The sequence below is a fragment of the Streptomyces gilvus genome (genome assembly GCF_022513565.1).
GTDB lineage: Bacteria > Actinomycetota > Actinomycetes > Streptomycetales > Streptomycetaceae > Streptomyces > Streptomyces gilvus.
Genome location: NZ_JAKWBE010000001.1, coordinates 1 through 461373 on the forward strand (window position 1 = coordinate 1; position 461373 = coordinate 461373).

The following is a 461373-nucleotide window of genomic DNA, read 5'->3' on the forward strand; positions in this document are numbered from 1 at the left end:
CGGCACCAACCAGCAGTGGACGCGCGGCACCTGACGTCAGGTCAGCAGATCGATCGCGTCGATCGACGTGCCCGCGCTGAGATAGGACGTCGACCCCGAGCCGCTCGCCACGTAGATCTTCAGCGTGTTGTAGGCGCTGGTGTCCGTCAGCCAGGCGGACGCCGGCACGCTGTAGGTGAACGTGTGGTTGTTGCCCCGGTAGGAGCCCACGGTCAGCGACCGGGTGCTCGGCTGGGCGGGCGGCGAGGGAACGGCGGAGGTCCAGGTGTCGTTGACGACGACCTGCGGCCGGCCGTTGGCGTAGGCCGTCGTCACCCCGATCCGCAGGGTGTGCGCCGCGGCTGCCTGGGCGGCGGTCAGCTTGAAGTACACGACGATGCCGCTGTTGACGTCCTTCCACAGATAGCAGGGGAAGGCGGACGTCTCACTGCCGCTGCCGATCACCACGTTGCCGGTCCAGGAGGCGGCACGGACGTCGGACGGATGCGCGTACGTCATCAGGTCGGCGTTCTTGAACCCGCTCGGCGAGCCGTTCCAGTCGCCGATGCGCCAGATCGCGCTCGCGTTGCTCGGGTCGTTCGAGGACGGGACGGCGATGGTGTTGAGCGTGGTCGTACCGCCCGCCGAAACCGCCACCGAACCGGTGTAGACGGCCAGTTCACCCTTGAAGACGGTCAGCGTGTACGTCCCCGGCAGCACACCCGGAACGGAGAAGTAGCCGTCGGAGGAGCGTGCCGAACCCCAGTACTGTGCGGCTGAGTTGGCGAGGCCGACCGTGTACGGGTACGCCGTGTCGCGCCCGGTGATCCCGACGCCTGCGACCTTTCCGCGACCGCTCGCGGGGACGTACCCGGAAATGCCGAGCGAATCCGCCCAGGTGGTGCCGATGTTGGCGTGGTACAGCGACGACGAGGGCGCGCCGCCGTCCGTGAACGCGATGACGTAGGGGCCCTGGAGGCCGAAGCGCTGGGACTCCGTCTGGTTCTCGCCGTAGTAGAGGATCTCGTAGAGGCCGCCGCCGTCGGCGCTCTGGTGACGCAGCAGGGAGCGGTAGAAGGGGCCGCCGGACGCCTTCTCGTGGTTGGAGCGGACCACGTACAGGCCGACGCTTCCCGTGGTCCAGCCGATGTAGTCGTAGTCGATGACCCGCAGCCTGGAGTAGTGCTTGGAGCGGGTCTGGCCGTCGGACTTGGCGAAGACGTCCGAGGCCTCGACGGTGCTGGTCGTGTACGTGTAGGAGTCGGGTTCGTCGTTGAGGAACATCCCGGCTTTGACGCGCACGATGTAACGGGTTGCTGAAACCGAGTCGTCGGCCTTGTTGGTCCACAGATAGACGTTGTTCTCGCCGCTGCGGGCCGCGTAGTAGTGCTTGAGCGTGCCGTGGGTGACGGAGACCAGGATGGTCGATCCCGACTGACTGATCGTCACCGTCGAGGTGCCGAGGCCGGATTCGATGTGCGAGTTCTTGCCGCCGTAACCCTGGTACTCCGTGCCCTTGTAGACCAGCGAGGTCAGGTCACCGTTGGTCTTGCTGACCTTGAAGACCAGGCTCGCGCCGGTGTCGACGACGTAGTCGGCACCGTCGTCGCTCCAGCCGAAAGCGGCGGCGGACGCGGAGCCGGCCAGTGGACCGGCGAGGGCGGCGGTGCCCGCGGCGGCCGCGGTGCCGAGGACGAAGGTGCGGCGGCCGACCGGTCTGTTCGCGGTGTCGGACATGGGGGTGCCTCCTTCATGAGCCGTGGGGGTGCGAGTGCTTGGCAGGGTGACAGTTGAATCGATTTCGCGAAAGGGCTTTCACTCGACGGAAGTTGGCAGTCTGGTGAAATCTGCCCAAGTCTCTAGAAAGCGCTTGCCGGTGGCGGTACGGTCCAGCGGCCAGACTCTGTCGTTCCGGTCGTCCCCCGGAGGGATTCGCGAATGAGACGTTTCAAACTGACCGTGCTGGCGGCGCTGACCCTCGGCGCCGGACTGACCGCCACACCGGCCCAGGCGCACCAGGCGGCCAAGCCCCTCGGCCTGGACCACTGCACCGCCACCGCCTGCCACTTCGACGTGCCGCCCGGCACCTACGACGTGAACGTCCTGCTCGGCGGCGAGACCGCGTCCAGCACCAGCGTCAGCGGCGAGACCCGCCGCTCCCTGCTCCCCGAGACGCCCGCCGCGGCCGGCGAGCGCGTGGCCCGCAGCTTCACGGTGAACGTCCGTACCCCGGAGGGCGAACCGACCGGCCCGGACGGAACTCCCGGCCTGGACCTGGCCCTTGGCGGCTCGGCGCCCGCACTGGCCGGCATCCGCGTCTCCCCGGCGGCCCGGCACACCCGCCAGATCATCCTCGTCGGCGACTCCACGGTCTGCGACCAGCCCGCCGACCCGTACTCCGGCTGGGGCCAGCAGCTCCCGCAGTTCCTCCGCAGGGGCGTGTCCGTGGCCAACTACGCGGATTCCGGCGAGAGTACGGTCACGTACCTGGGGAACCCGCAGCTGTGGGGCACGGTGCAGCCCCTGATCCGCCCCGGTGACCTGGTACTGATCCAGCTGGCGCACAACGACAAGACGACCGACGAGGCGACCTACCGGGCCAACCTGGAGACCCTCGTGGCCGGGGTGCGGGACAAGGGCGGAAAGCCGGTCCTGGTGACGCCGATCGTGCGGCGGTGGTTCAATGCGGACGGCACCTTGAACAACAACACAGCGCTGCTCGTCAATGGTCTCGGTGTGGACCACCCCGCGGTCATCCGGTCGGTGGCGGCCGCGGAGCACGTACCGTTGATCGATCTGACCGCGAGGACGAAGGCGCTGGTGGAGTCCCTGGGTGTCGAGGGCTCCAAAGCGATCTACCTCTACAACGAGAAGAAGGACAACACCCACACCTCCGTGCACGGTGCGACGGTGTACGCGGGTCTTGTCCGCGACGGACTTCTCGCCCAGCACCTGGTGCCGAAGGGCCTGGTGCGGGTGGGATGAACGCCTGGGGCGTCTCGACCGGAACCGGGGCGCCCCAGGTCTCCCACCGGGTGATCCGGACGGCTTGATCCGCGTTGTTTCCCGAGCCGTGTTTCCGCGGTTTCCCCGAGCAGGGTCGCTTCCTCGAGCCGGGTCGCTTCCCCGAGCACGGTCGCTTCCCTGAGCCGGGGCGTTTCCGCAATTGTCTGAAAGAGAGCCGATGCACCTGCCCCCCGCCGATGCCACCCTGAGCCCGCGCACCGGTTACACCCGAGCACACTGGGAGGCGGCCGCCGACGCCCTGCTCCTCGCCGTCGAGCCGTACGCGGCCGAGGGCGGCGCGCTCTACCACCTCCCCGGCGACCGCCGGAGCTGGTCGGGCAGACTCTCCGACGGCCTCGAAGGCTACGCCCGTACGCTCCTCCTCGCGGCCTTCCGCCGCGACGAGAGCGCCCTCCAGCGCTACGCCGAGGGCCTCGCGGCCGGCACCGCGGGCGTCTGGCCCCGCATCGAGGACCGCGCCCAGCCCCTGGTCGAAGCCGCTTCCATCGCCCTCGCCCTGCGCCTGACCCGCCCGCTGCTGTGGGACCGCCTGGACGACGGGGTACGACAGCGGGCGGCGGCCTGGCTCGGCGACGCGCTGACCGCCGAGGCATGGCCGTGCAACTGGGAACTGTTTCCCGTGACGGTGGGCGGATTCCTCGACGACATCGGTTACGAGACGGCAGCCTCCCGCAAGGCGATCGACCACGGCCTCGAACGCATCGAGGACTGGTACCTCGGAGACGGCTGGTACACCGACGGCGACGGCCGCAAGTTCGACTACTACAACGGCTGGGCGATGCACCTCTACCCGGTCCTGCACGCATGGCTCGCCGACGACGAACGCCTGCTCGACCTCTACGGCGGCAGGCTCTCGCGCCATCTGGAGGACTACGCCCGTCTCTTCGGCGGCGACGGTGCGCCGATGCACCAGGGCCGTTCCCTGACCTACCGCTTCGCCACCACGGCACCGCTGTGGCTCGGCGCGCTGACGGACCGTACGCCCCTCACCCCGGGGGAGACGCGCAGGCTCGCGTCGGGGGCCCTGAGGTACTTCCTGGAGCGGGGAGCCGTGGACGACCGAGGTCTCCTCACCCTCGGCTGGCACGGCCCCGACCCGGCCGTCCTGCAAGGCTATTCCGGCCCCGCCTCGCCGTACTGGGCCAGCAAGGGCTTCCTCGGCCTCCTCCTGCCGCCCGACCACCCGGTGTGGACGGCGACGGAGGAACCGGGACCGGCCGAGCGCGCGGACGCGACCACACCGGTCGCCCCGCCCAACTGGCTTGTGCAGTCGACCCGTTCGGACGGCCTGGTGCGCCTGCACAACCACGGCAGCGAGGACGTCCGCTACGACCCGTACTACACGCGCCTCGCGTACTCGACGGCGACGGCGCCCTCCTCCTCGTACGACAACAGCGTGATCGTCGGCGACGACCCGGGCCGGACGGAGATCGAGCCGCTGGGCGCGGGCGACGGATGGGCGGCGTCACGGCACCTCGCCGGTGCGGGTGCCCGGGTCACCAGTGTGGTGCTGGTGCGAGGGGCCGTGGAGGTGCGGGCGTTCAGAGTCACCGGTGCGGCACCTGGGACGCCGGTCCGGGTGACGGGGTGGACGGCGGAACGGGAAGGCCTGCGGGCCGACCTCCTGCCGGCTGTCGGCCTGTCGGACGCGCTCACCGGGGTCACCGGGGACGAGGACACACTCTTCGTGGCCCTGGCACGGCTCACCGGGCAGGTGGATCCCGCGCCGTTGGGGGAGACGGTGTCGGTGGAGGCCCAGGGAGCAGGCGAGTTGGCCGTGCGGTGGAGCGACGGGCACGAGGTGCGGGTCCTGTTCGACGAAACCGGGAGGGGCGTCGTCGTTCGGCCCGCGCCGAAATGATCCGGTCCTAGCGTGGCCGTATGACCGAAACTCCGCAGGAAAACCCAGCCCGGGCCGTTACCGGCATGGTCGATCACGTCCTCGCCCTCGCCGCCACGTGGACTGCTTGGGACGGAAAACCGGCTCATCTCGACGGCCGTGTCTACACCCCGCACAAGGCGATCCGCCGGGTCGCCGACCATCTCGTCGACCACCTGGCCGAGATGGAGGCCCGGCTGGCCGGCCACGACCCGCGGCCCGACCACTGGCACGCCTCCGCGACCACCACCGAAGCCGACCTCGCGCCCTTCACCCAGGAGGATCTCGACGAGGCGCACAGCCGGCTCACTCGCCTCGCCCGTGTCTGGGCCAACCGGCTCGACGCCCTCACCGACGACCAGTTGGACCACTCGCCCGGAGAGGGCTGGAGCTTCCGTGAACTGGCCCTGCATCTCCAGGGTTCCACCTACTACGCGGACGCGGTGGGTGACCTGACGTGAGCGAGTTCGCCGACCTTCACCGCGCCGGCGATCCGCTGTTCCTGCCCAACGCCTGGGACCACGCCTCCGCGACCGCCCTGGCCGAACGGGGATTTCGGGCGATCGGGACGACCAGTCTCGGGGTCGCCGCGGCCGCCGGTCTGCCCGACGGCGCTTCCGCCACCCGTGCCGAGACCCTGGGGCTCGCTGTGTCGCTCGGCAGCGGGGCTTACCTCCTCTCGGTCGACGCCGAGGGCGGATTCAGCGAAGGCCCCGACCTCGTAGGCGAGTTCGCGAGGGAGTTGGCGGCCGTGGGCGCCGTCGGCATCAATCTGGAGGACGCTCTCGGACCCGTCGAGCGACATGCCGCGAAGATCGCGGCCGTCAAGTCCGCCGCACCGGGCCTCTTCGTCAACGCCCGCACGGACACGTACTGGCTCGGCGACGGGGACGAGCGAGACACGCTGCGGCGCCTCGACGCTTATCAACAGGCGGGAGCGGACGGCGTGTTCGTCCCGGGACTCGCCGACTTGGACACGATCGCGACCCTGGTGCGGCACGTCAGCGTCCCCCTCAACATCCTCTACACGCCCACCGGTCCGACCGTCCCCCAGCTGGCCGACCTCGGTGTGTGCCGCGTCAGTCTCGGTTCGCTGCTGTACCGGCGGGCACTGGGCGCGGCCCTGGAGACGGCGACGGACGTTCGGGCCGGCCGTGTCACGCAGGGCGGCACACCGTCGTATGAAGAGGTGGAGTCGTGGAGCCGGGCGGGGAGTGACAGAGGCTAACCGGGCAGCGGTGCGCTCCGGTCGTCGAGCGGGGCCAGTGTCCGGACGAGTCGTTCGGCGAACGCGACGGGGTGTTGAGCGACGCCGACATGGCCTCCGGGGAACTCGACGAAGCGGCTGTCGCTGCGGTCGGCGAGGAACTCGGCTGTGCGGAAGAGGAGGTGACCGCGCGAGTCGGAACCGGCGGCGAGGGTGAGACGGCTGCGGGAGTCGGTGAGGGCGGCCAGGTCGGGCGGGTAGGTGGTGAACTGACGTAGGACGTGAGTGAGGAAGAGGGCCATAGGGTTCAGCAACTCCTCATCCCTGGACAAGGGTTGCCCGCCTACTGGTTCGGGGGACGGCTCCTGTCCGGTCAGGGTGGCGTTCAGCCGTGTCGCCGCCGCCTGCAGGCCCGCCGCGCGGTAAGTGTCGTACACCGCCCGGAACATGGCCTGGTGCCGACCACCGTCGGGCAGTACCCCCACGCACGGCGCCTCGTGCGTGACGACGTGCCGCAGCCGTTCCGGATGGCGGGCGAGCAGGTCGAGGGCCACGATGCCGCCGGAGCTGGTGCCGAAGACGTACGCCGACTCGCCCTGGGGCAGGACCGCTTCGAGGACCCGGTGCGCTCCGTCGCTCCACTCCTCCACCCGCTGGTCCTCCACCGGCTCCCCGAGCCGCCCATGGGCGAGGCCGAGGGGGTCGTACGTCACGACGGTGAACCGGTCGGCGAGCGCGTCGGTCAGCGGATCGAGGCCCATGGGGTGCCCCGCGCCACCGGGAATGATCAGAAGCACGGGCCCGCTGCCGCGTACGTCGTGGTGCGGCTCAGTCATCGTTCTGCTGTCCTTCCCTCGGCCAGTGCCGAAGTGCGATGTGGAGGGCGTCCACGGCCTTGTCCCAGGATCGCTGTACGTCGCGTGGGGCGCCGAAGCCGCCGGTGGCCTCCAGGGCGCAGTAGCCGTGGAAGGTGCTGCGCAGCAGGCGTACGGCGTCGGTGAGGTCGGGTTCTTCGAGGCCGTAGGCGCGGAGCATGCCGTAGGTGATCTCTGCGGTGCGGCGCAGGGCCGGGGAGTCGGCGACGAGGGACTGGTCGATACGGATCTGGGTGGCCGCGTAGCGGCCGGGCCGCTCCAGCGCGAACTCCCGGTAGGCGCCGGCGAAGGCGGCCAGCGCGTCCTTGCCTGCGCGTCCGGCGACCGCGGCCGCGATGCGGTCGATCAGCTCGCCGCCTGCCAGAAACGCCATCCGCGTCCGCAGATCCTGGAGATTCCTGACGTGCGAGTACAGGCTCGCGTCCTTGACCCCGAAGTGCCGGGCCAGGGCGGAGAGCGTGACGTTCTCGAAACCGACTTCGTCGGCGAGATCGACGGCGGCCGCGGTGATGCGCTCGGGGGTGAGACCGGCTCGGGCCATGCGTACGACCTCCTGACTCCTACATTTCGACACTCCCCAGTTTCCTAGGTCCTCTAGGAAGCAAACTAGTAGCACTAGGCGCGTGAAGCGAACGATATTTTGAGGGCGTGATGGTGGGCACGGAAGAAACAGGACTGATCGTCCTGCGCGGAAACAGCGCCTCGGGAGAGGCGGGCCGTCAGCCGTTGACCCCCGTGTAGTGGTTCAGGCTCCAGCGCCACAGGAGGCGGGACGCGAGGTAGGCGAGGACGCCGATGAGGGGGGAGGCGGCGGCCAGCCAGTACGGGACGCCGGTGTCGTGGCCGTGGCCGGTGAGGACGGCCGCCGGGAAGTAGGCGACGAACGCCAGCGGGAGGCCGAAGGTGAGGAAGCCGCCGACCGCCTTGGGCAGGACGTTGAGCGGGTAGCTGCCGAAGGTGCCCAGCAGCTCCTCCAGCCAGCGGCTCCAGTAGTCGGCGGTGGGAAAACGCAGGGACGCGCTCGCCACCGCGGTGAACAGGGCGGCCTCCAGCAGCATGCCGCCGATGAGACAGACGATGAGATAGGTGACGCGGCCGGCGTTCCAGTCGAGGTGGCTGCGGGACAGGGCACCGGCCATCAGCCCCGTGGCCACGGTCAGGTCGCCGATCGCGTTGGTGGGAAAATACTGCAGCTGCACCTGCCGGTGGACCGGCATGGGTCGCAGCAGGTAAACGTCGATCTGCCCCTCCTGGATGAACCGGCCGATGCCGTGCATCCGGCCCAGGACCAGGACGAACAGGCCGTGCGCCAGCATGCGCGTCGCCGGGATCAGCAGCACGTCGGAGCTGTCCCAGCCGCCCATCCCGGTGAAGCGGGTCAACAGCACGGTCGCGAACACGATCACCGACACCTGCCAGATCGCGCCGATCGCGACCATCAGCAGGAACTCGGTGCGGTACTCCAGCTGGGAGCGGAAGTTGAGGCGCGTGACGCGCCAGGCGATCTTGACGGCGTTCATGACCTCAGCCTCCCTGGGAGATGACCCGGCGAGCAGCGCGCCGCCACAGGAACCGGGTGAACAGGTGGAGCAGCACGACCCAGCCGGCCTGGATCGCCAACTGCAGGGGCGCGTCGGACAGTTCGATGCGGCCGACGTACAGCGACAGCGGTACGTTGAGCGTCGCCTGGAAGGGCAGGAAGGTGCTCAGGGTGCGGAACCAGGCGGGGAAGAACCACAACGGAGCGTAGACCCCGGACATGAGGTTCTGAGCGAAGATCAGGATGAGCATGGCGGCGCTGTTGCGCACGGTCCAGAAACACATCTGGTCCAGCAGGAGCATGACGTGGTACAGCACGAGCTGCCCGAGCAGCAGGCTGAGCACGAACACCCCCGCCACGGCGGCCGATCGGGGCGGCTCGACCACTCCGGCGGCGAGGCACACCGCGTATCCGGCGAGCGCCCACGCGGCCCCGTAGACCTGCTCGCCGAGGGCGCGCAGGGCGTGGTAGCGGGCGGGCGACAGCGGGCGCAGGTACCAGTAGACGATGGTGCCGAAGTGCATGTGCTGGATGACCGTGTCCCGGCCCGCGTACTGGTCCAACTCCCGCAGCCGGGACGCGAGTACGGCCAGCACGGCGTACGTGACGGCCTGGTCGCGGCTCATGCCGGCGGCGACCGTCGTGCGGTCGTACAGGCCGTTCCACAGGGAGGCGACCAGCACCACCTGGACGATCAGCCGGACCAGCACGGCCGTCATCCGGGGCGGGGCGTGCAGCTCGCCGAGCGGGGTGACGCGGGCGGCGCGCCAGGCGTGCAGGACGGCCACCTCAGGCCCCTTTTGCGCCGGGACCGGCGTGGACGTACGCGGCCCGCATCACGTCCTCCAGGTCCGCCTCGTCGATGGCGATGCCCGTCACCTCGTACCGTTCGATGACCGCCTTGAGCGCCTGGTGGACGGTGGGCGCGTCGGGGCCGTCCGGGCCGAACACGACCTGCGGGCCCTCCTGTCGCAGCAGCGCGATGCCCGGCGGCGGTACGACCTCGGTGTGCGCGTCGGCCAGCGTGGCGCGCACCTGCCAGGTGGAGCCGTACTTGCGGCGGATCTCGTCGAGCGTGCCGTCCAGGACCAGCCGCCCGTGGTTGACGAGGACGACCCGCTCGGCGAGCCGCTCGACCTCCGTCATGTCGTGCGTGGTCAACAGGACGGTACGGCCCCGTTGTTCGACCTGATGGCGCAGGAACTCGCGGACCTGCTCCTTGACCACCACGTCCATGCCGATGGTCGGCTCGTCGAGGAAGACCACCGGCGGGTCGTGCAGCAGCGCCGCCGCCAGGTCGCAGCGCACCCGCTGGCCCAGGGAGAGATGACGCACCCGGGTGTCCCAGAAGGAGGACAGTTCGAGGATGTCGTCGAACTCCTTCAGGCGCGTGGCGTGTTCGGCCATCGGCACCTCGTAGATGTCGCGCAGGATCGCGAACGACTCCCGCACCGGCAGGTCCCACCACAGCTGGGTGCGCTGCCCGAACACCGCGCCGATGTTACGGGCGTTGCGTTCCCGGTCCTCGTACGGCACCACGCCCGCCACCCGGGCCTCGCCGGAGGTGGGGGTGAGGATGCCGGTGAGCATCTTGATGGTGGTGGACTTGCCGGCGCCGTTCGGGCCGAGCAGGGCGAGGAGTTCGCCCGGCGCCACGTCGAAGGAGATGTCGGAGACGGCGTGTTTGACGGCCCGTTCCGGGTTGACGAGGGATCTGAGGGCGCCGGTGAAACCGGGCCGGCGGACGGTGGTGTGGAACGAGCGGGAGAGGGAGCGGACCTCGATGCTGCCGATCACTCGACGGACCTCCGGGTGAGCTGGATCAGCCGTACGGTTGCCGCGAGCGAGGCGGCGGAGAGCGCGGTCAGCAGCCAGGGGACCGCGTGGATGCCCCAGGCCTCGATGCCCACGCCCAGCAGGGGCGGCGCCGCCACCCCGCCGGCCATCGACGCGGCGATGACCCAGGCACCGGCGCGCCTCGCCTGGGGAAGGGCCCTGTTCAGCCAGGGCAGACCGGTCGGAAAGACCGGCGCGATGAACAATCCGACACCGGCGTACGCCACCGGCGCCAGTCCTTTTGCCGGCGCCAGCAGCAGACACACGGTCATGCCGGCCGCGCAGACGGTGAGGATGCGTTCGGGGGAGTACCGCAGGGCGACAGGGACGACGAGGAAGCGGCCCGCCGTCATCATCAGCCAGTACACCGAGGTCGCCGACGCGGCCACGGTCGCGCTGTAGCCGACGGTCTCCAGATGGGTGGGTTCCCAGCCGCCGACGCCGGCCTCGACGGCGACGTTGAGGACGTAGAGGGCGAGGAAACCGAGGAGGATGCGGGGGAGACCGAGCCGGGCCTTCCCGGGAACCGCTTCCGCGAAGGTCTCCGTAGTGCCGTGGATTGGTTCCGCGTCGGTCACCGGAGTGCCGGAGCGCGGTTCCGCGTCGGTCACCGGAATACCGGGGCCCGGTTCCGCGCGGGTTGCCGGACCCCGGGTAACCGCTTCCGCGACGGTCGCTGGAGTATGGGAAACCGGTTCCGGTTCCCCGCCGGTCGCCGGAGTCAGGGAAACGGATTCCCCGCCGTTCACCGGAGTGCGGACGCCGTTCGACCCCGCGACCACCAGCAGCGTCGCCAGCACGGCGCACGCGCCGAAGGCGTACGTGTACGAGTCCCGGCCCAGCCACGCCACCACCACCGGTCCGAGCACCGCGCCGATGCCGAAGTGGGCGTTGAGCACGTTCAGCATGGCCGTGGAGCGGTTGCCGAAACCGACGGCGAAGAGCTGGTTGAGGCCGTAGTCGATGCCGCCGAAGCCGAGGCCCGCGAGGAAGGCGGCGGCCAGGGCGAGCGGCCAGCCGGGGGCGAGTGCGAAGCCCGCGGCGCCCAGCGCCATCAGGCCGTAACTCGCCGCCAGCAGAGTTCTGTTGCTGATTCGGGAGTGGATCGCGTTGAAGGCGAGGACACCCGCCACGCCCCCCGTGAAGTGCAGGCTCAGACCCAGCCCGGCGCCCGCCGGGGACAGACCGAACTCGGCGCGCAGCCCCGGCACGGCGGGACCGTAGAGCGCTTGGAGCATCCCGATGAGGACGAACCCGGCGCAGGACGCGGCCGTGGCCGGCCGTGTGAACAGCCGGCCCGGCGCGGGCGTCCTCAGGACCGTCTCGCTCACCTGACCTCCGACCTTGGGCAGGCCGGAGCCATGTCGGCCCGGCGCGGCGCAACAGTATGGGCTACCGAGGTGAATCGGCAATGGGTTAAAACATGGGGTGTATTAAGTCAAGTCACCCAGGACATCCCGGACGAAAGCGTTGGCGAACTTGCCCTGTGGATCGAGCGAGCGGGCCAGTTCCCGGAAGTCGCCGAGCCGGGGGTAACGCTCGCGCAGCGCCGACGCGGGAACGGTGAAGACCTTCCCCCAGTGCGGCCGCGCGTCCAGGCCCTCCAGCGCCTCCTCCACCCGCCGCACCACCGGCAGCACCGCCGCCGTGTCCTCGACCCAGGTGAAGTGCAGCGCCACCGTGTCCCGCCCGTACGCGGGGCTCAGCCACTGCGCGTCGGCGGCCACCGTGCGCACCTCGCAGATCTGCAGCACCGGCGCGACTGCCGTACGGACCGCGTCCAGGGCGTGCAGAGCGTCCAGGGCGTACGGCCTCGGCAGCAGGTACTCCGACTGCAGCTCGGCGCCGCTGCTCGGCGTGAACTCGGCCCGGAAGTGCGGAAGCCGCTCGTGCCAGGGCCCCGGAACCCCCAACTGCTCGGTGCAGTTGACCGCGGGCATGCCCGGCACCGGGTGCAGCTTCTCGGTCGCGGGCGCGGCCCACGGGAAGTCGGAGAGCGGCTGGTCGGCGCGCCGCTTGAGCCACACCTGCCGGAAACCGGGCGCACGCCAGTCGGTGAACAGGCTCACGCTGTACGCCGACGCCGCCACCTTCTCGAAGTCCAGCCCCTCCAGCGGCAGTTCGGTGAAGACACGCTGCTCGACCTCGTACGACGGCTCGAGGTCCAGCGTGAGCGCGGTGACCACGCCCAGCGCGCCCAGGGAGGTAACGGACCCCTCGAACCGGTCGTCGCCGCGCCCGATGGTGACCAGGGACCCGTCGGCCGTGACGAGCTCCACCTCACGCACGGGCGCCGCCAGCGACCCGTTGCCGACCCCCGAGCCATGGGTGCCGGTGGCGACCGAGCCGGCCACCGAGATGTGCGGCAGGGAAGCCATGTTGGGCAGGGCCAGACCGTGCGCGTACACGACGCGGGCGAGTTCGGCGTACCGCACGCCGCCCGAGACCCGTACCGTCCGGGCCGTGCTGTCGACGTCGATCACCGGGGGCAGGTCGGCGACCGTCAGCAGGACGCCCTCGGGGCCCGGCTCGGCGATCTCGTTGAAGGAGTGCCCGCTGCCCAGCACGCGCACCTTCGCGCTGCGCGCCACGAGATCCCTGATCCCGTCCAGCGAGTAGGGGCGGTGCAGCTCCTTGGCGGTGTAGGTGATGTTTCCCGCCCAGTTGGTGACCGTGGTCGTCATCTGTGTCGTCCCTCCCGGAGAGTGCCCATGCGTTGACCCTCTCATTTGCCGCCGCCTAGCGTAGATACCGGTTTCCATCCGCCCGCCCCCGAGCCGGAAGGCCCTTCGTTGCCAGAGCGTCCGCAGGCGCTGTTCGCCATGACGGCGGAGAACGTTCCGCGGGTGTTCCCGCCGGAGGTGCTGGCACGGCTCCACGAGTCCGTGGACATCGACCCCGGACCGGTCGCCGAGGACTTCGCCGACCCCGAGGTGCGCAAGGTTCTCGCCCGCACGGAGATCCTCGTCACCGGCTGGGGCTGCCCCGTGCTGGACGCCGCCGCCCTCGACGCGGCCCCCGGGCTGCGCGCGGTCCTGCACTCGGCCGGCTCGGTCAAGGGCTTCGTCACGCCCGAGGTGTGGCGGCGCGGCATCGCGGTCTCGACGGCGGCCGCCGCCAACGCGATCCCGGTCGCCGAGTACACGCTCGCGGCGATCCTGCTCGCCGGGAAGGACGCCTTCACGGCCCGGGACCGGCTGCGCGCCGGGCGCGCGTTCCCCGGCTGGGAGTTCGTACCCGGCATCGGCAACCACGGCCGCCGGGTCGGCGTCGTCGGCGCCTCCCGCATCGGCCGCCGCCTGCTGGACCTGTTGCGCCCCTTCGACCTGCGGGCGTGCCTCGCCGACCCGTACGTCGACGCGACGCGCGCCGCCGCGCTGGGCGTACCGCTGCTTGAGCTCGACGACCTGCTGCGCACCTCGGACATCGTGACACTGCACGCCCCCGAGACCGCCGAGACCCGGCACATGATCGGCCGGCGCGAGCTGGCGCTGATGCCCGACGGGGCGGTGCTGATCAACACGGCACGCGGCGGCCTGGTCGACCATGACGCCCTGATCGCGGAACTGCGCAGCGGCCGCCTCTCCGCGGTCCTCGACGTCACCGACCCCGAGCCCCTGCCGGCCGACTCACCCCTCCACGAGCTGCCCAACGCCTTCGTCACCCCTCACCTGGCGGGATCCCAGGGCAACGAGGTCGCCCGCCTCGGCCGGGCGGTGGCGGAGGAGGCGGCACGGTTCGTGGCCGGGGAGGAACTGGCGTACGCGGTGGATCCGGGGGCGCTGGAGCGGGAGGCGTGAGCGGGGTGCACCGCCGACGCGGCTTGCTGCGGATTTCGTTGTCGTAATGCGTTACATCGGCTGTTTCCGGCTTTCTGCAGCGTTTTCCTGGCGATATCAGTAGCGTGCGGCTCCATGGCCCACGATCCATCGCCCGACGTGCCCACGGCAGTGCCCGCCGACGTGCCCACGGTCGTGCCAACCGCCCTGTCCGCAACCCTGCCCGTGACCGACCTCACCCGGCACCGTCGTCTGCGGGAGCAGGGCAGTCTGGAGCGGGCCGATCTCGACGCGATCCTCGACGCGGGGTTCGTCTGTCATCTGGGGGTCGTGGTCGAGGGGCGGCCGCTGGTCGTGCCGACCGTGTACGGCCGGGACGAGCGGCAGCTCTACCTCCACGGCTCGGTGGCCGGCCGCAGCCTGGCGGGCGGTACGCCCGTCTGCGTCACCGTCACTCATGTCGACGGACTGGTGCTGGCCCGCTCGGTCTTCGAGCACGGCGTCAACTACCGCAGCGCGATGATCCACGGCGTGGCCCGCAGGGTCACCGACCCGGAGGAGAAACTGGCGGGCCTGCGCCGCCTCACGGAGCACGCGGCGCCGGGCCAGTGGTCGTACGCCCGGGGCCCGAACCGCAAGGAGCTCGCCGCCACCACCCTCCTCGCGCTCTCCCTGGAGGAGGCGTCGGTGAAGATCCGCACGGGTGCGCCGGACGACGGTGACGGACCGGACGCCGAACTGGGCCTGTGGGCCGGAACCCTGCCGCTGATCTCGGCCTGGGGCGCGCCCGTGCCCGACCCGCTGCTCCCGCCGGACATCGCCGTACCGGGACACATCGCGCGCCGTGCGGGGACCCGGCACGGCTGACGCGCGGACGAGGGCATACCGTGAGGAGTCGAACGCCTGAGCCGGGAGGAGAGATCGGGATGGGCAGCCGTACCGCGCTGGTCGAGGATCTGATGGAGCGGTTCCCGCAGGTACCGCGGGAAGCCGTTTTCAAGGAGGACCTGCTGCGAGGGGGCGTCGCCTTCGACCCGTCCGCCCTCAGCGACAACGAGAGCGGCGAGGTGAAGCCGAAGTCGTACTTCATCTTCTCCTTCGACCACGGCACCCTGCCGGAGCTCGGCGAGGCCGCGCTGCGTCGGCCGCCGGAGGAGATCATCCTCACCGGAGGGCCGTACGACCTGCGGCGGACCGTGGTGTCGGTGCGGGTGAACCCGTCCTCGCCCTACCGTGTCGCCGCCGACGAGGAGGGCATTCTCGGGCTCTATCTCGACGGAAAACGCATCTCCGACGTCGGTGTGCCGCCCATGCCGGAGTACTACCGGCACACCCTCTCCAACGGGAAGTCCGTCATGGAGGTCGCCCCGACCATCCAGTGGGGCTATCTCATCTATCTCACCGTTTTCCGCGTCTGCCAGTACTTCGGCGCCAAGGAGGAGTGCCAGTACTGCGACATCAACCACAACTGGCGCCAGCACAAGGCCGCCGGACGCCCGTACACCGGCGTGAAGGACGTCGAGGAGGTGCTGGAGGCCCTCGAGATCATCGACCGGTACGACACCCAGAAGGCCTCCACCGCCTACACCCTCACCGGCGGTGCCATTACGAAAACGGTTGCGGGACGCGATGAGGCCGACTTCTACGGTCATTACGCCAAGGCCATCGAGGAGCGCTTCCCGGGCCGTTGGATCGGCAAGGTGGTCGCCCAGGCGCTGCCGCGCGACGACGTGCAGCGGTTCAAGGACTACGGCGTGCAGATCTACCACCCCAACTACGAGGTGTGGGACCGCCGGCTGTTCGAGCTGTACTGCCCGGGCAAGGAGCGTTACGTCGGCCGCGACGAGTGGCACAGGCGCATCCTGGACTCCGCCGAGGTCTTCGGCGCGCGCAACGTCATCCCCAACTTCGTAGCGGGCGTGGAGATGGCGGAGCCGTTCGGTTTCACCACCGTCGACGAGGCCATCGCCTCGACGACCGAGGGGCTGCGCTTCTTCATGTCGCACGGCATCACGCCCCGTTTCACCACCTGGTGCCCCGAGCCGACCACCCCGCTCGGCAAGGCCAACCCGCAGGGGGCGCCGCTGGAGTACCACATCCGGCTGCTGCAGGCCTACCGCCAGACCATGGACGACTTCGGTCTCTCCTCGCCCCCCGGCTACGGCCCGCCCGGACCCGGCCGCGCCGTCTTCTCGGTGAGCTCCTTCATGGACAGCCTGCCGGCGCAGGAGGCCGCGGAGGTGTGACTCCGGGGCAGCACCGGCCAGTGGTATGTGACATAGCACCCCCGACCCGACCAGTGGTATGTGACATGGCACTGGCCCGTCCGGCGAATGGTGCGTCACGTGGCACTCCCCGGCCGGCTGACGGTGCGTGACATGGTCCTGACCGGCTGGCGGACGGTGCGTGACCTGCCGCTGACCAGCCGGCGGCCAGTGGTATGCGACATAGCACTGCCCTGCCCCCGGATGGCATGTGACATAGCACCTCCGACCCAACCAGTGCTGTGTGACATAGCACCGGCCAGGCCCCCCCCGGCCCCGGCCGCCGGAGCGGCCACCCCAGTCACCGCGATCTTCTGCAAAAACCCGGTCCGCCATCGATACTTCTCCGCGTTCCTTCCGTATAACTCTCGTAGCAACGAGGAGTGGGTGCGGGAGCGCAGGACCGGCGTGCGTTCCGAGCGGCAGGACGGTGCCACCGGCGGTCACTTGACGCGACGGCCGGTAACCGAATTGAATACGGCGCTTGTCAGTTGTGACGACGTTGTGAAAGGCTCGGGCTCCCGCGAGGTTCCCCACAACTCCGTTGCCAATCAGGTGAGTTGACCTCGCTCGTGGATGCAGGAGACCCATGCCCGACCTGCCGACCCCGAAGGACGCCGCCGAGGCCGCGCTGTTCTCCGAGTGCTGGGACGCGGTGCTTTCCTACGCCGATCTGTGCACCGCCGGCGCAGAAGCGGCCACCCAACTGGCCACCGAGGCCTTCGCGCTCGGCATGCGCGAGGTCCGCGTCGGCGACGGCGGCTCCACCAGAAGCGCCGGCCGCCGCTCCCGACTCCCCATGATCCCGCTGCTGTTGGCCGCCGTACGCACCACGGGGGCCGCCTGGGAGGAGGGCGGGCGAGGGCACGACCTCGACCCCGATCTGCGACTGTGGCTCCACTCGGACAAGGCCGCCCGCTACACCGGGCCCCCGTTGCGGCGCCCGCTCGCCCTGCGCGGTCTGCGCGACCTCCAGGAGGCCGACGCGGCACTGTTGTGGCTGGCCGAGGTGGAGGCGCTGCCGACCTCCGTGGTCGCCCGCCGCCTGGGGCTCGATCCGGCCCTCGTCGGCGAGGAACTCGCCCAGGTGCGCGGCCTGTTCCGGGACCGCTGCCACCGTGCCCACCTCGACACGCCGATGGACGCCGACTGCCGCAGCTACGCCCGCCTCCTTGACGCGGTCACCCGCTCGCCCGCCGCCGACATCCCGCCCGACCTCTCCCGCCACCTCGCCACGTGCGTGGACTGCGCCGAGGCCGCCGCGTGTCTGCGCCCGCACGGCGGCGGACTGCCCGCCGCCCTCGCCGGCGGGGTGATCGGCTGGGGCGGCCTCGCCTACCTGGAGCGCCGCCGACGGGCCGCCGAGGTCCGCCTCGGCGCGGGACGCCCGGAACCGGCAGACGGGGACGGCGGCCGGCCCGTGACCGGCGCCCAGCGCGCCCGCGTCCTGCGCAGCGGTCTGCTCGTCGCCGCCGTGGTGGTGTCGCTGCTCGCGCTGGCCGTCTCGCTGATGCCGTTCGGCAGCGGCGACAAGGACGTCGCGGCGAGCGGCGACCCGAGCGACAGCAGCCCGGTTGCGGCCCCCCGCCCGTCCCTGCCGGACCTCGGCGCGCCGGCGACGACGGCCTCCGCCACCAGCACCCCGAGCCCGGGCCCCACGCCCTCGGCGACCAGATCCTCGGGCGAGGAGAAGAACCCCGACCCCGAACCGCAGGGCACCTCCTCCTCGACGGCCGGTACCGGTTCCGCGGACCCCTCCCCGACGACCTGCACCTACTCCTACGACCTGGTCAACCAGTGGCCCGACGGCTTCCAGGCCACCCTCTCCGTCACCACCGCCGAGGCCCTCGGCGACTGGCGCGTCGCCTGGTCCTTCCGGGACGGCCAGAAGGTGACCCAGATGTGGGACGCCAGCTTCGGCCAGAACGACTCCCGGGTCACCGCCAGGGCCGCCGACTACAACCGGTCCGTCCCCGCCGACGGCACCCTCTCCTTCGGCTTCCTCGCCTCCTGGAAGGGCAGGAACGCCCCGGCGTACGACGTGACGCTCAACGGACACAGCTGCGCGAAAAGCAGTTGACGCGGCTCGGCCGTGACGGGCTACTGTTGCGGCGGTTCCCGCACGAGGAACTGACGCGCGAGGAACACACGCAGGCACAAGAGACCAGGAGGTGTTGACCGATGGCTGTCATCGCGATGGGCGCTGCCCGCATCCGGTTCATCAAGTCCACCTCCGTGGCCGTCGGCTGACTCACCGAAGTCCCAACCCCTTTGCCGGTGGCCGCCCTTGTGAAGGGTCACCCTTGACTTCCAGTTCTGCTTCCCCCGTTCTGCCCGCGCTCGCTCCCTACGGCTGGGACGAGGCATGGGCGGACGCGTTCGTCCCGTACGCCGCCGAAGGGCTCCTGCCCGGGCGGGTGATCCGCGTCGACCGCGGTCAGTGCGACGTGGTCACCCCGGGCGGGGTGCTGCGGGCCGACACCGCGTTCGTCACCCCGCACGACCCGCTGCGGGTCGTGTGCACCGGCGACTGGGTCGCCGTCGAACCCGGCGGCAACCCCCGTTATGTGCGCGCGTGTCTGCCGCGCCGCACCGCCTTCGTGCGTTCCACCTCCTCCAAGCGGTCCGAGGGGCAGATCCTCGCCGCCAACGTCGACCACGCGGTCGTCGCCGTGTCCCTGGCCGCCGAACTCGACCTGGGCCGCGTCGAACGCTTCCTCGCCCTCGCCTGGGAATCGGGCGCCCAGCCCCTGGTCGTCCTCACCAAGGCCGACCTCGTGCCGGACCCGGTGACTCTCTCGCACCTCGTGCAGGACGTGGAACTCTCGGCGCCCGGTGTGACCGTTCTGCCGGTCAGCGCGGTCGAGGGGGACGGACTCGACGCCCTCGTGTCCCTCGTCTCCGCCGGTACGTCCGTGCTGCTCGGCCAGTCCGGCGCCGGCAAGTCGACTCTTGCGAACACGCTCATCGGCGAGGACGTGATGGACGTACGGGCCGCGCGGGACGTCGACGGCAAGGGACGCCACACCACCACCACGCGCAACCTGCTCGCCCTGCCCGGCGGGGGTGTCCTCATCGACACGCCCGGTCTGCGCGGGGTCGGGCTGTACGACGCCGAGAGCGGGGTCGGTCAGGTCTTCAGCGAGATCGAGGAACTGGCCGAGCGGTGCCGCTTCCACGACTGCGCGCACACCGCCGAACCCGGGTGCGCGGTGCTGGCGGCCGTCGACGCCGGGGACCTTCCTGTGCGGCGCCTGGACAGCTACCGCAAGCTGATCCGGGAGAACCAGTGGATCGTCGCCAAGACGGACGCCCGTCTGCGCGCCGACCTCCGCCGCGACTGGAAGCGGAAGGGGGCGGAGGGCAGGGCCGCCATGGAGGCCAAGCGGGGCCGCCACAGGTAGACAGCGTCACGTCCGAATCCCGCTGGCCGCATCGTCCTCCTCAGGCGGAGACTGGACGGCGTGATGGACGAGGACACCAGGTACGAAGCCGTACGCAGCCGGGACGCCCGGTTCGACGGGGAGTTCTTCTTCGCCGTCGAGACCACCGGGATCTACTGCCGGCCCAGCTGCCCCGCGGTGACTCCCAAGCGCCGCAACGTCCGCTTCTTCACGACGGCCGCCGCCGCGCAGGGCTCGGGTTTCCGGGCCTGCCGGCGGTGCCGTCCGGACGCGGTGCCGGGCTCGGCCGAGTGGAACGTGCGCGCGGACGTCGTGGGCCGGGCCATGCGGCTGATCGGCGACGGGGTCGTCGACCGGGAGGGCGTGGCCGGGCTCGCGGCGCGGCTCGGCTACAGCGCCCGGCAGGTGCAGCGGCAGCTGACCGCCGAGCTGGGCGCCGGACCGGTCGCCCTGGCCCGCGCCCAGCGGGCGCACACCGCTCGGGTGCTGGTGCAGACGACGGATCTGCCGATCACGGAGATCGCTTTCGCGTCCGGGTTCGCCAGTGTGCGGCAGTTCAACGACACGATCCGCGAGGTGTACGCGGCGACGCCCAGCGAGCTGCGGGCCGCCGCGCCGCGGCACAGGGGCCGTCGGCAGGCGGTGGGGATCCCGCTGCGGCTCGCCCACCGCGGGCCCTACCAGGCCGGTGCCGTCCTCGACCTGCTCGCGGCCGAGGCGGTGCCCGGTGTGGAGGAGGTCGACGGGCCGCGCGGGCGGCGCACCTACCGCCGTACGCTCCGCCTTCCGCACGGCACGGGCGTCGTCGCCGTCGACGAGCGGCCGGGCGTGGTGAGGACCGCGTCCGGTGTCCGTCCGGGGGGCTGGCTGGAGGCCCGGTTGCAGCTCGCCGATCCCCGCGACCTGACCACCGCCGTGGGGCGGCTGCGGCGCCTGTTCGACCTGGACGCCGACCCGTACGCCGTCGACGAGCGGCTCGGCGCGGACGCGCGGCTCGCTCCGCTGGTCGCCGCGCGGCCGGGGCTGCGCTCGCCCGGTGCCGCCGACGCGGAGGAGCTGGCGGTGCGGGCGCTGGTCGGGCGGCGGGAGGCCGAGCGGCTGGTACGGCGCTACGGCAAGGCGCTCGACTCGCCCTCCGGCAGCCTCACCCACCTCTTCCCCGAACCCGCCGTCCTCGCCGAGGCCGAACCCCACGGGTCGCTCGGCGCCCTGGCCGCGGCCCTCGCCGACGGCGCCGTCCGCCTCGACCCCGGCGCCGACCGCGACGACGCCGAGGCGGCGCTGCTCGCCCTGCCCGGACTGGACGCCGCCACGGTCGCCGTCATCCGCACCCGCGCCCTGGGCGACCCCGACGTCGCGCCGCCCGGCGCCGACGTCCCCGACAGCTGGCGCCCCTGGCGCTCCTACGCCCTTCACCACCTGCGCGCAGCAGGAGAGTTGGACTGACCTGTGATGACCACCGTGTGGACCCGTGTCGACAGCCCCCTCGGCCCGCTGCTGCTCACCGCCGACCCGGCCGGCGCGCTCACCTCCGTCTCCGTGCCGGGGCAGAAGGGCGGCCGTACCGTGCAGGAGGGCCGGCGGCACGAGCCCGCCGCGTTCCGGGCCGCCGAAGACCAGCTCGCCGCCTACTTCGCCGGTGACCTCAAGGAGTTCCGGCTTCCCTTCAGCACCGCGGGCAGCGAGTTCCGGGAACGGGTGTGGAACGCCCTGGACCTGGTGCCGTACGGGGCGACCACGACGTACGGCGAGATCGCCGCGCGGATCGGGGCGTCCCGGGCCGCCGTACGGGCCGTGGGCGGTGCCATCGGCGCCAATCCGCTGCTGATCGTCCGGCCCTGCCACCGCGTGATCGGCGCCGGCGGCTCACTGACCGGCTACGCGGGCGGGCTGGAGCGGAAGGTGCGCCTGCTCACCCTGGAGGGCAGCCTGTAGCAGCCCCGGCACGTCAGTCCTCCAGCCCCCAGCTGTGGATCCGCCGCGGATGGATGCGGATCACCTCCTCGCTGAACTGCGGGCCCAACTCGTGCGGCCCGGTGAGGAGTTCCGCCTCGCCGCGGATGTCGACGCCGCGCACCTTCCACGGGCGCAGGCTGACGATGTCGTCGACGACCAGCGCGACCTTCGGGTTCTCCCGCAGGTTGCGCCACTTCTTGGTGCGGCCCATGGCGTACCCGCCGACCAGGATCGTGCCGTCGTCCTGCGGGAAGAAGCCGACCGGGTTCGCCTGCGGCTGTCCCTGCGGGTCGACGGTGGCCAGCCGTCCCAGCCGCTGCGACTTCAGATACGCGCGCTCGGCCTCGCTGAATTCGCTCATGCCCCTCACCCAAACACGCCCGCCCCGCCTCCACATCGGATCCTCGGCCTGGTCCGCGGGACCTACGTCACCCGCCGATCACCGCGCCCAGCCACGCGCCCATGATCAGCAGGCAGGTGAACAGTTCGGTCAGCACACTGGAGCCGCCGGAGCGCATCGCCGTGCGCAGTGCCGCCATGGCCTCGCCGTGCCGGCCGAGACGGAGGCGTTCGGCGAGGTAGACGCCGGCCAGGAAGCCCGGGATCGCGCCGAGCACGGGAAGCAGGCAGAAGCCGAGGAGCGCGCCCGTACCGGCGTACACCGCCATCCGAGGCGTGGCGCCGCTCGCCCGCAGCCGGCGGGGCGGCAGCGCCCAGCGGACCACCTGGCAGAGCAACAGCGCCACGGTGGCGCCGACCAGGACCCACCAGGCGACCGGCCGCGGGTCCTTCAGCGCCCACCACAGGACCGCGGCCCACACCAGCCACGACCCGGGCACCCCGGGCACCAGCACTCCGCACAGGCCGAGCAGGATGACCAGACCGACCAGCAGGAGGTCCCACACTCCCATGTGCCCAGGGTGCAGGAGGGACCCGGAAAGCGCAGGCCAGCATCCGGTACGGCCCCGGGGGCGCTGCCCCTCCTTCGACCGCGACCCCGGGGTGTGCGCGGTGGCGGAGACGGTGGGGGGACGGCGGAGTCGTCCGGTACCCCCCTGTTCGTGGCGAAGAATGACGGTGATTCACAGCTGATCTCCAGGAAAGTGGGCCACACTCGGCCCGACCGCACCGGGTCTGCGCGTGGCCCGGTCGCTCTGAACGTGATCCGGGCCCGGGATGTGCCGTCGCCACGCCGTTGGCGCGAAGGGGATCCGGGCCCGGGTCACTCCGGGGTCGCCGGGCGGTTCTCCCGTGGGGGGTGGAACCGCCCTGCGACTCGTTTCCCGTTTTCCTGTTCGACGTGTCACTCGACACGCCGTTCGACTGGGCGTGCCGTGCCGGTTTTTCCCGTTGCCCCGTTTTCATCCGGCGCCCGCGGTGGACAATTAGGGGCATGAGCCAGCAGGGGGGAAGTCCCACCGGTCACGAGGACGACTGGTGGGGACAGCTGTACGACGACTCCACCGAGGACACGGGGCCGACCCCCGCGGCCGACACGTTGGACGACCGGTTCGCCTCGGCGTCCGGGACCGTGGCCGACGGATCGCCGCCGGGCGAGCGGGCCGACGTGGTCCCCGCCCAGCGCGGCGGCACGTCGACGGAGACCCCGACGACGGCCCCCACGTCCCGAACACAGACCGGCATGAACACCGGCCCTGCCCCCGCCCGGGCGGCAGGCCCCCCACCGACCAGGCCCCCGGCTGCGGGCAGCCCCGCTCCTCCGGCCGGACCGCCGGACGCCCCTGCCCCTCCGGCTCAGAGCCCGGCTGCGGGCAGCCCTGCCGCTCTGCCCCAGAGCTCAGCCGCAGGCAGCTCCGTCGCTCCGGGCCGGACGCCGGACGAGGGCGGTCCCGCAGAGGGTGCGGCTCCTGGACCGCCCACGGACGGCGTCCCGCCGGCCCAGGATCGCGTGCCGTACCCCCCGCCACCGGCCCCGCCCGCCCCCGCGCCACAGCCCCCCGAAGCCGACCCGCCGCCGACCGATCGGCCCCCCGTCCTCCGCACCGCCACCCACCTCGACCTGCCGACCCTCCCTCCGCCTCCCTACCTCGACGTTCCGGCCTCGCCTCCGCCTCTCGCCGAGCACCTCGACGTTCCGGCCTCGCCTCCGCCTCTCGCCGAGCGCCTCGACGTTCCGGCCTCGCCTCCGCCTCTCGCCGAGCGCCTCGACGTTCCGGCCTCGCCTCCGCCTCTCGCCGAGCGCCTCGACGTTCCGGCCTCGCCTCCGCCTCTCGCCGAGCGCCTCGACGTACCGGCCTCGCCTCCGCCTCCCGCCGAGCGCCTCGACGTACCGGCCTCGCCTCCGCCTCTCGCCGAGCACCTCGACGTTCCGGCCTCGCCTCGACCTCCCGCTGGACACCCTGACCTTCCGGCCCCACCTCCACCCCAGCACCCGGGCCTCTCGGCCCCGCCTCCCGTCGACCGTCTCGACCCGTCGGCCGTTGCTCGGCCTTCCGCCGATGACCTCAGCCTGCCGACCTTCCCCCCACCCCCCGCCGACCATCTCGACTACGTCGGCTCCGGGCCGCCCACCTATGAGCCGGAGCCCACCGCGTTGCCGGTTGCCGATCCGGACGAGCTTGACGATCTGGTCGCCGACACCGTGCTCGACGGGGCCCGGTACGGCGCCTGCACCCTGCGTGCCGTCTCCGTGCGGGGAGACTCCGCGCGGTACCGGGGCGAACCGCGCCGCGACTCGTTGCTCACCGCCCGCTTCGGCACCGCCGAGAACGCGCTGATCCTCGTCGCCATGGCCACCGGCGCCCGGGCCACCCCCGGAGCCCACCGTGCCGCCGCCGAGGCCTGCCACTGGATCGGGCGGGCCGTCGGCCGCAGTCATGCCCGGCTGGCCGAGGACATCCGGGCGGCGAGGCGCGGTGATCTGAAGTCGGGCCTGCACCGTCTCACCGACCGCAGCCTCGGCAAACTCCGCGCCAGCGCCGCCGAGCAGGGCATCGAGCCGGAGGAGTACTCCGCAACCCTGCGCTGCCTGCTGCTGCCGGCCGACCCGGAGTGCCGTACCCGCGTCTTCTTCGGCGTCGGCGGGGGCGGACTGTTCCGGCTCAGGGACGGCGACTGGCAGGACATAGAGCCCCGCGTCACCGAGGTCACCGGCGACCCGGTCGTCGGTTTCGGCTCGCTGCCCGCCGAGACCCCCGAGGGCGACCGCCTCACCATGGACCTCGGCATTCCCACACCCCCGAGCCCCTATGAACCGGCCCCCGAACCGCCCCGCGAACCCTTCCGCTTCCGCGCCTCCGTGGCCCGCCCCGGTGACACCCTGCTGATGTGCACCGCAGGCCTTGCGGACCCGCTGCGCGGCGAACCCGACCTGTGCCGCCATCTGACGGGCCGATGGTCCGGCCCCACGCCGCCCGGCCTCGCCGCGTTCCTCGCGGACACCCAGGTCCGGGTCAAGGGTTACGCGGACGACCGTACGGCCGCGGCCGTTTGGGAGGCGTGAGCGCGCGGCCTGTGAATGGATGGACCCAGAGGGATCATCGGAGACCGAAGGGGCAGCAGAGCACCATGGCCAAACAGAACGTCGCCGACAACTCCTCCCTCGGCATGGTCGAGTTGGAGATGCTGTGGCAGGGCTGCCCTCGCACGGCACCACCGACAAGAACCCCGACTTCGCCGCCGTCGCCCGCGCCTGCGGTGCGTACGGGGTGCGGGTCGAGAAGCCCAAGGACCTCGCCGGCGCGCTGAAGGACGCCTTCAAGCACAAGGGCCCGGCACTCGTCGACGTGGTCACCGATCCCAACGCCCTGTCCATCCCGCCGAAGATCAGCGCCGAGATGGTGACCGGTTTCGCCCTGTCGGCGTCCAGGATCGTCCTGGACGGGGGAGTCGGCCGGATGCTGCAGATGGCCCGCTCCAACATCCGCAACGTGCCGCGGCCTTAGCTGTCGTAGGGAACCCAGGCGCGTTCGCCCGAGTCGTTCGTTCCGTACCAGTAGCGGGGCATGCCCTTGATGGCGCTGGTGCGGAACGGGTGGCCGTGGTCGTCGATGCGGACCGTGCCGGTGCGGCCCTGTGAGGACCAGTCGAGCTCGAGGTACCAGCTTGCGTCGTACGACTCGGTCGTCGCCGTGACCAGCAGCACCTCGGGGTCCTGGGCCGAGACACGGTAGGGGAACTGGACCGCGGGAATCGACGGCCCACCGTCCTGGGTGCCGGGCATGGGGTGGGCGATGGGCCGGTTGACGTCGAGGTTCACGGCGAAGGAGCGCGGGGTGAGACCGCCGCCGCAGCCCTCGTCCATGGAGTACGCGGTGCCGGGGGCGGGGGTGCCGCGGCCGACGATCCGTACGCGCAGGGCGTTCAGCACGACGGCCGTCGACGACTTGCCCTGCACGGAGATCTCCACCGTCGACTGCCGCCCGTGCACCGCGCTCTGCGTCGCCGCCCACACCGCGGCGTCCTGCGGCAGCGGCGGTGGGGGCACGTCGGCCGGCTTCTTGTCGATCACGTAGTTCTGGCCGCACCCTCCCTGCCAGACCTGCGAGTCGACGGTCAGGGCCAGGGGGACGGCGGTGGGCGCGGGCGCCTTGTCCTTCGCGGGCGGGGCGTCCTGCGACGGGGGAGCGGGCGACGCCGTACCGCCCGCCGAGGGTGAGGCGGATCCGGCACCGGGCGGGGGGCCGGCACTCGCGCCGCCGGCCGCCGGGTCGTGGCGGCCTCCGGCCTCCGTGGTACGGGACGGCCCGGCCGGCGTCCTCGCGAAACCGCCCCGCCCTCCGTCCTCCGACAACGCCGATACGGTCCCGAGCGTGGCCACCAGCACGGTGGCCGCGGCGGCCCCGAGCAGCCCCCGCCGCCGACGGAACCAGGGGCGGGGGCCCGGGCGCTGAGCGGGAGCGGCCCCGACCCCACCCGCCGCCTGCTCGCGCAGACGAGCGACCGCCGTCTCATGCAAGGACCCGACGGCCTCCGTCCCGCGAGCCGTTCCCTCGGCAACGGCACCGGTCGTCTCAGTCTCGCGAGGTGTCCCGTCAGCGACGGAACTGGTCGCCTGCGGCTCGCGAGGTGTCCCGTCGGTCACCGGACCGGTCGCCTCCGGCTCACCAGCGGCTGCCTCGGGCTCGGCACGGGTCGTCCTGGGACGGGGAGCGAGTCCCTTCGACAGAGCCGCCGACGCCCCGGCCGGGGGAGCGGGCGTCGCCCCGGATAGGGAGGCAGGAGGTTCCGGCGGGGAAGCGGCGGTTGCGCCGGGCACGGAAGCCGGCAGCTCGGTCCCAGAGGCGGCTGCGCCGAGCACGGAGGCGAGAGCCTCCGGCGGGGAAACACCCGTCCCGGGCGGGGAAGCGGGTGGCTCGGTTCCAGAAGCAGCTCTGCCGGGCAGGGAAGCGCCCGCGCCTGGCGGTGAAGCACCCCCGCCGGACGGTGAAGCCCCCGCGGCGGGCAGCGAAGTGGCCGTGTTAGGTGGGGAAGTGGGCGTGGCCGTCTGGGGAGTGCGTGGTTTGTTTTCGGTCGGGGGTGGGGTGTCCGGGGTGCGGGGGCGCTGGCGGGATGCGGTGGCCAGGAGCCAGGCGCGGTGGAGTTCCAGGCGTTCCTCCGGGGTCGCCCGGCAGAAGGCGGCCAGGCGTTCCAGTGGGGCGAAGTCCTGGGGGACCGCCTCGCCCGCGCAGTAGCGGTGGAGCGTGGAGGTGTTCATGCTGAGGCGCCGGGCCAGCGAGCCGTAGCTCCGGTCCGTGCGGTCCTTCAACCGGCGCAGCAGCGCCGCGAACTGCTCGACGTCGTCCCGTGTCGACACCGTTCCCCCGTCTCCCCGTTCGTCCCCGACGCCCCCGCCATCCCAGGCACTCATATACCTGCACGTCAGATGGGCTGGGATGGTTCCACCCCGGCCGATCGGACGGCGGCCGTTGCGCCGGGGAGCAGGAAGCGCCGATGCTCTTGGTGTCGCACCGGCCAGGGCGGACCGACCATCCGCCGTCGCGGCGGCATCCGACACCCATGCACTCATCCACGGGGGACACCCATGTCCAAGCGCACCCGAGCAGGCGCGCTCATCGCACTCGCCCTCACGGGCCTCGCCCTCGGCACGACGCTCGCCCCACGGGCGGACGCCGCCGCCCGGGCACCGGGCTTCCTGGCGGCCGCGGACCTGCCGCCGCACCCCTCGTCGTCCTGGACCGCCGGCAAGGTCACCGCCGGCGTACCGGAGGCGGTGGAAGCGGACCGCTGCCTGAGCATGGCGCTGGGCGGGGGCCAGGACACCTGGTACCGGGAGTTCCGCACCGACCTCGACACGGGCGCCCGTCAGGTCAGCGTCCAACTCCCCGGCGTCAGCGCGGCGAAGGGCCGCTTCTCCCGGCTGGTCAAGGACATCAGGTCCTGCCCGGGCCGGATCGAGCAGGCCGACCCGGAGACCGCGGCGACGCTCAAGGACTACGGCACCCTGCCCGTCGAGGAGGGCGCCCACGTCTACGGGCTGCACACCGAGACCTCCTGGGGCGCCACCGACATCCGGCTCCTGTCGGTGGGCCGGGACGGCGAAACCGTGACCGTCGTCGACTGGGGGCAGATGGGCGGCTTCGAGGACGCTCCGGTCAAGGCGTTCAAGAAGACGACCACGACCGCCGTGAACAAGCTCCGCTGAGCGCGTGAGCGACGGCCGCCAGTACCTCTCACAACACGCAACCGAAAACGGGGAACAGACATGAGCAGCAAGACCCGCACCGTCATCAGCGCCGGCCTCCTCGCCGTCGCCCTCGGCCTCGGCGCCACCGCCCAGGCCTCCGCCGGCGCCCCGCGCGGCGTCAGCGGCAGGACGTCCGACAACCTCACCCGGATCGCCGACTTCTACGGCACCTACATCGACGCGGTGTACGACGAGGACAGCGGCACCCTCGGCACCGCCCTGCGCGCGCACTACCTCACGCCCGCGTTCCAGAAGGAGCTGAACAAGTGGGAGCAGCGGGAACACGCGGACGGCGTCCTGCGGGCCCAGAACGTGCCGCTGGCGTGGAAGGTCACCGAGACCGGCACCAAGGCGGGCCGCACGGAGGCCGTCGTCACCCTCACCTGGAGCCGCGGGGTGACCTCCAAGGTGGTCGTCGACATGAACGCGAGCCACAAGATCTTCCACATCGGCGCCAAGGGAGCGGGCGGCAAGTGACCGTTCCGCCGCGGGCCTCGGCCGCGGTGTGAGGACCGCCCGGAACGGCCGCAGCGCGGGAGCGACATGCTCCCGCGCTGCGGCCGTTCGGGCGTCGGACCGGTTTCGGCATCCCGTCCGGGCCGGAAAACCGGCGGATTCAGGCCAGTTTCGCGAACCGTGGGCACGGTCCGCCGGGCCCGCGAGCGGGACCCGGACGTCCGGTACCAACCGTCACACCGCTGTGTCGAGTACGTCGGGATCGGCAGACGGGGGTGGGCGGAAGCGATGATCCCGGGTGCTCAGGGTGCCCCCGGACGCCTAGGCGCGCGGCGCGTCGGTGCGGTCCGTCGGCGCCTGTCCGGCCGAAAGGGCCGTAACCGTGGCCGAACACCCGGTGGTTGACCATTCGACATGACTGCGCCGGGTGACAGAGGGCATGGATCCCGTGAACGTGTTCGACAAGGAGGGGAACCGACATCGGCACGCGGGCGGGGGTCATGAAGAGGCAGGCACGAGGGGGCGGTCCCATGGCGATCGGGGCCTCCTCGGCTCGGACGGTGGAGGAAAAGACCGGCGACGTCACGGAAGGGCCGCAGCCGTCCCGGCTGCGGCAGAGACTCGGGCACGGGGATCTGCGGGCGGTGCCCGAGGCGCGCAGGGCACTGCGCGAGCTGCTGCGGCAGTGGGGCAGGCCCTCACGCTCGGACGTGGCGGAGCTGCTCACCAGCGAACTCGTCACCAACGCACTCGTCCACACCGACCACGACGCGGTCCTGACGGCCGTCGTGGGACCGCGTGGACTGCGGGTGGAGGTACGGGACTTCGTGGCCCGCAGGCCCCGGCCCTGCCCGGCGAACACCGGTGACGGCACCCACGGCAGGGGCCTGGTCCTGGTGCAGTCCCTCGCGGACGCGTGGGGGGTACGGGCGCACGGGGTGGGGAAGTCGGTGTGGTTCGAACTCGACGCCGGCCCTGCCTGAACGGGAAGCGCGGAACGGGAAGGGGGCGTGGCCACCGGCCACGCCCCCTTCCCTGTACCGGCTCCTGCGCCGGCCGGCTCAGCCGAACTGCTGCTCGAGGTCCTTGAGCTTGCGCTCCAGGGAGTCGAGGCGCGGAAGGGCCATTGTGTCGTCCTCCGCGGTGAGATCGACGGTGATCTGGTCGGAACCGCCCTTGCGGACGGGCTGCAGCGAGGGACGCTGGCGGACGGGCAGCGGCTCCGGGGTGGGTATGGCGGGCTCCGCGGAGGTCTGGCCGCCGGCCCGCTCCAGGGCCTGCGGCTCGGGCCGGCCGCCGCGGCCGATGATCCCGCGGTGGCCCCGGCTGATCGCCTTGAGCTGGGCGCGCTCCAGCCGGTCCGCCTCGCGGCGGCGCAGCCGGTTGGCCTCCTCCTGCCGCTTGTCCTCGCGGACCTCCTCGACGGCCTCGTCCAGGCTGCGCACGTTCTCCAGCAGCATCAGCGACCAGGCCTTGTAGGTCTCGCGGGGGGCCCGCAGCCAGCGCACCATACGGATCTGCGGCAGCGGACGCGGCACCAGACCCTGCTCACGCAGGGCGGCCCGGCGGGTCTGCTTCAGCGCGCGGTCGAAGAGCACCGCCGCCGAGAGCGACATGCCGGCGAAGAACTGCGGCGCGCCCGCGTGGTCGATCCCCCGCGGCGCGTGCACCCAGTTGAACCAGGCAGAGGCGCCCGCGAACGTCCACACCAGTATCCGGGAGCCGAGAGCGGCGTCACCGTGGGAGGCCTCGCGCACCGCGAGCACGGAGCAGAACATGGCCGCGCCGTCCAGGCCGAACGGCACCAGGTACTCCCAGCCGTTCGAGAGGCCGAGGTTCTGCTGGCCGAAGCCGACCAGTCCGTGGAAGGAGAGCGCGGCGGCGACCGCCGCACAGCAGAACAGGAGCACATAGGAGGCGGTGCCGTATATGGCCTCCTTGCGCCTGCGGCGCTCCTCGCTGCGCTCCCACGAGTCGTCCTTCGCGTGCTCCCCGCCGGACCGCTTGCTGCGCGCGAGCACCGCCACCGCCGCCAGCATGCCCAGGAGCAGTACGGCGCCCGGAAGCAGCCAGTTCAGCGATATGTCGGTCAGTCTCATCTAGGGGTCCCTTGCATTGGGATAGGGCGTAACGCCCGCCATAGTGGCCCAATCCCACCGGCCCTCAGGGGGTTTCGGGGCAAGAGGCCGCCAAGGAAGTGCAAGGGGATGCCCAGGGCAGCTTTCTGCTCGAACTGCCGCTTGAGGGGCGGGAGTTGAGTTCGAATAAGACTACCCGTACGGATGGTTCCTCGGAAAGTTCCTGCGACAAGTGAGAAAGTTGTGAATCACCTGTAACCGAGCGGGCCGTCCCTTCGCGGGTGATCTTACGACATCCCGCCACGCCGGTGTGTCTGAGGGGGGCTCAACTGACGGTGGCGGCCAGCAGCTTGGTCACACGGTCGGCGTCGCAGGTGCGCGGGCAGGTCGCGCAGGTGTCCTCGGGGCGCACGGTGTAGAACATGCAGCAGCTCACCCGGTCCCGGGTCGGCAGCGACTCCCCGTCCGGGCCGGTCAGTTCCCGGAACGCCGCCGAGCCGACGTACGGCCGAGTCGCGCCGGGCAGCAGCGCCTCCAACTCCCGCCTGGCCCGCCGCTGTTCACCGAGCAGATGCGCGACGTACCAGAGACCTTCCACCAGCTCGTCGGTCGCCATGCCCCACAGGGCGCGTCCGCGCCGCCGCATCCGCGGGCCGAAGGCGGCGAGCACGGGCTGAAGATGCTCGGCCACCGCGGCCCGCACCTCCGCCCGCAGCGCCTCCTCGTCGGCGACGACCCGGGCGCCGGGCAGCACGGCCGCCGGATCGCCGGGCAGACAGGCGAACCCGGCCGGGCGCACGGCCAGCCGGCCCAGCGGGAGACCGGGGGCCGTGCGGTCGTAGGCGACCTCGTCCACCGGGAGTCGGGGGACCCGGCGGTGCAGGAACCACGGCACCGTGAACAGGAGGCAGACGGGCCAGGCGTACCGGTGCAGCCCGAAACCGGCGACGACGTCCGGGCGCGCCCGCTGTCCGTGGTCACGCAGCACCTGTGCGTCGTCCTGGGCGAGAAACGCGTCGAGGGCGGCGCCCCCCTGTGTCAGTGAGGCGGTGGTCACCCAGCCGCCGCCCGCGGGCACCGGCTGCCCGGCGGCGAGCTCCCTCACGTCCAGTCCCGGGAACGTCTTGGTCAGACGGGTGTAGGCGTCATGGAAGGCCGAGCGGGCAGAGGGCATGCGGTGACCGCCGATCCGAGACGACTGCAAGGTAAGGCGTACCTTACCTTGTGTTGATCGGATTTGAACTGACGGCTTGTGCGCTTATGGTGCTTGACGGACGAGTAACAACCCGTCGTAATGGCCCCAAGTACCGACACGTCCCGAGGAGGACCCGTGAGGCAGCACGCGCAGGGCTCCACGGGGACGGGAACACCACAGATCCGTACGGCCGCCGCCGCGCCCCGCGTGCCGCAGCAGCCGGTGGCGGCGGACGTGGACCGGGAGCGGGGTGTCGCAGCCGACGGCACCCGCGGCGAGCACACCCACAGCGAGCAGCCCATCCCGCGCCCCCGGCTGGTCCAGCGGGCCTCGGTGCGCGGACAGATCCTCGACGCGCTGCGCACCGCGCTGGTCACCGGCGAGCTGACGCCGGGAGAGGTGTACTCGGCGCCGGCGCTGGGCGAGCGCTTCGGCGTCTCCGCGACGCCGGTGCGGGAGGCCATGCAGCAGCTGGCCCTGGAGGGCGCCGTCGAGGTCGTCCCCAACCGGGGCTTCCGGGTCGTCGAGCGCGGCACCCGGGAACTGGCCGAACTGGCCGAGATCCGCTCGCTGATCGAGGTGCCGGTGATGCTCCGGCTGGCCCGCACGGTCCCCGCCGAACGCTGGGCGGAGCTGCGGCCGCTGGCCGAGGCCGCGGCCCGGGCCGCGGCCCTGGGCTGCCGGGCCACCTACGCCGAGTCCGACCGCGCCTTCCACCGTGCGGTGCTGTCCCTGTGCGGCAACGAACAGCTCGTCCAGATCGCCGACGACCTGCACCGCCGGGCCCAGTGGCCCCTGGTGGGCGGACGGGCCCCGGCCGGGAACGCCGACCTGATCGCGGACGCGGCCGACCACACCGTGCTGCTGGACGCCCTGATCGCGCGGGACGTCGACGTCGTACGGGGGCTGGTGGGCCGGCACTCCGCGGGCCTGGTGTGAAGGGTCCGTGCAAGGCGGCGCCGACAAGGCCCCGCACGGACCTCGCCCGTGCGGCTGATCAGTTCCCCTCGCCCGAGCCGGTCTCCGCCTTCGAGTAGCCGCCGGTCCAGGCCGCCTTCGCGCCCGAGTCCCCGATGCGGTAGACGTCGACGACGGCACCCGCGGCCACGACGACGCTCAGCACGCCGGCCGCGACGCGGATCACCGACGCCGACCGGGTGCCGGCCCGCTCGGCGGATGTGCGGCGGGTCGTCCACCACACGGCCGCCGCCAGCACGAACAGACCCAGCGCCCACGGCAGCAGCCCGTCGCCGAGTTCGGTGTGCCGGCGTATCAGCGGGCTGCTGGTCACGTGCCGCTCCAGCCACTCGCCGGCCTGCGTGGTCAGCGGCACGCTCACCAGCGTGACGAACGCCAGCACCGGCAGGACCACGCCCATCCGGCGCGCGGCCTTCGGCCACACGGCACAGACCATCAGGGCCAGCGCCGTCAGCGGCACGAGGACGACGACGAAATGGACCAGCAGGATATGCGCGGGCAGGCCGTTGACGAGACTCATCGGGTATTCCTCTGAAGAGGGGGTGGGGAGCCGCAGCCTGCCACAGCAACCTCTCAGGTTCCTCTGAGCACTCCCCGAACCGGCCAGGGACGTCTCAGGCCGTCGCCGCCGGCGGCGTCAACTGCCGCGCCAGCCAGGTCGGCACCCCGCCCAGCAGCCGGAACAGCCGCCGCGCCTCCTCGCGCAGCCGGGAGGCCTCCGGTTCCGCCTCCGCGTCGGCCAGCGACGCCAGCGCCGGAGCCGTACCGACCAGGTAGCCCAACTCCTCGCGGATCCGCAGGGATTCCGCGAACCCGTGCCGGGCCTCGGCCACCTCGCCCTCCCGCAGGGCGAGACCGGCGAGATGGCGCCAGGTCGAGGACAGCAGCAGCGGATCGGCATGGGCGGTCGCGGCGGCGTGGGCGCGACGGTAGGCGGCCCGCGCGGCCTGGGGGGAGCGGGTGAGGTTCTCGGCGAGCAGCCCCCGCCGGAAGTCCAGCAGCGCCCGGCCCGCGGCCCCCGGAGGGATCAGCGCCGCCGCCCGCCCCAGCGCGGCCCGCGCCTCGTCGGACCGGTCGCGCACGGAGTGCACGGTCGCCGCGTACGCCAAGTACCCGCGTTCACAAGCGGCCGCGCCGCGCTCGTCGTCGGTGTGGGCCAGCGCCTCCGCCGTCCGCAGCGCGTCCTCGGCCTCGTCCCACCCCTGCTCCGTGTACAGGCACTTCTCCACCAGCAGCGCGGTCCGCTGCAGCGCCGAGGCGGCGGTGACCGGGTCCAGCAGCGCCGCCGCGTCACTCCAGCAGGCCCGCGAGCGCAGCCGCCATACCGCGGTCTGGACGGGATCGTCACCTGCGGAAGTTCCGGTACCAGACATGGCGGTATGCGCCACGTTGCCCTCCCCGAGCACGCCATCGAGCTTTGAGTGGTGGCCGCATCTCAGCACGGATTCCGCGGCGGGGCCAAGGGGGCGGGTGAAGGATTTCACAAAGTCGTGGGACTCGGACGGCACGTGGTGCCACCCCGGCCCGCCGGCCGGCGGGCTCAGCTCATCCGCAACGCCAGGAAGAAATCGAGTTTGTCCTCCAGCCGGGACAGGTCCCGGCCCGTCAACTGCTCGATTCGGCCCACGCGGTAGCGCAGCGTGTTGACGTGCAGGTGCAGCCGGGTCGCGCAGCGCGTCCACGAACCGTCGCAGTCGAGGAAGGCCTCCAGGGTCGGGATCAGCTCGGCGCGGTGACGGCGGTCGTAGTCGCGCAGGGGATCCAGCAGCCGCGCGGTGAAGGCGCGGCGGACGTCGTCCGGGACGAACGGGAGCAGCAGGACGTGGGAGGCGAGTTCCTGGTGGCCGGCCGCGCAGACGCGGCCCGGGCGGGCGGCCGCCACCCGGCGGGCGTGCCGGGCCTCCTCCAGGGCGCCGCGCAGCCCCTCCGCGGAGTGCACGGCCGCGCTGACACCGAGGGTGACCCGGCCGTCGTCGTCGAGGCCGGCCGACAGCGGGTCGCGCACGGACTCCAGCAGCGACTCGGCGAGGATCCCGGACTCCGAGCCGTCGTGCTCCGCCAGGACCGCCGGGAGCGGGACGAGCGCGACGGCCTCGTCCCCGGTGTGCGCGACGGCGATCCGGTCCGCGGGCTCGGGCCCGGTGGCCAGCGGGTCGACGAGGATCTCCTCCAGCAGCGACTGCGCGACGGGGCCCGCCTCGATGTCCGCGCCCGCCCAGTCGACGCGGGCCACGACCACCTGCCAGTGCGGGGCGGCCCCGAGGCCGGGCAGCAGCACCGGAGCGGCCACCCGCAGACGGGCGGCGATCTCCGCGGGCGCGGCCCCCGTCTGCACCAGCTCCAGCACCTCCTGGGCGAGCCGGCGCCGTACCGTGCGCGCCGCGTCGCGGCGGTCCCGCTCGACGGAGATGAGCTGGGTGACGCCCTGCAGCAGGTCCAGCCGCTCGGCGGGCCAGTCGCCCGCGTCGGCCTCGACGGCCAGCAGCCAGTCCGACAGCACCGACTCGCGCACGTCCCGCGAGGCCTGCGGCGGGCGTCCCGCGCCGGCGGCGGCCGGGCGGTGCCCCGAACCGCGGATCGGGAAGAGGCTGTACGTCGCCGGGCCCAGCGTCACCCGGTGCGGCCCCCGGCGTCCGGTGCGGGCGGCGGCGAGATGCTCGGCGGCGAGCTTGGCGCACAGGTCGGCGGGCAGCCCCGGCCCGGCGACCTTCGAACCGGCGATCAGTCGTCCGGTGGGGGAGAGCACCCAGGCCCTGAGGTCCAGGTCGGAGCCGAGCAGGTCCAGCACCACGTCCGGGCCGCCGCCCGCCGGGCCCGAGGTCATCATCCGCCGGTGCCGGTCCACCACGGCCGCCAGATCGCCCGCGCGCTCGCCGGAGACCTGCCGGACGACATGCTCGGTGATCGTCGCGAACGCCACCGACTCGTGCACCGCGAACAGCGGCAGCCGGTGCCGGGCGCAGGCCACCACCAGGTCCTCGGGGACGTCCCCGAGCTCCGCCTCGCCGGCCGCCAGCGCGGCCACCCCGGCCTGCACCAGGATCCGTACGAACGGCTCCGAGTCGGCGCCGTCCCGGCGCCAGGCCAGGCCGGTGAGCACCAGCTCGCCGCCCGAGAGGTAGCGGCTGGGATCGCGCAGGTCGGTGGTCATCACGCCGCGGACGGTCCGGTCCAGCTCGTCCTCGCCGCCGAGTAGCCTGAGGCCCAGCGCGTCGGTGTCCAGCAGTGCGCGCAGCCGCATTCTCGTCGCCGCCGTTCTTTGTCTCGAAATCTACGATGAATCGTGAGGGTGGTCGGGGAGAGGGACCCGCCGGACGGCGCGGGAGCCACACGCTTCGACTGCCTGGCTGTTTCCCGCGTTTCTACAGGAAAACAGGGAGGTGACTGATGACCTCCGTTCATACGAATCTACAAGATGCCCGCCCTGGCCAGCCAACTCCTTCATGGTTTCCGTGACTGACCCGCCTGGAGCACGGCGCTGTGTACTGGCTCCACTCCGCGTGAACAGCACATGAACGAGCCGGGCCCGCCGCACCGGTTCTGGCTCGATCCGCACCCCCCGAGACGAAGAAGAGAGCCGGTCATGGACTTCCTTCGCCCCGCCAGCTGGGAGGAGGCGCTCGCCGCGAAGGCCGAGCACCCCACCGCTGTGCCCATTGCGGGCGGCACCGACGTGATGGTCGAGATCAACTTCGACCACCGGCGGCCCGAGTACCTGCTCGACCTCAACCGCGTCGGCGACCTCTACGAGTGGGAGGTCGGCGAGGACAGCGTGCGGCTCGGCGCCTCGGTCCCCTACACCACGATCATGGAGCGGCTGCGCGCCGAGCTGCCGGGCCTCGCCCTCGCCTCGCACACGGTCGCCTCCCCGCAGATCCGCAACCGCGGCGGCGTCGGCGGCAACCTCGGCACCGCCTCCCCGGCCGGCGACGCCCACCCCGCGCTGCTCGCGGCGGGCGCCGAGGTCGAGGTGGAGTCGGTGCGCGGCAGCCGCCGTATCCCGATCGACGCGTTCTACACGGGCGTCAAGCGCAACGCGCTCGCCGCCGACGAGCTCATCAAGTGGGTGCACATCGACAGGGCCGACGGCCCCCAGCAGTTCTCGAAGGTCGGTACCCGCAACGCCATGGTCATCGCCGTGTGCGCCTTCGGCCTCGCGCTGCACCCCTCGACGCGCACCGTCCGCACCGGCATCGGCTCGGCCGCCCCTACACCCGTCCGGGCGAAGGCCGCGGAGGAGTTCCTGAACGCGGCGCTCGAGGAGGGCGGCTTCTGGGACAACGGAAAGATCATCACCCCGTCGGTCGCCAAGCGGTTCGCGGAGCTGTGCTCCGGCGCCTGCAACCCGATCGACGACGTCCGGGGCACGGCGAGCTACCGCCGGCACGCGGTGGGCGTCATGGCCCGCCGCACGCTGACCTGGACCTGGGAGTCCTACCGCGGCACCGCCGCCCGCTCGGAGGGAGTCGCCTGATGCGCGTCAACTTCACTGTCAACGGACGTCCGCAGGAGGCCGACGACGTGTGGGAGGGCGAGTCCCTGCTGTACGTGCTGCGGGAGCGGCTGGGCCTGCCGGGCTCCAAGAACGCCTGCGAGCAGGGCGAGTGCGGCTCCTGCACGGTGCGCCTCGACGGCGTGCCGGTGTGTTCGTGCCTGGTCGCGGCCGGACAGGTCGAGGGCCGTGACGTGGTGACCGTCGAGGGGCTCGCGGACCACGCCAGGCAGCGCTCCTGCGGCGACGCGTCCGGCACCTCGCTCGACGAGGCGAAGGGCTGGCAGGCGCGGGGCACCGACTCCCAGACCGGTGAGGGCGCCGAACTGGCCCCCATCCAGCAGGCGTTCATCGACGCCGGCGCCGTCCAGTGCGGCTTCTGCACACCCGGTCTGCTGGTCGCCGCCGACGAGATGCTGGAGCGCAACCCCGACCCCACCGACGCGGACATCCGCGAGGCGCTGTCGGGCAACCTGTGCCGCTGCACGGGCTACGAGAAGATCATGGACGCGGTCCGCCTGGCGGCCGCCCGGCAGCAAGAGGCGGTCTGAGCCCGATGCCCTCCCCCACTCCCGGCTTCGCTCGGGCGGGCGGTGCCCCCATCGGCACTCCCAGCAAGATCACCCAGGGTTCGCAGACCAGGGGCGGCATCGGCGAGTCGACGCTGCGCCCGGACGGCACCCTCAAGGTCACCGGCGAGTTCGCGTACTCGTCCGACATGTGGCACGAGGACATGCTCTGGGGCCAGATCCTCCGCTCCACCGTCGCCCACGCGGAGATCGTCTCCATCGACACGAGCGAGGCCCTGAAGACCCCCGGCGTGTACGCCGTCATGACCTACGACGACCTGCCGACCGACGTGAAGAACTACGGCCTGGAGATCCAGGACACCCCGGTCCTCGCGCACGGCAAGGTCCGCCACCACGGCGAGCCCGTCGCCATCGTCGCCGCCGACCACCCGGAGACGGCCCGCCGGGCCGCCGCCAGGATCAGGGTCGAGTACCGCGAGCTGCCCGTCATCACCGACGAGGCCTCCGCCACCGCGCCCGACGCGATCCTCGTCCACGACAACCGCACCGACCACCACATCGGCCACGTCCCGCACCCCAACATCGTCCACCGCCAGCCGATCATCCGCGGAGACGCGGCCGAGGCCGCGAAGAGGGCCGACGTGATCGTGCGGGGCGAGTACCACTTCGGCATGCAGGACCAGGCCTTCCTCGGCCCCGAGTCCGGTCTCGCGGTCCCCGAGGAGGACGGCGGCGTCCACCTCTACATCGCCACCCAGTGGCTGCACAGCGACCTGCGCCAGATCGCGCCCGTCCTCGGCCTGCCCGAGGAGAAGGTGCGGATGACGCTGGCCGGGGTCGGCGGCGCGTTCGGCGGCCGCGAGGACCTGTCCATGCAGATCCACGCCTGTCTGCTCGCCCTGCGCACGGGCAAGCCCGTCAAGATCGTCTACAACCGGTTCGAGTCCTTCTTCGGCCACGTCCACCGCCACCCGGCCCGCCTCTTCTACGAGCACGGGGCCACCCGCGAGGGCAAGTTGACGCACGTCAAGTGCCGGATCGTCCTCGACGGCGGCGCGTACGCCTCCGCCTCCCCCGCGGTCGTCGGCAACGCCTCCTCGCTCGGCGTCGGCCCCTACAACGTCGACGACGTCGAGATCGAGGCCATCGCCCTCTACACCAACAACCCGCCGTGCGGCGCCATGCGCGGCTTCGGCGCGGTCCAGGCGTGCTTCGCCTACGAGGCGCAGATGGACAAGGTGGCGAAGGAACTCGGCCTGGACCCGGTGGAGTTCCGGCAGCTCAACGCCATGGAGCAGGGCACGCTCATGCCGACGGGCCAGCCCGTCGACTCGCCGGCCCCGGTCGCCGAACTCCTGCGCCGCGTCAAGGCGATGCCCATGCCGCCGGAGCGGCAGTGGGAGTCCAGCGAGGGCGCGGACGTACGGCAGCTGCCGGGCGGCCTGTCCAACACCACGCACGGCGAGGGCGTCGTCCGCGGCGTCGGGTACGCCGTCGGCATCAAGAACGTCGGCTTCTCCGAGGGCTTCGACGACTACTCCACCGCCAAGGTGCGCATGGAGGTGGTCGGCGGCGAGCCCGTCGCCACCGTGCACACCGCGATGGCGGAGGTCGGCCAGGGCGGCGTCACCGTCCACGCGCAGATCGCCCGCACCGAGCTGGGCGTCGCGCAGGTGACGATCCACCCCGCCAACACCGAGGTGGGCAGCGCCGGTTCGACCTCCGCCTCCCGGCAGACGTACGTCACCGGAGGCGCCGTCAAGAACTCCTGCGAGCTGGTGCGGGAGAAGGTCCTGGACATCGGCCGCCGCAAGTTCGGTACCTACCACCCGGCGTGGGCGACGGCGGAGCTGCTGCTGGAGGGCGGCAAGGTCGTCACCGACGGCGGCGAGGTCCTCGCCGACCTGGTGGACGTGCTGGAGGACGAGGCCGTCGAGGTCGAGGCCGAGTGGCGGCACCGCCCCACCGTCCCCTTCGACCTGCGCACCGGCCAGGGCGACGGCCATGTCCAGTACTCCTTCGCCGCCCACCGGGCCGTCGTCGAGGTCGACACCGAGCTCGGCCTGGTCAAGGTGATCGAGCTGGCCTGCGCCCAGGACGTCGGCAAGGCGCTCAACCCCCTCTCCGTGGTGGGCCAGATCCAGGGCGGCACGCTCCAGGGCATGGGCATCGCGGTGATGGAGGAGATCATGGTCGACCCGAAGACCGCGAAGGTCAGGAACCCGTCCTTCACGGACTACCTGCTGCCGACCATCCTCGACACGCCGATCATCCCGGTCGACGTCCTCGAACTCGCCGACGACCACGCCCCGTACGGGCTGCGGGGCGTCGGCGAGGCACCCACCCTGTCCTCGACCCCGGCGGTCCTCGCGGCGATCCGTAACGCGACCGGTCTGGAGCTGAACAGGACGCCGGTACGGCCCGAACACCTCACGGGCCAGGCGTAACCAAGTCCCTCCGGGCGGCACGGGGAGCAGTCACACCTCGAATGTGCCGCCCGGAGCAGCCAGTTCGTTCGTCTCGGGCCGTCCCCCGGGTCGTGCGGCCGCAGCACCTTCCCAAATCCCGTGGACCGCGAGGCGGTTCACACGGGTGCCCCTTTGAACCTTGGGAGTAGGCCCACATGACCCAGCAGTCCCTTCAGCCGCAGACCGTCCCTCAGGAGGCGGGCGCGGGAACCCGCGTCCCCGCCGGACGGTCGTGGCTCGACCGGTACTTCCACATATCCGGGCGGGGATCCAGCGTCGCCCGCGAGGTCCGCGGTGGCGTCACCACCTTCATGGCGATGGCGTACATCCTCCTGCTCAACCCCCTGATCCTGTCCGGCAAGGACGCCGCCGGGGACACCCTCGGACAGAAGGCCCTGATCACGGCGACCGCGTTCGCCGCGGCCTTCACCACGCTGCTGATGGGCCTCGTCGGCAAGGTGCCGCTCGCGCTCGCCGCCGGCCTCTCCGTCTCCGGCGTGCTGTCCTCGCAGGTCGCCCCGCAGATGACCTGGCCGCAGGCGATGGGCATGTGCGTGCTGTACGGCGCCGTCATCATGCTGCTGGTGGTCACCGGCCTGCGCGAGATGATCATGAACGCGATCCCTCTGGCGCTCAAGCACGGCATCACCATGGGCATCGGCCTGTTCATCGCCCTCATCGGCTTCTACAAGTCCGGCTTCGTGCACCAGGGCAAGGCCACCCCGATCACCCTCGGCCCGGCGGGCGAACTCGCGGGCTGGCCGGTGCTGTTGTTCGCCGGCACCCTGCTGCTGATCTTCATGCTGCAGGCCCGCAACTTCCCCGGCGCCATCCTCATCGGCATCGTCAGCGGCACGATCGTCGCCGCGGTCCTCAACGCCGCCGGTGTGATCGACCCGAGGCAGTGGGCGAACGGCGCCCCCGAACTGCACGGCAGCGCGGTCTCCATGCCCGACTTCTCGCTCTTCGGGCACGTCGCGTTCGGCGGCTGGGGCAAGGTCGGTGCGATGACGGTCGGCATGATCGTCTTCACCCTCGTGCTCGCCGGGTTCTTCGACGCCATGGCCACCATCATCGGCGTCGGCACCGAGGCGGAACTGGCCGACGACAAGGGCCGGATGCCGGGTCTGTCCAAGGCGCTGTTCATCGACGGCGCGGGCGGCGCGATCGGGGGTGTCGCGGGCGGCAGCGGCCAGACGGTGTTCATCGAGTCGGCGACCGGCGTCGGCGAGGGCGCCCGCACCGGACTCGCCTCGGTCGTCACCGGACTGTTCTTCGCGGCCTGTCTCTTCTTCACCCCGCTCACCGCGATCGTGCCGCAGGAGGTGGCGTCCGCCGCCCTGGTCGTCATCGGCTCGATGATGCTGATGAACGCCCGGCACGTGGACTGGGGCGACCGCGCCACGGCGATCCCGGTCTTCCTCACCGTCGTCGTGATGCCGTTCACCTACAGCATCACCGCGGGCGTCTCCGCCGGCGTCATCTCCTACGTCGCCGTCAAGGCCGCCCAGGGCAAGGCGCGCGAGATCGGCGCCTTCATGTGGGGCCTCGCGGTGATCTTCCTGGTCTACTTCGCCCTCAACCCCGTCGAGAGCTGGCTGGGCGTGCACTAGCCGCCCGCCGAACCGCCCTTCCCCTCAAGCCCGTCAGGAGACCGACAGATGCTGGACATCGCCGAGGAGCTGAACCGGTGGGTCGAGCAGGGACGCGACGTCGCCGTGGCCACGGTGGTGGCCGTCGGCGGCAGCGCACCCCGCCGGCCGGGCGCCGCCCTCGCGGTGGACGCCGACGGCACGGCGATCGGGTCGGTCTCCGGCGGCTGTGTGGAGGGCGCCGTGTACGAGCTGTGCCGGCAGGCGCTGCGGGACGGCGAAACCGTCCTGGAGCGCTTCGGATACAGCGACGAGGACGCCTTCGCCGTCGGTCTGACCTGCGGCGGTGTCATCGACATCCTCGTCACCCCGGTACGGGCCGGCGACCCGGCACGTCCGGTGATCGCGTCCGCGCTGGACGCAGCCGCCCGGGGTGAGGCGGCGGCGGTGGCGCGGATCGTGTCCGGCCCGGCCGAACTCCTGGGCCGCGTCCTCCTCGTCCGCCCCGACGGCTCCCACGACGGCGGGTTCGGCGCCCACCCCGAGCTGGACCGGACCGTCGCCGCCGAGGCGTCGGCCTTCCTCGACGCGGGCCGCACCGGCACCCTGGAGATCGGCGAGCAGGGCTCTCGCTGCGGAGCACCGCTCACGGTCCTGGTCGAGTCCTCCGTCCCGCCGCCCCGGATGATCGTCTTCGGCGCGATCGACTTCGCGTCGGCGCTGGTCCGGATCGGCAAGTTCCTCGGCTACCACGTGACGGTGTGCGACGCCCGCCCGGTGTTCGCCACCCGCACCCGTTTCCCCGAGGCCGACGAGATCGTCGTCGAGTGGCCCCACGTCTACCTGGAGCGGACGCCCGTGGACGGCCGCAGCGTCCTGTGCGTCCTCACCCACGACGCCAAGTTCGACGTACCCCTGCTCCGGCTGGCGCTGCGGCTGCCGGTGGCCTACGTCGGCGCCATGGGCTCGCGCCGCACCCATCTGGACCGCAACCGGCGGCTGCGCGAAGTGGGCGTGAGCGAAGTGGAGTTGGCGCGGCTGCGCTCGCCCATCGGACTGGACCTCGGCGCCCGCACCCCCGAGGAGACGGCCCTGTCCATCGCCGCCGAGATCGTCGCCGACCGGCGCGGCGGCAGCGGTGTCTCCCTCACCGGCGCGCACACGCCGATCCACCACGACCCGGCGGCCCTGCCGGTGCGGCGGATCGGGTCGGTGGCCTGAGCGGGAGGGGCGTCAGTCCGAGGCCTTCGTCGGGGCGGGGGTGGGGACCACCGTGTCGGAGGCCGACGGGGCGGGCTTCGTGGCCGGGTTCGTGGCCGGGTTCGTGGACGGCAGCCGGGTGGGCCGGTCCGGTCGCACCGAGAAGGCCGTGTCGCCCGCGACGGCCACCAGGGCGTCCTTGACCAGGAGCACGTACGGGGTGGTCTCGCCGGCCGACTCGCCGGGATCCGCGAGCGCCGAGGTGCGCCAACGCACCGCTCCCGTCGCGCTGTTGAGGGCCAGGACACGTCCGTACTCGTTGACGAGGAACAGGGTGGAGAACTTCGGGGACACCACCGGCGCCGACAGGTTCTCCACGTCGGTCCTCGCCTGCCACAGCCGCTTGCCGTCGGCGCCGCGCACGGCGGTGACCGTGCCGTCCGGCCGCACGAAGTAGAGGGTGCCCTTGAGCAGGGCGGCCGTGCCGCGCGGGGTGCCCGGCAGCGCGGTGCGCGCGACGGCGCCGGTGCGCGGGTTCACCCGTAGCAGGGCCGAGTACGGCTGGTCGTCGCCGGCGGCGGTGATCTGCTGGTCCGCCAGCTTCGGGAGCAGGAACAGCAGTTGGCCGTCCACCGTGCCCATCGGCCGGGCGCCGGTGGGCAGCGTGGCGATTTCGGAGGGGGCGCCGTCGTCCGGGCCGAGTCGCAGCACAGCCACCTTGTCCGTGCTGGGATCGTCCAGCGGAGTGCACACGCCGTAGGGGGCGCCGTCGAACACGGTCGGTGTGCAGGCGTTCCCGCTCGACGACTTCGCCGGTGCCGTCCACAGCTGCCGGCCTGTGGCGTCGTAGGCGACGAACGTGGTCCTGTTCTCGTCCATCGCGAGGACGCCCCGGTCGAACAGGACGGCCGGCTCCTCGTCGGCGACGGGGCGGGCCCACAGTTCCGCGCCGGTCTTGGCGTCCAGGACGGCGAGGCGCCGGGTGCGGTAGGTGCCGGCCGGGTCGGGCTTGCGGTAGGTGTAGACGCGTCCGTCGCGTACGCCGACCGGGCGCGAGGTCTCCGGGTCGGTGCCCCGGCGCCAGTCGACCCGGCCGGACGCGGCGTCGAGGCGGGTGACGGTGAAGCCGGTGCCGGCGCAGTACACAGTCGTCGAACCGCCCGCCACGCAGCCGGACTCGCTGAAGTCGACCGGGTCGCCCCGCTTTGCGGTGAGCAGGCTCGCCCGCCAGGGTTTCCAGCCCGTGGGCAGCCCCGCCACGGGAGCGCCGGCCGCGCTCGCCGAGCCGCCGCCGGCGGCGGAGGGGTCACCGGCCGGTCCGCCGCTCGCCGCCATGTGGGCGGCCGTGAGACCGACCACGGCGACGGCCATCGCCGTGCCGATCCCGATGAGGACCCGCCGTACGCGGCGGCCACTGCCGCCGGGCGCCGACGGGGTGACGGTCGTACCGTCGGGCCGGTTCGGCCCCGCCGTGCGGCTGTGGCGGGCGTGCGGCGCGGCGGTGGTGTCCGCGCCGGGTGCGGAGCGCGGGGCCGGGACGCCCGTGAGGTCGGGGAAGGCCGGGGGAGCCTCGGTGGGCAGGTCCATCAACAGGCCGTGCAGCTCGGCCAGTTGCGGCCGGGCCAGCGGGTCCTTGTCCAGACAGCGGGCCGCGATGCCGCGCAGCGGTTCCGGGACGCCGTCCAGGTGCGGGGCCTCGTACATCACCTGATAGCCCGTCAGGTACGGGCTGCCGCCGTCGAAGGGGCGGTTGCCGGTGGCCGCGTACGCCAGCAGCGAGCCGAGCGAGAACACGTCCGAGGCGGGGGTGACGTCCTTCGGTGAGGAGAACTGCTCCGGGGACATGAAGGGCGGGGTGCCGATGAGGCGGCCGGTGACGGTCAGGTCCTCGTTGTCGGCGGCGCGGGAGATGCCGAAGTCGATGACGCGGGGGCCGTCCTCGGCCACCAGGACGTTGCTCGGCTTGAGGTCGCGGTGCACGACGCCGGCGCGGTGGATGTCCCGCAGCGCCTCCACGAGGCCCAGGGCCAGGGTGCGCAACCTGCGTCCGGTGAGCGGCCCTTCCTCGGCAACGATGTCGGAGAGTGTGCGGCCGGGCACGTACAGCGTGGCCATCCACGGCTGTTCGGCCTCGGGGTCGGCGTCCACCACGGGCGCGGTGAACGCCCCGCTCACCCGCCGCGCGGCCGCGACCTCCTGCCGGAAGCGGGCCCGGAACTCCTCGTCCAGCGCGTACTGGGCGTGCACCACCTTGATCGCGACCTGCCGTCCCGAGGCGGACAGCCCCAGGTGCACGACGCCCATCCCGCCACTGCCGAGCCGGTCGATCAGCGTGTAGCCACCTATGGACGCGGCTTCCCCGGAACCCACCGACATGCCCCGCCCACCTCCCCATCCCCGAACCCACCCGACCCGACCACCCCACACCCTAGGCGGTCCCCGCACCCCACCAACCACTCCCCACGAAAGCGTCCCCGTCGGGCGACCCGCGCAACACGGCCGACGGGCAGGGGTGTTTGCGGCGTGCGGAGGTCACGGCATGCGCAGGAGGCGGTTGGCCGCTCGGCCGAACATGGTGTGGGACGCGCGGTGCAGGAGGGGGTCCACCGGGCCGGGGAGCAGGGGGACCCTGAGTTCCTCGCGCCAGATGACGTGGCTGCGGCCGCCCGGGCCCGGGCGTACCTCGATCTCCGCCCAGCCCTTCACCACCCGGCCGCGTTTCTCCAGGCGGACCAGGCCGTGTTCCTCGTCCGTCGGCGGGCGCCAGACCGTGACCTCCATGCGGTCCTCGAAGGCGAGGGGACCGAGGCCGGTGCGGGCGACGATCACCGTGCCCTCATGGGTCGGCGGCGCGGTGAGCACGGTGACGCGGGTCAGCGGGACCACCTCGCCGTGCCGGGGCCACTCCGTGAGGCGGCGCCAGGCCTCGGGGAGGGGGAGCGGTGCCGTGCGTTCGAGGAGGATGTTGACCACGTGACGCATCGTAGGGAATCCGGGCTGCTCAGCGTGGGCTTCCGTGGCGCGTCACACACTTGGCGCAGCGGAGGGCGTCGCGGAGGCACGCCGGCGGCCGGCGTGCGGGAGATCGTGGACGGCGCGCGGGACGCCGCCGGCGGCTCGGCAGGACGACCCCTACCGCGTCCGTACACCCGTGCGGCACTCTGAGAGCCCGTGTCACCGCCGCCCGGAAGGCGTCTCATGGACCGTCAACTGCGCGCAGGTCTTGATGAGTTGCAACGCGATCCGTACCCGCACTACGAGCGGGCCCGGCGTGCCGACGGCCTGACCCGTCTCGCCGAACTCGACGCCTGGCTGGTCGCCCGGGACGCCGACGTCCGCGAAGTCCTGCGCAGGCCGGAGGACTTCTCGTCGGCCAACGCCCTCACCCCGGACGTGATGCCCTCGCCCGCCGCGTTCGCCGTCCTCGCCGGCGGCTTCGGCGGCCGGCCCGTGGTCGTCGGCACCGACGGTCCCCGGCACCAGGAACTGCGCGCCCCGATCGTGCGCGGCCTGTCGCCGGCCCGGGTGGCCGCCGTCCTTCCGTACGCCGCCGAGCGCGCCGCCGCCCTGGTCGACGGGTTCGTCAAGGACGGGCACGTCGAGCTGATGTCGGCGTACGCGGAGAGGCTTCCCGGCGAGGTCATCGGCCGGGTCGTCGGCCTCGACCCCGCCGACGTCCCCGGCGTCGTGCACGGCGGGCACCGCGCGGAGGAGCTGCTGTTCCGCCCGCTGGCCGAGGACGAGCAGATCGCGGCGGCCGAGGACGTGGTCGCGATGCAGCGCACCCTGGAGCGGTACGTCCGGGCCCGGCACGCCGAGCCCCGCGACGACCTGTGCACGGAGCTCGTCAGGTCCGTCGTCCCGGAGGGCGAGCTGGCCATGGAGCACCGGCACGAACTCGTCGCGCATCTGCAGAACCTGCTGCTCGCCGGTCACCTGACCACGACCGCGCTCATCGGCACGACCGTCCTCCACCTGCTCCGCCACCCGGACCAGTGGGACCTGCTGTGCGCCGAGCCCGAGAGGATCCCCGCCGCCGTCGAGGAGGCCGCCCGCCACGACAGCGCCCTGCAGGGCTTTCGCCGGATCACCACCCGTCCGCTCACCCTCGCCGGCACCGAACTCCCCGCCGGGGTGACCCTGTTCGTCGCCTTCGGCGCCGCCAACCGGGACGCCGCCCGCCATCCGGACCCGGACACGTTCGACATCACCCGCCCCCCGGTGCGCCACCTCGCCTTCGGACTCGGCGTGCACGGCTGCCCCGGCGCCCAGCTGGCCCGCGAGCAACTCAGGCTCACCCTGGAGGAGTTGACCCGCCGGCTGCCGGGCCTGCGGCTCGCGGGGGACCGTCAGGTCGTCATGCGGCCCACGATGATCCACCGCTCACCCCAGGCCCTGCACCTGACCTGGTGAGCGGTTTCGGGAGCGCCCCTCCGGCAGCCTGGGCACGGCACCCCGCCGGGACTGTGCACGGCGAGTACAGACGGCGTGCATAGCCGGTGATCGGAAGCCGGATCCAGGTATGCGAACCCGCCACAGGGTTACTCGCGCCGACACGCAAGTGACGGCGAGAGTGAGGAGCGACCCGTGAGCGGAAACCTGTGGCGCCGGGCCCTGGTCACCGGTGGAGCCGGGTTCGTCGGCTCCCACCTCTGCGGCAGTCTGCTGGAGGCCGGCAGCGACGTCGTGTGCCTGGACAACCTGTGCACCGGATCCCGGTCCAACGTGGCCGAACTCGAACCGCGGCCCGGCTTCCGCTTCGTGCGGGCCGACGCCACCGACCCGGCCGCCGTACGCGCCCTGCCCGGCCGCTTCGACCTGATCCTGCACTTCGCCTGCCCCGCCTCACCGGCCGACTACCTGCGGCTGCCGCTGGAGACCCTCGACGTCGGCAGCAGCGGCACCCGCAACGCGCTGGAGCGCGCCCGCGCCGACGGGGCCCGGTTCGTGCTCGCCTCCACCTCCGAGGTGTACGGGGACCCGCTGGAGCATCCGCAGCACGAGGGGTACTGGGGCAACGTCAACCCCATCGGCCCGCGCAGCGTCTACGACGAGTCCAAGCGCTTCGCCGAGGCCCTGGTCACCGCCCACCGCAAGGTGCACGGCACGAACGCCGCCATCGTGCGGATCTTCAACACCTACGGCCCCCGGATGCGCACCGGCGACGGCCGCGCCGTCCCGGCCTTCGTCTCCCAGGCCCTGGACGGAGCCCCGCTCACCGTCGCCGGCGACGGCCGCCAGACCCGGTCCCTGTGCTACGTCGACGACACCGTCGACGGCGTGCTCGCGCTGGCCGCCTCCGGCGAGCCGGGGCCCGTCAACATCGGCGGCGGCGAGGAGATCACCATGCTCGACCTCGCCCGCCGGATCATCGACCTCACCGGCTCCGCCTCCCGCGTCCGGTTCGTCGAGCGCCCCGCCGACGACCCCGCCCGGCGCCGCCCCGACACCCGGCTGGCCCGGGAACGGCTCGGCTGGCAGCCGAGGGTCGGATGGGCCGAGGGGCTGGAGCGCACCATCGGCTGGTTCGCGCGGGCCGTCGCGGCCTGACCGGGCCGACGGAGCATCGACCACCCCGTACGCATAGTGAAAAATCCGCTTTTTATCGGGCAAGTTGGCTCCAAGTGTTTGAGTCAACTGCGCCGCGGCACCCGGCCCCTCTGACGCCACCCGGACCTCGTGACGGAGCACTCCTCATGCGCATCCTCGGCATCAACGCTTTGTTCCACGACCCGGCAGCAGCCCTCGTCGTCGACGGCCGTACGGTCGCCGCCGCCGAGGAGGAGCGATTCAGCCGCCGCAAGCACGGCAAGCGGCCCCTGCCCTTCTCCGCCTGGGAACTGCCCGAGCAGTCCGCCCGCTGGTGCCTGGAGCGGGCGGGCCTGCGGCCCGAGGACCTGGACGCCGTCGCCTACTCCTTCGACCCGCAGCTCGCCCGCCCCGCCGCCGAGATGGGCCTCTACGACCCCTGGGACCCGCTCCGGCTGGAGTACGCCCGCCGCGCCCCCGGCTTCCTCGCCGAGGCCCTGCCCGGCCTCGACCCCGACCGGGTCGTCTTCGTCCCGCACCACGTCGCGCACGCCGCCTCCGCCGGGCCCGCCTCCCCGCACCCGGACAACGACGTGCTGGTCCTCGACGGCCGCGGCGAGTGCGCCTCCCACCTGGCCGGCCGCTACCGCGACGGCAAGCTCGACACCCTCGCCACCCAGGCCCTGCCCGACTCGCTCGGCCTGGTCTACGAGGAGCTCACCGCCCACCTCGGCTTCCTGCGCAGCAGCGACGAGTACAAGGTGATGGCCCTCGCCTCCTACGGCACCTCCCGCTTCCTGCCGCAGCTCAGGCAGCACGTCCACCCCACCGGCCACGGCGGCTTCCGCGCCCGCGGCGTCGACTGGGGCTCGCTCGCCCCGCCCCGCGCCAAGGACGAGCCGTGGACCCGGGACCACGCCGACCTCGCCGCCAGTGCCCAGGCCGTGCTGGAGGAGGTCCTGCTGGAACTCGTCCACTGGCTGCACGGCGAGGCCGGCGGCGAGACGCTCACCATGGCCGGCGGCGTCGCCCTGAACTGCGTCGCCAACTCCAGGATCGCCGCGCGCGGCCCGTACCGGAACGTGTGGGTGCAGCCCGCCGCCGGCGACGCCGGGACCGCCCTCGGCGGCGCCCTGCACCTCGCCGCGAACGAGGGCACCCCGCAGCCCATGCCCGGTCCCGCGCTCGGCCGCGGCTGGAGCGACGAGGAACTGCGCGCCTGGCTGGAGCGGGCCGCCGTACCCTACGAGCGGCCCGACGACATCGCCGAGACGGTCGCCGGGGAACTCGCCCGGGACGGCATCGTCGCCTGGTTCCAGGGCCGCAGCGAGTACGGGCCGCGCGCCCTCGGACACCGCTCCCTGCTCGCCCACCCCGGCCGCGCCGAGAACCTGGAGCGCCTCAACCACGTCAAGGGCCGCGAGGAGTTCCGCCCGGTCGCCCCCATGGTCGCCGCGCACCGCGCCCACGAACTGTTCGCCGGGCCGCTGCCGAGCCCGTACATGCTCTTCGTCCACGAGGTCGCCGCCGCGTGGCGCGAGCGGATCCCGGCCGTCGTGCACGTCGACGGCACCGCCCGCATCCAGACCGTCGACGAGCGCGACGAACCCCTCGTCGCGCGGATGCTGGCCGCCTTCGAACGGCGCACCGGGCTGCCCGTCGTCGTCAACACCAGCCTCAACACGGCCGGCCGGCCCATGGTCGACGACCCGCGCGACGCGCTGGAGTGCTTCGGCTCGGCGCCCGTGGACCTGCTGGCGCTCGGACCGTTCGCGGTCCGCAGGGGGAGGGCGCTGGGATGACCGCGTACGCCGTCGTGATCCCCACCCTCGTGCGGGACACCCTCGCCGACTGCCTCGCCGCCCTCGCCGCCGCGAACGGCCCGCGACCCGCCGAGATCGTCCTGGTCGACGACCGCCCCGACGCCGCCTCCGAACCCCTGGAACACCCGCTCGCCGTCCTGGGCGACCTGCGCGGCCGTACGACGGTGCTGCGCAGCCGGGGCCGGGGGCCCGCCGCCGCCCGCAACACGGGGCTGCGCGCGGTCGCCTCCCCGTGGATCGCCTTCCTCGACGACGACGTCCAGGTCGGCCCGCACTGGTGCGAGCAGCTCGTCCAGGACCTCGCCGACGCGTCCCCGGACACGGCGGGCGTCCAGGGCGTCATCGCCGTACCGCTGCCCGGCGAGCGGCGGGCGACCGACTGGGAACGCGGCACGGCGGGGCTGGCCCGCTCCCGCTGGATCACCGCCGACATGGCCTACCGCACCGACGTCCTCAAGCAGGTCGGCGGCTTCGACGAACGCTTCCGGCGTGCCTTCCGCGAGGACGCCGACCTCGCCCTGCGCGTCCTCGGCGCGGGCTGGCGCATCCGCCAGGGCCGCCGCACCACCCGCCACCCCGTGCGCCCCGCTTCCCGCTGGGTGTCCCTGCGCGCCCAGCGCGGCAACGCCGACGACGCGCTGATGCGGCGGCTGCACGGCCCCGACTGGTGGGAGAAGGCGGTCGCCCCGCGCGGGCGGCTGCGCTCCCACCTCGCGATCACCGCGTCCGGCGCCGCCGCGCTCGCCCTCGCCGTCGCCGGGCGGCCCCGGGCCGCCGCGGCCGTCGGCGCCGGATGGGCGCTCGGCACCGGCGAGTTCGCCTGGGCACGCATCGCGCCCGGGCCGCGCACCCGGTACGAGGTGACCACCATGCTCGCGACGAGTGTGCTGATCCCGCCCGCCGCCACCTGGCACTGGCTGTCCGGGCGGTGGCGGTACCGCGACGCCCCCGCCTGGCAGGAGGTGGCCTCGTGACCCTGGTCAAGGCGGTGCTGTTCGACCGCGACGGCACCCTCGTCCACGACGTCCCCTACAACGGCGACCCCGGCAAGGTCCGCCCGGTCGACGGCGCCCGTGAGGCCGTCGCCCTGCTGCGCGCCCACGGGGTGCGCACCGGCGTCGTCACCAACCAGTCCGGCATCGCGCGCGGCCTGCTCACCGACACCGAGGTCCGCCACGTCAACCAGCGCGTCGACGAACTCCTCGGCCCCTTCGACGTGTTCGGCATCTGCCCGCACGGCCCCGACGACGGCTGCCACTGCCGCAAACCCGAACCCGGCCTGGTCCTGTGGGCCGCCGGACGCCTGTGCGCGGCGCCCGAGGCCTGCGTGGTGATCGGGGACATCGGCGCGGACGTCGAGGCCGCACGCCGGGCCGGCGCCCACGGCATCCTCGTCCCCAACCAGCGGACCCGCCCCGAGGAGACGGCCCGCGCCGACCACGTGGCCCCGGACCTCCTGACAGCGGTACGCGCACTGCTGACGGGACCCCCACGGGGCCGGGTCCTGGTGGACGAGCGCCCGATCGAGGCGGCCTACGACACCGGCGACACCCTCGATGCCACCCGTGGCTCCGGTCGGGGCGCTCCGGGTGATCCCGGCGCGGCAGAAGCGGCGGGACGCGGTCGCGGTGGCGCCGTCGGCGCGGGACGCGAGGCCGGCGCTCCCGACGACCGGCACGGCCGAGCCGGCGCCGAGCAGGCGCACGAGATCCGTCGGAGGCCGCGATGAAGGCCCTCGTCGCGCGTCTCGACAGCTTCGGGGACGTCCTGCTCGCCGGGCCCGCGGTCCGGGCGGTCGCCGCCCGCGCCGACCACGTCACCCTGCTGTGCGGACCGCGCGGCGCGCCCGCCGCGCCGCTGCTGCCCGGCGTGGACGAGGTGCTGGTCTGGGACGCGCCCTGGGTCGGCTTCGACCCCCCGCCGGTGGGGCGCGGCGAGGTCGACCAGCTGATCGACACCCTCGACGCCGACACGGCGCTGGTCCTGACCTCCTTCCACCAGTCCCCGCTCCCCGCCGCCCTGTTGCTGCGCCTGGCCGGTGTCGGCCGCATCGCCGCGGACAGCGAGGACTACCCCGGCTCGCTGCTCGACGTACGCCACCGGCGCGCCCCGCACGCCCACGAGGCCGAGGCCATGCTGGACCTGGCCGAGGCGGCCGGCTTCCCCTGCCCCGACGACGGCCGGCTGCGGGTGCTTCAGCCGCCCGCCACGACCGCGCTGACCGGTCCGGGCCCGTACGTCGTCATGCACCCGGGGGCCGCCGTCCCCGCGCGGACCTGGAGCCCCGAGCGGGCCGCCGAGGCCGTGCGGGAACTGGCCGAGGCCGGGCACCGGGTGATCGTCACCGGCGGCAGCGGCGAGCGCGAGCTGACCGCGTACGTCGCCGGCGAGCACGCCCTCGACCTCGCCGGCCGGACCGGCGCCCCGGAACTCGCCGACGTGCTGGCCCGCGCCGAGGCCGTCGTCACCGGCAACACCGGCCCCGCCCATCTCGCCGCCGCCGTCGGCACCCCGGTCGTCTCCCTGTTCGCGCCGGTCGTCCCGGCCGAGCGCTGGCGGCCGTACGGCGTCCCGTACGTGCTGCTCGGCGACCAGCAGGCGCCCTGCGCCGGCACCCGGGCCCGGCAGTGCCCCGTCCCCGGCCATGCGTGCCTGGACACCGTCACCGCCCACGACGTGGCCGCCGCCGTGGAGAAACTCCTGGGGGAGACATGAGGATCCTGCTCTGGCATGTGCACGGGTCGTGGACCACGGCCTTCGTGCAGGGCCCGCACACCTACGTCGTCCCCGTCACGCCCGACCGGGGCCCCGACGGACGGGGCCGCGCGCGGACCTGGGACTGGCCCCGCTCCGTCGTCGAGGTGCCGCTGGAGCGGCTGCGCGACGAGGAGATCGACGTCGTCGTGCTGCAGCGCCCGCACGAACTCGCCCTCGTCGACGCCTGCCTGGGCCGCCGCCCGCCGCTGGTGTACGTCGAGCACAACGCCCCGCACGGGGACGTCCCGGACACCCGGCACCCCGTCGCCGGCCGGCCGGACGTCACGCTCGTCCACGTCACCCACTTCAACCGTCTGATGTGGGACTGCGGACGCGCCCCGACCACCGTCATCGAACACGGCGTCGTCGACCCCGGCCGGCGGTGGACCGGCGAACTCGACCGGGCGGCCGTCGTCGTCAACGAGCCCGTGCGGCGCGGCCGTACCACCGGCACCGACCTGCTGCCCGTCTTCGCCGAGGCCGCTCCGCTGGACGTCTTCGGCATGGCCACCGACCGGCTGCGGGTGCCGAACACGCGCACCTTCGACCTCGCCCAGCGCGATCTGCACGCGGCGATGGCCAGGCGGCGCGTCTACGTCCACCCGGTCCGCTGGACCTCCCTCGGGCTGTCCCTGCTGGAGGCGATGCACCTGGGCATGCCCGTGGTCGCCCTCGCCACCACCGAGGTCACCGAGGCCGTGCCGCCCGGCGCGGGAGTGGTCTCCAACCGGATCGACGTACTGACCGACGCCGTACGGGACTTCGTCGCCGATCCGCTGCACGCGCGGCTGGTCGGCGAGGGGGCCCGCGCGGCGGCTCTGGCCCGCTACGGGCTGTCCCGTTTCCTGGACGACTGGGAGCGGTTGCTGAAGGAGGTCACCCGATGAGGATCGCCATGGTGTCCGAGCACGCGAGCCCGCTCGCCGCTCTCGGGGGGCCAGACGCCGGCGGGCAGAACGTGTACGTCGCACGCATCACCGAGGAACTGGCGCGTCGCGGCCACGACGTGACCGTCTACACCCGCCGGGACTCCGCCCGGCTGCCCGATCGGGTGCCGCTGCCGGGCGGCGGCGTCGTCGAGCACGTGCCGGCCGGACCGGCGAAACCCGTCCCCAAGGACGAGCTCTTCCCCTACATGCCCGGCTTCGGCACCTTCCTCGCGCGCGCCTGGGAACGGGAGCGGCCCGACGTCGTCCACGCGCACTTCTGGATGTCCGGCATGGCCGCCCAGATCGGCGCCCACGAGCACGGCGTCCCGGTCGTGCAGACCTTCCACGCGCTCGGCACCGTCAAGCGCCGCCACCAGGGCCGCCGGGACACCAGCCCGTACGAACGCGTCGGCGTCGAGCGGCAGATCGGCCGCAGCTGCGCCCGCGTCCTGGCCACCTGCGGCGACGAGGTCCGTGAACTCGCCGAGATGGGGGTGCTGCCGGGGCGGGTGTCGGTGGTGCCGTGCGGGGTGGACGCCGAGCACTTCCGCCCCGGGGCGCACGCCACCGGCGTCCCCGAACGCCGGGAGCGCCACCGGCTGCTCGCCTGCGGCCGGCTCGTCCCGCGCAAGGGCTACGACAAGGCGATCCGCGCCCTGATCCGGATTCCCGACACCGAACTCCTCATCGCCGGCGGCCCCGGACCGGGGCAGCTGGACGCCGACCCCGAGGCGGCACGACTGCGCCGGCTCGCCGAGCGCGCGGGGCTCGGCGACCGGGTACGGCTGCTCGGCGCCGTCGACCCGGACCACATGCCGGGGCTGATGTGCGGCTGCGACCTCGTCCTGTGCACCCCCGTGTACGAGCCGTTCGGCATCGTGCCGCTGGAGGCGATGGCCTGCGGTGTGCCCGTCGTCGCCACCGACGTCGGCGGCCACCGCGACACCGTCGCCGACGGGCACACCGGGCGCCGGGTGCAGGCCGGCGACCCGTGGACGATCGCCGGGGCCGTGCGCGAACTGCTCGCCGACGAACCGCTGCGCCGCCGCATGGGCGCGGCCGGGCGCGAGCGCGCCCTCGCCCGCTACACCTGGCAGCGCGTCGCCGACGGTGTCGAAGAGGTCTACCAACGGACGCTGACGGGACACCGGGTGTCCGAGGAGGTGGCGTGATGACTCTCCACCCGCCCGCCGTCGGGCACTGCGACGAACTCCTGGACGCGCTGGGCCAGTTCCGCGCCTGCGCGCACATCACCGAACGGTGGGGGAGCCGGCTGGCCGACGTGCTGTGCGCCGGTGGACGGCTGCTGGCCGCGGGCAACGGCGGCAGCGCGGCCCAGGCCCAGCACCTGACCGCCGAGCTCGTCGGACGCTACCGCGACGACCGGCCGCCGTTCTCCGCGATCGCCCTGCACGCCGACACCTCCTCCACCACCGCCATCGCCAACGACTACGGCGTCGACGAGGTGTTCGCCCGTCAGGTCCGCGCGCACGGCCGCCCCGGCGACATCCTGATGCTGCTGTCCACCAGCGGCGCCAGCGCCAACCTGCTGTCCGCCGCCGACGCGGCCCGCGCGAGCGGCCTGCGCGTGTGGGCGCTGACCGGCGCGGCCCCCAACCCGCTGACCGCGGGCAGCGACGAGGCCCTGTGCGTCGAGGCGACCTCGGCCGCCACCGTCCAGGAACTGCACCTGGTGGCGGTGCACATGGTGTGCGCGGCCTTCGACGCGGAGGTGGAGAGGAGGACGGCATGACGGGCCGGGCCCCGCTCCTCGTCGTCGGCGACGCCCTGCTCGACCGTGATCTCGACGGCCACGCCGACCGGCTCGCCCCCGACGCGCCCGTCCCCGTGGTCGCCGACTGCGCGGAACGCCTGCGCCCCGGCGGCGCGGCCCTCGCCGCCTGCCTCGCGGCGCGGGACGGCCGGGAGGTGACGCTGGTGGCGGGTGTCGGCGAGGATCCCGCGAGCCGGGAGCTGACTCGGCTTCTCGAACCGTGGTTGCGGCTGATCCCGCTCCCGCTGACCGGCCCGCTCTCGGAGAAGACCCGGGTGCTGGCGCGGGGCCGTCCCGTGACCCGGCTGGACCGGGGCAGCGGCACGACCCGCGAGGCGACGGACGCCGCCCGGGCGGCGATCCGCGGTGCGCCGGCCGTCCTGGTCTCCGACTACGGCCGCGGCACCGCCGACGCCCTCCGCGACGTCCTGACCGGCCACCCGCCCCTCGTCTGGGACCCGCACCCGCGCGGCGGACCGCCGGTGCCGGGAACACGCCTGGTCACGCCGGCGGAGCAGGAGGCCCACCGTTTCGCGGGCCAGGGGTCGGGCGCCGTAGGGGAGTTGCGTGCCGCCGCGCGCGCCGCGGCCACGCTGGTGGAGGAGTTGCGGGCCGGTGCGGTCGCGGTCACGCTCGGCGCGCGGGGCGCCCTGCTGTCGTACGGCGATCAGCCGCTGCTGTGCCCCGCCCCCGAGGTCCACGGCGCGGACCCGTGCGGGGCGGGTGACCGGTTCGCCGCCACCGCGGCCGGGCTGCTGGCCGACGGAGCGCTGGTCGGCGAGGCCGTCGAGGGCGCCGTCACGGCGGCGACGGCGTTCGTCGGCGAGGGCGGGGCGGGAACTCTCATGGGGCTGTCCGAGGTGTCCACCGAGGCCGCCGAGGCCGCGGAATCCGGTGACGGCGTACGGGCCGTCCTCGCCCGCGTCCGCGCCGCGCACGGCACCGTCGTGGCCGCCGGCGGCTGCTTCGACCTGCTGCACGCCGGGCACGTGCGCCTCCTGCAGGCGGCCCGACGGCTCGGCGACTGCCTCGTCGTGTGCGTCAACTCGGACGCGTCCGTGCGGCGCCGCAAGGGTGCCGGACGGCCCCTCACCCCGCTGGACGACCGGGTACGGGTCCTGCTCGCCCTGGGCTGCGTGGACGCCGTCGCCGTCTTCGACGAGGACACCCCCGAACGCCTCCTCGCCGAACTCCGCCCCGACATCTGGGTCAAGGGCGGCGACTACAGCGGCGCCGACCTCCCGGAGGCCGCGCTGCTTCAGGAGTGGGGCGGCCAGGCGGTCCTCCTGCCCTACCTGGACGGCCGCTCCTCGACCCGGCTGATGACCCGCGCGGCAGGTGCCCTATGACGACGACACACCGGCTCCCGCTGCTGACCTGGAGCCTGGAGGGCCGGGACACCGGATGCGGAGGGTACTGCCTGATCCCGACGGCGCCCTGGCCCTTCGTGGAGCTGCTGTACGTGGGCGACCCCGACGTCCGCCGCGCTGACCTCCCCCTTCCGCACGGGTCGTACCGCACACCGGCCGTCCCGCACCCCCGGTCACCCCGAACGGCGGGCGCCTCATGACCCCGTCGCCCCGCGTCCTCGTCCTGCGTGCCCTGGGCCTCGGGGACCTGCTCGCCGGCGTCCCCGCGCTGCGCGCGCTGCGCCGGGCGCTCCCGGCACACGAACTGGTGCTGGCCGCGCCCGCCGAGCTGGCGCCGGTCGCGGCCGCGACGGGAGCCGTCGACCGACTGCTGCCCGCCTCCGCCCCCGGCCGCGCCGTCCCCCGCGCCCTGGACTGGACCGGGCCGCCCCCGGAGATCGCCGTCGACCTGCACGGCAACGGTCCGCCCAGCCACCGTCTCCTGCAGCGGCTGCGCCCGCTCGGGCTGCTGGCCTTCGCCCACCCCGACACGCCCGAGATCGACGGCCCGGCCTGGTACCCGGAGGAACACGAACGGGCCCGCTGGTGCAGGCTGCTTGAGGCCTACGGCATCGACGCCGACCCCACCGACCTCCGGCTGCCCCGCCCGCCACAGGCCTCCCCGGCTCCCGGCGCCGTCGTCCTGCACCCCGGCGCGGGAGCCCCGTCCCGCTGCTGGCCCGTCGAGCGGTACGCCACGGTCGCGCGCACCCTGCGCCGGCAGGGCGTGCGGGTCGTCGTCACCGGGGGAGCCGGCGAGGAGGACCTGGTCGCCGACCTCGCCGACCGGGCAGACATTCCCGGCACCGATCTCTTCCCCGGCGGCCTCCCCTTCGGCCGGCTGGGCGCGCTGGTCGCCGACTCCCGCGCGGTGGTCAGCGGCGACACCGGCATCGCGCATCTCGCCGTCGCCCTCGCCACCCCCTCCGTCACCCTCTTCGGCCCCGTGCCGCCGAGCCGCTGGGGCCCGCCCCCGGATCCGCGCCACCGCGCCCTGTGGCATCCCGGCCCCGACGGCGACCCGCACGGCCCGCGCCCCGACCCGTCCCTGCTGCGCATTCACCCCGACGAGGTCCTGCACGCCCTGCCCGCAAAGCAACCAGCCGCGCACGCCCGGCAGTTGGACCACGCCCACGAGTGACCCCCATGACCGACTCCCGCGTCGGCATCGTCACCGCCACCCGCGACCGCTGCACCTCCCTCGCCCGCACCCTCCGCCACCTCCTCGCCCTGCCCGAGCGACCCCCGTCCTCGTCGCCGACAACGCCTCCACCGACGGCACCCGCGCCATGCCGGCCCGGGACTTCCCGCAGGCGCGGGTGCTCACCCTGCCGTGCAACCGGGGAGCGCTCGCCCGCAACCACGGAGTCCGCGCCCTCGGCACCCCGTACGTGGCCTTCAGCGGCGACGACTCCTGGTGGGCACCCGGCGCGCTGCACCGGGCGGTCGGCCACTTCGAGGCGCACCACGCGCCGCTACACCGGCTGAAGCCGCCCCGCCCCCCGCGTTCAGCCTTCCGTCAGCCGGCACAGCAGCCGGAACGACACGAACAGGGCCGCCGGCCAGACACCGGCGAAGGCCCAGATCACGGCGGGCTCGGAGGTGACGATCCCGGCGACCATCAGCCCGATCGACACCAGCAGGAGGAAGGCGACCGTCCACAGCCGCGGGCGGTGGGCGGCGAGCCGCGCCAGGTCGGGGCGGCGGCTCGGACGGAAGGTGCGCAGCCGCCGCTCCAGACGACGGTCGCGGCTGAGCGCGCGCTCCATCTCGTCGAGGGCGCGCTGTTCGTGATCGGGGAGTCGGCTGGTGGACACGGTCGTCCCTCCTCGGCGGCGGGGGCTGCCCGTCGAGTGCCCCGGCCCCACCGAGATCTAACCGCCACGCGCCCCTCCAGCCCCCCACCCTCCACACCGTCCGCAGCCCAGCGGCCACCCGTCCCGCTCGTACCGGCACCGGAACGGCCAGTCCGCGGACCCCGGCTCACACGAACGCGTGACCCGGCAGCGTCACCCACTTCCCCGGGCACCCTCCGTGCCGCCCGCCGGAATCGCTGCCCGTGCTCGGTCAGCAGGGTCGGCATCCGCCGCTCCTCCACTGAGCAGCCGGACTTTTCCAGCACCCGCTGTGTCCGGCGAGCGGACAGCCGCTCGGCTCTGGTCGGCAACTGGAGCGGCGCCGAGAGCCGGTTCAGCGGCGGCGCTCCTCGAGGCTGGGGGCCGCGAGGGACGTACGCCGGTGTGGCGGGGCGGCCGTAGGAGAGACGGCGGAGCGGGCGGGTCAACGGCGGGGCGGGCTCCGGCAAAGACGGCGGAAAGAAACGCGCCTGGCGGCGCGACACGCGGCGCATGACGACCCACTGGCCACACGGCGTTCACTCAAGTGCCGCCGGAGCGCGCCAGGGTGCGGTCGTTGTCAGCTCAACCGCTTGCCAGGGAGGGGACCATGACCACACAGGTCAGCACGCCGGACGGGTCGGCGAAGTCTTCCGAGGGGGTCAGCCGGCGTCACGCGCTGGGCCTGCTCGGCACGGCGGGGGCCGGCGCGGCCGCCGCCCCGCTGCTGGGGGCCGGCCCGGCGCAGGCCGCGCCGCTTTCCGCCCCGGCCCTCCACCTCACCGCCGACTCCACCGGCGCGCCGCCGGTCCAGGGCCTGCACCTCACCTTCGGGGCGGACCCACGCACCCAGATGACGGTGTCGTGGATCACAGACAGACCGGTCACCGGACCCGTCGTCCACTACGGCACGCTGGAGCACGGCTTCGGCTCCAAGGCCAAGGCCCGCACCGTCACCTACGTCGACGGCACCTCCAACCGCACCGTCCACGTCCACCACGCCTCGCTGACCGGGCTGCGCCCGGACACCGACTACCTCTACCTCGCCACCCACGAGGGCACGACGCCCGACAGCGGCACCTTCCGCACCGCCCCCAGCGGACGCCGGCCGTTCACCTTCACCAGCTTCGGCGACCAGTCCGCGCCGCAGGTGACCTGGGCGGCCAACGGCACGGTGGCGCTGGACGCCAACTCCACCCCCGCCACCAAGGACATCGTCACCGGCGTCGAGCAGGTCGCACCGCTCTTCCACCTGCTCAACGGCGACCTGTGCTACGCCAACCTGGACGTCGACCGGGTGCGGACCTGGAACAACTTCTTCACCAACAACACCCGTTCGGCGCGCTTCCGCCCCTGGATGCCGGCGGCCGGCAACCACGAGATCGAGAAGGCCAACGGCCCGATCGGACTCGGTGCCTACCAGACCTACTTCGACCTGCCGTCCACCGAGACCGACCCCGAACTCGCGGGCCTGTGGTACGCGTTCACGGCCGGCTCGGTGCGGGTCATCGTGCTGCAGAACGACGACAACTGTCTGCAGGACGGCGGCGACGTCTACATCAGCGGCTACTCCGGCGGCCGCCAGCTCGCCTTCCTGGAAAAGGAGCTGAAGGCGGCCCGGTCCTCCCGCGACATCGACTGGGTCGTCGTCGCCATGCACCAGGTCATGATCAGCTCCTCCGACGCCAACGGCGCCGACCTCGGCCTGCGGCAGAAGTACGGCCCGCTGTTCGACAAGTACGGCGTGGACCTCGTGCTGTGCGGCCACGAGCACAACTACGAGCGCTCCCTCGCCGTGCGCGGAGTCGTCACCGGCAGTGAGACGCTCACCCCCAACCCGGTCTCCCAGGCCACCGACGACATCGACGCGGGCCTGGGCACCGTCCACATGATCCTGGGCGGCGGAGGCGTCTCCGGCACCACCAACCAGAACTTCTTCAAGGACGGCACCGCCAAGGTCATCACCGCGGTGTCCGCGAGCCCCGGCCCCAACGGCAAGCGCACCGCCACGTACACCAAGGAGCAGGCCGTCTGGACCGGCGTCCGCGACCTCGACCACCCCTACGGCTTCGCCGCGTTCACCGTGGACCCCGGCCGGCACCCCGGTGACACCACGCGCATGCACGTGACGTACTACAACGTCAACAAGCCGCACGGAGAGCTGTCGGTCTTCGAGACCTTCACCCTCCACCGCCGCCGCTCCGACGGCCACAAGTGACCCGCCGCTAGAGCCAGTCGCGGTGCTTGAAGATCACGTACAGGCTGACGCAGACCACGCCCATCAGTCCGATCGCGAAGGGGTAGCCGAGCAGCCAGTGCAGCTCCGGCATGTGCGTGAAGTTCATCCCGTAGATCGTCCCGACCAGCGTCGGGGCGAACAGGATGGCCGCCCATGACGAGATCTTCTTGATCTCCTCGTTCTGCTCGAAGCCCGCTTCCGCCAGCGCCCGCATCTCCGCGTTCTGCTGCTGGGTGACCAGGGTCGCGTTCACCGTGAGGATCTCGGTGAGGGCCTGGCGGAAGCTGTCCACCCGCTCGCTGATGTGGGTGACGTGGTCGGCGACGTCACGGAGGTGGCGCTGGAGCTCCTCGTCGGTCTCGTACTTGGAGAAGCCGGCGATCAGACCGTGCAGCATGCCGACCAGCGGGCGGGTGGCGCGCTGGAACTCGACCATCTCGCGGGAGAGTTCGTAGATACGGCGGGAGACCTCCGGGTCGCCGCGGAAGACCTCCGTCTCGATCTCGTCGATGTCGTTCTGCACGCCGGCGACGACGGGCGCGTACCCGTCGACCACGGCGTCGAGGATGGCGTACAGGACCGCCTCCGGGCCCAGCTTCAGCAGCTCCGGTGTCTCCTCCATGCGGCGGCGGACCGCCGAGAGGTCGGGGGCGGCGCCGTGCCGGACGGTGATGACGAAGTCGGGGCCGACGAAGACGTGCAGCTCGCCGAAGTCGACCTCCTCGGGGGCGTCCAGATAGCGGGCGGCGCGCAGCACCACGAACAGCGTGTCGCCGTAGCGCTCCAGCTTGGGCCGCTGATGGGCCTCCAGCGCGTCCTCGACCGACAGCGGGTGGAGGTCGAACTCGGCGGCCAGGGAGAGCAGTTCGCCGTCCGTCGGGCGGGCGAGGCCGATCCAGGCCATCCCGGACGGCTCCTCACGCAGCTCGCGAAAGGTTTCGGCGAGCGTGGCGGGGGAGGAGATGCGCACCCCGTCGCGGTACAGGGCGGCCTGGACGACACTGGCCACCTCCGACTGCTCGGCGGGCCCCGCCTGAGGCGGCGGCGCGGTGGTGCCGGCCGCGGGCGGCTGCGGAGGCGTCAGCGCGCGCCGCCACACGGACCTCATGGAGTTCCTGGCGTTCTTGGCGTTCCCGGCGGCCGGACGGGCGCGTCGCTCGGACATGCGGCTGCCTCCGGAGTCGAACCTGCGGCTGCGTGATCCGGAGCAGGATATACGGGGCAAAACGACGCCGGGAGTGCGTGTGCGTCCGGGATTAGGTGAGAGTTGCGGACAGAGGGTGTCCGCGAGCGGCGTTAGCGTGCCGTACATGACGAAGACGACAGCCGCCGCTCCCGTGCTCGGCACCCGCGCCCTGAACCGCGCGACCCTGGACCGGCAGCTCCTGCTGCGACGCTCACCGCTGTCCGCGCGGGCCGCCGTCGAGCATGTCGTCGGCCTCCAGGCGCAGAACGTCAAGCCACCCTACCTCGCCCTCGCCGCCCGCCTGGAGGGCTTCGCCCCCGAGGAACTGTCGCGGCTGATGGCGGAGCGCGAGGTCGTCCGCATCGTCACCCTGCGCTCGACCATCCACACCCACACCGCCGACGACTGCCTCACCCTGCGCCCCCTGGTCCAGCCCGCCCGCGACCGCGAGCTGACCACCTTCCGCAAGGGACTGCCGGGCGTCGACCTCGACCGCCTCGCGGCCGTGGCCCGGGAGCTCGTCGAGGAGGCGCCGCGCACGATGAAGCAGTTGCGTGAGGCCCTGTACGCCGAGTGGCCGGACGCCGACCCGCAGGCCCTCGGCATCGCCGCGCGGTGCCGGCTGCCGCTGGTCCAGGTCACCCCGCGCGGGCTGTGGGGACGAAGCGGCCAGGTCGCCCTCACCACCGCCGAGCACTGGCTCGGCCGCCCCGCCGAACCCGCCCCCGCGCCGGAGGACGTCGTCCTGCGCTACCTCGCCGCCTTCGGTCCCGCGTCGGTGAAGGACATGCAGACCTGGGCCGGCCTGACCCGCCTGCGCGAGCCCTTCGAGCGGCTGCGCCCGCGGCTGCTCACCTTCCGCGACGAGGGCGGCGTCGAACTGTTCGACCTCCCGGGCGCCCCGCGCCCCGACGAGGACACCCCCGCCCCGCCCCGCTTCCTCCCCGAGTTCGACAACCTGCTCCTCTCCCACGTCGACCGCACCCGCGTGGTGCCGCCCGCGTACTGGGGCCGCAGCTGGGTGGGGAACCTCGTGCACCGCACGTTCCTCGTCGACGGCTTCCTGGCGGGCGTGTGGAAGCCGGAGCGGGACGCCCTCGTCATCGAACCCTTCGGCAGCCTCACCAGGGCCCAGCGGGCGGACCTCACGGCGGAGGGGGAGCGCATGCTCGGCGTCCTGTACCCGGGGACCCCGTACGACATCCGGTTCGGGACCGTGATCGGGTGAGCCTCAGTCGGCCCGCCCGGTCACGGCCACCGTCACCCCCAGGCCGATCATCGCGAAGCCGCCCGCGCCGCCGATCATCGACAGCCGGCGGTCCCAGCGCGCGAACCAGGTGCGGGCGGCCGAGGCGGTCAGCCCCCACAGGGTGCCCGTGACCAGGCCGATGGCAATGGGGATCAGAGTTCGGCCATGCCGATCGTCACCGTCCAGCAGGGCCCGCGCGACATCGAGCTCAAGCGGGACCTCGTCAAGCGGGTCACCGACGCCTTCGTGGACGCCTACCGGATCCCGGCCGAGACCGCGCAGGTGTGGATCCACGAGGTCCCCGCGGACAGCTGGGGCGCCGCCGGGAAGCTCACCGCCGACAAGTAGCGCACACGTGGATAGGGGGCGTTGCGAGCTGCTCGTGGTAGCTCGCAACGCCCCCTGGTCACTCTCCTGAGGGATGCTCAGGAAGCTCTCGGGGCTACGAGGTGACCTGCGCGGTCACCAGGCTGGAGAAGGTGGTCAGCCGGGTGTAGACACCCGGGTACCCCGCTTCCGCGCAACCCTCGCCCCAAGAAGTGATCCCTGCCAGGACGCCCCCGATGAGCAGGGGACCGCCGCTGTCGCCCTGGCAGGTGTCTGTGCCGCCGGAGGTGTATCCGGCGCAAACCATGTCGGACTGGACGTAGTCCGAACCGTAGGAGCTCTTGCAGCTGGAGTCGGACACGATCGGGACGGTCGCGGTCCGCAGCTGGTTGGAGGAGCTGCCGTTCTCCGAGGTGGTACCCCAGCCCAGGATGCGCGCGGTGGTGCCGGCCGCGTACACGCCCGTGTCCGAGGAGGAGACGTACTTCGCCGTGGTGTACGGCATCGACGTCGACAGGGTCAGCACGGCCACGTCGTCGCCGTTGGTGGCGTCGGTGTAGGACGGGTTGATCCAGATCCTGCTGACCTTGCTGACGGTGCCGTTGGTGCCGTTCAAGTAGGTGCGGCCGCCGACGACGCGGACGCTGCTCGTGGTCTCGCCCACCATGCAGTGGGCGGCCGTCACGACCTTCGTGGCCGAGACGAGGGTGCCGCCGCAGAACTGGTTCTGCGAGGCGTCCGTGATCTGCATGACGAACGGGTAGGCCGTGGTGGTGGTCGTCGTGCCCCCGACGATCGGCTGGGGCACGGCTGCCGCCGAAGGCGCGCCGAGGGCTGCGGTGGTGACCGCCGCGGCGCCCGCCGCGAGGACCGCGACGGTCTTTCTGGCACGGGTGAGCCCGAACATGAGTCTCCTGTGGGGGTTGCCGGTGGGGGATCGCGCGGGTGTGGGGGTTGGTGCACGGGGGTCGCGGGACCGACCCCCGTATGCCCGGGCGAGCGGCACGCCCTTACGCTAGAACCGGGCGCACCCTCACCCCAATGAGGGAACCCCCTAGGGGAGTTGGGCAGGGAAAACCCTCGGTCGACCCCTAGTAAACCCGGACAAACCTCACTTCGTACGGCGCCCCGCCGCCAGTCGGACAATATCCACCCGAGAGCGGATGCCGAGCTTGCGGTAGACCCGGGTGAGGGTCGCCTCGACCGTCTTGACGCTGATGAACAGACGCGCGGCGATCTCGCGGTTGGTCGCGCCCTCCATGACGAGCGCGGCGACCTGACGCTCCATCGAGGCGAGGCCCTCCAGGCCCTCTGACGCGGCGACGGGCGGATTCGGTTCCACCGGGTTCGCCGCCGCGGCGGCCTCCACCTGCCGCAGCCACGGCAGCGCCCGGCACCGGCGGAAGAGGCGGGCCGCCTCGTCGTACGACGTCGGTCCCGCGCGGCGGGTGCGCAGGGTGGCCAGTGCGAAGGCGGCCCGTGCCTCCTCCAGGCCGTACCCCAGCTTGGCGAGCCGGTCCTGAGCCTGCGTCAGCTGGGCGAGCGCGGCCTCGTGTTCGCCTCGTGCGGCCCGTACCAGGGCCTCGGCCCGGTCCAGGACCGCCAGGACGCTCTCGCGGCCGAGCCGCAGCGCGTGCTCGCGCGCCCCGGCGACCAGTTCGCGCGCCTCGTCGACCTCGCCGATGCGCACCAGGGCCTCGGCGAGGTCGCCGTGCCAGCGGCCGCGGGCCGGGTCGGTGATGCCGAGCCCGTGCTCCAGCTCCCGCACCCGGCGCAGCGAACGTACCGCGCCCTCGGCGTCCCCGGCGACCAGCTGGGCGTGCCCGAGCGCGGTCAGCCCCCGGGAGACGTACATCTGGTCGCCCGCCTGCTCGGCCTGCTCCAGTGCCTCGCGGGCCAGGGCCAGCGCCCGGTCGGCGTCGCCGCCGGAGGCCTCGGCGAGGGAGTTGAGCACCGCGGAGGGGATCTCGCCGATGCCGGAGTCGCGGGCCAGCCGCATGCTCTCGCGGGCCAGGTCCAGGGCGCGTCCGCAGTGCCCGGAGCGCAGCTCCGTCTCGGCGAGCATGCGCACGAAGTGCACCTCGCTCTCGACCATGCCGCGCTGCCGGGCCCGGCGCAGCAGCGAGGTGACGGTGGAGCGGGCCTCGGGCACCTGGTCGCTCATGACCAGCCAGCGGAAGCGGGCGGACCCGGCGCCGTTGTGGTGGCAGGCGACCTGCGGGTCCTGGGGTTCCTTCATGGCGCGCTTGATGGTGGCGGGCGCGTCCGGATGGCCCATCAGGGTCTCGGTCTCGCCCTGGAAGGCGAGCGCGAGCAGTTCGGTGCGCCGGTCCCCGGCCCGCGCGGCCAGCTCCGCCGCGTGCGCCGCCTCCTCCCGGCCGGTGGCGAAGTCGCCCTCCACGACCAGTCCCCGCCACGCCAGCTGGTAGTGGACCAGGGCGAGCAGCCCCGGGTCGGAGCCCGCGTCGGCGAGCGCCTGCGGGTAGACGGTGTCGACGTCGCCGAGCGCCTGCCCGGCCGACTCGATCACCACCATCCAGGCCCGCACCCGGTCGGCGGGCGCGGTGGCCCGGGTCAGCACGTCCCGGGCGATGTCCCGGGCGAGATCCACCTCACCGGCGATGATCGCGTCCTCGGCGGCCCGCAGCCTGCGCTCGTCCGGGCCGGGATCGCCGTCGGCCGGGGTGTGCCGGGCGGCCAGCAGGCCCAGCGAGGCGGCCGCCGAGGGGGCGCCGCGGTCCCGGGCGAGCGCGGCGGCCTCCGCGAGCCGGGCCGCCGCCTCCGGGTCGGCGCCCGTGGTCGCGAGCGCGAGATGCCGGGCCCGCTCGATCGGGTCCGAGGCCGCCGTCGACAGCGCGGCGTGCGCGGCCCGCCGCTCCTGCGCCGGCGCCTCCGCGTAGAGCGCGGCGGAGATCAGCGGGTGCGCGAACCGTACGGCGGGTCCCTCGGGCTCCGTCGCCAGCAGCCCCAGTTCGGCCGCCTGGGCCGTCTCGGCCTCGGCGTTCTCCCGGCCGGCCGCGTGCAGCAGGGCCAGGGTCGGGCGGGCGCCGGCGCTCGCGACGAGCAGGGTGCGGCGGGCCTCGTCGGAGAGCATCTCCAGACGGCTGAGGACCAGCGCGCGCAGCGAGGTGGGCACCGGCAGCGGCTCGCCCGGCCGGGGCGGGGTCGGGTTCTCGGCCAGGGCGCGGCCCAGTTCCAGCGCGAAGAGCGGGTTGCCGCCGCTGGTGCGGTGGATGTCGCGGACCGTGGAGCGGGGCAGGCCGGTGTAGCCGCGGTGGTCGAGCAGGGCGGAGACCTGGGCGCGGGAGAGGGCGCCGAGCCGTACGGCGAGGGTGTCGGGCGGCGAGGCGCGCAGGAAGCGGTCGTACTCCTGGCCCTCGGTGCGCACCGCGCACAGCATCCGCACCGGGGTGTCGCCGAGGCGGCGGGCGGCGAAGCCGAGGAGTTCGGCGCTGGCCGAGTCCAGCCACTGCAGGTCGTCGGCGACGATCAGGACGGGCCCCTCGGCGGCCAGGGTGCGCAGGGCGGAGAGCACGGCCAGGCGCAGGGCGAGGCCGTCGCGCTGGAGGGTGGACTCGCCGCGGCCGGTGAGCGCGGACTCCAGTGCCGTGCGCTGGGCGGGCGGCAGCGCGTCGGAGACCTTGTCGAGGACCAGGCCGAGCAGGTCCGCGAGGGCCAGGAAGGGGAGATGGGATTCGGACTCGGTCGCCGAGCAGCGCAACACGGTCGTGGCCGGTGTCCCATATTCGGATGCCAATGCCCGCAGGACGGTCGACTTTCCTATTCCGGCGGGGCCGTGAAGCAGCACACTGCCGCCCCGGGCGAGCTGCTCGCGCGCCGCGCCGAACGGCTCCTCCCTGCCGATGACCAGGTCGGGGCGGCTTCTGGCAGGCTCCTTGAAGTCCCGTCGCACGGTTACCGCTCCCCTCCGGGTGTCGTGTCCGGACCAAATTCTAGGCAACGTCTCTTTGAAATTCGGACGGACCTGGTGGTGAGGGACATAACAAGGGTGCAGCATACGGAAATTCAAAGCATCGCGTAATGAATAGCCGCTTGTCGAGACGGTTGCCGCGGGCCGGGCGTCGCGGGGCAGGCGGGACTTTCGCAACAGGCCCTACGGCAGCAGCCCCGTCCGGCGGGCCGCGGCGACCGCCTCCCCCCGGGTGTGCGCGCCCAGCTTGCGCATCGCCGAGCGCAGATAGCTCTTCACCGTCTCCGGCCGCAGCCCCAGCCGCTCGGACGCGACGGCGTTGGTCACCCCGGCCGCGAGACAGGCGAGGACGTCCAGCTCACGGGGGGCCAGCCGGACGCCTGGCCGCGATGTCCGAGGCGTCAGCAGCGCGCACGCCGCCAGCAGCTCCTCCCGCAGCGCCGGGTCCGCGATCCGCGGGGCCAGGGCGCGCAGCGCCGCGTGCGCCTCCCGGACCTGCTCCCAGGCGGAACCGGGTGCCAGGTCGGCGGCGGGCGGCGCACCGGCGGCCGCCGCGACGAGCTCGCGCACCTCCTCCCGCACGACCAGCGTCTGCTCCACGTCCCGGGCCGCCTCCATCGCCGCGTCCAGCGTGCGGCCGCCGAGCGGCTGGGCCGTGCGCAGGGCGCCGTACAGCACACCGCGCACCCGGCGCCGTACCACCACCGGGACCGCCAGCACCGAGCGCAGACCCTCGGCGGCGACGGGGACGTCGTACTCGTGGCTGATCTGCCGCGACGAGGAGTAGTCCGTCACGGCGCAGGGGCGGGCGAGGGCGACCGCCCGGCCGCCGAGGCCGTTGCCGGAGGTCACCGGCAGGCCGCTCAGCGCGCTCGTGGCGGCGCCGCTGAGTTCGCTGATGCGCACGTGCCGGCGCCCGGGCTCCACCAGCCCGCCGAAGGCGACCGGGAGCCCGGTCGTGCGCCGCAGCCGCACCAGCGCGTTCCGTATCTCGACCGCTCCGCTCGCGTCCGCCGTCACCTGCTCGCCCTTTCTGTGCAGCGCACACCCCCGTACGGGGGTAGTGAGACCTGCATCACGGATTACACGATGGCAGAGAGCCGCCCGGCAATGGTCCGGTCAGAGGGGCACCAGAAAGGGAGGACGCACGATGACGACGGCCACGGAGGAGTTCCGGAGGGCGCGGGACTTCCTGCTCGCGCACCGCGAGGACTACGCGCAGGCATACGAGGGGTTCGGCTGGCCCCGGCCCGAGCGCTTCAACTGGGCGCTCGACTGGTTCGACGTCATCGCCGACGGCAACGACCGGCCCGCCCTGCACATCGTCGAGGAGGACGGCACCGAGGTCCGCGTCACCTTCGCGGAGATGTCCGAACGCTCGGACCGGGTGGCCAACTGGCTGCGCGACCGGGGAGTCGCCGCCGAGGACCGCGTCCTCGTCATGCTCGGCAACCAGGTCGAGCTGTGGGAGACGGCCCTCGCCGCGATGAAGCTGCGGGCCGTGGTCATCCCGGCCACCCCGCTGCTCGGCCCCGCCGACCTGCGCGACCGCGTGGACCGGGGCCGGGTCAAGCACGTGGTCGTACGGGCGGGGGACACCGCCAAGTTCGACGACGTGCCCGGCGCCTACACCCGCATCTGTGTCGGCGGACTGCCCGAGGAGGGCTGGGAGCCCTACGAGGACGCCTACGCCGCCCCCGCCGAGTTCCTGCCCGACGGGCCCACCCTCGCCGACGACCCGCTGATGCTGTACTTCACCTCGGGCACCACCGCCCGCCCCAAGCTGGTCGAGCACACCCACACCTCGTACCCGATCGGGCACCTGGCCACCATGTACTGGATCGGCCTGAGGCCCGGGGACGTGCATCTCAACATCTCCTCGCCCGGCTGGGCCAAGCACGCCTGGTCCAACCTGTTCGCCCCGTGGAACGCGGAGGCGACCGTCTTCATCCACAACTACACGCGCTTCGACGCGGCCCGGCTGATGGCCGAGATGGACCGCGCGGGCGTCACCACCTTCTGCGCCCCGCCGACCGTGTGGCGCATGCTCATCCAGGCCGACCTCACCCAGCTGCGCACCAGGCCGCGCGAGGTCGTGGCCGCGGGGGAGCCGCTGAACCCCGAGGTCATCGAGCAGGTCCGGCGCGCCTGGGGCGTCACCGTCCGGGACGGCTTCGGGCAGACCGAGACGGCCGTGCAGGTCGCCAACAGCCCCGGCCAGCGGCTCAAGACCGGCTCGATGGGCCGGCCGAGCCCGGGCTACAAGGTGGAGCTCCTCGACCCGGTGACCGGGGCGCCCGGCGCCACCGAGGGCGAGATCGCCCTGGACCTGTCGGCCCGGCCCGTCGGCCTGATGACCGGCTACCACGGCGACCCGGACCGCACGGCCGAGGCGATGGGCGGCGGCTACTACCGGACGGGGGACGTCGCCGCGCGCGACGAGGACGGATACCTCACCTACATCGGCCGCAGCGACGACGTCTTCAAGGCCTCCGACTACAAGATCAGCCCCTTCGAGCTGGAGAGCGCGCTGCTGGAGCACGAGGCGGTGGCCGAGGCCGCCGTCGTGCCCGCCCCCGACGAGCTGCGTCTCGCGGTGCCCAAGGCCTACGTCGTGCTCGCCGAGGGCTGGCAGCCGGGCCCCGACACCGCGAAGGTGCTCTTCGAGCACTCCCGCGAGGTCCTCGCCCCCTACAAGCGCATCCGCCGTCTGGAGTTCGCGCCCCTGCCCAAGACCGTCTCCGGCAAGATCCGCCGCATCGAGCTGCGCGAGGCCACTGCGGCCGGGTCGGACGCCGAGTACCGCGAGGAGGACTTCCGGTGAGCGCGCAGCTGTCGTACACGCACGGGACGGGCACCACCGCCCTGCTCGGTGACACCATCGGGGCCAACCTGGACCGGGCCGCGGCGAGCCGGCCGGACCGCGAGGCGCTGGTCGACGTGCCGTCGGGGCGGCGCTGGACCTACGCCGAATTCGCCGCCGACGTCGACGAGTTGGCGCGCGCCCTGGTGGCGAGCGGGGTCGTCAAGGGCGACCGGGTGGGCATCTGGGCGGTCAACTGCCCCGAGTGGGTGCTGGTGCAGTACGCCACCGCCCGCGTCGGCGCCGTCATGGTGAACATCAACCCGGCCTACCGGACGCACGAGGTGGAGTTCGTTCTGGGCCAGTCCGGTGTCTGCCTGCTGTTCGCCTCGCTCAGCCACAAGAGCAGCGACTACCGCGCGATGGTCGAGGAAGTCCGGGGCAGATGCCCGCAGTTGCGGGAGACGGTGTACATCGGCGACCCGACCTGGGACGCGTTCCTGCGGCGGGCCACCCCCGACGCCGCGTACGCGGAACTGTCCTGCGACGACCCCATCAACATCCAGTACACCTCGGGCACGACCGGCTTCCCGAAGGGGGCCACCCTCTCGCACCACAACATCCTCAACAACGGTTATTTCGTGGGCGAGTCGATCGCCTACACCGAGCAGGACCGGATCTGCATCCCGGTGCCCTTCTACCACTGCTTCGGCATGGTGATGGGCAACCTGGCCGCCACCTCGCACGGCGCCTGCATGGTCATCCCCGCCCCCTCCTTCGACCCGCGGGCGACCCTGGAGGCGGTCCAGCAGGAGCGCTGCACCTCCCTCTACGGCGTCCCGACCATGTTCATCGCCGAGCTGAACCTCCCCGACTTCGCCGACTACGACCTCACCTCCCTGCGCACCGGCATCATGGCGGGCTCGCCCTGTCCGGTGGAGGTGATGAAGCGGGTGGTCGCCGAGATGCACATGGAACAGGTCTCCATCTGCTACGGCATGACGGAGACGTCACCGGTCTCGCTGCAGACCAGGATGGAGGACGACCTGGAGCACCGCACGGGCACGGTCGGCCGCGTCCTGCCGCACATCGAGGTGAAGATCGTCGACCCGGCCACCGGCGTGACCCAGCCCCGGGGCGCCGCGGGCGAGTTGTGCACCCGCGGCTACAGCGTGATGCTCGGCTACTGGAACGAGCCCGAGAAGACCGCCGAGGCCGTCGACCCCGGCCGCTGGATGCACACCGGCGACCTGGCGACGATGCGCGAGGACGGCTACGTCGAGATCGTCGGCCGCATCAAGGACATGGTCATCCGGGGCGGCGAGAACATCTACCCGCGCGAGATCGAGGAGTTCCTCTACGGCCACCCGAAGATCCAGGACGTCCAGGTCGTGGGCGTGCCGCACGAGACGTACGGCGAGGAGGTCCTGGCCTGCGTCATCCCCCGCGACCCCGCCGACCCGCCGACCCTGGAGGAGGTGCGCGCCTTCTGCGAGGGCCGGCTGGCGCACTACAAGGTGCCCAGCAGGCTGCAGATCCTGGACTCCTTCCCGATGACGGTGTCGGGGAAGGTGCGGAAGGTGGAGCTGCGGGAGAAGTACGGCGTCTGAGACGCGACGCCGATGCGGGACGCCACCGGGACCTCTGTCCCGGTGGCGTCCTTTTTTCGTCCGCCCCGGTCCGGCCCTCCCTTGACGCCCCTCCCTTGACGGCCTTCCCTTGACGGCCTTCCCGCCCCCACCTACATTGCTTCCAGATAGTAGAAGTTAGTTTCCACTATACGGAAGTACGGAAGACTCGCCGCGGGGCGCGACGGGAGTGCGAATCCGACAGCCGAGGCAGGAGTACTCGATGGCACGAATGACCGCCGCCCGTGCGGCAGTTGAGATCCTCAAGCGCGAGGGCGTCAGCGACGCGTTCGGGGTGCCGGGCGCGGCGATCAACCCCTTCTACGCGGCTCTCAAGGCCTCCGGCGGCATCACCCACACCCTCGCCCGTCATGTCGAGGGCGCCTCCCACATGGCCGAGGGCTACACGCGGACCCGCCCGGGCAACATCGGCGTCTGCGTCGGCACGTCCGGTCCGGCCGGCACCGACATGATCACCGGGCTCTACTCGGCCATCGGCGACTCCGTCCCGATCCTGTGCGTCACGGGCCAGGCACCGACCGCCGTGATCCACAAGGAGGACTTCCAGGCCGTCGACATCGCCTCGATCGCCGCTCCGGTCACGAAGATGGCGGTCACCGTGCTGGAGGCCGCCCAGGTCCCGGGCGTCTTCCAGCAGGCCTTCCACCTCATGCGCTCCGGCCGCCCCGGGCCGGTCCTGATCGACCTGCCGATCGACGTGCAGCTCACGGAGATCGAGTTCGACCCGGAGACGTACGAGCCCCTCCCGGTCTACAAGCCGGCCGCGACCCGCGCCCAGATCGAGAAGGCGGTCGGCCTGCTGAGCGCCGCCGAGCGCCCGCTGATCGTGGCGGGCGGCGGCGTCATCAACGCGGACGCCTGCGAACTCCTCGTCGAGTTCGCCGAGTTGACCGGCACCCCGGTCGTGCCGACGCTGATGGGCTGGGGCGTGCTGCCCGACGACCACGAGCTGAACGCGGGCATGGTCGGCCTGCAGACCTCCCACCGCTACGGCAACGCGACCTTCCTTGAATCGGACTTCGTCCTCGGCATCGGCAACCGCTGGGCCAACCGCCACACCGGCCGGCTGGACGTCTACACGGCCGGCCGCACCTTCGTCCACGTCGACATCGAGCCGACGCAGATCGGCAGGATCTTCCCGCCCGACTACGGCATCGCCTCCGACGCCAAGGCCGCGCTGGAGCTGTTCGTCCAGGTGGCACGCGAGTCGAGGGCGGCGGGCACACTGCCGGACCGCAGCGCGTGGGCGGCCGCGGCCCAGGAGAGGAAGGCGACCCTCCAGCGCCGTACGCACTTCGACGACATCCCGATCAAGCCGCAGCGCGTCTACGAGGAGATGAACAAGGCCTTCGGCCCGGACACCCGGTACGTCTCCACGATCGGCCTCTCCCAGATCGCCGGCGCCCAGATGCTGCACGTCTACCGGCCCCGCCACTGGATCAACTGCGGCCAGGCGGGCCCCCTGGGCTGGACGATCCCGGCGGCGCTCGGCGTGGCCAAGGCCGACCCCGGGGCGCCCGTCGTGGCCCTCTCCGGTGACTACGACTTCCAGTTCATGATCGAGGAACTGGCGGTCGGGGCGCAGCACCGGATCCCGTACGTCCATGTCCTGGTCAACAACTCCTATCTGGGCCTGATCCGTCAGGCGCAGCGGGCGTTCGACATCGACTTCCAGGTGAAGCTGGAGTTCGAGAACGTCAACTCGCCCGAACTGGGCGTCTACGGCGTCGACCACGTCAAGGTCGCCGAGGGCCTGGGCTGCAAGGCGATCCGGGTGACCGACCCGGCGGAGCTGGGCGCGGCCTTCGAGCAGGCCAAGAAGCTCGCCGAGGAGTACCGGGTCCCGGTGGTGGTGGAGGCGATCCTGGAGCGGGTCACCAACATCTCCATGTCCACCACCAACGACATCGGCAACGTCGTCGAGTTCGAGGAGATCGCGACCGAGCCGGGGCACGCGCCGACCTCGATCAGGACGCTGAAGGTCTGAGGCACTCCCGCACAAAGGGCGGCTCATCCCAGTCGGGGTGAGCCGCCCTTCGCGGTGTCCGGGGCCCGCCGCCCCCGTGTCGGCGGGTCCCAGGCTTCGTGAATATGCCCTCGGGGACGGGCGGTTGAAGCCAGTTGACCGATGTTCAGAGCTGGATTTGAGGTTTGCGTAGCCGTCCTACGTCCCCGGGCGTACGTACGTGGTCACGTCAGTTCGTGGTGCTCGGACAGCCCCGGCCAGTCCTCGGGGCCGCCGCCCTGCCACTCGATGAGCTCGCTTCCCTCGACGTCCGTGACGTAGAGGTCGGCCAGCCGCAGGATCTCGGACACGTCGTCCACGTGCGTGGCGATGCCCAGCGTCCTGTCGCCCTCCGTGACCCGCCGCGAGCCGTCCAGGGCCGGCGCGTGGACCACGACATGCGGATGCTCCGTCGGATGTGCCATGCCTTCAGACTCCTGCGGAAGCGAGGGCTCCGCACCCGGAACGGCGGGAGGCTCCGCACCCGGAACGGCGGGAGGCGCCGGATGCGGATCGGTTCCGCATCCGGCGCCTTACGGGTGGCCGGGACGGCGGTGGGTGCGACGGGCCGGGGGCTCCTTCCCTCAGGTCGTAGAAGGAGGTTCCGGTCCCTTCACCACCGCACTGGCTCGCACACCGCCGCGGTCCTCGCCTCGCCCGCGCCGCCGGCCGGCCACCCCTCATCCGGGCCGTCCGACGGCCGCGGGCCGTCTGTGGTTCTCATTGCCGTGCTTGGTTTCCGGTCCGCGGCGGCGCCTGGGCGCGACAGGACTGATGTCGGCGCCGCCGCGGACCGGAAGTCGGGGGTCAGGCCTGGGCGCCGGAGAGGCGCTCCACGCCCCGCAGCAGGGCCGAGTGGTCCAGGCCGCCGTCGCCCTGGGCCCGCAGGCTCGCGACGAGTTGGGCGACCACGGCACCGACCGGGAGCGCGGCGCCGACGGTGCGGGCCGCGTCCGTGACGATGCCCATGTCCTTGTGGTGCAGGTCGATCCGGAAGCCCGGCTTGAAGTCGCGGCCGAGGAAGTTGTCCTTCTTCCGGGCCAGCACGGTCGACCCGGCGAGGCCGCCGCCGAGGACGTCCAGCGCGGCCTTCAGGTCCACGCCGGACTTCTCCAGGAAGACCACGGCCTCGGCGCACGCCTGGATGTTGACGGCGACGATCAGCTGGTTGGCGGCCTTCACCGTCTGGCCCGAGCCGTGCGGACCGCACAGCACGACGGTCTTCCCCAGCGCCTCGAAGAGCGGCCTCGCCGCGTCGAAGTCCGCCTGTTCGCCGCCGACCATGATGGACAGCACGGCCTCCACGGCGCCGGCCTCACCGCCGGAGACGGGGGCGTCGAGCACGCGGACGCCCTTGTCCCGGGCGGCCTTCGCGAGGTCGACGGAGGTCTGCGGGGTGATCGAGGACATGTCGATCAGGAGGGCGCCGGAGCGGGCGTTGTCCAGGATGCCGTCGGGGCCGTACGCGATCGCCTCGACCTGCGGTGACGCGGGCACCATCGTGATGATCACGTCGGCCTCGCGGACGGCCTCGGCGACGGAGCGCGCCGGGGTGCCGCCGGCGGCGGCCAGGCGGTCCAGCTTGTCCTGCTCCAGGGTGAAGCCGGTGACGTCGTAACCCGCCTTGATCAGGTTCTCGGACATCGGGGAGCCCATGATGCCGAGGCCTATCCAGGCGATCTTGGGGAGCTTGCTCATGCGGGTGCCTCTCAGTGCAGGGGGTCAGCGGGACAGCCAGTCGAAGGCCTCGGAGCTCGGACGGTCGCCCGGCTTGTACTCCAGGCCCACCCAGCCGTCGTAGCCGGCCTTCTTCAGCCGGCCGAGGAGGTCCTCCAGCGGCAGCGAACCCGTTCCGGGCGCACCGCGGCCGGGGTTGTCGGCGATCTGGACGTGGCCGGTCACCGGGGCGAACTCGTCGATCACCGCCGGCAGGTCCTCGCCGTTCATGGACAGGTGGTAGAGGTCCATCAGGAAGCGCGCGTTGTCCAGGCCCGTAGCCCGGTTCACCTGGTCGACGACGCCGACCGCGGCCGGGGCCGACACCAGCGGATACAGCGGCGACTCGGGCTTGTTGAGCGCCTCGATCAGCAGGATCGCGCCGATCCGGTCGGCCGCCCGCGCCGCTAGGACCAGGTTCTCGAGCGCCAGCGCGTCCTGCTCGGCGGGGTCGACGCCCTCGACGCGGTTGCCGTAGAGGGCGTTGAGCGCCGTGGCGCCGAGCGAGTGGGCGAAGTCGGCGGCCACCTCGATGTTGGCGCGGAACCGCTCCGACTCCTCGCCCGGGACCGACAGGGCGCCGCGGTCGGGGCCCGGCAGCCGACCGGCGTAGAAGTTCAGACCGGTGAGCCGGACGCCGGCGTCCTCGATCGCGTGGCGCAGGGCGTCCAGCTCGGACCGCTCGGGCGTGGGGGTCTCGACCCAGGGCCACCACAGCTCGACGGCGCCGAAGCCGGCCGCGGCGGCGGCCGCGGGGCGCTGAAGCAGCGGGAGTTCCGTGAAGAGGATCGACAGGTTGAGGTTGAAGCGCTGGTCTGCGAATCCCATGCGGGTCGGCGCCCCTTCCGAGTCGGGATGGTTCCGCGGTTGATAATTCCGTATTGCGGAAGTTCATTTCTGCTTAATGGAAGGCTGCATGTGTCGGTGCGGTGCTGTCAAGTACTCTGAGGTGGTGGCCCGGTCCAACGACGAGGTCGCCGCGCTGCTCCAGGAGTACGCCGACCTCATCTCCATCACCGGCGGAGACGCGTTCAGGGCACGCGTCTACGAGAAGGCGGCGCGCGCGGTCGGCGGTCACCACGCCGACGTCGCCGGCCTCGACCTCAAGGGCCTGCAGGAGATCCCGAACGTCGGGAAGTCGATCGCCCAGAAGGTCCTGGAGTACTTCGGCACCGGCAGCGTCCCGGCGGTGGAGGAACTGCGGGCGAAGATCCCCGCAGGGGTCCGGCGCCTGACGGCCATCCCCACGCTCGGCCCGAAGAAGGCCCTTACGGTCTACGAGGAACTCGGCATCTCCTCGGTCGAGGAACTCGCCGAGGCCATCCACCAGGAGCGGCTGCGCGACCTGAAGGGCTTCGGGCCGAGGACCGAGGAGAACATCCTGCACGGCATCGAGCTGCTGCGGTCCTCCGGCGGCCGTGTCCAACTCGACGTCGCCATGGACCTGGCGGAGGACGTCGTCGGCGCGCTCTCCGAGGTGCCGGGCTGCGAACGGTGCGCCTACGCCGGCTCGCTGCGGCGGGTTCGCGAGACCATCGGCGACATCGACATCCTCGCCGCCTCGACGAAGCCGGCGCCGATCATGCGGGCCTTCACCCGGCTGCCGTACGTCACGGAGGTGATCGGTACGGGCGAGAAGAAGACGTCCGTGCGCACCACCAAGGGCCTGAACGTCGATCTGCGCGTGGTCCCGCCCGACTCCTGGGGCGCGGCGCTGCAGTACTTCACCGGCTCCAAGGCGCACAACATCCGCACCCGTGAGCGGGCCGTCCACCACAAGCTGAAGCTCTCCGAGTACGGCCTCTTCGACGTCGAGACCGGCGAGAAGATCGTCTCCGAGACCGAGGAGGAGGTGTACGCCCGCCTCGGACTGCCCTGGATCCCGCCGACCCTGCGCGAGGACCGCGGCGAGATCGAGGCCGGGCTGCGCGGCGAACTGCCCGCCCTGGTCGTCGAGTCCGACCTCCGGGGCGACCTGCACACCCACACCGACCTCACCGACGGACTCGCCCCGCTGGAGGAGATGGCCGAGGCGGCCGCCGCGCGCGGCTACGCCTACTACGCGATCACCGACCACGCGCCCGACATGGCCATGCAGCGCATGACCGACGAGCGGATGCTGGCCCAGCGGGCCCGGGTGCGGGAACTCGACGGCGCCTACCCGACCCGGGGCCGGCGCGGCGGGCTGCGCCTGCTGCACGGCACCGAGCTGAACATCGGGCCCGACGGGGAGGTGGACTGGCCGGACGACTTCCTCGCCGGGTTCGACCTGTGCGTGGCGTCCGTCCACTCGCACTTCAACCAGTCCCGCGACGCCCTGACCCGCCGTCTCGTCCGGGCCTGCGAGAACCCGTACGTCAACATCATCGGGCACCCCACCACCCGCGTCCTCGGCAGGCGCCCCGGCATCGACGCCGACCTCGACGCGGTCTTCGCCGCCTGCGCCCGCACCGGCACCGCCCTGGAGGTCAACGCCCACCCGGACCGTCTCGACCTGCGCGACGAGGACATCCTGCGGGCCCGCCGCCACGGCGTGCGCTTCGCCGTGAACAGCGACGCCCACGCCGTCCCGCACCTCGCCACCATGCGCTACGGCATCGGCACGGCCCAACGCGGCTGGCTCACCCCCGACGACGTGATCAACACCTGGCCGGAACGCCGCCTGCGGACCTTCCTGCGCAAGGGGCGGAGCTGACGGTGACCTGCTCTTCTCCGGTGGTGGGCGGGTTCGTGCGGTCGCCGGTGAGAAGGGCTGCCCGAACGCGCCTACCGGGCGTTAGGTTGAGCGCGTGCGATTGAGAGTGGAGTTCACGACCGAGCCCTTCGATCTCGACGAGGCGCCCGCGCACGCGCTGGTCGCCCGCGAGGTCATCGAGGGGGCCGAGCTGGACGCGGTGGACGTCGGCCCCTTCGGCAACACGGCGGAGGGCGGTGCCGACGCCGTCCTGACGGCCCTGGACGTCCTGCTGCGCAAGACCCTGGAGGCCGGCGCCACCCGGATCACGCTGCAGGTCAACGTCCTCGGGGAGGGCGGCGCGTGACCGGCACCGGGGACGAACCGTTCATCACGGCCGTGAAACCGCTGGTCGACGCGATGGGCGGGGAGATGCTCCCGCCGGACGAGGCCGGCCCCGACGACGTCGTGCTCGCCTGGGAGGGCGTCGACGTCGTCGCCGTACGCCTGCCGCAGCTCGCGGACTCCCTCGACCACATCCTGGCCGCCATGGAGCGCAAGCAGGGCAGACCCCTGGCCGAACTGGACCGCAAGGCCAAGCAGGAGGTCGTACGGATACTCGAGGCGCGCGGCGCCTTCTCCGTACGGCACGGCGTGGAGACCGTCGCCGGTGCGCTCGGCGTCAGCCGGTTCACGGTCTACAACTACCTCAATCGTGAGAAGGAAGGCTGAGCGGGCCTGGGTCCGCCGCGTTTCGTCACCCGGAATTTTCAACAAAGTGTTGACGTGATGTCGCGTGGGGGCGTTAGCTGACGGCACCCGCTGAAGCACGACGGCCGTTCGCGGCCACGGAGGCTCCCGTGACGTCGACATCCACGCCCCCGGGCCTGGCCCGGTTCAACGCCCTGGAGGAGCGGGCGGCCCACGCCGCGCTCCACGAGGCGTGCGCCTCCACGGCATGGGTGCGGCGTCTGCTCGCCGCCCGCCCCTACGCCACCGCCGAGGACCTCTACGCCGCGAGCGACGCCGCCATGGCCGAGCTGACCACGGCGGACCTGGAAGAGGCGATGGCCGGGCATCCGCCGATCGGCCGCCCCAAGGAGGGCGATCCGACCTCGGCCCGGGAGCAGCGCGGCATGGCCGGCGCCTCCGAGGAGCTGAAGGCGCAGATGCTCGAACTGAATCTGGCCTACCAGGACCGGTTCGGCCATGTCTTCCTCATCTGCGCCACCGGCCGAAGCGCCGAGCAGATGCGCGACGCGATCGAGGAGCGGATCGGGAACGCGCCAGAGAAGGAGCGCGAGATCGTCCGCACCGAGCTGGGGAAGATCAACCGTATCCGCCTCGCCCGGCTCGTCGAAGAGGAAGCCTGAACCATGAGCACCAGCACCACCGCCTCCGTGTCCACGCACATCCTGGACACCAGCGTCGGCCGCCCCGCCCGGGGCGTCTCCGTCCAGCTCTCCGCCCGCGGCGGCCGGGACGCGGACTGGCAGGCGCTCGGCGGTTCGGCGACCGACGCCGACGGCCGGTGCAAGGACCTTCCGGACCTGCCGGAGGGGACGACCCACGTACGGCTCGACTTCGCCGTCGAGGCGTACTTCGCAGCGAAAACCGCCGACAAGCAAGCCGATGCGCAGCAGGACGCCCCCGCGAATCGGGACAGCGGTACCGGCGTGTTCTTCCCGGAGGTGGCGATCACGTTCGCCGTCGTGCCGGGCGAGCACTACCACGTACCGCTGCTGCTCAACCCGTTCGGCTACTCCGTATACCGAGGGAGCTAGCTACAGATGCCCACCATTCTGGGACAGAACCAGTACGGCAAGGCCGAGAACCGAGTCGTCAAGATCACGCGGGACGGCGCCACCCACCACATCAAGGACCTCAACGTCTCGGTGTCGCTCTCCGGCGACATGGACGAGGTCCACTACTCCGGCTCCAACGCCAACGTCCTGCCGACCGACACCACCAAGAACACGGTGTACGCGTTCGCCAAGCAGCACGGCATCGAGTCCGCCGAGCAGTTCGGCATCCACCTCGCCCGGCACTTCGTCACCTCGCAGGAGCCCATCCACCGGGCCCGCGTCCGCATCGAGGAGTACACCTGGGAGCGGATCGAGCACACGGGGGAGGGCGCGCACTCCTTCGTCCGCAAGGGCCAGGAGACCCGGCTCGCCCAGGTCACCTACGACGGCTCCGCGTGGGAGGTCGTCTCCGGCCTCAAGGATCTCACCGTCCTGAACTCCACCGACTCCGAGTTCTGGGGCTACGTCAAGGACGAGTACACCACCCTGCCGGAGGCGTACGACCGCATCCTCGCCACCGAGGTCTCCGGCCGCTGGCGGTTCAACTGGACCGACGACGCCCAGCCGGCGCCCGACTGGGACGAGTCCTACGAGCAGGCCAGGAAGCACATGCTGCAGGCCTTCGCCGAGACGTACTCGCTCTCGCTCCAGCAGACCCTGTACGCCATGGGCACCCGGATCATCGACCACCGCGACGAGATCGACGAGGTGCGTTTCTCGCTCCCGAACAAGCACCACTTCCTGGTGGACCTGGAGCCGTTCGGGCTGAAGAACGCGACCGAGGACGGTGCCGTCTACGTCGCCGCCGACCGGCCCTACGGCCTGATAGAGGCCACCGTCCTGCGCGACGGGCGCGAGGCGAAGATCCCGGCGGACCTCACCAATCTCTGAAGGACGAACCATGGCAGCAGCCCAGCGCACCGTCATCGAGAACTGTTCGATCGCGACGGTCGACGCCGACGACACCGAGTACGCCTCCGGCCACCTCGTCATCGCCGGCAACCGCATCGAGTCGCTCGGCGCGGGCCGGGCGCCCGAGGGCCTGGAGAACGTCGTACGCCGTATCGACGCCTCCGGCCATCTGGTGACGCCCGGACTGGTCAACACCCACCACCACTTCTACCAGTGGATCACCCGGGGCCTGGCCACCGACCACAACCTCTTCGACTGGCTGGTCGCCCTCTACCCGACCTGGGCGCGCATCGACGAGCCGATGGTGTACGCGGCCGCCCAGGGGTCCCTGGCGATGATGGCCCGCGGCGGTGTCACCACCGCCATGGACCACCACTACGTCTACCCGCACGGCTCCGGCGACCTCTCCGGCGCCATCGTCCGCGCGGCCCGCGAGACGGGCGTCCGCTTCACCCTCGCCCGCGGCTCCATGGACCGCAGCGAGAAGGACGGCGGCCTGCCCCCGGACTTCGCGGTCGAGACGCTGGAGGGCGCCCTCGCCGCGACCGAGCAGACCGTCAAGGAGCACCACGACGCCTCCTTCGACGCCATGACCCAGGTGGCCGTGGCGCCGTGTTCCCCCTTCTCCGTCTCCACCGAACTCCTGCGGGAGGGCGCCGAGTTGGCGCGCAGACTGGGCGTACGGCTGCACACCCACGGCTCGGAGACGGTCGAGGAGGAGAACTTCTGCCACGAGCTGTTCGGCATGGGGCCGACCGACTACTTCGAGTCCACCGGCTGGCTCGGTGAGGACGTGTGGATGGCGCACTGCGTCCACATGAACGACTCCGACATCGCCGCCTTCGCCCGGACGGGGACCGGCGTCGCCCACTGCCCCTCGTCCAACGCCCGTCTCGCCGCCGGTATCGCCCGCGTCCCCGACATGCTCGCGGCCGGCGTCCCCGTCGGCCTCGGCGTCGACGGCACCGCCTCCAACGAGTCCGGCGAACTGCACACCGAACTGCGCAACGCCCTGCTCGTCAACCGCCTCGGCGCACACCGGGAGGCGGCCCTCAACGCCCGCCAGGCATTGCGCCTGGGCACCTACGGCGGCGCCCAAGTCCTGGGCCGCGCCCGGGAGATCGGCTCGCTGGAGCCGGGCAAGCTCGCCGACCTGGTCCTCTGGAAGCTGGACACCCTGGCCCACGCCTCCATCGCCGACCCGGTCACCGCGCTGGTCTTCGGCGCGGCGGCCCCGGTCACCGCGTCCTTCGTGAACGGCCGTCAGATCGTCGAGCGGGGGCGCCTGTTGCACGTCGACGAGGACGAGATCGCCCGCTCCACCCGGGCCGAGGCGCAGCGACTGGCACGGATCTCCGCACAGGGCTGACCCGTTCCGATCTCCGGTCGAGGGGGACGGCCCTCGACCGGTGGCCGTGGACCCCGACCGGGCCCATGGCGGCCGTCTCCGGGGCGCGCAGGGACGTGCGCGCCCCGGAACGGTCTCCGGCATCTCCACGGGGTGCGTGGCGGCGGCCACGACACGCGGGAGGTGGCACCCCCGATGGTGCACGCTGTCTCCCATGAACGAGTCCGGCCGTGTCGAGGCCTTCAGCGACGGTGTGTTCGCCATCGCCATCACCCTGCTCGTCCTGGAGATCAAGGTCCCGGAGATCGGCGAACACGGCAGCCTGTGGCGGGCGTTGGGGGCGCAGTGGCCCTCGTACGCCGCCTATGTGGTGAGCTTCCTGGTCATCGGCATCATGTGGATCAACCACCATCAGGTCTTCAGCTACGTCGCCCATGTCGACCGCACGCTGATGTTCCTGAACCTGCTGGTGCTGATGGTGGTGGCCGCGGTGCCCTGGCCGACGGCGGTCCTCGCGGAGTATCTGCGCGAGGACGCGGCCTCGCATGTCGCCGCGGCCGTCTACAGCCTGGTCATGGTGGCCATGGCGCTCACCTTCCAGGCCCTGTGGTGGCATCTCACCCGCACCGGCCACCTCTTCGACTCCCGCGTCGACGTCCCGGCCGCCCGGGCGACCCGGGCCCGCTTCGCCCTCGGCACCCTCGCCTACCCGATCACGGTGGGCCTGGCCTTCGTCTCGGCCCCCCTGACCCTGGCCGCCCACGGCCTGATCGCCCTGTACTACGGCTTCAACCAGGTCCCGGTCCCGACCCGGGAGGCCTGATCTTGGGGGAGAGCCCGACCTCCTTGGCGAACTGGTTCCTCAACTGCCGTTCAGGGGCGGCGAGTTCGCGCGCAGGAGTGTGGCGGCCCAGAGGGAGGTACGCCCGGCATAGGGTCGGGTCATGCAGAAGATCGTGAGCCGGCTGACCGTGCCCGCCACGCCCTCGGCCCCGGCCCTGGTGTTGCGCCCCTGGCGGACGGCCGACGTACCGGCGCTGGTCGGCCTGATCGGTGACGAGGCGCTGCGGCGCTGGACCAGTTGGGACGTCGAGGACGAGGCCGGCGCCGTCCGCTGGGTACGGGCGCAGCGGCGGGGTTGGGAGGCCGGTGACCGTTTCGCCTTCGCCGTCGTGGAAGCACCCGAAAGCGAAACGGCCGGATGCGAAGGCGCCGGATGCGAAAGTGCCGGGGCCCCCGCTGTCCCCGCCCTCCCCGTCGGGCACGTGGTGCTCAAGCGGCCCGTCCCCGGTGCCGCCTCCGCCGAGGTCGGTTACTGGACCGCCGCTCGTGCCCGGGGCCGCGGTGTGGCGCCCCGGGCGGTGGGGGCGCTGACCGAGTGGGCGTTCGCGGCGTTCGCCGGGGACGGGCTGGTCCGTCTCGAGCTCCGGCATCAGGTCGACAACGCCGCCTCCTGCCGGGTCGCCGAGAAGTGCCGGTACGGACTCGGCGCGGTGCTGCCCGCCGCACCGCCCGCCTTCCCGCTCGACGGACATGTGCATGTGCGGACGCCGGAAAGCTGAGCAGGCGCTGAGCAGGTGCTGACCAGGCTCAGAAGCCGAACACGCTCGGGTCCGTCGCCAACTCCTCGAGGATCTTCCGCGGTTCGGGGGCCAATCGGCGCTGCTCCAGATCCATCAGCCCGCCGACCGCCGTGATCTCGGCCGCCACCGTGCCGTCCGCCTTGCGGATGGTCTGCTCGATGCGGAACGTCTTGCCCTCGGACCAGGCGAACGCGCATGTCACCTGGACCTCGTCGCCGGCGATGAGCTCCCGTCGGTAGCGGATGGTCGTCTCCAGGGCCACCGGGCCGACGCCTCTGCCGATCAGCTCCGCCTGGCTGATCCCGGCCGCCCGCAGTAACGACCAGCGGGTGTGCTCCGCGTAGTTGAGATAGACGGCCTGGTTGAGGTGACCCTGTACGTCGGTTTCGTACCCGCGCACGGTCACCGGGACGGAAAACGGTTCGCTCACTGCTTCCTCTCCTCCTGCGGCTCGCACAGTTGGACGATGTGACCGACAGATCTTGGCATGCCTTCCTATGCGCGGCGAGGCGACGCCAGCAGATAACGGGCGCCCGCCCGTGGGTCGTTGTGCTCGCTCACCTGCCAGCCGGCCCGCTCCAGCGTCCCCGCGCAGGCCCGCAGCGACCCGGGGTCCGGCTCGTGCACGGCGACCGCCTCCGGCTGCGGGGTCGCCCGCACCCGGTATCCCGGCCCGTCCCCTGCCGCGGGCCGATGGCCCGCCGCCTCCAGGGCGAGCGCCGCGGCCTGCACCAGATGCGACCGCTCCCAGCCGCACGGCCGGTGCGTCGCCCCGTCCCGGTTGGTCATCCGGCGCAGCTCCAGCAGCCCCTGCCAGGCGCTGTGCACCTCCCGCGTGCGGCCGGGCCCGTCCGCCGACGTCTCCTCGCCCCCGACGCGCGCCGCGAACACCCCGGTGGCGGGCGCCTCGGCCTCGACCGGTACCCGCGGCTCCTCGGACTCCCGTATCCGGTGCCCGGCCGGGGTCAGGAAGTGGTCGTGCGGCGGCCGCGGGTGCCGGAAGGCGAGCCCGCGCTTCACGAGCGCCGCGAGTTGTGCCTCCGTCCCCCTCAGCCGCCCGGTGACGGGATCGGCGGCGTCGATGACACGCCGCTGTGCGGCGGTCGGCGGTCGTGTCACGGCGTGCTCCCTCCCGGCGCGGAACGTCCTCGACGGCCACGCACCCGGCCCCACCAGGTGCGATCACCCCATTCGAAGACTACGACGGCGGTCTGACAACGGCGTGCCCGCCGGGCGCCGCTACCGCGTCGGCCGGATGTTCCATCCCGCGATCACCGGCCGCCCGTGCTCCGTCCCCAGCCGGCACAGGGTCCCGGTCACCAGCTGGAACAGCGCCCCGCCCGACGGCGGCAGACCGAGCCGCCGGGCGGTCAGGACCCGCAGGATGTGCCCGTGCGCCACGAGCACCACGTCCCCCTCGGTGTCGGCGAGGGCCGCGTCGACCTTGGCCAGCATCCGGTCCGCACGCGCCCCGACCTGCTCGGGGGTCTCCCCGGGGCGCTCCGGCGGACCGGGCGCGACCCCGTCCGTGAACAGGAACCACCCGGGCCGCTCGCGCTGGATGTCGGCGGTCGTGACGCCCTCGTAGGCGCCGTAGTCCCACTCCCGCAGATCCGGGTCCACCCGCACGTCGTGCAGCCCGATCAGCTCGGCCGTGTCGCGGGCCCGCCGCAGGGGGCTGACGAACGCGGCCCCGATCCGCTGCGAGCGGATCAGCGGCACCAGCCGCCGCGCCTCCTCCCGCCCCCGCTCGGTCAGCGGAACATCGCTCGACCCGGTGTGCCGCCCGGACCGCGACCACTCGGTCTCACCGTGCCGGACGAGGAAGAGATCACCCATGCGTCTCAGGCTACGAGCCGATGGACCGAGTGCCATGTCGTACGTCAGTGATCGGCGGCGTACGAGAGGAAGGCGGCCCACTCCTGGGCACCGAAGGCGAGCTGCGGGCTCTGCACGTGCTTCGAGTCCCGTACGTGGATGGTCCTGGGGGCGAAGGCGACCTCCACACACTCCGGGCCGTCGTTCGTGCTGTAGCTGCTCTTGAACCACTCCAGCGCGGAACCGTTCCCCGTCGAGGGGTTGGTCATCATGTCTCTCCCAGCACTTTCTCGATGAAGGCCAGCGACTCACGGGGCGTGAGGGCCTGGGCCCGGATGATGCCATAGCGGATCTCGTGGATCTGGACCTCCTTGGGATGGGAGATCAGCCGACTGGTGAGCTGGACCTCGTTGTGCCCCACGGTGTCCCCTTCCTTGAGCCGGAGCAGCTGAAGCGACCCCGCGAGACCGGCGTGGTCCTCCCGGTCCGTGGGCATCACCTGGATCTCCACGTTCCGTCGCTGACCGACCTCCAACAGGCGTTCGAGCTGCTTCCGCATCACCATTCTGCCCCCGAGCGGGCGGCGCAGTGTCACCTCTTCCTGGACGAAGCTGAAGACGGGAGCGGGTTGCCGGTCGAAGATCTCCTGCCGTGCCAGTCGAGCGGCGACAAGGCGCTCGACCTCCTCCTCGGAGAAGGGTGGACGTCGCATCCCGTACAACGCCCTCGCGTACTCCGGCGTCTGCAACAGGCCGTGGACGACAGAGTTGGCGTAGGCGCACAGCTCGACCGCCTCCCCCTCCAGCTTCGCCAGATCCCGCACCTTCTTCGGATACCGCGCCTCCTCCACGTCCTTCTTCAGCCCGGCGATCAACCCACCCGCGTCCAGCACCCCGTCGGCGGCCTCCAGAAACGTCGAACTCGGCGCCCGCCGCCCCCGCTCCACCGAGGAAACCTGTTCCTCGCTGTACCCGATCGCCGCCCCCAACTCGGCCTGCGTCAGCCCCTTCCGCTCCCGGCACGTCTTGACGACCCGTCCCACCGTGCGCAGTACCGCCGCCGACTCCTCGTCATCGGCGCCGTACGGCTCCGTCCCGTCGCCGCCCTGCGGTTCTCGCCCCGTCACGCCCACGCCCGGACACCTCCACGTGCCGCCCGTACCCAACTCCCCGCCGACGGACGACGTAACGCCACACCGCCCGGACAGAGCCGGACAGCACCCGGACAGTGACTCCACGTACCGTCGTCGTTACTGGTCAGCGTAGAGTCGCGTGACCACGCTGAGTGACATGAACGCCGATATTGCCCCCATGAGGGCACAGCAGGCCGCCCCCGCCCGACACTTCACGATCCGCCTGTCGGCCACCCCCAGAGGCGCCCGCCTCGCCCGCCACCTCGCGGCCGAGCGACTCCACACCTGGGGCTGGCCCTACGACTCCGACGCCAACCGCACCGCGACCCTCCTCGTGGCCGAACTCGCCACGAACGCCGCCCTGCACGGCCGGGTGCGCGGCCGTGACTTCCGCCTGCGCCTCACCTTCTACCCGGCTGACCCGGCCCTCCGTATCGAGGTCACCGACCCCCGCCCCGACCGTCGCCCGCCCACCCCCGGCGGCCTCCCGGCACCGTCCTCGGAGTCCGACTCCGGCCGAGGCCTCGTCCTGGTCGAGGCCCTGTCCACCCACTGGGGAACGACCGGCAACGACCCGTACACCAAGACGGTCTGGTGCGAAGTCGCCCTGCGGTGACTGTTCAGTGGCGTCTGCGACGCTGCCGGGCATGACGTGGACCGCATTCAAAGAGCTTTCCTTCTACTGGACTTCCTGGACCGTGTTCGAGGCTCTGTGGATCGGACTGCTGTGGGCTTCACGCAGCCGGGTACCGGGGCGGGCGGTGTACTGGATCCGGCCGGCGAGACGTATCTGGCGCCGGGCGTGCGAACCGGATCGTCGCCGGCCGATGTGCCTCGGTCCCCTTCCAAGCGGCGCCCATTCTGATCGCCATCCGCGCCCGTCCTGCCGTTGAGGCCAGGTCCCGACGGAGGCTCGGTCGCCTCGCTGTGGATGCTCGCCGCCATTGCGGTGTACGGCACCGTGTCCATCGCCCTCATGGCCGCCGACGAACGGGCCACGGCCGTCTCCGACCCGGCGGGGCTGGTCACCGCGCGGGCTGCACTGTTCCTCAAGGTGCTGTTGGAGGAGCCGGAGGCGAGACGGTCTCAGGAGTCGGCTCTCGACAACCACGGCAAGGCCTTCCGCTGACTGTGCCGTGCCCTGCGTACTCAGGCCAGGTACTTGCCACGCGAACTGCCGTGCGCGGTGCGGGAGCGGGTCCGCCGGACACGGAACGGCTGATCGCGGTGGTCCTGCCTGGCGGAGGAGCCGCCACGGACGTGCTCGTCCTCGCCGGCCTGTTCAGCGTCGCGGCCGTCTTCCCGCCTCTGCGGGCGGTCCTTGAGAGGGTCACCACGGGACTGTCCGGTTCGGCGCAGGGCCATCGCGTGGAACCGGCTGCTGACGACCGGTCGGCTCGGCGTCCGGAACCGGAAACCAGACATTCCGCATGCCCCGACTGCGCTGAGGGATCCGCCGTCACCGGAGGATCACGGACGGTAGGGTGAAAGACGATCGATGGGGACACGGTGTTCCCGCAGGCGCATGAGGGGGAGGGCGACGAGACGACATGGCCGCGCTGGAGGAGAGTCAGGGACGTACTCGGGATCAACGGTCGGTGTTCGAGCGGTATCAGGACGCGGCCGCTGAGGCGGGGGAGCCTGACGCGCCGGTGTTCGCCGTGGAAGTCACCGCCGACGGCCGGCCGACCGACATCGAGCGCGAGGAGGGCGAGGAAGCGGCGTTCGAGGAGATCACCTCTCCCTTCGACCCCGAGCACATCGACATCGACACCCGGACGACCACCGTCGACCTGCTGCTCTCCCGCCTGCGCAACGAGATGATCGACCTCGCGCCCGACTTCCAGCGCAAGGCGGGCATCTGGACCGACGGCAAGCAGAGTCGGCTCATCGAGTCGCTGCTGCTGCGCATCCCCATCCCGTCGTTCTATGCCGCCGAGAACAAGGACGGCAGCTGGGCCATCGTCGACGGCATCCAGCGCCTCACGTCGATCGCCCGTTTCCTCGAGCCCCAGGCGGTCGGCGCCGATCCGCTGAAGCTGACGGGCCTGGAGTATCTGCGCAACTTCGAGGGCGCAAGTTTCACGGACCTGTCCGGAAAGCTCCAGATCCGGCTGCGTGAGACGGAGGTCGTCGTCCACGTCATCCGACGCGGTACACCCGAACCGGTGATGTTCAACGTCTTCGCGCGCATCAACACCGGAGGCGAGCCCCTCACTCGGCAGGAGATCCGGCACGCGCTCATCCCCGGCCGGGCCCGTACCCTCCTCGCGGAACTCGCGGTGACTCCGGAGTTCCGGCAGGCCACCGGCTACAGCGTTGTCGGCGACCGGATGGCCGACCGGGAGATGGCGCTCCGCTTCCTGGCCTTCCGCATGACTTCCCCGCACGCGTACCGGCCCGGTGACTTCGACGCGTTCCTCGCCGAGGCGATGCATCAGGTGAACCGTCTCGACAGCGCGGACGAGGACCGGCTGCGATTCGAGTTCCTCACGGCGATGACCGCGGCGAAGGAGATCTTCGGCCCGCACGCGTTCCGGAAGTACCGCCGCAACCAGCAGCGCAAGTCACCCATCAACAAGGCCCTCTTCGAGGCCATCGCCGTCAACCTGGCGGGCCTGAGCCACTACGAGCGCGAGGAGCTGCGGCGGGCCGACGTTCTCGACGCCTTCGCCGATCTCATGGAGGACGTGGACTTCGAGCGCGCCATCTCGGTGGGCACCGGTGACGCCAGGAAGGTGCGCAAGCGGTTCGACGCGGTCAAGGAGCTCTTCGAGAACGCCCTAGGCGCTGAAGGCGGGGGCGCCGAGCAGTGATCAACCGTGTCACGCTGATCAACTTCAAGGCCTTCCGGCGTCTGGAGCTGCCCCTCGGCCCGCTAACTCTCCTCACCGGTCTCAACTCTTCGGGCAAGAGCAGCGTCCTGCAATCGCTGGGACTGCTCAGGCAGTCGTACGAGACGCAGATGCTGGTCAGGACGAAGCGTGCCGGAGGCGGCCTGCTGCTGAACGGCGATCTCGTCGCCCTGGGAACGGCACAGGATGTCCTGCACGAGGACTTCGGGCCGGTGGAGGAACTCCCCACGGTCAACGAGCCGCTCGTCGCCTTTGTCATCGAGGAGGACGGCGAGGAGCGCACCTGGGCCGCCGCGTACGACATCCGCCATCCCGACCAGGACGTCATGCCGCTGGCGGAGGGATCGGTGCGCGCGCAGCTGGCCGAGCAGCCGTTCCAGTACCTGCACGCGGACCGCATCACCCCGGCGGTCACCTACCCCCGTTCCCACCAGATCGCCGTGGCCCGCGGGTTCCTCGGTGTGCGTGGCGAACACACTGTCAACTACCTGCGCCACCACACGGCTCAGGAAGTACCCACGCAGGTGCCCGAGGGCCCCCTCCGCCACCGTGGTGCCGCCTCCCCCCAGCTCCTGGACCAGACGATCGCCTGGATGCAGGAACTGTGCCCCGGTGTCAATATCGAGACGGATCCCATCGAAGGCACCGACTCGGTCCGCCTCTCCTACGGCTTCGGCGGCACCGCCGGCATCAACGCCACCCGTCGCCGCCGCCCCACGAACGTCGGCTTCGGGCTCACCTACGCGTTGCCCATCGTCGTCGCCTGCCTCACCGCGACACCCGAGAGCCTGATACTGCTGGAGAACCCCGAGGCCCACCTGCACCCGAAGGGGCAGAGCAGGATGGCCGCACTGCTCTCCGCGGCCGCCGCCACCGGCGCCCAGCTGATCGTCGAGACGCACAGCGACCACGTGCTGAACGGCATCCGCATCGCTGTGAAACAGGGTGTCCTGCAACCGGAGGACACGGTCGTGCACTACTTCCAGGGCAACGGGGCCGGCACCGAGGTCGTCACCCCCCGCATCGACAAGGACGGCATGCTTCAACAGTGGCCCGAGGGCTTCTTCGACGAGTGGGAGAACTCGCTCGACCAGCTGCTGGACTGACGGTACGGGCCGACACAGGGGGAGCAAGACGTGCCACTGCTGTTTCTGAACGAGAAATCCTGGGGAACGGCCTGTGACCCGGCGCGGGCCGAACGGGCCATGGCCGACTTCGTGAACGCCGTGCGCGCCGCAGCGACCGCGGGTGGATCGGACACGGCACTGGTGAGCGAGGTGGACGTCAAGGCCCTGGAGATCGCGGAGGGGTATCCCGTCAACAAATGGATCGGCGCCAGCCCGCGCAACCGCGCCCTCTGGCAGCGCCTTCGTGGCTTACAGGGAAGATCTCCCGTCCGCAGCGTTTTCCCGGCGCGGGACGCCGCCGATCATCTCGAGTACCGCCATGACGGTGAGGTCGTCCTGGGACTGGGCGCCGCGCACTTCATGGACGGCATCGCCGTCAGTCTCGCGGTGGCGCGGCAGTGGCAGGCCGACCACGTGACCCTGGAGCGGAGCGAACTGGTTGAGGACGACGACGGCACACTGAAGATGCGGCAGGACACCGTCGACGTCCGGCATCTGGCCGCTGAGCCGCACCTCGACGGGCACCTGGACTGGATCCGCAAGACGCGCCAGGAAGGTGTTACCACCGGCCTGCGCATCTGGGACAGCAGGGCCGACCTCTACCCCCACCTCACCTTCCTGCCACGTGTCGGGGACCAGCTCAGCGACCTGAACCCGCACTGGGTCGTGCCCGTACGGCGCTGCCTGGAGAAACTCGAGGCGGCCGCCGCCGCATGGGACCCCGCCACCATGGCAGAACCGGAATGGCGGACCAAGGTGACTCCGGAAGGAGAAACCCGTAAGCGGGTGTGTCAGTTCGAGGACCTGGACGGGAAGGTGGAGACCTTCCACCTCCACGCCCGCTTCACCCCGGGAGCCGGCCGCATCCACTTCCGCCTGGTCGGGGAGGAGGGCGGGCTCCGCATCGCGCACATCGGCGGCAAGATCTGCCCCGATCTCTGACCGGCCTCAGAACAGCGTCTCCTGTCCTTCCGGCACTCGCGACCTCCTGGATCTGGGCGCCGGGGCGGCAACCTCTGCGACCGGTGAGGGCGCGGAAGGCTGCGGCCTCTCCTTCGGCGCCGCCGGCTTGCGCTTGCGACCCCGCTTTCTCCGAGGTGTCGGCACCCCGCCTTCCAGCACCTCCTGCAACCGGTTCCGCGTCCGCGTCTCCAACTGCCGTATGCGCTCGCGTATGACGTCGTAATCCTTGCCGATGTCGTCCAGCGTCTCCCGCTCGCCGCCCACCAGTCCGCAGAGCCGCCGCATCACGTCCGCCTCATGCTCCGTGAGGCCGGCGTCCGTCGGCCGGCCGATGCGGCGGACCGCGTCGACCTCGGCCACCGTGAGGTTCGCATCGCGACGGCCACAGCGCGCGCGGAGAGGGACCTCCCCTCGGCGGCCGGCCGTGACTTCCACGCCGTGCGCCGGAAGCGGTCCTCTTCCATGTGGGAGTGCGCGGCAGCCATGACCGCGTTCAGGTTCCCTACCCGCCTCTGTCCCCTCGGCGCCTTCCGAGGCGTCGCCTGCGTCGACTGCCACCGCCGTGGCCTCGGAGTCCTGCGCGCGTGGCGACTACTGGCGATAGCCGCTGAGGAACCGTCCGATCCGTCCGATCGCCGCCTCCAGGTCCTCCGCGTGGGGGAGGGTGAGGATGCGGAAGTGGTCGGGGGTCGGCCAGTTGAAGCCCGTGCCCTGGACCACCTGGATCTTCTCCCGCAGCAGCAGGTCCAGGACGAACCTCTCGTCGTCGTGGATCCTGTGCACCTTCGGGTCGATGCGCGGGAAGGCGTACAGGGCGCCCTTGGGCTTCACGCAGGACACCCCGGGGATCTCGTTGAGCTTCTCCCAGGCGACGTTGCGCTGTTCGTACAGCCGTCCGCCCGGGGTGGTCAGCTCGCGGATGGACTGGCGGCCACCGAGCGCGGCCTGGATGGCGTACTGGGCGGGCGCGTTGGCGCACAGCCGCATGGAGGCCAGCATGGTCAGGCCCTCCAGGTAGTCGCGGGCGTGCTGCTTGGGGCCGGTGACCACGAGCCAGCCCGAGCGGAAGCCGGCCACCCGGTACGTCTTCGACAGCCCGCAGAAGGTGAGCACGACCAGGTCGGGGGCGAGGGCCGCGGCGGAGTGGTGTACGGCGTCGTCGTAGAGGATCTGGTCGTAGATCTCGTCGGCGAAGACCATCAGACCGTGGCGGCGGGCCAGATCGAGGATTCCCTCGACGATCTCCTTCGGATAGACCGCGCCGGTGGGGTTGTTGGGGTTGATGATCACGACGGCCTTGGTGCGGCCGGTGATCTTCGACTCCATGTCCGCCAGATCCGGGTACCAGTCGGCCTGTTCGTCGCAGAGGTAGTGAACCGCCTTGCCCCCGGCGAGGGTTGTCACCGCCGTCCACAGCGGGAAGTCGGGGGCGGGGATCAGGATCTCGTCACCGTCCTCGATGAGCGCCTGCACGGCCATGGAGACCAGCTCCGAGACGCCGTTGCCGAGGAAGACGTCGTCGACGTCGACCTCCAGGCCGAGGGTCTGGTAGCGCTGGGCGACCGCGCGGCGGGCGGAGAGGATGCCGCGGGAGTCGGTGTAGCCGTGCGCCTGGGGGAGCATCCGGATCATGTCCTGGAGGATCTCCTCCGGCGCCTCGAAGCCGAAGAGCGCGGGGTTGCCGGTGTTCAGGCGCAGCACGCTGTGGCCCGCCTCCTCCAGCGCGTTGGCGTGCTCGATGACCGGTCCGCGGATCTCGTAGCAGACCTCGCTGAGCTTGTTCGACTGCCGGAACTCCATGCTCGCTCGCCCCTCCGCTTTCGTGTGTTGCTTGGTTTTACCAAGTTCGAGCTTGGAAAGTCCAACAACATGTCTAGACTGCGTCGCATGTCACCTCGCCGAAGCTACGACCAGTACTGTTCCGCAGCCCGTGCCCTGGACCTGGTGGGCGACCGCTGGACCCTGCTGATCGTCCGGGAGCTGCTGGCCGGACCCCGCCGCTACACGGACCTGCACGCGGACCTGCCGGGCGTGAGCACGGACGTCCTCGCCTCCCGGCTGAAGGACATGGAGCGGGACGGACTGACGAGCAGGCGCCGGCTGCCCCCGCCGGGAGCCGCCTACGTCTACGAACTCACGGCGCGAGGACGGGAGTTGCTGCCCGTGCTGCAGGCGCTGAGCCGGTGGGGGCAGGACGAGCTCGGCGACCGGCGGCCCACCGACGCCCTGCGCGCCCACTGGTTCGCGCTGCCCCTGCTGCGCGCCCTGCAGGGGGAGGGGCTGGTCGAAGTACGGCTGGAGGAAGGCGACTTCCATCTGTACGTCGGCACCGAGGACGGCCCGGTGTACGGCGACGGGCCCGCACCCGGCGAGCCGGACGCGCGGCTCGTTCTCGACGCGGAGACCTGCGCGGCCCTGGCGCGCGGGGAGGTGGCTCTCGCCGACGCGGTACGGGACGGGCGGGTCGCCGTGACCGGCGACGGCACCCTCGCCAAGGCACTGAGGGAGACATGACGAAGGGGCCCACCGTGGCGGCACGGTGGGCCCCTTGACGTACCGTCAGGCTCCCGGCGGCACCCGCGAGGGCCGGCCCGAGCCCCGCGTCAGCGTGTACCCGCCGATCCCCGCGAGGGCGGCCAGGATCGCGCCCACGCCGGTCCACACCCACCGGTCGGACCACCAGCCGGACGACCAGCCGTCCTCGGGCTCGATGCCGGACAGCACCGCCGACTTCGTCGAACCACCGTCCTCCGACTCGGACTTGGACGACACGGCGATCCCCGGCACCAGCGGCTTCGCCAGCGAGCCGTCCACCGCCGCCGAGCCGCCGATGTCCTTAGAGTCGACCTGGATGGAGGCGCCGATCGGCTGGCCGAGGTCGGCCGTGGTCACGTTCACCACCGTCAGCCGGACGTAGTACGTGCCGGGCAGCGGGTCGTTGGCCCACGGCTCCGACCAGGCGCGGACCGTACGCATCACGCAGGTCAGCTCGACCGACGTGGTGCCCTGCGCCGCCGTGCGCGTCTGCGCCCCGTACTGGCAGGCCTGGCGGCGGCGCAGCCCGTCGTACACGTCGATCTGCCAGGTCTGGGCCGCGTGCGTGTCGGGCAGCCTCACCATCGCCTTGACGGTGGGCCGCTGACCGGCGTCCGCGGGAAAGGACCAGTACAGGTAGTCGCCGGCGGAGGCGCTCGCGGTGGCCCGCTGTCCCTGGTCGATCTCGGCCGCCGTACGGAACGACGTGCCCGCCGTGGTCGGCGCGCGGCCGTCCGAGGAGCCGGACGACGAGGGCGACGGCGAGGAGTCGGCCGCCGCGGGGCCCGCCGCGAGACCCAGGGCCAGCAGCGTGGCGCTCAACACGCGTGTGATCCGCATCAGTTGGTCCTCCAGACCGCGACCCGCCAGCGCGACAGCCAGCCCCAGATCAGACCGGCCAGGAACCCGACCAGCACCAGCAACACGAGCAGCCACCAGCCACGGCCGAGACCGAAGGAGGCCACGTCGCTCGCGTGCGAGGGGCCGTCGACGACGTCGACGGTCATCTCCAGCGGCAGACCCGGGGTGGTCTTCACGCCCGAGGCGGCCGAGAAGGAGTTCGTGACCTGCAGACACACCGTCTCGGCGGCCGGTTTGTCGCTGTCGTCGTCGTCCCGTTCGGGCTTGGGATAGCGCAGCCCGGTGGAGATGACGTCCGTGCGCCCGTCGCCCGCGGCCTCCCCGCGCACGATCTCGCGGCCGTGCAGCGTCACGGCCCGCAGCAGCGCCCCGTAGGCGGGATTGACGGCGCGGTCGGCCGCCACGCTCACCGAGGCGCGCAGCTCCTGGCCCGCCTGGACGTCCACCCGGTACCAGCGCTCCTGCCCGAACTCCTCGCGGTCGGTGTAGAGACCGGACTTCAGGGTCGGCGCGTCCGTGCACCGCGCGGCGCCCTCGGTGGCCACCGGCGTCACCACCGGGTCGGCCGCCCGGTCCACCAACTGGTTGACCTTGTCGGTGAGTTCGTCGGTGTGCTCGACCGAGGTGTACGTGCCGCCGGTCGCCTCCGCGATACAACTGAGCTGCTTGTTCAGCTTGGTGCTGGGCACCAGGCCGAGCGTGTCGATGGTCGTGCCGATGCCCTTGGCGGCGATCTCGCGCGCCACCTCGCACGGGTCGAGCGGGGCGCAGGTGTCCTCGCCGTCGGTGATCAGCACGATCCGCTTGGAGCCCGCGCCGCTGCCGAGGTCGTCGGCCGCCTTCAGCAGCGCCGGACCGATCGGCGTCCAGCCGGTCGGCGAGAGGGTCGCCACGGCCGTCTTGGCCTCGGTGCGGTCGAGGGTGCTGACCGGGTAGAGCTGCGCGGTGTCCTTGCAGCCCGTCTGCCGGTCGTTGCCCGGGTAGTTGGCGCCGAGCGTGCGGATGCCGAGCTGGACCTCCTCGGGCGTGGCGTCGAGCACCTCGTTGAACGCCTGCTTCGCCGCCGCCATCCGGGTCCCGCCGTCGATGTCCCGGGTCCGCATGGACCCGCTGACGTCGAGCACGAGATCGACCTTGGGCGTGGCCTCGCCCGTGGGTTCACCGGCGCGGGCCGCGGCCGGGAAGACGAGCCCGGCCGCCAGGGTGGCGAGCAGGGCGCACACTCCTGCCGCCAGCCGTTGTGTTCTGATCATCGGCGGATCCTATTGATCAGGCGGGCCGTGATCCAAAACGGGCGGGGTGGTATGTGACATGGCACTGAGAATTTCAGTGGCATGTGACATACCAACGGGACCCGGTGGTATGTCACATGCCACCCCCGAACCGCAGTGCTATGTCACATGCCGCCCCGGAACCGCAGTGCTATGTCACATACCACCGCTCACCGCAGCGGATTGGGCAGCCCCGTCCACTGATCACCCGCCACCCCCGGCGACATCCGCATCAGCGTCAGCGCCTTCGTCGGCAGCGGCTGTTCGACCAGCGCCGCCAGGTCGGGCGTGCGCGGCAGGTCCCGTACGGCCGTCTCCAGCGCGGCCCCCAGCGCCGGCGCCGAACCCGCCGTACCGGCGAGGGCGCCCGCCACCAGCGAACCGAACAGCTTGCGGCGCAGGGCCGTCACGTCGTCCGTGACGATCCGTCCCGTCAACTCCGGTACCGGGATGCCGTTCCGAGCCAGCCGGGCCGGGCTGACCCGGATGTCGGCGAGGTCGCGGTAGACCAGCCGCAGCGGGGCACCCGTGCGGGACAGGACCACCAGGAGGTTCTGGCCGTGCGCCTCGAGCGCCACACCCAGCTGAAGCAGGCGCAGGCCGACCGTGAGGGTGAGACGTGTGAAGTCGGCGAGCCAGGAGGGGGATTCGGGCAGCGTGGTGGTGGCCAGTGCCCCCACCGGCACCACCCGCTCGCCGCTGTCGGTCGCCGCGTACGTCTGCGGCGACTCCCGCAGCACGGCGGCGAGGTCGGGCGAGTCCGCCGTGGCCGCGCCCAGCGTGCGCGTGACGTGCAGCAGACCGTCCGAACGCGCGGCCAGCGCCTGGGCGAACGACGACAGCGTGGCCGAAAGCCCCACCGAGTAGACCGAGATGTCCCGCACCGAGGACGTCAGCCGGGCGCTCAGCGCGGTCTTGACGTGCGGCCCGTCCGGCAGGGCGAGCGTGCGCAGCGACATCAACGGGTGCGCCTCGCGCCACTCCTCGCAGCTCCGCTTGAGCACGTGCGCCGCCTGCCACGGGTGCACCGGCAGCAACAGCCGCCCCCCGTCCCGCAGTTCGTCGGGCCACTGCCCGGTCACCAGGCACTCGCGCGCGGCCACCGGAACCGTTCCCAGCTCCACGACGGGCCGGTGCTCGGGCCCGTACGCGAGCTGCTCCGCCACCGAGAACCCGGGCCGGGAGCGGCAGCCCGGGTGGTACGGATGCCCGTCGACCACCCGCTGCTCCCACTCCCAGTCGGCGATCGGCCACTGGTCGGCGCGCGGTTCCTGTCCGGCCCGCGACAGCGCCAACGAGGCCACGCTGTGGGCGAGTTCGGCCGCGAAGTCGGCGCCGTGCGGCACCGCGAGGCCGGTCATCAACCGCGCCGGATGGTCGTACGTCGCATCGTCGAGCCGTACGGAGGTCACGTACGCGGCGGTCGCGTACGGGTCCGCGGCCGGGCCGTGCAGCCGGCGCCCGTCGGCCAGGCGCAGGGTGAGCCCGTCCCGGCCCCGCTCCCGGCCCGCGATCCACGGCAGCGGCTCATGGGCGAGGGCCCGCCACAACCGGGTCAGCACGGCCGCCCGGGCGCCGCACAGCTCGGCGTCGTACCGTGGCAGCAGACCGGGGCGTACGGCGGCCAGCTCGTCGGCGACCTCGGACTCCGCGGGGTGGGGACGGTGCACGGGCGGGCTCCTCGGGGCGAGTACGGCGTCACGGACAGGGGGCGACGGCATCCATACTGATCATCTTCGACCGAACGGACCTCTGGGAACGAATGGATCGCGTGGACCTCATGCCCCCGCCCGCCGGTGACGACGCCGACCGCGCCGACGCGTACGCCGCAGCGCCGCTCCTCAACTGTCTGCTGCGCGAGGTCGCCGAGCCACTGGGACGCACGGCCACCCACCGCACGTACCGGCTGCCCGGCGTCGACCGCCGGCTGCGCGTCCGGGGCGGGCGGCGGCCCGCGGAACCCGAGGTCCACGCGGGCGGAAAGTGGCACCGCATCGGCCATACCGAGCTGGTCAAGCTGGTCTCCGAGGAACTGCGCCGCCACACGGGCCTGTCCAACCACGAACTGCCCGCCGAGATGATCGACAGCCGGGACGCGGTGGCCGCGCTGCTCGCCGCCCGCGCCCGGGCAGCGGTGCCCGAGGACCCCTACCGGCGCTCCGAGCAGTCGTTGATCACCGGCCACCCCCACCACCCGGCGCCCAAGGCGCGCGGCGGCGGCCCGGTGGCGGCCTGGCTGCCGTACGCCCCCGAGGCGCACGCGCAGTTCCCGCTCGCGCTGCTCGGCGTGCGCGAGGACACGGTCGTCGAGGAGGGCGACACCTCGGCCCTGGACGGGCTGGGCGAGGCACCGCCCGGCTACCGGCTGCTGCCCGCGCATCCCTGGCAGCTGGAGCTGGTCACGCTCGCGGACGCCTTCGCGGACGGGCGGCTGATCCGGCTCGGCACGACCGCCTTCGCCACCTGGCCGACGGCCGCGGTCCGCACGCTGTACGCCCCCGGCGAGGACCTGTTCCTGAAGTTCAGCCTGGACGTGCGCATCACCAACGACATCCGCCGGCTCTGGCGCCACGACCTGCGAAAACTCCGCCGCACGGACGAGGCGGCCGGCCGCGCCCTCGCCGGGACGACGGGGGCCTGGCTGAGCGACCGGGGCTACCGCACGGCCGGCTTCGCCTTCGAGGAACTCGCGGTGCTGGTCCGGGACGGGCTCGGCGGGCATGTGCCGCCCGGCACGACCCCGCTGCTCGCCGCGGGCCTGGTCGAGGGCTTCGACGGCGACCCGCTGCGCGGTGCCGCGGATCCGGCGGCCTGGTGGGAGGCGTATCTGCGGGCCGTCGTACCGCCCGTGCTGGACGCCTTCGCCGGCCACGGCGTCGTCCTGGAGGCGCATCTGCAGAACACGCTGGTCGCGGTCGACGCCGACGGCATGCCCGTGCGGGCGCTGTTCCGGGACGCGGAGGGCGTGAAGCTGCTGCCCGACGTCCCGCGCGCGGCCGGCTGGGAGCGGCTGGTGTACTGCCTGGTCGTCAACCACCTCACCGAGGTCGCCGCCGCCCTGGCCGAACACCACCCCGGCCTCGACCCCTGGCCCGCCGCCCGCCGCGAACTCGCCCGCCACGACCTGCCCGAGGCCGCCGCCCTCCTCACCTGTCCGACCCTCCCCGGCAAGACGAACCTCCTGCTGCGCTGGACCGGCGCCGACGGCGCGGACGCCCGCTATCTGCCGCTGCCCAATCCGCTGGCCGGGTGAGCGTCGGCATTACCCTGTCGGGTGTGCTGCGCGACGTGACTGCTGTTCGATACGTGACCCCGCTGCGCTCCGGCGGTTCCGTCCCCGGAGTCTTCGAGGCCGACGACCTGGGCACCTACGTCGTGAAGTTCACCGGTTCCGCGCAGGGCCGCAAGGCGCTGGTCGCCGAGGTGATCGTGGGTGAGCTGGCGCGGGCGCTCGGCCTGCGCTTCCCCGAGCTGGTGCTGGTGCGCTTCGACCCCGCGATCGCCTCCGCCGAACCGCACCAGGAGGTGCGGGACCTGCACCGGGCCAGCGTCGGCGTCAACCTCGGCATGGACTATCTGCCGGGCGCCCGGGACTTCACGCCCGAGGTCGCCGAGCACTTCCCCGTGGACCCCCTGGAGGCGGGCCGGATCGTCTGGCTCGACGCCCTCACCGTCAACGTCGACCGGACCGTGCACAGCTCCAACCTGATGGTCTGGCCGACGCTCGGCACCGTACCGCCGCACCTGTGGCTGATCGACCACGGCGCCGCCCTCGTCTTCCACCACCGCTGGGACGCCACCGACCCGGCGAAGGCGTACGACTTCCGCCACCACGCCCTCGGCCACTACGGACCCGACGTCCGCGCCGCCGACGCCGAACTCGCGCCGAAGGTGACCGAGGAACTGCTGCGCCGGGTCGTCGGGGAGGTCCCGGGCGAGTGGCTCACCGACCACGCCACGCCGGAGGAGGCGCGCGAGGCGTACGTGACGTACCTCCACGCGCGCGTGCGCGCCTCCGGGCAGTGGCTGCCCACCGACTTCCCGAGCCGGGAGGCACTCGCCGCCGAGGAGGCCCTGCGCACGGCGAGGAACCAGCGGGGACGCCCCGCGTGGCTGAGGCAGGTCCCCGACCTGCACGGCAAGCCCGCCGCCGAACAGGACTGGTCGGTGCACCTCGGCTGAGGTGCCGGCCTTGGGCGGGTGCCGGCCTCGGCTGAGGTGTCAGCCGCGCAGCTGCTCGTACGCCGGAAGGGTCAGGAAGTCGGCGTAGTCGGCGTCGAGGGAGACCTGCAGCAGCAGGTCGTGGGCCTGCTGCCAGTGGCCGGCCGCGAAGGCCTCCTCGCCGATCTCCGTACGGATGGCGTCGAGTTCCTCGGCGGCGACCTTGCGGGCCAGCTCCGGGGTGGCCTTCTCGCCGTTCTCGAACTCGACGCCCGCGTTGATCCACTGCCAGATCTGCGAGCGGGAGATCTCGGCGGTGGCCGCGTCCTCCATGAGGTTGAAGATGGCGACCGCGCCGAGGCCCCGCAGCCACGCCTCGATGTAACGGATGCCCACCTGGACGGCGTTGACGAGACCGGCGTACGTCGGCTTCGCCTCCAGCGAGTCGATCGCGATCAGGTCGGCGGCCTCGACGTGGACGTCCTCGCGCAGCCGGTCCTTCTGGTTCGGCTTGTCGCCGAGGACCTTGTCGAAGGACTCCATGGCGATCGGGACCAGGTCGGGGTGGGCGACCCAGGAGCCGTCGAACCCGTCGTTCGCCTCACGGTCCTTGTCGGCGCGGACCTTCTCGAAGGCGACCTTGTTGACCTCGGCGTCCCGGCGGGAGGGGATGAACGCCGCCATGCCGCCGATCGCGTGCGCACCGCGCTTGTGGCAGGTGCGCACGAGGAGTTCGGTGTACGCCCGCATGAACGGGGCCGTCATCGTGACCGCGTTGCGGTCCGGGAGGACGAACCTGGCGCCGCCGTCACGGAAGTTCTTGACGATGGAGAACAGGTAGTCCCAGCGGCCGGCGTTCAACCCCGAGGCGTGGTCGCGCAGTTCGTAGAGGATCTCGTCCATCTCGTAGGCCGCGGTGATCGTCTCGATCAGCACGGTCGCGCGGACGGTGCCCTGTGGGACGCCGACGTAGTCCTGCGCGAAGACGAACACGTCGTTCCACAGGCGGGCTTCGAGGTGCGACTCGGTCTTCGGCAGGTAGAAGTACGGGCCCTTGCCGAGGTCGAGCAGGCGCTGGGCGTTGTGGAAGAAGTAGAGGCCGAAGTCGACGAAGGCGCCGGGGACCGGGGAGCCGTCGGCGTCGACCAGGTGCCGCTCGGCGAGGTGCCAGCCGCGCGGGCGCATGACGACCGTCGCCAGCTCCTCGCTCGGGCGCAGGGCGTACGACTTGCCGCTCGCCGGGTCGGTGAAGTCGATGGTCCGGGCGTACGCGTCGATCAGGTTGATCTGACCGGTGACCACGTTCTCCCAGGTCGGCGCCGAGGCGTCCTCGAAGTCCGCGAGCCAGATCCGGGCGCCGGAGTTGAGGGCGTTGACGGTCATCTTGCGGTCGGTCGGGCCGGTGATCTCCACGCGCCGGTCGTTCAGGGCGGCGGGGGAGGGGGCCACCTTCCAGGAGTCGTCGGCGCGGATCGCGGCGGTCTCCGGGAGGAAGTCGAGGGTGGAGGTGCGGGCGATCTCGGCGCGGCGCTCGGCGCGGCGGGCGAGGAGTTCGTCACGGCGCGGCGTGAACCGCCGGTGCAGCTCGGCCACGAAGGCGAGGGCCGCCTCGGTGAGGACCTCCTCCTGCCGGGGCAGGGGCTCGGCGTCGACGATGGCCAGCGGGGACGGCGCTGGTGCGGACATGAGCTGTCACTTCCTTCAGCGGTGGCACCGGGTGCCAGTCGAACCGGGTACGGCGAGCGCGCCCTCGCCAGGGGAGGGCGCTTCTGAACAGTGGATACTAGTTTCCTCATCGTGGAAGTTCAATGGTTTGTTGATGTCGAGATTCTCCGGGTCGAGGCAAGGTGGCGCTGGGTGCCATCCCGCTCACTCCAGGTGCGCGAGGTCGGCCTCGGTGTCGATGTCGTACGGCCGCGCCACGTCCCCGCACTCGACGAGCGTGATGGCCTCTCGGTGCTCCTTCAGATAGGCGCGTGCCCCCCGGTCGCCGGTCGCAGTCGCCGCGATCTTGGCCCAGTGCGCGGCGCCGAAGAGGACCGGGTGGCCGCGTACGCCGTCGTAGGCGGCCGAGACCAGGGAGTCCTCGTCCGCGAAGCCCGCGAGCACCCGCCGCACGGCCTCCGGCCCGATGCCGGGCTGGTCCACGAGCGAGACGAGCGCGGCCCGCGCCCCCGTGCCGGCGAGCGAGTCCAGCCCGGTCCGCAACGACGACCCCATGCCGTCGGCCCAGCCGGGGTTCTCGACGAGCACGCACCCCTCCAGCCGCGCCCGCTCCCGCACCGCGTCCGCCGCGGCCCCGAGCACCACATGGACCCGGTCGCACCCGGCCGCTCGCAGCACGCCCACCGCATGTTCCACCAGTGGCCGCCCGCGGTGCTCCAGCAGCGCCTTGGGCCGCCCGCCGAGCCGCCGGCCGCCCCCCGCGGCGAGCAGCAGCCCGGCCACGTCCACCTGTCCGTTCCTCATGCCTCCTGCATACCTGACATCGGGGCGGGTGCCTGGTTTCCGGGGGCTGAATTTCGGTCCGCACGGTGGCGCGCCGGGCACCGGGTGGCGTTTACTGACCCGCGTCCCCGGCGCCCGACCAACGCCACAGGGGGCGCGTAGCGGGATCACCACAAGACGGCGCACAAGGGCGTGCGAGGGGGAGAGCTGTGTTGCGGAGCTTGGGGCAGAGACCAGTGACCGGCAGTGACGAGGACCCGAGAGTGGCGGGACTGCGGACCGCGGTCTCCCGGCTGCGCCGTGAACTGGCCGCGCATCCGGCGGAGTTCCCCGACCGCGCCATCGCCGAGGACGAACTCGCCGCCCTCGCCGCCATGGTCACCTACGGCAGCCCCGAAGTCCCCCGCCTGCGCAGCTCGTTGCTGCTGATAGCGGGCGCGATCGGCTCGGTGAGCGCCCTGTCCCGTGGGCTGGCGGAGGTCCGCGACGCGGTGGAGCTGTTCGGGGAACCGAGGTCCTGACCCGCTCGCGCGCTCGGGGGCGTCACGCCGGGTTCTGGCTGGCCAGTGCCTGTGACAGTTCGCCGGCCGCCTGCTGGAGCACCGGCACGATCCGCTCCGTCGCCGACTCCGTGACCCGGCCGGCCGGCCCCGAGATCGAGATGGCGGCCGCGGTGGGGGAGTCGGGCACGGACACGGCGAGACAGCGGACGCCGATCTCCTGCTCGTTGTCGTCGACCGCGTAACCCCGGCGGCGGACGTCCTCCAGGGCGGCCAGGAAACCCTCGGGTGTGGTGATGGTCTTCTCGGTCGTGGCCGGCATGCCCGTGCGGTGGAGCAGGGCACGCACCTCGTCGTCCGGGAAGCCGGCCAGCAGCGCCTTGCCCACCCCCGTCGAGTGCGGCAGCACCCGTCGGCCGACCTCCGTGAACATGCGCATCGAGTGCTTGGACGGCACCTGGGCGACGTACACGATCTCGTCGCCGTCCAGCAGCGCCATGTTCGCCGTCTCTCCGGTCTCCTCGACCAGCCGGGCCAGGTAGGGCCGCGCCCAGGTGCCGAGCAGCCGGGACGCCGACTCGCCGAGGCGGATCAGGCGGGGGCCGAGCGCGTACCGGCGATTGGCCTGCTGGCGGACGTAACCGCAGGCCACGAGCGTGCGCATCAGACGGTGGATGGTGGGCAGGGGCAGGCCGCTGCTCGCGGACAGCTCGCTCAGGCCGACCTCGCCGCCCGCGTCGGCCATCCGCTCGAGCAGGTCGAAGGCGCGCTCGAGGGACTGGACGCCCCCGCCGTTGGACCTGGCGGAGTCGGTGGTGCTGGCGCTGGACGTCGGCACGGCGCGTTCCTTTCGGGCGGGCGGGAGGGCAGCAGCCTACCCGCCGGTCGGTTGACTCCCCGCTGGTGCATGGCTACGTTCTGCTTGACGGAATTCTAATTCCGCTTTGTGGAAACGTCCAGAGTGGCCGTCGGGGAAGCCCCGCCCGTCAGTGTGCCCTTGACGGGGCGAGGGTGGGAGCGGAGACTCCTTCAACAGAAAGTTGAATTCCGTTACGCGGAAGTCAACGGCGGCAGAGAGGGGTCCGGGTGTCCGACGCTGAACTGGTGCTGCGCTCGACGCGCGTCATCACCCCGGAGGGAACGCGGGCCGCCTCGGTCGCGGTCGCCGGGGGCAGGATCACGGCTGTACGGGCGTACGACGCTCCCGTACCGGAGGGTGCCCGCCTGGAGGACCTGGGCGACGACGTCCTGCTGCCCGGCCTGGTCGACACGCACGTGCACGTCAACGACCCCGGCCGCACCGAGTGGGAGGGCTTCTGGACCGCCACGCGCGCGGCGGCGGCCGGCGGCATCACCACCCTCGTCGACATGCCGCTCAACTCCCTCCCGCCGACCACGACGGTCGACCACCTGCGGACCAAGCAGGCGGTCGCCGCCGACAAGGCGCACATCGACGTCGGCTTCTGGGGCGGCGCCCTGCCGGACAACGTCAAGGACCTCCGCCCGCTGCACGAGGCCGGCGTCTTCGGCTTCAAGGCGTTCCTGTCCCCGTCCGGCGTGGACGAGTTCCCGCACCTCGACCAGGACCGGCTCGCCCAGTCCCTGGCCGAGATCTCCTCCTTCGGCGGCCTGCTGATCGTGCACGCCGAGGACCCGCACCACCTGGAAGCCGCCCCGCAGCAGGGCGGCCCCCGCTACGCCGACTTCCTGGCCTCCCGCCCGCGCGACGCCGAGGACACGGCGATCGCGCAGCTCATCGCCCAGGCGAAACGCCTCCACGCGCGCGTGCACGTCCTGCACCTGTCGTCCGGCGACGCGCTGCCGCTGATCGCCGCGGCGAAGGCGGAGGGCGTCCGCGTCACCGTCGAGACCTGCCCGCACTACCTGACCCTCACCGCGGAGGAAGTCCCGGACGGCGCCAGCGAGTTCAAGTGCTGCCCGCCCATCCGCGAGGCCGCCAACCAGGACCTGCTGTGGCGGGCGCTGGCCGACGGCACGATCGACTGCGTGGTCACCGACCACTCCCCGTCCACGGCCGACCTCAAGACGGACGACTTCGCGACGGCCTGGGGCGGCATCTCGGGCCTGCAGCTGAGCCTGTCCGCGGTCTGGACGGCGGCCCGGGCCCGCGGTCACTCACTGGAGGACGTGGTCCGCTGGATGTCCACGCGGACCTCGGAACTGGTCGGTCTGGACGGGCGCAAGGGCGCCATCGCTCCCGGTCACGACGCCGACTTCGCCGTCCTCGCCCCGGACGAGACCTTCACCGTCGACCCGGCGGCCCTCCAGCACCGCAACCGTGTGACGGCGTACGCGGGCAGGACCCTGCACGGCGTCGTGAGGTCGACCTGGCTGCGCGGCGAACGCATCGTGGCGAACGGCGAGTTCACCGCCCCGAGGGGCCGACTGCTCACCCGCACCCCCTGATCCCCTGTCCGCACCCGCGGCGGCCGACTCCCGAAAGGCACACATCCCGTGACGGCGATCCCCAGCTTCACCGGCGACGCGAACCCCTACGGCGGCGGCGACCCCTACGCGGACTACCGCACCGCCGACTTCCCCTTCACCCAGTACGCCAACCTCGCCGACCGGCAGCTCGGCGCCGGTGTCATCGCCGCCAACGACGAGTTCTTCGCCCAGCGGGAGAACCTCCTGGTGCCCGGGCCGGCCGAGTTCGACCCCGAGCACTTCGGGCACAAGGGCAAGATCATGGACGGCTGGGAGACCCGGCGGCGCCGCGGCGCGAGCGCCGGGCACCCGTGGCCGACGGCCGAGGACCACGACTGGGCCCTGGTCCGCCTCGGCGCGCCCGGTGTGATCCGGGGCATCGTCGTGGACACGGCCCACTTCCGCGGCAACTACCCGCAGGCGGTGTCGGTCGAGGGCACGTCGGTCCCCGGTTCCCCCTCCCCGGAGGAGCTCCTCGGTGACGACGTGAAGTGGACGACCCTCGTCCCGCGCACCCCGGTGGGCGGCCACGCGGCGAACGGCTTCGCCGTCTCCGTCGAGCAGCGCTTCACGCACCTCAGGGTCAACCAGCACCCCGACGGCGGCATCGCCCGCCTGCGGGTGTACGGCGAGGTCGTGCCCGACCCGGCCTGGCTGGCGACCCTCGGCACCTTCGACGTGGTCGCCCTGGAGAACGGCGGCCGGGTCGAGGACGCCTCGAACCTCTTCTACTCGCCGGCCACCAACACCATCCAGCCCGGCCGCTCCCGCAAGATGGACGACGGCTGGGAGACCCGCCGGCGCCGCGATCAGGGCAACGACTGGATCCGCTACCGGCTGGCCGCGCAGGCCCACCTCCGCGCCCTGGAGATCGACACGGCGTATCTGAAGGGCAACAGCGCCGGCTGGGCGTCGGTGTCCGTCAAGGACGGCGAGAGCGGCGACTGGACGGAGATCCTCCCGCGCACCCGCCTCCAGCCCGACACCAACCACCGCTTCGTCCTCCCGGCCCCGGCGACCGCCACGCACGCGCGCGTGGACATCTACCCCGACGGGGGCATCTCCCGCCTGCGGCTCTTCGGTTCCCTCACGCGGCAGGGCGCGTCGGAACTGTCGGCCCGGCACCAGGAACTGGGCGGGTAGCACGCGCGCGGGTGACCGCCAGGCGATCCCTGGCCCACCTCGGGCCGCCGGACCGGCCGGAACTCTTCGCGGCACTTCCGGCGTTCTCCCCACGTGACACTTCAGCAAGAGATCGTCGGCAACGCCATGCAGATGGCGGTCGTCAGCCTGCAGCCCGGCCAGACCGTCTACTGCGAGGCCGGAAAGTTCCTGTTCAAGACGGTGAACGTGACCATGGAGACCCGGCTGTCGGGCCCGTCGAACAACGGCGGCGGCCAGCAGCAGGGCGGAGGCGGCGGCATGGGCGGCATGCTGCGCCAGGCCATGGGCACCGCCATGCAGGTCGGTCAGCGCATGCTCGCGGGCGAGTCGATGGCGTTCCAGTACTTCAGCGCGCAGGGCGGCGAGGGCACGGTCGGCTTCGCGGGCGTGCTCCCGGGCGAGATGCGCGCCCTGGAACTCGACGGCGGCCGCGCGTGGTTCGCCGAGAAGGACGCCTTCGTGGCCGCGGAGTCCACCGTCGACTTCGGCATCGCCTTCCAGGGCGGCCGCACCGGCATGAGCGGCGGCGAGGGCTTCATCCTGGAGAAGTTCACCGGCCGCGGCACGGTGATCATCGCCGGCGCCGGCAACTTCATCGACCTCAATCCGGCCGATTTCGGCGGCCGCATCGAGGTCGACACCGGCTGCGTGGTCGCCTTCGAGGAGGGCATCCAGTACGGCGTCCAGCGCGTCGGCGGCCTCAACCGCCAGGGCCTGATGAACGCCGTCTTCGGCGGCGAGGGCCTCTCCCTGGCCACCCTGGAGGGCAACGGCCGCGTCATCCTCCAGTCCCTGACCATCGAGAGCCTGGCCAACGCCCTGAAGAAGGCCCAGGGCGGCGACAAGCAGGGCCCGACGGGCGGCCTCTTCTCGACGAACGCCGGCTGAGCCGCCGTACACCCGCGCGCGGGCGATGATTTGCGGGGCCCAGCGGGGTCTGAGGTGATGACAACAGACCCCGCACAAGGAAGCAGGCACCCGACATGGGCAAGCTCGTCTCCACCATCTTCGTCACCCTCGACGGCGTCTACCAGGGCCCGGGCGGCCCGCAGGAGGACACCCGGGGCGGCTTCGAACACGGCGGCTGGAGTTTCGTCTACGGCGACGAAGGCTTCGGAGAGTTCATCGGCGAGGTCTTCGAACGCCCGTCGGCGTTCCTCCTCGGCCGCCGTACGTACGACATCTTCGCCGGGTACTGGCCGAAGGTGACCGACCCGGCCAACCGCGTCGCCGCCCAGCTGAACGCCCTGCCGAAGTACGTCCCCTCGGCCACCCTCACCGACCCCTCCTGGTCCGGCACCACCGTGCTCGGCGGCGACCTCGCCAAGGAGGTCACCGCGCTCAAGGAGCGCACCGACGGCGAGATCCAGGTGCACGGCAGCGGCGCCCTGGTGCGGTCCCTGCTCTCGCTCGACCTGCTCGACACCGTGCACCTGGCGACGTTCCCGGTGGTCCTCGGCTCCGGCCTGCGCCTCTTCCCGGAGGGCTCCGTGCCCACGAGGTTCCGCCACGCCGGCGGACGTGTCACCCCCGCCGGGGTCTCCATCCAGACCTACGACGCGGCCGGCCGGCCCGAGTACGGCTCCTACGAGCTTCCGGAGAACGCCTGACCGCACGCCGTGTGGGGGCCGTGTGACGAGGTGCGGCCCCCACGTTAACGCGACGAAAACTCATCGGACACCACGGCAAAATCCGCGGAGTTGTCATTGACATGCCATTGTCTACGCGCGTCATCATGAGGGCATGAGATTCCCCCCACGTGCCACGCGCATCGGTGCCGCAGCCGCCCTCGTGTCCGCCCTCCTCGTCGGCGGCGCCGTCACCGCCACGCCGGCGGCCGCCGCCGTCGGCACCATCTGCTACGGCGACCTGCCCTCCCAGGCGTACGACACGCTCGACCTGATCGCGTCCGGCGGCCCCTTCCCGTACTCGCAGGACGGCGTCGTCTTCCGCAACCAGGAACACGTCCTGCCCAGCCAGCCGTCCGGCTACTACCACGAGTACACGGTCAAGACGCCCGGCTCCTCCACGCGCGGGGCCCGCCGCATCGTGACCGGTGAGGAGTACCAGGAGGACTACTACACCTCCGACCACTACGCCACGTTCGACCTGATCGACTTCGGCTGCTGAGTCAGCCGGCCTTCCGGCTCTCCGCCGCGGCGAACAGCGCGAACGCCAGGACCAGCAGGGCGACGCTCGCGTAGACCCCGTAGCCGTCGAGGAAGCCGAGCCGCCGTACGAGCCCCACATGCCAGTGGGTGAACTCGTCCACCAGGCCCAGCACGCCCTGCACCAGCGCGACAAAACCGAGAAACTCCAGCAGCCGTTTCATGGCACGACCCTCGCCCCGCGGTCCCCCCACACACATCGGCCGCGGGGCGAGCCTTATCCGACCGAAGTACCCCCTCGCGGGCCCGCGCGCGCCGAAAGTCTGCGGCGGTGCGACTTTGGTCGGCGATCGCCCGCACGGAGGGGTGCGCGGCGCCCCCGCTGCGTAGATTTGTCGACCGTGAGCGATGACGAACCGGCGCGGATCGTGGGGCGCGGATGGCTGTTTCCGTCCGCCGTCCTCCATGAGATCGACCCCGACGCCGGGCGGAGGGGGCGCTCCGGGCGGCCCCGGCGCACCGCCCGCGACTGGGTCGTCGACTTCACCTGCTTCGTTCTCGCCGTCGTCATCGGTCTGGCGGCCGCGGACACCCTCTCCCACGACCAGCACACCCCGCACTCCCTGGCCGTCCTCGACCAGCTGCTCGGCGCCCTCGCCTGCGGCGCGGTCTGGGTGCGCCGCCGCTGGCCGCTCGGGCTGGCCGTCGCCATGATCCCCGTCGGCCTGCTGTCGAACACGGCGGGCGGCGCGGCCATGATCGCCCTGTTCACCCTCGCCGTGCACCGGCCCCTGCGGTACGTCGGCTGGATAGGCGGCGTGCAGCTGGCGCTGGTCCCGCTGTTCTTCTGGATGCGCCCCGACCCCGACCTGCCCTACGCCGCTGCGGTCGCCTTCACCGAGCTGCTCACCCTCACGGTGATCGGCTGGGGCATGTTCGTACGGTCCAAGCGGCAGCTCATGCTGAGCCTGCGGGACCGCGCCCGGCGTGCCGAGACGGAGGCCCGGCTGCGGGCCGAGCAGGCGCAGCGGCTGGCCCGGGAGTCCATCGCCCGGGAGATGCACGACGTCCTCGCGCACCGGCTGACACTGCTGAGCGTCCACGCGGGCGCCCTGGAGTTCCGCCCGGACGCGCCCCGCGAGGAGGTCGTGCGGGCGGCCGGAGTCATCCGGGAGAGCGCCCACGAGGCCCTGCAGGACCTGCGGGAGATCATCGGCGTGCTGCGCGCCGGCGAGAGCGACGAGGCGGGACGTCCCCAGCCGACGCTCGCGGCGCTCGACGCGCTGGTCGCCGAGTCCCGTGAGGCCGGCATGAAGGTCACCCTGGCCGGGCGGGTCGCCGACCCGGCCGCCGTGCCCGCCTCCGTCGGCCGCACCGCCTACCGCATCGCGCAGGAGGGCCTCACCAACGCCCGCAAGCACGCCCCCGGCACGGAGGTCACCGTCGAGGTCGAGGGCGCCCCGGGAGACGGACTGGTCGTGACCGTGGGCAACCCCGCCCCCGAGGGGGACGTCCTGTCCGTCCCCGGCTCCGGGCAGGGCCTGATCGGGCTGACGGAGCGGGCCACGCTGGCCGGGGGCCGGCTGGAGCACGGGGTGCGGGAGGACGGCGGGTTCCAGGTACGGGCATGGCTGCCCTGGGCATGACTTCACGGGATGCGCCGGCGGCGGATCTGGTTACGTAAGCGCCATGACTGCGATCAGACTGCTGCTCGTCGACGACGACCCCCTGGTGCGGGCCGGGCTGTCCCTGATGATGGGCGGTGCCGACGACATCGTGATCGTCGGCGAGGCCGCCGACGGGAGCGAGGTCGAGGCGCTCGTCGACCGCACCCGCCCCGACGTCGTCCTCATGGACATCCGGATGCCGTCGGTCGACGGGCTCACGGCCACCGAACGGCTGCGCGCCCGCAAGGACGCCCCGCAGATCGTGGTCCTCACCACCTTCCACGCCGACGAGCAGGTGCTGCGTGCCCTGCGCGCGGGGGCCGCCGGGTTCGTCCTCAAGGACACCCCGCCCGCCGAGATCGTCGAGGCGGTGCGCCGGGTCGCGACCGGCGACCCGGTGCTGTCGCCGGCCGTCACCCGCCAGCTGGTCGAGCACGCCGTGGGCAACGCCGCCGACACTCGGCGCACGCGCGCCCGCGCGCGTATCGCGCTCCTCAACGACCGCGAGCGCGAGGTCGCCGTCGCGGTCGGCCGCGGTCTCGCCAACGCCGAGATCGCCGCGGAGCTGTTCATGAGCGTCGCCACCGTGAAGACCCATGTCTCCCGCATCCTGGCCAAGCTCGGCCTCAACAACCGTGTCCAGATCGCCCTGTTGGCCTACGACGCGGGGCTCCTGGAGGAATCCGGGGGCGACGGGCACTGACGGCGGTCGCCGTGCGTTGTCCGGATGCCGGCTGAAAGCCGGACGGGGGACGGGGGAGGGCAGGAAGAGCATGGCGGAGTTGATCGACCTGGGGGAGTTCGGCGACGCCTTCCGCGTCGACCCGCATCCCGTGTACGCGCGCCTGCGCGAGCGCGGCCCCGTGCACCGGGTCCGGCTGCCGGGTATGGACGCCCACCACGAGACCTGGCTCGTCGTCGGGTACGAGGAGGCACGGGCCGCGCTCGCCGACCCGCGGCTGTCGAAGGACGGCAGCAAGATCGGCATGCTGTTCCTGGACGAGGAGCTGATCGGCAAGTACCTGCTGGGCACCGACCCGCCCCAGCACACCCGGCTGCGCTCCCTGGTCTCCCGCGCCTTCACCATGCGGCGCGTGGAGCAACTGCGGCCGAGGATCCAGGAGATCACCGACGAGCTGCTCGACGCGATGCTCCCGCGCGGGCGGGCCGACCTCGTCGAGTCGCTCTCCTACCCGCTGCCCATCACCGTGATCTGCGAGTTGCTGGGCGTGCCCGAGATGGACCGCTCGGAGTTCCGGAAGATCTCCACCGAGGCGGTCGCGCCGACCGACTCCGCCAGCGAGCACGCGGCGTTCGTCCGGCTCGCCGAGTACCTCACCGAGCTGATCGAGGACAAACGCTGCGCCGGACCGAGCGGCGACCTGCTGAGCGACCTGATCCGCACCACCGCCGAGGACGGCGACCGGCTCTCGGCGGGCGAACTGCGCGGCATGGCCTTCGTACTGCTCATCGCCGGGCACGAGACGACGGTCAACCTCATCACCAACGCCGTCCACGCCCTGCTCACCCACCCGGACCAACTCGCCGCCCTGCGCGCCGACATGGACCTCGTGGACGGCGTCGTGGAGGAGACGCTGCGGTGGGAGGGACCGGTGGAGAATGCGACCTTCCGGTTCGCCGCCGAGACCCTGGAGATCGCCGGCACGAAGATCGTGCGGGGCGACGCGGTCATGGTCGCCCTCACCGCCGCCGACCGGGACGCGGGCCGCTTCCCCGACCCCGACCGCTTCGACCCGCGCCGCGACACCCGCGGCCACCTCGCCTTCGGCCACGGCGTCCACTACTGCCTGGGCGCCCCCCTGGCCCGCCTGGAGGCCCGCACAGCGCTACGCACCCTCCTGCAGCGCGCCCCGCGCCTGGCCCCAGCCGGCCCACCCGGCGACTGGCTACCGGGGACGCTGATGCGGGGCGTGCGCAGCCTGCCGGTGCGCTGGTGACGCATTCACCGGCGCTCTCCCGGGCGTTCACCGACGGGGGGGTCGGCCGAGGGTGCTTGCCGGTGGGCGTTCGCCGGCGGGGGTTCGGTTGAGGACGCTTGCCGACGGAGGCTCACCGGAAGGGGCTCGGCCGAGGGTAGTCGCCAGAGGGGGTTCGGCCGAGGGCGCTTGGTCGAGGGTCCTTGCCGGTGGGTGTTCACCGGAAGGCTGTTTGGCCCAAGGCGCTCACCGTGAGGCGGGAACCGCAGGGTGCTCGCCGGCAGCACCCTCGCCGGAAGGCGCTCGGTCGAGGCTGTCGGCCGGTGCGTGTTCGCCGGAGGGCGCTCGGCCGATGCTGCTTGTCGGCGGGTGTTCGCCGGAAGGCTCTCACTCGAGGCTGCTGACCCCACGCCGTTCACCCGAGGCTGTCACCGGAAGGCCCTCATCCGACGACGTTTGCCGGCGGGTGCTCCCGAGGGCGCTCAGCCGAGGCTGCTCACCAGAGGGCGCTCACCGGGGCCGGTCTGAAGGTGCTCACCAGAACGCGTTCACCGGAAGGCCGATTCCACCCGGCCCGGGATCTCCGCCAGTGCCACCGGTCTGCGTTCGCGTCGGGAGACCTCGCAGGCCTCGGCGATGCGCAGTGCCTGGAGGGCCTCGCGGCCGTCGCAGGGGTTGGCCCGGTGGCCCAGGACCACCTCGACGAAGGCGGACAGCTCGGCCTCGTAGGCGGGTCCGAAGCGCTCCAGGAACCCCGACCACGGCTTGTCCGCGGCCGGCGGCCCGGTCGGCTCGGTGGACGCGATCGGCGTACGGTCGTCCAGCCCGACCACGATCTGGTCCAGCTCCCCGGCCAGCTCCATCCGCACGTCGTACCCGGCGCCGTTCATCCGCGTCGCCGTGGCGGTGGCGAGGGTGCCGTCGTCCAGGGTCAGCAGCGCGGCGCCCGTGTCGACGTCGCCGGCCTCCCGGAACATCGCGGGCCCGGCGTCGGACCCGGCCGCGTACACGTCGACCACCTCGTGCCCGGTCACCCAGCGCAGCACGTCGAAGTCGTGGATCAGTGTGTCCCGGTACAGCCCGCCGGACAGCGGCAGCCACGAGGGCGGCGGCGGGGCCTGGTCGGACGTCAGCGCCCGCACGGTGTGCAGCCGCCCGAGCCGGCCCGAGCGCACCGCGTCCCGGGCGCCCGAGTACCCCGTGTCGAAGCGGCGCTGGAACCCCATCTGCAGAATGGTTCCGGCGGACTCGACCTCGGCGATCGCGCTCAAGGTGCCGGGCAGATCCAGGGCGATGGGCTTCTCGCAGAACACCGGGAGCCCTGAGCGTGCTGCCCGACCGATCAGTTCGGCGTGGGCCGCCGTGGCCGTGGTGATCACCACGGCGTCGACGCCCCACCTGAAGATCTCGTCCACTCCCGGCGCCGCCGTCTCGCCGAGCCGCAGCGCGAGCTCCTGGGCCCGCGCCGGATCCACGTCCGTGAGGATCAGCGAGCCCACCTCGCGGTGGCGGCTGAGCGTGTTCGCATGAATGGTGCCGATGCGGCCCGTACCGATGACCCCGATGCGCATGAGAACAAAAGTGGGGCCCCGAGCCGGGTGCTGTCAATGCATATGTCCGGACAATCGAACTACACAACTTCCCGTCAACAACGCCTGGAGCTACGCTCGGCCCGTGCCGAAACCAGAAACGGACCCGACCGTGTCGCTCGAGCTCAGTGTCGACCGCAGCTCTCCCGTGCCGCTGTACTTCCAGCTGTCGCAACAGCTGGAGGCGGCGATCGAGCACGGCTCGCTCACCCCCGGCAGCCTGCTGGGCAACGAGATCGAGCTGGCCGCACGGCTCGGCCTGTCCCGGCCCACCGTCCGCCAGGCCATCCAGTCGCTCGTCGACAAGGGCCTCCTGGTGCGCCGCCGCGGCGTCGGCACCCAGGTCGTGCACAGCCAGGTCAAACGCCCCCTGGAGCTCTCCAGCCTCTACGACGACCTGGAGGCGGCCGGCCAGCGTCCCGCGACGAAGGTCCTGGTCAACACGGTGGTCCCGGCCACCGCCGAGGTCGCCGCCGCGCTCGGCGTCGCCGAGGACAGCGACGTGCACCGCGTCGAACGCCTCCGTCTCGCCCACGGCGAGCCGATGGCGCACCTGTGCAACTTCATCCCGCCGGGCCTGCTCGACCTGGACACGGCCCAGCTGGAGTCCACCGGCCTGTACCGCATGATGCGCGCCGTCGGCATCACCCTGCACAGCGCCCGCCAGACCATCGGGGCCCGCGGCGCGACGGCCGCCGAGGCCGACCGCCTCGGCGAGCAGGAGGGGGCGCCGCTGCTCACCATGCAGCGCGTCACGTTCGACGACACGGGCAGAGCGGTCGAGTACGGCACGCACACGTACCGCCCGTCCCGCTACTCCTTCGAGTTCCAGCTGCTCGTACGGTCCTGAGGGGCGCGGGGAAGGGCCCCGGGTATGTCGCAATGTCCGGGCAACCGGATCACTCCGTGGCGCACGGGGCCGTGCCGATGTGCGGCTCCCGTTCGGCGCCCACCACGCGCGTGCGGCACAATCGGGCCTTGATGAGCACCTACGGCAACTTCACCGCCCCCATAGGCTCCCGCCGCGCCCCCGCACTGCGCACCGTCGGCACCCGGGAACGCCGGTCGCACCTGACCGCTCCCCGGGTCCCCACCGTCGGCATCGACATCGGCGGCACCAAGGTGATGGCCGGCGTCGTGGACGCCGACGGCAACATCCTGGAGAAGCTCCGCACGGAGACGCCGGACAAGTCCAAGAGCCCCAAGGTCGTCGAGGACACCATCGTCGAACTGGTCCTGGACCTCTCCGACCGCCACGACGTGCACGCCGTCGGCATCGGCGCGGCCGGCTGGGTGGACGCCGACCGCAACCGCGTCCTGTTCGCCCCGCACCTCTCCTGGCGCAACGAGCCCCTGCGCGACCGCCTCGCGGGCCGGCTCGCCGTGCCCGTCCTGGTGGACAACGACGCCAACTCCGCCGCCTGGGCCGAGTGGCGCTTCGGCGCCGGCCGGGGCGAGGACCACCTGGTCATGATCACCCTGGGTACCGGCATCGGCGGCGCCATACTGGAGGACGGCCAGGTCAAGCGCGGCAAGTACGGCGTCGCCGGCGAGTTCGGCCATATGCAGGTCGTGCCCGGCGGTCACCGCTGCCCGTGCGGCAACCGCGGCTGCTGGGAGCAGTACAGCTCCGGCAACGCCCTGGTGCGGGAGGCCAAGGAGCTGGCCGCCGCGGACTCCCCGGTGGCGTACGGGATCATCGAGCACGTCAAGGGGCAGATCGGCGACATCACCGGCCCGATGATCACCGAGCTGGCCCGCGAGGGCGACGCGATGTGCGTCGAACTGCTGCAGGACATCGGCCAGTGGCTCGGCGTCGGCATCGCCAACCTCGCCGCGGCCCTGGACCCGTCCTGCTTCGTGATCGGCGGTGGCGTCAGCGCGGCCGACGACCTGCTGATCGCCCCCGCGCGCGACGCCTTCAAGCGGCAGCTCACCGGCCGCGGCTACCGCCCCGAGGCCCGGATCGTGCGTGCCCAGCTCGGCCCCGAGGCCGGCATGGTGGGCGCCGCCGACCTCGCCCGGCTGGTCGCCCGCCGCTTCCGCCGCGCCAACCGGCGCCGGGTCGAGCGCTACGAGCGCTACGCGCGCTACACCCAGGCCCGCCGCTCCACCCGGGACACCGCATGACGGCATCCCTGCCGCACCAGGGCGCCTCCACGGGCGAGCCGGCCCAGTCGGCCGAGGCACGCGGTCACAAGATCCGCCGACGGGCGCTCACCCTGCTCATCATCGTGCTGCTCATCGGCGTCCCGGCCGGCTATCTGGTGATCTCCGCGGCCCAGAGCCGCGACAGCGGCAAGGACAAGGAGGCCAAGTACGCGGCGACCGGCCTCACCAGGGACTGGCCGTCGAAGGTGCAGCGCCGCCTCTACGAGGTGCCGATGCCGCACCCGTCGGGCATGGTCGCCTCCTACGAGACCAACAACTGGAAGACCAGCCGACTCTACGTCCAGTTCCAGACGCCCCTGCCCAACCTCGACGTCTTCCTCCACGACATGGGCGTCACCCGTGCCGATCTGAAGAAGGACGACATCACGATCAGCGCCCGCGACCAGAAGATCACCGGCTGGAACTTCACCCGTCCCGGCCCCTGGTACGGCCTCACCCACAAGCAGAAGAGCCCCAAGCCGACGCAGGACGTCGTGGTGAACCTGGCCAACGCGCGCAACCCGTTCTTCTACGTCGTCTCCCGCACCGTTCCGTAGCGAGCGCGGCCCCGGAAGGGTCGCCGGGGCCGATTGTCAGAGGCCGCCCGTAGAGTCGAAGACGTCTGATCCGACACACGGGCGGGAGGTGACAGGTCGTATGCGTGAAACGGCTGCGGTGGCCGAGCGCGAGCAGGACGCGGGGGCGACGGTCCCCGTCCGGCTCGCGGCCGTCTTCCTGCCCGCGCCCCTGCCCCGGGACGGCCGCGTCGCCTTCTGGGACCCCGACGGCGGCCCCCTGCCCGCCGAGGACACCGAGCTCACGGTCGTACGGCGGCACGGCGCGGGCGTACGACGCCGGACCACCCCCGCCCTCACCCTGCCGGTCGGCGAGGCCCTGCCCCTCCTCGTCCGGGCCCGGCGCGACCCGGCCGCCCACCCCGCCACCGTCTGCTGGGGCGCGGCCGCCCTGCACGCCCTGCGGCTGACCGCGCGCGGCCGGCTGCTGCCCGGACTGACGGCGAGCGGCCACGACGCCTGGCGGGCCGGCCCCCTGGACCCGGACGACATCGCGCACCTGCGCGCGGTCGCCGCCGCGCTGCCCTCCGAGGGACACGCGGTCCCGCTGCCCGGCCCCGGCCCGCTCCGGCTGCCCGAGCCGGAGGCGCTGATGCGGTCCTTCCTGGACGCGGTCGCCGACACCCTGCCCCGCACCCCCGCCGCACCGCACGTCTCCGGCAGGCCCTTCGCGGACCGCCGGCCCCAGCGCCTGCCCGCCGCCCACGAGTGGGCCGCGGAGGTCGCCGCCGGCATGGACGCGGGCGTGCGCGTCTCGCTCCGCCTCGACCTGTCGGCGTACGAACTGTTCGACGACGACGAGGGCGTGCGCAGGGCGGGCGCCGCGATCGTGCAGGTGCACAGCCTGGCCGACCCCACCCTGGTCGTCGACGCGGCGGCCCTGTGGGCGGGCGAGGCGGACGCGGTGTTCGGCCCCCGCGCCCGCGTGGACGCGGCCCTCGCCGTGCGCCGCGCTGCCCGGATCTGGCCGCCCCTCGACCGCCTGGCCGAGCAGGACGTGCCCGACGTCCTGCCGCTGTACGACGACGAGCTGGGCGATCTGCTCGGCGTGGCCGCCACCCGGCTCGCGGCCGCCGGGGTCGCCGTGCACTGGCCCCGCGACCTCGCCCAGGACCTGTCCGCGGCAGCCGTCGTACGGTCCGCGCCCGGCTCGGCCACCGACGGCACCGGGTTCTTCGAGAGCGAGGAATTGCTGCAGTTCCGCTGGCAGCTGGCGCTCGGCGGCGACCCGCTCAGCGAGGCGGAGATGGACGCCCTCGCCGAGGCCCACCGCCCGGTCGTACGGCTGCGGGACCGCTGGGTCCTGGTCGACCCCGCCCTCGTCCGCAAGGCCCGCAAACGCGAACTGGGCCTGCTGGACCCCGTCGACGCGCTCTCCGTGGCCCTGACCGGCAGCGCGGAGGTGGAGGGCGAGACGGTCGAGGCGGTGCCGGTCGGCGCCCTGGCCGCCCTCCGTGAGCGCCTGACGACCGGAGTACGTCCGGCCGAACCACCCCCCGGCCTGCGGGCCACCCTCCGCGACTACCAACTCCGCGGCCTGGCCTGGCTGGACCTGATGACCTCCCTCGGTCTCGGCGGCTGCCTCGCGGACGACATGGGGCTCGGCAAGACGATCACCGTCATCGCCCTGCACCTCAAGCGGGCCCGCACCGAGCCGACCCTGGTGATCTGCCCGGCCTCCCTGCTGGGCAACTGGCAGCGGGAGATCACCCGCTTCGCGCCCGGCGTCCCCGTCCGCCGCTTCCACGGCCCCGACCGCACACTCGACGACCTCGAGGGCGGCTTCGTGCTGACGACGTACGGCACGATGCGAACGACCGCGCCGCGGCTGGCCGAGCAGCGCTGGGGGATGGTCGTCGCCGACGAGGCCCAACACGTCAAGAACCCCTACTCGGCCACCGCGAAGGCCCTGCGCACCATCCCCTCCCCGGCACGTGTGGCCCTGACCGGCACACCCGTGGAGAACAACCTCTCCGAACTGTGGGCCCTGCTCGACTGGACCACCCCCGGGCTCCTCGGGCCCCTGAAGTCCTTCCGCGCCCGCCACGCGCGTGCGGTGGAGAACGGCGAGGACGAGGAGGCGGTGCGGCGGCTGGCCCGCCTGGTGCGCCCCTTCCTCCTGCGCCGCAAGAAGTCCGACCCCGGGATCGTCCCCGAGCTGCCGCCGAAGACCGAGACGGACCATCCGGTGCCGCTCACCCGGGAGCAGGCGGCGCTGTACGAGGCGGTGGTGCGGGAATCGTTGCTGGCCATCGAGATGGCGGAGGGCATCGCGAGGCGGGGCCTGGTGCTCAAGCTGCTGGGCGCGCTGAAGCAGATCTGCGACCATCCCGCGCTCTACCTGAAGGAGGAGCCCGGCGCCGACGGCCGCCTGCTCGCTCGCTCCGGCAAACTCGCGCTGCTGGACGAGCTGTTGGACACGGTCCTCGCGGAGGACGGGTCGGCGCTGGTCTTCACGCAGTACGTGGGGATGGCCCGCCTGATCGCCGCCCACCTCGCCGCCCGCGCGGTTCCGGTGGACCTTCTGCATGGTGGCACGCCCGTCCCCGACCGCGAGCGCATGGTGGACCGCTTCCAGTCCGGCGCGACCCCGGTCCTGGTGCTGTCCCTCAAGGCGGCCGGCACCGGACTGAACCTCACCCGCGCGGGCCATGTCGTCCACTTCGACCGCTGGTGGAACCCGGCCGTGGAGGAACAGGCCACCGACCGCGCCTACCGCATCGGCCAGACCCAGCCCGTCCAGGTCCACCGCCTCATCACCGAGGGCACGGTCGAGGACCGCATCGCCGAGATGCTCGAAGCCAAGCGTGCCCTCGCCGACGCCATCCTCGGCTCCGGCGAGTCGGCCCTCACGGAACTGACCGACCGCGAACTGTCCGACCTTGTGTCCCTCCGGAGGCCCACATGACCCCGGGCCCAGCGGACGAGGCCCGCCGAGCGCTACGGGAAGCCCTGGAGCGGCGGCGGGGGGCGGGAGAGGCCGTGCGAGGAGAGGCCGCGGGAGGAGAAGCGGCGAGGGGAGAGGCTGCGGGAGGAGAGGCGGCAAGCGGAGAGGCTGCGGAGGAGCGGACGCGGGGGGAGCGACTGGCTGCGGGGCGGTCGGGGGCGGAGGGGACGGCGGGGGAGCGGTTGGGTCCGGAGCGGCTGTCGGGGGAGCGGGTGGCTGCGGAGCGACTGTCGGGGGAGCGGGTGCCGGAGGAGCGCCCGGGGGTGGGTCAGCGGGCGGAGGAGCAGCCGGCGACGGAGCGCTCGGGGGTGCGCCAGCGGGCGGAGGAGCGGTCGGGAGCGGACTCGCGGGCGGTGGAGCGGTCGTCGGTGGGCCAGCGGGCGGTGGAGCGCTCGGCGGTGGAGCGGTCGGGGGCGGACCAGCGTGCTGAGGAGCGGTCGGCGGTAGAGCAGCCTTCGGTCGTGGACGCGGCGGCCGGGGACCTGGTGGCCGATTATGCCGCGGCGACTGAGAACGGAGCGGCGATCGGGAAGGGCGCGGCGACTGAGAACGGCGCGGCGATCGGGAAGGGCGCGGCGACTGAGAACGGCGCGGCGATCGGGAAGGGCGCGGCGACCGAGAACGGCGCGGCGATCGGGAAGGGCGCGGCGACCGAGAACGGCGCGGCCACCGACAAGAGTGCGGTCACCGACCACAGCGCGGCGACCTACAAGAGCGAGGCGACCGAGGGTGCGCCGAACAAAAAGACCGCGGGAAGCGTGGATGCGCGCGTGTCTCCCCGGCGCGATGCATCCCGGCCCGGCGACGGCGCACGCGCGGCGCTGCGTGAGGCCATCGCCGCCAGGCGAGGGAGGGGTGAGGACACCGATGACGCGGGGCGGCCCGGCACGTCGAGGGGCTCCCGACCGGCCGACTCGGTGAAGAGGGATGCCGACTTGTCGAACGGGGAGACCGAGCCCGCGATCCCGCAGGCACCGGGCGACGACGAGAGCGCGTTGACCAGTGAGGGGGAGGAGAAGAACCCCTCGCCGACGGATCCTCCGGCCGCGCGGCCCGCCGCCGTGGCGCGGGAGGCTCTGCGCGCCGCTCGCAGTGAGGCGCGGCGGGCCGAGGCGGAGGCCGGGCGCTCGGGAGGCCGTCCGGCCTGGGGGCCGCGCCGTGCGGAACGGGCCCGGGACGAACGCGGTGACGGCACGGCCCGCCGTGGCACTGGGAGCGGCAGTGAAGGTGGCGGCGGTGGCCGTCGCGGTGGCGTAACGGCGCGTGACGTGAAGGATCTGCTCGCCGGGGCCTTCCGGATGCCTTCGGCGGACGAGGCGGACGGCCCGGGCCACGACGACGTCCCTGCTGCTCACAGTGCAGGTGCGGCCCGGCCGACCCCGCCCCCGTCACCCGACCCGAGCGACCCCGCCCCCACCACGGACTCCTCCCGCGCCCCGTCCTCCGAAACCCCCGCACCACCCCAGCACGCGCCCTCCATGGCCGCCCCCTCCCGCGACGGAGAGCTGCGCCGCACCTTTCCCGCGTTGCCGGCCCCGGCCCCGGTACCGGCGGCCTCCGGCGCGTCCGATCCCTCCGCCGGGCCCCGGTTCGCGGGGACCTGGTGGGGAAATGCCTGGGTGAGGGCGTTGGAGGAAGGCGCGCTGGACGCCAAACGGCTGGCGCGGGGGCGGAGTTATGCCGAGCAGGGGCATGTGGACGCCATCACGGTCACCCCGGGGCTCGTGCTGGCGTATGTGCAGGGCAGCCGGCCACGCCCGTATCGCGTGCAGGTGAGGCTGCGGACCCTGGACGACGCCGACTGGGCGCGGTTCCTGGACGCCGCCGTAGAGCGGCCCGGACACATCGCCGCGCTGCTCGACAAGGAGCTGCCGCAGTCCCTCGCCGACTGCGGCGTGCCACTGCTGCCCGGAGCGCGCGACCTCGACCCGCACTGCAGCTGCCCCGACCGCGGCCACCCCTGCAAGCATGCCGCCGCCCTCTGCTACCAGACGGCCCGTCTGCTCGACGCCGACCCCTTCGTCCTGCTCCTGCTGCGGGGCCGCGGCGAACGTGAGCTGCTCGACGCCCTCTCCCGGCTGAACGCCGCCCGCGCGGCCCGCGCCGCCCAGGACCAGGAACCGGCGCCCCTTCCCGGCGTACGCGCCACGGAAGCCCTCGCGCACCGCCAACTGCCGCCCCTCCCACCGCCGTTGCCCGCACCGCCCCACCCCGAGCAGCCCCCGGTCTACCCCGCCGCGCCCGGCGGCCCGGACCCCTTCGCGCTGGACCAGCTGGCCACCGACGCCGCGGCCCGCGCCCACGCCCTGCTGACCTCCGGACGGGACCCGGTGGCGGAGCTGACGCTGTGGCAGGACGCGGTCCGGCTCGCCGCCGCCCGCCCCGGTTCCGGACTCACCGCCGCCACCCGCGCGCTGTACGCCTCGCTGGCCTCGGCCACCGGCCGCACCCCGGCCGACCTGGCCCGCGCGGTCGCCGCCTGGCGCCAGGGCGGCCTGGAAGGGCTCGCCGTCCTGGAGGAGGACTGGGACCCGCCCGCCGGACGCTTCGACCGGGCCCGGCCCCTCCTCCTCGCCGCCGACCTCCCCGCCTTCCGCCCCTGGCGCAACCACCTCACCCACCCCCGCGGCCACGTCCAGCTCCGCCTCGGCCGCGACGGCCTCTGGTACGCCTACGAGTCGGAGCCGGGCCGCGACGACTGGTGGCCCCGCGGCACCCCCGACCTCGACCCGGTGGGCGCCCTCACGGGCCTCGGCACACCGGGTGACCCATGACCGTGGTGGCGCGGGCCACCGTCCCGTGAAGGCGGTGTGAGGGTTCGCCGGTGATCCGCTGGAGCCGGGTGCGAGGTCTGGGGGCCCAGGGGCCGGGTGGCCGGAAACGGCGGTTAGCGTGGAGCGGTGAGTGAGACGAAGTCCCCCGCCCTCCAGTACCGCTTCGACGGCCCGGACGACGCCCCTGTCCTCATCCTCGGACCCTCCCTCGGTACCACCTGGCACATGTGGGACCGCCAGGTGCCGGAGCTGACGAAGCAGTGGCGTGTCCTCCGGTTCGACCTGCCGGGGCACGGCGGCGCGCCCGCGTACCCGGCGGGTTCGGTCGCCGAGCTCGTCTCCCGGCTGCTGGCCACGCTCGACGGGCTGGGCGTGCAGCGCTTCGGCTACGCGGGCTGCGCCTTCGGCGGCGCGGTCGGCCTGGAGCTGGCGCTGCGCCACCCGGAGCGGCTCGCCTCGCTCGCGCTGATCGCCGCCTCGCCCCGCTTCGGCACGGCCGACGAGTTCCGCCAGCGCGGGGTGATCGTACGGACGAACGGGCTCGACCCCATCGCCCGTACCTCCCCGGACCGCTGGTTCACCGGCGGGTTCGCGGCCATGCAGCCCGCGATCACCGACTGGGCCGTGCAGATGGTGCGCACCACGGACCCCGGCTGCTACATAGCCGCCTGCGAGGCGCTGGCCGCCTTCGACGTCCGGTCCGAGCTGGGCAGTGTGGGTGTGCCGACGCTCGTCCTCGTGGGCTCGGAGGACCAGGTCACCGGGCCCGCCGAGGCCCGTACCCTGGTCGCCGGGATCCCCGACGCCCGGCTGGCCGTCGTGCCCGGCGCCTCCCACCTGGTGCCGGTCGAGCAGCCCGCCGCCGTCACCGACCTGCTGGTCCGGCACTTCTCCACCGCCTGGCAGCCCGGCTACGTCGAGTCCTCCACCGGTCAGATCGCCATCCCGGCCGCCCCCGTCAAACCGCTCCTCACCCCGCCGGTGCAGCCCGCGCCGTCCGTGCCCATCGCCGAGATCGCCCCGCCGGCCGTACCGCCGCAGCCGCACGGACGTCCGGACCCGTACGACGCCGGGATCAAGGTCCGCCGCGAGGTGCTCGGCGACGCGCACGTGGACCGGACGCTGGCGCAGGCGGACGAGTTCTCGGGCGATTTCCAGGAGCTCGTCACCCGCTACGCCTGGGGCGAGATCTGGGACCGGCCCGGCCTCGACCGGCGCACCCGCAGCTGCGTCACCCTCACCGCGCTCGTCGCCGGGGGTCACCTGGAGCAGCTCGCCGCCCACACCCGCGCCGCCCTGCGCAACGGCCTCACGCCGGGCGAGATCAAGGAGGTGCTGCTGCAGGCGGCCGTCTACTGCGGTGTGCCGGCGGCCGGCAGCGCCTTCACGGTGGCCCAGCAGGTGATCAAGGAGGAGACCACCCCGACGGAGTGACCGCCGGCCGTGCGGCGCGCGGCCCGGGGCGGGCCGTCCCGGTGGCGCGCGGCAGGGCAGGATGGAGCCATGAAGCTCACGAAGATGTCCCACGCGTGCGTGCGTCTCGAGAAGGACGGGCGGACGCTCGTCCTCGACCCGGGCGGATTCAGCGAGCAGGACGCCGCCGTCGGCGCGGACGCGATCCTCGTCACCCACGAGCACCCCGACCACTTCGACGAGGGCCGGCTGCGGGCGGCCCTGGAGGCCGACCCGGCCGCCGAGATCTGGACGCTGAAGTCGGTCGCCGAGCAGATCTCCGCCGCCTTCCCGGGCCGGGTGCACACCGTCGGCCACGGCGACACCTTCACCGCCGCCGGCTTCGACGTCCAGGTCCACGGCGAGCTGCACGCGGTGATCCACCCGGACATCCCGCGCATCACCAACGTCGGCTATCTGATCGACGGCGGCACGGTCTTCCACCCCGGCGACGCCCTCACCGTCCCCGGCCGGCCGGTCGAGACGCTGATGCTGCCCGTCATGGCCCCCTGGAACAAGATCTCCGAGGTCATCGACTACGTCCGCGAGGTGAAGCCGCGGCGTGCGTACGACATCCACGACGCCCTGCTCACCGACCTCGCCCGCCCGATCTACGACCGTCAGATCGGCGGCCTCGGCGGCTCGGAGCACCTGCGGCTGGCACCGGGCGACTCGGCGGAGGTCTGAGCGGGACGGGCGGGAGGCCCCGTTGTCGTACCCGCCGGGTAGGTTGTGGGGCATGCGCATCGCGACCTGGAACGTGAACTCGATCACCGCCCGCCTGCCGCGGCTCCTGGCCTGGCTGGAGAGCAGCAACACGGACGTGCTCTGCCTCCAGGAGGCCAAGCTGGCCGAGGAGCAGTTCCCCTTCGAGCAGCTGCGCGAGCTGGGGTACGAGGCGGCGGTGCACGCGACCGGCCGGTGGAACGGCGTGGCGGTGCTCTCCCGCGTCGGCCTGGAGGACGTCGTCAAGGGCCTGCCCGGCGACCCCGGCTACGACGGCGGCGTCGAGCCCCGTGCCGTCTCGGCGACCTGCGGCCCGGTCCGCGTCTGGTCGGTGTACGTGCCCAACGGCCGCGAGGTGGACCACCCGCACTACGCCTACAAGCTCCAGTGGTTCGAGGCGCTGAAGGCGGCCGTCGCCGGTGACGCGGCCGGCAGCCGCCCCTTCGCGGTCCTCGGCGACTACAACGTCGCGCCGACGGACGACGACGTCTACGACGTGGCCGCCTTCGAGGGCCTCACCCATGTCACCCCGGCCGAGCGCGCGGCCCTCGCCGCCCTGCGCGAGGCGGGCCTGTCGGACGTCGTCCCGCGCCCCCTGAAGTACGACCACCCGTTCACGTACTGGGACTACCGCCAGCTCTGCTTCCCCAAGAACCGCGGCATGCGCATCGACCTGGTGTACGCCAACGAGCCCTTCGCGAAGGCGGTCACCGACGCGTACGTGGACCGGGAGGAGCGCAAGGGCAAGGGCGCCTCGGACCACGCGCCGGTGGTGGTCGACCTGGACGTACCGCTGGCGCCCTGAGCCCGGGGGCTCACGACACCAGCGTCCGCAGGTCCACCGAGTCGGCGAGCGCCGCGAGCCCCGCGTCTCCCGGATGCAGGTGGTCCCCGCTGTCGTACACCGGCAGCATCCGCGCGGGCTGCTGCGGGTCCCGCAGCACCGCGTCGAAGTCCAGCACGGCGTCGAAGGCCCCGCTGTCCCGGATCCAGGTGTTCACCGTGACCCGCTCGGCGTCGACGGCGGCCGTGCACTGGATCTCGCCCGCGCAGGGCAGGATCGTGGCCGCCAGCGCTCGCAGCCCGCGCGCGTGCGCCCGGTCGGCGATCCTCCGCAGCCCCGCGACGACCTGCTCGGCTCTCGCCAGCCGGCGCACGTCGTTGACGCCCTCGAAGACGATCAGCGTACGGGCCGAGGTCTGCGCGAAGGCGTCCCGGTCCAGCCGGTCGAGGGCGCTCACCCCCGAGGCGTCCGTGGACACGCCGTCACCGGGATACCCGTCGCTGACCACACGGTTGGCGGAGATCCCCTGGTTGAGCACCCCATAGCGCGGGACCGCATACTGCGAAAGCAGCCGGCGGGCCAGCACATCGGGCCACCGCCGGTTCGCGTCGACCGTGGACCGGTCGCCGTCGGTGATCGAGTCCCCGATCACCACCACCGACCCCGGCCCGCCCCGCACGTCCACACCGGTCAGCAGCGGCCAACCGGTGAGCACGGTCGTGTACGCCGCCCCCGAGGCGTCCGCAGTGTGATCGCCCGGCACGCTGACGTACGAATGCTGCACGGCGAGCCGGTGCACGGGCGCAGCCGTCACCGTGTCCGGCAGATGGAAGCTCACCAGCAGGTTGGTGTCCGCGGGCACGGTGAAGCCGAGCGGGTCGCTGAACGCCTGTGCCCCCGCTGGGATCTCGACGCCCCCCGCCCCGCCGAAGGCCACCGGCACCGGCACCTCCCGCGCCGTCGCCCCCTCGGACTGCACGGCGACCGTCGCGCCCCCGATCCGCACCGGCGTCCCCGCGAAGGTGTTGTCGAAGCGCAGCCGTACCCGCGGCCCGCCCACCGAGGTGTGCACCACCAGCCGCACCGTCCGGTCGCTCCACGGACCCACGGCCGGGTAGCCCGAGGTGGCCGCCGCCCAGGTCCCGGCCCAGCCGGCACCCGACGCCCGCACCGCCAGCGCGAACACATGCGCCCCGGCCGCCCGCGGCAGCCGTACCGAGACGACCGGACGTTCCCTGACCAGCGGCACCGTCACGACGTACAGCCGTGTCCGCTCGGCGACCTGCCCGGCGGGTGTGTTCAGGTGCGGCAGCGCCACGGCCTTGGTGGCGAGCGGGCCGGTGCGCCAGTCGGGCATCGTCAGCCGGTACGAGGAGCGGGTGCCGTCCGCGTACGCCACCTCGCCCGCGCCGCCCACCGGGGCGCCTTTCGTGCCCGCCACCAGGAAGGCGAGGGCGTCACCGCGGCCGCCCAGGCGCACCTGCTGTCCGTCGGCCAGGACGTTGTCCGGCGCGCCCGGCCGCCGACGCGGCCAGGCGAGCCGGGCGCCCTGCACGGTGAGGGTGCGGCCGGGCGTCCAGCCGGCGGCGCTGAGGTCCCGGGCGGACAGGGAGGCGCCGAGACCGTCGAAGTCCGCCGCGTCCGGGCGGGCGTCGTCGCTGACCGCGGAGTTGTCGAAGAACCGCTCCAGCGGCTGCGGGGCCGCCCGGCCGGCCGCGCCCGCGTGCGCCGTCGGGGCCGGCACCAGGGCCGCGAACAGGGCGATGACGATCGCGCATCCCGGTGCGGGTCGACGCAACTGAGGTTCCTCCCGCTCACCAAGGGGACGAAAGACGCAGGTGAAGCTAGAGAGACGGCCGACCACCGTCAACGAGCCATGCGCGGACCTCAGTGAAGTCACCCCGAAGTGAGCATCCGCGCGCCTGTGGTGCGGACGAGGGTGCGAGTGACACGCTGGGTGTATGAAGATCCCTTTTCTGGGCGACCGGCACGAGAGGTACGGCGACCTCGATCCCGAGGGCATCGCCGAACTCCTCGCCGAGTGCGAGCTGCTGCGCTCCCTGGCTGCCGAGGAGGGCGTCCAACTCGACGACACCGTCGACTCGTTGGAGGCCCTCGACCAGCTGCTGCCGCGCTGGCGGGACGAGGAGGACAACGAGCCCTGGCTGGGCAACGACGCCGGCCTCTATCTGGGCACCGTCATCGTGCGGGGCGTGCCCGGTGCCGCCTGGGAGATTCGCTCGGACGGCCAGCCGGTCGTCCGGCTGGAGTCCGGCCGCGAGTTCGACGTCGTGGAATCGGGGCACGAGTGGGCCGCGAGCGGGGCCCCCGAGCTGTCGCAGGTGTATGCCGAAGTCGCGGAGACGTGATCCTTTGGCCAGCGAATCGACGTAAATACGGCTAATGCCCGGTAAGTGCGTGTCGGGGTAACTCAGCCACTTCCGTCCGGTTAGTTTGCGGCGACCACGACACAGCGGAGAGTGAGTGAGCAAGGGGGAGATCACACCGTAACCGCCCGGCGGCAGCCGGAGATCACTGCTCGCGCAGCGGGATGGACACGTACGACGGGTCGTTCGCAGGCGAGGAGAAGGTCAGCTGCGCGCCGGACGGGTTGTGTTCGATGTACAGAGGATCCACTGTGTCGACGACCAGCGCGAGACGGTGCCCCGCCGGGACGTCGTAGGCCGTGGAGAACAGCTCCAGATCGACGCCGAACGGCTTTCCGGGGGTCCGCCCGTGGAAGGTGTAGGGCGCGTTGCTGACCAGTTTGCCGAGGCCGAGCGGCCCCACGTCGTAGAGATAGGCGACGAGGGTGCCGCTCTCGTTCGTCGGGGTGAGGGTGGTGTGCAACCTGGCCGTACCGCGCACGTGTTGGGCTGTCGAGTACCGCTCCGACTGCCACACGGCGGCCCAGCGGCGGGGGAGCAGCGGGATGGACGCGACCGGCGGGAGCTGTGCGACCTGGTCGAGGATGCTGGAGAGGAACACGATCCCGCCGTCCGCCCCGGAGTCGACGTTGGTGTGGATCGTGGTGGTGCCGGCCAGCGCGATCTTCCGCTCGGTCGCGGCGACCGACTTCCAGTCCGGATACCCCTCGTAGCCGCCGGTGGAACGGGACTTGAGCTGGACCGGCTGCTCCCGGTCGATGCCGTTGTCCGTGCCCTTGAGGTAGTGGTCGAACCAGCGCCCGGTGTCGCTCCACACGTCGTTGGGCAGGCCGAACAGACCGGTCAGCTCGGCGGTCGCGTGGTCGCCGGGGCGGAACTCCAGTCTCTTCGGGCCGGTCAGCCTCTCGTAGAAGGCCGCTGACTGATTGGGCGGAAAGATCGTGTCGCCCCAGGAGCCCGCGAGCATGACCGCCGCGCCGTTCTTGTTGAGCTGGTCCACGTACGTCGCGGGGGAACGTTTCTTCCCCCAGTCGACGAGTTCCTGCTCCTTCGACAGGTTGGCGGCGTAGAAGTCGTCGAAGACCTGGCGCACTTCGGGGTCCGGCCGGCCGGTGACCAGGCTCACCCCGTCCAGCAGGGCCGCGGCCTGCACGTGCTGGGTGCGGCCGGAGTAGATCGAGCCGATCAGGTCGGCCCAGCCGCTGAGTGCGGCGACGGCCTTGATCCGCTTGTCGTGCGCGGCCGCGAGCAGGCTGATGCCGGCGCCGTAGGAGACGCCCGCCATGCCGATGTGCCGCGCGTCCGCCGGGGTGTTGGCGAGCGCCCAGTCGATGACCTTGGAGGCGTCGGCGGTGTCGGGCGCGCCGGCCACCTCTATCTCACCGCCGGACTGCCAGAAGCCGCGGACGTTGTAACCGACCACCACGTAACCGGATTCGGCGAGTTTCTGGGCCTGGGCGAGGTATTCGACCTGCGGGAAGCCCCAGCTCGTGGGCAGTACGAGCAGCGGGTAGCGGCGGGTGCCGTCGGCGCCCGGGGGCAGGACGACGTTCGCCTTGAGGACGGTGCCGCCGTCGCCGCTGATGTCGACGAAGCGGACCGCGCTCGCGGCCTGAGCGGCGGGGGCGACGCCGAGCACGCCACCGGCGATCAGGGTCGCGGAGACGGCGCCCACGGCGGTCGTGCGCAGGGCATGTGTCGCCCACCACCACCCTGTTCGAAGGCGCTCCGCGCCCCTTGGATCCATGGGTCACTCCTCACTCGGACCGTGCAAAGTGACCAGACGGTAACCGCGGCGCCTTACGCGCGGTAACCCGCCAGTAAGTTACGTGCCAGTAACGATTGTTGTGGTGTGAATCAGTTCAGGACGCGCGGTGGGAGTTGTGTGGAGCCGCCGGAGCGGGCAGCGGGGTCCTGGCCTCCCTGGTCACGTCCGCGACCAGTTCGACCACGTCCGGGCCGTACGCCTGCGAGTTGACCACCTTCAGCAGCAGTACGAAGGAGTCGTCGCCGTGCTTGCGGGCCAGCCGCTCGTGGTTGCGGGCGAGATAGCGGGTGGCGGCCTGGTTGGTGATCGCGGTCTGGCCGCAGAAGAGGAAGACCGGGCGCGCCCGGGGGCTCTGGTCGACGGTGAGCCGGGCCAGCAGCGCGTACTCCTCCCGGCCCGGCTCCACCCGGTAGCGCTCGGTGCCGACCTGGAACGCGCCGCGGTCGGGCCCCGGTTCGGGGTCCACGTTCACCCGCACGCCCGGGAGCAGGGAGGCCAGATGCGCCATCATGCGGCGGTTCGAGGCCGGGCCGCCCACGCAGAACTCGGTGCGTTCACCGAAACCCTGACGTGCCGTGTCGTGCGGGAGCACCTGCGCGTGGGCGTTGCAGTCCTTGATGAGGGCGGAGAGTTCCAGCAGTGCGAACACGTCGTAGCGCATCACGGTCAACTCGGGCCCGCCGGCGCCGCGGTTGACCACCAGCAGCGACTCCGAGTTGTCCGGCAGCCCGAAGAACGCCTGCTTGCGGCGGAGTTTGCGCCGCCACAGGTACGTACGGGCCAGCCAGCCGAGCGCGGCGGAGATCGCGGCCGCGACCACACCCAGGACGATGTTGCGCACGTCGTCGTTCATGGGCGCGCATGGTAGCGGTCCGACGCGGCGGGTACGTACCGGTGTTCGATGTGTGGCGTTCGCGTGACAGCAGCCGGAAGGGGTCTGTCGAGGCCCCCTGTGATGTGGTTACGCTGCGCGGACGGTCTTGGACTGGAGGTAGTGATGCGTCGCCCTGTCGCGCGGAAACTGTCGGTCCTGGCGGTCTCGGCCGCCGTGGTGTCGGTGGGGGCGGCGGCCCCGCCGACCACTCCAACGAGCGGGACACCGGCGAAGGTTCCGGTCCAGGTCGGCTACGGCGGCGCGGTCGCCAGCGTCGACGCGGACGCCACCGCCGCCGGGATCGAGGTGCTGAAGAAGGGCGGCAACGCGGTCGACGCGGCCGTCGCGACGGCCGCCGCGCTGGGCGTCACCGAGCCCTACTCCTCCGGCATCGGGGGCGGCGGCTACTTCGTCTACTACAACGCCAAGTCCCGTACGGTGCACACCATCGACGGCCGGGAGACGGCGCCGCTGACCGCCGGCTCCGACCTGTTCGTGGAGAACGGCAAGCCGCTTGCCTTCGCCGACGCCGTCAGCAGCGGTCTGAGCGTCGGCACGCCGGGCACGCCCGCGACCTGGCAGACGGCGCTGGAGAAGTGGGGCAGCAGAAAGCTCGGTACGGTGCTGAAGCCGGCCGAGAGAATCGCCCGCGACGGGTTCACCGTCGACGACACCTTCCGCTCGCAGACCGCGTCGAACGAGACGCGGTTCCGCTACTTCCCGGACACGGCGAAGCTGTTCCTGCCGGGCGGGCAGCTGCCGGTGGTCGGCTCCACCTTCAAGAACCCCGAACTCGCCCGCACTTACCAGGAGTTGGGCAAGAAGGGTGTCGGCGCGATCTACCACGGCGATCTCGGCCAGGACATCGTCGACACGGTGAACCACCCGCCGGTGGACCCGGCTTCGGGCTGGAACGCGCGGCCGGGCAAGCTCTCCGACAAGGACCTCGCCGGCTACCGCGCCAAGCTCCAGGCGCCGACCGAGACCGGCTACCGCGGACTGAAGGTCTACTCGATCGCCCCCTCCTCCTCCGGCGGCACGACGGTCGGTGAGGCGCTCAACATCCTGGAGAACACGGATCTTTCGAAGGCGAGCGAGGTCCAGTACCTGCACCACTTCATCGAGGCCAGCCGGATCGCGTTCGCGGACCGGGGGCGCTGGGTCGGCGACCCGGCGTTCGAGGACGTACCGACCCAGGGGCTGCTGTCACAGCGGTTCGCCGACTCGCGGGCCTGCCTCATCAAGGACGACGCGGTGCTGACCAGCCCGGTGGCGCCGGGCGACCCCCGGCATCCGGCCGCGTGCGGTGCGGGCGGTACGGCGGCTCCGACGACGTACGAGGGCGAGAACACCACGCATCTGACGGTGGCCGACAAGTGGGGCGACGTCGTGTCCTACACCCTCACCATCGAGCAGACGGGCGGCAGCGCCATCACGGTGCCCGGGCGCGGGTTCCTGCTCAACAACGAGCTGACCGACTTCTCCTTCACCCCGGCCAACCCGGCCGTGCACGACCCGAACCTGCCGGGACCCGGCAAGCGGCCGCGCTCCTCCATCTCGCCGACCATCGTGCTCGACCGGCACGACGTCCCCGTGGTGGCGGTGGGTTCGCCCGGCGGGGCGACCATCATCACGACCGTCCTGCAGGTGCTGACCGAGTTCCTGGACCGGCATCTGCCGCTCGTCGACGCGATCGCCGCGCCGCGCGCCAGCCAGCGCAACGCCGCCAAGACCGAACTCGAACCGGCCCTCTACAACAGCGACGTGCGCGGCAAGCTGGAGGCCATCGGCCACGCCTTCTCGCTGAACCCGGAGATCGGCGCCGCCACCGGTGTGCAGCGGCTGCCCGGCGGCAAGTGGCTGGCCGCCGCCGAGACCGTGCGCCGGGGAGGTGGATCGGCCCGGGTGGTCGACCCCTCGGCGCCGTAACCGGCCGCCCCTCACAGCCCCTTGTCCGCGAGTCCCTTGTCCGTGAGGAACTCCAGGCGTCCGTCCTTGACGTCCACCGTGACCCGGCTGCCCTCCGCGATCGTGCCGTCGAGGAGCAGCCGGGAGAGGTGGTTGTCGACCTCGCGCTGGATGGTGCGGCGCAGCGGGCGGGCGCCGTACTCCGGCTCGAAGCCGCGCTCCGCCAGCCAGTCCAGCGCCGGGGCCGTGAACTCGGTCGAGATGCCCTGGGCGTGCATCAGACGGCGGGTCTTCTCCAGCAACAGGTCGGTGATCTGCTTGAGTTGATCACCCGTCAGCTGGCGGAAGACGACGATCTCGTCGACGCGGTTGAGGAACTCCGGGCGGAAGTGGTCGCGCAGGGGGCGCAGGATCTGCTCCCGGCGGGCCTCCTCGTCCGCTTCCGTACCGGTCGAGCCGAAGCCGATGCCGGCGCCGCGGCGGGTGATCGCGTCCGAGCCGAGGTTGCTGGTCATGACGATCACCGTGTTGGTGAAGTCGACCGTGCGGCCCTGGGAGTCGGTCAGCCGGCCGTCGTCCAGCACCTGCAGCAGGATGTTGAAGACGTCCGGATGGGCCTTCTCCATCTCGTCCAGCAGCAGCAGCGAGTACGGGTGCCTGCGTACGACCTCGGTGAGCTGGCCCGCCTCCTCGTGGCCGACGTATCCGGGCGGGGCGCCGACCAGCCGGCTGACGGTGTGGCGCTCCTGGTACTCGCTCATGTCGAGCCGGACCATGCGCTCCTCGCTGCCGAACAGGGCCTCGGCGAGGGCGCGGGCCAGTTCGGTCTTGCCGACGCCGGTCGGGCCGAGGAAGAGGAAGCTGCCGATCGGGCGGTCGGGGCTGGCCAGCCCGGCGCGGGAGCGCAGGACGGCCTCGGCGACCACGCTCACGGCCTCGTCCTGGCCGACGACCCGCTGGTGCAGATGCTCCTCCAGGCCGAGCAGGCGTTCCTTCTCCTCCTGGGTGAGGCTGCTGACCGGGATGCCGGTCTGCCGGGACACCACCTCGGCGATGGCCTCCGCGCTCACCTCCAGCTGACCCTCGTCGGCCTCGTCGCCCCCGGCCGCGTCGGCGATCCGCTGCTTCAACTCACTGATGCGGTCGCGCAGTTGGGTCGCCTGCTCGTACTGCTCGTCGGCGACGGCCTGGTCCTTGTCCCGGGTCAGCTGCTCGACCTCGCGCTCCAGGGTCCGTACGTCCGTGCCCTTGGTGCGGGCGCGCAGCCGCACCCGGGCGCCCGCCTGGTCGATCAGGTCGATGGCCTTGTCGGGCAGCCGGCGGTCGGTGAGATAGCGGTCGGACATCTCCACGGCGGCGACCAGCGCCTCGTCGCTGTAGCGGACCTGGTGATGGGCCTCGTAACGGTCGCGCAGTCCGCGCAGGATCTCGATGGTGTCGGGGACGGACGGCTCGGGGACCAGGATCGGCTGGAAGCGGCGGGCCAGCGCCGCGTCCTTCTCGATCCGCCGGAACTCCTCCAGCGTGGTCGCGCCGACGATGTGCAGCTCCCCGCGGGCCAGCGCCGGTTTGAGGATGTTCCCGGCGTCCATCGCCCCGCCCTCGCCACCGCCTCCGGCGCCGACGACGGTGTGCAACTCGTCGATGAAGACGATCAGTTGGTCGGAGTGGGCGCGGATCTCGCCGACGATGGTGTTGAGGCGTTCCTCGAAGTCGCCGCGGTAGCGGGTGCCCGCGACGACGCCGGTCAGGTCGAGGGCGACGACCCGGCGGCCGGTCAGCACGTCGGGCACGTCCCCGTCGGCGATCCGCTGGGCGAGCCCCTCCACGATGGCGGTCTTGCCGACACCGGCGTCGCCGATCAGCACCGGGTTGTTCTTGCCGCGCCGGGACAGCACCTCGATGGTCTGCTCGATCTCGTCGTCCCGGCCGATCACCGGGTCGATACGGCCCTGCCGCGCCAGGTCGGTCAGATCACGGCCGTACTTGTCGAGGGTCGGCGTACCGGTGGAGCGGGGCCGTTCGCCACGCGGCTGCGTCGACTCCGGGGCCTCCGGCGGCAGGTTGGACGGGGCGAACCGGGCCGAGTTGAGGATGTGTCCGGCGGCCGAGTCCGGGTTCGCGGCCAGGGCGCTGAGCACGTGCTCGGGGCCGATGTAACCGGTTCCGCTCGCGCGGGCGAGCTCGTGCGCGTCCAGCAGGGCGCGCTTGACGGCCGGCGTGAGCGAGAGGGAGGTGGGCGCGGGCGCGTCGTCGGGCGAGTGCTGGGCCGGGCCGGAGCGTTCGTCGATCTCCGACGCCAGCGAGTCGGGGTCCGCGCCGGCCCGGCTGAGCAGGCTGCGGGTCGGCTCGGTCGCCAGGGCCGCGCGCAGCAGGTGCTGGGTGTCGAGGTCCCGGCTGCCGTGCTCGGCGGCGTACTGGGCTGCGCCGCGGACCAGTTCCCGGGCGGGCTGACTGAGCAGCCGGCCGATGTCTATCTGCCGGGGGCCCTGCCGGGGTCCGCCGAAGAATCGGGCGAAGAACTCGCTGAACGGGTCGTAGCCCTCTGGTCCGCTGAAGCCGCTGGTCATGGCGTTCCCATCCGGCGTCCCTGCGCGGGCCGGGGACGCCCTCGCTGATCGACGTGCCGGGGCCGGGTAACCAGGGCCGCAGCCGGTTACACCTCGGGCGCGCGTCCGTAGAACACCTTCGCACGGATGGGGGGCGGTGGCACCTTCGTCGGTCCCGTCACCTTCGGCGAAGTACCGCCCGCCCTTTGCGGTTCCGCTCGCCGTGCACCGACGACACGCCGCCCGGGGGCTGCCCGGCCGGTGCTCGAACCCCATGCGCGGCCTGCCCCGCCGGTGCTCGAACCCCATGTGCAGCCTGCCCCGCCGGTTTCCGAGCCCCATGTGCGGCCTGCCCCACCGGTGTCCGAGCCCCGGTGCGCCCTGCGCGAGCCCGCGCCCCCCACATACGGGCCTGCATGAGCCCGCTTCGACCAGGCGGGCGTCAAGCGCGCTCGGTCAGGATTCTCGGGCCCGCGTCCATGATCGCCACCGTGTGCTCGACGTGGGCCGCGCGTGAGCCGTCGTTCGTGCGCAGGGTCCAGCCGTCCGGTGCCGTGTGCCAGTCGTCCTTGCCGCCGCCGATCAGCATCGGCTCGATGGCGATGGCCATGCCGTGGCGCAGCGGGAAGCCGCGGCCGGGACGGCCCTCGTTCGGCACCCCCGGGTCCTCGTGCATACGACGGCCGATGCCATGACCGCCGAAGCCGTCCGGGATGCCGTAGCCGGCCGCCCTGCACACCGTGCCGATCGCGTGGGCGATGTCGCCGATGCGGTTGCCGACGACCGCCACCTCGACGGCAGCCGCCAGCGCGCGCTCGGCCGTCTCGATCAGCCGCAGGTCCTCGGGGCGCGGGGTGCCCACCGTGAAGCTGATCGCGGAGTCACCGACCCAGCCGCCCAGTTCGGCGCCGCAGTCGAGGGAGACGAGGTCGCCGTCGCGCAGCCGGTAGCCGGTCGGGATGCCGTGCACGATCGCGTCGTTCACCGAGGCGCAGATGACGGCCGGGAAGGGGACGGGGGCGAAGGAGGGGCGGTAGCCGAGGAAGGGGGAGGACGCGCCCGCCTCCCTGAGCACCCCGCGGGCCACCTCGTCCAGCTCCAGCAGGGAAACGCCCACGTCGGCGGCCTCCCGTGCGGCCGTCAGGGCGCGCCCGACCACCTGTCCCGCCTCGTACATGGCCTCGATCGCGGAGTCCGTCTTCAGTTCCACCATGCCAATTAATATACCGGCTTCTTCGACCGGGTTGAAATGCCGGATTAGAATGACGCCATGGTGCGCACCCCTCTCACCCCCGAAGAGCGCGAACGCGGCGAGCGGCTCGGCCGGATGCTCCGCGAGGCCCGTGGCGGGCGGAGCATGACCGAGGTCGCGGCCGAGGCCGGGATCTCCGCGGAGACGCTCCGCAAGATCGAGACCGGGCGGGCGCCGACCCCCGCGTTCTTCACGGTCGCCGCGCTCGCGCGGGCGCTTCGGCTGTCGATGGACGAACTGGTCGAGCGGTGCGCGCTGGTGCCCGTCTGACGCTTCTCAGCCAAGATCCCGCAATGAGGTGTCCGCGCCCCCGCTGAAAACTTCCCGTAGCACCCCCGTAACACGACTGGTGTTGCCTACGGAACCGGAGTGCTCCGGTCAGGCGGGAGTTGTGCGATGGCTTTGGATCAACTCCCGGGGCAGGTACGGGAGTTCGCGAACTACCTCAACGGCCTGCTGGCACGCCTGGACCAGGCCGGCGGCTGGTGCGCGGTGTTCTGGCAGCGCGACCCGGACGGTATGCGGGCCTGTCTCGACGGACGTGAGGTGCCGCCGTGGGACGTGGTGGAGGCGCTGCTGCAGGATCTCGTCACCGAACGGAGTCCGGCCGCGGTGGCGCCGGAACTGGGCCGTGCCCGCGCGCTGCACACCGCCGCGCTCACCGCGTACGACGCGCGTCCCGGCGGGCGGGACGCCCTCGGTGACCGGCTGGACGTCATGCTCCGCGAACAGCGTTACGCCGCCGAACGGCAGGCCCAACTGAGCCGTCTGCTGGCCTCCGCGACCACCGGTCAGGAGGCCGACGCCCTCCGCCTCGACCTCGCCTGGGCCCGCGACGACCATGAGCGCGCCACCGCCCGATGTGTGGAACTCCGGTCCCGGATAGCCGAGTTGGACCGGCAGCTGACGGGCATCCGGGCCACCGCGATGCGCCGGGGACGACTCGCGGGCGCGATGTACCGCGTCGGTGAGGAGGGTCGCGCCGACGACGCCGCGGACGAGGGGAGCGGCGGCTGGCGGGACGGACGGGACGGACGGGGAACCGGTTTCCCACAGCAGCGCGGCGCGTACGATCCCACGTCTGCGGGCGGCCAGGCCGAGCAGCAGCTGGCCTCCGGCTTCGAGCACCCAGCCTCGTCCACCCACCCGGCCCCAGGCTTCGGGCACCCAGCCTCGTCCACCCACCCGGCCCCAGGCTTCGGGCATCTCGCCCCGTCGACTCACGCGGACCCCACCCCAGGGCGCCCAGCCCCCTCCGCCCACCCGGCCCCAGGCTTCGGGCACCTCGCCCCGTTGACTCACGCGGACCCCACCCCAGGGCGCCCAGCCCCCTCCGCCCACCCGGCCCCAGGCTTCGGGCACCTCGCCCCCTTGACTCACGCGGACCAGGCCCCAGGGCACCCCGCCCAGGCGACCCACCCGGCCTCTGGTCTCGGGCACCTCGCCCCGTCGACTCAGGGAGCCCTCGACCCAGGCCACCCGGCCTCCGCCACCCTCCCGGCCCCCGGATTCGGGCATCCCGCCCAGTCGGCCTACGCGGACCCCGCTCCAGGGCGCCCCGCCCACTCGACCCAGCCGGACCCCGCTCCAGGGCGCCCCGCCCACTCGACCCAGCCGGACCCCGATCCAGAGCCTCCCGCCCGGTCGGCCCAGCGGGCCTCCGCCTCCCAGCCCCCCGCTCCGTCGGATTCCGCTCCCGCCCAGGAACCCCCCTCCCGTAAGCAACGCAAGCGGCGAAGGGGCAGTGCTCGGTTTGCCGGGATGGAGGTGGAGAGCGCGGGCGTCGTCGTGCCGCCCGGTCGGGTGGAGGTGCCGGCCGCCGCCGAGGGGGTCGGAGGGCGTACGCCTCGCGGGGCCCGGTTCGCCGGGGGCGTGGAGGAGGCGGACGAGGGAGTGGTGGAGGCGGCAGTCGAGGCCGTCGACGTGGGGGCGGCCCGTGACGTCGGTGACGCCGTGGGGCGGCTGGTGCGACTGCGGGCGGAGGGGCGCAGCGGTGAGGCGCACGCGCTGCTCGTCGAGGCCGCCCACTGGCCCGCCGCCCGCTTCCCGCTGCTCGCCGCCGGGCTGCAGCGCGCCGGCCTGAGCGCCGACTGGGCCACGCTGCTGTGGGAGGCCGCCTCCCTGCCCGCCGAACGACTGGTCGGCGCCGCCGACGCCCTCACGGCGGCCGGCCGTGGCGGCGACGGCGAGCAGATCCTGCGGCAGGGCGTGGCCCGCCCGGCCGGCGAGATCGGACGGGCCGTGCTGGAGCTGGCCGCCGAGGGGCGCCACCGCGAGGTCCGTGCGCTGCTCGACGCCTATGTCCGCGTCCGCACCCCCGAGGAAGCCGCCCGCAGCGCCGAACCCGACCCGGGGGTCCTCGTGCCGCTGCTGCTGGAGGCGGCGCGGGGCGTCTCGGACGAGCGACACTGGGACCTGGTGCACGCCCTCCGGGTCGCCGGCCTCGCCACCTGACCGACCCCTGCCGCCCCCGACCCCGCCGCCACCCACCCCCTCCCACCAGCCCCGGCACTCACCCACCGGAGTGTGAAACGTGATCGACCCCGCGGGTTGACGACGATGGTCTTGGCAAGGCCGTCCCGGAGGCTTACGTTCGTCCCTCTACGGCCTGTTCTACGGGCGTAGAGGCTCTGCGACCCGCCGAAGGAGCAGCTCATGGCCAACGTACGCGCCGCTCTGGTCCAGGCCACCTGGACCGGCGACACCGAGTCCATGGTGGCGAAACACGAGGAGCACGCCCGCGAGGCGGCCCGCCAGGGTGCGAAGATCATCGGTTTCCAGGAGGTCTTCAACAGTCCCTACTTCTGTCAGGTCCAGGAACCCGAGCACTACCGCTGGGCCGAGCCGGTGCCCGACGGGCCGACCGTGAGCCGGATGCGGGAGCTCGCCCGCGAGACCGGCATGGTGATCGTCGTACCGGTCTTCGAGGTCGAGCAGTCCGGTTTCTACTACAACACCGCCGCCGTGATCGACGCCGACGGCACGGTCCTCGGCAAGTACCGCAAGCACCACATCCCGCAGGTCAAGGGCTTCTGGGAGAAGTACTACTTCAAGCCGGGCAACGTCGGCTGGCCCGTCTTCGACACCGCGGTCGGAAAGGTCGGCGTATACATCTGCTACGACCGCCACTTCCCGGAGGGCTGGCGGCAGCTCGGCCTCAACGGCGCCCAGTTGGTCTACAACCCGTCGGCCACCCACCGCGGGCTGTCCTCCCACCTCTGGCGCCTGGAGCAGCCCGCCGCGGCCGTCGCCAACGAGTACTTCGTCGCCGCGATCAACCGCGTCGGCCAGGAGGAGTACGGCGACAACGACTTCTACGGGACGAGTTACTTCGTCGACCCGCGTGGACAGTTCGTGGGTGACGTGGCAAGTGACAGCAAGGAGGAACTCGTGGTCCGTGACCTGGACTTCGACCTGATCGAGGACGTCAGGCAGCAGTGGGCGTTCTACCGGGACCGCCGGCCGGACGCGTACGAGGGGCTGGTGCAGCCGTGAGCGACCTGTACGCCCGCCACCGGTCCGTCCTGCCCGACTGGCTCGCCCTCTACTACGAGAACCCGATCGAGATCACCCACGGCGAGGGCCGCCACGTCTGGGACTCGGACGGCAACCGGTATCTCGACTTCTTCGGCGGCATCCTCACCACGATGACCGCGCACGCGCTGCCCGAGGTGACGAAGGCGGTCAGCGAGCAGGCCGGGCGGATCCTCCACTCGTCCACCCTGTACCTCAACCGCCCGATGGTCGAACTCGCCGAGCGCATCGCCCAGTTGAGCGGCATCCCGGACGCCCGGGTCTTCTTCACCACCTCCGGCACCGAGGCCAACGACACCGCCCTGCTGCTCGCCACGACCTACCGGCGCAGCAACACGATCCTGGCGATGCGCAACAGTTACCACGGCCGCTCCTTCAGCGCGGTCGGCATCACCGGCAACCGCGGCTGGTCGCCGACCTCGCTGTCCCCGCTGCAGACGCTGTACGTCCACGGCGGGGTCCGCACCCGCGGCCCGTACGCCGCCCTCAGTGACGCCGACTTCATCGCCGCCTGCGTCGACGACCTCAAGGACCTGCTCGGGCACACCCGCCCGCCCGCCGCGCTGATCGCCGAACCGATCCAGGGGGTCGGCGGCTTCACCTCGGGGCCGGACGGCCTGTACGCGGCCTTCCGCGAGGTGCTCGCCGAGCGCGGCATCCTGTGGATCGCCGACGAGGTGCAGACCGGCTGGGGCCGTACCGGCGACCACTTCTGGGGCTGGCAGGCGCACGGGCAGAGCGGGCCGCCGGACATCCTCACCTTCGCCAAGGGCATCGGAAACGGCAGCTCCATCGGCGGTGTCGTCGCCCGCGCCGACATCATGAACTGCCTGGACGCCAACAGCATCTCGACGTTCGGCGGCACCCAGATCACCATGGCGGCCGGTCTCGCCAACCTCACCTACCTGCTGGAACACGACCTCCAGGGCAACGCCCGGCGCGTCGGCGGGCTGCTCATCGAGCGGCTGCGGACGGTCGCCGCGCAGGTTCCGCACGTACGCGAGGTGCGGGGCCGCGGGTTGATGCTCGGCGTCGAGCTGGTGAAGCCGGGGACGGACGAGGCCGATCCGGACGCGGCGGCCGCCGTGCTGGAGGCGACCCGCGCCGACGGCCTGCTGATCGGCAAGGGCGGCGGCCACAACACCAGCGCCCTGCGCATCGCCCCGCCCCTGTCCCTCACGGTCGCCGAGGCCGAGGAGGGCGCCGCGATCCTCGAACGCGCTCTGAGGAGCCTCACGTAACAGTGCACTGAGCAAGGGAACAACGCGATGACCACCACCTTCGGGACTCTGGAGCCGGCGCTGTCCGTGGGGCAGATCCTCATGCTCGAACGGGTTCTCGCCGGGGAGCCCGAGGTGGTGGCCGGGGCGGCCCAGCTGGACCGGCCGGTGCGCTGGGTGCACGTCGCCGAGGCGCCCGACGTGGGCGTCATGCTCAGCGGCGGCGAGATGGTCCTCACCACCGGCGTCCTGCTCGCCGGCGACGAGGACAAGCAGGCCGAGTACATCCGGTCCCTGCACCGCGCCGAGGCGGCGGCCGTGGTCCTCGGGCTCGGCCGTGCCTTCCCGGCGCCCCCGGACGTCATGCGCCGGGCCGCCGAGCGGTGCGGGCTGCCGATGGTCGTCCTGCACCGTCCCTTCCCCTTCGCGGAGCTGACGGAGGAGGTGCAGGCCCGGCTGATACGGCGGAAGTTCGCCGCCGTCAGCCTGTCGGAGTCCGTACGGACGGCCCTGACCGGGCTCATCACGGCGGGCGCCCCGCTGCAACGGCTCCTCGACGAGGTCGCCCAGCACAGCGCCTGTCCCGTGGTCGTCACCAACCTCGCCCACCGCGTCCTCGCCACGGCGGGGGAGCGGCCCGCCGTGGACGACGTGCTGCGCGACTGGGAGCGCATCGCCCGGCAGGCGGGCGGCAGCGAGGGCGACGGCTGGATCCGTGCCGAGCTGGGCGGGCGCGGGGAGCGGTGGGGGCGGATCGTGCTGTGCGGGTACCGGGGCGACACCGCCACCGGACGGCTCCTCGCCGACCGGGCCGCCGAGGCCCTCGTCCTGCACCGCATGCTCGGCGGCGCCTCGGCCCACACCTGGGAGGAGCAGTCGGCGCAGAGCCTGCTGACCGACCTGGTGAGCGGGGTCGTACCGGCGAGGCAGCTGCTGCCGCGTGCGCGGGCCGCCGGGCTGCCCGTCAACCGGCGGACCTTCGTGCCGCTGGTCGTACGGCACGCGGACGCGGCCCGGCTCGACCGGGTACTGCGCATGGTGGGGCTGCCGGGGCTCGTCGCCGAACTCGCCGACGGGGCCACCGCCGTGCTGCTCAGCCTCGCCCGGGACCAGGACGCGTCGGTGCTCATCGCGAACTTCGCGGCCCGGGTGCGCTCGGAGGCGGCGCGGACGGTGGTGGCCGCCGCCGATCCCCGTACCGCCTGGGACGACGTGCCGGCCGGTCTGCGCGAGGCGCAGCACGTCGCCGACGCCGTGGCGGACTCCTCGCCGGTCCTCGACCTGCCGGACGTCGTCCGCCTCAAGGACGTGCATCTGCGGGGGCTGGTCCGGCTGCTCAGGGACGATCCGCATGTGCAGTCCTTCGCCGAGCGGGAGCTGGACGGGCTGCTGTGCTCCGCCGACGACGATCTGCTGCCGGTGCTGCGCACCTATCTCGCCACCGGCCGCAACAAGTCCCGCACCGCCCAGCTCCACCACGTCTCCCGGCCCGCGCTCTACCGCCGGCTGGAGGCGATACAGACCCGGCTCGGCGTCGACCTCGACGACTTCGAACAGGCGGCCTCCGTCCACATCGCGCTCCTCGCGCATGACGCGCAACAGCGCTGAAACACGCGACGACCTGGGAAAACGGCGGTGAAACATGGGCCCACGACAGAGTGACACCGTGACACGCCGCACCCCCGCAGACGTGACACTGTGCAACTCAAAGCAGGTTTTCGGACTTCCTAGTCTTCTCGCACACCGAGCGACCGGAGGTCCCGATGAGCAGAGTGATCCGTGCCGCCCTCTTCCAGACCGCGTGGACGGGCGACAAGGAGTCGATGATCGCGGTGCACGAACAGGCGGCCCGGGACGCGGCCGCGCAGGGCGCTCAAGTCCTGTGCTTCCAGGAGCTGTTCTACGGACCGTACTTCTGCCAGGTCCAGGACAAGGCGTTCTACGAGTACGCGGAGGCGATCCCCGACGGCCCGATCGTCAAGCGTTTCCAGGCGCTCGCGAAGGAGCTGGGGATCGTCCTGATCCTGCCGATGTACGAGGAGGAGCAGCCCGGCGTCCTCTACAACACCGCGGCCGTGATCGACGCCGACGGCTCGTACCTCGGCAAGTACCGCAAGCACCACATCCCCCAGGTCCCGGGGTTCTGGGAGAAGTTCTACTTCCGCCCCGGCAACGCCGGCTGGCCGGTCTTCGACACCAAGGTCGGGAAGATCGGCGTCTACATCTGCTACGACCGCCACTTCCCGGAGGGCTGGCGGGCGCTGGGCCTCGAAGGCGCGGAGATCGTCTTCAACCCGTCGGCCACCTCGCGCGGTCTGTCCGGCTACCTGTGGCAGCTGGAGCAGCCGGCCGCGGCCGTCGCCAACGAGTACTTCGTCGGCGCGATCAACCGGGTCGGCGTGGAGGAACTCGGCGACAACGACTTCTACGGGACCTCGTACTTCGTGGACCCCGAGGCCCAGTTCGTCGGCGAGGTGGCCTCCGACAAGGAGACCGAACTCGTCGTCCGCGACCTGGACATGGCCAAGCTGCGCGAGGTCCGCGACCGCTGGCAGTTCTACCGCGACCGCCGTCCCGACGCCTACCCGCCGCTGACCGCACCCTGACCGAACCGTTCACCCAGGCAGGAGAGGGACCATGAGCAGCCGTACCGTCATCCGCGGTGGCCTCGTCATCACCGCGTCCGACGAGATCCACGCCGACGTGCTGATCGAGGACGGCCGCATCGCCGCCCTCGCCGCCTCCGGCACGCCCGCCGCCGAGGCGTTCCGTGCCGAGCAGGTCATCGACGCCACCGGGAAGTACGTGATCCCCGGTGGCGTCGACGCCCACACCCACATGGAGCTGCCCTTCGGCGGCACCTTCGCCTCCGACACCTTCGAGACCGGCACCCGGGCCGCCGCCTGGGGCGGCACGACCACCATCGTCGACTTCGCCGTGCAGAGCGTCGGCCACTCCCTGCGCGAGGGCCTGGACGCCTGGCACGCCAAGGCCGAGGGCAACTGCGCCATCGACTACGGCTTCCACATGATCGTCTCCGATGTGAACCAGGAGACGCTCAAGGAGATGGACCTGCTGGTCGAGGAGGGCGTGACCTCCTTCAAGCAGTTCATGGCCTACCCCGGTGTCTTCTACTCCGACGACGGCCAGATCCTGCGCGCCATGCAGCGCTCCGCCGAGAACGGCGGCCTGATCATGATGCACGCCGAGAACGGCATCGCGATCGACGTGCTGGTCGAGCAGGCGCTGGCGCGCGGGGAGACCGACCCGCGCTACCACGGGGAGGTGCGCAAGGCCCTGCTGGAGGCCGAGGCCACCCACCGCGCCATCAGGCTCGCCCAGGTCGCGGGCGCCCCGCTGTACGTCGTGCACGTCTCGGCGATGGAGGCGGTGGCCGAACTGGCGCGGGCGCGGGACGAGGGGCTGCCGGTCTTCGGCGAGACCTGCCCGCAGTACCTGTTCCTGTCCACCGACAACCTCGCCGAACCCGACTTCGAGGGCTCGAAGTACGTGTGCAGCACGCCCCTTCGGCCCAAGGAGCACCAGGCGAAGCTCTGGCAGGGCCTTCGGACGAACGACCTCCAGGTCGTCTCCACCGACCACTGCCCCTTCTGCTTCGTGGGCCAGAAGGAGCTGGGCCGCGGGGACTTCTCGAAGATCCCCAACGGTCTGCCGGGCGTCGAGAACCGTATGGACCTGCTCCACCAGGCCGTCGTCGACGGGCACATCAGCCGCCGCCGCTGGATCGAGATCGCCTGCGCCGCACCCGCCCGGATGTTCGGGCTCTACCCGAAGAAGGGCACCATCGCCCCGGGCGCCGATGCCGACGTCGTCATCTACGACCCCAGCGCCGAGCAGGTGATGTCCGTCGAGACGCACCACATGAACGTCGACTACTCGGCCTACGAGGGCAAACATGTCACCGGCCGGGTCGAGACGGTTCTCTCGCGCGGCGAAGTCGTCATCAACGAGCGGGAGTACACCGGACGCGCGGGACACGGCGTCTACACCCCGCGCTCCACCTGTCAGTACCTCAACTAGGAGTGGCGCCCATGGACTTCGGACTCGTCCTGCAGACCGACCCGCCGGCCTCGAAGGTCGTCAGCCTGATGAAGCGGGCCGAGCGCAACGGCTTCCGGTACGGCTGGACCTTCGACTCCGCCGTGCTGTGGCAGGAGCCGTTCGTGATCTACAGTCAGATTCTGGCCAACACGCAGAAGCTGACCGTGGGCCCGATGGTCACCAACCCCGGTACCCGTACCTGGGAGGTCACCGCCTCCACCTTCGCCACCCTCAACGACATGTTCGGCAACCGCACCGTCTGCGGCATCGGCCGCGGCGACTCCGCGATGCGGGTCGCCGGCCGCAAGCCCAACACGCTGGCCCGGATCAGCGAGGCGATGAAGGTCATCCGGGCCCTCGGCCGGGGCGAGGAGGCCGACCTCGGCGGCACGGTGATCAGGTTCCCGTGGATCAAGCCGGGCGCCGAACTCCCCGTCTGGATGGCCGCGTACGGGCCGAAGGCCCTGAAGATGACCGGCGAGGAGGCCGACGGGTTCATCCTGCAGCTGGCGGACCTCTACCTCACGGAGTACATGGTCAAGGCCGTCAAGGACGCGGCCGTGGCCGCCGGGCGTGACCCGTCCGAGGTCAAGATCTGCGTGGCCGCGCCCGCCTACGTCACCGAGGACGACTCGCCCGAGGCCCTCGCCCACGCCCGGGACCAGTGCCGCTGGTTCGGTGGCATGGTCGGCAACCACGTCGCCGACCTGGTCGCCAAGTACGGCGAGCACTCCGCCGCCGTCCCCGACGAACTGACCGACTACATCAAGGCCCGCGAGGGGTACGACTACTCCCACCACGGCCGCGCGGACAACCCCGACACCCAGTTCGTCCCCGACGAGATCGTCGACCGGTTCTGTCTCATCGGCCCGGTCGACAAGCACATCGAGAAACTGCGGGCGCTGCGCGAACTGGGCGTCGACCAGTTCGCCGTGTACGACATGCACGACGCCCAGGAAACGGTGATCGACGCGTACGGCACGAAGGTCATCCCGGCCCTGAACGCCTGAACCGTCCACCCCTCCCCATCCCCCTGCCCATCCCCCCACTCCAGTTCTCCCCTCCCCACCTCCCCGGGGAGGGGACCCGGAGACCCGCACGGCCTTTCCGGATCCGCCCTTCATCGATTGGCCTGCCCATGACCGACACCGCTCCCACGGCCATACCGCCGACCGCTCAAGTCACCCTCGCCGACGGACGCGTGGAGATCGCGCCGGGGTCCCCGCCGCCCAGCGGGCCGTACGCCAACGAGGACCTGCTTCCGGTTCCGATCGAGAAGCGCACCTGGACCACGTACAACTTCTCCGCGCTGTGGGTCGGCATGGCCCACAACACCGCCTCCTGGACCCTCGCCTCCGGTCTGATCGCCGTCGGCATGGACTGGAAGCAGGCGGTGTTCACCATCGCCCTGGCCAATGTGATCGTGTTGATCCCGATGCTGCTCACCGGGCACGCGGGACCGAAGTACGGCATCCCCTTCCCGGTCTTCGCGCGTGCCTCGTTCGGCGTCCGGGGCGCCAACCTGCCCGCCGTCGTACGGGCGTTGGTGGCGTGCGGCTGGTTCGGCATCCAGACCTGGATCGGCGGCGAGGCGATCTACTTCCTCGCCGGGAAGCTGATCGGCGACAGCTGGGCGAACGCCTCCCACATCGGGGGATACGCCTGGACGATGTGGCTGTCGTTCGCCCTCTTCTGGGTGATCCAGGTCGCCATCATCTACCGGGGCATGGAGACGATCCGCCGCTTCGAGAACTGGGCGGCGCCGTTCGTGATCGTCGGCGCGCTGGTGATGCTGATCTGGATGAGCGACAAGGCGGGCGGCTTCGGCCCGTTGCTGGACCAGCCGTCCAAGCTGGGCTGGGGCGGCGGCTTCTGGAAGCTGTTCTGGCCGTCCCTGATGGGCATGATCGGCTTCTGGTCCACGCTGTCGCTGAACATCCCGGACTTCACCCGGTACGGCAAGTCGCAGAAGGCGCAGACCTGGGGACAGGCGCTCGGTCTGCCCACGACCATGACGCTGTTCGCGCTGCTGTCCGTGCTGGTCACCTCCGGTTCGCAGGCCGTGTACGGGCAGACGATCTGGGACCCGGTCCAGCTCGCCGCCAAGACCGACAACGTCCTCGGCCTGCTGTACGCGCTGGTGACCGTGCTGGTGGCGACCCTGTCCGTGAACATCGCGGCCAACCTGGTCTCGCCGGCCTTCGACTTCTCCAACATCGCGCCCAGGAAGATCAGTTTCCGTACCGGCGCCCTCGCGACCTGCGTCCTCGGCGTGCTGATCTTCCCGTGGAAGCTGTACTCCGACCCGCAGGGCTACATCTTCACCTGGCTCGGCCTGGTCGGCGGACTGCTCGGCACGGTGGCCGGCATCCTCATCGCCGACTACTGGATCCTGCGCCGGGGCAAGCTGGACCTCGTCGACCTGTACCGCTCCGGCGGCCGTTACTGGTACGAGGGCGGCTGGAACTGGCGGGCCGTCGTGGCCTTCGCGGCGGGCGGCGTCCTCGCGATCGGCGGAGCGAGCTTCAAACCGCTGATCGACGGACGGCCCATCCCGGCGCTGCGGTCCCTCGCGGACTACGGCTGGGCGGTCGGCCTCGGCACCTCGATGGTGGTGTACCTGGCGCTGATGCTGCTGCGCGGAAGGGACCGACTGGAAGGCTGAGAGCGCGTCCGAGGGGCAGCCGGTCTACCGGCTGCCCTTCAGCGCGGTCACCGCGTCCCGCGCCGCCTTGATGGCACCCGTGTTGATCACGTCGGTGCTGGGCGCCTTCTTGGTCTCGAAGTCGCTGCCGTTGTAGGTGGTGACCACCAGCACGTTGGACACACGGGCGATGACGACACCCTCACGCGTCTGCTGCTTGTCCTGGGTGGTGAGGTTCACCACGGAGTAGGCGGAGTCGCCGAGTCCGGGGACGGCCCCTCCGCCGCTCTTCTCCGTGAGGCGCTCCTGATACTCCTTCTGCGCCGCCGCGTCCGACTCCATGACCTCGAAGGAGACGTCGAGCCAGCGGTAGTCGTAGCCCTTGAGGGCGTTCCAGGAGCAGGTGCGGCGCAGCTTGGCGTTCGTCGACTGGATCTCCTTGCCGGCCGTCTTCGCGCCCGGCACCAGGGACTTGACCGTCGCGACGGAGATGCTGCCGCACGGGGCCGGTGCGGCGGTGTACGACGCGGCCTCGGCTGCCGTCGACGACGGCGCGGAGGGCGACTGCGTGCTGGTCTTCTGTCCCGCGTCGTGCTGGTCGGCCGGTGTCGCGGGGCTCGACGTCAGCGCCCAGCCCGCCGCGGCGAGCACGACGACGGGGGACAGGCGCGCGGTCAGAGCGAGCGGCAGGGGAAGTTCACGCACGGACACACTTCTCTGTGGGGGAGGCGGTGCGGTGGGGTCCGCACTGCGGACGGGGCGCCAGTCTCACATGAGTCCCTGTGAGACGGAAGTGCGAACTCGTACCGTACCTGTGCGATCACCCTCGGCGCGTGGCGCCGGCTTCCCGCCAGTTCGCTCTCGATGGGTCCACGGCCGTGACGGCGCCGTACGCGACGAGGTGCACAGGCAGTGGTCGGTGCGATCGGGGCGGCGACAGGCGGCCATGTCCTCGTCCGTGCAGGACCGCCGAGGGGTGGGCGCCGTCCGAGTGGAGCAGGGCCCGGTCGTCCGCGTCGAGCAGGCCCGCGCCCGACCGGGCGACCGTGCGCAGGGCGGCGTAGGCGGGGCCGACCGGGTGCCCGCCCCTTGTCGAGGAGGGGCAGGGACGCGCCGGGCAGGGGAGTGCGGCCCATGGTGCGGGCGAGCGCGCGCCCCGCGACGCTGCGGACGGCCCGGACGCGCTGGACACCGCCCGGCAGCCGCTGCTCGACCAGCAGCGCGGAGACGACACGGCTGATGCGGTGGAAGACGAGGGTCGTGCCGAGGCAGGCGGGGCCTGCCCCTCCGCCCAGGGGTACGGCCGCAGGGCGGCGTCGGGGACCCGGCCGGCGAGCCCCCAGTCGACCACGCGCGCGTGCTCCGGCCTCCGGAACCAGCCGCTCGGCCAGGGCGTGGTTGCGGGTCGCGTGCAGCAGCACGGTTCGCCGGTGCGGCTGCCGGGCCCGGCGATCAGCGACTTCCGCGTCAACGCCCCGGTGAGGGCGAGGAGTTCGGGTCTCGGCGTGTTCGGCTTCGAGTCGGGACCCGCGGTGGATAACCCGTTGCGGCGGCCGTGGGACGGTCAGCAGGCTGGGGCGATGACCGAGACGACACGCCCCCACGCCCCGGCCCTCCACGAGGACATCCTCGCCTACTACACCCGCGGCAAGGAGGACGGCCGCCTCAGGGACGGCGGTGCGCCCTCCGGCCGGCTGGAGTTCTGGCGCACGCAGGACGTCCTGCGACGGATCCTGCCCCCGGCACCCGCGCGCGTGCTGGACGTGGGCGGGGGCAGCGGCGTGCACGCGGAGTGGCTCGTGCGGGACGGCTACGAGGTCGAACTCGTCGATCCCGTACCGCTGCACGTGGAGCAGGCCTCCCGGCTGCCCGGGGTCACTGCACGGGCCGGGGACGCGCGGTCGCTGCCGGACGGGGACGCCACGTACGACGCCGTGCTGCTGCTCGGCCCGCTCTACCACCTGACCGAACGCGCCGACCGAGTAAGGGCGTTGGCCGAGGCGCGGCGCGTGGTCAGGCCCGGCGGACCGGTCGTCGCGGCCACCATCAACCGGTACGCGGGACTGCACGACCTGCTCCGGGAGGAGCGCTACTTCGAGCCCGTCCAGCGGGCCCGCACGGACGCCGCGAGCACCGACGGCCGGCACGGATCCGAAGGCGGCCTGTTCACCGTCGCCTACTTCGCCCAACCGGCCGACGTGCCGGGCGAGTTCACCGACGCCGGCCTCGTCCCGGAGGGCCAGTACGGCCTGGAGGGCGTCGCCTGGCTCATGGGCGGGATCGAGGACTGGCTGGACGACCCGGAACGCCGCGAGGTGGTCCTGGCGGCGACCCGGCGCATCGAGTCGGAGCCGACCCTGCTGGGCGCGAGCGGGCACCTGCTCACGGCCGGGCGCCGCCGGCCGTGAGCAGGCGTCCGTGCGGGGTCACGCCGCCGTGCCGCCCGCGTAGTCGCTGTTGAACGTCGTCTCGACGGTCGTGGCCACGGACTGCGCCACCCCGGTGCCGGTGAGGACGATGCCCAGCTCCCGGTTGCCGGCGAGGGAGTTGCTGCTGATGTTCATGGAGCCCGCCTGCACCTCCTGGGTGGCCAGCCCATAGTCGGCGACCATGGCCTTGGCGTGGATGTAGAAGCCGTTGGGGTCGGAGTAGCCGACGACGGTGCCGCCGGCCGCCTCGATCTCGGAGACCTCGCTCGTGTAGTCGCCCGGTGTCTCCAGGACGACCCGCACCTTCACGCCCGCCTTCGCCCGCGCGGCGATCGCGTCGACCACCGTGCTGTCGCTGAACTCCAGTTCCTCGACGTCGAGGGTCTTCGTCGCCGCGTTGACCACCGACAGCAGCCGGCTGCGCGAGTCGGTCGGCGACCAGAGCAGGTGGTCGCCGTCGGTCGGGGTCACCGAGGTCCCGGCGTAGTCCGCGTTGAAGACCTTCTCGATCGCGGCGACGTCCCGGGTGTCGTCGGTGAAGACGCCGTAGTCACGGCCGGTCGCGTAGTACTGGGAGGTCAGGTTGCCGGTCAGGACGAGCGACTTGGTGCCGTCCACCGTGATCGTCTTCTGGTGGGTGTAGACGAAGCTCGACGGCGACCACACCACTCCCACACCCGCGTCGGTCAGCTCCGTGTACGCGGAGTTGTTCGCGGTCTTGTGCTGGCGGTCCAGGATCACCCGTACCGTGACGCCCTTGTTCTCCAGGGCTATGAGGTCGTCGACGGCCGTGGTGTCCTCGAGCTCGTACATCGTCATGTCGAGGGACGTGGTGGCCGAGTCGATGAAGTCGTAGATCGTCGGCTCACCGCTGGTGAGCGAGAAGGCGAAGGCGGAGTAGCTCGCGGCGTTCGCGGGGACGGCGGTGGCGATCACGGCGGCGCCGGCCGCGAGGGCCACACTCGCACGCCCGAAGACCTTCCACAACATGTCTGACTCCTGGTCGAGTTGATGCCCACGTGGGGGGTGGCAGGCGTGAGCATGACACCACGCGCGTAGAACGCCGGGATGGCGGACGGCTCATGAAGTGCCCGGGGGATCGCAAAATCTTCGTAGGCGCCTCGGGCGGGTAGGAGCAGCCCGACAGCGAGCAGAGAGGTGAGACATGCGCTTCCGCACCCGGCCGACCCTTCAGGGCACCTTCGGGATGGTGTCCTCCACCCACTGGCTGGCCTCGCAGTCGGCGATGGCCGTGCTGGAGGACGGAGGCAACGCCTACGACGCGGCCGTCGCGGGCGCTTTCGTGCTGCACGTCGTCGAGCCGCACCTCAACGGCCCCGCCGGCGAGGTGCCGATCCTGCTCGCGCCGGCCGGCGGCGAGGTACGGGTGCTGTGCGGACAGGGCGTGGCCCCGGCCGGGGCGAATGTCGCGCACTACCGGGGGCTCGGTCTGGACCTCGTGCCCGGCACCGGCCCCCTCGCCGCCGCCGTGCCCGGCGCCTTCGACGCCTGGATGCTCCTGCTCCGCGACCACGGCACCAAGCCCCTCGCGGACGTCCTCAAGTACGCCGTCGAGTACGCCGAACACGGCCACGCGCCCGTGGAGAACGTCGGCGCGACCGTCGAGACCGTACGAAAACTGTTCGAGACGGAATGGACCTCGTCCGCGGAGGTCTACCTGCCCGACGGACAGGCCCCGCGCCCGGGCCGGCTGCTGCGCAACCCCGTCCTCGCCGCCACCTGGAAGCGCCTGATCGCCGAGACAGCCGGCGCCGGGGACCGGGTCGCGCAGATCGAGGCGGCGCGCGAGGTGTGGCGCTGCGGCTTCGTCGCCGAGGCGCTGGTACGGCAGTCCGCGCGCCCCACCCTCGACACCAGCGGCGAGCGCCACACCGGCACCCTCACGGCGGCCGACCTCGCCGGCTGGTCGGCGACCTACGAGACTCCGGTGACGTACGACTGGAACGGCTGGACCGTGTGCAAGGCCGGGCCGTGGAGCCAGGGCCCGGCGCTGCTCCAGCAGCTGGCGCTGCTGCCGCCCGAGCTGCCCGCGTACGGCTCCGCCGACTACGTCCACCTGCTGGTCGAGGGCTGCAAGCTCGCCATGGCCGACCGGGAGGCCTGGTACGGGGACGCCGCCGAGGTGCCGCTGGACGACCTCCTGTCGGACGGCTACAACGCGGCCCGGCGCGCTCTTGTCGGCGACGAGGCCTCGTACGAACTGCGCCCCGGCAGCCCCGGAGGCCGCACCCCGCGGCTCGGCGAGCACGCGCGCACGGTGATCGCCGACGAGCCCGGGTTCAGCCCGATGGGTGCCGGTGAGCCGACCGTCGCCAAACCGCCGAGGTCCCCGGTGCCGGGGGAGCCCGAGACCGGTGCCGACGGCGTCACCCGCGGCGACACCTGCCACATCGACGTCGTCGACCGCTGGGGCAACATGGTCGCCGCCACCCCGAGCGGCGGCTGGCTCCAGTCCAACCCGGTCGTGCCGGAACTGGGCTTCCCGCTCGGCACCCGGCTCCAGATGACCTGGCTGGAGGACGGTCTGCCCAACTCCCTGACGCCGGGCCGCCGTCCGCGCACCACCCTCACGCCCTCCCTCGCCCTGCGCGACGGTGTCCCGGTGCTGGCCTTCGGCACGCCCGGCGGCGACCAGCAGGACCAGTGGCAGCTGCACTTCTTCCTGGCCCTCGCCCTGCTCCCGCCCGTCCGCGGCGGCCTCGACCTCCAGGGCGCGATCGACGCCCCGAACTGGCACAACGACGGTTTCCCCGGCTCCTTCTACCCGCGCGGCATGCGGCCGGGCAGCCTCACGGTCGAGTCCCGCGTCGGCGCGGACGTCGTCGAGGAGCTGCGGCGGCGCGGTCACCGGGTGACCGTCGGCGACCCCTGGTCGGAGGGCCGCCTGTGCGCGGTGGCCCGGGACCCGGAGACGGGCGTGCTGTCGGCGGCCGCCAACCCGCGCGGGATGCAGGGGTACGCGGCCGGCCGCTAGGCCCTTCGGCGCACCCCGAGTTCATCCCGATTCCGCCGGGTGTCCACCCGGCGGGCGGGCGTTGTCAGTGGCGCGTGCTCTCATGGAGGCATGATCGTAGACACGGAAACCATCGACGAGTTTCTCGCCCGACGCTCGGCCGACGTGGAGGAGGCGGTCCGCGCGGCCGCCGCGGCCGAGATCATGCCCCGCTTCCGCCGCCTGGCCGCCCACGAGATCAACCAGAAGGCCGGACCGCACGACCTGGTCACCGACGCCGACCGCCTCGCCGAGCGGTACCTCACCGAAACCCTGGGCGCCCTGCTGCCCGGCTCCGTCGTGGTCGGCGAGGAGGCGGTGCACGCGAACCCCGCGACCTACGAGGCGATCCAGGGCGACGCCCCGGTGTGGATCGTCGACCCGGTCGACGGCACGCGCCAGTTCGTGCGCGGCGAGACCGGGTTCTGCACGCTGGTCGCGCTCGCGCGAGGCGGAGTGGTCCTCGCCTCCTGGACGTACGCGCCGGCCCGCGGCCAACTCGCCGTCGCCGTCAGGGGCCGGGGCGCCTTCCTCGACGGCGAGCGCCTGTACGCCGGGCCGCCCGCCCCCGGCCGGGACCTCGAAGTGGCCACCTCCCACCCGGACTACACGACGGACGAGCAGAAGCACGCCCTGCTCGGCCTGTGGACCGACGGCGTCGCCCCCCGCGCCTGCGGCTCGGCGGGCCTCGAGTACCTCGCCATCGCCCGCGGGGAACTCGACGCGACCGCCTTCTCCTGGGAGGCATCCTGGGACCACGCGGCGGGCATCCTGCTCGCCGAGGAGGCGGGCGGCGCCCACCTGACGCTCTCCGGGGAACCGTTCCGGATAACCGGCGGCAACAGCCTCCCCTTCACCACCGCCCGCGACGAGGAGACGGCGCGAAGGGTGGCCGCGCTGCTCGGGCAGGGCCCGGCCTGACCCGTCCCCGGATGCGGTGCCCGCACCCCGGGTGTCGTACCCCCGGCATATCCTGACCCCCAGGCCGTCGGTTGACGAAGGGGTCCGAAGGTGCCGTCGATGCTCGATGCGTGCGTGGTGGGTGCGGGGCCGAACGGACTGACGGCCGCCGTGGAGCTGGCCCGGCGCGGCTTCTCCGTGGCCGTCTTCGAGGCCCGCGACACCGTCGGCGGCGGCTCCCGCACCGAAGAGCTCACCCTGCCCGGCTTCCTGCACGACCCCTGCTCCGCGGCCCACCCGCTCGGCATCAACTCACCGGCCTTCCGCGCCCTGCCCCTGGAGCGGTACGGCCTTCAGTGGCTGCACGCCGACCTGGCCATGGCACACCCCTTCCCCGACGGCACCGCCGCCGTGCTGGCCCGCTCGGTCGCCGAGACGGCCGCCTCCTTCGGCCCACGGGACGCGGGGACCTACCGCAGACTGGTCGCGCCGTTCCTGCCCCGGTGGGACACCCTGGTCCGCGACTTCATGTCCCTGCCGCTGACCGCGCTGCCCCGCGACCCGGTCACCCTCGCCCGCTTCGGCCTCGTCGGTCTGCCCCCGTCGACCTGGCTTGCGCGCCGCTTCCACGACGACCGGGCCAGGACCCTGTTCGCCGGACTGGTCGCCCATGTGATGGCCCCGCTCGGCGGCTTCGCGACGAGCGCCATCGGCCTGATCTTCGTCCTCGCCGCGCACGCGCGCGGATGGCCGGTCGCCCGGGGCGGCTCGCAGTCCATCGCGGACGCGCTCACCGCGTACCTCAAGGACCTGGGCGGACTGGTGCACACCGACTACGAGGTCAAGCGCCTCGACGACCTGCCGCCCGCGCGAGCGTACGTCTTCGACACCTCGCCCACCGCGCTGGCCCGCATCGCCGGTTTCGGCCGCTACTACGCGGACTACAGGTACGGCCCGGGCGTCTTCAAGGTCGACTACGCGCTCGACGGACCGGTGCCGTGGACCGCGGAGGAGGCCCGCGCCGCCGCCACCGTGCAGATCGGCGCCGACAGCGCGGAGATCGGCAGGGCCCTGCGGGCGGCCTCCCGGGAGGGCCGGGCACCCGACCGGCCGTTCATGATCACGGTGCAGCCGGGCGTCGTCGACCCCACCCGCGCCCCCGAGGGCAAGCAGGTCTTCTGGGCCTACGCCCATGTGCCGAGCGGCTGGACGGGAGACCTCACGGACGTCATGGAACGCCAACTGGAGCGTTTCGCGCCCGGTTTCCGCGACCGCGTCCTCGCCCGTGCGACCGCCGGCCCGCCCGAACTCGCCGCCCGCAACGCCAACTACGTCGGCGGCGACATCGGCTCCGGCGCGGTGACCGGCCTCCAGGTCCTGCTGCGCCCCAAGCTCTCCCTCTCCCCGTACACCACCCCCCACCCGGCGGTCTTCATCTGCTCCTCCGCCACTCCACCGGGCCCGGGCGTCCACGGCATGTCGGGCCACAACGCGGCGAAGGCGGTGTGGCGCAGGCTGCGAGAGCAGCCGTAGCGGATCGGCCCTCGGGCAGCGCGTGTCCGTGTGCCCCACAATGGTTCGGAGGCTCCATGACCAGCATCACGCTCGTCCGGGGTGACATCACCCGGCAGGCCGTCGACGCCATCGTCAACGCGGCGAACTCCTCGCTGCTCGGCGGTGGCGGTGTCGACGGGGCCATTCACCGCCGGGGTGGGCCGGAGATCCTGGAGGAGTGCCGGAAGCTGCGCGCCTCGCGCTACGGCAAGGGCCTGCCCACCGGACAGGCGGTCGCCACCACCGCCGGGAAGCTGGACGCGCGGTGGGTGATCCACACGGTCGGTCCGGTCTGGTCGGCCGGCGAGGACCGCTCGGAGCTGCTGGCCTCCTGCTACCGGGAGTCCCTCCGGGTCGCCGACGAACTCGGCGCCCGTACGGTCGCCTTCCCCGCCGTCTCCACCGGTGTCTACGGCTGGCCGATCGACGACGGGGCCCGCGTCGCCGTCCGGACGGTGCGGGCCGCGGACACGTCGGTCGACGAGGTCAGGTTCGTCCTCTTCGACGAGCGGGCCTACGAGGCGTTCGCCGCGCAGACCCGCTGAACTCCCCTCCGGTCAGCCGTCGATGCGGTGCGTGCTCCAGAACGACGTCAGGTCCGTGCTCGTCGCGGCCTGCGCCGCCGCCTTGAACTCGGCCGTGGTCGAGACGCCGTACCAGTGCGAACTCGCGTAGTCCTTCAGCACCTTCGTCATCGCCGTGTCGCCGATGAGGCGCCGCAGGTCGTGCAGGGCGCACTTGCCGTAGCCGTAGACGACGGTGGAGTAGCGGGAGGAGTGGGCGTCCCAGTACGCCATCGAGTTGGTGATCTTCTCGGCGGAGGAGGCCCAGGAGACGCTGTTCCAGCAGTTGCTGCCGGTCTTGCCGAGGGCCAGGTCGGTGGCGTAGTCGGTGAACGCCTCGTCCAGCCAGGGGCTGTTGTACTCGTCGTCGCCGACGATGCCGTACCACCACTGGTGGCCGATCTCATGGGTGAGGGCGGTGGTGCTGACGAGGTCCAGGACGAAGCCGGGGTACTCCATGCCGCCGAACCAGTAGTTGTTGTCGATGACCGCGTCCAACTCGCCGTACGGGTAGGCGCCGAAGCGCGCGGCGTGGGCGTCGACGGCGGTCTTCGCCGTGCTCAGCATCGACTGCGCGTCGGAGGAGCTGATGCCCGAGACGGAGTAGACGTTGATCGCCGTACCGGCCGCCGACGTGCCCGAGATCCTGCTGAACGGCCCCGCCGCCCAGGCGAAGTCGCGCACCTTGGACGCGGTCGCGGTGGTGACCGTACGCCCGCTGGAGCCGGGGGTGTCGACGGACGTGCCGGTGGCCGGGACCAGCAGGCCGCTCGGGTGGTCGAGCGTGACGTGGAAGTCGGCGGCCAGGGAGTAGAACGACTCGCCGTTGTCGGTGTACGGGTCCAGGTGCCAGCCCGCGCCGTCCTTCACCGCGAGCACGGGCAGCGCGTTGCCGATGTTGTTGAAGGCCCCGTCGTGTCCGAACCGGTCGGCGCCGCTGGGCACGGTGATGGAGAGGTCGAAGCCGATCGTGGCGCTCTGCCCCTGTGCGAGCGGGGCCGGCAGGGAGATCTGCAGGGCGGTGCAGCCGACGGACAGGGCGCCCGCCGTGCCGCCGGTGAGGTTCGTGACCGTGACGGGCATCGCCGAGCAGGTGCCGTGGTAGTTGTCCCACAGCCGCAGATACACCTCGCCGAGCGGGGTCGAGGAGGCGTTGGTGAAGGTCGCGCTCTCGTGGCCGGTCCAGACGGTGCCGCTGCTGTTGCTGCTCAGACTGACGGTGTACGAGGGGGAGGCGGGCGTCCGTGTCGAGTCCGCCGGCGGGGGGGTGCCCGCGGAGGTGTCGAGGGCGACGTCGTCCAGGACGAAGCCGGTCTGCAGGCTGGAGTCCTCGGTGCCGGTGAAGGCGACGCTCACGGTCTGGCCGGCGAAGGCGGACACGTCGAAGGACTTCTGGACGTAGCCCGTGTTCCTGTCGAGGTTCGAGTACGTCGCCAGCGTGGTGGAGCCGATCTTCGCCGTCAGTTTGTCGTAGGCGGTGGAGGAGGTCGTCTCGGCGGTGTCGATGTGCAGCCAGAAGGACAGGGTCGCCTTGTCGCACCCCGACGGGACGGTGACGCTCTGGGAGAGCGTGTCGGTGTGCGTGGATCCGACGCCGTCCAGCCAGGCGAACGAGCTGCCGCCGTGCGCGCTCTGCCCGGAGCGGCTGGTGATGACGCTCGTCGACGACTGGCTCCAGGGCGAAGTGCCGCTCTCGAAGCCGCCGTTGGCCACCACCTGGGCCGGGGTGCAGGCCGCCGCCGAGGGTGCGGCGGCCGCGGGAAGGGCGGGCAGCGATACGACGGCCAGCGCGGCGACGGCCAACGGGCGCGCGAAGACGGTCAGCAGACGCGCGGCGACGGATCTGTGGGGGGTCGATCTCACGCGGAACTCCTTTGCGGCGACCGGGATCCCGGTCTGCTCGGCGATCGCCGGCCGGCCTGGGTGCGCCGGAGGCGGTCGGGGCTGCGTGCACTTGTTGGCCTGAGCATGCCATAAGCGTGAGCTGTGAGGGAGCTGTGCGTGAGAAGGGTGGCGAGGGGGCCCGCGGCGGCCGGCCGCTCCGGTCAGTCGCCGTGTCCGACGGGCTCTCCCTGGGCGACCTCGATGCCGTCGTGCAGATCCGTGGCCGCCTCCAGAGCCGCCGTCGCCGACAGGGCGACACAGGCGAGGAGGAGTCCGGCCAGGGCGCGGGGGAGCGCGCGGGCGGCGGGCTTCGGCGCGCTCAGCAGCGCGCTGACCCGGCGCGGCACCGGCCCCGCGGTGGCCGTGAGGGACAGCCGCGGCCGGGGGGTCGCCGCGCGGGCGGCGAGCGCGGCCCGGCCGACGGCGCGGGCGGTCAGGGTGCGGTCACCCGTCACCCGGGCGGCGGACTCGTCGGCCCAGCGCTCCAGGGCGTACGAGAGCGGGGCGCGCAGACCGCGCAGGGCCGGGTGCAGGGCCACGGCGAACTCGGTGGCGGCGAGGAAGAGATGGTGGCGGCCGGTCAGATGCGCGCGCTCGTGGGCGAAGAGCACCTCGCGCTCGCGTGCGCTGAGGGCGCGCAGCATGCCCGTGGTCACCACGATGCGGCCGGGGCGGCCGGGCAGCGCGTACGCGTCGGGCCGCTCGTCCTCCCGCACCCAGAGATCGCCCGCGCTCGCCTCGCTCCCGAACTGCCGGTGAGCGGCGCGCACTTCACGCACGTGCCGGACGGTCCGGCGCAGCAGCGAGGCGCCGAGCGCCGTCAGCGCGCAGGCGGCCAGGACCGCGGCGGGCACGGTGGCCAGGGAGCCGTCGCCCAGCAGATGCGGGGAGAGGTGGCCGAGCGCCGCGACGGAGGGGAGGCGCAGGGCGCCGTTCAGGGCCAGCAGGGCGAGAGCGGCCGTACTCGACAGGGCGAGGACCAGCGTCAGAGCGGTCAGCGCCCAGGCCGCCGCCCGGGGCGGCAGGTGCTCCGCTCCGCGCCGGGCCAGCGGGACCGCCAGCAGCGGCACCAGGAGCGGGAGCCACACGGCAAAGATCACGCGTTCCTCCAGGAAGCCGCCGGTCCGTCACCGGCCAGCCTACGCGGCAGGAGGCGGGGCCGTTTCCTCAGCGGCGCGGACGCGGACCCGAACGCCGATGCGGGTGGGGCACCGGCTCACGGCGTCTCGTCGGCCGTTCCCTGGCCGGTGGTCTCCAGCAGGGTGCGCAGCAGACGCTCGTCCTCCGGGCTCAGGTCGGAGACGAATCGCGCGAGCACGGTGCCGCGGTCCTCGTCCTTGTCGAGTTCGGCGTGCATCCGGCGGGCGGTCAGCCCGTGGGCGTCCTGGGCGGGCGCGTAGGCGTAGCCGCGGCCGAGCCGCTCCCGGGTGACCGCGCCCTTGGCGTGCAACCGTGTGAGGATGGTGGTGACGGTGGTGCGGGCCAGGCCCCCGCCGAGCTCCAGCTGCACGGCGCCGGGCGTGAGGGGTCCGTCGGCGGCCCACAGGGCGGCCAGGACACTCGCCTCCAGCTCGCCCGCCGGCCGCCGGTCCGTGTGCCCGTCGGCCGGGCCGCCGGCCGGCTCGTCGATCTGTTCCTGCGGCATGGGAACGCTCCTCGGCTCTGATTCGTCTACAGTTCAGTAGACGGTCTACATGACTGTAGTCGCTCGGCGCGGGTTCCGGCCCGCTCCGTCCACGTCCCAGTATGAGAGGGGTCGCCCGCATGGCAGCTGCCGAGTTCGCCGTCGCCCAGGCGGTGAACGTCCTGGATGCCGGATCCCTGCTGTCCGCCTTCGGCACGCTCGGCATCGCCGCCGTGCTGTTCGCCGAGACCGGCCTGCTGGTCGGCTTCTTCCTGCCCGGCGACTCCCTGCTGTTCACGGCGGGACTGCTGTGCGCGGGCGGCACCCACCGGTCCGTGCATCTCTCGCTGCCGCAGGTGCTGGTCGCCGCGGTCGTCGGGGCACTGGCCGGAGCGCAGGTCGGGTACTGGATCGGGCGGCGCGGCGGTCGCGCGCTGCTGGCCCGCAGCCGGGCGAGAAAGCTGCACGAGGGCGCGGCGCGCGCCGAGGAACTGCTCGCGCGCTACGGCCACGCCAAGGCGGTCGTCCTGGCCCGCTTCGTGCCGGTGGTGCGCACGGTGCTGAACCCGCTGGCCGGGGCGCTGGACGTGCCGGTACGGGTCTTCACGCTCTGGCAGGTCGTCGGCGGACTGGTGTGGACGATCGGCCTCGTCCTCGGCGGATACGCGCTGGGCTCCTCCATCCCCAACGTCGACCGCTACCTCCTGCCGCTGGTCGCCGTCGTCGTCCTCGCGTCCCTGACCCCGCTCGCCATCGAGGCCCGCCGCGCGCGTGCCCGCCGCACCTCCCCGGGAGCCCAGTCATGACCCCCCTCGCCTTCGGCGGCGCCTCGGTCGACGGCGGCCTCTACACGTGGATCACGCGGCTCGCCCACCACACCTCCCATCCCCTCGACACCGCGATCGCCGTCTGGTCCGACTACGGCCTCGCCCTGTTCGCCGTGCTGATGCTCGTCGCGTGGTGGCGGGCCCGCGGAGCCGGGGAGGCGCGGATGGTGCGGGCCCTGGCGACACCGCTGATCGTGATGGTCGTGTACGCCGTCGACATGCTGGTGAAGTCGGCGGTCGCCGAGACCAGACCCTGCCGCACACTGCACGTGGTCACGGTCGAGGCGTGCCCGGCGGCCGGGGACTGGTCGTTCCCCAGCAACCACGCCGTGATCGCCGGGGCCGCGGCCGTGGCGATCGCCCTGACCGACCGCCGTCTCACCCGCATCGCGGCCCCGGCCGCCGTCCTGATGGCCATCTCCCGCGTCTGGATCGGCGCCCACTATCCCCACGACGTGGCCGTGGGCCTGGCTCTCGGCGCGCTCCTGGCCTGGCTCCTGATGCGGCTCGCCGACCGGGGCGCGCCGCTGGTCAGACGGGTGGCCGCGACTCGGTTCGGTGGGTTGGTGACGGGGGTGTGAGGCGGAGTGCGCGCGATGGGGTGCCGGGCGGTTCTGGGCGAGCGGCGGGATGCGACGTGGCGGCCGGCGGGGCGGTGACCGGTCGGCGGTCGGCGGGGGCGCCGTGAGCGGGGCGGGACGGGCTCCGCGGAGTGGGCGGACCGGGCGGGACGGGCGGTCTGTGCGGGATGCGGGGTCCGTGCGGGGAGGGCTGCCGTGGCTCGCCGTCGTCTGCGCCGTGTTGTTCGCCGCCCTCGCCGTCGCGATGGGGGTACGGCACGGCTCACCGCTCCCGGGTGACGGCGCGGCGCACGCCTGGGCGCTCCGGCACCGGCCACCCGTCGGTCAGGCGCTGGCGCGCGGCATCACCGCGACCGGGACGGGACCGTGGCCGTATCTGATCGTCGTGGCGGCCGGGCTGGTCGCCGGCCGGGACACCGGTGAGCGGGTGAGAGCGGTCGTGTACGGCCTGGCCGTGCTGGTCGCCGGGCAACTGGTGCGCAGCGGGCTGATGGAACTGTTCGCACGAGCCCGCCCGAACACCGCCGACTGGGCGACCCACGCCTCCGGCTTCGCCTTCCCCTCCGGCCACACGACGACCTCCGCCCTGACGGCAGGGTTCGTGTGCTGGGCGGTCACCCGGCACCTCCGTGCCGGCCTCGCGCGTACGACGTGTGTGATCGCGGTGTGCTGGGCGGTGGCCGTCGGCTTGAGCCGGGTCTACCTGGGTGTGCACTGGGCCAGCGACGTACTGGGCGGCTGGCTGCTGGCCGGCGCGTGGCTGGGGCTGTGCTGGTGGGGGCTCGGACGGTGGTTGGACGTGCGGATGACGGGAGCGGGCGGAGCGGGGGGCTTCGTACCGGGTGCGCGTTGGCGTGCGGGTGCGGGTGCGGGTGCGGGTGCGGGTGCGGGTGCGGGGCTGGACGGGCCCGCGGGGGCTGCGGGGCCGGAGGGACGGGGCAACGGCGACGGGGACGGCACCGGCAGGGGGCGCGATCTCCGACCCTCGGCGGCCTCTGACCGGCCTCATGACCGATCGCCCGACTCTGCACCGCCCCCCGACGCTGCACGGCCGTCCGACTCCGCACCACCGTCCAACTCACCGCCCTCGGGTCCCTGACAGACATCCGCCGCCGAACCCCTGACGACCGAACCCCTGACGCCCGAATCCCTGACGGAGGACCATGCCCCCCAAGATCCTGGTCGTCGAGGACGATCACGGCCTGCGTGACGTGCTGGTGCGCGGGCTGCGGGACGAAGGGTTCGCGACACTGCCCGCCCCCGACGGAGCGACCGCGTTGCGGCTGGCCGGGGCCGAGGTCGCCGCGGCCGTGCTGGACGTCGGGCTCCCGGACGCGGACGGGCGGGACGTGTGCCAGGCGCTGCGCGCCAACGGCTTCTCCTTCCCGGTCGTCTTCCTCACCGCGCGCCACGGCCTGACCGACCGCCTCTCCGGCTTCTCCGCCGGCGGCGACGACTATCTCCCCAAGCCCTTCCACCTCGCCGAACTGGCCGCCCGCCTGCGCGCCGCCCTCAGACGCGCGCTGCCCACGCCCCACGCCACGGCAGGCGACCTGGTCCTGGACGCCGTACGGCACCGCCTGAGCGTGCGTGGCACGCAGGCCGATCTCACGCCGACGGAGTTCCGGCTGCTGGCCAGGCTGATGGCGACGCCCGGGGAGAACGTGAGACGCCGGGACCTCGTCCGGGCCGCCTGGCCGGAGGGCGCCCAGGTCAGCGAGAACACCCTCGACCAGTACCTGACCCGGCTGCGCCGCAAGCTGCGCGCGGCCGGGAGCGACCTGACCGTCGCCACCACCCGCGGGATCGGCCACCGCCTGTCATGACCCCCCGGCTCCACCGTCGCCTCGTCCCCCGGACCCTCCGCGGCCGTCTCTCCCTGGTCGCGGTCACCACCGCCGCGCTGCTCATGGTGATCCTGACCGTCGTCTTCAACACGGCCGTCCGGCACCACCTGAGGCATCAGGCGGACGAGGAACTGCGCGCCCGGGCGGCCGCCGTCGCCACCACCGTCGACACCAGCGGCACGCGCGTGCGGGTGCTGGAGACCGTCAACGACCGGTTACTGGACGCGAACGTGTGGATCTACGCAGGCCCGCGCCTGCTGGAACGGCCCCCGTCCGCCGGTCCGCTGACCGGCGTCGCCGAGCGGCTGGTCCGCGGCGGCGGGCGCCGGTGCCTGGACGCCGACGGACCCGACACGGGACAGGTCCGGCTGTGCGCCGAGCCCGTCCCCGGCGCCCGGCGTCCCGCGACCGTGGTCACGGCCCTGGACCTGTCCCCGTACCGGAGTTCGGCCAACACCCTGCTGCTGGGCTCGTTCGTCCTGGACGCGGTGATGCTCGCCTGCACCTACGGTCTGACCCGGCTCGCGGTGGGCCGCGCGCTGCGGCCGGTCGGGACGATGACCGACCAGGCCACCCAGTGGAGCGCGGTCGGCTCCGAGGAACGGTTCGGCAGTGCCGACCGCCCCGCCGAACTGGCCCGTCTGGGCGCCTCGTTGGACGCCCTCCTGGACCGTATCCGGGCCGTGCTGCGGCACGAGCGGCAGCTCACCGGCGAGCTCTCGCACGAGCTGCGCACCCCGCTCAGCCGTATAGTCGCCGAACTCGACTGGTACGGCTCCCGCCCCCGCACACCGGCCGAGACCCGCGCCGTGCACGTGACCATCGCCGAAGCCGCCGAGTCCATGCGGACCATCTGCGACACCCTGCTGACCACCGCCCGCGAGGACGCGGCGGCCGCTCCCGGCACGGCCCCGGTGCTGCCCACCCTCCGCCGCCTCGTCGACCGGCAGCCCGTGCCGGGGCGGGTGACCGTCGACGTCTCCGCCGCATCCGGGCAGGTGGAGGCGGGGGTCCAGGCCGCGCTGCTCGAGCGCATCGTCAGTCCCCTCCTCGCCAACGCCCTGCGCTACGCCACCTCGCACGTCACCCTGCACGCCGACCGGGACGGAAACGGTGTGCGGGTCCGGGTCACCGACGACGGACCCGGCGTACCGCCCGCGTTCGCCGAGCGGCTCTTCCAGCCCGGCCGCCGCGCCGACCCGGACGACGGACACGACGGCGCGGGTCTGGGTCTGCCGCTGGCCCGCCGCCTGGCCCGTTCCGCAGGGGGCGAGGTCCTGCACGATCCCGAAGTCGCCCCTGGGGCGGGTTTCGTGGTCAGACTCCCGTCCGGCTGACCCCGCCCGCGGCCCGCCGCTCCGGAGCGTGCGCCCCTGTCGTCTTACAGCGCCTTCGTGCGTACCAGCCCGGCGAGCACCAGCAGCCCCGGCACCAGCGGAAGCCACACCGTGAGCAGCCGGTAGCCGAGCACCGCCGACAGGCTCGCCCCCGCCGGAGCCCCGGCCGCCGTCAGCGTCCAGGCGAGCGCGGCGTCCAGCGACCCGAGCCCACCGGGCGTCGGCAGCAGTACGGCGGCGCTGCTCGCGGCGAGATACGCGAGCGCGACCCGCCCCGCCGGCAGCGGCAGTTCCAGGGCGCGTACGACGGCCAGCACGATCCCCGTGTGCAGCACGGCGAAGGCCAGCGAACCGCCCCACAGGGCCGCCGCGCGCGGCGGGCGTTCATGCACACCCCGCACATCGGCCACCGTGCACGCCAGCCACCGCCGCACCCGGGTCAGCCGCGAGAGCAGCACGGCCGCGCAGCCGGCGGCGGCCGTCCCCGTGAGGACGAGCAGCAGCGTCGTCCCGTGCACCGACGGCAGCCGCAGCACCCCGGGACTCGCGAGGGCGAGCACCCCGATGAGCACGAACCGCACGACCGCGCCCGCTGTGCCGCGGACCGCGAGAGCCGTCGCGGCCCGCCCCGGCGCCAGCCCGCAGCGCATCAGGAACCGCAGATTGACGGCACCGGCCCCCACCCCGGCGGGCAGGACGTGGTTGGCCGCCGACGCCGCGAACTGCACCGCCACCAGCCGTCGCGCGGGCAACGCCTCCCGTACCGCGCCCTGCACCGTGACCGCCGCGCACACCCAGGTCAGCACGGTGAGCACCGCGGCCAGCAGCAGCCACCCCCGGTCGGCGACGACCAGCCGGTCGGCCCCGGCGTCCAGCACGGGCCAGTGCCGTACGGCGAGCACCACGGCCCCCGCCAGCAGGCCGCCGGCCACCAGGGTCTGCCACGGCACCCGCCGTCCGGCGTCCAGGACGGCACCGGTCTGCGCGCTCATGTGCCCCGCCGTTCGTGCGGGGCGCCGGGTGCCACGTAGGCGTAGCCGTCCGACAGCCGGTGCAGTCGCCAGCCGTGGGCGTAGGACGGCACAGGCCCGGGGCTCGCGGCGAGGAGGGCGACCGGGATGCGGCGGGCGGTGCGGGTGAGGGCACCGGCCGTGGTGCCCGCGTCGTGACCGGCGGTGTAGGCGGAGGCGCAGCCTGCCTGGAAGGCGATGGGGACGGAGTCGCCGCCGGTGAGCAGACAGGGCGGCGAGAAGCCGAGGCGGCGCAGTTCCGTGGCGCTGCGGGCCCAGGCGCGGTGCGCGGCCGTCGTGCGGGACACCGCTCTGTCCACGACCGCCAGCTGCACGGCCACATGACCGGCCAGTCCGGCCGCCACCAGGGTCACGACCACCGGTCGCCACCGTCCGACAGGCGCAGTGACCAGGAACCACAGCGCGTCCGCGACCGGGAGGGCGAGCAGGGCGTAGGCGGGCAGCAGGAAGCGGGGTGCCGCGTACCCGATGAGGAAGAGATACGGCACCGCCGCCGTGACCGCGCAGGCGAGCGGCAGCGCGGTGACGGTCGTACGACGCGCCCGTACCGCGATGACCAGCGCGGCCGCGGCGAGCAGCGGCAGGACGAACCACCAGGCGATCACCGGCGCGCTCGGGACGGCGCCGGTGCACGGACGGCACAGGGCGCGGCCGCCGAGGCTGCGCAGCTGGTCGGTCACGGCGTTGTGCAGGCCGAGGCCGCCCTCGATGCGGGAGCCGGCGCTCAGCCGGGCGCCCAGGCCGCCGTAACGGACGTACGCCTCGACGACCCATTCGAGCGCACCCGCCGCCAGGCCGCCGAGGAGGGCGAGCAGGAGGCGCGGGCGGCGGTCGCGGAGGGCCAGGGCGAGGAGGGGGAGGCTCGTCCAGACGGCGTCCGTGGGCCGCATCCACGCCATCAGCGCGGCCGCCGCGGCCAAGCCCCACAGGGGTGCCCGCCGGGTGCGGTCGCGGCGGGCCCGCAGGAAGAAGCCCACGGCGGCCAGGGCGCCCACGGCCACCCAGTAGTTGGGCATGGCCTGGGGACCGTAGAAGAGGGTGATCCAGAGGGTGGCGAAGAGGGCGCCGCCGGCCGCGAGGACGCGGGGCGGGAACAGGGAGCGCCAGGCCCGCAGGGCCCCGTACAGGCCGGCGCCCGCCAGCACGGCCAGGTACACCCGCAGCAGCGCGGTCGACGACGACCAGGAGGCGACCGGGGCCACCAGCAGGGTGATGCCACGGGCGCGCGGGGCGCTGAAGAAGGCCGCCGGGGCGTGGCCGCTGACCTGGCTGACGTACACCGTCTCGTCCCAGCCGAGGCCCATTCCGGGGCGCACGAGCACCAGCTGGAGCAGGGTGAAGGCGCCCGCCACGGCCAGGAGCCATCGCGCGCCCGTCCGGGTCGCCGGGGGCGCCCCCGGGGGTGGGGCGGCACCGGGTGTCCGGGTCGGAGAAGGTGCGGCTGCGGCGTCGGAGGCCCTTGGCATCGTCCATCTTTCCGGCCCTACGCGTTGTAGGGTCGGGGGTCACCCTACAGGCTGTAGGTCGGGGTCATGCCGGAGGCGGGTAAGGGAGAGGTGCGAGTCGGTGACCGGTGGACCCTACGCGCCGTAAGGTGGAGGCCATGGCAGGCACGACTCCTCGCGGCAGAGCCGAGCGACGCAGTTCCGGTGAGCTGGAGAGCGAGGTCCTCGCCGCCCTGTGGGCGACCGACCTGGCCCTGACGCCGGCCGAGATCCAGGCCGAGCTGGACGGCGACCTCGCCTACAACACCGTGCACACCATCCTGCGGCGCCTGCACGACAAGGGCCTCGTCCTGCGGGACGCCGACGGGCGGCGCGGCGCGTACCGCCCGGCGAAGAACGCGGCCCAGATGACCGCCGAGGCCATGCACCAGGCCCTGGGCCGGGGACCGGACCCGATAGCCGCGCTGCAGCACTTCGTCACCGGCCTGAGCGCCGAGGAGGAGACGGCCCTGCGCGACCTGCTGGGCGAGGGCGGCGCCTGAGAGGGCTACGGCGATCGGGCACGGGATGGGAGGAGCGGGTGCGGATGTCGAGCCAGCCGAGGTAACCGAGTTGAGCCGGTGCTGAGCTGAGCAAGGTGGGGAGTCGGGGTCCTCCCTGCCCTGCAGCTCCGTCGAGCCGCCCCTCACCCCCTCCGCGCCCCCCGCTCCGCAACCCCGTCAAGCCGCTCCGGATCCTGTGCGCCCCCCGCTCCGCAACCTCGTCAAGCCGCCCCCGGGTCCTGCGCGCCCCCCCGCCCCGCAACCCCGTCAAGCCGCCCCCGGGTCCTGTGCGCCCCCCGCTCCGCAACCTCGTCAAGCCGCCCCCGGGTCCTGTGCGCCCCCCCGCTCCGCAACCTCGTCAAGCCGCCCCCGGATCCTTCGCGCCCCCCCGCCCCGCAACCCCGTCAAGCCGCCCCCGGATCCTTCGCGCGCCCCTCACCCCGCAACCCCCGAGCCACCAGCACCGTCCCGCACGCCGTCACCACGGCCAGGGTCGCGTAGCCGTGCGTCAGCGTGGTCGCTGCGGCGACCCCCGCCACCAGCAGCGGGCCGCCCGCGTCGCCCAGTTCGCGGCCGAGTTCGGCCGCGCCCATGGTCTGGCCCAGGCGTTCCCTCGGGGTCGAGGACGCCAGGGTCGCGAAGCCCAGCGGAGTGATCAGGCCCGTACCGACGCCGATCAGGGCGGCGGCGAGCAGCACGCCCGTGAGGCCCGGCAGCATCGCGCAGGCCAGTCCCGCCGCCGTGAGCAGCAGCCCGGCGGTCAGGCCGGTCCGCGCGGTCAGCCGCCCGGCGTCCAAGGCCCGTCCGGTACGGGGCTGCACGACCGCCGCGCACGCGGCCAGCACCGACACCGCGGCCCCCGTCGCCACCGTGCCGAGCCCCGCCGCCCGGCCGGACACCGGCAGGAAGCCCACCCCGACCGACAGCGCGGCCGTGGCCCCGGCGAGCGCGGCCGTCGGCACCAGGAACGCCGGGTCCGCCAGCCGTCGCGCCAGGTCAAGGACCGTCTGCCGGGCCCGGGGGAGCGGCGGTACGACGGGTACGGCGGCCAGCGCCCACCCCGCGACGGCGACACCGAGCAGCGTCAGCACCGCGAACAGCAGCCGCAGCCCGCCGGCCCACACCAGCACCCCGCCGAGCAGCGGCCCCAGCGTGTAGCCGATCGACTTGCAGAAGCCGTAGCCGCCGAACGCCCGCCCCTGCTTCGCCGCCGGATTCAGCCGCGACACCAGCGCCGACGCGGCCGGCGAGAACGCGGACGCCGCCGCCCCCTGCCCCAGCCGCGCGGCCCACAACCACCCCGGGCTGTCCGCGATGACGTACAGCGCGGACGCCACGGCGAACGCCACCAGCCCGCCGAGCAGTACCGGCCGCGCCCCGACCCGGTCGGCCAGCGTGCCGAACACCGGCTTGAGGACGACCTCGGCGCCGTCGTAGAGGGCGAGCAGCCCGCCGAGGACGAGCAGCGAGGTGACCGTGTCCTTGCCCGCGCCCCCGAGGTTCGCGGCGATGCCGTGCGCCCCGAAGGCGGTGGTGAACCCGGCGGCGTACAGCGGCCACATCCGCCGACGCGAGGGGTCACCGCCCGGCGTCACGGATCCCCGGCCGCAGATGTCCGACGTGGTCCACGGCCCGGTCGAGGATCTCGGCGGCACGGCGGTCGTGCGGCCGCTCCGTGCCCACCTCGCAGGCCAACTCCATGCGGGCATCGTACCCAGCGACCGCCGCCCGGTGATCCGCACCGGCCCGGGGCAGCTCAGGTCGATGTCGGATTCTCGCCAGCCCTGCCCTCGACCATCGCCGATGCTGGACGCATGCAGAACGGGATGCACACCGACAAAGAGCGCTGCGTACGCGCCGTCCAGTCCAAGGACGCCCGCTTCGACGGCTGGTTCTTCACGGCGGTCCTGACGACCCGCATCTACTGCCGGCCCAGCTGCCCCGTCGTCCCGCCCAAGCCCGAGAACATGACCTTCTACCCCAGCGCGGCCGCCTGTCAGCAGGCCGGCTTCCGCGCCTGCAAGCGCTGCCGCCCCGACACCAGCCCGGGCTCCCCGGAGTGGAACCAGCGCGCCGACCTCGTGGCGCGCGCGATGCGGCTGATCGCCGACGGCGTCGTGGACCGCGAGGGCGTCCCCGGCCTCGCCGCCCGCCTCGGCTACAGCACCCGCCAGGTCGAACGCCAGCTGCTCGCCGAACTCGGCGCCGGTCCGCTGTCCCTCGCCCGCGCCCAACGCGCCCAGACCGCACGCCTGTTGATCGAGACGACCCCGCTGCCGATGGCGGAGATCGCCTTCGCCGCCGGCTTCTCCTCGATCCGCACGTTCAACGACACGGTCCGCGAGGTCTTCGCCCTCTCCCCGAGCGAACTGCGCGCCCGCCTGCCCAGGACCAGGACCCCGGCCGCCACCCCCGGCACCCTCGTCCTCCGCCTCCCCTTCCGCGCCCCCCTCAACCCCGACAACCTCTTCGGCCACCTCGCCGCGACCGCCGTACCCGGCGTCGAGGAGTGGCGCGACGGCGCCTACCGCCGCACGCTCCGCCTCCCGTACGGCCACGGCCTCGCGTCGCTGACCCCCGAACCCGACCACATCGCCTGCCGTCTCACCCTCAGCGACCTGCGCGACCTGACCGTGGCGATCAGCCGCTGCCGCCGCATGCTGGACCTGGACGCCGATCCGGTGGCCGTCGACGACCAGCTGCGCACGGACCCCGTCCTGGCCCCGCTGGTGGACAAGGCCCCGGGCCGGCGCGTGCCCCGCACGGTCGACGAGGCCGAGTTCGCCGTGCGGGCCGTCCTCGGCCAGCAGGTCTCCACGGCCGCCGCCCGCACCCACGCGGCCCGCCTGGTCACCGCGCACGGCGACCCGGTGGACGACCCGGAGGGCGGCCTCACCCACCTCTTCCCGACCCCCGAGGCACTGGCCGCCCTCGACCCCGAGACCCTGGCCATGCCCCGCACCCGGCGCACCACCTTCACCACCCTGGTCACCCAACTGGCCTCCGGCGCCATCCACTTGGGCCCGGAGAGCGACTGGCCCGAGAGCCGCGCCCGTCTGCTCGCCCTGCCCGGCTTCGGCCCCTGGACGGTGGACGTCATCGCCATGCGCGCCCTCGGCGACCCGGACGCCTTCCTCCCCACCGACCTCGGAATCCGCCGCGCGGCCAAGGAGTTGGGCCTGCCCTCCACCCCGGGAGCCCTGACCACCCGCGCGGCGGCCTGGCGGCCCTGGCGGGCGTACGCGGTCCAGTACCTGTGGGCGACGGACAGCCACCCGATCAACTTCCTCCCGGTGTAAGGACGTTCATGAAGCAGCACACCGTCATCACCAGCCCCTACGGCCCCCTCACCCTCGTCGCCGAGGACGGCGTCCTGTGCGGCCTCTACATGACCGACCAACGCCACCGGCCGGCCGAGGAGACGTTCGGCGACCGCGACGACAGCCCCTTCGGCGAGGCGGAGGAACAGCTCAGGGCCTACTTCGACGGCGAGTTGAAGGAGTTCACCCTCGAACTCCGCCTGACCGGGACCCCGTTCCAGCGCACGGTGTGGGACCAGCTGCGCCGGATCCCCTACGGCGAGACCCGCTCCTACGGCGAACTGGCCGCCGCCCTCGGCAATCCGGCCGCCTCCCGGGCGGTCGGCCTGGCCAACGGAAAGAACCCGGTCGGCATCATCGTCCCCTGCCACCGCGTGGTGGGTGCCGACGGCAGCCTGACGGGCTACGGCGGCGGCCTGCCCCGCAAACGGCGCCTGTTGGACTTCGAACGGGGAACCGCGCTGTTCTGACGGGTAATGTTCCGTCGGTGCTGGCCGAACAACGACACCAACTGATCCTGCGGGCGCTGCGATCCGGCGGCACCGTCACCGTGACGGACCTCTCCGATCAGCTCGGAGCCAGCGCCGCGACCGTCCGCCGCGACCTCCTGAAGCTGGAGGCGGACGGACTGCTCACCCGGGTGCACGGGGGAGCGGTCGTCGAGGACGAACCGGCTCCCTTCGCCGAGGCCGCCGAGGCGCGGGTGCCGGGGAAGGACGCGATCGCCGCCCGCGCCGCCGCGATGATCGAGGACGGCCAGTCGGTGATCCTCGACTCCGGCACCACCGTCCACCGGCTCGCCCGCCGGCTCCACGGACGCCGGATCACGGTCGTCACCAACAACCTCGCCGTGTACGAGGAACTCCTCCCGGACGACACCGTCGAGTTGATGCTGCTCGGCGGCATGGTCATCCGTGAGTCACGCATGCTGGACGGCTTCATGGCCGAGGACAACCTCCGCCAGGTGCACGCCGACTGGCTCTTCATGGGCGCCTGCGGGGTGCGGGCCGGCGGGCAGGTCATGGACACCACGGTCGCCGAGGTGCCCGCGCGGCGCGCCATGATCGCCGCCGCCGACAAGGTGGCGCTCCTCGCCGACGGCTCCAAGTTCCCCGGCACCGGCATGGTGAAGATCTGCGACCCCGAGGAACTGGACGTCCTCGTCACCGACACCCCGACCGACGCCACGACCCGCGCCGCGCTGGAGGAGGCCGGCGTACGGGTGCTGCGGGCATCGGAGGCCGAGAGCGCCTAGCCGTCGCCCTCCGTGCTCAGCCGGCGCAGCAGCTCCGGCAGCGCGGTGCCGATCGGCTCCCGTACGAGCTCGTCGGCGATCTCGTCGTACGGCGTCGGCTCGGCGTTGACGATGACGAGCCGCGCCCCGTGGTCGGCGGCGACGCCCGCGAGCCCGGCGGCGGGCTGCACCTGCAGGCTGGTGCCGACGGCGATGAACACCTGGCAGGCCTTGCTGATGGCGACGGCCTCACCGAGCACCACCGGATCGAGCCGCTCACCGAACATGACGGTCGCGGACTTGAGGACGCCGCCGCACTCCAGGCACGGCGGGTCCTCCTCACCGGCCTCGACCCGGGCGAGCGCGTCCTCCATCGAGCCCCGCGCGTGGCAGCCCGTGCACACCACCTGCCGTGCGGTGCCGTGCAGTTCGAGCACCTTGCGGGCCGGCATCCCGGCGAGCTGGTGCAGCCCGTCCACGTTCTGCGTGATCACCCGCACCGGCACGCCCGACTTCTCCAGCTCGGCCACGGCCCGGTGCGCGGCGTTCGGCTCGGCGAGCAGCGTCCGGTTCGCGCGCCGCATCCGCCACGACCGCCGCCGGATCTCGGGGTCCCCCATGTAGTACTCGTACGTCACGAGCTTCTCGGCCCCGGGATCCTTCCGCCACAGCCCGTTCGGCCCGCGGTAGTCGGGGATGCCGGAGTCGGTCGATATACCGGCGCCGCTCAGGATGGCGACGAGGGGCTTGGTCATGGGGCCGAGGGTAGGGGGCGTGCCGGGGCGGGGCGACCGCTTATCCGTGCGCTCGGCGGCCGTTCTCCAGCTCGGCCGTTCCGGACCCCTCGTCCAGCACGTCCAGGGCGACCAGGACGCGGTCGCCGAGGGTGCCCAGGAGGTGGTCGCCGAGGTCCTCGCGGGCGACCAGGCGCCAGGACAGGAGTTCCTCCTCCTGCAGCCGGATCGCCTTGAGGTCGTCCTCGGTCAGGATCCCGCCGTCGTACAGGTAGGCGACCAGCGGCGGGAAGCCGGGCCGGTAGACCCAGTCCACCGCGAGCAGCCGTCCGAGTTCGCGGTCCAGGCCGATCTCCTCCAGCGTCTCGCGGTGGGCGCCCTGACGCGGGGTCTCGCCGCCGTCGGACTCGATGGTGCCGCCCGGCAGCGCCCAGCCCTCACGGTAGTTGGGCTCGACGAGCAGCACCCGGCCCTCCGTGTCACGGAAGAGCGCGGCGGCGCCGGAGAGGATGCGGGGCAGGCCCGCGAGGTACGCGGCGAATTCTTCGGAGCTGGTCACACAGGAAGGGTAACCAGCCGCACGGGTCAGCTCTCCGCCTCCGCCAGATGCAGCGTCCGCTCGGCCAGTTCGCTGATCCGCACCCCGTCGAACCCGAAGACCGCGCTGCGGACCGTGTCCTCCAGCGGGTCCTTCCACTGGTCGGGGATCGCCTCGGCCCCGGTGAGGACGCCCGCCACCGAGCCGGCCGTCGCGCCGTTGGAGTCGGTGTCCAGGCCGCCGCGGACGGTGAGGGTGATGGTGCGGGTGAAGTCGCCGTCGCCGTACAGCAGGCCCGCGGTGAGCACGGCCGCGTTGGGGATGGTGTGGATCCAGCCGAGGCCGGTGGTCTCCTCGCCGACGGTGGCGAGCGTGTCCTCCCAGGTCATCCGGGTGTCGTGGAGCGAGACGACCCGGCGAACGGTGCGCGCCAGCCGGCTGGAGGCGGGGATGACGGCCAGCGCCTGGTCCACCGCGTGCCGGACCGTCGGCGCCGTGAACGCCGCCGCGATCAGCGCCGCCGCCCACATCGCCCCGTACACGCCGTTGCCGGTGTGCGAGAGCACCGCGTCCCGGCGGGCCAGGGAGGCGGCGCGGCGCGGGACGCCCGGGCAGGTCCAGCCGTAGATGTCGGCCCGGATCAGGGCGCCGATCCACTCCTGGTACGGATTGTCGTAGGTGGCCGTCAGCGGCGGCTTCAGCCCGTTGGCGAGGTTGCGGTACGCCGCTCGTTCCGCCGTGAACGTCTGCAGGTACGGCAGTCTCAGCAGCCACAGGTCGCCGACCTGCTCGGTGCTGAAGCCGAAGCCGTGGGTCTCCAGCAGGTCGAGGCCGAGGATGGCGTAGTCGACGTCGTCGTCCCGGCAGCTGCCGTGGATCCGGCCGCGCACGCACTGGCGCCACTCGGGGCGCAGCTCGAAGCCGTCGCTCTCGACGGCCGGCTCGGGGAGGTAGTCGGTCAGGGGCAGGGCGGCGGCCTGCCGCAGATAGCGGTCGATGCGGTCCCGCGTCCACAGGTCGCCCTGCTCGACCGGTTTGCCGAGCATGTTGCCCGCGATCCGGCCCAGCCAGCCCCCGAGGACGCGGTCGGCGAGCTCTGGCTCAGTGCCCACAGGGGTCATAGCTCCGGTTTACCCAATTCCGGGGGCGCGTGCGCGGTCCCGGCCGTCCGCACAGTCGCCTGACACGCCGCTCGTACGTCCCTCCCACGCCGTTCTCAGGGACCGGGCGGTGCATGACGGCGGGGGTGTGCTCCGGTTAAGGTCACAGCGGCGCGACTGGCCCTGACATGCCTCGGGGCCCGGAGAGCGAGGGGAAACAGGTGACACAGCGCGTGCTCATCGCCGCGGACAAGTTCAAGGGGTCGCTCACGGCCGTGCAGGTCGCCGAGCGCGTGACGGCCGGGCTGCGCCGGGCCGTGCCGGGCGTGGAGGTGGAGGCGCTGCCCGTCGCCGACGGCGGCGACGGGACCGTGGACGCGGCGGTCGCGGCCGGTTTCGAGCGCCGCGAGGTGCGCGTCGCCGGGCCGCTCGGGCACGAGGTGACCGCCGCGTTCGCGCTCAGGGCCGGCACGGCGGTCGTGGAGATGGCGGAGGCGAGCGGGCTCCAGCGGCTGCCCCGGGGCGTCTTCGCGCCGCTCACGGCCTCCACGTACGGCTCCGGCGAGCTGCTGCGGGCCGCGCTGGACGCGGGCGCGCGCACGATCGTGTTCGGCGTCGGCGGCAGCGCGACGACCGACGGCGGCGCGGGCATGCTCTCGGCTCTCGGCGCGCGGTTCCTGGACGCGGACGGGGAGTCGGTGCCGCCGGGCGGCGGCGGCCTCGCCGAGCTGGCGTCCGCCGACCTGTCGGGCCTGGACCCGCGGCTGGCGGACGTGGAGCTGATCCTGGCCAGCGACGTCGACAACCCGCTGACCGGCCCCACGGGCGCCCCGGCCGTCTACGGCCCGCAGAAGGGCGCCTCCCCGGACGACGTGGAGATCCTGGACTCGGCCCTGGCGCACTACGCGAAGGTGCTGCAGGAGACGGCCGGCGCGCACGCGGCCGAGTACGCCGCGTCCCCGGGCGCGGGCGCCGCCGGCGGCATCGGCTTCGGCGCCCTGCTGCTCGGCGCCCGCTTCCGCCCCGGCATCGAGGTCATGCTGGAGGTGCTGGGCTTCGCCCCGGCGCTGGAATGGGCCACGCTGGTGATCACCGGCGAGGGCTCCCTCGACGAACAGACCCTGCACGGCAAGGCTCCCGTCGGCGTCGCGGCGGCGGCCCGGGCGGCGGACAAGGAGGTCGTCGCGGTGTGCGGCCGCCTCGCGCTGCCGCCGGAGGCGCTGGGACGGGCGGGCATCCGACGGGTGTATCCCCTGACGGACGCCGAGCCCGACATCGCCAAGTGCATCGCGGACGCCGGGCCGATCCTGGAGCGGGTGGCGGAACAGATCGGACGGGACTTCCTCAGCTGACGGGCCCCGGACGCTCAGCCGACGGTCCCCCGGACACCAGCTGACCGCCCCCGGAACGGTGCAGGGCCCCCAGCCGACCGGCCGGGGGCCCTGCACCGTCGTACACGATCCGCTACGGCAGCTGTGCCGCCCGGGCCTCGCGCCGGTTGTCGCGGAAGTTGTTCACCCGGCGGGCCGTGGCGAACAGCGGGATGACCGCGCCCGTGACCAGCTGCAGCGCGCAGCCCGTCTGCAGGAGCAGCTGTCCGCTCGGCGCGTCGAACGCCCAGGCCGCGAGCAGCCCCATCGACACGACGATCCAGGACAGCATCGCCACCGCGAGACGGCCCCGCGGCTTCGGGTACTCCACCCGGCTCACCATCAGCCAGGCCGTGCCCAGGATCGCCAGCAGCGTCGCCACGAAGGGCAGCTCCAGCAGGACGATCGACACGACCGTCAGCGCGCCGAACGGCGAGGGCATGCCCTGGAACATCCCGTTGGGCACCGTCACGCACGAGAAGCGCGCCAACCGCAGGACGACGGCCAGGAGCACCACGATTGCCCCGACCGCGGCCACTCTCTGGTGTGCGTCGTCCGCGACCATGCCGTAGACGAGGACGAAGTACGCGGGCGCCAGACCGAAGCTGATCAGGTCGGAGAGGTTGTCCAGCTCCGCGCCCATGGGGGAGGAGCGCAGCTTGCGCGCGACCAGGCCGTCGAACAGGTCGAAGACGGCCGCGCACAGCATCAGGATCACCGCGGTGGCCGCGCTGTGGCGGGCCATTCCGGTCTCCTGGTCGCCGGTGAGGTGCGGGATGAGGATCCCGGTGGTGGTGAAGTACACCGCCATGAACCCGCACGTGGCGTTGCCGAGGGTGAGGGTGTCCGCTATTGAGAGGCGGAGCGAGAGGGGCATCTCCTCCTCTTCGTCCACCTCGTCGGCCTCGGGCACCCAGCCCGCCTGGGTATCAGGATCAATCACGGTCAATGCGAGTCACCCCAGCCACGGTCTTCTGACCGACCTCGACCGCGACCTCCACGCCCTCGGGCAGGTAGACGTCGACGCGCGAGCCGAAGCGGATCAGACCGATGCGGTCGCCCTGCTCGACCTTCGTCCCCTGCGGGACGTACGGCACGATGCGGCGGGCCACCGCGCCGGCGATCTGGATCATCTCGATGTCGCCGAGTTCGGTGTCGAAATGCCAGACTACGCGCTCGTTGTTCTCGCTCTCCTTATTGAACGCCGGAACGAACCCGCCGGGGATGTGCTCGACCGACGTGACCGTGCCGGAGAGCGGCGCGCGGTTGACGTGGACGTTGAGCGGGCTCATGAAGATCGCGACGCGGGTCCGGCCGTCCTTCCACGGCATGATGCTCTGCACCACACCGTCGGCGGGCGAGATGACCCGGCCCGGGGCGATCTCGCGCTCGGGGTCGCGGAAGAACCACAGCATGCCGGCCGCGAGCGCGGTGGCGGGCACGGCCACGGCCTTGGCGACGCCGGAGCGGCGGGCGCGGACCAGGCTGAGGGCTGCGGTGGCGACGGTCGGGAGAAGCCACGGCGATGCTCCGCGCGCAAGACGTACGCCTGCCAGGCTGTCGCGTGGTGCAGAGGTTTGGCTGTGGGGCATGGATGACCTTCGTAGCGGATGATGCCGCGCTGTAACGGGGGACGGCGGCTTTCCCGGGATCGTACCGGTCGCGGACCACAACTGGGCAAGCCAGGAAGCCGAGTCGGCGACCGAAGAGTGCCTACGGGGTGTGATCTTCTTCTCCAAGAAAACACCCCGTATCCGGACATCTAACCCTGGAACCGATACTCTTCGAGCAGTCTGCGACCGATGATCATTTTCTGGATTTCAGCGGTACCCTCACCGATCAGCAGCATCGGCGCCTCGCGGTAGAGGCGCTCGATCTCGTACTCCTTGGAGAAGCCGTAACCGCCGTGGATCCGGAAGGCGTCCTCCACGACCTCCTTGCAGTACTCCGAGGCCAGGTACTTCGCCATTCCGGCCTCGAGGTCGTTTCGTTCGCCGGAGTCCTTTTTGCGTGCGGCGTTCACCATCATCGCATGGGCGGCCTCGACCTTGGTGGCCATCTCGGCCAGCTTGAACTGGATGGCCTGGTGCTGGGCGATCGGCTTGCCGAACGTGTGCCGCTGCTGGGCGTACTGGACGCCGAGTTCGAAGGCACGCTGAGCGACGCCGCAGCCACGCGCCGCCACGTTCACCCGGCCGACCTCGACGCCGTCCATCATTTGGTAAAAACCTCGGCCGGTCTCGCCGCCGAGCACCCGGTCGGCCGGAATCCGCAGGCCGTCCATGACGAGTTCGGTCGTGTCGACGCCCTTGTACCCCATCTTGTCGATCTTCCCGGGGATGGTGAGGCCCGGACGGACCTCCCCGAAGCCGGGCTCCTTCTCGACCAGGAAGGTCGTCATCGACTTGTGGGGCGCGGTGCCCTCGGGGTGTCCTTCATCACTTCGGACGAGTACGGCGACCAGACTTGACGTTCCGCCGTTCGTCAGCCACATCTTCTGGCCGTTGAGGACGTACTCGTCGCCGTCCCTGACCGCCTTGGAGGTGATGGCGGACACGTCCGAGCCGAGGCCCGGCTCCGACATCGAGAAGGCGCCGCGGACGTCGCCGGCCGCCATGCGCGGCAGGAAGTGGTCCTTCTGCTCCTGTGTGCCGTGCTGCTTGAGCATGTACGCCACGATGAAGTGCGTGTTGATGATGCCGGACACCGACATCCAGCCACGGGCGATCTCCTCCACGCACAGGGCGTAGGTGAGGAGCGACTCGCCCAGACCCCCGTACTCCTCGGGGATCATCAGGCCGAACAGGCCGAGTTCCTTGAGGCCGTCGACGATCTGCTGCGGGTACTCGTCGCGGTGCTCCAGCTCGGTGGCGACCGGGATGATCTCCTTGTCCACGAAGTCGCGGACGGTGGAGAGGATCTCCTGCTGGATGTCGGTCAGACCGGCGGTCTGGGCGAGACGGGCCATGGCTACTTCTCCTGCTGCTTGAGCTGGGGGCGGCCGGGCTGCTCGCCGCCGCGCTCCTTGATGTACGTCTCGGTCGGCACCATCACCTTGCGGCGGAAGACGCAGACGAGCGTGCCGTCCTGCTTGTAGCCCTTGGTCTCGACGTGCACGATGCCGCGGTCGTTCTTCGACTTGGACGGCCACTTGTCGAGCACGGTCGTCTCGCCGTAGATCGTGTCGCCGTGGAAGGTCGGCGCCACGTGCTTGAGCGACTCGATCTCCAGGTTGGCGATCGCCTTGCCGGAGATGTCCGGCACGGACATGCCGAGCAGGAGGGAGTAGACGTAGTTGCCCACGACGACGTTCTTGCCGAAGTCCGTGGTGTTCTCGGCGTAGTTGACGTCCATGTGGAGCGGGTGGTGGTTCATGGTGAGGAGACAGAACAGGTGGTCGTCGTACTCCGTGACCGTCTTGCCCGGCCAGTGCTTGTACGTCGCCCCGACCTCGAACTCCTCGTAGGTGCGTCCGAACTGCATCGCGCTCAGGGCTCCTCAGTTGTCGGGGGTCTCGAACTTCGACGTGCGCTGCATGCCGGCCGCCCGGCCCTTGCCGGAGATGACCAGGGCCATCTTGCGGCTGGCCTCGTCGATCATCTCGTCGCCGAGCATCGCCGAGCCCTTCTTGCCGCCCGCCTCGGAGGTGTAGTAGTCGTACGCGTCCAGGATCAGCTCGGCGTGGTCGTAGTCCTCCTGGGAGGGCGAGAAGATCTCGTTGGACGCCTCGACCTGGCCCGGGTGCAGCACCCACTTGCCGTCGAACCCGAGGGCCGCGGCCCGCTGGGCCACCTCGCGGTAGCCGTCGATGTTGCGGATCTGCAGGTAGGGGCCGTCGATCGCCTGGAGGTTGTTGGCGCGGGCGGCCATCAGGATCTTCATCAGGATGTAGTGGTAGGCGTCCGCCGGGTAGCCGGGCGGCTGCTCGCCCACGACCAGCGACTTCATGTTGATGGAGGCCATGAAGTCGGCCGGGCCGAAGATGATCGTCTCGACGCGCTGGGACGCCGTCGCGATCTCGTTGACGTTGTTCAGGCCCTGCGCGTTCTCGATCTGCGCCTCGATGCCGATCTTGCCGACCTCGAAGCCCATCGTCTTCTCGATCTGGGTCAGCAGGAGGTCGAGGGCGACGATCTGCTGGGCGTCCTGCACCTTCGGCAGCATGATGCAGTCGAGGTTCTGGCCGGCGCCCTCGACGACCGTGACGACGTCGCGGTACGTCCACTCGGTCGTCCAGTCGTTGACGCGCACGACCCTCGTCTTGCCCGTCCAGTCACCCTCGTTCAGGAACTTCACGATGGTGTGCCGCGCCTCGGGCTTGGCGAGCGGGGCGCACGCGTCCTCCAGGTCCAGGAAGACCTGGTCGGCGGGGAGACCCTGGGCCTTCTCCAGGAAGCGGGGGTTGCTGCCCGGCACGGCCAGGCAGGAGCGCCGCGGGCGGAGACGGTTGACGGTCATGCGGGGACCTCCAGGGGGTCGAGCTTGTTCGCTTTCCGGATCTCGTCGACGATGCGGCCGATGATCCCGGTGATGTCGAAGTCCTTCGGGGTGAAGACCGCGGCCACGCCCGCGGCCCTGAGCTGCTCGGCGTCACCATGGGGGATGATCCCACCGGCGATGACGGGTATATCTGTGGCACCCGCCACACGGAGCCGCTCCAGGACGTCCGGCACGAGCTGGGCGTGCGAGCCGGAGAGGATCGACAGGCCGACCGCGTGCACGTCCTCGGCGAGGGCCGCGTCCACGATCTGCTCGGGCGTCAGACGGATGCCCTGGTAGACGACCTCGAACCCGGCGTCGCGGGCCCGCACCGCGATCTGCTCGGCGCCGTTGGAGTGCCCGTCCAGACCGGGCTTGCCGACCAGGAAACGCAGTTTGCCGACGCCGAGCTCGCGGGCGGTGGCGTCCACGGTGCGACGCACTTCACTCAGCGCCGAGCCCTCCGCGGCGGCGACGGCCACCGGAGCGGACGACACTCCGGTGGGCGCCCGGAACTCGCCGAACACCTCGCGCAGGGCCCCGGCCCACTCGCCGGTGGTGACCCCGGCGCGGGCGCACTCCAGGGTGGCCTCCATGAGGTTGTCCGTACCGCGCGCGGCTTCCTTCAGCTTCTCCAGCGCCTTGCACGGGCGGGGGTGGTTGAAGGGCGGCTGGTAGCGGGTGTCCCGCCAGTTCCGCAGCGACTTGACGACGCGGGCCTCGACGGCCGGGTCGACGGTCTGGATGGCCGTGTCGAGATCGGCGGTCAGGGGGTTGGGCTCGGTCGTCTCGAAGATGTTGACGCCGACGATCTTCTCCTGGCCGGACTCGATACGCGCCCGCCGCTCGGCGTGGGAGGAGACGAGCTGCGACTTGAGGTAGCCGGACTCGACGGCGGCCATCGCGCCGCCCATCTCCTGGATCCGCTCGATCTCGGCGAGGGAGTCCTCGACCAGCTGCGCGACCTTCGCCTCGATCACCTTCGAGCCCTCGAAGATGTCCTCGTACTCCAGCAGGTCGCTCTCGTGGGCGAGCACCTGCTGGATGCGCAGCGACCACTGCTGGTCCCAGGGGCGGGGCAGGCCCAGGGCCTCGTTCCAGGCCGGCAGCTGCACGGCACGCGCGCGTGCGTCCTTCGAGAGGGTGACGGCCAGCATCTCCAGCACGATCCGCTGGACGTTGTTCTCCGGCTGCGCCTCGGTCAGACCGAGGGAGTTGACCTGGACGCCGTAGCGGAAGCGGCGCTGCTTGGGGTTCTCGATGCCGTACCGCTCGAGCGTGATCTTCTCCCAGATCCGCCCGAACGCCCGCATCTTGCACATCTCCTCGATGAAGCGGACGCCCGCGTTCACGAAGAAGGAGATACGGGCCACGACGTCCCCGAACTTCTCGGCGGGGACCTGCCCTGAGTCGCGTACGGCATCGAGAACCGCGATCGCGGTGGACATCGCGTACGCGATCTCCTGGACCGGTGTGGCGCCCGCCTCCTGCAGGTGGTAGCTGCAGATGTTGATCGGGTTCCACTTCGGTATGTGGGAGACCGTGTACGCGATCATGTCCGTCGTCAGCCGGAGTGAGGGCCCCGGCGGGAAGACATGGGTCCCCCGCGACAGGTATTCCTTGACGATGTCGTTCTGGGTCGTGCCCTGGAGCCGGGTGATGTCCGCACCCTGCTCCTCGGCGACGACCTGGTAGAGCGCCAGCAGCCACATGGCGGTGGCGTTGATCGTCATCGAGGTGTTCATCTGCTCCAGGGGGATGTCCTGGAACAGCCGGCGCATGTCACCGAGGTGCGCGATCGGCACGCCGACCCGGCCCACCTCGCCGCGGGCGAGGATGTGGTCGGAGTCGTAACCGGTCTGCGTCGGCAGGTCGAAGGCCACGGAGAGGCCCGTCTGCCCCTTGGCGAGGTTGCGCCGGTACAGCTCGTTGGACGCCTCGGCGGTGGAGTGCCCGGCGTACGTGCGCATGAGCCACGGCCGGTCCTTCTCCCGCGCCCCGTCGGCGCTCTGACGCTCAGTCATCTATGACCCCGGGTGTCTCAGATGTTGCGGAAGCGGTTGATGGCGTCGACGTGCTTGGCGCGCATCTCCTCGTCGCGCACGCCCAGGCCCTCCTCGGGGGCCAGGCACAGCACGCCGACCTTGCCCTGGTGGGCGTTGCGGTGCACGTCGTGGGCGGCCTGCCCGGTGTCCTCAAGGGAGTAGACCTTGGAGAGCGTCGGGTGGATCTTGCCCTTCGCGATGAGCCGGTTGGCCTCCCAGGCCTCGCGGTAGTTGGCGAAGTGCGAGCCGATGATCCGCTTCAGGGACATCCACAGGTAGCGGTTGTCGTACTCGTGCATGTAGCCCGAGGTCGAGGCGCAGGTGGTGATGGTGCCGCCCTTGCGGGTGACGAAGACACTCGCGCCGAAGGTCTCGCGGCCCGGGTGCTCGAAGACGATGTCGATGTCCTCGCCGCCGGTCAGCTCGCGGATGCGCTTTCCGAAACGCTTCCACTCCTTCGGGTCCTGGGTCTGCTCGTCCTTCCAGAACCGGTAGCCCTCGGCGTTGCGGTCGATGACGTTCTCGGCGCCCATCGAACGGCAGATCTCCGCCTTCTCGGGGCTGGAGACGACACAGATCGGGTTGGCGCCGCCGGCCAGCGCGAACTGGGTGGCGTACGAGCCCAGGCCGCCGCTCGCGCCCCAGATCAGGACGTTGTCGCCCTGCTTCATGGCGGCGCCGTTGCGGGAGACCAGCTGGCGGTAGGCGGTGGAGTTGACCAGGCCCGGAGCGGCGGCCTCCTCCCAGGACAGGTGGCCCGGCTTGGGCATCAGCTGGTTGGACTTGACCAGCGCGATCTCGGCGAGGCCGCCGAAGTTGGTCTCGAAGCCCCAGATGCGCTGCTCGGGGTCGAGCATGGTGTCGTTGTGGCCGTCGCTGGACTCCAGCTCGACCGACAGACAGTGCGCGACGACCTCGTCACCGGGCCGCCAGGCGTTGACGCCGGGGCCGGTGCGCAGGACGACGCCGGCGAGGTCGGAGCCGATGATGTGGTACGGCAGGTCGTGGCGCTTGGTGAGCTCGCTGACCTTGCCGTAGCGCTCCAGGAACCCGAAGGTCGACAGGGGCTCGAAGATCGAGGTCCACACGGAGTTGTAGTTGACCGAGGAGGCCATCACGGCCACCAGGGCCTCGCCCGGGCCGAGTTCCGGCAGCGGAACCTCGTCCAGGTGGAGCGACTTGCGCGGGTCCTTGTCGCGGGTCTGCATGCCCGCGAACATCTCCGTCTCGTCCTTGTGCACGGTGATCGCGCGGTACGACTCGGGGAGCGGCAGGGCGGCGAAGTCGGCGGACGTCGAGTCCGGCGACTGGATCGCGTCCAGGATGTCCTTCACGGTCACGGTGTTGCCTCCGGCGATGGGCGTCCTGAGGGAGGGACGCTGAGGGTTACGTCGGTGTGCTGCTGAGGGTCTCGGGAGGTGCCGTCGGTTCGGCGGTGGTGCTTCGGCAGCGCTTTGTGGCGCGGGAGGTTGCCTGTGACGCAGGCGCCGGGCACGCAGGCGGTGGGCCTGCCGGGACAGCCCGACACCATCAACGTATGACACCGCGTGTCAGGTGACAAGGCACTGAGTGCCAGGAATGTGTTCTCAGATGAAATCTTTACGTAACAAATGAGCGATGATCGATCGAACGCGGCTTGAAATGTGTCTGAAAGGGGGGCCTGACATGCCAAAACGGCCACCCCGAAGGGTGGCCGTCGTCACAGTCGCCCGAGGCGCTCAGCGCTCCTTCAGCGCCTGCTCGATGGTCCGCATGACCTCGTCCAGAGGGGCGTCGGTGCGCGCCACGGCGACCAGGACCTCGCCCTGCGCGGAGACCGACGCGGGAGAGGAAGCCGGCTTCGGTGCCGTCGAGCGGCCCGCTCCGATGCCCGTGCCGAACGTCCTGCGCACGATCGCGAAGGCGTGGTCCAGCTGCGCCTCCACGTCGCCCTGCCCGCCGGCCCGCAGCCAGCGCCGCAGCACGTGGTTGTGGGCGGTGACCACGGCGGACGCGGCGACCTCCGCGAGCAGCGGGTCGTCGTTGGCGTCGTCGTCGTGCGCGTGCTCGTCGAAGTGGCCGAGGAGATAGCGGGTGAAGAGGCGCTCGTAGCGGGCCACCGACGCGATCTCCGCCTCGCGCAGGGTCGGCACCTCACGCGTCAGCTTGTAGCGGGCGACCGAGATCTCCGGCCGGGCCGCGTACATCCGCATGACTTCCTTGATCCCGCGGCACACCGTGTCGAGCGGGTGCTCGTGCGCCGGGGCCGCGTTGAGCACGGCCTCGGCGCGGATCAGTGTGTCGTCGTGGTCGGGGAAGATCGCCTCTTCCTTGGAGCGGAAGTGGCGGAAGAAGGTGCGGCGGGCGACCCCGGCCGCGGCGGCGATCTCGTCGACCGTGGTCGCCTCGTACCCCTTGGTCGCGAACAACTCCATGGCCGCGGCCGCCAGTTCTCGGCGCATCTTGAGCCGCTGGGCGGCGGCACGGCTGCCTGCGGCACTTTCCGGCGCGTCGGGCGTGGCTGGTGTACGTGAGGACCTGGCGGGCTGGGACATGACCCGAACGTACTGCATGTCCGCAGCGTGCCGCGCAGGTACCGGGGTTCCCCCGCCCCGCGCGGACGGGGGGACGCCGGCTCGGGCGGGCGGGGGCCGACCGCCGGGGTCGAGCAGTCCGCCCCAGTCCGCTTCCGCTGTGAACCAGTCGCCGACGCCGTCAGCGGCGGGCATATTCGCGGAAGCCGCGGCCGGACTTGCGGCCGAGGCAGCCCGCGGCCACCAGGTGCTCCAGCAGCGGCGCCGGGGCCAGGCCCGGGTCGCGGAACTCGCGGTGCAGGACCTTCTCGATCGCGAGGGACACATCGAGCCCGACGACGTCCAGCAGTTCGAAGGGCCCCATCGGATAGCCGCCGCCCAGCTTCATCGCCGCGTCGATGTCGTCCAGGGACGCGTAGTGCTCCTGGACCATCTTGATCGCGTTGTTGAGGTACGGGAACAGCAGGGCGTTCACGATGAAGCCCGCACGGTCGCCGCAGTCGACCGCGTGCTTCCTGATCCTGACGCAGACCTCGCGGACCGTGGAGTGGACGTCCTCGGCCGTCAGCACCGTGCGGACGACCTCGACCAGCTTCATCGCGGGCGCCGGGTTGAAGAAGTGCATGCCGATCACGTCCTGCGGACGCGAGGTGGCGCGGGCGCAGGCGACGACCGGCAGCGAGGAGGTCGTGGTGGCCAGCACCGCGCCAGGCTTGCAGACCTTGTCCAGCGTCTGGAACAGCTGCCGCTTGATCTCCAGGTCCTCGGCGACCGCCTCCACCGCCAGGTCGACGTCCGCGAAGGACTCGTACGAGCCGGCCGGGGTGATCCGTTCCAGCGTCTGGGCGGCCGCCTCGGCGGTCAGCCGGCCCTTGTCGACCGAGCGCGCGAGCGACTTGCCGATCCGGGCCCTGGCGGCCTGCGCCTTCTCCTCGCTGCGGGCGGCCAGGACGACGTCGTAGCCCGCCTTGGCGAACACCTCGGCGATGCCGGAGGCCATGGTGCCGGAGCCCGCGACACCGACCGCGCGGACCGGGCGGCCGGGGACACCCAGGTCGCCGGTCAGGGGCGTCAGCGCGTCGGGCACGACGGTCGCGCTGCCGGGGGCCTCGTAGGTGTAGAAGCCGCGCCCCGACTTGCGGCCGGTCAGGCCCGCCTCGCTGAACTGCCCCAGGATCGGGGCCGGGGCGTGCAGCCGGTCGCGGGACTCGGCGTACATGGCCTCCAGGACCGTACGGGCCGTGTCCACGCCGATCAGGTCCAGCAGGGCGAGCGGGCCCATCGGCAGACCGCAGCCCAGGCGCATCGCGGCGTCGATGTCCTCGCGGGAGGCGTACTTGGCCTCGTACATCGCGGCGGCCTGGTTGAGGTAGCCGAACAGCAGCCCGTCGGCGACGAACCCGGGCCGGTCGCCGACCGCGACGGGCTCCTTGCCGAGGTCCAGGGCGAGGTTGGTGACGGCCGTGACGGCGGCGGGCGCGGTCAGGACCGAGGAGACGACCTCGACCAGCCTCATCGCGGGCGCCGGGTTGAAGAAGTGCAGGCCGAGCACGCGCTCCGGACGGGCCGAGTCGGCGGCCAGCCGGGTCACCGACAGGGCGTTGGTGCCGGTCGCCAGGATCGTCTCCGGTCGCACGATGCCGTCCAGCTCACGGAAGATCTGGTGCTTGATCGCGTACGACTCCGGCGCCACCTCGATGACCAGGTCGACGTCGGCCGCCGCGCGCAGATCGGTGGAGGTGCGGACGCGGGCCAGCACGTCGGCGCGCTCCCGCTCGGTCAGCCGGCCGCGCTCCACGGCGCGGGCGGTGGCCGCCTCAAGCGCGGCGAGGGACTTGCCGGCCGCGGCCTCGCTGATGTCGATGCCGACGACCTCGCGGCCGGCCTTGGCGAGGACCTCGGTGATACCGGTGCCCATGGTGCCGAGACCGACGACGGCAATGGTCTTCAGCGGGGGCAGGGAAGGGTCGGACAGGGGAGTGGCCATCGCGGGACTCCAGGAATGAGGGTGACGACTGGGAGCGCGCCCGGGTGCGCCGGATCAGGGCCGGCCGAAGCGGGCCCGGGCGCACCGGGTGCGTGGAGAAGTGCGGGTGTTGCCGGGCTGCGAGCGCACACGCCCGGTGCCGTCGCCGTGGGCGTGCACACGCCCGGAGCGAACGGCGGCGTCCGACCGGCCCTGTCCCGGGGCCGGGTCGAGCTGCGGTACATGAGTACCGAACCGACTGCTCTGACGGCGGCTGCGTCACCAGGCCGTCGTCGCGATGCGAGTGGGTGACTCGCTCGTCTGAGCTTAACCGGTGGGTAACGAGCGCGCCAGCCCCCCGTGTTTGTGACGTACGTCCCGGCGGATCGGCGCTCCCCACTAATCTCGGTGCCATGGACGAAGAGTTGCGATCACTCACGGAGCGTTTACGGCAGGAGTCCGCGGGGTCCGCCCGCTACGACCGGCTCATGGCGAGCGAGGACCCCGACGAGCTGGCCGGCGTCCTCACCGAGCCGGGGCAGCCGCTGTGGGCCCGGGAGCTGGCCGCGGTCCGCCTGGGTCTCGCGGGCGACCGCCGTGCCTTCGAATCCCTCGTCCTGTTCCTGAACCACCGCGATCCGCAGCGCTGCGCCTCCGCCGCGTACGCCCTCGCCCGTCTCGGCGACCCACGCACCGCACGCGCGGCCGCCGCCCTCGCCACCAACGAACTCCGCGTCGCCTACGCCCTGCACCCGGTCCGCCTCCTGACCCGGCTGCGCGCCCCCGAGTCCGTACCGGCCCTGATCACCACCCTGCGGCGACGCCTGCACCCCCACGACCCCTACCGCCGTGTGGCCCTCGCCTGCGTGGAGGGCCTCGGCACCCTGGAGGACGCCCGCGCCCGCCCCGTCCTGAGCGAGGCCCTGGCCCACCCGGCCCTGGCGGAGGCGGCGGTACGGGCCCTGTCCCGCATCCCGAAACAGCGCTGACAGCGTGTCAGGTGCGCGGAGCGCCCTGAGGTACAGGCCCCGCCGATCGCTCAGGTGCCGCTCAGGTGCTCACGACCGCGAACGCCTCGATCTCCATCAGGAACTCGGGGCGGACCAGGGAGGCCACCTGGACCGCGGACGCGGCGGGGAGGCGGTCGTCCGGTATGTGTGCGGCCCGGGCCTCGCGGATCGCGGGCATGTCCGCCATGTCCGTGACGAAGTAGGTGAGTTTGACGACGTCGTCGAAGGTCGCGCCGGCCGCCGCAAGGCAGCGGCGGAGGTTGGCGAAGACCTGACGGGCCTGGGCCTCGGCGTCGCCCTCGCCGACGAGCCTGCCGTTCTCGTCGAGGGCCAACTGGCCGGCGATCGCGACGAAGCGGCCCGTGCCCATGACGACATGGCTGTACTGGGCGGCGGGAAAGACCCCGTCGGGGGCGGTGATCCTGGTCAGCTCACTCATGCGTCCATGGTGGACCACGGGTCTGACAACGACCGCCCCCGAGCAGGCCGTGGGCCTCTCAGCCGCGGAAGCCGACCAGGCCGTGCAGGGCCGAGCCGCGGGCGGACGTCGACGCCGCCTTCGCGGTCAGCGGCTCGGGATCGGGCAGCTTCGGGCAGACCGCGTCGATCTCCCGCCCGCTGCGCGGCACCGTGCCGTTCGACAGGTAGTTGGCGAGGTACTTGTCCAGGCAGGCGTTCCCGCTCAGCGTGATGCCGTGGTTGCCGCCGCCCTGCTCGACCACGAAGCTCGAGCCGGCCAGCAGCCGGTGGACCGTCAGACCGCCCACGTACGGCGTCGCCGCGTCGTTGGTCGCCTGGAACAGCAGCGCCGGCGGCAGCTTGCCGTTGGCGACGTTGACCGGCCGCAGCGAGTCCGTCGGCCAGAACGCGCACGGCGCGTTGTACCAGGCGTTGTTCCAGGCCATGAACGGCGCCCGCTCGTACACCCGCCAGTTGTCCTTGCGCCACTGGTTCCAGTCCCGCGGCCAGGAGGCGTCACGGCACTGCACCGAGGCGTAGATGCTGTAGCCGTTGTCCCCGGACGCGTTCACAGCGGCGAAGTTCTCGTACGCCTCCACCAGCGGCTCGGGGTTCTTGTCGTTCACATAGGACGCGAACGCCCCCGCCAGGTAGGGCCAGTAGCCGTTGTAGTAGCCGCCGGGGATGAAGGTGTCCTCCAGTTCGGAGGCGCCGACCTTGCCGTCGGCCGGCTGCTTCGCGAGCGCCCTGCGCATCGCGTACCACTTGGCCTCGATCTGCTCCGGGTCGGTACCCAGCTTGTATGTCGAGTTGTATTTGGCGATCCAGGACATCAGCGCCCGGTGCCGGTCGTTGAAGGCGTAGTCCTGCCCGATGTTGTCCTCGTACCAGACGCCGGTCGGGTCGACGATCGAGTCCAGGACCAGGCGCTTGACGCGCTGCGGGAACAGCTTGGCGTAGACCGCGCCGAGGTAGGTGCCGTACGAGTAGCCGAAGTAGCTGGTCTTCTGGGCGCCGAGCGCCGCGCGGATGGAGTCCATGTCCTGCGCGGCCTGGACGGTGTTGATGTACGGCAGCAGGTCCGCGTACTTCCTTCCGCAGGCCGCCGCGAAGGACTGGGCGCGCCGCAGATTGGCCTTCTCCAGCGCCGGGGTGCTCGGCACCGAGTCGGGGCGCACCGGGTTGAAGTAGCCGGGCTCGCAGTCGAGGGCGGGCTTGCTCTTGCCCACCCCGCGCGGGTCGAAGCCGATGACGTCGTACTGGGCGGCGACCGCCTTCGGCAGCGAGGTCGCGACGAACCCGGCGAGCGTGAGGCCGCTGCCGCCGGGGCCGCCGGGGTTGACCAGCAGCGGGCCCTGGCTCGTCTCGGCGGTGTGCTGCACGCGCGAGAGGGCGAGCGTGATCTGCCGCCCGTAGGGATCGCGGTGGTCGAGCGGCACCTTGAGGGACGCGCACTGGAGCGTCGGGTAGTCGGTGGTGCCGCAGTTCTTCCAGGTGAGCTTCGCCGCGGGAGCGGTGTCGGCGGCTCTGGGGGCGCTGGCGTCGGCGGGGACGGCCGCAACGGTCCCGGCCACGACGACCGCGGCGCCGCACAGCACGGCTGCGCGTTTTCTCATGGGGTCCTCCCAGGACGGAGGGTTTCGGGCCGCGCGTCTCACGGTCCTCGCCGCATCGTCCCGGAAAGCAGTCCCGGAAGAACTCGTTCTGGCAATAGTTGACCCGATCGGGTCGGCGGATGCGCTCGAACGCTCTCAAATCAGCGTGAGTTGGGTTGGTTCGGACATCTTCTGTTCAGGCGTCGCCGGTTCGGGGGCTCGGCGGACGGATCCGCCGTGGCATCCCCGCGCGCGGGCCCGATCCCGATTCCCTGGTAGGCCGACAAAACCTACGTCAGCAGGCCGTCCGTCAACGGCTCCCACGCCAAGATCCGCGCGCTCGGCGAACACGCCATGGCCACCCTCAAAACCTGGTGCCTCCTGGGAAGACTCCGGTGCGGCACCACCCGCATCACCGCACTCGTCAAGCAGTCCTCACCCTCCATTTCAACGCCTGGAACTGAGGTTGGGAAAGGCTCACTGCCGAGCTGGGGCAGTTGCCGACGCCGGCCCTCCCGCCGGGCACCGTTCAAGCCGCAAGTCGGCCAACGGGATGGCCTAATATCCGAATTGACCGGCAACAGACGGTGTCCTCGTTCGTGTGTACTTCCATGGGAAGGGAGAGCGCCACTTGCCCCCCAAGGATCGGGCCGACGAGAACGGCGCCGTTCTCGTCGGCAGACAGACGCAGATCGAGTGTCTTTCCGCGGTTCTCAGAGGTCTGGCTGACGGCCGGGGAGCGATCCTGGAGGTCACTGGAGAGCCGGGGATCGGCAAGACCATGCTGCTCGGTCTGCTCGCCGAGCGGGCTGCCGAGGCAGGGGCGCCGGTGGTGCGGGTCCACGCCGCGCGCGGTACGACACGACCCGGCCAGGTCATCACCGACGTGCTGGACGCCCTGGAGATGCGGGATCCTCCGCTCACCCGGGAGCTCGGCGCCGAAGCGGGCGCCGAGGTGCGGAGCGTGCTGGGGCGCTGGGCTGCGCGGGGCGGCGGCGTGCTTGTCCTCGACAATGTGCATCTGTGCGACGAGCAGTCCGCAAGCCTGATCGCGCGGCTTGTGCGGACGCCCCCGCCCGGCCCGTTCGTCCTGGCGCTGGCGCACCGCCCGCGGCAGTCGGGCCGGGTGCTGAGAGAAGCGCTCGAGCACGGAGTCGAGACCGGCTCGGTCATCCGCCTGGCCCCCTCCTCCTTGGACCGCCGGGCGATATCCACCCTGCTCGGCGAGTCCCGTACCGACACCGTCTCCCCGCAGCCCTTCTCCCACTCGGCGCGTGAGAACACGTACCCCCAGTGGCAGGCCTCTCCGACACCCGTGGTCGACGGCACCTACGTCGAGCAGTTGCACGCCGCTTCCGGCGGAAACCCGCGGATGCTGCGCATCCTGGTCGCGGCGCGGTGGGACCCGGACGAGTGGCCGCTGAGTGCCGGTCCCGACCGGGACGGCATGCTCCGGGAGGCCGCCTCCGTCGTCACCGAGCTGGACTCCCTCCCCGCTGACGCCGCGCACTCGGTCCAGGTCGCCGCCGTTCTCGGCGATCCTTTCCTGCCGGACGACGTGGCTGCAGTCTCCGGTCTCGGTCTGGAACGCACCCTCGGAGCGTTCACCGAACTCGTCGAAGCGGACCTGATACGGCCGCTGCCCCTGGGCGGCGGCTACGTCTTCCGACACCCGGTGCTCGGCCACGTCGCCCTGGAACACGCTTCGCCGTCCCTGCGCGTCAACGCTCACAGGCGGGCCCTGGATCTGCTCACCACACGTGGGACCTCGGCGCTCCAACGTGCCCGGCAGGCCGAGCACCTGGTGGGCGCCGGCAGTGAGGAGGCCCGGCAGGCTCTTGTCGAGGGCGCGGCGGAGGTCATGGCCAAGGCGCCCGCCGCCGCTGCCCGCTGGTTGGGCCTGGCGCTGGACCACCTGCCCGCCGAAGAGCGGATCAGCGCCCCCCGGGTCGTTCTGGTGCTCGACCACTGCCGGGCCCTCATGTCCCTGGGCCGCCTGCAGGAAGCCCGTTCCATGGTCCACGATCTGCTCAGACATCAGGCCGATCTCTCCGAGGACCTGCTGCTGAGCGTCTACGCCGTCTGCGCAGAGCTGGAGCGGTTGCTGGGCCGTCACCAAGAGGCCGAAGCAGTGGTGCGCACGGCACTTGACCTCCTACCCCGCCCGCTGCCGGTTCCGCCGCCGGCGCAGGCAGCGGAACTGATCACCGCATACGGGCGAGTGCAGTTGTTCCGGGGCGTCTACGGCGAGGCACGCGACTTGGTACGAGAAGCGGTGAAGGCTGCCGGAGCCACGGGCCCGGCGGTGCCCTACCTGCGGGCCCTGGGTGCCCTCGGCGACACCCAACTCGGCCTCCTTCCCGAGGCCGTCGCCGAAGTCACCGAGTGCGCGCGGATCGTGGACGCCCTGCCGGACGCCGCTGCCGTCACCATGCCCGACGTCCTCGCGATGCTCGGCTGCGCGGAATTGTTCCAGGAGCGCTTCCACGACGCCTACCGGCATCTCGAACGAGGACTGCAGGCCACCACGGGCGCCACACGGAGATTCATCCGGATCAACCAGTTGGTGGCCCTGTGCCATCTCGACCAGTTGACGGGGCGTCTGGAGCACCTCTGTCGCCGTGCCGGGGAGGCCGAGCTGCTCGCCCGGATGAGCGGGGTCGACGAAGCCGCTGGGATCGCCATGCTCCTGCGGGCGACGGGGCTGCTGTTGACACGTCCACGGCGGGACACCGACAAGCTGCTCGAACTCGCCGAGGAAGGGCTCGGCCTCGCCTTGCACAAGCGGGGATGGCGGGCATCCGTGGCGGTCGGCCTGCACGCCCACGCCCAGTTCCTCGGCGGGGACCCGGCAGGCTGTCTGCGCACCCTCGTCGAGGAGGGCGGCCCGCAGCTGCAGCGGCTGCTGCGCGCCTGGCAGCCATCTCTCCTCGCCCTCGCCTGCGTCGCGGCACTGCGTTGCGGTGACCTCGCCGCGGCTCGCGACTGGGCCACAACAGGGGAGGCCGTGGCCGACCAGTTGGGGCTGCAACTGCAACACCAACACCTGCGCAGAGCCCGTGCCGAGCTCCACGCCGCCGAGGGAGAACACCGTCTGGCGGCAGGACTGTTTCACGAGACCGCGGAGTCGTTCCGCCGCGCCGGCCTGCCGGTGGAACACGCCTGGACCCTGGTGACCGGGGCACCTTCGATCCACGCGGCCCAAGGCACCCAGCAGGCGCTCAAGTGGCTCAACATGGCGGGAAAGGCCGCTCGGGCCTGCGGCTCACAGCGGATCCTTGAGGAGGCGGCAAGGGTCAGGACCCTGCTGTCGGCGTCCTGCGCCAGCACCGGTGCGGCGGTAACAACGGCGCAGGAGGCCAGCGCCCGGGCGACGATGGCTCTTCTCACCGAGCGAGAGCGGGAGATCGCGGGACTGGCGGCAGAGGGCCAGCGCACCAAGGAGATCGCGGAGCAGCTCTTCCTCAGCACCAGGACCGTCGAAGCCCACCTCAGCCGCATCTACCGCAAGCTCGGCATCCGCTCCAGGGCGGCACTGCCGCGCGCACTCGGCGGAGCCGGCCACCTGCCGACCGTCTGACTGGTCGCGCTGGTCCTACCTCGTTGTCGCGGCTAGCCGGTCTTGTTCTGCAGCCGTGTACGAGTTTCCACGGATATGCCCGCGCCCGAGTGCGGCAGGCCGGCCTGGCGTCTGCAGCCCGTGAACCAGCCCTTGTCAGTGAGCAGGCAGTGGGCGAGTCTGCCGATCGGTGGGTCCGGCCCGCACCCCGGGCGGCTTGCGGGAGCAGTTCGAGAGCGCGATCTGGCAGCTCCGCACCCGCAGCCGGTGGTGGTCGGTGCCGGGCGAGTTCGGCCAGGCCGAGGGGCTGTGGACGAATCCGGTCTTCCTTGGCCGCCCGTGACGGTGCCGCTGCGCAACGGGTCTGCGGCCGGTCACAGGAGGAAGGGCAGGTTCACGATCAGGGCGATGTATGCGATGCCGCCGAGCGCGATGAGCAGGGTGGACAGGACGTGGTGGACGTGACGCCACGGCGTAGGTATCCCGGGGAAGCGCTTCTTCAGCAGAGGCCATTTGAGGAAACCGTGGTCCTGGAAGGGAAGACGGAGGTGCTTCCACAACTCCCGGAGTCCTTCCGCGTCCCAGAGCCGGGCGTCGATGAGCACAGGCCGGTGGGCTGTGGAGGTGATGACGATCCGGCTGCCGTGCGGTCCGTCGACGGGCACCCTGACCGTGTGCAGCCCTGTCAGGGAGGACACCGGGGTATGCAGAACCCTGCGGTTCCAGCGGTCGCGCACCGTCAGGACGCCGTCTTCCAGGCGGATGCCGGCGTTGGCCCAACGCAGGCCGATCAGCGCACAGACCCAGAGCAGCGGGAACAGAACTGCCAGGATCCCGATCACCAGACCCGTCATCCCCGACCCCGCTGACGTACCGCGTCCCCTGGCCATCAGGAGACCCACACGCAGCGCCCCGATGGCGAGGAGGGGCGACGCCTTGATCAGCAGAGCCTTGCTGGTACCGCTGTCGGGCCTGACGGAAACCCAGGGGAGGTCCACCTCGTCCGCCGGGTCGGTGAGCGGGGCATCGCCCGGTGGCCGCGTGGTCATGCGCATGTCCTCCTTCTGCGTCGCGCCACGCTCCGCCGTGTGTGCCGGCCAGGAATTGTGGGCAGGGACGCACGACCACTCTCCCGGAACGCCTGAATCGCCGGCATCGGGGAAACTACGTAAAGGCACATGCGACCGACGGTGCTCATGCCCCGGCCCGAACGGGTCTGACCACCACGCCGACTCCGAACGCGTCCACTCGGTGTCCGGATACCCGCCTCGGCGTCCTCGCCGCTGATGTCCACGCCAGCGGCCAGGGGTGATCAGGATCCCGTAGCACGTGCTCGCAGCAGCCTTCTGTCTCGCGCTGTCAGGGGTCCCCCTCCTCCCTTGGTGAGCAAGACATGCGTGAGGCCTGCTCAGTTCGCCACGCCCAGATTCCGGTAGATCTGCCTCAGGTGGGTCACCACCGTGCGCACGCTGAGGAAGAGGGCCTCCGCCACCCGGTGGTTCGTCATGCCCTTGCTGACCCGGTGGGCGACCTCCCGCTCCCGGCCGACAGCAGAGCCCGCGGCACCTCCGGCGCGAGTGACCGGGGCTGGTCCGTGAGTTCGTGGCGCCGGCGCGTGACCGTGTCGGCGAGCTGTGCCGAACCGTACTGGCCGGCCAGTGCCTCGGCCCGGTCCAGCCAGTCCACCACCTCCTGCGTGCGTCGCACGCCCACCGCGACTTCGGCTGCGTCGAGCACCGTGCGGCACAGCTCGACGCGTTCCTCACCGGGGGCGAATCCCTCGACGGCCTGCCGCGCGCTGTGCAGGGCGCTGTCGATGTCGCCTCGTACGACGGGGTCCCACATGCGCGCCCGATGCGCGAAGACAAGTCGGCCGGGCGACGGGAGCTGCCCGGCACAGGAGTCGGCCGGCTCCGCCCAGTGCGCCGTGGCGGCCGGGTCGGACACGGTGGCGGCCGCTCTTGCCGGCGCGTCGCACCAGCGTGGCTCGCGCCGGCCTGCCACCCGAGGAAGCTCATCGCCCCCCGGCGGCGCCCAGCAGCAGCCAGCGGGCCTGCGCCGCATGTGCGCGGTGCAGAGACGGCGAGCCGCCTGTCCCGGCCCCGGAGCAGCGCGCCACCCGCCCACAGTTAGGTGTTTTCACGGATGTCCCGGTGATCATCCAGCTGGAATGCTGAGAGCGGCGCATCGCTTCAGCCGTGTGACGTCGCCATCCGTGGTACGACACTCGTGCCCTCAGGAGCGCGCGCGAGGCTGGTCGTCGTGTGAGGAGGATCTCGGCGTGTCCACGGTGAACGGCATCGGCACCAAGTTCCTCGGGTTCGGCTACCGCAATCGCGACGGCAGTCACTACGCCACCCAGTGGTTCGTCGTCCTCGACCTGCCCATTCTGCCGCTGCGCCGCTACCGGCTCACCGTCGGCGCCGACGTGCACCACCCCCTGGGCGCCGGCAGCCGGACCCTGACCCGGTACGTCCTGCATGAAGAGACCCGCCTCGACAGCGGGGAGATCATGCTCACCTACCTGACCTGGTGGCTCTTGGGGCCGCTTGTGGTGGCAGGACCCGCGGCACTGCTGCTCTGGGCGATCAGCGGCAACGAGCACGGCGGCCTGGGCTTCTGGGCGTTCTTTCTGTCCCTGTCCCTGGCCTGGGTCGTAGGGACTGCAACAGCCATGACCAACTACGGCAAACGGCGGCACGGACTTCCCAGGTAGGCGTCGGCGATTTCCCGCGTCCGCCGGTTTCCGGGCCGGACCCGCCTAATGGGAGCTGCAGGGTCGGAGAGACTCGGTGCCGTAGCCGCCAGCAGGTGAGCACTTCCCACGCCGGAAGCACCATGGGGTGTCTGACACGAAGGATGAGGAGAGAAACGAATGAGGCGACGGCGAGTCGTGCGTCGGGGAGGTGAGCGCGGGTGAACATCTCCCGCACGGCCGCGGGCCGTTGGTCTCGGGTCGCCGCGGGCGCGGCGGTCGCCGTGCTGGCGACCGGCTGCACGCATCATGGGACCAGCGCAGCCGACGTATCGGCCAGTCCCTCCACCAGCGTGTCTCCCGTCCGTTCCACGCCTTCGGCGCGGCCGTTGCCCTCACCTCCCTATCCGGTCAACGCCGACGGCTGCCACCCCGACGAGGACTGGACCCAACGGCAGATCGCTGCCTGGCTGGTGCAGGAGGAAAATCCGACGGGCGCACTGGGGTTCGTGAGAAGCACGGCGGGATTCAACGGTCCGCTGTGTGCACCGATCACCGTCCAGGTTCAGTTCTGGCGGCTCACCTACCGGTCCGCGGCCGACGCCCGGGCCGACGGTCCGACGGGCTCGGCCCCCGACTACTACTTCACCATGGCTGCCATGAAACGCGTACGACTGCGCGTCGACGGACGCCGGGACGTGGTCGTGACTCCGCCGAAGGGCTACTACTCAAGTCACCCGAGCCCCTGCGTCGGCGGCCTGGTGGCGTACTACACCGGCGGCCCCCTGACCGAGAAGGAACTGCCCAGCAGGATCGTCAAGGGCGACAGCCTCCTCACATTCGACTCGGAGAACTTCCACACGAACCGTGTGATCGACAGCAAGCTGAACAGCCCCACCGATCCCGCTGTATGCGACGCCGACGGCAAACCGACCAAGCCCACTTCAGCTCCTTCGTTCCCCGCCGGCGCCCTTGTCCCGACGCCGTCCTATCCCTCCATCCAGCTCAACCCGAGTCACACCTGACGGCCGCCGCCTCCCACGGGGGCCCCTCGGTACCGAACACGCCTGCCACCGCACCATCGCCGCCCCGACCTCGCTCCCGGGGCTCAACCGCGTCGGGCTGGTCCGCTGTCGCGCGCCGGACCCGTACGAGGTGATCCCCGCCCAGCGCCACCATGAGCGTGCCGTGCGGGAGTTCCGGGATGTTCTGGCTGCCTGGTGGCGGCTCGGAGTCGAAGCCGCTCGGTCGGGGCCGGTTTTCGGTAGGGCCGTCACCTGTCTCTCGGTAGCCGCCGGCAGAGGGTCATGGCGCCGGCTCGCAGAGCTGCGGCCAGGCCGGCGACGACATGCTCGGACGGCAGGGTCCGCCCGGGCAAGAGCACTTCGATCAGTGCGTCGGCCGCCACGGTGAGCACGCGCTGCGAACGCTGGGCGGCGTCCCCTGTCGGTCAGTTGCACTCGCGTCACATAAGAAGAACCAGCATCCCCGCGTGAGCCACCGCCCACGGAGAACGCGCTCCCCGGGGTCTTGAACCGCCCTCGGAGCGAGGTGGGGTGCCGGCTGCCAGGAATGGGAACGGCGAGCCAGGGCCTGGGGTTCGGACCGTGGTGGTCCGTACGAGACCGCCTGCGGGCTTCAGCCTGCCGACGCGTGTGCCGTGCCCCTGGTGCGGATGCGCTGACGGAGAAAGAGAGCGGCGCGGTCCAGTACCTCGTCGGCTTCGTCCAGGACGCCCGCGAACGCCTGGAAGACATGTGGAACGTCAGCGGTGATGTCCAGGATGACGTCCACTCCGGCTTCCCTCGCGCGCGTGGCCATGCGTGTGGAGTCGTCCAGGAGCATTTCGTTGGTGCCCGCCTGCAGAAGCATCGGAGGGAAGCCGGTCAGGTCGGCGAGGGTGGCGGGGCTGAGCATGGGCTGATGCGCATCCTGTCCCGCAAGGTACATGGAACCGGTGTGTTCCAGGCCCTCACGCGTGAAGAACGGATCGATGCCCGCCTTGGTGTCCATGCTCCTGCCTGTCCGGGTCATGTCGAGCCCGGGGGAGAACGCCACGATGGCGGCGGGCATGGGCAGGCCTGCGTCGCGGGCGGCGAGGCAGGTGGTGACGGTGAGGCCGCCGCCGGCGGAGTCCCCGGCGAACGCGATCGCCGAAGGGTCTTCGCCGCTGTCGAGAAGTGCGCGGTAGGCGCTCAGTCCGTCCTCGATCGCGGCCGGGAACGGACACTCAGGGGCAAGCCGGTAATCCAGGGAGAACGCCCTGAACCCTGTCCTGGCCACGAGGTTCCCCGTCAGCGACATCGCCGTCTCCGGTGAACCGACCACGTAAGAGCCACCGTGAAAGTAGAGGATCGTCCCGGCCTTCGGAGTGCCGACCGGCTCGACGAGCACCGCGGGGCGATCGCCGAGCGTCGCAGTCCGTGTGTTGATCCCAGCCGGGACGATCATTTCCCCCATCAGCGCCCTGAACCCGGCGCGAAGCTCCTCCACCGACCGAGGGCCCTCCGGCTGAGGCCGTCGGACCATCGCGTCGACCTCCGCGCGCTGCTGCCTGCTCATTGTCGCCTCCATCCCAAGTGCATGCCAAGGCACTATATGCCTAGGCATATAGATTAGAATATATGCCATGGCATCCAAGTCAAGCCGTGGCCCGATCGACCTCCCGGGCTTCTTCGCCGATCTCGTCCGCTGCGAGACACGCCTCTACAACGCGCTGAACGACCGCCTTCGCGAGCGGCACGGGATCGTCACCTCGCAGTTCGAGTTCCTGCGCTTCCTGCGCGACCACCCCGGCTCCCGGGTCGCGGACCTCGCCACCGAATTCGCCATCGGGATCGGCGCGACCAGCAAGGGCATCGACCGCCTGCAGAAGCAGGCATGGGTCATGCGGCAAACCAATCCATCGGATCGCCGCTCGTCACTGCTGGCCCTGACCGCCGGAGGCCTGCAACTCGTCGAGGCGGCGGAGGCGACCTTTACCACGACACTGGCCGAGCTGACCGCAGGCGTCCTGGGCGGTCCCTCAGGACCGGCCGCCGCACAGATCTTCTCGGAGCTGCGCTCTGTACTCGAACGCGACCAGATCGGCCTGCCCACAGGGTGACCGGCATGCGCATCCAGTGTGACGGTCCGTCGACCGCGTGATCAGCGTTCGTCACGAGGGTGAATCCCGCGGATTGATCACGACTCCATACGCGCCCCAGGTGTGGTGACTGCCCGGGTTGGTGACGCGGCTGATCTGGGTCTCACGATCCCAACCCGCACGACGAACTCTGAGCACGCTGCCGGGGCGGGCCGGGTCTTGCCGCCGCCGGCTCCGGTGCCGTGGGGAACCGTGGTGTAACGCCACGGAAACCTGACGGTCCAGAACCTGCTGGACCCAGTTGTGCGGCCGGAAGCAGCCGTCGCGCATGCTGGCGACGGCTGACAGGAGCCGGTCGATCGAGTCCTCGGCCGGCGTACGGCCGATGACGGATACGGCCTCTGCACCCGTCAGCGCCTCGGGCCCGGAGAGCTCACCCTGCCGTGGTGGCCGGGGGAGGTGAGGGCTTCGGCGGTGACCGCTGTCCGCAGGCCGGTTCCGCGCGGCCTGTACGGGCCGGTCCAGGACTGCCTCGACGGCGTCTCGGGCTGAAGTGTGGCTGCTGCTGGTGCGTCGGTTACCGGCGCTTCGCTGTGCGGTCGCGCAGCAGTAGCCACTGACTCGTGTCGGCGCCGCCTGAGCGCGCAGCCGGTCCGTGCAGCAGCACGGCGTAAGCCGTCCTCTCCGCCTTGCTCGGGGAGGCATACTGGCCTGGCGCCTTGGGGGTCGGGAATGATCTCGTCATGCCTTTCCAGGCCTTGTCCGCGTTCGGAGTGCTGAGCATCGGCCCTCCCGGGCTCAATAGGGTCATGCAGTGCAGTACACGCATGCGTGCGAGCAGCCGCGGTAGGGGTTGATCGTCCACTCGAACGGCATGCGCGAGGCGCCCGGCACCCGGTTGATGATCGAACGGGCCCGCACCTCGTGGAAGGTGCTCCCGCGGAATTCGGGCGTGTCGAAGGTACGGCTGACCACGGCGTCCGCGCCGAACAGCGCGGCGTCGGCCGCCCGGCTGTGGCCGCCGGACTCCACGGTGAGGTTCTCCCAGCGCATGACGCCTCCTCGGTAGCACCTGCCCCAGCAGTGAAACACCTGTTCGATTTTCAGTGCAAGTGCTGTTTCCGATCGATTCGCACGCCCGGGAGATCGCTTCGGGCACCCGCACGGCACCCCGATTTGGGGGGCCGTGGGCGGGGGTGGTTGGCTTGCCCCAACCCCGAGAGAGCAAGTCCTGAGCAAGTCCTGGAGGAAACCGATGGCGCAGGTCGAGGCCACTACGGAGCGGGTCGTCGCGGCGGACGCGGAGAAGGTGTTCGACGCCCTCGCCGACTACCGCGGCACGCGCGCGAAGCTGCTGCCCGAGCACTTCAGCGAGTACGAGGTGCGCGAGGGCGGCGACGGCGAGGGCTCCCTCGTCCACTGGAAGCTCCAGGCGACCAGCAAGCGGGTGCGCGACTGCCTCCTGGACGTCAGCGAGCCCACCGACGGACAGCTCGTCGAGAAGGACCGCAACTCCTCCATGGTCACCACCTGGACGGTCACCCCGGCCGGGGAGGGCAAGTCCCGTGTGGTCGTCACCACCGTCTGGAACGGCGCCGGCGGCATCGGCGGCTTCTTCGAGAGGACCTTCGCGCCCAAGGGCCTCGCCCGGATCTACGACGCCGTGCTCGCCCGGCTGGCCACCGAGACCGAGAAGTAAGTCCCGGAGACCTCGCGGGCGTTGACCGCCCTCACCGGTTCGAGTGGATCTCGGTGCGTCACGCCCTTGTGCCGTAACTCGTCGCGCTTGCCCGTGGTTGTCGCCCCAGGCGGCACATGTGAGGCAGGCGCGACGAGGGGAGCGGCACGTGAGCGGGACGACTCTGGTGCAGGACGGACCCGAGGTGTCTCCCGCCGAGAGCCACGTCCCCGCACCCGTCGCCGGCGTCCAACTCACCCCGCGCCGGGTGCGGCTGGTCTTCCTCGGACTGATGCTGGCGCTGCTGCTCGCCGCGCTGGAACAGATGATCGTCGCCACCGCGCTCCCGAAGATCGTCGGCGAGCTGCACGGCCTGGACCGGATGTCCTGGGCGATCACCGCGTACCTGCTGACGGCCACGGTCGGACTGCCGGTCTACGGCAAGCTCGGCGACCTGTTCGGCCGCAAGGGCGTCTTCCAGTTCGCCATCGTCGTCTTCGTGATCGGCGCCGCCCTCGCGGGCCGGGCGCGGACCATGGACCAGCTGATCGCCTTCCGCGCCGTCCAGGGCGTCGGCGCGGGCGGGCTCATGATCGGCGTCCAGGCGATCATCGCCGACATCGTGCCGCCGAGGCGGCGCGGCCGGTTCATGGGGCTCATCGGCGCCGCCTTCGGGCTCGCCTCCGTCGCCGGGCCGCTGCTGGGCGGCTACTTCACGGACCACCTCTCCTGGAGGTGGTGCTTCTACTTCAACGTCCCCTTCGGCCTGATCACGCTGGCCGTCGTCACCGTCGTACTGAAACTGCCGAAGCCGCGGGCCAGGGCCCGGCTGGACGTCCTCGGCGCGCTGCTGCTCGCCGCCGCCTCCACCTGCCTGGTCCTGCTGACCAGTTGGGGCGGCACCGAGTACGCGTGGGACTCGCGGGTCATCCTCGGACTCGGCGCGGGGGCCGCCGTCTCGGCCGTGCTCTTCCTCGTCGCCGAACGCTTCGCCGCCGAACCGCTCATCCCGCTGCGGCTGTTCAGGGACTCCGTCTTCAACGTCACCAGTCTGGTGGGCCTGGTGATCGGCGTCGCCCTCTTCGGCGCCGCCAGCTACCTGCCGACGTTCCTGCAGATGGTCGACGGGGCCAGCGCCACCGAGTCAGGGCTGCTGATGCTGCCCATGATGGGCGGGATCGTCGGCGCCTCGATCGTCTCCGGGCAGCTCATCAGCCACACCGGGCGCTACCGGATCTACCCCGTCCTCGGCAGCGCCGTCTCGGCCGTCGGGATGTGGCTGCTGTCCCGCCTGGAGGCCGACACGCCCCGGCTGCAGTACAGCGTGTGGATGGCCGTCCTCGGCGCCGGCATCGGCATGGTGATGCCGGTCCTGGTGCTCGCCGTGCAGAACTCCGTGCGACCCGCCGACCTCGGCACCGCCACCAGCGCCAACAACTACTTCCGGCAGATCGGCGGCAGCGTCGGCGCCGCGGTCTTCGGCACCCTCTTCTCCGACCGGCTGGCCGACGCCCTCGCCAAACGGCTGCCCCCGCGCGCGGGCGCCCGGCTGCCCGACCCGCAGTCCATCACCCCGCAGCTCGTCCACGCGCTGCCCCCGCCGCTGCGCGACGACTACATCCGGGCCTACGCCGACGCCATGCCCCGGATCTTCCTGTACCTCGTGCCGGTGCTCGTCCTCGGCCTGCTGATCGCCTTCTTCCTCAAGGAGAAACCCCTGGTGGCCCACAACACCGCCGAACCGGAGCCCGCGACCGTCAACACCCCCATCCCGCAGGCCCGTTCGCCGTACGCCGGCGGAATCCCCGTGTGCGGCACGGTGCAGCACCCCGACGGCACCGCGGTCCCCCGCGCGGCGCTCACCCTCATCGACGTGGCCGGAGCGCAGATCGGGCGGGGCGCGAGCGGAGCGGACGGGCGATACGCGCTCGCCACCCCCGGCCCCGGCTCGTACGTGCTGATCGCCGCCGCGGGCGGCCACCAGCCGCAGGCCGTCACGGTCACCGTGGGGGAACGGCCGGTCGACCTCGACATCGTGCTCGGCGGTGCCGGCCGTCTCGCCGGCACCGTGCACACCGCGGACGGCAGCTGCGTCCGGGACGCCGCCGTCACCCTGACCAACGTGCACGGCGAGGTCGTCGCCACCACCCGCAGCTCGCGCGAGGGCGGCTATGTGATCACCGAGCTGGTGGCCGGGGAGTACACGCTGGCCGCGAGCGCCCCCGCCTTCCGGCCGGCGGCGCTCCCCGTCACCGTCCAGGCCGCCCGGGAGACACGCCAGGACGTCGAGCTCGCGGGGGGCGCCGTGCTGCGTGGGACCGTGCGCGCGGGCGGCGGAAGACCGGTCGAGGACGCGCGGGTGACGCTGCTCGACGCGGCGGGCAATGTCGTCGACACCCTCACCACCGGACCCGACGGAACGTTCCGGTTCGTGGATCTGTCCTCCGGCGAGTACACCGTCATCGCCGCCGGTTACCCGCCGGTCGCCACCGTGCTCCAGGTGGCCGGCGGCGGACGGACCGAGCGTGACCTGCACCTGGGGCACGAGGACTGACGGCGGCCCGGCGTGCGCCCGGCGCGCGGGGGCGGTCGCGGACGACCAATTCCCGCGTTGGCGCACATCACCACCGGGCGGAGCCGTACGGTGGAGTGGGCGGCAGATCTTGCGGAGCCGTGGGGAGAGAGGGCCTGGGCCATGGAACATGGCAGCGACCGTGGCACCGAGAGGGACACGCCTCCCAGCCACGGAGCGGGGAACGGCGCGGCGGAGCACGCCCCGGCCGGCCGCATCCCGCTGGCCGTGGTCGTGGTGGACCGCTCCGGCCTGGTCTCCCACTGGAGCACGGGCGCACGGCGGCTGTTCGGAGTCCCCAAGGAGGAGGCGATCGGCCGCCCGGCGGTCGATCTGCTGCCCGTGTCCGGAGTGCTGCCCGAAGAGGACGAGGTCCTGTCCTACGGGGGGTACTCCGCCTACGACGGCCTCGGACCGGGCCTTGAGTCCTCCCTCGACGGCGGGCTCTCCTACCCCGCGGCCGGCCGCGCGCGGTTGACCGTTCCCGAGCGAAGCGAGATGGGGGTCCCCCCGCCCGGAGGGTGGGGGAGGGACCGGGTCGACGTGCTGTGGTGGGCGTACCCCCTGGTGGGCCCGGGGGAGGAGCGGCTGTTGGTGCTGGCCGCCGACACGGCGGGACTGCGTCCGGACGAGTCCGACGGGATCGACGGGGCCGACGACATGGCCTTCGAGCGGATCGCCCCCGCCTTCGCCCTGCACACCGACTTCCCCGGCGCCGAGGAACTGGCCCGCAGGCTGCCCGAGATCCTGCCCAGCATGAGCGTCGACGAAAGCGCCCGCATCGTCGCGCAGGTGCTCGAACTGGGCTACCCGGTCCTGGAGTTCAGCCAGAACGACCGGGTGCCCGTCACCCCCGACTGGGGCGTGCCCCGGCGCGTCGAGCGCAGGGCCCGCCGCGAGCGGGCCGCACAGGCCGCCGCCGAGGGCCTGCCGATACCGGGGGACCTCGCCGACGAGGGCGAGGACCTGGAGTACGCGGCCGTCCGCGAGCACCTGGAGTTCCTCAACGAGGTCAGCGGACGCATCGGCACCTCCCTCGACCTGTCCCGGACCATCATCGAGGTCAGCAAGGCCGTCGTCCCCCGCTTCACCGACGTCGCCGGCACCTATCTGCGCGAACAGGTCGTCGCGGGCGAGGGCTTCCCCGAGGGCGTGCCCGACACCACCACCATGTGGCACCGGGTGGCCGTCGAGCACACCGACGAACCCGGCCGCTGGGACGACGTCGTCCCCGTCGGCGAGGCCATGCCCTTCCCCGCGCACACGCCGTTCTTCCAGTGCATGACCACCGGCGAGCCCGTCCTGGTGCCCCGCATCAGCGAGCAGATGGGCCACGCCATCGCCTCCCAGTTCGAGAAGCGCGACATCCGGCCGCTGATCAACAACCGCTCCATGCTGGTCGTCCCGCTCAAGGCGCGCAACGTCGTCCTCGGCTTCATGATCCTGCTGCGCCACCCGGAGCGCGCCGAGTTCAACGACATGGACCGGGTCACCGGCGCCGAACTCGCCGCCCGCGCGGGCCTCGTGCTCGACAACGCGCGCATGTACACCTACCAGGAGAGCGTCGCCGAGACCCTCCAGGACAGCATGCTGCCGCACATCCCGCCGCGCATGGCGGGCTGCGACATCGCCACCCGCTATCTGCCCGGCACGCTCCTCGGGCGCGTCGGCGGCGACTGGTTCGACTCGGTCAAGCTGCCCGGCGCCCGCACCGCCCTGGTCGTCGGCGACGTCATGGGCCACGGCCTCAACTCGGCCGCCATGATGGGCCAGTTGCGCACGGCCGTACAGACCATGGCCGCCCTCGACCTGCCGCCCGCCCAACTGCTGCGCAACCTCGACGACCTCGCCCAGCGCCTCGGCGACTCCTACCTCGCGACCTGTCTCTACGCCGTCTACGACCCGATCGCGAGCGAACTGCACATCGCCAACGCGGGCCACATCCCGCCCGTGCTGGTCCGCGCCGGGGACGGTCGCAGCGAGCTGCTGGACCTGCCGACCGGCGCGCCCATCGGCGTGGGCGGGGTGCCCTTCGAGGCGGTACGCGTGCGCGTGGAACCCGGCGACCGGATCGTGATGTGCACCGACGGACTGGTCGAGGTGCGCGGCGAGGACATCGGTGTCGGCCTCGCCACGCTCAGCGAGTCCGCCGCCCACCCGGCCGCCTCCATGGACGACGCCTGCGACGCGATCATCCGCGCCCTCAACACCCGCGGCGGCCGCAAGGACGACGTCGCCCTGCTGATGGCCCGGCTCAACGGCATCGACGAGGACGACGTCGCCGAGTGGCGCTTCCCCCTCGACCCGTCCGAGGTGGCACGCGCGCGTGCCGCGGTGCGGGAGCGGCTGCACGAGTGGGGGCTGCCGAAACTCGCCGACAACGCCGGGCTGATGGTCAGTGAGCTGGTCACCAACGCCGTACGGCACTCCCACAGCAGGCCCGTCGAGCTGCGGCTGGTGCGGGGCGACACCCTGCTGTGCGAGGTGGACGACGACGACCACGAGCTGCCGACCCTGCTGAGCGCCGGCCCCACCGAGGCGTTCGGGCGCGGACTCAGGGTGGTCACCACCCTGGCCCGCGAATGGGGCACCAGCCGGACGAGGAACGGCAAGACCGTCTGGTTCGAACTCGGCCTGCCGCGGCGCTGAGCACCGGGCGTGCCTGAGGGGCGCGCGAGGCACGCGGGGGCGTACGCATATCGAATGCGGCGTGAAGGTATGCGCCACGCGCTTGTAGCGCCGATCCGGGCGCGATAGACCGTACTGGCCCGTCACTTGAGGCGGTTCGGCGTCGTACCCTGGGGAGTTCGGCATGAGCGTGACGAGTCGGTACCGGGAGGCCTGGGAGGGCTTCTGGAGAGAAGCCCCCGAGGAACAGGGGGCCGTGTTCTGGGACGCGGATCCGGCCGTGACGGCCGGCGTCCATGTGGCCCTGTTCGAACCGCATCTGGCCGATCCCGGTCTTGCGCTCGTGGACGTCGGCTGTGGCAACGGCACCCAGACCCGGTTCCTCGCCGGGCGCTTCCCGCGGGTGGTGGGCGCCGACCTGTCCGAGGCCGCCGTCGAGCACGCCCGGCACGCGGACCCCGCCGGGCAGGCGCGGTACCGGGTGCTCGACGTCGTGGAGAAGAGCGAGACGCAGGCCCTGCACGCCGAACTCGGCGACGCCAACGTCTACATGCGGGGCGTCCTCCACCAGGCCGAACGGGACGACCGGCAGCCGATGGTGGACTCCATCGCCACGCTCCTCGGCGAGCGGGGCCGGCTCTTCCTGGTCGAACTCTCCGAGGAGGCCAAGCCCGTCCTCATGGGCCTCGCGCAGGGCCCGTCCGGGCCGCCGCCCAAGCTCGCGCCCATCTTCCGGCACGGCATCGCCCCCGGCGAGGTCGCCGACGACACCGTGCCCGAGTACCTGAGCGCGGCCGGCCTCACGATCTTCGCGGCGGGCCGACTGCCGCTGATCACCACGGAGTCGGCCCCCGACGGTACCCGCATCGAGCTGCCGTCGAAGTGGCTGGTGGCGGGGCGCGTGAGCTGACGGTGCGCTGGGCAGGGGCGGGGAGCGACCTTCGGCGCGCCCGCCCCTATGCCGTCGTGACCCGTTGACCCAGCGCCGCGAAGGCCTCGTCCAGCAGGGTCACCAGGTCGAGGTGACCGTCCGAGGCCAGCCAGTGGTCCAGGGCGACGTTCAGACAGTCCAGGGCGGCGGCCGCCCGCACCGACTGCGCGAGAGTCGGCCGCCCGTCCCCCGCCCGCTCGGCGAGCGCCCCGGCCGGCGCCGGGCGCCAGCTGGGCGCCCGCCACGGCTTCACCAGCCCGACACGGCCATGTACCGCGCCGAGGCCACCCAGCGGCACTGGGCCGCGCTGCTGGAGCTGTTCGACCGCGCCCTGCGACCGGGTTCATAGCCTCTCCTCCTCCCGGCGCGTAACGTGGCCCCCCATGAAGATCCTGATCAGCGCCGACATGGAGGGGGCCACGGGAGTGACGTGGCCCGACGACGTGCTGCCGGGAGCGTCCCAGTGGGAGCGGTGCCGTTCGCTGTTCACCTCGGACGTCAACGCCGCGGTGCTGGGCTTCTTCGACGGCGGCGCGGACGAGGTGCTCGTCAACGAGGCCCACTGGACCATGCGCAATCTGCTGCTCGAACAGCTCGACGAGCGGGCCGAGATGCTCACCGGTCGGCACAAGTCGCTGTCCATGGTGGAGGGTGTGCAGCACGGGGACGTGGACGGGATCGCCTTCGTGGGCTATCACGCCGGCGCCGGGATGGAGGGGGTGCTCGCGCACACCTATCTCGCCAACTCCGTCACCGGCGTCTGGCTGAACGACGTCCGGGCCAGCGAGGGGCTGCTGAACGCGCACGTCGTCGCCGAGTACGGCGTCCCGGTCGTCCTCGTCACCGGTGACGACGTGGCCTGCGAGGACGCCCTCGGGTACGCGCCGGAGGCGTTGAAGGTCGCCGTCAAGGACCATGTCTCGCGGTACGCGGCCGTGTGCCGCACCCCGGCCAGGACCGCCGCGGACATCCGGGCCGCCGCCAAGGAGGCCGCACGGCTGGCGGTCCGTCAGGAACCGGTGCAGGTGGGCCCGTTCACGATCGCGGTCGAGTTCGACGCCGAACATCTCGCGATGGCCGCCACCGTCGTGCCGGGCGTGGACCGGATCGGGGAGCGGAAGGTGGCGTACACCAACGCGACCATGTACGAGGGCATCCGTACCTTCAAGGCGGTCACCACCATCGTCTCGGCCGCCGTGGAGGAGCAGTATGGCTGACGAACGGGCACTGGACGAGGTCGTGCGGTTCACCTCCGACCTCATCCGCATCGACACCAGCAACAGGGGCGGCGGGGACTGCCGGGAGCGGCCCGCCGCCGAGTACGCGGCCGAGCAACTGGCCGGGGCCGGGCTGGAGCCGGTGCTGCTGGAGCGGACCAAGGGACGGACCAACGTCGTCGCCCGCATCGAGGGGACCGATCCGTCCGCCGACGCGCTGCTGGTGCACGGTCATCTGGACGTCGTACCCGCCCGGGCCGCGGACTGGAGCGTGCATCCCTTCTCGGGGGAGGTCCGCGACGGGGTCGTGTGGGGGCGCGGCGCCGTCGACATGAAGAACATGGACGCGATGATCCTCGCGATCGTGCGGGACTGGGCCCGTAACGGCGTGCGACCCCGGCGGGACATCGTGGTCGCGTTCATCGCCGACGAGGAGGACAGCGCCCGGGACGGCTCGGCCTTCCTCGCCGACAAGCACGCGGGCCTCTTCGAGGGATGCACCGAAGGCGTCGGCGAGTCGGGGGCGTTCACCTTCCACGACGGCGACGGGCGGCAGATCTACCCGATCGCGGCCGGTGAACGGGGCACCGCCTGGCTGAAGCTCACCGCGCGCGGACGCGCCGGACACGGCTCCAAGGTGAACCGGGAGAACGCGGTCACCCGGCTGTCCGCCGCGATCACCCGCATCGGCGAGTACGAGTGGCCGACGCGGCCGACCCCGACCGTGCGCGCGGCCCTCGACGAACTCGCCGCGCTCTACGGCATCGAGGACGGCCACGAGGACGTCGACCGGCTGCTGGAGAAGCTCGGGCCCGCCGCCAGGCTGGTGGAGTCGACCGTCCGCAACAGCGCCAACCCGACCATGCTGGACGCCGGTTACAAGGTCAACGTCATCCCGGGCGAGGCCGTCGCGTATGTCGACGGACGGTATCTCTTCGGCGCCGAGGACGAGTTCCGCGCCACCCTCGACCATCTCACCGGGCCGGACGTCGACTGGGAGTTCCACCACCGGTCGATCGCCCTCCAGGCTCCGCTGGACACGCCCACCTACGCGAAAATGCGGGCGGCCGTCGAGGAGTTCGCGCCCGAGGGGCACGTCGTGCCGTACTGCATGTCCGGCGGCACCGACGCCAAGGAGTTCTCCCGCCTCGGCATCACCGGCTACGGCTTCACCCCGCTGAGGCTCCCCGAGGGCTACGACTACCAGGCGATGTTCCACGGCGTCGACGAGCGCGTCCCCGTCGAGGCACTGCACTTCGGAGTCCGGGTACTCGACCGGTTCCTGCGGACGGCGTGATCGGACTTGGGGGAGAACGTGCACACCCTGCCCTACGGCTCCTGGCCCTCACCCATCGACGCGGCCCTCGCCGCCGCGCACGACGGGCACCCCGAGTACGTCGGCTTCGTCGGCGACGAGGCGTGGTGGACCGAGCCGAGACCCGGCGAGGGCGGCCGGCGCACCCTCGTGCGGCGGCGTGTCGGGGGCCGGGAGGAGTCCGTCCTGCCCGCGCCGTGGAACGTCCGCAGCCGCGTCATCGAGTACGGCGGCCACCCCTGGGCCGGCGCGCTGGTGGACGGCCGGCCCGTCGTGGTGTTCGTGAACTTCGCCGACCAGCGGCTCTACCGCTGCGAACCCGGCGGCGAACCAAGCCCGTTGACCCCCGTCTCCCTCGTCGGCGGCGGACTGCGCTGGGCCGAGCCGCAGTTGCTGCCGGAGCGCGGTGAAGTGTGGGCCGTACTGGAGGAGTTCACCGGCGACGGGCCCACCGACGTGCGCCGCGTCCTGGCCGCCGTACCGCTCGACGGGTCGGCCGCGCGGGACCGGGGCGCCGTGCGCGAACTCACCGGCGAGCGGCACCGGTTCGTCACCGGGCCGCGGCTCTCGCCCGACGGACGCAGCGCCGCCTGGCTCGCCTGGGACCACCCGCGCATGCCCTGGGACGGCACCGAGCTGATCGTCGCCGGGGTCGGCGAGGACGGCACCCTGCACGGACCGCGGACGGTCGCCGGCGGGCCCGAGGAGTCGATCGCGCAGGCCGACTGGGCGGCCGACGGCTCCCTGCTGTACGCGAGCGACCGCACCGGCTGGTGGAACCTCTACCGCGACGACGTACCCCTGTGCCCGCGCGAGGAGGAGTTCGGCGGGCCGCTGTGGAAGCTCGGCAACCGCTGGTTCGCGCCGCTCGCGAGCGGGCTGATCGCCGTCGTGCACGGCCGGGGCGCCGGCGCGCTGGGGATCCTGGATCCGGAGACCGGCGAGGTGGTCGACGCGGCCGGACCCTGGACGGAGTTCTCCCCCACGCTCGCGGTGCACGGCGAGCTGGTCGTCGGCGTCGGCGCCAGTCCGCGCAGCGGGTACGAGGTGGTCGAGCTGGACGCCGTCACCGGCCGGGCGCGGGTCATCGGCGCCGGGCACCAGGACGCCGTGGACCCCGCCCACTACCCCGAACCGCAGATCCGCACCTTCACCGGACCCGACGGACGCGACATCCACGCCCACATCTACCCGCCGCACAACCCGGGGTGCGTCCCGCCCGCCGACGAGCTGCCGCCCTACGTCGTGCGGGCGCACGGCGGCCCCACCAGCCGGGCACCGCTCGTGCTCGACCTGGAGATCGCCTACTTCACCTCCCGGGGCATCGGCGTCGCCGAGGTCGACTACGGAGGCTCGACCGGCCACGGCCGCGCTTACCGGGACCGGCTGCGCGAGCAGTGGGGCGTGGTCGACGTCGAGGACTGCGCGGCCGTCGCCCTCGCGCTCGCCGACGAGGGCACCGCCGACCGCGACCGGCTCGCCGTCCGGGGCGGCAGCGCGGGCGGCTGGACCGCGGCCTCCTCGCTCGCCCAGACCGACGTCTACGCCTGCGGCACGATCCTCTACCCGGTCCTCGACCTCGCCTCCTGGGGCGACGGGGAGACCCACGACTTCGAGTCGCAGTACCTGGAGTCCCTGGTCGGGCCGCGCGCCGAGGTGCCGGGACGGTACACGGAGCGCTCGCCGCTGGAGCACGCCGACCGGATCGCCGTGCCGTTCCTGCTGCTGCAGGGCCTGGACGACGTGATCTGCCCGCCCGCGCAGTGCGAGCGGTTCCTGGAGCGGATGCGGGGACGGCGGGTGCCGCACGCCTACCTCGCCTTCCCGGGGGAGGGGCACGGCTTCCGCCGGGCCGAGACCATGATCCGGGTCCTGGAGTCCGAACTCTCCCTCTACGCCCAGGTCTTCGGACTCGACCCGAGTGGCGCTGCGACCCTGGAGCTGTCCGAGTGAGCGAAACCGTACGAGAACTCCGGCGCCCGCCCCGGCTCGCCCCCGGCGCCCGCGTCGCCGTCGTGGCGCCCGCCGGGCCCGTGCCGGAGGAGCGGGTGCAGGCCGGGCTCGACGTGCTGCGCGGCTGGGACCTCGACCCGGTCGTGGCGCCCCATGTCCTCGACCGGCACGGGCGGTTGGGGTATCTCGCGGGAACGGACGCGGACCGGGCCGCCGATCTGCAGAACGCCTGGTGCGACCCGTCGGTGGACGCGGTGCTGTGCGCGCGGGGCGGGTACGGGGCCCAGCGCACGGCCGACCTGCTGGACTGGGAGGCGATGCGGGCCGCCGGGCCGAAGGTGTTCGTCGGCTTCAGCGACATCACGGCGCTGCACCAGGCGTTCGCCACCCGGCTGGGCCTGGTCACCCTGCACGGGCCGGCCGCCGCGGGCGTCGACTTCGTCAAGAACGCGCGGGCGCAGGAGCACCTCAGGGCCACGCTCTTCGCCCCGGAGACGGTCACCACGATCGCCTCCCGCGGCACCGCCCTGGTCCCGGGCCGGGCGCGGGGCGTGACCCTCGGCGGCTGTCTGAGCCTGCTCGCCTCCGACCTCGGCACGCCCCACGCGCGTGCGGACGCCCGGGGCGGGCTGCTGATGATCGAGGACGTCGGGGAGGCGCCGTACCGGATCGACCGGATGCTCACCCAGCTGCTGCGCGCCGGCTGGCTCGACGGCATCCGCGGGGTCGCGCTCGGGTCCTGGACGCGGTGCGGGCCCTACGACGAGGTGCGCGCGGTGCTCGTCGACCGGCTCGGCGGTCTCGGCGTTCCGGTCGCGGACGAGTTCGGGTTCGGCCACTGCGAAGGGGCGCTGACCGTTCCCTTCGGCGTGGCCGCGGAGCTCGACGCCGACGCGGGCACGCTGACCCTGGCCGAACCGGCCCTGGACTGAGCCGCCCACGCCGTAGGCTGGCGGAATGCCACACGCTTCCCGCTACCTCGCCGAAGGCCCCCGCGTGGGGATACGTCACTTCACCTATGAGGACGGGGCCGAGTTCACGGCCCGCGCGCGCGAGAGCAAGGACCTGCACCACCCCTGGCTGTTCCCGCCGGACGGCCCGGACGCGTACGCCGCCTACGCGGGCCGGCTGATCGAGGACCCGACCAAGGCCGGGTTCCTGGTCTGCGAGAAGGACGGCGAGCACGGCGACGGCGCGATCGCCGGGTTCGTCAACATCAACAACATCGTCCAGGGCGGCTTCCAGTGCGGGGCGCTCGGCTACGGCGCCTTCGCGCACGCCGCCGGACGGGGCCTGATGCGGGAGGGGCTGAACCTCGTCGTCGGGTACGCCTTCGGCCCGATGCGACTGCACCGGCTGGAGATCAACGCCCAGCCGCAGAACGCCGGGTCGATCGCCCTGGCCCGCAGCTGCGGCTTCCGTCTCGAGGGCTTCTCCCCGAAGATGATCTACATCGACGGCTCCTGGCGCGACCACGAACGCTGGGCGATCACCGCCGAGATGCGGGCCTGACGTCGATCTTCCCGCTCACCGAGTACCACCTGGGCGTCGCGCAGTGGCACGCCGGCGACCGGGCGCAGGCCGTGCCAAGCTGGGAGCGGGCCCTCGAACTCGCCCCCTCGCTCCGGCCGTTGCTGCGCTGCCTCGCCGTCGTCGACCAGGAGGACGGGTACCCCGAGCGGGCCGCCGACCGGTACGCCGAGGCCTTCGACGACCTGTGCCACGAACGGCGCGACAACGGCGCGTCGTGGACCGCGGTCACGGCCGCGCTGGGCCGCGAGGCGATCGACGGGCTGCTCGCCGTGCGCCGTACCGCGAAGGCGCGCTCGGTGTGGGACCGGCTGCACCCGGCGACACGGGCGCGTGGCCGGTTCCGGCTGACCGAGGCGTGGATGCCGCTCGCGGAGGGGCGCCTTGAGGAGGCGCAGGACGTCTTCCGGGCCGGCTTCGAGATCGCCGACCTGCGCGAGGGCGCGGAGACGATCGGCCGTCTGCGGGCGCGGCTGACCGACGAGCCGCTGCCCGCGCACTACGCCTTCCGGACGCGGCCGACGGAGAGCTGAGACCCCGGGACCGGGGTCGTGGGCTACGCGTTGCGGTCCACGTACTCGTACACCGTGCCGTCCGGGTGCATCGCGATCAGGTTGCGGCCCCCCGGGGTCGTCACCGGGCCCGCGACGATGTGGGCGCCCAGCTCCGTCAGCACCCGGTGGGCCTCCTCGACGTCCTTGACGGCGATCGTCGCGGCGACCTTGCGCAGCGCCTCCAGCTCGGACTCGGGCCCGCTCATCAGCAGGAAGCAGCCGACCGCGGCCGCCCGCACGCCACCGCGTTCGAAACGGAGGGCTCTGCTGCCCGCGAGCCGCTCGTAGAACGGCACCGCCGTCTCCAGGTCGTCGACGCAGATCCGCAGCGTGGCTCCCAGAATGTCCATGCGCACGAGCCTAGTTGGGGCGAGGGGAGGAGGTGATCCGTTCCCCTGATCACCGGCGTGGCCGACGCGCGCCGCCGGCCCCGGCCGGGCGTTATGCGTACGTCCGTACGGGTACTCGGCGGCCATGGAAGGCTTGGATCATCTGGAGCATCTGGACAAGCACCTGGTCGACGAGCTGGCGCAGGTGGCACGCGAGACGGTGCGTGACGAACTGCGCGAACAGACTCGCAAGCAGCGCCGTACGGCCATGCTGTACGCCGCGTCCGGAGCCGTCGCCCTGTACGCGGGCGCGGCCGTCGCCCTCGCGGTGGGCCTGGCCCTCGCGATCGGTCTGCCCGACTGGGCCGCCGCGCTGATCACCGCGGCCGTCCTGGGCGTCGTGGCCTACGTCCTGCGCGGCATGGCCCACCCGTCCGGCTCCCGGCCGACGCCGGAGCGCGAGGCCGAACTGGCGGCCGCCACCCAGGGCGACCGGGCCTTTGGCGCGCCGGCGCCCGTCACCCCGCCGACCGGGGGCGGAGCGCCCGTTCCGCCGATGCCGCCCGTCGCACCCGGCGGAGCCGCCGGCGCGGCCGGCGCCCCCGTCGTGGGCGAACCCGGGACCGGCATGGGCCCCCCGGCGCCGCGTCAGGACGACATCGACCCCGAGCTGCCGCACCACCGGGCGTGATGCGTGGTGCGTAGGCGTTGGGGAGTGCCGGTGCCGGGCGAGAGCAGGACCGTCGTCGTGACCGGGGCCAGCGGCGGTGTGGGCCGGGCCACGGCGGTGGCCTTCGGCGCGAAGGGCGACCGGGTCGCCCTGCTGGCCCGGGGACGCGAGGGCCTGGCCGCGGCCGCCGACGACGTGCGGCGTGATGGGGGCGAGGCCCTGGTCGTGCCCGTGGACATGTCCGACGCGAAGGCCGTCGACGACGCGGCCCAGCAGGTCGTCGACATGTTCGGACACATCGACGTCTGGGTCAACAACGCGTTCACCGGGGTGTTCGCGCCGGTCACCGAGATCACGGCGGACGAGTTCCGCCGGGTGACCGAAGTGACGTACCTGGGTTACGTGTTCGGCACGCGGGCCGCGCTGCGGCACATGCTGCCGCGGGACCGGGGCACCATCGTGCAGGTCGGTTCCGCGCTCGCCTACCGCGGGATTCCGCTGCAGTCGGCGTACTGCGGGGCCAAGCACGCCATCCAGGGGTTCAACGAGTCGCTGCGCTGCGAACTGCTGCACAGCGGCGCCGGCGTCCGCACCACGATGGTGCAGATGCCCGGGCTCAACACCCCGCAGTTCGACTGGGTGCTGAACCGGATGCCCGGCAGGGCCCGGCCCGTCGCGCCGGTGTACCAGCCGGAGGTGGCGGCGCGGGCGATCCTGCACGCGGCCTCGCACGGACGGCGGCGCGAGTACTGGGTCGGCGGATCCACGGTGGCCACCCTGCTCGCCAACGCGGTGGCGCCCGGGATCCTGGACCGCTATCTGGCGCGGACGGCGTTCGACTCCCAGCAGGAGAAGGGCGAGCACGACGGGCCGAGCAACCTGTGGGCGCCGGTGGACGGCGCGCAGGGGCGGGACTTCGGGGCGCACGGGCGCTTCGACGACGAGGCGGTCGACGACAGCCCGCAGGACTGGGTCTCCCGCAACCGGTCGCGGATGGGCGCCGGACTGGTCGTCGCGGGCCTGGGCGCCGCGGTGACCACCGGGCTGCGCCGTCGCGGCGGCCACTGAACGGCGGCCACTGAACACGGAAGCACCAGCAACTACAGGCTGAACACGGGAGCACCAGCAACTACAGGGTGGGCTGGGCCGGGCGGCTCAGCCCACCCTGTAGTCCTCCACTTCCTCCGTACGCAGCGTCAGACCGTGGCCGACCCCGCACAGCGGCCGCACCGTTCCGCCCGTCGGGTCCAGGGCGCCGTCGAAGAACATGTCCTCGATGCGGACGTGGTCGTGGAACCACTCCATGTGCCGGATGTTGGGCAGCGAGGCGGCCGCCGCGGCGTGGGCGTGCGGGGCGCAGTGGGTGGAGACCTCCAGCCCGTGGGACTGGGCCAGGGCGGCGGCGCGCAGGAACTCGGTGATGCCGCCGCAGCGCGTGGCGTCGATCTGCAGACAGTCGACGGCGCCGGCCGCGATCATCCGGGCGAAGTACTGCAGGTCGTAGCCGTACTCGCCCGCCGTCACGTCGACGACCAGCGCGTCCCGGACCAGCCGCAGACCCGTCAGGTCGTCCGAGGAGACCGGTTCCTCGAACCAGCCCACCCCGTGCTCGGCGAGCGCGTGGCCGACCCGTACCGCCTGTTTGCGGGTGTAGGCGCCGTTGGCGTCGACGTACAGCTCGGCCTCGTCGCCGACGATGTGGCGGGCGGCCTGGACGCGGGCCAGGTCGCGCGGGACCGCCCGCCCCCAGCTCTCCCCGATCTTGATCTTGACGCGGGGGATCTGCTGCCCGTGCACCCAGCCGCCGAGCTGCGCCGCGAGATGCGTGTCGTGGTACGTGGTGAACCCGCCGCTGCCGTAGACCGGGACCCGCTCGTGGCAGACGCCGAGGACGCGGGCGAGGGGGAGTTCCAGGAGGCGGGCCTTGAGGTCCCACAGGGCGATGTCGAGCGCCGAGATGGCGCACCCCGCGATGCCCTGCCGGCCCGCGTTGCGCACCGAACGGCACATCGCGTCGTGCAGGGCGGGGATGTCGAACGGGTCCCGTCCCTCGACCAGGGAGGCCAGACTGTCGCGCAGGAAGTCCCCGACCGCCGGCGGGCCGTACGTCCAGCCCGTGCCGGTCGCGTCGCCCGCGCTCACCTCGGCGATCACCATGGTCGTGGAGTCCCAGGCCATCGTGCCGTCGGCCTCGGGCGCGTCGGTCGGCACCGTGTAGACGGAGACGACGGGTCGGTGGAGTTTCATCGCCGCTTCCCCCGGGTCAGGACTGCTGGAGCTGCGGCAGCACCTTCGTACGGTAGAAGTCGAAGAAGCCGCGCAGGTCGGGGCCGATCTGGTTGACGTAGACGCGGTCGAAGCCCGCGTCGGCGAACTGCCGCAGTTCGGCGACGTGCTCGTCGACGTCGTCGCCGCACACCCGGTTCTCGCGCACCATGTCCTCGGTGACCAACTGCTGCGCCTGCTCGAAGTGCCTGGGGGAGGGCAGCACCTGGCTCAGCTCGCCGGGCAGCTGCTCGTTGGCCCACAGCCGGTGCACGGTCCGTACCGCCTCGTCCCTGTCGAGGTCGTAGCAGACCTTGGTGCCGCCGCTGACCAGTTTCCCGCCGCCCCCGCCCTTGCGGTACCGCTCCACCATGGAGGCGTCCGGCATCATCGTGATGTAGCCGTCGCCGATCCGGGACGCCAGCTGGGTGGCGGCCGGTCCGAAGCCGGATATGTCGATGGGCACGGGCTGGTCGGGGACGGTGTAGAGGCGGGCGTTCTCCACCGTGTAGTGCGGGCCGTGGTGGTTGACCTCCTCGCCGGTGAACAGCCGGCGCATCACCTGGATCGCCTCCTCCAGCATCTCCAGGCGCACATGGGCGGGCGGCCAGTGGTCGCCGAGGATGTGCTCGTTGAGCGCCTCGCCCGAGCCGAGGCCCAGCCGGAAGGCGCCGTCGGTCATCACCGCGCTGGTCGCCGCGGCCTGCGCCACCACCGCCGGGTGCATCCGCACGGTCGGGCAGGTCACGGCCGTCTCGACCGGCAGCGACACGGCCTCGGACAGTGCGCCGATGACCGACCAGACGAACGGGCTCTGGCCCTGCTCGTCGTTCCAGGGGTGGTAGTGGTCCGAGATCCACAGCGCCTGGAACCCGGCCTGTTCGGCCATCCGCGCCTGCTCGATCAGCTCGGCGGGACCGTACTGCTCGCACGAGAGGAAGTAACCGTACTCGGGCATGGGGGTGTTGCCTCCGCGACGTCGGCGGTTGGTGTCCCGGACCGGGTACCCGGCGGCCCGGGGGGAAACCGGCGCACGTTTGGCGGCCCTGACCAGGGGGACGCGGAAGTCTCCGTACGACGCACGCGACAGCGCCGGAGGCGAACCGTGGCTCGACCCCGCATCGTGATCGTCGGCGCCGGCTTCGCCGGCTACCGGACGGCCCGCACCCTGTCCCGGCAGATGCGGCACAACGCCGACGTCACCCTGCTGAACCCGACCGACTACTTCCTGTACCTGCCCCTGCTGCCCCAGGTCGCCGCCGGGATCCTGGAGCCGCGCCGGGTGACGGTCTCCCTCTCCGGCACCCTGCCGTACGTCCGGCTGGTGCTCGGCGAGGCCGACGGGATCGACCTCGACGGGCGGACCGTGCACTACACGGGACCCGAGGGCGAGGGCGGAACCCTGAGCTACGACCGGCTGGTGCTCGCCGCCGGCAGCGTCAACAAGCTGCTGCCGATCCCGGGCGTGGCCGAGCACGCGCACGGCTTCCGCGGGCTGCCGGAGGCGCTGTACCTGCGCGACCACGTGACCCGGCAGGTGGAGCTCGCCGCGTCCGAGGGCGACCCGAGGACCTGCGCCGCGCGTTGCACCTTCGTGGTCGTCGGCGCGGGCTACACCGGCACCGAGGTCGCCGCGCAGGGCAAGCTGTTCACCGACGCGCAGGTCCGCAAACACCCCTTGCGCAAGGGGATACGGCCGCGCTGGCTGCTCCTCGACATCGCGAAGCGGGTGCTGCCGGAACTCGACGAGCGTCTCTCCCGCACCGCCGACTCGGTGCTGCGCGAGCGGGGCGTGGACGTGCGCATGGGCACCTCCGTGAAGGAGGCCACGCACGACGGAGTCCTGCTGACGGACGGGGAGTTCGTGCCGACGCGCTCGCTGGTGTGGTGCGTGGGCGTACGGCCGGATCCCCTCGCCGACTCGCTGGGGTTGCCCATGGAACGCGGCCGGCTGCTCGTCGACCCGCACCTGCGGGTGCCGGGCCGGCCCGAGCTGTTCGCGGCCGGGGACGCGGCGGCCGTGCCCGACCTGGAGAACCCCGGCCAGTACACGCCGATGACCGCGCAGCACGCCTGGCGGCAGGGCAAGGTGGCCGGGCGCAACGTTGCCGCGTCACTGGGCCACGGCGAGCGGCACGCCTACCGCCACCGCGACCTGGGCTTCGTCGTGGACCTCGGCGGGGTGAAGGCCGCCGCCAATCCGCTCGGCGTCCATCTGTCCGGGCCGCTCGCGGGGGCGGTCACCCGCGGGTACCACCTCGCGGCGATGCCCGGCAACCGCGTCCGGGTCGCCGCCGACTGGTTCCTGGACGCCGTACTGCCGCGCCAGGCCGTCCAGTTGGGCCTCGTACGCTCCTGGTCGGTCCCCCTGGACACCGCGTCCCCGGAAGTGGCCCGAGTGGCGGGCCGCCCGGAACCCCACGACACCGCAGCCCGCTCCGGCCCGGGCGCGGCAACAGCCGAGGACACCACCACCACTCCGGCCCCCGAACCCACCAAGGGACAGCCGGACGCCCCCGAGCCGGGGAAGAACCAGCCGGGCGGTGAACCGGCCAAGAACCAGCCGGGCGGTGAGCCCGCCGCGAAGCAGCCGGGCCCCGAACCCGCCAAGGGACAGCCAGGCGCCCCCGAGCCGGGGAAGAACCAGCCGGGCGGTGAGCCCGACACGAACCAGCTGGGCGGTGAGCCCGCCGCGAAGCAGCCGGGCCCCGAACCCGCCAAGGGACAGCCAGGCGCCCCCGAGCCGGGGAAGAACCAGCCGGGCGGTGAGCCCGACACGAACCAGCTGGGCGGTGGGCCCGCCACGAAGCAGTCAGGCCCCGAACCCGCCAGGGGGCAGCCGGACGCCCCCGGGCCGGCCAAGGGGCAGCCGGGCGGTGAGCCCGCCAGGGGGCTGTCAGGCGCCCCCGGGCCGGCCAAGAATCAGCCGGGCGGTGAACCGGCCAAGGGGCAGCCGGGCGGTGAGCCCGCCGCGAAGCAGCCGGGCCCCGAACCAGCCAAGGGACGGCCAGGCGCCCCCGAGCCGGGGAAGAACCAGCCGGGCGGTGAGCCCGCCACGAATCAGCCGGGCGGTGAGCCGGCCACCGATCAGCCGGGTGGTGAACCGGCCAAGAATCAGCCGGGTGGCGAGCCCGCCAAGAACCAGCCGCGTGGTGAACCCGCCAAGAATCAACCCGGGCCCGAACCTGCCACGGGGCAACCCGGCAGTCCCGGACCCGCTCAGGGTCTGGGGCGCCCCGGATCCGGTGCCGGCGCCGACGGGGTGTCGGTGTCCGGGGCGGTCGCGGGGGCTCACGGTGGGGAGCCGGAGCAGGGTCCGGGGACCGTCAAGCGTTCCGACGCCTCCGTGGAAGGAGACTCATGAACACCGCCGAACTCGTCGAGCTGGGCCAGCAGTTGCGCGTGGACAGCGTGCGTGCCTCGGCCGCCGCGGGGTCCGGGCATCCGACGTCCTCGATGTCAGCCGCGGACCTGATGGCCGTGCTGATGGCGAACCACTTCCGGTACGACTTCGACCGCCCCGCCCACCCCGCCAACGACCGCTTCGTCCTGTCCAAGGGCCACGCCTCACCCCTGCTGTACTCCGTCTACAAGGCGGTCGGCGCCGTCGACGACGAGGAGCTGCTCACCTTCCGCAAGCACGGCAGCCGTCTCGAGGGCCACCCCACGCCGCGCCGGCTGCCGTGGGTCGAGACCGCAACCGGCTCGCTCGGCCAGGGCCTGCCCGTCGGTGTCGGCATCGCGCTGGCCGGCAAGCGCCTGGACCGCACCGGTTACCGCGTGTGGGTGCTGTGCGGGGACAGCGAGCTGGCCGAGGGGTCGGTGTGGGAGGCCGCCGAGCAGGCGGCGTACGAGAACCTCGACAACCTCACCGCGATCGTCGACGTGAACCGGCTGGGCCAGCGCGGCCCCACCCGGCACGGACACGACCTCGACGCCTACGCCCGCCGCTTCCAGGCGTTCGGCTGGCACACCGTCGAGGTGGACGGCCATGACGTCGACGCCGTCGACCGGGCCTACGGCGAGGCGGTCTCGACGTCCGGGCAGCCCACGGCGATCCTCGCGCGCACCCTCAAGGGCAAGGGCGTCGAGTCCGTCCAGGACCGCGAGGGCCTGCACGGCAAGCCGCTGCCGGAGGCCGAGGAGGCGATCGCGGAACTCGGCGGTCCGCGCGACATCCGCGTCCGGGTGAACGAACCGCCCGCCGCCCGCATGCTGCACTCCGTGCCCGCCGGAATCCTGGAGCTGCCCCGCTGGGACGTCGGGGACGAGATCGCCACCCGCAACGCCTTCGGGCAGGCGCTGGCCGCCCTCGGCGGCGGACGCGGGGACGTCGTCGCCCTCGACGGCGAGGTCGGCGACTCCACGAGGGCCGAGTTCTTCGCCAAGGAGTACCCCGACCGCTACGTCGAGTGCTACATCGCCGAGCAGCAGATGGTCGCCGCCGCCGTGGGGCTGGCCTCGCGCGGCTGGGTGCCGTACGCCTCCACGTTCGCGGCGTTCCTGACACGCGCGTACGACTTCGTGCGGATGGCGTCGATCAGCGGCGCCGGCATCAACCTCGTCGGCTCGCACGCGGGTACCGCGATCGGACAGGACGGGCCCTCCCAGATGGGCCTGGAGGACCTGGCGATGATGCGGTCGGTCTACGGCTCGACCGTGCTGTACCCGTGCGACGCCAACCAGACCGCGCAGCTGGTCGCCGCCATGGCCGGCCTCGACGGCGTCCGCTATCTGCGCACCTCGCGCGGCGAGAGCCCGGTGATCTACGGACCCGACGAGGAGTTCCCGATCGGCGGCAGCAAGGTGCTGCGCTCCTCGGACCGGGACCGGCTGACGATCGTCGCGGCCGGGGTCACCGTCCAGGAGGCGCTGACGGCCGCCGACGCCCTGGAGGGGGACGGCATCCGGGCCCGGGTCGTCGACCTGTACTCGGTCAAGCCGGTCGACCGGCGCACCCTGCGGCAGGCCGCCGAGGACACCGGCTGCCTGGTGACCGTCGAGGACCACCACGAGGAGGGCGGCATCGGCGACGCCGTCCTGGACGCCTTCCTCGACGGCCGGCCCGTGCCGCGCCTGGTGCGCCTCGCGGTGCGCGACATGCCGGGCTCCGGCTCGCCCGAGGAGCAGCTGCACGTCGCCGGCATCGACGCCGAGGCCATCGCGGCCGCCGGGAAACTTCTGGTGGAGGAGGCGGTCGTACCGTGAGCGACGACGGCGTACGGACCGTACGGGCCGGGCGCCGCAGGGTGGAGGTGCACCGGGCGGACAAGGTGCTCTTCCCGGGGGACGGCGGGGCGAAGGAGTACACCAAGGGCGACCTGGTCGACTACTACCGCTCGGCCGCCCCGTTCCTGCTGCCGCACCTGCGGGGCCGTCCGCTGATGCTGGAACGGCATCCGGACGGCGTCGACGGTCCGCGGTTCATGCAGAAGAACACCCCGGAGAACTACCCGGAGTGGATCACCCGCGTCGAGCTGGCCAAGGAGGGCGGGACCGTCTGCCACACGGTGTGCGACGACTCCGCCACCCTCGTCTACCTCGCCGACCAGGCCTCGATCACCCTGCACCGCTGGCTGTCGCGGGTGGGCAGCGTGGAGCGGCCCGACCGGATGGTCTTCGACCTCGATCCGGCCGGCGACGACTTCGCGGCGGTGCGGGAGGCCGCCTCGCTGCTCGGCGAACTCCTCGACGAGCTGGGACTCCCCTCGGCGCTGATGACGACCGGCTCGCGCGGACTGCACGTGGTGGTGCCCCTCGACGGCCGGCACGACTTCGACGAGGTCCGCGCGTTCGCCCGCGACGCCGCCGACACCCTGGCCGGCGCCCATCCCGACCGGCTCACCACCGCCGCCCGCAAGAAGGACCGCGGCGACCGCCTCTACCTGGACGTGGGCCGCAACGCCTACGCCCAGACCGCCGTCGCCCCCCTCACCGTCCGCGCCCGGCCCGGCGCGCCCGTGGCGACCCCCATCGACTGGAGCCAGCTGGACGACCCGGACCTGACCGCCCGCCGCTGGACCATCGCCGACGCCCTCGACCAGGTCCGCCGCGATCCCTGGGCCGGGATCAACCGCAGGTCGCGGGCGCTGGGACCGGCCCGGCGCAGGTTGGACGCGTTGCGTGGTGCCTGAAGGTTTGGCCCCTGATATTGCGGCCACCCGCAAACAAGAGGTGGCCATGTCTGACACAAAAGACTCACAAGAACCCCAGAATTCACAGAAGTCACAGAATTCGGACAAAGGGAATGGCGGGGCGAGCAAGCGGCCAGGTCCCATGCAGGTGCTGCGCGAAGCGCGTACGCAGCTCGCGGAGCTGACCGGGATGGCCGCCGAGAGCGTTTCGTCGTTCGAACAGACCGAGGACGGCTGGTCACTCGAGGTGGAGGTCCTCGAACTGGCCCGGGTGCCGGACACGATGAGCCTGATGGCGAGCTATCAGGTCGACCTCGACCCCGACGGCCAGTTGACCGGTTACCGGCGCGTCCGCCGCTACGAACGCGGGCGGGCCGACGCACACAGGTCGGGCGGCCGCTAGGCCGCCGACCCGCTCACACACTCGAAACCACAGACAAGGAGGCGCGGTCGGCATGACCGTTGTCCCGGCACAGCAGACCGGCGGTGGGGGCGGTTCCAGCGGCCTCTACGACGTTCTGGAACTCGTCCTCGACAGGGGTCTGGTCATTGACGCGTTCGTACGAGTCTCCCTGGTCGGCATCGAGATCCTGAAGATCGACGTACGGGTCGTCGTGGCCAGCGTCGACACCTACCTGCGCTTCGCCGAGGCGTGCAACCGGCTCGACCTCGAGGCGGGCCCGCACAGGAGCCCCGGCCTGCCCGACCTGGTCGGCGAGGTGACCGAGTCCGGCTCGCGCGGCAAGTCCAAGGGCGCCCTCTCGGGGGCCGCCGACACCATCTCCGACGCCTTCAAGCAGGCACGTGACGAAGGGGGCCGCGAGCGGGAGACCGAGTCCCGGCCGCGCGCCCGCAAGAGCACCTCCTCGCGCCGGAAGGAGGACGACGAGTGAGCACGTACGTCTACGGCATCACCGCGAGCGCGCACCCCGCGCTGCCGAAGGACCTCGCCGGTGTGGGCGACCCGCCTCGCCCGGTACGGATCCTCGAGGCGGGTGAGCTGACGGCCGTCGTCAGCGACGCGCCCGAGGGGCTGCGGCCCAAGCGCAAGGACCTGCTCGCCCACCAGACCGTGCTCGCCGAGGCGGGCGCGGCAGGGGTGGTGCTGCCCATGCGCTTCGGCAGCGTCGCCCCCGACGACGACACCGTCACCAGTGTCCTCACCGACCGCGCCGACCACTACAAGGAGCGGCTGCGCGCGCTGGAGGGCAAGGTCGAGTACAACGTCAAGGCCACCCACCAGGAAGAGGCCGTCCTGCACCTGGTGATGTCCGCGAACCCGGACATCCGCGCCATGACCGAGGCCAACCGCAAGGCCGGCGGCGGAAGTTACGACGACCGGCTGCGCCTCGGCGAGATGGTGGTCGCCGCCGTCAAGGCCCGGGAGGGCGAGGACGCGGCCGTGGTGCGCAGCGCCCTGGAACCCTTCGCCTCGGACGTCAGCCTGGGCCCCGAGTCCACCGGCTGGCTGGTCAACGTCTCCTTCCTGGTGGACCGCGAATCCGCCGACCGGTTCCTGACCGAGGTGGAGAACGTCCGCGGCAACAATCCGCACATCGAGCTGCGCGTCAACGGCCCGCTGCCGCCGTACAGCTTCGTCGAACCGGACGCCGCCGAGCACGCGGGCACGGCGGCCGGTCCGGGAGCCGCCCAGGAGTGAGGTCGTGGGACTCATCAAGGAGCTGGTCCTGCTGCCCTTCGCCCCGGTGCGCGGCAGCGGCTGGGTGATCGGTCAGGTCCTGCGCGAGGCGGAGCGCATCTACTACGACCCCGCCGCGATCAGGGCCGAACTCGCGCGGCTGGAGGAGCGGCTGGAGGCCGGCGAGATCGACGAGGAGGAGTTCGACCGACAGGAGGACGAACTCCTCGACCGGCTGGAGATAGGCCTGCGCGGTGGCGCGGGCACTGGCGACGGGACGGCACGATGAACCGAGTGGGAATGGGCCTCGCCGTAGGGGCCGGATATCTTCTGGGTCGCACCAAGAAGATGAAACTGGCGTTCGCCGTCGGCACCATGGTGGCCGGCAAGCGGATGCATCTGAGCCCGAAGGCGCTCGCGGACCTCGTGTCCCGGCAACTGCAGAACAACCCGCAGTTCAAGGAGATCGGGGACCAGCTGCGCGGGGACCTGCGCGGGGTCGGCAAGGCGGCCTCCGGCGCGATGGTGGAGCGGCAGATCAACTCCCTCGCCGACCGTCTGCACAGCCGTACGGAGCAGGTTCACGACCAGCTCAGCGGCGTGGCCGGCAAGGCCGTCGGCCGCGACTTGGACGAGGAGGACGACGGCGCCGAGCGGGAGGACACTGAGGAAGAGGAGCCGCGCGAGGAGTACGACGAGGACGAGCCGGAGGCCGAGGAGGAGTCCCCGGACGAGAAGGCCGAGGACGGGTCCCGGGACGAGGGCGACTCCCCGGACGAGGAGGACGAGGCGGAGCCCGCGAGGCGGACCGCCAAGAAGGCCGTGAAGAAGACCGCGGCCCCGAAGTCCGGTGCCAAGAAGGCCCCGGCCAAGAAGACGGCGGCCAAGAAGGCCGCCGGCAAGAAGGCCCCTGGGAAGAAGGCCGCCAAGAAGACCGCCGGCCGTGGCGCCTCGGCGGCCAGGGGCGCGGCCCGCGGAGCCAGGACCCGCCTGCCGAAGGGAGACGGTGAGCGATGACCGAGACCCTCGGATCGGTGAGTTCCGCCGCGCGCGGGGCCACCGACAAGGCGAACCCGCTGACCGACCTCGCCCACAGCGAGGCCGCCGACCGCCTCAAGGCCGAACTGCAGGACTACCTGGCCGCGCAGGCCCAGCGCCTGCTGACCGGCGTCGGCCGCAAGCTCGGCGAGACGACCGTCAAGCTGAACGACATAGCCGAGGGCAACAGCCCCGGCTTCGCCAAGCTCGCTCTCGACGGCGGCCGCAAGCTCGCCGAGGGCAAGGGGCCGCTGCGCTCCGCACTGGAGCTCGGCGCCTCCCGCGCCAAGGAGAACGTCGTGGACGCCTTCAAGAACCTCGGCGGGGGCAAGGGCAAGCGCAAGCGCGGGGCGGGCAAGAAGCCGACGGTGATCATCGAGTCCGTCGACGTGGGCGTGGACCGGCGCACGGCCTACGACCAGTGGACGCAGTACCAGGACTTCAGCACCTTCGCCAAGGGCGTCAAGAACGCCGGCCGCTCCGACGACACACAGTCGGACTGGCAGCTGAAGGTCTTCTGGTCCAACCGCAGCTGGAAGGCGAAGACCACCGAGCAGATACCGGACGACCGGATCGCCTGGTCCTCGGAGGGCGCCAAGGGCACCACCAAGGGCGTCGTCTCCTTCCACCGCCTCGACGACAACCTGACCCGGGTGCTGCTGGTCATCGAGTACTACCCCTCCGGGTTCTTCGAGAAGACCGGCAACATCTGGCGTGCCCAGGGCCGCCGGGCCCGGCTCGACCTCAAGAACTACGTCCGCTTCATCACCCTCAAGGGCGAGGCCGAGGACAGCTGGCGCGGCGAGATCCGCGACGGCGAGGTGGTCCGCAGCCACGAGGACGCGGTCGCCGAGGAGGAGCAGGAGGGCGAGGAGTCGTACGAGGGCGACGAGGAGGAGCCCAGGGACGACGAGGCGCGCGACGAGGACGAGGAAGAGCCCGAGGAGGACGAGGAGCCCCGGGACGAGGAGGAAGAAGAGGAGCCCGAGGAGGACGAGGAGGAGGCCGAGGGCGAGTACGAGGACGAGGAGGAAGAGCCGGAGTACGAGGACGAGGAAGAGCCCGAGTACGAGTACGCCGACGGCGGGAGTCGTCGATGAGCATGGCCGGCCGGATGCCCGAACCCTATGGACAGGGTTCGGGCGCCAACCTTGCCGACATCCTCGAGCGCGTGCTCGACAAGGGCATCGTGATCGCCGGTGACATCCGGATCAACCTGCTCGACATCGAACTCCTCACGATCAAGCTCCGGCTGATCGTCGCCTCGGTGGACAAGGCGAAGGAGATGGGCATCGACTGGTGGGAGACCGACCCGGCTCTGTCCTCCCGGGCCCGTCACAACGAACTCGCCCGGGAGAACGCCGAGTTGAAGGAACGGCTGGAGCGGATGGAACTCGACGGCGCGCAGCGCGCGGACCGGCGTGCCACGGAGGAGGAGGCCCCATGACCGGACTGCGGTACGTCTACGCCGTCTGCCGCCCCTTCGGCGCCCCGCTGCAGTCCCAGCTGAAGGGCGTGGCGGGCGATCCGCCCAGACTGCTGTCCCACCACGGACTGATCGCCGTGGTGAGTCACGTACCGGAGCGGGACTTCGCCGAGGAGCCGCTCCGCAGGCGTCTGGAGGACCTGGACTGGCTGACCGAGACGGCCAGGGCCCACCAGAGCGTGATCGACGCCCTCACCGTGGTCACCACCCCGCTGCCCCTGCGCATGGCCACCGTCTTCCGGGACGACAGCGGGGTCCGCGTCATGCTGGAGGAGCGCGAGGAGGACTTCCGGCGCACCCTGGACCGGCTGCAGGGCCGCGTCGAGTGGGGCGTCAAGGTGTACGTCGAGAACGGTCCGGAGACCGGCGCGGAGCCCGCGGCGAAGCCGGCGTCGGGCCGGGACTATCTGCGCCAGCGGCGGATGCGGGCGCGGGCGCACGAGGATCTGTGGCAGCAGACCGAGGAGTTCGCGAACGGTCTGCACAGCACGCTGTCCCGGTACGCCGAGGACTCCCGGCTGCACGCCCCGCAGAATCCCGCACTGTCCGGGGTCTCCGGGCGCAACGTGCTCAACGCCGCCTATCTCGTGCCCCGTGACCATTCCGAGGAGTTCGTGGAACTGGTGGACCGGACGAAGGACCAGACGAAGGTGGACAGCCCCGGGATCCGGGTGGAACTCACCGGGCCGTGGGCCGCCTATTCCTTTGCGGGAGAAGAGGCATGACCGTCATCGAACGCCGGGAGATCGCCCTCGTGGACCTGCTCGACCGGCTGCTCGCCGGCGGGGTCGTCATCACGGGGGACATCACGCTGCGCATCGCCGACGTCGATCTGGTCCGCATCGACCTCAACGCGCTGATCAGCTCGGTCAACGAGCAGGTGCCGTCGCCCTGGGGGGAGTTGCTGTGACCGCACGCCGAGGCCGGATGGACCTGGAGCCGGACACCGTCGAGCGCGACCTGGTCAAACTCGTCCTGACCGTCGTGGAGTTGCTGCGCCAGCTCATGGAACGGCAGGCGATCCGCCGCTTCGACGTGGGCGACCTCACCGAGGACCAGGAGGAGCGGATCGGGCTCACGCTGATGCTCCTCGACGACCGGATGACCGAACTGCGCGAGCGGTACGGACTGCGGCCCGAGGACCTCAATCTCGACCTCGGGCCGCTCGGACCGCTGCTGCCCCGGGAGTGAGTCCCGGGGGAGCGGTTGTCAGACGTCCTTTCGGCAGAGGATCTCCCCGTGCAGGACGGCGAACCAGCCGTCCTCCCGCTCGCCCCACTCCCGCCAGGCCCGCGACACCGCCCGCAGCTGCTCCGGGGTGGCGTGTCCGCCGCCGGTGGCCTGCTCCGCGTACGCGGAGGCCACCGTCCGGTCCGCCCACAGGCCGCTCCACCAGGCCCGCTCCTCGGGCGTCGAGTAGGTCCAGGTGCCGGAGGTCGCGGTGATGTCGGTCAGGCCCGCCCGCAGTGCCCAGGACCTCAGCCGGCGCCCGGCGTCCGGCTCCCCGCCGTTGGCCCGGGCCACCCGCCGGTACAGGTCCAGCCAGTCGTCCAGGCCGGCCGACTCCGGGTACCAGGTCATCGCCGCGTAGTCGCTGTCGCGTGCGGCGATGAACCCGCCCGGCCTGGTGACCCGCCGCATCTCGCGCAGGGCCTGCACCGGGTCGCCGACGTGCTGCAGCACCTGATGGGCGTGGACCACGCAGAAGGTGTCGTCGGGGTAGTCCAGGGCGTGGACGTCGGCGACCGCGAAGTCGACGTTGGTCAGACCGCGCTCGGCGGCCGTGGCCCGGGCCCGGTCCAGGATGCCGGGCGCGTGGTCGACGCCGGTGACATGGCCGTCGGGGACCAGGGCCGCCAGGTCGGCGGTGATGGTGCCGGGGCCGCAGCCGATGTCCAGGATCCGCATGTGCGGCTTGAGGGAGCCCAGCAGGTAGGCCGCGGAGTTGGCGGCGGTCCGCCAGGTGTGCGAGCGCAGCACCGACTCGTGGTGCCCGTGCGTGTAGACGGCGGTCTCCTGCGACTTCGACATGACGAACTCCCCTGTTCGACGGCTTGCCGGGTACGCATCACGGTACGCCCGCATGTCGGAATGTGAGACCTCCGTATCGAAATGTGGACTGACGTTGCGTCAGAAATACGGGGTGACGAGGCGCGGCGGTTACCCTGAAGTGCCCGTTTCCCGTGCCTCGGGCGATCACCGAACCCGGAGGGTCCCTGCATGCGTCTGCTCCTCATACGTCACGGCCAGACCCCCAGCAATGTCGACAACCTGCTGGACACGGCCGTCCCCGGGCCGGGGCTGACCGCGCTGGGCGAGCGGCAGGCCGCGGCGCTGCCCGAGGCCCTGGCCGACGAGGACATCGAGGCCCTGTACGCCTCCACGCTGGTGCGTACGCAGCTCACCGCCGCGCCGCTGGCCGCCGCGCGGGGCCTGGAGGTCCTGGTCCGGGACGGGATCCGGGAGCTGTCCGCGGGAGAGCTGGAGATGCTGCCCGGGGACACCGAACAGGGGGAGCTGTACATGAAGACGGTGTTCGCCTGGGCCGACGGGGACACGGCGCTGCGGATGCCGGGCGGGGAGACGGGCGCGCAGGCGCTGGCCCGCTACGACGCGGTGGTCGCGGAGGCGGCCGGCAGCGGGGCGCGCACGGTCGCCATGGTCAGCCACGGCGCGGCGATCCGGATGTGGACGGCCGCCCGCGCGGACAACGTCGACGTGCCGTTCGCGGCGGCCCACCCCCTGCGCAACACCGGCGTGGTGATCCTTGAGGGCTCCCCCTCGGACGGGTGGAAGGCGTTGTCGTGGGCGGGGGCCGTCGTCGCTCCCAGCGGCGACAGCGGTCCCGCCGGACGGTCCGTGGACGAGGTGCGATAAGGGTTTGCCCCGCCCCGCCGGTCGCCCGCAGAATGCCTCCTCATGGGACATCTGGAAGCCGCGCATCTCGAGTACCACCTCCCCGACGGGAGGGCGCTGCTCGGCGACGTGTCCTTCCGGGTGGGGGAAGGGGCCGCCGTGGCCCTGGTGGGGCCCAACGGCGCGGGGAAGACCACCCTGCTGCGGCTGATCTCCGGCGAGCTGAAGCCGCACGGCGGCACCGTCACCGTCAGCGGCGGGCTCGGCGTGATGCGGCAGTTCGTCGGGTCCGTACGGGACGAGACGACCGTGCGGGACCTGCTGGTGTCGGTCGCGCCGCCCCGGATCCGCGAGGCCGCGCAGGCCGTCGACAAGGCCGAGCACGCCATCATGACCGTCGACGACGAGGCCGCCCAGCTGACCTACGCGCAGGCGCTCGCCGACTGGGCCGAGGTGCGCGGGTACGAGGCCGAGACGCTGTGGGACATGTGCACCACGGCCGCGCTCGGGGTGCCGTACGAGAAGGCGCAGTGGCGGCAGGTGCGCACGCTGTCCGGCGGTGAGCAGAAGCGGCTGGTGCTGGAGGCGCTGCTGCGCGGCACGGACGAGGTGCTGCTGCTCGACGAGCCCGACAACTACCTGGACGTGCCCGGCAAGCGGTGGCTGGAGGAGCGGCTGAAGGAGACCCGCAAGACGGTGCTCTTCGTCTCCCACGACCGTGAACTGCTCTCGCGGGCCGCCGAGAAGATCGTCTCCGTGGAGCCGGGCCCGGCCGGCGCCGACGCCTGGGTGCACGGCGGCGGCTTTGCCACCTACCACGACGCCCGGCGGGAACGCTTCGCGCGGTTCGAGGAGTTGCGCAGGCGCTGGGACGAGAAGCACGCCCAGCTGAAGAAGCTGGTGCTGAGCCTCCGTCAGGCGGCCACCGTCAGCCATGAACTGGCCTCCCGCTACCAGGCCGCGCAGACCCGGCTGCGGAAGTTCGAGGAGGCGGGTCCGCCGCCCGAGCCGCCGCGCGAGCAGGACATCACCATGCGGCTCAAGGGCGGCCGTACCGGCGTAAGGGCCGTGACCTGCAAGGGGCTTGAGCTGACCGGGCTGATGAAACCCTTCGACCTGGAGGTCTTCTACGGCGAACGGGTCGCCGTCCTCGGCTCCAACGGCTCCGGAAAGTCGCACTTCCTGCGGCTGCTGGCCGGCGAGGACGTGGCGCACTCGGGGGAGTGGAAGCTCGGGGCGCGCGTGGTGCCCGGGCACTTCGCCCAGACCCACGCCCACCCCGAGCTCCAGGGCCGCACCCTGCTGGACATCCTCTGGCAGGAGCACTCCCAGGACCGGGGCGCGGCGATGTCCCGGCTGCGCCGCTACGAGCTGACGGGCCAGGCCGAGCAGGCCTTCGACCGGCTCTCCGGCGGCCAGCAGGCCCGCTTCCAGATCCTGCTCCTGGAGCTGCAGGGCGTGACGGCCCTGCTGCTCGACGAGCCGACCGACAACCTCGACCTGGAGTCCGCCGAGGCGCTCCAGGAGGGCCTGGAGGCCTTCGACGGCACGGTGCTCGCGGTCACCCACGACCGCTGGTTCGCCCGCTCCTTCGACCGCTATCTGGTCTTCGGCAGCGACGGACGCGTCCGGGAGACACCGGAAGCGGTGTGGGACGAGCGGCGGGTGGAGCGGGCGCGGTAGCAGGCCCCGCTCACGACCACCGCAGCAGTGCCCCGAGGCCGCCCACCGGGGCCTCACGCTCCCGCGCCGGGGTCACCGACAGGGCCGGGGCCCCGGTGGCGACCGCCGACCTGATCAGGGCGTCGTCCGCGCGGGCCGGCCACGAGTGCTGTTCGCCCAGGATCCTGAGGTCGGTGCGACGGACGGCCAGCTGGTCGGCCTCCTCCCCGATCCAGACCTCGCGGTGCGCGTCGGGGCCGTCCGGGCGGATCAGCAGTTCGTCGATGCGGTGCTCGCGGGCGGCCTCGACCAGCGCGGGCACGCCCTCCGCGGCCGCCGCGCGGCCCTCGCCGTCCGGTTCGCGGGCCGCCAGGAACCGCTCCAGCTCCCGCTCGGCCCGCTGCCGCACGTGATCGGCGCGCGCCTGCTCGACCTCCTCGTCCAGCAGCCTGCTGCCGGTGCCGTGCGCCGCCTCGACGGCCAGGGGCTTCAGACGGGCCGGCAGCCGCTCGTGCACCGACCGCCGCTCCCGGTCGTCACCCACGAGGATCAGCAGGTCGGCCCGGGTCTCCTCCTGGCAGGCGGCGACGGCCTCGGCGATCTCGGCCGCGTTGTGCTCCCAGGTGTTCTCCACCTTCAGTTGGAAGTGCCGCTCCGACCAGTCCACCGTGCTCGTACGGTGCACCGGCCACTGCCGCCCGGTGACCGAGCCGGCGTCCTCGCTCCCCAGCGAGCTGCGCAGCTCCAGGCCGGCGCCCTTGCGGTCGACGTACGCCACCACGCACACCGGGTCCTCGCCGGCCAGCTCCAGCAGGGGAGCGGCGTGCGGCAGCGGCGCCCACACGGCGCTGTCGCGTTCCGGAGGACGGGCCAGCGGCGGATCGAGCACCACCTCGCCGGCCCGGGCGAACACGGCCCGGCCGTTGGGTTCGGAGGAGTGCCGCAGCTCCTCCAGCGCCTCGCGCACCGCCCGGCAGGTGGCCTCGTCGGCGCCCTGCCGATCCAGGTCCCGGGCGAGCGCCACGGCTGTCAGACGGCGTTCGTGGGGCGTGGCCTCCGTATGCCGGGACGTGTCGACGTACACGGAGGCCCAAGGGCCCGGATGTTCGTAGAGTGGATGCAGAAAGGCGAGATCCATGGCTCCCTCCCGGATGCCGCTTGGGGTTGTTGCTGCCGGGCGGGTACCCGGACCGCATGGACGAACACGACGAGCGGATCACCACCATGACCGGAGTCGACGCCAGCAGGCTGGACGACCAGCAGCTCATGAAGGAGCTGGAGACGATCCACCGCACGCGCCACGACACGCTGCTGTACGGCTCCAGCGACGCGCTGCGGGCCCACAACGACCGCATGGCCGAGCTGGAGGGCGAGTACCTGCGCCGCAACCCCCAGCGCATGGTGGCCGCGGGCCGCACCCGCGAAGGCGCCAGGGAACGCCAGAGCGGGGAGTCGGTGACTCCCCGCTCCTGACGTCCGACCGCATCGCTCAGTGGCGTACCGGCGGCCGGTCCCAGTGCCGGTGCGCCGCGATCGCGGCCACGAACGCCCGTGCGAACTCCGCCCCGGCGGCGCCCGGCGACGCGTCCGTCACCACGCCCCGGTCGGCGATCACGCCCCGCGAGCCAGCGGACAGCTCGACGCCCTGCGGCTGGAGGACCGACAGCACCTCCACGCCGGAACCGAGCGCGCCCACCGGCTTGCCGTGCAGATAGGCGCTGCGCACGAAGCGCAGCGCGTCCGGGTCCTCGGCCACCGGCGGCGTCCCGTCCGGACCGCCGGGCACCAGCACGGCGTCGTACAGCACCGAGGCGACCGTCGGCAGCGCCCGGTCCACCGTGTACGTCTCCCCGTCGGCGCCCTTGACGGTGCCGTCGGCCGGAGCGAGCGCCTCGACGATCGCGCCCTCGGCGGCCAGCGTCTCCCGCACGGAGGTCACCTGGGCCGCGTCGACGCCGTCGGTGACCAGGACCGCGATCTGCCGGGTGCGGATCGAGCCGTCGCCGCGCAGCGCGTCCAGGCTCAGCGCCGGGGACTCCTGCTTGTACGGCGTCTCCTGCGCGGCCGGTTCCGGCACACCGATGCCGCGGGCCACGGCGGTCGCCAACTCGCCGTCCACCTTGGCCAGTTGCTCGACCGTACGGGCGCGTACCGTCATCGCCCCCACCTTGCCGAGCTCGAACCGGTAGGCGTCGACGATGTGCTGCTTCTCCCAGTCGGTCATGCTGTGGAAGAACAGCGCGGCCTGGCTGTAGTGGTCCTGGAAACTCTCGCTCCGCTTGCGGATCTTGGCGCCGTCGACCCGCTCCGCGTAGTGCGTGTAGGCGTGCCCGTCGACGCCCGCGTGCGCGGGGCAGCCGCCGCCGAGCGAGTTCGGGAAGTAGTTCGTGCCCCGGTGGATGGCGCTCTGGTGGTAGCCGTCGCGCTGGTTGGTGCGCACCGGGGCCACGGGCCGGTTGACCGGGATCTGCGAGAAGTTCGGGCCGCCCAGCCGGATCAACTGGGTGTCCAGGTAGGAGAAGTTGCGGGCCTGCAGCAGCGGGTCGTTGGTGAAGTCGATGCCGGGGACGACGTTGCCGGTGTGGAAGGCGACCTGCTCGGTCTCGGCGAAGAAGTTCTCCGGGTTGCGGTCGAGCACCATCCGGCCGATCGGCCGCACCGGCACCTGCTCCTCCGGGATGATCTTCGTGGCGTCGAGCAGGTCGAAGTCGAAGGCGAACTCGTCCTCCTCCGGCACCAGTTGGACGCCCAGCTCCCACTCCGGGTACTCGCCCGCCTCGATCGCGTCCCACAGGTCGCGCCGGTTGAAGTCCGGGTCACGGCCCTGGCACTCCTGCGCCTCGTCCCACACCAGCGAGTGCACGCCCAGCTTCGGCTTCCAGTGGAACTTCACGAACGTGCCGCGGCCCTCGGCGTTCACGAAGCGGAAGGTGTGCACGCCGAAGCCCTGCATCATGCGGTAGCTGCGCGGGATAGCCCGGTCCGACATCAGCCACATGATGGCGTGCAGGGTCTCCGGCTGCAGCGACACGAAGTCCCACAGGGTGTCGTGCGCGGAGGCGCCGGTCGGGATGTCGTTGTGCGGCTCGGGCTTCACCGCGTGCACGAAGTCGGGGAACTTGATGCCGTCCTGGATGAAGAAGACGGGGAAGTTGTTCCCGACGAGGTCGTAGTTGCCCTCCGACGTGTAGAACTTCGTCGCGAAGCCGCGCACGTCCCGCACCGTGTCCGCCGAGCCCTTCGGGCCCTGCACCGTGGAGAACCTGACGAAGACCGGCGTCCGCACCGACGGGTCCTGCAGAAAGGCGGCACGGGTGAACTCCGCGCAGGACTCGTACGGTTCGAAGTAGCCGTACGCGCCCGCTCCCCGGGCGTGCACCACCCGCTCCGGGATCCGCTCGTGGTCGAAGTGGGTGAGCTTCTCCCGGAAGTGGAAGTCCTCCATCAGGGTCGGCCCGCGCTCCCCGGCGGCCAGTGAGTCGTCGGTGTGGTCGACCTCCACGCCCTGGTCGGTGGTGAGCGGCCCGGCGGCCGGGTCGTCCGCGTGGAAGGCCTCGCGCTGGTACTGCTTGCGGTCCTCGCTCGGGGCACCCATCAGCCGGCCCCCTCGGAGAAGACGTGCAGGAAGGCCTCGCAGAACGCCTTGAGGTCGTCCGGCTTGCGGCTGGTGATCAGCTTGTTGGAGCCGTTGTCGTCGATCTTCACCTGCTCGTCCACCCAGGTGCCGCCCGCGTTGCGGATGTCCGTCTGCAGGCTCGGCCACGAGGTGAGCGTGCGGCCGCCTACGACGTCCGCCTCGACCAGGGTCCACGGGGCGTGGCAGATCGCCGCGACCGGGCGGCCCTGCTCGAAGAAGTCCCGCACGAACGAAACGGCCTTGTCGTCCATGCGCAGGAAGTCGGGGTTGGCCACCCCGCCGGGCAGCACCAGCGCGCCGAACGAGCCGGCCGAGGCCTCGCCGACGACCTCGTCCACGGGGAAGGTGTCCGCCTTGTCGAGGTGGTCGAAGGCCTGGATCTCACCGGACCGCGTCGACACCAGCACGGGCTCGTGCCCGGCGTCCTTCGCCGCCTGCCACGGATCGGTCAGCTCGATCTGCTCGACGCCCTCGGGGGCGGTCAGGAATGCGATACGCATGATGTTCAACGTCCTTTCTTCGCGCGCCATGTCGCTCGGTTGTCGCTCGGTCGGCTCGGTTCGGTCGGTTCGCTGGGTCAGAGACGCGATTGCTGTTACGGCAGCCCGTGCGCACGCGCTGCGGGCAGCCGCCAGGCGTCGGGGCTGCCGCGCGTCATACGGTGCCCCCGTCGTCGGGTTCGGCCCGGCTGATCTCGGCGAGCGCCGAGTCCGGGTCCTCGGCCTCGGCGAGGTCGCCGAGCGTGACCACACCGACCGGCAGGCCGTTCTCGACGACCGGCAGCCGGCGTACGGCGTGGGTGCGCATCAGCGCCACGGCCGCCTCCACGGGGTCGTCGGGGGCGACCATCACCGGATCCGGGGTGCACACGGACCGGGCGCTCACCGTCAGCGGGTCGACGCCCTCCGCGACCGCCCGCACCGTGATGTCACGGTCGGTGAGCACGCCGACGATCCGCTGACCGTCGGCGACGACCACGTCGCCGATGTCCTGCGCGCGCATCAGCTGCGCCGCCTCGACGAGGGACGCGTCCGGGCGGACGGCGACCACGCCCGGCGTCATGACCTCCCTGACGAAATCAGCCATCACAGTGGGCCTTCCTCCGCTTCCCGGCCGCCGGAACCCCGCGACCGCCATCGGCTTCCCTATCGCTGCCGGCCGGCCTCGACGACCGCCTCGGCCAGCTGCTGGACCGTCGTGTAGCGCGCGGTCCGGGGCAGGTGCTCCACCCGCTCGGTCAGGGCGTCGGGCGCGTGCGCGTGACGCAGGGCGGTGGTCAGTTGCCGCGGGCCCGCGGGGAACTCGTGGCGGTTGAGATGACGCGCCAGTTCGGTGCGGACCCGGGCCAGGGACGCGGTGTCCGCGACGGGGCCGCCCGCGACCTCCGGGTCGTCGTCGGCGGTGGGTTCGGGATCGTGCCATTCCTCCGTCCGCGTGGGGCGCCCGGACCGGAGCAGCCCCTGGAGCTCGTGCTTCATCTCCTCGTCGCGGTGGACGCTCAGCCGGTCGCTTCCTCGCTGCATGAGTGGTCCCTCCAGATCTTCGCGGGTGCGCACCGCGTACCCGAGGACCGCAGGCCGACACGGGGTTTGCGCGGCGAACCCCGGGAGACCCGGAGCAGACCCCCCACGCCCCCGAAGAGGGAGGGCGGCCATGCCACTGCTCGCCGTGATCATCCCGCTCCTCATGCTCGGCGTGGTGCTGGCACTGGGCCGTTACGAGGAGCTTGTGCTGCCGACGAAGAAGAAGGCAGGCCGGAGCGAGGAGGCCCCGGCCGGCCCCCTGGGCGCGACGCTGCCGCTCAGGATGCTGCCGAGCCGGGGCCCGGCCCGGACGGCTGCTCCGAAGAAGCACCCGCCCGCGCCCTCGGGCCCGGCGGCCCGGAAACCTAGCTCTTCTCCCGGCCCGGCAGGAACTCCTGCATCTTCGCCTTGAAGCCCTGCTTGACCATGGACGAACGGTCCGCGTCGCCCTTCAGGATCGAGGCGGCCGTCGCCTCCATCTGCTCCCACGTGGCGTGCGGCGGGATCGGCGGCACCGCCGGGTCGGTCAGGAACTCCAGCACCGCGGGACCGTCCGCGTCCAGGCCGGCCCGCCAGGCCGTCTCGACGTCCTCCGGCTTCTCGACCCGGATCCCGGTCAGCCCCAGCGAGCGGGCGAACGCGGCGTACTGCACGTCCGGGATCTGCTGCGAGGGCAGGAAGGACGGGGCGCCCTCCATGGCCCGCATCTCCCACGTCACCTGATTGAGGTCCTGGTTGTTCCACACGGCCACGATCAGCCGCGGGTCCTCCCACAGATCCCGGTACTTGGCGGCCGTGATCAGCTCCGCCATCCCGTTCATCTGCATCGCCCCGTCCCCGACCAGCGCGATCGCCGGACGGTCCGGGTGGGCGAACTTGGCGCCGATCGCGTACGGCACCCCGGGGCCCATCGTCGCGAGCGTCCCGGACAGCGAGCCGCGCATGCCGCCCCGCATCGTCAGATGACGGGCGTACCAGTTCGCCGTCGAGCCCGAGTCGGACGTCACGATCGCGTCGTCCGGCAGCAGCGGATCGAGCGCGTGCGCCACGTACTCGGGGTTGATCGGGTCCGCCGAGAGCTGCGCCCGGCGGTCCATCACATCGCGCCAGCGCGTGACGTTGGCGCACACCGTGTCGTACCACTCGCGCCCGCGCCCCTCGTCGATCAGCGGGATCAGCCGCTCCAGGGTCGCCTTCGCGTCGCCGACCAGGTTCACCTCGTACGGATAGCGCATCCCGACCATGTGCGGGTCGATGTCGATCTGCACCCCGCGCGCCTTGCCGAAGTCCGGCAGGAACTGCGTGTACGGGAAGGACGATCCGATGGTCAGCAGGGTGTCGCAGTCCCGCATCAGCTCGTACGACGCGCGGGTGCCCAGCAGGCCGATCGAGCCGGTGACGTACGGCAGTTCGTCGCTGAGGACGTCCTTGCCGAGCAGCGCCTTCGCCACCCCCGCGCCGAGCAGTTCGGCGATCCGTTCCACCTCGGCGCGCGCGCCCGCGGCGCCCTGGCCGGCCAGAATGGCCACCTTGTCACCGGAGTTGAGGATCTCCGCCGCCCGCTGCACCGACTCCTGCGACGGAACCGCCGTCCAGGAACTGCGGTCCAGGCTGGAGGGCACCATCTTGAACTCGTGCGTGGGAGCGGAGTAGTCGAGCTCCTGCACGTCACCGGGCACGATGATCGCGGTGGGGGAGCGGCGCGCGTACGCGGTGCGGATCGCGCGGTCGATGACGTTCGGCAGCTGCTCGGGGACCGTCACCGTCTCGATGAAGTCCGAGGCGACGTCCTTGAACAGCGTGTGCAGGTCGACCTCCTGCTGGTAGGAGCCGCCCATCGCCGTGCGGTGCGTCTGCCCGACGATCGCCAGCACCGGCACATGGTCCAGCTTGGCGTCGTACAGGCCGTTGAGCAGGTGGATGGCACCGGGACCCGAGGTCGCCGCGCACACTCCGAGACGGCCGCTGAACTTGGCGTAGCCGACCGCCTCGAACGCGGACATCTCCTCGTGCCTGGCCTGGACGAACCGGGGCTTGTTCTCGGCCCGCCCCCAGGCGGCGAGCAGGCCGTTGATGCCGTCGCCCGGATAGCCGAAGACGTGGTCCACCCCCCACTCGCGCAGCCTCTGCAGGATGTGGTCGGAGACCTTGGTGCTCATCTGGGGAACCTCCCGGGCCATACGTGAACGGGCAGCGGTCGTCTGCTGACCGAGTCACCCGGCGGGCTGGGGGAAAACATGCGCGGTGTTTGCGGCAGGGGGCGGGGGGCAGGCGCAGTTGCAGTGCTTCGGACCGGAGGCACGTCCGTGGGAGCGGCAGCGCGCCGCCCGCGGCCGCGTCCGCTGCCGACCTCGCGGCCGTACTCCACGGTGACCGTCCAACCCAGAGCACCCTCTGAGGAGTTGCGACGCATCATGCCCACCCGAGTGAGCGCGAAGCACCACCCGCACGACGACGCACCCGACACCGCCGAGGACTTCCGCAGGCTCGCCGCGCTGCCTCCCGGCCCGCAGCGCGACACCCTGCGAGAACGGGTCGTCGAGGCCTGGCTGCCGATGGCCGAACGGCTCGCCGGCCGCTTCCGCAGCCGCGGCGAGAGCTACGAGGACCTGCGCCAGGTCGCGGCCCTCGGACTGGTCAAGGCCGTGGACCGGTACGACCCCGCGCGCGGCAACGCCTTCGAGAGCTACGCCGTGCCCACCATCACCGGCGAGATCAAGCGGCACTTCCGCGACCACATGTGGACCCTGCACGTGCCGCGCCGGGTGCAGGACCTGCGCAACCGCGTCCGGGTCGCGACCCAGGACCTCTCCCAGACCGTCTCCGGGCGCAGGCCCACCGTGCCGGAGATCGCCGAGCACGCCGACATGAGCGAGGAGGACGTGCGGGCCGGACTGGAGGCGCTGGAGAGCTTCACGGCCCTCTCGCTCGACGCCGAGCTGCCCGGCAGCGAGGACGGCTACTCCCTGAGCGACGCGCTCGGCTCGGCCGACCCGGCGCTGGAGACGGTCGTGGACCGCGAGGCCGTCGCCCCCCAACTGGCCGCCCTGCCCGAACGTGAGCGGGCCATCCTCTACATGCGCTTCTTCGGCGACATGACCCAGAGCCGCATCGCCGAGCAGCTCGGCATCTCCCAGATGCACGTCTCCCGGCTGATCAGCCGCTGCTGCGACCGCGTGCGGGAACAGGTCATGCGCGAGTCCGCCTAGCGGGGAGCGTTCTTCGAGGCGACACGCCGCCGGTGTCACCCGGTCGGACCCGCCGTGTCCCGCGAATGGGGTCCGGCCGCGCGCGTCGTGGCGTGCGCCGGGCTGTGATGGCTGCGAGGCATGGCCACCGTGCCCCGCCCGCAGTCGTCGCTCGAAGGAGCCCACCCCATGCGCAGCACCGCCCGTGTCCTGTCCGCCGCGGCCCTGGCCAGTGCCGTGGTCGGCTTCGCCGCCTCGGCCGCCCTCGCGGACCCGGCCGCGGAGGTCAGCCCGACCACCGGCTCCCCGGGCGGCAGCGTCACCGTCTCGGTGACCTGCGAGTCCACCGGCGGCCCCGCACCCGCGACCCTGGAAGCGACCTCGCAGGCCTTCGAGGACGGCACCGTCCAGCTGCGACGGGTCCCGGCCGACACGGGGGAGACCGCGGCGGTGGGCGCCGCCTACCGCGGCACCGCCCGTCTCGCCGCCGCCGACACCCTCGCGGCCGACGCTTCCGGCGCGGCGACCGAGGACTCCCGCTGGACCGTCGACGGCACCTGCCCGGCGGCCCCCGGCGGACAGGCCAAGGCGTGGAGCGCCTCGTTCCATGTGAACGGCGGCGATGGCGCGGGTGGCGGGGGCGACACCAAACGCGCCGGCGACGGAGCGGGGGGTGGGGGCGATGCCCGGCCCGTCGGTGAGGGCGCGGGCACCATCCCGTCCGCCGACGACGAAGGAGTCGTCACCCCGCCCGGCGAAGACGGCCAGGCGGTCACCCCGTCCGGCGGAGACGGCCAGGGCGTCACCCCGCCCGGTGAAGACGGCCAAGCCGGAACCCGGCCCGGCGGAGACGGCCAGGCCGTTACCCCGCCCGGCGGAGACGCCCAAGCCGTCACCCCGCCCGGTGAAGACGGCCAAGCCGTCACCCCGCCCGGCGGAGACGGCCAGGCCGTCACCCGGCCCGGCGACGGCCAAACCGGAACCCGGCCCGGCGGCGGCCAGGGCGTCACCCGGCCCGGCGGTGACAGCGACCCGTGCCGCGAGCAGCCCGCCGACTCCACCGCCTCCGCCGGCTCGGGCGACTCCTGCGACCCCGCCGTCGTCCAGCGCGGCGTACGGGCCGGTGAGGGCGGTTCCTTCAGCGACTCCGTGCCCGCCCTGGTCGCCGGTGGCATCCTGATCGCGGGCGCGCTGGGCGCCGCCGCGTACCGGCTGTGGCGCCGGGATGCCGTGACCGGCCGCTGACCCCGGCCGCCGCATGTGACGGGCGCAACCCGGTCCGGCCGCCATGGACGGGCGGCTCGCCGGGTACTCCGAGCCCAGGGCCGCGCTCCGCGCCGGCCCAGGAGTCCACAACGGAGGTAGGGATGGCGCGGACCGACCCGGAAGGCCACGGCCCCGTCCGTTTCGGCCCGCCCCTTCCCGAGGACGGACTGCCCGTACTGCCCGAACTCGCCGCCGTTCTCGCGGCCTCCGCCGCCCGCGCCGACAGCGAACCCGTCGGCGGCGGCCCCGCGCTCATCGAGGCCGCCTGCGGCTACTGGGGGCGCCGCGGACTCGCCGCCGCCCCCGACCGCGTGGCCGCCGGCCCCGGCGCCCCCGCCCTGCTGCTGGCCCTGACCGCCGCGCTCGGCGGCGACGTCCTGGTGCCCCGGCCCTGCGCGGCCTGGTGGGCGCCGTACGCCCGTCTGCTCGGCAGACCCGTCTTCCATGTCGCGACGCCCGCCGAGAGCGGCGGCGTCCCGGACCCGTACGCGCTGCTGGAGACCGTCCGGCGGGTGCGCGACGAGGGCGGTGACCCGCGGCTGCTGGTGCTGTCCGTCGCGGACGACCCCACCGCCACCGTCGCCCCGCCCGAGGCGCTGCACGCGTGTCTGGAAGCCGCCGCGGCCGAGGGCCTGCACCTGGTCAGCGACGAGACCTGGCGCGACACCCTGCACGCCCCGCACGACACCGTGCTGCTCAGCCCCGCCGAGATGCTCCCCGACCGGGTCACCGTCGTCACCGACCTGGCCGGCGCCCTGCTGCCGCCCGGCTGGCCGGCCGCGGTGGCCCGCTTCCCGGCGGGGGAGGCCGGCGACGGCCTGCACGCGCGCGTGCTGGACGTGCTGACCGCCCTCGGCGCGAGCGTCGCCGGCCCGGTCGCCGCCCCGGCCGTGTACGCGCTGGGCGAGCCCGAGCCGGTCACCGCGCGTGTCGCCGCCACCGTCCGCCTGCACGCGCGCGTGGCCGCCGCCGCGCACGCCGCCGTCGTCGCCGCGGGCGCCCTGTCCCGTCCGCCGCAGGCCGGCCGCCACCTCTACGCCGACCTCGGACCGCTGCGTTCCGCGCTCGCCGCGCACGGCGTCGGCGACGCGCAGGAACTGGAGGACTTCCTCGCCGCCCGTCTCGGCATGCCCGCGCCCGGCGGCCACCGCTTCGGCGACGAACTCGGCGCGCTGCGCGTGCGTCTGTCCACCGGCCCGCTGCTGGGCGTGAGCGACGAGGAGCGCACGGAATGTCTCACCGAACCCTCGCCGTTGGAACTGCCACACGTGCAACGCGCGTTGAACCAAGTGAAGTCGGTCTTCGACGACCTCCGCGACGACGCTCGGCGATGGGAGCCTCCCCGATGACGCAGCAGTCCGAGTCGACCACCACCACGACCACCCGGGAAGCCGACGAGCCGCCGTCCACCACCGGGTTCGCGCCCCCGTTCCCCCCGCTCGCCGAGCCGCGCCCGCTGGGCGAGCGCCGGGTGTGGCCGCGGACCTTCCACGACCGTCTCACCGCCCCGCTGCCCGGCCTGAAGGCCATGGCCCGCTTCGCCCGCGAGGGCTCCGTGCGCCCCGGCCGCGAGGGCCTCGCCGACATCCCCCGGCTCCCCTTCGAACCCGCCCCGCTGCCCCGCGTCGACGCCCGCACCATCGCCGTCTCCTGGGCCGGGCACGCCAGTTGGATCCTCCAGGTCGGCGGTCTGACCGTCCTCACCGACCCGGTCTGGTCCCGTCGCATCCTCGGCACCCCGGCCCGTATCACCCCCGTCGGCGTGCCCTGGGAGTCCCTTCCGCGCGTGGACGCGGTCGTCATCAGCCACAACCACTACGACCACCTGGACGCCCCCACCCTGCGCCGACTCCCGCGCGACACCCCGGTGTTCGCCCCGGCGGGCCTCGCCCGCTGGTTCCAGCGCCGCCGGTTCACGGCCGTCACCGAGCTGGACTGGTGGGAGGCGGCCGAACTGAACGGCGTCCGCTTCGACTTCGTCCCCGCCCACCACTGGTCCAAGCGCACCCTCATCGACACCTGCCACAGCCTCTGGGGCGGCTGGGTGCTCACCGACCCCGAAGGCCGGCGCGTCTACTTCGCCGGCGACACGGGCTACGGCCACTGGTTCGACCGGATCGGCCGCCGCTACCCCGGCATCGACCTGGCCCTGCTGCCGATCGGCGCCTACGACCCGCGCTGGTGGCTGAGCGACGTCCACTGCGACCCGGAGGAGGCGGTACGCGCGGCGCGGGACCTCGGCGCGCGCCGGATGGCGCCGATGCACTGGGGCACGTTCGTCCTGTCGGCGGAGCCGGTGCTGGAACCGCTCACCCGGGTGCGCGCCGCCTGGGAGAAGGCGGGCCTGGACCGGGAGAACCTGTGGGACCTGCCGGTGGGAGGCTCCCGGGTGCTGGACTAGGCAGTCGTCGTCCGGCGGAGCTTTCGCCACAGGCCGGGGGCCGCGCTGATCAGGACGGTCAGCGCGACCGCCGCCACCACGCCCTCCCAGGGCTCCGGGAACAGCGAGCCGCCCAGGATCCCGATCACCTGATAGGTGGCCGCCCACGCCAGGCACGCCGGGAGGTTGCCCCGCGCGAACCGGCGCATCGGCCACTTCGCCAGCAGACAGGCCAGCATCACCGGAATCCGCCCGGCCGGCACCAGCCGGGACAGCACCAGCACCGCGACCCCGTGCTCGGCCAGCTTCTCCTGCGCCTGCGTCAGCCGCTCCTCCGGCGCCCGCGACCGTATCGCCTCCAGCCACCGCGAACCGTTCTTCGACTTCAGCCCGCGCCGCCCCAGCCAGTACAGCGCCGCGTCCCCGAGGAAAGCCGCCAGCGACGACGTCACGAACACCAGCAACAGCGAGAAGGGCGCGGTCTGGTGAAAGGCCACCACCGCGGCCGTACTGACCAGCGCCCCCGTCGGAATCACCGGGACCAGAGCCCCGAACAGCACCAGCAGGAACAGCGACGGATATCCCAGCGCCTGCTGGGTCGACTCGGCCGGCACGGTCGTCGCGCTGACGGCCAGCTGTATCACCGTGCGACCTCCAGCCGCACACTCTCCCCGTGCCCGAGCCGGTGCACCGCCACGGCAGGCGCGTACTCGGCGGCCAGGCGCACGAACTCCTCGCCCGGCGCATGGAACTCATGGGGGCGCACGGCGTCCATGCCGATCGGCCAGTACGTGCCGTAGTGCACCGGCACCGCGCTGCGCGCCCCCAGCCGGGCCAGCGCCCGCGCCGCCCGCCCCGCGTCCAGGTGCCCCTCGCCGAGGTACGGCCCCCAGCCGCCGACCGGCAGCAACGCCACGTCGACCGTCCCGACCTCCTCGGCCATGGTGTCGAACAGCCCGGTGTCCCCGGCGAAGTACGTGCGCCCCTCGCCCTCGACGACGTACCCGAGAGCGGGCGAGCGGTGCGGCCCGACCGGCAGCCGGCGCCCGTCGTGCAGCGCGGGAACCGCCCGTACGACCAGGTCACCGACCCGTGTGACCTCCCCGGCGGCCACCTCGGTCACCGTGAGATGGGTGAGCCGGCGCAGCCCCGGGACGGCCCGGGGGGCGCCCCGGGGCACCAGCAGGCGCGTGCCCGGCGCGAGCCGCTGGAGTGAGGGAACATGCAGGTGATCGGCGTGCAGATGGGACACCAGGGCCACGTCCGCCTGCCAGGCCCCGGGCGGCGGGACGGCGCCCCGGCGACGGCGCAGATGGGCCAGGCGGCGCGCGAACAGGGGGTCGGTGAGCACCCGGACGTCCGAGTCCCGGAGCGTGCAGGTGGCGTGACCCCACCAGGTGATCTCCACCGGCACCTCTTTGCCTCCTTCGCGCGACTCCCCGAAGCCTACGGGCTGGAGTAGGGTCGGCGGCGAAACCCGGAGGTGAGGGGGACGCCATGGGACCGGTAGGCGTGCGTGTGACGGCGATCGCGAGTCTGACGCCGCTCGAGGAGCTGGACGCCGATCCCTTCCTGGTGGACTCCCGCAGCCAGCACGCGATGTGCGCGCGCTGGGCGGCGGAGCACGGGTACACGATCGCCCGCGAGCTGCTGGTCCGGGGGGTGCGGGCCGACCACTGCGTCCTGTGGGACGGGGTCCGGCCCGGCGTGGACCTGTTCGTGGCCCCGAGCCGCCGGGTGCTGGAGAGCGCGCTGTCGTCGGTCGAGGAGTTCACCGCCGAGTGCGCCCGGCGCGGGGTGCGGGTGGAGACGGTGGGCAGCGCCGAACCGCGCTACGACGCCCAGATGAAGGCCCGGGTGCACCGCAGGCTGTCGATGCCGACGGCCGGCTACGACGGCCGGTAGGACCGGCCCGGGCAGCTCGTATGACAGGCTTGGCCCGGGCCCGCGGGGACGACGGGCCGGGACGTGAGGTGGACCGGGCGTGCGTGGTGTGCGGTGGCGGCGGGTCGTCAGCCAGCTGGGGCGGAGCGTCGTGGTGTGGGCGGTCTCCACGGTCACCATGCTCGTGCTCGCCGGGATCCTGCCCGACTTCCGCCTCCAGTCCCCGGACGGCGAGAGCGCCACGCACATCGCCGTCACCGCCGCGTTCGGCGCCGGCGCCTTCGGTGTGCTCTCGGCCCTGGTGTGGCCGCTGCTCGTGCGCGCCCTGCTGCTCGTGCCGGCGCTGGTCCTCGGCCTGCTGGTCTTCGTCCTGAACGGCTCCCTGCTGCTGGTCGCCCTGCGGCTGAACCCCTCCTCCAGCGCCGAGGCCGCCCCCGAGACCGCCGTGGTCGTCGCCGCGGTGATGTCCGCCGTCGCCTCCGCCACCGGCGGTGCCCTCGCCGTGCGCGACGACGACGCCTACCGCCGGCGCCTCTACCGTCTCGCCGACCGCCGCCGCGCACCCGGCCCGCCCGGCCCGGCCACCCCCGGCACCGTCTTCCTGCAACTGGACGGCGTCGGCCACGACGTCCTCCTGGCCGCCGTCGGCAAGGGCCTGATGCCCACCGTCGCCCAGTGGCTGGAGGGCACCCACCGGCTCACCCCCTGGCGCACCGACTGGTCCAGCCAGACCGGCGCCAGCCAGCTCGGCATCCTGCACGGCACCAACCACGACGTGCCCGCGTTCCGCTGGTACGACAAGGACCGCCGCGAGGTCATCGTCTGCAACCGCCCGACCAGCGCGGCCGAACTGCAGCGGCGGGCCGTCGAGTTCACCGGCGACAGCGGACTGCTCAGCGTCGACGGCGCGAGCCGCGGCAACCTCTTCGGCGGCGGCGCCGACGAACAGGCCCTCGTGCTGTCCATAGCCACCCGCCGCCGCGGCCGGGAGAACCGCTCCCGGGCCGGCTACTTCGCCTACTTCTGTGACCCGGCCAACGCGGTGCGCACCGTCATGTCCTTCGTCGCCGAGGTCGGCCGCGAGATCGGCGAGTCGACCAGGGCCCGCATCCGCAAGCAGCGGCCCCGCGTCTCCCGGGGCGGCCTGTATCCCCTCGTCCGCGCCTTCGCGACCGTCGTCGAACGGGACGTCGTGGTCGCCGCCGTGATGGGCGACCTGCTCGCCGGCCGCACCGCCGTCTACGCCGACCTGGTCGCCTACGACGAGGTCGCGCACCACTCCGGGCCGACCAGCCGCGACGCCGAGAAGGTTCTCCAGCGCCTCGACCGGGCGCTCGCGCTGATCGCGAACGTCGCCGAGCACGCCCCGCGGCCGTACCGCATCGTCGTGCTGTCCGATCACGGGCAGAGCCCCGGCGAGACCTTCCGCGCCCGCTACGGCCTCGGTCTCGGCGAGCTGGTGCGGGCCGGCTGCGGGCTGCCGGTGCCACGCAAGGCGCGGCGCACCCACAGCGGCGCCGAGGCGCGGGCCGCGGTGCGGGCGGCACTGCGGCGGCCCGTCGAGGAACGCGGCGAGCACCTCCGCCCGTCCCGCCACTCCGAGCCGCTCGTGCTCGCCTCCGGCAACCTCGGCCTGGTCTCCTTCCCCGACGTGCCGCACCGGATGAGCAAGGAGGAGATCGACGCCCGCCACCCCGCCCTGCTGACGACCCTCGCCAACCATCCCGGCATCGGCTTCCTCCTCGTCCGCAGCGAGGAGCACGGCGGACTGGTGCTCGGCGCCCACGGCGCCCAGATCCCGCTCGACCGACTGGACGACGATCCGGGGCCGTTGGAGGTCTTCGGGCCCCAAGCGGCGGACGCCGTGCGGCGCACGCACTCCTTCCCGCACACCGCCGACATCATGGTCAACTCCTTCCACGACCCGGCGGACGGCGAGGTCCTCGCCTTCGAGGAGCAGATCGGCTCCCACGGCGGCCTCGGCGGCGCCCAGGCCAGGCCCTTCCTGCTCTCCCCGCTCGCCTTCTCCGAGCCGGTCGAGGAGGGCGCCGAACTCGTCGGCGCCGAGCAGGTCCACCGGGTGCTGCGACGGTGGCTGCGGGAGCTGAACGGGCCGCAGGTGCCGCTGTCCGACGAGGACGAGCGGGAGCGGGCCGCCTGAAAACCAGCTGCGCGGGCGGAGCCGTACGCACACACTGTTCGGGCCGGACATCGCCCGAACCTCCCTAAGGAACCCCGCCCTTGCAGGCCGCCGTCACCGTCACTCCCGCCCGTGTCCCCGAGCTGCTGCTGGGCCTGGCCACCGTCCGTCCCGTGTTCCTCTGGGGCGCGCCCGGCATCGGGAAGTCCTCCCTGGTGCGGGAGTTCGCCGAGTCGCTGGGACTGGAGTGCGTGAGCCTGCTCGGCACGCAGCTCGCGCCCGAGGACCTGATCGGTGTTCCGCAGATCCGCGACGGCCGGTCGGTGTTCTGCCCGCCCGAGGCGATCGCCCGCGACGAGCCGTACTGCCTGTTCCTGGACGAGCTGAACGCGGCCACGCCCGACGTGCAGAAGGCGTTCTACTCCCTCATCCTCGACCGCCGCATCGGCACCTACGAGCTCCCCAAGGGGTCGATCGTCATCGGCGCCGGCAACCGCGCCACGGACAACGCGCTCGCCCGTCCCATCGCCTCCGCCCTCGTCAACCGCCTCACCCACGTCCATCTGGAGGCGTCCGCGAAGGACTGGCTGACCTGGGCCGCGCACCACGACATCCACCCGTGGGTCCTGGACCACGTCACCGACCGTCCCGACCACCTGTGGTCCAAGCCGCCCAAGACCGAGGAACCGTTCTCCACACCCCGCTCCTGGCACATGCTCTCCGACGCCCTGCACTCCTTCGGCCAGGGCGTCGACGAGGAGACGCTGAAGGTGCTGGCGCACGGCACGCTGACGCCCGCGCACGCCACCGCCTTCTGCGGCTACGTCAAGATCGTGCGCAGCCGGTTCGGCATCGAGGCGATCATCAAGGGCGACGCCCGCTGGCCGAACCGCCTGGAGGACCGGGACCTGCTCTACTACCTCGCCGAGTCCTTCCGCGGCCGGCTGATCAAGGAACTCCCGGTCAGCAAGGAGCACATGTCGGCGAACGGCCGGCAGACCGCGTACCGCGCCAAGTCGCTGCTCGTGCAGCTCGCGGAGATCTCCGTCGAGGTCGCGCAGACCGTCATCGCCTCCGACGCCGACGGCAACCCCGTGCTGCCCTCGTGGTTCCTCATCGAGGCGGCCCGTGACATGCCGCGGCTGGTGGAGGCGCGGCGGTGAGCCGTCCCCGCGGCAAGGGTCAGAAGAAACGCGACCTCGCGGCCGAGGCGTTCGCCGAGGGGCTGCGGCTGGTGAAGGCCAACCCGGCGCTGAACGCCGTCGAGTTCGGCGTCTGCCGGTACGAGGAGTGCAAGCTCGCGCCCCGGGACGGCCTCGTGGTCGTCGACTCCGACGGAGATCTGCACGTCCACCCCCACCGGCTCGCCGAGCCCGCCGCCTGGGCCTGGGCGCTCGCGCACGCCGTCCTGCACCTCGGCTTCGGGCACGTCCCGGCGGCGAAGGGCGAGCGCGTCCAGCCGGACCGGTTCGACCTCGCCGCGCGCTGTGTCGTCGTCAACCGCTTCCTGCTGACCTTCGTCATCGGCGCCACCCCGGATGACCTGCCCGCCGCCTACCCGGACGGCGACGAGGAGCAACTCGCCGCGCGCTGGCGGCGCGACGGCCTTCCCGAGGCGTACGGGCGCTGCGGCACCGCGGGCGACGCGCCCGACCAGCTCCTCGTCCGCTGGACCCGCTGGATGAACCCCCCGGACCACCGGATCGCCTTCGCCGCCGCCCTGACCCGGACCGTGTCCGCGGCCATGGACATGGCCGGCGGCCGGCGCGACTCCCTCAGCGGCGACCTCGCCCCCCAGCGGCCGTGGCAGAAGGCGCTGAGCTGGTTCATCTCCTCCTACCCCCTGCTCGGCGGCATCGCGGCCGGCATCAAGCTGGTCGCCGACGCCGAACTCGCCCGCGCCCACGACATCTCGGTGGCGGCGGTGAACGCCGAGGCGGGCGAGATCTACGTCAATCCGCTGCGGACCTTCGACGACGAGGAGTGGCGGTTCATCCTGGCGCACGAGATGCTGCACGCCGCCCTGCGCCACGGCGACCGCTGCGGCACCCGCGACCCCTACCTCTTCAACGTCGCCTGCGACTACGTCATCAACGACTGGCTGCGGGAGATGCAGGTCGGCTCCATGCCGGAGGGCCTGCTGTACGACCCCGCGCTGACCGGTCTGTCCGCCGAGGAGGTCTACGACCGGCTCGCCGGCGACCTGCGCCGGATGCGCCGGCTGGCCACCCTGCGCGGCAAGGGCCTCGGCGACGTGCTGGGCACCCCTCTCGGCCCGCCCGGCGACTACGTCGACCTGGACGGCTTCTACCGCCGGGGCCTCGCCCAGGGCCTGGACCTGCACCAGCGGCAGGAGCGCGGATACCTGCCCGGCGGCCTGGTCGAGGAGATCCGCGCGCTCAGCCACCCGCCGCTGCCCTGGGACGCGCAACTCGCCCGCTGGTTCGACGAGTTCGTGCCGAGCCCGCAGCCGGTACGGTCGTACGCCCGTCCCTCCCGCCGCCAGTCCTCCACCCCGGACATCCCGCGCGCGGGCCGGTACTTCCCGCCCGAGGAGATCGCCCGCTGCACCTTCGGTGTCGTGCTGGACACCTCCGGATCCATGGACCGCACCCTGCTCGGCAAGGCGCTCGGGGCCATCGCCTCCTACGCCGAGGCCCGGGACGTGCCCGCCGCGCGCGTGGTCTTCTGCGACGCGGCCCCGCACGACGCGGGCTTCCTCCCGGTCACCGAGATCGCCGGGCGGGTACGGGTCCACGGCAGGGGCGGCACGGTCCTGCAGCCCGGGATCGACCTGCTGCTGCGCGCCGACGACTTCCCGCCCGCCGCGCCCGTCCTGGTGATCACCGACGGCTGGTGCGACGTACTGCGGGTGCGCCGGGAGCACGCCTATCTGATTCCGCAGGGCGCCCGGCTGCCGTTCACCGCCCGAGGGCCCGTCTTCCCGGTGCGATGAGCCGGAATGTGATCGGATGGGGGCGCAAGGAACACCAGGAAGTCGGAAGGATTCACCGTGGCAACCACGCGCTCCGCACACACCGTCTGGGAAGGCAACCTGATCGAGGGCAACGGGGTCGTCAACTTCGACTCCTCCGGTGCCATCGAGGCGCAGCCGGTCACGTGGGCCTCGCGCTCCCAGGACGCGAACGGCAAGACCAGCCCCGAGGAGCTGATCGCCGCCGCGCACTCCAGCTGCTTCTCCATGGCGCTGTCGCACGCCCTGAACGGCGCCGGCACCCCGCCCACCAAGCTCGTCACCTCCGCCGACGTCAGCTTCCAGCCGGGTGAGGGCATCACCGGCATCCACCTCACCGTCGAGGGCACAGTCCCCGGCATCGACAACGACGCGTTCGTCGCCGCCGCCGAGGACGCCAAGAAGAACTGCCCGGTCAGCCAGGCGCTGACCGGCACGACGATCACCCTGTCCGCCAAGCTTTCCTGACCGCGAACGCCCCGGTGCCGCGCCTCGCACGGAGGCGCGGCACCGCCGTTTCCGGGGTACCCGGGACCTACACGGCATTGACAACAGCGCACTCAAGTTTTGTGCTGGAGTCTGGGAAGCGCCCTGGCGGAAGGGGACGGAGATGGCACGTGCGGTCGGTATCGATCTCGGGACCACGAACTCGGTGGTGGCCGTGCTGGAGGGCGGCGAACCCACCGTCGTCGCCAACGCGGAGGGGGCCAGGACCACACCGTCGGTGGTGGCCTTCGCCAAGAACGGGGAGGTGCTGGTCGGCGAGGTCGCCAAGCGGCAGGCCGTGACGAACGTGGAGCGCACGGCCAGGTCGGTGAAGCGGCACATGGGCGACGCGCACTGGCGCTTCCCCGAGCAGGGGTCGGTCGACGGTACGCGGTACCGGGCGCAGGAGCTGTCCGCGCGGGTGCTGCAGAAGCTCAAGCGGGACGCCGAGTCCTACCTCGGCGAGGACGTCACGGACGCGGTGATCACCGTACCCGCGTACTTCGACGACTCGCAGCGGCAGGCCACCAAGGAGGCCGGGGAGATCGCCGGCCTGAAGGTGCTGCGGATCATCAACGAGCCGACGGCCGCGGCCCTCGCCTACGGCCTCGACCGCGGCGAGGAGCAGACGGTCCTGGTCTTCGACCTCGGCGGCGGCACCTTCGACGTGTCGCTGCTGGAGATCGGCGACGGCGTCATCGAGGTCAAGGCCACCAACGGCGACACACATCTGGGCGGCGACGACTGGGACCAGCGGATCGTGGAGCACCTGGTCAAGAAGTTCCAGGGGCAGTACGGCATTGACCTCGGCAAGGACAAGATGGCGCTCCAGCGGCTGCGGGAGGGCGCCGAGAAGGCGAAGATCGAGCTGTCCAGTTCCTCCGAGACCACGATCAACCTGCCCTACATCACCGCCTCCGCCGAGGGCCCGCTGCACCTCGACGAGAAGATGACCCGCGCCCAGTTCCAGGAGCTCACCGCCGATCTGCTCGACCGCTGCAAGACCCCCTTCCACCAGGCGGTCAAGGACGCGAACGTGAAGCTGTCGGCGATCGACCACGTCATCCTGGTCGGCGGCTCGACCCGGATGCCGGCCGTCACCGACCTGGTCAAGGAGCTCACCGGCAAGGACCCGCACAAGGGCGTCAACCCGGACGAGGTCGTGGCCGTCGGCGCGGCCCTGCAGGCCGGTGTCATCCGCGGCGACGTGAAGGACGTCCTCCTCCTCGACGTCACCCCGCTGTCCCTCGGCATCGAGACCAAGGGCGGCATCATGACCAAGCTCATCGAACGCAACACGACGATCCCGACCCGGCGTTCGGAGATCTTCACGACGGCCACCGACAACCAGCCGTCCGTCGGCATCCAGGTCTACCAGGGCGAACGCGAGATCGCCGCGTACAACAAGAAGCTGGGCGTCTTCGACCTCACCGGGCTGCCGCCCGCGCCGCGCGGGGTGCCGCAGATCGAGGTGGCCTTCGACATCGACGCCAACGGCATCATGCACGTCTCGGCGAAGGACCTGGCGACCGGCCGCGAGCAGAAGATGACCGTGACGGGCGGTTCCGCGCTGCCCAAGGACGACATCGACCGCATGATGCGGGAGGCGGAGCAGTACGCCGAGGAGGACCGCAGGCGCCGAGAGGCCGCCGAGACCCGCAACCAGGCCGAGCAACTCGTCTACCAGACCGAGAAGTTCATCCGCGACAACGAGGACCGCGTCCCGGCCGACACCAGGACGGAGGTCCAGGAGGCGACGACGGAGCTGAAGGGGCTGCTGGAGCGCGACGCGGACACGGCCGAACTGCGCGCGGGGGTCGAGAAGCTGGCGTCCGTCAGCCAGAAGATGGGCCAGGCGATGTACGCCCAGGCGGAACAGCCGTCGTCCGGCACGGACACCGGCAGCGGCACCGGCACCGGCACCGAGCAGCACACCTCACCGCAGGACGACGAGGGCGTGGTGGACGCGGAGATCGTCGACGAGGACCGCGACGCGAAGGGCGGCGCCGCCTAGGGTCAAGGCCGTGCTCCGGTGGGGTCGGGTGGCAGCGCCGCGCACACCGCGTCCAGGACGGAGGCGTACGGGGTGCCGAAGTCGGTGAGCCGGCAGCGGAGTCGCTCCAGGCCGCCGCGGTGTCCGGTGAGCAGGCCGGTGTCGCCGGTGCGCGCCGTGAGCTCCAGCACCGCGGGCAGGAAGTCGGGCAGCTCCTCGCCGGTGAACGCGAGTCCGGCCGCCCGGTAGGCGTCCTCGAAGCGGACCGGGGGCCGGGCACCGTCCGGCCATCGGCGGAGGTGGAGGCTGTGGCGGGCGTCGAAGACCTGGAAGACCTGGACGTAGTGCGCGGCCAGTTCGTGCGGTGGGGTGACCGCCGCGTGGTCGACGAACTCCCGCAGCTGCGGGGCGGCTTCCCGCAGCAGCGGCAGACGGGCGACGAAGTCCTCGTCCGGGTAGGTGAGGCACAGCGCCGCCGCCTGGTAGAGCACTGCGTCCGAGGGCATCGGGCCTCCTTGGGCAGGTGCGTGGCTCCCTTGCTCGCCCCGTGCCTCGACGCTAGGGGCGGGCAGGGGAACGCACCTGTTCAGGACGCCCGTCCGGGTCAGTTCTTGCGGGCCACCCCCGCGTACACCGGTACGACGCCCTCGGCCTGCGCCGCCACGTCCTCCGCCTCCGGGCGCCACCCCGTCACCGGGATGACACCGGGACCCAGCAGCTCCAGGCCCTCGAAGAAGCGGTACACCTCGGTGATCGAACGGGGGTGGAAGGCGGTGCCGCTGGCCTGGAAGGCGGCCTTGGCCTTCGCGATGGCCTCCGGGTTCAGGTCCGGGGTGACCTGCGACAGGATCAGGTAGCTGCCGGGGGCGAGGGCAGCGACGTACTTGCCGACCAGGCCGTGGATGTCGTCGCCGTCGGGTTCGTCGCCCAGGTAGTGGGTCAGGGCCACCAGCGACAGCGCGACCGGACGGGTGAGGTCCAGCGTCTCGGCCGCCCGGGCCAGCAGGGTGTCGATGTCCCGCACGTCCGCGTGCGCGTAGTCCGTGGAGCCCTCGGCGGAGCCGTGCAGCAGGGCCTGGGCGTGCCGCAGCACGATCGGGTCGTTGTCGGCGTACACGACCTTGGACTCCGCCGCCACGCCCTGCGCCACCTGGTGCAGGTTGGGCTCGGTGGGGATGCCCGTGCCGATGTCCAGGAACTGGCGTATCCCCGCCTCGGCCACCGTGCGGACGGCCCGGTGCATGAACCTCCTGTTGGCCCGGGCCCCGCGTACGGCCGTGCTGTCCAGGGCGAGGATCCTGCGGGCCAGCTCCTCGTCCACCGGGTAGTTGTCCTTGCCGCCCAGCCACCAGTCGTACACCCGCGCCGGGTGCGGGCGGCTGGTGTCTATCCGTGGCGCGGCGTCGGATCCGGTCATGCGGTGTCGTCTCCTCGTGTGCGAAGGTGCCGTGCGGGACGCGGCGGGGGCTCAGAAGGTCTCGCGGTATTCCCGCAGGATCTTCTTCGTGCGCTGGGCCGACGCGGCTCGCGCCGCCATGTGGTCGAGGACCTCCAGATGGGCGGAGACCTCGGTGCGCGAGTCCAGGTACAGCGCGCCGGTCAGATACTCGGTGAAGACCATGTCGGGCAGTTCGGGCTCGCCGAAGCGGAACAGCGAGAAGGGGGCGTACGTCCCCGGGTGCGGGCCGTCCTTGAACTCGGCGACCTGCAGGGTGATCCGGTCGTGCTCGGCGAACTCCAGCAGCTTGTCCAGCTGTTCGCGCATCACCTCGCCGCGGATGCTGACCGGGCGCTTCAGCACCGTCTCGTCCATGATCACCCAGAGGTGGGGCGGGTCCGGGCGTTCCAGGAGCTTCTGCCGGGTCATCCGCAGGGACACATGGCGTTCGAGGTTCTCCGCGCCGGTCTGGCCGATCGTTCCTGCTTCCATCACGGCACGCGCGTAGTCCTCGGTCTGCAGCAGGCCGGGCACGAAGTGCGGCTCGTAGGAACGGATGATCCCGGCGGCGCCCTCCAGGCTGACGTACAGGCTGAACCAGTCCGGCAGCACGTCGTGGAACCGCTGCCACCAGCCCGGCTGGTTGGCCTCCTCGGCGAGCTCGACGAAGGCCGTCGTCTCCTCGTCCGGGACGCCGTAGGTCTCCAGCAGCACCTGCACGTACGGGATCTTCAGCGCGACCTCGGCCATCTCCATGCGCCGTACGGTCGCCGGGGCCACCCGCAGCACGCGGGCGGCCTCCTCACGCTTGAGCCCGGCCGCCTCCCGCAGTTCCTGCAGCCGCCTGCCGAGCACCACCTGACCCACGGTCGGCGCGGGCCGCCGCTCACTCACGCCACGCCTCCCCTACGCGCCGAAGTCTGCGCGTCAGTGTGCCATGTTCCGGTTCCGGTCTCACAGGTCCGGAATCAAGAAGGAAGCCAAGACGGAATCAAGTCAGCCGTGACTGGAGGTACTTGGCCGTCGTCGGGTCGGCCGGGAGGAGGGTTTCCATGGCCAGTTCGGCGACCGTGACGTCCATGGGGGTGTTGAAGGTGGAGATGGTGGAGACGAACGACAGGGTGCGGCCGTCGTGCTCGATCTGCATCGGGAGCGCGAAGTGGGGGACCGGGGCGGTCGGTTCACGCCTTGGTTCCGGGTCCGGTACCGGATACGCCGCCACCTCCTCGTACAGCCTGCGCAGTGGCTCGGAGCGGTGCAGGGCGATCTCCCGCTCCATCTGGGCGAGCAGATGCCCGCGCCACTCGGGGAGGTTGCGGATGCGGGGCGCGAGACCCTCGGGGTGCAGGGTCAACCGCATGGCGTTCAGCGGGGGTTGGAGCAGGAACTCCGGGATCCCGGCGAGGAACATCGTCATGCCCCGGTTCGCCGCGACGACGTCGTAGACCGCGTCGACCACGAACGCGGGGTAGGGCTCGTGGCACCGGATCAGCCGTTCCAGGCCCTGCCGGAGGGCGTCCAGCGCCGGCGAGTCCAGCGGGGTCTCCGGGTAGTGCGGGGCGTAACCGGCCGCCAGCAGCAGGGCGTTGCGCTCACGCACCGGCACCTCCAGGTGCTCGGCCAGCCGCAGCACCATCTCCTCGCTCGGCCGGGAACGCCCCGTCTCGATGAAGCTGATGTGCCGGGCGGAGGAGTCGGCGCGCAGCGCCAGCTCCAGCTGACTCACCCGCCGCCGCTCCCGCCAGGCCCGCAGCAGCGGGCCCACGCCCCTGTCGGACGGGGCGGCGGAGGAGGCGGCTTTGCCGGTCGCGACGATGGTCATGCAGACGACCGTAGTCGAGAAACGGACGTATGTACGGGCCGCGGGACGCCGACGGCGCGGCGCGGCGCGGCGCAGCACCGCACCCGGGTGCGCGGGCCGACGTGGTGCGGCTGTGGCACGCTGGGAGTCCGTGCCCCACCACCGGGAAGGAGCGAGGTCATGGCCGTCGAACCGCTGTCGCAGAAGGAGATCGAGGACCGGCTCGCCGAGCTGCCGGGCTGGTCGGTCGACGCGGACCGGCTCACCCGCTCCTACCGGCTCGCCACCCACTTCGCCGCGACGGCGATGGTGATCCACATCGCCCAGGTGCAGGACGAGCTCGACCACCACTCCGACCTCACCCTCGGCTACAACACGGTCTCCCTCTCGGTGAACACCCACAGTGTCGGCGGCAAGGTCACCGCCCTCGACTTCGAGCTGGCCCGCAGGGTGGAGGAGCTCGCACAGGGACACGGGGCACACTGACCGCGTGCTGGACTACGACAAGGAAGCCGACGCCTACGACGCAAGCCGCGGCGGCGAGGCGAGGGCCGAGGCGGCCGCCGACGCCGTCCTGGGTCTTCTCCAGCCCGGCACCCGCGGGCTCCTCGACGTGGCCTGCGGCACCGGGATCGTCACCCGGCGCCTGGCCGCCGCCCGGCCCGCCACCCGGGTGACGGGCGCGGACCTGACGTACGGCATGGCCCGGATGGCGGCCGGCCGGCTGCCCGGCGCGATCGTCCTGGCCGACAGCCGTGCCCTGCCGTTCCCGGACGCCGCCTTCGACGCGGTGACCAGCGTCTGGCTGCTGCACCTCCTCGACGAGCCCGAGGACGTGCGGGCCGTCGTCGCGGAGTGCGCCCGGGTCCTGGAGCCGGGCGGCGTGTACGTCACCACCGTCGACAAGGCCGCCGCCCACGACGTCGGCAGCGACATCGACGCCGTCCTCGCCCCGCGCCCGCGCCGCCCGGCCCCGGACGCCGCGCAGCTCGTGGAGTCGTACGCCGTCGCCCACGGCCTGTGTCCGGCCGGACAGGCCCGGTTCCGGGGCCGGGGCCAGGGCCGCAGTCCCCGGCGCACCGCCGCCGACCTGCGGCGCGGCTGGTTCACCACGCTGCCGCCCGGCGACCCGCTCACCGAGCGGTTCGTCGCGGGCATCGAGGCCCTGCCCGAGCAGGAACGCCCGCGCCCCGACCCGGAGTTCACCCTGCGCGCCTTCAGAAAGCCGACGGCCGACCGCGGCTGAAGCCCATGATCCAGTTGGTCACCCAGGTCCGCCCGCCGTCGACGGAGAAGGCCTGCTCCCAGTGCGCGGAGGTGGGGGAGACGCCCGCCCAGACGTAACGCACCCGCACGGCCGACGTCGACGGGGACGGCAGGGACGAGATCGTGTACGGCTCGATGGCGGTCGACGACAACGGCAGCGGGCTGTGGACCACCAGGAACGGCCACGGCGACGCCATGCACGTCGGCGACCTGGACCCCGCCCGCCCGGGACTCGAGGAGTTCAAGGTCGACGAGGACGGCTCCAAGCCCTCCTCCTGGATGGCCGACGCGAGGACCGGCCGCATCATCTGGTCCACCCCGGCCAACGGCGACAACGGCCGGGGTGTCTCCGGGGACGTGTGGGCGGGCAGTCCGGGCGCCGAGTCCTGGTCCTCCCGCGTGGACGGCGTACGCGACCCCAAGGGCACGGTCGTCGCGAGCCGCAAGCCCTCCAGCATCAACTTCCTGTCCTGGTGGGACGGCGACCCGGTCCGCGAACTCCTCGACGGCACCCACATCGACAAGTACGGCACCTCCGCCGACACCCGTCTGCTGACCGGCTCCGGCGTGCACTCCGACAACGGCACCAAGGCGACCCCGTCGCTGTCCGGCGACATCCTCGGCGACTGGCGCGAGGAGGTCGTCTGGCCCACGACCGACAACACGGCGCTGCGGATCTACTCGACGCCGTACGAGACGAACACGAGGATCACGACCCTGCTCCACGACACCCAGTACCGCACGGCCCTGGCCTGGCAGAACACCGCCTGCAACCAGCCGCCGCACCCCAGCTTCTTCATCGGCGACGGCATGACGACGGCGCCCCGGCCCACGGTGGACACGCCGTAGGGCGTGCGTGGGGCGCGTACCTCGCGGGTACGCGCCCCACGGATCAGGTCACGGAACAGTCCTGTCCCGCGAGCTTGAAGGCGGCCGGTTTGGTGTTGGAGCCCGCGAAGGTGCCGGTGAACCCGAAGGTCACCGACGAACCCGCGGCCACCGTGCCGTTCCAGCCCGCGTTCGTGGCGGTCACCGCCGAGCCGTTCTGCGCGTAGGACGCGTTCCACAGCTGGGTGATCTTCTGGCCGTCGGCGAAGGACCAGCCCAGCGACCAGCCGGTCCAGCCGCTCGAAGACGTGTTGGTGAGCTTCACGTCCGCCTGGAAGCCACCGGACCACTGGTTGGTGACGGTGTACGACACCGAGCAGCCGCCCGTACCTCCTCCACTTCCACCGCTGTCGCTCGACCCCGCGGTGTCGCCGTAGATCACGCCCCGCCCGTTCGTCGAGACGTAGACCCGCCCGTACACCCGCGGATCGCCCGTGATCGCCGCGCCGGTCCAACCCCACTGGTGGGCGTCGTCGTTGACACGGGTCCAGGTCGTGCCCTTGTCCGTCGAGCGGAAGACGCCGCGGACCCCGCCGATCTTGGCGCTGGTGTAGAGCGTCTGGTACGAGGCTCCCGGCGCCGCCTTGCCGAAGCCGATCGTGTCGGCCTGCTCGACGCCCGAGACTCTGGTGAAGCTCGCCCCGCCGTCGGTGGAGTGCCACAGCCCGTACGCCCCGTCCGCGGCCCCGCCCGCCAGCCATACGTCGCCCTTCGTACCGGGCAGCGCCTTGAACCGCACGCTGTCGCCGGCCGGAAGGCCCGTCGCCGAGGACGCGGTGAAGCTCGCGCCGCCGTCCGAACTGACGTAGAACTTGCCGGACTTGAAGCCGTAGAAGGTCTTCGGGTCGACCCGGTCCGACTCCACGGCCGCGCCCGCGGGGATCCCGCTCGACGCCGACCACGACGAGCCGAAGCCCGTCGTGTACTGCACGCCCGCCCCGGCCGGACTCCACACGAACCGGCTGCCGTCCGAGGCCGCCGCCACCGTCCCGCCGCCGGACACGCCCGAAGGGTCCGTGCCGGCGAACCAGTTGGCCCCGTTGTCCGTCGAGAACGCGATGTGCGGGCCGGAGTCGAGGTCGCCGACCCGGACGACCGTGTTGGGGTTGGTCTCGGCGAAGTCGAGGCTCGTGGTCGTCGTGAAGGTGGGGGAGGTGTACATCATCGACGGGACCTTCGTCAGGTCCGTGTGCCGGAAGCCGCCGATGTCACCGAGCGCGCTGAAGAGCTGGGCGCCGCCCGACGGGGGAGCGGCGAGGTCGTTCACCGCCGTCTCCTCCAGCCCCCGCACCATGGGCTTCACCGTGAACTGGCCGCCGCTGTCCCACTTGGTCAGGTCCTCGGTGCCGTACAGCGTCGCGCCCGTGCCGTACATCATCCGGTCGGAGTCGAACGGGTCGATCTCCAGTGACTCCGTCATCCAGCCCAGTTTCGGGGTCTGTTCGGGCGGTGAGGGGTTCGCGCCGAAGGTCAGCCAGGGGGAGGACGACACGTCGATCGTGTAGCGGTTGGCGCGGTTGGGATAGGAGGTGTAGTCCCACGCCTTCGTCCAGGTGGCCCCGCTGTCGGTGGAGCGGAAGATCTGCGTGTCCGGCCACCAGGAGCTGTACGCCGTCGCCATCACCGTGCCCGGGTGCTGCCGGTCGACGGTGAGCCCGCTGAAGCCGTAGTAGGTGTCGGCCTCCGCCACCGGGCTGATGTTCGTCCAGGTGCCGGTCGCCGTGGCATAGCGCCACAGCTGCCCCTTGCCTCCGTCGTACGGGCCGCCCTTGTCGCTGTAGGCGAGGTACAGATAACCGTTCTTCGCGTCGAGCACGCCCTTGTGGGCCAGATAGCCCGTCGGCTGCCCGGCCAGCCTCGTCCAGGTCGCCCCCGCGTCCGTCGAGCGGTACACCGCGTTGTCCTTGTCGGCGACCCCGACGTAGATGGTCCGCGTCGCGCTGCCGGCGGTGCCCGTGGACTCGTCGAAGGTGACCCAGACGATGCCCTGGTTGTCGGAGGCGTATCCCGTCGTGTCGGTCGGGTCCTGCTGGTAGTTGCCGGCGTTGGGGAAGCCGGTCACCTGCGACCAGGTCACTCCGGAGTCCGTCGACCGCCACAGCCCCTTGCCGCTGGGCGCGCCCAGGTACAGCACGCTGTCCTTGTTGGGATCGATCGCCAGCCGCTCGCCCATGCCCCGTCCGGGCATGTTCCCGCCGAGCTTGAAGGGCAGGTCGGTCTTCTGCCAGCTGGCGCCCCGGTCGGCGGAGCGCAGCACGGCGCCGTTGGTCGGGTCCCAGCTGTTGGTGTACGTCCCCACGGCCGCGTACACCTTGTTCGGATCGACGGAGTCGGAAGCGAGGCTGACCACACCGGTGTGCCCCCACTCGTCCCACCCGACCGAGTCCAGCAACGGCGTCCACGTCTTCGACGACTCCTGCCACCGGTAGGCGCCGCCGATGTCGGTCCGTGCGTAGACGAGGTTCTTCTCACTGCGGTTGAACACGACCCCGGGAACGAAACCGCCCCCGTCGATCCGGGCGTTCTTCCAGGTGTACGTGTCGGCGGCGAGCGGCGCTTTCGGGGTGCTGGTGGCGAGTGCGGGCGGCGCTCCCGCCAGTAGTCCGGCCGCGAGCGCGAGCACGGCCGTGAGAACGCGGGTTCTTCGCACGGTGGGGTCCTTCCATCAGGGAAACGCGCGAGGCCGGGCGACCCCCAGTGCGGGTGGGGGCCGCCCGGCCGGGGTCCCGCCGTCAGGTGACGGGACAACGCACACGGAGCCTTCAGGCACTACCGAGAGACGTACGGTGCCGACCGCGCCCCGAAGGGGCGCGGGAACTGCGCGACCAGCCACAACGGACCCGCAGTCACAGCACGGCCCAACCCGCGGAGCGCCCGGCGGGGGCTATTCGAGCAGCTCCGCGTACGAACCCATGGCCAGGGCGATGTCCGCCTGGGCCCAGAACCGGTGGTACGTGAACACCGGGGCGGCGCCACCCGCGAGGTAGCTCTGGATCTTCGACCACGCGGGGTCGTTCTTGTAGAAGGACCGCAGCGAGGCGAACGTCGACGACGAGTTGATCGCGTCCCCGTTCGGCATCTTCCCGCTGAAGCCGCTCGGCACGTACACGCTGTCGTCGAAGCGGTTGTAGTCCGCCCGCGTCTCCGGCACGGCGACGCCCAGGCTGTCCTGGTAGTTGTTCCACATGCCGTCCAGCAGCGCCTTCGCCGTGGACTTGGCCGTCGCGTCACCGGACTTGGCGCCGTAGTACGTCAGGGTCTTGGCGTACGCGGCGGCCACCCCGACGTCGTTGGTGTAGTCGGCGACGGTGACGTGCAGCCCGCTGTTGGAGCCGGGGCTGGCGGCGTTCCAGGTGTCGGGCTGGCCCGACCACTGGAGCGTCGACGGGATCAGATAGGTGCCGTCCGGATTGACCGTGGTCTTGGACAGCGCCCACTTGACCCACTTGTCGAGGACCGCCTTGGCCTGCGCGTTCCCCGTCTGCTGGTAGTACTCGGCGACCCGCTCCATCGACCACGCCTGGAAGCCGAACCACTGGTTGGACGGCGGGTCGTGGTAGACGGGCTGCTGGTCGTAGTACATGCCGTAGAACGTCGACGTGCCGGCGGGCGGCGTCGCGTACCGGCCCGCCCAGCTGTTGGTCGCGCCGCCCGCTATGGCGCCCTCGGACGACTGCAGCCACTGGTAGAACTCCAGCTGCCGCTGCAGCGACTTCGCCCAGTCCGCCGTGCCCGTCGCGGACTTGGGCTCCAGGTCGGCGTAGGAGCTGAGCGCGTACGCGGCCAACGGGTTCTGGTAGCCGCCGTGCACATGGCTGGAGCCGATCCGCCAGGCCCAGCCCGCACTCGTGTCCGTCGCGCCGCCCCAGGCGTAGTACCAGGACAGCAGATAGTGCGAGGCGTCCTTGCCGGTGCCGGCCGCACAGGTCGACGGACCCACGCAGTTGCCGATCTTCTTGAAGTACTTGTCGTACATCGCGTAGCGCAGGTAGTCGCCCATCTTCGCGGCCTTGCCGACGGTCGCGGAGACGTCCGAGCCCTTGCCCTGCTGCTTGGCCCACACATCGGCCCAGTACGCGGCCTGCACCGCACGCGCGTCGGCGTCCGGGGCGTCCGTGTACTTCCACTGCTTGGCGTAGGACGAGTCACCGGTGAACAGGTCCAGGTAACCGTTCTTGCCGCCGTACTTGAAGGCGTCGCAGGTCGGCTGCGGCACCGTCTCCCACACCGACTCCTGCGCGCCGCGCTGGAAGGTGTTGATGTACGACGGTCCGCTCGCCGTCGGCCCGCCCTCGCAGGTGCCGCCGGGGGTGTCGCCGTAGCCGTAGACGTTGTCGACGTCCTCCAGCCAGTGCATGCCGTACACGTCGTCCGTGCCGTACGTGCTCTTCAGCTCGCCCGCGATCGGGTCCGAGCCCACGGACACCGACGTGTCGAGCTTCGCCGGGTACTCGTTCGGGGTGTCCAGCTCGGGCGCGTAGGTGGCCGGCTTGGAGGCGGTGTAGAAGGAGTTGGTGGGCTGGTCGGCGTGGGTGGGGATCATGTACTTCTCCATGAGCGCCCACGCGCCGTTGAACTTGGACCAGTCACCGGTGACCTTGCCGTACATCGCCTGCAGCCAGAGAAGGTAGCTGTAGGCCTCCGACGTGGTCTCGTGCCCCTGGTCGGGGGCCTCGACGATCAGTGTCTCGACCGAGTGGTAGGGGATGCCCTGCGGCGAGAAGTAGCCGTTCGCCGGGTTGGTGATCTTCCCGTAGAGGTCCAGGAAGCGGGCGTCGTACGCCTTGGAGGCCGCCAGCTCCGTCACGGTGACCGCCGCCTTGGTGAACCCCGTCGCCGTCGACTCGAAGGACGCCGAGCCGGTGCCGGAGGAGTCGGCGGTGATGGTCACGTTCTGCGCGGTGCTCCAGTTGGACGGCGTGAAGGTGAGGGACGCCCCGCCCGTCACCGACAGACCGGAGTTGCCGCTCGCACGAGCCGTCGTGACCGTGACGTTCCCGCTGGGCTGCGAGGACAGCTTCACCGCGTACGTGCCCGACTTGCCCTGCTGTACGCCCAGTTGGGTGGGGGTGGCGACGACCGCGGGACCGGACGCCACCGTGATGCCGACCGGCGTCGACTCCGCGGACGCGCCCAGGCTGTCGTACGCCTTCGCCACCAGGGAGTGGCTGCCCACGGACAACCCGGAGGCGGACAGGGTGAACGGCGCGCTGGTGTCGGTGCCCAGCAGCGTGGTGTCGTCGTAGAACTCGACCTTGCTGATCGTCGCGTTGTCGGCGGCCGCCGCCGTCGCCGCGAGCGGGACCGCGGTGCCCTGGGTGTAGACCGCGCCGGCCGTGGGGCTGGTCAGCACCGTGACCGGCGGCTGGTGGGCGCCGGCGCAGGTGGTGCCGTTGATCGCGAAGCTCGTGGGAGCGGTGTTGGCGCCGCTGTAGGTGAACTGCGCTCCGGTGGAGACGGCGGCGCCCGCGGCGATCTTCCCGTTGTAGCCGGCGTCCTTCACGCTGACCGACTGGCCGGACTGGGACCAGGTGCCGTTCCAGCCGTTGCTGAGCTTCTGGTTGCCGCTGTAGGCGTACGTCAGCGTCCAGCCGTCGATGGTGTCCGAACCGCGGTTGGTGATCGTCAGATCCGCGGTGAAGCCGGAGCCCCAGTCGTTGGTCTTGTAGTCGACGCTGCACTGAAGTGCCGCCGCCTGTGCGGAGGTCGTGCCGGTGCCGAGCATGGCGACGGGGAGGGCCAGGGCCGCCACGACGGCGGTCCAGAGCCGGCGCACGGCTCTGCGTCTCCTTCTGGGGTGCATGTGCTGGTTCCTCCTTGCGGCTCGGAGAAAGTGGGGGAGGAGCAACAAGCCTTGAACCAGTGGGAGCGCTCCCATAGTGGGGACGGGGGTGGGGGCGGTCAAGGTGCTTGAAGAGTCGAAAAGATTCGACGCGTTTTAGCTGAGGGAAAGTCAGGAAAGTCTGTGACTCCCCTGTCCTTTGCCGTCACTTGGCGCTAGCTTCATGGACACCAGTGGGAGCGATTCCATCAGTCGACGCGTCCGTACCGACGCGCCCGAGCTGCAAGGAGTCGCTCATGCGACACCCCCCGCGTTCAGTACTTTTAGCCGTGGCCGGGGCGGTCGGACTTGTTGGGTCCATGACCATTCCGGTCGTCACGGCACAGGGAGCCGCGCCCGCCTGCTCGGTGGAGTACTCGGTCACCGGCCAGTGGGACACCGGCTTCCAGACAGCCGTGACCATCACCAACAACTCGGCGGCCCTGAGCGGTTGGAGCCTGGGCTTCGACTTCGCCGGCGGCCAGAAGGTCACCCAGGGCTGGAACGCCAAGTGGTCCCAGTCCGGCACGACGGTGACCGCGGTCAACGAGAGCTACAACGGCTCGCTGGCCACCGGCGCGAGCGTCAGCGCCGGGTTCATCGCCTCCCGGCCGGCCTCGGGAAGCAACGCCGTACCGACGTCGTTCAAGCTCAACGGGACGACGTGCAACGTCGACACGGAGCCGACGCCCCCGCCGACCCAGCCGCCCGCGGGCGGTACGGCGCCCGCGCTGCACGTGTCCGGGAACAAACTCGTGGACGCCTCGGGCGCCACGCGCCGGCTGCTCGGCGTGAACCGGTCCGGCGCGGAGTTCATGTGCGTGCAGGGCCGTGGGATCTTCGACGGCCCGGTGGACGACCAGTCCGTCAAGGCCATCGCCGACTGGAAGGCGAACACGGTCCGCATCCCGCTCAACGAGGAGTGCTGGCTGGGGCTCTCCAACGTCCAGGCGCAGTACGGCGGCACGAACTACGTCAACGCCGTCAAGGACCTGGTGGCCCGCGTCGAGGCGCACGGACTGACGCCGGTCCTGGACCTGCACTGGACCTACGGCCAGTACACCGGCAACTCGTCCGGCTGCTCCGACGTGCACGCCACCTGCCAGAAGCCGATGCCGGACATGCAGTACACGCCGTCCTTCTGGACCTCGGTGGCGAACACCTTCAAAAGCGACCAGGCCGTCGTCTTCGACCTGTTCAACGAGCCCTACCCGGACCGCGCCACCGCCACGGCCACCCAGGCGTGGCAGTGCTGGCGGGACGGCGGCACCTGCCCCGGCATCGGCTACCAGGTCGCCGGCATGCAGGACCTCGTCGACGCCGTGCGCGCCACCGGCGCGAAGAACGTCGTCCTGGCCGGCGGGCTCGCGTACTCGAACGACCTGAGCCAGTGGCTGACGTACCGGCCCAGCGACCCGACGGGCAATCTCGTCGCCGCTTATCACGTGTACAACTTCAACACCTGTGCGAGTGAGAGCTGCTGGAACTCCACCCTCGCCCCCGTCGCGGCCCAAGTCCCGCTCGTGGCCGGGGAGATCGGCGAGAACACCTGCTCCCACTCCTTCGTGGACCAGGTCATGAAGTGGTTCGACGACCGGGGGCTGTCCTACCTCGGCTGGACCTGGAACACCTGGGACTGCTCCTCCGGTCCCTCGCTCATTTCCAACTACGACGGCACACCCACGTCGTACGGCACCGGGCTGCGCGATCACCTGCGCGCCGTGAACCCGTAAATCCCGTCTCGGAGAAGGAAACCCGCACTCATGAGTCGTACCAGAACAGCGATACTCGCCGCCCTGGCGCTGGTCGCCGGTACCGCACAGGCCGCGACGGCCGCCGTCCCCGGGGACGGCGGAGTCAAGGCCGTCCCCTGCACCGTCGACTACAAGGTGCAGAACCAGTGGGACTCCGGCTTCACCGCCGCCGTGACGATCACCAACAACAGCGCCGCCAAGAGCAGTTGGTCGCTGAAGTGGTCGTACGCCGGCAACCAGAAGGTCACCAGCTACTGGAACGCCAAGGTCAGCCAGAGCGGTGCCGCCGTCACCGCCGCCAACGAGACCTACAACGGCACGCTCGCCACCGGCGGTTCGGTCAGCTTCGGCTTGAACGGGTCCTACAGCGGCACCAACGCCCTTCCGACGGCCTTCACCCTCGACGGCGTGACCTGCAACGTCGACGACGGCGGCAGCGGAGGCGGCGGAGGCGGCGGGGGCGGTGGCGGCACCGACCCGAGCGGACGCGTCGACAACCCGTACACCGGCGCCAAGGTCTATGTGAACCCCGAGTGGTCGGCGAAGGCCGCCGCCGAGCCGGGCGGCACCCGGGTCTCCAACCAGCCCACCGGCGTCTGGCTCGACCGCATCGCCGCGATCAACGGCGTGAACGGCGGCATGGGCCTGCGTGCCCACCTCGACGCGGCCCTCGCGCAGAAGGGCAGCGGCGAGGAGGTCGTCCAGCTGGTCGTCTACGACCTGCCGGGACGCGACTGCGCGGCCCTCGCCTCCAACGGCGAACTCGGCCCGACGGACATCGACAAGTACAAGACGCAGTTCATCGACCCGATCGCGGCGATCCTCGCCGACCCCAAGTACGCCTCGCTGCGGATCGTCACCACCATCGAGATCGACTCGCTGCCCAACCTGGTCACCAACACCGGCAGCCGGGCCACCGCCACCCCGCAGTGCGACACCATGCTCGCCAACGGCAACTACGTGAAGGGCGTCGGCTACGCGCTCGCCAAGCTCGGCGCGATCCCGAACGTCTACAACTACATCGACGCCGGCCACCACGGCTGGCTGGGCTGGGACGACAACTTCGCCCCCTCCGCCAACCTGTTCAAGCAGGCGGCCACCAGTGAGGGCGCGACCGTCGACGACGTGCAGGGCTTCATCACCAACACGGCCAACTACAGCGCCCTGAAGGAGAACAACTTCACCATCAACGACTCGGTGAACGGCACGTCCGTCCGGCAGTCCAAGTGGGTCGACTGGAACCGCTACGTGGACGAGCTGTCGTACGCCCAGGCCATGCGCAACCAACTGGTCTCCGTGGGCTTCAACTCGAACATCGGCATGCTGATCGACACCTCCCGCAACGGGTGGGGCGGCAGCGCGCGGCCGGCCGGTCCGGGACCGAAGACCAGCGTGGACACGTATGTCGACGGCGGCCGCTACGACCGGCGGATCCACGTCGGCAACTGGTGCAACCAGTCCGGGGCCGGGCTCGGTGAGCGCCCGCAGGCCAACCCCGCCGCCGGGATCGACGCGTATGTGTGGATGAAGCCGCCGGGGGAGTCCGACGGGTCCAGCACCGCCATCGCGAACGACGAGGGCAAGGGGTTCGACCGGATGTGCGACCCGACGTACACGGGCAACGCGCGCAACGGCAACAGCATGTCGGGTGCGCTGCCGAACGCTCCGCTGTCGGGGCACTGGTTCTCGGCGCAGTTCCAGCAGCTGATGCAGAACGCGTACCCGCCGTTGTAGGCCGTTTCGGTTGCGCTGAGTTGGGAGCTGCGGGTCGGCTGTGGCTGGTCGCGCCCACGCGGCGGAGCGCATGTCGACACCGTCCCGCGCCCCCAAAAAACAGGTCCGTCGGGGTCAGGCCCTTTCGGTCAGACCCCGGCGTATCGCGAATTCCACCGCCGAGTAGTCACCGTCGGCGCGTTCCAGTTCGTACGGGGCCGCCGGCAGCAGAGGGGGCTGGGCCATGAAGCGGGGGTGGGTGCCGTGGTGGGCTTGGGCCGCGTGGATCAGGAAGGGGTGGCAGAGGTAGACGTCGCCGGGGGAACCGGTGGCGTGGGCGAGGGGGCGGTGCGCCGAGGCCTCGACCAGCTTCGGCGCTATCTCGAGACCCGAGACGCCCGTCTCCCCGTACGGCTCCAGCAGGGGCGGGACGTCCAGGTGGGAGCCGACCCGGATGCGGGTCGGGGCGTCCGCCTCGGTCACCAGGCTGAACAGGAACAGCATCAGCAGGGCGCGGCCCCGGGAGCGGAGGTTGGTGAAGTACCAGCTCTCCCCTTCCGGGAGGTAGCTCCCCTCGATGTGCCAGCCCGCGTCGTCCGGCTCCTCGGCGTGCGGGAACCGCAGCGGGAAGCTGCCCAGGGAGTAGCGCGGCAGCCAGCGGCCCTTACCCACCAGCAGGTCGAACGCCTGGTGCAGCACGGGGGAGTTGGCGGCCGCGGCGAACGGGCCCTGGGCCATGCCGCCCACCCACACCACCGGGTCCTTCCAGGTGCCCGGGTCCCACGGGTCGTAGCCCGACTCCCGCCACAGCAGCCGAGCGCAGTCCTCGGCGACCCGGGACGGGAACGCCCCCTCGATCTTCACGAACCCGTCCGTGAGAAAGCGCTCCACCAGCTCGTCGTCCATCGGGCCATCGTGGGCGAGCCGTCCCGCCGCGCGCATCCCGTTTTCCTACCGCCGGATTTTGCTGTCACGGCAACTCGGCTTGCCGCCCTGCGGTGCGTCGGCGCACGCTGAGCCGCATCGGACGAGAGGCTGACTTCCATGGCGCACGGACACCGCGGCAACCACGAACACGGCACTCACCGCCCCGGTCATCACGACCACGGCGACATCGACTGGGCGGACATGGCCCCGCTGCTGGAGGCCCAGGCGGAGCTGTTCACCTCGCTGTACGAGAGGGCCATGGCCTGGCTGACCGACAAGCAGACGGAACCGGGGCTGATCGTCGACGCGGGCAGCGGTCCGGGTGTCGTCGCGTGTCTGCTCGCGGAGGCCTTCCCGGGGGCCAGGGTCGTCGCCGTCGACAGCTCCGAGCCGCTGCTGGAGCGGGCCAGGGCGCGGGCGGACCGCCTCGGCGTGGGCGACCGCTTCAGTACGGTCGCCGGTGAACTGCCCGGCGTGCTGGAGGAGTTGGACTATCCGGCGGATCTGCTGTGGGCCAGCCGCAGTCTGCATCACCTCGGCGACCAGCGGGCCGGCCTCGCCGCGTTCGCCGAGCGGCTGGCGCCCGGGGGCACGCTGGCGATCATGGAGGGCGGGCTGCCGGCGCGGTTCCTGCCCCGGGACATCGGGATCGGGCGCCCCGGTCTGCAGGCGCGGCTGGACGCGCTGGAGGAGGAGTGGTTCGCCGGGATGCGGGCGAGCCTGCCCGGCACGGTGGCGGAGGCCGAGGACTGGCCGGGCCTGATGACGGCGGCGGGCCTGCGCCCCACCGGCAGCCGCACCTTCCTCCTCGACCTCCAGGCCCCCGCCAAGGACCGCGCCCGCGCCTACGTCGCCGCCACCCTCTCCCGCACCCGCGAGGCCTTCGCCGACCACCTCGACGCCGACGACCGCAGCACCCTCGACCGCCTCCTCGACCCGGACGACAAGGCGAGCGTCCACCACCGCCCGGACGTCTTCGTCCTGGCGGCCCACACCGTGCACACGGCCGCCCACGCGATGTGAGACGACCGGGTTCGGGGAGCGGTGTCCACCCCGGGCGTCCGTTCCCGGGTCGGGTGGAGACGCCGTTGTGGGACGAGCACGGATCGTATGGCCGGTCGGGCAGCCCAACCGACCCTCCCGCAAGGGACGTCGGGCTGCCCGGGCCGCGCCCTCAGTTGTTCGCGATGAACTGCTTGGCCAACTGCTCGCCCAGCGAGACCGCCGCGCTGTGGCTTTCGATGGGCGAGACCTGCGAGTTCTTGAACAGGATGTACGTCACGCCGGAGTCGGCCCCGCCGGTCGCCGGGTCGGGGTCGATGCCGAGTGCCTTGGCGGTGGCGTACGAGGCCTCACCGATGATCTTCGTGGGGCCGGTGTCGCCGACGACGGCGTACTCGACCTTGTTGTCGTAGATCACGGCGACCACACCGCCGCCCTTGATGCCATAGCTGGTGTACTTCCAGATGCTGCTCGTGCTGGGCACCACGATGTAGGGCAGCGACTCGGCCTTCAGCGGCTTGCCGTTCGACTGGTGGAAGGCCGTGTCGTCCTGGTACCAGGGGTCGCGGTCCTCGTTGCAGTTGGTGGTCCGCTGGCCGTCGCAGTCGATGTCCATGTCGGCCTTCCAGAACACGGCGCCGTTCTTGCCGCACACCGGGACGGTGGCCGAGGTCTCGTCGTCGGTCTTGTACTTGCCGTTGGAGATCTGGGAACAGGACGTCACCTTGGCGAGCAGGTCGGCCGCGCTGACCGAGCCCTCCTGGGCAGACGTCGGGTGGACGGCGCCGGAAGCGTTCGCTGGGAGCACTCCGGCGGCGAGCAGGGCGGCCCCGGAGGCCGCGGCGAGGGTCAGTGTTCGGATGCGCACTGTGGGGGACCCTTCTGTTAGGAAACTTTCCTGACCGGGTTGGCGTACAAGGTGGACCCGCGAGCATGCCCGCGTCAACCCCGTGAACGGCCCCGTCTGCGCATGCGGTTGGGGCTGGAGTGGAAAGCGCCAGCTCACCGTGGGGGAAGCCGGTCCCGCGTGGATGTCCGGTACACGGGTACTCGGGGCGACCGCCCCGCCGCGTACCCGTCGTGAGGAGGCCGCCGGGTGGCCCGTACCGACCTCGCCCCACAGCGCCGGGGCCCCGCCCGGGTCTTCGGCGGACCGGGCTGGGGCCAGGCGGCCGGCGCGCTGTCGCTGTCCCTGTCGCCGGTCTTCATCGAGCTGTCCGGAGCGGACGCGGGCACCGCCTCCGCGTACCGCTGTCTGCTGGCCCTGCCCGTACTCGCGCTGCTGGCCCTGCCCGAGTTCCGCCGTGAGGGCCGGCCGCCGCGCCGCCGGCTGCTCTACGGCCTCGCGGGCGGCGCACTGTTCGCCGTGGACGCCCTGCTGTGGGCCAGGTCGATCACCGAGGTGGGCGCCGGGCTGTCGACCGTGCTGGTCAACGTCCAGGTCGTCCTGGTGCCGCTGCTGGCCTGGGCGGTGGACCGGGAGCATGTTCCCCGCCGCTTCCTGCTCTGGCTCCCGGCGATGATCGCCGGGGTCGTGCTGACCGGCGGGCTCTTCGAGCACGGCGCGAGCGGCAGCGACCCCGTCGCGGGCACCGTCCACGCGGTCCTGGCCGCCCTGAGCTACTCGGGCTTCCTGTTCCTGCTGCGCCGCGGCGGCTTCCACGGACATGTCCGTACGACGTACACGGTGGTGATCCTCTCCGCGACCCTCGTCTCCGCGCTCGGCGGCGCCGCCTGGGGCGCCCTCGACCTCACCCCGCCCTGGCACACCCTGGGCTGGCTCGCCCTGACCGCGCTGAGCAGCCAGGTCGTCGGCTGGCTCCTGGTCGCCCTCAACTCGCCCCGCCTGCCCAGCCACACCGGCGCGGTCCTGCTGCTGCTCACCCCCGTCGGGGCCGTGCTGCTGGGCGCCTGGGTCCTGGGGGAGCGGCCGACGCTCGCGCAGTGGGCGGGGTGCGGCCTGATCCTGGTGAGCGCGTACGTCACGGTGGCGGGCCGGCGTACGCACCCGCGTGACGACGGGTCCGCCGACTCGCCCTGATTGCAGCGTCCCCCGCATGGGAGAAGACTGGTCATACCGAACATTCCGCACAGCGCTCGACTTCGGGAGGCGAGGGGCATGTTCGTTCGCACGGTGTACGTGACGGGGGATCCCGCGCAGCTGGACACGGCCATCAGGGCGCTGAACTCGCAGGGGCGGGACCTGCTGGAGGAACGTCCCGGCTACCGCGGATCGGGCATCTTCGTGGACCGGGAGCTCGGCAAGCTGCTCGCGGTGAGCTGGTGGCGGACCGAGGAGGGCCGGCGCAACAGCGACGAGGTCATGCGGGAGCGGCGCGGATCGCTGCTGGAGCCGTTCGCGGCGACGACCGCGGTCGACAACTACGAGGCCCTGGTCTTCCACCAGGTCCGGCAGCCCGCGCAGGGCGGCGGACTGCGGCTCACCCGGCTGGAGTTGGACCCCATGGACGCCGACCTGCTCGCCGACACCTTCCGGGCGTCGGTGGTGCCCCGGCTGGAGACGCTGCCCGGGCTGGCCAGGACGTCCCTGCTCGTCGACCGGGAGCGTGGACGCGGCCTGGTCGGCACCCTGTTCACCGACCGGAACTCCCTCGTCGCCTCCCGCGCGGCCCAGGCGGCGGCCCGGCACGAGGGCGCGGCCAAGGCGCATGTGACGGTGACCGGTCTGGAGGAGTTCGAGACCGTCTTCACCGACGTGCGGGGGGTCTGAAACTCCGCCGTGCGCGGCTGAACCCGCGGCTGCCGCGAGGGAACTCCTGACGGACCAGGGAGGTTGGCGCTGGAACAACCTCTACCGTCCCAGCGACGCGACCGGCGGCTGGATCGTCCTGGACGACCCCCTGCCGCACCACGCGGCCGCCCGGCTCCACGGCCGGGCGGCCGGTGCCGGGTCCGGCATCGGCCGCCCGTGCCGTGGCGGGAGGAGACTCCGCGGGTGACCGCCGTCCGGCCGTGGTGGCTGTGGCAGCCGCTCAGGCCATGTTGAACGACGAGGGGTCCGGACCCAGCCGCCGGTCCTCGTTCAGCGCGCTGATCGCCGCGAGGTCCTCGGTGTCCAGGCTGAAGTCGAAGACCTCGATGTTCTCCCGGATCCGGGACGGCGTCACGGACTTGGGGATCACGATGGTGCCGAGCTGGAGGTGCCAGCGCAGCACGACCTGGGCGGGAGTGCGCCCGTGCTTCTGGGCGATGGCGACGATCGCCGGGACCTCCAGCAGGCCCTTGCCCTGACCGAGCGGGGACCAGGCCTCGGTGGCGATGCCCTGCTCCGCGTGGAACTCCCGGGCCGCGCGCTGCTGCAGGTGCGGGTGCAGCTCGATCTGGTCGACGGCCGGGATGACGGACGTCTCGTCGATGAGCCGACGCAGGTGCTCCGGCTCGAAGTTGGAGACACCGATCGCGCGGACGCGTCCGTCGGCGTGCAGCTTCTCGAACGCCTTGTAGGTGTCGACGTACTTGTCGCGGGCCGGGGTCGGCCAGTGGATCAGGTAGAGGTCGAGGTAGTCCAGACCGAGCTTCTCCAGCGACGCGTCGAAGGCGCGCAGCGTGGCGTCGTAGCCGTGCTCGGAGTTCCAGAGCTTGGTGGTGACGAAGATTTCCTCGCGGGGGACGCCGGAGGCGGCGATGGCCTTGCCGGTGCCCTCCTCGTTGCCGTAGATCGCCGCTGTGTCGATGCTGCGGTACCCGGCCTCCAGCGCGGTGGCGACGGCCTGCTCCGCCTCGTCGTCCGGCACCTGCCAGACGCCGAAGCCCAGCTGGGGCATCTCGACGCCGTTGTTCAGGATGATCGGGGGGACCTTGCTGCTCACGAGCTCTTGATCCTTCGGTTGTCGTCAGGTGGTACTCCCATCGTCAACGATCACGAGCCGTGATGCATTCCTGACCGGAGAATCCGTCCGAACTGACCGATGAGTCAGTGTCGGGAGCCGAGATTGGCTGGAAATGGATCCGACCTCTGCGGTCCGGACCATTGACCGCTGAACCTCCGGACCGCAACTCTGGATCGCGCCAATGAACGAGTCCCTGAACTCGATCCATGAATGTGAACAGTTGGTTCGGTTTTCCTCCGATGTTTCCGGGTCTCCCCGTCCGATCGAGAGGGAGGAACATGAGACGCCGTCGTCTGCGAACGGCACTGACCGGGCTGGTCCTCGCCAGTGCGGCCCTGACCACCCTGCCCGCGGCCGCGCCCGCGCCGACCGCCCCCACCGTCCCCGCGGCCCTCCGTCCGGCCGCCGCCCCCGACTGGTCGACGGCCGTCGTCGACTCCACCATGGCCCGCTACACGCCGAGCACCATCGGCGGCTGGTCCTACCCCGTCGGCCTCTACCTCTACGGCCAGTACCTCACCTACCGGCGCACCCACGACGCCCGCTACCTGAGCTACATCAAGAGCTATGTCGACCGGTTCGTGAAGAGCGACGGCTCCATCGACCAGTCCTTCAACAGCCTGGACAGCATGCAGGCCGGCCGGCTCCTGGTGATCCTGCACCACGAGACCGGGCAGGACCGCTACCGCAAGGCGGCCAAGAAGATCCGCGACCGCCTGAACACCTACCCACGCACCGGCGACGGCGGCTTCTGGCACGCGGACACCTCCAGCCGCGCCCATCAACTCTGGGCGGACGGCGTCTACATGGTGAACCCGTTCCTCGTCGAGTACGGCAAGGAGTTCGGCGACAGCGCGTACACCGACGACGAGGCGGCCAAGCAGCTGTACGTCTACGGCAGCCATCTGCAGGTCGCGAACGGACTGCTCAAGCACGCCTACGACGAGTCGAAGAGCGCGAGTTGGGCCGATCCGCAGACCGGGCTCGCCCCCGAGCACTGGTGCCGGGCCGTCGGCTGGTACTCGATGGCGATCGTCAACGTTCTGGACGCCATACCGGCGAAGCAGTCCCGTCGCCCCCAACTCCTCACAATCTTCAGGAAGTTGGCTGCCGGGCTGGAGAAGTACCAGGACCCGGCGACCGGGCGCTGGTTCCAGGTGATGGACAAGGGCGACCGGTCCGACGACTGGACCGAGACCTCCTGCTCCAGCATGTTCACCTACGCCCTCTCCCGGGGCGTCCAGCAGGGCTACCTCGACCCGCACTACGCCGCCGTCGCGCACCGCGGGTACCAGGGGGTGCTGGCGAAGCTGTCGATCGGCTCCGACGGCCGCACCAACCTCGCCGACATCTCCATCGGCACCAACGTCGGCGACTACGCGTACTACATCGCACGCGACCGGGCCACCAACGACTTCCACGGTCTGGGCGCCTTCCTGATCATGAACGAACAACTGCGAGGTGATTAGTGTCATGAGCACGTCCAGAAGGGCCCTGTTGGGCGCGGCGGTCGCGGGCGCGGCCGGGTCGACGCTGGGTCTGCCCGCCATCGCCCACGCCGCCTCCTGGCAGCAGAAGTGGGCGCCTTCCGCGAGCGGCGACGGCCTCGGCGCCTTCGAGACGATCGAGGACGACCGCGCCGACTCGCACCCCGCCGGGCATCCGCACATCTTCGCCACCGGCGACAACTGGCGCTTCAACATGCACATGGTGGACCGGGACACCTCGACGGACCGCCAGCGCCAGGAGGTCACGGGTCTGCGCACCAGCTCAAGCAGCTACCTCAAGTGGACCGAGGGCCAGACCTGGCGGGTCACCTACTCGATGTACATCCCCAGCTCGCTGAAGGCGACCACCACCTTCACCCACATCATGCAGATGAAGCAGCCCGGTGCCGGTTCCTCCCCGATCGTCACGCAGTCGCTGCGCCGGGTGAGCGGCAAGCAGACCATCGAGCTGACCCTGCCCATCTCCGGCACCCTCATCGGCCGCGCCGACCTCGACCCGCTGCACGACAAGTGGACCGACGTCGACTTCCAGATCAAGGTCGGCAACGGCTCGGCGGGCTCCGTCCGCTGGATCCTCAAGTCCGGCGGCTCGACGGTCATCGACAAGTCGAAGACCGGCGTCGACACCTTCCTGGCCGACCGGGTGCGGCCGAAGTGGGGCATCTACCGCTCCCTCGGCGACACCTCCGGATCCCTGCAGGACACCTACCTCCTGCTCACCAACCTCCGCGGCTACCAACTCGTGTGAGGAGCCGTCACATGAAACCCCCCACTGATCCAGGCCGCCGAGCGGCGGCCGTCGTCCTGTTCGTGGTGGCCGTGGTCCTCGGTCTCACCCACCCCGCGGCCCTCGCCGCTCCGGCCGGCGCCCCGCGCGCCGCCGCCGAGTACAACGTGCGCGACTACGGCGCCAAGGGCGACGGCTCCAGCAACGACAGCCCGGCCATCGACAAGGCGATCACGGCCGCGAACGCGGCGGGCGGCGGCACCGTCCGCTTCCCCTCTGGCACCTACAAGTCCAAGAACACCCTCCACATGAAGAGCCATGTGACGCTCCAGCTCGACAAGGGCGCCACACTCCAGGGCTCCAGCGCCGACACCTACGACAAGGCCGAGTCCAACCCGTACGACGCCTACCAGGACTACGGCCACAGCCACTTCCACGACGCGATGATCTACGGCGACAAGCTGACCGACATCGGCTTCGTGGGCCAGGGCGTCATCGACGGCGCCGGCAACCTGATCACCGGCAACCCGAAGTCCGGCGAGGCCGACAAGATCATCTCGCTTACCCGGTGCGACGGGCTCAGGATCGGCGACGGTCTCACGCTGCGCCGGGGCGGTCACTTCGCGGCCCTCATCAACGGCTGCACCGACGTGACCTCCGACCACCTGACCATCGACACCGCGAGCGACCGCGACGGCTGGAACGTCATCTCGACCACCAACGCCACGATCACCAACGCCACGATCCACGCCAACGACGACGCGCTGGTGTTCAAGAGCGACTACGCGCTCGGCGCCAAGCTGCCCAACGGGCATGTGCGGGTGAGCGATTCGACCCTCGGGGCCAAGTGCTGCAACGCCCTGATGTTCGGCTCCGAGACCTGCGGCGACTTCTCGGACTACCAGTTCGAGAACATCCGCATCGACGGCGCCGACAAGTCCGGCCTCGGCATGGTCTCGATGGACGGCTCGAAGATCTCCGACGTCCACTACCGCGACATCACGATGACCGACGTCCACTCGCCGATCATGCAGAAGATCGGCACCCGCAAGCGCTGCGGCAACAGTCCCGGTGTCGGATCGATCAGCGACGTCACGTACGACAACATCACCGCTACCGGCAACAGCCCCTCCTTCAGCCCGACCCTGTGGGGCGAGTCCGGGCACCGCATCAACGGCGTGACCTTCACCGACGTCGACATCACGGTCCCCGGCGGCAACGGCACCATGTCCACGGGCGTGCCCAGCAACGACTCGACCGACTACAACCCGAAGAGCATCGGCACCCGGCCCGCCTACGGCTGGTACCTGCACAACGCCGACAACGTCCGGTTCACCGACAGCTCGGTCAAGTTCGCCTCGAACGACGGCCGGCCAGCGTTCATCGCCAACGCGGCCAGCGGCATCCGGCTCACCCGGTTCACCGCGCAGAAGGGCGGCAACTCGCCCTTCGACGTGGGCTTCCAGGACGTCACCGGCGGCTGCCTGACGGACAGTCACAACACTTCGGGCGGCGCCCTGCGGGTCTCGGGAAGCCAGGACTGCGGCAGCAGCGCGGCGGTGAAGCCGCTCGACCTGGAGAGCCCCCGCCAGGACTTCCTGCGCGCCTCCGTCGGCGGTCTGTTCCTGCACTGGGGCCTGCGCACCGCACCGGCCCACACCAGCTGCACCGGCTGGGAGAACGACGTCACGAGCGGAGGCTGGAGCCCCGACTACTGGGTGAACGAGGCGCAGAAGCTGCACACCCAGTACCTCGTCCTCGCCACCTTCCACAGCCGCCTCGGCTACGCCCGCCCCTGGCCGTCCAAGATCCCAGGGTCCTGCTCCACCAAGCGGGACTTCCTCGGCGAGCTGATCACCGCCGCCAAGGCCAAGGGCATGAAGGTCATCCTCTACATGACCAACGACCCCCAGTGGCACGACGAGGGCGGCCACGAGTGGCTCGACTCGGCCGCGTACTCCGCCTACAAGGGCAAGAACGTCGACCTGACCACCAACGACGGCTTCGGGCAGTTCAGTTACGACAACTTCTTCGAGGTCATGGACCGCTACCCCGACCTCGGCGGCTTCTGGATCGACAACGACAACTCCTACTGGGAGAGCCACAACCTCTACCAGCAGATCTACGACAGGCGCCCGAACTACACGCTCAGCAACAACAACGAAGACACGCCGGTCATGGACATGATCAGCAATGAGCAGAAGACGGGCATGACCCCCGCCTACGACTATCCGCAGGCCGTCTACACCGCCCAACCCCGCCTGACCGAGGCCGACTTCAAGCTGCCCTCGACCGGCGCGTGGTGGTACGACGGCTCCAACCCCTCCGTCGACCGCGCCCTCACCCTCGGCCGCCTCATCACCAACGCCGGCTCCTCGGTGAAGGCCCTGATGGCCGAGACGGCCCAGGTAAACGGCAAGTTCCCGTCCAACCAGGCCTCCTTCAACACCTTCGCCGACTCCTACCTCGACCCCATCTGGGAATCCCTGCACGGCACCGAGGGCGGCGGCTACATGTACGGCGGCCTCAAGCCCGGCGCCTGGAACGACGGCGCGTACGGAGTGACGACCATCGCCAAGGACGACGCCGACCGGCAGTACATCCACGTCCTGACCCCGCCCAGCACCAGCACCCTGCGCGTCCGGGACAACGGCTACCGCATCGCCTCCGTCACCAACCTCCGTACGGGAGCGGCCGTTTCCTGGTCGCAGTCCGGCGGGGTGCTCACCCTCAGCGGGCTCGGCACCTGGGACCCGTACGACACGGTGTTCAAGGTCACCACGGCCGGCCGCCAGGGCATCCTCACCGGCGTCAAGGTCAGCGCGAGCGCCTCCGCGAGCGGACACGCCGCGTCGGCGGCCGGTGACGGCGACTACCTCACCTACTGGGACAACAACAAGACGCTTCCCGTGAATCTCACCTTCGACCTCGGCTCGGCCAAGAAGGTGCAGTACATCGGGCTCAACCAGCGCGAGGACTCCGTGGCCTACGCCCGTTCCAGCACCGAGCAGTCGGCGCGGATCAAGGACTACAAGGTGTTCCTGAGCAACGACGGCTCGACCTGGGGCAGCGCGGTCAAGTCCGGCCAGCTGCCCAGCCGCCGCGGAATCCAGGGCATCGACCTGACCGCCGCCAACGCCCGCTACGTGCGGCTGGAGGTCGACACCACCTGGGCCGCCTCCAGCGACACCACCCGCTACAAGCGGCTGCGCGTCGACGAGGCGTGGATCGGCACGTCGTACGCCACACCCGCGAACGGGGGACAGTCATGATCCGGCTCAGATCGCTCACGGCCGCGGCGGCGGGTGTGCTGCTCGCCGCGGCGGTGCCGCTCGTGGGCACCGCCCATCCGGCGGCCGCCTCCGACAACGGCCAGTCCGTCCGGCCCGCCATGGGCTGGTCCAGCTGGAGCTTCGTGCGCCGCACGCCGACCGAGGCGAAGATCAAGGCACAGGCCGACGCACTGGTCTCCAGCGGACTGAAGGACCACGGTTTCGTCTACGTCAACCTTGACGACTTCTGGCAGAAGTGCGACTCGAACGGCTTCACCGTGGACAGCTACGGCCGCTGGGCGGTCGACACCAGCAAGTTCCCCGACGGCATCAAGGGGCTGGCCGACTACATCCACTCCAAGGGCCTGAAGTTCGGCTTCTACGTCACGCCCGGCATCGCGAAGAACGCCGTCACCAAGAACACGCCGATCGAGGGGACCTCGTACCACGCGAAGGACATCGCGGACACCTCGAAGACCGAGAAGAACTACAACTGCAAGAACATGTACTACATCGACTACTCCAAGCCGGGCGCGCAGGAGTTCGTCGACTCCTGGGCCAAGCAGTTCGCGTCCTGGGGTGTCGACTACCTGAAGATCGACGGGGTGGGCAGCGCCGACATCCCCGACGTCCAGGCCTGGGACAAGGCGCTGCGGGCCAGCGGACGGCCCATCAACTTCGCCCTGTCCAACAACCTGCCGGTCGCCGACGCCTCCACCTGGCGGAAACTGGCGAACAGCTGGCGCACCCAGGGCGACGTCGAGTGCTACTGCGGGCCGGGGAGCAACGGCAGCGGCTATCCGCTGACCGACTGGTCCCACGTCTCCAAGCGCTTCGACTCGGCCGCCTCCTGGCAGCCGTACGCAGGCCCCGGCGGCTGGAACGACCTGGACTCGCTGGAGATCGGCAACGGCGACCAGGTGGGTCTGACGGCGGACCAGCGCCGCTCGCACTTCACGCTCTGGGCTATGGCGGCGGCCCCGCTGCTGCTCGGCACCGACCTCACCCAGCTCGACTCCGTCGACAAGGCGATGCTGACCAACGACCGGCTGATCGGCGTCGACCAGGACGGTGTCGCCGCCAAGCGGATCGTGAGCAGCGGTGTCAAACAGGTCTGGAGCAAGAAGGAGAGCGACGGGCAGTACGTCGTGGCCCTGTTCAACACCGGGACCTCGGGCAACGCCACCGTCAGCGTGAACTGGTCGCAGGTCGGCTTCAGCGGCTCCGGTGACGTGACCGACCTCTGGTCCGGATCCCACAAGGGCGTGATCGCCGACTCCTACAGCGCGACCCTGCGCCCGGGCGAGACCCGGCTCATCCGGGTCAAGCCCGTCAACTCCCTGAAGGCGGCGGCCGCTTCACCGGGGTTCGCCGTGGCCCCCTACGAGTACCTCGGCTGGGGCAGCCCCCAGAACCCGACCTCCGTGATGTCCGCGACCGGCGTCAAGTGGTTCACGCTGGCCTTCATCCTCTCCGACGGCACCTGCAACCCGAAGTGGGACGGCTCCCGCCCGCTGACCGGAGGCAGCGACCAGTCCACCATCAACGCGATCAGAGCGGCGGGCGGTGACGTCGTCGTCTCCGTCGGCGGCTGGAGCGGGAACAAGCTCGGCGAGAAGTGCTCCAGCGCCTCCGCCCTCGCCGGCGCCTACCAGAAGGTGATCAACGCCTACAAGCTGAAGGCGCTCGACATCGACATCGAGAACACCGAGTGGTCCAACGCGACCGTGCGGCAGCGGGTCGTCGACGCGCTGAAGACGGTGAAGGCCAACAACCCGGGCCTGAAGACCGTCATCACCTTCGGCACCACCTCCTCCGGTCCCGACTCCACCGGCGTCGACATGATCAAGCGGGCCGCCAACTCCGGTCTGGCGAACGACGTCTGGTGTGTCATGCCGTTCGACTTCGGCGGCGGCACCACGAACATGGGCAGCCTCACCACCAAGGCCATGGACGGACTCAAGGCCCAGGTGAAGTCGGCGTACGGCTACAGCGACGCCACCGCCTACACCCACATCGGGCTGTCGTCGATGAACGGCAAGACCGACGACTCCGGTGAGCGGGTGCGGGTGGCCGACTTCAAGACCATGCTCGCCTACGCCCAGCAGCACCACATCGGCCGGCTCACCTACTGGGCCGTCAACCGCGACCGGGCCTGCGGCTCGGGCACCGACGGCGACGCCTGCAGCGGCGTGACGCAGCAGCCGTACGACTACCTCAAGGTCTTCACCCAGTACACGGGCTGAGGGGAACCTCCGTGAACATCACAAGAGTTCTGCCGTACGGCGTCGCGGCGGCCCTGGCGCTGCCGCTCGCCGGTCTCGGCCAGGGCACAGCGCTGGCCGCCACCGACTACCAGGCCGAGGACGCGACGATCTCCCAGGGCGCCGTCGCCACCAACCACACCGGGTACACCGGCACCGGCTTCGTCGACTACACCAACGTCAAGGGCTCCTACGTGGAGTTCACGGTGAGCGCGGCCTCGGCCGGCACCTCCGCCCTCACCCTGCGCTACGCCAACGGGACCTCCACCGACCGGCCGATGGACATCTCCGTCAACGGCACGGTCGTCGCCTCCGGGGTGTCCTTCCCGGCCACCGCCGACTGGAACACCTGGGTCACCAAGACCGTCGACCTCCCGCTGACCGCGGGCACCGACAAGATCCGGGCCACCGCCACCACCGCCAACGGCGGCCCCAACCTCGACCGCGTCAGCCTCGACGCGGCCGCCGACACCCAGGCCCCGACCCGCCCCGGACAGCCCAGCTGCTCGGACATCGGCGAGGACGCGCTGACCCTGGCCTGGGGCGCGTCCACGGACAACGTGGGAGTGAGCGCGTACGACATCTACGAGCACGGCAACAAGATCAGTGAGGCGCCGGGGAGTTCGACCTCCAAGGCGTTGACCGGGCTCACCCCGAACACCGACTACAACCTCACGGTGATCGCCCGTGACGCGGCCGGCAACACCTCGTCCGCCAGCCCGGTCGTCGACTGCACCACCAGGCCCAGCTCCGACACCACCCCGCCGAGCAAGCCGGGCACCCTGTCCGCGAGCAACGTCACCGCCAACAGCGCCGACCTCAAGTGGGGCGCCTCGACCGACGACAAGGCGGTCGTCGCCTACGACGTGCGCAGCGACACCACCGTCTACGACACGGTCACCAGCGGCACCTCGACCACGCTCACCGGGCTCGCCTGCAACAGCCCCTACAGCCTGAACGTCGTCGCCCGGGACGCGGCCGGCAACGTCTCCGAGGCGAGCAACACCGTCACCTTCACCACGAAGGCGTGCGCCACCGACGGCGGCGTCCCCTCCTCCATCGCCACGCTCTCCAGCGGCTGGACCATCCCCTGGGGCACCTACTGGATGCCCGACGGCAAGACCGCCCTGGTCACCGAACGGGACGACTTCAAGGTCTGGAAGGTCACCAAGGACGGCGCCAGGACGCAGGTCGGCACCGTCCCGAACGCCGTCACCACCAACGGCGAGGGCGGACTGCTCGGCGTCGCCGTCGACCCCAAGTGGGACACCAACCACTACGTCTACTTCATGCACACCGCCTCCGAGGGCAACCGGGTCGTGCGCATGACGTACGACGGCACCCAGCTCAGCGACTACAAGATCCTGCTCCAGGGCATCAAGAAGAACCGTTACCACAACGGCGGACGGCTCCTGTTCGGCCCCGACGGCTACCTCTACGTCTCCACCGGCGAGGCCCAGACGCCCGACCTGGCGCAGGACAAGAACTCCCTCAACGGCAAGATCCTGCGCATGACGACCGACGGCAAACCGGCCCCCGGCAACCCGTTCGGCACCTACGTCTACAGCCTCGGCCACCGCAACCCGCAGGGCCTCGCCTTCGACCGCAACGGCCGGTTGTGGGAGGCGGAGTTCGGCAACAGCTCCAAGGACGAGCTGAACCTGATCAAGCCGGGCGCCAACTACGGCTGGCCGACCTGTGAGGGCACCTGCAGCGTGGCCGGGATGACCAACCCCAAGGCCACCTGGAACGTCTCGGAGGCGTCCCCGAGCGGTATCGCCATCGTGCGCAACGTCGTCTACATGGCGTCCCTGCGCGGCGAACGGCTGTGGCGCATCCCGATCAACGGCGACAACGAGAGCGTGGGCACGCCGACCGCGTACTACGTGGGCACCTACGGCCGGCTGCGGACGGTCACCAAGGTTCCCGGCGCCGACCAGCTGTGGCTGTCGACCACCAACTGCGACAACAACGGCAACCAGCCCGACGGATCGGACAAGATCTTCCGGGTGAACATCAGCTAGTCACGCCTGGTAGAGCGCCTCGACCTCGTTGGCGTAGGCGTTCTCGATGGCCTTGCGCTTCAGCTTCAGCGAGGGGGTCAGCAGACCGTGCTCCTCGGTGAAGGGCTGGGCCAGGATACGGAACGTGCGGATCGACTCGGCCTGTGAGACCAGGGTGTTGGCGGCGACCACCGCCCGGCGCACCTCGGTCTCCAGGTCCGGGTCGCGCACCAGTTGCTGCGGCGGCATCTGCGGTTTGCCGCGCATCGTCAGCCAGTGCTCCACTGCCTCGTGGTCGAGGGTGACGAGCGCGGCGATGTACGGCCGGTCGTTGCCGACGACGATGCACTGGCTGACCAGCGGATGGTCGCGCACCCGCTCCTCCAGCACCCCGGGGGAGACGCTCTTGCCGCCGGAGGTCACCAGGATCTCCTTCTTGCGGCCGGTGATGGTGAGATAGCCGTCGTCGTCGAGGGAGCCCAGGTCGCCGGTGGCGAGCCAGCCGTCGTGCAGGGTCTCGTCGGTGGCCTTCTGGTTGTTGAGGTAGCCCTGGAAGACGTTCGCGCCGTGCAGCCAGATCTCGCCGTCGTCCGCGATGTGCACCGTCATGCCGGGGATGGGCTGGCCGACCGTGCCGTAGCGGGTGCGGTCGGGCGGGTTGGCGGTCGCGGCGGCCGTCGACTCGGTCAGGCCGTAGCCCTCGTAGACCGGCACGCCCGCGCCCGCGAAGAACAGACCGAGCCGCCGGTCCATCGCCGAACCGCCGGACATGGCGTTGCGGATGCGGCCGCCCATCGCGGCCCGCACCTTGGAGTAGACGAGCTTGTCGAAGAGCTGGTGCTGCATCCTCAGGCCCGCCGAGGGGCCCGGTCCGATGCCCCAGGCCTTCGCCTCGACGGCGTCGGCGTACTTCACCGCGATGTCGACCGCCTTCTCGAACGGCCCCGCCTTGCCCTCCTTCTCCGCCTTGCGCCGGGCCGAGTTGAACACCTTCTCGAAGATGTACGGCACCGCGAGGATGAAGGTCGGCTTGAACGCCTGCAGGTCCGGCAGCAGGGCGGCGGCGTTGAGCTGCGGCTGGTGGCCGAAGCGGACCCCGCCGCGGATCGCCGCGACCTCGACCATGCGGCCGAAGACGTGCGCGAGCGGCAGGAAGAGCAGCGTGGCCGCCTCGTCGCCCTTCTTGGAGTGGAACACCGGCTCCCACCGCTCGACCACGGTGTCCGCCTCGTACATGAAGTTGCCGTGGGTGATCACACAGCCCTTGGGGCGGCCGGTGGTGCCGGAGGTGTAGATGATCGTCGCGGTCGACTCGGGGGTGACGGCCTGCCGGTGGCGGTGCACCACGTCGTCCTCGATGTGCGCGCCCGCGTCGTACAGCTCCTGCACGGCGTCGGTGTCCAGCTGCCACAGCTGGTGCAGCCGCGGCAGCCGGTCGATGACGGTGGCGATCGTCATCGCGTGGTCCTCGTGCTCCACGATCGCCGCCGAGCACTCGGAGTCGTACAGCATCCAGAAGCACTGCTCGGCGGAGGACGTGGGGTAGACCGGCACCACCTGGGCGCCGATCGTCCACAGCGCGAAGTCGAACAGCGTCCACTCGTAGCGGGTGCGTGACATGATCGCGACGCGGTCGCCGAACCGGATGCCCCGGGCGAGCAGCCCCTTGGCGAGCGCCAGGACCTCGTCCCGGAACTCCGCCGAGGTCACGTCGCGCCACCGCCCCTGATCGTCCTTGCGGCCGAGCGCGATGTGCAGCGGGTCCTGCCGGGCACGCTCGAAGACGACGTCGGCCAGACCCCCTACCGGGGGTGCCAACGCCAACGGAGGGTTGGTGAACTCGCGCAAACCCACTCCCCGCTCCCTCGGCGCCGTGTTCGAGACTTCGCAAGCGCCGTGAAAGCTACCCCACCCGGGGGCGGGGCGGGAGGGGCGCCGAATCCGAACAACCCTCACGTACGCCCCGGTCACCGGCCGGAAAATAGCTCACATCAGGAAGGGTCGGACAGAAAACTGACGGTTGAGTAAGTTTCGGGCCCGTAATCTCCACTGAATCTGTACGACCTGCCTACGGCCTTTGACCGCAGGTCAATGGCGTCATCCGCGGTACGCCACCGCCTCTTCCCTCAGCGCCGCCGGGCCGGAATTCGTCACCCCGCCACGGCCCGGACGAGGGGCCCGGACCAGGACGACCACCTTCAGTCCCGCGGCGAACGCCGAGCGCGGCACGGCTCCGGGAAGGCTCCGCGCAGCGCCCCGGCCGCCCTGCGAGCCCGCCGCCGCAACAGCGAGCGGGGCCCGTCATGAGGCTCGACCAGCCGCCCGCGTGCGACAGCCCGGGCACCTTCCGCTCCGGGCAGTCCAGTCGCGCCCCCGCACGGTACTTCCAGCCTCCCCAGCGGAGCGCCTACGCGCTCCGGCGGCGCTGCAGGCGGTCGCCGCCCGCCAGGATCGTTGCCGCCAGGGCGTCCGCCGCGCTCTGGGACGGGCCCCGGTGGCGGCCGTGCATCAGGACGAAGTCCACCCGGCCCAGTTCCGGGAGGCCGAAGCGGTCGGGGAGCCGGACCAGGCCCGGGGGGACGAGGCCGCGGGAGTGGGCCATGACGCCGAGGCCCGCGCGGGCCGCCGCGATCAGGGCGCTCAGACTGCCGCTGGTGCAGGCGATGCGCCAGGGCCGGCCCTGACGCTCCAGGGACTCGAAGGCGACCGCCCGGGTGATGCCCGGCGGCGGGAAGACGATCAGCGGCACCGGGCGGTCCGGGTCGAGGCGGAGCCGTTCCGCGCCGATCCACACCAGCTCGTCGTGCCAGACCAGCTCACCGCGCGGGTCCTCGGGGCGGCGCTTGGCGAGGACCAGGTCGAGCCGGCCCGCCTCCAGCTGCTCGTGGAGGGTGCCCGAGAGCTCGACGGTCAGCTCCAGGTCCACCTCGGGGTGGTCGTGCCGGAAGCCCTCCAGGATCTCCGGGAGCCGGGTCAGGACGAAGTCCTCCGAGGCGCCGAAGCGGAGCCGGCCGCGCAGCCGGGTCCCGGTGAAGAAGGCCGTCGCCTGCTCGTGGACCTCCAGGATCCGCCGGGCGAAGCCCAGCATCGCCTCGCCGTCCTCCGTCAGCTCCACGGAGTGCGTGTCGCGCGAGAACAGCTGCCGCCCGGTCGCGTCCTCGAGCCGCCGTACGTGCTGGCTCACCGTCGACTGCCGCAGCCCGAGCCGGCGCGCGGCCTGCGTGAAACTCAGGGTCTGCGCGACCGCCAGGAAGGTACGCAGGTGGGAGGGGTCGTACATGGGCACAACGGTAGCCGGTCATCGCGATCGGCGATGACAGTCAGAGCGGTATGACGGATTCCCGATCGGCCGGAGGAGGAGGACGATGAACGGGGGGTACTCCGTGCCCCGGACAGAGCACCAGAACCTCGTAACAGCGGCAAGCAACGACAAGCAACGACAAGCAAGTGGAGCACCGTGAAACGCCTGCGATGGCCGAGTTGGCTGCCGATCGACCCGTACATCCTGCTGCTGCTCGGGACGGTGGGCCTCGCGGCCCTGGTGCCGGCGCGCGGGACGGGGGCCGACGTGGCCTCGGGCGCCTCCACGGCCGCGATCGCCTTCCTCTTCTTCCTCTACGGCGCACGGCTGTCCACCCGTGAGGCGCTGGACGGGCTCAGGCACTGGCGGCTGCACGGCACGGTCCTCGCCTGCACGTTCGTGATCTTCCCGCTGCTCGGTCTCGCCGCCCGCGGCCTGGTCCCGGTCCTGCTGACCCACCCGCTCTACCAGGGCCTGCTCTTCCTCACCCTGGTCCCCTCGACCATCCAGTCCTCCATCGCCTTCACGTCGATCGCCCGCGGCAACGTGCCCGCCGCGATCTGCGCGGGCTCCTTCTCCTCCCTGGTCGGCATCGTCGTCACCCCGCTGCTGGCCGCCGCCCTGCTGGGCAGCAGCGCCGGCGGGTTCTCGGCCGACTCGCTCGTCCAGATCGTGCTGCAACTGCTGGTGCCGTTCGTCGCCGGGCAGCTGCTGCGGCGCTGGATCGGCGGCTTCGTCGCCCGGCACAAGAAGGTGCTCGGCCTGGTCGACCGCGGCTCGATCCTGCTCGTCGTCTACACCGCGTTCAGCGAGGGCATGGTCCAGGGCATCTGGCACCAGGTCAGCCCCGTCCGGCTGGGCGGCCTGCTGGTCGTCGAGGCGGTGCTGCTCGCCGTGATGCTGGCCCTCACCTGGTACGGCGGCAGGGCGCTGCGCTTCGACCGGGAGGACCGCATCGCGATCCAGTTCGCCGGTTCCAAGAAGTCCCTCGCCTCCGGACTGCCCATGGCGAGCGTGCTGTTCGGGGCGCACGCCTCGCTGGCGGTGCTGCCGTTGATGCTCTTCCACCAGATGCAGCTGATGGTGTGCGCGGTGATCGCCAAGCGCCGCTCGCACGATCCCGAGGCCGCCGAGGGCGAGGGTGCCGAGGGCGAGGTCACCGCGTCCGGGTCAGCCGGACCGTCACGAACCGCGGTCGGTACAGGGACACGTTCGCGTTGATGCTCGCCGAGGCGCCGGTCGTCTCCAGCCAGTTGACGTCGTAGCTGAGCACGAGCCGCCCGTCGCGGCTCAGTTCGGGGTGCGCCTGCGGGTTGTACGCGGCCACCCCGGACGCCGGCAGGGAGGGGCTGAAGTCCTTCGCCGGGCCGTGCCAGGGACCGGTGGGGGAGCAGGCCCAGTAGGAGGTCACGCTGGTCAGCCCGGCGGCGCCCGCGGCCATCGTGAACAGGACGTACGTACCGCCCGTGCGCAGGACCGAGAACGCGCTGCCGACCTGCGCGCCTGCCAGCGGTCTCGGCGCCGCGCCCCAGCCCGACCCGTCCCAGTACCGCCAGGCCGACGCCTCCCCGAGCCGGCCCTTCGGCACCCGGGCCACGTACGCCGAGGACGACGGCCGGGAGGCGGCCCGGCCGTCGTCGCCGCCGAACACGTACGTCCACTCGCCCCGCTCGACGAGGGTCGTGCCGAACAGGATCCGGCGGGAGGGGTCGGGGACCAGGCTCTGGTCGAGCACCTTCGCCAGCGACTCGACCCGCAGGCCGGGCAGTGACAGCGTGGCGACCTCGGTGGCGGTCGGCACGCCGTAGATCCACGGCGACTGCCCGGTCGTGCGCACCCACAGCAGCACCCGCACGACCTTCTCGGACGATCCGGGGGAGCGTGGTTCCACGCGGGCCGCGACCGGCCAACGCCACTGGTCCTGGGCGGGGTCCGCGAAGAGCGGGGCGGGCAGCGTGCCGCGCAGCCGGCCCCCCGCGTCCATCACCACGGCCGAGTTGCGCACCAGGGGCGCGGCGGTGTCCCGCCAGGCGGAGGACTCGCCGACCGGGTTGGGCGGGCCGTGCACCTGGCCGAGATAGGTGTCCGAGAACAGCCACAGCACCCGTCCGTCGGGCAGCCGCACCGAGTGGGTGCCGTCGCCGCCGGTCCAGTCGTCGGTGCGGGTGGCGTCGTCGCCGTAGCGGGCGAACTCACCGGTGAGCCGGTCGTCCTTCGACCATGAGGTGACTGTGTGCGGCGCGCACCCGCCGCCCTCCCGGCCGTCGTCGTCGGGCAGGGCGGTGAGCAGCACGGCCCCGAGAACCAGGGCCAGCAGCAGGCCGAGGCCGGTTCCCGTCCGCTGTCGTGCTCGTCGCTCGTCGGGCACCCAGGGGACGTTAGTGGCTGCCGACGGCACGGTCCATGGGCCCTCGGTTTCAGGGCCGCAGCACCACCTTGCCCAGATTGCCCCGTGACTCGACCACCGCGTGCGCCTTCGCCGCGTCCTCGAGCGCGAACTCCCCGTGCACGACGGGCTTCACCGCGCCCTCCGCGTGCAGCCACCACAGCTCCCGCCGCCACCGCTCGTACACCTCCGGCTTCCCGCGGGCGATCCGGGCCATCTGGAAGCCGATCACGGACTTGGCGCCCACGAGCAGGTCGAACGCCCGCACGGTCCCGCCGCCCGAGCTGTACGCCACCAGCCGCCCGCCCGGGGCCAGCGCCGCGATCGCCGGGGTCAGCAGCTCGCCGCCCACCGCGTCCAGGACGTAGTCGACGGGTTCGCCCCAGCCGTCGGCCTCGTAGACGGTCACCTCGTCGGCGCCGAGCGACCGTACGAAACCGGCCTTCCCCGGGTCCGACACCGCGCCCACCACCCGCGCGGCGCCCCGCAGCCGCGCGAGCTGGACGGCCAGGTGTCCGACGCCGCTCGCCGCCGCCGTGACCAGGGCCGCCTCGCCCGGCTCGGGGCGGGCCGCCTCCAGGGCGCCGAGGGCGACCAGGCCGCTGCGGACCAGGGCGACCGCGTCGACGACGGACCCGGTGTCCGGGACGGGCGAGGCCATGGCCTCGTGCAGCAGCGCGAAGTCGGCGTAGCCGTGCCCGAAGCACAGGCCGGTCACCCGGTCTCCGGCGCCGAAGCGGGTGACGCCCTCGCCGGCCGCCACCACCTCCCCGGCTGTCTCGCCGCCCAGCGGAACGGGCTCGGCGGCCTCGGTGACCTTGCGGACGACCGGGAGTGTGACGCCGACGGCCTCGCAGCGGACGAGGAGCTCACCGGGGCCGGGCGCCGGGACGGGGGTCTCCTCCACGAACAGGGGGCCGCCGGTGGACTCGTAGCGGACGCGCCGCATCACACCTCCAGGATCGCGCGGAATCGTTGGGAGTCCCAACGGTATCGCGCATTCATGGGGAACTCCAACGAGTTTTGGCTAGGCTGCCGTCATGTCCGAAACCCCGCTCGCCGCGATCCGCTCCCTGCCCAGCTGGCTGCTCGGCCGTGCGGCCGCCCGTGGACGCGCCCTGGTGGCCGAGGCGCTGGCGGCGGAGGGGTTGAAGATGTGGCACCACGTGGTGCTCTCCGCCGTCCGTGACCTCGCCCCGGTCGCCCAGGCCGACCTCGGTCGGAGCGTCCAGCTCGATCCGAAGGACCTGGTCGGCGTCCTGAACGACCTCCAGGCGGCGGGGCTGGTCGTCCGCGAACCGGATCCCGCGGACCGCCGCAAGAACGCGGTGTCTCTCACCGCTGAGGGCGCGCGGTCGCTGGCGCGCAGCGAGACGGCGGCGTGCGCCGCCAACGACGAACTGCTCGCCCCGCTCTCGGCGGCCGAACGTGACCGGTTCATGAAGATGTTGATCCGCATTTCCGGTACTACGGAGGGCTGACGGCGGATAACGTTCCGTCATGACCGCACCCCTCGCCCTCGATCCCGCGCGCAGCGCCCTCGTCCTGGTCGATCTGATGGACCGGATCGTCGCGCTGCCCCTGGAGCCCCGCAAGGGCCCCGAAGTCCTGTCCACCGCCGAGGAGTTGGCGGCCGTCTTCCGCTCGGCGGGTGCGACCGTCGTCCTGGTCCGCGTCGAACGTCCCGGCGTCGCCGAACAGCCGCCCGGCAGCGGCCTGGTGGCGGACCTGGCCGGGGACGGCGACGTCGAGATCGTGAAGCGCACCATCGGCGCCTTCCAGGGCACGGACCTGGACGCCGTGCTGCGCGAGCGGGGCGTCACCACCCTGGTCCTCGGCGGGATCGCCACCAACCTCGGCGTCGAGTCCACCGCCCGCGCGGCCGGCGACCTCGGCTACGACCTGGTCTTCGTCGAGGATGCCATGTCGGCCTTCACGGCCGCCGAACACGACGCGTCGGTACGCCTGGACTTCCCGAGACTGGGGACGGTGGTACGGGCGGCGGAGGTGCGGTTCGTCGCCGGCTGACCCGTCTCCGGTGCTCACTGCCGGGCGGTCCTGAAATGCCGAACAGCCGGCTTCGCAGACGGCAACGGCACCAAGCGCCCCGGAGGCGAACGGAGCAGAGTGTCGGCGGGGCCCCCGCGGCGCAGGGGGCGCTCCCCGCCGGGTGGGGCCCCGCCGCCGTGTCGCGGGGAGCCGGTCAGGCCTGGGCGGCCGCGGTCCGCAGGGCGAGCCGGTGTTCGCCCGCGTACACGTTCATGGAGCTGCCCCGCAGGAAGCCCACCAGCGTCAGGCCGGTCTCGGCGGCCAGGTCGACGGCCAGCGAGGACGGCGCGGACACCGCGGCCAGCACCGGGATCCCGGCCATGACCGCCTTCTGCGCCAGCTCGAAGGAGGCCCGCCCGGAGACGAGCAGGACCGTGCGGGACAGGGGCAGGCTCCCGCTCTGCAGGGCGCGGCCGACCAGCTTGTCGACCGCGTTGTGCCGGCCCACGTCCTCCCGCACGTCCAGCAGCTCGCCGTCCTCGGTGAACAGGGCCGCCGCGTGCAGACCCCCGGTCCGGTCGAAGACCCGCTGCGCCGCTCGGAGCCGGTCGGGGAGGGCCGCGAGCAGTTCGGGGTCGAGGCGGACCGGGGGAGTGTCGGACATCGGCCAGCGGGCCGTCGTGCGCACCGCGTCGAGGCTCGCCTTGCCGCACAGACCGCAGGACGAGGTCGTGTAGACGTTCCGTTCGAGGGTGATGTCGGGGATCGCCACGTCCGGCGCCGTCCGCACGTCGACCACGTTGTACGTGTTCGAGCCGTCGACCGTGGCGCCCGCGCAGTACACGATGTTCTGCAGGTCCGCCTGCTCGGCGAGCACGCCCTCGCTGACCAGGAAGCCCGCCGCCAGCGCGAAGTCGTCGCCCGGGGTGCGCATGGTGATCGCGAGCGGTTTGCCGTTCAGCCGGATCTCCAGCGGCTCCTCGGCGACCAGGGTGTCGGGGCGCGAGGAGACGGCCCCGTCCCGGATGCGGATCACCTTGCGTCGTTCCGTGACTCGTCCCATGTGTGCCTCAGTCCCGGTTCTGTACGTGCTGGTAGCCGAAGCGGCCCTTGATGCAGAGATTGCCGTGGGTCACCGGGTTGTCGTGCGGCGAGGTGACCTTCACGATCTCATTGTCCTGCACGTGGAGCGTGAGGTTGCAGCCCACTCCGCAGTACGCGCACACCGTGGTCGTCTCCGTCTGTTTCGTCTCGTCCCACGTACCCGCCGCACGCATGTCGAACTCCGACTTGAACGACAGCGCTCCCGTCGGGCACACCTCGACGCAGTTCCCGCAGTACACACAGGCCGAGTCGGTCAGCGGGGCGTCCTGCTCGACGGCGATCCGGGCGTCGAAGCCGCGGCCGGCGACGGAGATCGCGAAGGTGTTCTGCCACTGGTCGCCGCAGGCGTCGACGCACTTGTAGCACAGGATGCACTTGTCGTAGTCGCGCACGTACAGATCGTTGTCGACCCGCGGTTCCTCGCCGAGGCGGGCCGCCTCGGGGCCGAACCGGTCCGGCTTCGCCTCGTACTCCTTGATCCATCCGGCGACCCGCGGCGTTGTCGACAGGTCGACCGAGGAGGCCAGCAGTTCGAGGACGACCTTGCGGCTGTGCCGGGCGCGCTCGGTGTCCGTGCGCACGACCATCCCGGGCTCGGCCGTGCGTGAGCAGGCCGGTACCAGGGTCCGGGAGCCCTCGACCTCGACCACGCACACCCGGCAGGCGTTCTTGGGCCGCAGGGTGTCGCCCTGGCACAGGGTCGGCACGTCCTTCCCGGCCGCCCGGCACGCGTCGAGGACGGTCGAGCCCTCCGGGACCCGGACCTCCTGGCCGTCGAGGGTGAACTCCAGCAGCCGGCGCGGAATCCCCAGCGGTGTCACGGTCATTCGTACGCTCCCAGACGGTCGATGGCGGATTCCACGGCGTTCCACGCGGTCTGGCCCAGACCGCAGATCGAGGCGTCCCGCAGAGCGCGCCCGACCTCCCTGAGCAGTGCGATGTCGTCGGCCGCGGCCGCCCCCGTGCGCTCCACGATCCGGTGCAGCGCCTCCTCCTGCCGTACCGTCCCCACCCGGCACGGCACGCACTGCCCGCAGGACTCGTCCCGGAAGAACTCGGCGATCCGCAGCAGCAGCCGGGGCAGCGGCACGGTGCCGTCGAAGGCCATGACGACGCCCGAGCCGAGCGTGGTGCCTGCTTCCCGGGTGCCTTCGAAGGTGAGCGGGATGTCCAGTTCGTCGGGCCGTACGAAACCGCCCGCTGCTCCGCCCAGGAGGACGGCCCTGAGGCCCGGACGCACCCCGGCCAGCTCCAGGACCTCACCCAGCGTCGCGCCGAACGGCAGCTCGTAGACGCCGGGCCGCTCCACGCTGCCGCAGACGCAGAACAGCTTGGGTCCGGTGGACTTCGCGGTGCCGATCGCCGCGTAGGCCGGGGCGCCCATGGTCAGGATCGGCAGCACGTTGACCAGCGTCTCGACGTTGTTCTCCACCGTCGGCTTGCCGAACAGGCCCTTCTCCACCGGGAAGGGCGGCTTGGAGCGCGGTTCCCCCCGGTAGCCCTCGATGGAGTTGAACAGGGCCGTCTCCTCGCCGCAGATGTAGGCGCCCGCACCGCGCCGGATCTCGATGTCGAAGGCGTAGCCCTGGCCGAGGACGTCGTCACCGAGGAAGCCACGCGCGCGTGCCCGCGCGATCGCGTGCTCAAGGCGGCGCAGGGCGCGCGGGTACTCGCCCCGCAGATAGACGTATCCCCGGTGCGCGCCGGTCGCGTACGCGGCGATCGTCATGGCCTCCACCAGCGCGTACGGGTCGCCCTCCAGGAGCACGCGGTCCTTGAAGGTGCCCGGCTCCGATTCGTCGGCGTTGCAGACCAGGTAGTGGGGGTGGTCGGGCTGCGACGCCGTGGCCTGCCACTTGCGGCCGGTGGGGAAGGCGGCGCCGCCCCGCCCGACCAGGCCGGAGTCGGTCACCTCGCGGATCACCCCGGCGGGACCGAGCTCGAAGGCGCGGCGCAGGGCGGTGTAGCCGCCGTGGGCGCGGTAGTCGTCGAGGGAGGACGGGTCGACCACCCCCACCCTGCCGAGCAGGACGAGCTCCGGGTCCCCGGCCTGCGGCGCCGCCGTCGCCGCGGGCGGCTCCTCGGGCGCCGAGTCGGGGGCGGTCGCGGCGAGGACGGCCTCCCGCACGGTCGCCGGCGCCGACACCGCCGTACGCACCGGATCGCCCGCCCTGACGGCGAGTGCGGCCGGGGCGCGTTCGCACAGGCCGAGGCAGGGGCCGCGCTGCACGCAGACACCGGGACCGAGCCGTGCCTCGACCCCGGCGCACAGGTCGGCCGCGCCCGCCGCCGTGCACGCGAGGTCCGTGCAGACGTGGAGCACGGTCGCGGGGCGGGGCCGGAGCGAGAACATCGCGTAGAAGGTGGCGACCCCGTACGCCTCCGCCGGCGGCACGGTCAGCCGCCGGCACAGGTAGTCGAGGCCGCCCTCGCTGATCCAGCCGATCCGGTCGTTGAGGGCGTGCAGCCCCGGCAGCAGCAGGTCGCGGCGGTCCCGGGCCTCGCGGCCGCCGCGGGCCCACCTGAGGTCGGCGTCGGACCGGTCGGCGCCCTCCCAGGAGGACTCCGGAGGGCCCAACAGGGCGTCCACGGCGGCCCGTTCGTCGTCCGTCGGCTTGCTGTCGCCGAAGTGCAGATCCATCAGGTCACCTCACGATGGTCGCGACGGGGAGCTTCTCGATCCGGATCGCCGACGCCTTGAACTCCGCCGTCCCGGCGATCGGGCAGTTGGCCTCGATCGTCAGCTGGTTGGTGTCCACCTCGTCGGGAAAGTGCATGGTCATGAACGCGAGCCCGGGGCGCAGTGCCGGATCGACCCAGACGGGAGCCGTCACCGCACCCCGCCGCGAGGACACCCGCACCTCCTCGCCGACCACGACCCCGTAGTGCTCGGCGTCCTCCGGGGACAGTTCGACGTACTCGCCGCGCCGCAGCGGGGAGGCGTAGCCCCCGCTCTGCACACCGGTGTTGTAGGAGTCGAGACGGCGCCCGGTGGTGAGCCGGATCGGGTACTCCTCGTCGGTGAGGTCGACCGGCGGATCGTGCCGCACGATCCCGAAGGGCGCCGGCATCCCACGCCTGGCCGGATCCTTCTCCCACAACCGGCCGTGCAGATAGGTCGGTTCGAGCTCCTCGGTGCTCGGGCACGGCCACTGGATGCCCTGGTGCTCCTCCAGACGCTCGTACGTCATCCCGTAGTGGTCCGGGGAGACGGAGCGCAGCTCGTTCCAGACGGCCTCCGAGTCGGCGTACTTCCAGTCGTGGCCCAGGCGTGCGGCCAGCTCGCAGATGATGTCGACGTCCTCGCGGGCCTCGCCGGGCGGGGTGACCGCTCGCCGGACCCGCTGGACCCGCCGCTCGCTGTTGGTGGTCGTGCCCTCGGTCTCCGCCCAGCCGGCCGTGGCGGGCAGGACGACGTCCGCGAGCTCGGCCGTCTTGGTCAGGAAGATGTCCTGGACGAGGAGGAAGTCGAGCTGCCGCAGACGCCGTACGGCCTGCTCGCTGTCGGCCTCCGACTGCGCCGGGTTCTCCCCGACGCAGTACACGGCCCGCAGCGAGCCCTCCTCCATCGCCTCGAACATCTCGGTGAGGTTCAGCCCGTAGTGGGGCTCGATGACCGTGTCCCACGCCGACTCGAACTTCAGTCGCGTGTCCGCGTCGAGGATGTCCTGGAACCCCGGCAGCCGGTTGGGGATGGCGCCCATGTCGCCGCCGCCCTGCACGTTGTTCTGACCGCGCAGCGGCTGCAACCCGGCGCCGTAGCGGCCCACTTGGCCTGTCAGCAGGGAGAGGTTGATGAGCGCGCGGACGTTGTCGGTGCCGTTGTGGTGCTCGGTGATGCCGAGGGTCCAGCACAGCTGGGCGCGCTCGGCGCGGGCGTAGGCGTGCGCCAACTCCCGTATCGCGCGGGCCGGTACGCCCGTCACCTTCTCGGCGAGCGACAGCGTCCACGGCTCGACCAGCGCCCGGTACTCCTCGAAGCCGGTCGTCGCCCGCTCGATGAACGCCTCGTTGGCGAGGCCCGCGTGGATGATCTCCCGGCCGATCGCGTGCGCCATCGGGATGTCCGTGCCGACGTTCAGCCCGAGCCAGCTCTCCGCCCACTCGGCGGTGGAGGTGCGGCGCGGATCGACCGCGTACATCCGCGCGCCGTTCCTGATGCCCTTCAGCACGTGCTGGAAGAAGATCGGGTGCGCGAAGCGGGCGTTGGAGCCCCACATCACGATGACGTCCGTGTGCTCGATCTCCTCGTACGACGACGTCCCGCCGCCGGAGCCGAAAGCGGCGGATAGCCCGGCGACGCTCGGGGCGTGACAGGTCCGGTTGCAGGAGTCGACGTTGTTGGTGCCCATGACGACCCGGGCGAACTTCTGCGCGACGTAGTTCATCTCGTTGGTGGCGCGGGCGCAGGAGAACATGCCGAACACGCCGCGGTTGCCCTGCAGGCCGCGGGCCGCCCGGTCCAGGGCCTCCTCCCAGCTCGCCCGCCGGAACGGCTCGTCACGGGAGTCCCGCACCAGGGGGTGGGTGAGGCGGGTGTAGGTCTTCGGCTGACGCTTCCTCATGCGGCGCTCCTCAGCGCGAGCAGGTCCGAGATGGCGTGCACGGTGCGCAGGGTCGGCACCTCCACACCGGTGATCTCCGCCAGCTCGACGACGGCGGCGAGGAGCACGTCGAGTTCGAGCGGCTTGCCGCGCTCCAGGTCCTGGAGCGTGGAGGTGCGGTGGTCGCCGACGCGTTCGGCGCCGGCCAGCCGGCGTTCGATGGAGACGCCGACCTCGCAGCCGAGGGCCTCGGCGACCGCGAGCGTCTCGGCCATCATGGTCTCGATGACCTTGCGGGTGCCGCCGTGCCGGCACATCTGCCGCATGGTGGCCCGGGCCAGCGCGCTGATCGGGTTGAACGAGATGTTGCCCAGCAGCTTGAGCCAGATGTCGTTGCGCAGGTCGGGTTCGACAGGGCACTTCAGGCCGCCGGCGACCATGGCCTCGCTGAAGTCGAGGCAGCGTTTGGACACGCTGCGGTCGGGCTCGCCGACGGAGAACCGGGTGCCTTCCAAGTGCCGTACGACTCCTGGTCCTTCGAGCTCGGTGGCCGCGTAGACGACACAGCCGACGGCCCGTTCGGGCGCGAGCACCGCACTGACCGCGCCGCCCGGGTCCACGCTCTCGACGCGGTGGCCGTCGTAGGGGCCGCCGTGCCGGTGGAAGTACCACCAGGGGATGCCGTTCTGGGCGGCGACCACCGTGGTGGTGTCGTGCAGAAGGGGCTCGATGAGCGGCCCGCACGCCGCGTACGAGGTGGCCTTCAGACCCAGGAAGACATGGTCGACCGGGCCGATCTCGGCCGGGTCGTCGGTGGCGTGGGCGTGCGCGGTGAAGTCCCCGCGCGGGCTGAGCACCCGTACTCCGTGCCGCCGCATGGCCGCCAGGTTCGGCCCACGGGCCACGAGATGCACGTCGGCGCCGGCGCGGTGGAGCGCGGCACCGACGTAGGCGCCGATCGCACCGGCGCCGAGGACTGCGACTTTCATGACGAGACAGCTCCGTTCGGTCGAGGGATACCGAGGAGAGGGCCGCACTGTCGAAATGTGTCGACCGAATATTGTCTACAGTATGGAAGTTGGGGGGACAAGACGTCGCGCAGCACCGGGGACACCGGTGCCGGGAGGGCCGGCGACCGTTCGTCGTCCGCCGCCGACCGTTCGTCGCCCCGTGCATACCGCTCATCGCACACCGTCGACGCATTGCCCTCCCGTACCTTCCCAACTCCGGTACGGATTCCTAGGGTTCGGGATCATGAGCCCCCCTGTAGCGCCGCCCGGCTGGAGCCGCTGGCTCGTCCCCCCGGCCGCCCTCTCCGTCCATCTCTCCATCGGCCAGGCCTACGCCTGGAGCGTCTTCAAGCCGCCGCTCGAATCCGCGCTGAACCTCGACGGCACCGAGAGCGCGCTGCCGTTCCAGTTCGCCATCGTGATGCTCGGTCTGTCGGCCGCGTTCGGCGGCACCCTCGTCGAGCGCAAAGGACCGCGCTGGGCGATGACCGTGGCGCTGGTCTGCTTCTCCTGCGGCCTGCTGCTGTCCGCGCTCGGCGCGGAGACCAAGCAGTTCTGGCTGATCGTCCTCGGCTACGGCGTGGTCGGCGGCGTCGGCCTCGGCATCGGCTACATCTCACCCGTGTCGACATTGATCAAGTGGTTTCCGGACCGGCCCGGCATGGCCACCGGCATCGCCATCATGGGCTTCGGCGGCGGCGCGCTGATCGCCTCGCCCTGGTCGGCGCAGATGCTGTCCTCCTTCGGCACCGACAACTCCGGAATCGCGCTGGCGTTCCTGGTGCTCGGGCTGTCGTACGCCGTCTTCATGTCGCTCGGTGTGCTGCTGGTGCGGGTGCCGCGCACGGAGAAGCCAGTCGAGAGCGCGCCCAGCGCCTTCGAGGGCGTGCAGGTCTCGGCGGCGAGCGCGGTGCGCACCCCGCAGTTCTGGTGCCTGTGGCTCGTGCTGTGCATGAACGTGACGGCGGGCATCGGCATCCTGGAGAAGGCCGCCCCGATGATCACGGACTTCTTCGCGAACAGCTCGGCCGCCGTGTCGGCGTCCGCCGCCGCCGGTTTCGTCGCCTTGCTGTCCGCCGCCAACATGGCGGGCCGCATCGGCTGGTCGTCCACCTCCGACCTGATCGGCCGCAAGAACATCTACCGCGTGTACCTGGGCGTCGGTGCCGTGATGTACGCGCTCATCGCCCTGTTCGGCGACTCCTCCAAGCCGCTGTTCGTGCTGTGCGCGCTGGTCATCCTCTCCTTCTACGGCGGCGGCTTCGCGACCATCCCCGCCTACCTCAAGGACCTTTTCGGCGCCTACCAGGTCGGCGCGATCCACGGCCGGCTGCTCACCGCCTGGTCCACGGCCGGTGTGCTCGGACCGCTGATCGTCAACTGGATCGCCGACCACCAGAAGGACGCCGGCAAGACCGGCTCGTCCCTCTACACCGTGTCCTTCGTCATCATGATCGGCCTGCTCGTCGTCGGCTTCGTCGCCAACGAACTCGTCCGGCCGGTCGACCCCCGTCACCACGTCCCCGCCCCGAGAAAGGCCGCCGATGTCGGAGCACGACAGCAGCCAGAGTCCGCCTGACCGGCGCCCGCTGATCGCCTTCGCCTGGCTGTGGGTGGGCGCGCCGCTCGTCTACGGCGTCTACGAACTCGTGGAGAAGGCGACGAAGCTGTTCACCGGGTGACTGTTCGGCAGGTGTTCGGGCGTCCGAGGGCCTGACAGAAGCCCACAACCCGGACGCCCGTTTCCTGTCGCCTCGGCTGCCGCCGTACTCGTCGGTCACTGATCAGACTGGTGGATCCCGCTACCCGAAGCAGTCACGAGGGGGATCCACCCATGAACGGCTCGCGCATCGCCGCCGTCGGCCACTACCAGCCCGCCAAGGTGCTCACCAACGAGGACCTGGCGGGCATGGTGGACACCAGCGACGAGTGGATCAGGTCCCGGGTGGGGATCCGTACCCGGCACATCGCCGGGCCCGACGAGCCGGTCGACGAACTCGCCGCGCACGCCGCCGCGAAGGCGCTCGCGGCGGCGGGCCTCACGCCCGGCGACATCGACCTGGTGCTCGTCGCCACCTCCACCGCCGTCGACCGCTCGCCCAACATGGCCGCCAGGGTCGCCGCCCGGCTCGGCATCCCCTCGCCCGCCGCGATGGACGTCAACGTGGTCTGCGCCGGGTTCACCCACGCCCTGGCCACCGCCGACCACGCGGTGCGCGCCGGCGCCTCGGCGCGCGCCCTGGTCATCGGCGCCGACAAGATGTCCGACGTGACCGACTGGAGCGACCGCACCACCTGTGTGCTCGTCGGCGACGGGGCGGGGGCCGCCGTGGTCGAGGCCGCCGACCGTCCGCTGATCGGGCCGGTGCTGTGGGGCTCGGTGCCCGAGATGGGGCACGCGGTACGGATCGAGGGGACGCCGGCCCGGTTCGCGCAGGAGGGGCAGAGCGTCTACCGCTGGGCCACCACCCAGCTGCCGTCCATCGCCCGCAAGGCCTGCGAACGAGCCGGGCTCGTCCCCGAGGAACTCGCCGGGGTCGTCCTGCACCAGGCCAACCTGCGCATCATCGAGCCCCTCGCCGAGAAGATCGGTGCCGTGAACGCCGTCGTCGCGCGGGACGTCACCGAGTCCGGGAACACCTCCGCGGCGAGCATCCCCCTCGCCCTGTCCAAGCTGGTCGAACAGGGCGCGATCTCCACCGGAGACCCGGTCCTGCTCTTCGGCTTCGGCGGGAACCTGTCGTACGCCGGACAGGTCGTCCGCTGCCCGTGAGCGCGGAGGCGCCGAACAGCCGTGTGACGAGGTCGACTCACCGGCCCCCTGGCGGTTGTGCGCCGTAGACTGTAGACGAAAGACAATCGATACTGGCTTTCCGGCTGCAGTTGCCCCGCGCTGCCCAGGAGGGGGACCGACCGATGTTGTCGACAGGACTGCCGCAGGGCGCGGTGCCCAAGCTCGAACGGCCCGGCCCGCTGCGCGACCGCGTCTACGAGGCGTTGCTCGAACTCATCACCACCCGCGCCCTCCAGCCCGGCCAGCACCTGGTCGAGAGCGAACTCGCCGGTCACCTCGGCGTGTCCCGGCAGCCGGTGCGGGAGGCGCTGCAGCGCCTGAACACCGAGGGCTGGGTCGATCTGCGGCCCGCCCAGGGCGCGTTCGTGCACGAGCCGACGGAGGAGGAGGCCGACCAGCTGCTCACCGTCCGCACGCTGCTGGAGGCCGAGGCCGCCCGGCTGGCCGCCGCCAACGCGGGCAGCGCCGGCATCGCGGTCCTTCAGGAGCTGTGCGCCGAGGGCGAGAAGGCGGTCGCCGCCGACGACGTGGACGGCGCGGTGGCGATGAACGCCCGCTTCCACGCCAAGATCATGGATCTCGCCGGCAACGCGGTCCTCGCCGAACTGGCCGCCCAGGTCGACCGCCGGGTGCGCTGGTACTACACGCCGATCGCCCGCCAGCGCGGCCGGCAGTCCTGGATCGAGCACCGCGAGCTGATCGCCGCGATCTCGGACCGGGACGAACAGCGGGCCACCCGGCTGATGCGCGACCACACGGAGCACACCCGGCGGTCGTACCACGAGCGCGAGGAGTCCTGACCCCGCGCGGGCAGGCCGTACCGGCCCTGACTCCACGGGTCGTAAGGGCCGCGCCGGCCTGACATCACATCCTTCTTTGTCCTGTGAGTGGAGAAAGTTGTAGCGAATTCGCGCACAGCTTCTTCTCAGGTTGGGTGTTCCTTGCTACGTTCCCCTCGAAAGCCGGAACACTGGCGGCCGATTGAGGCGGGGAGGGGCTCGTGAGACGCATGACGGCACGACCCGCGAACGCCCATCAGGCCAAGCTGCTCAAGCTGTTGCGCGACGCGGGACCCAACTCCCGTGCACAGCTGGGCGATCAGGTCGACCTCTCACGGTCCAAACTGGCCGTGGAGGTGGACCGACTGCTGGAGACGGGCCTGGTCGTGGCCGACGGACTCGCCGCCTCGCGCGGCGGCCGCCGCTCCCACAACGTCCGGCTCAATCCGGAACTGCGCTTCCTCGGCGTCGACATCGGCGCGACCTCGGTCGACGTCGCCGTCACCAACGCCGAGCTGGAGGTCCTCGGCCACCTCAACCAGCCGATGGACGTCCGCGAGGGCCCGGTCGCGGTCTTCGAGCAAGTCCTGTCCATGGCCGCGAAGTTGAGGGCCTCGGGGCTCGCGGAGGGGTGCGACGGCGCCGGCATCGGCGTCCCGGGACCGGTCCGCTTCCCCGAGGGCGTCCCGGTGGCTCCGCCGATCATGCCGGGCTGGGACGGCTTCCCCGTACGGGAGGCGCTCAGCCAGGAACTCGGCTGCCCGGTCATGGTCGACAACGACGTGAACCTCATGGCGATGGGGGAGATGCACGCGGGCGTCGCACGCTCCGTGGGCGACTTCCTCTGCGTCAAGATCGGCACCGGCATCGGCTGCGGCATCGTCGTCGGCGGTGAGGTCCACCGCGGGGTGACGGGCAGCGCGGGCGACATCGGGCACATCCAGGCCGTGCCCGACGGACGTCCGTGCGCCTGCGGCAACCGGGGCTGTCTGGAAGCCCACTTCAGCGGGGCGGCCCTCGCCCGGGACGCCGTGGAGGCGGCCGAGCAGGGGCTGTCGGAGGAACTCGCCTCGCGCCTCGCGGCGCACGGCACCCTCACCGCGGTGGACGTCGCCGCCGCGGCCGCCGCCGGTGACGCCACCGCCCTCGATCTGATCCGCGAGGGCGGCAACCGCACCGGCCAGGTCATCGCCGGCCTGGTCTCCTTCTTCAACCCGGGCCTGGTGGTGATCGGCGGCGGGGTGACCGGCCTCGGCCACACCCTGCTCGCCGCGATCCGCACCCAGGTCTACCGTCAGTCGCTGCCGCTCGCGACGGGCAACCTGCCCATCGTGCTCGGGGAGTTGGGCCAGAACGCCGGAGTCATCGGCGCGGCCCGCCTCATCAGCGACCATCTGTTCTCACCCGCGTAAGCGCACACTCCAGTACGGCTCACGTGTACGGCGGTCTGCTCCGCCGTGCCCCGAACCCACCTGTCCGCAGGCGCGCCGACCGAGCCTGCCCGCCCACACCCTGCAACCGGCCCGCACGCCCGCCAAGGGGATCCGCATGGCACCAGAACCACCGCTGCTCAGCATGTCCGGCATCACCAAGTCCTTCCCCGGAGTCCGGGCCCTCGACGGCGTCGACCTCGACGTCCAGGCCGGTGAGGTGCACTGTCTGCTCGGCCAGAACGGGGCCGGCAAGTCCACCCTGATCAAGGTCCTGTCCGGCGCCCACCAGCCCGACACCGGCACCATCGGCTGGCGCGGCGAACCGGTCACCCTCCGCTCGCCCATCGCCGCCATGCGCCTCGGCATCGCCACCATCTACCAGGAACTCGACCTGGTGGAGCACCTGTCGGTCGCCGAGAACGTCCACCTCGGCCACGAGCCGACGACGGCCGGTTTCGTCGTCCGGGCACGGGCGGCGAAGGCGTCGACCGCCGCTCTGCTGAGGCGACTCGGGCACCCGGAGATCGACCCGGCCCGGCTGGTGGGGGAGCTGTCGGCGGCCCAGCAGCAGATCGTGTCCATGGCCCGGGCGCTCTCCCACGACGTACGGCTCATCGTGATGGACGAGCCGTCCGCCGCCCTCGACCCCGACGAGGTCGACAACCTCTTCCGCATCGTCGGCGACCTGACCGCCGAGGGAGTCGCCGTCGTCCACATCTCCCACCGGCTGGAGGAGATCCGCCGCATCGGCGACCGGGTGACCGTGCTGAAGGACGGACGTGCGGTGGCCCGAGGGCTGCCCGCGAAGTCGACGCCGACCCGTGAGGTGGTCGCGCTGATGACGGGCCGCAACGTCGAGTACGTCTTCCCCGAGCGGCCCGCCCCTGTGCCGGACTCGGCCCCGGTGCTGGAGGTCCAAGGGCTCGCGCGGGAAGGGGAGTTCGCGCCCCTGGACCTCGAGGTGCGGGCCGGTGAGATCGTCGGCCTCGCGGGACTCGTCGGCTCCGGACGCTCGGAGATCCTGGAGACGATCTACGGCGCCCGCAGGCCCACCGCCGGTCAGGTCCGGGTGGACGGACGGGTGTTGCGGCCCGGGAGCGTACGCGCCGCGGTCCGGGCCGGCCTCGGGCTCGCTCCCGAGGAACGCAAGGCGCAGGCCCTGCTGATGCTGGAGTCCGTCACCCGCAATGTCTCCGTCTCCTCCATGTCCCGCTTCTCGCGCGCCGGCTGGATCGACCGGGGTGCCGAACGGGGGGCGGCGCGGGCGGCGACACGCGAGCTGTCGCTGCGGCCCGACAACCCCTCCGTGCCCGTGCGCACCCTCTCCGGCGGCAACCAGCAAAAGGCCGTCCTGGCCCGCTGGCTGCTGCGCGGCTGCCGTGTCCTGCTGCTCGACGAGCCGACCCGGGGCGTCGACGTCGGCGCCCGCGCAGAGCTGTACGCGGTCGTCCGGCGCCTGGCCGACGAGGGCCTCGCCGTCCTGCTGGTCTCCAGCGAGGTGCCCGAGGTGCTCGGCCTCGCCGACCGCGTCCTGGTGCTGCGCGAGGGACACGTCGTCCACACGGCCCCCGCCCGGGAGCTCGACGAACACCGCGTACTCGACCTCGTCATGGAAGGAAGCCCGGCGTCATGACGCAGCACGCCTCCCCGCCACGGGACAACACCGACAAGGTGCCGACGACCGGCCAAGTCCCGGTCTGGCGCGGCCTGTTCGCCCGCGCCGACGTCCGCACCCTCTCCCTCCTCGGTGTCCTCGCGGCCCTGGTCCTGATCGGCGGCATCACCAAGCCCGACGAGTTCCTCGACACCCGCAACCTCCAGCTCGTCCTCACCCAGGCCTCCGTCATCGGCGTCGTCACCGTCGGCATGACCTTCGTCATCACCTCCGGCGGCATCGACCTGTCGGTCGGCGCGATCGTCGCCCTGGCGTCGGTGTGGGCGACGACGGTCGCCACCCAGGACTACGGCTTCGCCGGGGTCCTGTTCACGGCGGTGATCGTCGGCGTGGGCTGCGGCCTGGTGAACGGCCTGCTCATCGCGTACGGCAACATGGTCCCCTTCATCGCCACCCTCGCCATGCTCGCCTCGGCCCGCGGCCTGGCCCTGCAGATCACCGACGGCCGCACCCAGATCGTCACCATCGACGGCATCCTCAAGCTCGGCGAGCGCGACTCCTACGTGCTCGGCGTCCCGCCGCTGGTCCTGGTCTTCGCGGTCGTGACGGTCATCGGCTGGCTGATCCTGAACCGCACCACCTTCGGACGCCGCACGGTCGCCGTCGGCGGCAACGCGGAAGCCGCCCGGCTCGCCGGCATCGACGTCCGACGTCAGCGGCTGTACCTGTACCTGCTGTCCGGGCTGTGCTGCGGCATCGCCGCGTTCCTGCTCATCGTCCTGTCCGGCTCCGGCCAGAACACCAACGGCAACCTCTACGAGCTGGACGCCATCGCGGCCGCGATCATCGGCGGAACGCTGCTGAGCGGGGGACGCGGGACCATCACCGGCTCGGTGCTCGGTGTCCTGATCTTCACGACGATCACCAACATCTTCGCCCTGAACAACCTGCAGAGCGACGTCCAGCAGATCGCCAAGGGGGCGATCATCGTCGCCGCGGTGCTGGTGCAGCGGCGTGGCGCGAGCACGTCCTGAGGTTCTGAGGTTCTGACGTTCTGAGTCTGAGGTCTGAGGTCTGAGGAAAGGTTTCAGTACTATGTCACATTCCACCGGTGGCAGTGCTATGTCACATACCACCAGCCGTAGAGGCCTCCTCTTCGGAGCCGCCGCCGTCTCCACCACCGCCCTCCTCACCGCTTGCACGAGCAACGAGAGCAAGGACGAGAAGACCGCGGCCGACAACCGGCCCGCCGCCGACGACAAGCCGGGCAAGCACGTCACCATCGGCTTCGCCGGACCCCAGGCCGACCACGGCTGGCTGAACGCCATCAACGACAACGCCGAGAGCCGCGCCAAGAAGTACTCCGACGTCACCCTGGAGATCACCGAGGGCTCCAACGACACCGCCGCGCAGATCGGCCAGATCGAGACGCTGATCAACAAGAAGGTCGACGTCCTGGTCGTGCTGCCCGCCGACGGCAAGGCCCTCACCCAGGTCGGCCTGAAGGCGATGCGCGCCGGCATCCCCGTCGTCAACCTGGACCGCATCTTCAACTCCCCGCAGGCGTACCGCTGCTGGATCGGCGGCGACAACTACGGCATGGGCCTCAACGCCGGCACCTACATCGGCGAGAAGCTGAAGGGGAAGTCGAACGCCAAGGTCGTCGAGCTGGCCGGACTGGACAACCTGGAGCTCACCAAACAGCGCAGCAAGGGCTTCGACGACGCCCTGAAGAACTACCCCAACATCAGGAAGGTGGCCCGCCAGGCCGCCGAGTTCACGGTCGAGTCCGGCCAGGCCAAGATGGCCCAACTCCTCCAAGCGCAGCCCAAGTTCGATGCGCTGTGGAACCACGACGACGACCAGGGCGTGGGCGCGCTGCGCGCCATCGAGCAGGCCGGGCGGGACGACTTCCTGATGGTCGGCGGCGCCGGAGCGCTCTCCGCCTTCCAGGCCATCAAGCAGGACAACGGCGTACTGAAGGCGACCGTCCTCTACCCGCCGACCATGGCCGCGTCCGCGATCGACCTGGCCCGGGCCCTCGGCCAGGGCAAGGGCGTGAGCGGCATGGCGGAGTTCGAGATCCCGGCGTCGATCACGCTCTACTCGGCCGTCGTCGACAAGGACAACGTCGACCAGTACATGCCCACCGGCTTCCGCTGACCGCCCCGCACCCCCCACGGCACAGCCACGAACAGGACGAGGACGAGGAGGACATCCGTATGGCACAGCCCCAGAAGTCGGACGGACCGGAGGCCGCGAAGCCGCCCCTGCGCGTCGGCATGGTCGGCTACGCCTTCATGGGCGCCGCCCACTCCCAGGGCTGGCGCACCGCGGGGCGCGTCTTCGACCTGCCGCTGCGGCCGGTCATGGCCGCGATCTGCGGGCGGGACGCGGCGGCCGTGCGGGCGGCGGCCGACCGGCACGGCTGGGCGACGGCCGAGACCGACTGGCGGGCCCTGATCGCACGCGACGACATCGACCTCGTCGACATCTGCACCCCCGGCGACAGCCACGCCGAGATCGCGCTCGCCGCCCTCACCGCCGGCAAGCACGTGCTGTGCGAGAAGCCTCTCGCGAACACCGTGGAGGAGGCCTCGGCGATGGCGGCGGCGGCCGAAGCCGCCCACGAGCGCGGTCAGTTGGCGATGGTCGGCTTCAACTACCGCCGGGTGCCGGCGACCGCCCTGGCCCGGCGGATGGTGGCCGAAGGGCGCCTCGGACAGTTGCGGCACGTCCGGGTGACGTACCTTCAGGACTGGCTCGTCGACCCGGAGTTCCCGCTCACCTGGCGGCTGCGCAGGGAACTGGCCGGCTCCGGCTCGCTCGGCGATCTCGGCGCGCACATCGTCGACCTCGCGCAGTACCTCGCGGGGGAGAGGCTGGCGGGGGTGTCCGCCCTGACGGAGACCTTCGTACGGGAGCGCCCGCTGCCCGTCGGCGCCACCAGCGGTCTGTCCGCCGTATCGTCCGCCGGCACCGGGCAGGTCACCGTCGACGACGCCGCCCTGTTCACCGGCCGCTTCGCCTCCGGCGCCCTCGCCTCCTTCGAGGCGACCCGCTACGCCACCGGCCGCAAGAACGCCCTGCGCATCGAACTCAACGGGGAGCGCGGCTCGCTCGCCTTCGACCTGGAGCGGCTCAACGAGCTGTCGTACCACGACGGCACGGAGCCGGGAACGCATGCCGGCTTCCGCCGCATCCTCGTCACCGAACCCGACCACCCCTACCTGGACGCCTGGTGGCCGCCGGGCCACGGCCTCGGCTACGAGCACACCTTCGTCCACCAGGCCCGCGACCTCGTCCACGCCGTCGCGGAGGGCCGCAGGCCCGAACCCTCCTTCGCCGACGGGCTGCAGGTGCAGCGCGTGCTGGCGGCGGTGGAGGAGAGCGCCGAGAAGAACTCCGTCTACACGCCCGTCGCCGTCTGAGGAGGTCCCCGACATGCCACGCCCGTTCACGCTCTTCACCGGCCAGTGGGCGGACCTGCCCCTGGAAGAAGTCTGCCGACTCGCCCGCGACTTCGGCTACGACGGCCTCGAACTCGCCTGCTGGGGCGACCACTTCGAGGTCGACAAGGCGCTCACCGACCCCTCCTACCTCAGGTCGAGGCACGAGTTGCTGGAGAAGTACGGCCTCCAGTGCTGGGCCGTCTCCAACCACCTCGTCGGGCAGGCCGTCTGCGACGCCATCATCGACGAACGCCACCAGGCCATCCTGCCGGTCGAAATCTGGGGCGACGGGGACCCGGAAGGGGTACGGCGGCGCGCGGCCGACCGCGTCAAGGACACCGCGCGGGCCGCGGCGGCCTTCGGCGTCGACACCGTCATCGGCTTCACCGGCTCCGCCATCTGGCACCTGGTCGCCATGTTCCCGCCCGCACCCGAGTCGATGATCGAGCGCGGCTACGAGGACTTCGCCGAGCGCTGGAACCCGATCCTCGACATCTTCGACGCGGAAGGCGTGCGGTTCGCGCACGAGGTCCATCCGAGCGAGATCGCCTACGACTACTGGACCACGCAGCGGGCCCTGGAGGCCGTCGGGCACCGTCCCGCCTTCGGACTGAACTTCGACCCGTCCCACTTCGTGTGGCAGGACCTGGACCCCGTCGGCTTCCTGTGGGACTTCCGCGACCGGATCTACCACGTCGACTGCAAGGAGGCCCGCAAGCGCCTGGACGGGCGCAACGGCCGCCTCGGCTCCCATCTGCCCTGGGGCGACCCGCGCCGGGGCTGGGACTTCGTGTCCGCGGGCCACGGCGACGTGCCCTGGGAGGACGTCTTCCGGATGCTGCGCTCCATCGACTACCAGGGCCCCGTCTCCGTCGAGTGGGAGGACGCCGGCATGGACCGGCTCCAGGGCGCCCCCGAGGCCCTGACCCGCCTCAAGGCCTACGACTTCGAGCCACCGTCGGCCTCCTTCGACGCGGCGTTCGGCAACTAGGCCTTGCTGATCGTCATCTGACCTTTCATCAGCTCCGGGATGACGGCGCATCCCGGCGTTCGCACCCGCCCGTACAACCGGCCCCCCATGGAGGCATTCGTGCACGGGAACGACCGCACCACCCGCACCGAAGGACTCACCACGTACAGACGACGCTTCCGCCGAGCGGTCGCCCTCCTCGGCGGCGCGCTCCTCGCCGGAGCGTCACTCACCCTCACCACACCCCAGGCCGGCGCAGCCGTCGCCGACCCGGCAGCCGCCCCCGCCGCGGCGGAGGACTTCCAGCAGGTCACCCTCGCCAAGGGGGAGGCGGAGGTCGGCGAACCCATGTCGCTCGCCGTCCTGCCCGACCGCTCCGTCCTGCACACCTCACGCGACGGCGAGCTGCGGCTCACGGACGCCGCCGGCAACACCAGGCTGGTCGGCAAGCTCGACGTCTACTCCCACGACGAGGAAGGGCTCCAAGGCGTCGGAGTGGACCCGGACTTCGCGACCAACCGCGCCATCTACCTCTACTACGCGCCCCCGTTGAACACCCCGGCCGGTGACGCCCCCGAGACGGGCACCGCGGCCGACTTCGCCCCCTTCGACGGCGTCAACCGCCTCTCCCGCTTCGTGCTGAAGGCCGACGGCACCCTCGACACCGCCAGCGAGAAGAAGGTCATCGACATCCCGGCCTCCCGCGGACTGTGCTGCCACGTCGGCGGCGACATCGACTTCGACGCGGCCGGCAACCTGTACCTGTCGACGGGCGACGACACCAACCCCTTCCAGTCGGACGGCTACACGCCCATCGACGAGCGCGCCGACCGCAACCCCGCCTTCGACGCCCAGCGTTCCGCGGGCAACACCAACGATCTGCGCGGCAAGATCCTGCGTATCAAGGTGAACGCCGACGGCTCGTACTCCATCCCCGACGGCAACCTCTTCGCGCCCGGCACCGACAAGACGCGGCCCGAGATCTACGCGATGGGCTTCCGCAACCCGTTCCGCTTCAGCGTCGACAAGAAGACGGGCATCGTCTACGTCGGCGACTACGGCCCCGACGCCGGCGCCGCCGACCCGGCCCGCGGCCCGGCCGGCCAGGTCGAGTTCGCGCGCGTCACCGGCCCCGGCAACTTCGGCTGGCCGTACTGCACCGGCGCCAACGACGCCTACGTGGACTACGACTTCGCCACGAAGACCTCGGGCAGCTCCTTCGACTGCCAGGCCCCGAAGAACAACTCCCCGCACAACACCGGCCTCACCGACCTGCCCCCGGCCCAGCCCGCCTGGATCCCCTACAACGGCCCGTCCGTACCGGAGTTCGGCGACGGCTCCGAGTCCCCGATGGGCGGTCCGGTCTACCACTACGACGCCTCCCTCGACTCGCCCGTCAAGTTCCCCGAGGCATACGACGGGAACTTCTTCGCCGGTGAGTTCGGCCGCCGCTGGATCAAGCGGATCGTGAGCGACGCCGACGGCACCGTGCAGTCCGTCAACGCCATCCCGTGGACCGGCACCCAGGTGATGGACATGGCCTTCGGACCCGACGGCGCGCTGTACGTCCTCGACTACGGCACCTCGTGGTTCGGCGGCGACGACAACTCCGGTCTGTACCGCATCGAGAACGCCACCGACGGCCACTCCCCGGTGGCCCAGGCCGCGGCGAGCAGCACCTCCGGACAGGCCCCGCTGAAGGCGCGGTTCTCCTCCGCGGGTTCGTCGGACCAGGACGGTGACGCCCTCACCTACAGCTGGGACTTCGGCGACGGAGGCAAGTCGACGGCGGCGAACCCGACGTACAAGTACAAGAAGAACGGCACCTACACCGCGACCCTGACGGCGAAGGACCCCAGCGGCCGTACCGGCAGCGCGAGCGTTCAGATCGTCGTCGGCAACACGGCACCGCGGGTGACCGTCGAACTCCCGCGTGACGGCCAGCTGTTCAGCTTCGGTGACGCGATCCCGTTCAAGGTGAGGGTCACCGACCCGGAGGACGGAACGGCCGTCGACTGCGCCAAGGTCAAGGTCACCTTCGTCCTCGGCCATGACACCCACGGCCACCCGATCACCTCGGCGAACGGCTGCACCGGCACCCTCCAGACCACCGCCGACGGCGGCCACGACGAGAACGCCAACATCTTCGGGGTCCTGGACGCCGAGTACACCGACAACGGAGGCGGCGGCCAGGCCCCCCTCACCTCCCACGGCCGCAACGTCCTGCAGCCCCGCCACCGCCAGGCCGAGCACTTCGGCGACAGCTCCGGCGTCACCGTCGTCGCCCGGGACACCGCGCACGGCGGGAAGACGGTCGGGGACATCGGCAACGGCGACTGGATCTCGTTCACCCCGTACGCCCTGAGCAACGCCACCAAGGTCACGGCACGCGTGGCGTCCGGCGGCGCGGGCGGGCGGCTGGAGATCCGCGCGGGTTCGCCGACCGGCACCCTGCTCGGCAAGGCGACCGTGCCCGTGACCGGCGGCTGGGACACCTTCCAGGACGTCAGCGCCGCCCTGTCGCGCGCACCGAAGAGCTCGACCACGCTGTACCTGGTCTTCAAGGGCGGTTCGGGCGCGCTGTTCGAGGTGGACGACTTCACCTTCACGACGAGCTGAGGGGAGGAGGACGCGATGCGCTCAACAGGCCGCTCATTCAGCGTCGTCGCCGGCGCGGCACTGCTCCTCGGCTGCGTCTGCGGCCCCGCCGCCGCGCACCCCGGGGACGCCGGGAAACGGGTACTGGTCTTCTCCAAGACCGCCGGCTTCCGGCACGACTCCATCCCGGCCGGCGTGGAGGCCGTGCGGCAGCTGGGTGCCGACGGCGGCTTCGCCGTCGACGCGACCGAGGACGCCGGGGCGTTCACCGCCAAGAACCTGCGCCGCTACGACGCGGTCGTGTTCCTGTCGACGACCGGGGACGTGCTGAACGACGCCCAGCAGAGCGCCTTCGAGCGCTACATCCGGCACGGCGGCGGCTATGTCGGCGTCCACGCCGCCGCCGACACCGAGTACGACTGGGCGTTCTACGGCGGCCTCGCGGGCGCCTACTTCCAGTCGCATCCGGCGATCCAGCCGGCGAAGGTGACCGTCGAGGACCGCGCTCACCCGGCGACCTCGGGCCTGCAGGGGACCTGGTCCCGTACCGACGAGTGGTACAACTACCGTTCCAACCCCCGGGACCGGGCCCATGTCCTCGCCTCGCTCGACGAGTCCTCGTACACCGGCGGCACCATGAACGGCGACCATCCGATCGCCTGGTGCCAGACCTACCAGGGCGGCCGCGCCTTCTACACCGGAGGCGGCCACACCAAGGAGTCGTACGCCGAACCGGCCTTCCGGCAGCACCTGTCGGGCGGTCTGCGGTGGGCGACCGGCGACGCCCAGGCCGACTGCCGTCCCGAGAACGGCTACCGGCCGCTGCTCGACGGCACGTCCCTGGACGGCTGGAAGCAGGCGGGCCCCGGCTCCTTCACCCTGGCCGACGACGGGACGCTGACGTCCTCGGGCGGTATGGGCCTGCTCTGGTACGCCACCTCGGGCTTCACGTCGTACTCCCTGAAGCTCGACTGGAGGACGGCCGGTCCCGACGGGGACGACAACTCCGGTGTGTTCGTGGGCTTTCCGCCCTCGGACGACCCGTGGTCGGCCGTGAACAACGGCTACGAGATCCAGATCGACGCCACCGACGTGCCCGACAGGACCACCGGGTCCGTCTACGGCTTCCAGTCCGCCGACCTGAACAAGCGCGACCGCGCGCTGAACCCGCCGGGGGAGTGGAACACGTACGAGATCCGCGTGGAGGGCGAACGGCTCCGCGTCTGGCTCAACGGCGTGAAGATCAACGATTTCACCAACACCGACCCGGCCCGGAGCCTCGTCGACGGACACATCGGCATCCAGAACCACGGAGCCGACGACCAGGTGTCCTTCCGCGACATCCGGATCAAGGAACTGCCCGGCAAGGGCGACTGAGCGGCGGCGGGCGGAGGACGCCGGACCTCCGCCCGCCGCCTTCCACCCCGTCCGGGGAATCGCGGGATCACGCATCCCGTCGCGCGGGATCCGTCGCCCCTGGACCTGCTGATTCATGGCGTATTGCACCCGACGTGTTCGACGAGGAGGCCGCCCATGTCCGCGTCCCTTTCCGTAGCCCGGCCACGCGTCGGGGTGTGGCTGATCGGGGCCCGTGGCTCCGTCGCCACCACTGTCGTCGCGGGCTGCGCCGCGCTGACCGCCGGCCTGCGACCGCCGACCGGCCTGCTCACCGAGACCCCCGCGTTCGCGGACACCGGCCTGCCGCCCCTCGCCGCGCTCGTCTTCGGCGGACACGACACCCAGGACTGCCCCCTGCCCAAACATGCCGAGGCCCTGGCGGCCGGAGGCGTCCTCCCACCCGGCCTCCCCGCTGCCGTCTCGGGTGAACTGACCGCCGCCGAGGAGGAGATCAGACCGGGTGGCCCGGTGCCGGGCGACACCCGCACCGAGGAGGAACTGATCGCCGCCTTCACCGCGGACATCCATGACTTCGTACGACGGTGCGGGCTGTCCCGGGCCGTGGTGGTGAACGTCGCCTCCACCGAGCCCCCGGCAACCGACCGCGCCCTCCCACCGAGCTCCCTCTACGCGGCGGCGGCCCTGCGCGCGGGCTGCCCGTACGTGAACTTCACCCCCTCGACCGGCCTGCACCACCCTTCGCTGGCAGCCGCCGCGGACAGGAGCGGCCTGCCGTACGCCGGGCGCGACGGCAAGACGGGCCAGACCCTTCTGCGGTCCGTCCTGGGCCCGATGTTCACCCAGCGTGCCCTGTCGGTCCGCGCCTGGTCCGGCACCAACCTCCTCGGCGGAGGCGACGGCGCGGCACTCGCCGACCCGGCCGCGGCCGCCGCCAAGAACGCCGGCAAGGAGCGGGTCCTGGCCGAGACCCTCGCGGTGCCCCCCGAGGGCGAGGTCCACATCGACGACGTCCCCGAGCTCGGCGACTGGAAGACCGCTTGGGACCACATCGCCTTCGACGGCTTCCTCGGCACCCGCATGATCCTCCAGACCATCTGGCAGGGCTGCGACTCGGCGCTGGCCGCGCCCCTGGTGCTCGACCTGGCCCGGCTGACCGCCCGAGCCCACGAGGCGGGCCTGTCCGGGCCCCTGGGCGAACTGGGCTTCTACTTCAAGGACCCGGTGGGTGACGGACCGGCCGCGCTGGGCGAGCAGTACCCGGCGCTCCTCGGGTTCGCGGAGCGACTGCGGGCGGCGGACGGGGGAGGCGGCTCCGACGATGAGTCCGCCGCTTCCGATCGGCACGCGGATCACGGTGGTTCGGGTCGGACGGGGGAGCGGCGATGAGCCGACTGCGGGCGTGGGAGTTCGGCCGGTGGACGGGGCGGAGAGCCGGCGAAAGTACCGGCGTCATCGAGCCGAGGCCGGGTTCCCGGGCGGATGCCGTGCGGGGACGGAGCGGCGGCGGAGCTGCGGGTGCCGTCGAACCGACGCCGGCTCGACGGACGGGTGCCGTGGGTGCCGACCGGCGTACCGGGGCAGGCCCGACGGCCACTGCCCGATCGGCCGGACGCGCGCCGTCGCCGGACGCGGCGCGCACCGCCTCCCTCGCCGCACACGCCCTCGCCTGGGCCGAACTGCTGCGGCTCCCCGCCCTGTTCACCGTCCCTGGTGACGCCCTCGCCGGCGCCGCCGCGACCGCCCCGGCCCCGAACGCCCGCACTCTCCTCGCCATCGGATCCTCCCTCTGCCTCTACGAGGCGGGCATGGCCCTCAACGACTGGTCCGACCGTGAGGAGGACGCGGTGGAGCGCCCCCACCGGCCCCTCCCCTCGGCCCGCATCCACCCGGCCGCCGCCTTCTCGGCCGCCTGCGCCCTCACCGGAGCCGGCCTCGCGCTCGCCGCCCGTGCGGGCCGCCCCGCTCTGACGGTCGCCGCTCCGCTCGCGGCCACGGTCTGGGCGTACGACCTCGGCCTGAAGCGAACCCCGGTCGGCCCGGCCGCCATGGCCGCCGCCCGTGGACTCGACCTGCTGCTCGGCGCGGCAGCCACGACCGGCCACCCGCGCAGGGCCCTCCCCTCCGCGGCGCTGCTCGCCACCCACACCCTCGCGGTGACGGCCGTCTCCCGCCGGGAGACGACAGGCGGCTCACCCCTGACCCCACTGGCCGCCCTCGCCACCACCGGCGTCCTCACCCACCTCCTCACCCGCCGACTCTCCCCGGGAACCGCCCTGCGCTCGACGCTCGGCGCGGCCTACGCCCTCACCGCGGCCCGCCCCTACGCCCACGCAGCCCTCAACCCGTCACCCCCGCTCACCCAACGAGCCGTCGGCAGCGGTGTCCGCGCCACGATTCCGCTCCAGGCCGCACTCGCCGCCCACTCCGGTGCCCGTTCCACCGCGGTGCTGGTGGCGACGCTCGCCCCGCTCGGCAGGCGGTTCGCGAGGACGGTGAGCATCACATGACCACGGAGAAGACGCACCGGCCCAACGGGATGCCGACTTGGGGGTCGACCGGCCCCCTTCGTTTCGGCTACGGCACCAACGGCCTCACCGACCTCCGGCTCGACGAGGCCCTCGCCCTCCTCGCCGACCTCGGCTACGACGGCGTCGGACTCACCCTCGACCACATGCACCTCGACCCCCTCGCCTCCGACCTCGCCTCCCGAACACGCCGAGTCGCCCGACGCCTCGACGCCCTCGGCCTGGACGTCACCGTCGAGACCGGCGCCCGCTACGTACTCGACCCGCGCCGCAAGCACGGCCCCTCCCTGCTGGACCCCGACCCCGACGACCGGGCCCGGCGGGTCGGGCTACTGATCCGCGCCGTCCAGGTCGCCGCCGACCTCGGCGCACACGCCGTGCACTGCTTCAGCGGGATCATGCCGGCCGGCACGGACCCGGACACGGCGTGGAAACGTCTGGCCGAGTCACTGACCCCCGTCCTGGAGGCCGCCGCCGGCGCGGGCATTCCCCTCGCTGTCGAACCGGAACCGGGCCACCTCCTCGCCGCCCTCGCCGACTTCCACCACCTCCGCCGCATCCTCGGCGACCCCGGACACCTCGGTCTGACGCTCGACATCGGCCACTGCCAGTGCCTCGAACCCCTCTCTCCCGCCGACTGCGTACGCGCCGCCGGTCCCTGGCTCCGGCACGTCCAGATCGAGGACATGCGCCGTGGCGTCCATGAGCACCTCCCGTTCGGAGAGGGCGAGATCGACTTCCCGCCCGTCCTCGCTGCCCTCGCCGCCACCGGCTACCAGGGCCTGACCGCCGTCGAACTGCCCCGCCACTCCCACGCGGGCCCCCACTTCGCCGCACACTCCCTCCCATTCCTCCGGCGCGCGGCGACGAAAGCCGCTCAGTCGCCCGACGCCGCACCCCACGGCGATCCCTCCGCCGCCCCCGAAGGGAGCAGCACCCCATGACGCATCGGCACACCACGCGGAACACTTCGCGGGCGGCCCACACGGAGACAGACCGGGACGCGCAGTCGCAGCTCGACCCCGGGAACAGCACTCCGGCCCGCGCGGGAGCAGGCCGGAAGGGCTTCGGCGGCCCCGACCGCGCGTCCACCTCACCCTCTGGCGACACAGCCCCGGCCACCCTGACTCCTCCATCCGCCCTCACCCCTCCGTCCGCCTTGTACCGCCACCTCGTCGCCCGCCTCGGTGAGTCCGCCCGCGCCTGGCTCGAACAGGCCCTCACCGAGGCCGCCGCCCAGCCCGGCATCCACGGACCGATCTCCACGTGGGAGCTGCGCATCGCCGAGGCCGGTCGGCGCTGCGGACCCGAGCACGCCGACGCCGCCCGTGTGCTGATCCTGCACGCCGCCCGCGCCGGCGCCGACGCGCTCAGCCGGGTCTATTTCCAGGGCACCGCCGCCGAACGCCGCGCCGTCCTGCACGCCCTGCCCCATCTGGTCGCCGGCCCCGAGGCCGTTCCGCTCGTCGAGGACGCCCTGCGCACCAACGACACCCGCCTCCTGGCCGCCGCCGTCGGCCCGTACGCCGCCCGGCACCTCAGCCCGCATCTCTGGCGCCACGCCGTTCTGAAGTGCCTGTTCACCGGGGTCGCCGTGGACGAGGTCACCGACCTGGACCGGCGTGCCCGCGGGGACGGCGAACTCGCCCGCATGCTCGCCGACCACGCCGCCGAACGCACCGCCGCGGGTCGTGCCGTGCCCCAAGACCTGTACCGCGTCCTGACCCTGAGCGACCCCACGGCCACCCCACCCGCGCCGGCTGCCGAACCCGGCGTGCGCGGCGGCGACGGCAAGGAGTCCTGATGCGTATCTTCGACCCTCACATCCACATGACCTCCCGCACCACCGACGACTACGCCGCCATGCACGCCGCCGGCGTCCGCGCCGTCGTCGAACCCTCCTTCTGGCTCGGCCAGCCCCGCACCTCTCCCGCCACCTTCTTCGACTACTTCGACTCCCTCCTGGGCTGGGAACCCTTCCGTGCCGCCCAGTACGGCATCGCCCACCACTGCACCCTCGCCCTCAACCCCAAGGAGGCCAACGACCCCCGCTGCGCGCCCGTCCTCGACGAACTGCCCCGCTATCTCGTCAAGGACCAGGTCGTCGCCGTCGGCGAGATCGGCTACGACTCGATGACCGCGGCCGAGGACACCGCGCTCGCCGCCCAGCTCCAGCTCGCCGCCGACCACGGCCTGCCCGCGCTGGTGCACACCCCGCACCGCGACAAGCTCGCCGGACTGCGCCGCACCCTCGACGTCGTCCACGAGTCCGCGCTGTCCCCGGACCGCGTCCTGGTCGACCATCTCAACGAGACCACCGTCAAGGAGGCCAAGGACAGCGGCTGCTGGCTGGGCTTCTCCGTCTATCCCGACACCAAGATGGACGAGGCGCGCATGGTCGCGATCCTGCGGGCCTACGGCCCCGAGCAGGTGCTCGTGAACTCGGCCGCCGACTGGGGCAGGAGCGATCCCCTCAAGACCCGCAGGGTGGCCGACCTGATGCTGGCCGAAGGGTTCGGCGAGGACGAGGTCGACCGGGTCCTGTGGCAGAACCCCGTCGCCTTCTACGGACTCAGCGGCCGCCTGAACCTGGACGTCCCGGGCACGGACGCCACCCACGAGGGCAACTCCATCCTCCGTGGCGGGGCGTGAGCCATGCGATTCCGCCACCCCGACGGCTCCACCGTCCACCTCGCCTACTGCACCAACGTCCACCCCGCCGAAACCCTCGACGGCGTCCTCGCCCAGCTCCGCGAACACTGCGAACCCGTCCGCCGGCGCCTCGGCCGTGACCGTCTCGGCATCGGCCTCTGGCTCGCCAAGGACGCCGCGCACGCCCTGGTCACCGACCCCTCCGCCCTGCGCGGCCTGCGCACCGAACTCGACCGCCGAGGACTGGAGGTGGTCACCCTCAACGGCTTCCCCTACGAGGGTTTCGGCGCCGAGGAGGTCAAGTACCGCGTCTACAAGCCCGACTGGGCCGACCCCGAACGCCTGGACCACACCACCGCCCTGGCCCGCATCCTCGCCGGGCTGCTGCCCGACGACGTCACCGAGGGCACCATCTCCACCCTCCCGCTCGCCTGGCGCACCGCCTATGCCCAAGACCGCGCCGAGAAGGCCCGCACGGCCCTCGTCACCCTCGCCGAACGCCTCGACGCCCTTTGTGAGTTGACCGGCCGGTCGATCCGCGTCGGCCTGGAGCCGGAACCCGGCTGCGTCGTGGAGACCACCGGGGACGCGATCGACCCGCTCACCCGCATCGGCCACGACCGTATCGGCGTCTGCGTCGACACCTGCCACCTCGCCACCTCCTTCGAGGATCCGCACACCGCCCTGGACGCGCTCACCGAAGCACGCGTCCCCATCGTCAAATCCCAGCTCTCCGCCGCCCTGCACGCCGAACACCCCCGTCTCCCCGCCGTCCGTGCCGCCCTGGCGGCCTTCGACGAACCCCGTTTCCTGCACCAGACCCGCACCCTGGCGGCGGCAGGCCCGCACGGCACCGACGACCTCGGCGAGGCCCTGGCCTCCGGTGCCCTGCCCGACACGGCACCCTGGCGAGCCCACTTCCACGTCCCTCTGCACGCGGCCCCCGCCGCGCCCCTGACCTCCACGTTCCCCGTCCTGCGGGCCGCCCTGTCCCGGCTGGTCGGCGGCCCGCACCCGCTCACCCACCACCTCGAAGTCGAGACCTACACCTGGCAGGCCCTCCCGCCCGAACTCCGGCCCCGAGGCCGCGCCCAACTCGCCGACGGAATCGCCGCCGAACTCACCCTCGCCCGCGACCTGCTGACCGACCTCGGCCTCAAGGAACTGCCATGAGCACCCACCGGGCCCCGACCAGCCCGACCCCCCTCCTCGTCCTGGACGTCGTGGGCCTCACCCCCCGTCTCCTCGACCACATGCCCCACCTCGAGAAGCTCGCCCGATCCGGCTCCCACGCCCCGCTCGGCACCGTCCTTCCCGCGGTGACCTGCGCCGCCCAGTCGACCTTCCTCACCGGCACCCACCCGTCCGAGCACGGCATCGTCGGCAACGGCTGGTACTTCCGCGAACTCGGCGACGTCCTGCTGTGGCGCCAGCACAACGGCCTGGTCGCCGGCGACAAGCTCTGGGACGCAGCCCGCCGCGCGCACCCCGGCTACACGGTCGCCAATATCTGCTGGTGGTACGCCATGGGCGCCGACACCGACATCACCCTCACTCCCCGTCCCGTCTACTACGCCGACGGCCGCAAGGAACCCGACTGCTACACCCGGCCCCCGGCCCTGCACGACGAACTCACCGAGAAACTCGGCACCTTCCCCCTCTTCCACTTCTGGGGCCCCGGCGCCGACCTGGTCTCCAGCCAGTGGATCATCGACGCGACCCGCCACATCCTGCGCACCCGCCACCCCGACCTGGCCCTGTGCTACCTCCCTCACCTCGACTACGACCTGCAACGCTTCGGCCCCGACGACCCGCGCTCCCGCAAGGCGGCCACCGACCTGGACGCCGCCCTCGCCCCGCTCCTGGACGACGCAGCCGCCGAGGGCCGCATCGTCGTCGCCCTGTCCGAGTACGCCATCACCCGCGCCGACCGGCCCGTGGACATCAACCGCGCCCTGCGCCGCGCCGGCCTCCTGGAAGTGCACACCCAGGACGGCATGGAGTACCTGGACCCGATGGCCTCCCGTGCCTTCGCGGTCGCCGACCACCAGATCGCCCACGTCTACGTGCGCCGACCCGAGGACCTCGACACCACCCGGCAAGCCCTGGCCGACCTGCCCGGCGTCGACCGGCTCCTCGACGACGAGGGCAAGAAGACCCACCACCTCGACCATCCGCGTTCCGGCGAACTCGTCGCCGTCGCGGAACCGGACGCCTGGTTCACGTACTACTACTGGCTCGACGACGCCCGCGCGCCCGACTTCGCGCGACTCGTCGACATCCACCGCAAACCCGGCTACGACCCGGCCGAGCTGTTCATGGACCCACTCGACCCCTACGTCAGGGTCAAGGCCGCGGCCGCACTCGCGCGCAAGAAACTCGGCCTGCGCTACCGCATGGCGGTCGTGCCCCTCGACCCGTCACCTATTCGCGGCAGCCACGGCCGCCTTCCCACGAGCGACGACGACGGTCCGCTCCTCATCTGCTCCACCCCCCGCGCCGTCGGCGACCGCCTCGCGGCCACCGACGTGAAGTCACTCCTGCTCCACCTCGCCGGTCTGGACCGACCGGCCCCGCAGGACCCGTCCGTTGCGACTGGTCCCCAGTGAAGCACTCACCACTGACAACGCCCTCCGACACCGAGGAGTTCCAGGCATGAGCCGCATCTCCCAGACCGATCCCGAACTCACCCACCGCCTGACCAGACGAGGCATGCTCGGCGTGGCCGCCGGCGCCACCGCGGCGGCCCTGCTCGGCGCCGCGTCCCCGGCGACGGCCGCCGAGTCCGCCTCCGCAGGCCGTGGCCGCCCCGTCCTGCCGCCCGGCCGGCTCGGCATCCAGCTCTACAGCCTGCGCGACAAGGTCTCCACACTCGGCTTCGGGCCCGTCTTCGCCGAACTGGAGAAGTACGGGTACGACGAGGTCGAGTTCGCCGGATACACGCAGGGCTCGGCCGGCCCCATCACCCTCGCCCAGCTCCGCCGGCTGGCCCGCAACCACGGTCTGACCCCGATCGGCAGCCACGTCGGCTACTACTCCGACGACCCGAACGCCTACACCTTCGCCCAGAACCTCACCAAGGTCCTGGACGACGCCCAGGCACTGGGCCTCAAGCACATCGGCACCGCCTCCGGACCGTTCCGCTACGGCTCGACCGTCGACGCCTGGAAGCGCGCCGCCGAGGAGTTCAACACCTACGGCGCGGCGGCGAAGGCACGTGGCATGAAGTTCTACCAGCACAACCACTCCGACGAGTTCTCCTTCGCCGCCGACAACCCCAAGGTCCGCCTCTACGACGTGCTCCTCGCGGAGACCGACCCCGACCTGGTGTTCCTGGAGATGGACATCTTCTGGGCCTACGCCGGCCAGTTCCGTTTCTCCAAGCGGCCCGATGGCAGCCCCGCACCCTTCGAACCCCTCGACTACGTCCTCAGACACCCGCACCGCTACCCGCTCTTCCACGTCAAGGACGGGGTGAGCGATCCGTCGAACCAGTTCGGCTACCGCATGGTGGACGTCGGCGACGGCGACATCGACTACCAGAAGTTCATCTCCGCCGTGACCCGGCTCCGCGGTGAGCGCCTGGCCCACCACTGGCAGACCGAACACGACCAGCCCGCCGAGTCGTTCACCTTCGCGCGCCGCTCCAGTGCGTACCTGCACTCATTGCGCGAGAAGTGCTGAACCGTACGCCGGCGTGAAAAGGCCCTCCCCGTACCCGGGGAGGGCTTCCTCAGGCGCGCGTGCCGTCAACTCGCGGGCTGCGGTTGCGCCGTGAGCACGTCCGAGCCGCTGCGCCCCGGCTGCCGCAGCAGCAGGGCGATCGCCGCCGCGACCATGGAAACGCCGCCGGCCAAGGCGTACGCCCCGTTGTAGCCCCAGGCCGCGACCACCATGGAGCCGAGGCCGCCGCCGAAGAGGCCGCTGACCAGCTTGCCGCTGTAGACCAGGCCGTAGTTGGTGGCGTTGTAGTTCTCCCCGAAGTAGTCCGGGGTCAGCGCCGCGAACATCGGGTAGAAGGCGCCGCCGCCGAAGCCGGAGAGGAAGGCGAAGAACAGGAAAAGCCACTCGCTCTTCATCTCACCCGCCAGGATCACGCCGAACTGGGCGAGACCCAGCACGACGATGACGAACACCAGGGTCGACTTGCGGCCCCACTTGTCCGACAGCCAGCCCACGACCCCTCGCCCGATGCCGTTGATCACCGCCATGACGCCCATGGAGGACGCCGCGACCAGCGGGCCGAAGCCGACGTCCTTGGCGTAGTCGACCTGGAAGGAGATCCCGAAGATCGACACACCGGCGGTCATCACGATGGCCACCCACATCAGCGGCAGCATGCCCGTCCTGATGGCCTCCTTCGGCGTGAACTGCCGTACCGCCGGGGGGTTCTTGGCCAGGCTCGCCGCGTTCTTCTGGCTGCCGGCGAACGTCAGCGGGTCGATGTCCGCGGGCCACCAGTTCTTCGGCGGGTCCTTGAAGAACATCGCGCATCCGGCGACCACGATCATGACGTAGCAGCCGATCAGGTCCAGCACCCGGTGGTAGTTCCCGGTGTCGAAGGCGTAGTTGAAGATGAAGATGAACGGCAGCGACCCGTAGGCGAAGCCGCCGTTGACGAAGCCGGTCCGGGCGCCCCGGCGCTCGGGGAACCACTTGCCGACCATGTTGATGCAGGTCGCGTAGACCAGACCGGAGCCCAGGCCGCCCACCACGCCGAAGCCGAGGATGGCCAGCCACACGTTGCTCAGGTGCGACAGGGCGAGGAAGCCGACCAGGCACATGCCGGAACCGATGTACATGGCCCTGCGCGCCGTCAGGATGCCCTTCTCGCGCATCCAGCCCGCCGGGAAGGCGATGCCCGCCTGGAAGAACACCCAGACGCTGAGGATCCAGAAGGTGTTGGACTGCGTCCAGCCGTGCGCGTGGGACAGGGTGTCCTCCGCGGAGCCGTACGCGTATTCGGAGACGCTGATGGCCATCATGGCGATCCACGGGAGGTACACCATGAGCTTGCGGGAGTGGCCGAGGATGTCCCGGTCGGTCTCACCGACGCGGTAGACGCGGCCGTTGGAGTCGGTCACCTCACGGTAGGGACGGTGTGCGGCTGCCGTGTCGGCCGAGAGCGGATCTGCTGTCATGCTTATGCCATCTCCTCGCCGAGCGGGTGCGGGTTGGGGACGATGCGACGGGCACTGGGCCGGCCCGGGGCCTTGAGGAAGAGCGCCAGTACCGCGGAGGCCAGGCCGATGGAGCCGGCCAGGACGAACGCGCCGTGGTAGTCCCACTCGCCGACGACGACGGCGCCCAGACCGGAGCCCACGAGCCCGGAGATCAGCTTCGAGCTGTAGACCATTCCGTAGTTGGTGGCGTTGTTGTTCTCACCGAAGTAGTCGGCCGTCATGGCCGCGAACAGCGGGAAGATCGCCCCGCCGCCGAAGCCGGAGACCATGGAGCAGAACAGGAAGAACGGCATGCTGCCCATCTGGCCGGACACCAGCACGCCGAACTGCGCGGTGCCCAGCACGACGCACACGATGATCAGCGTGTTGCGCCGGCCGTAGCGGTCGGAGATCCAGCCGATGACCCCGCGCCCGGTGCCGTTGACGATGGCCTTCAGGGACATCGCCGTGGCCACGATCCCGCCGGCGAAGCCCATGTCCTTGCCGAAGGGCACCTGGAAGGCGATGCCGAAGATATTGATGCCGGCCGTGCACAGCAGACAGAACCACATCATCCACAGGACGGGCGTACGGGCGGCCTCCCTCGGGGTGTACTGCTTGACCGCCGGCGGGTTCTTCTCCAGCGCCCGGCGGATCTTCGGGTCGTCGGTCTGCTTCAGCGGGTCCACGTGCGGCGGCCACCAGTTCTTCGGCGGGTCCTTGAAGAACCAGCCGGCCGAGGCCACCAGCAGGCACAGTCCGATGCCCGCACAGGCGAGCACGGTCCGGTAGTTGCCGAGGTCCATGTAGGAGGTGAACAGGAAGACGAAGGGCACGGACCCGTAGGCGAAACCGCCGTTGACGAAGCCCGTCTTGCCGCCCTTGCGCTCCGGATACCACTTGCCGACCATGTTGACGCAGGTCGCGTAGACGAGACCGGCGCCGATGCCGCTGCACATCCCGAAACCGAAGTAGGCGACGGCCACGTTCGGCGCGTACGCCAGCGACAGATAGCCCAGCATCGTGCCGACGGCGCCGATCAACATCGCCGTACGCGCGGGCAGCCGTCCGCTCTCGCGCAGTTGTCCGGCGGGGAAGGCCACGGCCGCCTGGAAGAACACCCAGACGCCCATCAGCCAGAAGATGTGTCCGCTGCTCCACAGATGCGCCTCGTGGAGCGTGTCCTCGGCCGAGGTGAACGCGTACTCGGCGGAGCTGATGCCCATCATGCCCACCCAGGGCAGGACGACCATCCACCTGCGCCTGCGGCCCATCAGATCGACATCACTCTCGCCGATCCGGTAGACGCGGCCGTTGCGGTCCCTCACCTCCCTGTAGGGGACGGACGCCGAACAGTCGGTCGTTGTCATGGTTGAGTGCCCCTTGCGTCGAAAGTTCTGGCCAGCGCCCCCTGTCCAATGCCTTTCGTGTGCGCACGGGTCCCGAGGGCCGGCCGACCGCACTGTCGGCCGGCCCCGCGCGTGGGTCACCTCATGAACCGCCCCCCAACAGCCCCGCGGCCCGGGCCCAGCGGGCTGTGTCACGCCCGGGGGCCGACCCCCGGGCCCCCGGCCGGTGCATCGTGTCCGCCGGCCTCACAGCAGCCCCGCCGCCCGCGCCCAGCGGTACTTCGCGCCGAGCACGGCCACCGGCTTCTCGGTGGTGTACGGGTACGCCATGACCCCGCGCTCGTAGAGGTACTGGCAGGCCTCCTCGACCTCGACGTCACCCGCGAGGGAGGCCACCACGGGCTTTTCGATCCCGCGCTCGCGGAACTCGGCCACCACGCGCGCGGTGAGCTCCGCGAAGACCATCGGGGGAGTGACGATCGTGTGCCAGTAGCCGAGGACGAGCGCGTGGATGCGCGGATCCTCCAGACCGAGCCGGATCGTCGCCTCGTACGTCGACGGCGGTTCGCCGCCCGTGATGTCGACCGGGTTGCCCGCGGCCCCGAACGGCGGGATGAACTGCCGGAACGCCTCGTCCAGGTCCGGGGGGATCTCCATCAGGGACAGACCGTTGTCGGTCACCGCGTCGGACAGCAGCACACCGCTGCCGCCGGCCCCGGTGATGATCACGACGTTGTCGCCCTGCGGCGCGGGAAGCACCGGCAACGCGCGCGCGTACTCCAGCATGTCGTTCAGCCCGGGCGCCCTGATCACGCCGGCCTGCCGCAGGATGTCGTCGTAGACGGCGTCGTCGCCCGCAAGCGCCCCGGTGTGCGACCCGGCCGCCTTCGCGCCCGCCGCCGTACGGCCCGCCTTGAGGACCACGACCGGCTTCCTCGGTACGGTCGCCCGCGCGGCCTCCACGAAGGCGCGGCCGTCCTTGAGGTCCTCCAGGTGCATCGCGATGCACTCGGTGTGCGGGTCCTCGCCGAACCAGGTCAGCAGGTCGTCCTCGTCCAGGTCGGACTTGTTGCCGAGGCCCACGATCGCCGACACACCCGTCTTCGTGGTGCGGGCGAAACCCAGGATGGCCATGCCGATGCCCCCGGACTGGGAGGTCAGCGCCACCGGGCCCTTGACGTCGTACGGCGTGCAGAACGTGGCGCACAGGTCCTGCCAGGTCGAGTAGTAGCCGTAGATGTTGGGGCCGAGGAGGCGGACGCCGTGCCGCTCGGCGATCGACACGATCTCCGCCTGGAGTTCGTGCTCGCCGGTCTCCGCGAAGCCGGAGGGGATCAGCACGGCGTTGGGGATCTTCTTGCGTCCCACCTCCTCCAGGGCCGAGGCCACGAACTTGGCGGGGATAGCGAAGACCGCCACATCCACCTCACCGGGAACGTCGGTGACACTCTTGTACGCCTTGCGGCCCAGAATGTCATGGGCCTTGGGGTTCACCGGATGGATCTCCCCGGCGAAGCCTCCGTCGACGAGGTTGCGCATGACCGAATTGCCGATCTTGCCCTGCTCGTTGGAGGCGCCGATCACGGCGACCGACGACGGCTGCATCAGCCGCCGCATGGAGGTGAGGATCTCCTCGCGCGTGTACCTCCTGCGCGGTGGCGGCTGCTTCTCGGCGAGGATGACGCGGATGTCGGCGGCGACCGCGCCCTCCGGGGTCGCGATCACGGGGTTGAGGTCGACCTCCGCGATCTCCGGGAAGTCCGCGACCAGTTGGGACACCCGCCGGATCTGCTCCGCGACCGCCCACCGGTCCACCCCCGCCTGACCCCGCACCCCGCGCAGGATCTCCGCCGACCGGATCGAGTCCAGCATGGACAGCGCCTCGTCGGCGCTCACCGGCGCCAGCCTGAACGTGACGTCCTTGAGGACCTCGACGAGAACGCCGCCGAGCCCGAAGGCGACGACCTTCCCGAAGGTCGGGTCCGTCACCGCGCCGACGATGACCTCCTGCCCCCTCGGCAGCAGTTCCTGGATCTGCACCCCCTCGATCCGCGCGTTCGCGTCGTACGCGCGCGCGTTGTCGACGATCTCGTGGAACGCCGCCCGCACGTCCGCGGCGCCCTCGACACCGACGACCACACCGCCGGCGTCGGTCTTGTGGAGGATGTCCGGTGAGACGATCTTCATCACGACGGGCCCGCCGAAACGCGCCGCGTACGCGACCGCCTCGTCCACGTCAGTGGCCAGCTCCTCGCCCGGTACGGCGATCCCGTACGCGTCGGCGATCACCTTGCCCTCGGGCGCGGTCAGCGCGGTCCGCCCCTCGGCGCGCACGGTGTCGAGGAGCGAGCGCACCCGCAGCTCCCGGTCTTCCGCCATCACGTCAGATCACTCCGTTCGACTTCAGCAGGCGCAGTTCCTCGTCGCCGAGGCCGAGCTCGCCGACGTAGACCTCTTCGTTGTGCTCGCCGAGCAACGGTGAACTGGTCACCTCGACGGGGGAGTCGGACAGCTTCAGCGGGCTGCCCACGGTGGTGAACTCGCCGCGCTCGGGGTGCGGGACGGTGACCACCATCTCGTTGGCGACCAGCGAGTCGTCCTCGATGATCTCCTTCGTGGACAGGATCGGCCCGCACGGGATGTTGTGGGCGTTGAGCCGCTCCAGCACCTCCCACTTGGGCAGCGTCGAGGACCACTCCTCGATCAGCTGGAACATCTTGTTGAGCTTGGGCAGACGGGCCTCCGGCGTCGACCACTCGGGGTCGTCCGCCAGTTCCGGCCGGCCGATGAGTTCGCTGATGGGCTGCCAGCCGACGGGCTGCACGATGACGTACACGTAGTCGTTCGGGCCGCCCGGCGCGCACTTGACCGCCCAGCCGGGCTGACCGCCGCCGGACGCGTTTCCCGAGCGGGGAACTTCGGTGCCGAAGTCGTCGTTGGGATATTCAGCGAGGGGGCCGTGGGCCAGGCGCTGCTGATCGCGCAGCTTCACCCGGCAGAGGTTGAGCACAGCGTGCTGCATGGCCACGTTCACCCGCTGACCGCGCCCGGTGTGCTCGCGCTGGAACAGCGCCGCGAGTATCCCCGCCACGGCGTGGACGCCCGTGCCCGAGTCCCCGATCTGGGCCCCCGTCGCCAGCGGCGGCCCGTCCTCGAAACCGGTGGTCGACATCGACCCGCCCATGGCCTGCGCGACGACCTCGTACGCCTTGAAGTTGGTGTACGGGCCGTCCCCGAACCCCTTGATGGAGGCATAGACGATCCGCGGATTGATCTCCTGGATGCGGTCCCAGGTGAAGCCCATGCGGTCGACCGCGCCCGGTCCGAAGTTCTCGACCACGACGTCCGAGCGCCGGATCAGCTCGGTGAGGATCTCCTTGCCGCGCTCGGTCTTGGTGTTGAGGGTGATGCTCCGCTTGTTGCAGTTGAGCATCGTGAAGTAGAGGGAGTCGACGTCCGGCAGATCGCGCAGCTGCTTGCGGGTGATGTCACCGCTCGGCGCCTCCAGCTTGACGACGTCGGCGCCGAGCCAGGCCAGCAGCTGGGTCGCGGAGGGCCCGGACTGGACATGGGTCATGTCGAGGACGCGGATGCCTTCAAGTGCCTTGGTGGTCACGGGCGTTCACCTCACTTGTACATCGTCTGGTTCATGGTTCCGGGGGCGTACGCGTCCGGGTCGACCCAGACGTTGATCAGCGACGGCTTGCCCGACTCGCGGGCGCGACGCAGGGCGGGGCCGATGTCGGCGGGGTCGCGGACCTCCTCGCCGTGACCGCCCAGCATCTGGGCGAACTTGTCGTAGTGGACGTCGCCGAGGGTGTTGCCGACGCGCTCGCGCTCCAGGCCGTACTTCTGGGCCTGGCCGTAACGGATCTGGTTCATCGAGGAGTTGTTGCCGACGATGCCGACGAAGGGGAGGTCGTAGCGGACGAGGGTCTCGAAGTCCCAGCCGGTGAGGGAGAAGGCGCCGTCGCCGAAGAGGGCCACCACTTCCTTGTCGGGCCGCGCCTGCTTGGCCGCGAGCACGAAGGGCACACCGACGCCGAGGGTGCCCAGCGGACCCGGATCCATCCAGTGGCCGGGCGACTTGGGCTGCACGACCTGCCCGGAGAAGGTGACGATGTCACCGCCGTCACCGATGTAGATCGAGTCCTCGGTGAGGAAGTCGTTGATCTCGCTGACCAGGCGGTACGGATGGATCGGCGAGGCGTCCGACCTGAGGCTCGGCAGCCGCTTCTCGAGGGCGGTCTGCTCGGCGGCGCGCAGCTCGTCGAGCCATTCCTTGCGCTTGGCCGCGCCCCCGTTGATCCGTCCGGAGGCGGCCTCGGTCACCGACTTCAGCACCAGGCCCGCGTCGCCGACGATCCCGAGGTCGATGTCGCGGTTCTTGCCGACCGTGCGGTAGTCGAGGTCGATCTGCACGACGGTCGCGTCCGGCGAGAGCCGCTTGCCGTAGCCCATGCGGAAGTCGAAGGGCGTACCGACGATCACGATGACGTCGGCGCCCGAGAAGGCGTACCGGCGCGAGAGCTGGAAGTGGTGCGGGTCGCCCGGCGGGAGGGTGCCGCGGCCCGCGCCGTTCATGTACGCCGGGATGTTGAGGGTCCGTACCAGCTCGATCGCGGCCTCGGTGCCACGGGTCGTCCACACCTGGCTGCCCAGCAGGATGGCCGGCTTCTCGGCGTGCACCAGCAGGTCCGCGAGCTTATCGATCGCCTCGGGATCACCGGCCGAGCGGGTCGAGGCCCGGTAGGCGCCGGCCCTGGGCACCCGCGCCTTGCTCACCTGCACCTTGGCGTCGAGGACGTCGCGCGGGATCTCCAGGAAGGAGGGGCCGGGCGCGCCGTGGTAGCACTCGCGGAACGCCATCGACACCATGTCCGCCGCGCGGGCCGTGTCCGGCACCGCCGCCGCGAACTTGGTGATCGGCGTCATCATGTCGACGTGCGGCAGGTCCTGCAGTGACCCCATCTTGTGCTGGGTCAGGGCCCCCTGACCGCCGATCAGCAGCATGGGGGACTCCGCGCGGAAGGCGTTGGCGACACCGGTGACGGCGTCGGTCGTGCCCGGACCGGCGGTGACGACGGCGCAGCCGGGCCTGCCGGTGATGCGGGCGTAGCCGTCGGCGGCGTGGGCGGCGACCTGCTCGTGACGGACGTCGACGACCTCGATGCCCTCGTCGACGCAGCCGTCGTAGATGTCGATGATGTGGCCGCCGCACAACGTGTAGATGCGGTCGACCCCTTCGGCCTTGAGCGCCTTGGCGACGAGGTGACCGCCGGAAATCACGTCCTGGGTGTCGTCGGGCATGGCGAAGTCCTGTCCCTTCGTAGGGGGTTGGAACGCTCTCGCGGTACATTGCATACAGTCGACGAATACTGTATGAACCTTGTTATCCCGCATCCGGTGGGTGGTGTCCAGGGGGCGTGCGGCACTTTTGAGTCAGGAGCCGGAATGGACCTGTTCGAGCACCAGGCAAGGGAACTCTTCGAAGAACACGGCATCGTGGTGCCGAGGGCCGAGGTCACCGACTCGCCCAAAGAGGCCCGCGAGATCGCCCGCGGACTCGGTGGCCGGGTGGTGGTCAAAGCCCAGGTGAAGACCGGTGGGCGCGGCAAGGCGGGCGGGGTGAAGTTCGCCGCGGACCCGGCCGCGGCCGAGCTGACCACGCGTCAGATCCTCGGCACGGACATCAAGGGCCACACCGTCACCACGGTGATGCTGGCCCAACCCGTGGACATCGAGAGCGAGTTCTACGTCTCGTACGTCCTCGACCGCGCCGCCGGCACCTTCCTCGCCATCGCGTCCACCGAGGGCGGCATGGAGATCGAGGAGGTCGCGGCCAGTCGCCCGGAGGCCGTCGCCCGCATCCCCGTCGACCCGGCCGAGGGCGTCACCTCGGCCAAGGCGAGCGAGATCGCCGAGGCGGCGGGGCTGCCGCCGCAGACGGTCGACGTCCTGGTGCGGCTGTGGGAGGTGCTCGTCCGCGAGGACGCGCTGCTCGTCGAGGTGAACCCGCTCGTGCGCACCACGCGGGGACAGATCCTCGCCCTCGACGGCAAGGTCACCCTCGACGACAACGCCCGCTTCCGGCAGACCCGTTGGGGGGCCTCAGACGTGGAGCACGGTGACGCGCTGGAGGCGGCGGCGGCCGCGAAGGGCCTCAACTATGTCAAGCTCGACGGCGAGGTCGGCATCATCGGCAACGGCGCGGGACTGGTCATGTCGACCCTTGACGTGGTCGCCGGGTGCGGTGCCCGGCCCGCCAACTTCCTCGACATCGGCGGCGGGGCGTCCGCCGCGATCATGGCCGACGGTCTGTCCGTGATCCTCTCCGACCCGGACGTGAAGTCGGTCTTCGTCAACGTCTTCGGCGGCATCACCGCCTGCGACGCCGTGGCGGACGGGATCGTACAGGCCCTGGACAGCGTGCGGTTGACCAAGCCGCTGGTCGTGCGGCTCGACGGCAACAACGCGACCCGGGGCCGAGCCGTCCTCGACGAACGCGCGCATCCTCTGGTGCAGCAGGCAACCACCATGGACGGCGCCGCGCGTCGTGCCGCCCGACTCGCCACCGCCGGCTGAAGGAGCCCGACATGGCCATCTACCTCACCAAGGAGAGCAAGGTCCTCGTCCAGGGCATGACCGGCGGCGAGGGCATGAAGCACACCCGGCGCATGCTCGCCGCCGGCACGAACGTCGTCGGCGGCGTCAACCCCCGCAAGGCGGGCCGCACCGTCGACTTCGACGAGCGGGCCGTCCCCGTCTTCGGTTCCGTCGCCGAGGGCATTCGTGCCACCGGGGCCGACGTCACCGTAGTGTTCGTGCCACCGGCCTTCGCCAAAGCGGCCGTCGTCGAGGCCGCCGACGCCGGCATCGGCCTCGCGGTCGTCATCACCGAGGGCATCCCGGTCCACGACTCCGTCACCTTCACCGCGTACGCCAAGTCGAAGGGCACGCGGATCATCGGCCCCAACTGCCCCGGCCTGATCACGCCGGGCCAGTCCAACGCGGGCATCATCCCGTCCGACATCACCAAGCCCGGCCGCATCGGCCTGGTCTCCAAGTCCGGCACGCTGACCTACCAACTCATGTACGAACTCCGCGACATCGGCTTCTCGACCTGCGTCGGTATCGGCGGCGACCCGGTGGTGGGCACGACACACATCGACTGCCTCGCCGCCTTCCAGAACGACCCCGACACCGAACTCATCGTGCTCATCGGCGAGATCGGCGGCGACGCGGAGGAACGCGCGGCCGCCTACATCCGTGAGCACGTCACCAAGCCCGTCGTCGGCTACATCGCCGGCTTCACCGCCCCCGAGGGCCGGACGATGGGACACGCGGGCGCCATCGTGTCCGGCTCCTCCGGCACCGCGCAGGCGAAGCAGGAGGCGCTGGAGGCGGTCGGGGTCAGTGTGGGAAGCACACCGACCGAAACGGCGAAACTCGTCCTCGCCCGACTCGAAGACCGGCCCCCGGTCACTCATGGTTGAGCTGAGCCACGCATCTCCCGCCCCCGACTGTGCACCGAGAGCGGAGCAACCCGATGGCAACCACCCTCACCCTCAAATCAGGCACGTCCTGGACCAACGCCTGGCAACGCTGCCTGGCCGTGGCCCCCGAGGCCTTCCGGGACGACCGCGTCCTCAACCTCTGGAACGCCGGCTGGCAGGCCGACGGCCGGGCGCTGCCCGCCACCAGCCCCGTCGACGGCAGCCCCATCGCCGGCCCGCCCCGCCTGGATGGCGACACCGCCCACCGAGCCGTGCGCGCCGCGCTCGACGAACACCGGGCCTGGCGGCACGTCCCCCTCGACGAACGCCGCGCCCGCGTCGCGGCCACCCTCGACGCCCTCACCGAACACCGCGAACTGCTCACCCTGCTGCTCGTCTGGGAGATCGGCAAACCCTGGCGGCTCGCCCAGGCCGACGTCGACCGCGCGATCGACGGCGTGCGCTGGTACGTCGACGGCATCGAGCCCATGCTGGCCGGCCGGGCCCCGCTGGACGGCCCGGTGTCCAACATCGCGAGCTGGAACTATCCGATGAGCGTGCTCGTTCACGCCATGCTGGTCCAGGCACTGGCGGGCAACGCGGTGATCGCCAAGACCCCGACCGACGGCGGCCTCGCCTGTCTCACCCTGGCCTGCGCGCTCGCCGCCCGCGAGGGGATTCCCGCCACCCTCGTCAGCGGCAGCGGAGGCGAACTGTCCCAGGCGCTCGTACGGGCGCCCGAGATCGGCTGCGTCTCCTTCGTCGGCGGCCGCGACACCGGTGCGGCCGTCGCCACGGCCGTAGCCGACCTCGGCAAGCGGCACGTACTCGAACAGGAAGGACTCAACACCTGGGGCATCTGGAACCACTCGGACTGGGACGCGCTCGCGGCCGTGATCCCGAAGCTCTTCGACTACGGCAAGCAGCGCTGCACGGCCTACCCGCGCTTCGTCGTCCAGCGGCAGCTGTTCGACGACTTCCTGGCGGCGTACCTGCCCGCGGTCCGCACGCTCAGGGTCGGCCACCCGCTCGCCGTCGAGCGGCCCGAGGACCCCTTCCCGGAGCTGGACTTCGGCCCGCTCGTCAACGCCGCCAAGGCCAAGGAACTGCGTGACCAGGTCGCCGAGGCCATCGACCGCGGCGCCGTGCCGCTGCACCGCGGCAACGAGGCCGACGCCCGCTTCCTGCCCGGCCAGGACACCTCGGCGTACGTCCAGCCGGTCACCCTCCTGAACCCGCCACCCTCGTCCCCCCTGCACCACGCGGAACCGTTCGGCCCGGTCGACACCATCGTCCTGGTCGACACGGAGGCGGAGCTGCTGGCCGCGATGAACGCCTCTAACGGAGCGCTGGTGGCCACTCTCTCCACCGACGACCGGGCCACGTTCGACCGGCTGGCACCGCAGATCCGCGCGTTCAAGGTCGGCCACGGAAAACCCCGCTCACGAGGTGACCGGGACGAGCTCTTCGGCGGCTTCGGGGCGTCCTGGCGCGGGGCGTTCGTCGGCGGTGAGCTCCTGGTGCGGGCCGTGACGCAGGGGCCGGCGGGGGAGCGGCTGCCCGGGAACTTCCCGGACTACCACCTCATGCCGTGACCGGCGATCACCCGGCGATCACCGTCGCCCACAGGACCCGCCCACGGGACGGATATGCAGGTGAAGGCCACTCCGAAACCTTGGTATTGTTGTGCCTGTCGCCCCGGGGAACACCTCCGGCCAAGCGGCAGACACCTTGTCCGGGTGGCGGAATGGCAGACGCGCTAGCTTGAGGTGCTAGTGCCCTTTATCGGGCGTGGGGGTTCAAGTCCCCCCTCGGACACTCACTGCATCTCCCTCGTGCGGGTCGAGCCCAGTCTCGGCCCGCACGAGCTGTTTCACGGCCCGCCGGTCAGCTGCGGACGTGAGCGTCGGCGGACTCCGCGGGCGCCGGCTGCCGCAGGAAGCGGGACAGCAGGTCGTCCAGGGTGACCATGCCGGTCAGGTGGCCCTTCTCGTCGCGGACCGCCGCCAGGGAGGCACGACGGTCGCGCAGGACGTCGATCGCCTCGGCGACCGTGGTGTCCACGATCAGCTCGGGCACCGGACGGGCCAGGTGACGGGCGTCCGCGGCACGGCCCTGCGCGCGGGCCACCAGGGCGTCGCGGGCGTGGACCGAGCCGAGGACGGTGTCGCCGTCGAGGACCAGCAGCCGGGTGCGGTCGCTGTCGGCCGCCACCCGGAGCACCTCCTCGACATCGGCCGTGCCCTCCACCGAGGTGATCCGCTCGGCAGGGACCTGGAGGTCACCGACCGGCGTCTCGGACTCGGTCAGCGAGCGCCTGATCAGCCCGGAGTCCTCCCTGCTGATCAGACCCAGCCGCTCGGACTCCACGACGAGATGGGTGAGCTGCTCCCGGTCGTGGACCGAGGCCAGTTCCTCGCGCGGAGTGACCCGGCACAGCCGCACCAGCGCGTTGCTGACCGTGTTGAGCAGCACGATCAGCGGACGTACGGCCTTGACCACCGCCCGGAAGGGCGGCGACAGGAGCATCGCGGAGTCCTCCGGGTGGGCGATGGCCCAGGACTTGGGCGCCATCTCGCCGACCACCATGTGCAGGAACACCACGGCGATCATGGCGACGGCGAACGCGATGCCGTAGCTGACCGCGGTGGGCAGCCCCAGGCCCTGGAGCAGCGGGTCGAGCGCGTGCGAGATCGCGGGCTTGGAGACGGAGCCCAGGCCCAGGGTGCAGACGGTGATGCCGAGCTGGGCGCCCGCCAGCATCAGGGACAGCTCCCGCATGCCGGACAGGGCCGCCTGCGCGCCGCGCTGCCCCTCGGCCGCCGCCCGCTCCATGCGGTGCCGCTTGGCGGCGACCAACGCGAACTCGGCGGCGACGAAGAACCCGCTGCCGATCAGCAGCAGGACCGTGACGAGGAGTGCCATCGGGAAACTCATGCCTGCCCCTCCTCATGTCCGCCCACGACATCCGCCTGAGCCTGTCGCTCCGTACGGACACGTTCCAGACGCACCCGTTCCGGCACATGTCTGTCCAGGCTCCGTACCTCCAGCACGGCCCGTCCGCCGGCGGGCAGCTCGACGGTGAGACGGTCGCCGATCGCCGGGAAGCGGCCCAGCCGGTCCACGATCAGCCCGGCCACGGTGTCGAAGTCGGCCTCCTCGGGCAGCTCGACGCCGGTCGCCTCGGCCACCTCGTCGAGCCGCCGTCCCGCGTCGACCAGCCAGCCCTCGCCGTCCGCGACCGCGAGCGCGGTGACCGTGTCGGACTCGTCCGCGATGTCGCCGACCAGTTCCTCGGCGATGTCCTCGTAGGTGACGATGCCCGCCACCCCGCCGTGCTCGTCCAGGACGACGGCGAACTCGTCGTCCGCCCGGCGCATCTGCTCCACGGCCTCCGGCAGCGGGAGGGTGTCGGGCAGCAGCAGCGGGCGCCGGGCGAGCGCGCCCGCTGTGGTCGTGCCCATGGTGGTCGCGCCCGCTGTCGTACCGGACTGCCGGTCGACGGGCAGCCGCATCAGTTCGCGCACGCCGAGGACACCGACGATGTCGTCCGGGTGATCTCCCAGCACGGGATAGTTGGAGTGGCCGTGCCGGGCGATCAGACCGACCGCCTCGGCGGCGCTCGCGTCCCCGCGGACGAAGACGGCGTCCGCGCGCGGCACCATCACCTCGTCCAGGGTGCGCTCGGAGAACTCCAGGGCGTGGTCCAGCAGCGCGGCGGTGTCCCCGGGCAGTTGCCCCTGCTCGTGCGACTCGCCGATCAGATGGCCGAGTTCCTCCAGGGTGGCGCCGTGGTGCAGCTCCTCGACCGGTTCGATGTTGGCCTTGCGCAGCAGCCGGTTGGCCGCCTGGTCGAAGACGCGCACCAGGGGACCCACGACCTTCAGGTACGCCAGCGTCGAGGAGGCCAGCGCCTTCGCCAGCCGCTCGGGCACGGCGATCGCGAGGTTCTTCGGAGCGAGCTCGCCGAGCACCATCTGCACGACCGTGGCACCCACGAAGGCGAGCACCACGGCGATGCCGGTGACCGCCGCGTCCGGTACGCCGACGCCGGACAGGGCGGGCCTGATCAGCGCGGACACGGAGGGCTCGGCGATGAAACCGACGATCAGCCCGGTCACGGTGATGCCCAGCTGGGCACCGGAGAGCATGAACGACAGCCGCTCCAGCACCTTCAGCGCCCGGGCGGCAGCGCGGTCACCGGCCTCCGCCTCACGGGCGAGGGCGAGGCGGTCGGCGGAGACGTAGGCGAACTCCTGGGCGACGAAGTAGCCGGTCCCGGCGGTCAGCACGAACACGCCCAGCAGGCCCAGGACGGCGTTCGCGGCACTCATCGAACACCACCCCGCCGTGTGCCGCGATCAGGCTCGGTGTGGCGGGGTGGTCCGGGACTGTGCCCCGGGGAGTCCGTCGGTCTGGCGGACAAGGGATGGCTCCTCGAAGATCGGTCGGTGTCAGGACAACGCGCGTGACCCGACTGGAGTTCCCGGCAAGCGATCCGGTACCGCGCGTCCCGCGTGTCACGACGGAGCGTCCTGTCCGTTGTCGGTTCCACGGCCGAGCGGGAGATCCGCCGGACGGGCGGTGTGCTCGATGCGCACGGACACCAAGGCGGCAGCGAGGAGGGCGGCTGCGAACCGGCGGGGCCCGGCGCGGTGGGATGCCGTCGGCCGGGCCCCTCGATCAGCCGATCAGAGGTCGAACTCGTGCGGCGGCAGGTCCAGGGTGAAGCAGGCCTCCCGTACGACGGCCTGCTCGGTCTTGTCGAAGTCGCCGTCGGCGCCGCCGATGACGATGCCGATCTGGATGACGGCACGGGCCTCGGCGGGCTTCTTCTTCGCCTTGGCGATCTCCTGCAGCACGCTGACCTTGCCGAAGGCGAAGTCCGCGGTGAGCTTGTCGAGGTTCTCCTCGAAGCGGCGGCGCAGGTCGTCGGCGGGGAAGTTCTGCAGGACCTCGTTGGTGGCGATCAGCTGGGCCACGCGCTGCCGCTCGGCCGGGTCGATGGTGCCGTCGGCGGCGGCGACCAGGGCGCACATCGCCATGCTGGCGTCACGAAAGGCACCGCTCTTCAGGTCGTTCTTCTTCGCCACGAGCTGGGTCTGCATCGTCGACGCGGATTCCTTGATGCGGTCCCACAGGGCCATGAGAACTCCATACGTTCGGTGAGGCCCGGTCAGCCCGGTGCCTCTTCGGTTACTACAGCAACGTAGAAACTAACGGCCGGGGGGATAAGTTCCGACCGTTCCCGGCACTTTCACACGGCCCCTGGCCAGGGGGTCGGTCCTCCTCCTCATCGTCTCCCTCGAGGAAGTCCCCGGTCTCGTCCACGACTTCGGCCGCCATCATGCCGCCGACGACCCCGACCGCCAGTCCCGCGGCGCCCGCGGCCGCCGCCGTGCCGACGCCCGGCCCGGAGGCGTGTCCGTCGTGTCTGCTGTGCCCGTTCCCCTGCCCGCGCCCGCAGCCGAACTCGTGCCCGCCGTCATACGCGTCCGCCTGTCCGTACGCCGTGTCCGGGCCGAATGCGGAGGGGTGGGCGAGCAGTTGGCGGATCCAGCCGTCGACAGGACCCGGTGTACGGCCGGGGCTTCCCGGCCGACATGCGCGAGGTGTACGGCGTCGAACTGCCCGAGCAGGCGGACGACCTGGCCAGGATCGCCGCCCCGTTCGACTGGCACGGCCTCAACTACTACATGCCGGCCACATACCGGACCCAGCAACGCACCATCAAGGGCATCGGGTACCGGTACGCGGACATCATCCGGGAGCATCGGGGACAGGCCCGGAAGGCGGCCTGAGGCGTCAGGGCCGCGCGGCCGAATCACGCGATCGGGTGATGTTCCCTGTGGTGGGGCACTGGGCGGGGATGCGGGCCGTTCGACCGGGTGAGCAGCACTTCGACACCGCGACGACGCCGACGGGGTTGCTGCTGATGGCCGTCCACCGTGCCTCGCTCATCGGGTACGGGCGGGCGGACCTGGTCCGGCTGCTCGACGCGGCGGGCATCGAGCAGCCGGACCAGGCGGCGGGTTGGGTCAGCAGTCCCTGAACTCCGGGGACTGGTTGAGGATCTGGGAGCGGAGGGACGTGAAGCGGACGTAGGTCTCGCCGGTGCGGGCTCCCGGGTGGAAGGCCGCCACCCGGTGGCAGTTCTGGAAGGCGAGTGCGACGCCGAAGTGGCGTTCCAGGCTGCCGCGGATCGCGTCGCTGGCGAGGGCGCGCAGGAGCTGGCCGCGTTCGCGCTCGGAGGGGGGAGGGGTCTGGTTGTCGGCGAACTGTGCCGCGCCCGACTTGAGTTCGGCGGAGAGGGAGGCGATCAGGTCGTAGGCGTACGGGAGTGACGTGCGGACCGTGTCCACGAAGTCCTCCTCGCGGATGTCACCGGACTCGGCTTCGGCGAGGAGCTTCGGGGAGACGTCGAGAGACATGGAAGGGGGTGTCCGTTCTGGTCGGTGGTGGCGGTTTCGGTGGTAGTGGTTGCCCACGGGGGAGTCGCGTCAGGTCAGTGACGCCGGGCCCGGTACGAAGTCCGGGTCCACCTGGGTGGCGAGGTCCTGGCCCGTGGCCCTGTCCGCCCAGGCGCGTGCGTTGCGCAGATGGAACTCCACGGCATGGCGGTGCAGTGTCGCCCAGTCCTTGGGGCTGGCGTCGACCGCCTCGCGCAGGACCTTCAGGGCGTGGCGGTTGTGGGGCTCCAAGGTGTCCAACCCGGCCTGGGCACCGCCCTGTTCGGCCGACCGCACCCACGGCGAGTGGACCAGGTACGTCAGCAGGTCGTCACCCACCTGGTCCTTGAGGAACAGCACGTCGTCCTCGCCCGTCACCTTGTTGCCGACGACCGCGATCCGGATCCCGAACTCCCGTGCGTGGTCCCGGTACTGGCGGTAGACGGAGACACCCTTGCGGGTGGGTTCCGCAACCAGGAAGGTGATGTCGAAGCGCGTGAACAGTCCGGAGGCGAACGCGTCCGCGCCGGCGGTCATGTCGACGACGACGTACTCGCCGGGACCGTCCACCAGATGGCCGAGGTACAGCTCCACTCCGCCGAGCTTGGAGTGGTAGCAGGCCACGCCCAGATCGCTCTCCTCGAACTCGCCCGTCACCATCAGCGACACGTCGCCGACGCGCCGGGTGTGACGGGCGTGCAGTTCGTCGTCGCCGAGGAGGCGCAGGAGACGGGAACCTCGGCCGGGCGGGGTGGTCTTCACCATCGCCTGCGTGGAGGCGATGCGCGGGTTGTCGCCCCGCAGGTAGTCCTTGATCTCGGGCAGATGGGCTGACAGGGGCGGGGCGTCCAGGGGACCGGTGTGTCCCAGTGCCTCGGCCAGGTGCTGGTTGATGTCGCCGTCGATGGCCAGTACCGGCGCGCCGGAGCGGGCCAGATGGCGGGAGAAGAGCGCGGACAGGGTGGTCTTGCCGCTGCCGCCCTTGCCCACGAACGCCACCCGCATTACCGGGCCGACCTCGTTTTGAAAATGAATGTCATGTGGCTAGGTTGTAGACAGCTTCCCGGGCTCTGTCAAATCGGAACGATCAAGGAGTGTATTAATGCATATGATGTGCAAGTGCGTGACTACTGCATCAGGACGGCGAATCCCGACGACCTCGACGGTGCACGAGCCGTGATGCTCGACACCGTCCACCGCGACTTCGGCACCGGCTATGTGCCGCGCTGGCACGGCGACATCCTCGACCCGGCCGCCGCATATCTCGTCCCCGCGCGCCACACACTCCTGGTCGCGGTCGACCCGGCGGACGGGGCCGTCGTGGCCACCGGCGCCCTGGACTCGCGCGGCCCCGCCCACCCGCCCAACCCACGGCACATCGCGGAACGCTTCCCCTCGGGGGAAACCGCGCAGCTGCGCCGGATCTACGTCCGCCCCGAGCACCGCAGACGGGGTCTGGCCCGGCGCCTGGTCGAGCAACTGCTCGGGTTCGCGGTCGCGGACGGCGGCTATCGCGCCGTCTACCTGCACACCGACCCGTCGGTGCCGGGGGCGGAGGCCTTCTGGCGGTGGCTCGGCAGGGTCGTGCTCGACGAGCGGCAGGAATCCGGCGGCGGTCAGGGGATCGTCCACTTCGAGATACCGATGGGGCGGTAAGCGCCGTGCACCGTATGCGACTTCTTCTCACTCTGCTGCTGGCACCGCTCCTGACCGGCTGTTTCGCCCCCGAGGGGGCGGGCGGCTCGAACGGTGACGCCAAGGGCGGGTCCCGGCTGCGGGTCGCCCTCGCCTTCCCTCCCGCCGAGGGCCTCTCGCCGTACGGCGCCGACGCCACGATCCTCAGCCGGCTCGGGGTCACCGAAGGTCTGACCTCGATGGACGTCAACGGCACCGCGACCTCCGGGCTCGCCGCCTCCTGGCGCCGTGAGGGCGACCGTGCCTGGCTGTTCACCCTGCGCGAGGCCACCTTCCAGGACGGCACGGACGTCACCGCGTCCGCCGTCGCCGCCTCTCTCACCCATGCCGCCGAGGCCGAGCCGGCCCCCGCCGCGCTCTCCGGAGTCCACCTCACCGCCGAGGCCGAAGGCCCCGGGACCGTACGGATCACCACCCGCGGGCCCGACCCCGTACTGCCGCTCCGGCTGTCCAGCCCGAGTCTCGCCGTCTTCGGGAAGAAGGCGTACGCCGAGGGCGGCCGGGTCGATCCGGTCGGTACCGCGACCGGTCCCTTCGAGCTGACCCGGGTCACCGGGTCCACCGCGGCGACCCTCGACCGCTACCCCGGCTACTGGGGCGGTCTCGCCCACTCCCCGGGCGTCGACGTGAAGTTCATCGCCGACGGCTCCGCGCGTGCCGCCGCGTTGCGCACCGGGCAGGTCGACATCGCCGAGGCGATACCCGTGGCGCAGGCGGCGACCCTCGACAAGGCCACCCGGAAGGACACCGCCACCACCCGCACCACCGGTCTGCTGTTCAACACGCGGTCGGGACCGTTCAAGGACCCGGCGCTGCGGGCCGCCGCACGCCGGGCCGTCGACACCTCCGCCCTCGCCGACGACGTCTACGAGGGGCACGCCGACGCCGGTACCGGCATCTACGGCCCCGCCGTCACCTGGGCCGAGGGGAAGCGGAAGCCGCCGACCGGGCGGGCGAAGGCCGGGAACCCGGAAGGGGCCGGGATCAGGCTCGCCACGTACGACAACCGGCCCGAACTCCCAGAAGTCGCCCAGGTGTTGAAGCAGCAGTTGGAGAGAGCCGGGTTCCGGGTCGAACTGGAGGTGCGGGAGTACTCGCGGCTGGAGAGCGACGCGCTGGACGGCGGGTTCGACGCCGTCGTGCTCGCCCGCAACACCCTCGTCGACACCGGTGACCCGGTCGCCGTCCTGGCGAGCGACTTCACCTGCGACGGCGGCTACAACATGGCCCTGCTGTGCGACAAGGACGTCGACCGGGCCGTGGCGCAGGCCGAGGGCGTCGCCGACCTCACGCAACGCCAGCAGGCGGTCATGGCGGCCGAGGCGGAGATCCTGGGCACCGACGCCGTCGTACCGCTGGTGCACCAGCGGGTGATCACCGGCGTCGACGACTCGGTCCGGGGTGCGCTGCTCGACCCGTACGAGCGCACGCTGGTCGGCACCGGCACCCGGCGCTGACCCATGGGGAGTCGAACGACCGTGCTGCTGTGGCGTGCCGGGCTCGCCGTCGCCCTGGTGTGCGGTATCGGCCTGCTGCCCTGGCTCACGCGCACCGACCCGGCCCGCACCGTCCTCAAGGCACGGTCGGCGGAGCGGGATCCCTCGCCCGAGGTGCTGGCCGCCATCCGTGACCAACTCGGCCTGGGCGAGGGCCCCTTGCGGTTGCTCGGGCAGTGGTTCGGCGGGCTGTGGCGTGGGGACGCCGGCCGGTCGTGGATCTCGGGGGCCGAGGTCATGCCCGCCGTGACGCAGGCGCTGAGCGTGTCGCTGCTGCTGATGGCGGCGGCGCTCGCGGTGGCGGTCGTGACGGCGGGGCTCGTCTGCGCCCGGACCCTGTCCGGGCGGGGGCGGCGGGGCGGCTCCGGCTCCGCCGTCCTCGCCGCGCTGCCCGAGTTCCTCACCGCGTCCGTGCTCGCCACCGTCGTCGGGGTGCAGCTCGGCTGGCTGCCCGCGCTCGGCTGGTACGGGCCCCGCTGGACCGTGCTGCCCGCGCTCGCCCTCGGTCTGCCCGCCGGGGCCGTGCTGGGCCGGCTGCTCGACGACCTGCTGCCCGGCGCCCTCGCCGAACCCTGGGCGCTGTCGGCCGCCGCGCGGGGACTGCCCCGCAGGGGCATCGCCCGCCAGGCCGTACGCCGTTGTCTCCCCGGACTGCTGCCCAACCTCGGCCTGTTCGTGGTCGGGCTGACCGGCGGGTCCGTCGCGGTCGAGCAGATCTTCGACATCCCCGGGCTGGGACGGACCACCCTGCAGGCGGCCCTCGCCCAGGACCTCCCGGTCCTGCAGGCCGGCACGCTCGCCCTCGTCCTGCTCGCCGCCGGCTGCGCGGGCACCGCCCGGCTCGCGGCCCGATGGCTGATCGGACCGGCCCTGCGCGACGGAGCCCTGCCCTCCCTGCGCCGGCCGTCACCGCCCGGCCGGGACGGCGTGCGGTTCTTCGGGTACGGCGGTGTGCTGCTCGGTGTCGTGGCGCTCGGCCTGCCGCGCGATCCGCTCGCCCTGAACACCGTCGAGCGGCTTCAACCGCCGTCCTGGAAACACCCGTTCGGCACCGACGCGCTCGGCCGGGACATGCTGGCCAGGGTCGCGCACGGCGCCCTCGACACCCTTCTCCTGGCGGTCGGTATCGGTGCGGTCGCTCTGGTGGCCGGTGTGCTGCTCGGGCTGCTGCCCCGGCTGTCCGGGCCCCTGGTCGACACGGTCAACGCGATGCCACCCGTCCTCTGCGCGCTGCTCGTCACCGCTGTGGTCGGCAGCGGATCCGCGACGCCCGCCATTGCCGTGAGCGTCGTCGCCTGGGCGCCCCTCGCGACGCACACCTCCGCCCTGCTGCGGCAGGAGCGGGCGGCGCCGCACGTCACCGCCGCACGTGGGCTGGGCGCGGGCCGTCGGCATCTGCTCCGGTACGAACTGCTGCCCGCCGTCATCCCGCCCGTCACCCGGCACGCCCTGCTCCGGCTGCCCGGCCTCGCCCTCGCGCTCGCGTCCCTTGCCTTCCTCGGGCTGGGAGCGCAGCCGCCCTCGCCGGAGTGGGGCCTGCTGCTCGCCGAGAACCAGCCCTACGCCGAGCGCGCGCCCTGGGCGGTGCTGGCACCCGCCGCCGTACTCGGGCTGCTCGGGGCGCTGGCCGTGAGTGCGGGCGGGGGAGTGCGGTGGCTGCGGCGCCGTGCGGTGGCCACGCAACCTCACTTGCGCAGAGCGGAGTTGGTGGTGGCTGAATGACCTTGCTTCCGGCCGGGCTGAGGAAGGAGCGGGAGAGAACCGCCCGGCTCACACCGCTGCTGAGGTTGCTGATCCTCACTCAACTCGCTTTCAACGTCGGCTTCTTCGCCGTCCTGCCCTTTCTCTCCGAACACCTCGGACAGGGCGTGGGGATGGCGGGATGGCTCGTCGGGTTCGTGCTGGGGTTGCGGACCTTCAGCCAGCAGGGGCTGTTCGTGGTGGGCGGGGCGCTGGCCGACCGGTACGGGGTGCGACCGGTGGTGCTGGTGGGGTGCGCGCTGCGGATCGTCGGATTCGGGTGGCTGGGGTACGCGGAGGAGGCGTGGGCGGTGATCGGGGCCGTGCTGCTGATCGGGTTCGCGGCGGCCTTGTTCTCACCGGCCGTGGAGTCCGAAGTCGCCCGGCAGGCAGTCGAGTTGGAGAAGGCGGGCGGCGGCTCGCGGACCCGGGTGCTGGCGCTGTTCACCGTGGCGGGGCAGGCGGGGGCGTTCGTCGGGCCGTTGCTCGGGGCGTTGCTGCTGACCGTGGACTTCCGCGCGGTGTGTCTCACCGGGGCTGGGATCTTCGTGCTCGTGTTCGCCGGGCATGCGTGGCTGCTGCCGCAGCACATTCCCGGGCGGGCGCGGGTCGAGATGAGGGGCGGGATACGGCCGCTGCTCGCCAACCGGCGTTTCCTGGCGCTGTGTTGTGCGTACGGCGCCTATCTGCTCGCCTACAACCAGCTCTATCTCGGGCTGCCGGACGAGGTGGAGCGGGCGGCCGGCTCGCAGGCGCCGCTGGCCTGGCTGTTCGCGCTGTCCTCGGTGCTGGTGGTGACGGCGCAGCTGCCGGTGACGCGGTGGGCGGGAGACCGGCTGTCACTGCGGCGGTCCATGGTGGCCGGGTTGCTGCTGATCGCGGCCGGGTTCGCGGTGGTGGCCCTCGCCCGGCCCGCCGGCCGGACCGGCGTCGTGGGGCTGCTGCCCGCCGCCGGGTTCGTCGTCCTGCTCACCCTCGGCCAGATGCTGGTCGCACCGGCGGCTCGCGCCTGGGTGCCGGACCTGGCGGAGGAGGGGCGGCTCGGTCTCTACACCGGGGCGTTGTCCTCGGTGTCCGGCCTCATCGTGCTGGCGGGGAGCTCGACGACGGGGATGCTGCTGGACGCGGATCTGCCGGGTGCGGTGCCGTGGGCGGTGCTGGCCTTGGTGCCGGTCGCGGCGGCGGGGTTGTTGTCCAGGGGCCGGTGAGCGATGGGTCGTCGTCGGCTGGGGTGCCGTGGTTGTGCGACTGGATCCGGGGACTGGTCGGGCCGGTTTTGGTTTTCACGGTGTATGCCGGGGCGGTGATCGAGGGTGGCGCGGGTCGCGGCGGCCGGGTTGTTGTCCAGGGGCCGGTGAGCGATGGGTCGTCGTCGGCTGGGGTGCCGTGGTGGTGCGACCGGAGCGGGGACCGGTGTCACCTTCTGGTACGCACGGCGGTCTGGCCCCTCTGGGTTTCAGGGCTGTCGGCCCGATCGGGCCCCTCTGGGTTTCACGGCTGTCGGCCCCTTCTGGGTTTCACGGTGCGAGTCGACTCCGTGCACTCCTGACCGTTCGCGGCCGAGCGACACGCGGCTCCGCCACACACGCGGCTCCGCCACAGACGCGGCTCCGCCACAGACGCGGCTCCGCCACAGACGCGGCTCCGCCACAGACGCGGCTCCGCCACACACACGGCTCGGCCACACGCGGCTCCGCCACCCGGGCGCGGGCGGCGACGACGGCACGGCGTCCGGCGACAGCCGCGCCCCCGGCGTTCAGGACGCCACCGCCTCCCGCTCCTCCGCCGCCAGTTCCAGGATCTCCACGACCTCCGCGTCCTGGACGCGGGAGTTGCGGTGGAGCCACAGGACGTCCCGGCCGAAGGACCAGGTCAGGGAGGCGAGGGCGATCAGGACGACCGTCAGGGAGGCCGTGCCCGGCAGGTAGCCCGAGGCGGACAGCAGCAGGCAGATGCCCTGCATCGCGGCCACCGTCTTGCGGGCCATGCTCGGCGGGAGCTCGGCGTTCAGCCACGGCCAGACACGGGCGGCGGCCACGAAGCCGTAGCGCATGCCGCCGATCAGCAGGACCCACGGGCCGAACTCCGTGGAGACGTAGACACTGAGGACGAGGATCAGGAACGCGTCCACCTCCATGTCGAAGCGGGCGCCCAGCGGCGTGGACGTGTTCGTGGCGCGGGCGACCTTGCCGTCCACCCCGTCGAGGATCAGGGCGACCGCGGTGAGGCCGACGAGGGCGGTGACCGGCGGGGAGCTCTCGAAGGAGTCCGCGACCAGGGCGGTGACTCCGCCCACCAGGGTCGCGCGGCCCAGCGTCACCCGGTTGGCCGGGCCGAAGGAACGCGGCCGGGTGCGGTGCAGTGCCCGGGAGAGCACCGCCCACGTGGCGACGGCGAAGGCGAGGCCGGTCAGCCAACCCGCCGGCCCCATGCCGATCGCCGTGCCGAGCAGGGCCAGCAACAGGATCTGAACGCCCGCTCCCACAGCGGTCTCCTGCTGGACCAGCCTCGCGTCGTAAGTGTTGTTCAGGGCCACCGCACACCCTCCGGCCGTATGACAGAGTCGATCAACGCCGCGTACTGTGCGCGGCTTGTGCACACCTCGGTACGTGAACCACTTCCCGATCGTTCAGGAGGACGTCAGATGAACCTGATCGCCCGCGCGTTCTGGCTCAGCCGTCCGGGACAGGGCGAGATACGAGACGTCCACCTGCCCGAACCCGGTGACGGCGAGGTGTTGGTGCGGTCGCTCTACTCCGGGGTGAGCCGGGGAACGGAGACGCTCGTCTTCCGCGGCGGTGTGCCGAAGAGCCAGCACGCGGCCATGCGGGCGCCGTTCCAGGAGGGCGACTTCCCCGCTCCCGTGAAGTACGGCTACCTCAGCGTCGGCGTCGTGGAGGCGGGCGCGGAAGACCTGGTCGGGCGGACGGTCTTCTGTCTGTATCCGCACCAGACGCGGTACGTCGTCCCCGCCTCGGCCGTGACCGTCGTACCGGACACCGTGCCCGCCGAACGGGCCGTCCTCGCCGGGACGGTGGAGACCGCCGTGAACGCCCTGTGGGACGCCGCGCCGCTGGTCGGGGACCGGATCGCCGTGGTGGGCGGGGGCATGGTCGGCTGTTCGGTGGCCGCGCTGCTCGCCCGCTTCCCGGGCGTGCGCGTCCAGCTGGTGGACGCCGATCCCGGCCGGGCCGGGATCGCCGAGGCCCTCGGTGTCGGTTTCGCACTGCCCGCCGACGCTCTCGGCAAGTGCGATCTGGTCGTGCACGCCAGCGCCACCGAGCAGGGGCTCGCCCGCGCCTTGGAGCTGCTCACCGCCGAGGGCACGGTGCTGGAGCTGAGCTGGTACGGCGACCGGCAGGTGGCCCTCCCGCTCGGCGAGGCCTTCCACTCCCGGCGCCTGGTCATCCGCAGCAGCCAGGTCGGCACCGTCTCCCCGGCCCGCCGCTCCAGCCGCAGCTACGCCGACCGGCTCGCGCTCGCCCTCGATCTGCTGGCCGATCCGGCGCTGGACGCCCTGGTCACGGGGGAGTCGGCCTTCGAGGAGCTGCCGGACGTCCTGCCGAGGCTGGCCTCCGGGGAGATCCCGGCGCTGTGCCACCGGGTCAGGTACGCGGACACAGCCTGACGGAGTCGTTCAATCCGGGACGACTTTTCGGCCCCGCAAGACCGCCTGACCTGAGAAAAGAGTGAGACGGGGCTGAACACGGGGAACCGAAGAGCCGTACTACACGGCATCCCCCGGCGGCCGATGGCCGGGGGACCAGACGCGCCGCACCTGGAGGGTCGTCCGTTGTTCAGTGTCACCGTCCGCGATCACATCATGATCGCCCACAGCTTCCGCGGCGAGGTCTTCGGACCCGCGCAGCGCCTGCACGGAGCGACGTTCCTGGTGGACGCCACCTTCCGGCGCGAGCAGCTGGACGACGACAACATCGTCGTCGACATCGGACTGGCCACCCAGGAACTCGGCGCGGTCGTCAGCGAGCTGAACTACAGAAACCTCGACGACGAACCCGCCTTCGCCGGGACCAACACCTCCACGGAGTTCCTCGCCAAGGTCATCGCCGACCAGCTCGCCGAGCGCATAGAGAAGGGCGCGCTCGGTGAGGGCGCCAAGGGCATCGCCGGGATCACCGTCACCCTGCACGAGTCGCACATCGCCTGGGCGAGTTACGAGCGTGCCCTGTGACCGACGTGACCCTGGAGAAGGTGGGGAACCCGGCGCTGGGCTACGTGCCCGTGCAGCACGCCGCCGTCAAGAAGGCCGAGATCCTCCCCATGACCCTGCGCTCCGTGCACTTCGTCATGCCGGGCGGTGTCGACGACCCGGCCGCGCCGAGCGGCGGCAACGCCTACGACCGGCGGGTGAGCCTGGATCTGCCCGGCTTCGGCTGGCAGGTCACCAAGCACGCCGTGGCCGGCGAGTGGCCCCGGCCGGGGGAGTCCGCCCGCGCGGAACTGGCGCGGACCCTGCGCCAGTTCCCCGACGGGACGGTCGTCCTGCTGGACGGGATCGTCGCCTGCGGGGTGCCCGAGATCGTCGTACCGGAAACCGAGCGGCTGAACCTCGCCGTGCTGGTGCATCTGCCGCTCGGCGACGAGACGGGGCTCGAGCCCGCGGTGGCCGCCGAACTGGACGCCAAGGAGCGGGACGTACTGCGGGCCGTGCCCGCGGTCGTCGCCACCAGCGACTGGGCGGTCCGCCGGCTCGTCTCGCACCACGGGCTCGCCCCGGAGCGGGTCCATGTCGCCGCCCCCGGCGCCGACATCGCGCCGCTCGCCTCCGGCACCGACGGTGTCTCGCGGCTGCTGTGCGTGGCCGCGGTGACCCCGCGCAAGGGGCAGCACCGGCTGGTGCAGGCGCTGGCCGCGGCGGCCGACCTGCCGTGGAGCTGCGTGTGCGTCGGCGGACTCGGACAGGATCCGGAGTACGTCGCCCATCTGCGGCAGCTGATCAGGGAGAACGGTCTGGAGGGCCGCATCCGCCTCGCGGGTCCGCAGGCCGGTGCCGAGCTCGACGCCAGCTACAGCGCCGCCGACCTGATGGTGCTGACCTCCTACGCGGAGACGTACGGCATGGCGGTCACCGAGGCCCTGGCGCGCGGCATCCCGGTGCTCGCGACGGACGTCGGCGGCCTGCCCGAGGCGGTCGGCCGCGCCCCCGACGGCGGGGTGCCCGGCATCCTCGTGCCGCCGGAGGACCCCGCCGCCCTCGCCGCCGAACTGCGCGGCTGGTTCGGCGAGGCCGACGTACGACGCCGGCTGAAGGCCGCCGCCCGGGGCCGGCGGGCCGCCCTGGACGGCTGGGCGACCACGGCCCGCAGCCTCGCCGGAGTACTGGGCCGGCTGCCGAGCGAACCCAGGAGGGCGGCATGAACAGGACCGCACCGGCACAGACCGGCGGAAAGATCCCGGCCCAGCCGGGCCCGAGGGAAACGGTTCGGGGGCAGCAGATGGCAACACAGGCGGCGGACACCCGCACGGACGCAGAGGACCGGACGGACGCGACGGACCGCCACGAGCCGGGGACCCGTCCCGCGGCGGACGGCGGACGGCGGACGGGCTCCCTCGGTGGCGGTCCCGTGGCGGACGGCGCCCGGCACGTGAGCGGGAACGCTGGCGGGCCGTCGGTGGCGAGCGGTCAGCAGGCGGGCTCGATCGGAGGCGGTGCGTCGGCGGACACCGGACGGCAGTCGGACGCGCCCGGTGGCAGCCCGGTGGCGGACGCCGCCACGCAGGGCGTGATCCCCGGTGCCGGGCCCGTCCCGGCCCCCGGCGAGCGGGCCACCGTGCGGTTGCGGGAGGGCGGGCCGGACGAGCCGCCGCGGTACGCGCCGGAGTGGCTGGAGCTGCGGGAGCCCGCAGACGCCGGGGCCCGGGCGCACGATCTGCTGGACCCGCTGCGGATCCGGCTCGCCAACCTGCCCGGCAGGGCCGGGTACGTCATCCACGACCTGGGCTGCGGCACCGGCTCGATGGGCCGCTGGCTCGCGCCCCGCCTCGACGGCGCCCAGCACTGGATCCTGCACGACCGCGACCCCTACCTGCTGCACTTCGCCGCCGTCGCCTCCCCGCGCTCGGCCGCCGACGGCAGCCGGGTCACCGTCGAGACCCGGCGCGGCGACGTCGCCCGGCTCACCCCGGACGCCCTCGCCGGCGCCTCCCTGGTGACCGCCTCCGCCCTGCTCGACGTCCTCACCCGCGAGGAGATCGACACCCTCGCCACCGCCTGCACCGGCGCGGGCTGCCCGGCCCTGCTGACCCTGTCGGTCGCGGGCCGCGTCGAACTCTCCGCGGCCGACCCGATGGACGAGGAGATCATGGAGGCCTTCAACGCCCACCAGCGCCGCGACGGGCTGCTCGGCCCGGACGCGGTCACGGCGGCCTGCGAGGCCTTCTCGGAGCGGGGCGCCACGGTACGGGTCAACCCGAGCCCCTGGCGGCTCGGCCCCGGCGAGGCGGCGCTGACCGCCCAGTGGCTGCGCGGCTGGGTCGGCGCGGCCGTCGAGGAGCGCCCCGAGCTGGCATCGCGCGCAGAACGGTATCTGCGCGACCGGCTGGCCGCCTGCGAGGCCGGCGAGCTCCATGTCACCGTCCACCACAGCGACCTGCTGGCGCTGTCCCGGCCGGTGGGCGGGGCGTCATGAGCGTGGAGACGGTGCGGGCGTTCGTGGTGCGCGGCGCGACGAGGACCGGGCGGGACGTGGACGTGGTGTCCGGGGCGCCGAGGGGTGTGCGCGCCGAGGGGCCGGTCCTTCCGGCACCGACGGTCGCCGCCGGCGGTGTGCCGCCTGTCGTGGTGGAGGTGTGGGCCGACGGCAGGGACTGTCTCGCGGCGCGCGACGCGGCCCTGCGCGCACGCGCCGACGAACTCGCCGTCTCCGCCGACCGCATCGGCGTGATCGTCTCCTCCGCGCGAACCGGCACCCGGTCCTCCGCGCCCTGGTGGCGGAGCCTTTTGAACCGGCTCAACTCCCGTGCCCTGCGCACCCACTTCGGCTCGGTCGCCGGCGCCGTCATCCTCGGCGCCCTGCTGTGGCATCTGGGCACCGGCGTGCTGCTGGACGGGCTGCGGCGGATCGACGCGACGACGTTGGTGCTGTCCCTGGTGATCGGCGCCGTCACCACCGTGCTCAGCGCCTGGCGTTGGGCGCTGGTGGCCCGGGGCCTCAGGATCGAGCTGCCGCTCGGCGCGGCCGTCGCCGACTACTACCGCGCCCTGTTCCTGAACGCCGCCCTGCCCGGCGGTGTCCTCGGGGACGTGCACCGGGCGGTGCGGCACGGGAAGAACGCCGGTGACCTCGGCCGCGGTGTGCGGACGGTCGTGCTCGAACGGGTCGCCGGGCAGATCGCGCTGGCCGTCGTCGGCGGCGCGGTGCTGCTGACCCTGCCCTCCCCGGTGCTGGCCGAGGTGCGCAGCTTCGCCCCGCTGGTGGCGCTCGCCGTGGTGGGCGCGCTCGCCGTCGTCCTCGCCCTGCGCATGAACCGGGCGCCCTCCCGGCGCGGCCGCGCCCTGCGCGCGACGCTCGCCGAGGCCCGCGAGGGACTGTTCTCCCGCCGCAACGGGCCAGGAGTCGCCCTCTCCTCGCTCCTCATCCTCGCCGGACATCTCGCCATGTTCGTGCTCGCCGCCCGCGTCGCCGGTTCCGGCGCCTCCGTCGCCGTCCTGCTGCCGCTGGCCGTGCTGGCGCTGCTCGCCATGGGAATCCCGCTGAACGTCGGCGGTTTCGGGCCCCGCGAGGGCGCCACCGCCTGGGCGTTCGGCGCGGCCGGACTCGGCGCGAGCAGCGGCGTGGCCGTCGCCGTGGTCTACGGCGTGCTCAGCTTCGTCGCCGCCCTGCCCGGCGCGGCCGTCCTCGTCGCCCGCTGGTACGAGGGCCTGCGCGCCGGGGCCGGCGCCGCGGACGCCGGCTACGCGCGCTCGTCCGCCGACGTGAGCAGCGAGAAATACGCGCCGAAGGAATCCGCGAGGCTCGCCAGCAGTTCCTTGCCCTTTTCCGCGGAACCGAGCGAAGGGCGTCCGATGACGCCCGAATCGGTATAGCCGGACATACCGAGGGTGAGCAGATGACGGCGGTCGTCCGCGACGAAATCGGAGGTCTCATAACCGGGCCGGAGGAATTCCGGGTGAGTGTGCAGAAGGATGGAGGTCTCGATTTCTCCCGCGTGCATGTCGGTCAGCAGCGAGGTGGTCACCCCCGCCCGCTGCCGAGCCGCTTCCCAGTCCTCGGCGGCCGGGAACAGCGCCATGCGCTCGCCGCGCGCGGAGGCTTCCTGGACGACGTTCCCCAGCACGTAGTTGCCGCCGTGCCCGTTGACGACCACCAGGACGTCGACGCCGGAGCGGCGCAGCGAGTCCGCAATGTCCCGTACCACCGCGTGAAGGGTCACCGAGGAGATGCTGACGGTACCGGGCCAGTCCGCGTGCTCGTGCGAGCAGGAGATCGTCACCGGGGGGAGCAGGCGCACCGGGTACGCCCCGGCGATCTCCCGGGCCACGGCACACGCGACCAGCGTGTCGGTCGCCAGCGGAAGGAACGGGCCGTGCTGTTCGAAGCTGCCCACCGGAAGGACGGCGACCTGCGTTGAGACACCCGCCGCCCTGGTCCGTACCTCTTCCGTAGTGTCCGCCGGCACCAGCCCGTCCGCCGCCGTACGCGCGCCCGAACCACTCATTTCTTCACGGCCTTTCGTCTCTGTTTAGGAATCAGATCATGACAGATAAAATCGGCGTCCTCGGCAAGAAGTCCCCGCAGCGCACGGGTGTGGAACGGATCGTGAATGCACCGCTGCCCACGGTGTACGGGCAATTCCGGGCGGTGGGCTACATGGACCACGACCGCGGTGACGAACAAGTCGCCCTGGTGTACGGCGAGATCGGCACGGACGACGTTCTCACGCGTCTGCATTCCGAGTGCCTGACCGGTGACGCGTTCGGCTCCCAGCACTGCGAGTGCGGCGACCAGCTCGCCTCCGCGCTGAAGGCCGTCGTCGCCGAAGGCAGCGGCATCGTCGTGTACTTGAGGGGCCACGAGGGCCGCGGCATCGGTCTGCTGGCCAAGCTGAGGGCGATGGCGCTGCAGGCGGAGGGGCTGGACACGGTCGAGGCGAACCTGGCGCTCGGACTGCCGGTGGACGCCCGCGACTACGGCGTCGCCGCGGAGATCCTGCACGACCTGGGCGTGAACTCGGTCCGTCTGATGTCCAACAACCCGCGCAAGCGCGAGGCGTTGCTGCAGCACGGCATCAAGGTCGCCGAAACGGTCCCGCTGCTGATCCAGCCGTGCGAGAGCAACATCACCTACCTGCGCACCAAGCGGGAACGACTCGATCATGTGCTGCCGCATCTGGACGCCGTGGCCCACCTGTCCTGACCGCGGTGCGAATGCGGGCCGACGCCGTGATCATCGGCGGTGGGGTGACGGGCGTGAGCATCGCCTACCACCTCGCCGCCGCCGGCGTCCGTGACCTCGTCCTCGTCGAACGGGACGAACTCGCCTCCGGCTCCACCTCGAAGGCCGCGGGCGGGGTACGGGCGCAGTTCTCCGACGAGCTCAACATCCAGCTCGGCGCGCGCAGTCTGGAGGCCTTCGGCCGGTTCCAGGAGGAGATCGGCCACGACATCGGGCTGCACCGGGTGGGCTATCTGTTCCTGCTGTCGAGGCCGGAGGAGGTCGCCTCCTTCGAGGCGGGCGTACGGCTGCAGAACTCCCTCGGCGTGCCCAGCCGCCTGATCACCCCGAAGGAGGCCCGCAAGCTGTCGCCGCTGATCAGCACCGACGGCCTGCTCGCCGCCGCCTTCTCGCCGGACGACGGCCACTGCACGCCCGAGGCCGTCGTCCACGGCTACGCCTCCGCCGCCCGCGCCCTGGGCGTGCGCATCCTGCGGCACACCGAGGCCACCGGCATCGAACGGCAGGGCACCGCCGTCACCGCCGTCTCCACCACCCTCGGCCGCATCGCCACCGACACGGTGATCTGCGCGGCCGGCCCCTGGTCCCGGGCGGTCGGCGCGATGGCCGGCGTCCAGCTGCCGGTGGTGCCGCTGCGCCGCCAGATCGCCGTCACACAACCCGTGCCGGGACTGCGGCCCGACCTCCCCATGACGATCGACTTCACCACCAGCCTCTACTTCCACGCCGAGGGCCCCGGACTCCTCCTCGGCATGTCCGACCCCGACGAACAGCCCGGCTTCGCAACCGACCCCCACGACCGCTGGATCCCCCGCCTCGTCGCCGCGATGCAACAGCGCGCCCCGGCGCTGCTCGACCTGCGCCGCACCGGCACCTGGGCGGGTCTGTACGAGATCACCCCGGACCACAACGCCCTGATCGGCGAGGCCGCTTCCGTCTCCCGCTTCCTGTACGCCACCGGCTTCTCCGGGCACGGCTTCCTGCAGGGACCGGCCGTCGGCGAGGTGATCCGCGACCTCTACCTGGGCCGCGTACCCTTCGTGGACGTCAGCCCCTTGAGCGCCGACCGTTTCGCGGCCGACGCCCCGCGCCCGGAGGCCAACCTCGTATGACAGAGCTCCACCTGTGGCTGCGCCACGAGGACCGCACGACCGAACGACGCACACCGGTCGTGCCGTCCGACGCCCGTCGGCTCGTCGAGGCCGGAGTGACGCTGACGGTGGAGGAGTCCCCGCAGCGGATCTTCCCGATCGAGGAGTACGAGGCGGCGGGCTGCGCTCTCGCGCCCGCGGGGACGTGGGTGTCGGCGCCCCGCGACGCCGTGGTCCTGGGCTTGAAGGAACTCCCGGACGGACCAGCGGAACTGATCCATCGTCACGTCTTCTTCGGGCACGCCTACAAGCGGCAGCCGGGAGCGGAGGCCCTGCTGCGGCGGTTCGCCGCCGGGGGAGGCCGACTCCTCGATCTCGAGTACCTGGTGGACGACGACGGCCGCCGGCTGGCCGCCTTCGGCTTCTGGGCCGGCTACCTCGGCGCCGCCCTCGCCGTGCTCCAGCACCGGGGCAGGCTGGTCGCTCCCCTCACGCCCACCACGAAGGAGGAGCTGGACGACAGGCTCCAACGCGCCGAGGGGGACGAGGAGTTCACGGCCCTGGTGATCGGCGCGCTGGGCCGCAGCGGCCGGGGAGCCCGCGTCGCCCTGCACACCGCCGGGATCGAGCCGACCTGCTGGGACCTGGCCGAGACCCGCGACCTGGACCGGTCGGCGCTGCTCGCCCACGACCTCATGGTGAACTGCGTCCTCGCCACCAGCCCGGTCCCGCCCTTCGTGCGCGAGCAGGACCTCGACGACCCCGTCCGCCGCCTGCGCACCCTGTGCGACGTCACCTGCGACGTCGGCTCGCCCCTGAACGTCCTGCCGGTCTACGACCGCACCACCGACTGGACCGATCCGGCCCGACGCCTGCGCAAGGAACCCCCGCTCGACCTCATCGCCATCGACAACCTGCCCTCCCTGCTCCCGCGCGAGTCCAGCACCGACTTCTCCGCGGCGCTGGTCCTGCAGCTGCTGGAGTTCGGGGTGGGCGGGCCGTGGGGCCGCTGTCTGGACCGCTTCCACCAGGCCTGCCGTGAACTCGGCATCGGGGAAGGGGAGTTCCGTGGCTGACCGCGTCGCCGCCGGCGGCACCGTCCACTGGGTCGGCGCCGGACTGTCCACGGGCAGCGGACTGGCCCGGCTCTGCGACAGCGCCCCGCGCGTACGGCTGTGGCACCGCACCGAGGAACGCGCCGCCGAGGCCCTCGGCCGGCTGGGCCTCACCGGACGCGCCGAACCCCGCGCCTACACGCTCCCCACGCTCACCGCCGAACTGGCGCCCGGCGACGTCGTCGTGTCGATGCTGCCCGCACCCGAGCACGCCGGCATCCTGGCGGCCTGCGTGGCCGGCGGCGCCCACTTCGCCTGCTCCAGCTATGTCTCCGACGCCGTCCTGGAGCAGGTCCCGGCGGCGGCGGAGGCCGGCCTGGTCGTCCTCACGGAGGCCGGGCTGGACCCCGGCATAGACCACCTCTTCGCCCACAGCCTCGTCGCCCGCGCCCGCGAGGCCGTCGGCGACGGTACGGCGGCCTCGTACGCCTTCACCTCCTACTGCGGCGGCATCCCCGCCGTCCCGAACGACTTCAGGTACCGCTTCAGCTGGGCACCGGCGGGCGTCCTCAACGCCCTTCGTTCGCCCGCGCGGTACATCGAGGACGGATCGGCGGTCACCGCCGAACGGCCCTGGGAGGTCACCCGGCCGCACGTCCTGGACGGTGAGACCTTCGAGGTGTACCCGAACCGCGACAGCGTCCCCTTCGTCGAGCAGTACGGGCTGCCGGACGCCTGGCAGGCTCGGTCCTTCGTGCGCGGCACGCTGCGGCTGGAGGGCTGGCTACGCGCCTGGGACGCGGTGTTCGAGGAGCTGAAGGCCGGGGACGACGCCCGGATCGCCGCGCTGGCACGGGAGTTGGCCGAGCGCCATCCGACCACGGACGCCGACCGGGACCGGGTCGTGCTCGCCGTGTCACTGGACGTGCGGGCGGGGGAGGGGCGCAGCTGGTCGGGGAGTTACCTCCTCGACCTGGTCGGCGACGCGGAGGAGAGCGCGATGGCTCGCTGCGTCTCCCGTCCCCTGGCCCTGGGCGTCCGCCACATCCTCGACGGCACCCTGCCCGCGGGCCTGAACCGGGCGGCGGAGACGGCCGCCCGGTCGGAGGCCTGGCTCGGTGAACTGGCCGAGGAGGGACTGGAGTTCAGCCTGCGGGCCGACGAGTAGGCGGGCTCAGCCCGTGACCGCCTCGTGCACCAGGCGCCTGAGGTCCGGTATGACCCCGAGCGGGGTCTTCGGCCGGACCTGGGTCATGAACTGCACGGTCAGTTCGCGGCGCGGATCGACCCAGAAGGTCGTCGACGCCGCGCCGCTCCAGCCGTAGGTGCCGAGGCTCGACGGGGTCGGGGTGCGCTCCGGGTCGATGACGACGGAGACGCCGAGGCCGAAGCCGACGCCCTCGTTGTTCGGCTCGTCGTGGACCGGACGGCTGCCGAAGGAGCGCAGGTCGGCGCCGCCGGGCAGATGGTTCTCGGTCATCAGGTCGACCGTCTCGGCCTTCAGCAGACGGACGCCGTCGAGTTCGCCGCGACGGCGCAGGAACTCCATGAAGCGGTGCATGTCGTGCGCCGAGGCCACCATGCCGCCGCTGCCGGACAGCAGACGCGGGCGCCCGCGCAACGGCAGCCCCGGGACCGGCTCGATACCGCAGTCGTCGGTCTCGCCGTACAACTCGGCCAGGCGGGGCGCCTGTTCGTCGGTGACGTGGAATCCGGCGTCGGTCATGCCGAGCGGGCCGAGGACGCGCTCCGCGAAGAACGCGTCGAGCGGCTGCCCCGAGACCACCTCGATCACCCTGCCGAGCACATTGGTGGCCACCGAGTAGTTCCACTCCGTGCCCGGCTCGAACTGCAGCGGCAGACCCGCGTACACGTCGACCGTCTCGGCGAGGGTGGTGCCCGGCACCACCGACGACTCCAGGCCGGCCGCGCGGTAGAGGGCGTCGACGGGGTGGGAGTGGTAGAAGCCGAAGGTCAGGCCCGCGGTGTGGGTCAGCAGGTGGCGGATCAGGATCGGCCCGGACGCCGGGCGGGTGCGGACATCGGCCCCGGAGCCGCTCTCGTACACCCGCGGCTCGGCGAAGGCCGGCAGGTACCGGGCGAGCGGGTCGTCCAGGGAGAGCCGGCCCTCCTCGACGAGGATCAGGGCGGCGACGGTGGTGACCGGCTTGGTCATGGAGTAGATCCGCCACAGGGTGTCCGGCTCGACGGGCAGCCCGGCCGCGACGTCGCGCAGGCCGTGGGTGGTGAGGTGGGCGACATGTCCGGCGCGGGCCACGGCCACCAGGTAGCCGGGCAGGCGTCCCTCGTCGACGAAGTGGGCGAGATGCTGGTCCAGGCGGTCCAGCGCCTTCACGTCCAGCCCGGCCTCTTCCGGGTCCGCCTCTTGTCGCAGCTGTGCCATCGCTCTCCTCCGAATGCGCTCGTCGAAGCCCGGCGCGGCGTGCTCCGTCCCACGGGCCCCGGAACTCATCGTCGCGCAGGAACAGCGGCCCGGTCCCCCTCTTGACCGGGATTGATCGCTGGGAGGGAACGTTTTGGCAGAGCGTTTCCCGCCACCGCGACGGGAATGCGAAGCACCGCCGGACGGGTTGACTGCCGTATGACTCAGGACACACTGCTCGAGCTGCTCTCCGAACAACGTGGCGGAGTGCTGGTCACCCTCAAGCGCGACGGCCGCCCCCAGCTGTCGAACGTCAGCCACCACTACTACCCGCAGGAGGGCATCGTCCGGATCTCGGTCACGGACGACCGCGCCAAGACCCGCAATCTGCGCCGGGACCCGCGCGCCTCGTACCACGTCTCCAGCCCGGACCGCTGGGCCTACACGGTCGTCGAGGGCACAGCGGAGCTCTCGCCCGTCGCCAAGGATCCCCAGGACGACACGGTCGAGGAACTGATCCGGCTCTACCGGGACATCCTGGGCGAGCACCCCGACTGGGACGACTACCGCGCCACGATGATCCGTGACGGCCGGCTGGTGGTGCGCCTGAAGGTGGACCACGCGTACGGCATCCCGAAGCGCGCCGACCAGGGCTGAGGGTCACGAGGGCCAGCGGGACGGCGGCTGTCGCGGGTACGGCGCCTCGAACGTCCCTGTGCGCCTCGCCGCCCAGCACGCCGCCTCACTGGCGGCTGACGGTCCGGGTGACGCCGGTGACGACCGTGGTGGCCAGGATCCACCCGGTGATGATCAGGGCGTAGGCGAGGTACTGGTACCAGCCGCTCGGCGCGAAGGCGTCCTCCTGGCCGAAGGAGATCACCGGCAGGAGCAGGTCGAGGGTGTAGAACACCGGGTTGAAGTGCGGGGCCTCCGACGCCTTGAGCGGGTGCGGGTGGTGCAGGGCGTACGCGAGCGAGCCGACGGCCAGCAGCGACAAAAGCCACCCGGCGGCGCGCAGCGGGTGGAAGCCGTAGCCGACGGTGGCGTCCTGCATGTAGCCCCAGGCGCGGCCGTACCAGGCGCGGGTCGAGCGCAGCCGGCGCTGCCTGGCGAGGAGGACGAGCCGTGCGGCGTGGTCGTCGCCGACCCGGCGGTAGGCGGCCGACAGCTGTTCGTAGGCGTGCGGGACATAGCCGTCGCCGTCCCGGTCCAGCATGGGCAGGCGGCGTTCGGCGGGCACGTGCGGGGTGAGCGAGGTGTAGACGAGGTCGCCCAGGAACACCTCGGCGGGCAGTATCTCCGGTTCCAGGAACAGGACTTCGATCTGGGCGCGGCGCAGGTTGAGGGCGCCTTCCATGGGCGGCCCCTTGCGCAGCCACAGCTCCCCGATGCCGCAGCTGCTCGCCCGCAGGGCGGTGTCTCCGGGGTTCGCCAGCCGTGCGTACGACAGGTCGAACCGGCCGGCGACGCGGGCGCCGCGCAGACCGATCCAGCCGTCGCTGTGCGCCCGCCGCATCAGGAGGTCGCCCTGCACCGCCAGGGTCTCACCGTCGAGGACCGCGCCGCCCGGACGGTTGAGCCGGGCGTCGTTCAGCCGTACCGACCCGGCGATCTCGGCCCCGTTGAGGCGTATCTCGCCGTCCGCCCGCAGTCCGGGCGCCCACAGATCGTCGCCGACGCTGACGTGGTTGAGGTGGAGGGCGCCCTCGGAGCCGTCCTCTGGCGCCGAGAACCGGGCGCGGTCCAGGAACAGCGCCCCCGCTATGTGCGCCCCGCCCAGCCGCACCGGCCCCCGGAACCGGCAGTCCGTGAGCCGCAGCACCCCCTCGACCCGGACCGTCGCCGCGGACAGCCCGGGCAGCACCGAGTCGCTCAGGTTGAGCTGCCGCAGCCGCGCGCCGTACAGCTGCGGGACCTCCTCGAAGTGGCAGTGGCTGAGCCGGACCGCGTGGTCGGTCGTGCCGTACCGCAGGTCGAGGACGCCGGTGATCCGGGCGCCGTCCACCTTCAGCGCGGCTATCTCACCCGGCTCCTCGGGCCCGTTGAGCAGCAGGGCCCGCAACACGGTCGCCCGCAGGGTCCGTTCGGGGCCCCACCGCACGCCCTCGGCCGGGTCCTCGTCGCCGCCCGCAGCGAAGTCGACCGCTTCCCCCGTGGCGAACGCCCGCCACACCCGCCGCTCGGCCGGCGTCAGTTCGTTGATCTCCACAGGGCGGGACTCTAACGCCCCCGCACGACAGCCGCCCGGGCCACGACACCAACGCGTCCGCTCACCGCGGGTGTTGAGCGAACGCGGAGGGATGCGTGGCCCGGGCCGGGAGGGCTACGGCCGGGTGTTCCACTCGGCGACGACCGGGCGGCCGTGCTCGGTCGACAGGCGGCTGACCGTGCCCGTGGAGAGCTGGAACAGCCGTCCCTCGGTGGGCGGCAGACCCAGTCGGCGGGCGGTCAGGACGCGCAGGAAGTGGGCGTGCGCGACGAGGATCACGTCCCCCGTTCGGTGGGCGAGGGCCGTGTCCACCCGGGCCAGCACGCGGTCGGCGCGGTCACCCACTTCGGCCGGGGACTCGCCGGGGTGCCCGTCGGGGCCGGGTGGGACGCCGTCCCGCCACAGGTCCCAGTCGGGGCGGGTGCGGTGGATCTCGTCGGTGGTGATGCCCTCGTAGCCGCCGTAGTCCCACTCGTGCAGGTCGGGCTCGATCACGGGAGAGGGGACGCCCGCGAGTTCGGCGGTGCGTAGCGCGCGGCCGAGCGGGCTGGTCAGGGCGAGTGCGCAGGTCCGCTGCGAGAGGAGGGGAGCGAGGGACTTGGCCTGCTCCTCACCGTGCTGGGTGAGGGGCAGGTCGGTGAAGCTGGTGTGCTGTCCGGAAACGCTCCACTCCGTCTCGCCGTGGCGGACCAGGAGAAGGTCCCCCACGGACTTGCTACTCCTTCGACTCGACGGCGTGGCCGCCGAACTGGTTGCGCAGCGCCGCGATCATCTTCATCTGCGGGGAGTCGTCCTGGCGGGAGGCGAACCGCGCGAACAGGGAGGCCGTGATCGTCGGCAGCGGGACGGCGTTGTCGATGGCCGCCTCGACCGTCCAGCGTCCCTCACCGGAGTCCTGCGCGAAGCCCTTGAGCTTGTCGAGGTGCTCGTCCGCGTCGAGGGCGTTGACCGCCAGGTCCAGCAGCCAGGAACGGATGACCGTGCCCTCCTGCCAGGACCGGAAGACCTCGCGGACGCTGTCCACCGAGTCGACCTTCTCCAGCAGCTCCCAGCCCTCGGCGTAGGCCTGCATCATGGCGTACTCGATGCCGTTGTGGACCATCTTCGAGAAGTGCCCGGCGCCCACCTTGCCCGCGTGGACATAGCCGTACGGGCCCTCGGGCTTGAGCGCCTCGAAGATCGGGTGGAGCCGCTCGACGTGCTCCTTGTCGCCGCCGACCATCAGCGCGTAGCCGTTCTGCAGGCCCCACACACCGCCGGAGACACCCGCGTCGACGAAGCCGATGCCCTTGGCGCCCAGTTCCTCGGCGTGCTTCTCGTCGTCCGTCCAGCGGGAGTTGCCGCCGTCGACGACCGTGTCGCCGGGGGAGAGGAGGGTGCCGAGCTCGTCGACGACCGACTGGGTGGCGGCGCCGGCCGGGACCATCACCCAGACCACGCGCGGGGCTTCCAGCTTGTCGACCAGTTCGGCGAGGCTCGTCGCGTCGGAGAGGTCGGGGTTGCGGTCGTAGCCGATGACGGTGTGGCCGGCGCGGCGGATCCGCTCGCGCATGTTGCCGCCCATCTTGCCGAGACCGATGAGACCGAGTTGCATTGTCACTTGCCTTCCTTGAGGTCGCGGTAGGCGGCCACGAGTGCGGTGGTGGAGGGGTCGAGGCCCGGGACGTCCGCGCCTTCGGTCAGGGCGGGCTCGACGCGCTTGGCGAGCACCTTGCCGAGCTCGACGCCCCACTGGTCGAAGGAGTCGATGTTCCAGATCGCGCCCTGGACGAACACCTTGTGCTCGTAGAGGGCGATCAGCTGGCCGAGGACCGACGGGGTCAGCTCGCGCGCCAGGATGGTCGTGGTGGGGTGGTTGCCCCGGAAGGTGCGGTGCGCGACCTGCTCCTCGGGCACACCCTCCGCGCGCACCTCGTCGGCGGTCTTGCCGAAGGCGAGCGCCTGGCCCTGTGCGAACAGGTTGGCCATCAACAGGTCGTGCTGCGCCTTGAGTTCGGCGCTCAGTTCGTCCACCGGGCGGGCGAAGCCGATCAGGTCCGCCGGGATCAGCTTGGGGCCCTGGTGGATCAACTGGTAGTAGGCGTGCTGCCCGTTGGTGCCGGGCGTGCCCCACACCACCGGCCCGGTCTGCCACTCCACAGGGCGCCCGTCGCGCTGCACCGACTTGCCGTTGGACTCCATGTCCAGCTGCTGCAGATACGCCGTGAACTTGGAGAGGTAGTGCGAGTACGGCAGCACGGCGTGCGACTGGGCGTCGTGGAAGTTGCCGTACCAGACGCCCAACAGGCCCAGGATCAGCGGGGCGTTGGCCTCCGCCGACGCGTTCTGGAAGTGCTCGTCGACGATCCGGAAGCCGTCCAGCATCTCGCGGAAGCGGTCCGGACCGATGGCGATCATCAGGGAGAGGCCGATCGCCGAGTCGTACGAGTACCGTCCGCCGACCCAGTCCCAGAACTCGAACATGTTGTCCGGGTCGATGCCGAACTCGGTGACCTTGCCGGCGTTCGTCGACAGGGCGACGAAGTGCTTCGCGACCGCCTTGTCGTCGCGGAGACCGTCGGGGCCCTCCAGCAGCCAGGAACGGGCCGAGGTCGCGTTGGTGATCGTCTCGATCGTGGTGAACGTCTTGGAGGCGACGATGAACAGCGTCTCCGCCGGGTCCAGGTCGCGCACCGCCTCGTGCAGGTCGGCGCCGTCCACGTTGGACACGAAGCGGAAGGTCGACTCCCGTGCCGTGAAGGCCCGCAGGGCCTCGTACGCCATCGCGGGCCCGAGGTCCGAACCGCCGATGCCGATGTTGACGACGTTGCGGATCCGCTTGCCGGTGTGGCCGGTCCACTCGCCGGAGCGGACCCGCTCGGCGAAGCCGCTCATCTGGTCCAGCACGGCGTGCACCTTCGGCACGACGTTCTCGCCGTCGACCTCGACCACCGCGTCCCGCGCCGCCCGCAGTGCGGTGTGCAGGACGGCCCGGTCCTCGGTGAGGTTGATCCGCTCGCCGCGGAACATGGCGTCACGCAGCCCGAACACGTCGGTGGCGGCGGCCAGTTCCTGGAGCAGGGCCAGGGTCTCGTCGGTGATCAGGTGCTTGGAGTAGTCGATGCGCAGATCGCCCACGCGGACGACGTACCGCTCCGCACGCCCGGGGTCCGTGTCGAACAGCTCCCGCAGCCGGGGTTCGCCCTGGGCGCGGTGGTCCTCCAGGGCGGTCCACTCGGGACGGCGGGTGAGGCTTGGGGTGTCGGACATGTCAGACGGTCTCCTTCGCGCTCTCGCCGCGCAGGGCGATCGCGTACATCTCGTCGGCGTCCAGGCGGCGCAGCTCCTCGGCGATGAGCTCGGAGGTGGAGCGGACCTTCAGGGCGAGGGTGCGGGAGGGCTGGCCCGGCAGGGACAGCGTGGCCAGCGGGCCCTCGGGGCGGTCGATGACGATCTCGCCGTCGGCGGTGCCCAGGCGCACGGCGGTGACGACCGGGCCGGCCGTGACGACACGGTCGATCCGCACGTTCAGCCGCGCCTCCAGCCAGCGCGCCAGCAGCTCGGCGGCAGGGTTCTCGGCCTCGGCCTCCACCGCGCCCGAGACGATCTGCGCCCGCGCCTGGTCCAGGGCGGCGGCCAGCATCGAGCGCCAGGGCGTCAGCCGGGTCCAGGCGAGGTCGGTGTCACCGGGCGCGTAGGAACGGACCCGGGTCTCCAGCGCCTCGAGGGGGTTCTCCACGGCGTACAGGTCGGTGATCCTGCGCTGGGCCAGCGCGCCCAGCGGGTCCTTCGAGGGGACCTCGGGCGCGTCCACCGGCCACCACACCACGACGGGCGCGTCCGGCAGCAGCAGCGGCAGCACCACCGAGTCGGCGTGGTCGGACACCTCGCCGTAGGTGCGCAGCACGACCGTCTCACCGGTGCCGGCGTCGGAGCCCACGCGCACCTCGGCGTCCAGCTTGGAGGCGACGCGGTCGCGCGGGGTGCGGGCCTGCCGCCTGATGACGACCAGGGTGCGCGAGGGGTGCTCGTGCGAGGCCTCCTCGGCCGCCTTGATCGAGTCGTAGGCGTTCTCCTCGTCCGTGACGATCACCATCGTCAGGACCATGCCCACGGCAGGCGTACCGATGGCGCGGCGACCCTGCACCAGCGCCTTGTTGATCTTGCTTGCCGTGGTGTCGGTCAGGTCGATCTTCATGGCCTGCGCCAGCTCCGTCCGTCTCGTGCGAGCATCTCGTCGGCTTCCTCGGGTCCCCAGCTGCCCGAGGCGTACTGCGCGGGCTTGCCGTTCTTCGCCCAGTACTCCTCGATCGGGTCGAGGATCTTCCAGGACTCTTCCACTTCCTGGTGGCGGGGGAAAAGGTTGGCGTCGCCGAGCAGTACGTCCAGGATGAGCCGCTCGTACGCCTCCGGGCTGGACTCGGTGAAGGACTCGCCGTAGGCGAAGTCCATCGACACGTCCCGGATCTCCATCGAGGTGCCCGGCACCTTGGAGCCGAACCGGACCGTCATGCCCTCGTCCGGCTGGACGCGGATGACGATCGCGTTCTCGCCGAGCTCCTCCGTGGCGGTGGAGTCGAAGGGCGAGTGCGGGGCGCGCTGGAAGACGACGGCGATCTCGGTGACCCGGCGGCCCAGCCGCTTGCCGGTGCGCAGGTAGAACGGGACGCCCGCCCAGCGGCGGTTGTCGACGTTCAGCTTGACGGCCGCGTAGGTGTCGGTCGTGGAGGACGGGTCGATGCCGTCCTCCTCCAGGTAGCCCCGGACCTTCTCGCCGCCCTGCCAGGCCGCGGCGTACTGTCCGCGCACGGTGTGGGCGCCGAGGTTCTCCGGCAGCTTCACGGCCTTGAGGACCTTCAGCTTCTCGGTGAGCAGCGACTCGGCGTCGAAGGCGGCCGGCTCCTCCATGGCGGTCAGCGCCATCAGCTGCAGCAGGTGGTTCTGGATGACGTCACGGGCCGAGCCGATGCCGTCGTAGTATCCGGCGCGGCCGCCGATGCCGATGTCCTCGGCCATCGTGATCTGGACGTGGTCGACGAAGGACCGGTTCCAGATCGGCTCGTACATCTCGTTGGCGAAGCGGAGCGCCAGGATGTTCTGGACGGTCTCCTTGCCGAGGTAGTGGTCGATGCGGAAGACCTGGTCCGGCTCGAACACGTCGTGCACGACCCGGTTCAGCTCACGGGCGCTGGCGAGGTCGCGGCCGAACGGCTTCTCGATGACCGCGCGCCGCCAGGCGCCCTCGCGCGCGTTCGCCAGGCCGTGCTTCTTCAGCTGCTGGACGACCTTCGGGAAGAACTTCGGCGGCACGGAGAGGTAGAAGGCGAAGTTGCCCCCGGTGCCGCGGGAGGCGTCCAGCTCCTCGACGGCCGACTTCAGCTGCTTGAAGGCGGTGTCGTCGTCGAAGTCGCCGGGGATGAACCGCATGCCCTCGGCGAGCTGCTGCCAGACCTCCTCACGGAACTCGGTGCGCGCGTGCTCGCGGACCGCGTCATGCACGACCTGGGCGAAGTCCTGGTCCTCCCAGTCCCGGCGGGCGAACCCGACGAGCGAGAAGCCCGGCGGCAGCAGACCGCGGTTGGCCAGGTCGTAGACGGCCGGCATCAGCTTCTTGCGGGAGAGGTCACCGGTGACGCCGAAGATGACCAGGCCGGAGGGGCCGGCGATACGGGGCAGGCGCCGGTCGCGCGGGTCGCGCAGCGGGTTCTCCCAGTCGACGGTGGCGGGGATCTCGGTCATTCCGCGTCCACTCCCTTGCTGTCCAGGGACTTGGCGACGGCGTCCAGCAGGTCCTGCCAGGCCGTCTCGAACTTGGCGACACCCTCGTCCTCGAGCTGCCGCACGACCTCCTCGTACGAGATCCCGAGGGCCTCCACTGCGGCCAGGTCGGCGCGCGCCTGCGCGTAGCCGCCGGTCACCGTGTCACCGGTGATCCCGCCGTGGTCGGCGGTGGCGTCGAGGGTGGCCTCCGGCATCGTGTTCACGGTGCCCGGGGCGACCAGCTCGTCCACGTACAGGGTGTCCTTGTACGCCGGGTCCTTCACGCCGGTGGACGCCCACAGCGGGCGCTGCCGGTTGGCGCCGGCTCCGGCGAGGGCGGTCCAGCGGTCCGACGACCGGGACGGGTCGCCGGCGGAGCCGAACACCTCTTCATAAGCCTGGTACGCCAGCCGCGCGTTCGCCAGCGCGGCCCGGCCCTTGAGGACGGTCGACTCGGGGGAGCTCAGGGCCGTCAGCCGCTTGTCGATCTCGGAGTCGACACGGGAGACGAAGAAGGAGGCCACCGAGTGGATGGCGGCGAGGTCGAGGCCCCTGGCCTGCGCCTTCTCCAGGCCTGCGAGGTAGGCGTCCATGACCTCGCGGTAGCGCTCCAGGGAGAAGATCAGCGTGACGTTGACGCTGATGCCGAGGCCGATGACCTCGGTGATCGCCGGGAGGCCGGCCCGGGTCGCCGGGATCTTGATCATGACGTTGGGCCGGTCGACGAGCCAGGAGAGCTGCTTGGCCTCGGCGACGGTGGCCCTGGTGTCGTGGGCCAGACGCGGGTCGACCTCGATGGAGACCCGGCCGTCCCGGCCGCCGGTCGCGTCGTACACGGGCCGCAGGACGTCGGCGGCGGCGCGGACGTCGGCGGTGGTCATCATCCGTACGGCCTCGTCGACCGTCACGCCGCGCACGGCCAGGTCGGCGAGCTGCTCCTCGTAGCCCTCGCCGGAGCCGATGGCGGCCTGGAAGATGGACGGGTTGGTGGTGACCCCGACGACGTGCTTGTCGCGGACGAGCTCGGCGAGGTTGCCGGTCTCGATCCGCCCGCGCGAGAGGTCGTCCAGCCAGATGGAGACGCCTTCGTCGCTGAGGCGCTTCAGTGCTCCCGCGGTGGCGGTTGCTTCGGTCATGGTACTGATCATCTTCTTTCTGGCGATCGGATCAACCGCGGGCGGCGGCGATGCCTGTCGTTGAACTGAACACAGCCTTGGCCGTCGCGGCGACGTTCTCAGGCGTGAAGCCGAACTCGGTGAACAGGGTCTTCGCGTCGGCGGAGGCGCCGAAGTGCTCCAGGGAGACGATGCGTCCCGCGTCACCCGTGAAGCGGTACCACGTCAGGCCGATGCCCGCCTCCACCGCGACGCGGGCCTTCACCGACGGCGGAAGCACGCTCTCCCGGTACTCCCGGGACTGCTCCTCGAACCACTCCACCGACGGCATCGACACCACGCGGGTGCCGATCCCCTCGGCCTCCAGCTGCTCCCGCGCGGCGACGGCGAGCTGCACCTCGGAGCCGGTGGCGATGATGATCACGTCCGGGGTCGCCTTCGAGGACTCCTTCAGCACGTAACCGCCCTTCGCCGCATCGGGGTTGGGCGCGTACGTCGGTACGCCCTGACGGGTGAGCGCGAGTCCGTGCGGGGCCGGGTCGGTGGCGTGGCGCTTGAGGATCTCGGCCCAGGCGACGGCGGTCTCGTTGGCGTCGGCCGGGCGGACCACGTTCAGACCGGGGATCGCGCGCAGGGCGGCCAGGTGTTCGACCGGCTGGTGCGTCGGACCGTCCTCGCCGAGGCCGACGGAGTCGTGCGTCCACACGTAGGTCACCGGCAGCTGCATCAGCGCCGACATCCGCACCGCGTTGCGCATGTAGTCGGAGAACACCAGGAAGGTGCCGCCGTAGACGCGGGTGTTGCCGTGCAGGGCGATCCCGTTCATCTCCGCGGCCATGGAGAACTCACGGATGCCGAAGTGGACGGTACGGCCGTACGGGTCGGCCTCGGGCAGCGGGTTGCCCTTCGGCAGGAAGGAGCTGGTCTTGTCGATGGTGGTGTTGTTGGAGCCGGCCAGGTCGGCGGAGCCGCCCCACAGCTCGGGCAGCACGGCGCCCAGCGACTGCAGCACCTTGCCGGAGGCGGCGCGGGTGGCGACCGACTTGCCCTCCTCGAAGACCGGCAGCGCCTCCTCCCAGCCCTCGGGCAGCCGGCCGGCCACGACCCGGTCGAACAGCTCGGCGCGCCGCGGGTCGGCGCCGCGCCACTTGTCGAGCTGCTTGTCCCAGGCCGCGTGCGCCTCGGCGCCGCGGTCCAGGGCCTGGCTGGTGTGGGCGAGCACGTCGGCGTCGATCTGGAAGGACTGCTCGGGGTCGAAGCCGAGGACGCGCTTGGTGGCGGCCACCTCGTCGGCGCCGAGCGCGGAGCCGTGGGAGGCCTCGGTGTTGCGGGCGTTCGGCGCGGGCCAGGCGATGATCGTGCGCATCGCGACGATGGAGGGCCGGCCGGTCTCGGCCTGGGCGGCCCTGAGCGCCGCGTACAGGGCCGGTACGTCGATGTCGCCGTCCTCGGCGGGCTCGACGCGCTGGGTGTGCCAGCCGTAGGCCTCGTACCGCTTCAGGACGTCCTCGGAGAAGGCGGTCGCGGTGTCGCCCTCGATGGAGATGTGGTTGTCGTCGTAGAGGAAGACCAGGTTGCCGAGCTTCTGGTGCCCGGCGAGGGAGGAGGCCTCGGCGGAGACGCCCTCCTCCAGGTCGCCGTCGGAGACGATCGCCCAGATGGTGTGGTCGAAGGGGGAGGTGCCCTCGGGGGCCTCGGGGTCGAACAGACCGCGCTCGTAGCGGGCGGCCATCGCCATGCCGACGGCGTTGGCGACGCCCTGGCCGAGCGGACCGGTGGTGGTCTCCACGCCCGCCGTGTGGCCGTACTCGGGGTGACCGGGCGTCTTGGACCCGTGGGTCCTGAAGGCCTTCAGGTCGTCGAGTTCGAGCTCGTACCCGGCCAGGAACAGCTGGGTGTAGAGCGTCAGCGAGGTGTGGCCGGGGGAGAGGACGAAACGGTCCCGGCCGGTCCACTCGGGGTCCGCGGGATCGTGGCGCATCAGCTTCTGAAAGATCGTGTAGGCGGCCGGGGCGAGGGCCATCGCGGTGCCCGGGTGGCCGTTGCCGACCTTCTGTACGGCGTCGGCGGCCAGCAGCCGAGCGGTGTCGACGGCGCGTCGGTCGAGTTCGGTCCATTCGAAGCGGTCCGGTGTCTGCGTGCTCATCTTCAAGAAGTCCTCGATCGCAGCGGTGGTTCTGGCCTGGCGCGTTCAAACTTAAAAGTCTGACTTTTACGGTGGTAGGTCCTCGTGTGCCAGCCTGTGGTGAAAGTGGGACACCGAGAGCACCAGCCGGGCGGCGTGAGAGGGACATGGCGGACAGAACCATCCAAGGCGGCGACGGTGACGGGGGCGTGGACGTGATCAGAACGTTCCCCTTCCCGGTCGAGCTGAGTGTGCGCGGGGTCGGCATGCAGGTCGGCCCGATGGGGGCCGGCCGCACCTGGCACGCGGATGCCCCGCTGCACCGCGTCCATCGCATCGACTTCCATGTCGTGATGCTCTTCGACGACGGCCCCGTCCGCCACATGATCGACTTCGCCGAGTACGAGGCGACGGCGGGGGACGTGCTGTGGATCCGCCCGGGGCAGGTCCACCGGTTCCCGAATGCCAGCGAGTACCGCGGAACCGTGCTGACCATGCAGCCCGGCTTCCTGCCCCGTGCCACGGTGGAGGCGACGGGCCTGTACCGCTACGACCTTCCGCCCCTGCTCCGCCCGGACGACGCCCAACTGGCCGCCCTGCGCTCGGCCCTGACCCAGCTGCGATACGAGTACGAGGACACCACGACCCTTCCGCTGAGTCTTCACACGGCGGTCCTGCGCCACTGTCTGACGGCGTTCCTGCTCCGTCTCGCCCATCTGGCGGCGAGTTCGGCCCAGGGGGCCGGCGGTCCGTCCGACACGACCTTCACCCTCTTCCGGGACGCCGTGGAGAAGGGCTTCGCCACCAACCACAGCGTCAGCGCCTACGCCGACTCCCTCGGCTACTCCCGCCGCACCCTCGTCCGCGCGGTCCGCGCCGCCACGGGCGAGACCCCCAAGGGCTTCATCGACAAACGGGTCGTGTTGGAGGCCAAGCGCCTCCTGGCCCACACCGACCTCCCGATCGGCCGCGTCGGCGCGGCCGTCGGCTTCCCGGACGCCGCGAACTTCTCCAAGTTCTTCCAGCAGCACACGGACATGACACCGGCGGCGTTCCGCGCGGAGATGCACTGAGGAGGGGCTCCACGCCCAAGACGTGGAGCCCCTCCTCTGGTGAACCGCGCTGTCAGTGACCGAAGTCGAACCAGTTCAGGTTCACGAAGTCCGCCGGCTGGCCGCTGGAGAAGGTCAGATAGACGTCGTGGGTGCCGGTGACCGCACTGATGTTGGCCGGGATCGTCGTCCAGGACTGCCAGCCGCCGGTGTTGGCGACGGCGAAGCTGCCGACGGGCGTGCTGGTGGCGCTGTCGAGGCGTACCTGGACCAGGCCGCTCACCCCGCTCGCCGCGCCGCTGGCCACGCGGGCGTAGAACTGGGTGGCCGCCGTGGAGCCGAAGTCGACGCCCTTGTAGAGGGCCCAGTCGCCGTTGGCGATGTAGCCGACGTCCTGTCCGCCGCCGGTGTCCGAGGTGGTCTCGGTGCTGACGCCGGACTGGCTGTCGTACGACTCCGCCTGGATGGGGCTGTAGGCGTCACGGTTGCCGGACGGCGGAGTGGTGGTACCGCTCCCACTGGACGACAGCACCTGGACGTAGTCCACCAGCATCGGATGCCCCGACTCGGTGGCGCTGGTCGGACCGCCGCCGAACGCGGCCGGGAAGGCGCCGCCCATCGCCACGTTCAGGATGACGAAGAAGCCGTGGTTGGTGGCGTTGGCCCAGGTCGTCGCGTCCACCTGACTGGCCGTCACCGTCTGGTAGTTGACGCCGTCGACGTAGAAGCGGATCGCCTCGGGGCTGACCGAGCGGTCCCACTCCATGGTGTAGGTGTGGAAGCCCGACTGGCAGGTGGTGTTGGGGCAGGCCGTCGAATTGCCCAGGCCCGTCGTCTCGTTGCAGGGGCCGCCCGAGGCCGTGCCGCAGTGCATGGTGGCCCAGGTCTTGTTGATGCCGTTGACGTTCTCCATGATGTCGAGCTCGCCGACGCTCGGCCAGTTCTGGTAGTTGCCGCGGTAGGGCGCGCCCAGCATCCAGAACGCCGGCCAGTAGCCGGCCGCCGCGTTCCCGGTGACGTTGGGCATCTGGATCCGGGCCTCGACGCGCAGCTTGCCGCCCGCCGGGGGCTGGAAGTCGGTGCGGTTGGTCTCGATACGGCCCGAGGTCCAGTTTCCGGCCGCGTCCCGGATCGGGGTGATCTTCAGGTTGCCGCTGCCGTCGAGGGCGACGTTGCTGGTGCTGCTGGTCATCGTCTCGACCTCGGAGGTGCCCCAGTTGGCGGGGCCGCCCGGATACGAAGTGCCGGTGTCGTACTGCCAGTTGGAGGTGGAGACGCCGGTGCCGGCCGAGCCGTTGAAGTCGTCGAGGAAGACCTGGGTCCAGCCCGACGGGGGTGTGGGGGCGGAGGCGTCGGCGGACTGGGTGGCGGCCGTGGCGAGCGCGGCCGCCAGGCCGAGCGTGCTGAGGACGGCGACGAGCGCGCGTCGCCGTCTCGGTATGCCGGAGCTTGCACTCATGGGGGTGCCTCTCGGGTACGGGGATGGCTGCGGGTGCCGAGTGAGAGCGCTCTCAAAGTGGCCCCAATGTGCTCCCGCCCACACCGGCCGTCAAGACTTAAAACAAGGAAAGTCCTTCCGGTGCGGGTGAGTTCACCCCATGAATGCCGTTTGTGCCAGGGCCTGGAACAGGTCCTAAACGGCGCTCCCCGCCTTCCACTCCGACCACGACAGGTTCCAGCCGTTGAGCCCGTTGGCCGGATCGACCGTTTTCTCGCCGGAGTTCCTGACGATGACGACATCGCCGAGCATCGAGCTCTTGTAGAACTTGTAGCCGTCCACGGAGGGGTCGTTCGCGCCCTTCGCGTCGTGCAGACCGACGCAGCCGTGACTGGTGTTCTCATGGCCGAAGACCGAGGTGGACGCCCAGTAGTTGCCGTGCACGAAGGTGCCGGAGGTGGTCAGGCGCTGGGCGTGCGGCACGTCCGGGATGTCGTACTCGTCGCCGAGGCCGACCGTGGAGGCCTGCATGCGGGTCTGCTTGAACCGCTCGCTGATCACCATGATCCCGGACCAGGTGGTGTGCTGGGCGTTGCCGCCGGAGACCGGGTAGGTGGCGATGGTCTTTCCGTCCCGCTTGACCACCATCTCCTTGCTCGACAGATCCACGGTGCTGATCTGGGCGCGGCCGATGTGGAAGGTGACGTCCTTGTGCTGGACGCCGTAGACGCCCTCGGCGCCCTGGACGTCCTTGAGGCGCAGGCTGAGGGTGATCTTCGTGCCGGGCGCCCAGTACGTCTCGGGCCGGAAGTCCAGCCGGGTGTCGCCGAACCAGTGGCCGACCACCTCGACGGCGGGCTCGGCGGTGACCGTGATGGCCTTCTGCACGGCCGCCCTGTCCTGCACGGCGTGCGTGAAGTTGATCGACACGGGCATGCCGACGCCGGAGGTCGAGTCCGCCTCGGGCGTGAAGTAGCCGACGAAGGTCTCGCCGGGCGACTTCGTGGTGAAGGTCGCCGTCTGCGCAGAGGCGCCCTCCGGAGTGGCGGTCACCGTGTACTTCGTGCCCGAGTAAGGGTTCCTCGCGGACGTCCACCTGGTCCTGGCCGCGTTGAACGAACCGGCCAGTGTCGAGCCGTCGTTGCCGGTGACCTTCACCGACGCGAGCGTGCCGTCGGTCACGGTGACCTCGACCGGGCTCGCGAAGCCGGCCTTCCTGGTGCCGTCGGCGGGGGTGACCGACACCGTCGGCCTTCTCGCCGCCGCCTTCGCGGACGCGCCGGGCGACGCCGTGCCCTCGGAGGCGCCCGCCGAACCGCTGCACCCCGTCAGTACGGCGGCGGCCGGTACGACGCCGAGCGCGCCGAGCACACCGCGCCGGGACCACCTCCCCGAGGGCTGCTGGGACCGGTTCGATATGTGCGAGACGCCCACGTCAGGCCTTCCTGGGATTTCCACCTTGTCCGGATGCATCCTGCGCCGCGCAGATTTGCTGGTCCTTTGAAAGCCCGGGCGGCTTCCTGAGATTCCGGTGAGGACTCCCCGGCGGCCCGGCCGTCTCCGTGCATTCCCGCGCCGAACCAGGGCGACTTCGCACCCGCGCGGCGATCCGCGGGATCCAGGAGCACGGGGACCTGAGCGGCTCCTCGGACAAGGGCCGTTCCGGTAATCCCGAGGAGCGGAGGCGTGCGCCTCGCCGGTGAGCGGGATGTGCGGCCCGCGGCTCTACGGCTCCTTCGGCGGCTGCCAGCCCAGGGCTCGGGAGATTCCTCGGGCCGCGAGGCGGACCGCCGGTATGAGGACCGGGATCTGGGCGTCGGCCTGCGGTACCACCACCGACACCGCGGCCGTCACCGTGCCGCCCGGTCCGCGCACCGGTGCGGCCACCGACAGGGCGTCGTCGGTGACCTGCCGGCCGCTCACCGCGACCCCCGTGCGCCGTACCTCGGCCAGCACCCGGCGCAGCCGTGCCGGGTCGGTGATGGTGTACGGCGTGAAGGACGCGAGCGGGCCCGCGCAGTACTCGTCCTGGGAGTCCGGGTCCGCGTGCGCCAGCAGCGCGAGCCCGACCCCCGTGGCGTGCAGCGGCCAGCGCGCGCCGACCCGGATGTGCACGCCGACCGCCGACCGCCCCGACAGCCACTCGATGTAGACGACCTCGTCCCCGTCCCGCACCGCCATCTGCACGTTCTCGTGGGTGGCCTCGTACAGGTCCTCCAGGTACGGCAGCGCGATCTGCCGCAGCGCCAGTCCGCGCGGGGCCAGGGCCGCGACCTCCCAGAGGCGGAGCCCGACGTGGTAGACGCCGGACGCGTCCCGCTCCAGCGCGCCCCAGTCGGTGAGCGCGCCGACGAGGCGGTGCGCGGTGGTGAGGGTCAGCCCGGCCCGCCGGCTGATGTCCGTCAGGGACAGCGCCGGGTGCTCGTGGTCGAACGCGGCGAGCACGGACAGCAGCCGGTCGGGGGCGGAGCGGAGGGTCATGGCCGGGCGTCCCCCGGGTGCGCGAGGTCGTAGGGGCGGGGGTAGGGGGCGGGGCGGTAGTCGACGTACCGGGCCGCGGACGTCGAATCCTCGTGCACGGCACGGGAGTTGAGGATCGCCGGTGAGGTGTCCCAGCGGCCCGTGCCGAGGCGGTGCTCCAGGGTGTGCAGCGCCCCGAGCATCTCGCCGGACGTGAAGGCGCAGTGTCCGGGGCCGTCGACATAGGCCTGGCTGAGCAGCCGGCCGGAGCCGGCCGCGGTGGCGGCCCGCCGGTAGGCGCTCTCGGCCTGGACCGGGATCAGTGCGTCGCCGGTGGTGTGGATGTCGAGCTGCGGGTCGCTCAGCCGGCCGCCGAACACGCTGGTGCGCCGCATCCACCGCACGGCCGCGGGATCGGCGGAGATCCGGGGGGCGCGGTTCAGCGCCGCGAGGTCGGTGCGCAAGGACACTCCCGCCTCCTTGTAGAGCTCCGTCACCTCTTTGTACAGCGGGGACCGGCCCAGCATCGCGGTGTAGTCGACGCCGGTGTTCCAGGACATGTTGCCCCCGGCCCGGCTCTCCGCCTCCTGCCGCCAGCTGAAGGCGGGCAGCTGCAGCAGACCGGAGACGGCCGCGTACTGGTCGGCCTCCTGGCCGCTCCAGTCCGTCGGGCCCGGCTTCGTCTGTGAGGGGTCGTTGTAGCCGGGGATGTTGTGCAGCGCGGCGGCGAGCGCGATGCGGGCGCGGCCGGCGGCGCTCTGCTGGGCCGCGGAGACCTTCGAGGTGAGGGACTTGGCCGCGCTCACGGCTGCCGCCTGGTCGGCGAAGCCGGTGAGCGGGATGTCCTCGCCGGGTGCGAGCAGGGTCCGCAGGGCGAAGACGGGGTCGAGGGTGCTGTTCCAGTTGGCGACCCCGCCCTGGACCAGCCCGCACATCGACAGCGAGCCGTCGAAGCGGTCCGCGTGCCGCTCGGCGAGGGTCGTGGTGACCAGGCCGCCGTAGGAGGTGCCCCAGGCGATGGTCCGCCGGGCGGTGCCGAACCTCTCGGTGAACAGGTCGAGGGTGGCGAGCTGGTCGGGGACCGCCCGCGTCACCGCCCAGCCGGTCGTGGCGTACGAGGAGCCGATGAGCGCGTAACCCTCGGCGAGCAGCTTGCCGGCGGTGGTGGCGTCGGGGGAGTCCTGTGCCGGGTTGGGTACGCCCGCGGGCCGGTAGCCGTGGCTGTAGAGCAGCACGGTGCCGTTCCAGTGGGCGGGCAGGTCCATCAAGTACGTTGCGCCCGAGGGTAGTTGCCCTTCCACGTGGGCGTCGGTGGCCGCCTGGGCGGGTACGGCGGCGGCCGCGCCCAGGGTGAGGGTCAGGGCGGCGAGGCAGATGCGGGTCTTCACGTGAGGTCCCTTCCGGTGGGGCGTGCGGGACGAAACCCCGGTGAAGTTAGGCACCTATTCCTCGCCAGTCAACAACTTGCACAACATCAGCCATCGGCGGCGAGATGCGGCATCAGCCCAGTCCGTCCTCGGCGATCCGCTGCAGCAGCGTGTGCAGCGTCTCCCGCTCGGCCGGATCGAGGGGGCCCAGCAGGTCGTTGGTCACGCGCAGGCCCGCCTCGTCCGTGTCGCGCAGGAAGGCGCGGCCGTCCCCGGTCAGGACGACGATGCGGCTGCGGCGGTCGTCGGGGGAGGGGCGGCGCTCGGCGAAGCCCAGCTTCTCCAGGTCGTCGACCAGGCCGACGATCGCGCTCGGGTCGTATCCGAGCCGGGTGCTCAGCTCGCGCTGCAGGGCCCCCTCGGAGCCGGCGAGGAAGCGCAGGACGGCGTAGTGCCGCAGCCGCAGCCCCGACTCCTGCAGGAACGTGTTGAACAACTGCCCCGAGCGCAGACCGAGCCGGTAGAGCAGATAGCCCGTGTCCGCGTGCAGGGCGCGCATCCAGGGCTCGTCCGCGTCGATCGAGGCGGCGTTCTTGGCGTGCTGTCGGCTGATGACGGGCTCCCTGGTCTCGGCCCCGCAAGCGGGCGCTTCTCGGTGCAGATTCCAGCATGTCCCACCCGGAGGTCGCCAACAACTATTGACGCCAACAATTATTGCTCTTAGCTTCGATCTCGAAGCCGCAGCCCATGTTGAAGGGACTCCACCCGTGCCCAGCATCGATCTCACCGGCAAGGTCGCCGTCGTCACCGGCAGCGGCCGGGGCCTCGGACTGGCCTACGCGCACGCCCTGGCCGCCCACGGCGCCTTTGTCGTCGTCAACGACGTGGACGAGGCCGTGGCCGAGGCGGCCGTGAAGTCCATCACCGAGGCGGGCGGCAGGGCCGTCGCCGAGGTCGTCCCGGTCGGCACCTCCGAGGCCGCGGACCGGCTGGTGAACCGGGCCGTCGAGGAGTTCGGGCGGCTGGACGTCCTGGTCACCAACGCCGGCATCCTGCGCGACAAGGTGCTGTGGAAGATGACCGACGAGGACTTCGACGCGGTGATCACCACCCACCTCAAGGGCACCTTCACCTGCGCCCGCGCCGCCGCCGTCCGCATGCGCGAGCAGGGCGAGGGCGGCACCCTGATCCTGGTCGGCTCCCCGGCCGGCCAGCGCGGCAACTTCGGACAGACGAACTACGCCGCCGCCAAGGCCGGCATCGCCGCCATGGCCCGCACCTGGTCGATGGAGCTGGGCCGGGCGAACATCACCGTCAACGCGATCGTGCCGGTGGCCGCGACCGCGATGACCGAGACCATCCCCGCCTTCGCCCCCTACGTCGAGGCCCTGCGGAACGGGCAGCCCTTCCCGGACTTCCTGCGCAAGGGCGAGGGCTTCGGCACCCCCGAGGACTGCGCGGCCCTCGTGCCCTTCCTCGCCTCCGAGGCCGCCCGCGGGATCACCGGCCAGGCCATCGGCATCGGCGGCGACAAGGTGGCACTCTGGTCGCATCCGCAGGAGATCAAGGCGGCGTACGCCGACGGCGGCTGGACCCCGCAGGGCCTCGCCGACGTCTGGGCCACCTCCCTCGGCGCGGAGCCGCAGAGCGTCGGCATCCCGGCGCCCGAGTTCCCGGAGGCGTGATGTCCGACCCGATGAACGTCGACGACCTGGTCGCCATCGACGTCCACACCCACGCGGAGGTGTCCTCCAAGGGGCACTCCTCCCTGGACGACGACCTGCACGACGCCTCCTCCGCCTACTTCAAGGTCGAGGGCAAGCGGAAGCCGACCCTTCAGGAGACGGCCGCCTACTACCGGGAGCGGAGGATGGCCGCCGTGATCTTCACGGTGGACGCCGAGTCCGCGACCGGCACCGCGCCCGTCCCGAACGAGGAGGTCGCCGAGGCCGCCGCCGCCAACTCCGACGTGCTGATCCCCTTCGCCTCCATCGACCCCTTCCGCGGGAAGGCGGGCGTCAAGCAGGCCCGGCGGCTGGTCGAGGAGTACGGGGTCAGGGGCTTCAAGTTCCACCCGAGCATCCAGGGCTTCTTCCCCAACGACCGCTCGGTGGCCTACGACCTGTACGAGGTGATCGAGGAGACGGGCACCATCGCCCTCTTCCACACCGGCCAGACGGGCATCGGCGCCGGCGTTCCCGGCGGGGGCGGGATCAGGCTGAAGTACTCCAACCCCCTGCACGTGGACGACGTGGCGGCCGACTTCCCGCATCTGAAGATCATCCTGGCGCACCCGTCCTTCCCCTGGCAGGACGAGGCCCTCGCCGTCGCCACGCACAAGCCGGGCGTGCACATCGACCTGTCCGGCTGGTCGCCGAAGTACTTCCCGCCGCAGCTCGTGCAGTACGCGAACACGCTGCTGAAGGACAAGGTCCTCTTCGGCTCCGACTTCCCCGTCCTGACCCCCGACCGCTGGCTCGCCGACTTCGCGAAGCTGCCGGTCAAGGACGAGGTCAAGCCGAAGATCCTCAAGGAGAACGCCGCCCGCCTGCTCGGGCTGACCAAGCCGTAAGGGGCCGTAGATGCGTAATGAGGGACTGGGATCGTGGCCCGCCCGCCGGGCCCGCAAGACCCCGCACCGCACCGCCCTGATCCACGGCGGCACCTCGCTGACGTACGCGCAGCTGTACGACCGCACCACCCGCCTCGCCCACGCCCTGCGCTCGCGCGGCATCCGGCGCGGCGACCGCATCGCCTACCTCGGCCCGAACCACCCCTCCTACCTGGAGACCCTGTTCGCGGCGGGCACGCTGGGCGCGGTGTTCGTGCCGCTCAACACCCGCCTCGCGGGCCCGGAGATCGCCTTCCAGCTCGCCGACTCCGGCGCGAAGGCGCTCGTCTACGGCCCCTCGCACGCGGGGCTGGTCGCCGGGCTCCCGGGCGACACCGACGTACGGGCGTACGTCGAGGTGGGCGCGGAGTACGAGGCGGCGGTGGCCGGCGCCCCGGCCGAACCGGTCGACGAGCCCGTCGCCCCCGACGACACCTGCATCATCATGTACACCTCGGGGACGACCGGCCGCCCCAAGGGCGCCATGCTCACGCACGGCAACCTGACGTGGAACGCGATCAACGTCCTGATCGACACCGACCTGATCGCCGACGAACGCGCCCTGGTCTCCGCCCCGTTGTTCCACACGGCGGGCCTGAACATGCTGACGCTGCCGGTGCTGCTGAAGGGCGGCACCTGCGTCCTGGTCGAGGCCTTCGACCCGAACGCCACCTTCGGCCTGATCGAGGAGCACCGGATCACCTTCATGTTCGGCGTGCCGACCATGTTCGAGCAGGTGGCCCGGCATCCGCGCTGGCCCGACGCGGACCTGTCCTCCCTGCGCATCCTGACCTGTGGCGGCTCCCCGGTCTCGACACCGCTGATCGCCGCGTACCAGGAGCGGGGGCTGACCTTCCTCCAGGGCTACGGCATGACGGAGGCCTCTCCCGGCACGCTCTTCCTGGACGCGGAGCACGCGATCAGCAAGGCCGGGTCGGCGGGGGTGCCGCACTTCTTCACCGATGTGCGTGTCGTACGGCCGGACCTCACCCAGGTCGACGTCGGCGAGACCGGCGAGGTCGTGGTCCGCGGACCGCACGTCATGCGCGGCTACTGGGGGCTGCCCGAGGAGACGGCCGCCTCCTTCGCGGACGGCTGGTTCCGCAGCGGGGACGCGGCCCGGGTCGACGAGGACGGGTACGTCCACATCGTCGACCGCATCAAGGACATGATCATCTCCGGGGGCGAGAACATCTACCCCGCCGAGATCGAGGACCTGCTGCTGGCCCACCCCGGCATCGTCGAGTGCGCGGTCATCGGCGTGCCGGACGAGAAGTGGGGCGAGGTGCCGCGGGCGGTCGTCGTCCCCCGCGAGGGCGTCACGGTCGACCCCGACGAGGTGCTGGCCTCGCTGGCCGGACGCCTCGCCAAGTACAAGATCCCGAAGTCGGTGGTGCTCGCGGACGAACTGCCGCGCACCGCCTCCGGGAAACTCCTCAAGTCCCGTGTCCGCAACCGGTACGGCAACAGTTAGGGAACTCCATGAGCATCACCGTCAACGGCATCGACGAGCTGAAGAAGCTCGCGGGCAGCGACCTCGGCACCAGTGAGTGGATCGAGGTCACCCAGGAGCGGATCAACACCTTCGCCGACGCCACCGGCGACCACCAGTGGATCCACGTGGACCCCGAGAAGGCCGCCGAGGGCCCCTTCGGCGCCCCGATCGCCCACGGTTACCTCACCCTCTCCCTGTTCATCCCCCTGTTCACCGAGCTGCTGGACGTCCAGGGCGTCACCACGAAGGTCAACTACGGCCTGAACAAGGTCCGTTTCCCCTCGCCGGTGAAGGTCGGCTCGCGCATCCGCCTGGCGGGCAGGCTCGCGGAGGTCGAGGAGGTGCCGGGCGGGGTGCAGATCACCGTCGACGGCACCATCGAGATCGAGGACGGCAGCAAGCCGGCCGCCGTCCTGCAGAGCCTGTCCCGCTTCTACGCCTGATCGGGACGGACCGGCACCAGGTCGAGGAGGCGTTCGGCGGCGTCCCGGGCGGGCGGTGTGAGCTGGTCGTACACCGCCCGGAACGTCTTCTCCGCCTGCTCCGCCGGCCAGTCGTCGGGCAGGTGCTTCACCGGCAGGCGGGGGTCGCGGCGGATGATCCGCAGCCACTCCGCCTGCAGGACGAGCCGCCGCGCCAGGGCGTCCTCGGGGGCCGCGGTCGCGGTCTCCCAGGGCTGCCAGCGGCGCACGAACTCCTGGTAGCCGGCGCCCAGTTCGGACAGGTCCCAGGTCTCCTCGATCATCGCGCCGATGTCCGTGCCGGCGTCCGCGTGCGCCCGGAAGACCTTGACGTGGGCCGACAGGCCCAGCTCGGAGACCAGCTCCGAGACGTCGACCTCGCCGGGGGCCAGCCACAGGCCGCTGAACAGCGGACCGAAACCGCTCCAGGTGAGCTTGGAGCGCAGGTCGTGACGCTGCCGCTGCCAGGACTCGGGCAGCGAGAAGCCGAGCAGGGTCCAGGTGCCGTCCCAGTCCCGGTTGACGGCACCGGTCTGCCAGATGCGCCGCTCGCCGTCGCGCAGGACCGCCGTGGAGTGCTCGGTGAGCCCGAAGTACATCCGGCGGCCCTCGCGCTGGCGCCGCAGCAGGTCCCGCTTGACCATCCGGGTCAGGGTCGACCGCGTCGCCTGCTCGCCCACGCCCGCCCGCTCGAACACGTCGATGACACTGCCCGAGTACACACAGACGTCCCGTCCCAGCACCTGGTCGCCCAGGAAGGTGAGCAGCAGGGACTGGGGCCGCAAGGACGATTCCTCACCGTTCATGCGGCCCACGGTACGACGTCATCGATCAGTGCCGCTCAGCCGCCCACCACGTCCACGAAGACCGGGTTCGAGTAGAACCAGGTGTCCGCCCACGGGTCACCGTTTCCGGGCTCGTGCGGGATCGGCCCGTGCGGGTCGACGGACGCGCCCAGGTAGCCCGCGCCGTGCCGGTTGCCGTCGCTGCCGCGCAGCCGGACGTAGAAGGACTCGTCCCCGGCGGTGAGCGGGAAGCGCAGCGTGTACGTCCCCGTGCGGCCCGAGACGTCCGTGCTCTGGACGACCTTGGTGTCCGGGGCCTGCCAGCTGTCCCGGTCGGTCACCGGTCCGCGCACCGCGCCCCGGATCACGTCCACGTGCGCCAACTCGGGCAGGATGCCCTGCGGGTTGGCCCGGGAGGCGGTCGTGACGGTGACGTACAGCGTGATCCGCTCGCCCTTGCGGACGCGCAGCCGGCCGCCCAGCGTGACGCCCCGGCCGGCGTCGCGGTCCCGCTTGACCCGGACGTCCAGTCCGTCGAGCAGATGCCCGTGGTCCAGCCAGACCCGGCCCGCGCGCAGGCCCGCCATCACGGCGCGGTAGCCGTAGCGGGTCACCCCGACGTGGGTGCGGCTGAACTCGCCCGGCCAGAAGTCGCTGCCCGGCTGCGGGGTGTCGGTGTTCACCGGGTCGGGCAGCCTGCCGGTGTTGTCGAAGTTCTGTCCGGCCGGCCAGTCGCCGTTCTTCCAGGTGTCGAAGACCGTGCGGTGGTTGTCGGAGTTGGTGGTGATCGTGAACAGGCGGCCCTCGGCGAGCATCGAGTCCCACAGGCCGCCGACGGTCGCGGTGGCCCAGTCGAAGCCGCCGTACGTCAGATAGGCGTCCGCCGGGTAGCCCGCCCAGGACTGCGCGGACGGCTTGTTCTCGTACTCGCCGCGGACGGAGGTGGAACTCCGCCAGCCGGGGATCGCGGCGCCCTGGGCGCCGGGGGCGCCCTCCATGCCGATCATGATCTCGGGGGCCGCGTCCCGCCAGTCGCGCATCTCGTGGGGGGAGTCGATGCCGAGGCGCAGCGGGTGGTTGGCGAGGACCAGGACGTCGTCGACGTATCCCGAACGGCGTTGCTCCGCCAGCCACTTGACGGCCTTGACGGCGTGCGCCTCGTTGCGGGCGGTGTCGCCCGCGCCCGCCGAGCCCTCCGTGTAGCCGAGCAGCTTGCCGTCGTAGGCGAGCTCGAACCGCGTGAGCAGGTCGGTCTCGTGGGGGCCGGGCGCCGCGAAGACCGTACAGTGCTCGGCGGCCGGGATGTACCACTCCAGGCCCTGGAAGATCAGCTGGCGGGGGTTCTCGGAGCGGGCCTTGAGGATCTCGGCGTGCTCCAGCTTCGCGCCGTAATGGGCGTGCCCGAAGTTGGAGTGCTCGTTGAACACCATCCAGTCCAGGCCGTACTTCGCGGCGGCCCGTGCCTGCTGACCGAACGTGTACTTGGCGTCGTGGCTGTAGACGGAGTGCACATGGTGGTCGCCGACGAGGTACGCCAGACGGGGGTCCTCGCCGCCCAAGCCGCGCTGCGGGGAGGCGAACGCGGGGGTGGCCGCCGGGCCGAGGGCGAAGGCGGCGCCGAACAGGCCCGCGCGGCACAGGAGTTGACGCCGGGAGACGCCCTGGGCGTCGAGGTGGGCGGGGGAGACGGAGGGATCGGCCCAGGAGGGCAGCTGCTGCTCGGTCATGAACTCTTCGGAGTCCTCGTCGAGGGCGTCAGTGGGTCATGAAGGAGGTGACGGGCAGCGCCCGCGCGACGATCCGCACGTCGCCGAGGCGTCCGTGCAGGATCTGGTCGATCTTGCCGGCGTACTCGTAGCCGCCGAGCAGCCAGGGCAGTTGGACGGAGGTGATGCCGGTCGCGGCGGCCGTGGGGTTGCGCACGACCGGGCAGCCCTCGACGTAGAGGGTGGTGTGCCGGCCGTCGTTGACGACCGCGAGGTGCCACCAGGTCTCCAGTGGTGTCTCCTGGCCCCAGTTGGTGGCGATGCCCTCCTGGTTGAGCGGCCGCATGGCCCACTGGGGCTCGCGGTCGTTGGAGAGGGAGAGGGTGGCCAGCGGCTCGTCGGGGTCGTCGCCGGTCTTGCCGGCGGCGCCTCCGGTACCGGTGCGGCTGACGATCCCGGACCAGGCGTTGTGGTCCGGGTCCCAGTCGGCGGGGAGGCGGTAGAACGCCTCGATGGTGTAACCGTCCTTGAACGTGGCCGAGTTGAGCGGGGCAGCGTCGACCGTCTTCAGGTACGCGCCCCTCAGCGGCGACTTGTAGCCCTGGAACTCCAGGCTGCCGTGGCCGGGCTGGTCGGGGTGGTGGTCGGCGGACCAGCCCAGCGTGCCGCCGCCCACCGTGACGAGGCCCAGGTCGTTGCCGCGTCCGGACAGGTCGCGGACGGTTGTGGAGACGGGCGCGTCGAACCGCCAGTAGGCGACCGTTCCCGGGATCAGCATCCTCGACGCGGGCCGCGCCGGACGGGCCGGTACCGGGTCGAATCCGGAGAAGCGGTCCGCGAAGTCGATGGCGACCGAGAAGCGGTCGGCGTCGCCGCTGAGTTCGATCTCCTGCCGCTCCAGCTCGTTCAGGCCCTTCTTCGCCCGGCCGAGGATCCACGGCGAGACCGTCTCCACGTCGATGACGTCGCGGTCCAGGTCGAAGTGGTAGAGGCGGATCATCGCCGCGCCGCCGAAGTAGCGGTTCTGGTAGTTCGTCAGGTGCAGATGCACCTCGTTGCCGGCCGCGTTCTTGAGCGTGGCGCGGCCCGCCGGCCAGTAGTGGCCGTTGAGGGTGAGGAAGATCTGGTCGTGGTCCGCGACCAGCTGGTCCCACAGCTGCCGGCCGTAGTCCGACAACTGGTCGTCCTGGACGACGAGTTCGTGCGTGGTCAGGATGACGGGCGTCCTCGGGTGCTGGGCCAGGACGTCCTTCGCCCAGGCGTACCCCTTCGCCGACAGCCGCCAGTCCAGCGCGAGAACCAGCCACTCCCGGCCGGCCGCCCGGAACAGGTGATAGCTGTTGTAGCCGTCCGGGGAGGCGCCGCCGAACGTCGACCTGCCCTTGAAGCGCTGCGGCCCGAACGCGTCCAGGTACGGCGTCGAGCCGCGCTGGTCGTCCGTGGAGGACCGCACGTCGTGGTTGCCGGCCAGCACGCTGTAGCCGACGCCCCGCCGGTCGAGGATCCCGAACGCCTGGCTGATCGCGGCGAACTCGGCCTCCGCGCCGTTCTGGGTGAGGTCGCCGAGGTGGGACAGGAAGACGATGTTGTCGTCCTCGGCGTGCTCCAGCAGATAGCGCAGGGACGCCTCGATGGGCGCCGGGTTGATGCTGGGCCCGTCGAAGAGGTACTGCGTGTCGGGCATCACCGCGAGTGTGAAGCGGCGGCTGTCCGTGTCCGGCCGCCGGCCGCCCTTCTCGGCGGCCTCGGCCACGGCCGGCAGCGCGACCCCTGCCGTGGCCGAGGCCGTGGCGGCGGCGCCGAGCAGCGCCGTCGCCCGCAGGAAGCTGCGTCTTCCGGCACCGGCCTGCGCGGCCTCGCCCTGGTGGTGGTCATGCGAAGTACACACGTGTGCTCCGTAAGGGGTTGCGGAGAAAGCGGGAGACAAGGAGGAGCTCTACAGAAGGCGCAGGGTCCAGCTCCAGCGGTGGACGCCCGCGGGGATGCGGTAGTCGGGGAAGGTGTCGGGGCCGCACGAGGCCGTGCCCAGCCCCCGGTGCGCCGCGTCGATGTGCACCACGCAGCCGGGGCGCGGCACCAGCTCGTCGTGGTGGGTGACGGCCGTCAGGTCCTCGGCGCGGTGCCGGGTGACGGAGACCTGCCGCGGCTCGTCCAGCACCACGGCGAGACCGGTCGCGTCCGGCGCCGACAGCGTGAAGTGCCGTACGCCGTGCCGGCCGCCGCTCTCCTGGGGACGCAGATAGGGGGTGAACAGCTCGTCGACGTGGACGCAGTGGTGGCCGACCGGCGCACCGAAGGCCCGGTCGGGGTACGACTCCCAGGGGCCCTGTCCGAACCAGTCCAGCAGATCCAGGCCCGGCGCGGTCTCGAACACCGACCCGACCCGGGCGACGTCGTCGAACTCCTCGGGCAGCTCGGCCTCCTCCTCGACGCGGACACCGTCCTCGACCGGCGTGAACACCTGCCGGTGCCGCACCACCCCGACGGCGCCGGTGTACTCGGCGTCCACGCTCACCCGGTTGCCGTCCCGCCGTACCGACACGACCTTGCGGACCAGTGCGTCCAGGCCCCAGGTCCGCCAGCGCAGCGCCATGCCGCCCAGCTCGTCGTTGTCGGTGGGCGCCCGCCACAGCGACAGCGCGGGCGCGGAGGCCAGCAGGGGATGGACCAGCAGGCCCTCGTCGTCGACCTCGACGGGCCGGTCCACGACGGTGTCCTCACCTGCCTCGGGTCCGCGCAGCCGGACCTGCGGCACGCACAGCTCGGTGCCGGCCGGCGCCCACGGCTGGTCCTCGGCCACGGTGACCCGCAGCGTCAGCCAGGCCTCGCCGCCGTCTGGCGGCACCTCGAAGGGCAGCGGCACGGCCGCCGTCTCGCCGGGCCGCAGCCCGGGCAGTTCGGCGGGCGCGGTCAGCGTACGGCCGTCCGCCAGGGACAGCTCCCAGGTGCCGGTCAGCCAGTCCAGGCCGCGGAAGTGCTGGTGGTTGCCGAGGACGACGCCCTCGTGCTCGCGGCACTCGATGCGCACCGGCGCGGCGATCTCCCGGTGCTCGTACAGGGAGGGCTTCGGGGTGCGGTCCGGGAAGACCACGCCGTCCGCGATGAACGCGCCGTCGTGGATGGTCTCGCCGAAGTCGCCGCCGTACGCCCAGCGGTGGCCGGGCGCGGCGACACCGTTGTCGTACAGCCCGGCGCCCGCGCGCCCGGCGGGTCGGCCGTCGTTCACGCGTTGCAGGATTCCGTGGTCCCAGAACTCCCAGATGAACCCGCCCTGAAGACCCGGGGTGGACTCGATGGCCGCCCAATGGTCGGCCAGCGTGCCGTTGGAGTTGCCCATGGCGTGGGAGTACTCGCACTGGATGAGGGGCCTGGTCTGCCGGCCCGACAGGGCGTGGGCGACGCAGTCCTCCAGCGGGGCGTACATGGGGCAGGCGATGTCGGAGGCGTCGTCGGTCGCCGCCCAGTCGAGCTTGGCCGCGCCCTCGTACTGGATGGGCCGGGTCGGGTCGTGGCGGCGCAGCCAGCCGGCCGCCGCGTCGTGGTTCGCGCCGTAGTCGGACTCGTTGCCCAGCGACCAGATGATGATCGACGGGTGGTTCTTGTCGCGCAGGACCATGCGCGAGACCCGGTCGACGAAGGCGTTCAGATAGCGGGGGTCGTCGGCGATCTCGTGGGCGTGGTCGTGGGACTCGATGTCCGCCTCGTCGACGACGTAGAAGCCGAGCTCGTCGGCGAGGTCGTAGAGCGTGGGGTCGTTGGGGTAGTGGGAGGTGCGGATCGCGTTGAAGCCGAAGCGCTTGAGCAGGACGAGGTCCGCGCGCATGTCGTCGTACGAGACCGTCCTGCCCGTCAGCGGGTGGAAGTCGTGCCGGTTGACGCCCCGGACGAAGACGCGTTCGCCGTTGACGAGCAGGTCCCGCCCGGCGATCTCGACGTCCCGGAATCCGACGCGGTGGCGCGAGCTGTCGGCGACGGTGCCGTCCCCACGGTGCAGACGGACGGTGAGGTCGTACAGCTCGGGGGTCTCGGCGTTCCAGGTGCGCACGTCCGGGACGACCGTGTGGATGCGGGCCTCGCCCAGGAAGTCGGAGACGCGGTCGTCCTCGATGTTGACGCGGTCGAACTCGGCGTCCTGGGTGAGGACCCGACCCTCCAGCTCGGCGCTGACGTACCAGCCGTCGGGCAGTGCGCCGCGCGTGTCGCGCACCCGGCAGTCGACGCGCAGCTCACCGTCGTGGGCGGCCCGCACGGTCACGTCGGCGAGGTGCAGCGGGTCGGTGGCGTACAGCAGCACCGACCGGGTCACGCCTCCGTGCCACCACTGGTCCTGGTCCTCGATGTGCGAGGCGTCCGACCACTTGACCACGGTGAGCCGCAGCACGGACCGCGCACCGGGGCGCACGACCTCGCTCAGGTCGAACTCGGCGGCCAGATGGGAGTCCTTGGAGACGCCGACGGGCCGCCCGTCCACGTGCACCAGCAGCACGCTCTCGGCGGCCCCGACCTGGAGCACGATCCGGCGTCCGGCCCACTCGCCGGGCACGTCCACCGCACGCTCGTACACCCCCGTCGGGTTGGCGTCGGGCGAGCCGGGCGGGAAGTCGGGGAACGGCATGCGGACGTTGGTGTACTGCGGCAGGTCGTCCGTGCCCTGCAGCGTCCAGGCGCCGGGGACATGGGCCGAGGACCAGGGACCGCCGACCGGCGCGTCCGGAGCGGGCAGCAGCTGGAAGCGCCAGTCGCCGTCCAGGGAGAGGGCTCCGGGGCGCCGGTCGACGGCGTTCATCGGCAGCCGCCCCCAGGAGGTCAGTTCGGGGGCCTCCCAGGGGCGCAGGGCGATGAGGGGGTCGACGGGGCGGGGGCCGCGGGGTGCGTCGGTCATGACCGTTCCGAAGTCGGGGGCGTCAGGGGCGGGTTGGAGGTGTGAAAGGAGTGTCCGTGGCCGTGCAGGACCCGGCCCTGCAGGCCCCAGGCGGGGTCGACGGGCACGCCCAGCCGGTCCAGGACGGTGGGGGCGATGTCGATCAGGCGGGGTGTGTCGAGGCGGGTGCCGCCGGGCATGCCGGGCTCGGCGAGGACGACGAACACCTCGCGCTCGGCACGGGTGTCGCCGCCGTGGCCGCCGGTGTCGAGGTGCCCGTGGTCCGTGGTGACCAGCACGGTCCAGCGCTCCCGCGCGCGGGCGGGGTCCGAGCGCCGGGAGTCGATGGCCGCCAGCAGCCGGCCGAGATGGGTGTCCTGGGTGAGCAGGGCCCGGTCGTAGGCGAGGCTGTGGGGACCCATGGCGTGGGCGGCCTCGTCGGTGGCGCCGAAGTACACGAACACGGCGTCCGGGTCGTCCTGGGTGAGCCAGCGCACCGCGGTGCGCGCGACGAGGCGGTCCGCGGTGGCGTAGCCGTCCGACTCGCCGTCGTAACGCACCCGGCGGCCGACGGCGGGCCCCAGGGCGCCGCGCCGGATCAGCTCCGGCCAGGACACCACGGCCGCGGTGCGCAGCCGGCGCCGGGCGGTGACGGCACGGCTGAGGAAGTCGGGGTAGCGGGCGTAGTCGGCGCCGGCGAAGTCGTTGCCGCGCACGCCGTGCCGGTCGGGCCAGACCCCGGTCAGCACGCTCGACCAGCCGGGCCCGGAGTCGGTGTAGGCCATGCTGGTGGACGGCCCGTCCGGGGCCTGGCCGTCCACCTCGCCGTAGGGCAGCAGGCTGGTGCCGTGGGCGCCCACCGCCATCAGACCGTGCAGCACCGGAGCCGTGGCCGGCGAGCGGGTCAGCAGGTCGTACCGCAGGCCGTCCATGCCCACGACGAGCACCCGGCCGCGTCCGCCGAACTCGTACGTCACCGCCCACCCCCTCTCTCACGGCACCGGCTCAGGTGCCCTGGACCGCTCCCTCGGTGGCGCCCGCGATGAACCCGCGGGCGAAGATGCTGAAGACGATGACCAGCGGGAGCGCCGCCATCAGCACACCGGCCATGACCATGCTGTAGTCGGTGGTGTGGCCGACGTTGAGCTGGGCGAGCTCCACCTGGAGGGTCACGTGGCCCGGGTTGGTGAGCACCACGAGCGGCCAGACGTAGTCGTTCCAGCAGTTGACGAAGGCGTAGATGGCGAGGAACGACAGCGCGGGCCGGATCATCGGCAGCGCGATGTTCCAGTACTGGCGGAAGAACCCGGCGCCGTCGATGCGCGCGGCGTCGAGGAGTTCGTCGGGCACGCCGTTCTGGATGTACTGGTGCAGCCAGAAGATGCCGAAGGCGTTGGCCAGGGAGGGCAGGGCCAGCGCCTTGAGCATGCCCACCCAGCCGATCTTCGACATCAGGATGAACTGCGGCAGGATCGCCAGCTGCAGCGGCAGCATCATGAACAGCAGCAGCGTGCCGAAGAGCAGTTTGCGTCCGGGGAAGTCGAACTTGGCGAAGGTGAAGGCCGCCAGGGAGTCGATGAACAGCACCAGGACGGTGGTGACGGTCGCGACCATCACCGTGTTGAGCATCGACCCGAAGAAGTCGATGGTGTTCAGGACGTGCCGGATGTTCTCCAGCAGATGGGAGCCGAAGGTGAACTTCGGCGGGCTCTTGTAGATGTCCTGCGTGGTGTTGGTCGCCATGATGATGGTCCACGCGAACGGGAAGACCGAGATCAGGACGGCCACGACGAGGATCATGTGCGCCGCGAGGCCCCTGGGGCGGCGCAGCCGCCTGCCGCCCGTGGCCGGCCGTGCGGTGTCCACTGCGGTCATGCCTTCCTCCCTCGTGTGGTGATGCGCCAGTTGACAGCGACGAGGATGATGATCAGTACGAAGAAGGCCCACACGATGGCCGCGCCGTAGCCGTAGTCGTTGTTGAGGAAGGCCGACTGGTAGAAGTACAGCAAGGTGGTCAGACCCGCCTGGCCCGGGCCGCCGAGGTTGGCGTTGGCGGCGTTGTTGGCGAACAGGACCTGCGGTTCGCTGAAGCTCTGCAGTCCGTTGATGGTCGAGATGATGACCGTGAACAGGATGATCGGCCGCATGATCGGGATGGTGATCTGGAAGAAGGTGCGGATCGGACCCGCGCCGTCCATCTTCGCCGCCTCGTAGATCGAGTTCGGGATCGCCTGCAGGCCGGCCAGATAGATGATCATGTTGTAGCCGGTCCACTGCCAGGTCATCAGCAGCGAGATGACCACCTTGATCAGCCACGGGTTGCTCAGCCACGGGATCGGCGAGATGCCGACCACGCCCAGGATCGCGTTGACCAGACCGAAGTTGTTGCTGAACACCGCGCCGAAGAAGATCGCCACGGCGACGATGGAGGTCACGTTCGGCACGTACAGCGCGATGCGGTAGAAGCCCTTGAAGCGGCGCACCGAGTGCAGCAGCGTCGCCAGCATCAGGGCGCCGAAGAGGGTCGGCACGGTGGACAGCACCCAGATCACCAGGGTGTTGCGGATCGACAGCCAGAAGACCGGGTCGTCCCACAGGAACCGGAACTGCTGCAGGCCCACGAACTGCATGGTGCCCATGCCGTCCCAGCGCTGGAAGGCCAGGTAGAGCGAGTAGAAGACGGGGAAGAAGGAGAACGCGGCGAAGATCAGGTAGAACGGCGAGATCGCCAGGTACTGCCGCCAGTACGACAGCAGTCCGCGCCGCCTGGGCCGAGCGGTGCCCGTGGGCGGTGTGCGCCGCGGACGGAACCGGGCCGGGCCCGGCCCGCCGAGGCGCTGCGGCACCTCGGCGGAACCGGTGACCGGAGGGGACGACACCTCAGCTCACCCCCTGTCGCCGGGCGATCTGCTTGGCCTGGCTGACCGCGTCCTTCCAGGCGTCGTCGGGCTTCTTGCCCTTGGCCTCGATGTTGGTCAGCTCCGTCATGTAGGGGGCCATGACGGCGGCGTCGGCGGGCGCCTCGTAGCTGTCCGGTATGGCCTTGGCGGCCGGGCCGAAGACCTCGATGATCTTCTGTCCGCCGAAGAAGGCGTCGGGTCCGGTCATGGCCGGCATCGCGTAGGCGGCCGGCGCGGCCGGGAAGATCGCGGCGTCGGTGAAGCCGCGGGCGTCGTTGGCGGGGCTCAGGATCCAGCTGATGATCTTGAACGCCTCTTCGGGGTTGCGGCACTGCCTGGGCAGGGCCAGGTAGGAGCCGCCCTGGTTGGCGGGACCGACCGGGTTGGCACAGACCCGCCACTTGCCCTTGGTCTGCGGGGCGGCCTGCTCGATGTCCAGCGCGTGCCAGGCCGCGCCGAGCTCGGTGAGCAGGTTCTTGCCGACGGCGGCGTTCCAGGTGTTGTCGTTGATCTTGGCGTCGATGCCCAGCGTGTAGGGGCGCACGGCCGTGGTCCAGGCCTGACGGATGTGGTCCTGGTCGCCGATGAAGTGGTTGTTCTTGTCGATGAACCGCTGGGTGCCCTGGCCGACCACGATGTTGAACACCGAGCTGATGTTGTTGACCAGGTAGGTGCCGGGGTTCTTCTTCTGCAGCTCGGTGCCGAGCTGGAAGTAGTCCTCCCAGGTCTTGACCAGCGCCGCGACCTTGGCGGGGTCGGTGTCCACCCCGGCCTTGGCGAAGAAGTCCTCGCGGTAGAAGAGCGCGGTGGGGCCGATGTCGATCGGGAAGCCGATCTGCTTGCCGTCCTTGGTCTGGGCGAGCTTCGCCTTCCAGCCCAGGTACTGGGAGGAGAGCTTCTTGAAGCCCAGGTCGTTCAGATCCAGGAAGCGGTTCGCGTTGGGCAGGAAGGACGCCATGTCCTCGCCCTTGATGCCGGTGATGTCCGGCACGGAGGTGCCCGCGGCGAGCGTGGTGGTGAGCTTCTGCTTGAAGTCGCCGCCGATGGACGCGGTGGTCAGCGTGACCGCCGAGGCGAAGTGGGTCTTCGCCTCCGCGACCACCTTGTCGCTGAGCGCGCCGCCCCAGTACCACAAGGTGAGGTTCTTGCCGTTCTTGGTGCCGCCCGAGCCGGAGCCGCCGCCGCAGGCGACGGTCAGTCCGGACGCGGCCGCGGTCAGCGCGGCGGCCTGGAGGAAGCCTCTACGTGAAAGGTCCACGGGTCACTCCTGTTGTTCCTGTTCGTGGTGCTGAGGGGCGTTGGACTGTGGGGGCGTTGTGAGGGTCAGTGCTGCCGGGGCGGGGTGACCGGGGCGTGGCGCACCGGCGGCCCGACGTCCGCCGGCAGCCGGTCCGCGAGGAAGCCGTACGTCTTCTTCAGGCCGGGGTCGGTCAGCGAGCGCCACCAGCGGTCGACGCCGTACCAGCCGGGGGCCGCGAGGGCGCCGCCGTGGTGCTGGACGGACAGTCCGGCCGCGAGGACCGCGAAGCGCAGCCGTTCCTCCAGCGGCCAGCCGCCGAGGGAGGCGGCGACGAAGCTCGCGCCGAAGACGTCGCCGGCCCCCGTCGCGTCCAGGACGTCGACGTCCAGGGCCGGGACCTCGGCGTACTCGCCGGTGGTCTGGTCGACGGCCACCGCGCCGTCCCCGCCGCGGGTGACGACCGCGACCGGCACCAGTTCGGAGAGCGTGCCGAGGGCCGCGACCGCGCTGTCGGTACGGGTGTAGGCCATCGCCTCGGCCTCGTTCGGGACGAAGGCGTGGCACAGGGCCAGCTGCTCCAGAAGGTCCCTCGACCACTGCTGGGTGGGGTCCCAGCCGACGTCGGCGAAGATCTGCGTGCCGTTCGCGGCGGCCTTGGCGAGCCACTCGCGGGGCTCGGCCTCCAGGTGCACGAGGGCGGTGCGCGCCTCGGGCGGGTCGCCCATCAGCACGTCCTGCGAGTACGGCGGCTCCTGGCCGTGGGTGACCAGGGCCCGGTCGTGACCGGCGGCCAGCGAGACGGTGACCGGGGTGGGCCAGCCGTCCGCGGTGCGGGAGAGCGAGAGGTCGATGTCCTCCTGGTCGCACAGCACGTCCCGGCAGTACTCGCCGTAGAAGTCGTCGCCGAAGACCGCGGCCAGGGAGGTGCGCAGACCGAAGCGGGACGCGGCGACCGCGAGGTTCGCGATGCCGCCGGGGCCGCAGCCCATGCCGGCCGTCCAGATCTCCTCACCCGGTGTCGGGGGCTTCCCGAGCCCGGTGAGGACGAGGTCGTAGAAGAGCAGCCCGGTCAGGAGCACGTCGGGCCTGTCGTCGTCCACGCGAAGTGCCTCTCGTCAAAACTCGTCAATTTCGATGACGGGAATCGTGCGCTGATCCGCGAGATTGGTCAATACCCGAGCAGAACTGAGCATGGATTTGATTGAAGATGACGAGTAGTGTTCACGCCGTGCTGGCAGAACGACGACACCAACTCATCCTGCGGGCCCTTCGCTCCGGCGGCCCCGCGTCCGTGACCGATCTCTCCGAGCAGCTGGGTGTGAGCCCCGCCACGATCAGGCGCGACCTGGTCAAGCTCGAGGAGGACGGCATGCTCACGCGCGTGCACGGCGGCGCCGTAGTGGAGGAGGGCGACCAGCCCTTCGCCGAGGTCGCCGAGGTGCGCGTGGCCGAGAAGGACGCCATAGCCGAGCGCGCCGCCGCCATGGTCGCCGACGGCCAGTCGGTGCTGCTGGACATCGGCACCACCGCGTACCGGCTGGCCCGCCAGCTGCACGGCCGCCGCCTCACGGTGATCACCAGCAACCTGGTGGTCTACGAGGAGCTCGCCGACGACGAGGGCATCGAGCTGGTGCTCCTCGGCGGCATGCTCCGCCGCGAGTACCGCTCCCTGGTCGGCTTCCTCACCGAGGACAACCTGCGCCAGCTCCACGCCGACTGGCTCTTCCTCGGCACCAGTGGAGTGCGTCCGGGTGGGCAGGTGATGGATACGACGGTCGTCGAGGTGCCGGTGAAGCGGGCCATGATCAAGGCCAGCGACAAGGTCGTCCTGCTCGCCGACGCCGCCAAGTTCCCGGGTACGGGCATGGCGAAGGTCTGTGGTCCCGAGGACCTGGACGTGGTGGTCACGAACGCCCCGGCCGACCCGGTGACCCGTTCCTCCCTCCAGGAGGCGGGCGTCGAGGTGGTCGAGGCAGGAAAGGTGCAAGAGTGAAGCTGACGATTCTGGGCGGCGGCGGGTTCCGCGTGCCGCTCGTGTACGGCGCCCTCCTGGGCGACCGCGGCGAGGGCAGGGTCACCGAGGTCGTGCTGCACGACCTGGACGCGGGCCGGCTGTCCGCGGTCACCCGGGTCCTCGCCGAGCAGGCCGCCCGGGTCGAGGACGCCCCCGCGGTGACCGCCACGACCGACCTCGACGAGGCCCTGCGCGGCGCCGACTTCGTGTTCTCGGCGATCCGGGTCGGCGGCCTGGAGGGACGGGCGAACGACGAGCGGGTGGCCCTCGCCGAGGGCGTCCTCGGCCAGGAGACGGTCGGCGCGGGCGGCATCGCCTATGGCCTCAGGACCGTCCCGGTCGCCGTGGACATCGCCCGGCGGGTGGCCCGGCTCGCCCCGGACGCCTGGGTCATCAACTTCACCAACCCGGCCGGTCTGGTCACCGAGGCCATGTCCCGCCACCTCGGCGACCGCGTCATCGGCATCTGCGACTCGCCGGTCGGCCTCGGCCGCCGTATCGCCCGGGTGCTGGGCGCCGACCCGGGGGAGGCGTGGATCGACTACGTCGGCCTCAACCACCTCGGCTGGGTGCGCGGTCTGCACATCGCCGGCCGCGACGAGCTGCCCCGGCTGCTCGCCGACCCCGACCTGCTCGGCTCCTTCGAGGAGGGCAAGCTCTTCGGCACCGACTGGCTGCAGTCCCTCGGCGCGATCCCGAACGAGTACCTGCACTACTACTACTTCAACCGCGAGGCCGTCCGCGCCTACCAGCAGGCCGAGAAGACCCGTGGCGCCTTCCTGCGCGACCAGCAGGCCCACTTCTACGAGGAGATGCGCGACCCCGGCGCCCAGGCCCTCGCCGCCTGGGACCGCACCCGGGCCGAGCGCGAGGCGACGTACATGGCCGAGAACCGGGAGACCGCGGGCGCCGGCGAGCGCGAGCCCGACGACCTCTCCGGCGGCTACGAGAAGGTCGCCCTCGCCCTGATGCGGGCCATCGCCCGCGACGAGCGCACCACCCTGATCCTCAACGTCCGCAACCGCACCACGCTCTCCGTCCTCGACACCGACGCCGTCATCGAGGTGCCCTGCCTGGTCGACGCCAACGGCGCGCACCCGGTCTCCGTGGCGCCGCTGCCCGACCACGCCACCGGGCTGGTCTGCGCGGTCAAGGCCGTCGAGCGCGAGGTGCTCGCCGCCGCCGAGTCCGGCTCCCGGACGACGGCCGTCAAGGCCTTCGCGCTGCATCCCCTGGTCGACTCGGTCAACGTGGCGAGACGATTGGTCGAGGGCTACACGGCCGTCCACCCCGGCCTGGCCTACCTCAAGTAAGCTCCCGCGCGGAAAGCGCTTTCTCCCCGCCTTCTCCCTGGAGACCTTTCATGCACGACGAACGCCGCCGGATCGAAGAGCGCGCCGAGCGCCTCCACACCCAGCGCATCCAGCCCGCCGTCTACGCGGCCACCGTCCCCTTCGAGGTGGAGGCCTGGCAGGCCCCCGGGGAGCCGGTCTCCTTCGAGGAGGCCGCGGCCGCGCCGTACGCCCCCTTCGCCATGGCCACCCCCTGGGGTCCGCCGTGGGGCACCACCTGGTTCCGCATGCGCGGGCAGGTGCCCGCCGAGTTCGCCGGCCGGCGCGTCGAGGCCGTCATCGACCTCGGCTTCGTCGGCGACTGGCCCGGCAACCAGGCCGAGGCCCTCGTCCACCTCACCGACGGCACCCCCCTGAAGGCGGTCAACCCGCTCAACCAGTACGTGCCGATCGCCAACCCGGCCACGGGCGGCGAGGAGATCCACTACCTGGTCGAGGCCGCCTCCAACCCGGACATCCTCGCCAACAACTTCGCCGAGCCCACCCCGCTGGGCGACGTCCTCACCGCCGGCGACAAGCCCCTCTACACCTTCAGGCGTGCCGACATCGCCGTCCTCGACGAGGAGGTCTGGCACCTCGACCTCGACCTGCAGGTGCTGCGCGAGCTGATGGCGGAGCTCGGTGAGCACGACCCGCGCCGGCACGAGATCCTGCACGCCCTGGACCGCGCGCTGGACCTGCTGGACCTGGACGACGTCTCCGGCTCGGCCGCCGCCGTGCGCGAGGCGCTGAAGCCGGTGCTGGCCAAGCCCGCCAACGCCAGCGCCCACATCGTCTCCGGCGTCGGCCACGCGCACATCGACTCCGCGTGGCTGTGGCCCATCCGCGAGACCAAGCGCAAGACCTCCCGCACCTTCTCCAACGTCACCTCGCTGGCCGACGAGTACGAGGACTTCGTCTTCGCCTGCTCCCAGGCCCAGCAGTACGAGTGGGTGCGCGACAACTACCCGAAGGTCTGGGCCCGCATCCAGGAGTCCGTGAAGAAGGGCCAGTGGGCGCCGGTCGGCGGCATGTGGGTCGAGTCCGACGGCAACCTGCCCGGCGGCGAGGCCATCGCCCGCCAGCTGATCCACGGCAAGCGGTTCTTCATCGAGCACTTCGGCGTCGAGACCAAGGGCGTCTGGCTGCCCGACTCCTTCGGCTACAACGCGGCCTACCCGCAGCTCGCCAAGCTCGCAGGCAACGAGTGGTTCCTGACCCAGAAGATCTCCTGGAACCAGACCAACACCTTCCCCCACCACACCTTCTGGTGGGAGGGCATCGACGGCACCCGCATCTTCACCCACTTCCCGCCCGTCGACACCTACAACGCCCGCTTCAGCGGCGAGGAGATGTCCCGCGCGGTCCGCAACTACGCCGAGAAGGGCAACGCCACCCGTTCCCTCGCCCCCTTCGGCTGGGGCGACGGCGGCGGCGGCCCCACCCGCGAGATCATGGAACGCGCGCGCAGGCTCGCCGACCTGGAGGGCTCGCCCAAGGTCGTCGTCGAGCACCCCGACGAGTTCTTCGCCAAGGCCCGCGAGGAGTACCCGGACGCCCCCGTGTGGGTCGGCGAGCTCTACCTGGAGCTGCACCGCGCCACCTACACCTCCCAGGCCCGCACCAAGCAGGGCAACCGCCGCAGCGAACACAAGCTGCGCGAGGCCGAGTTGTGGGCGACGACGGCCGCGCTGCACGCGCCGGGCTACGCCTACCCGTACGAGAAGCTGGACCGGCTGTGGAAGACGGTGCTGCTGCACCAGTTCCACGACATCCTGCCGGGCTCCTCGATCGCCTGGGTGCACCGCGAGGCCGAGGCCGAATACGCCCGCGTCGCCGAGGAGCTGGAGGCGCTGACCGCCGAGGCGGTGGCCGCGCTGGGAGCGGGCGGCACCCGCGTGTTCAACACCAGCCCCTTCGACCGCGCCGAGGTCATCCGCACGGCGACCGGCTTCCCGACGTTCGTCGAGGTACCGGCGAACGGCAGCGCACCGGTCGCGGCGGCCGAACCCCCGGCCCCCGTCACGGTCAGCGGCCGCGTGCTCGACAACGGCCTGGTGCGCGTCGAGGTCGCCGAGGACGGCACCCTCGCCTCCGTCCGCGATCTGCGCGCCGGGGGCCGCGAGGTGCTCGCCGAGGCGGGCAACCTGCTCCGCCTGCACACCGACCTGCCCAACTACTGGGACGCCTGGGACGTCGACAAGCACTACAAGAACCGCTACACGGACCTGCTCGACGCCGACGCGGTGGAGATCGTCGACGAGGACCCGCTGCTCGGCTCGATCCGCGTCACCCGCTCCTTCGGCAAGGGCTCGACCGTCGTCCAGACGATCACGCTGCGCGCGGGCAGCGCCCGCATCGACTTCGAGACGGACATCGACTGGCACGAGGCGGAGAAGTTCCTCAAGGCCGGCTTCCCGGTCGACATCCGCGCTCCGCACTCCTCCGCCGAGATCCAGTTCGGCCACATCCAGCGGCCCACGCACACCAACACCAGCTGGGAGGCGGCCCGTTTCGAGGTCTCCGGGCACCGCTGGGTGCACGTCGGCGAGCCCGGCTACGGCGTCGCGGTCATCAACGACTCCACCTACGGCCACGACGTCTCCCGCACGGTCCGCGAGGACGGCGGTACGACCACCACGGTCCGCCTCAGCCTGGTCCGCGCCCCGCGCATCCCGGACCCGGGCGCCGACCAGGGCCGCCACCGCCTCACCTACTCCCTGCTGCCCGGCGCGAGCATCGACGACGCGGTCGCCGAGGGCTACGCCCTCAACCTCCCGCTGCGCGTGGCCGATTCGGCCGGTGCTCCGGACCCGGTGGTCTCCGTGGCCGGCGAGGGCGTCACCGTCGAGGCGGTCAAGCTGGCCGACGACGAGTCCGGTGACGTGGTGGTACGGCTCTACGAGTCCCGGGGCGGCCGCGCGACCGGCGTCCTGCGCACCGGGTTCCCGCTGACCGGCGCCCAGGTGACCGACCTGCTGGAGCGGCCCCTGGAGGACGCGGAGGTCGTCGACGGCGGCGTCCCGGTCTCCCTGCGTCCCTTCCAGATCCTCACGCTCCGGCTGCGCAGGGGCTGACACATGGCCATGCAACCGTGGTTCACCGACGCCAAGTTGGGGATCTTCGTGCACTGGGGCGTCTATGCCGTCGACGGCGTCCAGGAGTCCTGGTCGTTCTACGACGACATCGTGCCGCACGAGCAGTACATGTCCCAGCTCCAGCGGTTCACCGGCGCGAACTACGACCCGAGGGCGTGGGCGGACCTGTTCGCCCGCGCCGGGGCCAGGTACGCGGTCCTGACGAGCCGTCACCACGACGGCGTGGCCCTGTGGGACACCGCGTACGGCGACCTCAACCTCGGCAAGGACTACATCGGCCCCTACGCCGACGCCCTGCGCGAGAAGGGCCTCAAGGTCGGCCTCTACTACTCCCACTCCGACTGGAACCACCCCGACTACGCCTCCACGCGCAAGCCGGGCCGTCCGCCGGAGCTGGAGGACAACCGCTACTCCGAAGTGGCGGCCGAGGACGAGGACTTGGAAGCGTGGGAGAGGTTCATCGCCTACCGGGACGGCCAGATCACGGAGATCGCCTCCCGTTTCCGCCCCGACCTGATGTGGTTCGACGGCGAGTGGGACCGCAGCGAGGAGCAGTGGCGCATCCCCGAACTCGCCGCGCTCATCAGGTCGTACGTCCCGCACGTCGTCTTCAACGCCCGCATGCTCAGCGAGGGCGACTACGCGACGCCGGAGCAGGGCGCCCCGATCGTGCCGCCGGACGGTCCCTGGGAGCTGTGCCTGACGATCAACGACTCGTGGGGGTACCAGCACCACGACCACAACCACAAGTCGCTCGCCCAGCTGATCCGCTACTTCACCGAGACCATCGGCGGGGGCGGCAATCTGCTGCTCGACGTCGGCCCGATGGAGGACGGCACCGTCCCGCAGCCGCAGGTCGAGCGGCTGGAGGGCCTGGGGGAGTGGATCCGCCGGCACGCGGAGGCGGTGTACGGGACGGTGCGGGGGCTGCCGGCCGGGCACCACTACGGCCCGAGCACCCTCTCCGCCGACCGCCGCACCCTCTATCTCACCTTGTTCGACATCCCGCGCGCGGAGATCGGCGTCCGGGGCCTGGCGACGGGAGTCCGCAGGGTCACCGTCCTGGGCACCGGCGCCGAACTCGGCCACCGGGTCGTGGGCGGACTGCACGAGGCGGTCGGCGTGCTGTGGATCGACCCGCCGGGGGTGGCGGACCTCGACCCCCACGCCACGGTGCTGGCCGTGGAACTGGAGGGAGAGCTGGAGCTGTACCGGGGGTCGGGCCGCTTCTGACGACCGCTCACAGATAGCCGTCCCGGCTCTCCTCACGCTGCTTCCGGGCTTCCCGCCGTCCTCGCACGAGTTCGGCCAGGGGAGCCCGGAGCGCGTAGATGCCCGCCAGGGCGCCGGCGATGCCCGCCGCGGTGAACAGCCAGTCCTGCATCGAGCTGAAGCGGTGGGACCAGGTGTCGCGCACCGTCACACGCACGTGGATCGGCGGGTTGAGCGTCTCCAGGGCGCGGTCGGTGTCGCTCTGGTACGTGACGACGGTGAGGCCGAGTTCGTAGTCGCCCGGTTCGTCGGCGGACACGCTCCACTCCCACAGCGCGGATTCGCCCGGCCGGGCGATGGGCTGCCTCGCCTCGGACAGCAGGACCGTCCGCACCTCCCGGCTGTCCGGCGTCAGCCGGGCGCCCTGCATCCCGCCCACCCGGAAGACCCGCGTCTGGACGGCGGTCCGCGCGACGCGCCGCGACTTCTCGCCGCGCGCGGTGAGGACGACGTCGAACCGCAGGCTGCCACCGACGGGCACCGAGACGGAGGGGGCGTAGGAGAGGGAGCCGTCGAAGAGCTGTTTGCGGTCGTCGATGATCGAGGCCCGCAAGTCGGCCTGGCTCAGCCCCGGCCCCACGCTCTTCTCGCCGCCGGGCACCCCGCAGGCGGCCAGAAGGAGCAGCAGACACCCGCAGGCAGCGATGCTTCTTCTCACTCCTGAGCAGCCCCCGTATCGCTGTCGCACGCGCCCACGGGAGAACCCCCGCGGCGGGAAGGATTCTTCCCGCCGCGGGGGTCCGGGCGCCAGCCCTGCTTCCGGCCGTCGTCAGCCGGTGAAGCCGGCCGTGATCGAGGTGAACTGCCAGGTGTTCTGGCTGATCCCGGAGCAGTTGCTCACCACGCCGCCGCCCGGGCACGGCCGGTCGCGGTTGACCGCCCAGAACGCGAGCCGGGCGATGTGGTGGGAGTTGGCCCAGTCCTTGATCTGGGTCCAGATCGCCGGAGTGGTGTTCTCCTGCTGGTCGGACAGCCCGTTCATGCCCGAGATGCCGATGTGCGCGTACGCGGTGGCGTCGTCCCAGCCGAAGGTCGACTTCAGCTTGGCCTTCAGCCCCTCGGCCGCGTTGACCGTGTTGCCGTACATGTCCGAGCCGCCGCCGAAGTCGAACGGCATGATGGTGAAGACGTCGATGTTCGCGCCGAGCGACTGCGCCTGCTCGATGAGCCGGTTGCCGTAGTACGTCGGCCCGGTGGTGGAGGTGCCGAAGGTGACGATCGTCCGGAGACCGGGGTTGTTGGCCTTGACGGTCTTCAGCGCGGTCAGGATCCTCGCCTGCACGGCCTCGTTCTCGAACTCGTCGGTGTTCTCGATGTCCATGTCGACGGCCTTGAGGCCGTAGGCGTCGATCACCTTCTGGATGGCGCCGGCGAGGGCGCTCGCGGAGGAGCAGTTGGCGCCGAGCTTGCTGCCCTGCCAGCCGCCGAACGACGGCACGACGTCACCGCCGGCCGAACGGACCGCGTTGATCGCGCTCTGGTCGGCGCCCCCGGTCAGCGGCCGGCTGCCGTCCCAGGCCGGCGTGCAGCCGCCGGAGTCCAGCACGAAGGCCATCGTGAACCACTTGACGCCGGTCGCGCTCATCACCGTGCTCGGGCTCGGCGGATCGCCCCAGCCCTCGTACAGATAGGGCGCGGCCTGCTTGAACCCGCCTGAGCCGCCGGTCCCCGCGTCCGTCGTGACGCTCACGGAGTTGGAGGCCCCCGAGACGTTCCCGGCCGCGTCCCGCGCCTTCACGGTGAAGGAGTAGGAGGTGCTGGGCGAGAGCCCGCTGACGGTCGCGGAGGTACCGGAGACGCTGAGCACGTTGTTGGAGCCGCTGTAGACGTCGTACGCCGTGACGCCCACGTTGTCGGTGGAGGCGTTCCACTTCAGCGACACGCTCGAGGAGGTCTTGCCGGTGGAGGTAAGCCCCGTCGGCGCGGAGGGCGCCTGGGTGTCCGAGCCGCCGCCACCGCCGCCGGGTCCGTCGAGGCTGATGTCGTCGGCGTAGTAGGTGCCTTGCGCGTACCAGCCGTGGACGTAGATCGTCGCGCTGGTCTGCGAGGCGCCGGTCGTGAAGGACACGGACAGTTGGCTGTACGCCGACGGTGAGGTGGTCCACGTCGAGGCCCCGCCGTCCACGCCGAGGTAGACGTAGGAGCCGCGCACCCAACCGCTGAGACTGTACGTCGTGTTGGGCTGGACCGAGACGGTCTGGCTGCACTGCGCGGTGTCGCTCGCCGACACCGCGCCCTGCAGGGCCCTGGACCCGCCGTGCACGGGGGAGGAGACGACCGAGCCGAGGTTGCCGGTGCAGGACCAGGGGGACAGGCCGCCCGACTCGAAGCCGGGGTTGGTCAGGATGTTGGCCGCTTGGGCCGTGCCGGGAAGGGCGATGGCTCCGGCGAGCGCGAGAGCCGCGGAACCGACCAGTGCGAGGAGCCGACGTCGGGAACGTCTGAGTGTGTTGCGCACGCGATCTCCCTGAAGGAATGGGGGTGTTCGGGAGTGCAGAGAGCGGTACAGAGAGAACTGCAGGGGTGCGCAACAAAGTTGGTATGGACCAATCCACTTGTCAAGGTGAACGGCGAAATTGGTCCATACCTGTGGGCTTGGCTCAGCTCAGGACGGTGGCCGCGGCCTCGACCGCCTCGACGGGCGCGGGCAGCGCCGGCAGCAGGGTCTCCGTCTCCTCCAGCCGCTGCTGGGGGATCGACACCGGCCGCAGCGGCCGCGGCCCGGAGACCACCGTGTAGTCCTGCCCGAGGAACGGCGGCGCCATCTCCCCGGGGTCCTCACCGAGCGCCAACTGCACGGCCGCCCAAGGGGCGTTGACCCCGCACAGCGACAGCTGGTGCAGGCCGCCGGCCGGACGGGTGTTGACGTCCATCAGGACCGGACGGTCGCCGAACATCCGGAACTGGATGTTGGACAGATAGTGCAGCCCGAACCCCTCGGCGATCCGCCGCGCCGGCTCCAGCCACTGCTCCTGCAGCGTGAACCCGCGGCGACGGCCGTTCTTCGTCCGCCCCACGGCCAGCCGCACCCGGTTGTCGGGCCCGGTGAGGCAGTCCACCGAAACCTCCGGCTGCTCCAGCCGCGGCATCACGATCCAGTCGACCGGCTCCTCGGCCTGCTCGAGCGCCCCCATCACCAGATCGAGCGACACATAGGGGCTGGGGAAACCGGTGAGGTGCGCCATCGAGAAGGGCGCCCGGGTGAGGACCCGGAAGCCCACCCCGCCCGCGCCGGACGCGGGCTTGAAGCACGCAGTGTGCCCGGCGGCCTCCAACTCCTCGACGGCGGCGAGGAGTTCGTCCGCCGTCCGCACCCGCCACCAGGACGGCACCGGCACCCCGATCGCCTGCACGGCCTCGTAGGCGGTCACCTTGTCCTCGAACACGGCGACGGCCTCGGGCGGCGGCGCGAGCAGTGCCGTCCCCACGGCCGCGAAGTCGGCGCGGTGCGCCACGATCGCGGACTGGTGCAGACGCGGCACGAAGACGTCGATGGTGCGCCGGGCGCACTGGTCGAGGGCGAACTCCACGTACGCGGCCGGGGACAGCCCCTCCGGCTCCAGGTCGGCCGTGTCCGCGGCGGCCAGCACGGGCGAGTCGGCGTCACCGTGGGTGGCGTGGATCTCGACCGCCCGATCGCTCGGATTTCGCCGCAGCTGATCCATGAAGAACACGTTCTCCGCGTACGTGCGGTTGAGCCAGACGCGTACGCGAGAGACCATGCAGGGCCGTCCTTTCACGGTTCGCGGGCACGGCGGAGCAGCCCGTGCCCGGGCAGGGGAGGTGGAGGGTCACCAAACCGCCCCTGTGAAGGGAAGTCCGTTGCGGTGGTGGTGGGGCGATCATACGGCTTCCCGGGGCCCCGCGTGCAACGTACGTGTTACGGATTCGCCGGAGGTGTGGACGGGCCGGTGCCGCCTTGTCCGCGCGGCGTGAATGTGCTCTGGTGGAGCCTCGGTCGGGCGGTGTGCGAAGGGGGCGAGCGGTGACGTCGAGGGCCGGCGGTGCCGGACGGCTGCTGGCCATCAGCGATCTGCACATCGGATACGCCGAGAACCGCGCCCTGGTCGAGGCGATGCGCCCGGAGACGGACGAGGACTGGCTGCTGGTCGCCGGTGACGTCGCGGAGACCGTCTCCGACATCCGCTGGGCCCTCAAGACCCTCGCGGGCCGCTTCGCCAAGGTCGTGTGGGCCCCCGGCAACCACGAGCTGTGGACCCACCCCAGCGACCCGGTCACCCTGCGCGGCGTCGCCCGCTACGAGCACCTCGTCGAGCTGTGCCGCGATCTCGGCGTCACCACGCCGGAGGACCCCTACCCCCGCTGGGAGGGCCCGCACGGGCCCGTGGCCGTCGCCCCGCTCTTCCTCCTGTACGACTACAGCTTCCTGCCGGCCGGCTGCGCCACCAGGGCGGAGGGCCTGCGGTACGCGCACGGCACCGGCATCGTCTGCAACGACGAGTACCTCCTGCACCCCGACCCCCGCCCGACCCGTGAGGACTGGTGCCGGGCCCGGGTCGCCGAGACCGAGCGCAGGCTCGCCGAGCTCCCCGCCGACCTGCCCACCGTCCTCGTCAACCACTACCCGCTTCACCGGCACCCCTGTGACGTGCTGTGGTACCCCGAGTTCGCCATGTGGTGCGGCACGGAGCTGACCGCCCACTGGCATCGCCGCTTCCGCGTCGAGACCATGGTCTACGGTCACCTCCACATCCCGCGGACCACCTGGCACGAGGGGGTCCGCTTCGAGGAGGTGTCCGTCGGCTACCCCCGCGAGTGGCGCAAGCGGCCGCACCCGCCGGGCGTACCGCGCCGCGTACTGCCGAGGGAGGTCGGGGCCGGGTGATCGAGGAGCTGCTGCCGCACGAGGTCGTCGTCGTGGAGGCGCACGGCGACGACGGCACCGAACCCGCCCCGCTGTACCCCGAGGAGGCGGCGGTCGTCGCGCAGGCCGTGCCCAAGCGCCGGCGCGAGTTCGCCCTGGTGCGCGCCTGCGCGCGGCGTGCCATGGAGAAGTTCGGTGTGCCCCCGCAGCCCGTGCTGCCCGGCGAACGCGGCGCGCCCCTGTGGCCCGCCGGCCTGGTGGGCAGCATGACCCACTGCGAGGGCTACAGCGCGGCCGCCCTGGTCCGCGCCGCCGACCTGGCCTCCCTCGGCATCGACGCCGAACCCCACGGACCGCTGCCGGACGGTGTCCTGGACGCCGTGTCCCTGCCCGGCGAGGCGGAAGGGCTGCGCCGGCTCGCCGAGGAGCACCCGGAAGTCCACTGGGACCGGCTGCTGTTCAGCGCCAAGGAGTCCGTCTACAAGGCGTGGTTCCCCCTCACCGGGCGGTGGCTGGAGTTCACCGAGGCCGACATCGAGGTCTTCGTCGACGCGGGTGACGGGCCGCCGCACGGCGGTTTCCACGCCGAACTCCTCGTCCCCGGCCCCCTGGTGGGCGGCCGGCGGATCAACCGCTTCCAGGGCCGCTGGAGCGTGGGGCGAGGGCTGGTGGCGACGACGGTCACGGTCCCGCACACCGCGGACTGACCCCACGGAGCGGGGCCGTCACGGCTCGGGGCACCAGCTCTGCAGCAGCCGGAAGAACTCCTCCTCGTTCCCCGTCAGGCCCGCGTCCGCCAGCGCCTGCTCCGCCTCGGCCAGCACCGAGGGCGGCACCACGGGTGGTCGGCCCGCGCCGGGAGGACCGTCGAAGGCGGCTCGTACGGTGTGCAGCAGCCGCAGATAGGCCTGTACTGCGGTGCGCTCGCGGTCGGTCAGTACGGCGGTGGGCATCGTCGGCTCTCCCCGTGTCGCGTCTCGGCTCGGTCGCTGCGCACCCCGGTAGGCAGGGGTGCGACTCCAGCTTGCCGCCCGCCACTGACAATCGGGTCCGGCGCCGGGTGGGTTCGCTCGCTTAGCGGAGCCGAAACCTCCCCGAAACCCCTGGTGGGAAAGGGGTTCTACGCTGGAGGGCAGGGGCTTTCGGGCCGCCCCGGTGCGGCCGTGGAACGGGAGGCGAGGATGGTCGACGTCCCGCGAAGGCGCCCGGCGCGGGCCGCGCGGCTGCGCCCGGTCGGCGTGAACGAACTGGAGCTGCGGTACCGCGTGGTGCACGGATACCGGCGCGCCTTCCGGATGGCCGGCGAGGGCCCGGTCCTGGTCCTCGTCCACGGCATCGGCGACTCCTCGGCGACCTGGGCCGAGCTGATCCCCGACCTGGCCCGCACCCACACTGTCATCGCCCCCGACCTGCTCGGCCACGGCGCCTCCGACAAGCCGCGCGCCGACTACTCGGTGGCCGCGTACGCCAACGGCGTCCGGGATCTGCTCACCACGCTCGGCATCGAGTCGGCGACCCTGGTGGGACACTCGCTGGGCGGGGGAGTGGCGATGCAGTTCGCCTACCAGTTCCCGGAGCGGACCGAGCGGCTGATCCTGGTCAGTGCCGGTGGTGTGGGGCGGGAGGTCAACCCCGTGCTGCGGCTGGTCTCGCTGCCGGGCGCCCATGTGATGCTGTCCACGCTGCGGCTGCCGGGGATGCGGACGCAAGTGGGGCTCGCGGTGCGGCTGATGAAGCTCATGGACACCGATCTCGGGCAGGACGCCGCCGAGTTGGTCGACCTGGTCGACGCCCTGCCGGACGAGACCTCCCGCAACGCCTTCATCCGTACGCTGCGGGCGGTGGTGGACTGGCGGGGGCAGGTCGTGACCATGCTCGACCGCTGCTATCTGACCGAGGGCATGCCGACCATGCTGATGTGGGGGGACCGGGACAGCGTGGTGCCGGTGCGGCACGCGTACGGGGCGCACGAGGCGATGCCGGGCAGCCGGCTGGAGATCTTCGAGGGCGCGGGCCACTTCCCCTTCCACAGCGACCCGGCCCGTTTCGTCTCCCTGGTCGAGGAGTTCACGGCCACGACGGCTCCCGCCGACTGGAGCCGCGAGCACTGGCGGGACCTGCTGATCGAGGGCCGCCTCCACGACGGCAGGGAACGCCCGGCGGACCGCAACCGGCGGGAGGCCAGCGAACGCAGCGCGACGTGACGGGCGATCAGCCCTGCGGGCCCGGATAGCCGAGGCAGGCCTCGATGCGGCCCGCCAGGTGGTCGCGCTGCACCGGCGCCCGGTGGCCCGAACCGGCGAGGAGAGCGCGGCACTTGCTCGCCAGCAGCAGGCCGAAGGTCTCGGCCTCCTGCTCGTCGGCCCGGTCGAAGTGGCTGCGCGCGGCCACCGTGCGCACCGTGGCCCGCAGATCGCCGTCGTCGGCCAGGCGCCGGGCGGCGACCCCGACGCCCTCCACGGGGTGGCCGCCGTGGCCGGCCCCCAGGTGCCACAGCTCGTGGCCCAGGATCACCAACTGGTGGTCGGGCGCGGTGCGTTCCTCGACGACGACCAGGTCCCGGTCCGTCATGTCCAGCCACAGGCCGCTCGCCGTGCCGGGCGGGAAGACGGCCGTACGGAAGTGGACCGGGCGGCCGCGGCGGCGGCTCATCGCCTCGCACAGGGCGGTGTGCAGGCCGGTGGGGGAGGCGGGGACGGGCAGGGTGAGTGCCGTGACCAGTTCGCCGCACAGGCGGCGCATGTCCTTGCCGATGGCCACGCGCCGCCCCCGGCTCACGACTCGGGCCGCTTGACGCTCTCCAGGAGCATGTCCAGCCACTCCGCCACCTTGTCGCGGTGCTGGTCGGTGGGCAGCTGGGCGGCCCGCCAGGCGATCCCGCGCACGCCGTGGTCCTGCAGCAGCTTCTCCAGCGGGTCCTCGTCGGCCGAGGCCGCCTCCCGCTCCGCGAGCCGCTGCAGCAGCTCCTGCTCGGTGCCCTGCAGGGCGACCGTGAGGGCCTCGGGGTCCTCGGCCGTGAGGAAGCCGGCGTGCACGCGGAAGAAGCGCTGGAGGGCGTCGCAGTGCTCCATCGTGGGGCGGCGGTCGCCGTTGATCAGGGCGCCGGCCTGCTGGCGGGACATGCCCGCGCCGTCGGCGATCTCCTGCTGGGTGTACTTGCGGCCGTTGGGCTTCAGCCGGGTGCGGCGCAGCAGGTCGAGCCGCTGCAGGAAACGGGCCTGGACGTCGGGTTCGCCCGCGGGGCGGCCGGCGAGGAGGGCCTGCACGACCGGTTCGGGCACGCCCGACGCGGTGGACAGACGGCCGGCGTGGAAGACCTCCGCGTGCGGTACGCCGAGCCGGTCGGCGAGCGTGCCGACGCGAGCGACGACGGCCGGGAGCGCGGCGGTCGCCGACGTGGTGCCCGGAGCCTCGAAGCCTTCCGTCACCGACAGATCTCCTACGTTTCGCACAGGCTACTCACAAGCGGATGCCGTGAACTCGACGGAGATTACCGGGTGGTTCGAACTCACATCCAGGTGTCGCCACAACTGTGGCCAATTTCAGCCGTCAACAGGCATGGAATGCCACGATAGTTGACATGACTCGTGCCGGGGCCGCAGGATCAAGGCGCCGCGTGAAGGCCGCAGAGGCAAGAGGGGTGACCTCCCGATGGCGTATCAGGCAGGAGGGCAGCGGCCGGCACCGCGGCCCGTCCCCGAGAGTCCCGAGGCCCAGGCGTATCTGCAGGACTACGCCACCCTCCTGGAGGCCGTGCCCTTTCCCTCCGTCGTCGTCGACCACCGCTGGGACGTCGTTCTGACGAACAACGCTTTCGCGTCACTTTTCCGTGACGTGGGCCCGCACCCGACGGCCATGCCGGGCGACAACTTCCTCCGGTTCGTGCTCTTCCACCCCGACGCGGCGGGCGTCCTCGGTGAGCACGAGTCGAGCTGGTGCCTGCCGATGCTCGCCCATTTCGCGGCCGCCGTCGAGCGCCACGCCCATGACCACGGGCTGCAGGCCATCCGCCGGGAGATCGCCCAGGACCCGATCATGGAGGCCGCCTACCGCCAGGGCCTGCCGCACTGGCTGAGGGCCATGGGGGAACGCGCCGCCGCCCGGGACGGCGCCGTACGGCCGCTGCTGCACCCCGATCCGCGCTGGGGCGCGACCGACTGCCGCGTGGTGGACGAGACGCCCGAGACGCTGCGGGAGATGGGGTACACGCGTATGACGTTCGTCCTGCGGGAGACCCGCCGCGAGCGCCCCCGGATCCGCACCGCCCGACGCACGGCGGCCCATCTGAGGGTGGTGCCGGACACTTAGGGCCTGTCGTTCGGATCAGGTCGGCTGTGAGGCGCGGTGCCTTGCGGGAGACCCGAGCGGTGGCTGGTGCGTGCAGCTGCAAGGCGGAGGAGGGAGTCGACGCGATGCGGGTCCCCCCGCGCGAGGTCGTTCGAGCGTGGGGGAGTCGAGGACCGACGACAACGCGGCAGATGCGCGTGCCAGGCGCCGCGACGCCGGGCTGATCCGAACGGCAGGCCCTGGGCCTGACCGGGCCCCGCCGGCGTTCAGGTCGCCGACGGTGCCGGGTCGGAGAGGGTGGGTGGCCCGCGTCAGCGCGGGGAGGCGACCAGCACGAGCGGGACGCCTCGGCACGGGACCAGGCGCAGGCCGTCGTGCCGCGCCGGGCGCGCGCTCTCCAGGACGGCGGCGAAGTCCGGCCCCTTGGTGAGCGAGCCGGCCAGATGGGCGGGGTCGGCGGAGGCCGCCACCCGCCCGCGCGCGTTCACCAGGTGCGCCGGGCCCGGCAGCCGGCGCAGCAGCGGCAGCACGGCGGCCTCGAAGTGACGCAGGTACACGTCGGCCGCGGCCACACCGGCGAAACGGCCCTCCGTCTCCACCGGCGCGGACAGGGTGAGGCTGTACTCGTCGGAGCAGAGGTAGTCGACGTAGGGTCCCGCGACCGCCCGCTCGCCGGTGTCCCGGGGCAGGGCGAACCAGTCCCAGTGCGTGTAGTCGGCGTACGCCGAGTGGTCAGGGTCGAGGTCGAGCAGCAGCGGCCGTACGTCGCCCTCCGCGCCGGACTGCCACCACTCCAGCCAGGCCGGTACGTCGCCCAGCAGGCCCGGCGCGGCGACGAAGCCGACCCCGGACACCAGCGCGTTGCGGGCCAGCCGCAGATGCAGGCCCGGGCGCAGGGCGGCGAGGTCCACGGTGGCGGGGCGGCGGTGCTCGGCGGCCACCCGCGTGAGCAGGGCCGTGGTCTCGGCGCGGGTGGCGGACACGGCGTCGAACACGCTCTCCAGCGCGGAACCGACCTCGGCCGCGACCGACTCCTCCGGCGCCGTGCCGAGCGCTGCGGTCGCCAGGCCCATGCACACCCTCCCCCGGACGGGACCGGACGCGGTGCACGGCTAGAGCGTCAGACGCAGGGCGATGAGCCGCGCCGTCGACTCCCGCACACACCGCTCGGCCAGTCCCCTGGCCGTTTCGTGGGCCCCATCCTGCACGGCCGAGATCACGGAGCGGTGACGGTCCGCCACCTCTTCACGATATTCGTCGTCCGCGAGCACAAGGCACAGCAGCGCCCCCACCTCCGTCTGCAGGGCCACCTGTTCGCGGGTGAGCCGGGCCGACTGGGCGGCCGCCGCCAGCTCCACATGGAAGCGCCCGTACACCCGCCCGCGCGCCGCCGCGTCTTCTGCCCACGCCAACTCCTCAGCCGTACGCCGTAGTTGCAGAAGGTCGTCGGGTTCCGTGCGCTCGGCGGCGAGGCGGGCCGCCGTACCGGACAGGGCGGCCCAGTGGTCGCCGAGGTCGCGCAGCTCCTCGGTGCTCCAGCCGCGCAGGCGCACCTTCAGGCGTTCCTCGCCCGGGACCTCGGGCAGGGAGACGAAGGAGCCGCCGCCGCGGCCCCGGCGGGTGGTGAGCAGGCCCTGCTGGCGCAGGGCCATCAGCGCCTCCCGCAGGGTCACCGTGGACACGCCGAGCTGTCCGGCCAGTTCGCTCTCGCCGGGCAGCTGCTCCCCGTCGGCGAGCAGGCCCAGCTCGATGGCGTCACCGATCCGGCGGACGACCGCGTCCACGCGCGCCCGGTTGTCCACCGGGCTGAAGACGGCCCTGCGGGCACCGCCGTTCATCTGCTGCTGGTTCACGGCCACCACCTTGCACGTTGACTCAAGCTTTACCCCGAGGGGGCCTTGAGCTTTGAACTATGACTTCATATCTTTCCGTGCAACGAACGCGTGCGCCAGAAAGGTTCCCGTCCATGGAGGGAATTGCGATCCGGCTGCGGGATCTGCGGAAGTCCTTCGGGGAGACGACCGCCGTGGCCGGGATCGACCTGGAGATCCGGGACGGTGAGTTCTTCTCCCTGCTCGGCCCCTCCGGTTCCGGCAAGACCACCGTCCTGCGCATGATCGCCGGGTTCGAGAGCCCCACCGGCGGACGGATCGAACTCGCCGGGCAGGAGGTCACCGGCCTCGCGCCCTTCGAGCGGGACGTGCACACCGTCTTCCAGGACTACGCCCTCTTCCCGCACATGACCGTCGAACAGAACGTCGCCTACTCCCTCAAGGTCCGGGGAATCCCCAAGGCCGAGCGGCTGGTACGGGCCCGCAAGGCGCTCAGCGAGGTCCGCCTGGAGGGCTTCGGCAAGCGGCGGCCCGCCCAGCTCTCCGGCGGCCAGCGCCAGCGCGTCGCCCTCGCCCGCGCCCTCGTCGGACGCCCGAGCGTGCTGCTCCTCGACGAACCCCTCGGCGCCCTCGACCTCAAACTGCGTGAGCAGATGCAGATCGAACTCAAGGAGCTGCAGCGCGAGGTCGGGATCACCTTCGTGCTCGTCACCCACGACCAGGAGGAGGCCCTGACGATGAGCGACCGCATCGCCGTCCTCGACCAGGGCCGCGTCGAACAGGTCGGCACCCCCGCCGAGATCTACGAACGCCCCGCCACCGCCTTCGTCGCCTCCTTCGTCGGCACCTCCAACCTGCTGGAGGGCGAGTCCGCCCAGCGCGTGGTCGGCGCCCCCGGCGTCTACAGTGTCCGCCCCGAGAAGATCCGCGTCCTGAAGGACTCCGCCGAGGCCGACGAGCCCGAGCACACGAGCGCCGTCGGCACCGTCGCCGAGGTCGTCTACCTCGGCGACGCCACCCGCTTCCTCGTCGACCTCGACGCGGGCGGCCGCCTCACCGCCCTCCAGCAGAACCTGGAGACCTCCGCCGAGGACGTCGCCGCCTACCGCGGCACCCGGGTGCGACTGAGCTGGCACCGCCGCCACACCGTCCACGTCCCCGACTGACCCCGAACCCATGGAGAACGTCGTGCGCCTCACCCGAACTCTCCACCTCGCGGCCGCCACCGCGCTGCTGCTCGCCGCCACCGCCTGCGGCTCCGGATCCGGCGGTTCGTCCTCCACCGGCCTCAACCCCCCCGACCTCAAACCCCTGTCGAAGCTCGGCAAGTCCGAGGGACAGGTCAACCTGATCGCTTGGGCCGGCTACGTCGAGGACGGCTCCAACGACCCCAAGGCCGACTGGGTGACCCCCTTCGAGAAACAGACCGGCTGCAAGGTCAACTCCAAGGTCGCCGCCAGCTCCGACGAGATGGTCAAGCTGATGAAGACCGGCGAGTACGACGCCGTCTCCGCCTCCGGCGACGCCTCCCTGCGCCTGATCGCCTCCGGCGACGCCGCCCCCGTCAACACCGGACTCGTCCCGAACTACAAGGACATCTTCACCGGCCTGAAGAACGGCGCCTGGAACTCCGTCAAGGGCCGGATGTACGGCATCCCGCACGGCCGCGGCGCCAACCTGCTGATGTACAACACCCGGAAGGTCACCCCCGCGCCGACCTCCTGGGCCGCCGTCTTCGACGACGCAGCCAAGTACAAGGGCCACGTCACCGCGTACGACTCCCCGATCTACATCGCCGACGCCGCGCTGTATCTCAAGGCCACCAGGCCGGAGTTGAAGATCAAGGACCCCTACGCCCTCGACCAGAAGCAGTTCGACGCCGCGGTGAGCCTGCTGAAGAAGCAGAACGCGGACATCGGCGAGTACTGGAGCGACTATCTGAAGGAGATCTCCGCCTTCAAGAGCGGTGACTCCGTGATCGGCACCACCTGGCAGGTCATCGCCAACCTCGCCGCCGGCGAGGGCGCCAAGGTCAGGGCCTTCGTGCCCAAGGAGGGGTCGACCGGCTGGTCCGACACCTGGATGATCTACTCCAAGGCCAAGCACCCCGACTGCGCCTACCGGTGGATGGACTGGATCGTCTCCCCGAAGGTCAACGCCCAGGTCGCCGAGTACTTCGGCGAGGCACCCGCCAACTCCAGGGCCTGCGACCTCACCGCCGACAAGAACTTCTGCACCACCTTCCACGCCGCCGACGAGAGCTACTGGAAGAAGATCGCCTTCTGGAACACCCCCATCGAGCAGTGCCTCGACGGCCGCACCGACGTCAAGTGCGTGCCGTACGCCAAGTGGGTGCGGGCCTGGACCGAGATCAAGGGCTGAGGCATGGCCCTGCTGACGCGGACCGCGGGGGCGCTGCACCGTCGCCCCCGCCTCAGGCTGTCCCTGCTGCTGACCGCCCCGCTGCTGTGGCTGGCCGTCCTCTACCTCGGCTCGCTGTCGGTGCTGTTCGTCTCCGCGTTCTGGACGACGAACTCCTTCACCTCCGAGGTGGTGAAGGTCTGGTCGACCGACAACTTCCACGAGCTGTTCACCACGCCCGTCTACCGGGAGGTGATCCTGCGCAGCGTCGGCGTGGCCCTGGCCGTCACCGCCCTGTGCGCGGTGATCGCCTTCCCGCTCGCCTTCTACACCGCCCGGGTGGCCCGGCCGAGGTGGCGTCCGCTGCTGGTCGTCGCCATCCTCACACCGCTGTGGGCGAGTTACCTGGTGAAGGTGTACGCCTGGCGGCTGATCCTGTCCGAGGGCGGCCTCGCCGACTGGATGCTCCGGCCCTTCGGGCTCAGCGGTCCGGGCTTCGGCCTGCCCGCCGCCGTACTGACCCTGACGTACCTCTGGCTGCCGTACATGATCCTGCCGATCCACACGGCGCTGGAGCAGCTGCCCGCCGGCCTCCTCGACGCCTCGGCCGACCTGGGCGCCCGCGGCTGGCGGACCTTCCGGTCGGTGGTGCTGCCGATGGTGCTGCCCTCCGTCGCCGCCGGGTCGGTCTTCACCTTCTCGCTGAGCCTCGGCGACTACATCACCGTGCAGATCGTGGGCGGCAAGACCCAGCTGATCGGCAATCTCGTCTACTCCAACATCGAACTCAACCTGCCCATGGCCGCCGCGCTCGGCACGGTCCCGGTCGTCGTCATCGTGCTGTACCTGCTGGCGATGCGCCGCACGGGCGCGTTGAGCAGCCTGTAGAGGAGCCGCCGTGCAACTCTCCCGTTCCGCGCGCATCGCGCTGCGCGTCGCCGCCGGGCTCGGATTCGCCGTGATCTACGTGCCGTTGCTGCTCGTGGTCGTCAACTCCCTGAACCCCGACCGCAGCGCGAGCTGGCCGCCGCCGCGTCTCACCACGCACTGGTGGTCCGTCGCCTGGCACAACTCCGGTGCGCGCGCGGCTCTCTGGGTCTCGGTGAAGGCCGGGCTGGGGGCGACCGCGATCGCCCTGGTCCTCGGCACACTGATCGCCTTCGCCGTCGCCCGGCACCGGTTCTTCGGCCGCGACAGCATCTCCTTCGTGGTCGTCCTGCCGATCGCCCTGCCCGGCATCGTCACGGGCATCGCCCTCAACTCGGCGTTCAGCACGGTGCTCGCGCCCCTCGGGGTGGGCCTCGGACTGTTCACGGTGATCGTCGGACACGCCACCTTCTGCATCGTCGTGGTCTTCAACAACGTGGTCGCGCGGCTGCGTCGCACCTCCGGGTCGTACGAGGAGGCGGCGATGGACCTGGGGGCCGACACCTTCCGTGCCTTCGTCGACGTGACCTTCCCCCTGGTGCGGTCCGCGTTGCTGGCCGGCGGGCTGCTGGCGTTCGCCCTGTCCTTCGACGAGATCGTGGTCACGACGTTCACCGCGGGGCCGGGGATCGAGACGCTGCCGATCTGGATCTTCGAGAACATGACCCGGCCGCAGCAGGCGCCGGTGGTCAACGTGGTGGCGGCGGTGCTGGTGCTGGTGTCGGTCGTGCCCATTTACGCGGCTCAGCGGCTGGCGGCGGACACGGCTGGGGGGAGTCGGGTGTGAGGCGGGGCTGAGCCGGGTGTTGGGGCGGGGCTGGGGTGGGTCTGGGGGCGCGCACCCATTCCCCCGCCCAGTGGTATGTGACATAGTACTGGCGTGAGCCAGCCACTGACCTGCGATGTCGTGGTCGTCGGCGCCGGAATGACAGGCGCCGCATGTGCCCTGTACGCGGCCCGAGCGGGCCTGGACGTCGTCGTGGTGGACCGCGGCCCGGTGGCCGGCGGCACCACCGGCGCGGGGGAGGGCAACCTCCTCGTCTCCGACAAGGAGCCCGGACCGGAGCTGGACCTGGCCCTCCTCTCGCTCCGTCTCTGGGCCGAACTCGCCCAGGAGCTCGGCCGGTTGATCGAGTACGAGGCCAAGGGCGGTGTCGTGGTGGCCACATCCCCCGGCGGCCTCACCGCCCTGGAGCGGTTCGCCGCCGGACAGCGCGCGGCCGGAGTCGTCGCGGAACCGGTCGCGGGCGACGAGCTCTACGCCCTCGAACCCCACCTCGCCCCAGGTCTGCCCGGTGCCGTGCACTACCCCCAGGACTGCCAGGTCATGCCCGCCCTGGCCGCCGCCCATCTGCTACGGGCCTCGGGCGCCCGCCTGCACACGAGCCGGACGGTGACGGACGTACTGCGCCGCCCCGACGGCACCGTCCTCGGCGTCCGCACAGACCGGGGCGACATCCACGCCCCCTCCCTCGTCAACGCGGCCGGCACCTGGGGGGCCGACATCGCCGCCCTGGCCGGCACCACCCTGCCCGTGCTCCCGCGCCGCGGCTTCGTCCTCGTCACCGAGCCCCTTCCGCGCCGGGTCCGGCACAAGGTGTACGCCGCCGACTACGTGGCCGACGTGGCCAGCGACTCGGCCGCGCTGCAGACCTCGCCGGTCGTGGAGGGAACGGCGGCCGGGCCGATCCTGATCGGCGCGAGCCGCGAACGCGTCGGCTTCGACCGGTCGTTCTCGCTCCCCGCCCTGCGGGCTCTCGCCGCGGGCGCCACCCGGCTGTTCCCCTTCCTCGCCGACGTCCGTGCCCTGCGCGCCTACACCGGATTCCGCCCCTACATGCCCGACCATCTGCCCGCCATCGGCCCCGACCCGCGCGTCCCCGGCCTGTTCCACGCCTGCGGTCACGAGGGCGCCGGCATCGGCCTGTCCACCGGCACCGGGCATCTGATCGCGCAGGTCCTGACCGCGAAGAACCCCGACCTGGACCTCGCGCCGTTCAGGCCCGACCGCTTCGCCGAGGAGGCCGTGTGACTTCACCGCTCGACCTGGCCGACGCCCACCCGGGTCCGCCCTTCACGGTCACCCTCGACGGCCGGGAGATCGAGGCCCTGCCCGGCCAGACGGTCGCCGCCGCACTGTGGACAGCCGGCGTCACCGCCTGGCGCACCACCCGCGCCGACGGCCGCCCACGCGGTGTCTTCTGCGGGATCGGGGTCTGCTTCGACTGCCTGGTGACCGTCAACGACCGCCCCAACCAACGGGCTTGTCTTGTGCCGGTGGCTCCAGGCGACGTGATCCGTACCCAGGAGGGGACCGGCCACGATGACTGACCGACCGCACCTCGCGGTGATCGGCGCGGGCCCCGCGGGCCTCGCCGCGACCCTGACCGCCGCCGCGCACGGCGTCCGGGTCACCCTGATCGACTCGGCAGCGGACGCGGGCGGCCAGTTCTACCGCCAGCCCGCCCGTGAGCTGCGCGCCCGCCGCCCCCAGGCCCTGCACCACCAGTGGCGGACCTGGGAGGGACTGCAGGAAGGACTGCGCGGCCACGTCAGGGCAGGCCTTGTACGGCATGTGACGGACCATCACATCTGGTTCGTCGAGCGGCTGGACGAGTCTTTCGCCGTCCACGCACTGCTCGGCCCCGAGCAGGAGGACCCCGCCACCGTCCGCGCCGACGCCGTGCTCCTCGCCACCGGCGGGTACGAGCAGGTGCTGCCCTTCCCGGGCTGGACTCTTCCCGGCGTCGTCACCGCGGGCGGCGCGCAGGCCATGCTGAAGGGCACGCTGGCCGTTCCGGGCCGGGTCGCCGTGGTCGCCGGTACCGGACCGCTCCTTCTGCCGGTCGCCACCGGACTCGCCGACGCGGGCGTGGAGGTGGTGGCACTCGTCGAGTCCGCCGATCCCCGGGCGTTCGTACGACGGCCCCGTGCGCTGGCGGCCCAGCCCGGCAAGCTCGCCGAAGGAGCCCTGTACGCGGGCCAGTTGCTCCGGCGCCGGGTGCGCCCGCTCTTCCGCCACGCCGTGATCGAGGCGCACGGCACCGACCGGGTGGAGGGCGTCACCGTCGCGGCCCTCGACGCGACGGGGCATGTCCGGCCAGGCACCGCACGCCGCATCGCCTGCGACACCCTCGCCGTCAGCCACGGCCTGCTGCCGCACACCGACCTCGCGGACAGCCTCGGGTGCCGTCTCGACGGCAACAACGTCCACGTCGACCACGAGCAACGCACCGACGTCCCCGGCGTCTGGGCGGCGGGGGAGGCCACCGGCGTCGGTGGCTCCGCGCTCGCGCTCGTCGAGGGGCGCATCGCGGGAGCCTCGGCCGCCGCGCGCATGACCGGCACCGAGCCCGCCCTGGACGCCGCCGCCCTGAAGTCCCGCAGGAAACTGCGGCAGTTCGCGGCAGCCCTCGACGACGTGTACCGGCCGCCCGCGCGCTGGACCGACCAGGTCACCGACGACACCGTGGTCTGCCGCTGCGAGGAGGTGACGGCCGGCGCCGTCCGAGAGGCCGTCGGCGACCTCGGCGCGGGCGATCCGCGCACCGTGAAACTGCTGACCCGGGCCGGCATGGGCTGGTGCCAGGGCCGGATGTGCGGACCCGCGGTCGCCGGGCTCGCAGGTTGCGAACACACCCCGCCCAGAAGGCCGTTCGCCCGGCCCGTACCGCTCGGCGTCCTGGCCAGCGAACCCGACCACCCCACCGAGGAAGGGCCCTCATGACCGACCACCGCCCCTGGCGCGGCGTCCTCGTCGCCACGGCGCTCCCGCTCACCGACGACCTGTCCGTCGACTACGACAAGTACGCCGAACACTGCGCGTGGCTCGTCGAGAACGGCTGCGACGGCGTCGTCCCCAACGGCTCCCTCGGCGAGTACCAGGTGCTCACCCCCGAGGAGCGCGCCAAGGTCGTGGAGACCGCCGTGGCCGCGATCGGCGGCGCACGCGTGATGCCCGGCGTCGCCGCCTACGGCTCTGCGGAGTCCCGGCGCTGGGCCGAGCAGGCGCGTGACGCGGGCTGCGCCTCCGTGATGCTGCTGCCGCCCAACGCCTACCGCGCCGACGAGCGTTCGGTGCTCGCCCACTACGCCGAGGTCGCGAAGGCGGGCGTGCCGATCGTGGCGTACAACAACCCGATCGACACCAAGGTCGACCTCGTCCCGGAGTTGCTGGCGAAGCTGCACGGCGAGGGGTACGTCCAGGCCGTCAAGGAGTTCTCCGGCGACGTCCGCCGGGCCTGGCGGCTGGCCGAACTCGCCCCGGAACTCGACCTGTTGATCGGCGCCGACGACGTCCTGCTGGAGCTCGCGATCGCCGGAGCCAAGGGGTGGGTGGCGGGTTACCCCAACGCGCTGCCCGCCGCGAGCACCCAGCTGTACCGCGCGGCCGTCGAGGGCGACCTGGCCACCGCCAAGAAGCTCTACGAGCAGCTGCACCCGTTGCTGCGCTGGGACTCCCGGGTCGAGTTCGTGCAGGCCATCAAGCTGTCCATGGACATCGTCGGCCGGTACGGCGGACCGGTGCGGCCCCCGCGCATGCCGCTGCTGCCCGAGCAGGAGGCCGAGGTCCGGGCCGCCACCGAACAGGCCGTCGCCGCAGGCCTGGCGTAGGGAGAGGTCATGCACAGCAAACTCGTCCTGCACGCCGTCGACTCGCACACCGAGGGCATGCCCACCCGTGTGATCACCGGCGGGATCGGCACCATCCCGGGCGCCACCATGAACGAGCGGCGGCTGTACTTCCGCGAACACCGCGACGAGATCAAGCAGTTGCTGATGAACGAGCCGCGCGGTCACTCCGCGATGAGCGGCGCGATCCTCCAGCCGCCGACCCGGCCGGACTGCGACTGGGGCGTGGTCTACATCGAGGTCTCCGGCTATCTGCCGATGTGCGGACACGGCACGATCGGGGTGGCGACGGTCCTGGTGGAGACCGGCATGGTCGAGGTCGTCGAGCCGGTGACCACGATCCGCCTGGACACCCCCGCGGGGCTGGTGATCGCCGAGGTGGCGGTGGAGGGCGGGGCGGCGAAGGCGGTGACGCTGCGGAACGTGCCGTCGTTCGCGGTGGGGCTGGACCGGAAGGTGGAGGTGTCCGACGGGTCAGTAACATATGACATGGCATACGGCGGGAACTTCTACGCCATCCTCCCCATCGACCAACTCGGCCTCCCCTTCGACCGCGCCCACAAAGACGCCATCCTCGCGGCCGGTCTGGAACTCATGGACGCCATCAACGCCGCCGACGAACCCGTCCACCCCGAGGACCCCTCCATCCGCGGCTGCCACCACGTCCACCTCTACGCCCCGGGTTCCGACGCCCGGCACTCGCGGCACGCGATGGTCATCCACCCCGGCTGGTTCGACCGCTCGCCCTGCGGCACCGGCACCAGCGCGCGCATGGCGCAGTTGCACGCGCGCGGCGAACTGCCCCTGCACACCGAGTTCGTCAACGAGTCGTTCATCGGCACCCGCTTCACCGGCCGGCTGCTGGGCACCACCGAGGTGGCCGGCCGTCCGGCCGTCCTGCCCAGCTTCACCGGCCGCGCCTGGATCACCGGAACCGCCCAGTACCTACTGGACCCGGACGACCCCTTCCCCGCGGGATTCGTGCTGTAGGCGAGCCCCATAATGTCCGGTGACCCGAGGAGGACGATCACCATGGCCCCGCAGCGCAGCCGCCCCGCCCTGCCGTCGCTCGGCGGCAGGAAGCCCAACTTCCGGGAGAAGGTCGTGGACGTGCTGCGTGCCGCCCTGATCTCGGGTGAACTCCGCCCCGGCCAGGTGTACTCGGCGCCGGCCCTCGCCCCACGTCTCGGGGTCTCCGCGACGCCGGTGCGCGAGGCGATGCTGGAGCTGGTGAAGGAGGGCATGGTCGAGATCGTCCCGAACAAGGGCTTCCGGGTCACCGAGGTCTCCGACAAGCAGCTCGACGAGTACACCCACGTCCGGTCCCTGATCGAGATCCCGGTGACGGTCGGTCTCGCGACCACCGCCGACCCCGCGGACGTCGAAGCGCTCCGCCCCGAGGCGATGGAGATCGTCACCTCCGCCGCCAGGGGCGACCTCATCGCCTACGTCGAGGCCGACCTGCGGTTCCATCTGGGACTGCTGGCGCTGGCGGGCAACGACCATCTCGTGGAAGTCGTACGGGACCTGCGGCAGCGTTCGCGCCTGTACGGGCTGACGGCTCTCGTCGAGGCGGGGCGGCTGGAGGCCTCCGCGCAGGAGCATCTCGAACTCCTCGACGCCCTGCTCGCCCGGGACCCCGAGCGCACCCGCGAGGTGATGACCCGCCACCTCGGGCACGTCCGGGGCCTGTGGGCCGCCCACTGAAGCACTGACGTCGAAGGGCATGGAGTTACGCAAGCCGTTTGCGCTTATTGCGCTATTCTTGCGTTCATGACGCGACGACTTGCCGAGGTGGCGAAGAAGGTCGGGGTCAGCGAGGCCACGGTGAGCCGGGTGCTCAACGGCAAACCGGGTGTCTCCGAGGCCACCCGGCAGGCGGTGCTCAGCGCCCTGGACGTCCTCGGCTACGAGCGGCCCACCCAGCTGCGGGGTGAGCGCGCCCGGCTCGTCGGTCTCGTCCTGCCCGAGCTGCAGAACCCCATCTTCCCGGCCTTCGCCGAGGTGATCGGCGGGGCGCTCGCCCAGCTGGGCCTCACACCGGTGCTGTGCACCCAGACCAAGGGCGGCGTCTCCGAGTCCGACTACGTGGACCTGCTGCTGCAACAGCAGGTCTCCGGTGTCGTCTTCGCCGGCGGCCTGTACGCCCAGGCCGACGCCCCGCACGAGCACTACCGGCGGCTCGCCGAGCGCAACATCCCGGTGGTGCTGGTCAACGCGTCCATCGACGACCTCGGCTTCCCGGGTGTCTCCTGCGACGACGCGGTGGCCGTGGAGCAGGCCTGGCGGCACCTCGCCTCGCTCGGGCACGAGCGGATCGGGCTGGTGCTGGGGCCCGCCGACCATGTGCCGTCGGCCCGCAAACTCGCCGCCGCCCAGGCCCTCGGCGACCTCCCCGAGGAGCGTGTCGCGCGGGCCATGTTCTCCATCGAGGGCGGTCACGCGGCCGCCGCCCGGCTGATCGACCGCGGTGTCACCGGCTTCATCTGCGCCAGCGACCCGCTCGCCCTCGGCGTCATCCGGGCCGCCCGCCGCAAGGGGCTGGACGTCCCCGGCCGCGTCTCCGTCGTCGGTTACGACGACTCCGCGCTGATGAACTGCACCGAGCCGCCCCTGACCACCGTCCGCCAGCCCATCGAGGCCATGGGGCGCGCTGCCGTGGAGCTGCTGAACGCGCAGGTCGGCGGCGGTTCCGTACCCGCCGAAGAGCTGTTGTTCGAGCCGGAGTTGGTGGTGCGCGGCTCGACCGCGCAAGCTCCTCGCCCCTGAGATCCCGTCAGCTGTCGAATAATTACAGATTCTGCGCGACATCTTGCGGACGGATGTCGGCGGTGCTTGAGTGTGCGGCGCCCACCGCTCCTGCCACGAGGGGTCCTCTGATGAGAAGCACCGGGTTCCGCCGTACGTTCGTCGCGCTCAGCGTCTGTTCCTCCCTCGCCCTCGCCGCCACCGCCTGCGGCTCCGGTGACGACGGCTCGGCGAGCGGGAAGACCCGTATCACCGTCAACTGCGAGCCGCCCAGGAGCGCCAAGGTCGACCGCGGCTTCTTCGAGCAGGACGTCGCGTCCTTCGAGAAGCAGCACCCGGACATCGACGTCGTCGCGCACGACGCGTTCCCCTGCCAGGACCCCAAGACCTTCGACGCCAAGCTCGCCGGCGGGCAGATGGAGGACGTCTTCTACACGTACTTCACCGACGCCAGGCACGTCGTCGACATCCGTCAGGCGGCCGATCTCACGCCGTACATCAAGGAGTTGAAGAGCTACGACTCCATCCAGAAGCAGCTGCGCGACATCTACACCGTCGACGGGAAGATCTACGGCGTCCCGCGCACCGGTTACTCCATGGGCCTGATCTACAACCGCAAGCTCTTCGAGAAGGCCGGACTGGACCCCGACCGGCCGCCGACGACCTGGGACGAGGTCCGCGCCGACGCCAAGAAGATCGCGGCCCTCGGCGACGGCACCGTCGGATACGCCGACTACAGCGCCCAGAACCAAGGGGGTTGGCACTTCACCGCCGAGCTCTACTCCCAGGGCGGCGACGTCGTCAGCCCCGACGGCAAGAAGGCCACCATCGACACCCCCGAGGGCCACGCCGTCCTGCGGAACCTGCACGACATGCGCTGGAGTGACAACTCCATGGGCAGCAAGCAGCTCCTGGTCATCAACGACGTGCAGCAGATGATGGGTTCGGGCAGGCTCGGCATGTACCTCTCCGCCCCGGACAACATCCCGATCCTGGTCAAGGAGAAGGGCGGCGACTACAAGGACCTCGCGCTCGGTCCGATGCCCGGCGGCAAGGGCACGCTCATCGGCGGCGACGGCTACATGTTCAACAAGCACGACACGCCCGCCCAGATTCGCGCCGGCCTGCAGTGGCTCGACCACATGTTCCTCACCCCCGGCACCGGCTTCCTCGGCGACTACGCCCGCGCCAGGAAGGCGAACGCACCCGTCGGACTGCCCGAGCCGCGCCTGTTCACCGGCGCCGCCGACGCCAGGGACCAGCAGGTCAAGAAGGCCAACGCCAATGTTCCGGTGGAGAACTACCAGGCCTTCCTCGACGGCAACCACAGCCTCCGGCTGAAGATCGAGCCGCCGGACGCCCAGCAGGTCTACTCCGTCCTCGACTCCGCCGTCTCCGCCGTCCTCACCAAGAAGGACGCCGACATCGACCAGCTCCTGAAGGACGCCTCCGGCAAGATCGACGGCATCCTGGCCCGGGGCTGACGGCCATGACGAAGACGGCCGAGCGGCAGCGGCCCCGGACGGCCGCCGCCCCCACGGTCCCGGCGCCGTCCCCGGCAGGGGACCGGGGACGGCGCCGCCTCGCCGACCAGGCCCGCGCCTACGCCTTCCTCCTCGGCGGCCTGATCTGCTTCGCCCTGTTCTCCTGGTACCCGGCGATCCGCGCCGTCGTGATCGCCTTCCAGAAGTACACCCCGGGCTCCTCGCCGCAGTGGGTCGGCACGGCCAACTTCACCCGCGTCTGGCACGACCCCGAGTTCTCCGCGGCCTGGCGCAACACCCTGACCTTCACGCTCCTGGCCCTGCTGATCGGCTTCGCGATCCCCTTCGTGATGGCCCTCGTCCTCAACGAACTCCGGCACGCGAAGGCGTTCTTCAGGATCGTGGTCTATCTGCCGGTGATGATCCCGCCCGTGGTCAGCGCCCTGCTGTGGAAGTGGTTCTACGACCCCGGGGCGGGCCTCGCCAACGAGGCGCTGCGCTTCCTTCACCTGCCCACCTCGAACTGGTCCAACGGCGCCGACACCGCGCTGGTCTCCCTGGTCCTCGTCGCCACCTGGGCCAACATGGGCGGCACGGTCCTGATCTACCTCGCCGCCCTGCAGTCCATCCCCGGCGAGCTGTACGAGGCGGCCGAGCTGGACGGAGCCGGCCTGCTGCAGCGCGTACGGCACGTGACGGTCCCTCAGACCCGCTTCGTGATCCTGATGCTGATGCTCCTTCAGATCATCGCCACCATGCAGGTCTTCACCGAACCGTTCGTGATCACGGGCGGCGGCCCCGAGAACGCCACCGTCACCGTGCTCTACCTCATCTACAAGTACGCCTTCCTCTACAACGACTTCGGCGGTGCCTGCGCCCTCAGCGTCATGCTCCTGCTGCTGCTCGGCGCCTTCTCCGCCGTCTATCTGCGCCTGACCCGCTCCGGGGAGGAGGAAGCGTGAGCACCCGGACCCTGATCTCCCCGGCGACCCTGGCCCGCCCTCGCGGCAAGGCTCTCTACTGGACCGTCTTCTCCGCCGTCGTCCTGCTCTTCGCCCTCGCCTTCCTCTTCCCCGTGTACTGGATGGTGACCGGCGCGATGAAGTCGCCGGACGAGATCGCGCGGACCCCGCCGACCCTCGTCCCCGACCACTGGCACCTCGGCGGCTACACCGACGCCTGGGACCTGATGCAACTCCCGCAGCACTTGTGGAACACGGTCGTCCAGGCGGCTGGCGCCTGGGCCTGCCAGCTGGTGCTGTGCACCGCGGCCGCCTACGCCCTCTCCCGGCTCCGGCCCGCCTTCGGCCGGCTGGTCCTCGGCGGCATCCTCGCCACCCTCATGGTCCCGGCACAGGCCCTGGTCGTACCGAAGTACCTCACCGTGGCGGACCTGGGCCTGCTCAACAAACCCGTCGCCATCTGGCTGCCGGCCGTCGCCAACGCCTTCAACCTCTATCTGCTCAAGCGGTTCTTCGACCAGCTCCCGCGCGATGTGCTGGAGGCCGCCGAGATGGACGGCGCGGGAAAACTGCGCACGCTCTGGTCGATCGTGCTGCCCATGTCACGGCCGGTGCTGGGGGTGGTCTCCATCTTCGCCCTCGTCGCCGTCTGGCAGGACTTCCTCTGGCCGCTGATGGTCTTCTCCGACACCGACAAGCAGCCCATCAGCGTCGCCCTCGTCCAGCTGTCGCAGAACATCCAGCTCACCGTGCTCATCGCCGCGATGGTCATCGCGAGCATCCCGATGGTCGCGCTCTTCCTGGTCTTCCAGCGGCACATCATCGCCGGGATCAGCGCGGGCGGCACCAAGGGCTGACGCCCTCCCTCCGACAGAAAGGCACGCACCGTGGGACCGTCCCGCCATGCCCGCAAGGAGTGGTGGCGCTCCGCCGTCATCTACCAGGTCTACGTCCGCAGCTTCGCCGACGGCGACGGCGACGGCACCGGGGACCTCGCGGGCGTCCGCGCCAGGCTGCCGTACCTCGCCGAACTCGGCGTGGACGCCCTGTGGTTCAACCCCTGGTACCTGTCGCCGATGAAGGACGGCGGCTACGACGTCGCCGACTACCGGGCGATCGACCCGGCCTTCGGCACCCTCGCCGAGGCCGAGAAGCTGATCGCCGAGGCCCGGGAGCTCGGCATCCGCACCATCGTGGACATCGTGCCCAACCACGTCTCCGACCAGCACCCTTGGTTCCGGGCCGCGCTCGCCACCGGACCCGGCAGCCCGGAACGCGAGCTGTTCCACTTCCGGCGCGGACGCGGGGACCACGGCGAACTGCCGCCCAACGACTGGCCGTCGCAGTTCGTCGGCTCCACCGAGCCGGTGTGGAAGCGGCTGCCGGACGGCGACTGGTACCTCCACCTGTTCACACCCGAGCAGCCCGACCTCAACTGGGCCCACCCGGCCGTCCGTCAGGAGCACGAGGACATCCTGCGCTTCTGGTTCGAGCGGGGTGTCGCGGGCGTCCGCATCGACTCCGCCGCCCTGCTCGCCAAGGACCCCGCGCTCCCCGACCTCGCCGACGCCCCCGACCCGCACCCCTTCGTCGACCGCGACGAACTCCACGACATCTACCGCTCCTGGCGGGCGGTCGCCGACGAGTACGACGGCGTGTTCGTCGGCGAGGTGTGGCTCCCGGACGCCGAACGCTTCGCCCGCTACCTCCGCCCCGACGAACTGCACACGGCCTTCAACTTCAGCTTTCTGTCCTGCCCTTGGGACGCCGGCCGGCTGCGCACGGCCGTCGACACGACCCTCGCCGAGCACGCTCCCGTCGGCGCCCCCGCCACCTGGGTCCTGTGCAACCACGACGTCACCCGCACGGTCACCCGGTACGGCCGCGCGGACACCGGTTTCGACTTCGCCACGAAGGCCTTCGGCACCCCGACCGACCTCGCCCTCGGCACCCGCCGCGCCCGCGCTGCGGCCCTCCTCTCGCTCGCCCTCCCCGGCGCCGTCTACCTCTACCAGGGGGAGGAACTGGGCCTGCCCGAGGCCGACATCCCCCGCGACCGCATCGAGGACCCGATGCACTTCCGCTCCGGCGGCACGGACCCGGGGCGTGACGGGTGCCGGGTGCCGCTGCCGTGGGCGGCCGAGGCGCCGTACGCCGGTTTCGGCGGGGAGCCCTGGCTGCCCGAGCCCGCCTACTGGCCCGCCTACGCGGCCGACCGCCAGGCCGCCGACCTCGCCTCGATGCTGAGTCTGTACCGGGCCGCGATCGCACTCCGGTCGGCGTTCGGCGAGGGCCCGCTCACCTGGCTGCCCGCGCCCGAGGGCGTCCTCGCCTTCACCCGTGCGGGGGGCGCTATGTGCGTCGTGAACCTCGCCGACGACAGCGCCGACCTCCCTCCCCACACCGAACTCCTCCTGAGCAGCGGCCCCTTGGACGCGGACGGCCGGCTGCCCACCGACACGGCGGTCTGGCTGCGCGCCTGAGACCGCACTCCCGCTGTCTCCGCACTCCCGCTGTCTCCGCACTCCCGCTGTCTCCGCACTCCCGCTGTCTCCGCACTCCCGCTGTCTCCGCACTCCCGCTGTCCCCCGTACCCCGCTGTCCCCGCACCCCCACCCCGAAGGGATCGGCACATGTCCAGGTCCAGATCTGTCAGGCGCATGCCAGCAGTCGGCACGGTCGTCGCCCTCGCGGCCGGCACGCTCGTCACCCTCGCCCCGGCCGCCCACGCGGCCGCCGGCGCCACCCTGCCCTTCACCTCCGTCGAGGCCGAGTCCGCGACGACCACGGGTTCGAAGATCGGCCCCGACTACACCCAGGGCACGCTCGCCTCCGAGGCCTCCGGACGGCAGGCCGTACGGCTCACCTCCGGCCAGCGCGTCGAGTTCACCGTGCCGCGCGCGGCCAACGCCGTGAACCTCGCCTACAGCGTCCCCGACGGCCAGTCCGGCTCGCTCGACGTCTACGTCAACGGCACCAGGCTCACCAGGACGCTCCCGGTCACCTCCAAGTACTCGTACATCGACACGAGTTGGATCCCCGGCGCCAAGACGCACCACTTCTTCGACAACGCCCGCATGATGCTCGGCCAGAACCTCCAGCCGGGCGACAAGGTCGCCTTCCAGTCGACCGGCACTCAAGTGACCGTGGACGTGGCCGACTTCGAGCAGGTCGACGTAGCCGCCACCCAGCCCGCGGGCTCGGTCTCGGTCACCTCCAAGGGCGCCGACCCCAGCGGCAACGGTGGTTCCACTCAAGCCTTCCGGGACGCGATCGCCGCCGCCCAGGGGGGAGTGGTGTGGATCCCGCCGGGCGACTACCGGCTGACGTCCTCGCTCAGCGGCGTTCAGAACGTCACCCTGCAGGGCGCCGGCAGCTGGTACTCCGTGGTCCATACCTCCCGCTTCATCGACCAGTCCACCTCCTCGGGCAACGTCCGGATCAAGGACTTCGCGGTCATGGGCGAGGTCACCGAGCGGGTCGACTCCAACCCGGACAACTTCGTCAACGGCTCGCTGGGGCCGAACAGTTCGGTATCCGGGATGTGGATCCAACACCTGAAGGTCGGCCTGTGGCTGACGGGGAACAACGACAACCTCGTCATCGAGAACAGCCGCATCCTCGACACCACCGCCGACGGCATCAACCTCAACGGCACCGCGAAGGGCGTCCGCGTCCGGAACAACTTCCTGCGCAACCAGGGCGACGACGCGCTCGCCATGTGGTCGCTGTACTCGCCCGACACCGACTCCAGCTTCGAGAACAACACCGTCACGCAGCCGAACCTCGCCAACGGCATCGCCATCTACGGCGGCACCGACATCGCCGTCAGGAACAACCTGGTCTCCGACACCAACGCACTCGGCAGCGGTATCGCGATCTCCAACCAGAAGTTCCTCGACCCCTTCTTCCCGCTCGCCGGCACGATCACGGTCGACGGCAACACACTCGTCCGCGCCGGCGCCATGAACCCCAACTGGAACCACCCCATGGGCGCGTTGCGCGTCGACTCCTACGACAGCGCCGTCAACGCCACGGTGAACATCACCGACACCACCGTCACCGACAGCCCGTACAGCGCCTTCGAGTTCGTGTCGGGCGGCGGACAGGGCTACCCGGTCCGGAACGTCACCGTGGACGGAGCGACCGTGCGCGGCACCGGGACGGTCGTCGTCCAGGCGGAGGCGCAGGGCGCGGCCACCTTCCGCAACGTCACGGCGACGGGCGTCGGCGCCGCCGGGATCTACAACTGCCCCTACCCGGCGAACTCCGGCACCTTCGCCCTCACCGACGGCGGCGGCAACTCCGGCTGGAGCAGCACCTGGGCGGACTGCTCGACCTGGCCGCAGCCCGGTCAGGGCAACCCCGACCCCGACCCGAACCGCAACCTCGCCAAGGGACGTCCGGCCACCGCGACCGGCTCGCAGGACGTCTACACGCCCGGCAAGGCGGTCGACGGCGACGCGAACAGCTACTGGGAGTCGACCAACAACGCCTTCCCGCAGTCCTGGACGGTCGACCTGGGCTCCTCCTACGCGGTACGCCGACTGGTGCTGAAGCTGCCGCCGTCCGCCGCCTGGGGCGCGCGCACGCAGACCATCACCGTGCTGGGCAGCACCGACGGTTCCACCTACTCGACCGTCCTCGGCGCCACCGGCTACCGCTTCGACCCGGCGACCGGCAACACGGCGACCGTGACGCTGCCGAGCGGCACGAACCTGCGCCATCTGCGGCTGTCGGTGAGCGCCAACACCGGTTGGCCGGCTGGTCAATTCAGTGAGGTGGAGGCGTATCTGACGTCGTGACCACGTCGTTCGCAACCCCGCGCTTCGCCGCCTGGCTGCTCGTACACAGCGGTCCGCAACTCGGCGAAGCGCGGGGCGACGCGCGTGTGCGACTGGTCCCGTTCCGCGGGGAGATCGACCTTCAGCTGCTCCTGCACGACGGTGGGGGAGGCGGACAGGACCACCACCCGCTCGCCCAGGTACACGGCCTCGTCGTCCGGAGCCGCTCGTCAGAGGTCGAGCACCAGCCGCCTCCCCCGGCAGCGCGAGACGCAGATCATCATGGTCTCCCCGCTCTCCCGCTCCTCGTCCGTGAGCACGGAGTCCCGGTGGTCCGGGGTCCCCTCCAGCACGTCGGTCTCGCAGGTGCCGCACGTGCCCTCGGTGCAGGAGAACAGCACCTCGACCCCGGCCGCCCGGACGGCGTCGAGCACCGAGACGTCCGGCGCGACGGTGACCGTACGGCCGCTCTGCGCCAGCTCCACCTCGAACTCGCTGTTCTCACCGGCCGGTTGGTCCTTCGGCGAGAACCGCTCCACCCGCAGCCGGTCGGCCGGGCAGCGCTCCTCGACCGCGTCAAGCAGCGGCCCGGGACCGCAGCAGTACACGAGCGTGCCCTCGGGCAGGTCCGCCAGCACCGAGGCGAGATCCAGCAGCCCGGTCTCGTCCTGCGGCGCGACGGTCACCCGGTCGCCGTACCGCGCCAACTCCTCAGTGAACGCTATGGAGTTCCGGGTCCGGCCGCCGTACAGCAGGCTCCACTCGGCGCCCGCCGCCTCCGCCGCGGCCAGCATCGGCAGGATCGGGGTGATGCCGATCCCGCCCGCGACGAAGCGGTAGCGGGGTGCCGGCTCCAGCTGGAAGTGGTTGCGCGGGCCGCGCACCCGGACCTTGTCACCCTGCCCCAACTGCTCGTGCACATGGGCGGATCCGCCCCGTCCGTCCGGCTCGCGCAGCACGGCGATCCGCCACGCCGAACGGTCCGCGGGGTCCCCGCACAACGAGTACTGCCGCTCCAGCCCGGGGCCGAGCACCACGTCGACATGGGCGCCCGCCTCCCAGGCCGGCAGATCCTCGCCGAGCGGGTGGCGCAGGATGAGGGCGAGCACGCCGTCGGCTGCGAACTCCCTGCGGTCGACGACGAGTTCGGCTTCGTACACGTTCATGAGTCGCTGCTCTCCTGGGGCCGGTGACCTTCGGGATGGGCGAGCATCCACTCCCACATCTCGACCGGGTCCTGGGCGGTGTGCTCGGCGCCGCAGTGACAGGTGCCGTGCAGCACGTCGGTGCCCGGTATCCAGTCGATGCGGTAGATCTCCCCGGTGGCGCCGGTGCTCACAGGACCTTCTCCACGGGCTTGTCGCCCTCCTCGACCAGACGGGCGAGGATACGGCGGGCGGCGAGACCGCCGGTGTCGATGTTGATGCTCAGCTCCTGGTAGCCGGTCCGCTCGGTGCCGAGCGTCTTCTGCAGCAGGTTGAGCGCGTCGACGTCCTGCATCACCACGGTGTGGTTGTTGCCCCGCAGGAACTCGGTGACCTCGGCGTCCTCGATCGCCCAGTCCCGCGAGACCATCCAGAAGTCGTACACGTGCCCGTCGGAGGACGGGGTGATGGCGTACGTGATCTCGGTGTGGAAGCCGTTCGGGTCACTGCCGTCGGCCTCGGGCAGCACGCCGACCGGGGCGATCCGGCTGTGCAGCAGGTACAGGCAGGGCGCGTGGTACTCGATGTCCTGCCACCGGGTGATCCGTCCCTCGATACCCGTCGACTTCGCGTAGAACGGCGGGCACGCGGCGTCGTCCATGTGCCGGCTCACCCGCACGATGCCGGCGCCCTCGTCGACCTCGGTGGTGATCGGGGTCTCGGCGACCTCGGGGGTGCCGATGTAACCGCCGTGCAGATACGTCTCGTGGGAGAGGTCGAGGAGGTTGTCGACCAGCAGCCCGTAGTCGGCGTCGATCGGCTCCATGCCGCGGACGGTGACCCAGCCGGGGGAGTCGAGGTGCCTGGCGCGCGGGACGGTCTGCGGGTCGGCGAGCTGCGGGTCGCCGATCCACACCCACACCAGCGAGTCCTGCTCGACGACGGGGTAGGAGGCGACGCGGGCGGTGCGCGGGATCCGCTTCTGCCCCGGCACGTACACACAGGTGCCGCTGGTGTCGTACGTGAACCCGTGGTACCCGCACACGATCCGGTCACCGTCCAGCCGGCTCGGCTTCTCGTGCAGCGGGAACCGCCGGTGCACACAGCGGTCCGCGAGCGCGACGGGCGCCCCCTCCTCCTCGGTCCGGTAGAACACGAGCGGCTCCCCGAGAATGGTCCGCCCGAGCAACTCCTCCCGCCCGACCTCATGACTGTAGGCGGCGACGTACCACTGGTTCCTGGCAAAAGCGGTGGTGTGCGGCATGGCAGTTCCCGTCCCTGTCGGCGGGGCGCCCTCGCCCCGCGTGCCGTGGTTGGAAACAGGGTCGTGAGGCTTGCGTCGGCTCGGCAAGACGGCTTCTGCCAGACGGAAGGACTTCTTTGAAGAGGCTGCTCAGAGCCTTGTTTCAGTCGTCGGCCGGTCGTCGGAGTGGAGTGCCGCGTGGTACGGCCACTCGGTTCACACCGCCCCACTGCCGCTACGAGACCCGATGCCGCCACTCGCCGGTGTCGACGAACCGCTGGACGCGAGCGGCAAGGGCGTCGGTGGCGATGGGCGGCCCAAGGGGTTCGCGTTGCTGTCCCCACAGAGCTTGTGCGGGCAAAAGGTTTGCAAGGCATTCGACCGCGTCGACGAAGTGGGCGACCAGACCCGAGCTGTCCGGTTCAGGGTCGTAGTGCAGTCGCAGGCCCTCGAACGGTCCCGCATGGTGATGCACAACAGATCCTCGCGCCAGGGGATACAACCAGATCACGGGCTCGCCCGTGTCTTCGTCCAGGACCGCGAAGTAGTCATCGACCTGTTCGAATCGCAAGTGGTCCAACGAACCCCAACGGGGATCCGTGGATGGGAAGTTCGGGTTGTCCTCACCACAGAGAAGGAAGACATCGCCGAAGCTGGGCCGCTGTGGTCCGGTGAACATGACATCGATCACGCACTCGTGCTCGACGTTGGAGAAATCCATGGGGGGCGGGCCTTCCATTCCATCGCGGCATCGTTTGCCTACTTCGAGCGCCTCTGAGTGGAAGCCCTGAACGCTCACGCAGAGATTCGAGTGCGTTGGGAGCCACTGCCCCGATGCGCAGTGTCGAGGTGTTGCGGGAATAGTGGGCCACCATGCGGCTCGATCGGTCGACAAAGCCCAGCCAGTGACCACCCTGGTGCATCGCGCGAGAACCGATGTAGCCCAGCAGTGGCTCGACAGACTCCAGTTGATCCTCACGCAGCAGACACGTGGCTTGGTACGGAAGCGCCCTGACCGCCTGCCTGGCGGCGACGTTGATCAGGAAGGCCGACAGCCGCCGGGCTTCGCTGTACCACTTCTCGCCAGGCTCAGCCCGCCCGTGGACCCTGGGGTCGGGCCAGCCGACGTCGTCCGGGCGCACGCTCCACTGCGTGGGCCACTGGTTCTCCCCGCAGAAGACCAGGTGTCCGTCCTCAATGCTCAAGTGCCTGGGGGCATTCAGCCGGAACGTGTGCTCGTGACCGCCCATACCCATCAACTCCGGGTGCCTGCCCGCTGCGGTGTAGTAGTCACGCAAGGCGTCCGGCAGGCTGATCCCCAGGCGGTCCTCGGCAGCGGTGATCTCGTCATCATCGCATCCGTCGTTCGGAGTCCAGGCACCGAACGTGGTCGACATGAGGTTCCGGAGCACATCCGTACCCAGCACCGGAAGCGCCCGGGCAGGCCCGACGTTGACTTCACCCCCGCCGACCATGTCCCCCTCCGACCAGCCACGACCACGTACAGACATGACCGGAATGGTAGATGGCCGCGAACGCCCGTCCGCCTTTCGCAGCTCTGCTGCCGCCCTTTTCCGTGGCGAGTTGCGTAGTTCTACTGACGCTGCGCCGGCTACATCGCCAAGAAGTCCTCGATCAACTCGGCGGGGTTGGCGGCCTTCGTGGCCTCTTCCTCCCAGCCTGGGCAGTCCATGTCGAACACGACCACGGGCAGTGGACGTCCGAAGATCCTCACGATGGTGTCGCTCGCGTGGAGGTGCCGGGCGAAGTCGACAACGGCGTTGTGGAAGTGGAGTTCCAGGAGGCCGGACTTGACGCGAAGCTCATCGTCCTCCAGCATCCGAGCGAGATCGAACTCGCCGTCGTACCAGATGCCGAGCTTCCTGGCCTCCTCCTCGTAGAGCGGGCCGCCGGCCGGATCCTCAGGGACGTTGCCGAGCTTGTCAAAGCCCGCGAGGATCCAGAAAGCCGGGTTCCAGCGCGCCTCCCAGGCGTCGCGGTAGTCCCGGCGCATCTCCTCCTCGTACTGGCTCTCCGTGTTGTAGCCGATGTCCACGTACGGGTGGCGGTTGTCGGCGTCGACGCGCCAGATGTTGAAGGCCAGGACGTATATCTCACGTTTCAGCTGCTCGGGGACGCGCTGCAAGATGTCGGTGGCGGCCTGCCGCAGATGCGTCTGAAAGGTCTTCCGTTCCGTCACGGCGCCAGCATCTCACCGCCACTTCGGAAGGCCGTGTCCTGGGGAAGCGGCTCTAGGCAGGCCGGCGGTTCAACGGCGGTACCCCGGCGCCGGTGTAGCGTCCTGCCGTCGTGCTCTGGGCGGGCCGCCATCCGTCGGTGTTGCTGAAGCTCTCCCATGACACGCTCGTGAGCCGGTCGTGCGGCACGCCGGTCCGGGCCTCGAAAGCATTGCCGGCGAGGTACAGAAGAGACTCGAATTCCATCCCGGTCGGGAAACGTGAGGGATCCGCGCATACCCCCTCGTAGAACTCCCTGCCGTTCGCCACCACCACACAACGCCGGTACAGGAAGTCGTCAGCGGAGATGTAATCGTCTCCATCGTCCGGATCTGCTTCCCCCCGGTAGCACCAACGAGCGTGCTCTCGAGTGTCCAGTGCGTAGAGTTTGGCGGCAAGCAGGTCCTCGAACGCGAGGATCTCTTCAGGTGACAGCCCTTGAAGCACCTGTGAGGCAGGAGCGAGCACCGCCTCGTCATCACCGGCTCGTTCCCAGTCGAACGATGCGATGAGGGCCCAGAAACGTATGTCATTCACGGTTCGATCCTTGCACGCGTCATTCCACTACTGAGTCCAGTTCGTTGCTGTGCGCGGCGAGCACGCGGGCGAGGTCCGCACCGGACACCGCCCGTCTCCCGTGGCCGGCTGTCCAGCGGGGAAGGTCAACTGCTCGTCCTCGCCCGGGTGTTCGCGTCAGCGGCGCGCGTCGTGAGCTTGACGGGGCCACGTGCCGCGCCAGTCCGGGCACTCTCGTGGTCATCGCCCACCACATCGCCTCCGCCTGCCGGCCCCCTGCCGACCGTCGCGCTCATCCGCTCCGGCGCAGCAGGTCGGCCAGGGCGAGTCGGGACGAGACTCCGAGCTTCCGGTAGACGCGCGACAGATGTGTCTCCACTGTGCGTGGGCTGAGGAAGAGCCGTTCGGCGATCTGTCGGGTGCGCAGACCCGTCGTCGCGAGTTCGGCGATCTCCCGTTCGCGGTCGCTGAGCAGGCCGAGCGGGTGGGCGGTGTCATTGCCCTCGGACAGTTCGGCGCGCATCTGAGCCACCCGCTCCTGTACGAGCGCTGCCCCGAAGGTGCGGGCGAGGGCTTCCGCCGCGTCGAGATGTCCCAGGGCCGTTTCCCGGCCCTGGGCGACGTCGAAGGAGCGGATGCCGGTCGTCAGGGTCCAGGCGTGCTCGACGGGCATGTCGGCCGCCCGGAACGCATCCGCCGCGAGGTCGAGGAGCTTGGCGGCCGCGTCGTGTTCACCGTCGGCCTGGTGGAGCAGGGCGCGGGCGCGGCGTGCGTACGCCTCCTGGACCGGCAGTCCGAGCCGCTCGGCATCCGCCTCGGCGGTGCGGACCAGGCGGTGTGCCTCCTCGTGGTCGCCGCACTCGAGTGTGGCCGTGGAGAGCAGGGAGAGCAGGAAGGGCCGGGAGAAGGGCCGGACCGGCGGCATCCGGTTGCCGCCCTCGCTGTCCAGCAGGGTTCGCCGGCAGCCGGCGGCGTCACCGGCGAGCAGCCGGGCATGTGCGAGCAGGCCCGTCGCCGAGGCGGTCCACCAGCTGTGGCCGTGCGGGGTGGCACGCGGGGCCTCCTCGACGAGTGCGACGGCCTTGGCGGCGTACTCCCGGCCGCGGGACCAGACGAGCGCTGTCGCGTGTATCGCCTGCGCCAGAGTGACCGCGGGCCGGACACCGAGGGCGCGCGCCAGGGTCTCGACCTCCTGGGCATGCCGCTGGGAGGCGTCGAGGCGGCCGGTCCACTGCTCGGCCATGGCGAGCCCCAGCAACCGGTGGAGCAGGATGGGCTGTCGGGCGTCCGTGCCGTCGGCCCCCAGCCCCCGGCTCAGGTGGCGGGCCGCGTCAGTGAAGCGCTCCAGGTACAACTCCGCGCTGCCGAGCAGGGCCAGGGTTTCCGGCGTGCGGCCGGCGAGAGGGTCGGGAAGGGCGTCGACGAGCCGGACGCAGCGGGTGACCTCGGCGGCGGCCTCGTCGAGGTCACCCGCATGGGTGGCACACAGAGCGTTGAGAACCCGCAGCACGGTGCGGTCCGCTCCGTCCGATTCGAGCGGCGTCCGTACGGCTTCCCGGAGCAGGGCGTGTACCTGGTCGTGCGTGCCGCCCAGGACATGGACCAGCCCGTACTCGATGACCAGTTCGACGGCCTCGGTCGGCAACGGATCGGGCAGGGGCATGGGCAGCTGACCGAGGGCGGTACCCGCGATGGCCGCCGCCTCCGCGTACCGGCCGAGGTGCCGCTCGACCGCGGCGCAGACGGCGTGCGCCTGAAGCAGCTGTCTCTCGCCGAGAGACGCGTGCCGGTGCCCCAGCAGTTCGTGCGCCCGCGTGCGGGCCTCCGCCCACTGCCCCGAGGCGATCAGGGCGCGGCAGCAGGCGAGTTCCATCTCGGTGCGGGCGGTGGAGTCCGTTCCTCCGGAGGGCAGGGACTCCAGGGCCAGCCGCAGCCAGTGCGCCGCGGTCGCCGGGTCCTGCGCGGCGATCTCCGCGGCCCCCTCGGCAAGGGTGTGCGCGGCGAGAGCGGCGTCCGTTCCCAGCAGATGCTCGGCGTGGCGGGCCTTTTCGCGAGCCCGGCCGCCACGGTCGTCGATCAGTTCCAGGGCGCGGCGGTGGGCGCGCAGCCGGAAGGACACGCCGGCCCTCTCGTGCGCGACATGGCCGACGACGGGATGGCGGAAGGCCAGGTTGCCTTTCCAGTCGGCCGGGCGCACCAGATCGGCCCGTTCCAGTTCGGCGAGCGCGTCCAGGGTGCGGTCCAGCCCCAGCCCGGAGACCCGGGCGGTGTCCTCCGGCCGGAACGGGCTGCCGACCACGGCCGCCGCCGACGCAGTGATCGCCGCCTGCGACGTCAGCGCGTCGAACTCGGCGATCAGTGGCTTCGCCTCGCGGAGCAGCCCGGCGGTGTCGGTGCCCGGGCGGTCGGGCCAGCGCTCGGGGCGCCAGTCGGCCGCGGCGAGCAGGCGCACGTATCGGGGGCTGCCCTCCGCCGCGGCGCACACCAGGCTCGCGAAGTCCTGGGACACGGCCGCAGCGCGTGACTCGGGGTCTCCCGGCGCGTCCCGGCCGGTGAGCAGCGCGGCCACGGATGCCGGGCCGAGCGGGCCCGGCTCGATACGCGTCACCGTGCCGGCCTGAACTCCGTACTCCAGGGCTTCCAGCAGCTCGGGGGCCGTCTGTCTGGGGCGATGGGCCAGGGCGAGCAGGAACGGACCCGGCACCTGGGAACGGACCAGCCGGACGATCGCCGCCGCCGAGTCCGCGTCGCAGCAGTGAACGTCGTCCAGGACCAGGGCGCAGCCCGCGGCCCACTCCCTGGGCCGGTCGCCCACCTCGTCGAACGTCTTCGCGCCCGCGGTTGCCCGCGGGTCGGCCCGCCGTGCCTCCCAGGCGTCGCGGAACACCTGCAACGAGGTGGTGTTCGCCCGTACGGCGCGGGCGCGGACGACCGGTATTCCCCGCCGCGTCGCCAGTTCCATGAGCGCTGTGGCCAGGCGGGTCTTCCCGATGCCCGGCTCACCGGTGATCTCCACGACAGAGCCCCGGCCGTGCAGCAACGTGTTCACGGCCCGTGTGAGTACGGCGAGTTCGGCATCCCGCCCGACGGGGCGCTCCCCGTCAGCCGGTCCGTCCACTGCGGTCATGAGCGCCGTTCTCCCTCGCGGTGCGGTCGGGCGCGCATCCGGGGCGGCCGTGGCCGCGGGGCGCCGTCGCAGAACCATACAGAAGCAAACGATTTTGCTCGACTTCGGTTTTTTGGCACCCGTGCCATCTCGTTCATGCCCGATGGCCCGCGTGCCGACATGACATCCCGACTACGGTCCACCCGTCGGCCGCATGTGCGCAGTGGCCACAACTGTGGTGGACGGGCGCTCCGTTGCCGTCCCTGCTCATGCCGACGGCATGGTTCGGGTAGGGGACCTGACCGGCCGGGAACAGATCGGTGAGCCTTTCACCGGCCACGGACCTCGTTGCGATGGTGCGTATCTATGATCACCGCCATGGACATGAACGAATGGTGGGGACTTGTCGACAGGGCTCGGGCCGCGGTCAGTAGTGACCGAGCCGATGATCGCGACCTGCCGGACGACCCACTGCCCGGGGCGCTGGTCGATGTCCTTGCCGCGCTGGAGCCGGACGACATTGTTGACTTTTACGTCAAGTACGTCGAGGTGAAGGATTCGGCCTATCAATATTCGCTGTGCATGGCCGCCTACTTGATCGAGGGCAGCTACACGGACGACGGCTTCAGCGACTTCCGTGGCGGGCTGATGCTCCTCGGGCGGGACACATTCAGCCGCGCGGTGGCACATCCCGACTCTCTTGCCGAGTTGCCTACGGTTGTGTGCATGAGCCGTGAGGAAGGGGGCTGGATCGGCTACGAGTCTGTGAGCTATTTGATCTCGGATGCATACCGAAGGGTTCGGGGGGAGACCGACTCACTCGACACAGCAGTCGAGACCGCGCTGAGAGGCATGACGCGTCCGGACAAGCCGCTGGGTGCGGAAGGGAACTGGGACCCCGAGAACGAAGAGCAGATGAGACGCCGTCTCCCAAGGCTCGCAGCACTTTTCCTCAGCTGAAACGACCGCGGACACCCCTGTCCGGTGATCCCGGCGGATTGCCGCGTACCACCAGGCGTCGAGCTCGTCGGCCATGACCGCGAGCCGCCGCCTGCTCCTCGTCCGGAACACGCCACTTCGGACGTCTGTCAGGCAGCCATGCCTCAGCCGGCACGCCGTCCGGACAGGCGAACACGCGTCCGTCCCGCAACCCGTGGCGGCCCACACCCGTCGGCTCGGCTCCCACCACGGCTCACTACGTACCGCGATTACGTGGTTCCCCGGATGCGTCGCCCCAGGTCACAGGGCTTGACTCGGCGTACGCCGGAGAGATTCGCCGGGGCGATTGTCAGTGGCTGCTCGTAGCGTTCCGCTCATCGTCACACCGAGTGCCGGATTCCGGCGCACGGTGGGTCTGTTCGAGTTCTCTTGATGCGGAAGGCGGGGCCGGTGGGCTGGCTTGCGGCGGGTGACGCGTACGAGGTCGCCCTGGTGGAGGGGCGGGTGGCGGCCAGGGCAACGTCCGGCCGGTCGGCGGGGCGGCAGTTGAAGTCGCTGCCGAAGGCGCTCAAGGACCATCCGGAGGTGGAGCGGCTGCGCCGCTTCGCCGAGTGGCTGGAGCGGCACGAGGCCGCGTGTGTGGCGCAGGTGGACACCTGGATGGTGTCGTCGCTGCCGGTTCCCACGGAACTGGTCGCCCGTGTCTGGCCCGACGAGGCCTGGCGGTCCGCGCTGCGTGACCTCGTGGTGGTCGGCGACGAACCGGACGAGGTGGGCTTCCTGCGGGACGCCACGCAGGCCGGTGAGCTGCGGGTGGTCGACCTCGACGGCGAGACCGTACGGCTCCGCCCGCGGACCGTGACCCTTCCGCACCCGGTGCTGCTGCCGGACCTGGAGGACCTGCGCGAGTTCGCGGCCGAGTTGGGGATCGTGCAGCGCGTCGAGCAGCTCCACCGGGCGACCTGGAGCAAGCCCGAGGACCTGGACGAGAAGGCGAGGGACGTCTCCGAGTTCGCCGGGGGCCGGTTCTGGCGTTCCGCGCTCGCCGCCCGTGCCACCTCGCTCGGCTACCGGGTCTCCGGCTCCCGGGCCACCTGCCGGGTGCGCGACGGGGAGCGCACCGTGGAGGCGGCCGTGTGGATCGGGGAGCCGTGGGACTACGAGGTGCACACCGGCGCGCTGTCCTGGCTCGACCCGGAGGGCCGTCGGCTGCGGCCGGTGGAGGTCGGCCCGGTGGCCTGGTCGGAGGGGATGCGGATGGCCGCGGCGCTGTACGCCGGGCGCGAGATCGAAGAGGGGGCGGGCGCGTGAACGGGGGAGCACGGGTGGCGTACGAGGAACTGCTGACGGCCGGTGCGGTGCTGCCGCTCGGCACGGAGGGCGCGGGGGAGCGGGCGGTGCCGCTGACGGCACGGTCGTACACCCATCCGGGGCTGGACGACCGTGTGATCGTGCGGCTGGTGGCCAGGGAGCTGGGCGCGGCGGAGGATCTGGCCGCCGGTTACCTCGGCCTCGAACCAGCGGCGCAACCGGTCGAGGTCGGGCTCGGGGCACGTCAGGCGCTCGGGTTCCCGGAGTGGGTGCTGGTGCACCACCCGCAGGACGGCCACCACGCGCTGGCCGTGATGCCGGAGCTGGAGCGGATCGCACGCCGGGCGGAGTCCCGTCCGAAGGCCGCCCTGGACGCCTACCGGGAGACCGCCCGGCAACTCGCCGTATCCGTTCCGCACTTCCTGCCCACCTTCTACGAACAGGCCGGCCGGGTCTTCCTGTCGGTGGAGAACCCCACCTACGCGGCGCAGATGTTCGGCCGGGCCCGCGCCGCCGAGGCCGAGTACGGGCTCGCGGTGGACGAGGAGCGGCTGGACGCGGTGTACCTGGAGTTCGCCCTTGCCGGGGCACTGACGGCGACGGCGCTCTCGGGGTACGGCAGGGAACTGGCCGCCCGGGTGCCGGCCCCGGAGGCGCTGGAGCGCTTCACCCGGATGTGCGTACGACGCACCGCGGGCGGACTCGTGCCGTCCGCCCAGTTGGCGACCGACGTCCGGAAACTGGCCCGCGCGGCCGGCCGGGACGGGGACGCGGTCGAGCAGGACTACGTGGCCGGCCTGCTCGCGCTGTCCGCCACGGCGAAGGCGGCACCGGGCTGGTGGAAGCGCCACCGCGCGGCGGTCATCGCCCTGGCCCGACGAGAGCCCGCGGTGCGCGGCACGCTGCTGAACCTCATGCCCGACACCGGCGACCGGGAAGTACTGCTGCTGTGGCTGGACCTTCTGGAGGAGTCCGGGGCCCTCTTGGGGGTCTGGGACGACTCGCGGTCCGACGAGGAGCGGCCGCAGGACGGCACCGTGGGCTGGTTCGCCCGGTTCCTGGAGTTCCAGGCGCGGTCACAGAGCTACCACGAGCCCACCCAACTGCCCGCCCTGTACCGGCTCACCGAGCTGTCCGCCGACCGGCTGCGCGCCGAACTCGCCGTGTCCGGAGGGAAGTTGTGGGCCGGGCACGATCTGGACCTGCTGGATCTGCTGCTCGCTCTGGACGTTCCCGCAGGCATCCACCACCAGGTGGAGCTGGGGCGGTGGGCGAGGGGCGACGACCGGCGTGACCTGCTCGCCTTCGCCGCCGACGAGCGGTTCCGGGCCGCCTTCCACGCAGCGGCCGACACCTTCGACGGCGACGAGGACGACCTGGCCACCATCCGGGTCCTCGCCCAGTCGCCCGGCGGCAGGCCGATGCTGGCCGACTGGGTACGGGAGGTCGCGCGCCGCTCGATCACCACCGGCCTGCCCGGCCTGCCCGGCCTGCCCGACGCGCTGAAGCGGCTGAAGTGGCTCCCCGGCGAGGCACTCAGGCTCGCCGAGGAGGAAATCCGGGAGGTGGCCGCCACCGACCTGGCCCCGCTCCTCGCCCGCACGCTCAGGGCCGGGCTCATCGACGAACTCGGCTGGCCCGCCTGGGAGGAGGCGGCCAGGGAGCTCGTGCCCAGGGAGAGGGCCCAGGACCTGTACGTCGCTGACGCCTGGCCGTATCTCATCACCGCCGGTTCCGCGCAAGTCCGGGTGATCGGACCCGAGGGCACCGTGCTCACCCATGATCTGCGGCTGCCCGTCCAGGGCGTCTACGGTGACCCCGATTTCCACTTCGTGGACGGTGAACTCCTCGTCTACTGGCGGACCTACGACCATGGCCTGCGCGGATACTGGCACCACAGCCCCGACCGGGTCCTGACCCTGGCGGGTGCCCGAGACGGCCGGGGCACCCGGATGGACTGGTACCAGGAGGACACCGGCGTCCCGACCCTGCCCCTGCCCGGCGGCGGCCGGATCACCGGCGTCGGCGTCCTGCACCGCGGTGACACCACCGTGCCCATCGAGGCGAGACTGCTCGCGGACGGCACCTCCTACTGGACCTGGGGAGGGGACGGCTGGCTCGAGAGCGACCCGGCCACCGGGAGACTCGGCCGCGAGAGCGTGCCCGCCTTCCTCGCCGACGCCTACGGGGAGGGCACCCGGGTGCGGGGCTCGCTGGCGCCCTACCCCTTCGACGAGATCACCCCCGCCGGCGTGCCGGTGGACGGACTGCTCGGCTGGCGCGCGGTGCGCCGACCGGACGGCCACTGGCACGGCGAGGACCTGGCCGGACGCCGGGTCACCGTCCCGGAGGAGGTCGGGATGCCGTACGCCGCCGTCCTGTTCCCCGGCGCGGACCGGCCCGTGGCCGCCGTCCGGGACGGCTGGCGCATCGCACTCGTCGACCCGGAGGGCGTCGTGACGGCCACCGCGAGGGTGGACGGTGCCCCGGGCGACTTCGCCGAGGGCACCCCCATCCTGCCGCCGCTGCGGTACTGGCACTGCCTGCGCCCCCGGGACCCGCAGGGCTCCGCGGCCCTGCGCGCCATCGACGACGACACCGCCCGTGCCCTGCTGAAGGCCGAACTCACCGGCGACGTCATGGAGTTGCTCCACCAGGTCACCGACAAGGCACTCCTGGCGGGCATCGCGGGCGTGGTGCGGTACGCCGCCGAGCAGCAGAAGGTCCTCGACGCGGCGGCGACCCGGCTGACCGCGGAGCTCGCCGGCGCCGAGGAGGACGCGGGCCCGGCCGGTCCTTCCGACCGCCTGCTGCGCGACGCCCTCAGCGGCCTCGACGGCACCCGGGGCGGCTGGTACCACTACGGGGCCCACCGGGACAACGTCTTCCGGCGGCTGCGGGTGTTGAAGCGGGCGGTGCGAGCGGGTGAGGACTCGGGTGCGAGCGACGGTCCGGCGGGGGGCTCGCGTGTGGCGGACGACTCCGCGACGGCTTCACACATGACCGACGACTCGGCAGGGGCCTCCTACGCGGTCGGCGTCGCCGCGTCGATTGTGCACGGCTCCCACGACTTCGTGCCGGCCTCTGGCGGCTCTGAGGGGTCCGCGCCGGCTCTGGGCGAGTCCGACGACTCCGCACCGACCTCGAACGTGGCCGAGCTCCTCCCCGCACCGACGACCCCGGGCGCCGCCCAGGCTCCCGCACCGATCCCGCGCCTTCACCTCGACGGCCCCGAACTGCCCGACGGCTACCTGTACGACGAGCCCGTGGCCGACTTCTTCACGGCGACGGCGTTCCGGGTCGCGTCTCCCACCACTCCGCCGGAGCACCGGCAGGCCCTGGTGGCGCTGCTGCGGGAGTTCGACGCGCTCGGACTCAGCTCGGCCGCCGGACCCGTGCGCTGGCGCCGGGTCTCCCTCCAGGTCGAGGCACGCCATCTGCGCACCTCGGACGGCGAGTGGCGCGAGGGCAGTTGGCGGGGCGTACTGCCGTTGGACGGCGGAGCCTTCCTCGCGGTCACCAAGTGCACCTCGCGCGACATGAAGGACGGCTGCGACTTCGATGCGCTCTTCCACGACCCCGCCGGCCGCTTCGAGGTCCCCGCTCCCTACACCGTCGAATCCACCTACCAGGTCGGCGAGGACCGCGAGGCGGGCTGGCTCACGGCGTTCCTCGCTGAGCTGGACGAGCGCGGTCCGACCCCGTGGATCCCGGCGGCGGCAGAGGAGTTCGCCCTGCTGACGGGGGTCACCCCGACGATGGCCCGGCTGATCGTGGCAGGACTGCCGCAGGTGGACAGCGACGAACGGTCGTTCCTCACCCCCGAGGCGCGGGCCGTGCTCCGGGTGAAGGCGACGGACGCCGCCCTGGCCAGGGACGAGCTGCGCAAGACCCACATCTCCGTCCTCAGGGCCGTCGTCGCCGCACTGCTGCCCTCCGACCCGGCCCGGCTCTGGACGGACGGCCCCGACACGGCAGCCGCCGCCGAGGTGTGGAACAGCGAGGTCGGCAAGCGAAGGATCGTGCCCGAGGAACTGCTCGGTGAGGCGCAGCGCGTGCTGAACGCCGAGCACTCGACACTGGCCGCCCTGCTCGACCCCGCCTCCGAGCCCTTCCTGAGCCGGGACCTGGAGTGGTCGGTCACCGGGGACCGGGCCACACCGGTCGACGAGGACGCCGTCGGGTTCACCGCGGCCACCCTCATCGACTCGGTCGTCGTGGCCGCCTGGCTGGCGCATCGGCTGCCGGCCGGTGACCCGATCCGCGCCGCGCTGCCCGCCGCCCTCGCCGCGATACGGGACCGGCTGGCCCACCCCGGACTGCTGCTCGACCTCGTCCAGTACGTCTACCTGCCCGACTTCCGCAAGGCAGCCGGTCAGCCCACCGAGGTCGCCGGCGGATACGAGCGGTACGGCGCGATCATCATGGCCACCTATGACGACCGGCCTGCCCCCGCCCTGTACGTCGCTCTCCTCGACGCGGACGGCCAGGACCCGTACCTACCCGCGCTGCGCCTCGCACAGGACGGGGCGCCGTTCGCGGCGGAGGTGGCGCTGCGCCTGGCCCGCTCTCCGCGCTTCGCGGCGCTGCTCGACGACCCGGGCGATCCGGTCGCGGGTGTGCCCGGCAAGGACGGCACCTGGTATCCGCAGGACCCCACCCGGTCCGTGCCGGAGCTGGTGACCGAGGTGGCGAAGGAGTACGGCATCGGCGAGGACGCCGCCGCGCTCTACCTGATGCTCCTCGCGATGCCCGACCCCACCGACCGCAACACGGCCCGCTGGACCGGCTGGAAGCCCGCCCGCATCAAGGCCGCCCGCGCCGAACTGGGGCCCACCGACCTGGTGGTGGAGGCGAGCCGCAGCCGCGCCGGACGCTCGCTGTTCCTGCCGGGCGGCTGGGAGGCCCTCGCGTCCCCGCGTCTGCCGCTGGAGCAGTGGAAGCTGCCGCTCTACGGCGAACTCGCCGAGGTCCGCGTGGGCCAGCTCGTACCGACCGAACCGGCCCCCGACCTGTACCGCCGGGCCTGGCGGCGGATCCGGGAGGGCGACGTGCCGCGCTTCGAGGAACTGAAGGTCAAGAGCGGCCGCCGCCGCTGAAGCACACCAGGACCGAAGGACTGCAGGATGGATGAGTCGGCTGTGTCCCGACGGCCGCTGGACGGCGAGCAGATCGACCGGCGGCTTGCCCGTATACGCGAACTGCTCGCCCGGTGGGACGCGTCGCGGCCCGGCGACGGGCAGGTGTGGCGCAGGACGTTCGTTCCGTTGGACGCGGGCGAGGTGTCCGCGTTCGAAACCCGCAACGGGCTGCGGCTTCCGGAGAACTACCGCCGGTATCTGCTGGAGTTCGGCGATCCCGGCTCCGGGCTGATGAGGTACGCCGCCCAGCCCTTCGGGGAGAAGGACGACCCCGGGTACCGCAAGCCGTTCCCCTTGCACGAGTCCTGGGCCGGACGGCCGGACGAGATCACCGAGTGGCAGGCGGAGCAGGGCACCGATTTCTTCGAGGCAGGTCCGGGCGAGTTCTACGCCCAGTTCGACGACCCGGCACAGGCCTTCTACGACCTCCCGGCAGGCGCCGACCCCGACGACGGGACGCTGGTCCTGGGCGCCACCCGCAGCCACATGCTGGCCCGGCTCGTGCTCAACGGCCCCTGGGCGGGCACGGTCTGGCTGGACAGCTTCGGCTACGACGGACAGCTGAAGGAGCCGGCCGACGACCGCTACGACGATCTGTACGACGACTTCGTGCTCCGGGAGTTCGCCGACACCTCGAACTGGCGGACCCTGGCCGGCCTGCCCTGGTTCCCCGCGCCGGTGGACGGCGTCGGCGATGCGGCTCCGGCGGACTTCCTCGACCTGACCGTGGACTGGCTGCGCCACGAGGTACGGCAGGCGGAGGCCGAACGAGCCTGCGACCGGCTCGACGCCTCCGCCGTGGGGGAGGCCGGGCAACGGCTGCGGTCCCCTCACGACTACGGGGGCCTCAACGGCCACCGGTACGGAACCTTCAGGCCCTACCTCTCGGGGCTGATCCGGGAGGAGCTGCTGCGCAGCGGCCCCGATCCGGCCGCCCGCGAGCGGATCGTCGAGTTCGCCACGGCGGCGGGCGCCGCCCGCTGCCTGCCGGCGGCGCTGGTCCTGGCCGGCCGCTGGCCCGAACTCCTCGACGCCGAAGAGAGTCTGCCGGAAGCGGAACGCAGCCCGGTCCACCTGGTCATGGCCGCGGTCATGCTCGGCGCGAATCCGCCTGCCGCCGCTGCCGCCGCCACCGCTGCCTGGCCGAACCGCGGACGCCTCTCCGTCGACCGTTGGGTGGTGCTGCACGCCCTCACCCGCATCGACCCCGACCTGCGCCGAACGGTCCTCGATCGACTCCCCGAACTGCGTCCTCTCCTCGACATCGCGGTCCTGCCCGCCACCGTGGAGGCCCTCGACGGGCTGCTCACCGGCCTCGTCGCCGTGGACCGGGACGCCGGCACCGTCGCGCTGGTGCGGGCCCTGCACACGACGGCCGCCGCCGGCGAAGCGTCCGCGGAACTCGTCGACCGCCTGTGTGCCCTGGCCGTCGCGGTCGACCGGGTCGGCGAGGTCTTCGCTCTGCTGGCCGCGTCGGCAGGAGACCGCTGGGCCGACTGGCACGCCGCCCAGCGCGACGGCCGACGCCTCCTCGACATCCGCCACCACGCTTCTTCGGCCCTACCGAACGACCAAGGACATCGATGAGTACCACGACGGCCACCGCCGCCCCGATCCGGCAGATCCTGCCCGCCGAGGAGCGCCACGCCACCGAACTCGCCTTCCTCGCCGCCCACGACGACGGCCCCCGACCTCCGGGCTGGGCACTGACCCCGCGTGCCGTCGTCACGTTCATCTGCGGCAGCGACGGCAAGGCACTGGAGGGGCCCGGACAACGCCTCGTCATCGCCCCCAAGTTCGTCGGCGAACGGGCTCTTGTCGAGCGGTGTGTGGTCACCCTCGCCGGGGAGCGCGGGCTGCTGCTCGTCGGCGAGCCCGGCACGGCCAAGTCCATGCTGTCCGAGCTGCTGTCGGCCGCCGTCTGCGGCACCAGCGCGCTCACGGTCCAGGGCACCGCCGGCACCACCGAGGACGCCTTCCGCTACGGCTGGAACTACGCGCTCCTCCTTGCCCAGGGCCCTTCCCGCCAGGCACTGGTCGACTCCCCGGTGCTGAGCGCCATGCGCACCGGCAGGGTGGTCCGCGTCGAGGAGATCACCCGCTGTCTGCCCGAGGTCCAGGACGCCCTGGTGTCGATCCTGTCCGACCGGCGCGTCAGCGTCCCCGAACTGTCCGGCACCGACGACGCCCAGGCCGCGGCGGCACCCGGCTTCACCGTCATCGCCACCGCCAACCTCCGCGACCGGGGCGTCTCCGAGATGTCCGCCGCCCTCAAGCGCCGCTTCAACTTCGAGACCGTCCATCCGATCGCCGACCCCGAGGCGGAGATCGCGCTGGTCCGCGGCCAGGCGGTCGCCGCCGTCCAGCGCGCGGGCGCGGCCTTCGGCGTGGACGACGCGGTCCTCGACGTCCTCGTCACCGTCTTCCGCGACCTGCGCACCGGCCGCTCGGCCGAAGGTTGGGACGTGGAGCGGCCCGGCACGGTGATGTCCACCGCCGAGGCCGTCCAGGTCGCCACCAGCCTCGGCGTGGCCACCGCCTACCTGCCCGCCGGGGACACCCTCGACCTCGTCCCCGGCCACCTCCTCGGCGTGGTCCGCAAGGACGACCCCGCCGACCACGCCCGCCTCCTCGGCTACTGGGACGGCCCGGTCCGCCGCCGGGCCGAGGACGGCTCGGCGCTCTGGCGGCGCCTGTGGGACCTGCGGGAGAACCTCCGGTGACCGTCCGCTACGGCACTCAGGAGGAGCCCCGGGCCGCCGTCGCCGCCCTCGCCGATTCCGTACGGCCCTACCTCCTCGGCGTACGTCATCACAGCCCCGCGCTCGCCGCCGCCGTGCCCGCGCTGCTCGACGCGTCCGGCGCCGATGTCGTCTGTGTCGAACTGCCTGCCGACTTCCAGCCCTGGCTCGTCCACCTCGCCGACGCCGGCACGGTCGCGCCCGTCGCCCTCGCCGGCGCGCGGGAGGACGGAAGCATCGGCTTCTACCCCCTCGCGGACTTCTCCCCGGAGCTGGCCGCCGTCCGCTGGGCACGCCGACGCGGGGCCGAAGTCCTCTGCTGTGACCTGCCGTTGGCCGACCCCGGCTGGGGCGCTGACAGACCCGACAGGGTCGGTGACATGCGGACCGCCTTCGCCGACGCCCTCACCACCGCCGGTACCGGACGCGACGGCGACGACCTGTGGGACCGGGCGGTGGAGGTGCTGGCTCCGGGGAGCACTCCCGAGGCGGTTCGCCGGGCGGCGCTCGGTGTCGGCTGGGCGTTGCGCCGGGACGCGGAGGCGTCCGGGGGAGTGGCGGGCGTGGACCTGGCACGGGAGGCGTACATGCGGTCCGTGCTGGCGCGGGCCGTGGCGACCGGGCGGCGGGTGGCGGCGGTGGTCGGGGCCTTCCACGCCCCGGCGTTGGCGGACCCGCTGTCGGCGGACACCGAGGAGACGATGACGGTCGGCGTCACCGAGAGTGCCTCCCCCGTCGTCACCTCCTTCGTCCCGTACGCCTTCGACCTGCTGGACTCACGCTCCGGTTACCCCGCCGGTATCCGCGACCCCCGCTGGCAGCAGGCGGTGTTCGCCGCCGCCGGGGATCCGGACCGGGTGCGCGACGCAGCCGCCTGCGCGATCACCGACGTATGCCGTGCCCTGCGCAGGGCGGGACACACCGCGGGCACCGGCGAGGCGACCGAAACCCTGCGGCTGGCCTGCGACCTGGCCCGGCTGCGGGGGCTTCCCGCTCCCGGGCGGGGCGAGTTGCTGGAGGCGCTGACGACCGTGCTGGGCCAGGGGGAACCGCTGGGCCGCGGCCGGGCCCTCGCCCGGGCCGTGGAAGGGATTCTGGTCGGCAGCGGCTGGGGCAGGGTCGCCCCCGGCACCCCGCGCTCCGGGCTCGGCCCGTCCGTGGAGGCCGAGCTCGCCGCGCTCCGGCTGCCCGGCCCTGACGACCCGGGGCCGCGCGAGATCCGGCTCGACCCGCTCCGCTCCGACCTCGACCGCCGTCGCGAAGTGCTCCTGCAGCGCCTCGCGGCGTGCCACGCCCGCTACGGCGATCCCGTCGAGGTGTCCGGCACGGGCGACGGCACCGCGCTCACCACCCGCTGGAAGCTGGCGTGGACCCCGGCCGTTCCCGTACGGCTCGACCTGGCCGGAGTGCGCGGAGTCACCGCCGCCCAGGCCGCCGAGGGAACCCTCCGCGAGGCCCATCGCCACGAGAGTGCCGCCACCTGCGCCCACGTCATCTCCGGGCTCCGGGCGGCCGCCCGCTGCGACCTGCCCGCCCTGGTCGCCGAACGCCTCGCCGACGCCGCCGACATGCTGCCCTCGGCCGCCACCCTCCCCGAACTCCTCGAAGCACTCGACCTGTTGGAGGCACTGCGCCGGGGCCACCTGCCCGGCACCACACCCGAACGTGAGCGGGAAGTCGCCGAGCTGACCGAAACCCTCCTCGAATCGGCCGTCCGCGCCCTGCCCGGGCTGGCCGGCAGCGACCGACCCGAGGACGCCGCCGCCCTGATCGCCCTGACCGCTCGCAGCGGCGAACAACGCCTCGGTCTGCGCCTGGACGACGCCCTCGACATCCTCGCGCGCACCGGCTCCCCGCTGATCCAGGGCGCCGCCCTGGCCGCCCGGGTCCTGCTCGACCTCGACGACGCGGCCACCCTGGGCGCCCGCGTCGCCGGCTGGATCGACACCGCCACCGACCCGGACGGACGCCGCCGCCTGACCCGGCTGCTCACGGGCCTGCTCGGCGCCACCGCGCCCCTCCTGGAATCGGCCCCCGCCGCCCTGGACCCGCTGCTCGACCGCATCGACACGCTCACCGACCAGGACTTCCTCGACCGGCTCCCCGCCCTGCGCGGCGGCTTCGACACCCTCACCCCGGCCGGCCGCGGCCGACTCCTCGACACCGTCACCGAACGCCTCAGCGACCGGCTCGACCCGACCCTCACCGCCCCACCCGAACTCCTCGCCCTGTGGACGGCGGCAGACGCGGCCGGTCTCGCCGAGCTGACGGCACTGGGACTTCCCGTGCCGACCTCCGCGGCGGCTCCATCCGAACTCCTCGCACCAGCACCGCGACCCACGCCCGCGTCCCGACTCACCCCCGCCGACCGCTGGCGCCTGCTCCTCGGCCGGGAGACCGACCGGCTCCCCGACTCGGCCCGCCGCTACGCGCACGCCCTCGACGAGTTGTACGGATCCGGCCGCGGCGAGGGTTCCGCCGACCTCGGACAGGGCGGCGGCGGAGGCCAGGAACAGTCCTTCCCGAACGCCCGCGAATGGGGCGAGGAACTCACCGTCCTGTTCGGCGCGGAAGTCCGCGAGGAGGTCCTGGCGCGGGCCGCCGAGCACGGCCGTACCGATGTCCTCGCCGAGCTGGACCCCGCCGCCGTACGCCCGTCGGTCGAACTGCTCACGTCCGTGCTCTCCCTCGCCGGAGGCATGCCCGAGCAGCAACTGGCCGGACTGCGCCCGCTCGTCCGCCGCCTGGTGGACGAGCTGGCCCGGGAGCTGGCCACCCGGCTGCGCCCGGCCCTGACCGGCCTGGCCACACCACGCCCCACCCACCGCCCCGGCGGACGGCTCGACCTTCCCCGCACCCTGCGGGCCAACCTCGCCCACACCCACCGCCTGGACGACGGCCGGAGCGTCGTCGTGCCCGAGCGGCCCGTGTTCAGCACACGTTCGCGCCGGGAGGCGGACTGGCGGCTGATGCTCGTGGTCGACGTGTCCGGCTCGATGGAGGCGTCCGTCGTCTGGTCCGCGCTCACCGCGGCCGTGCTCGGCTCAGTGCCCACCCTCTCCACCCACTTCCTCGCCTTTTCCACCGAGGTGATCGACCTGACGGACCGGGTGACGGACCCGCTGTCGCTGCTCCTGGAGGTCCAGGTCGGCGGCGGCACCCACATCGCGGCCGGCCTCGCCCACGCCCGCTCCCTGGTGACCGTGCCCAGCCGCACCCTGGTGGCGGTGGTCAGCGACTTCGAGGAGGGCTACCCGCTGGGCGGGCTCCTCGGCGAGGTACGTGCCCTCGCGGCCTCCGGCGTGCACCTGATGGGCTGCGCCGCCCTCGACGACACCGGCACGCCGCGCTACTCGGTGCCGATCGCCCGGCAACTCGTGGCCGCAGGTATGCCCGTCGCCGCCCTCAGTCCCCTTGCCCTCGCCCGCTGGGTGGGCGACCGCCTGCGCGGAGAACCCCGATGAGCCCCATGAAGCCGCAACTCCCCCCGGTGGCACCCGAAGTCGTCGCCGACGCCGTCGAAGGGCTGACCGCCCGGCTCCGGAAGAAGCTGGACGCCGCGATCGAGTCGTACACGGCTCTTCCGGTGGGCGCCGAGGGCGTGACCCGCAGTGTCCGGTGCGGCGAGGACGCGGAGGTCACGCTCACGCCGGGACCGTCCGGCGTGCTCACCGACGCCGAACAGGCCGTGTGCGGCTGCCTGCTGGCGCCCCGGTGCCTGCACCGCGCGGCGATCCTGAGCGTGTGCCCGGTGGGGGAGACGGTAGCCGATGCCGATGCCGATGCTGACGCCGAGCGCGGGGACCCGGCGGCCGACGAGGAACCCCCGACCGGCGAGGGACCCCCGATCACCGAGGCGCTCCCTCCACCCACCCGCTCCCAGGTCACCGCCGCGACCGGACTCCGCGCGGCCGCCGCGGCCGTACTGACCGCCGGAGTTCCCGCCGCCGGAGCCGTACCGCAGGCCGAGCTGCTCCGGGCCGCCCACGCCGCCAGGCTCGCCGGGCTGCACCGGGCCGAGGCGGCGGCGTTGCGCGTCGTACGCGGTCTGCGCGCCGCCCGCGCCCGCGAGGACGGCCACCGCCTGGCCGACTTGGTCGCCGCCCTGCGTGAACTCCTCCTCACCACGCACCGGTTGGCTGCTGCCGACCCCGACCCGGCCCTGGTCGGCACCGCCCGACGCGCCTACCGTCCGGGCGGCGCGCTGAAGGTCCTCGGCGTCTGCCGCGAGCCGGTGATCAGTGCCACCGGCTACGGCGGTGTCGTCACCCACCTGGTCGGCGAGGACGGCCACTGGTTCTCCGTCGCCGACGTCAAGCCCGGCGGCCCCGCCCGCGCCCGAGCCGCCGCCACGGCGACCGTCGCGCTCGGCTCCGGCGCCCTCGACCACGCGGGGCTGGCCCGCGGCGGCCTGCTGATCTCCGGTGCCACGGCCTCCCCGGAGGGCCGCCTGGGCTCCGGCAGGGGCGTACGCGCCACGCCTCTCACAGGCCTGCCCTGGTCGTCCGGCCCGCTGGCCGCCTTGTTCGGCCGCCCCCTGCGCGAGACGGTCGGGGACCTCCTGGCGGAGTCACAGGACACGCCTCCGACGCTCATCGGATGTGACCTGGTGGTCGTAGGGGCTGTTGGGGACGGCCTGCTGGCACGCGAACGGGGCCCGGATTCCAGCCAAGAAGGCCCGTTGATCCGTCTGCTCCCCGCGCACAGCCACCCCGACCTCGCCCACGCCGCCAACTTCGCCCAGCTCGCCGCCCGCCCGGGCATCCGCGTCCGGGTGATCGGCCGCCTCGACCTGGACCGTGCCGCCACTCTGCGCCCCCTCGCGGTAGGCCCGGTACCGGAAACCGAGGCCACCCTGCGCCTGCCCGAGAACTGGCTGGGCCGTGCCGACCTCGGCTACGACCGCCTGCGAGGCGCGCACTTCCCGCCACCGGACGCCCTCCCACCCGTAGCGGGGCTCGACGGCTTCCCGGCCGATCCGCTCGCCGACTCCCCGCTGTGGCGGATGCGCCGCCTGGTCGAACTCGCCGTCGCCGGGGGCCGCCGGGCGGTCGCGGAACCCGCGCGGGACGGCGACGGGCAGGGCAGCGCGGCCGCCCTGCGCCGCGGCGGCTTCGGCACCATGGCCGACCTGGCCACCGCCCTCACCGCCGAGGCCGACCGCCGCACCCGCGACGCCTTCGGCCGCCTGAGCGACGCCGACTCCGACCACTACGCGCTGGTCTGGCTCAGCGCGGCCGTCCATCTCGCGGGCGCGGAGCGGGCGTTGGTGAGGGCGACATGGTGAAGTGAGTCCACCGGGCGGCGTCGCGGGCGATCCCGCTACGGCGCCTCCTCCAGCACCGCGGGGTCCACGAAGGCCGGGTCCCGGGGCGTGTCCGTGTGGAAGTCGCGCCCCGACTCCCAGTCCCAGGATTCCTCCTCCTCACCCAGCCGCTCGATCATGTCGAAGAACCGACTCTCGACCGGCCGCAGACCGGCCACCGTGTCCGTGAGATCCCGCTCGGAGACGAACCGCGCCCCGCTCTTGCCGACCGACAACACCGCGAGCCACCCGTCGTCGTCGGCATCCCAGAGATTGCCGCCGGTCTCGGCCCAGAACAACACCGTGTCCTCGGCGGCCTCGGATTTGAACTCCCCGGCAGCGGCGAACATGAGCAAGGCGGTGTGGACGTTCCGCTCCCGATAGCCGAAATGGAACAGATAAGCCTCCAGTGCTCCGTCCCGATGCAAAAGTATGCAGCCGTCACTGGACTCGCCGGAACAGGTGTCGTCGATCGCCGCGGAAAAGAACTCCCGGGGCGTGATCCCCCCGTCCACGCCATCCCATTTCTGGTCCGCTCGACTGCCGTTCCAGAACCATCCGTCGAACATGTCGGCCGGGTTGTCGATCCTGCTCAAACTTGGTGCCGGCGTGTTCAGCCATGCCTCGAAACCCTCCCGTGACATGGGAATGCGGGTAGCCACCAGAAAAGTGTCCGACACGAATTGCCGCCCCATTTATTGACTCGTTCGGAGATGCAGTGCACATTACATACTCGCCCGTCGAATAACTCAACTACAGGGACGTCTCCGATCTGCCGGCCTGGTCGGAGGACGCCTTGCGACGAAGTCGTTTCCCTGTGACAGCAGCAGAAATTGCGCCGACCCGCACCTCGAACTGCGCGGCCGGCAGCCGCCCTCCCACATCTGCAGCCACATGTTCAGAGTGGCGATGACCTTGCCTGGTGGCGCCGGTCCGGAGTGCGCCAGTGGAAGTCCCAAATCGCCGGCAAGGCCCCCGGACGTTCGGCGGCGAACAGGAACTGCGGCACAGGCCACCGCTTCCGCCCGGATCGCCGTCAGGTCCCCAGGCCGTACAAGTCGCAGAGGTCGGGCTCCAGTTCGCGCCAGTCAGCGATCAGACCGCGGTCACCGAGTTCTTCCCCCGCAGCCGCGATGGCCTCCAGGACGTCGATGAGCGGGAGTTCGCGCAGCGGGGCGGCGGCCGGTCCGGCCAGACGGCCGAGGTGGACCATGCGGCGCCACAGGGCCGATCCGGCGTCGCAGTAGACGAAGGGCGGGTCGGGGTCGAAGTAGCCGTCCTCCAGCCAGCCGCCGCCGTGCACATCCTTCAGCGCTGTGAACTCGGTCAACGCGGCGAATGCTTCTCTTCGTTCTCCGTAGTCGGGATGTTCGACCGGCGGGAACCGGAAGGTGAAGCCTCGCCGGAGCAGTATGTCCATCACCCGGAAGTGCGTGAACGAGCAGTCGTACTGGTCCTGAACGTGGAACAGCACGCCGATCCAGTCCCGCACCCGCAGGCCGTCCGCCGGGTGACGGGAATCGACGAGACGGATGGACTGCTCCACCAGGTCCTCGACCCGATGATCCGACACGGGTGTACCTCCTGAGACCGAAGACCTCTGGCCGAACAGAGCAACACGGCCCCGTAAAGGCCACTTTCACCCCTGCCGGGGACGTCGTCGCCGCCTGGCTGGACCTGGCCGTCCCACCCGCCGAGGTGGGGAGTTGTGCAGCCTGGACACGTACCGCCGGTACGCCCGCGTCTCGGCCGAGGTGCCCTCGACGAGGTCATGACGGTCAGGGAACATCGCACTTCCCGCGTTGGGTACGGCGTTCGTCCCGAACTGGTTGCCGTGCAGCCGACCGGTCACCAGTCGGCCCCGCGCCCAGGGAACCGGCTTGTGCCGGCCGGTTGTCACCGGGCCGCGGTTGACGTTGAACCAGACCTCGCGGTGGTTGCCGAACAGCACGACGCTCTCACGGAGATCACCCACGTCGGTGTACACGTCGAAGTCCCAGTCACCCGGAGCTCCCCCCGAGGCGTAGCGCCCACGGAAGTGGTGCATGAACCGGGGCAGGTCGACCGTCGCGCCGAACGGAATCGCCGCGTCGGCATAGGGCTCACCGGCGACGAAATGGACTCTGAACTCCAAGCCGTACAGTCGTCCGCGGACTTTCCGCTTGATGCGAAGTGAGAACGTGTCAGCGTCGTCATACGTCCAGCGGTCCACGGCACGGACCCGCTGACTCAGGTGCTTGAACGACAGCGTCTCCCGACCGACCAACAGGCCGGGGATCCGTTCCACCGAGCCATGCAGCAAGTAGAGACACATCAGATCCACCGGATGCGTGTCATGCGCCATCCGGGTGAAGAACCCGTCAGAAAAACCGTCCCGCACAGGTTCCTCCACCCATAGCGGTTCATCACCAGTCATGAACCACACGGTAGAAGCCACACACGCACTGCATGTCCCTCGGTCCCCCGTCAACGGGAACTTCCGTGGTCAATTACGTGTTTCTACTAAGTCCCCGAGAGCCGGCCAAGCACGGCGACGTGAGTCTGCCGGACGCCCGCAGGCGCCGGCTCCGTACGGCCGTCACCGCCGTGCGCTTTGGGAAGTATCGGCGCGGAGTTGCCGACGGGTGCGCATCAGGATCTTCCCGAGCATGTTCTTGCCGTTCCCGGTCCTGCCACGGCCCCAGTAGTGATCGGCGGTGGTGTCCTCGACGATCTCTTCGTCACCGGTGGACAGCAGAATCTCGCAGATGTCGCCGTGCGCACGGAACTTGGTCGCCACCGCACGGCGCATCACGTCGTCCTTGACCCGCTCCCAGTCCCTCCGCAGCGGTTGGGACGCGTCACGGCCCAGTTCGGCTGCCCGCAGTGGCGTGCGAGCGCGTCGGACGAGATCGGCATGCCGGGTGCCCGCGAACTTCTGTGCCTGGAAATAGTGTTCCGAAGTTGGCCACCACAACCCGTCGAGGTCGAAGCCGTGATCGGAGAAGTTCGAGAAGCATCCGTACGGGACCTCGTCGGCACCGTAGAAGTAGATCGTCACAAGGACCTCGCGGGAGTGGCTGAAACCCCCACAATGTCAGAAGCACTCCTGCCGCCCGCAACCAGGTTTTCTCGCCCGACCCGGCAACGAGTCTCCCCCGACCTACCGGGAGGACCCCTGGGTGAAGACCGTCAGACCCGATAGGTGAACCGGCCGAGGCCCCGGCACTCCCCCAGAGGGGGACACCCCCAGAGCACGCCCCGGACGCCGCAGGGCCCGCCCTGCGGGCGGACGACGGGATTTTCGCAACCACCCTAGCCCTGCACGGTGAGCCGGGCCCGGTCGAAGCGTAGGGCGGCGAGGTCCTCGGGACGAATGAGCCAGTAGAGAGTGCCCTCTTCACCCCACGCCACCTTCGCGTCCGCGTCGCTGTCGAACTGGGCGAGCAGTGTCCAGCGCTCGGCTTCCTGGTCCAGGGGCTGGTCCCCCCACGCATGCCTGCCGTCGAGCGCCGCGTTCGCGATGTCGTACTCCACCGGCCCCTGGACGGGCACGGCATGGCCGCCGATCTGGTGACCGATCCGGGTGCGCAGTCGGCCGAAGGCACGGAGGAACGACTTGAGCTCAGCCGGGGTCTCGCTAGGCCGAGGCCAGTGCCGGGTGTCGCCGAGCAGGGCTTGCCGGGCCTGGGGCAGCCACAGGTCGGGGGCGCTTTGCTCTGTTTCCGCGGTCAGCTCCACCCGCGAGAACGCTTCCAACTCCGGGGGCGTCTCCTTCGGGAAGACGGGGGTGTTCTCCGGGACGTACAACACCTGAGCCCCAGCCCGGGTTTGGGGGTCGTCGGCAGAGACGAAGACGTCTTCGTCGACCTGACCGTCGAAAAGGAAGAAGAGCAGGATCCCCTCCTGCGGGAACCGCTCGGCAAGTCCCTCGCGGGGGAGTGCGGCGCACCGCACCGAAGCGACGAAGGACAGAGGTCCGTGCCCGGGCCACTCCGGCCAGCCCACCCCCGCCGGAAGATCCGGGTTCCCGCCGAGGACAGCCACGATCTGTTCGCCGTCCACCGCCCGACGCAGGCGTATGCATGGCCGCAGGAGCGCTGTCCAGCGCTGGGCAAGATCGCCGGGAAGGTGCTCGGCGGCAAGCTGGGAGTATCGCTCATCGGTCATGCAGCGCATCATCCCTGCTCCCGCTGACAACGCGGGCGTCAGGGCGGCATGGCCGGGATGGGCGCCGGTTGTGCAAACGCTTTGGGGTCCTTGGCGTCTGCTCGCCCGGGGACGCGAGTGGCCGACGCCTCGGGCACGCGGCTACGGTACGCAGATGTCGTACCGACTCGACGCTGTCGTAGGCGAATTCGACCGCTTGCGAAGCTGGGCCGAAGGAGTGCCGGGGGCGGTGGTCGCCCCGCTCAGGCAACGTATGGGGTTGCTGCCACTCTCCACTGCGCTCTGCTGTGACCTGCCGAGAACGCTCTGTGATCTGTCACTGAGCGGACCGGTGGCCCATGTGCGTGCGGAATTCTGGGGCGGCGAAGGGGATCAGACCGCCGCCGTGTGGCGGGCCGGTGTACGGGAATGGGGGCCGGCGCATACCTCGGAGTTCAGCGGTCCGCGAGAGGACTGGCCCATCAACGCGGCGCTCGCCCGGCTCGGTGTGGCGTCGGCCGGCCCGGACGCGCCGGACTACCGCGATTTGTTCGTCGAAGTCGGCCTCGGTGAGGGGCGGGACGAGCAGGACTGGCGCCGGGCCGCTCTGCGGGCCTGCGACGCGGCCGACTACGACGAGTGGCACGCGAGAGAGCAGGCCAGGCGCGAGTCCGAGGAGCGTGCGGCAGCCGAGCGTGCCGTCCATGAGCGGCTCCCCGGCGTCCCGGTGCCCCTCAACGGCAAGGAGATCATCACCCTGCTCGGCCTGCCTCAAGGTCGGACGATAGGGGCGGCCATCCGCCACCTCCAGCAACTCCACATCGACCGCGGCCCCCAGTCCCGTGCGGAAGCCGAAGCCGCACTGCGCGCCTGGGCGACCGAGCAAGGCCTGACCTAGCAGCTGAGGGTGCAGGCGGTTCCGGTGAAGGCGAGGGAGCGGTCGGCTCTGCGTTCGTCGTGGCGGTGGATGCCCTGCGGGAGATGCGTGCCGGGCAACGACTGTCAGTTCTGCGCCATTTCGCCCTGTCATGCTGGGGGAATGCGGCATCAGCAGGTCCTGGACAAGCTCGCGGCTCGGGGTTTGGTCCAGGCGATGAATCAGGACGTGGCCCGGTGGACCGGCGAGCAGATGTCCTACCCGGGCCGATCGCATGCAGAGGTCGAGCGTGCGGTCGTACCGCCGGTCCTCACCCGTTGGCGTTGCCTGCTCGACGCCGTTGATGCCACGGCAACGGCCAAGGATGTCGGGTGGGTTGCGCTGGCCACCTTGCTGCACAGGTACGGATTCCACGACGGCGCCATCACGGCAAGAGCCGTGGCCTCGGTGGATGAGCTCAACCGCCAGGTCGTCCTGTCCGACACGTTTGAGAGGCAGTCTTCGGCGATCAAGGCGTTGCTGCAGTCGGCGCCGACACCGCTGACGCGTCGGCCGCCAAATCCCCGTACGGTCACCTTCCTGCGTCCTGGGGACGTGGTCTCCATCCAACTCGCCGACCGCTTCCACGCTGCCTTCGTCCACGAGCTGCACGGCGCGAACGAATTCCCGGTGATCGAGTTCTACGCCGGCTCCTTCGCTCAGCTGCCCACCATGGCACAGCTGGCAGACCGGCCAGCAGCCCGAGCAGACGCTCGCGCCCGCTTCGGTGTTGTGGGCCTGACCTTCCTGCCCGACCCAGCACGTCAAGTGGTGGCCCTGGCCGCGCAGCACTCCAACCCGCGCGGAGGCGGTTCCCAGGTGGGCGACGGCCTGTGGACCTTGACTGACATCATCGACTTGCCAGGGGCCATGGTGGCGCTCTTCGACGACGGCCGGGAGTAGCGGCTTCGGAAACGAGACAACAGAGCCGGGCCGCCGTGACCGGGGATGATGCTGCCGTTGCCCAGGTACCAGGTCTTCCCCTCACGCCCATGGCTCACCCGCGGGCGGCGAAGCCGGCCTCCCCGCTTCAGGACCGTCTCCTGGACGACTCGCGGCGTCGTGCGGGAGAGCCCGGCTGCCTCCGCGGTCTGTCGTTCACCGGCGTGGTGCAGGGGGGCCGCCCGCGATCTCGGCGAAGCGCAGCACCCGCAGCGCGGCGAGCAGCTCGTGCGCCTCGTGGGAGCCCGGCGCCAAGGTGGTGTCGACGGAGGGCCGTGCGCGGCTACGTGCACTCGCTCAACGCCGCGCTGGGGGAGAGCGGCGTCTATGCCGGGTCGCTGCTGATCGGCCCGCTGATCCAGAACAGCGCGGCCCACCGAGACGCCGCCCAGTGGGCGCATGGCGATCGACCGGTGACGGTGGTGTCGGGCGACGACCTGGCCGAGCGCCTGTGGGACATGTACATCAAACGCGACCGCGTCGAAGAAGTCGTGGCACCGCGATTCGCCGGGTAGAGCACGCAAGCGCCCGCTCCAACCGGTCGCGAACGGGCCGGCTTCCAAGACGTCATCGCTTCAAGGCCGGTAGATGTCAGCTGCGGCGAGGTGGAGCCGGCAGGCCCAGTCGAGGGCTTCTGCGGGGGTGCCCGCGGGGGTGCGCCGATGGGGAGCACGGACCTCGTAGCGGTCGCCGCCGGCCCAGTAGAGGACGCCCACCTGCCGACGGCGCCGATGCAGCCCAAGCGCAGCAGTGTGACCCCCGCCGACAGCCCTGCGCGCCGCTGAGCGCGAGCGACTGAAGAAGACGGCCCACGGTCACAAGACCGAGCACCGGCTGCGGACACGTGCGCAGGTAGTGCTGCACGCCGCACACGGACGCTCCCACGCGCGCATCGCCCGCGCCACGGGCCTGCACCTGGACACGGTCCGCCGCCGGCGCGGCCGGTTCGCCGATCGAGGCCCCGGCGGCCTGTCCGACCGCGATCGATCGGGACGGCCCCCTTCTTCCTCATCGCCCCCGCACAAGCGCGGGCCGGAAGTCGCGCCGGCTGTACGGTGCCGCTCTCCACGACGACCTGGTCCGCGCCGAACGGATCGCCCCCCGGCCCGCACCTCACTTTGCCTCCCGTGCACCTGGGTGGCCCAGCTCCTGTGCCCCGGGTTCCTTCATCAGCCGACGACCACACGGGACTTCGGCACACCTCTCGTACTGACGACTTTCACACGGACGCCACCGGGCCCTTCCCTGACGTTTGTTGCTCTTGGAACACTCGCACCGCGCGCAATCCGTCATGTTCCGGCCATCCGCACCCAGGATGAGAGGCACCCACCCATGCCCGAGGTAAATCGGCGTAGATTCCTGCAACTCGCGGGCGCGACCACCGCCTTCACCGCCCTGTCCAACAGCATCGAGCGCGCCGCCGCGCTGCCCGCGAACCACCGCACGGGGTCCATCGAGGACGTCGAGCACATCGTCGTCCTGATGCAGGAGAACCGTTCTTTCGACCACTACTTCGGTTCACTCAGAGGCGTCCGCGGCTTCGGCGACCCGCGTCCGGTGACCTGGCCGAACGGCAAGTCCGTCTGGCACCAGCAGGACGCGAACGGCAAGGAGATCCTGCCGTTCCACCCCGACGCCGACGACCTGGGCATGGCGTTCCTCCAGGACCTCCCGCACGGCTGGAACGACGGACACGCCGCCTTCGACGGCGGCAAGTACGACAAGTGGGTGCCCTCCAAGGGCTCCACGACCATGGCGTACCTGACCCGCGAGGACATCCCGTTCCACTACGCGCTCGCCGACTCCTTCACCGTCTGCGACGCGTACCACTGCTCGTTCATCGGCTCGACCGACCCCAACCGGTACTACATGTGGACCGGTTACACGGGCAACGACGGCCAGGGCGGCGGCCCGGTCCTCGGCAACGACGAGGCAGGCTACAGCTGGACCACCTACCCGGAGCGCCTGGAGAAGGCCGGCGTCTCCTGGAAGATCTACCAGGACGTCGGCGACGGCCTCGACGCGGCCGGCGGCTGGGGCTGGATCCAGGACGCCTACCGCGGCAACTACGGCGACAACTCGCTGCTCTACTTCAAGCAGTACCAGAACGCCAAGCCCGGCGACCCGCTGTACGACAAGGCCCGCACCGGCACCGACGCGGCCAAGGGCGAGGGCTTCTTCGACCAGCTCAAGGCCGACGTCAAGGGCGGCAGGCTGCCGCAGATCTCCTGGATCGTCGCCCCCGAGGCCTTCACCGAGCACCCCAACTGGCCCGCGAACTACGGTGCCTGGTACGTCTCCCAGGTCCTGGACGCGCTCACCGCCGACCCGAAGATCTGGGCGAAGACGGCGCTGTTCATCACCTACGACGAGAACGACGGCTTCTTCGACCACCTGATCCCGCCCTACGCGCCGGGCTCGGCCGCCCAGGGCAAGTCGACCGTGGACGTCGGCCCGGACCTGTTCAAGGGCGACAGCAGCCATCCGGCCGGCCCCTACGGCCTCGGCCAGCGGGTGCCGATGATCGTGGTCTCGCCCTGGAGCAAGGGCGGTTACGTCTGCTCCGAGACGATGGACCACACCTCGATCATCCGGTTCATGGAGCGCCGCTTCGGTGTGCACGAGCCGAACATCTCGCCCTGGCGCCGGGCCGTCTGCGGCGATCTGACCTCGGCGTTCGACTTCTCGCACCAGGACACCGAGCCAGTCGCCCTGCCGGGCACCGACGGCTACCGGCCGCCGGACGACAACCGCCACCCCGACTACGTCCCCACCCCGCCGGCCAAGGGCTCCCTGCCCCGGCAGGAGCGCGGCCTGCGCCCGGCGCGTCCGCTCAAGTACGCGCCCCACGTGGACGGTTCGGTCGACGCGGCCGCCGGGAAGTTCACCCTCACCTTCGCCTCGGGGGCGAAGGCGGGCGCCGCCTTCCTGGTGACCTCCGGCAACCGTACGGACGGCCCCTGGAGTTACACCACCGAGGCCGGCAGGTCCGTCGCGGACACCTGGAACTCGGCGTACTCCGGCGGCTCGTACGACCTGACGGTGCACGGCCCCAATGGCTTCCTGCGCGTCTTCAAGGGCGTCGACAAGACCGCCGGACCCGAGGTCACCGCCCGCCACCACGGCGACGACCTCCAGCTCACCTTCACCAACAAGGGCTCCGGGACGGCCCGGTTGAGGCTGAGCGGCGGTTACGGCCACAAGTCCCAGGTCGTCACCGTGCGCCCCGGCGCCACGGTGCG

Annotated in this window: 395 protein-coding genes, 1 tRNA gene and 12 pseudogenes (1 of these 408 only partly in view); 243 read left to right on the forward strand and 165 right to left on the reverse strand. The window is 71.8% G+C overall.

Annotated features, from left to right (window positions below; translation table 11 throughout):
- Nucleotides 1–36: 36 nt before the first annotated feature.
- The gene (locus MKW14_RS00005; protein ID WP_240857942.1) at nt 37–1716 is read right to left on the reverse strand and encodes a rhamnogalacturonan lyase B N-terminal domain-containing protein; all 1680 of its coding nucleotides are present in this window, start codon (nt 1714–1716) and stop codon (nt 37–39) included.
- Nucleotides 1717–1917: 201 nt separating this feature from the next.
- Here MKW14_RS00005 and MKW14_RS00010 point away from each other — a divergent pair, with 201 nt between their 5' ends.
- The 4 genes from MKW14_RS00010 to MKW14_RS00025 all read left to right on the forward strand — a co-directional run bounded on the left by MKW14_RS00010 (nt 1918) and on the right by MKW14_RS00025 (nt 6113).
- Nucleotides 1918–2964 carry a rhamnogalacturonan acetylesterase gene (locus tag MKW14_RS00010; protein WP_240857944.1) on the forward strand — a complete coding sequence of 349 codons (1047 nt, stop codon included), beginning with the start codon at nt 1918–1920 and terminating at the stop codon, nt 2962–2964.
- A 199-nt stretch (nt 2965–3163) separates the two neighbouring features.
- Nucleotides 3164–4867 (forward strand): DUF2264 domain-containing protein, encoded by a 1704-nt coding sequence (locus tag MKW14_RS00015; protein ID WP_240857945.1) that lies wholly within the window; start codon nt 3164–3166, stop codon nt 4865–4867.
- Nucleotides 4868–4887: 20 nt separating this feature from the next.
- On the forward strand, nt 4888–5346 hold the full coding sequence (locus tag MKW14_RS00020) for a hypothetical protein (protein ID WP_240857946.1): 459 nt from the start codon (nt 4888–4890) through the stop codon (nt 5344–5346).
- Nucleotides 5343–6113 (forward strand): isocitrate lyase/PEP mutase family protein, encoded by a 771-nt coding sequence (locus tag MKW14_RS00025; protein ID WP_240857947.1) that lies wholly within the window; start codon nt 5343–5345, stop codon nt 6111–6113. The genes MKW14_RS00020 and MKW14_RS00025 overlap by 4 nt, the downstream gene beginning before the upstream one ends.
- On the opposite strand, the gene MKW14_RS00030 is transcribed toward MKW14_RS00025, so the two are convergent.
- The 7 genes from MKW14_RS00030 to MKW14_RS00060 all read right to left on the reverse strand — a co-directional run bounded on the left by MKW14_RS00030 (nt 6110) and on the right by MKW14_RS00060 (nt 13027).
- Nucleotides 6110–6928 carry an alpha/beta fold hydrolase gene (locus tag MKW14_RS00030; protein ID WP_240857948.1) on the reverse strand — a complete coding sequence of 273 codons (819 nt, stop codon included), beginning with the start codon at nt 6926–6928 and terminating at the stop codon, nt 6110–6112. The genes MKW14_RS00025 and MKW14_RS00030 overlap by 4 nt on opposite strands.
- Nucleotides 6921–7508: a TetR/AcrR family transcriptional regulator gene (locus MKW14_RS00035; protein WP_240857950.1), complete on the reverse strand. Its 588-nt coding sequence runs from the start codon at nt 7506–7508 to the stop codon at nt 6921–6923. Before MKW14_RS00035 ends, MKW14_RS00030 begins: the two co-directional genes overlap by 8 nt.
- 178 nt (nt 7509–7686) lie before the next feature.
- A complete protein-coding gene (locus MKW14_RS00040) occupies nt 7687–8487 on the reverse strand; it encodes an ABC transporter permease (RefSeq protein ID WP_240857952.1) in 801 nt (266 codons plus the stop codon).
- Between the two features lie 4 nt (nt 8488–8491).
- Entirely contained in the window at nt 8492–9295 is an 804-nt protein-coding gene (locus MKW14_RS00045) for an ABC transporter permease (RefSeq protein WP_240857953.1), read from the reverse strand.
- 1 nt (nt 9296) lies between these two features.
- Nucleotides 9297–10304 carry an ABC transporter ATP-binding protein gene (locus MKW14_RS00050; RefSeq protein ID WP_240857954.1) on the reverse strand — a complete coding sequence of 336 codons (1008 nt, stop codon included), beginning with the start codon at nt 10302–10304 and terminating at the stop codon, nt 9297–9299.
- A complete protein-coding gene (locus MKW14_RS00055; protein ID WP_308314562.1) occupies nt 10301–11674 on the reverse strand; it encodes an MFS transporter in 1374 nt (457 codons plus the stop codon). The genes MKW14_RS00050 and MKW14_RS00055 overlap by 4 nt, the downstream gene beginning before the upstream one ends.
- A gap of 102 nt (nt 11675–11776) precedes the next feature.
- Nucleotides 11777–13027, reverse strand: a complete 1251-nt coding sequence (locus tag MKW14_RS00060; RefSeq protein ID WP_240857955.1) for a D-arabinono-1,4-lactone oxidase — start codon at nt 13025–13027, stop codon at nt 11777–11779.
- A gap of 108 nt (nt 13028–13135) precedes the next feature.
- Between MKW14_RS00060 and MKW14_RS00065 the strand changes: the two genes are divergently transcribed.
- The 7 genes from MKW14_RS00065 to MKW14_RS00095 all read left to right on the forward strand — a co-directional run bounded on the left by MKW14_RS00065 (nt 13136) and on the right by MKW14_RS00095 (nt 21725).
- Complete coding sequence (locus MKW14_RS00065) at nt 13136–14143, forward strand: hydroxyacid dehydrogenase (protein WP_240857957.1); 1008 nt, start codon at nt 13136–13138, stop codon at nt 14141–14143.
- Nucleotides 14144–14257: 114 nt separating this feature from the next.
- Nucleotides 14258–14989, forward strand: coding sequence for a pyridoxamine 5'-phosphate oxidase family protein (locus MKW14_RS00070; protein ID WP_240857959.1), 732 nt, complete (start codon nt 14258–14260; stop codon nt 14987–14989).
- A 59-nt stretch (nt 14990–15048) separates the two neighbouring features.
- Complete coding sequence (locus MKW14_RS00075) at nt 15049–16368, forward strand: radical SAM protein (RefSeq protein WP_240857960.1); 1320 nt, start codon at nt 15049–15051, stop codon at nt 16366–16368.
- Nucleotides 16369–16975: 607 nt separating this feature from the next.
- Nucleotides 16976–18466, forward strand: coding sequence for a cellulose binding domain-containing protein (locus MKW14_RS00080; RefSeq protein ID WP_240857961.1), 1491 nt, complete (start codon nt 16976–16978; stop codon nt 18464–18466).
- Between the two features lie 223 nt (nt 18467–18689).
- Nucleotides 18690–19790 (forward strand): ribosome small subunit-dependent GTPase A, encoded by a 1101-nt coding sequence (rsgA, locus tag MKW14_RS00085; RefSeq protein ID WP_240857963.1) that lies wholly within the window; start codon nt 18690–18692, stop codon nt 19788–19790.
- 63 nt (nt 19791–19853) lie between these two features.
- Nucleotides 19854–21236, forward strand: coding sequence for a DNA-3-methyladenine glycosylase 2 family protein (locus MKW14_RS00090; protein ID WP_240858882.1), 1383 nt, complete (start codon nt 19854–19856; stop codon nt 21234–21236).
- 6 nt (nt 21237–21242) lie between these two features.
- Nucleotides 21243–21725 (forward strand): methylated-DNA--[protein]-cysteine S-methyltransferase, encoded by a 483-nt coding sequence (locus tag MKW14_RS00095; RefSeq protein WP_240857966.1) that lies wholly within the window; start codon nt 21243–21245, stop codon nt 21723–21725.
- Between the two features lie 13 nt (nt 21726–21738).
- Here the strand turns inward: MKW14_RS00095 and MKW14_RS00100 are convergent, their stop codons facing one another.
- From MKW14_RS00100 to MKW14_RS41455, 3 genes are all read right to left on the reverse strand, one after another.
- Nucleotides 21739–22107: a PPOX class F420-dependent oxidoreductase gene (locus MKW14_RS00100; protein WP_240857967.1), complete on the reverse strand. Its 369-nt coding sequence runs from the start codon at nt 22105–22107 to the stop codon at nt 21739–21741.
- Between the two features lie 67 nt (nt 22108–22174).
- The gene (locus MKW14_RS00105) at nt 22175–22657 is read right to left on the reverse strand and encodes a DUF456 domain-containing protein (protein WP_240857968.1); all 483 of its coding nucleotides are present in this window, start codon (nt 22655–22657) and stop codon (nt 22175–22177) included.
- A gap of 511 nt (nt 22658–23168) precedes the next feature.
- Nucleotides 23169–23390, reverse strand: a complete 222-nt coding sequence (locus MKW14_RS41455; RefSeq protein WP_374116516.1) for a hypothetical protein — start codon at nt 23388–23390, stop codon at nt 23169–23171.
- 142 nt (nt 23391–23532) lie between these two features.
- On the opposite strand from MKW14_RS41455, the gene MKW14_RS41760 reads away from it, so the two are divergent.
- Nucleotides 23533–25209 carry a protein phosphatase 2C domain-containing protein gene (locus MKW14_RS41760; RefSeq protein ID WP_441349303.1) on the forward strand — a complete coding sequence of 559 codons (1677 nt, stop codon included), beginning with the start codon at nt 23533–23535 and terminating at the stop codon, nt 25207–25209.
- A gap of 86 nt (nt 25210–25295) precedes the next feature.
- Nucleotides 25296–25651: pseudogene (locus MKW14_RS00115) on the forward strand (thiamine pyrophosphate-dependent enzyme); the annotation flags it as partial.
- Here the strand turns inward: MKW14_RS00115 and MKW14_RS00120 are convergent.
- Together MKW14_RS00120 and MKW14_RS41765 are read right to left on the reverse strand one after the other, a co-directional pair.
- Entirely contained in the window at nt 25648–26664 is a 1017-nt protein-coding gene (locus tag MKW14_RS00120) for a hypothetical protein (protein ID WP_240858944.1), read from the reverse strand. The pseudogene MKW14_RS00115 and the gene MKW14_RS00120 sit on opposite strands and share 4 nt — an antisense overlap.
- Nucleotides 26665–27236: 572 nt before the next feature.
- Nucleotides 27237–27555 (reverse strand): annotated as a pseudogene (locus tag MKW14_RS41765) (helix-turn-helix domain-containing protein); the annotation flags it as partial.
- 174 nt (nt 27556–27729) lie between these two features.
- Between MKW14_RS41765 and MKW14_RS00130 the strand changes: the two are divergent.
- The 3 genes from MKW14_RS00130 (at nt 27730) to MKW14_RS00140 (ending at nt 29831) form a co-directional block, all read left to right on the forward strand.
- A complete protein-coding gene (locus MKW14_RS00130) occupies nt 27730–28350 on the forward strand; it encodes a hypothetical protein (protein ID WP_240857970.1) in 621 nt (206 codons plus the stop codon).
- Between the two features lie 60 nt (nt 28351–28410).
- Complete coding sequence (locus tag MKW14_RS00135) at nt 28411–28869, forward strand: hypothetical protein (RefSeq protein WP_240857971.1); 459 nt, start codon at nt 28411–28413, stop codon at nt 28867–28869.
- 509 nt (nt 28870–29378) lie between these two features.
- Entirely contained in the window at nt 29379–29831 is a 453-nt protein-coding gene (locus tag MKW14_RS00140; RefSeq protein WP_240857972.1) for an ATP-binding protein, read from the forward strand.
- Nucleotides 29832–29909: 78 nt separating this feature from the next.
- Here the strand turns inward: MKW14_RS00140 and MKW14_RS00145 are convergent, their stop codons facing one another.
- Nucleotides 29910–30947, reverse strand: coding sequence for a DUF2637 domain-containing protein (locus MKW14_RS00145; RefSeq protein ID WP_240857974.1), 1038 nt, complete (start codon nt 30945–30947; stop codon nt 29910–29912).
- Nucleotides 30948–31251: 304 nt separating this feature from the next.
- Nucleotides 31252–32100 (reverse strand): (2Fe-2S)-binding protein, encoded by an 849-nt coding sequence (locus MKW14_RS00150; protein WP_240857975.1) that lies wholly within the window; start codon nt 32098–32100, stop codon nt 31252–31254.
- Nucleotides 32101–32256: 156 nt separating this feature from the next.
- Between MKW14_RS00150 and MKW14_RS00155 the strand changes: the two genes are divergently transcribed.
- On the forward strand, nt 32257–33060 hold the full coding sequence (locus MKW14_RS00155) for a GntR family transcriptional regulator (RefSeq protein ID WP_240857976.1): 804 nt from the start codon (nt 32257–32259) through the stop codon (nt 33058–33060).
- 58 nt (nt 33061–33118) lie between these two features.
- Here the strand turns inward: MKW14_RS00155 and MKW14_RS00160 are convergent, their stop codons facing one another.
- From MKW14_RS00160 to MKW14_RS00170, 3 genes are all read right to left on the reverse strand, one after another.
- Nucleotides 33119–33619, reverse strand: a complete 501-nt coding sequence (locus tag MKW14_RS00160) for a DUF2231 domain-containing protein (RefSeq protein ID WP_240857977.1) — start codon at nt 33617–33619, stop codon at nt 33119–33121.
- A 94-nt stretch (nt 33620–33713) separates the two neighbouring features.
- Nucleotides 33714–34487: a hypothetical protein gene (locus tag MKW14_RS00165; protein ID WP_240857978.1), complete on the reverse strand. Its 774-nt coding sequence runs from the start codon at nt 34485–34487 to the stop codon at nt 33714–33716.
- Nucleotides 34488–34639: 152 nt separating this feature from the next.
- A complete protein-coding gene (locus MKW14_RS00170) occupies nt 34640–36340 on the reverse strand; it encodes a PucR family transcriptional regulator (RefSeq protein WP_240857979.1) in 1701 nt (566 codons plus the stop codon).
- A gap of 342 nt (nt 36341–36682) precedes the next feature.
- On the opposite strand from MKW14_RS00170, the gene MKW14_RS00175 reads away from it, so the two are divergent.
- From MKW14_RS00175 to MKW14_RS00195, 5 genes are all read left to right on the forward strand, one after another.
- On the forward strand, nt 36683–37573 hold the full coding sequence (locus MKW14_RS00175; protein ID WP_240857980.1) for an FAD binding domain-containing protein: 891 nt from the start codon (nt 36683–36685) through the stop codon (nt 37571–37573).
- Nucleotides 37573–38142 (forward strand): (2Fe-2S)-binding protein, encoded by a 570-nt coding sequence (locus tag MKW14_RS00180; protein ID WP_240857981.1) that lies wholly within the window; start codon nt 37573–37575, stop codon nt 38140–38142. Before MKW14_RS00175 ends, MKW14_RS00180 begins: the two co-directional genes overlap by 1 nt.
- Before the next feature lie 5 nt (nt 38143–38147).
- Entirely contained in the window at nt 38148–40568 is a 2421-nt protein-coding gene (locus tag MKW14_RS00185; protein ID WP_240857983.1) for a xanthine dehydrogenase family protein molybdopterin-binding subunit, read from the forward strand.
- 176 nt (nt 40569–40744) lie between these two features.
- Complete coding sequence (locus MKW14_RS00190; protein ID WP_240857985.1) at nt 40745–42202, forward strand: NCS2 family permease; 1458 nt, start codon at nt 40745–40747, stop codon at nt 42200–42202.
- 48 nt (nt 42203–42250) lie between these two features.
- Complete coding sequence (locus MKW14_RS00195) at nt 42251–43402, forward strand: XdhC family protein (protein WP_240857986.1); 1152 nt, start codon at nt 42251–42253, stop codon at nt 43400–43402.
- Nucleotides 43403–43414: 12 nt separating this feature from the next.
- Here MKW14_RS00195 and MKW14_RS00200 read toward each other — a convergent pair whose 3' ends face one another.
- Entirely contained in the window at nt 43415–45757 is a 2343-nt protein-coding gene (locus MKW14_RS00200) for a serine/threonine-protein kinase (protein WP_240857987.1), read from the reverse strand.
- Between the two features lie 156 nt (nt 45758–45913).
- The gene (locus tag MKW14_RS00205; protein ID WP_240857988.1) at nt 45914–46354 is read right to left on the reverse strand and encodes an SRPBCC family protein; all 441 of its coding nucleotides are present in this window, start codon (nt 46352–46354) and stop codon (nt 45914–45916) included.
- A gap of 225 nt (nt 46355–46579) precedes the next feature.
- On the opposite strand from MKW14_RS00205, the gene MKW14_RS00210 reads away from it, so the two are divergent.
- The 13 genes and pseudogenes from MKW14_RS00210 to MKW14_RS00270 all read left to right on the forward strand — a co-directional run.
- Nucleotides 46580–47794, forward strand: a complete 1215-nt coding sequence (locus MKW14_RS00210; RefSeq protein WP_240857989.1) for a cytochrome P450 — start codon at nt 46580–46582, stop codon at nt 47792–47794.
- A 174-nt stretch (nt 47795–47968) separates the two neighbouring features.
- Nucleotides 47969–48931 (forward strand): NAD-dependent epimerase/dehydratase family protein, encoded by a 963-nt coding sequence (locus tag MKW14_RS00215; RefSeq protein WP_240857990.1) that lies wholly within the window; start codon nt 47969–47971, stop codon nt 48929–48931.
- Nucleotides 48932–49077: 146 nt separating this feature from the next.
- Nucleotides 49078–50712 (forward strand): carbamoyltransferase family protein, encoded by a 1635-nt coding sequence (locus tag MKW14_RS00220; protein ID WP_240857991.1) that lies wholly within the window; start codon nt 49078–49080, stop codon nt 50710–50712.
- Nucleotides 50709–51707 (forward strand): glycosyltransferase family 2 protein, encoded by a 999-nt coding sequence (locus tag MKW14_RS00225; protein ID WP_240857992.1) that lies wholly within the window; start codon nt 50709–50711, stop codon nt 51705–51707. Before MKW14_RS00220 ends, MKW14_RS00225 begins: the two co-directional genes overlap by 4 nt.
- A complete protein-coding gene (locus MKW14_RS00230) occupies nt 51704–52462 on the forward strand; it encodes a D-glycero-alpha-D-manno-heptose-1,7-bisphosphate 7-phosphatase (RefSeq protein WP_240857993.1) in 759 nt (252 codons plus the stop codon). Before MKW14_RS00225 ends, MKW14_RS00230 begins: the two co-directional genes overlap by 4 nt.
- On the forward strand, nt 52459–53448 hold the full coding sequence (locus tag MKW14_RS00235; protein WP_240857994.1) for a glycosyltransferase family 9 protein: 990 nt from the start codon (nt 52459–52461) through the stop codon (nt 53446–53448). Before MKW14_RS00230 ends, MKW14_RS00235 begins: the two co-directional genes overlap by 4 nt.
- Nucleotides 53445–54377: a glycosyltransferase gene (locus tag MKW14_RS00240; protein WP_240857995.1), complete on the forward strand. Its 933-nt coding sequence runs from the start codon at nt 53445–53447 to the stop codon at nt 54375–54377. Before MKW14_RS00235 ends, MKW14_RS00240 begins: the two co-directional genes overlap by 4 nt.
- Nucleotides 54374–55591 carry a glycosyltransferase gene (locus MKW14_RS00245; protein WP_240857996.1) on the forward strand — a complete coding sequence of 406 codons (1218 nt, stop codon included), beginning with the start codon at nt 54374–54376 and terminating at the stop codon, nt 55589–55591. Before MKW14_RS00240 ends, MKW14_RS00245 begins: the two co-directional genes overlap by 4 nt.
- Entirely contained in the window at nt 55591–56172 is a 582-nt protein-coding gene (locus MKW14_RS00250; RefSeq protein WP_240857997.1) for a D-sedoheptulose-7-phosphate isomerase, read from the forward strand. Before MKW14_RS00245 ends, MKW14_RS00250 begins: the two co-directional genes overlap by 1 nt.
- The gene (gene rfaE2 / locus MKW14_RS00255; protein WP_240857999.1) at nt 56169–57542 is read left to right on the forward strand and encodes a D-glycero-beta-D-manno-heptose 1-phosphate adenylyltransferase; all 1374 of its coding nucleotides are present in this window, start codon (nt 56169–56171) and stop codon (nt 57540–57542) included. The genes MKW14_RS00250 and rfaE2 overlap by 4 nt, the downstream gene beginning before the upstream one ends.
- Nucleotides 57539–57763, forward strand: coding sequence for a hypothetical protein (locus MKW14_RS00260; protein ID WP_240858000.1), 225 nt, complete (start codon nt 57539–57541; stop codon nt 57761–57763). The genes rfaE2 and MKW14_RS00260 overlap by 4 nt, the downstream gene beginning before the upstream one ends.
- A complete protein-coding gene (locus MKW14_RS00265) occupies nt 57760–58743 on the forward strand; it encodes a glycosyltransferase family 9 protein (protein WP_240858001.1) in 984 nt (327 codons plus the stop codon). Before MKW14_RS00260 ends, MKW14_RS00265 begins: the two co-directional genes overlap by 4 nt.
- 5 nt (nt 58744–58748) lie before the next feature.
- A pseudogene (locus MKW14_RS00270) lies at nt 58749–59068 on the forward strand (glycosyltransferase family 2 protein); the annotation flags it as partial.
- Nucleotides 59069–59110: 42 nt separating this feature from the next.
- Here MKW14_RS00270 and MKW14_RS00275 read toward each other — a convergent pair.
- Nucleotides 59111–59419, reverse strand: a complete 309-nt coding sequence (locus tag MKW14_RS00275) for a DUF3040 domain-containing protein (protein ID WP_240858002.1) — start codon at nt 59417–59419, stop codon at nt 59111–59113.
- Nucleotides 59420–60047: 628 nt separating this feature from the next.
- On the opposite strand from MKW14_RS00275, the gene MKW14_RS00280 reads away from it, so the two are divergent.
- Nucleotides 60048–61655, forward strand: coding sequence for a purple acid phosphatase family protein (locus MKW14_RS00280; protein WP_240858004.1), 1608 nt, complete (start codon nt 60048–60050; stop codon nt 61653–61655).
- A gap of 7 nt (nt 61656–61662) precedes the next feature.
- Here the strand turns inward: MKW14_RS00280 and MKW14_RS00285 are convergent, their stop codons facing one another.
- Nucleotides 61663–62841 carry a magnesium and cobalt transport protein CorA gene (locus MKW14_RS00285; protein WP_240858007.1) on the reverse strand — a complete coding sequence of 393 codons (1179 nt, stop codon included), beginning with the start codon at nt 62839–62841 and terminating at the stop codon, nt 61663–61665.
- 145 nt (nt 62842–62986) lie between these two features.
- On the opposite strand from MKW14_RS00285, the gene MKW14_RS00290 reads away from it, so the two are divergent.
- Nucleotides 62987–64090 (forward strand): winged helix DNA-binding domain-containing protein, encoded by a 1104-nt coding sequence (locus MKW14_RS00290; RefSeq protein ID WP_240858008.1) that lies wholly within the window; start codon nt 62987–62989, stop codon nt 64088–64090.
- A 3-nt stretch (nt 64091–64093) separates the two neighbouring features.
- Here the strand turns inward: MKW14_RS00290 and MKW14_RS00295 are convergent.
- A pseudogene (locus MKW14_RS00295) lies at nt 64094–64267 on the reverse strand (LysE family translocator); the annotation flags it as partial.
- A 9-nt stretch (nt 64268–64276) separates the two neighbouring features.
- Here MKW14_RS00295 and dmpI point away from each other — a divergent pair.
- Entirely contained in the window at nt 64277–64459 is a 183-nt protein-coding gene (dmpI, locus tag MKW14_RS00300) for a 4-oxalocrotonate tautomerase DmpI (protein WP_240858009.1), read from the forward strand.
- A gap of 94 nt (nt 64460–64553) precedes the next feature.
- Here dmpI and MKW14_RS00305 read toward each other — a convergent pair whose 3' ends face one another.
- The 3 genes from MKW14_RS00305 to MKW14_RS00315 form a co-directional block, all read right to left on the reverse strand.
- A complete protein-coding gene (locus tag MKW14_RS00305) occupies nt 64554–65345 on the reverse strand; it encodes a S1 family peptidase (RefSeq protein ID WP_240858010.1) in 792 nt (263 codons plus the stop codon).
- Between the two features lie 204 nt (nt 65346–65549).
- Nucleotides 65550–68351, reverse strand: a complete 2802-nt coding sequence (locus tag MKW14_RS00310; RefSeq protein ID WP_240858011.1) for a helix-turn-helix transcriptional regulator — start codon at nt 68349–68351, stop codon at nt 65550–65552.
- A 201-nt stretch (nt 68352–68552) separates the two neighbouring features.
- On the reverse strand, nt 68553–69410 hold the full coding sequence (locus tag MKW14_RS00315) for a helix-turn-helix transcriptional regulator (protein WP_240858884.1): 858 nt from the start codon (nt 69408–69410) through the stop codon (nt 68553–68555).
- 109 nt (nt 69411–69519) lie between these two features.
- Between MKW14_RS00315 and MKW14_RS00320 the strand changes: the two genes are divergently transcribed.
- From MKW14_RS00320 to gcl, 3 genes are all read left to right on the forward strand, one after another.
- Nucleotides 69520–71193, forward strand: a complete 1674-nt coding sequence (locus tag MKW14_RS00320; RefSeq protein ID WP_240858012.1) for an AMP-binding protein — start codon at nt 69520–69522, stop codon at nt 71191–71193.
- Nucleotides 71190–72782 carry an AMP-binding protein gene (locus MKW14_RS00325; RefSeq protein WP_240858013.1) on the forward strand — a complete coding sequence of 531 codons (1593 nt, stop codon included), beginning with the start codon at nt 71190–71192 and terminating at the stop codon, nt 72780–72782. Before MKW14_RS00320 ends, MKW14_RS00325 begins: the two co-directional genes overlap by 4 nt.
- Before the next feature lie 241 nt (nt 72783–73023).
- Nucleotides 73024–74808 carry a glyoxylate carboligase gene (gene gcl, locus MKW14_RS00330; protein WP_240858015.1) on the forward strand — a complete coding sequence of 595 codons (1785 nt, stop codon included), beginning with the start codon at nt 73024–73026 and terminating at the stop codon, nt 74806–74808.
- 203 nt (nt 74809–75011) lie between these two features.
- Here the strand turns inward: gcl and MKW14_RS00335 are convergent, their stop codons facing one another.
- From MKW14_RS00335 to MKW14_RS00345, 3 genes are all read right to left on the reverse strand, one after another.
- Nucleotides 75012–75251 (reverse strand): hypothetical protein, encoded by a 240-nt coding sequence (locus MKW14_RS00335; RefSeq protein ID WP_165954738.1) that lies wholly within the window; start codon nt 75249–75251, stop codon nt 75012–75014.
- 382 nt (nt 75252–75633) lie between these two features.
- Nucleotides 75634–76524: a 2-hydroxy-3-oxopropionate reductase gene (locus MKW14_RS00340; protein WP_240858016.1), complete on the reverse strand. Its 891-nt coding sequence runs from the start codon at nt 76522–76524 to the stop codon at nt 75634–75636.
- Nucleotides 76525–76548: 24 nt separating this feature from the next.
- A complete protein-coding gene (locus MKW14_RS00345) occupies nt 76549–77370 on the reverse strand; it encodes a TIM barrel protein (RefSeq protein ID WP_240858017.1) in 822 nt (273 codons plus the stop codon).
- 124 nt (nt 77371–77494) lie between these two features.
- Here MKW14_RS00345 and polX point away from each other — a divergent pair, with 124 nt between their 5' ends.
- The 9 genes from polX (at nt 77495) to MKW14_RS00390 (ending at nt 84843) form a co-directional block, all read left to right on the forward strand.
- Nucleotides 77495–79237 (forward strand): DNA polymerase/3'-5' exonuclease PolX, encoded by a 1743-nt coding sequence (gene polX, locus MKW14_RS00350; protein ID WP_240858018.1) that lies wholly within the window; start codon nt 77495–77497, stop codon nt 79235–79237.
- Between the two features lie 94 nt (nt 79238–79331).
- On the forward strand, nt 79332–79583 hold the full coding sequence (locus MKW14_RS00355; protein WP_240858020.1) for a hypothetical protein: 252 nt from the start codon (nt 79332–79334) through the stop codon (nt 79581–79583).
- Nucleotides 79580–79948: a helix-turn-helix domain-containing protein gene (locus MKW14_RS00360; RefSeq protein WP_240858022.1), complete on the forward strand. Its 369-nt coding sequence runs from the start codon at nt 79580–79582 to the stop codon at nt 79946–79948. The genes MKW14_RS00355 and MKW14_RS00360 overlap by 4 nt, the downstream gene beginning before the upstream one ends.
- A gap of 128 nt (nt 79949–80076) precedes the next feature.
- Nucleotides 80077–80589, forward strand: a complete 513-nt coding sequence (gene uraD / locus MKW14_RS00365) for a 2-oxo-4-hydroxy-4-carboxy-5-ureidoimidazoline decarboxylase (RefSeq protein WP_240858024.1) — start codon at nt 80077–80079, stop codon at nt 80587–80589.
- 3 nt (nt 80590–80592) lie between these two features.
- Nucleotides 80593–81000: a hydroxyisourate hydrolase gene (gene uraH / locus MKW14_RS00370; RefSeq protein ID WP_240858025.1), complete on the forward strand. Its 408-nt coding sequence runs from the start codon at nt 80593–80595 to the stop codon at nt 80998–81000.
- A gap of 6 nt (nt 81001–81006) precedes the next feature.
- A complete protein-coding gene (gene pucL, locus MKW14_RS00375; RefSeq protein ID WP_240858026.1) occupies nt 81007–81912 on the forward strand; it encodes a factor-independent urate hydroxylase in 906 nt (301 codons plus the stop codon).
- A gap of 10 nt (nt 81913–81922) precedes the next feature.
- Complete coding sequence (locus MKW14_RS00380) at nt 81923–83302, forward strand: 8-oxoguanine deaminase (protein WP_240858027.1); 1380 nt, start codon at nt 81923–81925, stop codon at nt 83300–83302.
- 193 nt (nt 83303–83495) lie between these two features.
- Nucleotides 83496–84104, forward strand: coding sequence for a TMEM175 family protein (locus MKW14_RS00385; RefSeq protein WP_240858028.1), 609 nt, complete (start codon nt 83496–83498; stop codon nt 84102–84104).
- A gap of 121 nt (nt 84105–84225) precedes the next feature.
- Nucleotides 84226–84843 (forward strand): GNAT family N-acetyltransferase, encoded by a 618-nt coding sequence (locus MKW14_RS00390; protein ID WP_240858029.1) that lies wholly within the window; start codon nt 84226–84228, stop codon nt 84841–84843.
- Nucleotides 84844–84871: 28 nt separating this feature from the next.
- On the opposite strand, the gene MKW14_RS00395 is transcribed toward MKW14_RS00390, so the two are convergent.
- From MKW14_RS00395 to MKW14_RS00415, 5 genes are all read right to left on the reverse strand, one after another.
- Entirely contained in the window at nt 84872–85294 is a 423-nt protein-coding gene (locus tag MKW14_RS00395) for an acyl-CoA thioesterase (protein WP_240858030.1), read from the reverse strand.
- A gap of 65 nt (nt 85295–85359) precedes the next feature.
- Nucleotides 85360–85983, reverse strand: a complete 624-nt coding sequence (locus tag MKW14_RS00400) for a hypothetical protein (protein ID WP_240858031.1) — start codon at nt 85981–85983, stop codon at nt 85360–85362.
- Between the two features lie 120 nt (nt 85984–86103).
- Nucleotides 86104–86703, reverse strand: coding sequence for a histidine phosphatase family protein (locus MKW14_RS00405; RefSeq protein WP_240858033.1), 600 nt, complete (start codon nt 86701–86703; stop codon nt 86104–86106).
- A 44-nt stretch (nt 86704–86747) separates the two neighbouring features.
- Nucleotides 86748–86951 (reverse strand): DUF397 domain-containing protein, encoded by a 204-nt coding sequence (locus MKW14_RS00410; protein ID WP_240858886.1) that lies wholly within the window; start codon nt 86949–86951, stop codon nt 86748–86750.
- Nucleotides 86951–87808 (reverse strand): helix-turn-helix domain-containing protein, encoded by an 858-nt coding sequence (locus MKW14_RS00415; RefSeq protein ID WP_240858035.1) that lies wholly within the window; start codon nt 87806–87808, stop codon nt 86951–86953. Before MKW14_RS00415 ends, MKW14_RS00410 begins: the two co-directional genes overlap by 1 nt.
- 163 nt (nt 87809–87971) lie before the next feature.
- Between MKW14_RS00415 and MKW14_RS00420 the strand changes: the two genes are divergently transcribed.
- The 5 genes from MKW14_RS00420 to MKW14_RS00440 all read left to right on the forward strand — a co-directional run bounded on the left by MKW14_RS00420 (nt 87972) and on the right by MKW14_RS00440 (nt 92738).
- Nucleotides 87972–88430 carry an ATP-binding protein gene (locus tag MKW14_RS00420; RefSeq protein ID WP_240858887.1) on the forward strand — a complete coding sequence of 153 codons (459 nt, stop codon included), beginning with the start codon at nt 87972–87974 and terminating at the stop codon, nt 88428–88430.
- Nucleotides 88431–88745: 315 nt separating this feature from the next.
- Nucleotides 88746–88943 (forward strand): hypothetical protein, encoded by a 198-nt coding sequence (locus MKW14_RS00425; RefSeq protein WP_240858037.1) that lies wholly within the window; start codon nt 88746–88748, stop codon nt 88941–88943.
- Nucleotides 88944–89412: 469 nt separating this feature from the next.
- Nucleotides 89413–90630 (forward strand): DUF262 domain-containing protein, encoded by a 1218-nt coding sequence (locus MKW14_RS00430; protein ID WP_240858039.1) that lies wholly within the window; start codon nt 89413–89415, stop codon nt 90628–90630.
- Nucleotides 90627–91775 (forward strand): AAA family ATPase, encoded by a 1149-nt coding sequence (locus MKW14_RS41200; RefSeq protein WP_240858040.1) that lies wholly within the window; start codon nt 90627–90629, stop codon nt 91773–91775. The genes MKW14_RS00430 and MKW14_RS41200 overlap by 4 nt, the downstream gene beginning before the upstream one ends.
- A 30-nt stretch (nt 91776–91805) precedes the next feature.
- Nucleotides 91806–92738 carry a hypothetical protein gene (locus MKW14_RS00440; RefSeq protein ID WP_240858041.1) on the forward strand — a complete coding sequence of 311 codons (933 nt, stop codon included), beginning with the start codon at nt 91806–91808 and terminating at the stop codon, nt 92736–92738.
- Between the two features lie 6 nt (nt 92739–92744).
- On the opposite strand, the gene MKW14_RS00445 is transcribed toward MKW14_RS00440, so the two are convergent.
- A complete protein-coding gene (locus tag MKW14_RS00445; RefSeq protein ID WP_240858043.1) occupies nt 92745–93119 on the reverse strand; it encodes a sigma factor-like helix-turn-helix DNA-binding protein in 375 nt (124 codons plus the stop codon).
- 231 nt (nt 93120–93350) lie between these two features.
- A complete protein-coding gene (locus MKW14_RS00450) occupies nt 93351–94559 on the reverse strand; it encodes a pyridoxal phosphate-dependent aminotransferase (RefSeq protein WP_240858045.1) in 1209 nt (402 codons plus the stop codon).
- Between the two features lie 87 nt (nt 94560–94646).
- On the opposite strand from MKW14_RS00450, the gene MKW14_RS00455 reads away from it, so the two are divergent.
- Entirely contained in the window at nt 94647–95273 is a 627-nt protein-coding gene (locus MKW14_RS00455) for a winged helix-turn-helix transcriptional regulator (RefSeq protein ID WP_240858047.1), read from the forward strand.
- Between the two features lie 45 nt (nt 95274–95318).
- Here the strand turns inward: MKW14_RS00455 and MKW14_RS00460 are convergent, their stop codons facing one another.
- The 3 genes from MKW14_RS00460 to MKW14_RS00470 all read right to left on the reverse strand — a co-directional run bounded on the left by MKW14_RS00460 (nt 95319) and on the right by MKW14_RS00470 (nt 99096).
- Nucleotides 95319–96134: a hypothetical protein gene (locus tag MKW14_RS00460; protein WP_240858049.1), complete on the reverse strand. Its 816-nt coding sequence runs from the start codon at nt 96132–96134 to the stop codon at nt 95319–95321.
- Nucleotides 96134–97408, reverse strand: coding sequence for a VWA domain-containing protein (locus MKW14_RS00465; protein WP_240858050.1), 1275 nt, complete (start codon nt 97406–97408; stop codon nt 96134–96136). The genes MKW14_RS00460 and MKW14_RS00465 overlap by 1 nt, the downstream gene beginning before the upstream one ends.
- A gap of 188 nt (nt 97409–97596) precedes the next feature.
- Nucleotides 97597–99096 (reverse strand): IucA/IucC family protein, encoded by a 1500-nt coding sequence (locus tag MKW14_RS00470; protein WP_240858051.1) that lies wholly within the window; start codon nt 99094–99096, stop codon nt 97597–97599.
- A gap of 92 nt (nt 99097–99188) precedes the next feature.
- Between MKW14_RS00470 and MKW14_RS00475 the strand changes: the two genes are divergently transcribed.
- Complete coding sequence (locus tag MKW14_RS00475) at nt 99189–100679, forward strand: IucA/IucC family protein (protein ID WP_240858052.1); 1491 nt, start codon at nt 99189–99191, stop codon at nt 100677–100679.
- Nucleotides 100680–100702: 23 nt separating this feature from the next.
- Nucleotides 100703–101608 carry a HipA family kinase gene (locus tag MKW14_RS00480; RefSeq protein WP_240858889.1) on the forward strand — a complete coding sequence of 302 codons (906 nt, stop codon included), beginning with the start codon at nt 100703–100705 and terminating at the stop codon, nt 101606–101608.
- Between the two features lie 39 nt (nt 101609–101647).
- Here the strand turns inward: MKW14_RS00480 and aceB are convergent, their stop codons facing one another.
- Complete coding sequence (gene aceB, locus MKW14_RS00485) at nt 101648–103273, reverse strand: malate synthase A (protein ID WP_240858053.1); 1626 nt, start codon at nt 103271–103273, stop codon at nt 101648–101650.
- A gap of 183 nt (nt 103274–103456) precedes the next feature.
- Entirely contained in the window at nt 103457–104056 is a 600-nt protein-coding gene (locus MKW14_RS00490; protein WP_240858054.1) for a nucleotidyltransferase family protein, read from the reverse strand.
- A gap of 215 nt (nt 104057–104271) precedes the next feature.
- Here MKW14_RS00490 and MKW14_RS00495 point away from each other — a divergent pair, with 215 nt between their 5' ends.
- Entirely contained in the window at nt 104272–104556 is a 285-nt protein-coding gene (locus MKW14_RS00495) for a DUF5955 family protein (RefSeq protein ID WP_240858055.1), read from the forward strand.
- Between the two features lie 22 nt (nt 104557–104578).
- On the opposite strand, the gene MKW14_RS00500 is transcribed toward MKW14_RS00495, so the two are convergent.
- The gene (locus tag MKW14_RS00500; RefSeq protein ID WP_240858056.1) at nt 104579–105373 is read right to left on the reverse strand and encodes an IclR family transcriptional regulator; all 795 of its coding nucleotides are present in this window, start codon (nt 105371–105373) and stop codon (nt 104579–104581) included.
- A gap of 248 nt (nt 105374–105621) precedes the next feature.
- Between MKW14_RS00500 and allB the strand changes: the two genes are divergently transcribed.
- From allB to MKW14_RS00525, 5 genes are all read left to right on the forward strand, one after another.
- Nucleotides 105622–106962: an allantoinase AllB gene (gene allB, locus MKW14_RS00505; protein ID WP_240858057.1), complete on the forward strand. Its 1341-nt coding sequence runs from the start codon at nt 105622–105624 to the stop codon at nt 106960–106962.
- 48 nt (nt 106963–107010) lie between these two features.
- The gene (alc, locus tag MKW14_RS00510; protein ID WP_240858058.1) at nt 107011–108126 is read left to right on the forward strand and encodes an allantoicase; all 1116 of its coding nucleotides are present in this window, start codon (nt 107011–107013) and stop codon (nt 108124–108126) included.
- A 93-nt stretch (nt 108127–108219) separates the two neighbouring features.
- Nucleotides 108220–109035, forward strand: a complete 816-nt coding sequence (locus tag MKW14_RS00515) for an AIM24 family protein (RefSeq protein WP_240858059.1) — start codon at nt 108220–108222, stop codon at nt 109033–109035.
- 95 nt (nt 109036–109130) lie between these two features.
- Nucleotides 109131–109757 (forward strand): dihydrofolate reductase family protein, encoded by a 627-nt coding sequence (locus MKW14_RS00520; protein WP_240858060.1) that lies wholly within the window; start codon nt 109131–109133, stop codon nt 109755–109757.
- A 133-nt stretch (nt 109758–109890) separates the two neighbouring features.
- Nucleotides 109891–110277 (forward strand): ribonuclease domain-containing protein, encoded by a 387-nt coding sequence (locus tag MKW14_RS00525; protein ID WP_240858061.1) that lies wholly within the window; start codon nt 109891–109893, stop codon nt 110275–110277.
- A gap of 1 nt (nt 110278) precedes the next feature.
- On the opposite strand, the gene MKW14_RS00530 is transcribed toward MKW14_RS00525, so the two are convergent.
- Nucleotides 110279–110479, reverse strand: a complete 201-nt coding sequence (locus MKW14_RS00530) for a hypothetical protein (RefSeq protein ID WP_240858062.1) — start codon at nt 110477–110479, stop codon at nt 110279–110281.
- Nucleotides 110480–110647: 168 nt separating this feature from the next.
- On the opposite strand from MKW14_RS00530, the gene MKW14_RS00535 reads away from it, so the two are divergent.
- The 3 genes from MKW14_RS00535 (at nt 110648) to MKW14_RS00545 (ending at nt 113880) form a co-directional block, all read left to right on the forward strand.
- On the forward strand, nt 110648–111901 hold the full coding sequence (locus MKW14_RS00535) for a sensor histidine kinase (RefSeq protein WP_240858064.1): 1254 nt from the start codon (nt 110648–110650) through the stop codon (nt 111899–111901).
- Nucleotides 111902–111944: 43 nt separating this feature from the next.
- Complete coding sequence (locus tag MKW14_RS00540; RefSeq protein WP_240858066.1) at nt 111945–112625, forward strand: response regulator transcription factor; 681 nt, start codon at nt 111945–111947, stop codon at nt 112623–112625.
- A 70-nt stretch (nt 112626–112695) separates the two neighbouring features.
- Entirely contained in the window at nt 112696–113880 is a 1185-nt protein-coding gene (locus MKW14_RS00545; RefSeq protein WP_240858068.1) for a cytochrome P450 family protein, read from the forward strand.
- A gap of 527 nt (nt 113881–114407) precedes the next feature.
- Here MKW14_RS00545 and MKW14_RS00550 read toward each other — a convergent pair.
- Nucleotides 114408–115430 (reverse strand): Gfo/Idh/MocA family protein, encoded by a 1023-nt coding sequence (locus MKW14_RS00550; RefSeq protein ID WP_240858070.1) that lies wholly within the window; start codon nt 115428–115430, stop codon nt 114408–114410.
- Nucleotides 115431–115560: 130 nt separating this feature from the next.
- Here MKW14_RS00550 and MKW14_RS00555 point away from each other — a divergent pair, with 130 nt between their 5' ends.
- The 8 genes from MKW14_RS00555 to MKW14_RS00590 all read left to right on the forward strand — a co-directional run bounded on the left by MKW14_RS00555 (nt 115561) and on the right by MKW14_RS00590 (nt 126878).
- On the forward strand, nt 115561–116298 hold the full coding sequence (locus tag MKW14_RS00555; protein WP_240858891.1) for a GntR family transcriptional regulator: 738 nt from the start codon (nt 115561–115563) through the stop codon (nt 116296–116298).
- Nucleotides 116299–116429: 131 nt separating this feature from the next.
- Nucleotides 116430–117578 (forward strand): ROK family glucokinase, encoded by a 1149-nt coding sequence (locus tag MKW14_RS00560; protein WP_208778689.1) that lies wholly within the window; start codon nt 116430–116432, stop codon nt 117576–117578.
- Nucleotides 117575–118156, forward strand: coding sequence for a sugar kinase (locus tag MKW14_RS00565; protein ID WP_240858072.1), 582 nt, complete (start codon nt 117575–117577; stop codon nt 118154–118156). Before MKW14_RS00560 ends, MKW14_RS00565 begins: the two co-directional genes overlap by 4 nt.
- A gap of 100 nt (nt 118157–118256) precedes the next feature.
- Entirely contained in the window at nt 118257–121082 is a 2826-nt protein-coding gene (locus MKW14_RS00570; RefSeq protein ID WP_240858073.1) for an SCO1167/SCO6262 family helicase, read from the forward strand.
- Nucleotides 121083–122419: 1337 nt separating this feature from the next.
- Nucleotides 122420–123895 carry an SWIM zinc finger family protein gene (locus tag MKW14_RS00575; protein ID WP_374116527.1) on the forward strand — a complete coding sequence of 492 codons (1476 nt, stop codon included), beginning with the start codon at nt 122420–122422 and terminating at the stop codon, nt 123893–123895.
- A gap of 126 nt (nt 123896–124021) precedes the next feature.
- Nucleotides 124022–125329: a bifunctional 3-oxoadipate enol-lactonase/4-carboxymuconolactone decarboxylase PcaDC gene (gene pcaDC, locus MKW14_RS00580; protein ID WP_240858074.1), complete on the forward strand. Its 1308-nt coding sequence runs from the start codon at nt 124022–124024 to the stop codon at nt 125327–125329.
- Nucleotides 125330–125398: 69 nt separating this feature from the next.
- A complete protein-coding gene (locus MKW14_RS00585) occupies nt 125399–126034 on the forward strand; it encodes an MBL fold metallo-hydrolase (protein WP_240858075.1) in 636 nt (211 codons plus the stop codon).
- Between the two features lie 52 nt (nt 126035–126086).
- Nucleotides 126087–126878: an exodeoxyribonuclease III gene (locus tag MKW14_RS00590; RefSeq protein ID WP_240858076.1), complete on the forward strand. Its 792-nt coding sequence runs from the start codon at nt 126087–126089 to the stop codon at nt 126876–126878.
- A 10-nt stretch (nt 126879–126888) separates the two neighbouring features.
- On the opposite strand, the gene MKW14_RS00595 is transcribed toward MKW14_RS00590, so the two are convergent.
- Complete coding sequence (locus MKW14_RS00595; RefSeq protein WP_240858078.1) at nt 126889–128655, reverse strand: SGNH/GDSL hydrolase family protein; 1767 nt, start codon at nt 128653–128655, stop codon at nt 126889–126891.
- 163 nt (nt 128656–128818) lie between these two features.
- Between MKW14_RS00595 and MKW14_RS00600 the strand changes: the two genes are divergently transcribed.
- Complete coding sequence (locus tag MKW14_RS00600; protein WP_240858079.1) at nt 128819–129226, forward strand: DUF6278 family protein; 408 nt, start codon at nt 128819–128821, stop codon at nt 129224–129226.
- A 163-nt stretch (nt 129227–129389) separates the two neighbouring features.
- On the opposite strand, the gene MKW14_RS00605 is transcribed toward MKW14_RS00600, so the two are convergent.
- Nucleotides 129390–130991, reverse strand: coding sequence for a CocE/NonD family hydrolase (locus MKW14_RS00605; RefSeq protein WP_240858080.1), 1602 nt, complete (start codon nt 130989–130991; stop codon nt 129390–129392).
- Nucleotides 130992–131106: 115 nt separating this feature from the next.
- Nucleotides 131107–131865 carry a hypothetical protein gene (locus MKW14_RS00610; RefSeq protein ID WP_240858081.1) on the reverse strand — a complete coding sequence of 253 codons (759 nt, stop codon included), beginning with the start codon at nt 131863–131865 and terminating at the stop codon, nt 131107–131109.
- Nucleotides 131866–132009: 144 nt separating this feature from the next.
- Between MKW14_RS00610 and ggt the strand changes: the two genes are divergently transcribed.
- Complete coding sequence (ggt, locus tag MKW14_RS00615; protein WP_240858082.1) at nt 132010–133815, forward strand: gamma-glutamyltransferase; 1806 nt, start codon at nt 132010–132012, stop codon at nt 133813–133815.
- 11 nt (nt 133816–133826) lie between these two features.
- On the opposite strand, the gene MKW14_RS00620 is transcribed toward ggt, so the two are convergent.
- Both MKW14_RS00620 and map read right to left on the reverse strand, forming a co-directional pair.
- Nucleotides 133827–136364: an ATP-dependent Clp protease ATP-binding subunit gene (locus MKW14_RS00620; protein WP_240858083.1), complete on the reverse strand. Its 2538-nt coding sequence runs from the start codon at nt 136362–136364 to the stop codon at nt 133827–133829.
- Between the two features lie 421 nt (nt 136365–136785).
- Nucleotides 136786–137556, reverse strand: coding sequence for a type I methionyl aminopeptidase (gene map, locus MKW14_RS00625; protein ID WP_240858084.1), 771 nt, complete (start codon nt 137554–137556; stop codon nt 136786–136788).
- 57 nt (nt 137557–137613) lie between these two features.
- On the opposite strand from map, the gene MKW14_RS00630 reads away from it, so the two are divergent.
- From MKW14_RS00630 to MKW14_RS00670, 9 genes are all read left to right on the forward strand, one after another.
- Entirely contained in the window at nt 137614–137865 is a 252-nt protein-coding gene (locus MKW14_RS00630) for a helix-turn-helix domain-containing protein (RefSeq protein ID WP_240858085.1), read from the forward strand.
- A gap of 126 nt (nt 137866–137991) precedes the next feature.
- Nucleotides 137992–140049, forward strand: a complete 2058-nt coding sequence (locus MKW14_RS00635) for a hypothetical protein (protein ID WP_240858086.1) — start codon at nt 137992–137994, stop codon at nt 140047–140049.
- A 201-nt stretch (nt 140050–140250) separates the two neighbouring features.
- Nucleotides 140251–141090 (forward strand): nitrilase-related carbon-nitrogen hydrolase, encoded by an 840-nt coding sequence (locus tag MKW14_RS00640; protein ID WP_240858087.1) that lies wholly within the window; start codon nt 140251–140253, stop codon nt 141088–141090.
- Nucleotides 141087–142370: an aspartate aminotransferase family protein gene (locus tag MKW14_RS00645; RefSeq protein ID WP_240858088.1), complete on the forward strand. Its 1284-nt coding sequence runs from the start codon at nt 141087–141089 to the stop codon at nt 142368–142370. Before MKW14_RS00640 ends, MKW14_RS00645 begins: the two co-directional genes overlap by 4 nt.
- A gap of 27 nt (nt 142371–142397) precedes the next feature.
- Complete coding sequence (locus MKW14_RS00650; protein ID WP_240858089.1) at nt 142398–143957, forward strand: PucR family transcriptional regulator; 1560 nt, start codon at nt 142398–142400, stop codon at nt 143955–143957.
- A gap of 155 nt (nt 143958–144112) precedes the next feature.
- Complete coding sequence (locus MKW14_RS00655; RefSeq protein ID WP_240858090.1) at nt 144113–144955, forward strand: nitrilase-related carbon-nitrogen hydrolase; 843 nt, start codon at nt 144113–144115, stop codon at nt 144953–144955.
- A gap of 31 nt (nt 144956–144986) precedes the next feature.
- Nucleotides 144987–146390, forward strand: coding sequence for a dihydropyrimidinase (gene hydA / locus MKW14_RS00660; protein WP_240858093.1), 1404 nt, complete (start codon nt 144987–144989; stop codon nt 146388–146390).
- An 11-nt stretch (nt 146391–146401) separates the two neighbouring features.
- Nucleotides 146402–147421 (forward strand): TIGR03842 family LLM class F420-dependent oxidoreductase, encoded by a 1020-nt coding sequence (locus MKW14_RS00665; protein ID WP_240858094.1) that lies wholly within the window; start codon nt 146402–146404, stop codon nt 147419–147421.
- A gap of 128 nt (nt 147422–147549) precedes the next feature.
- Nucleotides 147550–149076, forward strand: coding sequence for an NCS1 family nucleobase:cation symporter-1 (locus MKW14_RS00670; protein WP_240858095.1), 1527 nt, complete (start codon nt 147550–147552; stop codon nt 149074–149076).
- Between the two features lie 24 nt (nt 149077–149100).
- On the opposite strand, the gene MKW14_RS00675 is transcribed toward MKW14_RS00670, so the two are convergent.
- Complete coding sequence (locus MKW14_RS00675; protein ID WP_240858097.1) at nt 149101–149760, reverse strand: hypothetical protein; 660 nt, start codon at nt 149758–149760, stop codon at nt 149101–149103.
- Between the two features lie 875 nt (nt 149761–150635).
- On the opposite strand from MKW14_RS00675, the gene MKW14_RS00685 reads away from it, so the two are divergent.
- The gene (locus tag MKW14_RS00685) at nt 150636–151463 is read left to right on the forward strand and encodes a class I SAM-dependent methyltransferase (protein WP_240858098.1); all 828 of its coding nucleotides are present in this window, start codon (nt 150636–150638) and stop codon (nt 151461–151463) included.
- Nucleotides 151464–151481: 18 nt separating this feature from the next.
- On the opposite strand, the gene MKW14_RS00690 is transcribed toward MKW14_RS00685, so the two are convergent.
- Complete coding sequence (locus MKW14_RS00690; protein ID WP_240858099.1) at nt 151482–152474, reverse strand: phospholipase D-like domain-containing protein; 993 nt, start codon at nt 152472–152474, stop codon at nt 151482–151484.
- Nucleotides 152475–152649: 175 nt separating this feature from the next.
- On the opposite strand from MKW14_RS00690, the gene MKW14_RS00695 reads away from it, so the two are divergent.
- The 4 genes from MKW14_RS00695 (at nt 152650) to MKW14_RS00710 (ending at nt 157496) form a co-directional block, all read left to right on the forward strand.
- Nucleotides 152650–154479 carry a gamma-glutamyltransferase family protein gene (locus tag MKW14_RS00695; protein ID WP_240858100.1) on the forward strand — a complete coding sequence of 610 codons (1830 nt, stop codon included), beginning with the start codon at nt 152650–152652 and terminating at the stop codon, nt 154477–154479.
- Between the two features lie 90 nt (nt 154480–154569).
- Nucleotides 154570–155418, forward strand: a complete 849-nt coding sequence (locus tag MKW14_RS00700) for an inositol monophosphatase family protein (RefSeq protein WP_240858102.1) — start codon at nt 154570–154572, stop codon at nt 155416–155418.
- Between the two features lie 99 nt (nt 155419–155517).
- Nucleotides 155518–156930: a phytoene desaturase family protein gene (locus MKW14_RS00705; RefSeq protein WP_240858103.1), complete on the forward strand. Its 1413-nt coding sequence runs from the start codon at nt 155518–155520 to the stop codon at nt 156928–156930.
- A gap of 56 nt (nt 156931–156986) precedes the next feature.
- Nucleotides 156987–157496 carry an O-acetyl-ADP-ribose deacetylase gene (locus MKW14_RS00710; protein ID WP_240858104.1) on the forward strand — a complete coding sequence of 170 codons (510 nt, stop codon included), beginning with the start codon at nt 156987–156989 and terminating at the stop codon, nt 157494–157496.
- Nucleotides 157497–157508: 12 nt separating this feature from the next.
- Here the strand turns inward: MKW14_RS00710 and MKW14_RS00715 are convergent, their stop codons facing one another.
- The 3 genes from MKW14_RS00715 to MKW14_RS00725 all read right to left on the reverse strand — a co-directional run bounded on the left by MKW14_RS00715 (nt 157509) and on the right by MKW14_RS00725 (nt 161043).
- Nucleotides 157509–159377, reverse strand: coding sequence for a M1 family aminopeptidase (locus MKW14_RS00715; RefSeq protein ID WP_240858105.1), 1869 nt, complete (start codon nt 159375–159377; stop codon nt 157509–157511).
- Nucleotides 159378–159559: 182 nt separating this feature from the next.
- Nucleotides 159560–160498, reverse strand: coding sequence for a M56 family metallopeptidase (locus tag MKW14_RS00720; RefSeq protein WP_240858106.1), 939 nt, complete (start codon nt 160496–160498; stop codon nt 159560–159562).
- A 116-nt stretch (nt 160499–160614) separates the two neighbouring features.
- On the reverse strand, nt 160615–161043 hold the full coding sequence (locus MKW14_RS00725; protein WP_240858107.1) for a BlaI/MecI/CopY family transcriptional regulator: 429 nt from the start codon (nt 161041–161043) through the stop codon (nt 160615–160617).
- A 119-nt stretch (nt 161044–161162) separates the two neighbouring features.
- On the opposite strand from MKW14_RS00725, the gene MKW14_RS00730 reads away from it, so the two are divergent.
- The 5 genes from MKW14_RS00730 to MKW14_RS00750 all read left to right on the forward strand — a co-directional run bounded on the left by MKW14_RS00730 (nt 161163) and on the right by MKW14_RS00750 (nt 165614).
- Nucleotides 161163–161828: a DedA family protein gene (locus tag MKW14_RS00730; protein WP_240858108.1), complete on the forward strand. Its 666-nt coding sequence runs from the start codon at nt 161163–161165 to the stop codon at nt 161826–161828.
- Nucleotides 161825–162430 (forward strand): phosphatase PAP2 family protein, encoded by a 606-nt coding sequence (locus tag MKW14_RS00735; protein WP_240858109.1) that lies wholly within the window; start codon nt 161825–161827, stop codon nt 162428–162430. Before MKW14_RS00730 ends, MKW14_RS00735 begins: the two co-directional genes overlap by 4 nt.
- A gap of 178 nt (nt 162431–162608) precedes the next feature.
- A complete protein-coding gene (locus MKW14_RS00740; RefSeq protein WP_240858111.1) occupies nt 162609–163529 on the forward strand; it encodes a phosphatase PAP2 family protein in 921 nt (306 codons plus the stop codon).
- 64 nt (nt 163530–163593) lie between these two features.
- Nucleotides 163594–164256: a response regulator transcription factor gene (locus tag MKW14_RS00745; RefSeq protein ID WP_240858112.1), complete on the forward strand. Its 663-nt coding sequence runs from the start codon at nt 163594–163596 to the stop codon at nt 164254–164256.
- The gene (locus MKW14_RS00750; RefSeq protein ID WP_240858113.1) at nt 164253–165614 is read left to right on the forward strand and encodes a sensor histidine kinase; all 1362 of its coding nucleotides are present in this window, start codon (nt 164253–164255) and stop codon (nt 165612–165614) included. The genes MKW14_RS00745 and MKW14_RS00750 overlap by 4 nt, the downstream gene beginning before the upstream one ends.
- Before the next feature lie 44 nt (nt 165615–165658).
- Here the strand turns inward: MKW14_RS00750 and MKW14_RS00755 are convergent, their stop codons facing one another.
- Nucleotides 165659–166606 carry a lysylphosphatidylglycerol synthase transmembrane domain-containing protein gene (locus MKW14_RS00755; protein WP_240858114.1) on the reverse strand — a complete coding sequence of 316 codons (948 nt, stop codon included), beginning with the start codon at nt 166604–166606 and terminating at the stop codon, nt 165659–165661.
- Entirely contained in the window at nt 166603–168111 is a 1509-nt protein-coding gene (locus MKW14_RS00760; RefSeq protein ID WP_240858115.1) for a hypothetical protein, read from the reverse strand. The genes MKW14_RS00755 and MKW14_RS00760 overlap by 4 nt, the downstream gene beginning before the upstream one ends.
- 137 nt (nt 168112–168248) lie before the next feature.
- On the opposite strand from MKW14_RS00760, the gene MKW14_RS00765 reads away from it, so the two are divergent.
- Nucleotides 168249–168632 (forward strand): BlaI/MecI/CopY family transcriptional regulator, encoded by a 384-nt coding sequence (locus MKW14_RS00765; protein WP_240858116.1) that lies wholly within the window; start codon nt 168249–168251, stop codon nt 168630–168632.
- A 404-nt stretch (nt 168633–169036) separates the two neighbouring features.
- Here MKW14_RS00765 and MKW14_RS00770 read toward each other — a convergent pair whose 3' ends face one another.
- Together MKW14_RS00770 and MKW14_RS40790 are read right to left on the reverse strand one after the other, a co-directional pair.
- Nucleotides 169037–170194 (reverse strand): MFS transporter, encoded by a 1158-nt coding sequence (locus MKW14_RS00770; RefSeq protein WP_240858117.1) that lies wholly within the window; start codon nt 170192–170194, stop codon nt 169037–169039.
- Between the two features lie 16 nt (nt 170195–170210).
- Nucleotides 170211–170333 (reverse strand): hypothetical protein, encoded by a 123-nt coding sequence (locus tag MKW14_RS40790; protein ID WP_276618051.1) that lies wholly within the window; start codon nt 170331–170333, stop codon nt 170211–170213.
- A gap of 113 nt (nt 170334–170446) precedes the next feature.
- On the opposite strand from MKW14_RS40790, the gene MKW14_RS00775 reads away from it, so the two are divergent.
- Genes MKW14_RS00775 through MKW14_RS00785 form a run of 3 tightly spaced genes read left to right on the forward strand, consistent with a single transcriptional unit; the run spans nt 170447 to nt 173207 of the window.
- Nucleotides 170447–171931: an AlkA N-terminal domain-containing protein gene (locus tag MKW14_RS00775; RefSeq protein ID WP_276618053.1), complete on the forward strand. Its 1485-nt coding sequence runs from the start codon at nt 170447–170449 to the stop codon at nt 171929–171931.
- An 8-nt stretch (nt 171932–171939) separates the two neighbouring features.
- A complete protein-coding gene (locus MKW14_RS00780; protein WP_240858118.1) occupies nt 171940–172422 on the forward strand; it encodes a methylated-DNA--[protein]-cysteine S-methyltransferase in 483 nt (160 codons plus the stop codon).
- 17 nt (nt 172423–172439) lie between these two features.
- Nucleotides 172440–173207: a DeoR/GlpR family DNA-binding transcription regulator gene (locus MKW14_RS00785; protein ID WP_240858119.1), complete on the forward strand. Its 768-nt coding sequence runs from the start codon at nt 172440–172442 to the stop codon at nt 173205–173207.
- Here the strand turns inward: MKW14_RS00785 and MKW14_RS00790 are convergent.
- From MKW14_RS00790 to MKW14_RS00800, 3 genes are read right to left on the reverse strand one after another with little or no spacing between them, the layout of a single operon-like run.
- On the reverse strand, nt 173204–173941 hold the full coding sequence (locus MKW14_RS00790; protein WP_240858120.1) for an SIR2 family NAD-dependent protein deacylase: 738 nt from the start codon (nt 173939–173941) through the stop codon (nt 173204–173206). The genes MKW14_RS00785 and MKW14_RS00790 overlap by 4 nt on opposite strands.
- Before the next feature lie 40 nt (nt 173942–173981).
- A complete protein-coding gene (locus tag MKW14_RS00795; RefSeq protein WP_240858122.1) occupies nt 173982–174479 on the reverse strand; it encodes an NUDIX domain-containing protein in 498 nt (165 codons plus the stop codon).
- Nucleotides 174480–174505: 26 nt separating this feature from the next.
- Nucleotides 174506–175579: an ADP-ribosylglycohydrolase family protein gene (locus tag MKW14_RS00800; protein ID WP_240858123.1), complete on the reverse strand. Its 1074-nt coding sequence runs from the start codon at nt 175577–175579 to the stop codon at nt 174506–174508.
- Nucleotides 175580–175791: 212 nt separating this feature from the next.
- Between MKW14_RS00800 and MKW14_RS00805 the strand changes: the two genes are divergently transcribed.
- On the forward strand, nt 175792–176910 hold the full coding sequence (locus tag MKW14_RS00805) for a glycerate kinase (RefSeq protein ID WP_240858897.1): 1119 nt from the start codon (nt 175792–175794) through the stop codon (nt 176908–176910).
- A gap of 112 nt (nt 176911–177022) precedes the next feature.
- Here the strand turns inward: MKW14_RS00805 and pssA are convergent, their stop codons facing one another.
- The 9 genes from pssA to MKW14_RS00850 all read right to left on the reverse strand — a co-directional run bounded on the left by pssA (nt 177023) and on the right by MKW14_RS00850 (nt 187952).
- A complete protein-coding gene (gene pssA / locus MKW14_RS00810; protein ID WP_030936949.1) occupies nt 177023–177841 on the reverse strand; it encodes a CDP-diacylglycerol--serine O-phosphatidyltransferase in 819 nt (272 codons plus the stop codon).
- A gap of 22 nt (nt 177842–177863) precedes the next feature.
- A complete protein-coding gene (locus MKW14_RS00815) occupies nt 177864–178520 on the reverse strand; it encodes a phosphatidylserine decarboxylase (protein ID WP_240858898.1) in 657 nt (218 codons plus the stop codon).
- Between the two features lie 170 nt (nt 178521–178690).
- Entirely contained in the window at nt 178691–179896 is a 1206-nt protein-coding gene (locus MKW14_RS00820; protein ID WP_240858124.1) for an acyl-CoA dehydrogenase family protein, read from the reverse strand.
- Nucleotides 179897–179898: 2 nt separating this feature from the next.
- Nucleotides 179899–180411: a MaoC family dehydratase gene (locus MKW14_RS00825; RefSeq protein WP_240858125.1), complete on the reverse strand. Its 513-nt coding sequence runs from the start codon at nt 180409–180411 to the stop codon at nt 179899–179901.
- Nucleotides 180412–180426: 15 nt separating this feature from the next.
- Nucleotides 180427–181386 carry an HpcH/HpaI aldolase/citrate lyase family protein gene (locus MKW14_RS00830; protein ID WP_240858126.1) on the reverse strand — a complete coding sequence of 320 codons (960 nt, stop codon included), beginning with the start codon at nt 181384–181386 and terminating at the stop codon, nt 180427–180429.
- Complete coding sequence (locus MKW14_RS00835; protein WP_240858129.1) at nt 181383–183431, reverse strand: ethylmalonyl-CoA mutase; 2049 nt, start codon at nt 183429–183431, stop codon at nt 181383–181385. Before MKW14_RS00835 ends, MKW14_RS00830 begins: the two co-directional genes overlap by 4 nt.
- A gap of 17 nt (nt 183432–183448) precedes the next feature.
- On the reverse strand, nt 183449–184786 hold the full coding sequence (gene ccrA, locus MKW14_RS00840; protein ID WP_240858901.1) for a crotonyl-CoA carboxylase/reductase: 1338 nt from the start codon (nt 184784–184786) through the stop codon (nt 183449–183451).
- Nucleotides 184787–185170: 384 nt separating this feature from the next.
- Nucleotides 185171–185986, reverse strand: coding sequence for a TetR family transcriptional regulator (locus MKW14_RS00845; protein ID WP_240858130.1), 816 nt, complete (start codon nt 185984–185986; stop codon nt 185171–185173).
- Nucleotides 185987–186146: 160 nt separating this feature from the next.
- On the reverse strand, nt 186147–187952 hold the full coding sequence (locus tag MKW14_RS00850) for a 3-hydroxyacyl-CoA dehydrogenase family protein (protein WP_240858131.1): 1806 nt from the start codon (nt 187950–187952) through the stop codon (nt 186147–186149).
- Nucleotides 187953–188344: 392 nt separating this feature from the next.
- Between MKW14_RS00850 and MKW14_RS00855 the strand changes: the two genes are divergently transcribed.
- A complete protein-coding gene (locus tag MKW14_RS00855; protein ID WP_240858132.1) occupies nt 188345–188920 on the forward strand; it encodes an adenylosuccinate lyase in 576 nt (191 codons plus the stop codon).
- Between the two features lie 61 nt (nt 188921–188981).
- Here MKW14_RS00855 and MKW14_RS00860 read toward each other — a convergent pair whose 3' ends face one another.
- Together MKW14_RS00860 and MKW14_RS00865 are read right to left on the reverse strand one after the other, a co-directional pair.
- Entirely contained in the window at nt 188982–189380 is a 399-nt protein-coding gene (locus tag MKW14_RS00860) for a RidA family protein (protein WP_240858133.1), read from the reverse strand.
- A gap of 58 nt (nt 189381–189438) precedes the next feature.
- Nucleotides 189439–191016 carry an alpha/beta hydrolase gene (locus MKW14_RS00865; RefSeq protein ID WP_240858134.1) on the reverse strand — a complete coding sequence of 526 codons (1578 nt, stop codon included), beginning with the start codon at nt 191014–191016 and terminating at the stop codon, nt 189439–189441.
- A gap of 288 nt (nt 191017–191304) precedes the next feature.
- Between MKW14_RS00865 and MKW14_RS00870 the strand changes: the two are divergent.
- The 3 genes and pseudogenes from MKW14_RS00870 to MKW14_RS40795 all read left to right on the forward strand — a co-directional run.
- Nucleotides 191305–191459: pseudogene (locus MKW14_RS00870) on the forward strand (IS5/IS1182 family transposase); the annotation flags it as partial.
- Between the two features lie 167 nt (nt 191460–191626).
- The gene (locus MKW14_RS00875) at nt 191627–194575 is read left to right on the forward strand and encodes a helix-turn-helix transcriptional regulator (RefSeq protein WP_240858136.1); all 2949 of its coding nucleotides are present in this window, start codon (nt 191627–191629) and stop codon (nt 194573–194575) included.
- A 196-nt stretch (nt 194576–194771) separates the two neighbouring features.
- On the forward strand, nt 194772–194897 hold the full coding sequence (locus MKW14_RS40795) for a hypothetical protein (protein ID WP_276618470.1): 126 nt from the start codon (nt 194772–194774) through the stop codon (nt 194895–194897).
- A gap of 31 nt (nt 194898–194928) precedes the next feature.
- On the opposite strand, the gene MKW14_RS00880 is transcribed toward MKW14_RS40795, so the two are convergent.
- The 3 genes from MKW14_RS00880 to MKW14_RS00890 form a co-directional block, all read right to left on the reverse strand.
- Nucleotides 194929–195603 (reverse strand): hypothetical protein, encoded by a 675-nt coding sequence (locus MKW14_RS00880; protein ID WP_240858137.1) that lies wholly within the window; start codon nt 195601–195603, stop codon nt 194929–194931.
- A gap of 359 nt (nt 195604–195962) precedes the next feature.
- On the reverse strand, nt 195963–196061 hold the full coding sequence (locus tag MKW14_RS00885) for a LuxR C-terminal-related transcriptional regulator (RefSeq protein WP_240858138.1): 99 nt from the start codon (nt 196059–196061) through the stop codon (nt 195963–195965).
- Nucleotides 196058–196501 (reverse strand): hypothetical protein, encoded by a 444-nt coding sequence (locus MKW14_RS00890; protein WP_240858140.1) that lies wholly within the window; start codon nt 196499–196501, stop codon nt 196058–196060. Before MKW14_RS00890 ends, MKW14_RS00885 begins: the two co-directional genes overlap by 4 nt.
- Nucleotides 196502–196835: 334 nt before the next feature.
- Between MKW14_RS00890 and MKW14_RS00895 the strand changes: the two genes are divergently transcribed.
- On the forward strand, nt 196836–197270 hold the full coding sequence (locus MKW14_RS00895; RefSeq protein WP_240858141.1) for a hypothetical protein: 435 nt from the start codon (nt 196836–196838) through the stop codon (nt 197268–197270).
- 368 nt (nt 197271–197638) lie between these two features.
- Nucleotides 197639–198274, forward strand: coding sequence for a hypothetical protein (locus tag MKW14_RS00900; RefSeq protein ID WP_240858142.1), 636 nt, complete (start codon nt 197639–197641; stop codon nt 198272–198274).
- A 613-nt stretch (nt 198275–198887) separates the two neighbouring features.
- Here the strand turns inward: MKW14_RS00900 and MKW14_RS00905 are convergent.
- Nucleotides 198888–199811 carry an alpha/beta hydrolase gene (locus MKW14_RS00905; protein ID WP_240858143.1) on the reverse strand — a complete coding sequence of 308 codons (924 nt, stop codon included), beginning with the start codon at nt 199809–199811 and terminating at the stop codon, nt 198888–198890.
- A 67-nt stretch (nt 199812–199878) separates the two neighbouring features.
- Between MKW14_RS00905 and MKW14_RS00910 the strand changes: the two genes are divergently transcribed.
- Nucleotides 199879–200355 (forward strand): MarR family winged helix-turn-helix transcriptional regulator, encoded by a 477-nt coding sequence (locus tag MKW14_RS00910; RefSeq protein ID WP_240858144.1) that lies wholly within the window; start codon nt 199879–199881, stop codon nt 200353–200355.
- Between the two features lie 789 nt (nt 200356–201144).
- On the opposite strand, the pseudogene MKW14_RS00915 reads toward MKW14_RS00910, so the two are convergent.
- Nucleotides 201145–201387: pseudogene (locus MKW14_RS00915) on the reverse strand (Rv2578c family radical SAM protein); the annotation flags it as partial.
- Between the two features lie 202 nt (nt 201388–201589).
- Here MKW14_RS00915 and MKW14_RS00920 point away from each other — a divergent pair.
- The 4 genes from MKW14_RS00920 to MKW14_RS00935 all read left to right on the forward strand — a co-directional run bounded on the left by MKW14_RS00920 (nt 201590) and on the right by MKW14_RS00935 (nt 208122).
- On the forward strand, nt 201590–202033 hold the full coding sequence (locus MKW14_RS00920) for an SRPBCC family protein (RefSeq protein ID WP_240858146.1): 444 nt from the start codon (nt 201590–201592) through the stop codon (nt 202031–202033).
- Nucleotides 202034–202181: 148 nt separating this feature from the next.
- Nucleotides 202182–204566 carry an MFS transporter gene (locus MKW14_RS00925; RefSeq protein ID WP_240858148.1) on the forward strand — a complete coding sequence of 795 codons (2385 nt, stop codon included), beginning with the start codon at nt 202182–202184 and terminating at the stop codon, nt 204564–204566.
- Between the two features lie 141 nt (nt 204567–204707).
- Nucleotides 204708–207233 (forward strand): SpoIIE family protein phosphatase, encoded by a 2526-nt coding sequence (locus MKW14_RS00930; RefSeq protein WP_240858149.1) that lies wholly within the window; start codon nt 204708–204710, stop codon nt 207231–207233.
- A gap of 163 nt (nt 207234–207396) precedes the next feature.
- Nucleotides 207397–208122, forward strand: coding sequence for a class I SAM-dependent methyltransferase (locus MKW14_RS00935; RefSeq protein WP_240858151.1), 726 nt, complete (start codon nt 207397–207399; stop codon nt 208120–208122).
- 46 nt (nt 208123–208168) lie between these two features.
- Here MKW14_RS00935 and MKW14_RS00940 read toward each other — a convergent pair whose 3' ends face one another.
- Nucleotides 208169–208441: an acyl-CoA-like ligand-binding transcription factor gene (locus MKW14_RS00940; RefSeq protein WP_240858152.1), complete on the reverse strand. Its 273-nt coding sequence runs from the start codon at nt 208439–208441 to the stop codon at nt 208169–208171.
- Between the two features lie 85 nt (nt 208442–208526).
- Here MKW14_RS00940 and MKW14_RS00945 point away from each other — a divergent pair, with 85 nt between their 5' ends.
- The 6 genes and pseudogenes from MKW14_RS00945 to MKW14_RS00970 all read left to right on the forward strand — a co-directional run.
- Nucleotides 208527–209360 (forward strand): M55 family metallopeptidase, encoded by an 834-nt coding sequence (locus MKW14_RS00945; protein ID WP_240858153.1) that lies wholly within the window; start codon nt 208527–208529, stop codon nt 209358–209360.
- Complete coding sequence (locus MKW14_RS00950; protein WP_240858154.1) at nt 209353–210657, forward strand: M20/M25/M40 family metallo-hydrolase; 1305 nt, start codon at nt 209353–209355, stop codon at nt 210655–210657. Before MKW14_RS00945 ends, MKW14_RS00950 begins: the two co-directional genes overlap by 8 nt.
- Before the next feature lie 18 nt (nt 210658–210675).
- A complete protein-coding gene (locus MKW14_RS00955; RefSeq protein ID WP_240858155.1) occupies nt 210676–212628 on the forward strand; it encodes a prolyl oligopeptidase family serine peptidase in 1953 nt (650 codons plus the stop codon).
- Nucleotides 212625–213560 carry a S66 peptidase family protein gene (locus MKW14_RS00960; protein ID WP_240858156.1) on the forward strand — a complete coding sequence of 312 codons (936 nt, stop codon included), beginning with the start codon at nt 212625–212627 and terminating at the stop codon, nt 213558–213560. Before MKW14_RS00955 ends, MKW14_RS00960 begins: the two co-directional genes overlap by 4 nt.
- A 25-nt stretch (nt 213561–213585) precedes the next feature.
- Nucleotides 213586–214140 (forward strand): GNAT family N-acetyltransferase, encoded by a 555-nt coding sequence (locus MKW14_RS00965; protein WP_240858157.1) that lies wholly within the window; start codon nt 213586–213588, stop codon nt 214138–214140.
- Nucleotides 214032–214691, forward strand: a pseudogene (locus MKW14_RS00970) (DUF5107 domain-containing protein); the annotation flags it as partial. The gene MKW14_RS00965 and the pseudogene MKW14_RS00970, both read left to right, overlap by 109 nt.
- Before the next feature lie 23 nt (nt 214692–214714).
- Here MKW14_RS00970 and MKW14_RS00975 read toward each other — a convergent pair.
- On the reverse strand, nt 214715–215062 hold the full coding sequence (locus tag MKW14_RS00975; RefSeq protein ID WP_240858158.1) for a VOC family protein: 348 nt from the start codon (nt 215060–215062) through the stop codon (nt 214715–214717).
- A 124-nt stretch (nt 215063–215186) separates the two neighbouring features.
- Between MKW14_RS00975 and MKW14_RS00980 the strand changes: the two genes are divergently transcribed.
- Nucleotides 215187–215732 carry a phage holin family protein gene (locus MKW14_RS00980; protein ID WP_240858159.1) on the forward strand — a complete coding sequence of 182 codons (546 nt, stop codon included), beginning with the start codon at nt 215187–215189 and terminating at the stop codon, nt 215730–215732.
- 24 nt (nt 215733–215756) lie between these two features.
- A complete protein-coding gene (locus tag MKW14_RS00985; protein WP_374116528.1) occupies nt 215757–216779 on the forward strand; it encodes an SDR family oxidoreductase in 1023 nt (340 codons plus the stop codon).
- Between the two features lie 87 nt (nt 216780–216866).
- Here the strand turns inward: MKW14_RS00985 and MKW14_RS00990 are convergent, their stop codons facing one another.
- Nucleotides 216867–217958 (reverse strand): enolase C-terminal domain-like protein, encoded by a 1092-nt coding sequence (locus MKW14_RS00990; protein WP_240858161.1) that lies wholly within the window; start codon nt 217956–217958, stop codon nt 216867–216869.
- A gap of 16 nt (nt 217959–217974) precedes the next feature.
- Nucleotides 217975–218934, reverse strand: a complete 960-nt coding sequence (locus tag MKW14_RS00995) for an LLM class F420-dependent oxidoreductase (RefSeq protein ID WP_240858162.1) — start codon at nt 218932–218934, stop codon at nt 217975–217977.
- 147 nt (nt 218935–219081) lie between these two features.
- On the opposite strand from MKW14_RS00995, the gene MKW14_RS01000 reads away from it, so the two are divergent.
- The 13 genes from MKW14_RS01000 to MKW14_RS01060 are packed head-to-tail and all read left to right on the forward strand — an operon-like array spanning nt 219082 to nt 229464.
- Complete coding sequence (locus MKW14_RS01000; RefSeq protein WP_240858163.1) at nt 219082–221340, forward strand: FAD-dependent oxidoreductase; 2259 nt, start codon at nt 219082–219084, stop codon at nt 221338–221340.
- Nucleotides 221337–223184, forward strand: a complete 1848-nt coding sequence (locus MKW14_RS01005; protein ID WP_240858164.1) for a transketolase — start codon at nt 221337–221339, stop codon at nt 223182–223184. The genes MKW14_RS01000 and MKW14_RS01005 overlap by 4 nt, the downstream gene beginning before the upstream one ends.
- The gene (ligD, locus tag MKW14_RS01010; protein WP_240858165.1) at nt 223181–224110 is read left to right on the forward strand and encodes a non-homologous end-joining DNA ligase; all 930 of its coding nucleotides are present in this window, start codon (nt 223181–223183) and stop codon (nt 224108–224110) included. The genes MKW14_RS01005 and ligD overlap by 4 nt, the downstream gene beginning before the upstream one ends.
- A gap of 46 nt (nt 224111–224156) precedes the next feature.
- A complete protein-coding gene (locus tag MKW14_RS01015; RefSeq protein WP_240858903.1) occupies nt 224157–224513 on the forward strand; it encodes a gas vesicle protein GvpO in 357 nt (118 codons plus the stop codon).
- A 52-nt stretch (nt 224514–224565) separates the two neighbouring features.
- On the forward strand, nt 224566–225003 hold the full coding sequence (locus MKW14_RS01020) for a gas vesicle structural protein GvpA (RefSeq protein ID WP_240858166.1): 438 nt from the start codon (nt 224566–224568) through the stop codon (nt 225001–225003).
- On the forward strand, nt 225000–225770 hold the full coding sequence (locus tag MKW14_RS01025; RefSeq protein ID WP_240858167.1) for a GvpL/GvpF family gas vesicle protein: 771 nt from the start codon (nt 225000–225002) through the stop codon (nt 225768–225770). The genes MKW14_RS01020 and MKW14_RS01025 overlap by 4 nt, the downstream gene beginning before the upstream one ends.
- Nucleotides 225771–225774: 4 nt before the next feature.
- Nucleotides 225775–226038, forward strand: coding sequence for a gas vesicle protein GvpG (locus MKW14_RS01030; RefSeq protein ID WP_133041848.1), 264 nt, complete (start codon nt 225775–225777; stop codon nt 226036–226038).
- Complete coding sequence (locus tag MKW14_RS01035) at nt 226035–226766, forward strand: DNA primase (RefSeq protein ID WP_240858168.1); 732 nt, start codon at nt 226035–226037, stop codon at nt 226764–226766. The genes MKW14_RS01030 and MKW14_RS01035 overlap by 4 nt, the downstream gene beginning before the upstream one ends.
- Nucleotides 226763–227887, forward strand: a complete 1125-nt coding sequence (locus tag MKW14_RS01040) for an SRPBCC family protein (protein WP_240858169.1) — start codon at nt 226763–226765, stop codon at nt 227885–227887. The genes MKW14_RS01035 and MKW14_RS01040 overlap by 4 nt, the downstream gene beginning before the upstream one ends.
- Nucleotides 227884–228234 (forward strand): gas vesicle protein, encoded by a 351-nt coding sequence (locus tag MKW14_RS01045; RefSeq protein ID WP_133041851.1) that lies wholly within the window; start codon nt 227884–227886, stop codon nt 228232–228234. Before MKW14_RS01040 ends, MKW14_RS01045 begins: the two co-directional genes overlap by 4 nt.
- Entirely contained in the window at nt 228231–228998 is a 768-nt protein-coding gene (locus MKW14_RS01050) for a GvpL/GvpF family gas vesicle protein (RefSeq protein ID WP_240858170.1), read from the forward strand. Before MKW14_RS01045 ends, MKW14_RS01050 begins: the two co-directional genes overlap by 4 nt.
- Complete coding sequence (locus MKW14_RS01055) at nt 228995–229183, forward strand: gas vesicle protein (RefSeq protein ID WP_133041853.1); 189 nt, start codon at nt 228995–228997, stop codon at nt 229181–229183. The genes MKW14_RS01050 and MKW14_RS01055 overlap by 4 nt, the downstream gene beginning before the upstream one ends.
- A complete protein-coding gene (locus MKW14_RS01060) occupies nt 229165–229464 on the forward strand; it encodes a gas vesicle protein K (protein WP_502628177.1) in 300 nt (99 codons plus the stop codon). Before MKW14_RS01055 ends, MKW14_RS01060 begins: the two co-directional genes overlap by 19 nt.
- A gap of 18 nt (nt 229465–229482) precedes the next feature.
- Here MKW14_RS01060 and MKW14_RS01065 read toward each other — a convergent pair whose 3' ends face one another.
- On the reverse strand, nt 229483–230304 hold the full coding sequence (locus MKW14_RS01065; protein ID WP_240858173.1) for a class I SAM-dependent methyltransferase: 822 nt from the start codon (nt 230302–230304) through the stop codon (nt 229483–229485).
- A 189-nt stretch (nt 230305–230493) separates the two neighbouring features.
- On the opposite strand from MKW14_RS01065, the gene MKW14_RS01070 reads away from it, so the two are divergent.
- The gene (locus MKW14_RS01070) at nt 230494–231150 is read left to right on the forward strand and encodes a histidine phosphatase family protein (RefSeq protein WP_240858174.1); all 657 of its coding nucleotides are present in this window, start codon (nt 230494–230496) and stop codon (nt 231148–231150) included.
- 42 nt (nt 231151–231192) lie between these two features.
- Entirely contained in the window at nt 231193–232812 is a 1620-nt protein-coding gene (locus tag MKW14_RS01075; protein WP_240858175.1) for an ABC-F family ATP-binding cassette domain-containing protein, read from the forward strand.
- Between the two features lie 10 nt (nt 232813–232822).
- Here MKW14_RS01075 and MKW14_RS01080 read toward each other — a convergent pair whose 3' ends face one another.
- Nucleotides 232823–233929, reverse strand: coding sequence for a baeRF2 domain-containing protein (locus MKW14_RS01080; RefSeq protein WP_240858176.1), 1107 nt, complete (start codon nt 233927–233929; stop codon nt 232823–232825).
- A 56-nt stretch (nt 233930–233985) separates the two neighbouring features.
- Between MKW14_RS01080 and MKW14_RS01085 the strand changes: the two genes are divergently transcribed.
- Nucleotides 233986–234264 carry a DUF6158 family protein gene (locus tag MKW14_RS01085; RefSeq protein ID WP_133041858.1) on the forward strand — a complete coding sequence of 93 codons (279 nt, stop codon included), beginning with the start codon at nt 233986–233988 and terminating at the stop codon, nt 234262–234264.
- Between the two features lie 16 nt (nt 234265–234280).
- Here the strand turns inward: MKW14_RS01085 and MKW14_RS01090 are convergent, their stop codons facing one another.
- The 5 genes from MKW14_RS01090 to MKW14_RS01110 all read right to left on the reverse strand — a co-directional run bounded on the left by MKW14_RS01090 (nt 234281) and on the right by MKW14_RS01110 (nt 240110).
- The gene (locus MKW14_RS01090) at nt 234281–236386 is read right to left on the reverse strand and encodes a catalase (RefSeq protein WP_240858177.1); all 2106 of its coding nucleotides are present in this window, start codon (nt 236384–236386) and stop codon (nt 234281–234283) included.
- Nucleotides 236386–236928 carry a type 1 glutamine amidotransferase domain-containing protein gene (locus MKW14_RS01095; RefSeq protein ID WP_240858178.1) on the reverse strand — a complete coding sequence of 181 codons (543 nt, stop codon included), beginning with the start codon at nt 236926–236928 and terminating at the stop codon, nt 236386–236388. The genes MKW14_RS01090 and MKW14_RS01095 overlap by 1 nt, the downstream gene beginning before the upstream one ends.
- Before the next feature lie 154 nt (nt 236929–237082).
- Nucleotides 237083–237514: a CBS domain-containing protein gene (locus tag MKW14_RS01100; protein ID WP_133041862.1), complete on the reverse strand. Its 432-nt coding sequence runs from the start codon at nt 237512–237514 to the stop codon at nt 237083–237085.
- A gap of 59 nt (nt 237515–237573) precedes the next feature.
- Entirely contained in the window at nt 237574–237951 is a 378-nt protein-coding gene (locus tag MKW14_RS01105) for a DUF2795 domain-containing protein (RefSeq protein ID WP_240858179.1), read from the reverse strand.
- A 365-nt stretch (nt 237952–238316) separates the two neighbouring features.
- Nucleotides 238317–240110: a thiamine pyrophosphate-requiring protein gene (locus MKW14_RS01110; protein ID WP_240858180.1), complete on the reverse strand. Its 1794-nt coding sequence runs from the start codon at nt 240108–240110 to the stop codon at nt 238317–238319.
- Nucleotides 240111–240365: 255 nt separating this feature from the next.
- Here MKW14_RS01110 and MKW14_RS01115 point away from each other — a divergent pair, with 255 nt between their 5' ends.
- From MKW14_RS01115 to MKW14_RS01130, 4 genes are all read left to right on the forward strand, one after another.
- Nucleotides 240366–241160, forward strand: coding sequence for an RNA polymerase sigma factor SigF (locus MKW14_RS01115; RefSeq protein WP_240858181.1), 795 nt, complete (start codon nt 240366–240368; stop codon nt 241158–241160).
- A 168-nt stretch (nt 241161–241328) separates the two neighbouring features.
- Nucleotides 241329–242384: a hypothetical protein gene (locus tag MKW14_RS01120; RefSeq protein ID WP_240858945.1), complete on the forward strand. Its 1056-nt coding sequence runs from the start codon at nt 241329–241331 to the stop codon at nt 242382–242384.
- Nucleotides 242385–242506: 122 nt separating this feature from the next.
- On the forward strand, nt 242507–243754 hold the full coding sequence (locus tag MKW14_RS01125) for an aminotransferase class I/II-fold pyridoxal phosphate-dependent enzyme (RefSeq protein ID WP_240858182.1): 1248 nt from the start codon (nt 242507–242509) through the stop codon (nt 243752–243754).
- The gene (locus tag MKW14_RS01130; protein ID WP_240858183.1) at nt 243751–244806 is read left to right on the forward strand and encodes an MBL fold metallo-hydrolase; all 1056 of its coding nucleotides are present in this window, start codon (nt 243751–243753) and stop codon (nt 244804–244806) included. Before MKW14_RS01125 ends, MKW14_RS01130 begins: the two co-directional genes overlap by 4 nt.
- Here MKW14_RS01130 and MKW14_RS01135 read toward each other — a convergent pair.
- Nucleotides 244803–245429: a DedA family protein gene (locus tag MKW14_RS01135; protein WP_240858184.1), complete on the reverse strand. Its 627-nt coding sequence runs from the start codon at nt 245427–245429 to the stop codon at nt 244803–244805. The genes MKW14_RS01130 and MKW14_RS01135 overlap by 4 nt on opposite strands.
- The gene (locus MKW14_RS01140) at nt 245426–246199 is read right to left on the reverse strand and encodes an MBL fold metallo-hydrolase (RefSeq protein ID WP_240858185.1); all 774 of its coding nucleotides are present in this window, start codon (nt 246197–246199) and stop codon (nt 245426–245428) included. The genes MKW14_RS01135 and MKW14_RS01140 overlap by 4 nt, the downstream gene beginning before the upstream one ends.
- 83 nt (nt 246200–246282) lie before the next feature.
- Between MKW14_RS01140 and MKW14_RS01145 the strand changes: the two genes are divergently transcribed.
- From MKW14_RS01145 to dnaK, 6 genes are all read left to right on the forward strand, one after another.
- A complete protein-coding gene (locus tag MKW14_RS01145) occupies nt 246283–246690 on the forward strand; it encodes a hypothetical protein (protein WP_133041872.1) in 408 nt (135 codons plus the stop codon).
- Nucleotides 246691–246769: 79 nt separating this feature from the next.
- Entirely contained in the window at nt 246770–248830 is a 2061-nt protein-coding gene (locus tag MKW14_RS01150; RefSeq protein WP_240858186.1) for a phage holin family protein, read from the forward strand.
- 80 nt (nt 248831–248910) lie between these two features.
- Entirely contained in the window at nt 248911–249972 is a 1062-nt protein-coding gene (locus MKW14_RS01155; protein WP_240858188.1) for an ATP-binding protein, read from the forward strand.
- Nucleotides 249969–251765, forward strand: a complete 1797-nt coding sequence (locus MKW14_RS01160) for a vWA domain-containing protein (RefSeq protein WP_240858189.1) — start codon at nt 249969–249971, stop codon at nt 251763–251765. The genes MKW14_RS01155 and MKW14_RS01160 overlap by 4 nt, the downstream gene beginning before the upstream one ends.
- Before the next feature lie 57 nt (nt 251766–251822).
- Entirely contained in the window at nt 251823–252251 is a 429-nt protein-coding gene (locus MKW14_RS01165; protein ID WP_240858190.1) for an OsmC family protein, read from the forward strand.
- 142 nt (nt 252252–252393) lie between these two features.
- Nucleotides 252394–254283, forward strand: a complete 1890-nt coding sequence (gene dnaK / locus MKW14_RS01170) for a molecular chaperone DnaK (RefSeq protein ID WP_240858191.1) — start codon at nt 252394–252396, stop codon at nt 254281–254283.
- 2 nt (nt 254284–254285) lie between these two features.
- Here dnaK and MKW14_RS01175 read toward each other — a convergent pair whose 3' ends face one another.
- The 4 genes from MKW14_RS01175 to MKW14_RS01190 form a co-directional block, all read right to left on the reverse strand.
- A complete protein-coding gene (locus tag MKW14_RS01175) occupies nt 254286–254768 on the reverse strand; it encodes a nitrate reductase molybdenum cofactor assembly chaperone (protein WP_240858192.1) in 483 nt (160 codons plus the stop codon).
- 98 nt (nt 254769–254866) lie between these two features.
- The gene (locus tag MKW14_RS01180) at nt 254867–255679 is read right to left on the reverse strand and encodes an SAM-dependent methyltransferase (RefSeq protein ID WP_240858193.1); all 813 of its coding nucleotides are present in this window, start codon (nt 255677–255679) and stop codon (nt 254867–254869) included.
- Nucleotides 255680–255730: 51 nt separating this feature from the next.
- Entirely contained in the window at nt 255731–256594 is an 864-nt protein-coding gene (locus tag MKW14_RS01185; protein ID WP_240858194.1) for a Sco1979 family transcriptional regulator, read from the reverse strand.
- A 97-nt stretch (nt 256595–256691) separates the two neighbouring features.
- Nucleotides 256692–257522, reverse strand: coding sequence for a helix-turn-helix domain-containing protein (locus MKW14_RS01190; protein WP_240858195.1), 831 nt, complete (start codon nt 257520–257522; stop codon nt 256692–256694).
- Nucleotides 257523–257681: 159 nt separating this feature from the next.
- Between MKW14_RS01190 and MKW14_RS01195 the strand changes: the two genes are divergently transcribed.
- Both MKW14_RS01195 and MKW14_RS01200 read left to right on the forward strand, forming a co-directional pair.
- Nucleotides 257682–257987, forward strand: a complete 306-nt coding sequence (locus MKW14_RS01195; protein WP_240858197.1) for a 4a-hydroxytetrahydrobiopterin dehydratase — start codon at nt 257682–257684, stop codon at nt 257985–257987.
- Nucleotides 257988–257991: 4 nt separating this feature from the next.
- Nucleotides 257992–258747, forward strand: coding sequence for a class I SAM-dependent methyltransferase (locus MKW14_RS01200; RefSeq protein WP_240858199.1), 756 nt, complete (start codon nt 257992–257994; stop codon nt 258745–258747).
- Here MKW14_RS01200 and MKW14_RS01205 read toward each other — a convergent pair.
- A complete protein-coding gene (locus tag MKW14_RS01205) occupies nt 258719–258919 on the reverse strand; it encodes a hypothetical protein (RefSeq protein WP_240858946.1) in 201 nt (66 codons plus the stop codon). The genes MKW14_RS01200 and MKW14_RS01205 overlap by 29 nt on opposite strands.
- Between MKW14_RS01205 and MKW14_RS01210 the strand changes: the two are divergent.
- Nucleotides 258858–259616, forward strand: a pseudogene (locus tag MKW14_RS01210) (rhamnogalacturonan lyase family protein); the annotation flags it as partial. The gene MKW14_RS01205 and the pseudogene MKW14_RS01210 overlap by 62 nt on opposite strands.
- 43 nt (nt 259617–259659) lie before the next feature.
- On the opposite strand, the gene MKW14_RS01215 reads toward MKW14_RS01210, so the two are convergent.
- Complete coding sequence (locus tag MKW14_RS01215; protein WP_240858200.1) at nt 259660–262305, reverse strand: cellulose binding domain-containing protein; 2646 nt, start codon at nt 262303–262305, stop codon at nt 259660–259662.
- Between the two features lie 234 nt (nt 262306–262539).
- The gene (locus MKW14_RS01220) at nt 262540–265458 is read right to left on the reverse strand and encodes a glycoside hydrolase family 48 protein (protein WP_240858201.1); all 2919 of its coding nucleotides are present in this window, start codon (nt 265456–265458) and stop codon (nt 262540–262542) included.
- Between the two features lie 275 nt (nt 265459–265733).
- Here MKW14_RS01220 and MKW14_RS01225 point away from each other — a divergent pair, with 275 nt between their 5' ends.
- Both MKW14_RS01225 and MKW14_RS01230 read left to right on the forward strand, forming a co-directional pair.
- A complete protein-coding gene (locus MKW14_RS01225) occupies nt 265734–267209 on the forward strand; it encodes a cellulase family glycosylhydrolase (RefSeq protein WP_276618066.1) in 1476 nt (491 codons plus the stop codon).
- Between the two features lie 30 nt (nt 267210–267239).
- Nucleotides 267240–268964, forward strand: a complete 1725-nt coding sequence (locus MKW14_RS01230; RefSeq protein ID WP_240858203.1) for a glycoside hydrolase family 6 protein — start codon at nt 267240–267242, stop codon at nt 268962–268964.
- Nucleotides 268965–269078: 114 nt separating this feature from the next.
- Here the strand turns inward: MKW14_RS01230 and MKW14_RS01235 are convergent, their stop codons facing one another.
- On the reverse strand, nt 269079–269849 hold the full coding sequence (locus MKW14_RS01235) for a phytanoyl-CoA dioxygenase family protein (RefSeq protein WP_374116520.1): 771 nt from the start codon (nt 269847–269849) through the stop codon (nt 269079–269081).
- Nucleotides 269850–269987: 138 nt separating this feature from the next.
- Between MKW14_RS01235 and MKW14_RS01240 the strand changes: the two genes are divergently transcribed.
- On the forward strand, nt 269988–270893 hold the full coding sequence (locus tag MKW14_RS01240; RefSeq protein ID WP_240858205.1) for a class I SAM-dependent methyltransferase: 906 nt from the start codon (nt 269988–269990) through the stop codon (nt 270891–270893).
- A gap of 151 nt (nt 270894–271044) precedes the next feature.
- On the opposite strand, the gene MKW14_RS01245 is transcribed toward MKW14_RS01240, so the two are convergent.
- Nucleotides 271045–271740, reverse strand: a complete 696-nt coding sequence (locus MKW14_RS01245) for a glycoside hydrolase family 75 protein (protein WP_240858206.1) — start codon at nt 271738–271740, stop codon at nt 271045–271047.
- 228 nt (nt 271741–271968) lie between these two features.
- On the opposite strand from MKW14_RS01245, the gene MKW14_RS01250 reads away from it, so the two are divergent.
- Together MKW14_RS01250 and MKW14_RS01255 are read left to right on the forward strand one after the other, a co-directional pair.
- A complete protein-coding gene (locus MKW14_RS01250; protein WP_240858207.1) occupies nt 271969–272913 on the forward strand; it encodes a DMT family transporter in 945 nt (314 codons plus the stop codon).
- 78 nt (nt 272914–272991) lie between these two features.
- Nucleotides 272992–273603: a hypothetical protein gene (locus MKW14_RS01255; protein WP_240858209.1), complete on the forward strand. Its 612-nt coding sequence runs from the start codon at nt 272992–272994 to the stop codon at nt 273601–273603.
- 262 nt (nt 273604–273865) lie between these two features.
- Here the strand turns inward: MKW14_RS01255 and MKW14_RS01260 are convergent, their stop codons facing one another.
- Complete coding sequence (locus tag MKW14_RS01260; protein WP_308314563.1) at nt 273866–274702, reverse strand: aldo/keto reductase; 837 nt, start codon at nt 274700–274702, stop codon at nt 273866–273868.
- Nucleotides 274703–275001: 299 nt separating this feature from the next.
- On the opposite strand from MKW14_RS01260, the gene MKW14_RS01265 reads away from it, so the two are divergent.
- From MKW14_RS01265 to MKW14_RS01285, 5 genes are read left to right on the forward strand one after another with little or no spacing between them, the layout of a single operon-like run.
- Nucleotides 275002–276192, forward strand: a complete 1191-nt coding sequence (locus MKW14_RS01265; protein ID WP_240858210.1) for a glycoside hydrolase family 88/105 protein — start codon at nt 275002–275004, stop codon at nt 276190–276192.
- Between the two features lie 4 nt (nt 276193–276196).
- The gene (locus MKW14_RS01270) at nt 276197–276979 is read left to right on the forward strand and encodes a heparin lyase I family protein (RefSeq protein ID WP_240858211.1); all 783 of its coding nucleotides are present in this window, start codon (nt 276197–276199) and stop codon (nt 276977–276979) included.
- Between the two features lie 11 nt (nt 276980–276990).
- Entirely contained in the window at nt 276991–280230 is a 3240-nt protein-coding gene (locus MKW14_RS01275) for a glycosyl hydrolase family 28 protein (protein ID WP_240858212.1), read from the forward strand.
- Nucleotides 280227–282476 (forward strand): alpha-galactosidase, encoded by a 2250-nt coding sequence (locus MKW14_RS01280; RefSeq protein WP_240858214.1) that lies wholly within the window; start codon nt 280227–280229, stop codon nt 282474–282476. The genes MKW14_RS01275 and MKW14_RS01280 overlap by 4 nt, the downstream gene beginning before the upstream one ends.
- Before the next feature lie 11 nt (nt 282477–282487).
- A complete protein-coding gene (locus MKW14_RS01285) occupies nt 282488–284518 on the forward strand; it encodes a PQQ-dependent sugar dehydrogenase (RefSeq protein ID WP_240858215.1) in 2031 nt (676 codons plus the stop codon).
- Here MKW14_RS01285 and MKW14_RS01290 read toward each other — a convergent pair whose 3' ends face one another.
- On the reverse strand, nt 284519–286345 hold the full coding sequence (locus MKW14_RS01290; protein ID WP_240858907.1) for an AMP-dependent synthetase/ligase: 1827 nt from the start codon (nt 286343–286345) through the stop codon (nt 284519–284521).
- A gap of 559 nt (nt 286346–286904) precedes the next feature.
- Entirely contained in the window at nt 286905–287777 is an 873-nt protein-coding gene (locus tag MKW14_RS01295; RefSeq protein WP_240858216.1) for a LysR substrate-binding domain-containing protein, read from the reverse strand.
- Nucleotides 287778–287954: 177 nt separating this feature from the next.
- Between MKW14_RS01295 and MKW14_RS01300 the strand changes: the two genes are divergently transcribed.
- Nucleotides 287955–289019, forward strand: coding sequence for a bile acid:sodium symporter family protein (locus MKW14_RS01300; protein ID WP_240858217.1), 1065 nt, complete (start codon nt 287955–287957; stop codon nt 289017–289019).
- On the opposite strand, the gene MKW14_RS01305 is transcribed toward MKW14_RS01300, so the two are convergent.
- Both MKW14_RS01305 and MKW14_RS01310 read right to left on the reverse strand, forming a co-directional pair.
- Complete coding sequence (locus MKW14_RS01305) at nt 288955–290166, reverse strand: DUF5005 domain-containing protein (RefSeq protein WP_240858218.1); 1212 nt, start codon at nt 290164–290166, stop codon at nt 288955–288957. The two genes, MKW14_RS01300 and MKW14_RS01305, sit on opposite strands and share 65 nt — an antisense overlap.
- A gap of 49 nt (nt 290167–290215) precedes the next feature.
- Entirely contained in the window at nt 290216–291133 is a 918-nt protein-coding gene (locus MKW14_RS01310) for a quinone oxidoreductase family protein (protein WP_240858219.1), read from the reverse strand.
- A 91-nt stretch (nt 291134–291224) separates the two neighbouring features.
- On the opposite strand from MKW14_RS01310, the gene MKW14_RS01315 reads away from it, so the two are divergent.
- Together MKW14_RS01315 and MKW14_RS01320 are read left to right on the forward strand one after the other, a co-directional pair.
- Nucleotides 291225–291665, forward strand: a complete 441-nt coding sequence (locus MKW14_RS01315; protein ID WP_240858221.1) for a MarR family winged helix-turn-helix transcriptional regulator — start codon at nt 291225–291227, stop codon at nt 291663–291665.
- Nucleotides 291666–291684: 19 nt separating this feature from the next.
- Nucleotides 291685–292212: an isochorismatase family protein gene (locus tag MKW14_RS01320; protein WP_240858222.1), complete on the forward strand. Its 528-nt coding sequence runs from the start codon at nt 291685–291687 to the stop codon at nt 292210–292212.
- Between the two features lie 175 nt (nt 292213–292387).
- On the opposite strand, the gene fdhD is transcribed toward MKW14_RS01320, so the two are convergent.
- The 5 genes from fdhD to MKW14_RS01345 are packed head-to-tail and all read right to left on the reverse strand — an operon-like array spanning nt 292388 to nt 298810.
- On the reverse strand, nt 292388–293236 hold the full coding sequence (fdhD, locus tag MKW14_RS01325) for a formate dehydrogenase accessory sulfurtransferase FdhD (RefSeq protein ID WP_240858223.1): 849 nt from the start codon (nt 293234–293236) through the stop codon (nt 292388–292390).
- Between the two features lie 7 nt (nt 293237–293243).
- Nucleotides 293244–294104: a 2Fe-2S iron-sulfur cluster-binding protein gene (locus tag MKW14_RS01330; RefSeq protein ID WP_240858224.1), complete on the reverse strand. Its 861-nt coding sequence runs from the start codon at nt 294102–294104 to the stop codon at nt 293244–293246.
- Nucleotides 294101–295918 carry an NADH-ubiquinone oxidoreductase-F iron-sulfur binding region domain-containing protein gene (locus tag MKW14_RS01335; RefSeq protein ID WP_240858225.1) on the reverse strand — a complete coding sequence of 606 codons (1818 nt, stop codon included), beginning with the start codon at nt 295916–295918 and terminating at the stop codon, nt 294101–294103. Before MKW14_RS01335 ends, MKW14_RS01330 begins: the two co-directional genes overlap by 4 nt.
- Nucleotides 295919–295922: 4 nt before the next feature.
- Nucleotides 295923–297842 carry a molybdopterin oxidoreductase family protein gene (locus tag MKW14_RS01340; RefSeq protein ID WP_240858227.1) on the reverse strand — a complete coding sequence of 640 codons (1920 nt, stop codon included), beginning with the start codon at nt 297840–297842 and terminating at the stop codon, nt 295923–295925.
- Nucleotides 297839–298810, reverse strand: coding sequence for a 2-dehydropantoate 2-reductase (locus tag MKW14_RS01345; RefSeq protein WP_240858228.1), 972 nt, complete (start codon nt 298808–298810; stop codon nt 297839–297841). The genes MKW14_RS01340 and MKW14_RS01345 overlap by 4 nt, the downstream gene beginning before the upstream one ends.
- 265 nt (nt 298811–299075) lie before the next feature.
- Here MKW14_RS01345 and MKW14_RS01350 point away from each other — a divergent pair, with 265 nt between their 5' ends.
- From MKW14_RS01350 to MKW14_RS01445, 20 genes are all read left to right on the forward strand, one after another.
- Nucleotides 299076–300410, forward strand: a complete 1335-nt coding sequence (locus tag MKW14_RS01350; RefSeq protein ID WP_240858229.1) for an OFA family MFS transporter — start codon at nt 299076–299078, stop codon at nt 300408–300410.
- The gene (locus tag MKW14_RS01355) at nt 300376–300513 is read left to right on the forward strand and encodes an MFS transporter small subunit (protein ID WP_208781035.1); all 138 of its coding nucleotides are present in this window, start codon (nt 300376–300378) and stop codon (nt 300511–300513) included. The genes MKW14_RS01350 and MKW14_RS01355 overlap by 35 nt, the downstream gene beginning before the upstream one ends.
- A gap of 152 nt (nt 300514–300665) precedes the next feature.
- Complete coding sequence (locus MKW14_RS01360; RefSeq protein WP_240858230.1) at nt 300666–301604, forward strand: beta-ketoacyl-ACP synthase III; 939 nt, start codon at nt 300666–300668, stop codon at nt 301602–301604.
- A 143-nt stretch (nt 301605–301747) separates the two neighbouring features.
- Entirely contained in the window at nt 301748–302425 is a 678-nt protein-coding gene (locus tag MKW14_RS01365) for a GntR family transcriptional regulator (protein ID WP_240858231.1), read from the forward strand.
- Nucleotides 302426–302634: 209 nt separating this feature from the next.
- On the forward strand, nt 302635–303816 hold the full coding sequence (locus MKW14_RS01370; RefSeq protein WP_240858232.1) for an ROK family transcriptional regulator: 1182 nt from the start codon (nt 302635–302637) through the stop codon (nt 303814–303816).
- 136 nt (nt 303817–303952) lie between these two features.
- Complete coding sequence (locus MKW14_RS01375) at nt 303953–305470, forward strand: sugar ABC transporter ATP-binding protein (RefSeq protein ID WP_240858234.1); 1518 nt, start codon at nt 303953–303955, stop codon at nt 305468–305470.
- A complete protein-coding gene (locus MKW14_RS01380; protein ID WP_240858235.1) occupies nt 305467–306486 on the forward strand; it encodes an ABC transporter permease in 1020 nt (339 codons plus the stop codon). The genes MKW14_RS01375 and MKW14_RS01380 overlap by 4 nt, the downstream gene beginning before the upstream one ends.
- A gap of 88 nt (nt 306487–306574) precedes the next feature.
- Entirely contained in the window at nt 306575–307615 is a 1041-nt protein-coding gene (locus MKW14_RS01385; RefSeq protein ID WP_240858236.1) for a substrate-binding domain-containing protein, read from the forward strand.
- Between the two features lie 59 nt (nt 307616–307674).
- Entirely contained in the window at nt 307675–308883 is a 1209-nt protein-coding gene (locus MKW14_RS01390) for a Gfo/Idh/MocA family protein (protein ID WP_240858237.1), read from the forward strand.
- Nucleotides 308884–308896: 13 nt separating this feature from the next.
- Nucleotides 308897–309895 (forward strand): sugar phosphate isomerase/epimerase family protein, encoded by a 999-nt coding sequence (locus MKW14_RS01395; RefSeq protein ID WP_240858238.1) that lies wholly within the window; start codon nt 308897–308899, stop codon nt 309893–309895.
- Nucleotides 309896–309994: 99 nt separating this feature from the next.
- Nucleotides 309995–312493 (forward strand): PQQ-dependent sugar dehydrogenase, encoded by a 2499-nt coding sequence (locus MKW14_RS01400; RefSeq protein ID WP_240858239.1) that lies wholly within the window; start codon nt 309995–309997, stop codon nt 312491–312493.
- A 15-nt stretch (nt 312494–312508) separates the two neighbouring features.
- On the forward strand, nt 312509–313849 hold the full coding sequence (locus MKW14_RS01405; RefSeq protein ID WP_240858240.1) for a ThuA domain-containing protein: 1341 nt from the start codon (nt 312509–312511) through the stop codon (nt 313847–313849).
- 156 nt (nt 313850–314005) lie between these two features.
- Nucleotides 314006–315217 carry an inositol-3-phosphate synthase gene (locus tag MKW14_RS01410; RefSeq protein WP_240858241.1) on the forward strand — a complete coding sequence of 404 codons (1212 nt, stop codon included), beginning with the start codon at nt 314006–314008 and terminating at the stop codon, nt 315215–315217.
- A gap of 167 nt (nt 315218–315384) precedes the next feature.
- A complete protein-coding gene (locus MKW14_RS01415) occupies nt 315385–316338 on the forward strand; it encodes an SCO3242 family prenyltransferase (RefSeq protein WP_374116521.1) in 954 nt (317 codons plus the stop codon).
- The gene (locus MKW14_RS01420; RefSeq protein WP_240858242.1) at nt 316335–317300 is read left to right on the forward strand and encodes a sugar phosphate isomerase/epimerase family protein; all 966 of its coding nucleotides are present in this window, start codon (nt 316335–316337) and stop codon (nt 317298–317300) included. The genes MKW14_RS01415 and MKW14_RS01420 overlap by 4 nt, the downstream gene beginning before the upstream one ends.
- Nucleotides 317297–318160 (forward strand): EboA domain-containing protein, encoded by an 864-nt coding sequence (locus tag MKW14_RS01425; protein ID WP_240858243.1) that lies wholly within the window; start codon nt 317297–317299, stop codon nt 318158–318160. Before MKW14_RS01420 ends, MKW14_RS01425 begins: the two co-directional genes overlap by 4 nt.
- On the forward strand, nt 318160–319008 hold the full coding sequence (locus MKW14_RS01430; protein WP_240858244.1) for a TatD family hydrolase: 849 nt from the start codon (nt 318160–318162) through the stop codon (nt 319006–319008). The genes MKW14_RS01425 and MKW14_RS01430 overlap by 1 nt, the downstream gene beginning before the upstream one ends.
- A gap of 3 nt (nt 319009–319011) precedes the next feature.
- Entirely contained in the window at nt 319012–320181 is a 1170-nt protein-coding gene (eboE, locus tag MKW14_RS01435; protein ID WP_240858245.1) for a metabolite traffic protein EboE, read from the forward strand.
- Complete coding sequence (locus MKW14_RS01440; protein ID WP_240858246.1) at nt 320178–321617, forward strand: alkaline phosphatase family protein; 1440 nt, start codon at nt 320178–320180, stop codon at nt 321615–321617. Before eboE ends, MKW14_RS01440 begins: the two co-directional genes overlap by 4 nt.
- Before the next feature lie 46 nt (nt 321618–321663).
- Nucleotides 321664–322692, forward strand: a complete 1029-nt coding sequence (locus tag MKW14_RS01445; RefSeq protein ID WP_240858248.1) for a sugar phosphate isomerase/epimerase family protein — start codon at nt 321664–321666, stop codon at nt 322690–322692.
- 65 nt (nt 322693–322757) lie between these two features.
- Here the strand turns inward: MKW14_RS01445 and MKW14_RS01450 are convergent, their stop codons facing one another.
- The 5 genes from MKW14_RS01450 to MKW14_RS01470 form a co-directional block, all read right to left on the reverse strand.
- Entirely contained in the window at nt 322758–324149 is a 1392-nt protein-coding gene (locus MKW14_RS01450) for an OFA family MFS transporter (RefSeq protein WP_240858251.1), read from the reverse strand.
- 2 nt (nt 324150–324151) lie between these two features.
- Nucleotides 324152–325540 carry an OFA family MFS transporter gene (locus MKW14_RS01455; RefSeq protein WP_240858252.1) on the reverse strand — a complete coding sequence of 463 codons (1389 nt, stop codon included), beginning with the start codon at nt 325538–325540 and terminating at the stop codon, nt 324152–324154.
- 225 nt (nt 325541–325765) lie between these two features.
- On the reverse strand, nt 325766–327898 hold the full coding sequence (locus tag MKW14_RS01460; RefSeq protein ID WP_240858911.1) for an acetate--CoA ligase family protein: 2133 nt from the start codon (nt 327896–327898) through the stop codon (nt 325766–325768).
- A gap of 4 nt (nt 327899–327902) precedes the next feature.
- The gene (frc, locus tag MKW14_RS01465) at nt 327903–329135 is read right to left on the reverse strand and encodes a formyl-CoA transferase (RefSeq protein ID WP_240858253.1); all 1233 of its coding nucleotides are present in this window, start codon (nt 329133–329135) and stop codon (nt 327903–327905) included.
- 11 nt (nt 329136–329146) lie between these two features.
- Nucleotides 329147–330829: a thiamine pyrophosphate-binding protein gene (locus MKW14_RS01470; RefSeq protein WP_240858254.1), complete on the reverse strand. Its 1683-nt coding sequence runs from the start codon at nt 330827–330829 to the stop codon at nt 329147–329149.
- Between the two features lie 144 nt (nt 330830–330973).
- Here MKW14_RS01470 and sucC point away from each other — a divergent pair, with 144 nt between their 5' ends.
- The 4 genes from sucC (at nt 330974) to MKW14_RS01490 (ending at nt 334833) form a co-directional block, all read left to right on the forward strand.
- On the forward strand, nt 330974–332104 hold the full coding sequence (gene sucC, locus MKW14_RS01475) for an ADP-forming succinate--CoA ligase subunit beta (RefSeq protein WP_240858255.1): 1131 nt from the start codon (nt 330974–330976) through the stop codon (nt 332102–332104).
- 11 nt (nt 332105–332115) lie between these two features.
- Nucleotides 332116–333015 carry a succinate--CoA ligase subunit alpha gene (gene sucD, locus MKW14_RS01480; RefSeq protein ID WP_240858256.1) on the forward strand — a complete coding sequence of 300 codons (900 nt, stop codon included), beginning with the start codon at nt 332116–332118 and terminating at the stop codon, nt 333013–333015.
- A gap of 53 nt (nt 333016–333068) precedes the next feature.
- Nucleotides 333069–334610 carry an aldehyde dehydrogenase family protein gene (locus MKW14_RS01485; protein WP_240858257.1) on the forward strand — a complete coding sequence of 514 codons (1542 nt, stop codon included), beginning with the start codon at nt 333069–333071 and terminating at the stop codon, nt 334608–334610.
- Nucleotides 334611–334748: 138 nt separating this feature from the next.
- Nucleotides 334749–334833, forward strand: a tRNA-Leu gene (locus tag MKW14_RS01490).
- Between the two features lie 69 nt (nt 334834–334902).
- Here MKW14_RS01490 and MKW14_RS01495 read toward each other — a convergent pair.
- The 3 genes from MKW14_RS01495 to MKW14_RS01505 all read right to left on the reverse strand — a co-directional run bounded on the left by MKW14_RS01495 (nt 334903) and on the right by MKW14_RS01505 (nt 338162).
- The gene (locus MKW14_RS01495; RefSeq protein WP_240858259.1) at nt 334903–335952 is read right to left on the reverse strand and encodes a hemolysin family protein; all 1050 of its coding nucleotides are present in this window, start codon (nt 335950–335952) and stop codon (nt 334903–334905) included.
- Entirely contained in the window at nt 335949–337349 is a 1401-nt protein-coding gene (locus MKW14_RS01500; RefSeq protein WP_240858261.1) for a hemolysin family protein, read from the reverse strand. The genes MKW14_RS01495 and MKW14_RS01500 overlap by 4 nt, the downstream gene beginning before the upstream one ends.
- 357 nt (nt 337350–337706) lie before the next feature.
- On the reverse strand, nt 337707–338162 hold the full coding sequence (locus MKW14_RS01505; protein WP_133041939.1) for a tellurite resistance TerB family protein: 456 nt from the start codon (nt 338160–338162) through the stop codon (nt 337707–337709).
- 423 nt (nt 338163–338585) lie between these two features.
- Between MKW14_RS01505 and MKW14_RS01515 the strand changes: the two are divergent.
- Nucleotides 338586–338816 (forward strand): annotated as a pseudogene (locus MKW14_RS01515) (hypothetical protein); the annotation flags it as partial.
- A gap of 38 nt (nt 338817–338854) precedes the next feature.
- Nucleotides 338855–339067: a hypothetical protein gene (locus tag MKW14_RS01520; protein ID WP_240858263.1), complete on the forward strand. Its 213-nt coding sequence runs from the start codon at nt 338855–338857 to the stop codon at nt 339065–339067.
- Here MKW14_RS01520 and MKW14_RS01525 read toward each other — a convergent pair.
- A complete protein-coding gene (locus MKW14_RS01525) occupies nt 339054–339446 on the reverse strand; it encodes an SCO5389 family protein (protein WP_240858264.1) in 393 nt (130 codons plus the stop codon). The genes MKW14_RS01520 and MKW14_RS01525 overlap by 14 nt on opposite strands.
- 69 nt (nt 339447–339515) lie before the next feature.
- On the reverse strand, nt 339516–340469 hold the full coding sequence (locus MKW14_RS01530) for an ATP-binding protein (RefSeq protein ID WP_240858265.1): 954 nt from the start codon (nt 340467–340469) through the stop codon (nt 339516–339518).
- A 114-nt stretch (nt 340470–340583) separates the two neighbouring features.
- On the opposite strand from MKW14_RS01530, the gene MKW14_RS01535 reads away from it, so the two are divergent.
- From MKW14_RS01535 to MKW14_RS01550, 4 genes are read left to right on the forward strand one after another with little or no spacing between them, the layout of a single operon-like run.
- On the forward strand, nt 340584–341120 hold the full coding sequence (locus MKW14_RS01535; protein WP_240858266.1) for a GNAT family N-acetyltransferase: 537 nt from the start codon (nt 340584–340586) through the stop codon (nt 341118–341120).
- Between the two features lie 14 nt (nt 341121–341134).
- Nucleotides 341135–342616, forward strand: coding sequence for an ABC transporter substrate-binding protein (locus MKW14_RS01540; RefSeq protein ID WP_240858267.1), 1482 nt, complete (start codon nt 341135–341137; stop codon nt 342614–342616).
- Between the two features lie 3 nt (nt 342617–342619).
- Entirely contained in the window at nt 342620–344377 is a 1758-nt protein-coding gene (locus MKW14_RS01545) for an ABC transporter permease subunit (RefSeq protein WP_240858268.1), read from the forward strand.
- Nucleotides 344374–345603: an MDR family MFS transporter gene (locus tag MKW14_RS01550; RefSeq protein WP_240858269.1), complete on the forward strand. Its 1230-nt coding sequence runs from the start codon at nt 344374–344376 to the stop codon at nt 345601–345603. The genes MKW14_RS01545 and MKW14_RS01550 overlap by 4 nt, the downstream gene beginning before the upstream one ends.
- A 548-nt stretch (nt 345604–346151) precedes the next feature.
- Here MKW14_RS01550 and MKW14_RS01555 read toward each other — a convergent pair.
- Nucleotides 346152–346931 carry a CDP-alcohol phosphatidyltransferase family protein gene (locus tag MKW14_RS01555; RefSeq protein WP_240858271.1) on the reverse strand — a complete coding sequence of 260 codons (780 nt, stop codon included), beginning with the start codon at nt 346929–346931 and terminating at the stop codon, nt 346152–346154.
- Nucleotides 346932–347039: 108 nt separating this feature from the next.
- On the opposite strand from MKW14_RS01555, the gene MKW14_RS01560 reads away from it, so the two are divergent.
- The 5 genes and pseudogenes from MKW14_RS01560 to MKW14_RS01580 all read left to right on the forward strand — a co-directional run.
- Nucleotides 347040–348023 carry a zinc-dependent alcohol dehydrogenase gene (locus tag MKW14_RS01560; protein ID WP_240858273.1) on the forward strand — a complete coding sequence of 328 codons (984 nt, stop codon included), beginning with the start codon at nt 347040–347042 and terminating at the stop codon, nt 348021–348023.
- Between the two features lie 165 nt (nt 348024–348188).
- Complete coding sequence (locus MKW14_RS01565; protein ID WP_240858275.1) at nt 348189–348587, forward strand: 6-pyruvoyl trahydropterin synthase family protein; 399 nt, start codon at nt 348189–348191, stop codon at nt 348585–348587.
- On the forward strand, nt 348584–349774 hold the full coding sequence (locus MKW14_RS01570; protein WP_240858277.1) for a glycosyltransferase family 4 protein: 1191 nt from the start codon (nt 348584–348586) through the stop codon (nt 349772–349774). Before MKW14_RS01565 ends, MKW14_RS01570 begins: the two co-directional genes overlap by 4 nt.
- Before the next feature lie 77 nt (nt 349775–349851).
- Nucleotides 349852–351045, forward strand: coding sequence for a class I SAM-dependent methyltransferase (locus tag MKW14_RS01575; protein ID WP_374116529.1), 1194 nt, complete (start codon nt 349852–349854; stop codon nt 351043–351045).
- Nucleotides 351042–352181, forward strand: a pseudogene (locus MKW14_RS01580) (lysylphosphatidylglycerol synthase transmembrane domain-containing protein); the annotation flags it as partial. The gene MKW14_RS01575 and the pseudogene MKW14_RS01580, both read left to right, overlap by 4 nt.
- Nucleotides 352182–352309: 128 nt before the next feature.
- Here MKW14_RS01580 and MKW14_RS01585 read toward each other — a convergent pair.
- Nucleotides 352310–353074 carry a creatininase family protein gene (locus MKW14_RS01585; protein WP_240858278.1) on the reverse strand — a complete coding sequence of 255 codons (765 nt, stop codon included), beginning with the start codon at nt 353072–353074 and terminating at the stop codon, nt 352310–352312.
- 38 nt (nt 353075–353112) lie between these two features.
- On the opposite strand from MKW14_RS01585, the gene ribA reads away from it, so the two are divergent.
- Genes ribA through MKW14_RS01605 form a run of 4 tightly spaced genes read left to right on the forward strand, consistent with a single transcriptional unit; the run spans nt 353113 to nt 357125 of the window.
- Complete coding sequence (gene ribA / locus MKW14_RS01590; protein WP_208776788.1) at nt 353113–353772, forward strand: GTP cyclohydrolase II; 660 nt, start codon at nt 353113–353115, stop codon at nt 353770–353772.
- An 11-nt stretch (nt 353773–353783) separates the two neighbouring features.
- Complete coding sequence (locus tag MKW14_RS01595) at nt 353784–354923, forward strand: NAD(P)/FAD-dependent oxidoreductase (protein WP_240858279.1); 1140 nt, start codon at nt 353784–353786, stop codon at nt 354921–354923.
- Nucleotides 354920–355978: a saccharopine dehydrogenase gene (locus tag MKW14_RS01600; protein ID WP_240858280.1), complete on the forward strand. Its 1059-nt coding sequence runs from the start codon at nt 354920–354922 to the stop codon at nt 355976–355978. The genes MKW14_RS01595 and MKW14_RS01600 overlap by 4 nt, the downstream gene beginning before the upstream one ends.
- The gene (locus MKW14_RS01605; protein ID WP_240858281.1) at nt 355971–357125 is read left to right on the forward strand and encodes a saccharopine dehydrogenase family protein; all 1155 of its coding nucleotides are present in this window, start codon (nt 355971–355973) and stop codon (nt 357123–357125) included. The genes MKW14_RS01600 and MKW14_RS01605 overlap by 8 nt, the downstream gene beginning before the upstream one ends.
- 6 nt (nt 357126–357131) lie before the next feature.
- Here MKW14_RS01605 and MKW14_RS01610 read toward each other — a convergent pair whose 3' ends face one another.
- Nucleotides 357132–358361 carry a serine hydrolase domain-containing protein gene (locus MKW14_RS01610; protein ID WP_240858282.1) on the reverse strand — a complete coding sequence of 410 codons (1230 nt, stop codon included), beginning with the start codon at nt 358359–358361 and terminating at the stop codon, nt 357132–357134.
- Nucleotides 358362–358559: 198 nt separating this feature from the next.
- Between MKW14_RS01610 and MKW14_RS01615 the strand changes: the two genes are divergently transcribed.
- The gene (locus tag MKW14_RS01615; RefSeq protein ID WP_240858283.1) at nt 358560–358997 is read left to right on the forward strand and encodes a PPOX class F420-dependent oxidoreductase; all 438 of its coding nucleotides are present in this window, start codon (nt 358560–358562) and stop codon (nt 358995–358997) included.
- An 85-nt stretch (nt 358998–359082) separates the two neighbouring features.
- Here MKW14_RS01615 and MKW14_RS01620 read toward each other — a convergent pair whose 3' ends face one another.
- The 8 genes from MKW14_RS01620 to tkt form a co-directional block, all read right to left on the reverse strand.
- On the reverse strand, nt 359083–360549 hold the full coding sequence (locus MKW14_RS01620) for a membrane-associated oxidoreductase (protein ID WP_240858285.1): 1467 nt from the start codon (nt 360547–360549) through the stop codon (nt 359083–359085).
- 114 nt (nt 360550–360663) lie between these two features.
- The gene (locus tag MKW14_RS01625) at nt 360664–361257 is read right to left on the reverse strand and encodes a histidine phosphatase family protein (protein ID WP_240858286.1); all 594 of its coding nucleotides are present in this window, start codon (nt 361255–361257) and stop codon (nt 360664–360666) included.
- A 7-nt stretch (nt 361258–361264) separates the two neighbouring features.
- A complete protein-coding gene (gene gnd / locus MKW14_RS01630) occupies nt 361265–362143 on the reverse strand; it encodes a phosphogluconate dehydrogenase (NAD(+)-dependent, decarboxylating) (RefSeq protein ID WP_240858287.1) in 879 nt (292 codons plus the stop codon).
- Between the two features lie 2 nt (nt 362144–362145).
- Complete coding sequence (gene pgi / locus MKW14_RS01635) at nt 362146–363798, reverse strand: glucose-6-phosphate isomerase (protein ID WP_240858288.1); 1653 nt, start codon at nt 363796–363798, stop codon at nt 362146–362148.
- A gap of 1 nt (nt 363799) precedes the next feature.
- The gene (gene opcA, locus MKW14_RS01640) at nt 363800–364726 is read right to left on the reverse strand and encodes a glucose-6-phosphate dehydrogenase assembly protein OpcA (RefSeq protein WP_240858289.1); all 927 of its coding nucleotides are present in this window, start codon (nt 364724–364726) and stop codon (nt 363800–363802) included.
- Nucleotides 364723–366267, reverse strand: coding sequence for a glucose-6-phosphate dehydrogenase (gene zwf / locus MKW14_RS01645; protein ID WP_240858291.1), 1545 nt, complete (start codon nt 366265–366267; stop codon nt 364723–364725). The genes opcA and zwf overlap by 4 nt, the downstream gene beginning before the upstream one ends.
- A complete protein-coding gene (gene tal / locus MKW14_RS01650; protein WP_240858913.1) occupies nt 366264–367433 on the reverse strand; it encodes a transaldolase in 1170 nt (389 codons plus the stop codon). Before tal ends, zwf begins: the two co-directional genes overlap by 4 nt.
- Before the next feature lie 22 nt (nt 367434–367455).
- Nucleotides 367456–369549 (reverse strand): transketolase, encoded by a 2094-nt coding sequence (gene tkt / locus MKW14_RS01655; protein WP_240858292.1) that lies wholly within the window; start codon nt 369547–369549, stop codon nt 367456–367458.
- Between the two features lie 146 nt (nt 369550–369695).
- Here tkt and MKW14_RS01660 point away from each other — a divergent pair, with 146 nt between their 5' ends.
- Nucleotides 369696–370601: a helix-turn-helix transcriptional regulator gene (locus tag MKW14_RS01660; RefSeq protein WP_240858293.1), complete on the forward strand. Its 906-nt coding sequence runs from the start codon at nt 369696–369698 to the stop codon at nt 370599–370601.
- Between the two features lie 52 nt (nt 370602–370653).
- Here MKW14_RS01660 and MKW14_RS01665 read toward each other — a convergent pair whose 3' ends face one another.
- The 5 genes from MKW14_RS01665 to MKW14_RS01685 form a co-directional block, all read right to left on the reverse strand.
- A complete protein-coding gene (locus MKW14_RS01665) occupies nt 370654–372039 on the reverse strand; it encodes a glycoside hydrolase family 16 protein (RefSeq protein WP_240858294.1) in 1386 nt (461 codons plus the stop codon).
- 174 nt (nt 372040–372213) lie between these two features.
- Nucleotides 372214–373452: a L,D-transpeptidase gene (locus tag MKW14_RS01670; RefSeq protein ID WP_240858295.1), complete on the reverse strand. Its 1239-nt coding sequence runs from the start codon at nt 373450–373452 to the stop codon at nt 372214–372216.
- A gap of 291 nt (nt 373453–373743) precedes the next feature.
- Nucleotides 373744–374499: an IclR family transcriptional regulator gene (locus MKW14_RS01675; RefSeq protein WP_240858297.1), complete on the reverse strand. Its 756-nt coding sequence runs from the start codon at nt 374497–374499 to the stop codon at nt 373744–373746.
- A complete protein-coding gene (locus MKW14_RS01680) occupies nt 374496–375866 on the reverse strand; it encodes a prolyl oligopeptidase family serine peptidase (RefSeq protein ID WP_374116522.1) in 1371 nt (456 codons plus the stop codon). The genes MKW14_RS01675 and MKW14_RS01680 overlap by 4 nt, the downstream gene beginning before the upstream one ends.
- Nucleotides 375867–375978: 112 nt before the next feature.
- The gene (locus MKW14_RS01685; RefSeq protein WP_240858298.1) at nt 375979–376404 is read right to left on the reverse strand and encodes a MarR family winged helix-turn-helix transcriptional regulator; all 426 of its coding nucleotides are present in this window, start codon (nt 376402–376404) and stop codon (nt 375979–375981) included.
- A gap of 208 nt (nt 376405–376612) precedes the next feature.
- Between MKW14_RS01685 and MKW14_RS01690 the strand changes: the two genes are divergently transcribed.
- Genes MKW14_RS01690 through MKW14_RS01705 form a run of 4 tightly spaced genes read left to right on the forward strand, consistent with a single transcriptional unit; the run spans nt 376613 to nt 380394 of the window.
- A complete protein-coding gene (locus tag MKW14_RS01690; protein ID WP_308314564.1) occupies nt 376613–377530 on the forward strand; it encodes an SDR family NAD(P)-dependent oxidoreductase in 918 nt (305 codons plus the stop codon).
- Between the two features lie 11 nt (nt 377531–377541).
- Nucleotides 377542–378417, forward strand: coding sequence for an amidohydrolase family protein (locus MKW14_RS01695; protein WP_240858916.1), 876 nt, complete (start codon nt 377542–377544; stop codon nt 378415–378417).
- 10 nt (nt 378418–378427) lie between these two features.
- Nucleotides 378428–379930, forward strand: coding sequence for an acyl-CoA synthetase (locus MKW14_RS01700; RefSeq protein WP_240858299.1), 1503 nt, complete (start codon nt 378428–378430; stop codon nt 379928–379930).
- Nucleotides 379931–379938: 8 nt separating this feature from the next.
- On the forward strand, nt 379939–380394 hold the full coding sequence (locus MKW14_RS01705) for a MaoC family dehydratase (RefSeq protein ID WP_240858300.1): 456 nt from the start codon (nt 379939–379941) through the stop codon (nt 380392–380394).
- On the opposite strand, the gene MKW14_RS01710 is transcribed toward MKW14_RS01705, so the two are convergent.
- From MKW14_RS01710 to MKW14_RS01750, 9 genes are all read right to left on the reverse strand, one after another.
- On the reverse strand, nt 380385–381218 hold the full coding sequence (locus MKW14_RS01710; protein ID WP_240858303.1) for a PaaX family transcriptional regulator: 834 nt from the start codon (nt 381216–381218) through the stop codon (nt 380385–380387). The genes MKW14_RS01705 and MKW14_RS01710 overlap by 10 nt on opposite strands.
- A 35-nt stretch (nt 381219–381253) precedes the next feature.
- Nucleotides 381254–382924: a histidinol-phosphatase gene (locus tag MKW14_RS01715; protein WP_240858304.1), complete on the reverse strand. Its 1671-nt coding sequence runs from the start codon at nt 382922–382924 to the stop codon at nt 381254–381256.
- Between the two features lie 28 nt (nt 382925–382952).
- Nucleotides 382953–384791: a LamG-like jellyroll fold domain-containing protein gene (locus MKW14_RS01720; protein ID WP_240858305.1), complete on the reverse strand. Its 1839-nt coding sequence runs from the start codon at nt 384789–384791 to the stop codon at nt 382953–382955.
- Between the two features lie 48 nt (nt 384792–384839).
- A complete protein-coding gene (locus MKW14_RS01725; RefSeq protein ID WP_240858306.1) occupies nt 384840–387785 on the reverse strand; it encodes a glycoside hydrolase family 2 TIM barrel-domain containing protein in 2946 nt (981 codons plus the stop codon).
- On the reverse strand, nt 387782–388741 hold the full coding sequence (locus tag MKW14_RS01730; protein WP_308314565.1) for an alkaline phosphatase family protein: 960 nt from the start codon (nt 388739–388741) through the stop codon (nt 387782–387784). Before MKW14_RS01730 ends, MKW14_RS01725 begins: the two co-directional genes overlap by 4 nt.
- Before the next feature lie 28 nt (nt 388742–388769).
- A complete protein-coding gene (locus MKW14_RS01735) occupies nt 388770–389639 on the reverse strand; it encodes a carbohydrate ABC transporter permease (protein WP_240858307.1) in 870 nt (289 codons plus the stop codon).
- Nucleotides 389636–390520, reverse strand: coding sequence for a carbohydrate ABC transporter permease (locus MKW14_RS01740; RefSeq protein ID WP_240858920.1), 885 nt, complete (start codon nt 390518–390520; stop codon nt 389636–389638). Before MKW14_RS01740 ends, MKW14_RS01735 begins: the two co-directional genes overlap by 4 nt.
- Nucleotides 390521–390644: 124 nt before the next feature.
- On the reverse strand, nt 390645–391922 hold the full coding sequence (locus tag MKW14_RS01745; RefSeq protein ID WP_240858308.1) for an ABC transporter substrate-binding protein: 1278 nt from the start codon (nt 391920–391922) through the stop codon (nt 390645–390647).
- 65 nt (nt 391923–391987) lie between these two features.
- Nucleotides 391988–393004 (reverse strand): carbohydrate kinase family protein, encoded by a 1017-nt coding sequence (locus MKW14_RS01750; RefSeq protein WP_240858309.1) that lies wholly within the window; start codon nt 393002–393004, stop codon nt 391988–391990.
- 128 nt (nt 393005–393132) lie between these two features.
- Between MKW14_RS01750 and MKW14_RS01755 the strand changes: the two genes are divergently transcribed.
- From MKW14_RS01755 to MKW14_RS01770, 4 genes are read left to right on the forward strand one after another with little or no spacing between them, the layout of a single operon-like run.
- Entirely contained in the window at nt 393133–393897 is a 765-nt protein-coding gene (locus MKW14_RS01755) for a DeoR/GlpR family DNA-binding transcription regulator (protein ID WP_240858921.1), read from the forward strand.
- Complete coding sequence (locus MKW14_RS01760; protein WP_240858310.1) at nt 393894–395231, forward strand: 6-phospho-beta-glucosidase; 1338 nt, start codon at nt 393894–393896, stop codon at nt 395229–395231. The genes MKW14_RS01755 and MKW14_RS01760 overlap by 4 nt, the downstream gene beginning before the upstream one ends.
- A gap of 50 nt (nt 395232–395281) precedes the next feature.
- Complete coding sequence (locus MKW14_RS01765; RefSeq protein ID WP_240858313.1) at nt 395282–398326, forward strand: alpha-mannosidase; 3045 nt, start codon at nt 395282–395284, stop codon at nt 398324–398326.
- A gap of 3 nt (nt 398327–398329) precedes the next feature.
- Nucleotides 398330–399580, forward strand: a complete 1251-nt coding sequence (locus MKW14_RS01770; RefSeq protein WP_240858314.1) for an alpha-L-fucosidase — start codon at nt 398330–398332, stop codon at nt 399578–399580.
- A 7-nt stretch (nt 399581–399587) separates the two neighbouring features.
- Here MKW14_RS01770 and MKW14_RS01775 read toward each other — a convergent pair whose 3' ends face one another.
- The 3 genes from MKW14_RS01775 to MKW14_RS01785 form a co-directional block, all read right to left on the reverse strand.
- Nucleotides 399588–400277: a hypothetical protein gene (locus tag MKW14_RS01775; protein WP_240858315.1), complete on the reverse strand. Its 690-nt coding sequence runs from the start codon at nt 400275–400277 to the stop codon at nt 399588–399590.
- 111 nt (nt 400278–400388) lie between these two features.
- Nucleotides 400389–402077: a carbohydrate binding domain-containing protein gene (locus MKW14_RS01780; RefSeq protein ID WP_240858316.1), complete on the reverse strand. Its 1689-nt coding sequence runs from the start codon at nt 402075–402077 to the stop codon at nt 400389–400391.
- A gap of 142 nt (nt 402078–402219) precedes the next feature.
- Nucleotides 402220–403341 (reverse strand): ATP-grasp domain-containing protein, encoded by a 1122-nt coding sequence (locus MKW14_RS01785; protein ID WP_240858317.1) that lies wholly within the window; start codon nt 403339–403341, stop codon nt 402220–402222.
- Nucleotides 403342–403604: 263 nt separating this feature from the next.
- Between MKW14_RS01785 and MKW14_RS01790 the strand changes: the two genes are divergently transcribed.
- Nucleotides 403605–404465, forward strand: a complete 861-nt coding sequence (locus tag MKW14_RS01790) for a metallophosphoesterase family protein (RefSeq protein WP_240858318.1) — start codon at nt 403605–403607, stop codon at nt 404463–404465.
- Entirely contained in the window at nt 404462–405151 is a 690-nt protein-coding gene (locus MKW14_RS01795) for a 4'-phosphopantetheinyl transferase family protein (protein ID WP_240858319.1), read from the forward strand. Before MKW14_RS01790 ends, MKW14_RS01795 begins: the two co-directional genes overlap by 4 nt.
- A gap of 18 nt (nt 405152–405169) precedes the next feature.
- Here MKW14_RS01795 and MKW14_RS01800 read toward each other — a convergent pair whose 3' ends face one another.
- Nucleotides 405170–405397: a hypothetical protein gene (locus MKW14_RS01800; protein WP_240858320.1), complete on the reverse strand. Its 228-nt coding sequence runs from the start codon at nt 405395–405397 to the stop codon at nt 405170–405172.
- 228 nt (nt 405398–405625) lie between these two features.
- Between MKW14_RS01800 and MKW14_RS01805 the strand changes: the two genes are divergently transcribed.
- Nucleotides 405626–406648: an alpha/beta fold hydrolase gene (locus MKW14_RS01805; protein WP_240858322.1), complete on the forward strand. Its 1023-nt coding sequence runs from the start codon at nt 405626–405628 to the stop codon at nt 406646–406648.
- A gap of 7 nt (nt 406649–406655) precedes the next feature.
- Here the strand turns inward: MKW14_RS01805 and MKW14_RS01810 are convergent, their stop codons facing one another.
- Both MKW14_RS01810 and MKW14_RS01815 read right to left on the reverse strand, forming a co-directional pair.
- Entirely contained in the window at nt 406656–407204 is a 549-nt protein-coding gene (locus MKW14_RS01810; protein WP_240858324.1) for a toxin-antitoxin system, toxin component, read from the reverse strand.
- Nucleotides 407205–407218: 14 nt separating this feature from the next.
- Complete coding sequence (locus MKW14_RS01815) at nt 407219–407872, reverse strand: helix-turn-helix domain-containing protein (protein WP_240858326.1); 654 nt, start codon at nt 407870–407872, stop codon at nt 407219–407221.
- A 223-nt stretch (nt 407873–408095) separates the two neighbouring features.
- On the opposite strand from MKW14_RS01815, the gene MKW14_RS01820 reads away from it, so the two are divergent.
- Complete coding sequence (locus MKW14_RS01820) at nt 408096–408752, forward strand: MmyB family transcriptional regulator (protein ID WP_240858328.1); 657 nt, start codon at nt 408096–408098, stop codon at nt 408750–408752.
- A 290-nt stretch (nt 408753–409042) separates the two neighbouring features.
- Here the strand turns inward: MKW14_RS01820 and MKW14_RS01825 are convergent, their stop codons facing one another.
- Both MKW14_RS01825 and MKW14_RS01830 read right to left on the reverse strand, forming a co-directional pair.
- Nucleotides 409043–409804 carry a cache domain-containing protein gene (locus MKW14_RS01825; protein WP_240858329.1) on the reverse strand — a complete coding sequence of 254 codons (762 nt, stop codon included), beginning with the start codon at nt 409802–409804 and terminating at the stop codon, nt 409043–409045.
- Nucleotides 409805–409843: 39 nt separating this feature from the next.
- Nucleotides 409844–410584: a FadR/GntR family transcriptional regulator gene (locus MKW14_RS01830; RefSeq protein ID WP_240858330.1), complete on the reverse strand. Its 741-nt coding sequence runs from the start codon at nt 410582–410584 to the stop codon at nt 409844–409846.
- Between the two features lie 113 nt (nt 410585–410697).
- Here MKW14_RS01830 and MKW14_RS01835 point away from each other — a divergent pair, with 113 nt between their 5' ends.
- From MKW14_RS01835 to MKW14_RS01910, 16 genes are all read left to right on the forward strand, one after another.
- Nucleotides 410698–411729 (forward strand): ABC transporter ATP-binding protein, encoded by a 1032-nt coding sequence (locus MKW14_RS01835; RefSeq protein ID WP_240858331.1) that lies wholly within the window; start codon nt 410698–410700, stop codon nt 411727–411729.
- A 10-nt stretch (nt 411730–411739) separates the two neighbouring features.
- Nucleotides 411740–412945 (forward strand): ABC transporter substrate-binding protein, encoded by a 1206-nt coding sequence (locus MKW14_RS01840; protein ID WP_240858332.1) that lies wholly within the window; start codon nt 411740–411742, stop codon nt 412943–412945.
- A gap of 3 nt (nt 412946–412948) precedes the next feature.
- Nucleotides 412949–413812, forward strand: coding sequence for an ABC transporter permease (locus MKW14_RS01845; RefSeq protein WP_240858334.1), 864 nt, complete (start codon nt 412949–412951; stop codon nt 413810–413812).
- A gap of 10 nt (nt 413813–413822) precedes the next feature.
- Nucleotides 413823–414638 (forward strand): ABC transporter permease, encoded by an 816-nt coding sequence (locus MKW14_RS01850; RefSeq protein WP_240858335.1) that lies wholly within the window; start codon nt 413823–413825, stop codon nt 414636–414638.
- A 93-nt stretch (nt 414639–414731) separates the two neighbouring features.
- On the forward strand, nt 414732–415883 hold the full coding sequence (locus tag MKW14_RS01855; protein ID WP_240858336.1) for an NAD(P)/FAD-dependent oxidoreductase: 1152 nt from the start codon (nt 414732–414734) through the stop codon (nt 415881–415883).
- Nucleotides 415880–416182 (forward strand): (2Fe-2S)-binding protein, encoded by a 303-nt coding sequence (locus tag MKW14_RS01860; RefSeq protein ID WP_240858338.1) that lies wholly within the window; start codon nt 415880–415882, stop codon nt 416180–416182. The genes MKW14_RS01855 and MKW14_RS01860 overlap by 4 nt, the downstream gene beginning before the upstream one ends.
- Entirely contained in the window at nt 416175–417578 is a 1404-nt protein-coding gene (locus tag MKW14_RS01865; protein WP_240858339.1) for an FAD-dependent oxidoreductase, read from the forward strand. Before MKW14_RS01860 ends, MKW14_RS01865 begins: the two co-directional genes overlap by 8 nt.
- Nucleotides 417575–418465, forward strand: a complete 891-nt coding sequence (locus MKW14_RS01870; RefSeq protein ID WP_240858340.1) for a dihydrodipicolinate synthase family protein — start codon at nt 417575–417577, stop codon at nt 418463–418465. The genes MKW14_RS01865 and MKW14_RS01870 overlap by 4 nt, the downstream gene beginning before the upstream one ends.
- Before the next feature lie 9 nt (nt 418466–418474).
- On the forward strand, nt 418475–419473 hold the full coding sequence (locus MKW14_RS01875) for a proline racemase family protein (RefSeq protein ID WP_240858341.1): 999 nt from the start codon (nt 418475–418477) through the stop codon (nt 419471–419473).
- 42 nt (nt 419474–419515) lie between these two features.
- The gene (locus tag MKW14_RS01880) at nt 419516–420190 is read left to right on the forward strand and encodes a GntR family transcriptional regulator (RefSeq protein ID WP_240858342.1); all 675 of its coding nucleotides are present in this window, start codon (nt 419516–419518) and stop codon (nt 420188–420190) included.
- Nucleotides 420191–420256: 66 nt separating this feature from the next.
- A complete protein-coding gene (locus MKW14_RS01885; RefSeq protein WP_240858343.1) occupies nt 420257–421252 on the forward strand; it encodes a LacI family DNA-binding transcriptional regulator in 996 nt (331 codons plus the stop codon).
- A 110-nt stretch (nt 421253–421362) separates the two neighbouring features.
- Entirely contained in the window at nt 421363–422715 is a 1353-nt protein-coding gene (locus tag MKW14_RS01890; protein WP_240858345.1) for an ABC transporter substrate-binding protein, read from the forward strand.
- A 5-nt stretch (nt 422716–422720) separates the two neighbouring features.
- Nucleotides 422721–423677 carry a carbohydrate ABC transporter permease gene (locus MKW14_RS01895; RefSeq protein WP_240858347.1) on the forward strand — a complete coding sequence of 319 codons (957 nt, stop codon included), beginning with the start codon at nt 422721–422723 and terminating at the stop codon, nt 423675–423677.
- Nucleotides 423674–424534, forward strand: a complete 861-nt coding sequence (locus MKW14_RS01900; protein ID WP_240858349.1) for a carbohydrate ABC transporter permease — start codon at nt 423674–423676, stop codon at nt 424532–424534. Before MKW14_RS01895 ends, MKW14_RS01900 begins: the two co-directional genes overlap by 4 nt.
- A gap of 30 nt (nt 424535–424564) precedes the next feature.
- Nucleotides 424565–426160, forward strand: a complete 1596-nt coding sequence (locus MKW14_RS01905; RefSeq protein ID WP_240858350.1) for a glycoside hydrolase family 13 protein — start codon at nt 424565–424567, stop codon at nt 426158–426160.
- A 177-nt stretch (nt 426161–426337) separates the two neighbouring features.
- Complete coding sequence (locus MKW14_RS01910) at nt 426338–428482, forward strand: discoidin domain-containing protein (RefSeq protein ID WP_240858351.1); 2145 nt, start codon at nt 426338–426340, stop codon at nt 428480–428482.
- On the opposite strand, the pseudogene MKW14_RS01915 reads toward MKW14_RS01910, so the two are convergent.
- The 8 genes and pseudogenes from MKW14_RS01915 to MKW14_RS01950 form a co-directional block, all read right to left on the reverse strand.
- A pseudogene (locus tag MKW14_RS01915) lies at nt 428451–428676 on the reverse strand (ABC transporter ATP-binding protein); the annotation flags it as partial. The gene MKW14_RS01910 and the pseudogene MKW14_RS01915 overlap by 32 nt on opposite strands.
- A gap of 15 nt (nt 428677–428691) precedes the next feature.
- Nucleotides 428692–429627: a PDR/VanB family oxidoreductase gene (locus MKW14_RS01920; RefSeq protein ID WP_240858352.1), complete on the reverse strand. Its 936-nt coding sequence runs from the start codon at nt 429625–429627 to the stop codon at nt 428692–428694.
- A complete protein-coding gene (locus MKW14_RS01925) occupies nt 429624–429800 on the reverse strand; it encodes a hypothetical protein (RefSeq protein ID WP_240858353.1) in 177 nt (58 codons plus the stop codon). The genes MKW14_RS01920 and MKW14_RS01925 overlap by 4 nt, the downstream gene beginning before the upstream one ends.
- The gene (locus tag MKW14_RS01930; RefSeq protein ID WP_240858354.1) at nt 429797–430870 is read right to left on the reverse strand and encodes a Rieske 2Fe-2S domain-containing protein; all 1074 of its coding nucleotides are present in this window, start codon (nt 430868–430870) and stop codon (nt 429797–429799) included. The genes MKW14_RS01925 and MKW14_RS01930 overlap by 4 nt, the downstream gene beginning before the upstream one ends.
- 214 nt (nt 430871–431084) lie before the next feature.
- Nucleotides 431085–431570 carry a hypothetical protein gene (locus MKW14_RS01935; protein ID WP_240858355.1) on the reverse strand — a complete coding sequence of 162 codons (486 nt, stop codon included), beginning with the start codon at nt 431568–431570 and terminating at the stop codon, nt 431085–431087.
- 891 nt (nt 431571–432461) lie between these two features.
- On the reverse strand, nt 432462–433049 hold the full coding sequence (locus MKW14_RS01940) for a hypothetical protein (RefSeq protein ID WP_240858356.1): 588 nt from the start codon (nt 433047–433049) through the stop codon (nt 432462–432464).
- A 52-nt stretch (nt 433050–433101) separates the two neighbouring features.
- Entirely contained in the window at nt 433102–433623 is a 522-nt protein-coding gene (locus MKW14_RS01945; protein ID WP_240858357.1) for a DUF4240 domain-containing protein, read from the reverse strand.
- Between the two features lie 271 nt (nt 433624–433894).
- Nucleotides 433895–436729 carry a helix-turn-helix transcriptional regulator gene (locus MKW14_RS01950; RefSeq protein ID WP_240858358.1) on the reverse strand — a complete coding sequence of 945 codons (2835 nt, stop codon included), beginning with the start codon at nt 436727–436729 and terminating at the stop codon, nt 433895–433897.
- Between the two features lie 357 nt (nt 436730–437086).
- Between MKW14_RS01950 and MKW14_RS01955 the strand changes: the two genes are divergently transcribed.
- The 7 genes from MKW14_RS01955 (at nt 437087) to MKW14_RS01985 (ending at nt 452127) form a co-directional block, all read left to right on the forward strand.
- Nucleotides 437087–437668, forward strand: coding sequence for a DUF4240 domain-containing protein (locus tag MKW14_RS01955; protein ID WP_240858359.1), 582 nt, complete (start codon nt 437087–437089; stop codon nt 437666–437668).
- A gap of 429 nt (nt 437669–438097) precedes the next feature.
- Entirely contained in the window at nt 438098–438958 is an 861-nt protein-coding gene (locus tag MKW14_RS01960; protein ID WP_240858922.1) for a DUF4132 domain-containing protein, read from the forward strand.
- Nucleotides 438955–444057, forward strand: coding sequence for a DNA-binding protein (locus MKW14_RS01965; RefSeq protein ID WP_240858360.1), 5103 nt, complete (start codon nt 438955–438957; stop codon nt 444055–444057). Before MKW14_RS01960 ends, MKW14_RS01965 begins: the two co-directional genes overlap by 4 nt.
- Nucleotides 444058–444084: 27 nt before the next feature.
- Nucleotides 444085–445686, forward strand: coding sequence for an SMI1/KNR4 family protein (locus tag MKW14_RS01970; protein WP_240858363.1), 1602 nt, complete (start codon nt 444085–444087; stop codon nt 445684–445686).
- A complete protein-coding gene (locus MKW14_RS01975) occupies nt 445683–446822 on the forward strand; it encodes an ATP-binding protein (protein WP_240858364.1) in 1140 nt (379 codons plus the stop codon). Before MKW14_RS01970 ends, MKW14_RS01975 begins: the two co-directional genes overlap by 4 nt.
- On the forward strand, nt 446819–450304 hold the full coding sequence (locus MKW14_RS01980) for a vWA domain-containing protein (protein WP_240858365.1): 3486 nt from the start codon (nt 446819–446821) through the stop codon (nt 450302–450304). The genes MKW14_RS01975 and MKW14_RS01980 overlap by 4 nt, the downstream gene beginning before the upstream one ends.
- 5 nt (nt 450305–450309) lie before the next feature.
- Nucleotides 450310–452127 carry a hypothetical protein gene (locus tag MKW14_RS01985; protein WP_240858923.1) on the forward strand — a complete coding sequence of 606 codons (1818 nt, stop codon included), beginning with the start codon at nt 450310–450312 and terminating at the stop codon, nt 452125–452127.
- A 35-nt stretch (nt 452128–452162) separates the two neighbouring features.
- Here MKW14_RS01985 and MKW14_RS01990 read toward each other — a convergent pair whose 3' ends face one another.
- The 5 genes from MKW14_RS01990 to MKW14_RS02010 form a co-directional block, all read right to left on the reverse strand.
- A complete protein-coding gene (locus MKW14_RS01990; protein ID WP_240858366.1) occupies nt 452163–452807 on the reverse strand; it encodes a hypothetical protein in 645 nt (214 codons plus the stop codon).
- Between the two features lie 374 nt (nt 452808–453181).
- Complete coding sequence (locus tag MKW14_RS01995) at nt 453182–453718, reverse strand: hypothetical protein (RefSeq protein ID WP_240858368.1); 537 nt, start codon at nt 453716–453718, stop codon at nt 453182–453184.
- 66 nt (nt 453719–453784) lie between these two features.
- Nucleotides 453785–454561 (reverse strand): hypothetical protein, encoded by a 777-nt coding sequence (locus MKW14_RS02000; protein WP_240858370.1) that lies wholly within the window; start codon nt 454559–454561, stop codon nt 453785–453787.
- A gap of 162 nt (nt 454562–454723) precedes the next feature.
- A complete protein-coding gene (ybiA, locus tag MKW14_RS02005; protein WP_240858371.1) occupies nt 454724–455185 on the reverse strand; it encodes a riboflavin biosynthesis intermediates N-glycosidase in 462 nt (153 codons plus the stop codon).
- A gap of 254 nt (nt 455186–455439) precedes the next feature.
- Nucleotides 455440–456294, reverse strand: coding sequence for a YwqG family protein (locus MKW14_RS02010; RefSeq protein WP_240858372.1), 855 nt, complete (start codon nt 456292–456294; stop codon nt 455440–455442).
- A 340-nt stretch (nt 456295–456634) separates the two neighbouring features.
- Here MKW14_RS02010 and MKW14_RS02015 point away from each other — a divergent pair, with 340 nt between their 5' ends.
- The 5 genes and pseudogenes from MKW14_RS02015 to MKW14_RS02030 form a co-directional block, all read left to right on the forward strand.
- The gene (locus MKW14_RS02015) at nt 456635–457171 is read left to right on the forward strand and encodes a hypothetical protein (RefSeq protein WP_240858373.1); all 537 of its coding nucleotides are present in this window, start codon (nt 456635–456637) and stop codon (nt 457169–457171) included.
- A 141-nt stretch (nt 457172–457312) separates the two neighbouring features.
- A complete protein-coding gene (locus MKW14_RS02020) occupies nt 457313–458092 on the forward strand; it encodes a hypothetical protein (RefSeq protein WP_240858374.1) in 780 nt (259 codons plus the stop codon).
- 314 nt (nt 458093–458406) lie between these two features.
- Nucleotides 458407–458646 (forward strand): hypothetical protein, encoded by a 240-nt coding sequence (locus MKW14_RS02025; protein WP_240858375.1) that lies wholly within the window; start codon nt 458407–458409, stop codon nt 458644–458646.
- A gap of 319 nt (nt 458647–458965) precedes the next feature.
- A pseudogene (locus tag MKW14_RS41465) lies at nt 458966–459124 on the forward strand (helix-turn-helix domain-containing protein); the annotation flags it as partial.
- A gap of 339 nt (nt 459125–459463) precedes the next feature.
- Nucleotides 459464–461373, forward strand: the 5' portion of a protein-coding gene (locus MKW14_RS02030) for a phosphocholine-specific phospholipase C (RefSeq protein ID WP_240858376.1). The gene runs 145 nt beyond the window's last position; the window shows 1910 of its 2055 coding nt (coding positions 1–1910); the start codon lies at nt 459464–459466; the stop codon falls past the right edge of the window.

What these genes read in the sequence shown, in the direction of transcription:
- MKW14_RS01235 (WP_374116520.1), bottom strand. Translation starts at nt 269,849, where the DNA reads ATGGACGACGAGCTGGTGGAGCGCTTTCTCACGGACGGGTTCGTGAAG.
- MKW14_RS00385 (WP_240858028.1), top strand. Translation starts at nt 83,496, where the DNA reads ATGAACGAGTCCGGCCGTGTCGAGGCCTTCAGCGACGGTGTGTTCGCC.
- MKW14_RS01370 (WP_240858232.1), top strand. Translation starts at nt 302,635, where the DNA reads ATGACGGCACGACCCGCGAACGCCCATCAGGCCAAGCTGCTCAAGCTG.
- MKW14_RS01880 (WP_240858342.1), top strand. Translation starts at nt 419,516, where the DNA reads ATGGCCCCGCAGCGCAGCCGCCCCGCCCTGCCGTCGCTCGGCGGCAGG.
- MKW14_RS00465 (WP_240858050.1), bottom strand. Translation starts at nt 97,408, where the DNA reads ATGATCAGAACACAACGGCTGGCGGCAGGAGTGTGCGCCCTGCTCGCC.
- MKW14_RS01705 (WP_240858300.1), top strand. Translation starts at nt 379,939, where the DNA reads ATGAGCATCACCGTCAACGGCATCGACGAGCTGAAGAAGCTCGCGGGC.
- MKW14_RS00825 (WP_240858125.1), bottom strand. Translation starts at nt 180,411, where the DNA reads ATGCAGTTCGGACGCACCTACGAGGAGTTCGAGGTCGGGGCGACGTAC.
- MKW14_RS02000 (WP_240858370.1), bottom strand. Translation starts at nt 454,561, where the DNA reads ATGACTGGTGATGAACCGCTATGGGTGGAGGAACCTGTGCGGGACGGT.
- MKW14_RS01500 (WP_240858261.1), bottom strand. Translation starts at nt 337,349, where the DNA reads ATGAGTGCCGCGAACGCCGTCCTGGGCCTGCTGGGCGTGTTCGTGCTG.
- MKW14_RS01180 (WP_240858193.1), bottom strand. Translation starts at nt 255,679, where the DNA reads ATGACCGGATCCGACGCCGCGCCACGGATAGACACCAGCCGCCCGCAC.
- MKW14_RS01695 (WP_240858916.1), top strand. Translation starts at nt 377,542, where the DNA reads ATGAACGTCGACGACCTGGTCGCCATCGACGTCCACACCCACGCGGAG.
- uraH (WP_240858025.1), top strand. Translation starts at nt 80,593, where the DNA reads ATGAGCACCAGCACCACCGCCTCCGTGTCCACGCACATCCTGGACACC.
- MKW14_RS01600 (WP_240858280.1), top strand. Translation starts at nt 354,920, where the DNA reads ATGACAGAGCTCCACCTGTGGCTGCGCCACGAGGACCGCACGACCGAA.
- MKW14_RS00765 (WP_240858116.1), top strand. Translation starts at nt 168,249, where the DNA reads ATGGCAGGCACGACTCCTCGCGGCAGAGCCGAGCGACGCAGTTCCGGT.
- MKW14_RS00475 (WP_240858052.1), top strand. Translation starts at nt 99,189, where the DNA reads ATGGATCGCGTGGACCTCATGCCCCCGCCCGCCGGTGACGACGCCGAC.
- MKW14_RS00560 (WP_208778689.1), top strand. Translation starts at nt 116,430, where the DNA reads ATGAGCACCTACGGCAACTTCACCGCCCCCATAGGCTCCCGCCGCGCC.
- MKW14_RS01460 (WP_240858911.1), bottom strand. Translation starts at nt 327,898, where the DNA reads ATGGCGGAAGACCGGGAGCTGCGGGTGCGCTCGCTCCTCGACACCGTG.
- MKW14_RS00730 (WP_240858108.1), top strand. Translation starts at nt 161,163, where the DNA reads ATGGCAGCTGCCGAGTTCGCCGTCGCCCAGGCGGTGAACGTCCTGGAT.
- zwf (WP_240858291.1), bottom strand. Translation starts at nt 366,267, where the DNA reads ATGACCGAGATCCCCGCCACCGTCGACTGGGAGAACCCGCTGCGCGAC.
- MKW14_RS00605 (WP_240858080.1), bottom strand. Translation starts at nt 130,991, where the DNA reads ATGGATCCAAGGGGCGCGGAGCGCCTTCGAACAGGGTGGTGGTGGGCG.
- MKW14_RS00090 (WP_240858882.1), top strand. Translation starts at nt 19,854, where the DNA reads ATGGACGAGGACACCAGGTACGAAGCCGTACGCAGCCGGGACGCCCGG.
- MKW14_RS00455 (WP_240858047.1), top strand. Translation starts at nt 94,647, where the DNA reads ATGTCACCTCGCCGAAGCTACGACCAGTACTGTTCCGCAGCCCGTGCC.
- rfaE2 (WP_240857999.1), top strand. Translation starts at nt 56,169, where the DNA reads ATGACGGGCCGGGCCCCGCTCCTCGTCGTCGGCGACGCCCTGCTCGAC.
- MKW14_RS01380 (WP_240858235.1), top strand. Translation starts at nt 305,467, where the DNA reads ATGACGCAGCACGCCTCCCCGCCACGGGACAACACCGACAAGGTGCCG.
- MKW14_RS01875 (WP_240858341.1), top strand. Translation starts at nt 418,475, where the DNA reads ATGCACAGCAAACTCGTCCTGCACGCCGTCGACTCGCACACCGAGGGC.
- MKW14_RS00285 (WP_240858007.1), bottom strand. Translation starts at nt 62,841, where the DNA reads ATGTCCGAGCGACGCGCCCGTCCGGCCGCCGGGAACGCCAAGAACGCC.
- MKW14_RS01800 (WP_240858320.1), bottom strand. Translation starts at nt 405,397, where the DNA reads ATGCCCACCGCCGTACTGACCGACCGCGAGCGCACCGCAGTACAGGCC.
- MKW14_RS00140 (WP_240857972.1), top strand. Translation starts at nt 29,379, where the DNA reads ATGGCGATCGGGGCCTCCTCGGCTCGGACGGTGGAGGAAAAGACCGGC.
- MKW14_RS01395 (WP_240858238.1), top strand. Translation starts at nt 308,897, where the DNA reads ATGCCACGCCCGTTCACGCTCTTCACCGGCCAGTGGGCGGACCTGCCC.
- MKW14_RS01595 (WP_240858279.1), top strand. Translation starts at nt 353,784, where the DNA reads ATGCGGGCCGACGCCGTGATCATCGGCGGTGGGGTGACGGGCGTGAGC.
- MKW14_RS01240 (WP_240858205.1), top strand. Translation starts at nt 269,988, where the DNA reads ATGGCGCACGGACACCGCGGCAACCACGAACACGGCACTCACCGCCCC.
- MKW14_RS01425 (WP_240858243.1), top strand. Translation starts at nt 317,297, where the DNA reads ATGACGCATCGGCACACCACGCGGAACACTTCGCGGGCGGCCCACACG.
- MKW14_RS00635 (WP_240858086.1), top strand. Translation starts at nt 137,992, where the DNA reads ATGGCTTTGGATCAACTCCCGGGGCAGGTACGGGAGTTCGCGAACTAC.
- MKW14_RS00575 (WP_374116527.1), top strand. Translation starts at nt 122,420, where the DNA reads ATGCCTTCGGCGGACGAGGCGGACGGCCCGGGCCACGACGACGTCCCT.
- MKW14_RS41455 (WP_374116516.1), bottom strand. Translation starts at nt 23,390, where the DNA reads ATGCCGGTCTGTGTTCGGGACGTGGGGGCCGTCGTCGGGGTCTCCGTC.
- MKW14_RS01525 (WP_240858264.1), bottom strand. Translation starts at nt 339,446, where the DNA reads ATGTCTCTCGACGTCTCCCCGAAGCTCCTCGCCGAAGCCGAGTCCGGT.
- MKW14_RS00210 (WP_240857989.1), top strand. Translation starts at nt 46,580, where the DNA reads ATGGACCGTCAACTGCGCGCAGGTCTTGATGAGTTGCAACGCGATCCG.
- MKW14_RS01685 (WP_240858298.1), bottom strand. Translation starts at nt 376,404, where the DNA reads ATGCGCGCCCTGCACGCGGACACGGGCTATCTGCTCTACCGGCTCGGT.
- pucL (WP_240858026.1), top strand. Translation starts at nt 81,007, where the DNA reads ATGCCCACCATTCTGGGACAGAACCAGTACGGCAAGGCCGAGAACCGA.
- MKW14_RS00550 (WP_240858070.1), bottom strand. Translation starts at nt 115,430, where the DNA reads ATGCGCATCGGGGTCATCGGTACGGGCCGCATCGGCACCATTCATGCG.
- MKW14_RS01820 (WP_240858328.1), top strand. Translation starts at nt 408,096, where the DNA reads ATGGCGTATCAGGCAGGAGGGCAGCGGCCGGCACCGCGGCCCGTCCCC.
- MKW14_RS00035 (WP_240857950.1), bottom strand. Translation starts at nt 7,508, where the DNA reads ATGGCCCGAGCCGGTCTCACCCCCGAGCGCATCACCGCGGCCGCCGTC.
- MKW14_RS01100 (WP_133041862.1), bottom strand. Translation starts at nt 237,514, where the DNA reads ATGGCTGATTTCGTCAGGGAGGTCATGACGCCGGGCGTGGTCGCCGTC.
- MKW14_RS01390 (WP_240858237.1), top strand. Translation starts at nt 307,675, where the DNA reads ATGGCACAGCCCCAGAAGTCGGACGGACCGGAGGCCGCGAAGCCGCCC.
- MKW14_RS00425 (WP_240858037.1), top strand. Translation starts at nt 88,746, where the DNA reads ATGCTCGCCGCCATTGCGGTGTACGGCACCGTGTCCATCGCCCTCATG.
- MKW14_RS00910 (WP_240858144.1), top strand. Translation starts at nt 199,879, where the DNA reads ATGGCATCCAAGTCAAGCCGTGGCCCGATCGACCTCCCGGGCTTCTTC.
- MKW14_RS01115 (WP_240858181.1), top strand. Translation starts at nt 240,366, where the DNA reads ATGCCCACCCGAGTGAGCGCGAAGCACCACCCGCACGACGACGCACCC.
- MKW14_RS00490 (WP_240858054.1), bottom strand. Translation starts at nt 104,056, where the DNA reads ATGAGGAACGGACAGGTGGACGTGGCCGGGCTGCTGCTCGCCGCGGGG.
- MKW14_RS00520 (WP_240858060.1), top strand. Translation starts at nt 109,131, where the DNA reads ATGGGCAAGCTCGTCTCCACCATCTTCGTCACCCTCGACGGCGTCTAC.
- MKW14_RS00190 (WP_240857985.1), top strand. Translation starts at nt 40,745, where the DNA reads ATGACCCAGCAGTCCCTTCAGCCGCAGACCGTCCCTCAGGAGGCGGGC.
- MKW14_RS00460 (WP_240858049.1), bottom strand. Translation starts at nt 96,134, where the DNA reads ATGCGGATCACACGCGTGTTGAGCGCCACGCTGCTGGCCCTGGGTCTC.
- MKW14_RS00845 (WP_240858130.1), bottom strand. Translation starts at nt 185,986, where the DNA reads ATGTCCCAGCCCGCCAGGTCCTCACGTACACCAGCCACGCCCGACGCG.
- MKW14_RS00790 (WP_240858120.1), bottom strand. Translation starts at nt 173,941, where the DNA reads ATGACCAAGCCCCTCGTCGCCATCCTGAGCGGCGCCGGTATATCGACC.
- MKW14_RS01015 (WP_240858903.1), top strand. Translation starts at nt 224,157, where the DNA reads ATGTCTGACACAAAAGACTCACAAGAACCCCAGAATTCACAGAAGTCA.
- MKW14_RS00655 (WP_240858090.1), top strand. Translation starts at nt 144,113, where the DNA reads ATGAGCAGAGTGATCCGTGCCGCCCTCTTCCAGACCGCGTGGACGGGC.
- MKW14_RS00705 (WP_240858103.1), top strand. Translation starts at nt 155,518, where the DNA reads ATGCTCGATGCGTGCGTGGTGGGTGCGGGGCCGAACGGACTGACGGCC.
- gcl (WP_240858015.1), top strand. Translation starts at nt 73,024, where the DNA reads ATGGCACGAATGACCGCCGCCCGTGCGGCAGTTGAGATCCTCAAGCGC.
- MKW14_RS00820 (WP_240858124.1), bottom strand. Translation starts at nt 179,896, where the DNA reads ATGGCCCGTCTCGCCCAGACCGCCGGTCTGACCGACATCCAGCAGGAG.
- MKW14_RS00695 (WP_240858100.1), top strand. Translation starts at nt 152,650, where the DNA reads ATGCGCTTCCGCACCCGGCCGACCCTTCAGGGCACCTTCGGGATGGTG.
- MKW14_RS00220 (WP_240857991.1), top strand. Translation starts at nt 49,078, where the DNA reads ATGCGCATCCTCGGCATCAACGCTTTGTTCCACGACCCGGCAGCAGCC.
- MKW14_RS01195 (WP_240858197.1), top strand. Translation starts at nt 257,682, where the DNA reads ATGGCCGTCGAACCGCTGTCGCAGAAGGAGATCGAGGACCGGCTCGCC.
- dnaK (WP_240858191.1), top strand. Translation starts at nt 252,394, where the DNA reads ATGGCACGTGCGGTCGGTATCGATCTCGGGACCACGAACTCGGTGGTG.
- MKW14_RS01585 (WP_240858278.1), bottom strand. Translation starts at nt 353,074, where the DNA reads ATGAGTGGTTCGGGCGCGCGTACGGCGGCGGACGGGCTGGTGCCGGCG.
- MKW14_RS01175 (WP_240858192.1), bottom strand. Translation starts at nt 254,768, where the DNA reads ATGCCCTCGGACGCAGTGCTCTACCAGGCGGCGGCGCTGTGCCTCACC.
- MKW14_RS00945 (WP_240858153.1), top strand. Translation starts at nt 208,527, where the DNA reads ATGAAGATCCTGATCAGCGCCGACATGGAGGGGGCCACGGGAGTGACG.
- MKW14_RS01255 (WP_240858209.1), top strand. Translation starts at nt 272,992, where the DNA reads ATGTTCGTTCGCACGGTGTACGTGACGGGGGATCCCGCGCAGCTGGAC.
- MKW14_RS00930 (WP_240858149.1), top strand. Translation starts at nt 204,708, where the DNA reads ATGGAACATGGCAGCGACCGTGGCACCGAGAGGGACACGCCTCCCAGC.
- MKW14_RS00885 (WP_240858138.1), bottom strand. Translation starts at nt 196,061, where the DNA reads ATGACGAACCACCGGGTGGCGGAGGCCCTCTTCCTCAGCGTGCGCACG.
- MKW14_RS00950 (WP_240858154.1), top strand. Translation starts at nt 209,353, where the DNA reads ATGGCTGACGAACGGGCACTGGACGAGGTCGTGCGGTTCACCTCCGAC.
- MKW14_RS01275 (WP_240858212.1), top strand. Translation starts at nt 276,991, where the DNA reads ATGAAACCCCCCACTGATCCAGGCCGCCGAGCGGCGGCCGTCGTCCTG.
- MKW14_RS00775 (WP_276618053.1), top strand. Translation starts at nt 170,447, where the DNA reads ATGCAGAACGGGATGCACACCGACAAAGAGCGCTGCGTACGCGCCGTC.
- MKW14_RS00725 (WP_240858107.1), bottom strand. Translation starts at nt 161,043, where the DNA reads ATGCCGCAGGAACAGATCGACGAGCCGGCCGGCGGCCCGGCCGACGGG.
- MKW14_RS00075 (WP_240857960.1), top strand. Translation starts at nt 15,049, where the DNA reads ATGGGCAGCCGTACCGCGCTGGTCGAGGATCTGATGGAGCGGTTCCCG.
- MKW14_RS00265 (WP_240858001.1), top strand. Translation starts at nt 57,760, where the DNA reads ATGACCCCGTCGCCCCGCGTCCTCGTCCTGCGTGCCCTGGGCCTCGGG.
- MKW14_RS01865 (WP_240858339.1), top strand. Translation starts at nt 416,175, where the DNA reads ATGACTGACCGACCGCACCTCGCGGTGATCGGCGCGGGCCCCGCGGGC.
- MKW14_RS00100 (WP_240857967.1), bottom strand. Translation starts at nt 22,107, where the DNA reads ATGAGCGAATTCAGCGAGGCCGAGCGCGCGTATCTGAAGTCGCAGCGG.
- MKW14_RS00410 (WP_240858886.1), bottom strand. Translation starts at nt 86,951, where the DNA reads ATGACCAACCCCTCGACGGGGAACGGTTCCGCGCTGGAGTGGTTCAAG.
- MKW14_RS01700 (WP_240858299.1), top strand. Translation starts at nt 378,428, where the DNA reads ATGCGTAATGAGGGACTGGGATCGTGGCCCGCCCGCCGGGCCCGCAAG.
- MKW14_RS00980 (WP_240858159.1), top strand. Translation starts at nt 215,187, where the DNA reads ATGGAAGGCTTGGATCATCTGGAGCATCTGGACAAGCACCTGGTCGAC.
- MKW14_RS01310 (WP_240858219.1), bottom strand. Translation starts at nt 291,133, where the DNA reads ATGCGGCGCGTCCGCTACGAGTCCACCGGCGGCCCCCTGTTCGTGGAG.
- MKW14_RS01970 (WP_240858363.1), top strand. Translation starts at nt 444,085, where the DNA reads ATGGATGAGTCGGCTGTGTCCCGACGGCCGCTGGACGGCGAGCAGATC.
- MKW14_RS00345 (WP_240858017.1), bottom strand. Translation starts at nt 77,370, where the DNA reads ATGGGATTCGCAGACCAGCGCTTCAACCTCAACCTGTCGATCCTCTTC.
- pgi (WP_240858288.1), bottom strand. Translation starts at nt 363,798, where the DNA reads ATGTCCGACACCCCAAGCCTCACCCGCCGTCCCGAGTGGACCGCCCTG.
- MKW14_RS01350 (WP_240858229.1), top strand. Translation starts at nt 299,076, where the DNA reads ATGAGCCCCCCTGTAGCGCCGCCCGGCTGGAGCCGCTGGCTCGTCCCC.
- MKW14_RS00685 (WP_240858098.1), top strand. Translation starts at nt 150,636, where the DNA reads ATGACCGAGACGACACGCCCCCACGCCCCGGCCCTCCACGAGGACATC.
- MKW14_RS00380 (WP_240858027.1), top strand. Translation starts at nt 81,923, where the DNA reads ATGGCAGCAGCCCAGCGCACCGTCATCGAGAACTGTTCGATCGCGACG.
- MKW14_RS01440 (WP_240858246.1), top strand. Translation starts at nt 320,178, where the DNA reads ATGAGCACCCACCGGGCCCCGACCAGCCCGACCCCCCTCCTCGTCCTG.
- MKW14_RS01045 (WP_133041851.1), top strand. Translation starts at nt 227,884, where the DNA reads ATGAGCATGGCCGGCCGGATGCCCGAACCCTATGGACAGGGTTCGGGC.
- tkt (WP_240858292.1), bottom strand. Translation starts at nt 369,549, where the DNA reads ATGAGCACGCAGACACCGGACCGCTTCGAATGGACCGAACTCGACCGA.
- MKW14_RS00850 (WP_240858131.1), bottom strand. Translation starts at nt 187,952, where the DNA reads ATGGCCACTCCCCTGTCCGACCCTTCCCTGCCCCCGCTGAAGACCATT.
- MKW14_RS00145 (WP_240857974.1), bottom strand. Translation starts at nt 30,947, where the DNA reads ATGAGACTGACCGACATATCGCTGAACTGGCTGCTTCCGGGCGCCGTA.
- MKW14_RS01770 (WP_240858314.1), top strand. Translation starts at nt 398,330, where the DNA reads ATGGCCATGCAACCGTGGTTCACCGACGCCAAGTTGGGGATCTTCGTG.
- MKW14_RS01270 (WP_240858211.1), top strand. Translation starts at nt 276,197, where the DNA reads ATGAGCACGTCCAGAAGGGCCCTGTTGGGCGCGGCGGTCGCGGGCGCG.
- MKW14_RS00235 (WP_240857994.1), top strand. Translation starts at nt 52,459, where the DNA reads ATGAAGGCCCTCGTCGCGCGTCTCGACAGCTTCGGGGACGTCCTGCTC.
- MKW14_RS01560 (WP_240858273.1), top strand. Translation starts at nt 347,040, where the DNA reads ATGAACCTGATCGCCCGCGCGTTCTGGCTCAGCCGTCCGGGACAGGGC.
- MKW14_RS00780 (WP_240858118.1), top strand. Translation starts at nt 171,940, where the DNA reads ATGAAGCAGCACACCGTCATCACCAGCCCCTACGGCCCCCTCACCCTC.
- MKW14_RS00745 (WP_240858112.1), top strand. Translation starts at nt 163,594, where the DNA reads ATGCCCCCCAAGATCCTGGTCGTCGAGGACGATCACGGCCTGCGTGAC.
- MKW14_RS00185 (WP_240857983.1), top strand. Translation starts at nt 38,148, where the DNA reads ATGCCCTCCCCCACTCCCGGCTTCGCTCGGGCGGGCGGTGCCCCCATC.
- hydA (WP_240858093.1), top strand. Translation starts at nt 144,987, where the DNA reads ATGAGCAGCCGTACCGTCATCCGCGGTGGCCTCGTCATCACCGCGTCC.
- MKW14_RS01385 (WP_240858236.1), top strand. Translation starts at nt 306,575, where the DNA reads ATGTCACATACCACCAGCCGTAGAGGCCTCCTCTTCGGAGCCGCCGCC.
- MKW14_RS00010 (WP_240857944.1), top strand. Translation starts at nt 1,918, where the DNA reads ATGAGACGTTTCAAACTGACCGTGCTGGCGGCGCTGACCCTCGGCGCC.
- MKW14_RS01445 (WP_240858248.1), top strand. Translation starts at nt 321,664, where the DNA reads ATGAGCCGCATCTCCCAGACCGATCCCGAACTCACCCACCGCCTGACC.
- map (WP_240858084.1), bottom strand. Translation starts at nt 137,556, where the DNA reads ATGGTGGAACTGAAGACGGACTCCGCGATCGAGGCCATGTACGAGGCG.
- MKW14_RS01120 (WP_240858945.1), top strand. Translation starts at nt 241,329, where the DNA reads ATGCGCAGCACCGCCCGTGTCCTGTCCGCCGCGGCCCTGGCCAGTGCC.
- MKW14_RS01930 (WP_240858354.1), bottom strand. Translation starts at nt 430,870, where the DNA reads ATGCCGCACACCACCGCTTTTGCCAGGAACCAGTGGTACGTCGCCGCC.
- MKW14_RS00700 (WP_240858102.1), top strand. Translation starts at nt 154,570, where the DNA reads ATGATCGTAGACACGGAAACCATCGACGAGTTTCTCGCCCGACGCTCG.
- MKW14_RS00320 (WP_240858012.1), top strand. Translation starts at nt 69,520, where the DNA reads ATGACGACGGCCACGGAGGAGTTCCGGAGGGCGCGGGACTTCCTGCTC.
- MKW14_RS00920 (WP_240858146.1), top strand. Translation starts at nt 201,590, where the DNA reads ATGGCGCAGGTCGAGGCCACTACGGAGCGGGTCGTCGCGGCGGACGCG.
- MKW14_RS00585 (WP_240858075.1), top strand. Translation starts at nt 125,399, where the DNA reads ATGAAGCTCACGAAGATGTCCCACGCGTGCGTGCGTCTCGAGAAGGAC.
- MKW14_RS01575 (WP_374116529.1), top strand. Translation starts at nt 349,852, where the DNA reads ATGGCAACACAGGCGGCGGACACCCGCACGGACGCAGAGGACCGGACG.
- MKW14_RS01125 (WP_240858182.1), top strand. Translation starts at nt 242,507, where the DNA reads ATGGCGCGGACCGACCCGGAAGGCCACGGCCCCGTCCGTTTCGGCCCG.
- MKW14_RS00105 (WP_240857968.1), bottom strand. Translation starts at nt 22,657, where the DNA reads ATGGGAGTGTGGGACCTCCTGCTGGTCGGTCTGGTCATCCTGCTCGGC.
- MKW14_RS01975 (WP_240858364.1), top strand. Translation starts at nt 445,683, where the DNA reads ATGAGTACCACGACGGCCACCGCCGCCCCGATCCGGCAGATCCTGCCC.
- MKW14_RS01035 (WP_240858168.1), top strand. Translation starts at nt 226,035, where the DNA reads ATGAACCGAGTGGGAATGGGCCTCGCCGTAGGGGCCGGATATCTTCTG.
- MKW14_RS00390 (WP_240858029.1), top strand. Translation starts at nt 84,226, where the DNA reads ATGCAGAAGATCGTGAGCCGGCTGACCGTGCCCGCCACGCCCTCGGCC.
- MKW14_RS01220 (WP_240858201.1), bottom strand. Translation starts at nt 265,458, where the DNA reads ATGCACCCCAGAAGGAGACGCAGAGCCGTGCGCCGGCTCTGGACCGCC.
- MKW14_RS01715 (WP_240858304.1), bottom strand. Translation starts at nt 382,924, where the DNA reads ATGACCGAGCAGCAGCTGCCCTCCTGGGCCGATCCCTCCGTCTCCCCC.
- MKW14_RS00260 (WP_240858000.1), top strand. Translation starts at nt 57,539, where the DNA reads ATGACGACGACACACCGGCTCCCGCTGCTGACCTGGAGCCTGGAGGGC.
- MKW14_RS01085 (WP_133041858.1), top strand. Translation starts at nt 233,986, where the DNA reads ATGGACGAACACGACGAGCGGATCACCACCATGACCGGAGTCGACGCC.
- MKW14_RS00175 (WP_240857980.1), top strand. Translation starts at nt 36,683, where the DNA reads ATGGACTTCCTTCGCCCCGCCAGCTGGGAGGAGGCGCTCGCCGCGAAG.
- MKW14_RS00570 (WP_240858073.1), top strand. Translation starts at nt 118,257, where the DNA reads ATGCGTGAAACGGCTGCGGTGGCCGAGCGCGAGCAGGACGCGGGGGCG.
- MKW14_RS00545 (WP_240858068.1), top strand. Translation starts at nt 112,696, where the DNA reads ATGGCGGAGTTGATCGACCTGGGGGAGTTCGGCGACGCCTTCCGCGTC.
- MKW14_RS00080 (WP_240857961.1), top strand. Translation starts at nt 16,976, where the DNA reads ATGCCCGACCTGCCGACCCCGAAGGACGCCGCCGAGGCCGCGCTGTTC.
- MKW14_RS01055 (WP_133041853.1), top strand. Translation starts at nt 228,995, where the DNA reads ATGACCGTCATCGAACGCCGGGAGATCGCCCTCGTGGACCTGCTCGAC.
- MKW14_RS01550 (WP_240858269.1), top strand. Translation starts at nt 344,374, where the DNA reads ATGACCTTGCTTCCGGCCGGGCTGAGGAAGGAGCGGGAGAGAACCGCC.
- MKW14_RS00710 (WP_240858104.1), top strand. Translation starts at nt 156,987, where the DNA reads ATGACCAGCATCACGCTCGTCCGGGGTGACATCACCCGGCAGGCCGTC.
- MKW14_RS01110 (WP_240858180.1), bottom strand. Translation starts at nt 240,110, where the DNA reads ATGAGCACCAAGGTCTCCGACCACATCCTGCAGAGGCTGCGCGAGTGG.
- MKW14_RS01340 (WP_240858227.1), bottom strand. Translation starts at nt 297,842, where the DNA reads ATGAGGAAGCGTCAGCCGAAGACCTACACCCGCCTCACCCACCCCCTG.
- MKW14_RS01375 (WP_240858234.1), top strand. Translation starts at nt 303,953, where the DNA reads ATGGCACCAGAACCACCGCTGCTCAGCATGTCCGGCATCACCAAGTCC.
- MKW14_RS00760 (WP_240858115.1), bottom strand. Translation starts at nt 168,111, where the DNA reads ATGCCAAGGGCCTCCGACGCCGCAGCCGCACCTTCTCCGACCCGGACA.
- gnd (WP_240858287.1), bottom strand. Translation starts at nt 362,143, where the DNA reads ATGCAACTCGGTCTCATCGGTCTCGGCAAGATGGGCGGCAACATGCGC.
- MKW14_RS00280 (WP_240858004.1), top strand. Translation starts at nt 60,048, where the DNA reads ATGACCACACAGGTCAGCACGCCGGACGGGTCGGCGAAGTCTTCCGAG.
- eboE (WP_240858245.1), top strand. Translation starts at nt 319,012, where the DNA reads ATGCGATTCCGCCACCCCGACGGCTCCACCGTCCACCTCGCCTACTGC.
- MKW14_RS01330 (WP_240858224.1), bottom strand. Translation starts at nt 294,104, where the DNA reads ATGACCGTGACACCGCTGGGGATTCCGCGCCGGCTGCTGGAGTTCACC.
- MKW14_RS00200 (WP_240857987.1), bottom strand. Translation starts at nt 45,757, where the DNA reads ATGTCGGTGGGTTCCGGGGAAGCCGCGTCCATAGGTGGCTACACGCTG.
- MKW14_RS01450 (WP_240858251.1), bottom strand. Translation starts at nt 324,149, where the DNA reads ATGACAGCAGATCCGCTCTCGGCCGACACGGCAGCCGCACACCGTCCC.
- MKW14_RS00040 (WP_240857952.1), bottom strand. Translation starts at nt 8,487, where the DNA reads ATGAACGCCGTCAAGATCGCCTGGCGCGTCACGCGCCTCAACTTCCGC.
- MKW14_RS00530 (WP_240858062.1), bottom strand. Translation starts at nt 110,479, where the DNA reads ATGAAACGGCTGCTGGAGTTTCTCGGTTTTGTCGCGCTGGTGCAGGGC.
- MKW14_RS00990 (WP_240858161.1), bottom strand. Translation starts at nt 217,958, where the DNA reads ATGAAACTCCACCGACCCGTCGTCTCCGTCTACACGGTGCCGACCGAC.
- MKW14_RS00590 (WP_240858076.1), top strand. Translation starts at nt 126,087, where the DNA reads ATGCGCATCGCGACCTGGAACGTGAACTCGATCACCGCCCGCCTGCCG.
- MKW14_RS01430 (WP_240858244.1), top strand. Translation starts at nt 318,160, where the DNA reads ATGCGTATCTTCGACCCTCACATCCACATGACCTCCCGCACCACCGAC.
- MKW14_RS00755 (WP_240858114.1), bottom strand. Translation starts at nt 166,606, where the DNA reads ATGAGCGCGCAGACCGGTGCCGTCCTGGACGCCGGACGGCGGGTGCCG.
- MKW14_RS01495 (WP_240858259.1), bottom strand. Translation starts at nt 335,952, where the DNA reads ATGAGTTTCCCGATGGCACTCCTCGTCACGGTCCTGCTGCTGATCGGC.
- MKW14_RS00340 (WP_240858016.1), bottom strand. Translation starts at nt 76,524, where the DNA reads ATGAGCAAGCTCCCCAAGATCGCCTGGATAGGCCTCGGCATCATGGGC.
- MKW14_RS01265 (WP_240858210.1), top strand. Translation starts at nt 275,002, where the DNA reads ATGAGACGCCGTCGTCTGCGAACGGCACTGACCGGGCTGGTCCTCGCC.
- MKW14_RS00030 (WP_240857948.1), bottom strand. Translation starts at nt 6,928, where the DNA reads ATGACTGAGCCGCACCACGACGTACGCGGCAGCGGGCCCGTGCTTCTG.
- MKW14_RS00860 (WP_240858133.1), bottom strand. Translation starts at nt 189,380, where the DNA reads ATGAGTGAGCTGACCAGGATCACCGCCCCCGACGGGGTCTTTCCCGCC.
- MKW14_RS00225 (WP_240857992.1), top strand. Translation starts at nt 50,709, where the DNA reads ATGACCGCGTACGCCGTCGTGATCCCCACCCTCGTGCGGGACACCCTC.
- MKW14_RS01660 (WP_240858293.1), top strand. Translation starts at nt 369,696, where the DNA reads ATGGCGGACAGAACCATCCAAGGCGGCGACGGTGACGGGGGCGTGGAC.
- MKW14_RS01520 (WP_240858263.1), top strand. Translation starts at nt 338,855, where the DNA reads ATGTTCCCTGTGGTGGGGCACTGGGCGGGGATGCGGGCCGTTCGACCG.
- MKW14_RS00865 (WP_240858134.1), bottom strand. Translation starts at nt 191,016, where the DNA reads ATGAGAAAACGCGCAGCCGTGCTGTGCGGCGCCGCGGTCGTCGTGGCC.
- MKW14_RS00640 (WP_240858087.1), top strand. Translation starts at nt 140,251, where the DNA reads ATGGCCAACGTACGCGCCGCTCTGGTCCAGGCCACCTGGACCGGCGAC.
- MKW14_RS40790 (WP_276618051.1), bottom strand. Translation starts at nt 170,333, where the DNA reads ATGGAGTTGGCCTGCGAGGTGGGCACGGAGCGGCCGCACGACCGCCGT.
- MKW14_RS00995 (WP_240858162.1), bottom strand. Translation starts at nt 218,934, where the DNA reads ATGCCCGAGTACGGTTACTTCCTCTCGTGCGAGCAGTACGGTCCCGCC.
- MKW14_RS00880 (WP_240858137.1), bottom strand. Translation starts at nt 195,603, where the DNA reads ATGACCACGCGGCCACCGGGCGATGCCCCGCTCACCGACCCGGCGGAC.
- MKW14_RS00195 (WP_240857986.1), top strand. Translation starts at nt 42,251, where the DNA reads ATGCTGGACATCGCCGAGGAGCTGAACCGGTGGGTCGAGCAGGGACGC.
- MKW14_RS01735 (WP_240858307.1), bottom strand. Translation starts at nt 389,639, where the DNA reads ATGACCGCAGTGGACACCGCACGGCCGGCCACGGGCGGCAGGCGGCTG.
- ribA (WP_208776788.1), top strand. Translation starts at nt 353,113, where the DNA reads ATGACAGATAAAATCGGCGTCCTCGGCAAGAAGTCCCCGCAGCGCACG.
- MKW14_RS01610 (WP_240858282.1), bottom strand. Translation starts at nt 358,361, where the DNA reads ATGGCACAGCTGCGACAAGAGGCGGACCCGGAAGAGGCCGGGCTGGAC.
- MKW14_RS01105 (WP_240858179.1), bottom strand. Translation starts at nt 237,951, where the DNA reads ATGCAGCGAGGAAGCGACCGGCTGAGCGTCCACCGCGACGAGGAGATG.
- MKW14_RS00335 (WP_165954738.1), bottom strand. Translation starts at nt 75,251, where the DNA reads ATGGCACATCCGACGGAGCATCCGCATGTCGTGGTCCACGCGCCGGCC.
- MKW14_RS01950 (WP_240858358.1), bottom strand. Translation starts at nt 436,729, where the DNA reads ATGACCGCAGTGGACGGACCGGCTGACGGGGAGCGCCCCGTCGGGCGG.
- fdhD (WP_240858223.1), bottom strand. Translation starts at nt 293,236, where the DNA reads ATGGGACGAGTCACGGAACGACGCAAGGTGATCCGCATCCGGGACGGG.
- MKW14_RS00600 (WP_240858079.1), top strand. Translation starts at nt 128,819, where the DNA reads ATGAAGATCCCTTTTCTGGGCGACCGGCACGAGAGGTACGGCGACCTC.
- MKW14_RS00800 (WP_240858123.1), bottom strand. Translation starts at nt 175,579, where the DNA reads ATGACCCCTGTGGGCACTGAGCCAGAGCTCGCCGACCGCGTCCTCGGG.
- MKW14_RS01455 (WP_240858252.1), bottom strand. Translation starts at nt 325,540, where the DNA reads ATGACAACGACCGACTGTTCGGCGTCCGTCCCCTACAGGGAGGTGAGG.
- MKW14_RS01540 (WP_240858267.1), top strand. Translation starts at nt 341,135, where the DNA reads ATGCGACTTCTTCTCACTCTGCTGCTGGCACCGCTCCTGACCGGCTGT.
- MKW14_RS01910 (WP_240858351.1), top strand. Translation starts at nt 426,338, where the DNA reads ATGCCAGCAGTCGGCACGGTCGTCGCCCTCGCGGCCGGCACGCTCGTC.
- MKW14_RS00965 (WP_240858157.1), top strand. Translation starts at nt 213,586, where the DNA reads ATGCCACACGCTTCCCGCTACCTCGCCGAAGGCCCCCGCGTGGGGATA.
- MKW14_RS01765 (WP_240858313.1), top strand. Translation starts at nt 395,282, where the DNA reads ATGCACGACGAACGCCGCCGGATCGAAGAGCGCGCCGAGCGCCTCCAC.
- MKW14_RS00070 (WP_240857959.1), top strand. Translation starts at nt 14,258, where the DNA reads ATGGCCCACGATCCATCGCCCGACGTGCCCACGGCAGTGCCCGCCGAC.
- MKW14_RS01485 (WP_240858257.1), top strand. Translation starts at nt 333,069, where the DNA reads ATGGCAACCACCCTCACCCTCAAATCAGGCACGTCCTGGACCAACGCC.
- MKW14_RS01065 (WP_240858173.1), bottom strand. Translation starts at nt 230,304, where the DNA reads ATGTCGAAGTCGCAGGAGACCGCCGTCTACACGCACGGGCACCACGAG.
- MKW14_RS02020 (WP_240858374.1), top strand. Translation starts at nt 457,313, where the DNA reads ATGCGGCATCAGCAGGTCCTGGACAAGCTCGCGGCTCGGGGTTTGGTC.
- MKW14_RS00150 (WP_240857975.1), bottom strand. Translation starts at nt 32,100, where the DNA reads ATGCCCTCTGCCCGCTCGGCCTTCCATGACGCCTACACCCGTCTGACC.
- MKW14_RS00170 (WP_240857979.1), bottom strand. Translation starts at nt 36,340, where the DNA reads ATGCGGCTGCGCGCACTGCTGGACACCGACGCGCTGGGCCTCAGGCTA.
- MKW14_RS00620 (WP_240858083.1), bottom strand. Translation starts at nt 136,364, where the DNA reads ATGACCAGCGGCTTCAGCGGACCAGAGGGCTACGACCCGTTCAGCGAG.
- MKW14_RS01335 (WP_240858225.1), bottom strand. Translation starts at nt 295,918, where the DNA reads ATGGATCTGCACTTCGGCGACAGCAAGCCGACGGACGACGAACGGGCC.
- MKW14_RS01955 (WP_240858359.1), top strand. Translation starts at nt 437,087, where the DNA reads ATGGACATGAACGAATGGTGGGGACTTGTCGACAGGGCTCGGGCCGCG.
- MKW14_RS00750 (WP_240858113.1), top strand. Translation starts at nt 164,253, where the DNA reads ATGACCCCCCGGCTCCACCGTCGCCTCGTCCCCCGGACCCTCCGCGGC.
- MKW14_RS00420 (WP_240858887.1), top strand. Translation starts at nt 87,972, where the DNA reads ATGAACGCCGATATTGCCCCCATGAGGGCACAGCAGGCCGCCCCCGCC.
- MKW14_RS01920 (WP_240858352.1), bottom strand. Translation starts at nt 429,627, where the DNA reads ATGAACGTGTACGAAGCCGAACTCGTCGTCGACCGCAGGGAGTTCGCA.
- MKW14_RS00020 (WP_240857946.1), top strand. Translation starts at nt 4,888, where the DNA reads ATGACCGAAACTCCGCAGGAAAACCCAGCCCGGGCCGTTACCGGCATG.
- MKW14_RS00650 (WP_240858089.1), top strand. Translation starts at nt 142,398, where the DNA reads ATGACCACCACCTTCGGGACTCTGGAGCCGGCGCTGTCCGTGGGGCAG.
- MKW14_RS01840 (WP_240858332.1), top strand. Translation starts at nt 411,740, where the DNA reads ATGGAGAACGTCGTGCGCCTCACCCGAACTCTCCACCTCGCGGCCGCC.
- MKW14_RS01020 (WP_240858166.1), top strand. Translation starts at nt 224,566, where the DNA reads ATGACCGTTGTCCCGGCACAGCAGACCGGCGGTGGGGGCGGTTCCAGC.
- MKW14_RS00525 (WP_240858061.1), top strand. Translation starts at nt 109,891, where the DNA reads ATGAGATTCCCCCCACGTGCCACGCGCATCGGTGCCGCAGCCGCCCTC.
- MKW14_RS01805 (WP_240858322.1), top strand. Translation starts at nt 405,626, where the DNA reads ATGGTCGACGTCCCGCGAAGGCGCCCGGCGCGGGCCGCGCGGCTGCGC.
- MKW14_RS01890 (WP_240858345.1), top strand. Translation starts at nt 421,363, where the DNA reads ATGAGAAGCACCGGGTTCCGCCGTACGTTCGTCGCGCTCAGCGTCTGT.
- MKW14_RS01895 (WP_240858347.1), top strand. Translation starts at nt 422,721, where the DNA reads ATGACGAAGACGGCCGAGCGGCAGCGGCCCCGGACGGCCGCCGCCCCC.
- MKW14_RS01870 (WP_240858340.1), top strand. Translation starts at nt 417,575, where the DNA reads ATGACCGACCACCGCCCCTGGCGCGGCGTCCTCGTCGCCACGGCGCTC.
- MKW14_RS01095 (WP_240858178.1), bottom strand. Translation starts at nt 236,928, where the DNA reads ATGCGTATCGCATTCCTGACCGCCCCCGAGGGCGTCGAGCAGATCGAG.
- MKW14_RS01505 (WP_133041939.1), bottom strand. Translation starts at nt 338,162, where the DNA reads ATGGCCCTGTGGGACCGCATCAAGGAATCCGCGTCGACGATGCAGACC.
- MKW14_RS00405 (WP_240858033.1), bottom strand. Translation starts at nt 86,703, where the DNA reads ATGGGTGATCTCTTCCTCGTCCGGCACGGTGAGACCGAGTGGTCGCGG.
- MKW14_RS01040 (WP_240858169.1), top strand. Translation starts at nt 226,763, where the DNA reads ATGACCGAGACCCTCGGATCGGTGAGTTCCGCCGCGCGCGGGGCCACC.
- sucC (WP_240858255.1), top strand. Translation starts at nt 330,974, where the DNA reads ATGGACCTGTTCGAGCACCAGGCAAGGGAACTCTTCGAAGAACACGGC.
- MKW14_RS01710 (WP_240858303.1), bottom strand. Translation starts at nt 381,218, where the DNA reads ATGAACGGTGAGGAATCGTCCTTGCGGCCCCAGTCCCTGCTGCTCACC.
- MKW14_RS01360 (WP_240858230.1), top strand. Translation starts at nt 300,666, where the DNA reads ATGAACGGCTCGCGCATCGCCGCCGTCGGCCACTACCAGCCCGCCAAG.
- MKW14_RS01885 (WP_240858343.1), top strand. Translation starts at nt 420,257, where the DNA reads ATGACGCGACGACTTGCCGAGGTGGCGAAGAAGGTCGGGGTCAGCGAG.
- MKW14_RS00160 (WP_240857977.1), bottom strand. Translation starts at nt 33,619, where the DNA reads ATGAGTCTCGTCAACGGCCTGCCCGCGCATATCCTGCTGGTCCATTTC.
- MKW14_RS00450 (WP_240858045.1), bottom strand. Translation starts at nt 94,559, where the DNA reads ATGGAGTTCCGGCAGTCGAACAAGCTCAGCGAGGTCTGCTACGAGATC.
- MKW14_RS00975 (WP_240858158.1), bottom strand. Translation starts at nt 215,062, where the DNA reads ATGGACATTCTGGGAGCCACGCTGCGGATCTGCGTCGACGACCTGGAG.
- MKW14_RS01665 (WP_240858294.1), bottom strand. Translation starts at nt 372,039, where the DNA reads ATGAGTGCAAGCTCCGGCATACCGAGACGGCGACGCGCGCTCGTCGCC.
- MKW14_RS00290 (WP_240858008.1), top strand. Translation starts at nt 62,987, where the DNA reads ATGACGAAGACGACAGCCGCCGCTCCCGTGCTCGGCACCCGCGCCCTG.
- MKW14_RS00565 (WP_240858072.1), top strand. Translation starts at nt 117,575, where the DNA reads ATGACGGCATCCCTGCCGCACCAGGGCGCCTCCACGGGCGAGCCGGCC.
- MKW14_RS00245 (WP_240857996.1), top strand. Translation starts at nt 54,374, where the DNA reads ATGAGGATCGCCATGGTGTCCGAGCACGCGAGCCCGCTCGCCGCTCTC.
- MKW14_RS00835 (WP_240858129.1), bottom strand. Translation starts at nt 183,431, where the DNA reads ATGACTGAGCGTCAGAGCGCCGACGGGGCGCGGGAGAAGGACCGGCCG.
- MKW14_RS01530 (WP_240858265.1), bottom strand. Translation starts at nt 340,469, where the DNA reads ATGCGGGTGGCGTTCGTGGGCAAGGGCGGCAGCGGCAAGACCACCCTG.
- MKW14_RS00305 (WP_240858010.1), bottom strand. Translation starts at nt 65,345, where the DNA reads ATGTTCGGGCTCACCCGTGCCAGAAAGACCGTCGCGGTCCTCGCGGCG.
- MKW14_RS00250 (WP_240857997.1), top strand. Translation starts at nt 55,591, where the DNA reads ATGACTCTCCACCCGCCCGCCGTCGGGCACTGCGACGAACTCCTGGAC.
- MKW14_RS01280 (WP_240858214.1), top strand. Translation starts at nt 280,227, where the DNA reads ATGATCCGGCTCAGATCGCTCACGGCCGCGGCGGCGGGTGTGCTGCTC.
- MKW14_RS01405 (WP_240858240.1), top strand. Translation starts at nt 312,509, where the DNA reads ATGCGCTCAACAGGCCGCTCATTCAGCGTCGTCGCCGGCGCGGCACTG.
- MKW14_RS00935 (WP_240858151.1), top strand. Translation starts at nt 207,397, where the DNA reads ATGAGCGTGACGAGTCGGTACCGGGAGGCCTGGGAGGGCTTCTGGAGA.
- opcA (WP_240858289.1), bottom strand. Translation starts at nt 364,726, where the DNA reads ATGAAGATCGACCTGACCGACACCACGGCAAGCAAGATCAACAAGGCG.
- MKW14_RS00095 (WP_240857966.1), top strand. Translation starts at nt 21,243, where the DNA reads ATGACCACCGTGTGGACCCGTGTCGACAGCCCCCTCGGCCCGCTGCTG.
- MKW14_RS00855 (WP_240858132.1), top strand. Translation starts at nt 188,345, where the DNA reads ATGGACGAAGAGTTGCGATCACTCACGGAGCGTTTACGGCAGGAGTCC.
- MKW14_RS00540 (WP_240858066.1), top strand. Translation starts at nt 111,945, where the DNA reads ATGACTGCGATCAGACTGCTGCTCGTCGACGACGACCCCCTGGTGCGG.
- MKW14_RS01725 (WP_240858306.1), bottom strand. Translation starts at nt 387,785, where the DNA reads ATGACCGACGCACCCCGCGGCCCCCGCCCCGTCGACCCCCTCATCGCC.
- MKW14_RS00005 (WP_240857942.1), bottom strand. Translation starts at nt 1,716, where the DNA reads ATGTCCGACACCGCGAACAGACCGGTCGGCCGCCGCACCTTCGTCCTC.
- MKW14_RS00060 (WP_240857955.1), bottom strand. Translation starts at nt 13,027, where the DNA reads ATGACGACCACGGTCACCAACTGGGCGGGAAACATCACCTACACCGCC.
- MKW14_RS00735 (WP_240858109.1), top strand. Translation starts at nt 161,825, where the DNA reads ATGACCCCCCTCGCCTTCGGCGGCGCCTCGGTCGACGGCGGCCTCTAC.
- MKW14_RS01145 (WP_133041872.1), top strand. Translation starts at nt 246,283, where the DNA reads ATGGGACCGGTAGGCGTGCGTGTGACGGCGATCGCGAGTCTGACGCCG.
- MKW14_RS01080 (WP_240858176.1), bottom strand. Translation starts at nt 233,929, where the DNA reads ATGGATCTCGCCTTTCTGCATCCACTCTACGAACATCCGGGCCCTTGG.
- MKW14_RS01190 (WP_240858195.1), bottom strand. Translation starts at nt 257,522, where the DNA reads ATGACCATCGTCGCGACCGGCAAAGCCGCCTCCTCCGCCGCCCCGTCC.
- MKW14_RS00670 (WP_240858095.1), top strand. Translation starts at nt 147,550, where the DNA reads ATGACCGACACCGCTCCCACGGCCATACCGCCGACCGCTCAAGTCACC.
- MKW14_RS01005 (WP_240858164.1), top strand. Translation starts at nt 221,337, where the DNA reads ATGAACACCGCCGAACTCGTCGAGCTGGGCCAGCAGTTGCGCGTGGAC.
- MKW14_RS00815 (WP_240858898.1), bottom strand. Translation starts at nt 178,520, where the DNA reads ATGCCCCACAGCCAAACCTCTGCACCACGCGACAGCCTGGCAGGCGTA.
- MKW14_RS01345 (WP_240858228.1), bottom strand. Translation starts at nt 298,810, where the DNA reads ATGAAAGTCGCAGTCCTCGGCGCCGGTGCGATCGGCGCCTACGTCGGT.
- MKW14_RS00665 (WP_240858094.1), top strand. Translation starts at nt 146,402, where the DNA reads ATGGACTTCGGACTCGTCCTGCAGACCGACCCGCCGGCCTCGAAGGTC.
- MKW14_RS01225 (WP_276618066.1), top strand. Translation starts at nt 265,734, where the DNA reads ATGCGACACCCCCCGCGTTCAGTACTTTTAGCCGTGGCCGGGGCGGTC.
- MKW14_RS01230 (WP_240858203.1), top strand. Translation starts at nt 267,240, where the DNA reads ATGAGTCGTACCAGAACAGCGATACTCGCCGCCCTGGCGCTGGTCGCC.
- MKW14_RS00610 (WP_240858081.1), bottom strand. Translation starts at nt 131,865, where the DNA reads ATGAACGACGACGTGCGCAACATCGTCCTGGGTGTGGTCGCGGCCGCG.
- MKW14_RS00630 (WP_240858085.1), top strand. Translation starts at nt 137,614, where the DNA reads ATGGTGCGCACCCCTCTCACCCCCGAAGAGCGCGAACGCGGCGAGCGG.
- MKW14_RS01845 (WP_240858334.1), top strand. Translation starts at nt 412,949, where the DNA reads ATGGCCCTGCTGACGCGGACCGCGGGGGCGCTGCACCGTCGCCCCCGC.
- MKW14_RS01075 (WP_240858175.1), top strand. Translation starts at nt 231,193, where the DNA reads ATGGGACATCTGGAAGCCGCGCATCTCGAGTACCACCTCCCCGACGGG.
- MKW14_RS01675 (WP_240858297.1), bottom strand. Translation starts at nt 374,499, where the DNA reads ATGACCCTCCGCTCCGCCCCCGACCGGCTGCTGTCCGTGCTCGCCGCG.
- MKW14_RS00905 (WP_240858143.1), bottom strand. Translation starts at nt 199,811, where the DNA reads ATGAGCAGGCAGCAGCGCGCGGAGGTCGACGCGATGGTCCGACGGCCT.
- MKW14_RS01090 (WP_240858177.1), bottom strand. Translation starts at nt 236,386, where the DNA reads ATGGGTGCCCCGAGCGAGGACCGCAAGCAGTACCAGCGCGAGGCCTTC.
- MKW14_RS01935 (WP_240858355.1), bottom strand. Translation starts at nt 431,570, where the DNA reads ATGGATTTCTCCAACGTCGAGCACGAGTGCGTGATCGATGTCATGTTC.
- MKW14_RS00240 (WP_240857995.1), top strand. Translation starts at nt 53,445, where the DNA reads ATGAGGATCCTGCTCTGGCATGTGCACGGGTCGTGGACCACGGCCTTC.
- MKW14_RS00015 (WP_240857945.1), top strand. Translation starts at nt 3,164, where the DNA reads ATGCACCTGCCCCCCGCCGATGCCACCCTGAGCCCGCGCACCGGTTAC.
- MKW14_RS00770 (WP_240858117.1), bottom strand. Translation starts at nt 170,194, where the DNA reads ATGTGGCCGCTGTACGCCGCCGGGTTCACCACCGCCTTCGGGGCGCAC.
- MKW14_RS02010 (WP_240858372.1), bottom strand. Translation starts at nt 456,294, where the DNA reads ATGACCGATGAGCGATACTCCCAGCTTGCCGCCGAGCACCTTCCCGGC.
- MKW14_RS01355 (WP_208781035.1), top strand. Translation starts at nt 300,376, where the DNA reads ATGTCGGAGCACGACAGCAGCCAGAGTCCGCCTGACCGGCGCCCGCTG.
- MKW14_RS01130 (WP_240858183.1), top strand. Translation starts at nt 243,751, where the DNA reads ATGACGCAGCAGTCCGAGTCGACCACCACCACGACCACCCGGGAAGCC.
- MKW14_RS01315 (WP_240858221.1), top strand. Translation starts at nt 291,225, where the DNA reads ATGTCCGAAACCCCGCTCGCCGCGATCCGCTCCCTGCCCAGCTGGCTG.
- MKW14_RS01420 (WP_240858242.1), top strand. Translation starts at nt 316,335, where the DNA reads ATGACCACGGAGAAGACGCACCGGCCCAACGGGATGCCGACTTGGGGG.
- MKW14_RS01365 (WP_240858231.1), top strand. Translation starts at nt 301,748, where the DNA reads ATGTTGTCGACAGGACTGCCGCAGGGCGCGGTGCCCAAGCTCGAACGG.
- MKW14_RS01985 (WP_240858923.1), top strand. Translation starts at nt 450,310, where the DNA reads ATGAAGCCGCAACTCCCCCCGGTGGCACCCGAAGTCGTCGCCGACGCC.
- MKW14_RS01615 (WP_240858283.1), top strand. Translation starts at nt 358,560, where the DNA reads ATGACTCAGGACACACTGCTCGAGCTGCTCTCCGAACAACGTGGCGGA.
- sucD (WP_240858256.1), top strand. Translation starts at nt 332,116, where the DNA reads ATGGCCATCTACCTCACCAAGGAGAGCAAGGTCCTCGTCCAGGGCATG.
- MKW14_RS01470 (WP_240858254.1), bottom strand. Translation starts at nt 330,829, where the DNA reads ATGCCCGACGACACCCAGGACGTGATTTCCGGCGGTCACCTCGTCGCC.
- MKW14_RS00830 (WP_240858126.1), bottom strand. Translation starts at nt 181,386, where the DNA reads ATGACCGTCAACCGTCTCCGCCCGCGGCGCTCCTGCCTGGCCGTGCCG.
- MKW14_RS00135 (WP_240857971.1), top strand. Translation starts at nt 28,411, where the DNA reads ATGAGCAGCAAGACCCGCACCGTCATCAGCGCCGGCCTCCTCGCCGTC.
- MKW14_RS01295 (WP_240858216.1), bottom strand. Translation starts at nt 287,777, where the DNA reads ATGTACGACCCCTCCCACCTGCGTACCTTCCTGGCGGTCGCGCAGACC.
- MKW14_RS01070 (WP_240858174.1), top strand. Translation starts at nt 230,494, where the DNA reads ATGCGTCTGCTCCTCATACGTCACGGCCAGACCCCCAGCAATGTCGAC.
- MKW14_RS00130 (WP_240857970.1), top strand. Translation starts at nt 27,730, where the DNA reads ATGTCCAAGCGCACCCGAGCAGGCGCGCTCATCGCACTCGCCCTCACG.
- ggt (WP_240858082.1), top strand. Translation starts at nt 132,010, where the DNA reads ATGCGTCGCCCTGTCGCGCGGAAACTGTCGGTCCTGGCGGTCTCGGCC.
- MKW14_RS01320 (WP_240858222.1), top strand. Translation starts at nt 291,685, where the DNA reads ATGACCGCACCCCTCGCCCTCGATCCCGCGCGCAGCGCCCTCGTCCTG.
- MKW14_RS01545 (WP_240858268.1), top strand. Translation starts at nt 342,620, where the DNA reads ATGGGGAGTCGAACGACCGTGCTGCTGTGGCGTGCCGGGCTCGCCGTC.
- MKW14_RS01050 (WP_240858170.1), top strand. Translation starts at nt 228,231, where the DNA reads ATGACCGGACTGCGGTACGTCTACGCCGTCTGCCGCCCCTTCGGCGCC.
- MKW14_RS01825 (WP_240858329.1), bottom strand. Translation starts at nt 409,804, where the DNA reads ATGGGCCTGGCGACCGCAGCGCTCGGCACGGCGCCGGAGGAGTCGGTC.
- dmpI (WP_240858009.1), top strand. Translation starts at nt 64,277, where the DNA reads ATGCCGATCGTCACCGTCCAGCAGGGCCCGCGCGACATCGAGCTCAAG.
- aceB (WP_240858053.1), bottom strand. Translation starts at nt 103,273, where the DNA reads ATGTCCGCACCAGCGCCGTCCCCGCTGGCCATCGTCGACGCCGAGCCC.
- MKW14_RS00690 (WP_240858099.1), bottom strand. Translation starts at nt 152,474, where the DNA reads ATGTTGTGGAAGGTCTTCGGGCGTGCGAGTGTGGCCCTCGCGGCCGGC.
- MKW14_RS01835 (WP_240858331.1), top strand. Translation starts at nt 410,698, where the DNA reads ATGGAGGGAATTGCGATCCGGCTGCGGGATCTGCGGAAGTCCTTCGGG.
- MKW14_RS01410 (WP_240858241.1), top strand. Translation starts at nt 314,006, where the DNA reads ATGTCCGCGTCCCTTTCCGTAGCCCGGCCACGCGTCGGGGTGTGGCTG.
- MKW14_RS00180 (WP_240857981.1), top strand. Translation starts at nt 37,573, where the DNA reads ATGCGCGTCAACTTCACTGTCAACGGACGTCCGCAGGAGGCCGACGAC.
- MKW14_RS01785 (WP_240858317.1), bottom strand. Translation starts at nt 403,341, where the DNA reads ATGGTCTCTCGCGTACGCGTCTGGCTCAACCGCACGTACGCGGAGAAC.